This is a genomic window from Leclercia sp. LSNIH1, from assembly GCF_002902985.1.
Taxonomy (GTDB): domain Bacteria; phylum Pseudomonadota; class Gammaproteobacteria; order Enterobacterales; family Enterobacteriaceae; genus Enterobacter.
On the sequence record NZ_CP026167.1, the window covers coordinates 3,650,934 to 4,112,306 of the forward strand.

Below are 461,373 nucleotides of genomic sequence, written 5' to 3' on the forward strand. Positions count from 1 at the left end.
TTCATGACCGGGCGAGCCGGGGCTGCGCGCTCAACGGGCTGCGTGGTACGTGGCTCAACCGGGCGCTCTTGACGCTTCGGACGCTCTTCCACCTTTTTCACCGGCTTCGGTTTCGGCTTCGGTTTTGGCTTGGGCTCCGGTTTGTGGATCACCACAGGCGCTTCTTTTGGCGGCTCAGGAACAACTTCAGGTTCTGGTTCCGGCTCGGGTTCGGGCTCTGCAACAGGCTCCGGTGGAGGCGCGACCTGTACGGGCTCCAGCTCCGCAGGCGTTACCATGGTCACCGAAATCGGCTGCGCGGGCGCTGGCATTTCAATAACCTGATGTACCGATGTGTAAAGCAGACCCGCCACCACGGCTCCGTGAATTCCGACGGACAACAGCGTCGGCCAGGGAAAGCGGCGAGGTAAATCGAGGGTCATTGAAGTCATAATCGTTTCAGTTAAAAAGCCAGGCCCTGATTTTAAATGCAAATAGCAATCATATTCAATAAGCCAGTTAAACTTCGCCCGATTTTACCGTCCAGCAGGCGAAAAAAGGCACATCAGGCGCAAGGTTTTAACAATGTTGCCATCTTTACATTGCAGTCACCTGCACTTTCACATAACGTAATTCCCACTTTTATCGGTTAAGGAGCTCCGCTGTGCTTTACGTGATTTTTGCTGCAGATGTCGCTGATTCTCTGGAAAAACGTCTCTCCGTACGCCCTGCCCACCTTGCGCGCTTACAGCTGCTGCATGACGAAGGCAGATTATTGACCGCAGGCCCGATGCCTGCCGTCGACAGCAACGATCCGGGCGCGGCTGGCTTTACCGGCTCGACGGTGATTGCCGAATTTGAATCGCTCGAAGCGGCACAGGCCTGGGCGCAGGACGACCCGTATGTGGCGGCAGGCGTGTATGATAACGTCGTAGTGAAGCCGTTTAAAAAAGTTTTCTAGGATAAAAAAAGGCTCCGTACCAGGAGCCTTTTCTTATTAGTTCAGCGATGCCAGCCGCGCCGCAAAGCCAACAAACAGTAATCCAATTAAACCATTTCCCAGCTTCGCCAGTTTCTTTTTGGTTTTCAGGTAGCGCGTAACAAACGCGCCGGAGAAGATCAGGAAGCTCATATAGATAAAACTGATGACTTCCAGCGTGACCGCGAGGATCATAAAAGCGACGCCGGTGTGCTTCGCGTGAACGTCAATAAACTGCACAAAGAATGAGACATAAAACAAAATCGCCTTCGGGTTGGTCATACTCAGCACCAGCGAGCGTTTCATTATGGTTTTAGCCGGTTCGAGACCGCCAGCATCGCCCTGCTGTGTATGCCTTATTACCGACCAGAGCATTTTGCCGCCCAGCCATAACAGATAGAACGCCCCGAGATAGCGCACAATATTAAACAGCATTGGCGTGGTCTGGATCAGCGCCGCGACCCCCGCCCATGCCAGAAACATCAGTACCGCATCGCCAATAAATACGCCACTGGCGGCAAGATAGCCCTTTTTCACACCGTGACCAATACCGGTCTTTAAAACGAATAAGGTATTAGGCCCAGGAACCAGAACAATAAAAATAGCCCCGACAACATAGGTCCAGAAATTCAGTACACCCAAATCCGCAAACACCTCATCCTCCTTTTTGACGTAGCGAATAAAAAACATCGGGCACCTCTGTGGGTGCCCTTGTGTCATTCAGTAATCCTGAACGGCGAACAGCAACGCATTGCGATGACGGTTCATACTGCATTTTCTGATGGCGTGGATACGCATATTACGGCGGGATTGTGCTTCCAGCCAACGCGCTTTGCGACGACTTGTCTGTCGCAACATGCGCCAGCGCCCTACTTCTGTTCTACTGCGCTTCATGTTACCAACTCTTCACAAAACAGAGCGTTCATTATAGTCCCTTGCCTGCGGCAGACCAGCGCTTTTATCTGGCGTTTTTATTTGCCAGAAAAATCCTGACGCGTAAACTCTTAACAATACGCTTTCAAAAGGATTTTTTATTATGACAACCTTCTACACCGTGGTGAGTTGGCTGCTCATTCTGGGATACTGGCTGTTAATCGCAGGGGTGACATTACGCATCCTGATGAAGCGCCGAGCCGTTCCCTCTGCCATGGCATGGCTGTTGATTATTTATATCCTGCCGCTGGTCGGCATCATTGCGTATTTATCCTTTGGCGAGCTTCACCTCGGTAAACGCCGGGCCGAGCGTGCCCGGGCGATGTGGCCCTCCACGGCGAAATGGCTGAACGATCTGAAATCCTGCAAACATATTTTTGCCGAAGAGAACAGTGACGTCGCCGCGTCGTTATTTAAGCTCTGTGAACGCCGCCAGGGGATTGCCGGGGTGAAAGGCAATCAGCTGCAATTGATGACCACCTCTGATGACGTGATGAATGCCCTGATCCGCGATATTCAGCTGGCGCGGCATAATATCGAGATGGTGTTTTATATCTGGCAGCCCGGTGGCATGGCCGATCAGGTAGCTGAATCCCTGATGGCCGCGGCACGCCGGGGGATCCACTGCCGTCTGATGCTCGACTCCGCCGGTAGCGTGAATTTTTTCCGCAGCAACTGGGCATCCATGATGCGCAATGCCGGTGTGGAAGTGGTCGAAGCGTTAAAGGTTAACCTGATGCGTGTGTTTCTGCGCAGGATGGATCTGCGCCAGCACCGCAAAATGGTGCTCATCGACAACTACATCGCCTATACCGGCAGCATGAACATGGTCGACCCGCGCTTCTTTAAACAGGATGCCGGTGTGGGTCAGTGGATCGATCTGATGGCGCGCATGGAGGGCCCGGTCGCCACCGCGATGGGGATCGTCTACTCCTGTGACTGGGAGATTGAAACTGGCAAACGCATTCTGCCCCCGCCGCCGGATGCCAATATCATGCCGTTTGAACAGGCCAGCGGGCACACTATTCACACTATCGCCTCCGGACCGGGCTTCCCGGAAGATCTGATCCATCAGGCGTTATTGACCGCCGCCTATTCCGCCCGCGAATACCTGATCATGACCACCCCCTATTTCGTGCCGAGTGACGATCTGCTCCACGCTATCTGCACGGCCGCCCAGCGCGGGGTCGACGTCAGTATCATCCTGCCGCGCAAGAACGATTCGGTGCTGGTGGGCTGGGCCAGCCGGGCCTTTTTCAGCGAACTGCTGGCAGCCGGGGTGAAGATTTACCAGTTTGAAGGTGGGCTGTTGCATACCAAGAGCGTGCTGGTGGACGGTGAGCTCAGCCTGGTGGGAACAGTGAACCTCGATATGCGTAGTCTGTGGCTCAATTTTGAGATCACGCTGGTGATCGACGATACCGGTTTTGGGGGCGATCTGGCGGCCGTGCAGGATGATTATATCTCGCGCTCCCGCCTGCTGGATGCCCGTCTGTGGATGAAAAGGCCGCTATGGCAGCGAATTGCCGAACGACTGTTTTACTTCTTTAGTCCGTTGCTGTAAAACGTGCCCAACGATGTTAAACAGGTAGTCATCATGGAAATGGATCTGAACAATCGCCTGACCGAAGACGAAACGCTCGAGCAGGCCTACGATATCTTTCTGGAACTGGCCGTCGATAATCTCGACCCGGCTGACGTGATTCTCTTTAATTTACAGTTCGAAGAGCGTGGCGGCGCCGAGCTGTTCGATCCGTCTGAAGACTGGGCTGAACATGTCGATTACGACCTGAACCCGGACTTCTTCGCCGAGGTGGTAATTGGCCTGGCGGAGACCGACGGGGGCGAGATCAATGATATTTTTGCCCGCGTTCTGCTGTGTCGTGAGAAAGACCACAAGCTCTGCCACATACTCTGGCGCGAATAAAAAAAGGCTGCGATTGCAGCCTTTTTTATTGCCTTTTACCCGGTCAGAGCGGGTCAACCTTCAGGCAGGAGACCGCATGGCGGAAGCTGCCCTCCAGTACCGGACGCGTTTTCGCGCACTCCGGCCCGGCAATCGGGCAGCGGGTACGGAACACGCAGCCAGACGGCGGGTTGATGGGCGACGGCAGTTCCCCTTCCAGCAGCTGAATGGTCTTATTCTGCTCCAGGTCAGGATCCGGCACCGGCACGGCAGACATCAGCGCTCTGGTGTAAGGGTGTAACGGATTATGATACACCTCATCATAGGTGCCCAGCTCCACCGCATGGCCCAGATACATCACCAGTACGCGATCGGAGATGTGCTTCACCACCGCCAGGTCATGGGCGATAAAGATCAGTGACAGCCCCATCTCACGCTGCAGTTTTTGCAGCAGGTTAACCACCTGCGCCTGAATCGACACGTCCAGCGCGGAGACCGGTTCGTCACAGATAATCAGCTTCGGCTCAAGGATCAGCGCGCGGGCAATGCCGATACGCTGGCACTGGCCGCCCGAGAACTCGTGCGGATAGCGGTTGATAAGGTTCGGCAGCAGACCGACCTTCATCATCATCGCCTTGACGCGGTCGCGCACTTCGGTACGCGGCATCTTCGGATGGTAGGTGCGCAGCGGCTCAGCGATGATCTCGCCAATGGTCATACGCGGGTTCAGTGACGCCAGCGGGTCCTGGAAAATCATCTGAATGTCGCTTCGGACCTCGCGCCACTCTTCCGGCTTCATCCCAAGCAGATCTTTACCCAGCCAGGCGACCTTGCCGCCAGTGGCTTTGACCAGGCCGATGATCGCGCGGGCAAAGGTGGATTTGCCGCAGCCCGACTCCCCCACCACGCCGAGGGTCTCCCCCTCGTAGAGACGCAGGGTGACGCCGTCAACCGCTTTCAGGGTTTTCGCCGGCTGCCAGAACCACTGCTTGCCGTCTTTGATGTCGAAGTGCACTTTCAGATCGGCGATTTCAAGCAGAACATTTCTTTTTTCGTCAATGGCTGTCATACCAGCTCCTCGTACGGCTTAAAGCAGGCACGCAGACGGCCTGGTGCAAACTCTTCCAGCGGCGGCGCGCTGTTGCAGATTTCCATCGCGTGCGGACAGCGCGGCTGGAACGGGCAGCCTTTCGGCAGACGCAGCAGGTTGGGCGGGTTGCCAGGAATGGTCAGCAGCGACTCCCCTTCCGCATCAAGACGCGGTACCGCATTCAGCAGGCCAATGGAGTACGGGTGCGCCGGATGATAGAAGACATCTCGCGCTTTACCGTACTCCATGGTACGCCCGGCATACATCACCAGCACTTTATCGCAGATCCCGGCCACGACGCCCAGATCGTGGGTAATCATGATGATCGCAGTATTAAACTCGCGCTTCAGCTCGTTCAGCAGGGTCATGATCTGCGCCTGAACGGTCACGTCCAGGGCGGTGGTCGGTTCATCGGCAATGAGCAGTTTTGGCCGGCACAGCAGCGCCATCGCGATCATCACGCGCTGGCGCATCCCGCCGGAGAACTCGTGCGGGAACATGCGCATACGCTTACGCGCTTCCGGCATTTTTACCGCATCCAGCATCTTAACCGACTCTTCAAACGCTTCGGCTTTGCCCATCCCCTTGTGCAGCATCAGCACTTCCATCAGCTGCTCGCCCACACGCATGTACGGGTTCAGGGAGGTCATCGGATCCTGGAAAATCATGGATATTTGCTCGGCACGCAGCTTGTTAAGCTCGTTCTCCGGCAGGTTAAGGATCTGCTTACCGTTAAAGGTGGCAGAGCCGCCGATAACGCCATTCTGTGCCAGCAGCCCCATCAGCGCGAACGCCGTCTGGGATTTACCGGAACCGGATTCACCCACGATACCCAGCGTTTCGCCAGCACGCAGGCTGAAGTTAAGATCGTTTACCGCAGTCACATCGCCATCAGGCGTTTTAAAGGTGACGCGCAGATCTTTCACATCCAGCAGAAGGTTACCCTGCTGATGCGCTTGTGGGGCAGATGCCGTTTCAATAATAGTCATGGCGGCACTCCTTAACGGTCTTTCGGATCGAGGGCATCACGCAGGCCATCGCCGATAAAGTTGAAACAAAACAGTGTTACCACCAGGAAACCCGCCGGGAACAGCAGCAGCCACGGTGAAACTTCCATAGAGTTGGCGCCATCGCTCAGCAGCGCACCCCAGCTGCTCAGTGGCTCCTGGGTACCCAGGCCGAGGAAGCTCAGGAAAGATTCAAACAGGATCATGCTAGGTACCAGCAGGGAGGCATACACCACCACCACACCCAGCACGTTTGGCACGATATGACGGACCACGATATTACCGGTCGAAACCCCGCCCACCTGCGCCGCTTCGATAAACTCTTTGCGCTTCAGGCTCAGGGTCTGGCCGCGCACGATACGCGCCATATCGAGCCAGGAGACCATGCCGATAGCCACAAAGATCAGCAAAATGTTCTGGCCAAAGAAGGTCACCAGCAGAATGACGAAGAACATAAACGGGAAGGAGTTGAGGATCTCCAGAATACGCATCATCACCGAATCGACCTTGCCGCCGAGATAGCCGGAGAGCGATCCGTATAACGTACCCAGAATCACCGCAACAAAAGCTGCTGCGATCCCTACCATTAACGAAATGCGTCCACCGATGGCCACACGGACCAGCAGGTCACGTCCGGACGAGTCGGTACCAAAGTAGTGGCCCGATTCGGTATCCGGCGCGCTGGACATCATGCCCCAGTCGGTATCGAAGTAGGTGAACTGCGACAGCATCGGCGCGAGCGTCACAAACAGGGCGATAAGGACCAGGACAATCAGGCTGGCAACCGCAGCACGGTTATGCATGAAGCGACGGCGTGCATCCTGCCAGAGGCTACGCCCCTCCACTTCCAGTTTTTCACTGAAGTTTTCCAGCGCCTCGCTGTTTTTCTTACTTAACATCATGGCGAGCTCCAGTGTCAGTAGCGGATTTTCGGATCGATAACGGCATAGAGCACGTCGACGATCGCGTTAAAGAAGATGGTGAGCGCGCCAACGAGAATGGTCAGACTCAGTACCAGTGAATAGTCGCGGTTAAGGGCGCCGTTAACGAACAGCTGACCAATACCCGGCAGACCATAGATGGTTTCGATAACCATTGACCCGGTGATAATCCCGACGAACGCAGGGCCCAGATAAGAGAGCACCGGCAGCAGCGCAGGTTTTAACGCATGACGGAAGATGATGCGGCGCATCGGCAGCCCTTTGGCCCGGGCAGTACGGATGAAGTTCGAGTGCAGCACTTCAATCATTGAACCACGGGTGATACGCGAAATACTGGCGATATAGGCGAGAGACAACGCGACCATCGGCAGGATCATAAATTTCAGCGCCCCGCCATTCCAGCCGCCGCCGGGCAGCCATTTCAGGGTGATGGCAAATATCATGACCAGCAAAGGGGCCACGACAAAACTCGGTATGACGACACCGGTCATTGCCACCCCCATAACGGTGTAATCCCATTTCGTGTTCTGGTTAAGCGCGGCAATAACGCCCGCCGTGACGCCAAGAATAACGGCCAGTAAAAACGCCGCGGCGCCTAATTTCGCCGAAACGGGGAAGCTGGACGCCACCAGATCGTTTACGGAATAATCTTTATATTTAAACGACGGACCAAAATCACCGTGGGCCAGCTGTTTCAGATAGTTGAAATACTGGGTGGAGATAGGATCGTTTAAATGATATTTCGCTTCGATATTCGCCATAACTTCTGGCGGCAGCGTACGTTCACCGGTGAATGGACTTCCCGGCGCGAGACGCATCATAAAGAAGGAGATCGTGATAAGAATGAATAGCGTTGGGATCGCTTCAAGACAGCGACGTAGGATAAATTTCAACATTGCCCGTACCTTCTGGCGTGTGCCTATATAATATTACGATGAGTAGACACCGTGGGGCAGACAGCGCCCGCCCCACTCATTGCCATTAATGCTTGATAATATACAAGTTTTTAACGTAGATATTATCCATCGGGTCTTTCCCGGTATATCCACCTACCCACGGTTTCACCAGACGGGCGTTCACGTAGTAGTAAACCGGTACGATCGCAGAATCTTTGTCGAGCTGCTGTTCCGCTTTCGCGTAGAGCTCGGCGCGCTGCGCTTCGTCAGTCACTTTCAGGGTATCGCCGATCAGCTTATCGAACTCTGCGCTCTTATAGTGCGCGGTGTTGTTCGAGCTGTCGCTCAGCATGGTGTTCAGGAAAGAGGTCGGCTCGTTGTAGTCCGCACACCAGCCGGCACGCGCCACATCAAAGGTGCCCTGATGGCGGCTATCCAGGAAGGTTTTCCACTCCTGGTTTTCCAGCTTCACGTTCACACCCAGGTTTTTCTTCCAGATGGAAGAGACTGCGATAGCCAGTTTCTTATGCAGATCGGAGGTGTTATACAGCAGGCTGAAGGTCAGCGGCTTGTCTGCGGTATAACCCGCTTCGGCCAGCAGTTTCTTCGCTTCTGCATTACGCTGTTCCTGGGTCATTTTGAACCATTCTGGCTCGGTCAGCTTCGCACCATCGGTGTACGGTGGCGTGTAGCTGTACGCTGGCAGGTCGCCCTGGTTTTTCACTTTGTTGACGATGATATCGCGATCCAGCGCCAGCTTCAGGGCGGTACGAACGCGAACGTCAGTGAATGGCGCTTTTTGGTTGTTGATTTCGTAATAATAGGTGCAGAGGTACGGGTCAACGTGTACTTCAGCAGGGATCTCTTTCTTCAGCTTCTGGAACAGTTCAATCGGCATGTTGTTATAGGTCATGTCGATTTCGCCGCTGCGGTAGCGGTTAACGTCAGTCACTTCAGAAGAGATTGGCAGATAGGTGACCTGATTAATGACAGTTTTCGCGTTATCCCAGTAGTTGGTATTACGCTCCAGGTCGATACGTTCGTTAACGACCCAGGCTTTCAGCTTGTAGGCGCCGTTAGTCACGATATTGGCGGGCTGAGTCCACTTATCGCCAAATTTTTCAACCGCGGCTTTTGGAACCGGGGAGACGGACGGGTGAACCAGCAGCTTATAGAAATAAGGGACCGGCTCGCTCAGGGTAACTTCGAACGTATTGTCATCGATCGCTTTTACGCCGAGATCGGTAATCGGTTTTTTACCGGTGATGATGTCATCGATATTGGCGATGTGGCCATACTGCAGATAGCTCGCATACGGTGAGGCAGTATTAGGATCTGCCAGACGCTGCCAGCTATAAACGAAATCGTGGGCGGTAACCGGGGAACCATCGGACCATTTCGCGTCTTTACGCAGGTGGAAGGTCCAGACTTTAAAGTCTTTGTTTTCCCATTTTTCAGCTACACCCGCAACCGGGTGGCCGTTTACGTCAGTGACCAGCAGACCTTCGAACAGATCGCGGTTAACGTTAGACTCCGGTACACCTTCAATCTTGTGCGGATCCAGAGACTGAACCTCAGCACCGTTGTTACGCACCAGCGTTTGCTTCTCCGCCAGTTGAACTCCAGCAGGGACGTCAGCAGCCATTGCAACGTTGCCTGCGATTAGCGCAGTTAAAATCCCCGCAGCTACCAGACTTTTTTTTGTGATGATGGACATTGTGTTGATACTCCACTCTTTATAATTACTGGTTTTTACCAGCCTGTTTAATTCCCCTTTTTAGGGGTTCCCTGACAACGTAGGAGTTTATGCTGCCGTCAGGCGTTTTTTACTTCTCGCTATCACCGACTTTACTATTACTGGCGGCTCGTCTGGCCGCCTTGCGTCGATTTGTGACATGCCTCCCCTGCCGAGGCATGTATTAATTCTTATAGGTCAAAATCGTTAATGAAAAAGATTCTCAACTAGAAGAATTACGCTGAAATGGAATGGCCGGAAAGTACCAAATGAGTTACTTAGGTGCCAATACATTTTGCAAATTTGTTAACCAATTCTCTTTTACGGAAGGGACCGTCATGCCGTGGCCTGCTATGTCCCGCACCGAAAAAGAAAAAAGTGACCAATATTCAATGAGATGAAGAAAATGTTATGGATGAGCGCACCGCGATGCCAGAAGCGCTCTCTTTTTTGTACAAAAAATTAACAACTGTCTATTATTTAGCACATTCATCTAAATCATTCAGCAAATTACTAATATCATCTCAGTAATCTTGCAGCAAGCCCCAGAGTATTGTGTGAGTAAAATAACAGACGTATTGCGCAGTTTATGAGCAGGTGAGCGGCATGGGAACAGGCAAGTGATTGAAAATCAACAAAACAAAATTATTAATAAAATTAATTATAGTTAAAGCGATTTTCAACTTTCATTATATGATTTGCTGATAATGACAAAAAAAGCGGAGCCCAGGGCTCCGCTTTTTCATTTGAAGGATTAACCTAATAACCCCGGAAAGATTGATTTCAGACCGGTTACAATAAATTCAATCCCTAGCGCCATCAGCAGCAGACCCATTATACGGGTGATAACGTTAATACCCGTCTGTCCCAACAGGCGTACCAGCCATGGCGCAATACGGAATACCCCCCAGCAACAGAAGGCAAACAGAGCAATGGCGATCGAAAAGCCAATCAGATGCATCAGGTTATGGTAACGCGTTCCCCATACGATGGTAGAACTGATAGCCCCTGGCCCTGCCATCAAGGGCAACGCCAGCGGCACCACGCCAATGCTCTCGCGGATGGCGGTTTCTGATTTCTCCTGCTTGTTCTGTTTGTCCTCACCCAGCTTGCCGCTGATCATTGACATGGCAATGGTGACGACGAGGATCCCACCGGCAATTCTGAACGAATCGATTGAGATGCCAAAAATCTGCAATATTGAGTCCCCAAGATAGAGCGACGTCAGCAGGATGATGGCCACAGACAAATTTGCCGTCAGGTTGGTTTTATTCCTGGCAAGGGCGGTTTGATAGCTGGTCATACTGATGAAGACGGGAATAATACCCACCGGGTTCACCAGCGCGAACAGACCGATAAAAAACTTAAAATAGGTTGGGAAATCAAAGAGCGATAGGCTCACTGTTAGCTCCGCTGATTAGCAAGTCTCAATATAAAATGTGGCATCCACAGTAACCGCGCAGACGATACGCCTTTTATGCCGCCAGTTCACCACAATAATGCTAAATATGGTGATGTAACGCTGTAAAATATTTGTGTACTTTATACGTTGTTATGGTTCAATTAGTTTTGCAATTATTTAACAACTGACGAAATGCCCTAAAATACCCCTGCTGAAAGGTATCAGCTTATGGATAAATTGATACAGATCATGTTTTCGGTACTCAGAAGTGAGTAATCTTGATTACGCCACCAGGGAGACTCAGAGTCTGAACGTAGGCTACTGATGGGAGGCTCTTTTAGTAAATCAGGGGAACGATAAAAACATTAACACCTTGTTTTTACGTAAGTTAAGCAAGTGGCAATGACGCTGACTATACTGTTTTCGTGTCGAGCAGCTGATTTACTAAAAGAGTTTAACATTATCAGGAGAGCATTATGGCTGTTACTAATGTCGCTGAACTTAACGCACTTGTAGAGCGCGTAAAAAAAGCCCAGCGTGAATATGCCAATTTCACCCAAGAACAGGTTGATAAAATCTTCCGCGCCGCCGCTCTGGCTGCTGCAGATGCTCGAATCCCTCTCGCTAAAATGGCCGTTGCCGAATCTGGTATGGGTATCGTCGAAGATAAAGTGATCAAAAACCACTTTGCTTCCGAGTATATCTACAACGCCTATAAAGACGAGAAGACTTGTGGCGTTCTGTCTGAAGATGACACGTTCGGTACCATCACCATTGCTGAGCCAATCGGCATCATCTGCGGTATCGTTCCAACCACCAACCCAACGTCTACTGCTATCTTCAAATCGCTCATCAGCCTGAAGACGCGTAACGCGATCATTTTCTCTCCACACCCACGTGCTAAAGATGCCACCAACAAAGCTGCAGATATCGTTCTGCAAGCGGCGATCGCTGCGGGTGCACCAAAAGACCTGATCGGCTGGATCGATCAGCCTTCCGTGGAGCTGTCTAACGCTCTGATGCACCACCCAGACATTAACCTGATTCTGGCAACTGGTGGCCCAGGCATGGTTAAAGCGGCCTATAGCTCCGGTAAACCGGCTATCGGCGTAGGTGCGGGTAATACCCCTGTTGTTATCGACGAAACCGCCGATATCAAACGTGCTGTTGCCTCTGTACTGATGTCTAAAACCTTCGATAACGGCGTAATCTGTGCTTCCGAGCAGTCCGTTGTGGTTGTTGACTCCGTATACGATGCCGTTCGCGAACGTTTCGCCAGCCACGGCGGCTACCTGCTGCAGGGTAAAGAGCTGAAAGCGGTTCAGGACATCATCCTGAAAAATGGTGCACTGAACGCCGCCATCGTAGGTCAGCCAGCGTATAAAATTGCTGAACTGGCAGGTTTCACCGTTCCAGCCAGCACGAAGATCCTGATTGGCGAAGTGAATATCGTTGACGAAAGCGAGCCGTTTGCGCACGAAAAACTCTCTCCGACGCTGGCAATGTACCGCGCGAAAGATTTTGAAGAAGCGGTTGTTAAAGCGGAGAAACTGGTAGCTATGGGCGGTATCGGTCATACCTCCTGCCTGTATACCGACCAGGACAACCAGCCAGATCGTGTTGCTCACTTCGGTCAGATGATGAAAACAGCACGTATTCTGATTAACACCCCTGCTTCTCAGGGTGGTATCGGTGACCTGTATAACTTCAAACTCGCGCCTTCCCTGACTCTGGGTTGTGGTTCATGGGGTGGTAACTCCATCTCTGAGAACGTTGGTCCTAAGCACTTGATCAACAAGAAAACCGTTGCTAAGCGAGCTGAAAACATGTTGTGGCATAAACTTCCGAAATCTATCTACTTCCGCCGTGGCTCCCTGCCAATCGCGCTGGATGAAGTGATTACTGATGGCCACAAACGTGCGCTCATCGTGACTGACCGTTTCCTGTTCAACAACGGCTACGCAGACCAGATCACCTCTGTTCTGAAAGCGGCTGGCGTGGAAACTGAAGTCTTCTTCGAAGTTGAAGCTGACCCAACCCTGTCCGTTGTTCGCAAAGGCGCAGAGCTGGCAAACTCCTTCAAACCAGACGTGATCATCGCGCTGGGTGGCGGCTCCCCAATGGACGCAGCCAAAATTATGTGGGTAATGTACGAGCACCCAGAAACGCACTTCGAAGAGCTGGCGCTGCGCTTTATGGATATCCGTAAACGTATCTACAAGTTCCCGAAAATGGGCGTGAAAGCGAAAATGATCGCCGTCACCACCACTTCCGGTACCGGTTCTGAAGTGACGCCATTTGCTGTTGTTACCGACGATGCAACAGGTCAGAAATACCCACTGGCAGACTACGCTCTGACCCCGGACATGGCGATTGTTGACGCCAACCTGGTCATGGACATGCCGAAATCACTCTGTGCATTCGGTGGTCTGGATGCGGTAACTCACGCCCTGGAAGCTTATGTTTCTGTACTGGCGTCTGAGTTCTCTGACGGTCAGGCTCTGCAGGCACTGAAACTGCTAAAAGAGAACCTGCCAGCCTCTTATAACGAAGGCTCTAAAAACCCGGTTGCCCGTGAGCGTGTGCACAGTGCTGCCACCATCGCCGGTATCGCGTTTGCTAACGCCTTCCTGGGTGTGTGTCACTCCATGGCGCACAAGCTGGGCTCTCAGTTCCACATTCCTCACGGTCTGGCGAACGCCCTGCTGATTTCTAACGTTATCCGTTACAACGCTAACGATAACCCGACCAAGCAGACGGCATTCAGCCAGTACGACCGTCCGCAGGCTCGTCGTCGCTACGCAGAAATTGCTGACCACCTGGGCCTGAGCGCTCCTGGCGATCGTACTGCTGCGAAGATCGAGAAACTGCTGGCATGGCTGGAAAGCCTGAAAGCGGAACTGGGTATTCCTAAGTCTATCCGTGAAGCTGGCGTTCAGGAAGCTGACTTCCTGGCACACGTAGACAAGCTGTCTGAAGATGCCTTTGATGACCAGTGTACCGGTGCGAACCCGCGCTACCCACTGATCGCAGAGCTGAAACAGATCCTGCTGGATACCTTCTATGGCCGCGAATACACTGAAGGTGTGGTTGCTGCACCGGCAGCTGTAGAAACGCTGGTAAAAGCGGATAAGAAAGCGAAGAAAAGCGCTTAATTAATCGCTCAATAAAAAACCCGCTCCGGCGGGTTTTTTTATGTCTCTTTTCCAGCGCAAATAGCGACAGACGAACTGGACCGTTAACGACGACTGGCTTCCTGAATCGCCGTCAGAGAGCCTGTTACCAGCGCCTCTTTATAATGCTTACGACATACGGATACATAGCGCTCATTACCGCCAATCACCACCTGTTCGCCTTCCGCATAGGGTTTTCCTGCCTGATCAAGACGCAGCACCATACTCGCTTTACGCCCGCAGAAGCAGATGGTTTTTAATTCCACCAGCTTATCTGACCATGCCAGCAAATACTGGCTGCCGACAAACAGTTCGCCGCGAAAATCCGTTCGCAACCCATAGCAAAGTACTGGAATATCCAGTTCATCAACGACTTCAGAAAGCTCATGAACCTGCTGACGCGTTAAAAACTGGCTCTCATCCACCAGCACGCAATGGACTGCCTGGTCAGCCGCCTGTGCACGAATTTCGTCCAGCAGATTAGTTTGTGGGTTAAATAACCTGGCTGGAGAAGAGAGGCCAATTCGCGAACTCACTTTTCCGGCACCAAAACGGTCATCGATTTCGGCGGTGTAAACCACCGTACGCATCCCACGCTCCTGGTAATTGTAGGAGGATTGCAGTAACGCGGTCGACTTACCTGCGTTCATTGCTGAATAGTAGAAATACAGTTGTGCCATTGGCCGTTAAACCCTAATCAATGTGTATTATTACCGATAGGCGATTGTACCATATTTTGTCGGGTCTTCCGTGCTGCAGCGCGGAAGACCCGCGTTACGAGAGATTTTATCCACCACCGGGATATAGGACACATCATGAAGGAGCATACGAAAAGAACATAAAAACCCATGGTTTTATAAACGCTAAGTTCCGGAAAAACCTGTTATTTTAATGTCGCCACCAGGCTGAAAATGATTCAGGCGTAATTAACGGTTTCATCGGGTAACCGTGTTTTCAGTACTAATACGAAAGGTTGATATTTATCCCAAGAAACAATAATCCCCATGAAAATTGCCTGTAAAAAAAGAGTTCACCGTCAGGTTTACAACGCATCTTTTGATAACGCCGCCCCCCTTTCTCCCCGCCAAATTTAAGTTCCGGTAATTAATAATAGTGCCGAATATTAGGTATTTTTGAATTCCTTACATTCTGGCCTATTGCACATATCAATTTATGCCTCTATTATTACCTCAACAAACCCCCACATTATAAGTTTGAGATTACTACAATGAGCGAAGCACTTAAAATTCTGAACAACATCCGCACTCTCCGTGCCCAGGCGAGAGAATGTACTCTGGAAACGCTTGAAGAAATGCTGGAGAAATTAGAAGTCGTTGTTAATGAGCGTCGTGAAGAAGAAAACGCCGCTGCTGCTGAAATCGAAGAACGTACACGTAAACTGCAGCAATATCGTGAAATGCTGATCGCTGATGGTATTGATCCTAACGAATTGCTGAACAGCATGGCTGCCGCTAAAACCGGTACTAAAGCTAAACGTGCTGCGCGTCCGGCTAAATATAGCTACATCGATGAGAACGGCGAATCTAAAACCTGGACCGGCCAGGGCCGTACTCCAGCTGTTATCAAAAAAGCAATGGATGAGCAAGGTAAACAACTGGACGACTTCCTGATCCAGGAATAAGCCAGTAAATATCCGAAAAATCCCGCTTAATGCGGGATTTTTTATGCCTTTATTTTATCTCGTGTGACATTCTGTTACACGTGCACATATAACGATTACATCACACTATTACCCTGCCCTACATGAGCGACACCCTAAAAAGGTTATAAAATAACCGGCGTAGCATAGCTATCACCGGTTTTGCTTAGGGCGTTAACGCCGTATTAGTTTTTAATGTCCAGCGTCTCTTTCAGCCAGCCCTTAAATTCTTCGCCCAGGGACTGGTGACGAACACCATATTCAACGAAGGCCTGCATGTAACCGAGTTTATTACCGCAGTCATGGCTCTTACCTTTCATATGGTAAGCCTCGACGGTCTCTTTTTCGATCAGCATGTCGATGGCATCGGTCAGCTGGATCTCATCGCCGGCGCCTGGAGGCGTTTTCGCCAGCAGCGGCCAAATCTCTGCGCTCAGTACATAACGCCCTACTACAGCGAGGTTAGATGGCGCTACGTCGGCTTTTGGCTTCTCAACCACGCCAACCATTGGCACGCTGTCGCCTGGCTTCATATCGACGCCTTTGCAGTCCACAACGCCATAAGCGGTAACGTCTTCAACTGGCTCAACCATGATCTGGCTGCTGCCCGTTTCGTCGAAGCGTTTAATCATTTCAGCCAGGTTATCCTGGGAAAGATCGGATTCAAACTCGTCCAGAATAACGTCGGGTAAAATAACCGCTACCGGCTCGTTACCGACTACCGGGTGGGCACACAACACGGCGTGACCCAGACCTTTTGCCAGCCCCTGACGGACCTGCATAATAGTGACATGCGGCGGGCAAATAGACTGCACTTCCTGAAGAAGCTGACGCTTCACGCGTTTTTCCAGCATGGCTTCAAGTTCAAAACTGGTATCGAAATGGTTTTCGATAGAGTTTTTGGATGAATGTGTTACCAGCACAATTTCAGTGATGCCTGCAGCAATACATTCGTTGACCACATACTGGATTAATGGCTTATCAACGAGTGGCAGCATCTCTTTTGGAATTGCCTTCGTTGCTGGCAGCATCCTGGTTCCCAACCCGGCAACCGGGATAACGGCCTTTCTCACTTTCGAATTTACGGCAGCCATTGAAACTCTCCTGAACTGTTCATGTTTTGAACTTTAGTCTGCATTAATAACGCGTTCAGTATATCAGCCTGTGGATGGTGTCCGGGTCTGAAAAGGACGCGCTACCGCTTAATTAGGATAAATACGAATAAAAACAGGCACCGATAGTAGCATTGCCCGTAAAACGACGGTAAAGCTATCTACCGTTTAAATTCCAACTGACTATTCTGTGGACAACATTAAGCGCAACCGCCCCCCCGTCCCCCAAATTTGGCATTGCCATGAGGTACAGCGGTGGCTTATTTGATTCAGGTAAGTATTTCCTAAGGTTCCTAACAGGACGCCGTTACTGACCTGAATATGATGCTCCCCGGTATTTAGCGTGGCATTAAGTCCGGCAGAGACCAAAATCAAATTTTTCAGGCCGCTATGGTAATAACCGACCAGTAATGGGAATTGTCCTGGTAAACTGGCCTGGCGCAACAGCTGGTTGACCTGTTTCAACAGGCTGCCTAACTCAGGCAGACGCTGACCCTGATGAGAAAGTTGTTCCTGAAGCAATCCATTAAATAATGCCCGCAATAATAATGCCGCCAGCACACCATTATCGCCCGCCCGGGTAACATCCAGACAATAAAACGCCAGATCGTTTTCAGATAATGGTGCGATATCCAGCACCAGACCCGGTTGATCGGCAGCCATCAGCTGGCGGTAATTAACTTTGCACCCGGAAAATGTCTGCTGAACCGGCGGCTGAAGCTCCTGTAACAGTTTTGCCGCCGCAGAGGGGTTATTCACCAGCGCATCCCAGTCCTGAAAAAGCCGCTCTTCCTCTTCAACACGCGAATTAAACATATTGGGATAGAGGCAGGCGAGAACGGTTTCACGCAAGCGATTCAGATCTTTAACTGGCTTAAGCAATACGTCCTGGACACCCAGGCGTAACGCTTTTGCGATATCGGCCATATTTTCGGTCGCAGAGATGACCAGAATGGGGATCTGGTCGCCGGCATTACGTAAATGCTCCACCAGCTTCAGGCCATTCATCCGCGGCATGGCGATGTCGCAAATCATCAAATCGGGCTTAATGCCCACCATTTTTTCCAGGGCGTCGATCCCATCACCTGCAAGTGCAGTCGTCGCCCCCAGCGATGATAGCCATGAATCCAGTAAGGAGCGGAAAACAGGCTCGTCTTCAACTATCAGAATTTGTTTCCCGGCTAATGGCTGTGTCATGGTCTCTCCCGGCGCTGACAATAGATAAATAGTGGCATGCTATCGGCACTATCGCCTGTCAGATTTTGCTGAAGTAATCAAAAAAAGGGTGCTCAGGCTGTTGCCCGCACTAAAGGTAATAATTCGTCCATTTTCTTTTCGACTGCCTGCGCGCCTGCGGTAATGGCCGCTTCAGCACGATGGAAATCGAGCGTTGAAATTTGTGGACAAAAAGGTTGAATCAATATATCCGGCGGATCACCCGCCATTCGGTTGCGCTTCAGGCGATTTTCCAGCACCTGAATCGACGTCGTCATGATTTCCATGGCGGTTGGCGCAGCAACCAGTTTACGGGTGGTTCGCGTGAAGCGTCCTCGCAGGCGTTTATGCCATGCGAGATCGTCCAGAGCGGACTCATCCGACTGGGTGTTAACCGGCATCAGATCCTGTTGCATCAGGTGAGCATCGTGCTGGAGATCGACGGCAATTACGATATCAGCCCCCATCGCACGGGTCAGTGAAATAGGGACAGGATTAACAACGCCACCGTCAACCAGCCAGTAACCATTGTGCGGAACCGGCGCCATCAGGCCCGGCATACTGCAGGAGGCGCGGACGGCAAGATGAATATCGCCTTCGGTAAACCAGATCTCCCTGCCGGTGCTGAGGTTGGTCGCAACCGCACCGAAAGGCATCTGACAGCTGGAGAATTCGGTCAGGGGCATCACCTGGCGAAAACGGTTAAAGACGCGCTCTCCGCGTAATAACCCGCCACGTTGCCAGGAGAGATCCATCAGGCGCAGGACGTCCCAGTAGCTAAACGATCGTACCCAGGTTTCCAGCTCGGGAAGCTTGCCACACGAATAGGCGGCCCCCACCAGTGAACCTATTGAACAGCCTGCAACAATATCAATTTCGATACCCAAACGTTGTAAGGCGTTGATCACACCAATATGCGACCAGCCCCGGGCTGCACCTGAGCCCAATGCCAGTCCAATTTTTACTTTTCTCATTAGCCCTGTTTAGCGTCCCCTGGATTCCTGCATAGCGTCATTGCAACCGCTCAGTTAACATAGTGCCACCCTGGCGTTATACGTCATTCATTTTTTAATTTCAGGAAGAGAATCGTGTCTCAACTCTGTCCCTGCGGTAGCGCTCTCGAGTATAGCCTATGTTGCCAACGATATCTTACCGGTGAGCAGGTTGCACCGGACCCGGCATCACTTATGCGCTCCCGATATGCCGCTTTTGTGACGCGGGACGCAGACTACCTGATTAAGACCTGGCATCCATCCTGCCATGCTACTGATTTTCGTCAGGAGATCGAGGCCGGATTTGCAAATACGCAGTGGCTCGGCCTCACTCAGTACGAAACGGCAGCAGGCCGGGATGAAAACGAGGGGTTCGTCAGTTTTGTTGCGCGCTTTACTGAGCAAGGAAGAGCGGGCGCGATCATCGAACGCTCGCGTTTCTTAAATGAGGGCGGAGAGTGGTACTATATTGACGGCACGCGTCCACAGTTTGGTCGTAATGACCCCTGCCCTTGTGGTTCAGGCAAAAAATTTAAAAAGTGTTGCGGGCAATAAGGCCTGACAACACGATTCAAGCAAACACGTAAGGATTTTCCGGCAATGCAATCAACACAACGTAAAGTGCTGCGCACCATTTGTCCCGACCAGAAAGGGCTGATCGCCCGTATCACCAATATTTGCTACAAACATGAACTGAATATCGTGCAGAACAACGAGTTTGTTGATCACCGTACCGGCCGCTTCTTTATGCGTACCGAGCTGGAAGGGATCTTCAATGACGCGACGTTGCTGGCCGATCTGGACGGCGCGCTGCCGGAAGGTTCCGTGCGTGAACTGAACCCCGCCGGTCGCCGCCGGGTGGTGATCCTGGTTACCAAAGAGGCACACTGCCTTGGCGACCTGCTGATGAAAGCCAACTATGGCGGGTTGGATGTTGAGATCGCCGCGGTCATTGGTAACCACGAGACGCTGCGTACGCTGGTTGAGCGTTTTGATATTCCGTTTGAGCTGGTCAGCCATGAAGGCCATACCCGCGAAGAGCATGACAATTTAATGGCGCAGGCCATCGAAGCGCATAACCCGGATTACGTGGTGCTGGCGAAATATATGCGCGTCCTGACGCCGTCATTCGTTGCCCGCTTCCCGAATAAGATTATCAACATTCACCACTCGTTCCTGCCGGCTTTTATCGGCGCGCGTCCTTATCACCAGGCGTACGAACGCGGCGTGAAAATCATCGGCGCAACGGCACACTACGTGAATGACAATCTGGATGAAGGTCCAATCATCATGCAGGACGTGATTCATGTCGATCACACCTACACGGCGGAAGATATGATGCGTGCCGGCCGCGACGTTGAAAAAAATGTCTTAAGCCGCGCGCTCTATCAGGTGCTGGCGCAACGCGTCTTTGTCTACGGTAACCGAACGATTATTCTTTAATCCTTTATAAAATGAATTGATTAGCTTTGCGTCTTTATGCGTAAAAATCAGGCAAACGATTCATTTATGCAAAGGAAGTCTTTACAGGGGCGCGTCATTTGATATGATGCGCCCCGCTTCCCACAAGGAAGCAGGCCAGTAAAAGCATTACCCCGTGGTGGGGTTCCCGAGCGGCCAAAGGGAGCAGACTGTAAATCTGCCGTCATCGACTTCGAAGGTTCGAATCCTTCCCCCACCACCATTATTCACCACAGCGATGTGGTAATACCGATGAGATATAGCGATGTTTGCACTTGTCGGGAAGGGTGAGAACCTTCGATTAAGGTTCGAGTCGAGCGCAAGCGAGACAACGTTGCCAGAGGCAACGGCCCGGAGGGTGAGGAGCGAAGCGACGAATAATCCTTCCCCCACCACCATCTTCAAGTTTCACCTCAAAATCTGAATTACCCCTGGTGGGGTTCCCGAGCGGCCAAAGGGAGCAGACTGTAAATCTGCCGTCACAGACTTCGAAGGTTCGAATCCTTCCCCCACCACCATCACTTCTAAATCGCTTTAAACTTCTCAGTTAAAAAATAAATAGTCTTGCTGTTCCGCGCACCTTTTCCCCGGTGGCGCTGCGCTTACCGGGGCTACAAAACCGTACCATACTCGTAGGCCGGGTAAGGCGCAGCCGCCACCCGGCGAAATCCCTTACAACGGGGGCAACCGACGGGTCACCGGTGAACTCTTCACAATCGAGGTGTTGCACTGCGCATGTTCTGCCAGTCCATCCAGCAACGTATCCAGTTGTTCAATGGAGCGCACCACCAGGCGGATAACGAAACAGTCCTCGCCGGTCACTTTGTCGCTTTCAATACACTCGGGCATCTGCTGGATGTATTTATCCACTTTATGCAATAACCCCGGTAACGGTCGCACGCGCACCAGCGCCTGCAGCGTGTAACCCAGCGCGGCCAGGTTTACCCGCGCACCATACCCCTGAATGATGCCCCGCTCTTCCAGCCTTTTTAAGCGTTCTGCCGTACTGGGTGATGTGAGCCCAACCCGGGCGCTTAAGACTTTCAGCGACATACGCGCATCCTCTACCAGACAACGCAGAATATGGCGGTCGATCTCATCGATAAGGTAATCCATAACATTCACCTAATTTATAAAAGCAAACCTCTCCTTTTACCTTAATTCAGCGCTGTTAAATCGGACACCGTTTTTTAACAATAGAGGCAATAATCAGGAGGTGTACGATGCGCGACATTCAACAAGGCGTCTGGCAGATGAGCCTGGCGATGCTGATATCCGGCTCTATCGGGGCTTTTGTGCTGCTTTCCGGCTTGCCGGTCACTGACGTAGTGTTCTGGCGCTGTCTGATCGGCGCCATGGCGCTGTTTCTTTTTATTCGTTTCAGTAAACGCCCTTTTAGCCCGTTAACCAAAGTAACCCTGGGTCTGGCCATTCTTGGCGGCATTGCGCTGGTCGTTAACTGGCTGCTGCTGTTTGCCGCGTTCGAACGTATCTCCATCGGACTTTCGACGGTGGTCTATAACACCCAGCCCTTTATGCTGGTGTTAATGGGTATGCTGATGGGCGAGCGGGTGAGTCTGGTGAAATGGGGCTGGCTGTTCCTCGCCTTTGGCGGGGTGGTGATTTTGCTCTCCAGCGAGCTGACCGGCGGACACAGCGCACAATGGCTTTCGGGGATCGGCCTCGCGCTGGGTGCCGCTTTCTTTTACGCCCTCACTGCCATTATCACGCGCAAATTACAGACCATTACACCGCAGCACATCGCCTTTATCCAGGTGTTAACCGGTGTGGTGATGCTGCTGCCGCTGGCGCATATGCCGACCTTCTCCCGCGATTTCCCGTGGGCGATTCTGCTGACGCTGGGCATCGTGCACACGGGGGTGATGTATCAACTGTTATACAGCGCCATTCAGAAGCTCCCTACTCCCATCATCGGCTCGCTGTCATTTATCTATCCGGTCGTCGCGCTCGTTGTCGATAACCTGCTGTTTGGGCATGCGCTCAGCCTTACCCAACTGGCTGGCGGAGCGCTGATCCTGTTTGCCGCTGCGGGTAACAACCTCGGCTGGGGCGAAAAAAAACCCCGCCAGAGCGGGGTTGAGATGAAAACGGCGGATTAGCGACGGGCGCGCACAATCTGGTATTTGCGCGTCATGTACTCCACCGGCGCGCTCCAGATATGCACCAGCCGGGAGAACGGGAACAGCAGGAACAGCGTCATGCCCAGCACCAGGTGCACGCGGAAGATAAACGCCACGCCGTCCAGATGCTCAGACGCACCGCCATGGAAGGTCACCACCGACTGTGCCCAACCCACCAGCTTCAGCATTTCGCTGCCGTCCATGTGCTGAGCCGAGAACGGAATGGTCAGCAGACCCAGCGCGCACTGCACCATCAGCAAGGTGAGGATCAGGATATCCGCCCCGGTGGTGGTGGCGCGAACGCGCGGGCTGAACAGACGACGCTTCAGCAGCATCAGGCCGCCCACCAGGGTCATCAGGCCGCAGGCGCCGCCGGCAATCATCGCCATCTTCTGCTTCACGTCCATCGGCAGGAAGGATTCATACATCCAGTGCGGGGTGAGCATTCCGAGGAAGTGACCGGCAAAAATCCCCAGAATCCCGAAGTGGAACAGGTTGGATGCCATGTTCATCCCTTTGCGATCCAGCATCTGGCTGGAGGCGGCGCGCCAGGTGTACTGGCCGTAGTCGTAACGCAGCCAGCTACCAATCAGAAATACCGAACCCGCAATGTACGGATAGATATCGAAGAAGAACATATTCAGGAAGTGCATTATTGCTGTCCTCCGTTAGAGATATTCAAATATTGCGGGGCAACGGCACCGGCAAAACGACGCTGGTGAGCAGAGATTTCCGATTCACCGCAGCTCTGGTCAGCAAAGAACTTCACCTGCTCCTCTTCCCAGACCGCATCCAGCGCCTGTGGGGTGTCGTCGCGCGCTTCATCGGCGATTTTCTCCGCCACTTTTTCACTGTCGACCGAGGCGTTAGCCAGCTTCACCAGCAGTTCGAACAGCACCGCATAGCGGCTTTCACGCTGTTGCAGACGCGCGCTCAGTAACGCCAGGATCGGGGCGATATCCTGCAGGCCGCCCAGCGCCTCTTCTTTTGGCAGCTGTGCCAGATACTCCAGGTAGAGCGGCAGATGATCCGGCAGCTCGCGGCTGTCGAGATGCAGGCCGTGCTGCTCATACTGGGCCATTAAATCCACCATCGCCTGACCGCGATCGCGGGACTCGCCGTGAACATGTTCAAACAGGAGCAGCGAGGTGGCGCGGCCCCGGTCGAACAGCTGGCTGTAGTCAGACTGCGCATCCAGCAGATCGCGCGCTAACAGATCGCGGAGGAAAACGCCCAGTTTCTGGGCATCCTCTTTATCCAGGTTTTCCGATGACGCGAGTGCATCGAAGAGTTCCTGTTGATGCTGCGCCAGCGCAGCATCCGGGTACTCGAGCAGACGCGAAACAATGACGAGTTCAATCATTGGTGCGGCTCCGTTTTGCTGGTCACATCCATCGCGTCGATGCGGCGGCTGTTGAACAGGTTGAATTTGTTGTCTGAACCGTGGCAACCGTCGCCGAAGGTAAAGCCACACCCGCTTTTCTCCGGGAAGGCTTCACGCGCCAGCTCACGGTGGCTGCTCGGCACCACGAAACGGTCTTCGTAGTTGGCAATCGCCAGGTAGCGGTACATCTCCTGGGCCTGGGCTTCGCTTAAGCCCACCTCTTCCAGGGCGCGGGTATCGATGACGCCGTCAACGGTTTCCGCGCGTTTGAAGTGGCGCATCGCCAGCATACGTTTCAGGGCCAGCAGCACCGGCTGGGTATCCCCTGCGGTGAGCAGGTTCGCCAGGTACTGAACCGGGATACGCAGGCTTTCGACGTCCGGCAGGATTCCGTTGCTGCCGAGCTCACCGGCATCCGCCGCAGACTGGATTGGCGACAGAGGCGGCACGTACCAGACCATCGGCAATGTGCGGTATTCCGGATGCAGCGGCAGGGCCAGCTTCCAGTCCATCGCCATTTTGTAGACCGGCGACTGCTGCGCGGCGTCGATCACGCTCTGCGGAATACCGTCCTTCAGCGCCTGGGCGATCACCTTCGGATCGTTCGGATCGAGGAACACATCCAGCTGACGCTGATAGAGATCTTTCTCGTTCTCGGTGCTCGCCGCGTTCTCAATCGCGTCAGCGTCATAGAGCAGTACGCCGAGGTAGCGAATACGGCCTACACAGCTCTCGGAGCAGACGGTTGGCATCCCGGCTTCGATACGCGGGTAGCAGAAGATGCACTTCTCAGACTTACCGCTCTTCCAGTTAAAGTAGATCTTTTTGTACGGGCAGCCGGTGATGCACATACGCCAGCCGCGGCACTTGTCCTGGTCGATCAGCACGATGCCATCTTCTTCACGCTTGTAGATGGCGCCGCTCGGACAGGTGGCGACACACGCCGGGTTGAGGCAGTGTTCGCACAGGCGCGGCAGGTACATCATGAAGGTGTTTTCGAACTGGCCGTACATCGCCTTCTGCATGTTCTCGAAGTTCTGGTCTTTGGCGCGTTTTTCGAACTCGCCGCCCAGAATCTCTTCCCAGTTTGGCCCGCTGGTGATCTTGTCCATGCGCTGACCGGTGATCAGCGAGCGTGGACGGGCGATCGGCTGGTGTTTGCTCTCCGGCGCGTTGTGCAGGTTCTGGTAGTCAAAATCAAACGGCTCGTAGTAATCATCGATGCCCGGCAGATGCGGGTTAGCAAAGATTTTACCCAGCAGCAGCGCGCGGTTACCCATGCGCGGCTGCAGCTTGCCGTTGATTTTACGGATCCAGCCGCCCTTCCACTTCTCCTGGTTTTCCCAGTCGGTCGGGAAGCCGGTGCCCGGCTTGCTTTCCACGTTGTTGAACCAGGCGTACTCCATCCCTTCCCGGCTGGTCCAGACATTTTTACAGGTGACTGAGCAGGTGTGACAGCCGATGCATTTATCCAGATTCAGCACCATGCCGACTTGTGAACGAATTTTCATTTTACGCTCTCCTGTACCTGGTCACACCCTTCGCCGTCTAACCAGTTAATGTTCTTCATCTTACGTACCACCACGAACTCATCGCGGTTCGATCCTACGGTGCCGTAGTAGTTAAAGCCGTAGGCCAGCTGGGCATAACCGCCGATCATATGGGTTGGTTTCGGCGTAATACGGGTCACAGAGTTGTGGATCCCGCCGCGCTGCTCGGTGATCTCAGACCCCGGCAGGTTCACGATGCGTTCCTGCGCGTGGTACATCATGGTCATCCCGGCCGGTACGCGCTGGCTTACCACCGCACGCGCCGTCAGGGCGCCGTTACTGTTGAAGACTTCGATCCAGTCGTTATCTTCGATCCCCAGATCTTTGGCGTCCGCTTCACTCATCCAGACAATCGGACCACCACGGGACAGGGTCAGCATCAGCAGGTTGTCGCTGTAGGTGGAGTGGATACCCCACTTCTGGTGCGGCGTCAGGAAGTTCAGTGCCTTCTCCGGGTTGCCGTTCGATTTCGCGCCCATCACCGCTTTCACCGAGCGGGTGTCGATTGGCGGACGGTACACCAGCAGGCTTTCACCGAAGTCACGCATCCACTGGTGATCCTGATACAGGGACTGACGCCCGGAGAGGGTACGCCATGGGATCAGCTCGTGAACGTTGGTGTAACCCGCGTTGTAAGAGACATGCTCATCTTCCAGGCCAGACCAGGTCGGGCTGGAGATAATTTTGCGCGGCTGGGCCTGAATATCACGGAAGCGGATCTTCTCGTCTTCTTTGTTCAGCGCCAGATGGGTATGGTCGCGACCGGTAAACTCGCTCAGCGCCGCCCAGGCTTTCACCGACACCTGACCGTTGGTTTCCGGTGCCAGGGTGAGGATCATCTCTGCCGCATCAATCGCCGTATTCAGCATCGGCTGGCCTTTCGCCGGGCCGTCTGCCTTGGTGTAATTGAGCTTACGCAGCAGATCCATCTCGCTCTGGGTATTCCAGGCAATCCCCTTCCCGCCGTTACCGATTTTCTCCATCAGCGGGCCGATAGAGGTAAAGCGTTCGTAAGTGGCCGGGTAGTCACGTTCAACCGGAATAATGTGCGGTGCAGTTACGCCCGGGATCAGGTCGCATTCGCCTTTTTTCCAGTCCTTCACGTCCAGCGGCTGCGCCAGTTCGGCGGCGGAGTCGTGCTGGATGGGCAGCGTCACCACGTCGGTCTCTTTGCCAAGGTGCCCTACGCAGACTTCAGAGAATTTCTTCGCGATCTCTTTGTAGATATCCCAGTCGCTTTTCGATTCCCACGCCGGGTCAACGGCCGCAGAGAGCGGATGAATAAACGGATGCATATCCGAGGTATTCATGTCGTCTTTTTCGTACCAGGTAGCGGTAGGCAGCACGATATCGGAGTACAGGCAGGTACTGGAGAGACGGAAGTCGAGGGTCACCACCAGATCCAGCTTGCCGTCGAGACCGTTGTCTTTCCACTCCACCTCTTCCGGCTTCACGCCGCCCTGCTTGCCGAGATCTTTGCCCTGGATGCCGTTTTCGGTACCGAGCAGGTATTTCAGCATGTACTCGTGACCTTTACCGGACGAGCCCAACAGGTTGGAGCGCCAGATGAACAGGTTACGCGGATGGTTTTTACCGTTTTCCGGCTGTTCTGCCGCGAAACGGATGGAACCCTCTTTCAGGGATTTGACGGTGTAATCCACCGGGGTCATGCCCGCTTTCTTCGCCGCTTCCGCAATGCGCAGCGGGTTAGTACCCAACTGAGGCGCGGAGGGCAGCCAGCCCATGCGTTCAGCGCGGACGTTGAAGTCGATCAGGTGACCGCTGTAGCGGGATTTATCCGCCATCGGCGACAGCAGCTCCTGCGCGGTAACCGTCTCGTAGCGCCACTGGCTGGAGTGGTTATAGAAATAAGAGGTGCTGTTCATGTGACGCGCCGGACGCTGCCAGTCAAGGGCAAACGCCAGCGGCTGCCAGCCGGTCTGCGGACGCAGTTTTTCCTGGCCCACGTAGTGTGCCCAGCCGCCGCCGCTCTGACCCACGCAGCCGCAGAAGATCAGCATGTTGATCAAACCGCGATAGTTCATATCGAGGTGATACCAGTGGTTCAGACCGACACCGACGATGATCATTGAACGACCGTGGGTCTTATCGGCGTTATCGGCAAACTCACGTGAGGTACGGATAATCTGCGCCCGTGGAACGCCGGTGATCTGCTCCGCCCAGGCCGGGGTGTACGCTTTTACGTCGTCATAGCTGGTGGCGCAGTTTTCATCACCGAGACCGCGCTCCAGGCCGTAGTTGGCCAGGGTCAGGTCATACACGGTGGTCACCAGGGCGCTAGAGCCGTCGGCGAGCTGCAGGCGTTTCACCGGCAGTTTGTGCATCAGGACGTTCTGCAGCTCCACCTTGTTGAAGTGCTCGGAGCCTTCGCCGCCGAAATACGGGAAGCCAACATCGGCGATCTCGTCCTGGCTGCCCAGCATGCTGAGGCGCAGTTCGGTCTCTTCACCCGTCGTGCCGTTACGCTGCTCAAGGTTCCATTTACCTTTCTCGCCCCAGCGGAAACCGATAGAGCCGTTCGGTGCAACCAGCTCGCCATTGCTGTTACAGGCAACGGTTTTCCACTCCGGATTGTTTTCCTGGCCCAGCGCATCCACCAGATCGGCGGCACGCAGCATGCGGCCTGCGGCATAGTAGCCGTCACGCTCTTCGAGCATGACCAGCATTGGCATGTCGGTGTAACGACGCACGTAGTCGGTAAAGTACTGGCTTGGCTTGTCGACGTGGAACTCACGCAGCATGACGTGGCCCATCGCCAGCGCCATGGCCGCATCGGTACCCTGCTTCGGTGCCAGCCACAGGTCGCACAGCTTGGCGATTTCGGCGTAGTCCGGCGTCACGGCTACGGTTTTGGTGCCTTTGTAACGCACTTCGGTAAAGAAGTGGGCATCCGGGGTACGGGTCTGCGGAACGTTAGAGCCCCAGGCGATGATGTAGCTGGAGTTGTACCAGTCGGCGGATTCCGGAACGTCGGTCTGCTCACCCCAGGTCTGCGGAGAGGCAGGCGGCAGGTCGCAGTACCAGTCGTAGAAGCTCAGGCAGGTGCCGCCGATCAGCGACAGATAACGCGCGCCAGAGGCGTAGGAGACCATCGACATCGCCGGGATTGGCGAGAAGCCTGCCACGCGGTCCGGGCCGTAGGTTTTCACGGTATAGACGTTGGAAGCGGCAATCAGCTCATTCACTTCCTGCCAGGAGGAGCGTACAAAGCCGCCGCGACCGCGAGCCTGTTTGAAGCTCTTCGCTTTGTCGGCATCTTCGATAATAGAGGCCCAGGCCAGAACCGGATCGCTGTGCTGCGCTTTCGCTTCACGCCACATTTTCATCAGGCGTTTACGCATCAGCGGGTATTTCAGGCGGTTAGCGCTGTAGAGATACCAGGAGTAGCTGGCACCACGGGGACAGCCGCGCGGTTCGTGGTTTGGCATATCCGGGCGGGTGCGCGGGTAGTCGGTCTGCTGCATTTCCCAGGTCACCAGACCATTTTTGACGAAAATCTTCCAGCTACAGGAGCCGGTGCAGTTTACGCCGTGGGTCGAACGTACGACTTTGTCATGTTGCCAGCGCTGACGGTAACCGTCTTCCCAGTCCCGGTTAGTCTCCAGAACCTGGCCGTGCCCATCGGCAAATGTTTCGCCCTTCTGTTTGAAGTAGCGAAACCGGTCCAAAAATTTGCTCATCGGGTATCTCCTGTATGGAGCCTGTGGCTCTCTAAATCGACATTGCTGATTTGCAGCGAAGGTAACGCTCTGAAAGAGGAGGAGAATTGATAACGATCAAGGGGAGCTGGGGATGTTCAGAAGGGTAAATTTTCGACTACCACCAAAGCGGTACAGAATACAATAATGTAACTCACTGTTTTATATGGTCATTATTTATTTATCCTACAAAAGCGCGCGTAACATTTAACCCCAGCGGTATTAAGGGGTAGGTAAGCCTGTTTAGCGATGGCGATCACAGTGGCCGCATGCTAACGGCGGCTCCCCCTTCAAGTATGTTGTAACTAATTGCAGGTTAAAAAAAGCGCGGCACCAGGCCGCGCAAACGGATAATCAAACTTACTTTTTATTAGAATTCCGTCCGTATACCAGCCAGGTGACAAACACGCAGACGATATAGAAAATCAGGAACACCTTCATCGCACCCGCCGGCGAGCCGGTCAGATCCAGCGAGATACCAAAAGCTTTCGGAATAAAGAACCCGCCAATCGCGCCGATCGCTGAGATAAAGCCCAGTGCGGCTGCGGTGTCAGTAGCCGCCTCACGCATCGCCTGCTGCTCAGTGCCGCCCTGCGCTTTAACGCGATCCATCGTCAGTTTACGGAAGATCACCGAAATCATCTGGAAAGTAGAGGCACTCCCCAGCCCGGCGGTCAGGAACAGCACCATAAAGACCGCGAAGAAGGCGCCGAAGTTGCCGCCCACGCCGTTTACCGGCAGGGTCATAAACAGCAGGGCACAGAAGATAGCCATCACCACAAAGTTCACCAGCGTGACGCGGGTGCCGCCCAGACGGTCAGAGATCATCCCGCCGGTAGAGCGTGCCAGGGCACCAATAAACGGCCCGAAGAAGGCGTAGTGCAGGATCTGCACATCCGGGAACTGGGTTTTGGACAGCATCGCAAACCCGGCAGAGAAGCCGATAAAGGAGCCGAACGTTGCCAGATAGAGCAGCGCCATGATCCACAGGTGGGCGCGCTTCAGCACCGGCAGCTGTTCGCTGAGTGACGCTTTCGATGCCGCCAGGTCGTTCATGCCAAACCATGCGGCCAGGGTAAAGACCACCAGGAACGGTACCCAGATCCACGCCGCATTCTGCAGGAACAGGTACGAGCCATCAGCCTGCTCCACGCCTGCGCCACCAAAGGCCGCAAAGATAGAGACCGAGATCGCCAGCGGCGCAATCAGCTGCATTACGCTGACGCCCATGTTGCCCAGGCCGCCGTTGATCCCCAGCGCCCCGCCCTGCTTCTGTTTCGGGAAGAAGAAGCTGATGTTCGCCATGCTGGAGGCAAAGTTTGCCCCTGCAAAGCCGCACAGCAGAGAGATGATCACGAAGGTGCTAAACGGTGTAGAGGTATCCTGTACCGCAAAGCCGAGCCAGACGCACGGAATGATCATGATGCCGGTACTGAACGCGGTCCAGCGGCGTCCGCCGAACACCGGTACCATAAAGGCATAAGGGACACGCAGCAGTGCGCCGGAGAGCGCAGGCAGCGCGGTTAACATAAACAGCTGATCGGTGGTAAACGTGAAGCCCACTTTCGGCAGGTTAACGGCGACGGCGCTGAACAGCATCCAGACGCAGAACGCCAGCAGCAGACAGGGAACGGAAATCCACAGATTACGACTTGCTACACGTTTGCCGCGCTGTTGCCAGAACGCCGGATCTTCCGGACGCCACTCGGTAATGACTGCGCCAGAATCCCTTTCGGGGGTAGTAGAGTGACTCATAGACACCTCTGATTCTTAAAAGTTGCCACAAAGATCAGGGTTTTAAGCCGACAGGAAGTTGATATAAATCAATGGGAAGGTGGGCAATTTTATGGCCTGAAAATCGCTATCCTCCAAAGTGAGTAGCGCTTTTCAGTGAAAAAGGTGTGGTTTTTCACGGTACTGCTCCCCCCGCTTACCCCTCTCCTCCCATTCACCCCTCCAATGGCAATTAGTAGGTAATCCTTTTGGGGTATGGGTATACTCCAGGGGTTGCCTGAGAATAGAGTTCTTGCCGAGTCCAGGCATTGTCAGGAGCCAGACTGCCCTATGTTTAAACGCTGTTTTTCACCACTCACGCTGGTTAACCAACTGGTGCTGATTGTCATGCTGTCTACCGGGATCGGGGTGACAGGGATGGCGATCTCCGGCTGGCTGGTTCAGGGCGTTCAGGGCAGCGCGCACGCCATTAATAAGGCCGGTTCACTGCGTATGCAGAGTTATCGCCTGCTGGCGGCCATCCCACTGGAAGCCAAAGACCAGGCGTTACTCGACGAAATGGAAGCAACGGCGTTCAGCCCCGAACTGGAAATTGCCGCCCGCCGCGATCGTCAGCAGGCGCAGTTGAAGGCCCTGCAGACTTACTGGCATACCCAGTTAATGCCCGGGCTGCGACAGGCGCGTAATCCGGATGCGGTAGCCCAGGATGTCTCCGGCTTTGTCAGCCGTCTGGATACTCTGGTTTCGGCGTTCGATCACAGCACCGAGCTGCGTATCGGCCGGGTAGTATTGTTGCAGCAACTGATGGCGGTCTTCATGGGGTTGCTGCTGGTCTTCACCATCCTCTGGCTGCGCGCCCGGCTGTTGCACCCCTGGCGCCAGCTGCTGGCGATGGCCCGCGCCGTGACCCAGCGTGATTTTACCCAGCGCGCCCACATCAACGGACGCAATGAGATGGCGATGCTCGGCGAGGCGCTGAACACCATGTCCGGCGAGCTGGCCGAGAGTTATGCGGTGCTGGAGCAGCGCGTGCGTGAAAAAACCGCCGGGCTGGAGCAGAAAAACGAGATCCTCTCCTTCCTCTGGCAGGCCAACCGCCGCCTGCACTCCCAGGTGCCGCTGTGCGAGCGCCTCTCGCCGGTGCTTAACGGCCTGCAGAATCTGACCCAGCTGCACGACATCGAACTGCGCGTATACGACCTGGAAGATGAAGAGAATCATCAGGAATTTACCTGTCAGTCGGATGCCAGCTGCGATGAAATTGGCTGCCACCTCTGCCCGCGCGGCCTGTCGCCGCTGACCACCAGCGGGACAACCCTGAAGTGGCGCCTGGCAGATAACCTGACGCAATATGGCATCTTACTGGCAACGCTGCCCGCCGGACGTCATCTCAGCCACGATCAGCAGCAGCTGGTCGATACGCTGGTGGAGCAGCTGACCGCGACGTTAGCCCTCGACCGTCATCAGGAAAAACAGCAGCAGTTGATTGTGATGGAAGAGCGCGCCACCATTGCCCGCGAACTGCATGACTCTATCGCCCAGTCCCTCTCCTGCATGAAGATGCAGGTCAGCTGTCTACAGATGCAGGACACGGATCTGCCGGAGAGCAGCAAGCAGCTTCTGAGCCAGATCCGCAACGAGCTGAACACCTCCTGGATACAATTGCGTGAACTGCTGACCACCTTCCGCCTGCAATTGACGGAGCCCGGCCTGCGGCCTGCCCTGGAGGCCAGCTGTCAGGAGTTTAGCGCCCGGCTCGGCTTCACCGTCTCGCTGGACTATCAGCTACCACCCCGTTTCGTGCCCTCTCATCAGGCTATTCATCTGCTGCAGATCGCCCGGGAGGCGTTAAGCAACGCCCTGAAACACGCCGGGGCGACGGCGGTCTCGCTCACCGTGAGCCAGCACGAAAACCAGGTCAGGCTGGTGGTGCGTGACAACGGCTGCGGGATCCCGGAAAACGCCGAACGCAGTAACCACTATGGTCTGATTATTATGCGAGACCGCGCGCAAAGCCTGCGCGGAGATTGTCAGGTCCGCCGGAGCGAATCGGGCGGAACGGACGTTATCGTCACCTTTATTCCCGAAAAGCCTCTTTTCACTGCTCAAGGAGAACATCATGTCTAATCAGGAGCCCGCTACAATCCTGTTGATCGACGACCATCCGATGCTGCGCACCGGTGTTAAACAACTTATCAGCATGGCGTCGGATATCACCGTCGTGGGCGAAGCCAGCAACGGGGAACAGGGCATTGAACTGGCCGAGGCCCTCGATCCTGACTTGATCCTGCTCGACCTGAATATGCCCGGCATGAACGGCCTCGAAACCCTGGATAAGCTGCGCGAAAAATCGCTCTCCGGGCGCGTGGTGGTCTTCAGCGTCTCCAACCATGAAGAGGATGTGGTCACCGCCCTGAAACGTGGCGCCGACGGCTACCTGCTGAAAGACATGGAGCCGGAAGATCTGCTGAAATCGCTGCAACAGGCGGCGGCTGGCGACATGGTGCTGAGCGAAGCGTTAACCCCGGTACTGGCGGCCAGCCTGCGCGCCAACCGTGCCACCTCCGATCGCGACGTCAGCCAGTTGACCCCGCGCGAGCGCGATATCCTCAAGCTCATTGCCCAGGGATTGCCAAACAAGATGATCGCCCGCCGTCTGGACATCACCGAAAGCACGGTCAAAGTCCATGTGAAGCATATGCTGAAGAAGATGAAGCTGAAGTCACGGGTGGAAGCGGCGGTCTGGGTACACCAGGAGCGCATTTTCTGAGTTTACTCCTCCGGCAGCAGCGTCCAGCGCGGATCCTCCTCTGGCAGCGCCAGTAGCGGCTCCGTCAGGGCAAGCGTGATCTCATTGGAAGAGACACGCTGCCCCGCTTCATCTTCCACCACCACCGACAGCCGCCAGCGGTTGCTCGCCCCCTCACTGCTGTCCCACGCCGGCAGGATAATACTCCAGCCTTCGCTGTCACTGGCCTTCGCCGGTGAGGTCAGGCTCAGCGCCTGCGTATCGCCCTGCCAGTGCAGGGAACGCACCCCGTGTCGGCTGCGAATATCCAGCTTCAGCATGACCGTTTCGCCAGGCTTAAGATCCCACGGCGGCGTCGCCAGCCACACCGAGAGCGTTTTACGCTGGCGGAACTCCAGCACCGGCAGGTTCTGACGCTCAGGCGGATCGTAGCGGCTACCCCGCAGGGAGCGGCTTTCAGCCACTTCGCTGGCGGAGAGTTGTTTTTTCAGCGGCACCCCGAAGCGGTAGTTGAGCTTCAGGCCAAGGTTGTTCTGGCTCACCCCACTCTCCCCCTGCTTATGCCCGGCGGAAAGGGTCACCAGCGGCACCGGGGTGTAGTTCAACCCGAGGTTGACCGCCAGCGGATTGTGATACCCGGTGCCGGTGTGAAACAGATCCACGCTGTCGCCAAAATATTGTTCAAAGCTGATGCTGGTGTTGAGGTGATGATAAAAGGGCAGCCTGGCGTTGGCGCTGATATCGTACCCGCGCGCCATGCGCTGCTCCTGCACCTCCGAGCTGTCACGCCAGCTGGCAAACGGCTGATAGTAGTTGGCCGACAGGCGCAGGTATTCGCCCCAGGCTTCGGCGCCGAGCCCGGCGCGCTGGAGGTTTTCATCGAGCAGATTGTCATAAAAGGTGTTGTAACCCAGCAGCCATTTGCCCGCCACCCAGCGCTGGCCGATGCCTGCATTGCTCACCAGGCCGTCCTCCTGCTGGGTCAGGCCGAGCTGACTCCAGGTGAGGTAGTGGTTGTTATCCTGCCAGGGTATAAACCAGCTCCCCTTGCTGCCGGTGAAGCGCCCCTCGTCATTGACCAGCAGATCGACGCTGGCATTGCCCCACGGCGAAAGCCAGGACTCAATGTGCTGGTTCACCTCCTGGCTGACGGCGTCCCGCACCTGGCCCAGGGCAAACTGCCGGGCCTGCTCCTCGGTGGTCAGGCCGTTGTCGGTCATGCTGGCTTCGCCGAACGCTTTCGCCATCTCCGCCAGATGCTTTTCGCTTTCCCCCGTCGGGGTCGCCATGCCTAAGTCCGGCAGGCTGTCGCCATTATTATCGAACGGATTTTGCGCCTGATGGATAAACGAATTCGGGGCAGCGTGAACGGCTCCGGCATAACAGAGGAGAAGAAACAGCGAACGAATACCGGGGGAAACAACCATCACCGTCGTGTAAGGGTGCCTGTGTTGAGAGAAAACGGAGTTAACACCTTAGCGTGCCTGAGAAAAAATTTCAGCCCTAAGGGAAATTTCAGGAATATCCTGAAGCCTGATTGCCGGGTGGCGCTGCGCTTACCCGGCCTACGCATCCTTTGGGCCTGATAAGCGCAGCGCCACCCGGCGTTTACACCCTCACAGAAAGCATCGCTTTCAGCTCCGGCACACAGGAGCCGCAGTTGGTGCCGCAGCGCAATTTTGCCCCCAGCGCCGCCGCAGAGTCGCATCCCCCCGCAATGGCCTCGCGGATAGCGTTTTCGCCAACGCTAAAGCAGCTACAGATGATGCGCCCCGGATCGCTGCGCTCGCCAGGATCCTGCCCGTCAAGCAGGGCGTGACGCTCCGCCAGCGCGACCGGCGCGACGTGAAACGCGGCTTCGATAAAAGTATGCGCCAGCCCTGGCAAAGCGGTGTCTTGCCAGAAGCCGAGCATTAATGCTCCCTGATGCCAGGCCAGCAGGCTGCTGCGCTCGCCCGTCTGCGCGATTTGCAGCTGCCAGCCCTGGCCGGCGCAGTGTGCCAGCAGCCACTCCAACAGCGGCTTGTCCCCCGCCAGGGTCAGGCGCGACACCCCCTTTGCCGCCTTGCGCCACCAGTGGACGTGTGTCGGCAGGGTCAGTTCCTCCCGGCTGTAAAGCTCCCCCTGCCAGGCAGGCTGCCACGGCATGAGCCGCACCGCAGTCTGTTTGCTCTCCGGCTGGCCGGAGTGGGGATCGCAGCGCCCTTCTACCAGGGCATTCACTTTGCCCTGGCGTGAAAAACAGCTGTTCCAGTGCATCGGGACAAACAGCTCCCCGGGGCGCTGCCCGTCATTGATCCGCGCCCGGGCCACCATCAGCCCGCGCGGGGCGCTGATGCGTGCCAGTTGTCCATCCTGCATCCCCAGCCGGGCGGCGTCCTGTGGGGCGATATCCACCGTCGGTTCCGCGCTGTGCTGCATCAGGCGCGGCACATAGCCGGTGCGGGTCATGGTGTGCCACTGATCGCGCATGCGTCCGCTGTTGAGGGTAAAGGGATAGAGCAGATTTGGCGTAGCGCCATGCGTCTGCGGGTTGACCGGCACCCGGTGCGCACGGGTGAATACTTCCCGGTTGACGGGCCACTGCCAGGGCGTCAGCCCATCCCACTGCGCGCGGGTCAACTGCGTCAGGGCCGCGAGATTAAGCTGCCGTTCGCCATGGTTCTCAAAGGCGGTCAGGGCGGCGTGTTCGGTAAAGATGGCGTGAGGATGATCCCAGGCGAAGGCCGCGCCATGGCCCAGCCTCTGCGCGATACGGCCGATGATCCACCAGTCGGGTTTCGCCTCGCCGGGCGCGGGCAAAAAGGCGCGCTGACGGGAGATGCGGCGTTCGGAGTTGGTCACCGTCCCCTCTTTCTCTCCCCAGCCGAGCGCCGGAAAACGGATGTGGGCGAAGCGGCTGGTATCGGTGTCGCGCATCACTTCGGAGACCATCACCAGCGGACAGGCCGCCAGCGCCTGGCAGACCGCATGGCTGTCCGGAAGGGAAACTGCCGGGTTAGTACCCATGATCCACACCGCCTTCACGTCACCGCGGGCGATGGCCTCAAACAGCTCCACCGCCATCAGTCCCGGCGTCTGCGCCAGCCGCTCCGTCCCCCAGAAGCGGGCCACGCGGCTTAAATCGTCCGGCGTGAAATTCATGTGCGCCGCCAGCTGATTCGCCAGCCCGCCCACCTCGCGCCCGCCCATCGCATTGGGCTGACCGGTCAGCGAAAAGGGTCCGCAGCCTTCGCGCCCGATTTTGCCGCTCGCCAGATGGACGTTGATTATGGCATTGCACTTGTCGCTGCCGCTGGTGGACTGGTTGATCCCCATGGTATAGAGCGTCACTGCGCGCGGGGCAGCATTAAACCAGGCGTAAAAGGCGGCGACATCGTCGGGCGGCAGGCCGCAAAATTCGGCCACCCGCTCAGCCGGCCAGTCACTGGCCTGGCCGGGGTCGACCGCGTTGAGCAGCCCCACGAACAGCCCGGCGTCACTGCCCGGCGTCAGGGCCAGATGCAGATCGGCAATGTCACAGGTCGCGGTGCGTCGCGGGTCGATCACCACCACCTTCAGCGCCGGATTGACGCTTTTCGCCTGTACCAGGCGCTGATAGAGCACCGGGTGCGTCCAGGCGGCATTAGATCCCACCAGCACCACCAGATCGGTCTGCTCGATGTCTTCGTAGCTGCATGGCACCACATCTTCGCCAAAGGCGCGCTTGTAGCCCACCACCGCCGAGGACATGCAGAGCCGGGAGTTGGTGTCGATATTGGCCGCCCCGATAAAGCCTTTCATCAGCTTGTTGGCGGCGTAGTAATCCTCCGTCAGCAGCTGGCCGGAGGCATAAAAGGCCACCGCCTGCGGCCCATGTTGCTCAATAATCTCCCGCAGCCGCGCACCCGCGGTATCCAGCGCCTGCTCCCAGCTCACCGGCTGGTTGTCCACCTCCGGGTGCAGCAGGCGGCCCGCTAAACCGGTGGTCTCCCCCAACGCCGAGCCTTTAACGCACAGCCGTCCGAAGTTGGCCGGATGGCTGTCGTCACCGCGCACGCTTACCTCGCCCTTTTCGACGCGGGCGATCACGCCGCAGCCCACGCCGCAGTAAGCACAGGTCGTTTGGGTTTCCGTCATGAGGCCTCCGCGCGCATCACCAGCTCTTCACTGCCCACCTGCACCCGGTCGCCATCGACTCTGACCGGCCAGGCGCGCACCGCCACTTCGCCGGTTTCAACATGGCGCCCGTCGCGCAGGCGGATCCGCGTTTTATACAGGGGCGAGATCACCACCGGCTCGCCCCCGGCATCGCCGAGAATGCCGCGCGACAATACGCTGGCGCTGCCGCCCGGCTCGCGATCCTCCAGAGCATAAATCGCCTTGCCAAAGCGGAACAGCGCGATGGGCTGCGTACCCAGACGCGCGCCAATGCCCGCCTGTTCCGGGATCTCGTCCAGGGTACAGATATCCTGCCAGCGTTTTGCGGATGCTGGCACGGCGTCGAGAGTGCGGAACTGCGCCAGACGGCCCGGGTCCTGCAAAGTGGTCTGCCATTCGCACTGATAGGTATCCACCACCCGCTGCATCTCCTGCTCCAGCTCGGCGGCAATGCCGAGGCTGTCGTCGATGATCACCTCGCGCAGGTACGCCAGCCCGCCCTCGAGGTTATCCCGCCAGGTGCTGGTGCGCTGCAGGCGATCGGCGGTGCGGATATAGAACATCAGGAAGCGGTCGACGTAGCGCAGGAGCGTAGCGTCATCGAGATCGCTGGCGAACAGATCCGCGTGGCGGGGCTTCATCCCGCCGTTACCGCACAGATAGAGGTTCCACCCCTTGTCGGTGGCGATCACCCCCACGTCCTTGCTCTGGGCTTCGGCACACTCGCGGGTGCAGCCGGAAACGGCCATCTTGATCTTGTGCGGGGCGCGCAGCCCCTTGTAACGGTTCTCCAGCGTCACCGCCAGCCCGGTGGAGTCCTGCACCCCATAGCGGCACCAGGTGGAGCCAACGCAGGATTTTACCGTGCGCAGGGATTTGCCGTAGGCGTGGCCGGTTTCAAACCCGGCGTCGATCAGCTGCTGCCAGATCTCCGGGAGCTGCTCCAGCCGGGCGCCAAACAGGTCGATACGCTGCCCGCCGGTAATTTTGCTGTAGAGCTGGTAGCGTTTGGCGATCTGGCCGATGGCGATAAGCCCGTCGGCGGTGACCTCCCCGGCGGCCATGCGCGGCACAATGGAGTAGGTGCCATCTTTCTGGATATTGGCAAAGTAGCGGTCGTTGGTGTCCTGCAGCGGCAGATGGGCCGGCTTCAGCAGATATTCGTTCCAGCAGGAGGCCAGCACCGATCCCACCAGCGGCTTACAGATCTCACACCCGTGCCCCTGGCCGTAGCGGCTGATAAGCTGATCAAAGGTGTGGATGCGGTTGACGCGCACCAGGTGGTAGATCTCCTGACGCGAGTACGCGAAGTGCTCGCAGATGTCCTTTTTCACCTCCACGCCCTGAGCCGCCAGCTGGAACTCCATCACCTGTTTCACCAGGGCGCTGCACCCGCCGCAGCCGGTGGCCGCTTTGGTGCACTGTTTCACCGCCCCGATGTCGGTGGCACCGCTGCTCACCGCCTGGCAGATGTCGCCTTTGCTGACGTTGTGGCAGGAGCAGATCTGCGCACTTTCCGGCAGAGCCGCCACGCCCAGCGCTTTCGGGGCGCTGCCCGCCACCGCAGGCAGGATCAGGGTTTCTGGATCGTTGGGCAGGCGGATGTCGTTAAGCATCATCTGCACCAGGGTGGCATATTCGCTGGCATCCCCCACCAGCACGCCGCCAAGCAGGGTTTTATTGTCGGCACTGACCACGATCTTCTTGTAGATCTGCTGCGGGCCGTGAGTCCACTGGTAGCTCTGCGCCCCTGCGGTGCGGCCATGGGCATCGCCGAACGACGCGACATCTACGCCTAACAGTTTCAGCTTGGTGCTCATGTCCGCACCCATAAACGCGTTCTCTTCTCCCGCCAGCGCGGCGGAGGCCACCCGCGCCATCTGGTAGCCGGGCGCCACCAGACCGTAGATTTTTCCCTCCCAGAGGGCGCATTCGCCGATAGCAAAAACATCGCTATCCGAGGTGCGGCACTGGTTGTCGATGGCAATCCCCCCGCGTTCGCCCAACGTCAGGCCGCAACTCCGGGCCAGCGCATCCTGCGGGCGGATCCCGGCCGAGAAGACCACCATGTCGGTCGCCAGCTCGCTGCCGTCGGCGAAGCGCAGTACCATCCCGCTGTCGGTTTCTGCGATTTCGGTGGTGGCCTTACTGGTATGCACCCCCACGCCGAGGGCTTCAATTTTACGGCGCAGCATCGCGGCGCCGTCGTTATCGAGCTGCACCGCCATCAGGTTCGGGGCAAACTCCACCACGTGCGTATCCAGCCCAAGCTGTTTCAGGGCGTTGGCCGCCTCCAGCCCCAGCAGGCCGCCGCCAATCACCACCCCGGTGCGCGAATTTTTTGCATGGGCGGCGATGTTATCCAGGTCGTCGAGAGTACGGTAGACAAAACAGCCCGGCAGATCCCGGCCCGGCACCGGCGGTACAAAGGGGTACGAACCGGTCGCCAGCACCAGCTTGTCCCAGTGGGTTTCATGCCCTGATCCCGTGCGAATCACCCGGGCGTCGCGATCGATGGCGACCACCGGCTGGGAGAGGCGCAGCTCAATGCCGTTATCGGCAAAGAAATCTCCGGCCACCATCGACAGCGAGTCGGCGCTGCGTCCGGCAAAATATTCCGACAGATGGACGCGATCGTAGGCGGCATAGCGCTCTTCGCCGAAGACCACAATCTGATACTGCTGATGCAAACCGCGATTGACGCAGTCTTCAAGAAAATGGTGGCCGACCATACCGTGCCCAACCACAACCAGAGTAGGTTTTGTCATAGCGTTCTGTCCTGCAACCTGCGGCTGCGTAGTGAATCGATCGAACAGCCAGTCCGCCTGAGCGGGTTCTGACGTTGCCAGTAAATCGGTGAGGGTGGCCGCGCTGCGACACTCCCCCATCAGCAGCACGCCTGCCAGCGTGCCGTTGCGAACCAGTAGACGGCGGTAGTGGCGGGTCAGCGGGTCCCGGCTGGTCCACACCGCATCTTTTTCCTGCGCGATAACCTCGCCAGCGCTGAACAGCTCAATACCGGTCACCTTCAGGCGCATGCCGTTTTGGGTGGGGGTAAAGGGTGCGACGCACTCCCCGGCGAGACGGGCGGCGAGGATCTCCGCCTGGGCGAGGCACGGCGCCACCAGCCCCCAGGTCTCGCCGTTTAATTCACAGCACTCGCCGATGGCGCTGATGCCCTCCATTGCGGTGCGCATCTGGTTATCCACCAGGATCCCCCGGCCGCACGGCACGCGGCTTGCCTGCGCCAGGGCGATGTTGGGCAACACGCCCGTCGCAAGTACCACCCGGGTGGCGGCCAGGGTGCGTCCGTCGCTGAGGGTGACGCTGTCAGGGGCGATCTGCGACAACCCGGCGTTCAGCTCACAGCCGATACCTCGCTCGCCGAGCGCCTGCTCCAGCAGCAGACCCGCCTGCTGGTCGAGCTGCTGCTCCATCAGCCACGGACCGCGATGGACTAACGTGACATTGTCACCTTGCTGTCTTAATGCTGCGGCGGCTTCCACGCCGAGTACCCCGCCCCCCAGCACCACCGCCGGGCCGGGCATCGCCAGAATGGCGTTCACATCCTCCAGGGTGCGAAAAGTGAAGACGTGGGGCAGATGGCTGCCGGGGATGGGCGGCACAAACGGCCGGGAACCGGTGGCAAAGACCAGTTCATCCCATACGAACTGTCGGCTGTAAGTACGCAGCGTTCGGGCGCTGATATCCACTGCCCGCACCCGCTCGCCGCACACCACGGTGATGCCGCGCGTCCGATACCAGCTCTCATCATGAAGCTGTGTCGCCGCCGCCTCTTTCTCGCCCCCCAGCACCGGCGAAAGCTGTATGCGGTTGTAGGCGTGTACGCGCTCCTCGCCGATGAGGGTGATCTCAAAGCGGCCTGGCGCGCGCTCGGTCAATGACTCAACCAGCCGCGTTGCCGCCAGTCCGTTTCCAATGATGACCAGGCGCATGGTTATGCTCCTCAGGCCGCTTTCGGCTGTTTTTCATAGAGGAAGTGCAGGATCTGCTGGCGCATATGGTGATAGCGGCTCTCCTCCGCCAGCTGCACCCGGTTGCGCGGGCGCGGCAGGTCAACGCGCAGGATCTCGCCTACCGTCGCCGCCGGGCCGTTGGTCATCATCAGCACCCGATCCGAGAGCAGCACCGCTTCGTCCACGTCATGTGTGATCAGCACGATGGTGGTGTTCAGCTCCTGCTGAATGTGCATCACCGAATCCTGCAGATGGGCACGAGTCAGAGCATCGAGGGCGCCGAACGGCTCATCCATCAGCAGCACTTTTGGCTTCATCGCCAGGGCGCGGGCAATCCCCACCCGCTGCTTCATGCCGCCGGAAATCTCCCCCGGCCGCTTGTGGATGGCGTGCCCCATCTGCACCCGCTCGAGGTTGTGTTCGATCCACTCCCGCCGCTCGGCTTTGCTCATGCTGCGGCGGAACACCTGATCCACCGCCAGCGCTACGTTGTCAAAACAGGTGAGCCACGGCAGCAGGGAGTGGTTCTGGAACACCACCGCCCGCTCCGGCCCCGGTCCGGCGATCTCGCGGTTATCGCAGAGAAGCCCACCTTCCGTCGGCAGGGTGATGCCGGCGATCAGGTTCAGCAGCGTCGATTTGCCGCAGCCGGAGTGGCCGATCAGGCTGATGGTCTCCCCTTCGTGAATATCAAAAGAGACGTTCTGCAACGCCAGAAACTCGCCGCTGGCGGTGGAAAAACGCTGGCTGACGGCCTGGACCTGAATGAGAGGTTTCATCATGTGCTCCTTATTTTTCCTGCCAGCTGAAACGGCGGGCGATGAGCATCAGCCCCTGCTCCAGCAGCAAACCCACCACGCCGATAATGACGATGGCGATGAGAATGTTTTCGACGTTGAGGTTGTTCCACTCGTTCCAGATCCAGAAGCCGATCCCCAGCCCCCCGGTGAGCATCTCGGCGGCGACGATCACCAGCCAGGCGATGCCAATGGAGAGCCGCACCCCGGTCAGCACCGCAGGCAGCACGGCCGGGAAGAGAATGCGGCGCATCACCGTCCACTCGGAGAGCTGCAACACCCGCGCCACGTTGAGGCAATCTTCCGGGATACGGCGCACCCCTTCGGCGGTGTTGATGACCATCGGCCAGATCGAGCAGATAAAAATGGTCCAGCTGGAGGCAGGCTCCGCCTTCTGGAACAGCAGCAGGCCGATGGGCAGCCATGCCAGCGGGCTGACCGGGCGCAGCAGCGCAATCAGCGGGGTGAACATGCGGGACATAAAGGTAAACCGGCCAATCATAAAGCCCAGCGGGATGCCGACGATCGCTGCCAGGCCAAAGCCGATAGCGACACGCTGCAACGAGGCCAGCACGTTCCAGCCCACTCCCATGTCATTGGGGCCATCGCGGTAGAACGGATCGGCAAACAGCGTGATGGCCGAGTCCAGGGTGCTGAGCGGCGTCGGGAACCCTTTGCTGTTGATAGCCGCCAGTTGCCAGGCGATCACCAGTAATCCCAGGCCAAGCAGCGCCGGAATGATGCGCTGGAGCAGATCGTTGGTCCGGCGGGCAAACCCCGGAGTACGGCGGCGGACCTGCACCGGCGGCAGGGCGATCACTTCCCCGCTGACCGGCTCGGCGGGTATGGCGGGTGCGGCTTTAATGTTGACGTTTTTCATATCAGGCCCCTGTACGGTGAATGGCGAAACGGTTGGCGTAACCCTTCGGATCGGTGCCGTCCCAGACGGTGCCGTCCATTAAGGTGCTGGTGCGCAGCGGCGATGAAGGTGCGCGAATGCCGCCCACGGCAGTGGCGGCCTCCTGCCAGATGTCGGTGCGGTTGATGCGCTGGGCGATAGCGGCGTAATCCGGGTCGGTTTTCAGCAGTCCCCAGCGGCGGAACTGGGTCAGGAACCAAATTCCGTCGGAGTGCAACGGGTAGCTCACCGCCCCCTCCTCAAAGAAGCGGATCGGGTTGGCATCCTGCCAGCGGTTGCCGGTTCCGCTATCGTATTCGCCCAGCATCCGGCCCGTGAGGTACTGCTCTTTGGTGTTGAGCCAGGCGCGCCGGGCCAGCAGCTGCGCGGTCTCCTCTTTGTTCTGCGGTGAGGCGTCGATCCAGCGCTGGGCCTCCAGCAGGGCGCTGACCAGCGCCCGGGCCGTGTTCGGATATTGCTCAACCCACTCGTGGCGGGTGCCGAGCACTTTTTCCGGATGTTCCGGCCAGATGGACTGGGAGGTGGCGGCGGTAAAGCCGATGCGATCGTTAATAGCGCGGGCGTTCCACGGCTCGCCGACGCAGAAGCCAACCATATTGCCGATGCGCATGTTCATCACCATCTGCGGCGGCGGCACCACCACGGTGCGCACGTCGTCGAAGGGGTTGATGCCTGCGCTCGCCAGCCAGTAGTAGAGCCACATGGCATGGGTGCCGGTGGGAAAGGTGTGGGCGAAGGTGTAGGTGCCCGGTGCCTCCCGGGCGATGAGCTTCTTCAGCCCCTCGACGTCGCGCACGCCCTGCTGAGCCAGATCGCTCGACAGGGTGATCGCCTGCCCGTTCCGGTTGAGGGTCATCAGGTTGGCCATCGGTTTAGGTTTACCGGCGATCCCCAACTCCAGGCCATACAGCAGGCCATAGAGAATGTGCGCTGCGTCCAGCTCCCCGGCCACCAGCTTGTCGCGCACCGCCGCCCAGCTCGCCTCTTTGCTCGGCACCAGGGTGAAGCCATATTTCTTATCGAACCCTTTCCAGGCCGCGATCGCCAGCGGCGCGCAGTCGGTCAGCGGGATAAAGCCGACGCGCACCGTCTCCAGCTCCGGTTTATCGGAGCCCGCGGCCCATGCGCTCTGCATCAATCCCGGCACCATCAGCGTCCCGCCCGCCAGCGCACTGGCCTGTAAAAAACGCCGTCTTGTCCATTCCACCATGCTCACTCCTGAAAAAATGGCAAAAAAAAGCGCCCGGCAGTGCCGAAGCACCGCAGGACGCCTTTATCCTCAAAAACGACACACCGCCGTTGGCGCGTCGTCAGAATTGTTATGTTGATTAATGCAAGGGTGATGCCAGGTTTTAAAGGCTTAAATAACGGGGTTTTTCTGCCTGCCGACAGCGAGAACGCACCTCAACCATGCAGGCGTTGCCCATCCGGGGTGCATTTACTGCTGCCACAGGGCTTTGACCGTCAGCAACGCGCGGGCGATATCCACCATCCGTTGATTTTTATCCATCGCCATCTTGCGCAGCTGGCACCAGGCCTGCTCCTCACTCATCTGCTGATGGGTCATCAACACGCTTTTGGCCTTGTCGATCACCTTGCGCTCCTCCAGCGTGTCGCGCATCGAGGCCAGCTGGCGGGAGAGCTGCTCGATCTCCTGCGCCTGCTGGCGCACCAGCGGCAGCAGCGGTTTTTGCGGATAGAGGGCCAGCGGCTCCGCCGTCTGCGGCTCTGCGGGCGGCTCGTCGTCAGCCTGGCTAATCAGCGACTCCACCGCCAGCATCAGATCGGCGATCTGCATCTCCTCCAGGGTGCGCAGATGTTCGAGGCGTTCGGTTTGCAGCGAGAACCAGTGCAGCGCCAGCACCCCCTGATCCGCGGCGGGTTGCCGGGTACAGGCCAGCCGCCGCAGCTGTTCGACCTCCGCCCCCGGTACGCTGAGGTTGAAAGGATCGTGCAGGCTGGGAGGGGTCAGGGAGAGGAAGACCTCGAAACAGGTTTGCTGGCCGTCGATTCTGTCTACCAGCGTCTGGCGCATCTCATCGCTGAAAAAGCCCTGGGTAAAGCCAATCGCTCCCAGCGCCCGCTCCTGCCCCACCAGCTCTTTGCCCTGCATCAGGCTGTAGAGCGCAACAAATCTGCCCGCGATTTGCGGGTTATCAATGCTGTCATTGAGTTGCGGCACAATACTGAGCAGGTTTCGCAGCATACGGCTATAACGCTCCATCGCCGCCGTAGCGGGCAGCGCGCAAGCCGTAATGGCCTCACGCAGCGCGGGAAGCTGCTCCAGACTTTGCAGGGCGTTGGCCACCCGCTCGCACAGGGCACCGCTGGCCATCACCGGCGAGCCGAGCGCCTGGTGCAGCGCCTGCACATGCTCGTCTACCAGCGCGCGGCTGGCTTTACACTCCAGGGCATAGAGCGCCCCTTCGGAACAGAGCCAGATGTTGGAGGCGCCCCGCTCGCACTGTAGCATGTGCGCAAGATGGCTGATCCGGCTCACCAGCGTGCCCAGTTGTGCCAGCTTGCACAGCTGCTGTTTACGCAGCAGCCTGGCCTGCTGGAACCATTCCGTGGCGCCGGGTGGACGGCCTCTGTTTATCGTCATGCTTACTCTCCCGGGTCAGTGTCTGCCGAAGAGAGAAGCAATTTTCATGCCTTTTCATTATTCAGGAGTCAACATGCAGAAGATTGTGATTGTCGCTAACGGTGCGGCCTATGGCAGCGAATCGCTGTTCAACAGCCTGCGACTGGCGATTGCCTTACGCGAGCAGGAGAGCGACCTGGATCTGCGCCTGTTTTTGATGTCCGACGCGGTCACAGCCGGACTGCGGGGGCAAAAACCGGCGGAGGGCTACAATATCCAGCAGATGCTGGAGATCCTGACGGCGCAGAACGTGCCGGTGAAGCTGTGCAAAACCTGCGCCGATGGCCGCGGTATCAGCGCCCTGCCGCTGATCGACGGGGTGGAGATTGGCACCCTGGTGGAGCTGGCGCAGTGGACGCTATCCGCGGATAAACTATTAACTTTCTAATAATGCATTAACAAAAATATTTTTTTCTTATGAGCGCGGTTCCAGCTTCAAGTTTGCCTGCCCGATGCCGATAGGCTTTTTACAACAACACAGCAGGTATTTCATTATGTTCAGGTCAATTCGCGCTCGTATTATTGCGGCGACGGTCGGATGTCTGATCGCCGCGCTTTTACTGAATACCGTGATTAATTTCCAGGTCACGCGTCAGGATAATCAACAGTCCCAACGTTCGATACTGGCCAGCACCAGCGCCAGCCACAGCATGGCGATTGCCGACTGGGTCAGCAGCAAGACGCTGATGATCAACTCCCTGCAGAACGTCGTCCTGACCGACGATCCGGTACCGATGTTTAAACAGCTGGCGCAGGCGGGCGGGTTTATCAACGTCTATGCCGGCTACGCCAGCAAAACCGCGAAGTTTTCCAATCCTGAAGGGGTACCTGCCGACTACGATCCAACGGTGCGTCCGTGGTATCAGCAGGCGGTGAGAGAGGATCGCGCCATCGTCACCGTCCCGTATGTGGATACCGGCACCAAAAAGCTGGTGGTCACTTTCGCCGTGCCGGTGAAAGAGAACGGCGAGCTGAAAGCGGTGCTGGCGGGCGATGTGGCGATGGACAGCGTGATCGCCAACGTGCGCGGCATCCATCCGACGCCAGCCAGCAGCGGGCTGCTGGTTGACAGCGAGGGTTCGGTCATTGCCGCCAGCGATCCCGAGCTGACCTTAAAGCCCTTTAAAGCGGTCATCAGCGGCGTCGATCTGGCTGCGCTAAAGAATGGCAACAGCGCCGAGGGGGAGTACAACGGCGTGGCGAAAACCTTCTCCGCAACCCCGATTGCCGGTACCCAGTGGCAGCTGATTGTCGCGCTTGACAGCGATGATGCGACGACAGGTATGCGTACCCTGTTGAAAGCCTCCTCCCTGTCGCTGGTTGTGCTGGTGCTGCTCAGCGCGGTGGTTGTGCATTTCGTGATTGCCCGCCTGCTGAAGCGCCTGTCAGATATTCGCGATGCGATGCACGCCATTGCCAACGGCACCAACGATCTCTCCCAGCGTCTGCCGGAGAAAGGTGACGATGAGGTGGCGCAGATCGCCCATGCCTTTAACGCCTTCAGCGATAAACTCGCGGTGGTGATGGTGCAGTTGCGCGACGCCAGCGCCTCGGTGAAGAACGCCGCCCAGGAGATTGCCGCCGGGAACCAGGATCTCTCTGGCCGCACCGAGCGGGCCGCCTCCAGCCTGCGTGAAACCGCCAGCGCCGTGGAGCAGATCACCGCCTCCGTGGCGCAGTCCACCGAATCTGCCGCCGTGGCGAACGAGCAGGCGGGCAAAGCTGCCGAGGCCGCGACGCGGGGCGGCAACGTGGTGTCGCAGGCGATCACCACCATGCAGTCCATCGAAGCCGCCTCGACCAAAATTGGCGACATCACCAGCGTGATTGACGGCATTGCTTTCCAGACCAACATTCTGGCGCTGAACGCCTCGGTTGAAGCGGCGCGTGCCGGTGAGCAAGGGCGCGGCTTTGCCGTGGTGGCGGGCGAAGTGCGCAATCTCGCCAGCCGCAGCGCCCAGGCGGCAAAAGAGATCAAAAGCCTGATCGACTCTACCACCGACAGCGTGGCGACCGGTTCGCGCTATGTGCATCTTGCCGGGCAGAGCATGAATGAGATCGTCACCAGCATTGGCAGCATGTCGGGGATCATGCGGGAGATCACCGTGGCGACCAGCGAGCAGATGAAAGGCATTCAGGAGATTAACCGCGCGGTGCTCAATCTGGACAGTATGGTGCAGCAAAACGCCGAACTGGTGGTGCAGTCGGCTGCCGCCGCCAGCGCCCTTCAGGGTCAGGCAGGCGACCTCGCTGAAACCGCCGGTCATTTCCGCATTTAATGTTAATCCGCTGCCTGAAAGCCGCGTAAAGCGATGTTCGCTGCGCGCTTTCAGGCATTTTGTCATTTTTGTTTAAGGCTTACGCCATTTTTTGATCAAAATCAGCACCCCGGCCCTTCCCCTTTGGTGTTATGCCATGAGTGAATTGTGAACAACATCACGCTCAGGATTAGCCGCAAGGAGAGCGTTGTTTCGGATACGGGGTAAAAAAATGGCACTGGTAAAAGCAAGTCTAAAGTTGTTTGGCGGGGATACGGTCGTGGTGCGCTGCTCAGAGCGTTGTCATATTCATCTGATGAGTAATAAAGCACCACGCAAAACGCAGGCAGATATTTTAAGCGTACAGGACAAAGACAACGCCTGGCTGACGGTGCCTTATACCGGAACCTGGGAGGTGCTCATCGACAGCCACAGCCAGTCGCTTGAGCACTCCATCAGCTACGTCGCAGCCTGATCATTCTTCGCCCGGTGGCGCACTGTCACCGGGCTTTTTTTCAGGCAAAGCCGGGGCGCAGCTGGCTTTCCGGCGATTCGTTATCCAGCAATGCCCGCACCCGCGACACCAGCTCGTTCAGACAATCATCCTGCATGCCGAGACGCGTCAGCTCCTGATCGAGCGAGAAGAGATATTGTGCGTTGGTGCCAAGCGGGCCACTGGCGGCGGCAATCAGCGGGGCGATGACCTGCGCGCGCGTGTCGGCCTCAAACAGCGGATGGCGCGGATCCATAATAAAGACCAGGGCGTTAACGGTGCGTCCATCATCCAGCTCCAGCCGACACCAGCTCGGCATATAGCAGCCAGTGATCATCTCACGCTTCCACAGCAGCGCCAGCTCCTCTTCCAGGGTCGCATCCGGCAGACGGTAGGCCACGCCGGTGGTGCGTCCGCCCTCTTTCAGTGCAAGCATACGGCCTGGCTGGCAGGCGCTGCCGCGTCCGGCGGTCAGGCGCAAACAGAAGGCTCGATGCCAGCCCGGAAGCGTCCCGGTTGCCGATTCAACATACTCCAGCGCCGGGTTCCACATCAGGGAACCGTAGCCGAAGAGCCATACCGGACCGTTGTCCGGACGGCAGGCCAGGGTCGCAGCCAGCGACGCTGCGCGCTGCTCGGCTGACCACAGAAGCGACTCTTCGATCGCACCAAAGGCCGTTCTGCAGTCGGCCTTCATAAGAAAATCACGCGTTAACATATTGCACCTCCGCCACTGCCTGCATCCCTGCCCTCACTTTATGAACCTTCCGGGTCCTTTTACTGCTCAATTAGAAAGCAGTAGGGTGACGATATGCAATAATCTCGCCGGGTGCAACAGAGCGCGAGGCCGACCGCCTTAAAAGTCAAAGCCGACGGTGCAAACTATTAAGCACAGCCAACTAAGCAATGACTATTTCTTCTTGTGCCACTTATCATCGTCTCCCTTTTCGTAATCCTGCTTCACCGCCGCCCAGGCCACCTTGTGTGCGGTCTCCTCACGACTGTCATCGCCCCGGCGGTCCTCTTTATCTTTGTACTGATCCCAGGCGCTGTTAAAGGCTTCTTTGTAGATATCCTGCGCGTGGGCAGGCAGTACGTTCTTAACGTTATCCGGTAAATCAGTTTTCGATTTGTATGGCATAGCAACCCCCTCTTTTTATTCACTTAATAAGTGTGGTCGACAATACCGAAGGCTTCCAGTCGAATCGATAATCCTGGATTTCAGTTTCTTAATCTACTGTTATTAAGACCCTATTTAACAAAAATATATTATTATGACGCTCTCGTGAAATAATTCCCCTGTACCGTAAAATTAAGTAAAAGATACTCAGAGATTAACGGCGATCTGTTAATTTAAGCTCCTCACTTTCTGTCTATAATTACAAGCACCTGCCAAAACGGAGAATTACATGACAACCGCACACGAGACGGTGAAAACCCGTCATAAGGAGACGTCTCTCATTTTCCCGGTGCTGGCCCTGGCCGTGCTGTTCTTCTGGGGAAGCGCGCAGTCACTGCCAGTGGTCATCGGGATTAATATTCTGGCCCTTGTGGGTATTCTGAGCAGTGCTTTTAGCGTTGTACGCCATGCCGACGTGCTGGCCCACCGCCTGGGCGAACCCTACGGTTCCCTGATTTTAAGTCTTTCCGTCGTTATTCTCGAAGTGAGCCTTATTTCCGCTCTGATGGCGACCGGTGACGCCGCACCTACCCTGATGCGCGATACGCTCTACTCCATCATTATGATTGTCACCGGCGGGCTGGTCGGCTTCTCGCTGCTGCTGGGCGGGCGCAAATTCGCAACGCAATATCTGAACCTGTTTGGTATTAAGCAGTATCTGATCGCCCTCTTCCCGCTGGCGATTATCGTGCTGGTATTCCCGATGGCGCTGCCGGGGGCCAATTTCACTACCGGCCAGGCCCTGCTCGTGGCGCTGATTTCTGCGGCGATGTACGGCGTGTTTCTGCTGATCCAGACCAAAACGCACCAGAGTCTCTTCGTCTATGAGCATGAAGATGAGAGCGACGACGATGACCCGCACCACGGCAAGCCGTCCGCGCACAGCAGCCTGTGGCATACGGTCTGGCTGGTGGTGCATCTGATTGCGGTCATTGCAGTCACCAAGATGAATGCCGCACCGCTGGAGACACTGTTGACGGCGATGAACGCGCCGGTGGCCTTTACCGGCTTCCTGGTGGCGCTGCTGATCCTCTCCCCGGAAGGACTGGGGGCATTACGTGCCGTGCTGAATAACCAGGTGCAGCGTGCCATGAACCTCTTCTTTGGCTCGGTGCTGGCGACCATCTCCCTGACCGTGCCGGTGGTGACGCTGATTGCCCTTCTTACCGGTAACGAGTTGATGTTTAGCCTTGGTGCACCGGAGATGATTGTGATGTTGGCGTCGCTACTGCTGTGCCAGATTTCATTTTCCACCGGGCGCACCAACGTGCTCAACGGTGCGGCGCACCTGGCATTGTTTGCGGCCTATCTGATGACGATATTTGCCTAGTCCTTTGCCCAGCGGCGCTTCGCTTGCAGGGCCTACGGGTTTTGTAGGCCGGGTAAGCGCAGCGCCACCCGGCAATAAGCGCATAAAAAAACCCGCCGAAGCGGGTTTTTTTATTAGTTGCTGGTATCCAGCTCTTCAAAGCTCTTGACCAGATCGTCAATCGCCTTAATCTGCTTCAGGAACGGCTCCAGCTTGTCCAGCGGCAGCGCGGATGGGCCGTCGCACTTGGCGTTGGCAGGATCCGGATGCGCTTCGATAAACAGACCCGCCAGACCGGTCGCCATACCGGCGCGCGCCAGTTCGGTAACCTGAGCACGACGGCCGCCTGAGGCTGCGCCAAACGGGTCGCGGCACTGCAGAGCATGGGTCACGTCGAAGATGACCGGCGACTGGTTAGAGACATTTTTCATCACGCTGAAGCCCAGCATGTCCACCACCAGGTTGTCATAACCGAAGTTGGAACCACGGTCGCAGAGGATCACCTGGTCGTTACCGCCTTCGATAAACTTATCGACGATGTTCCCCATCTGGCCTGGGCTGACGAACTGTGGTTTTTTCACGTTGATGACGGCGCCGGTTTTCGCCATCGCTTCGACCAGATCGGTCTGACGGGCGAGGAACGCGGGCAGCTGGATCACGTCAACCACGTCTGCCACAGGCTGCGCCTGGCTTGCTTCATGGACGTCGGTGATCACTTTTACGCCAAAGGTCTGCTTCAGCTCCTGGAAAATTTTCATCCCCTCTTCGAGGCCCGGGCCACGGTAAGAGCGAATAGAGGAGCGGTTGGCTTTGTCAAAAGAGGCCTTAAACACATACGGGATACCCAGCTTCTGGGTCACGGTGACGTAGTGTTCGCAGATACGCATCGCGAGGTCGCGGGATTCCAGTACGTTCATGCCGCCGAACAGCACGAACGGCAGGTCGTTCGCCACGTTGATATCGCCAATGCTAACCACTTTTTGTTTCATAGGATCGCCTTATTCAGGTGTGAATCGGAATTAAGATTAATGCAGTGTAATCTGTTTGTGCGCGATGGAATTAATCTGCGCGCGGATCATTTCGCTGATCGGATCTTCCGGACACTGCTCAACAAAATAGCTCAAATCATTCAGCGCAACGTGGTCACACTCAAGCTGCACGTAGATAAGGCCGCGATCGCGGATCTCGTAAGGATCTTCCGGGTTAAACTGCAGCAACACCTCACTGGCACGCAAGGCCAGCTCCATCTGCCGCTCTTCCATCAACGCTGACTTCAGGGTGTCCAGCAGCTTGCGAACCACCTCGGCGTTATCCGCTTCGTCCAGATCTTCGTTGTAGAGCTCCGCCATCGGGCTGATGTTGCCCTTCAGCCAGACATCCAGCGTGTGATCGTCGAGCGTGTCGCCATTAAAGGGATTGATTAACCACATCTCGCCGTCCAGCCACTCGGCGCGCAGCAGCATCTGCGTCGGGAAGATGACCGGCACCAGCGGAATATCAAGACGGTGCGCCACCCATAATAAAATCGCCCCCAGGGAGACAGCGCTGCCCTGACGGTTTTTCAGTACCTGATCGAGCCACAGCGCGTCGGAGAGCCGATACACGCCACGCGTATCGCAAAAGCCCCACTCGCCATAAAAAAGCTCAATCAGTTTCTCCAGTTGCCAGTCCTGAGGGCGCGCCTGATTAATCTCTTCACGCGCCAGACTCACCAGTTTCTCCAGTTCATCGTAGACGTATTGTGAAATGAAATCATCGCGGATCATCTCTGATACCTTAATCATTCCATCGCACAGCGGCACTTTGTTAAATTCGAAATCGGCCAAGGACTCCATGACTTACCCCAGTATCGGTATTCTTGTGGTGGCGAGTTTAATGATGATGTACAGCACCACCAGCCCCAGCAGAAAGGCAACAAACCCCGCCTGCTGGCTGCGCGGACGATGACGCCCCAGCGCAATAAAACCCAAAACGATGTAGATGATAACGCCAAACAGCTTTTCAGTCAGCCATGACCCTTCATCTGTAAACGGCAGATAACCGGTCACCCACATCAACCCTGCGCCGGAAAGAAACAGCACGGTGTCGATGCAGTGCGGCAGAACCCGCACCCAGCGCGCGTTGATAAGGGCGTTATTGCTGTAACGCCACCAGTAACGCAGCGCAAAAAACGTGACGGTCAGGACGACTGCCGTCAGGTGCAGGGCGATCAGTACAGAGAAGCTATTCATGCCACTTGCCCACGGTCAGGCGCTCGTTGCCGCCATAGTCGCGACAGGTTTCAACCTGGGCAAAACCGGCCTGCAGGAAGAGATTGCGCACCGCTTCGCCCTGCGTCCAGCCATGCTCGAGCAGCAGCCAGCCATTGCTGACCAGGTGTTGGCGAGACTGGATAATAATATGGCTGAGATCTGCCAGTCCGTGATCCGCCGCAACCAGCGCGCTGCGCGGTTCAAAGCGCACATCCCCTTCGCCGAGATGCGGATCGCACTCATCGATATAGGGCGGGTTACTGACGATCATCTCAAACTGCTGGTCAGCAAGAGCGGTAAACCAGCTGCTCTGCTGCACCGTCACATTCTTTAACGCCAGGCGCTCAAGGTTACGCTGTGCCAGCGCCACCGCATCGGGCATGAGATCTACTGCCGTCACCTGACAGTCCGGACGCTCGCTGGCCAGCGCCAGGGCGATGGCCCCGGTGCCGGTGCCGAGATCCAGAATGCGCGCGGGGGTGGCGGGCAATCTCGCCAGCGCCTGCTCCACCAGGCATTCGGTATCGGGACGGGGAATTAGCGTTGCAGCAGAGACATAGAGCGGCAGCGACCAGAACTCACGTTCGCCCACCAGGTGCGCCACCGGCTCGCCGGTTTTGCGCCGGGCGAGGAGTGCATCAAGCTCTCTTTGCTGATCGGCGGTAAGCGCTGTTTCGCCAAAGGCGAGAATCCAGGTGCGTGCTTTGCCCGTCACATGCTCCAGCAGGATCTCCGCATCGCGACGGGGGCTTTCGCTCCCCGCCAGCGTGCTTATCGCCTGCTGTAGCCAGTGCTGAAAATCCATTAATCCTGCTCTGCCAGCGCTGCCAGCTGGTCGGCCTGGTACTCCTGCACGATAGGTTCGATCAGCAGATCCAGTTTGCCTTCCATCGTCTCATCCAGACGATAGAGGGTCAGGTTGATGCGGTGATCGGTCACGCGACCCTGCGGGAAGTTATAGGTGCGGTTGCGATCGCTGCGATCGCCGCTGCCCAGCAGGTTGCGACGGGTTGAGGCTTCCGCCTGCTGGCGTTTCGCCATCTCTGCGGCATGGATACGGGCACCCAGCACCGAGAGCGCTTTGGCTTTGTTTTTATGCTGGGAACGTTCGTCCTGACACTCCACCACGATGCCGGTTGGCAGGTGGGTAATACGGATCGCGGAGTCGGTGGTGTTAACGTGCTGACCGCCCGCGCCGGAGGAGCGGAAAGTATCGATACGCAAATCCGCCGGGTTAATGTCCGGCAGCTCAGCTTCCGGCAGCTCGGGCATCACCGCCACGGTGCAGGCGGAGGTGTGGATACGCCCCTGGGATTCGGTGGCCGGGACGCGCTGGACGCGATGGCCGCCGGACTCAAACTTCAGGCGACCATATACGCCCTCGCCGCTGATTTTGGCGATCACTTCTTTATAGCCACCATGTTCGCCTTCGTTGGCGCTCATGATCTCCACACGCCAGCGACGCGACTCGGCGTAGCGGCTGTACATGCGGAACAGATCCCCGGCAAACAGGGCCGCTTCATCCCCGCCGGTTCCGGCGCGGACTTCGACAAAGGCGTTGCGTTCATCGTCCGGATCTTTTGGCAGCAGAAGCACCTGAAGCTGCTGTTCCATCTCTTCGGAGCGGACTTTCGCCTCCTGCAACTCTTCCTGCGCCATCTCGCGCATTTCCGGGTCGTCGAGCATCATCTGCGCGGTTTCAATATCTTCCTGAACCTGCTGCCAGTCGGTAAAGCAGCGCGCAACGTCACTTAATTGCGCATATTCGCGCGACAGGGCGCGGAAACGTTCCTGGTCGGCAATGGTCGCGGCATCGCCGAGCAGCGCCTGAACTTCTTCATGGCGCTCGTGCAGCGCTTCCAGTTTGGCGACAATAGAGGGCTTCATAGGCGTAAGTGCACCTTTTAATTATAAAATGGGTATGGCGCGCTATTCCAGCCCGAGGCTGTCGCGCAGAATATTCAGGCGTTCGTCGTCCCCGTCACGGGCAGCCTGTTGAAGTGATTTGGTTGGGGCATGGATCAAACGGTTGGTCAGTTTCCATGCCAGTTCCTGCATGATGACCTGCGGATCGCCGCCCTGCTCCAGGGCCGCCATCGCTTTGGCAGTCAGTTCATTACGTACCTGTTCCGCCTGACCGCGGTATTCGCGAATCGTCTCGCTGACGCTTTGCGCGCGCAGCCAGGCCATAAATTCGCTGGTTTCCTGCTCGACAATCGTTTCGGCCTGCACCGCCGCCGCTTTACGCTGGGCGAGATTGTGGGAAATGATGCTTTGCAGATCGTCCACGCTGTAGAGATAGGCGTTCGCCAGCTTGCCCACTTCCGGTTCGACATCACGCGGAACGGCGATGTCCACCAGCAGCATCGGCTGATTCCGGCGGGACTTAAGGGCGCGCTCGACCATACCTTTGCCGATAATCGGCAGCGGGCTGGCGGTGGAGCTGATGATGATATCCGCCTCGTTGAGACGGGCGTCGATGTCGCTGAGGGCAATCACTTCCGCGCCGACCTCATCCGCCAGCGCCTGGGCGCGTTCGCGGGTGCGGTTGGCGATAATCATCTTCTTCACTTTGTGTTCGCGCAGATGACGCGCGACCAGCTCGATGGTTTCGCCTGCGCCAACCAGCAGCACAGAGACCGTCGAGAGGGATTCAAAGATCTGGCGCGCCAGCGTACAGGCGGCAAACGCAACGGAAACGGCACTGGCGCCAATGTCGGTTTCGGTTCGCACTCGCTTAGCGACAGAGAAGGATTTCTGGAACATGCGCTCCAGCTCGCTGGCCTTAAGGTGGCCTTTTTGCGAGTCGGCAAACGCTTTTTTAACCTGTCCGAGGATCTGCGGCTCGCCGAGCACCAGCGAATCAAGGCCGCTGGCCACGCGCATCAGATGGCTGACCGCATCGTTATCCTGATGCCAGTAGAGGCTGTTACTCAGCTCTTCTTCGTTCAGGTTGTGGTATTCGCATAACCAGCGGATCAACGCTTCGTGCAGGTTGTCCTGCTCTTCCACGCTGAGATAGAGCTCAGTACGGTTGCACGTCGACAGCACCACGCCCCCCTGCACCATCGGCTGGGCAAGCAGACTTTCCAGCGCCTGGTCGAGCGTATCCGGCGAAAACGTGACGCGTTCTCGCAGTGAAACCGGGGCCGTTTTGTGGTTAATACCGAGTGCTAAAAGGGTCATATGAGCGGGAGTAGTACCAGCGTTAATAGGGTTAGCAGGGCGCATCATACAGGATGCGCGAGATCAATAAAAGAGACTGCCCCCTTTCGGAGTAATAGGTTATTAGTTGTTATTAACCGCTAATTTGATGATTTAGGACAACTTGAGCGTAGACGCTCCCGCTACCGGGCGCTAGCATTAAGGGTTATAACCGTCACGTATCTCAAGGATTTGTCATTATTATGACCAGACTGATTCGCCTCCTGCCTCTCGCCGCGCTGGTACTTACCGCATGTTCCATTACGCCGCCCAAAGGGCCAGGCAAAAGCCCTGACTCACCGCAGTGGCGTCAGCACCAGCAGGAGGTGCGTGGTTTAAGCCAGTACCAGACCCGCGGTGCCTTTGCATATCTGTCGGATCAGCAGAAAGTGTATGCCCGCTTCTTCTGGCAGCAGACCGGCCAGGATCGCTATCGCCTGCTGTTGCTCAACCCGGTGGGGAGCACCGAGATGGAGCTGATTGCCCAGCCAGGCAGCGCGCAAATCACCGATAATAAAGGGCAGAAATATACCGGTACCGATGCCGAAGAGATGATCGGCAAGCTGACCGGGATGCCGATTCCGATTACCAGCCTGCGCCAGTGGATCCTCGGCCTGCCGGGCGACGCCACCGATTACAAACTCGACGACCAGTATCGTCTGAGTGAAGTGAACTACAGCCAGAACGGTAAAAACTGGCACGTGGTCTATGGCGGCTACGACAGCAACACCAAACCGGCCCTGCCAACCAGCCTGGAATTGACCGAAGGCGGCCAGCGCATCAAGCTGAAGATGGATAACTGGATTGTCAAATGATGACCCACTGGCCTTCACCCGCAAAACTTAACCTGTTTTTATACATCACCGGCCAGCGTGCGGACGGCTATCACACCCTGCAGACGCTGTTTCAGTTTATCGACTACGGCGACACCATTTCGATTGAACCGCGTCAGGATGGGCAGCTTCGTCTGCTCACCCCGGTGGAGGGCGTGGCCGATGAAGATAACCTGATCGTCCGTGCTGCCCGGATGCTGATGGCGGCGGCGCAGCAAAGCGGACGCCTGCCGGCGGGCAGCGGCGCGGATATCCGCGTGGAGAAAAGGTTGCCGATGGGCGGCGGGCTCGGCGGGGGCTCGTCAAATGCCGCTACCGTACTGGTGGTGCTCAATCACCTCTGGGGCTGCGATCTCTCGGTGGATGAACTGGCCGCGCTCGGGTTAACGCTCGGGGCCGACGTGCCGGTGTTTGTCCGGGGGCATGCGGCCTTTGCCGAAGGGGTGGGCGAGATCCTCTCCCCGGCCGAACCCGCGGAAAAATGGTACCTGGTCGCCCACCCGGGCGTCAGCATCCCTACCCCGGTTATCTTTAAAGATCCGGACCTTCCACGCGATACCCCCGTCCGGTCAATAGAAACGTTATTAAAATGTGAATTCAGCAACGATTGCGAGGATATCGCAAGAAAACGTTTTCGCGAGGTTGATGAAGCGCTTTCCTGGCTGTTAGAATACGCGCCGTCGCGCCTGACTGGCACAGGAGCCTGTGTCTTTGCTGAATTTGATACGGAATCCGCTGCACGTCAGGTGCTCGAGCTGGCTCCAGAGTGGCTGCATGGTTTCGTGGCGCGCGGTATGAATATCTCCCCGCTACAGCAGGCCATTCTGGCGCAATCTGAGTTTCGGTGACAACGTCACCCTGTTCCAGACGTTGCATCGCGCTCTTTAATACACCGCCTGGATAGCATTCGCCTGGCCCGCACAGTTTACGGCGAACTATCCACCACTGGACGCATGCCTGAGGTTCTTCTCGTGCCTGATATGAAGCTTTTTGCTGGTAACGCCACCCCGGAACTAGCACAACGTATTGCCAACCGCCTGTACACTTCTCTTGGCGACGCCGCCGTAGGTCGCTTTAGCGATGGCGAAGTCAGCGTACAAATTAACGAAAATGTACGCGGTGGTGATATTTTCATCATCCAGTCCACCTGTGCTCCAACTAACGACAACCTGATGGAACTGGTTGTTATGGTCGATGCCCTGCGCCGTGCTTCCGCTGGCCGTATCACTGCTGTTATTCCTTACTTTGGCTATGCCCGTCAGGACCGTCGCGTCCGTTCCGCACGTGTGCCAATTACCGCAAAAGTTGTTGCTGACTTCCTCTCAAGCGTGGGTGTTGACCGCGTTCTGACGGTTGACCTGCATGCCGAGCAGATCCAGGGCTTCTTTGATGTTCCGGTTGATAACGTATTCGGCAGCCCAATCCTGCTGGAAGATATGCTGCAGCTGAACCTGGACAACCCGATTGTGGTTTCTCCGGACATCGGCGGCGTGGTTCGCGCTCGCGCTATCGCCAAACTGCTGAATGACACCGACATGGCGATCATCGATAAACGTCGTCCGCGCGCTAACGTTTCTCAGGTGATGCATATCATCGGTGACGTTGCTGGCCGTGACTGCGTGCTGGTTGACGACATGATCGACACCGGCGGCACTCTGTGCAAAGCCGCCGAAGCGCTGAAAGAGCGTGGTGCTAAACGCGTGTTCGCCTACGCGACTCACCCGATCTTCTCCGGCAATGCCGTGAACAACCTGCGCAACTCCGTTATTGATGAAGTTGTGGTGTGCGACACCATCCCACTGAGCGACGAGATCAAAGCGCTGCCAAACGTGCGTACTTTGACCCTCTCCGGGATGCTGGCAGAAGCGATTCGTCGTATCAGCAACGAAGAGTCTATCTCTGCCATGTTCGAACACTAATCGGACGCAGTCAGAAAACCCGCTACGGCGGGTTTTTTTGTCTGCAAGATGTATTTGTATGATTAATGCCTCCTTCACCTGCCATTGATATGACAGATGATGCGCACACGGATGATGATTGTGAAAAACGCTTCCTCTCATGTTCTTCCCTTCCGCGCCCTCATCGACGCCTGCTGGAAAGAGAAATATACCCTGTCGCGGTTTACCCGCGATCTTATCGCCGGCATTACGGTCGGCATTATTGCCATTCCATTGGCGATGGCGCTGGCCATTGGCAGCGGCGTGGCGCCTCAGTATGGCCTCTACACCGCCGCCGTTGCCGGGATTGTGATTGCCCTGACCGGTGGGTCGCGCTTTAGCGTCTCCGGGCCCACCGCAGCCTTTGTGGTGATCCTCTATCCGGTTTCTCAGCAGTTTGGTCTGGGCGGATTGCTGGTGGCGACCCTGATGTCCGGGGTATTTTTGATTCTGTTCGGTCTGGCGCGCTTTGGCCGGCTGATTGAGTATATTCCCCTCTCCGTCACGCTGGGCTTCACCTCCGGGATCGGCATCACCATCGGCACCATGCAGATTAAGGACTTCCTGGGCTTACAGATGGCCCACGTGCCGGAGCATTACCTGCAAAAAGTGGGGGCGCTGGCGATGGCGCTGCCGACAACAAACCTGGGCGATGCGGCGATTGGCGTGGTGACCCTGGGCACGCTGATCCTCTGGCCACGGCTGGGCATCCGCCTGCCAGGACACCTGCCCGCCCTGCTGCTGGGCTGCGCGGTAATGGGGATAGTCAATCTGCTGGGCGGCCATGTCGCCACTATCGGCTCGCAGTTCCACTACGTGCTGGCGGATGGCTCCCAGGGTAACGGTATTCCGCAGCTTCTGCCCCAGCTGGTGCTGCCGTGGGATCTGCCCGGCTCCAGCTTTACCTTAAGCTGGGACTCCCTGCGCGCCCTGCTGCCAGCCGCTTTTTCGATGGCGATGTTAGGGGCGATTGAGTCGCTGCTCTGCGCCGTGGTGCTGGACGGCATGACCGGCACCAAACATAAAGCCAACAGCGAACTGGTCGGCCAGGGGCTGGGCAACATTATCGCCCCGTTCTTCGGCGGCATTACCGCCACAGCGGCCATCGCCCGTTCCGCGGCCAACGTGCGCGCGGGCGCCACGTCGCCGGTCTCGGCGGTGGTCCATTCGGTGCTGGTGATCCTCGCCCTGCTGGTGCTGGCGCCCTTGCTCTCCTGGTTGCCGCTCTCGGCCATGGCCGCCCTGCTGCTGATGGTGGCATGGAACATGAGCGAGGCGCATAAAGTCATCAACCTGCTGCGCCGCGCCCCCAAAGACGACATCATCGTAATGCTGATCTGCATGTCGCTGACGGTACTGTTTGACATGGTCATTGCGATAAGCGTCGGGATTGTGCTGGCATCATTACTGTTTATGCGTCGCATTGCCCGTATGACCCGTCTGGCCAGCGTCAATGTCGCCACCCCGGACGACGTGCTGGTGCTGCGAGTCATCGGCCCGCTGTTTTTTGCCGCCGCGGAAGGATTGTTCAGCGAGCTGGAGTCGCGCATTGCGGGGAAACGTGTCGTGGTGCTGAAATGGGATGCGGTCCCGGTGCTGGATGCCGGCGGGCTGGACGCCTTCCAGCGTTTTGTCCAACGTCTGCCGGAAGGCTGTGAACTGCGGGTGACCAATCTCGAATTCCAGCCCCTGCGCACGATGGCGCGCGCAGGGGTTCAGCCCATTGCGGGCCGTCTGGCGTTCTATCCTGACCGTGAGGCCGCGTTAGCGGATCTGTGACATCCGGCGCTGCATCATGATGCCTATCGCCTGCTGAAGCCACTCGAGCACAGCAGGCGTCATCCAGGTCCCTTTCATCAGATGCGGCTCCTGCTGCATCGCCTCGCGGAATTTTTGCTGAGTTGCAGGATTATCCCCTGCGTAAGACTGGAACAGCGCCAGCCAGTTTTCCGCCAGCCGCTGTGCTTCCGGACTCTCTGCCTGCACCCCTTCCCGGCTTGCCTGATGAAGTTTTGCCACCAGTGCCGGCCACTCCATCATGCGATCAAAATAGTGCGCACGGGTAAACGCCATCTCCTCGGGCGTCAGGTAGCGCTGCCAGATAGCCAGCTTGCTCTCGGCGAAGGCCCGGGTGATGAAATCGAGGATATCAGCGTCGATCCCCGTCTGCTCACGCATTTGCGGCTCCACGCTGTGCATCTCATTCAGGCGGGTCAGGAAGTCGGGGTTGCCTGCGGTATCCTGCTCAAGCTGCGTCATCCAACGCGTAGCCAGCCCGGTAGCGCGTGGGTCGGCAACGTCCACCTTTTCCGCCAGCATGCGGCGGGCTTCGGCCACCAGCCCGGCCCAGATCTCTGCCAGGGCGTCACTCTGCTGCGCAAACGGTAATACCTGTAACTCTTCTTTACTGAACCAGCGATCGTACATCGTCATTAACTCCAGCGTCTGTAACCAGGATTCCAGATCGGGCTCGGTGCCTGCGGCCAGCGTGCTATGCAAACTCACGAGCTGCTCGCGCAGCGTCTGAATGCTGCGCATCTGTTTATCCAGCAGAGCGATTTGCGCGCCCAGGAGATCCACCATGGAGCGCGGATCCCGATCGAGAACCTCTTTAATTTCGGCAAGCTCCAGCCCCGCTCTGGCTAACACCTGGATACGGTGTAGCCGCTGTACATCCGCGAGGGTATAAAGACGGTAACCTGCCGCACTTCTGGCAGAGGGCAGCAGCAAGCCGGTTTGCTCATAATGGTGTAATGTCCGAACGGTGATCCCCGCTCTCTTCGCCAACAGGCCAACCTGAATTAACATCGCTGCTCCTTTTATCTCGCCATCACGGTCACTCTGGTGCCTTACGTTACGTGAGGGTCAAGAAAAAAGGCAAAAAAAAACGGCTTCCGAAGAAACCGCTTTTCGCGCTGTCACAGGTTAGCTGTGCTTATGCTGTTCGCGACGGCAGCGTTTATCATAATGGCGCACCCACCAGTAGCGGTCGCAGACCTGTTCGTGGCCGCTGACGCGCGCCCCGGCCAGCCAGAGCACCGCTCCCAGGAAGATGCTCAACACTGCGCCATGGGCGAAGTATTGTGGCAGGTCAAGTTGCGGAAGCTGGTTTAAAATGGAATAACCGACGCCGACAACCATGACGACTAATCCCAACCCCATCAACACGTTACCGAGTAGCGAAGCGTTTTTGCGTTTCATATAGCACCTCCGGAACTTTGGGTTGTAAGGGAATAATCTCCCTATTCCTTGTGTGTAAAGTATAGACACCACCCGTTTTGCGGATTGCGTCAACGATCACAAATATCTACTTCGGTGCAACAAAACTTTACAAATAAGCCTTTGAGTAGCATGAAATTCTAATGGTTCAACGTCGGGATTATTCAGTTTCTACGTGTCGCTTAGCAGAATTTTGTCAACCGACGCGGCAGACAGTACACTACGCGCCAGACTTAGTACTTTCAGGAATAAAAACGTGACGATTAAACTGATTGTCGGCCTGGCTAACCCCGGCGCGGAATATGCTGCCACCCGCCATAATGCTGGCGCCTGGTATGTTGATCTGCTGGCCGAGCGGTTACGCGCCCCTCTGCGTGAAGAACCTAAATTCTACGGGTTTACCTCTCGCGTTAACCTGGCTGGCGCCGATGTGCGTCTGCTGGTGCCCACGACGTTTATGAATTTAAGCGGTAAAGCGGTGGCCGCGATGGCGACCTTTTATCGCATCAATCCGGATGAGATCCTGGTGGCGCACGACGAACTGGATCTGCCGCCGGGCGTGGCAAAATTCAAACTTGGTGGCGGCCACGGCGGGCACAACGGCTTAAAAGACATCATCAGCAAACTGGGCAATAACCCTAACTTCCATCGCTTACGCGTGGGGATTGGTCATCCGGGCGATAAAAACAAAGTTGTTGGTTTTGTCCTGGGTAAGCCACCGGTTTCCGAGCAGAAACTGATCGACGAGGCGGTAGACGAAGCGGCGCGTTGCACCGAAATCTGGCTCCAGGATGGTTTAACTAAAGCCACCAACCGTCTTCACGCTTTCAAAGCGCAATAACCGGCGCGAAACGGCTTTTTTGCCCCGCAGGCTGCGGGTTACGTGTATAATAGGCGTAGTTATTTACTTTTCTTCGACTCGTTAATGTTAACGTGTTGAATATCAAGATATTAAGGTGATTCAGAAATGGGATTCAAATGCGGTATCGTTGGTCTGCCTAACGTTGGCAAATCCACCCTGTTTAACGCGCTGACTAAGGCGGGCATCGAAGCGGCTAACTTCCCGTTCTGTACCATCGAGCCAAACACCGGTGTTGTACCTATGCCCGATCCGCGTCTGGATCAGCTTGCGGAGATCGTAAAGCCGCAGCGCATTCTGCCCACCACCATGGAGTTCGTGGACATCGCGGGCCTGGTAAAAGGCGCCTCGAAAGGTGAAGGCCTGGGTAACCAGTTCCTGACCAACATCCGTGAAACCGAAGCGATCGGCCACGTTGTGCGTTGCTTTGAGAACGACAACATCATCCACGTGAACAACAAAGTGGACCCGGCTGACGATATCGAGGTGATCAACACCGAGCTGGCACTGGCGGACCTGGATACCTGCGAGCGCGCCCTGCAGCGCGTGCAGAAGAAAGCCAAAGGCGGCGACAAAGACGCGAAAGCGGAACAGGCTGCGCTGGAAAAATGTCTGCCACAGCTCGAAAACGCGGGCATGCTGCGCGCGCTGAAAAACCTGACTGACGAAGACAAAGCGGCGATCAAATACCTGAGCTTCCTGACCCTGAAGCCGACCATGTACATTGCCAACGTCAATGAAGACGGTTTTGAAAACAACCCATACCTGGACAAAGTGCGTGAAATCGCAGCAGCGGAAGGTTCTGTGGTCGTGGCCGTGTGTGCGGCTGTTGAGTCTGATATCGCCGAGCTGGACGATGCCGACCGTGAAGAGTTCATGGCTGAGCTGGGTCTGGAAGAGCCAGGTCTGAACCGCGTGATCCGCGCCGGTTACCAACTGCTGAACCTGCAGACCTACTTCACCGCTGGCGTGAAAGAAGTGCGCGCCTGGACTATCCCTGTCGGCGCGACGGCACCACAGGCGGCGGGTAAAATCCACACCGACTTTGAAAAAGGCTTTATCCGTGCCCAGACCATCGCCTTTGAAGACTTTATTACCTACAAGGGTGAGCAAGGTGCGAAAGAAGCCGGCAAGATGCGTGCAGAAGGGAAAGACTACATCGTTAAAGATGGCGATGTGATGAACTTCCTGTTTAACGTTTAAGGGTCATGCATCTGCGGATGCGTTAACTGACCTGAAAAAATCCACGCCATGGCGTGGATTTTTTTATCAAAGGCACGTTGTCTCGCCTGGAGAATCATTAAACAACCTTGCCCATTATTGCTCTGCTGAAGTGTAAAACCCCTTCCTGTATGCCGCAGGCGTCGTCGACAGCTGATTTTTGAAGTGATGACGCATCGTCGCCACGCTGCCAAACCCCACCTCCTCCGCGATACGCTCAATCGACAACTGGCTATTCTCCAGCAAATCCTGGCTGCGGCTCAGGCGGGCGTGGAGCAACCACTGGGCGGGCGTTTTGCCGGTGGTGGCGGTGAAACGGCGCAAAAAGGTACGCGGGCTCATCCCGACAAATTTTGCCAGCGACTCAACGGTATGCGGCTCGGCAAGTCTGGCGTACAGGTAGTCGAAGAGTGCCCCAAGGCGATGGCCTTCATAGGCGACAGGCACCGCCTGCTGAATAAACTGAGCCTGGCCGCCGTCGCGATGGGGCGACACCACCAGCCGACGCGCGACGCGGTTGGCCGCCACGCTGCCATAATCCCGGCGCACCAGGTGCAGACAAAGATCGATACCCGCCGCGCTGCCTGCGGAGGTCAATACATCACCGTTATCAATATACAGCACGTCAGGTGTGACCTTGATGGCGGGATAACGCTGTTGCAGCAGGTCGGTATAACGCCAGTGGGTGGTCGCCTGCCGGTTGTCGAGTAACCCTGCGGCGGCCAGCACAAAGACTCCGGAACAGATAGAGAGGATCCTCGCCCCACGTTGATGTGCCGCGACAAGCTGCTCGCACAGCGCGGCGGGCACCGGAACTTCGGCCCCCCGCCAGCCGGGCACGATGATCGTTCCGGCCTCACTCAGCAGCTCCAGCCCGCCATCCACCACCAACCTGAAGCCGCCCGTTGCGCGTAACTCACCCGGATCAACGCCCGCCACCGCAAAGCGATACCACTTCTCGCCCATCTCGGGGCGGGGCAGCGCGAAAATTTCGACGGCAATACCGAATTCAAAGGTACAGAGGCCGTCATAGGCCAGTACAACCACCAGAGGATTATTCATCACCACACTCAATGGGTTTTGTCATGATCTTGATGTTATCTGGCATTTCTGCCAGCTGTCAAAGCCGCGTCTCCGCCGTAGAGTAAAGGCTCATTCCTGGAGGTGTTTATGAGCTATGTAACTGATTATCCTGCTGCGTCGCCAGATGTCGCAGCAAACCATTTTTTACAGCGACTGAGCGTGGAAACAGACTGTGACGATGTGCATACCGCGTTTAAAGAGGGTAATGTCGATTTTGTGTTGCTGCATGTGGTCGGTAGCCCGGAGGCATTCGCCCGCCGTCATATTCCTGGGGCGCTGCACCTGCGACATCGCGATATGACCGAGCAAAGAATGGCGGAGTGGCCCTCCGATACAGTGTTTGTGGTCTATTGCGCCGGGCCGCACTGCAACGGTGCGGATCGCGCCGCGCTGAAGCTGGCGCAGATGGGCCGCCCGGTGAAAATTATGATTGGCGGAATGACCGGCTGGGCCGACGAAGGTTTTGCTTTTAACCCCCAGTAAAAGAGCCGCGATCCCGTCTGACCTGCGGGATCGCTGACACCTCTTTCACCTGCCCGACGCCGGATAGATCGTCTCTGTCGGCAGCACCCGCCGATCAAAACGCCGCAAGCTATAATAGAGCGCTGCGGTACAGAACCAGCCAATCACCCACGAGACATCGTTGTCGGCAAACAGCCAGGTCAGCGAGCCGTGGTAGAGCGGGTTTTCAATAAACGGCAGCTGGATCAACACGCCAACAACATAGACGCTGATGGCAAACATGTTCCAGTGCCCGTAGCGACCACGGGAATCGAACAGCGCCGGAATATCTACCGCTTTACGGGAGATAATAAAGTAATCGGTCAGGCTGATGGCGCTCCACGGTACGAAAAAGGCCAACAGGAACAGCAGGAAATGGGTGAAGTGCTTCAGGAACGCCGGTTCGCTCAGCAGCGCAATCACGCACGAAAGGGCCACCATCAGTACCACAAAGGTCACACGGCTTTTCTGGTTCAGCGTCGTCTGCCGGCGAAAGCCCGAGACAATGGTGGTCAGGGACATAAAACTGCCGTAGGCGTTGAGGGTGGTAAAGGTGATTTTGCCAAAGCAGATCGCAAAGTAGATCACCATCGCCATCGCCTCGCTTTTACCCAGTCCGACGATGTAACTCACCTCATGTCCCTTGAAGGCGCTGCCGGCGATTGCCGCGGTGATCACCCCGAGCGTCATGGACGCCTGGGTGCCCAGCACCGTACCGCTGAAGACGGAGAGGAAGGTCTTCACCCCTGAGACGTCGCGCGGCAGATAGCGGGAATAGTCGGAGACGTAGGGACAAAAGGCGATCTGCCATGAGGAGGAGAGCGATACCGCCAGCAGGAACATCGGCATCGAGAAGTGGTTATTCTGCATCACAGCGCCCACATCGCTGGCGATCAGCAGAGCGATAAACAGATAGACAAACGCCAGCACCCCCACCACGCTCGCTACCTTGCCGAGCTTGTGGATCACCTTATATCCCAGCACCGCAATCACGATAATGATCGCGCTGAACAGGATCATACCGGCCACGTTCGAGATCGACAGCAGCCTGGCCATCGCCTGTCCGGCCAGTACCGTCCCGCTGGCGGAGAAGCCGACATACATCACGCAGACCAGCGCCAGCGGGATCACCGCACCCAGCACACCAAACTGGGCGCGACTGATGATCATCTGCGGCAGACCGAGGCGCGGTCCCTGCAGGGCATGAAATGACATTACCACCGCGCCCAGCACCTGCCCCACCAGCAGGCCAATGATGGACCACACCACATCCCCGCCCAGCACCACTGCCAGCGCCCCGGTCACAATGGCGGTGATCTGCAGATTGCCGCCAAACCACAGCGTAAACTGACTGAAGGGGTGGCCGTGCCGTTCATTATCCGGGATGTAATCGATGGATCGTGTTTCCGATATTCGCGTCCCGCCGCGCTTTGACTGCGCTTCTGAAGATGAAAAAGACGACATAGTTTCCTCTCTGAGTGGATGATTAATGCCCGTCAGAAACCCTGCTATACCTATGCAACGCTATATGACAGAACATGTATATACAACCATTGACATCCACCCACACGCATCTGATGGTGGATTTGTGAACTGAACTGTGAATAATTTGTAATTAACATGAAAACTATATGTGATTGAGATGGGTTTCGATCGACAGTCAAATCAGGCATCGCCATCACATATACCCGCTTAAGACAGGAGTGCAGATGAGCAATAACAGACGAGCGGTACCCGGCATTCGCCATTACGCCGGCCCTGCGGGGGGCTGGGGAGCCTTAAAAGCCACGGCGATTGCCGTGCGTACGCAGATGGACACCTTTGACGCTCCCGCCACGCTGCTGCGCACCAACCAGCCCGACGGCTTCGACTGCCCGGGCTGCGCCTGGCCCGACAAAGAACACAAATCCACCTTTCAGTTTTGCGAGAACGGCGCCAAGGCGGTGACCTGGGAAGCGACCACAAAGCGTGTCACCCCGGAATTTTTCGCTGAGCACACCGTCAGTACCCTGTGGTCAAAAAGTGATTTTGAGCTGGAAGGCTATGGGCGCCTGACCCATCCCATGAAATACGATCCGCAGAGCGACACCCTTCGCCCGGTGGCGTGGGACGAAGCCTTTGCCCGTATCGGCGAAGTGCTGCGCGGGCTGGCCCCGGATGAGGTGGAGTTTTACACCTCCGGGCGCGCGTCAAACGAAGCCGCCTTCCTGTATCAGCTGTTTGCCCGCCAGCTGGGCACCAATAATTTCCCCGACTGCTCTAATATGTGCCACCAGGCCACCAGCGTCGGCCTGCCCCGCTCCATCGGGATTGGCAAAGGCACCGTCTCGCTGGAGGATTTCGACCATACTGAGCTGGTGATCTCCATCGGCCATAACCCGGGCACCAACCATCCACGGATGATGGGCACCCTGCACGAGCTCTCCCGCCGGGGCGTGCCGATTATCGTTTTTAACCCGCTGCGCGAAACGGCGCTGGAGCGCTTCGCCGATCCGCAAAATGTCAGAGAGATGGCGACATACAGCGCCACCGATATCGCCTCGACGTACTATCAGGTTAAAGCCGGGGGCGACGCCGCGGCGTTAAAAGGTATCGCAAAACATCTGCTGGTGCTGGATGCGCTGGATCATGACTTTATCGCCAGCCACACCCAGGGGTTTGCCGACTTTGCCGCCGATATCGCCGCCACGAGCTGGGAGGCCATCGAGCGCGAGTCTGGCCTGAAGCGCGCCGATCTGGAGAACGTGGCGCGCCTCTACGCTAAGTCCAGCGCCACCATCATCACCTACGGCATGGGGATCACCCAGCATAACAAGGGTACCGCCAATGTGCGTTTGATCGCCGACCTCCTGCTGCTGCGCGGCAATTTTGGCAAGCCCGGCGCGGGCATCTGTCCGTTACGCGGCCACTCCAACGTGCAGGGCAACCGCACCGTGGGGATCACCGAAAAACCGACCGCGGCCTTTCTGGACCGGCTGGGCACGGTGTTCGGTTTTACCCCACCAGCCACCCACGGCCACGACGCGGTACAGGCGGCGCAGGCGATGATTAACGGCGAGGCCAAAGCGCTCCTCTGCCTCGGGGGAAATTTTGCGGTAGCGATGCCCGATCACGACAGGGCGTTTGCGGCGCTGAAACGTCTCGATCTCAGCGTACATGTCGCTACCAAGCTGAACCGCACCCACCTGCTGGTCGGGAAAGAGACATATCTTCTCCCCTGCCTGGGGCGCACCGAACTGGATATGCAGCAGAGCGGCCAGCAGTCAATCACCGTGGAAGACTCGATGTCGATGGTGCATGCCTCCCGCGGCAAGCTCAAACCGGCCTCTCCCTGGCTACGCTCGGAACCCGCCATTGTCGCCGGGATCGCCCACGCCACCCTGCTCCACAGCAAAACCGACTGGCTGGGTCTGGTGGAGGATTACGACCGCATTCGCGACGCTATCGAGCAGACGCTGCCGGGCTTTGAAAATTTCAACGCCCGCATCCGGGTGCCGGGCGGATTTCGTATGCCGCTGCCGCCCACGGAGCGCGTCTGGCCCACCGCCAGCGGCAAGGCGATGTTTTCGCTGTTTGAGGGTGTGAGCGAGAACAGTCCGGGCGAAGGTGAGCGCGTGCTGCGTCTGGTTACACTGCGTAGTCACGACCAGTACAACACCACCATCTATGCCCTGGATGACCGCTATCGCGGCGTGTTCGGCCGGCGCGACGTGCTGTTTATGAACGAAGAGGATATGCAGCAGTTGGGGCTGGAGCATGGCGATCGGGTAGATATTCATACCGCCCTCCCCGGCTCACAGCAGCGTCTGGATGACATCACCGTGGTGGCCTACAGCATTGCCCCTGGCACGGTTGCTGGCTACTACCCGGAAGCGAACGTGCTGGTACCGCTGGATTATCTCGATAAAGAGAGCGGTACGCCGTCGTACAAATCAGTGCCCGTCCGCCTGAGTCTGCGCTCAAAGGAGATCCGCGCCCTCTAATCTCTTCTCACGCCGTCACCGATCCGGTGTGTTGCCCGGATCGGTGATGCTCTCTCTGTTCAGTTTGACGCCGGTCAGCAAATAAAAAGGTCAGGTGGGTTCAGCATCTAACACTGACGTTCCGTAGGAATTGTCGATGGTGCACAGCCAGCGGTCATTTTCCAGACGGAATACATAGGTTGCACGCCGGGTGATCTCTGTTGTAGCGCCCTGTTCATCCGGGTAAAAAAGCTGGGATTCCATGATCACCAGCGCATCTCCTCCGCCTTCAATGATCTGGATATCGCCCTGCTTCACAACGAGCTGATCCTGGAAATAATCAGAAATGGAAATAAAGGCGCTGCGGATATTGTCTTTACCTTTAACGATCATACCGGGCTTAACCACCAGCGCGGCGTCGTCGGCGTAGTGCTCCATCAGCGAATCAAAATCTTTGGCTAAGATCGCCCTGTCACACGCCTTAATGATATTGCGAAGCGGGTGTTCGTACATGTGCATACTCCCTGTTCAGTGATTGCCTCTATTCACTGTATCACCCGTCGGCGCAAAGTGTTGGCCGGGCAAGCGAAAGTGTCCGGCTGGCCTTTCTGGAAGAGGTCTCGCAAAGCTAAAAGTAAATCCATGTAATACCCGGTTGTGGGTTTTCATACTTCAATCACGGTCATAAAGTGACCGCATTGCGGCACATTTGCCATTGTGCCAGGGAACTATCAGGCGTTGTATGCAGGGAGCAATAAGTGCGTATAGAAGAAGAGGTTTTTCTTGACGATTATGGTATGAGGAGAAAAAGATTCGTCTACGATCATCGGGTTCATCACAGCTACGTCTTTGTTGCTGGTCACGAGGTATATACCGTGATTGTGGGCAGTCTGTTAGATGAAGCGACATTTACTCGGATCGGATATGAAATGCCGCCAGCCATTCCATTCCCGATCAATGGAATGGCAGAAGTCTTTTTGATACTTTCGACGGTATGGGGGGCCTGGCTGATTTTCGTCATATTAAATTCAAAGGATTAGGCAGCGCTGTTGTTTTGCAATCAGTTTCCCCTGGCCTTAATCGCTCACGCAGAGAAACTTCACATCGGGGGATTTGTTTTTCAGGCGGCTTCTGGAGGCGTGGTGGATAAGGGGCGCCGCACCTCTCTGGAAGAGATCTATGACGTTCTGCTTGGGTTAAAAAATGTACCGCGCTACAATCCGCACACAGGGTTGCCAAAAAGAACGCCGCGACCACTGATACAGGGAGATGTCCATGCCTACAAGAGAGTTACAGAAGGGAGAGCCTGCTATGTCGTATTGCAATAAGCACGAACATTCCGCGCTTCTTGCCCCTGGTGACAGGGAAAAGAGAGTATTTCAGGCATTAGCATCTGCGGAGTTGCACACTCATGGCATCAGTGCAGAGGCATATATTCACGATCTTAAAGCCGAACTGGCTGCAGTTAAAAAACGATCTTCTGCCACCCTGCTTCGCAAAAAACTTAATGCATCATCTGGGCGAGAATAACCCGACATCTGAGCGTAGCTTCCAGCAACAGGCCCAACAATCGGGCCTTATTTTTTGCAGATTAAGTGCCTAAAAAATACCCCGCCGCGCAAAACGCTACCACTCCCGCGATCACCGTGGCAAAGAGTCCGCGGGTAAGAATGCCCACCAGAGTGGCAAACGCCGCCGCCAGCAGCGAGATGCTGATCCCCGAATCTGTCATTGCAGGTTTACTCATCAGTTCGGCGGCAACCAGGGCGGCCATGATGGCGGTGGGGATAAAGCTCAGCCACTGCAGCAACACCTCCGGCAGCCGAAAACGGGATAACAACAAAACCGGCACGGTACGCATCAGGGCAGTGACCAGCGCCGAGGCGAGGATCGCCAGCAGAATATTTCTTTCCATCTTATTTTCCTTTCCGGGCGCGTAACAGCAGCGTCGCCAGCGTGGCGGCCAGGGATGCGGCCAAAATGACCACCAGACTGAGCGAGCTACTCCCGGCAGTCAGCAGTGTGATCGCCACCGCGACGACAATATTGATGGTTTCGAGGATCTTCCTGCGGCTGGCAAACCACATCATCAGGATCAGGCCGATAAACATCGACACCAGGCTGAAGCCCAGCCCCTCCATCAGCGAGGCGGGCAGCGTGGTTGCCAGCCATGCTCCGGCCACACAGGCGATGATCCAGTTCAGCCAGGCGGTAATATTCAGCCCCAGCATCCAGGGGTAGCTGATTTTGCCCTGCGGGCTGGCGCGCTGCACCGCCACGCCAAAGGTTTCGTCGGTCAGCAACAGCCCGCTGACCACTTTCTGCAGGGTGGTGTAGTCACGAAAAAAAACGCTCATGGAGGAGCTCATCAGCAGGTAGCGCAGGTTGACCAGCAGCACGCTCAGCACCACGGAGGCCATTTCCGCCCCTGCGGCCCAGAGTGAGTAAAACAAGAACTGCGCCGAACCGGCGTAGAGGGCGCTCGCCAACAGCGCGATTTGCCCGGTGGTAAACCCGGAGAGCGTGCCTATCGCCCCCGCCGCAAAGCCAATGCTCCAGTAGCCTGCAATGGTGGGGAGACAGGCAGCAATACCGGCCCGAAATTCGTCCGTGACGGACGCGGGATGTCCGGTATTTATTTTCATCAACATCGTTTCTTCCCTTATATTACTTAGCTCAATAACTATCTTAAGAATCAACAGCAAACGCTATAGTAAAATACTGCTTAGCCGTGAAATTTATTCAGGTTGTGGGAGCCAGAGAATTCAGACGCTTAGTTTTAGCGAGCGAAATACCACCATAACAATGCTAATGAAAATAATGGCGATCAGTATGCTGGCACAGCGCATAACGGCCTGGATCGGCTCGGCCAGCCATAACGTATCCTGTATAAAAACGATGATCCAGGCCACAGTAAACTGACGTCCGAAATAACTGATGGAAGATTTTCCCTGTTGCAGATGACACCCCAGCCATAATCCCGCGACCAGTATTGCTATATACACCGGGGGATAATGATGCATGAGAGGTAAAAGGATAAAACTCAGCAATGTAGCGGCCATGCACCCGTATAAACGTTGCTGCATTCGCTGGCCGATCTGCTGTTGTAGGGGCTGAGTCGAGGCAGGAAGAATAAAGACCGCCAGCACTGAAACCATCGCCTGCCAGAATCCCGTCAGCTGGAAAACGAGCAATATCGGCGTCACCAGTAATAGTGTAATCCCGGCCTGCAGGGGCAATAGCGGTCGATGAGCTGGCTCAGGGTGACTCTCCTGATGCGGCGGTGCAACCTGTCTGCGCCGGTTTAACGGATAAAAGAGCAAAGTAATCGCAATGCAAACTACGCAACCCAACACCACCTCTTCGATACGGTTAAACGTAAAACGTAACAGATGACGCAGCTCACTGTTCTTCTGCGCTTCAGCCATCACCATCATGGATGTGACCGCCCCCAGCACCCAGGAATAGGACCAGCGGGAGATGTCCGCTTGCCATACCGCCACGCCCCCGACAACTGCGCAGAACAGGACCAGAAACGCCGAGTCCTGGACGAGATACGTGGTAAGCAAGAGTGCCAGCACACCGCCCAGCACGGTTCCTGTCACCCGGTTAAACGCCCGAACCATGGAGGCCTTCACTGAATTATTCATCACCGCATAGCTACTCAGTGCTGCCCAGCCAGAGTAATCAAAACCCGCCAGATCGGACAACAGCACCGACACCAACACGGCTGAGATGACCTGAATTGCGAATAATTCTTTCAGCGTTGCTGCAGCCAGACGACTTTGCCAATTTTTGAGTTGAGCGGTCGGTGAATGAAAGCTGATGTTCACGATCTTCTCCCTCTATTTATGTGGCTAAAAGGGAGTGTAGTTATCCGCACAGGGCAAGCAAATCACCCGGTATGACCTTTCTGGAAGCCGCCTCGCAAAGTCTCAAGTAACCTTATGTAATTCGGGGTTAACTCTTTTTATCAGGGGATCGGCGTCGTAGAGTGACTGCGTTGCGGCACATCCGCAATCGGGCGTAGGAACCCGTACTTTCACGACACGACAATATTTTTTGTCGCGACAGCGCTCATCCCGTTAAAATCACGGTGGCGCTGGCGGAGCAGCCGCGAGGCTGGCCGTTTTTGTCGTGTACGGCATTCCTACCTCCGTCAGCGCTACCACTCATGAGCGTAGGAACTCATGGGATGGTGAGGAGATTTTTAAAAAGGAACACGACATGACAACTCTCTCTAATCTGTATTATACCCCATCTGACGAAAGCGTTATTCATCAACTTACCGCCCTGCCCTTTCCGGCTGATGCGGATCTCTTCGAGACCGCCGAACATTGCGCCGCACTGGTGAGCGTGCTGGTTGAAACTGACGACGCAGCTATATTCAGTGCGCTTTGTGAGCGTTTACTGCATGGCCTTCGCCAGCTGCGAGAACTCTGCGATGCCGATCTGCCGCCGTACCTGGTCGCACAGCTTATCGTGGGGGAGAAAGTCGCCTCCTGCGTACCGGATTGCTGGCAGGAAACCGCGTTACAGGTGGATTATGCGCTGGCGTTAACAGAGGCGCTGCTGGCAGGCACTCTGCCGCCTGGCGTAACGAAGGAATTAACAGGTTTGCTGCATGATATGGTGTGGTTGTTGGCGGAGTTTGTGAAGGAGCGGTATATTACGGCGCACTAAGCGCTGCTGAACGTCTGGGCACATAACCCGGTCAGTAAGACCGGGTTTGTGCTGGTTATAGGTGTCTTTCTTTCATCCTGGCGACAGTGAAAATCAATAGTGTATTGATGATTACTGACGCAGTGAGAACGGATAACATGAATAAATCATTCCACGCCTGCTCGGTAATAAATCCAAACCGATCGCTGAAGCGCTTGAACAAATATACTTCAGGCAGGAGCAGGTAAAATGCTGAAAAAATCACGAGAAATGACAAGAATTGAATAAGCCATAAACCTGCGTGTTTCGCTGGCGTCATCGTTAATACACCTGAATAGTGCCGTAAGCGTTAAGTGATGCGGATACCATCACTGTAGGGGTTCTTAGGAGTGCTTCCCGTAGTACTGCAAAATGACAACGAGAAGGAAGCGTAATGCAGCCGTTACTGATCCCTTTATATCCTGCAGGATGAAGTCTGAAGTTCCCTCTTTCCACTTGTTCAATAAATGTGTGATCATCGATATTCCCATCTACGCGATACAGAGCGAACCATATTGAGTGATCAGAGCCCGTCACTTGCGTTGCAAAAACATCTTTTACGCGTGTACTTAAGCTACGGGGCCGGTCAACAATATAATATTTACCCGGCGGCAGTGGACCAATATCCTTTATGGCAACTGAATCAGGATTATTCCGGTGCTGTCCTGTATTACCCGAATACGCAGGGAAAAAACCAATACCCGGACAGCTCAGATTAGACAAAGCATTGCCGTTAAGCCGAAAGGTACAATGAATCATCGGTCGTTCCACGCATCAGTAAACATGATATTTCCGTCGCAGTGCTTCCATGTAATCTTTTCATAGCGGAGCGAAACAGATTCAAGATGATTATGTTTTTCGGTGCTGGCATTTTTGCAGTTATGCATCAGAGGACAGACCGAGACGACTTTGACACCTTCCAGCAGCATGTTGAAGTATTCAACTTCCTGCCCGGCATCGTTGATGTGATACCACTTAAATTCGGCACTTTTTAGCGTCTGGCCTTTCGCTACTGCCTTGTACAAGTAGGGACTTGATGAATCGAATTCCTTTTCGAAGGTTAATGCACTATGCACTCGAGTTCCTGTAATTTTACCCGTCATGTTATCTGTGGGTAGATGTAGACCATGCGCGAAACTATGAATCTCAATGCTGCCCTCTCGAGCCCTTACATCTACAGAACCTTTAATATCTGCCCCACCGTCATCTTTAAGCCATAAGTAAGCTGGAATAGCCATGATCTTTAATCTCCATTTGACCTTAGAAACCATAATTATAATATGGTTATTTTCGACGGTATATAGATTAATTAACTGTGTAGATTGTCAAATGTCAAAAACCTAAAACCTCGACAAAGTAATTGGCTAGCTTATGAGTATTATTTAAATAATATATTTTATAAATGTTAACATCTATTCATTATGTTTTGCTTAGCACCAAAACCAGTATCTTCAAGCTTACTGTGCGCAGTACCACCAATAGTAAAGTGTAAGTATTACAACACATCCATATGCAGACACAATACATCGTACTACACCGAGACAATTAACATGTTATAACAACACTCATCATGTTAAAACTACGTTCCTGGAGGCTGAACATCAGCTGCCTAAAGCTAACCGTTTTGTCTTGTTAATCACTCATGCCTCTGGCAGCGTTTCTGTGATGAGCGTCATAAATTAGATGGCACTGGATTAATTTTGAGCAAGGACAATACCTGTTATGGTTACACTTTATTGATATAATGCAGACTGCAATTCACCAAACTGAGGTTTGAAAGTGTCTATGGGAGCAGTTACTAGTACGGTGTTGACCTCAACGGCTAATGAGGTCGCAAAAAAAACAATAGCGTCCGTTTTCGATTTGTTAGCTAAAAAGTATGAACTTTTAGACATACTGAGATTCAAAGATCACTATTTAGAATATTGTGAAAGGAATTTAGAAATAAACACCTTGATCTCTTAAGATAAATCTTTTCATGTTGATTACGTTTATATTCCGATTGATATAATGCAATCAGGTACACAGAGCAGATTAGAGGTCAACGATTCCACAGTTTTAGATAATGATAGATCTATATTAATAAAAGGATTAGCAGGCCAAGGAAAATCCACACTATTACGAAAATTATTATCTAATAACGCAAAAAAATATAGTCGACTCCCTGTTTTCTATGAGCTAAAAAATTATACTGGTGGAACTCTCGAACTTGCGATATCAAAATCGCTAAGCCATTATGGAGTTAACATATCAGAGTATGCGCTGAAAAAATTATTTGCAGACAGTAATGTTAAGTTATATCTTGATGCGTTTGATGAGGTTAAGCCAGAGTTTAGAATAGATCTACTTGATGAAATCAGACGCTTCATTAATTCTTTCAACTGTCATGTGATCTGTACAAGCAGACCCGATACTGCAATCGACTCTCTGTCAGAATTAAGAACATTTTCAGTGTGCGAATTAACTGAACAACAAATTTTTGGGATTATAAAAAAAACTGCCACTGATGAAGAAAAATGTGATGAGCTATGTGGTGCATTAAAACGTAGTCCTTTACATACAAAGAAAGATTCCATATTAAAGTCGCCAATTTTAGTGGTTTTATTTTGTATAAGTTATAACGTAGGTGAAGATATCCCAAATACATTATCACAATTTTATTCAAATATTTTCAACACTGTTTTTCATAGACACGATAATATAAAAGGAAAAGTCTACAGAGAACGCCACTGGAATGATAATAGACGCATCTATAGAGAACTTTTTGATTGTTTGTGTTTTATTTGCTTGAGGGAGGGTTTAAATGGATTCAGTCATGAAAAGCTAGTAATCTTTGTCTCAATTGCACTTAAGCATATCAACGAGGACAAATCTATAGCTGAGAAAACATTAAGAGAGTTATCTTCTATTACTAACTTGATTATTGAGGATGGCTTTAATGAGTATCGCTTTATTCATAAGTCAATTCAAGAATTCTTCGCCGCATCTTTTATCATTTCATTGCAACATGATAAAAAAATAGCATTCTATAAAAAATGTTTTAACGATTATTCTTTTTATACCACATTTCATAACACCTTATTCTTCTTGGAAGAATTAGACTATTACAACTTCCATGAGCATGGATTTATACCAGCAATAACTAATTTCTTATCTTTATCCTCTCAGTATATCAAAAATGACAACTATGTAATACCGCCCTCTGTTAAAGAGATTTTCTTGAATGATATCTTTATCCGCGTCAAATTTACTACTTTCAAGGCTGGTCATAAAGAAAGCTATGAAATAGAGAAAACAAATTTCACTTTCGATAAATCCGATTTCTACCCAAGTTTATTTTCAAACTTATTTACATTCTCCCTTGACTTTATGAAAATAGAGTTAACTGATAAAGAATTAATAAGTCTTATCAGAGAGAATGGTAATAGTTCAGAGGGTGATTGGTGTAAGTTAAGCATTCGTAAAATTCTTGATTTTAAAAGACTTCCAGAATCAATTGCCTTAGAAGCACTAAGACTAAGCATTGATGTGCTCATTAGACGACGATACAATAAAGCAGTAGATAAAATTAATAACAGAAAAGACTCATTAAACTCTACGGATTATTTTAATTTTTAGTGAGCGAAGTGATAGATATTATACTTAAAAGGGTTCAGTAAGTTTTTTAATGCTCAGCATAATAAAGGCTGTTATCTTTTGTTGAGTGGTCAAATAAAACGGGCCCGCTCACCGCGGACCCGGCCCTATCAACCTCTCAGCACTCACTCCTTAACCCGCGCTCGCTTCCCTCTCTCCTCTTCCCCGCTCTCCGCCGCTTCCACCAGCGTAAAGTTAAAGTTCACCTCCGTATGCTCCCCTGCGAGATCCCGCGCCTGCGCCACAGCCGCGTCCGTCACCTTCACCGGGTCCGCAATCAGCTCCGCGCGGGTCGCGAAGGCAAAGTCATCCCACAGGTATTCATCCCCGTTGAGGTTGATCTGGGTTGTCAGATGCTTGTACCCCGGCGCGGATACAAGGAAGTGTACGTGCGCCGGGCGGTTGCCGTGGCGGCCAAGCGCAGTCAGTAGCTTCTGTGTCGGCCCATCCGGTGGGCAGCCGTAGCCGCACGGCACGATGCTGCGCACGGCGTAGCGGCCATCATCCCCGGTGCGCACGCGGCGGCGCAGGTTGTATTCGCTCTGGGACGGGTCGAAGAACGAGTAGCCGCCGAGGGTGTTGGCGTGCCAGATATCCACGATCGCACCTGCCACTGGCTTACCGTTCAGATCGGTCACCTGGCCCTGCAACCATAGGGTTTCGCCCTGCTCCTGGCCGTCATCCATGCGGGCAAAGCCTTCGCTCAGCGGGGCGTTGGCGACGTACAGCGGCCCCTCGATGGTGCGCGGAGTGCCCACGTCATTACCGGATGCGGCTTCCTTCTCGTCGGCGCGCATATCGAGATAGTGCTCCAGACCCAGTCCCGCCGCCAGCAGCGCCGCCTCCTGGCGTCCGCCCAGCGCGTTAAGGTAGTTCACCGCAATCCAGAACTCTTCATCCGTCACGTCGAACTGCTTGATGGTCTTGCACAGATCGCTCAGCAGCTGGTGCATGATGTTCTTTAAACGATCGTTACCGCCGGTGGAATTTAAGCCGCTGCTGATTGCGAGTAAGGTATCCAGTTCGGTTTGATGTACGGGATTCACAGACATTGCATATTCCTCTTTGTAGGGTACGTTTGTTGTTATTGCGAGTGATGAATGGATGAGGGATGCGTACACAGAGGTTGCACGCTGATCTCCATCCACGGGTAGAGCGGCAGCGCGGTCAGGATGTCGTGCAACTCCTGGTTGTCCGCCACGTCAAAAATGCTGACGTTGGCGTACTGCCCGACCACGCGCCAGATGTGCGGCCACTTGCCTTCACGCTGTAAGCGCTGGGAGTAGGCTTTCTCTTTCGCCTTGATCGCTTCCACCTCTGCCGCCGGCAGCGACGACGGGATGTTGACGGTCATTTCCACTTTAAAAAGCATCGCGTTTTCCTTTTATTGACGTGCGTAATGACGCAGCTTGTCTTCGTCGATCTCAATGCCTAACCCCGGCCCCTGCGGTAACGTCACCTCTCCCTGGCTGAAATCCAGCGGACGGACTACGATGTCATCCTTCAGCAGCAGCGGGCCGAACATCTCGGTGCCCCACTGCATCCTCACCGTGGACCAGGCGTGCAGCGAGGCGACGGTGCCGAGTGTCCCTTCCAGCATGGTGCCGCCGTACAGCGCCACGCCCGCCGCCTGTGCCACGTGCGCCAGCTTCAGGGCCTGCGCCGGGCCGCCCGCTTTGGCGATCTTCAGGGCATACGCCCCGGTAAAGCCGCCGCTCGCGAGGGCGTAGCCATCATGGCTGGTGGCCACCGCTTCGTCGGCGAGGATCGGTACCGCAAAACGCTGGCTGAGGGTAATAAGCCCTTGCCGATCCCACAGCGGGATCGGCTGCTCCACCAGGTCGATCCCGCCCGCCTGTAGCTGCGTCATCCCTTTAATAGCGGTGGTCAGATCCCAGGCCTGGTTGACGTCCACCCGCACGCTCACCTCGTCGCCCAGCGCGGCCTTGATCGCGAGGGCGTGGCGGACATCCACCTCCAGCCCGCGGGCGCCGATTTTCAGCTTGAAGGTGTTGTGTCGCCCCTCTGCCAGCAGGCGTTTACCCTCTTCGATATCTTTCTGGGTGTCGCCACTCGCCAGGGTCCAGAGCACCGGCAGACGCGTGGTGAGCGCCCCGCCCAGGAGTGAACTCACCGGCAGCCCCAGCGCTTTGCCCTGGGCATCGAGGAAGGCGGTTTCGAGGGCGGATTTGGCAAAAGTGTTACCCTTTACGTGGGCGTTCATCCTGTCGGCGAGCTGCGCCACGCCGCTGAACGACTGGCCGCACAGCAGCGGGGCGAGATAGGTTTCAATGGCGGATTTGATCGCCTCCGGGCTTTCCGGGCCGTAGCTCATGCCGCCGATGGTGGTGGCTTCGCCCCAGCCGGTAACGCCGTTCGCGCATTGCATCCGGACGATGGTGAGCGTCTGGCAACCCATGGTGGCCATCGACAGCTTGTGCGGGCGGATGGTGGGAATGTCCACCAGCCAGCAGGCCAGGGATTCTATAGTGAGGGTCATGTCATGCTCCTGCGGGTTAAAAAGGTCAGCACCTGCTGATTAAATGCGTCCGGGCAGGCGACGTTCGACAGGTGCGAGGCGGGTAACGCCACATATTCTGTCTGCTTCGCCTGAGCCGCGATCCACTGGGCGTCCTGCACCGTGGTGACCGGATCTTCATCCCCTGCGATAGCCAGCATTGGGCGCAGCATGGCCGCCACCTCATCACGGAGATCCGCCGTTGCCAGCGCTTCGCAGCAGGCGGCGTAACCTTCGGCTGGGGTGTCGGCCAGACCGTCAACCAGCAGCTTCACCATCCCGGGATTGCTTTGGCGATATGCCGGGGTGAACCAGCGCGCCGCCGCGGTGCTGGCGACCGGGGCCATCCCCTGCTGGCGCACCGTTGCGGCGCGCTGCTGCCAGCCTTTCGCTTCACCGATTTTTGCCGCGGTGTTCGCCACCACGATGCGATCAAAACGCGACGGGGCGTGCCGGTTAAGCCACATCCCGGTCATGCCGCCCAGCGAGATACCGCAAAAACAGGCCCGCTCAACGTCGAGACGATCCAGCAGGGCAATCACGTCCTGCCCCAGCGAGTCGAGAGTGATGCCCCCAGCCGAAACCGGAGAGCGACCATGCCCGCGGGTGTTGTAGCGCAGCACGCGAAAATGGCGGGTAAAATCGGCCATCTGCCCCTGCCACATCTCCCAGGTGGTGCCGAGCGAGTTGGAGAGCACCAGCAGCGGGGCCGCTTCCAGGCCGTCGAGGCGATATTCAAGCTCCATTCACGCCTCCTCGGTTTCGCTGTTCAGGGCAAAGGTGAGCGCCACCGGGGTGACGGACTGGAGGTATTCCGCCGTCACGTCGCCAAACAGTTCCCGTACCACAATGCCCCGATCGGTGATATCCATCACCGCCATGTCGGTGTAGATCCGGTCGATGCAGGCCATGCCGGTCAGCGGATAGGTGCAGGTTTTGACAATCTTGCAGTCGCCCTGACGGGTCAGATGTTCGGTCATCACATAGACGCGCTTCGCGCCAATCGCCAGGTCCATCGCCCCGCCGACGGCGGGAATCGAAGAGGGCTCGCCGGTGCTCCAGTTCGCCAGATCCCCGCGTTCGGAGACCTGATAGGCCCCCAGCACGCAGATATCCAGGTGGCCGCCGCGCATCATGGTGAAGGAGTCGCCATGATGGAAATAGCAGCCGCCCGCAAGCAGCGTCACCGGCTGTTTCCCGGCGTTAATCAGCTCCGGATCTTCACAGCCCGGTTCCGGCGCAGGCCCCATACCGAGAATGCCGTTTTCGCTGTGCAGGAAGATCTCGCGGTCCGCAGGCAGATAGTTGGCAATCCGCGTCGGCAGGCCGATGCCGAGGTTGACGTAGGCCCCTTCCGGGATGTCGCGGGCAATGCGTTCGGCCAGCTGTTGATGGGTCAGTTTATTCACGGGCTCTCCTTATGCGCTCTGCTGCAGGCATTGCGGCGCGACCGTCACCACGCGCTGGACAAAAATCCCGGGGGTCACCACCGCCTCCGGGTCGAGCTCGCCGAGGGCGACAATCTCGCTCACCTGGGCAATGGTGCAGCGGGCAGCGGCGGCCATGATCGGCCCGAAGTTGCGCCCGGTTTTGTCGTAGACCAGGTTGCCCCAGCGGTCGGCCTTCAGGGCTTTGATCAGGGCGAAATCAGCTTTTAACGGGTACTCGAGGACATAATCTTTGCCATCGATATGGCGGGTCTCTTTGCCCGCCGCCAGTTCGGTGCCAAACCCGGTGGGGGTGAAGATCGCCCCCAGCCCGCTGCCGCCCGCCTGAATGCGCGCTGCGAGGTTGCCCTGCGGGACCAGCTCCAGCTCGACCTCGCCGCGGCGGTAGAGGTCGTCAAAGACCCAGGAGTCTGTCTGGCGTGGGAAGGAGCAGATCACCTTCTTCACGCAGCCAGCCTTCAGCAGCGCCGCCAGACCGTAGTCGCCGTTGCCGGCATTGTTGCTGATCAGGGTCAGATCCCGCGGCCTGCGGCGGATCAGAGCATCCAGCAGTTCGGCGGGCTGTCCGGCGGCGCCAAATCCGCCCACCATTACCACCGCGCCGTCGAAAATGTCCGCCACGGCACCCTCGGTGGCGGCAATCCGTTTATCAATCATTTCGTTACCTCGTTTTTATTGGCGGACGGCAGGCTACGCAGGGCGATCCACGCCAGCAGGGCATAGGCCATCAGTAACAGGGAGACAGGCCAGGAGGCGTCGAAATGCATCAGCAAGGCCACCGCCAGCATCGGCCCCAGGCCGCCGGAGAAGATCGAGCCCACCTCATGCCCCAGCGCCAGACCGGAGTAGCGCACGCGCACCGGGAACAGGTCGCTCATGATGCAGGGCTGGGTGCCGATCATCGCCCCGTGGCAGAACGGCAGGCCGAGCAGCATCGCCAGCATGATCCAGCCGTAGTCGCCGGTGGAGAGCAGCCAGAAGAACGGGAACGCCATCACCAGCAGGCCGATGACCCCGATGTAGTAGACCGGCTTCAGGCCGATGCGATCCGAGAGCGCCCCCCAGAACAGGATCGAGAAGAACTCCACCAGCATCGCCAGGGTTACGGCGCTGATGATCTCCCCGGTACCGATGCCGATGTGTTTGGCGTAGACCACCGAGAAGGTGAAGAAGATATAGGAGGCGCCGTTCTCCGGCAGGCGCAGGGCGATGGCCTGCATCAGCGCCTTAGGATGCTCGCGCACCAGCACCATCAGCGGGATCTTCTCGTGTTTTTCTTCCGGTCTGGCCTGAGTAAAGGCTTTGCTCTCGCGGATGTTTTTGCGGATATAGACCCCGACCAGGAAGATGACGATGCTCAGCAGGAAGGGCACACGCCAGCCCCAGCTCATCAGCTCCGCTTCCGGCAGCTTCTGCACCAGGTAAAAGGCGAAGGCGGAGAGGACAAACCCGCCGGAGACCCCCATCTGGCTCCAGGCGGTAAAGTAGCCGCGACGGGACGCGGGCGCGTTCTCGCTCAGCATCAGCACCCCACCGCCCCACTCACCGCCCGATGCCACGCCTTGTAAAAAGCGCAGCGTGATCAGGGAGAGCGGCGCCCAGATGCCAATCTGCGCGTAGGTCGGCAGCAGGCCGATGACAAAGGTGGTGGCCCCCATCAGGGTCAGGGTCATGATCAGCGTCATCTTGCGACTGTAGCGATCCCCAAGATGACCGAAGACAATCCCGCCCAGCGGACGGGCGAGAAAGCCCACCGCAAAGCCGGAGAAGGCCAGCAGCGTGCCCTGCATCGGGTCGCCGACCACCGGGAAGAAGAGCGGGCCAAACACCAGCGCCGCGGCGGTGCCGTAGAGGAAGAAGTCATACCATTCCAGGGCATTACCCAGTACCGAGGCGAACACCAGCTTGCGCATCTGCCCGGCATCGTGTGGAACGGCGGCCGCAGCGTTGCGGTTTTCAGTCACGACATTGCTCATCAGCGTTACCCTTATGGTTGGTTTTACGCTTCCACATCATGCCCGATGGCATGGTAGCGACGGTTAAAGTAGACCAGCCCGCGCGGCGCTTCGCTGATGCGTATCGCCTGCACCTGGCAGTAGAAAACGGAGTGGCTGCCCACTTCATGACAGGTGTCGATCAGGCAGTCGAAGCTGGCGACCGACGAGCTGAGCACCGGCGCGCCGCTGGCCATCACCTGCCAGGAGTCATACGCAAAACGCTGCTCGGATCGCAGGCTGGCGTTGGCGAAGACCCCACAGAGATCCTGATGGTCGCTGGAGAGGACGTTGACGCACAGCGCTCCGTTCTGCTTGAAGTGCGCGTTGGCATAGGAGTTGCGGTTCATACAGACCAGCAGCGTCGGCGGCGAGTCCGTGACGCTGCAGACGGCGGAAGCGGTAAAACCAAATTTACCCGCCGGGCCGTCGGTGGTGATCACCGAGACCGCACTCCCCAGCTGTGCCATCGCGTTACGAAATTCGGTTTGCAGTGTCATAAGGGTTTCCTCACAGATCGATGACTAAACGGGCGCTTTTGGCCCGGGAGCAGCACAACAACATCTGATCGCCGTCAGCTTTCTCTTCGTCGGTCAGATAGCTGTCGCGATGGTCCGGCTCTCCCTCCAGCACGTCGGTCAGGCAGCTGCCGCAGATCCCCTGTTTGCAGGAGACGCAGACCTTCAGCCCGGCCTGGGCCAGCGCCTCGACGATGGTCTGGTTCTCCAGCACCTGGACGGTAATGCCGCTTGCGGCGGCGACCACCTCAAAGGCCGCACCACCGGTGACGACTTCGGCGCTGAAGCACTCCTGATGCACCTGCTCCGGGCGATAACCGAGGCGGCTTGCCTCGTCGGTGACCGCATCCATCAGCCGGGTCGGACCGCAGGTGTAGACGTGGGTATTGGCCGGGACGTCGCTCAGCACCGCCTTCAGATTGAGGCGTTGCGTGTCGCTGAAGTGCAGATGCACGCGGTCGGCCCAGGCCGCCTGCTCCAACTGGGCAATAAACGCCGCCCCGGCCCGGGTACGGGCGCAGTAGTGCAGGCTGAAGGAGCGGCCGCTGGCGTGCAGTTCGGCGGCCATCGCCAGCATCGGGGTGATACCGATCCCGCCGCCAATCAGCAGGCAATGGCTGGCCGTCTCCTCCAGTGCAAAGAGGTTGCGCGGATCGCTGACCTGGATCCGATCCCCAACGTTGAGCGCATGCGCGGCAAGGGAGCCGCCCTGAGACTTTTTGTCTTTCAGAATGCCGAGCTGGTAGTGACGGCGATCCTGCGGGTCGCCGCAGAGGGAGTACGGACGCACCAGGCCGTCTGCAAGATGGAGATCGATATGCGCCCCCGCGCTGAAGGCCGGAAGATCGTTCCCGTCAGCATGCGCCAGCGTCAGCAGGAGCACCTCGCCCTGCAACTCCCGCCTGATAACCTGTAATGTCAGCATGTTGGCTCCTTAACGCATAAACAGACCGCCGTTGATGTCCCAGGTCGCCCCGGTGACAAACGACGCCTGCTCTGATGCCAGCAAAGCCACCGCCTGGGCAACAAACCCGGCTTCCCCTAACTGGCCGACCGGGATCATCCCCAGCAGACCGGCCATCTTCTCTTCCGGCACCAGGGCGTGAACCATCGGCAGATCCAGCGGGCCCGGGGCGATGGCGTTCACCGTCACGCCGGATTTGCCGAGCTCCCGGGCAAAGATTTTGGTCAGGGTCAGAATGCCGCCCTTCGAGGCGGCGTAGTGGGCGCCGGAGGCGGTGCCGCCGTTCTGCCCCGCTAACGAGGCGAGGTTGATGATGCGGCCGTAGCCTGTACTTGCGAAGTAACGCCCCAGGGTCTGGCAGCCGACAAAGGTGCCGCGCAGGTTGGTGGCGATCACCCGGTCGAACTCCTCCACCGTAATCTCCATCACCGGGGTGGCGAGGGTCAGGGCAGCGTTGTTGACCAGCACCTCCAGGCTGCCGAAGCGTTTAATGGTCGCGTCGAGCGCCTGCGCAAAATCCTGCGGCTGGCAGATATCCAGCCCCAGCGCCAGCACCTTGCCCTGGCCGTCATCGAGACGATCCGCAGCTTCCCGGGCGCGGGCCACATCAACGTCGGTCAGCACCACCTGATACCCCTGCGCCAGCAGGTGAGCGGCAATCACGTTGCCCAGACCGGCGGCCGCGCCGGTCACTAATACGGTTTGCGTCATGGGGGGTTCCTCAGAGGATGTAGCCGATGCTGTGCAGCACATCGTCGCTGTTGACCAGGCGGATCACCTTCCGGGTAATCAGCAACCTGCCCTCCTGCGGTGCCAGGTGCCAGGTGATGTCCGCGGCGTAGTGGCGGCTGTGGCCTTTGCGGTGCTCCCACAGGGACTGCGCCCCGCGCACCACGATCAGATCCTCTCGGGACTCCAGCAGGCGGAAGCGCGACAGGGTGCGCAGGGTTCTGGCGCGGGGCGTGGTGGAGATGGACTCTCCGCTGTAGAGGCGCTTCACCCGCTTCTCGCGCATATGGTGATCGTCGCAGGCGTAGTTAAGGGTGTTTTTAAAATCGGTTTCGTTCGGGTCGATGGGCACCACGTAAAGGCCGTCGCGCTGCCAGAGATCCAGCCAGGCGTTGAACTCGCCCTGGTCCAGCAGATCGCCTTCGAGGTTGATTACGGACATCGCCGCAAACAGCACAGAATCTGGCGTCATCATTTTTCGCTCTCCGTCATCAATTTTTTCCACTGCTGGTAGGCCGCGCGCATCCCGGTTTCGGCGCTGACGTCGCTGCGCAGGCCGTCATCGGTGCGGTACTCCCCCGCCAGGCCGCGGTTGAGCATGATCCACAGGTCATCCCCCGCGGTGGCTCCGCGCTGCACGCGCTCCCAGGCCTCGGAGTCGTCCGGGGTGCCAAAGCCCATCGGCCCCTGGAAGTGCTCGTGCAGACGCAGCCGCGCCTGGTTCGCGATCTCCGGCCCGCCGTCCATGGTGATCACCGCGTGATGAATTTCGGTTTCCATCACTGAGATGGGTTGCAGGACGCGGAAGAAAGCCATTGAACAGGCGATGTTCGGGAACAGGTTGAGGTTGAAGCCGGAGCCGCCCACCGCGCGCACGATGCGTCTGACCTGCGCTTCGTCGTGATCTTTTCGCAGTTCGTCCGCCAGCCCGATAAAGCGCTCCGGGATGGGCGCATCGAGGTTGGCCTCCAGATCCACCAGTTCCGGGATCATCACCATCACGCTGTGGCCGTTGCCGAGATCTTCGACATAGCCGCTGCCGTCCACGAAGTTGAGCATCTCTTCGGTCTGCTTATCGACGGAGCTCAGGAAAGAACGGTGCACCACCGGGAAGTGATAGCCGTCGGTGGTGTTCTCCAGCTGAATTTTCCAGTTGCCCGGGAAGCGGAAGCGGTGTGCCGGCCCGGTTTTGATCGGGTAGCCCGCCCCCTGCTTCATAAAGAGATCCATCCACTTCTTCGCCGCGCCGAGGAAATCCTCCAGCGGTTCGATCTGCTCGTTAAAGGTGGCGAAAACCATGCCCGCATACTGCTCGGTACGCAGCGACACCAGCCCCAGCTCGTTCTTCTCAAGCCTGTCGGCATAGCTTTCCGGGTGCGGCACGCCGCGCAGGCTGCCGTCCAGAGCGTAGCCCCAGCCGTGGTACGGGCAGACGAAGCTGTTGGTTTTGCCGCTGCGGTGTTCGCAGACGGTGGCCGCGCGATGGCGGCAGCGGTTCAGCAGGGTGTGGAGGGTGCCTTTGCGGTCGCGCACCACGATCACCGGCTGGGTGCCGATCTCGGTGGTTTTGAAGCTGCCGGTCTCCGGGATCTCGCTGACGTGCGCCACCCAGACCCAGGTTTTGCTGAAAATGCGCTCCAGCTCCAGCTGGAACAGCTCGTCTGAGGTGTAGAGCGAGGTGTGGACGCGGTCCGCCTTCACCAGAGCCGCAATCGCTTCCCGGCTCGGGGCCGTCGGCGTCGTGGTATCGATATTTTTGACATTGATGATCTGGTCGCACTGCATAATCTTTCTCCTGCGCGTGGTCGGCGTTTTAGTTTTTGTCCGGTACAGGTAGCGCATCCGCCGCATGCCAGTGGCTTACCGGCCTGCTGAACAGGTTGCGGGTGGTGAAATGGTGCATGGTCATCTTCCCAGCTTCGCGACGGAAAATAATCTGCAGCTCGGCAGCATTCAGGTGCGCGCCACCGGCGGTAAAGGCGGAGGTTTGCAGCATCTGCCAGCGGCCATGCAGCTCGCCGTCGGCCTCGTGCCAGAGCGCCTCGGAGCATAAAAAGTGGCCATTCAGGGCGAAGTGCGCGGGCGTGCGGACGTAGCCCGCCATCATCGCTACAATCGCCTCGCGCCCCTGATGTCTGCCCAGCCGGGTGGCGTAAGGTTCACCCAACCCTTCCCAGCAGGCGTCTGCGCTGAACAGCGCGCCGATGGCCTGTACCGTCTCCATGCTGTCGAGGCGATCGCACAGCCGCATGTAGGTGCTGATACAGACCCGGGCGGCCTGCTGATCCTCAAGCTGCTGTAAACGCAGCGCATCCTGTGGGCTCATGGTGTGCTCCGTTACTGAATGATCAGCTCACGCCCGACGCGAGCTTCGATCTTGCAGTACTTCCACAGCTTGCTCTCGCCGTCGCCCACCGGAGTGGTGCGGAACAGGTTGCAGGCGGCCACCACGCTGTCGAGGGTGTCGGCATCGGCCAGCACGTAAGTTGTCCAGGGCGATGTGATGGATGGGCCTACCATCAGGCGGTCATCGTCCATATTGCCGATGACGCGAATGCCCTGGGTTTCGTCGATGCCTTTCATCATCACGCCGAACGCGGCCCACACCTGTCTGGCTTCTGCCGGAGTGGCATCAAAGAAGTTCTGGTTCACGCCGATGCAAAACAGCACGCGTAAGGTTGTTGTCTGGCTCATCTGTTGCTCCTGTGGTGAAAATTACAAATAACCCGGCAGAGGCTGGCCACCGAAATAGACCGTACCGGCATTGAGATAAGAGAGATCGCCCATGAAGGCGTGCTGGGTGATCACCATGGTGTCGCGGACGTAGCGTTGCAGGGGGCTTTTCAGGGTGATGCCGCCCATACCGTTCAGCGCCAGCGCCTGGCGGGTGACCTCAGCGGCCACGCGGGTGGCGTGGGTGGAGGAGAGCCGCAGGGCGTTGATCTGCGCGCAGGCAGGCTCATCCCCGGCGAGGATGCACTGCCACACCTCGTCGATGGCCTCATAAAACCAGGACCGGGCGGAGCGCAGTTCCGCTTCGCAGCGGGCTATCTGCATCTGCGCCTGCGGCCGTTCCGCCAGGCGCGGCGCGCCGGTCACCGACTGCTGGCGATGGGCAATGGCATAGATTTCATGGAGGGCCGCGCGGGCGACGCCGAGTGCCACCACCGAGAGCACCTGGGTGGCCAGGGAGAGCACCGGGTAGCGATAGAGCGCCCCCTCCAGGTTAAGGGCGCCGCCGCGCACAAAGGTCCACTCCTGCGGCACAAACGCATCGTTAACCACCAGATCGTGGCTGCCGGTTCCGGCCAGGCCGACGGTGTTCCAGACCGGATCGATCTGCACGCTGTCGCGGGGCAGCACCGCCATGCGCGGCAGCGGTTCGCCGCTCTCCGGCAGGATGCCGACGCCAAAGACCGAGGCGCCCATGCTGCCGCTGGCAAAGCCCCAGCGGCCAGAGACGCGGTAGCCGCCATCCGCCAGCACCGCTTTTTGCGGCGGGAAGATGCCGCCGGCGAAGACCACGTCCGGGCCGTCACGGTAGAGTTCTTTCAGGGTGTCCGGCGGCAGCGCTCCAAGGTAGAAGGGGCTCATGCCGAAGCTGGCGACCCAGCCTGCGGAGCCATCGGCGGTGGCAATCTGCTCGATCAGCTCACAGAACTGTGCCGGGGTACACTCCTCGCCGCCGTAGATTTTGGGGACTAACGCGCGGTAGACGCCTACCTGCTTAAAGCGGGCGATGATGTCGTCCGAGATATGACGCTGTTGCTCAAAATCGGCGCTGCGGGTGGCGACTTCATTCAGCAGTGGAACGAGTTCCTCACGAACATGAACGGCAGACATAGCTTCCTCCCAAAAGAGTGTGCGGCCCGCAGAGAGACGAGTGCTGCCGCAATGAGTGGTACTCACTGAGTTAGTGTTGAAACTGTCGGTAAAGCGGGATGGTTAGCGGCGTCGTCGCTCAGAGAGCCATTCAGCCACCTGCACCAGCAGCCCCTCCTGCCCTTTGCCGGCAACGAGCTGTAGCGCCACCGGACGGCCATCAAGCGTACCCGCAGGCAGGGTCAGCGCCGGGTGGCCGCTGAGGTTGAACGGGCGCACCAGCCGGGTGAGATTGACGACGCTCAGCGGATCCTTCGCCTCTTCCAGCGTGGGCGGCAGTTCCGGCAGGGTTGCCAGGGCCAGCAACGGGGTTTTCGCCAGTTGGTCATCCACCTGGGCGGTAAATGTGCGGCGGATAGCCTCTGCGGCCTCAAGGGCATGGGCATCGATCCCGGCCCCGGCACGGATGCGGGTGCCGACGTCGGCAGAGACCCTGTCGTCACGCAGTAGCGTTTTAAAAGCCTGCCAGTTTTCATGGCTGATGAGGGTCAACCCGGCGCGATGGGCATCCCCCAGCAGCGGCAATTCAGCCTGACGCGGTTGCAGGTCGGCCTGGGCGAGGAAGTTCAACAGCAGGGAATCGATGCTGATGAGCGCCGACGGGATAAAGCCGATGGCGGGCATCCTGTGCAGCGGCGCGTCAACCGGCAGCCCCAGTCGGGTCAGTACGTCACGCAGGACGCCCGGCTCTCGGGCGAAGATCCCCACGCAGTCCAGCGAGCTTTGCGCGGGCATCACCCCTGCCCGGCTCACGGCGCCGTAAGTCGGTTTTAAGCCGAGGATCCCGCAGCAGGCGGCAGGCATGCGCACCGAGCCACCGGTATCGGTGCCGAGCGCAAAATCCACCTCACCAGCAGCCACCACTGCGGCAGAGCCGCTGGAGGAGCCGCCGGGGATCAAGTCAGGAAACAGCGGGTTAACCGGCGTGCCGGCCCAGGGGTTGATTCCGGTGACACCAAACGCCAGCTCGTGCAGGGTGGTTTTTCCGGTCAGGATGCACTTCTGCCCGAGAAGGGTTGCGACCACGTCGGCATGTTGTTCCGCCGCCGGGTTTGCGGCCAGTGCCGGGCAGCCTGCACGGGTGGGAAAGCCTGCGATGTCGAGGGTGTCTTTTACCGCGAAGCGGAGATCGCCCTCGCCGAGGGTACATCGGGTGACAAAACCATTGCTCTCAGTAACAGGTTGCATAATTTGCACCTTAACCAGAAAAAACGAATCACATTTGGGTGACGCACTCTTCGCTGCGGTTCGACCCACGTTTGTTCTGGTCAATCATGGAAGATTTAGATGAATATTCAAGTAATATTTCACGTTAATTTTACGAAAAAATAACACTGAAACATTTTTCTAACAATCCATGAAAAGAGGCTTAGGATGATGATAAATAACAATAAACGCGGCGCGGAAATGAAAAAAGAGCCGCTCTGGTCATCAGAGCGGCTCTTTTATAATATTATACTTTACAGTGACTTACCTTGAATTTTTAAGGCTGTCACAAATCCGCAATTCTCTGCGGGAACGCTTCAGAGCGCGTTGAGGTTGTCGAGTACCTTCGACAGTGAGAGGTTCATTTTTTCCCGCTGGGCCGCGGTCATGCCCTTAAAACCCTTCTCGAAAACCTTGCGGGTAAGGCGGTGTGCCTCGGCCACTTTTTCGCGTCCGGCATCGGTGAGCATCACTTCGGTCACTCTGGCATCCTGCACGCTGCTGGCGGTGGTCACCAGGCCATCGTCGCGCAGGCGACCAACGATTTTGGTGACGGTGGGCATTTTGGCCATCGCGAATTCGGCGATCTGCGAAATGCTGGCCTTACCGTACTGCTCGGTAATCATCAGCACCCGAAAGCGGGACACATCAAGCTGCACCTTTTTCAGTGTGATTTCCATCACTTGCGTATAACGTGCGTAGACGTTAACTATCCAGTAGAACGGGAACTCTTCGCGGTGAAAAGTGGGGCCGCTGTCTGACGATGTGTTCGTATGACTCATGAAATGACGTTCCAGAAGTAATGCATTGACCGCAATTATACCCGCTATTTATCCCCCGCTATAGCCCGATCGCACCCTGCCCCCTGCGGTTAACCACTCGCTGCGCCGCAAAAGCCGATCGATATCGCATTATGATTCAAAAACGCTACGAGATTAACAATTACGTATCATTTTTTAAACAGAACATTGACGTCCATGCTCGCGATTTCCTATACGTTAGCGCACGTGTTTGCATCGCGTGCACCGGGTAGCTCCCCTTACCCGCTAGTTATCGGCTTTTATTAAAATTTACCTGCTTATCAACACATTATAAAAACACCCCGCGTCAAACGGGGCTAACACTACCTCTAACCGTTATGTGGAGCATTTCATGAATGAGAGCCCATCGATGGAGCAAACACGCGCTAGCGTGCTGGCTCCGCCTGCGTCTGCTGACGACACGCTCGATCCGCGTCAACAGCGGGTGATCAAAAAGTTATTCCGGCGATTGATCACCTTTTTGTTCATTCTGTTCGTCTTTTCGTATCTGGATCGCATCAACATCGGCTTTGCCGGTCTGACGATGGGCAAAGATCTGGGCCTCACCAGCACCATGTTCGGACTGGCAACCACGCTGTTTTACGTGATGTATGTCATCTGCGGGATCCCCAGCAACGTGATGCTGAGCAGAGTGGGCGCGCGCCGCTGGATTGCGATTCTGATGGTGGTGTGGGGGATCGCCTCCACCGCCACGATGTTCGCTACCGGCCCTAACAGCCTGTACGTGCTGCGTATGCTGGTGGGGATTGCCGAAGCGGGCTTCCTGCCGGGGCTGTTACTCTATTTAACGTTCTGGTTCCCGGCGCACTACCGCGCCCGCGCTAACGCCCTGTTTATGATTGCCATGCCGGTGACCATGGCGCTGGGTTCGCTGGCCTCCGGCTATATTCTCAACCTAGATGGGGTGATGAACCTGAAGGGCTGGCAGTGGCTGTTCCTGCTCGAAGGCTTCCCGTCGGTCATTCTGGGCTTTGTGGTCTGGTTCTGGCTGGACGACAGCCCGGATAAAGCGCGCTGGCTGACCCAGGATGATAAAGCCTGCCTGAAGGAGATGCTGGAAGCGGATCGCCTGAACGCCGAGAGTAAGCAGCTGCGGGAGCAGGCCGCCATGGCGCCGCAGCAGCGTAGCCTGATGCGCGAGCTGTTCACGCCCACTATCATGCTTTACACCCTCGCCTACTTCTGCCTGACCAACACCCTGAGCGCCCTGAGCGTCTGGACGCCGCTGATCCTGCGCAGCATCAGCGAGGAGAGCAGTAACGTGACTATCGGTATCCTGAGCGCCATTCCACAGGTCTGTACCATTGTGGCAATGGTCTGGTGGAGTAAACGTTCCGACAAGCGCAACGAGCGTAAAGTCCACACCCTGCTGCCGTACCTCTTTGCCGCCGCAGGCTGGATCCTCACCGCCACCAGCACCGATCCGATGCTGCAGTTCACTGGCATCGTGATGGCCTCGGCCGGGGCCTTTGCCGCCATGGTGATCTTCTGGACCACCCCGGATCGTTCCATCTCTCTGCGTGCCCGCGCCTTAGGTATTGCAGTGATCAACGCCACCGGGATGACCGGCGCCGCGCTGGGCCCACTGCTGATGGGGATGATGAAAGATCTCACCGGGAACTTTAACGCCGGTATTTTTATGGTGGCCGGTTTCCTGGTGCTGGGTGCGGTAGTGATTGCATTGATTCCGATGAAACAGGCGGAACCGCAGCGATAGCCCTTCCTCTAAAAAGCCCGGAACAGCAGCCCTGTTCCGGGCTTTTTCCTCTCTGTCTCCGGCCTTGCCTCGTCCCAGCCCGCGCGGAAAAGATCATTTTGCGTGATACATCGTTCTATTAATATAGATAAAAGATATTAACAATATAAAATTGATCACTTTTAATTATATAAACCCAGGAATGACGACATTCATCACATTTTCCTTATTTTATTCAGCGCATATTTAACAGCATAGGATTTTACTCAAAAAATATAATGCCCATCATAAATTGAAATCATTCGCGCGTATTTTATTTCTACACTTAATAAGTATAAGAGAGTTATTTTATGAATATTGAACCAATTATCGATACCAATCTGGATACATATGTAGACGCAGGAAAAGCGCCCCTGGATAACTATCTCTTTGTATCACCGGAGCTGGAAGAAAAGCATCGGGGTCTGATGGTACTGGACTGTGCCATCGATACTGAAAAACATGCCCTGCTGCGAATAAATCAGAGTGGAAATATTCTCTTTGTCTTAACCTCTGCTGAATTAACCATACGCACCAAAAAATTATTTGCCAGCGTGGCGGTGTTATTTGCAGCCATGTCCAGCGCGATGAATCAATCGGGTAGATCACTTTTTGACTATGAGGCATGGCGCTCCCTGATGGGTAAGTCTGCTTTTTTTGTTGAAGTGCAGAAAAACAGGAACATACTAACAATCAAAAACAGTGGGGTTAACGTTGATACACAAATCATACAGCAGCTCATCCCCGGCCTGAGTAGTGGCAGCGCGATGGCGATCGCCAACGGGGTGTTGAGTGCGGTAAAGGGAGAATTTCAGGCAACTGAACGCGATGAAAACGCGAAACGAGGCCACCTTCTTTTTATCTGTGAAGAGCTTTACGGGGCCCCGAGCGTAACGGTTCGTCTGTTTTACGCCTCGAAAAAATCTCACTGTGCCCTGTTCCAGCCTCCGTGCGATAAGTCGGTTAACGCCACGTTTGAGCAGTTACAGGAAGCCCATACCTTCCTGTTTGTTTCACCTGATACGATCGCGGAATATGCCACTATTTTTACAGCGCAACCCGCCAGATATAAAAATCTTATTGAACGTTTTAAAAAAATGGTTAAGGAAAAATAATACCCCCTCCTTTATACAAAATTAAGCCAGCCATTTTTTATATTATTGTACGCTTGCACAACATCGGCGTGACGATAATGAAGCTGAAGTGTGCCAGTAATATTAATCTGGCTAACCCTAAGCCTCTCTGGTTAGCCAGTTTACGGCTTCGTTATGCGTCCGCGGCTACCGGCTTAACCCGCACGCTGGCAAAATATCCGAACTGCGGATGCGGCTGGCGATCCACTATATCGGGCAGGAGAAACAGGCGATTGAAACCGTGGCGTTGCGTCTCGACTACAGTTCGCTGGCGGCATTCAGCCGGGCGTTTAAGCGTGTTGTCGGTAAGTCGCCGGGGGCATTGCGTGAAGCCAGTCAGACCCCAGAGGAGATCTGACCGGTTCGCTTTACAGGAGAGATTAAAGCCAGCTCTGCTGGACAGGGGCGCCTTCGGTGCGCTCCGTGCGAGGCATTTCAATTGCCAGCGTTGACAGGTGTTTAGCCCACAGGTCAGCCACCCATTTCACGCCGCGGGCGGTAAAGCGTGCCTGAGACCAGGTGCGCTCGTTTTCGCCCACGCCGCTGTGCAGGGTAAAATAGCCCGCATCAATGTGGTGCTGCGGCGGAACCAGGTTCCCGCCGACGCGCTGCATGATATTCCGCTCAAGCAGGAACTCCCGGAACTGGGGCTCTTTCGCTTTGAGGATCTTACAGAGCTGACGGAAGCCCAGCGACTCCTTGACCTGAACAAACTGATCATAGAACGCCGCCTTTGGTGCCCAGAGGGCTAGCTGCTCCTCAGCACGCTGGCGTTTTTCATACTGCTCGGCCCAGGCGCGCGCCGCCGCCGCCGGGTTGGTGAAGTCCGGAATATTGACGTTTCTCTCCTGCTCCTGCCAGCGATCGAGCATGGCGGCAGTAAAGCCCGGGGAGATACGCGAAACCGTCAGCAGGGAGTCCCGTTTGTTCAGCAAAAACTCCTGCCGCATTTCACCTTCGCGCTCATACAGGCTGGCCGTTACCGGCTGCGAAAGACGCTGCGCCGTTTCCAGGCTTTTTACCATGCGCTTCACCTCGGTATGAGCAATACCGGTCAGCTTCGCGATTTCGCGACTGCTGATGGTGGCAAGCTGGCCACTGGACTGGAAAGTTTCAACAGGAATTACCATAGGTTTCACCCCTCACTCATACATTACTCGGGTAATTTGCTCTAATAGTATACAAATACCTGTTCAAATATCCAGTATAATTTTTAAACGATCTTCTGCCAGAGCAGGCCACGCCTAAGTTGCGGTAATTAGAGCTGTTTTGCCTGTGTCACCAGGCTCTCCAGTTCCCGTGCGTCATGGCTACAGAAAAAAGTGATGTCGTGGGCATGCGCGCAGGAGAGCTCCCGCAGCCGCTGCTGGTTGTGCCGCCGGGTACCGTTGTCCATCGCCATCATCCACTGGTAAAACCGCAGCCCCGGCGTGCAATGGCGCTGCGGCTGGCGCATCTCATCCCGATAGAACCAGGCGTCGCCACCGTGCAGCAACCACCCGGACGGCTGGCTGATGGCGATCCCTGCATGCCCCGGCGTGTGCCCGGCCAGCGGCACCAGCAAAATTTCCGGCGGCAAGCCGCGTAACGCCGTCACCGCATCGAAGCCAAACCAGCGTTCGCCCTGCACCTGGTATCCCTCCCAGCCAGAGATACCGCTCCACTGCCCGGGACGATAGCGCTCCCGTTGCAGCCAGCTATGGCGCCGTTGCGCCGTGTCGATCTCCTGCTGCATTAAATGGATGCGCGCGTGAGGGAAATCGCTCAGCCCACCCGCGTGGTCGAAATCGAGGTGCGTAAGCACAATATGGCGGACATCCGCCACGCTAAAGCCCAGCGCCTCGACGCGGGCGCGCGCCGTAAGGGACTCCCGACGCTGGATATTGTTTAACGCCCGGAAAAAGCCCGACAGCCGGGAGGGATCGCGTACATCCCCTTGCCCAAAACCGGTATCCACCAGCACCAGTCCGTCACGGTCGGTTTCGATAAGCAGGCAGTGGCAGACCAGGTGCGCATGTAGCCCCTTGCTAAAACCGTCGAACAACGCGCCGCCCAGCGGGCACATACAACCACAGTTAAGATGATGAATCTTCATATCGCCTCCTCATCAGGGTAGGTGTTTCTGCTGACTCTGCTCGGACGTGCCGAAATGGGTAGTGTCCCCATGCCCGTGTTCGCCGCTGCCCTGCACGCGTTTAAGCTGAATGACCTCGCCGCGCTGCCAGGCATTGGCCCCTTCCGCTACCGGATGGGCCACGATGTCGGCACGCTGGGCTTTGATCTGCTGCGTATCGATCCCCAGACGACGATCGCGATCCGCCAGCAGCCGGGGATCGAGCTGTCCCTCGCCGGTAAAGCCCATCATCAGCGCAGGTATGCCGAGCGGCAGGGTCTTATCCCTGTCGGTGTGCCAGGTATGCCAGGTTTTGCCGTAGGTGTTGACGATTTTATTCATCAGCGCCTTGTCAGCGACCGCAGGCAGGCCAGGCGCCACCAGGCTGCCCGATTTCACTTCATACTGGTGGCTGTGCCAGAGCTTTTTCTCCTCCGGCGGCAGGCTGTTAAAGAGGCGTTCGCTGATGATGTACTCTACCCCCATCAGCCGGGCATCCTTTGTATTGCCGTCATAGATGACCGCCTGCATGACCTCTTCATTGAGTACCGTCACATAGTGATGCGCCTCCATCTGCCCGTTTTTATCCCCGTTGTAAAAATGAAAACCGTCAAGATAGGCACTGATAGCCTCCACCGGCGGTCGGGACTGGATCACCTGGGCACCCGTCTCCAGGGTACTGAGGGTAGTTGAGGTGGTTTTACCGGGAACAGGCACCTGCGGCGGGGTATTATTCGCTCCGCAGCCGACAAGCAGCAGAATGGCTGGAAGGATCTGAGGTAATGATTTCATTGGCACTCCCTTTCATTTGAACTCGTTATGAAGGTAGTGCAGATGTGGCAAGCCAGCCAGACCGTGCCGGAGGTCTGGCTAGGAGACGATCAGAAGTAATATTTAAAACGGAGGCGGCCACCGTAGCGGGCGTCGGTGTCGCCGTCACCCTCTTTCGGGTGAGCATCGATCCACGAGGCATAGGCTCCGAGATAAACATTGAAGTTTTTCATTTTCATTACGTCAGGGAACAGATACGACGCGTGAAGCGTATGGATATCGTAATCGCCCGGATGGGTGATCCAGCAGTCGCCATCGCAGTCGTCATTCAGCCCGGCAGCGCTGAATCTGTCGATCTCGTTATGGGCGTAGATATAGCCCAGCTCAATGTTCTTCCACAGACCATTCACCCCGGCGGTGAAATCAGTTTCGTCGCTGGCATCCATGTACGCGGTGTTGAGGTTGACCACCACGCCGTTATCCGGGTCGGTTTTTTGCCCGTTCCAGTTCATCGTCAGGCCATAGCCGGTGCGATCGGACTGATCGATCCAGTGACCTTCTGCATCCCGATAACCGTAAGCGTTGTTCACCAGGTTGCTCTCCATAGCCAGCGCCGTGGTGAAGCGCCCCTCTGACCAGGCGATAACCGGGCGCACGTAGGCCACGTTTTTATCGTTATCCAAGTCCATGCCATGGTACTGCTTATCGACAAACAGCGAGCTGCCGTTTTCCAGCAGGGTGTTGACCTCAAAATACCAATTACCGAGGTTTTTACTCAGCAGGAAGTTACCGCCGCTGTCGCTGCGCCCGCGCCCCTCTTTCATCATGTAGATGTAGCCATAACCGTCACTGTAGAGATCGTTCGCCGTGTTGCCGGAGTATTCGATAAAGGTGTCCTGGTTGAGGGGAAACATGTCGTAGGCTTCGAAACGCCCGACTTTGATTTTCCAGTCGTTCTCCTGGCCGAAGAAGAAAACCGCGTCATCCAGATTCATCTTGCCGGTAAGATCCGCCAGCGGCTGCGCCGAGAAACCGGCAAACTGGCCGTTGTCCATTCGCCGATAGCCGTCAAACCCCAGCAGGAGACGGCCATTGATATCCCAGCGCTCGTTGTTTGACGGGGCCCAGTCCTTATTGGCACTGGTGCGCATGGATGTCAGGCTGCCGCTGCGGCTGGCGGCGTCCATATTGAACTCCACATCGCCATAGAAGCGCAGATCGCCATAGCCTGACAGGGTTAACGTCGGCGCTGGAGACGTCGGGGGTTCAGCTGAGACCACATTCACCGCCGGAGTCTGTTGCGCCTGCGCTAAGCGCGCAATCTGGGCTTCGGCTTTTGCCAGACTGGCTTCCAGCCGGGCGATTTTCGCCTCCATGCTGTCCGTTTGGGTGGCCGCCAGCGTGGTCGCCGGAATAGAGGCGCTGATCAGCAGCGCAATATAATGAATACGCATAGATTCCATCCTGTGAGTTTATTGTTGATTCCACTGGTACATTAGGGCTTTGCAAATTTTCCGTTATTTAAATCCGTCACCACGGTATTCATTACCTGTTCATCGAGGCGGTAGAATTTAATTGCCAGCGCGGTCAACAGATAAAAGAGCGAGGGGATAAGGGTAAATAACCAGACAACCCCCTGCACCGCCTGAGGGGATTGCACTGCTGCGCTGGCTTGATATTCAAACCCGGCCAGAACCCAGCCCAGAATAGCGCCGCCGACAGCCACGCCTAATTTAATGACAAAAATATTGGCCGCGACATTCATGCCGGTAATTCGCCGCTGGGTTTTCCACTCGCCGTAATTATTGGCGTCGGTGATCATCGACCACTGCAGCGCGCCGTTTCCGCCCTGCACCGTCTGGATAAGAAAATGGGCCACCAGCGGAATTAGCCAGTATTGCACCGGCAACCAGAAGCAGACGATGCCCAGCCCGGCGTTGAGCAGGTTTATCCAGAATGAGAGTTTGATTTTGCAGAACCGGGAACCCAGCGGCTGCGCCAGCGCCGAGCCCAGCATTGAGGCGATCATCCCGCCCAGCATAAACAGCGAGATGATAGTAGAGCCCTGACGCAGCACGGTATTGACGTAATAGACCACCGCGCCGCCGCGGATCACCACCGCCACCAGCATCATAAAGTTGTAGATCGACAGAATGCGCCACTGCTCATTGCGAAACAGAATTTTGACGTCACGGACGACATTGAGGTTTTCTTCTTTGATGGGCTGAACGCGCTCTTTGGTGGTGGCGAAACAGATGATAAACATCAGGCAGCCAATCACCCCGAAAATGGCCATCGCCATCTGAATGCCGCTCGCGCGATCCTGAGGATAGAGATAATCCGCCAGCGGCAGAATGCAGGCGGTGCCCAGGGCGCCGCCCAATGGGGTGATGGCAAAACGCCAGGATTGCAAAGAGAGGTTTTCCCGCGGATCGGAAGTAAGTGCCGCGCCCAGCGAGCAGTAAGGAATATTGATGGCGGTATACATCAGGGTCATAAAGATATAGGCCGCCACGGCATAGACCACTTTACCGCTGTCAGAAAAGGATGGGATGGTATACCGCGAACGGGGCGCAGATCGCCAGAAGCCACGGACGAAAGCGTCCCCAGCGTGAGGAGGTGGCATCGGCAATCGCCCCCATTATCGGGTCGGTGATGGCATCCAGCAGCCTGACCAGTAAAAACATTGTCCCCATCACTGCGGGCGGCAGCCCGTAGATATCTGTATAGAAATAGGCGAGGATCGCCACTGAGGAGTCAAAGACGATATGGCTGGCCGCATCGCCGAGGCTGTAGCCTATTTTTTCTTTTACCGTTAATTTTTCCGTTGCCGACATTTCAGGTCTCTCCCTGTATTTTTCAGTCCTTTCGTTGTAGCTGCCGACATAATTTCCATATCCCTTCCAGAGCAATCTATTATGTTTTCTCGCTAAGAAGTTATGATTTTCCCTTTATGTGATCTGCGTGATTAGTGGTTATTTATGCGATAAATAAATCGCGCCACTACTATATTTCTGACACTGCTTCAGGAGGCTAAATACGCAACGGTAAATAGTCTGGTTTTGTGCAAAGTGTTACCTCCGACACGCGAAGTGACAAATATTCGTCTAAGGTTTTCAGGTGATTGATGGTAGCGGTCGCGCTGCCCAGAGAACCCAGGAGAACAACCATGATGAGACCTCAGCAGCAAACAGCATTGCGGCTGGCGATTGGCGGCATCCTGCTTGGGATAACTGCCTTTAGCTATGCGGAAGAACCGTCCGGCGCCCGGAAACAAGCCCCCGATATTCTGTTTGGCCCGCTGTTTAACGATGTGCAAACAGCCAAACTCTTCCCGGATCAAAAGACCTTCGCCGATGCAGTACCGAAAAACGATCCCCAGACGATCCTTGCCGACTATCACATGCAGCGTAAACAGTCCGGCTTTGACCTGCGCCACTTTGTAGAGGTGAACTTCACCCTGCCGACCGAGAAGGAAAAATATGTGCCGCCTGCCGGGCAGAGCCTGCGGGCGCACATTGATGGTCTGTGGCCGGTGCTGACGCGCACTACCTCCAGCGCCGGAAAGTGGGATTCCCTGCTGCCGCTGCCGAAGCCTTACGTAGTGCCGGGCGGACGTTTTCGCGAGATCTACTACTGGGACAGCTACTTCACCATGCTGGGGCTGGCCGAGAGCGGCCACTGGGACAAGGTCGCCAGTATGGTGGACAACTTCGCGTACGAACTGGACAGCTGGGGTCATATCCCTAACGGTAACCGCAGCTACTATCTGAGCCGCTCCCAGCCGCCCTTCTTTGCCCTGATGGTGGAGCTGCTGGCGACGCACGATAAAGAGGCACTGAAAAAATACCGTCCACAGATGGAAAAAGAGTACGCCTACTGGATGGAGGGGGTAGATGCCCTTCAGCCGGGCCAGGCCAGCCAGCGGGTGGTGAAGCTCGACGATGGCGCCGTGCTTAACCGTTACTGGGACGATCGCGATACGCCGCGCCCGGAATCGTGGCTGGATGATATCAACACCGCGAAAAAATACCCCAGCCGTCCGGCAACCGAGATCTACCGGGATCTGCGCTCCGCCGCCGCCTCCGGCTGGGACTTCAGCTCACGCTGGATGGACGATCCGCAGCAGCTGGGAACGATCCGCACCACCAGTATCGTGCCGGTGGATCTGAACGCCCTGATGTTCAAGATGGAGAAACTGCTGGCGAAGGCCAGCCAGGAGGGCGGTGACAGCGCCGCAGCCAGCCGTTACGAGGGCCTGGCCTCCGATCGTCAGAAAGCGATGGAGCGCTATCTGTGGAACGAGAAAGAGGGCTGGTACGCCGATTACGATTTGAAAACCAAACAGGTCCGTAATCAGCTGACCGCCGCGGCGCTCTTCCCGCTCTACGTCAAGGCCGCCTCGCAGGAACGCGCGGACAAAACCGCCTCTGCTGCCGAAGCCCAGTTGCTGAAAGCGGGGGGCATTTCGACCACCACCGTTAACAGCGGCCAACAGTGGGATGCCCCTAACGGCTGGGCGCCGTTGCAGTGGGTCGCCACCGAAGGATTGCAGAATTACGGGCAGGATAAAGTGGCGATGGATGTGACGTGGCGCTTCCTCACCAACGTGCAGCACACCTACGATCGCGATCAGAAGCTGGTAGAGAAATATGATGTTTCCACCACCGGCACTGGCGGCGGCGGCGGTGAATATCCGTTGCAGGATGGCTTCGGCTGGACTAACGGCGTGACGCTGAAAATGTTGGATCTGGTCTGTCCGCAGGCGAACCCGTGCGACAAAGTGCCCGCCACGCGACCCGCGGCCAATGAGGGTTCGGTAACTACCACCCCATCGACTACCGGCGCACAACCTGCGGCGAATGGCACATCCACCACCGGCGACCAGCCAGCGGCGACAAGCACCCCGTCGACAACTAACCCGTCAACGACCACCACAACGCCACCGGCTACCACCGACCAGCCAGCGGCTAACGATGAAACAGAAACGCAGAAAAGTGTCGGACAGCAGTAACCTCCAGGCCGGGTAAGGCGTATCCGCCACCCGGCATGCCGTCCAGGCTCTGCCCATAAAAAAACGGCTCTTAACAAGAGCCGTTTTATCGGTTTCAGGCGCGTCGTACCATCCTGTAGATAAGCAGTACCAGAATGGCACCCACCACAGCCACCAGAAAACTTTGCAGGTTAAATCCGGATACACTGCCACCGATGCCAAACATCGTCGCCAGCCAGCCGCCGACAACCGCACCGATGATCCCAAGGATACAGGTCACGATAAAGCCGCCGCCATCACGTCCCGGCATGATGAACTTTGCGATAACGCCAGCAATCAGACCAAATACAATCCAGGCGATGATACCCATAGTGTTGCCCTCTTGCAGAGTTAAGCTTGCGCAGGACACCCCCAGCGCAGGTAATAGTAAGTATAGGCAATCGACGGAAAACCAGTTTTACTACACCGACTTAATTGCGGCTCAGGCGAAAAAAATAATTGCCGGTTTGTATTAAGTTCCGCGGCCCGCTGCCGATAACGCATCCACAGACTGTCATCTAACGAGGAGCCCCGGGGCGTGAGTAATTACAGTGAGCAGTTCCTGAAAACTAATCCGCTGGCTGTATTGGGTGTAGTACGCGATCTGCAAAAAAATGACGTTCCCGTACGTATCAGCTGGGGGAACAACCAGTTCATCAGCAAAATCCTGGATGCTACCCCGGAACGACTGATCATGGATTTGGGCAGTCAGGAGTTTGAAAACCGCTCGGTGTTACGTGCGGAGAATATCACCGTGGCCGCCGATACCCAGGGGGCCAAAGTCGAGTTCGACCTGCCGAAGGTGGAACAGGGTGACTACCAGGCGCTGCCTGCTTTTATCTCGCCGCTGCCGACCTCCGTATGGTGCATTCAGCGCCGGGAGTACTTCCGCATCAATGCCCCGCTGCATCCGGCCTACTTCTGCAAAGCCCGAATGCCTGATAAGAGCATCATTCGTTTCCGCCTGCACGATCTGTCGCTGGGCGGCATGGGCGCGCTGATGGATACCGCGAAACCCGAAGGCCTGGTCGAGGGAATGCGTTTTTCGCAGATCGAGCTGGATATGGGGGGCTGGGGCCGCTTCTTTTTCGATGCGCAGCTGATTACCGTCAGCGAACGTAAAGTGGTGGACAGCAAAAACGAGACCATCACCACGCCGCGTCTGAGTTTCCGGTTTCTTAACGTCGGGCCGGGTCCTGAGCGAGAACTGCAGAAAATCATCTACTCGCTGGAGCGTGAAGCGCGGGAACGTGCCAATAAAGTGCGTTAATCGCCACCGGGCAGCGCGTGGCTGCCCGGCAACAGATTACATAGCGTCCATCGCTTTCTGCACTTTCCAGATATAGCGTGGGGCCTGCGGGGCGGGATGGTTATTGACGACATGATCAAAGAACTCGTCTTTATCCATGTCATTGATTTCGGCGATCGCCTTTTTACGATCCGACGAGAAGGTACGCAACAGCGCGCCCGCGCCGTTCACGTAGGAGACCACCAGCGCATACTGCATCACTTCCGGGTCCTCAATACCGTTCAGGATCCCGTGCTCCAGAATGCTCAGGTAGGCGGTACCCATAGAGATATTGCGTTCCGGGTTCTTCAGCTCGCTGGTGGAGGGTTGCCCGCTCCAGCCCATGTGCCGGTAGACCTCACGCCCGGCGGTGGAGGCTTTCAGCTGCATCAGACCCACCGCGTTTGATTTACTCACCAGGTTCGGGTTCCCACCCGACTCCACCGCAATGATGGCGGTGATCAGCCGTGGGCTGACTCCCCACGCCTCACCGGCTTTTTCACTGATCGGCATCCACTGCATCGCCCGTTTAACCGGGACTTCCGGGTTCCATTCCGGCTTCTGGTAATCCTGCTTTGAACTACAGCCTGCAAGTAGCACAATCAAAAAAGCAAACCATCTTAATTTCACGTCATCTGTCCTTATGGTCATTCATCGCTGTTACCCTATCCTCCGCTTGATGAAGGACGCGCTCAGGCGGCATGATATATACATTCAGCTTTATAAGTCAGCAAGGAAATGCCATGTCTCAGTTTCATCTCATTGCACCATCAGGGTACTGCATTAATCAGGAGGCGGCGCAGCGGGGCGTGGCGCGATTACTGGACGAGGGTCATCAGGTACAAAATCAGACGATTATACCCCGCCGCCAGCAGCGATTTGCTGGTACCGAGGCGGAGCGGCTGAATGATATCAACGCCCTCGCCCGTCTGCCGGGCGCCGACCAGATAGTGCTGCCGGTGCGCGGTGGATACGGCGCCAGCCGCCTGCTGGAACAGATTGACTGGGAGGGCCTGGCGAAACGCCAGCAGCAGGATCCCTTGCTGATCTGCGGCCACAGTGATTTCACCGTGATCCAGCTCGGCCTGCTGGCGCTGCACAACGTCATCACCTTCAGCGGCCCGATGCTGGCGGGCAATTTTGGCGCCCCGGAGCTGAACGCCTTTACGGTAGACCATTTCTGGCGGGCGCTCAGCAACAGTACCTACTCCGTTGAGTGGCCGGGGGATGGCCCGTCGTGCGTGTGCGAAGGCCAGCTGTGGGGCGGCAATCTGGCGATGGTCGTGTCACTTATCGGCACCCGCTGGCTGCCCGCCATTGAGAACGGCATCCTGGTGCTGGAGGATATTAATGAGCATCCGTTCCGCGTAGAACGGATGCTGCTCCAGCTGCATCACGCGGGTATTCTCAACCGTCAGCAGGCGATTGTGCTCGGCAGCTTCAGCGGCGCGACCCCTAACGATTACGATGCCGGATACGATCTGGCAACCATGGTCGATTACCTGCGTTCCCGGATATCGGTGCCGGTTATCAGCGGACTCGACTTCGGCCACGAGCAACGGACCGTTACCCTGCCGCTCGGTGCGCAGGCAACGCTGGTTCACACCCCCGGCAACAGTCGTTTAACCCTGAGCGGGCATCCGGTGCTCCGGGCATAAAAAAAGCCCCTTAAGCGGCGGATTAACGCCCTGTAAGGGGCGTTAATATGATAGGGTTTTACTTCTAGTCATCGCGTCAGGCAGGGAGTACGCACACATTGGATGCCGCAGCAATAATCAGTCTTTTTATCCTGGGTTCAGTTCTTGTAACCTGTAGTATTTTATTGAGTTCGTTTTCTTCGCGTCTCGGCATCCCCATTCTGGTTATTTTCCTCGCCATCGGCATGCTGGCGGGGGTTGATGGCATCGGGGGCATCCCCTTCGACAACTACCCGTTTGCGTACATGATCAGTAACCTCGCCCTGGCGGTGATCCTGCTGGATGGCGGGATGCGCACCCAGGCCAGTTCGTTTCGCGTGGCGCTGGGCCCGGCCCTGTCGCTGGCAACGGTCGGGGTGCTAATCACCTCCGGCCTCACCGGGATGATGGCGGCGTGGCTGTTCCACCTTGACCTCATGGAAGGGTTACTGATTGGCGCGATTGTCGGCTCTACCGATGCCGCGGCGGTCTTCTCCCTGCTGGGTGGCAAAGGGCTGAACGAACGTGTCGGCTCGACGCTGGAGATTGAATCCGGCAGTAACGATCCGATGGCGGTATTTCTCACCATCACCCTGATTGAGATGATCCAGCAGCATGAAACCGGCCTGAGCTGGATGTTCGCCTGGCACATCATTCAACAGTTTGGTCTGGGTATCCTCTTTGGCCTTGGCGGCGGCTATCTGCTGCAACAGATGATCAACCGCATCTCGCTCCCGGGCGGGCTCTATCCGCTGCTGGCGCTGAGCGGCGGGATTTTGATTTTTGCCCTTACCACGGCGCTGGACGGCAGCGGCATTCTGGCGGTCTATCTCTGCGGTTTCCTGCTCGGCAACCGTCCAATCCGCAACCGCTTTGGCATTCTGCAAAACTTCGATGGCCTTGCCTGGCTGGCACAGATTGGCATGTTCCTGGTGCTGGGGCTACTGGTGACGCCGTCGGATCTGCTGCCGATTGCCGTTCCGGCGCTGATGCTGTCACTGTGGATGATCTTCTTTGCCCGTCCGCTGTCGGTCTTCGCCGGGCTGCTGCCTTTCAGAGGCTTTAACCTGCGCGAGCGGGTGTTTATCAGCTGGGTGGGACTGCGCGGTGCGGTGCCGATCATCCTCGCGGTGTTCCCGATGATGGCTGGGCTCGATAATTCCCGTCTCTTCTTCAACGTGGCGTTCTTCGTAGTGCTGGTGTCGCTGCTGTTCCAGGGCACGTCGCTGTCGTGGGCGGCGAAAAAAGCGAAGGTGGTGATCCCACCGGTGGGCTGGCCGGTCTCCCGCGTGGGGCTGGATCTTCACCCTGAAAACCCCTGGGAGCAGTTTGTGTACCAGCTCAGCGCCGATAAGTGGTGCGTGGGCGCCTCGCTGCGCGACCTCCATATGCCCGCCGAGACGCGCATTGCCGCCCTCTTCCGCGATAATGCCCTGCTGCATCCGACCGGCAGCACCCGGCTGCGCGAGGGAGATATTCTCTGTGTGATTGGTCGCGAGCATGACCTTCCTGCCCTTGGCAAGCTCTTCAGCCAGTCGCCGCCGGTGGCACTGGATCAGCGCTTCTTCGGGGACTTTATTCTGGAAGCCAGCGCCAAATTTGCCGACGTGGCGATGATTTACGGTCTGGATGTCGGGCTGGAGTATCGCGATAACCAGCAGACCCTGGGCGAGATCGTGCAGAAGCAGCTCGGTGCCGCGCCGGTCGTGGGTGACCAGGTGGAGTTTGCCGGGATGATCTGGACGGTGGCGGAGAAAGAGGATAACGCGGTGCTGAGGGTGGGCGTGCGCGTGGCGGAGGATGCCGAAGAGTAGGCCGGTTTGCCGGGTGGCGGCTACGCCTTACCCGGCCTACGGGTTTTGTAGGCCCGGCAAGCGTCGCGCCGCCGGGCGATGTTACACAACGACGATCGGTACTCGTGGCGCTAACGCCGTTAACAGCTCATACCCGACGGTGCCCGCGGCGGCGGCGACATCGTCCACTTTCACCTCGTTGCCCCACAGCTCAACCGGCGTACCGATCCCCGCATGCGGGCACGGCGTCAGGTCAATCGCCAGCATATCCATCGACACCGTGCCGACCGTGCCGGTGCGCACGCCGTCCACCCATACCGGGGTACCGGAAGGGGCAACGCGTGGATAGCCGTCGGCATAACCCCCGGCGACGATGCCGATCCGCTGTTCGCCCGACGCACGATAGCGGCTGCCGTAACCCACGGTATCCCCCGCTTTCAGGGTCTGGACGCCAATGATCTCACTGCGCAGGGTCATCACCGGCTTCAGGCCGCTGTTGGCGATATCCTGCCACTGACCCGACGGCGAGGCGCCGTAGAGGATGATCCCCGGACGCACCCAGTCAAAATGCGCCTCCGGATGCCAGAGCGTTGCCGCCGAGTTGGAAAGCGAACGCGGACAGGCCAGACCTTCTGCTGCCTGCTCGATGCGCTTCATCGGTTCGACAATGCCCTCCGTCTTTTCCGCATCGGCAAAATGGGCCATCAGGGTCATTTCGCCGACGTTCTTCAGCGCCCGCAGCTGTTGCCAGACGCTGTGCACGCGCTCCGGCTGGAAACCGAGCCGGTTCATACCGCTGTTCATTTTCAGGTAGATATCGAGCGGGGCATGCAGCTTCGCATTCTGTAGCGCCTTGACCTGCCAGTTGCTGTGCACGCTGGTAGTCAGGCGGTACTTATCAAACAGCGGCAGTTCATCGCTGTGGAAGAAACCTTCGAGCATCAGAATCGGCCCTTTCCAGCCGCGCTCGCGCAGCAGGATCGCCTCTTCAAGGTTGAGCAGCGCAAAACCATCCGTGGCGCTTAACGCGCTCCAGATGCGGTCCAGACCGTGGCCGTAAGCATTGGCTTTGACCACGGTCCAGACGCGTGAAGCGGGCGCAGCGCGACGGACAATTTGCAGATTATCCTTCAGGGCCTGCAGATCCATCTGAGCCAGAACAGGACGGGACATGACGACTCCTTGTTAGTTATGCGCGCCGTGTAAATGTTGTGGACGTGACGGCGTGAATCCCGGACGGTAGCGCGCAACGCTTAAATCATCAAACGGAATAGCGGGTGTGCGCCCGGAGATCAAATCACTGAGTAGCTGCCCTGAACCGCAGGCCATTGTCCAGCCCAGCGTACCGTGTCCGGTGTTTAGCCACAGGTTTTTAAACGGTGTCCGCCCGACCACCGGGGTACCGTCCGGGGTCATTGGACGCAGCCCGGTCCAGAAGGTCGCATGTTCGATAAAGCCGCCGCGGGGGAAGAGATCGCCAACGACCATCTCCAGCGTTTCCCGACGCGGTTTCAGCAGCTCAGTGTTAAAGCCGACGATTTCCGCCATTCCTCCCACGCGGATCCGGTTGTCAAAACGGGTGATCGCGATTTTGTAGGTTTCATCAAGGATAGTTGAAACCGGGGCACCGCTCTCCTCTTTGACCGGGATAGTGAGCGAATAACCTTTCAGCGGGTAGACCGGAATGTCCACAATCCCTTTCAGCATGGCGGTAGAGTAAGAGCCAAAAGCCATCACGTAAGCGTCGGCCTTCACCACCTCGTCGCCACACAGCACGCCATAGATGTTATCCCCTTCGTAGAGAAGTTTATCGACACCGGTGTTGTAGCGGAATTTGACGCCGGCCTGCTCGGCCATCTGCGCCAGATTCTGGGTAAAGAGCTGGCAGTCGCCGGTCTCGTCATTGGGCAGACGCAGACCGCCGGTCAGCTTATGCGCGACCTCCGCCAGGGCCGGTTCCACCTGCGCCAGCTGGCTCGCTTCCAGCAGCTGATATGGGACGCCCGCATCCTTGAGTACAGCGATATCACGGGTGGCGTTTTCGTACTGCTGGGCGGTGCGGAATAGTTGCAGGGTGCCTCCCTGACGGCCTTCATACTGGATACCGGTGGCGGCACGCAGCGCTTTCAGGCAGTCGCGGCTGTACTCCGCCAGACGCACCATCCGTCCTTTGTTTTCCATGTAGTGCGAAGTGTCGCAGTTGCGCAGCATCTGCCACATCCACTTCAGCTGGAACTGAGTGCCGTCGAGACTGATCGCCAGCGGCGCATGGCGCTGGAACATCCACTTAATCGCCTTCAGCGGTACGCCCGGTGCCGCCCACGGCGCCGCATAGCCCGGAGAGATTTGTCCGGCGTTCGCCGCGCTGGTCTCCAGTGCCGGACCCGGTTCCCGATCGATGACGGTTACATCATGCCCGGCCTGACTTAAATACCAGGCGCTGGTCACACCAACGACGCCACTTCCCAGTATGACAACACGCATAGCCACTCCATTTATAAGCAAAAGAACAATCTTCTGGTTACATATTGATAACCCAGATGAAAATATTATTCAACATAGGCATTTTTTATGGTGACTTACCTCACACCTTCCCCCTATGACGGGGCTGTGGCGTATTTGGCATCTCATGCTGCGCGGCATTTTTAACCAGCAGATTATGCTGTTACCCACCCCCTTTTCGTCATGCCCGCGACGGGAAATCGCAAAGAAAAAAAATAGCGCACCAGCACGCTTTTGAATGGCGTGTTCTATGCTTGAAAAGAGGTTCTCCAGACAGAGAGAGCTACCAACAACGAGGGCGCGCTAATGGCTACTATTGATTCCATGAATAAGGACACCACTCGTCTGAGCGATGGACCCGACTGGACATTCGAGCTGCTGGACACCTATCTGGCGGAAATTGACCGGGTGGCAAAACTCTACCGTCTGGACGCCTATCCCCATCAAATCGAAGTGATCACCTCCGAACAGATGATGGACGCTTACTCCAGCGTCGGGATGCCCATTAACTATACCCACTGGTCGTTTGGTAAAAAATTCATTGAGACCGAACGGCTCTACAAGCACGGTCAGCAGGGGCTGGCCTATGAGATCGTCATTAACTCAAACCCCTGTATCGCCTACCTGATGGAAGAGAACACCATCACCATGCAGGCGCTGGTAATGGCGCACGCCTGCTACGGGCACAACTCGTTTTTCAAAAATAACTACCTGTTCCGCAGCTGGACCGACGCCAGCTCGATTGTCGATTACCTGATCTTCGCCCGAAACTACATCACCGAATGTGAAGAGCGCTACGGGGTGGAAGAGGTCGAGAAGCTGCTGGACTCCTGCCATGCGCTGATGAACTACGGCGTGGATCGCTACAAACGTCCGCAGAAGATCTCCTTGCAGGAGGAGAAAGCCCGGCAGAAAAGCCGTGAAGAGTATCTGCAAAGCCAGGTGAATACCCTGTGGCGTACCCTGCCGAAACGGGAAGAGGAGAAAGCGGTTCCCGAAGCACGCCGTTATCCCTCTGAGCCGCAGGAGAACCTGCTCTACTTTATGGAGAAGAACGCCCCGCTGCTGGAGCCGTGGCAGCGTGAGATCCTGCGCATCGTGCGCAAGGTGAGCCAGTACTTCTACCCGCAAAAGCAGACCCAGGTGATGAACGAGGGCTGGGCCACCTTCTGGCACTACACTATCCTCAATCACCTCTATGACGAAGGCAAAGTGACCGAACGCTTTATGCTGGAGTTCCTGCACAGCCACACCAACGTGGTGTTCCAGCCGCCCTATAACAGCCCCTGGTACAGCGGCATTAACCCCTATGCGCTGGGCTTTGCCATGTTCCAGGATATCAAGCGTATCTGCCAGAACCCGACGGACGAGGATAAATACTGGTTCCCGGATATCGCCGGTTCCGACTGGCTGGAGACGCTCCATTTTGCGATGCGCGACTTTAAAGATGAGAGCTTTATCAGCCAGTTCCTGTCGCCGAAGGTGATGCGTGATTTCCGCCTGTTTACGGTTCTGGATGACGATCACAACAACTATCTGGAAATTTCGGCTATCCACAATGAAGAGGGATACCGTGAGATCCGCTCCCGTCTCTCGGCCCAGTACAACTTAAGCAATCTGGAGCCGAATATTCAGGTCTGGAATGTGGATCTGCGCGGGGATCGCTCCCTGACGCTGCGCTATATCCCGCATAACCGCGCGCCGCTGGATAAAGGACGTAAAGAGGTGCTGAAGCACGTACATCGTCTGTGGGGCTTTGACATTCTGCTTGAACAGCAGAACGAAGATGGCAGCGTGGAGTTGCTGGAGCGCTGCCCACCTAAGGGTAATATCCTTTAGGCCGGTATCGCCTGTTTGCCGGGTGGCGTTCGCTTATCCGGCAAACATATATTGCGGATTTTGTTGGCCGGGTAAGGCTTAGCCGCCACCAGGCAAAAAAACCTCTCAGATGAGAGGTTTTTTATTTTATCGGCCGTGGATGGAGAGATCGCCCGGCAGGGTCTTCTGCATCCGATGCCAGATCTCGCCGCTGTCGCGACCGTAGCGACGCACGATGTCATACACCTGATCGTGCTGGCCTTCGGCACAGAGTTCGCTCAGCTTGTGATAGAAGCCCAGCGCGAGGCTGCGGGCTTCCGGATTGGCGAAGTAGTGACGACCGATGCGGGTATAGAGCCCTTTCATGCCGTTGAGGATCAGGCCGTAAATTGGGTTGCCGGAGGCAAACGCCAGCCCGCGGAAGACGTTGTAATCCAGCAGCGCAAAGGCGTCGGCGTGATCTTCCACCGCCGTAGCGCGGGCGAGCACCTCCTGCGCCTTATCCGGATGCTGGCGAAACGCCGTGCGGATAAAGATGGTAGCGATGTTGGTGCGCACGGAGAGCAGATTGTCGATCAGCTGCGGCACGCTCTCGTGATCGAGGCGCGCAAGCGTTTCAAGGATATTCAGACCCGACGTTTCCCAGAAGTTATTCACTTTGGTCGGTTTGCCGTGTTGGATCGTCAGCCAGCCGTCGCGTGCCAGTCGCTGCAACACTTCACGTAAGGTGGTACGTGTGACGCCAATCAGTTCAGAGAGTTCGCGTTCTGCGGGAAGAATCGAGCCTGGGGGGAAACGGTTGTTCCAGATGCTTTCGATAATATACTCTTCCGCGAAACCCGCCGGGCTTTGCGCCTTTATTACCATAGTGAGTTTTCCATTCCACTGCTTTTTACAAAATTCACTCATCATACCAGAGGCAGACAGAGGCAGATAGCGCAGCGAGGCGAGAAAAAAGGGATCGCCGTTTTATTTTTATCATTTAAAAAAACGCGGCCTGCGCTCCTTCCCCGGCGCCATTTGCGTATACTTAGTGCGTAATTATGTGACGGGCAAGGAAATCTGTTGTGAAAATGTCGTATCGTCGCGCCCTTTGGCGCAATTTTTTAGGCCAGTCTCCCGACTGGTACAAACTGGCTCTGGTTATCTTCCTGGTAATTAACCCGCTTATCTTTATGGTGAGTCCTTTTGCCGCAGGCTGGTTGCTGGTGGCAGAGTTCATCTTTACCCTGGCCATGGCGCTGAAGTGTTACCCCCTGCTGCCGGGCGGCCTGCTGGCCTTCGAGGCGGTAGCAATAGGGATGACCAGTGCGGAACACGTGAGAGAAGAGCTGGCGTCCAACCTGGAAGTGCTCCTGCTGCTGATGTTTATGGTGGCCGGGATCTACTTTATGAAGCAGCTGCTGCTGTTCATTTTTACCCGCCTGCTGTTGAGCATCCCCTCAAAAAGGCTGCTGTCGCTGGCCTTCTGTCTGGCGGCCGCTTTTTTATCGGCCTTCCTCGATGCATTGACCGTGGTGGCAGTGGTGATCAGCGTCGCCGTCGGCTTTTACGGGATTTATCACCGGGTGGCTTCTTCCCAGCCGGCATCGGGCATGCAGGATGACAGTCAGGTTGATGCCCACCAGCGCGACGTGCTGGAGCAGTTTCGCGCCTTTCTGCGCAGCCTGATGATGCATGCTGGCGTGGGGACTGCGCTGGGCGGCGTCATGACCATGGTCGGCGAGCCGCAGAACCTGATTATCGCCAAAGCTGCGGACTGGAATTTTATCGAATTTTTCCTGCGCGTTGCTCCCGTCAGCGTGCCGGTGCTGGTGTGCGGCCTGCTCACCTGCTGGCTGGTAGAGAAGTTCAGGTGGTTTGGTTACGGCACCCTGCTGCCGAATCAGGTGCGCGACGTGCTGCAACGCTTCGACGAAGAGAGCCGCAGCCAGCGTACCCGTCAGCAGCGGCTGGCGCTGATTTCCCAGGGCATCATTGGCGTCTGGCTGATTATCGCCCTGGCGTTTCATCTGGCGGAGGTGGGACTGATTGGTCTGTCGGTCATTATCCTGGCGACCACCTTCTCCGGCGTGACGGATGAACATGCCATCGGTAAAGCCTTTACCGAAGCGCTGCCGTTTACCGCGCTGCTGGCGGTCTTTTTCGCGGTAGTGGCGGTGATCGTCGATCAGCACCTGTTTGGGCCGATCATTAACTTCGTGCTACAGGCGGCTCCCGATGCCCAGCTGTCGCTGTTTTATCTGTTTAACGGCCTGCTGTCGGCCATCTCCGATAACGTCTTTGTCGGTTCGGTCTATATCAACGAGGCGAAAGCGGCGATGGAGAGTGGTATCATCGACCGGGAGCAGTTTGAACTGCTGGCGGTGGCGATCAACACCGGCACCAACCTGCCTTCCGTGGCCACGCCAAACGGTCAGGCGGCCTTCCTGTTCTTACTGACCTCCACCCTCGCCCCACTTATCCGCCTCTCTTATGGCCGGATGGTATGGATGGCACTGCCTTATAGCCTGGTGTTAACCGCTGTGGGTTTGCTGTGCGTCAAAATTACCCTCATTCCTTTTACCCAATGGATGCTGCAGGCAGGTATACTGGCGACGCATTAAATGAGTCGGCCGGGCGGTCATTGCCCGGCTGCACTTGTGCATGATAAGTATTCGATTACGTTATATTTTACGCGCTGAAGCTGGCGCGTAGATTGATTTCGTTTACACTGCGCTTTCTATACCTGCTCCAGGGAAATGATTATGTTGAAATTTTTGAACCAGTGCTCGCGCGGTCGCGGGGCGTGGTTGTTGTTGGCCCTGACCGCCTTCGTGTTAGAAATGGTGGCATTGTGGTTCCAGCACGTAATGCTGCTGAAGCCATGCGTACTCTGTATCTATGAACGCTGCGCGCTGTTTGGCGTCATGGGCGCGGGTCTGGTGGGCGCCATCGCCCCAAAAAGCCCGCTGCGCTATGGTGCCATTGCCATCTGGCTTTACAGTGCCGGTAAAGGCCTGCAACTGGCCTGGGAGCACACCATGATCCAGCTGCACCCGTCGCCGTTCCAGACCTGTGACTTTGCCGCCAGCTTTCCGAGCTGGTTGCCGCTGGACAAGTGGCTGCCGCAGGTCTTTGTGGCTACCGGTGACTGCGCCGTGCGTCAGTGGGAATTCCTGACCCTGGAGATGCCGCAGTGGCTGGTGGGCATTTTTGCCGCCTACCTGATCGTGGCGCTGCTGGTGCTGATTGCCCAGCCGTTTAAAGCGAAAAAACGCGATCTGTTTGGTCGTTGATGCCCGGCGGCGCTTCGCTTGCACGGGCCTACGGGTAAGCGCAGCGTCACCCGGCAAAAAAGCCGCACATTAAAAAACCCGCCTTGGCGGTTTTTTTATTATCAGCGGTTGGGATGATTCAGAATATGGTCTTCCCAGTCCCGCACCTCGGACTCTTTCACCGCGATATGACGCACGGAGATCCGCTCGCCGTGCATCGCCGCTTTTGAGCCGGTCAGCAGCGGGTGCCACGCCGGCAGATCTTTCCCTTCCGCCAGCAGGCGGTAGGCGCAGGTCGGGGGCAGCCATTCGAAGGTCGGCAGGTTATCCCGGGTCAGCTTGATGCAGTCCGGCTCCAGCTCGAAACGCCGCTCGTAGTTGCGGCACTGGCAGGTTTTGATATTCAGCTGATTACAGGCGACATTGGTGAAATAGATTTCGTCCGAGTCTTCATCCATCAGCTTATGCAGGCAGCACTGCCCGCAACCATCGCACAGCGATTCCCACTCGGCGTCGGTCATGTTGTCGAGAGTTTTGCTTTGCCAGAAAGGGATTTCGCTCATAAGGATGTCCACACGTCAAAATAAAGCGCACCTTATAACCAGTCTGGCACCTCGATGCAAGTTTTGCCGCCCGAAAAGCGCGGCAAGCGAGGATTACAGTACGCGTGTTTTCAGTGACAGACCGTTGACGGATAGGTCCAGCTCATCGCCACTGTGCAGCGGCCCCACCCCTTCCGGGGTGCCGGTGAGGATCACATCGCCCGGTTTCAGGGTGAAGTAACGGCTCATATAGGCAATCAGCGGCACAATCTTATGGATCATGTCAGAGGTAGAGCCCTGCTGACGCACTTCGCCGTTAATTTTCAGGCTCAGGGTCGTATTCTGCGGATCGTCCTGGAACTCCGCCGCCGGTACAAACCCGGAGATGGGGCAGGAATTATCAAAACCTTTGGCTTTCTCCCACGGCTGGCCCGCTTTTTTCATTTTGCCCTGCACCTCGCGCAGGGTGAGATCCAGCGCCACACCATAACCGGCAATCGCCTTCTGCACATGATCTTCAGAGGCCTGGCGCAGCGTGGCGCCAATCAGCACCGCCAGCTCCACTTCGTGGTGCACCGACCCCAGCCCCTGCGGGATCACCAGCGGCTGGCGGATATCGCAGAGTGCGGTTTCGGGTTTAATAAACAGCACCGGCTCGTCCGGAACTGCACTGCCCATTTCCTGAATATGCTTTGCGTAATTACTGCCCACACAGACGACTTTACTGACCGGATAATCCAGCAAGGCGCCTTGCCAGTTATGATGCTGATACATAATGAGCCCCTAAAGGTTAATGTAACGCTGACAGATTAATCTCAAACTATTTTTTCCCCAGCGCCTCAAGATGCTGTTTGAGTAAATTCTCTTGCGGCGGAGGGAGTTGTAAATAATAGCCCTGTTCGGCTAACGCGCTTTTTACTTTTTCCAGATCGGCGTTCTTCAGCTGCTTACGCCCGTCAAGCGGCATGAGCATCACCAGTTGCGGCTTACCGAAGCTCTTCATCAGCGCCTCAGGCACACGGGAAAAATCGTCTTTTTTTTCGACATAAAGATAGGTCTGGTCGCGCTGGGTACTTCTGTAGATCACACAAAACATATATTTACTCAGAATTAACGGGGAGGGTGACTTGCCTCAATATAATTGTGACTATAACATGCCTGATACTCTTCGGAATATCACGACGCACACGCCGTGGTAAAAAGCAAATTGAGTAAGGCCAGGATGTCAAACACGCCAATCGAGCTTAAAGGCAGTAGCTTCACCTTATCAGTGGTTCATTTGCATGAAGCAAAACCCGAGGTTATTCGTCAGGCGTTAGAAGACAAAATCGCCCAGGCGCCCGCATTTCTGAAACATGCGCCCGTCGTCATTAACGTCAGCGATCTTGAAGCGCCGATTAACTGGCAGCAGCTGCAACAGGCGGTCTTAGCCACCGGGCTGCGGATTGTCGGCATCAGCGGCTGTAAAGATCCTGAACTGAAAGCCGAAATCGACGAGGCGGGTCTTCCGCTGCTCACCGAAGGTAAAGATAAAGCCCCGCGCGCAGAGCCCCCTGCCCCGCCTGAACTTCCTGTTACACCCGCCACAAAAACGCGTTTGATCGACCTGCCGGTACGTTCCGGGCAGCGTATTTATGCGCCAAATTGTGACCTTATTGTAACAAACCACGTCAGCGCAGGAGCGGAGCTTATTGCCGATGGCAATATTCATATCTATGGCTCAATGCGAGGCCGGGCGCTGGCAGGCGCCAGTGGCGATCGCGATGCGCAAATTTTTTGTACCCACCTGGAGGCGGAGCTGGTCTCCATCGCAGGTGTTTACTGGCTGAGCGATAACATCCCGGCCGAATTTTCTGGCAAAGCAGCGCGTTTGCGTCTGGCAGACAACGCTTTGACCGTTCAACCGTTGAATTGATCCCTTTTTAACAAGGAATTTCTATGGCACGCATTATTGTTGTTACTTCGGGTAAAGGAGGCGTTGGCAAGACCACCTCCAGCGCGGCCATCGCTACTGGTTTGGCCCAGAAGGGAAAGAAAACTGTCGTTATCGACTTTGATATCGGCCTGCGTAACCTTGACCTGATTATGGGTTGTGAACGCCGCGTGGTTTACGACTTTGTAAACGTGATTCAGGGTGATGCCACGCTGAATCAGGCAATGATTAAAGATAAGCGTACCGACAATCTCTATATTCTTCCCGCTTCCCAGACGCGCGACAAAGACGCGCTGACCCGTGAAGGCGTGGAAAAAGTGCTCGATGAGCTGAACAAGATGGACTTCGATTTCGTGATCTGCGATTCACCTGCGGGCATCGAAACCGGTGCGCTGATGGCGCTCTACTTCGCCGATGAAGCGATCATCACCACCAACCCGGAAGTCTCATCCGTGCGCGACTCGGACCGTATTTTAGGTATCCTTGCCTCAAAATCCCGTCGAGCGGAAAATGGTCAGGAACCGATCAAAGAGCACCTGCTGCTGACCCGCTATAATCCGGGTCGTGTCAGCAAAGGTGATATGCTGAGTATGGAAGACGTGCTGGAGATCCTGCGCATCAAACTGGTTGGCGTTATCCCGGAAGATCAATCCGTGCTGCGCGCCTCTAACCAGGGTGAACCGGTTATCCTCGACGCCAACGCAGACGCGGGTAAAGCGTATGCGGACACTGTGGATCGTCTGCTCGGAGAAGAACGTCCTTTCCGCTTCATTGAAGAAGAGAAGAAAGGTTTCCTCAAACGCCTGTTCGGAGGATAAGTTATGGCATTACTGGACTTTTTTCTCTCGCGGAAAAAAAACACCGCCAACATCGCTAAAGAACGACTTCAGATCATCGTGGCGGAACGTCGCCGCAGCGACGCTGAACCGCACTACCTGCCGCAGCTGCGCAAAGACATCCTGGAAGTGATCTGCAAATACGTGCAGATCGACCCGGAAATGGTCACCGTGCAGCTGGAGCAAAAAGACGGAGATATCTCGATTCTGGAGCTCAACGTCACCCTGCCGGAAGCGGAAGAGTCGCGTTCATAAACGTGCGTATTGCCGGGCGGCACGTCGTTTGCCCGGCCTACGGTTTGTCGTTTTGTAGCCCCGGCAAGCGCAGCGCCGCCGGGGGTTACAGATCGCGCTTACTGCGGATACTCTTCCAGTAACGCATTCAGGCGATCGGCCATCAATTCCCCGCGCCATCCGGCAATCAGTTCCGGCGTGCCGTTTTGCGGTTTCAGCTTCCAGTGCGCGTTCAGCAGCTGGTTGATCTGACGGCGTGAGGCCAGCAGCTCGGCGCTGACTTTGCTCTCTGACGCCACCTCCTGCACCAGGGCCTTGATCGCCTTAAATGCTTTGCGATACCCTGGCATATCCATCAGATTCAGCAGCGGCTCCGGCAGCGCCTCATCCGGCAGTTGCTGAGCTTTCGCCACCAGCGCCAGCAGCGTTTTCCCGTGGAAACGGATCTCCGAACCCGAAAGCCCGATACTGTCCAGCTCGCCCATGCTGCCCGGCATGTACCGCGCCACGGCCCAGAGATGCTCCTCACGCACCACAAAATTCACCGCCAGGTCACGCTCACGCGCCTTACGCAGACGCCAGTCGGCCAGCAGTTGCAGACAGGCCAGCTGACGAGTGCGCAGCTGCCAGGCGTTGGTGATGTCGCGCCACGCCTCTTTCGGGTCGGCGATCTCCTGACGACGCTGCTGCGTCATCTGGCACTCATTCAGCGCCGCAGCCAGCCAGCCGGAGGCTTCGGCCTCTTTCATCAATTGACTGGCGATGGGCAGCAGGTAGAACACATCCGCCGCCGCGTAGTCGAGCTGACGTTCGGTCAGCGGACGCGCCAGCCAGTCGGTGCGGGATTCGCTCTTGTCGATGACAAGGCCGGTATACTCTTCCACCATGGCAGCAAAGCCCCATGATAGTGGACGACCCGCAAACGCGGCGAGGATCTGGGTATCAATCAGCGGCTGCGGCATGATGCCGAAGGTGTTGAGGAAAACTTCCAGATCTTCACTGCCGGCATGCAGATATTTGGTGATGGCGGTGTCCAGCAGCAACTCACGCATCGGCGTCCAGTCGGTGATCCCCAGCGGATCGATAAGCGATACCCGTTTGCCGTCATACAGTTGGATGAGACCCAGCTGCGGGTAGTAAGTGCGGGTACGAACAAACTCGGTGTCCAGCGCGATGGCGGATGCATCGCGGGTGAGATCGCACAGCGAAGCCAGTTCGTCGTTGGTGGTGATCATCTGGTAATTCAAATCATTTTCTCTATGGTTTGCGCCCATAAAAAAACGCTGGCCAGGCCAGCGTTTCTGGGTGACTAACACGAAGCTCAGCCTTTATTGTCTACTTTGGCGCGCGCTTCGTCACGTAATTCTCGTCGTAATATCTTCCCGACGTTCGATTTTGGCAGTTCGTCGCGAAACTCCACCAGCTTCGGCACTTTGTAGCCGGTAAGATGGCGACGGCAGAAGGTGATCAGCGCGTCTTCGCTCAGGGCAGGATCTTTTTTCACCACAAAGATTTTTACCGTTTCGCCGCTGCTGCCTGCCGGTACCCCTACTGCGGCCACTTCCAGTACGCCGTTGTGCTGCATCACCACCTCTTCGATCTCGTTGGGATAGACGTTGAACCCGGAGACCAGGATCATATCTTTCTTACGATCGACGATGCGCAGGAAACCTTCGTCATCCATCACCGCGATGTCGCCGGTGTGCAGCCAGCCATCCTTGATGATTTCGTCGGTAGCGTCCGGGCGTTGCCAGTAACCCAGCATCACCTGCGGCCCTCTTACGCACAGCTCGCCAGGCTCGCCATGCGGCACTTCGTTATCGTCGTCATCCACCAGTTTAGCTTCGGTGGAGGGCACCGGCAGGCCAATGCTGCCGCTGTGATAGTCGATATCGTGCGGGTTTACGCTCACCAGCGGGGCGCACTCGGTCAGGCCATAGCCTTCAAGCAGGTACTGCCCGGTGAGCTTGACCCAGCGCTCGGCCACCGCCTGCTGCACCGGCATCCCGCCACCCGCTGACAGATGCAGGGTGGAGAAATCGAGCTGCTGGAACTCTTTATTATTGAGCAGCGCGTTAAACAGGGTGTTTACCCCGGTCATGGCGGTAAACGGATATTTCGCCAGCTCTTTCACCAGTCCCGGAATATCACGCGGGTTGGTGATTAGCACGTTCTGCCCGCCGAGTTCGATAAACAGCAGACAGTTCATGGTCAGGGCAAAAATGTGATACAGCGGCAGCGCAGTAATGACCAGCTCTTTGCCGCGATGCAGCAGCGGCCCGTAGGTGGCATTAACCTGTTCGAGGTTCGCCAGCATGTTGCGGTGGGTAAGCATCGCCCCTTTCGCCACGCCGGTTGTGCCGCCGGTATATTGCAGGAAGGCCAGATCCTGCGAGACGATCTCAGGCTTAACGTACTGCATCCGGTAGCCGGTGTGCAGCGCCTGGCGAAAAGAGATGGCATCCGGCAGGTGATATTTCGGCACCAGACGTTTGACATATTTGACGACGAAGTTAACCAGCGTCCCTTTGGCGGTGGAGAGCTGGTCGCCCATCCGCGTCAGGATGACGTGTTTGACCTGGGTCTTATCAACCACTTTTTCCAGCGTGTGGGCGAAGTTGGAGACAATCACAATCGCCGCGGCACCGCTGTCATTCAACTGATGTTCCAGCTCACGCGGAGTATAGAGCGGGTTGACGTTAACCACGATCATCCCGGCGCGCAGAATGCCGAACAGCGCCACCGGATACTGCAGCAGGTTGGGCATCATCAGCGCCACGCGATCGCCCTTCTGCAGGCCTAAGCCCTGTTGCAGATAGGCGGCAAAGGCCCGGCTGCGCTCTTCCAGTTTACGGAAGGTCATCACCTCGCCCATGTTCACAAACGCAGGCTGATCGGCGTAACGCGTTACGGAGTTTTCAAACAGTTCAACCAGGGATTGATAACGGTCAGGATTTATCTCTGCGGGAACATCCGCAGGATATCGGTTAAGCCAAACCTTCTTCACTACATCACCTCTGAAATGCGTGTTCGTCGTCATCACAACCCCGGTTAATAAACAAGTCGTTAACATAATATTAACTCAGCGTACCAGTTTATTTATTGTCCGGATTTAAGGTTGCGAAGCGCGTCACTATTTATTTTTCTTATTACCGTGGAAAAAACAAAACAGCGGACGGGCCGCTGTTTCTTAATTAAGAATAACAGTGACTTACTCTGTTACTATCGTTCGGACCTGAGCTGGACCGGGGCCATAGCCTGGCCATCCGCCGTAGCCGTAACCATAGCCATAACGCCATGGATGCGGTCCCCAGTACCAGGGGTCGGGTGGCGGCATCATCACCTGCTGCTGCACCCGCCAGCGTTTATAGCCGTTGGCCAGCATGGTCATGAATTTATAAGGCGTGTTGCCGACTTTACCCTGCTCTGCGCCGGTGATCGGTCCCACTACGGTGATCAGTTGTCCCCGGAAATCCACCGGATCGAGGAAGCCGTTAACATCGGCGTAGATACGGCCTCGTGAGGCTTCACCCAGCACCGGACGCGCACCGCTGTCGAGGGGAACGGTGGCAATCTCCAGACGGGTTTTCCCCTGCTGGTTGAGCACCTCCACGACTTTGCCGCCGAAACGCGCTTCCTGACCCACGTAGAGTTCCGGGGCGTTCATCACCCGGACCAGATCCTGCTGCGGCGTGGGGCTGCTGCCCTGGATGGCATCAGGTACGGAGATACATCCCGTTAACGCCAGGGCCAGCGCCCCGACGGTCAGCAGACGAACGACATATTTTTGAACCGCCATGATGCGACTCCTTTTTCTCAGGCTCTTATACTGAGATTCACTCCCGGCCCGGAAGTTTCTTCCACGCTACGGTGTTTCGCAAATAAACCGGCTCGGCTTTCTCCACCGCCACGGTTTGCCCTGCCTCCAGCATCTGACAAGCGATGGGCAGCATATCTTCTGCGGCAGGTAACAGGACAGTGCCGTCCACCAGGGTCAGACCGCTCTCCTTTGCCATGTCAGGCCAGGCTGGCCAGCCGGTCCCGACGGTCGCCCACTCACCGGAAAGCTGCTTCATGCGCTCACCTGCCGCTTCCGGCGTGAGCACCGCTTCGCTCTCTTCCCCGTGCCAGACGCCTTGCTCGTCACGGGTGTACTCCGCCCAGTAGACTTCGCCCATTCGGGCATCAATAGCCGCCAGCACGCGGGTCGCACCGGTACGGCGCCACGCCCCCTGCGCCATGGTCGCCAGGGTCGAGACGCCAATCATCGGCAGTTCAGCGCCCAGCGCCAGCCCCTGGGCAATGCCGATACCGATGCGAACGCCGGTAAAGCTGCCCGGACCACGGCCATAGGCCAGCGCATCGAGGTCGGTAAGAGAGGTATTGCCCTCGGTGAGGATCATCTTCACCAGAGGCAGGATACGTTGGGTGTGTTCCCGGGGGCACTCTTCGAAATGAGCAAAGGGAGTACCGTCATTCCACAGGGCAACGGAGCAGGCCTCCGTGGCGGTATCGATAGCCAGAATTCGCATGTATTGTCGCGCTCTCGCAGTGGTCAGTCACAAAAAGGGGCGCATTTTAGCACACCCACCAGCAAATTACTGCGTCTGCGACGCGGCAAGGAAACGCACGGCGCGATCGATATCCCGGGTACGTGGCGCCGGCGGCAGGCTGGCGATAAAGGTGGCGCCGTAAGGTCGCATGACCAGGCGGTTATCGCAGATCACCAGCACCCCGCGATCGTCCACGTCACGGATCAGGCGCCCCACTCCCTGCTTAAGAGTAATGACCGCATCCGGAAGCTGCACCTCATCAAACGGATCGCCTCCCCGCAGGCGGCAATCTTCCATCCGCGCCTTCAGCAACGGATCGTCCGGCGACGTAAAGGGCAGTTTGTCGATGATCACCAGCGACAGGGTATCGCCGCGCACGTCGACCCCTTCCCAGAAGCTACTCGTGGCCACCAGCAGGGCATTGCCGTGGCTGACAAACTGCTGCAGCAGCTGGCCTTTGCTGGTTTCCCCCTGCAACAGTACCGGCAGCGTCATGGTGGCGCGGAACTGCTCCGCCAGATCGCGCATCATGGCGTGGGAGGTGCAGAGCATAAAGCAGCGACCATTGTTGGCCTCAATCATCGGCTTAAGCATCGCCGCCAGATGGCGGGCGGCGCCGGGCTGATTAGGCAGCGGCAGGTTGCGCGGCACGCAGAGCAGCGCCTGGGTGGCGTAATCAAACGGGCTCGGCAGCAGCAGGGATTTGGCCTCTGCGATGCCGAGACGTTCGGTGAAATGGTGCAGATCGTCGTTAACCGACAGCGTGGCGGAGGTAAAGATCCAGCTACCCGGCTTCTGCGCCATCACATCCTGGAACTTATCGGCCACGGTGAGCGGCGTCAGCGCGAGGGTGAAATGGCGCGAGTTGCATTCGTACCAGTAGCTGTAGCCGGGCTGGTTAAATTCTTTCAGCCGTTTCAGGCGCGCGCGGTAGAGCGTGGCGCGTTCAAAGGCGGCATCCAGCAGCGCCGAACGGCCGAGGGAGAGCTTCGCCACGTCGTAACAGAGCTCCAGAGCATCATCCAGCAGCAGCAGCGCGCGCTGAATATGCTGATCGGCCAGCAGTTCGCGCAGGTTGCCACGAAAACCCGGATCGCCAAGCTGCATGCGAAAATCCTGCGTACTCTGCGCCAGGCGGTCGGCGCACTTCTGTAGCTGCTGGGTATCTTTCAGTTCGGTGCGGTAGGCGATGGTAAAATCTTTCGCCAGATCCAGCAGCTGGCGGCTGGAGAGCGACTGGCCGAAATACTGGCTGGCGATATCGGGGAGCTGATGGGCTTCGTCGAAGATCAGCACCTCGGCTTCGGGGATCAGCTCGCCAAAACCGCTCTCTTTCACCACCATGTCCGCCAGGAAGAGGTGGTGGTTCACCACCACCACGTCGGCCTCCATCGCCGTTTTACGCGCTTTGACCACAAAACAGTCTTTATAGAGCGGACAGTCGCTGCCCAGACAGTTGTCGTTGGTGCTGGTGACCAGCGGCCAGGCAGGAGAGTCTTCGGCGACGCTGGCGCAGGTACTGATATCGCCATCCTGGGTCTGGTTGGCCCAGCTGCGCAGGATGATCACATCGCTGAGGGTCTGTACCGGCAGATCGCCGCCCGCCAGCGCCTGCTGTTCGAGCCGCTCAATACAGAGATAGTTGGAGCGCCCTTTCAGCAGGGCCAGACGGCCTTTATATTTCAGGGCTTTGGCGACGGTGGGCAGATCGCGGCTGTAGAGCTGATCCTGCAACGCTTTCGAACCGGTGGAGATGATCACCTTTTTCTTCGTGCGCAGCGCTGGCGCCAGATAGGCGTACGTTTTACCGGTGCCGGTCCCCGCCTCTACCACCAGTGGCTGGGCGCTGTCGATCGCCTCGGCTACCGCGTGCGCCATCTGGCGCTGCGGTTCGCGCGGCTTGAAGCCGGGAATTGCCTTTGCTAACTGTCCGTCTGCTGCGAAATCGTCTGCCACTCTGCCCCCTGTAATTTTGCACAGGGATTATGTCAGGCCGATCGTCCTGGCGCCAGTCGAGAGTGACGCAGGCAAAACAATATGGCAGTCTTGCCCGCAGAAAGTCACCATAACGAGGAAACGTGTATGACAATTGTGCGCATTGATGCCGAAGCCCGCTGGTCAGATGTAGTGATCCACAACCAGACCCTCTACTACACCGGCGTACCGGAAAACCTGGATGCCGACGCCTATGAGCAGACCGCCAATACCCTGGCGCAGATTGACGCAGTGCTGGAAAAACAGGGCAGCGACAAATCCCGCATTCTGGATGCGACCATTTTCCTTGCCAGTAAAGAGGATTTTGCGGCGATGAACAAAGCCTGGGACGAGTGGGTGGTGGCGGGTCACGCGCCTGTCCGCTGCACGGTACAGGCGACGCTGATGAAGCCGCAGTATAAGGTTGAGATTAAGATTATCGCTGCGGTGTAAGGGCGTTACTCCTCTTCATCATCCTCAAAACGCGCCACGATCCGCTCGCCGGTATGGGTGGCGCGAAGCTCTTCTGCCACCTGAGAAATTGCCTGCCCGCTGCTCATCCCCTGGGACATCAGCTCCTGTATGCGCTCGACGGCCTTTTGCTGCTGCTCGTGGTTCAGTGAAGGTAAACCTGCAAACATTGTCAACTCCTGCTAAATTATTGGCGCTAATTATTTCACGCTGCCCGGTTGTTTACCACCCATGAACTCGCTATCCCCCACTGTTATGACATTACCGTGGCGTCCTGACGCCGCAGAATTCTGGTTTGCTCCGCTCAGCCATCTGCCGTGGGCCATGCTGCTGCACTCGGGCCATGCGGATCACCCCTACAGTCGCTTTGACATTCTGGTCGCTGACCCGCGCAGCACACTGGTGACGCACGGAGCGGATACGATGATCGACGGGGTTCATTCTGACGCCTGCCCGCTGAGTTTGTTGCAGCAGGCCCTTGATGAGATGGGCCTGCCCTGCACGCCTGACCCGGACCTCCCCTTCCAGGGCGGCGCGCTGGGGCTGTTCGGCTATGACCTTGGCCGCCGCTTCGAAAAGCTGCCGGAACGGGCCTTGCGTGATATCACCCTGGCGGATATGGCGGTGGGCCTGTATGACTGGGCGATAATCGTCGATCACCACAAAGAGCGGGTGTCGCTGGTCTGTCATGGCGATGCACAGGCGCGGCTGGCCTGGCTTGAAGCACAGCGCCCCCCTGAGAACGTACCTGCATTCCGGCTGACCTCCGGCTGGCAGGCCAATATGACCGCGGCGGAGTACCAGGAAAAATTTGAGCGCGTGCAGGCCTTCCTGCACAGCGGCGACTGCTATCAGGTGAATCTGGCCCAGCGTTTCCAGGCCCGCTACGAGGGCGACGAATGGCAGGCGTTTACCCGGCTGAACGCCAACAACCGCGCCCCCTTCAGCGCCTTTTTGCGTCTTGAAGAGGGGGCGATCCTGAGCCTCTCCCCGGAGCGTTTTATTCATCTGGCGGAAGGCACCATTCAGACCCGCCCGATCAAAGGCACTCTGCCGCGCCTGGCGGATGCCGAGGCGGATCGCCAGCAGGCGGAGAAGCTCGCCGCCTCGCCGAAAGACAGAGCCGAGAATCTGATGATTGTCGATCTGATGCGCAATGATATTGGCCGGGTGGCGGAGCCGGGAAGCGTGCGGGTGCCGGAGCTGTTCGTGGTGGAGCCCTTCCCGGCCGTGCATCACCTGGTGAGCACCATCACCGCCCGCCTGCCGCAAGCGCAGACCGCGTGCGATCTGCTGCGCGCCGCGTTTCCCGGCGGGTCGATCACCGGCGCGCCAAAAGTGCGGGCGATGGAGATCATCGACGAACTGGAGCCGCATCGCCGGAACGCATGGTGCGGCAGCATCGGCTATATCAGCCTCTGCGGCGGCATGGATACCAGCATCACCATTCGAACCCTGACGGCGGTGGAGGGGCAGCTCTACTGTTCCGCAGGCGGTGGCATTGTGGCTGACAGCCAGGCCGGGGCGGAATATCAGGAAACGTTTGATAAAGTGAATCGTATTCTGCAACAACTGGAGTGCTAACTGGTGAATATCGACGATCTGACCCTCGACCATTTTTTATCGCGTTTTCAGCTGTTGCGCCCGCAGGTGAACAGCACGTCGCTGAACCAGCGTCAGGCGGCAGTGTTGATCCCGGTGGTGCGCCGGGAGCAGCCGGGCCTGCTGTTGACCCGGCGCTCGGCGAAGCTGCGTAAACATGCCGGTCAGGTGGCCTTTCCCGGCGGCGCGGTAGACAGCACCGACGCCTCATTAATTGCCGCCGCCCTGCGTGAAGCCGAAGAAGAGGTGGCGATCCCGCCGCACAAGGTCGAGGTGATTGGCGTCCTGCCGCCGGTGGACAGCGTCACCGGTTTTCAGGTTACGCCGGTGGTGGGGATTATTCCGCCGGATCTGCACTATCACGCCAGCGAGGACGAAGTGGAGTCGGTCTTTGAAATGCCGCTGGCGGAAGCCCTGCGTCTGGGCCGTTATCATCCGCTCGATATTCATCGCCGTGGCCACGATCATCGGGTGTGGCTCTCCTGGTATGAGCATTATTTTGTCTGGGGCATGACGGCGGGAATAATTCGTGAGCTGGCGCTGCAGATCGGCCTGAAACCTTGACTATACTTTACATTCGCCTCTTTTTTGCGCCTTTGCGATCGGCCTCCCGCTATTAGTTTATCAGGCGTTAATCATTAGTTTAATTCATGTGAATAGTTAAGCTGACGACAGGGTTCCCTCTTACACTATGCGAAGTTATTACATCGTTACTGGAAACCCGGTAACCCTGTCAGGAGTGTTAAAGTGATTAGTATATTCGACATGTTCAAAGTGGGGATTGGTCCCTCTTCTTCCCACACTGTCGGGCCGATGAAGGCCGGTAAACAGTTCGTCGATGACCTGGTCGAAAAAGGATTACTGGATAGCGTTACCCGCGTGGCTGTAGACGTTTACGGTTCACTGTCGCTTACGGGTAAAGGCCACCACACCGATATCGCCATTATTATGGGTCTGGCCGGGAATATGCCGGACACCGTAGATATTGACGCCATTCCGGCGTTTATTCGCGACGTGGAAACGCGCGGTCGTCTGCTGCTGGCGAATGGCCGGCATGAAGTCGATTTCCCGCAGGACGACGGCATGCGTTTTCGCAGCGACAACCTCTCCCTGCATGAAAACGGGATGCAGATCCACGCCTTCAGCGGCGAGAAAGTGGTCTACAGCAAGACCTACTACTCCATCGGCGGCGGCTTTATCGTCGATGAAGAGCATTTCGGCCAGGACGTCACGGGCGACGTAAAGGTGCCTTACCCATTCAAATCGGCGACAGAAATGCTGAATTACTGCAAGGAGACTGGCCTGTCCCTCTCCGGCATGGTGATGCAGAACGAGCTGGCGCTGCACAGCAAGAAAGAGATTGAAGACTATTTCGCCAACGTCTGGCAGACCATGCGCGCCTGTATCGATCGCGGTATGAATACCGAAGGGGTACTGCCTGGCCCACTGCGCGTGCCGCGTCGTGCCTCTGCCCTGCGCCGGATGCTGGTTACGACGGATAAGTACTCCAACGATCCGATGAACGTGGTGGACTGGGTCAACATGTTTGCCCTCGCGGTGAACGAAGAGAACGCCGCCGGTGGCCGCGTGGTGACCGCGCCGACCAACGGTGCCTGCGGGATCGTTCCGGCAGTGCTGGCCTACTACGATCACTTTATCGAATCGGTAAGCCCGGATATCTATATTCGCTACTTCCTCGCCGCAGGCGCGGTGGGTGCGCTGTATAAGATGAATGCCTCCATTTCCGGCGCTGAGGTTGGCTGTCAGGGTGAAGTGGGCGTGGCCTGTTCCATGGCGGCAGCCGGTCTGGCTGAGCTGCTGGGCGCCAGCCCGGAGCAGGTATGCGTGGCCGCCGAGATCGGCATGGAACATAACCTCGGTCTGACCTGTGACCCGGTTGCCGGTCAGGTGCAGGTGCCATGTATTGAGCGTAACGCGATTGCCTCCGTAAAAGCGATCAACGCCTCCCGTATGGCGATGCGCCGTACCAGCGAACCGCGCGTCTCGCTGGATAAGGTGATCGAAACCATGTACGAAACCGGTAAAGATATGAACGCCAAATACCGCGAAACGTCCCGCGGCGGTCTGGCCATTAAGGTGCAGTGCGACTAAGACGCTGAAAGCGCTTCTGCAACTTTCGTCTTTCATGCTTTAAACGCCCATCTGATAGGGATGGGCGAATTTCATCCCCTTTCCTCGTTACCTGAAATAATGCCGACTACACTAGCCAGGTTGCCACGGGCATCTGCGCCAGTGGCTCTTCGGGTGACCGTGGCATGCAAACAACGCACAGGATAATTAAAAATTATCACCGCAAACGGGTAATCGTTTGCCTCCTGCTGTCCCTTTCCACTCTCGTTTGCACGCTAATTATCGGCTTTATTTCACAGCGCAATTTAAATCAGCAGACCACCGTGGCCTTTGTCTCCCATGCTGTCGATACGCTGGATAAGATCCTGCAGCCGCTGGAGACGGGACGCGAGGTGGTACAACCGCTTATCGGCCTGCCCTGCGTGGAGGTCAACTTTTTACTGCGCAAGCACGCCGCCTCCCTGCAAACCGTGCGCTCAATCGGCCTGATTAAAGACGGCATTCTCTATTGCTCAAGCATGTTCGGTGACCGCGATATCCCCATCAGCCAGTTTCAGCCCCTGCTGCCCGCCGCGCAGCCCTTACTGCTCCTGACCACAGACCAGCCGCTGATGAAAGGCAGCCCGGTGCTGATCCAATGGTATCCGGCGCCCGGCCAGAGTGAGGATGGCATCATGGAGATTGTGAATATCGATCTTATCGCCCGGATGCTGCTGGAGCCCCAGCTGCCGCTCATCAGCGACGTTAACCTCAGCGTCGGCGGTAAGTACCTGAACCATGAGCGCCAGCTTTCGGACAGGCTGGTGACAGACGCTGGCGACAACGTTTACCAGCAGGCTTCCCTCAACTTTCCTTTCATCATCACCGTCAACGGCCCGGGGCTGACCGCGCTGGCGCTGAAAAATCTGCCGTCGCAGCTGCCGCTGGCGGTGATATTCAGCATGCTGGTGGGGTATATCGCCTGGCTTGCCACCGCCAGTCGCATGAGCTTTACCCGGGAGATCAACTTTGGCCTGGCCTCCGGTGAGTTTGAGCTCTTTTGCCAGCCGCTGATCGATGCCAAAAAACAGGATTGCGTCGGCGTGGAAATTCTTCTGCGCTGGAATAATCCGCGGCAGGGGTGGATCGCCCCGGATATTTTTATTCCGCTGGCGGAGGAGCATAACCTGATTGTCCCCCTCACCCGCTACGTGCTTATTGAAACCGTCCGTCATCTGGCGATGTTTCCTACCGCGCCGGGCTTTCATATTGGGATTAACGTCGCAGCCAGCCATTTCCGTGACGGCACTCTGCTTCACGACCTGAATCGCGTCTGGTTCAGCGCCGAGCCCGCGCAGCAGCTGGTCATTGAATTAACCGAGCGCGATACCCTGCTGGAGATGGACTACACCATGGTAGAGGCGTTACATCAGAAAGGGGTGAAGCTGGCGATTGACGATTTTGGTACCGGGAGCAGTTCGCTTTCGTGGCTGGAGAAACTCAATCCGGAAGTGCTGAAAATTGATAAATCTTTTACCGCCGCCATCGGCACGGATGCCGTCAACTCAACGGTGACAGACATTATTATCGCCCTGGCTCAGAGACTGAATATTGAACTGGTGGCTGAAGGGGTGGAAACCCGCGACCAGGCGAGCCATCTGCGCCTGCACGGGGTGGATATCCTTCAGGGATTTTTGTACGCGCGGCCGATGCCACTGCGGGATTTCCCGCAGTGGCTGGCGGAGAGTTCCCCTCCGCCAGCCTCTCATAACGGCGATATGATGCCGTCGGCTCCGTAATTACTCTTCTTCGTCGTGGGCGGACTGTTCTTTAACAATGCGCACCAGATCAACGCGGTAATCGTTGGCGGTCACGATGGTTATCTTCAGCGGCGGCAGCTCAAGCACATCACCGGCTCGCGGAATTTGACCGTTCACGGCAATCACCAGACCGGCCACCGTCGCGATATCTTCATCGTGGTTGGTCAGGTGTTCCAGCCCCAGCGTATGTTGCAGGGCGTGCAGATCCGTGGTGCCTTTGACCAGCCAGCCATCATTATCGTTAACGATCTCCGGCGTTTCGTCGGCATCCGGGAACTCACCGGCAATCGCTTCAAGAACATCCAGCGGCGTAACCAGACCCTGCACCACGCCAAACTCGTTGGTCACGATGACAAAGCTACCCCGGGCACGGCGCAGTACGCCAAGCAGGTTGATCGGGTCGAGCGTTTCCGGCACCACGATAGCAGGCGATGCGGCGGCAATGGCCTCAACGTCCACGCCCTCTTCCAGTGCCACCAGCATCTCTTTGGCACGAACCACGCCGATGATCTCATCCAGCTCGCCGCGACACACCGGGAACAGGCTGTGCGGAGAGGAGAGCAGCTGCTGGCGGATTTCCGTCACGCTCAGTCTGGCATCGACCCAGCTGATTTCACCGCGCGGGGTCATGATGCCGCGCAGGGAACGCGAGGCCAGGGACAGCACGCCGTTAATCATATAGCGCTCTTCTTCAACAAAGGCGCCTTCCGGAACCGGCACCGGGACATGGTTATCGCTGTCCTGCTGTGCTTTGGCTTCGCGGCGGCCACCCATCAGACGCAAAATCGCATCAGCGGTCCGGGCACGCAGCGGCTGGTTCGACTGCTGGCGAATAAAGTTGCGACGGGCAATCTGGTTAAACAGCTCTATAATGATGGAGAAACCAATTGCGGCGTACAGATAGCCTTTCGGAATATGGAAGCCGAAACCTTCTGCCACCAGGCTCAGACCGATCATCAGCAGGAAGCTCAGACAGAGCACCACCACGGTCGGATGCTGGTTAACGAATCGCGTCAACGGCTTCGAGGCGAGTAGCATCACCGCCATCGCGATAATCACGGCCGCCATCATCACCGGCAGATGATTCACCATACCGACAGCGGTAATGACCGCGTCGAGGGAGAAGACCGCGTCCAGTACCACGATTTGCAGTACCACTACCCAGAAGCTGGCATAGCCTTTACCGTGTCCGTCGTCGTGCTGGCGGTTTTCCAGCCGTTCATGGAGCTCGGTTGTGGCTTTGAAGAGCAGGAATATCCCCCCCAGCAGCATGATCAGGTCGCGCCCTGAGAAGGTGAAGTTGAAGGCAGTGAACAGCGGTTGCGTAAGCGTAACCATCCATGAGATCACCGACAGCAGCGCAAGACGCATAATCAGCGCCAGCGACAGACCGATTAAACGTGCTTTATCACGTTGTTTAGGTGGAAGTTTATCCGCAAGGATCGCGATAAACACGAGGTTATCGATACCGAGAACGATCTCAAGTACCACCAGCGTGAGCAATCCTACCCAGATTTGCGGGTCCATTAAGAATTCCATGACAAGCTCCTGCTAAAGGAATGGCAAAACGGCGCCGCGAAAAGGTCGGGCGAAGCGGTAAAGAACGTAAACAGTGAGTGGCGCGAATCGCCGATAAGGCTGGCCAGAGCTGGCCGGGTGTGTGACTGGCGTCGGTGACGGTCCATACAGTGGGCTACTGCCCCATACTCCTGACAATTAAACGGATGGTAAACATATCAGAGACCTGAGCTCTTTGGCAAAGATTTACTTTCCTTTGCAAACAGATGTTTCCGTGCTTTTTTTGATCACAGAAATATCTCATTGGCTTAGGCTAAATTACGGATCTTCATCACATAAATTATTTTTTCGATGTCTAAAATAAATCGCGTAAGTCTTAGTTAATTGAACTCTAACCCTTATCTGAATCGATTCGTTCTTTCGAAGATGATCTCTAATGCTCCTCTCACCCGGGGGCATTAACGATAATAAAAGGAGGTAGCAAGTGACTATTGCTATTGTTATAGGCACACATGGTTGGGCTGCAGAGCAGTTACTTAAAACCGCAGAAATGCTTTTAGGCGAACAGGAAAACGTCGGTTGGATCGATTTCGTTCCCGGTGAAAATGCTGAGACGCTGATAGAAAAATATACCGCTCAACTGGCAAATCTGGATACCAGTAGCGGCGTGCTGTTCCTTGTTGATACCTGGGGCGGCAGTCCATTTAACGCGGCAAGCCGCATTGTGGTTGATAAAGAGCAGCATGAGGTTGTTGCCGGGATTAACATCCCCATGCTGGTCGAAACGCTGATGGCCCGTGACGACAATCCAAGCTTTGACGAGCTGGTTGCCCTGGCTGTCGAAACCGGTCGTGAAGGCGTGAAAGCGCTGAAAGCGAAACCTACAGAAAACGTCGCTCCGGCGGCGGCCCCTGCCCCGGCTGCTGCCCCGAAAGCCGCCGCCCCGCTTAAGCCGATGGGTCCGAACGATTACATGCAGATTGGCCTGGCGCGTATCGACGACCGTCTGATTCACGGCCAGGTGGCTACCCGCTGGACCAAAGAGACCAACGTCCAGCGCATCATTGTGGTCAGCGATGAAGTCGCCGCTGATACGGTTCGTAAAACTCTCCTTACCCAGGTGGCCCCGCCGGGCGTAACCGCGCACGTGGTGGATGTCGCCAAGATGATCCGCGTTTACAACAACCCGAAATATGCGGGTGAGCGTGTGATGCTGCTGTTTACCAACCCAACGGACGTCGAACGTATTGTTGAGGAAGGGGTAAAAATCACCTCCGTGAACATCGGTGGTATGGCTTACCGTCAGGGCAAAACGCAGGTGAACAATGCGGTGTCGGTGGACGAAAAAGATATCGAAGCGTTCAGGAAACTTAACGATCGCGGGATCGAGCTTGAAGTCCGTAAAGTCTCTACCGACCCGAAACTGAAAATGATGGATCTGATCAGCAAAGTGGCGAAATAAGCCGGCGCTGGTTGACAAATTTCACACTTAAGTCTGTTAAAGCTATAGGAGAAGTACAATGGAGATTACCACTCTTCAGATTGTGCTGGTGTTCATCGTCGCGTGTATAGCGGGTATGGAATCCGTACTAGATGAATTTCAGTTTCACCGTCCGCTGGTCGCCTGTACGTTAATCGGCGCCGTTCTCGGCGATATGAAAACCGGTATCATCATCGGTGGTACCCTGGAAATGATCGCCCTGGGCTGGATGAACATCGGCGCGGCCGTTGCGCCGGATGCGGCTCTCGCCTCCATCATCTCTACCGTGCTGGTCATCGCCGGCCATCAAAATATCGGTGCCGGTATCGCGCTGGCTATCCCACTGGCTGCAGCAGGCCAGGTTCTGACCATCATCGTGCGTACTATCACCGTTGCATTCCAGCATGCGGCAGATAAGGCGGCGGAGAATGGCAACCTGACGGCGCTGTCGTGGATCCACGTCTCGTCCCTGTTCCTGCAGGCCATGCGTATCGCTATCCCGGCGGTTATCGTGGCAATCTCCGTCGGTACCAGCGAAGTCCAGGGTATGCTGAACGCCATTCCTGAAGTGGTCACCAGCGGTCTGAACATTGCAGGCGGCATGATCGTGGTCGTCGGTTATGCGATGGTCATCAACATGATGCGCGCAGGCTACCTGATGCCGTTCTTCTATCTCGGCTTCGTTACCGCGGCCTTCACCAACTTCAACCTGGTGGCACTGGGTGTGATTGGTGCGGTAATGGCTATCCTCTACATCCAGCTCAGCCCGAAATATAACCGCGTAGCCGGTAGTGCACAGGTTGCTGGTAATAACGATCTCGATAACGAACTGGACTAGCAGGTGAGCGAAATGGTTGATATGACTAAAACTACCCCTCAGAAAAAACTGACTTCGGGTGATATTCGTGGCGTGTTCATCCGTTCAAACCTGTTCCAGGGTTCATGGAACTTCGAACGTATGCAGGCGCTGGGCTTCTGCTTCTCTATGGTACCGGCAATCAAACGTCTGTATCCCGAGAACAACGAAGCGCGTCGTCAGGCGATTAAACGTCACCTGGAATTCTTCAACACCCATCCTTACGTCGCAGCGCCGGTTCTGGGCGTAACGCTGGCGATGGAAGAGCAGCGTGCTAACGGCGCAGAGATTGACGATGGTGCCATCAACGGTATCAAAGTGGGTCTGATGGGGCCGCTGGCGGGCGTAGGTGACCCGATCTTCTGGGGTACCGTGCGTCCGGTCTTCGCCGCGCTCGGTGCGGGTATCGCCATGAGCGGCAGCCTGCTGGGTCCTCTGCTCTTCTTTATCCTGTTTAACGTGGTACGTCTGGCAACCCGCTACTACGGCGTGGCCTATGGCTACCGTAAGGGCGTGGATATCGTCCAGGATATGGGCGGCGGCTTCCTGCAGAAACTGACTGAGGGGGCGTCAATCCTCGGCCTGTTTGTCATGGGGGCGCTGGTTAACAAGTGGACGCACGTTAACATCCCGCTGGTGGTGTCAACCATCACCGGTCAGGATGGTCAGACCCGTGTGACCACCGTGCAAACCATTCTTGACCAGCTGATGCCGGGCCTGGTACCGCTGCTGCTGACCTTCGCCTGTATGTGGCTGCTGCGAAAAAAGGTCAATGCGCTGTGGATCATCGTCGGCTTCTTCGTTATCGGTATCGTCGGTTACGCTATCGGTCTGCTGGGTCTGTAATTTTTTTGTGAATACACCGGGGGCATGAACGCCCCCGTTTTTTTATCCGGAGGATGAATGACGGTCACGGACATCGTACTGGTTGTCTTTATTGTTGCCCTTCTGGCGTATGCCCTCTACGACGAATTGATCATGCCCCGCCGCAACGGCGCGACGTTGCTCTCAATCCCCCTTCTGCGCCGCGGTCGCGTTGATGCCATCATCTTTACCGGTCTGCTGCTGATCCTTATCTATAACAACGTGATGAGCCAGGGGGCATTACTGACCACATGGTTATTATCTGCCCTGGCATTAATGGGGTTTTACCTGTTCTGGATCCGGGCGCCGAAAATAATCTTCAAATCCACTGGATTCTTTTTCGCCAATGTCTGGATAGAATATAACCGCATTAAAGAGATGAATTTATCAGAAGACGGCGTGCTGGTGATGCAATTAGAGCAGCGACGTTTGCTTATCCGGGTAAGAAATATTGACGATCTGGAGAAGATATACAAATTATTGGTTAAGACTCAATAAGATAAAAAAATAGCACTGGCTATATTTCGCTATGCTTTTCACAGTGTTATATAGCCAAAGCTATATTATTACGCGACATTTACGGGCTATTATTAACGTTATCTTCACATCAATTTCTAAATGAAAATCGTTATCAAAAACCAATCTGAATAATACTCCCCTGTAGTTGTTTTATATTCTCAAAATATGTTAAGGTTGCGCCCGTCGTTGGGGAGTAGCCGATTTCCGGTTTACCGGAAATGTACGTGTCAACATACTCGTTGCAAAACGTGGCACGTACGGATTTTTCTGCACAGCAGAAGGATCAGGCGAGACCATAGACGCATCGACTGCTGTTTACTGGGGGCAGTGATGTGTCATATGGATATCCCCGGTCTGGACGCGCTGATGAACCTCTCTGCAACACTTCTCCTGGCCTTTGGCATGTCGATGGATGCATTCGCCGCTTCCATGGGCAAAGGCGCCACGCTGCATAAACCTAAGTTCTCTGAAGCCCTGCGTACCGGTCTTATCTTTGGTGCTATCGAAACCCTGACCCCGCTGATTGGCTGGGGGCTGGGGATGCTCGCCAGCCAGTTCGTGCTGGAGTGGAACCACTGGATCGCCTTTATACTTCTGACCTTCCTCGGCGGACGTATGGTTATCGAAGGCATTCGGAATGATGTCGAGGACGATGAGCCGATTCAGCGTCACGGCTTCTGGCTGCTGGTGACAACCGCTATAGCTACCAGTCTGGATGCGATGGCGGTCGGCGTCGGCCTGGCTTTCCTGCAGGTCAACATCATTGCCACCGCGCTGGCGATTGGCTGCGCGACCTTTATTATGTCTACCCTGGGCATGATGATTGGCCGTTTTATTGGCCCGCTGTTAGGGAAACGCGCCGAGATCCTCGGCGGTATCGTCTTGATCGGCATTGGCGCACAAATTATGTGGAGCCACTTCGCCGGTTAACTGACTCGCTGCCAGCAGTGGATACTAAAATCGGTCTGGCAGCTGAAATGCGTCTGTTTTGCCAGCGCCTCCCACACCTCCGGCTTTGCCCGCCATGCAAACGGGGTCATCTGCAAAAGCGCTACCGCCTCTTTTCCAGTCACTGACATGTTATAGGCCAGCGACAGCGCCTCTTTCAGGGCAAAACCCTCCAGCTGCTCCGAATGCGGCGCATGCAGCAGAACTTCACTGTAAATCAGCCCTTTCAGCTCCATCAGGTGACGCGGTCCTGGCGTCACGGTGATCACCCAGCCGCCCTCTTTTACCACCCGCGCCAGCTCCTCGCCTTTGCAGGGGGCGTAGATGCGGACTACCGCATCCATACTGTTCTCTTCAAAAGGCAGACGATGGCTGGAGGCCACACAGAACGTCACCTCTGAATAGCGTTTAGCCGCCGCGCGGATGGCAGATTTTGAGACATCCAGACCAAAGGTGGTCGCGCCCTTTTCCTGCGCGGTTTGGGCAAAGGCCGATGTGTAATAGCCTTCGCCACAGCCAATATCAAGCAGCGAGGTCGCGCCATCCGGCAGCAAGGCCGCCAGCTTACCGGCTACCTCGTCACGCAGGGGCTGATAGTGCCCGGCATCGAGAAAGGCTCTGCGCGCCTGCATCATCTCTGCACTGTCGCCCGGATCGCGCGATCGCTTGTGCTGGACCGGCAGCAGATTGACATAGCCCTCTTTCGCCATATCGAACCGATGCCCCTGTGGGCAGGCGTAACTTTTATCCGCATGGGCGAGCGGCGCGTGGCAAAGAGGACAGCAGAATGTCATGGGAACTCCGGGCAATCATAAAGGGCGAAAGTGTACCGCTAATCGCCGTGCTATAAAACGGCCTTAACGCATTACGATGAGGTGGCTGGAATCGGCCGGGAGTCCATCCGGCTTGATGTTTTCAATACGCAGCACGTCACCCATAATCTGGCTGAATACCGGTGCTGAAACCGCCCCGCCGTAATAGGCGCCGTTTTGCGGATCGTTAATGACCACCGCCAGGGCAAATACAGGGCGGCTGGCCGGTGCGACGCCGGCGGTGTAGGCCACATATTTGTCGACATAATTACCGCCATCGTCGATTTTCTTCGCGGTGCCGGTTTTCACCGCCACCCGGTAGTCACGCACCGCGGCTTTGATGCCGCCCCCACCCGGCAGGGCCACGCTTTCCATCATGTGCTCCACCTCCTGCACAATCGACGCGGGCATCACCTGGGTACCGATAACCGGCGGATCGATGCGGGTGATAGAGAGTGGACGCTCCAGGCCATAGCTGCCGATGGTGGCGTAGACGTGGGCGAGCTGCAACGGCGTGACCATCAGGCCGTAGCCGAAGGCAAAGGTGGCGCGATCGAGCTGGCTCCAGAATTTACGCTCCGGTAACAAGCCGCTGCTCTCCCCCGTCAATCCGAGACCGGTGGAACGACCAAAACCAAACCCGTGGTAGGTATCCAGCAGCCGCTGGATCGGCATCGCCAGCGACAGGCGCGACACACCCGTGTCGCTCGATTTTTGCAGAATGCCGGTCAGCGTCAGCTCCGGGTAGTAACCGACGTCGCGGATACGGTGTCCGGCCAGGGTATAAGGATGGGTGTCGATCACGCTGTCTGGCTGCACCAGCCCCTGCTGCAGGGCGGTCATCAGCACCAGCGGCTTAACGGTAGAGCCGGGTTCAAAGGTGTCGCTGATGGCACGATTACGAAAATCATTCAGCGTGGCACCCTCGCGGTTATTGGGATTGAAATCCGGGTAGTTGGCCATCGCCAGGATCTCCCCAGTCTGGATGTTGATCAGCACCGCTGCCCCCGACTCCGCTTTATTCCAGGCGACAGCATTGTCCAGCGCATCTTCCGTAATCGTCTGCAGCCGTTCATCAATGCTTAACTGGATGTTGTGCGCCGGAACGGGCGGTACTTCGGTAATATTTTCGATCACGCGTCCGTAGCGATCCTCACGCACGCGGCGCAGACCGGGTTTGCCGGTGAGCTGGGCATTAAAACTTTTCTCGATCCCTTCGATGCCCTGACCGTCGATATTGGTAAAGCCGATCAGGTTAGCTGCCACGTGTCCGGCCGGGTAAAAACGGCGCGACTCATCACGCAGGCTGATACCAGGCAGCCGGAGTTTAGCGATCCACTGGGCCTGAGCCGGATCCACCTGGCGGGCCAGATAGATAAAACGGCCATGTGGATTGCTGTTGATGCGTGCCGCAAGCGTGGGGAGCGACAGATGCAATGCACTAGCTAATGCCTGCCAGCGCGTGTCAAAACCCACTCCCCCTTTTGCCAGCACCGTTTTCGGATCCGCCCACACGGCCCGCACCGGCACACTCACGGCCAGCGGTCTCCCCTCCCTGTCCATAATCATCCCTCTGGGGGCATTGATGGCGACCTCGCGCAGGGAGCGCATATCCTCCTGCTTAACCAGCGGATCGGGTTTAACGATCTGCAACCAGGCGACACGACCAAGAAGAAAGAGAAGGCTGCCTAAAATCACCAGACAGAGGAGAGCAAAACGTAACGGGGTGAAGTTTGCTGCGGGATTGACGGGTTTCTTTTTCACCAGGGCTCCAGGGCTGAGTAACAACGCCCTGATTTAACGGCAAATTTGAGCCGCGAGGGTGAAAACAATGCTAATACTCTCGCAGCTTTGAAACAAACTGCTAACAGCGACGCATGTGGTAACACTTTGAAAAATATCCATTAAAAAGCCCCGCACAGGCGAGGCTTTAAATCTCTGCAACTGAAACGTCGTGACGCTTCAGATCAGGCAGGGGTTCGATCAGATAGCGGTTACGTTAACAGCAGCCGGACCTTTCTGGCCGTCCTGAATTTCGAACTCAACGTTCTGGCCTTCAGCCAGAGTTTTGAAGCCGTTACCCTGGATTGCAGAGAAATGTACGAATACATCTTTGCTGCCGTCAGCAGGAGTAATGAAACCAAAACCTTTAGACTCGTTGAACCACTTAACTTGACCTTTGATCTTTGCCATTTGCAAAATTCCTTAGAATGTTTTCTTAGCCCGCGGGCATTAACTGAGATAAAACTGAGACATTACTGCATGAGGCACTAATATAAGGTTCGGCAGAGAAGCGGTATTCAACGACAACGTGTTTACTCAGGACTTCTTTACTGAAAATGCCACACATAAACAGAACTGTACCTCGTTTGACCCAAACCGTGTTATCACATACAACTTAAATAATGGCAAGCCATTTTTAAAGGTGTCTCGATCAGCCGCACAAATTCCGAGACTGACTTGCCACAATCTGCACAGTAATGCACGTTCAGTGTATACCAGACCAAAATGTTGCCTGCCCAGTCGCTGTCAGGATAAGCGCTGTTATCAAAGACTTTTTTACATTAGCTCAATAACTTCATATCGTCCAGCAAGCGCGCCAGAATTTCTGTGGTCGCTATTTCATTTAGAACTTTTCGTGAAAAGTTATGCTGAATTGATCGTAACGACAAGGGATTGTTTCAGGAAAAAAACATTGTATATCGGTTCGCTTGTTTAAGTTATATACACCTAAACCGGTAATCCGCTATGCACCAAAATAATGATATTTTTATGAACCTGCCTCAAAAAAAGGCAATCAAAACGTTTCGATTAAAATAAAATATGACAACCGTCGATTTAATAAAAAATATTCGCTAATTGAACAAGTATTCGTTTACAAGGATAAATATTGACCAATGCGCAGCGGATGAAAGTTATCGCTGCGCGGGGATAACTCTGCCAGTGCCTGCGCGAGCTCTCTGACAGGCTCATCCAGTGATTCATCCGCCAGTTCAAAGACACCCCAGTGGATCGGGATCGCCAGCGGCATGCCCAGCTGTTGCCAGAGCTTCACCGCCGCCTGCGGATCCATATGATGAATCGACATGAACCAACGTGGTGCATAGGCTCCGACAGGTATGGCAGCGGCATCCACTTTTCCCAGTCGCTCCGGAATGGTTAACAGTTCCGGGGTATAACCGGTATCGCCGCTAAACCAGAAGCGCTGCTGCTCGCTCTCAAAGACCCAGCCACACCATAACGAGCGATCGCGATCCCAGAGGCTACGCATGCTCCAGTGCTGTGCCGGCACGGCGGTAAACACCAGCCCTTCAAAAACATAGCTTTGCCACCAGTCCAGTTCAATAACCTGTTTCGCCCCGCGGCGGCGGCACCACGCCCCAAGACCTAAAGGCACAAAAAAGGTCAGCTGCGGAAAACGATGCACAAGCTGGCGCACCGTGGCCGAGTCCAGGTGATCGAAATGGTTATGGGAAATAACAACAGCATCAAGGACTGGAAGCGCCGCGACACTCATCACCGGAGGCGTTTTTCGTATCGGTCCGGCAAACAGCACCGGCGAGGCGCGCCGGGAAAAGACCGGATCGGTAAGGATATATTTTCCGTTCAGGCGTAGCAGCAGGCTGGCGTGGCCCAGCCACCAGACACCATCTTCTTCCAGGGTGTTAAGCGTAACGGGTTGCCACCACTGGCGGATAAAGGCGTCATAGCCTTCTGAAGGGGGTTTTGGCAACCCGGCGGCTTTTCGCGCCTTGCGCCAGCGTTCAACATCGCCGGGTTGACGAACAGGGGCATCCGGATTGCGGAAACCCTGCGGGGTATGGTGTGCAAGGGAGGGATTATACCAGGGATTACGCCAGGGATTACGCCAGGCCATACATACCTCCCCTGACCGATTAGCGTTCGGCTACCAGACGAATAAAGTCATCGTCCTGGCTCTTAGCCGTCTCTTCTGGCGCTTTTGGTACCTCTTTCTCTTCCGGCTCATTGGCTTCGCACAGGCGACGCAGCAGTACATTCTGTCGTTTCTGCAGGTCGACTAACTTCTCTAGCAGTTCGATCTGCTCGTTGGTACGGGAGCTCGCGCGATTGACAAAAAACCACAGCACCAGACCCGCAACCAGCAGTACGATCGAGATCGCCAGAGATGCCACGCTGAACATCCCGGAATATACTAACTCACCCATTTCACTCCCCCATAAAAGCGCCTATTTTACCACTCGCGTTAAGGAAGGAAATCACTTGCGATAAAAATGACAACTACCAGGGGATAAACTTATTGATAGAACAAATACCGCTAAAGAACTGTACATCCTGGTCGCACATCACATTGATGGTCTGCGTCCAAAGTAAAACACAGGCCACTAACACTAAGACCAGAATAACCCAGCGTATTTTCTTCACTCCACTCTCCGTACCGTAACTGCCTGATGCCAGGTTATCATGCGCAACTTAAACCATGCCTAACTGTAACGCGAAGGCGATGCTTTCGGAATCATAGACTTGTTAAAGTAAGTGTATCGATTACGCTAAGCGGCAGTTATTCAAAAAATGAGGTAATGATGCGCTTTTTTATTCGCACATTGATTGTTATAGCACTGGTCTGGACGGGTATACTGCTCGCAGGCTACGGTGTCTTGATCGGCAGTAAAGAGAATGCGGGCGGGCTCGGGATCCAGTGCCAGTATCTCACCGCGCGCGGCGTCAGCACGGCGCAGTATATTCATTCAGACAGCGGTATTATCGGCCTCTCTCGCTGCCCGCTCCTGCGAAAGAGCGAGACAGTGATCGATAACGGCTGATCCCTTGCATAAAAAAACGCCGCCATAAGGCCGCGTTTTTTTATCGCGCTTTCAATCAGAACGGATAGTCGTTGTAACCCATCTGTTCAGAAATCTTACGCGCCGCTGTGTGCAGCATTTCAACATACTCGTGCAGATGCTCTTCAGAGAAACGCAGCGTCGGGAAGGAGATACTCAGGCCGGCAATGACCACACCGAAACGATCAAATACCGGAACGCCGATGCAGCGCAAGCCTTCTTCCTGCTCCTGGTTATCTTCGCCATAACCTTGTTCACGGACTTTATCCAGCACCTGCAACAGCTCTTCGGTGGTGGTAATGGTGCGCTCAGTGCTGCGTTTGTACTCCACGTTCTCGAGGATCTGCTTCACTTCATCACGGTCGCGCCATGCCAGCAGAACTTTACCGATAGCGGTACTGTAGAGCGGGTTGCGGCGGCCAATGCGTGAGTACATACGCAGGTTATACATGGAATCAATTTTATGGATATAGACGATACTGTCTTCATCCAGCGCCCCCAGGTGCACCGTCTCTTTCGTCAAACGGGAGAGTTCGCGCATCTGAATATCCGCGCTGCGGATCAGATCGACGTTCTGCAGCGCACGAGCGCCCAGTTCAAATAACTTCAGGGTCAGGGAGTACTTTTCGGACTCGCCCTCCTGAGCAACATAACCCAGTGATTTCATGGTCTGTAAAAAGCGATAAACGGTGCTTTTTGACATCATTACACGCTGGGACAGCTCAGTAATACCGATTTCGCGCTCTTCACCAAGCGCCTGCAGGATGCCGAACACCTTTAACACGGATGAAACAGAATCTGGCTGTTTATCCAAATCCGCGATTGCCATTAATCACCTCAACGCAAGTGTTTTATAAAATTCAGAACCGGTTTTTATTATAAATTCGCTCCGGCGTTGCTGCAATCAATCCTGGCTTACCTGGTTACAAATCTGCGACACACAACAGAAATAACAGTGATAATATCCTTACCCTGTTAATAATAACCTCCAATGCTAATTAATTTTCATGACGACTCTCCCCAAAGACGGCCTGCCGCTGCCGCAACGTTATGGTGCCATTGCAACCATTATTATCGGTATTTCAATGGCTGTACTGGATGGCGCTATCGCCAATGTCGCCCTGCCAACCATTGCCAGCGACCTGAATGCCTCCCCGGCCAGCTCAATCTGGATTGTTAACGCCTACCAGATAGCCATTGTTATCTCGCTGCTCTCGTTCTCGTTCCTCGGGGATATGTTTGGCTACCGCCGGGTTTATCAGTGCGGGCTGGCGGTATTTACGCTGACCTCCCTTTTCTGCGCCCTTTCAGATACGCTGCACATGCTGACGCTGGCGCGTATCATGCAGGGGTTCGGCGGTGCGGCGCTGATGAGTGTGAATACCGCGTTGATCCGTCTTATCTATCCTCAGCGACATCTGGGCCGGGGGATGGGGATCAACTCCTTTATTGTTGCCGTGTCGTCTGCGGCGGGCCCAACTATCGCCGCAGCGATCCTCTCGGTCGCGTCCTGGCAGTGGCTATTTTTAATTAACGTTCCACTTGGGATCGTGGCGTTGCTGTTCGCCCTGCGTTTTTTACCGGCCAATGGCGCGAAAAGCAGCATGCCAAAATTCGATCTTCCGAGCGCGGTGATGAACGCCCTCACCTTTGGCCTGCTGATCACCGCCCTGAGCGGCTTCGCTCAGGGACAGTCGCTGATGCTGATTGCGGGCGAGGTCGTGGCGCTGCTGGTGGTAGGCTTCTTCTTCGTGCGTCGCCAGCTGGCACTGCCGGTGCCGTTACTGCCGGTAGATCTGCTGCGTATTCCGCTCTTCTCCCTCTCTATCTGCACCTCTATCTGCTCCTTCTGCGCACAGATGCTGGCGATGGTTTCTCTGCCCTTCTTCCTGCAAAGCGTGATTGGCCGCTCGGAAGTGGAAACGGGCCTGCTGTTAACGCCCTGGCCTCTGGCGACCATGGTAATGGCTCCGCTGGCGGGCCATCTGATTGAGCGGGTACATGCGGGGTTACTGGGCGCGCTGGGACTGGTGGTGATGGCGACAGGTCTTTTCGCTCTCGCCCTGCTGCCTGCGGCACCTCACGATCTGGATATTATCTGGCGGATGGTGCTGTGCGGGGCGGGCTTTGGCCTGTTTCAGTCACCGAATAACCATACCATTGTTACGGCAGCGCCTCGCCACCGCAGCGGCGGCGCCAGTGGGATGCTGGGCACTGCCCGCCTGCTGGGACAGAGTACCGGCGCGGCACTGGTGGCGTTGATGTTCAACCTGGCCGGACAAAGCGGCACGCATCTGGCGCTGTTGACCGCCGGCACGCTGGCCACCGTCGCGGCCATCATCAGCGGGTTGCGGGTGACCCAGCCTCATTCACAGCCATAAAAAAAGCGCGTCTTTGGACGCGCTTTTTTATTAGCAAACCGAGGCCGTTATTTCAGGTATTCACCGTTACGCAGCGCTGCGATACGCTTATCCAGCGGCGGGTGAGACATAAACAGCTCGCTCAGGGATTTTGATTTACCGTTGATGCAGAATGCCATCATGCTTGAGGCTTCCTGCGGTTCATAGCTGGTTTTCAGACGCTGCAGCGCAGCAATCATCTTCTCGCGTCCCACCAGTTTGGCTGAACCCGCATCCGCATGGAATTCACGGTGACGGGAGAACCACATGGTGATGATGCTTGCCAGAATACCAAATACCAGCTCCAGCACCATAGAGACCGCGAAGTAGATCAGTGGGTTACCGTTACTTGATTCGCCTTCCTCACGATCGCCCCCCATAAAGCCTGCGGCAATCTGGGCAATAATACGCGAGATAAAGATAACGAAGGTGTTCACGACACCCTGAATCAGGGTCATGGTCACCATATCGCCGTTCGCAATGTGGCTGATCTCGTGGGCGATAACCGCTTCGGCTTCATCACGGCTCATGTTCTGCAACAGGCCGGTACTCACCGCAACCAGAGAGGCGTCGCGACGCGCGCCGGTGGCGAAGGCGTTGATATCCGGCGCGTGATAGATCGCCACCTGCGGCATGGCGATACCCGCCTGACGGGACTGGTTAGCAACGGTGGTCATCAACCACTGTTCCATATCGTTACGCGGTTGCTCAATAACCTCGCCGCCAACGGACTTAAGTGCCATCCACTTGGACATCAGCAGTGAGATAAAGGAGCCACCAAAACCAAACAGCAGCGCCATAATTAACAAACCCTGAACGCTGCTCGACTGAATTCCTGTCAGGCTGAGCACCAGCCCGAATACCACCATGACCGCCAGGTTGGTGAGCAGGAAGAGCGCGATTCGCATCATAATATTCTTTTAACCTCAGTTTAACAAAACGCACTATGCGATTACCCACATCGTATGGGTATTCCGTATATTTTCAAGGATTGCAGCGGCGTAAGTCACCAGAAAGACACAACTTTACACAATAAAAGGAATGCCTGACGGCAGGATGCTGTTAACAAAAAAACAGGCACAATTTCTTGTGCCTGTCAGGGGAGATTATTTAGCCGGAGCGGGATTCCCGGCTGGCTTATCTTTTTCCAGTTTCGCCAGATCGATAGCGATTTTTACCGTCTCATCAAGATAGGGATCTGGCTCCTGATAATCCTTCGGCAGGTCATCCAGTTTTTTGAGGGCTGGCTTTCCTTCGCGTTTGAAGCGGTCGTTGATCCGCGCCAGACGCGTTGCATCATCCTCTTCGTTCTCTTTCAGACGCTGCGCGTAGTTCAGAGAGACGATATTGCGTTTCGCCTTCAGGGCGTTAAAGCGGGCAATATCTTTGATGATGTACTGGAACTCAGGATCTTTGGCAATGCGATCGTCATGCTGCTTCAGCAGCGCCGGACCAAACGGAGTCATGTCGCCCGACTTCACGAAGGTGGCAGCGTTTACGCTATCCCACGGCAACGCGTTATCTTCAAACTTCTCACCTGTTTCGGTCTCTTCGTTGCCCGTCGGCATGATGATATCCGGAGTCACGCCTTTACGCTGGGTACTGCCGCCATTCACGCGGTAGAACTTCTGAATGGTGTACTGCACCGAGCCCAGCGCTGGCCATTCCGGACGCAGCATCTGATCGTAAATACGGTTCAGGGAGCGATACTGCTGTACCGTACCCTTACCGAAGGTCGGTTCGCCAACAATCAGCGCGCGGCCATAATCCTGCATGGCGGCAGCAAAGATCTCTGAGGCCGAAGCACTGAAGCGATCGACCATCACCACCAGCGGCCCTTTGTAGTAGACAACGCCATCGGTATCCGCGTCTTCACGCACTTTACCGTTATTGTCGCGAACCTGTACCACCGGGCCGGACGGGATAAACAGGCCCGAAAGCGAAACCGCCTCGGTCAGGGCGCCACCGCCGTTGCTACGCAGATCGATAATTACGCTCTTAACGTTCTGTTTTTCCAGTTTCTGTAGTTGGACTTTGACGTCGTCCGTCAGGCCCACATAGAAACCAGGAATATCCAGCACGCCAACCTTGTCTTTACCCACGGTTTTCACCGACATTTTCACCGCGCGATCTTCCAGACGGATGCGCTCGCGGGTCAGGGTAACGATACGGGTCTTGGTGCCTTTACCCGCTGGCAGAATTTCCAGACGGACTTTACTGCCTTTCGGCCCTTTGATCAGGGCAACCACATCATCCAGACGCCAGCCGATGACATCGACCATGCTCTGACCAACCTGACCGACACCCACAATGCGATCGCCTACGCTTATCGCCTTGCTTTTGGCAGCCGGACCGCCGGCAACCATGGAGTTAATCACGGTGTAATCGTCGTCCATCTGCAGCACCGCGCCGATCCCTTCAAGGGAGAGGCTCATCTCGGTGTTGAACTGCTCGGTGTTGCGCGGAGAGAGATAGTTAGTATGCGGATCGATTTCGTGCGCGAAGGCGGTCATCGCCAGCGAGAAAACATCTTCACTGTTGGTCTGCGCCAGGCGACGAATAGCAAATTTGTAGCGGCGGGTCAGCGTTTCGCGGATCTCTTTCTCATCCTTACCGGTGAGTTTGAGGCTCAGCTCGTCATACTTAACTTTGCTGTCCCACAGCTGATTCAGCTCGGCTTCATCTTTTGGCCACGGCGACTTGCTGCGGTCAAGATTAAAGGTGTCGTTACCCGTGAAGTCCATTGGACGTTCAAGCACCTTAAGCGCGTATTGATAGCGCTCAAAACGGCGTTTCTGCGACAGATTATACAGGTCGTAGAACAGGTCCAGCTTGCCGCTGCGTAACTCATCCCCGACCTGGGTCTGCTTTTTGGCAAATTGTTCGACATCGCTCGCCAGCAGGACGTTATGGCTGTAGTCCAGCAGGTTCAGATAGCGGTCGAAAATTTTTGTCGAAAAAGCCTGGTCGAGATCGAACTGACGATAGTGCGAACGGGTGAAGCGCGACGTGACGCGCTCACTCACCGTCGCGTGCTGAGTCTCTTCCTTCAGAACCGGAATCTGATCGACACGCGTAATCTCGTCCACAGCGAAAGCGTGGCCTGTTATCGCAAACAGGCCAGCCAGCGCGGTGAGCTTAAAAAATGTGTTCATGCCGGGCTTGGCCTCCGTTTTAGAACAACAAGTGTTCTGCGCGTACAATCATTGACAGACCAGAAGTCAGCTGTACACGAACGCCATCTTTGGTGATTTCCTGTACGGTGGCATCCATAGCATTGTTACCCGCTTTTACCTTCAGAGACTGACCGACGCTCAGGGCGTTAATGTCAGAAACCGGAGTGTGGCGCGGCTCTTCACGAGGCGCACGCGGGGCTTTTGCCGGTTGCTCAGCACGAGGCTTACGCTCGGTATTCTCTTTGCGACGCGGTGCAGGACGTGGCTTGCGCTCACGGCGAGGCGCTTCTTCCTGGCCATTGGCCGCAGCCGCTTCGCGTTTTTTCGCCTGCTGTTCAGCACGCTGAGCCTGAACGCGCGCTTTGGCTTCTTCAAGCTGCTTACGCGCATGCTCTACGTGCTGCTCGTCCAGCACGCCGCACGGGTTGCCGTCGAGGTCAACACGCGTTGCGCCCGCTTTAATACCGTAAAGGTAACGCCAGCTCGAAGTATAAAGACGTAAGGCGGAGCGGAGTTGGGTTTTGCTGAGGTTCATCTCACCTTCAACACGCTCTACCAGATCCTGAAAAATACCAATTTTCAGGGGACGAGCTTCGCCCTCGGCACTAAAACATTGAGGAAAACGTTCGGCCAAAAACGCGATAACTTCTTTACTGCTATTCAACTTAGGTTGATTTTCCATGAAATTTCCTGATTACAACGGACGTTGCCGACAAGCCGCAGGCATGAACAGGCGTCATTATAATGACGCCATCCGTAAATGCTACGTTATCCGTTGATTATCCTGCGACGCTCGCAAAGAATTTATGATAATCGGTCGCGGCGAGAACCTGTTCCAGATTCCCTACCACCTCGCGCAGCCCCTGTTCGTCCTCGGGGGTAAAGCGATTGAAGACCGTGCTGTCGATGTCCAGAACACCAATAATCTGATTCTCCACAGTCAGTGGCAGCACGATTTCAGCGTTGCTGGCGCTGTCGCAGGCGATATGCCCGTCGAACGCATGAACGTCATCCACGCGCTGCACCTGGTTTTGTGCTACCGCCGTACCGCAAACCCCGCGCCCAACCGGGATACGGACGCAGGCCAGTTTGCCCTGAAACGGCCCCAGCACCAGCGTGTCGCCTTCCAGCAGATAAAAACCGGCCCAGTTCACATCGGACAGACGTTCAAAGAGTAACGCGCTGGTGTTCGCCAGGGTGGCCAGGAAACTGGTTTCACCTGCCATCAATGCCTGGAAATCGCGGTTTAAGTCCGCGTAGAATTCTGTTTTGTTCATTATTCAATCACTTGGTTGTCTTACAAAATTACAGCATAGCCTATTAAAATACGCATTATTTGCGTTCATGCTCAAGATGAATCAATTCATGAGTTAAGATAACTATTAACTATCCCTTTTTAGCGCGACCGATGGCTCTTAAATCACCGAAAATAATGCCGACGAAAAAGATCACTGTGCACACGGTCGGCGATGCGCTGCCTCGTGCACATTATCAGCGTTGCCCGCAATGCGATACGCTTTTTACGTTGCCAAAGATGAAATCATACCAAAGTGCTTTCTGCCCGCGCTGCAACGCAAAAATCCGCGATGGCCGCGACTGGTCGCTGACCCGGCTGGCGGCGATGGCCGTGACCATGATGCTGCTGATGCCCTTCGCCTGGAGCGAGCCCCTGCTTCAGCTGCACCTGCTGGGCGTGCGCATCGACGCGAATCTGTTGCAGGGGATCTGGCAGATGACCCGCCAGGGCGATCCCCTGACGGCCTCCATGGTGCTCTTCTGTACCGTCGGCGCGCCGGTGGTGCTGGTGGCGGCGATAGCCTATCTGTGGTTCGGCAATATTCTGGGTATGAACCTTCGCCCGGTGCTCCTGATGCTTGAGAAGCTCAAAGAGTGGGTGATGCTGGATATCTACCTGGTAGGGATCGTCGTGGCCTCAATCAAAGTGCAGGACTACGCTTATCTGCAGCCGGGCTCTGGCCTGTTCGCCTTTATCGCGCTGGTGATATTGAGCGTCCTGACCCTGATTCACCTCAACGTGGAGCAGCTCTGGGAGCGCTTCTACCCGCAGCGCCCCGCCACCCGCTACGATCCGGCACTGCGGGTCTGTCTGGGCTGCCACTATACCGGCCTGCCCGACGCGCGGGGCCGCTGTCCGCGCTGCCATATTCCCCTGCGCCTGCGGCGGCATAACAGCCTGCAGAAATGCTGGGCGGCGCTCATCGCCTCGCTGATATTTCTGATCCCGGCTAACCTGCTGCCGATTTCGGTGATTTATGTCAACGGCGCGCGGCAGGAGGATACCATTATGTCGGGCATCGTCTCGCTGGCCCACAGCAACATCGCCGTGGCTGCGATCGTCTTTATCGCCAGTATTCTGGTGCCCTTTACCAAAGTGGTGGTGATGTTTACTCTGCTCGTGAGCATTCATTTCAAATGTGAGCAGGGGCTGAGAACCCGCATACTGTTGTTGCGTTTCGTGACCTGGATTGGCCGCTGGTCAATGCTGGATCTGTTTGTTATTTCGTTGATGATGTCGCTGATCAATCGCGATCAGCTCCTTGCTTTTACTATGGGACCCGCAGCGTTCTATTTCGGCTCTGCGGTGATTTTGACTATTCTTGCAGTGGAATGGCTGGATAGCCGCTTACTTTGGGATGCACATGAGTCAGGAAACGCCAGCTTCGCCGACTGAAGCGCGAGTTAAAACAAAACGTCGTATTTCGCCATTCTGGTTATTGCCGGTTATCGCTCTGATGATCGCCGGCTGGTTAATCTGGACCAGCTACGAAGATCGCGGCAATACCATCACCATTGACTTCCAGAGCGCCGACGGCATCGTTGCAGGCCGAACGCCCGTCCGTTTTCAGGGGGTTGAGGTGGGCACCGTCCAGGATGTTTCCCTGGACAAGAACCTGAATAAAATTGAGGTTCGCGCCAGCATCAAATCCGATATGAAAGATGCCCTGCGCGATGAGACCCAGTTCTGGCTGGTTACGCCCAAAGCCTCGCTGGCGGGCGTCTCCGGGCTGGATGCGCTGGTCGGGGGTAACTATATCGGCATGATGCCGGGCAAAGGTGAGCCAAAGGATCACTTTACCGCCCTCGACACGCAGCCGAAATACCGGCTTAACAATGGCGATCTGATGATCCATCTGCATGCAGCGGATCTGGGCTCCTTAAACAGCGGCTCGGTGGTCTATTTCCGTAAGATCCCCGTTGGCCGCGTATATGACTACGCCATCACCCCTAACAAGCAGGGGGTGGTTATCGATGTGCTGATTGAGCGACGCTTTACCTCGCTGGTGAAAAAAGGCAGCCGGTTCTGGAACGTCTCCGGCGTGGATGCCGACCTGAGCCTGAGCGGGGCCAAAGTGAAGCTTGAGAGCCTGGCGGCGCTGGTGAACGGCGCAATCGCCTTCGATTCACCGGAAGGTTCTGAGCCCGCTACCCAGGAAGATGATTTCGGCCTGTATAAAGATCTGGCTCACAGCCAGCGCGGCGTGATTGTGAAGCTCACCCTCCCCTCGGCGGATGGCCTGAAGGAGGATTCCACCCCGCTGATGTACCAGGGGTTACAGGTCGGGCAGCTCACCAAAATGACGCTTAACCCTGGCGGGCTGGTAACCGGTGAGATGACCGTTGACCCCAGCGTGGTCGATCTGCTGCGTAAAAACACCCGCATAGAATTACGTACGCCGAAACTGACGCTCAGCAACCCCAGCGTCAGCAGCCTGCTGACCGGCAGTACGTTTGAGCTCATTCCCGGCGGCGGCGAACCGGTTAACCAGTTTGTCATCGCCCCGGCCGATAAGGCGCTGCTGCAAAAACCCGGCGTGCTGACCGTGACCCTCAACGCACCGGAAAGCTACGGCATCGACGCCGGCCAGCCGCTGATTCTGCACGGGGTGCAGATTGGCCAGGTGCTTGAGCGCAACTTAACCAGCAAAGGCGTCACCTTTGCGGTGGCGATTGATCCGCAGTACCGCGAGCTGGTGCATGGCGACAGTAAATTCGTGGTTAACAGCCGGGTGGACGTGAAAGTCGGACTCGACGGCGTCGAGTTCCTGGCGGCCAGCGCCAGCGAGTGGATCAGCGGCGGGATCCGTATCCTGCCGGGTGAGAAAGGCGCCATGCGCGACAGCTATCCGCTGTATGCCAATCTCGATAAAGCCCTGGAAAACAGCCTGAGCGATCTGCCGACCACCACCCTGACGCTGGTGGCCGACACCCTGCCGGATGTGCAGGCGGGCTCGGTGGTGCTGTATCGTAAATTTGAAGTGGGTGAAGTGATCCTGGTGCGCCCGCGCGCCAATGCCTTTGATATCGAACTGCATATCAAACCGGAATACCGCAAGCTGTTGACCAGCAACAGCGTGTTCTGGGCTGAGGGCGGGGCCAAAGTGCAGCTTAACGGCAGCGGCCTGACGGTGCAGGCTTCTCCGCTCTCCCGCGCCCTGCGCGGGGCCATCAGCTTCGACAACCTGAGCGGGGCCAGCGCCAGCCAGCGTAAAGGCGACAAGCGGATCCTCTATCCTTCTGAGACCGCAGCGCGTGCAGTCGGCAGTCAGATCACCCTGCATGCCTTTGACGCGGGCAAGCTCTCCGAAGGGATGCCGATACGCTATCTGGGGATCGATATCGGGCAGGTCCAGAGCCTGAAGCTGATCACCGCCCGCAATGAAGTGCAGGCCACGGCGGTGCTCTACCCGGAATATGTCGACAACTTCGCCCGCACCGGGACGCGCTTCTCGGTCATCACCCCGCAGATCTCCGCGGCGGGCGTTGAGCATCTCGATACCATTCTGCAGCCCTATATCAACGTGGAGCCCGGACAGGGTAAATCGCGCCGCGACTTCGAGCTGCAGGAGGCGACCATCACCGATTCACGCTATCTCGATGGCCTGAGCATTGTGGTGGAGGTCCCGGATGCAGCATCCCTTGATATCGGTACACCGGTGCTGTTCCGCGGTATGGAAGTGGGTACGGTCACCGGCCTGTCGCTGGGGACGCTCTCGGATCGGGTGATGGTAGCCCTGCGTATCAGCGATCGCTATCAGCACCTGGTGCGTAACAACTCCGTCTTCTGGCTGGCCTCCGGCTACTCGCTCGACTTCGGCCTGACCGGCGGGGTGGTGAAAACCGGGACCTTTAATCAGTTTATCCGCGGCGGTATCGCCTTTGCGACGCCGCCTGGCACCCCGCTCGCGCCGAAATCTCAGCCTGGCAAGCACTTCCTGCTGCAGGAGAGCGAACCGAAAGAGTGGCGCACCTGGGGAACGGCCCTGCCACGATAACCCCTACGCTCCGGTGTCAACCCACCGGAGCGTTTGTGGTACACTGCGCGCCTCTTTGACTCCCTGTGGTGCGCTCGTGTCTCAACGTTCCGTCTATTTGCCAGAAGAATTTCTGGCACAAATGCGCCAGGCTCTGCCTGACCCTCTCTCTCTTGATGCGTTTATCGCTGCCTGCCAGCGCCCGCTGCGCCGCAGCCTGCGCGTCAATACCCTGAAAATCAGCGTGGCGGATTTTCTCACGCTTGTCGCCCCCTACGGCTGGCAGCTCACCCCTGTGCCGTGGTGCGAAGAGGGATTCTGGATCGAGCGTGACGACGAAGAGGCGTTGCCGCTGGGCAGTACCGCAGAGCATCTGAGCGGGCTCTTCTATATTCAGGAAGCCAGCTCCATGCTGCCGGTTGCTGCGCTGTTTGCCGATGGCAATATGCCCGCCCGGGTGATGGACGTGGCGGCCGCCCCCGGCTCCAAAACCACCCAGATCGCCGCGCGGATGAACAACCAGGGCGCGATCCTCGCCAACGAGTTCTCCGCCAGCCGCGTTAAGGTGCTGCACGCGAATATCAGCCGCTGCGGGATCAGCAACGTGGCGCTCACCCATTTCGATGGCCGCGTGTTTGGCGCCGCCCTGCCGGAAGCTTTCGATGCGATCCTGCTGGACGCCCCCTGCTCCGGCGAAGGGGTGGTGCGAAAAGATCCCGATGCGCTGAAAAACTGGTCCGTTGCCAGCAACCTTGAGATCGCCGCCACCCAGCGCGAGCTTATCGACAGCGCCTTCCACGCCCTGCGTCCGGGCGGCACGCTGGTCTACTCCACCTGCACCCTTAACCGCGATGAAAACGAAGCCGTTTGTCTGTGGCTTAAGGAGCAGTACCCGGATGCCGTTGAATTCCTGCCGCTCAACGACCTGTTCGCCAGCGCCGGGGACTGCGTCACGCCTGAAGGCTTCCTGCACGTCTTTCCGCATATTTACGATTGCGAAGGCTTTTTCGTGGCGCGCCTGCGTAAAAAGGCCGCCGTTGCACCGCTGCCCGCTCCCAAATATAAGGTCGGAAACTTCCCGTTCACGCCCCTTAAAACCCGCGAAGCCCAACAGATTACTGCCGCCGCTAACCAGGCGGGCCTGTTCTGGGACGACAGTCTGCGTCTGTGGCAGCGAGATAAAGAGGTGTGGTTATTCCCGACAGAGATTGAGCCGCTGATCGGCAAAGTGCGCTTCTCCCGTCTTGGCCTGCGCCTGGCGGAGACGCACAACAAAGGCTATCGCTGGCAGCATGAAGCGGTGATCGCGCTGGCAGGCCAGCACAACACCTTTGCCTTAACCCAGGCGGAAGCGGAAGAGTGGTATCGCGGACGCGATGTCTGGCCACAAACAACCCCGTCCGGGGATGATGCGGTAGTGACCTGGCAGGGCTTCCCAATAGGCATGGCGAAAAAAGTGGGCTCGCGGCTTAAAAACAGCTATCCGCGCGAGCTGGTTCGCGATGGCCGCTTGTTTACCGGTAACGGTGAAACGCGCTAAAAAAAGCACTTTTTTACTGGCGCTTTTGCTCTTCATTGTCCAGGCTGAAAAGTGGGCGACTATACTGGTCGTACCAGAACACAGCGTGATCATGGAGAGCATTATGACGAAAACCAATGTGCGCATTGGCGCATTCGAAATCGATGATGCCGAGTTAAGCGGCGATACGCAGGGCGAACGAACGTTAACCATCCCCTGCAAGTCCGATCCCGACCTTTGCATGCAGCTCGATGCATGGGATGCAGACACCAGCGTCCCGGCAATCCTCGATGGCGAACACTCAGTCCTTTACCGTGAGCATTACGATCAAAGTTCCGATGCCTGGATCATGCGCCTTGCCTGATTCAAAGAGAACCCGCCCGCAGGCGGGTTATTTATTCTCATAATCTCCTCTTCCCTGAATCATCCCCTACAATATCAATATGGTAGTAAATGCTGAGGGGCATGATGTACGCACTGGTGTTATTTATCTGTTATCTGGACGCAGGCTGTGAAGATCTGGTGGTGGATGTGTATCGCACCGAACCGCAGTGTGAGGCCTCGATGGACGATCAGCGTATTCGTCACGGCGGCTGTTATCCGGTTGAAGACTTCATCGACGGCTTCTGGCGTCCGGCGCAGGAGTATTCCGACCTGTAATCACTGTAGCTGCGCCAGGGTCAACGCGCCGCCAAATACCGCCCCGGTGTCGATATAGTGCAGGTTCTGGCAGTCATAACGTGTTTTGAGCGGTGTGTGCCCGAACCAGAAGTGATCCGCCCCAGCGATCCCCGCCTCGTTGCCGCTCATCAGTTCCCGCAAGTGTGCCCTGTCCCAGAGGACGCTTTGCTTGTTGACCGGCTTGTCCCGCACGTAGTGGGAGGACGGGTAATTGGCATGAGCAATAACATTCACGCCGTTGGCGCAGGCAATTTCGATAATCCACGGCAGGGTCTCACTGCGCCTGATCAACGCCAGCGCCTGCGCCTGCTGTTCACCCTTTAATTGTGCTAACCAATTGCCGCCATTCATCATCCACAGGCCAAAATCATTATTCTGCAGCGCGTCCAGCGCCATCTGCTCATGGTTGCCCCGCACGGCATAAAACCACGCTTCATTTAATAACTGCAGGCATTTCACGCTATCCGGTCCGCGATCGATTAAATCGCCAACGCAAATAAGTAAATCCTCATACGGGTTAAAATGCCGCTGCCGCAGATCTGCCATAAGCATTTGATAACAACCGTGAAGATCGCTTACCACCCAGACGTGTCGCCAGTTGTGACCATCAAGATTGAGATACATAGCGCCCCCTCATGATCAGTATAGCCCCTGGAATGCTGACAATAAGATGAGCGGTAACTGGGGTTAGGAAGAACCTCAATCGACATTAAACAAAGCGGAAATAAAGGTTTAGCAACGCTTAAATGATTATCCGATGGCCTTTAAGATAATTGCAGAAATATAAAGAGGTCTTCATCGTGTCTAATACCATCCTGCCTGCTGAGCTGTCTTTAACGCACCGTTCTTCTGTTATTTTCGCCCTGGCGAAGGGCGAGTTTATGCCCGGCCCGCTGTGGCATAAACGCGATTACAGGCTGAAATTTTTCCTGCGCTCCCTGCTGTTCTGGTCCTCAACCACCCGCATGCTGGAGACGCTCTCCCGTCGCGATGATTTTCCGCTGTTGTTAAAAGCACAAACTACGCTGCCGGTGAAAACCCAGCGTCAGTATCTCACTCGCGGATTACGTGCCGGTGAGCGGGCCAACGCCATCCTGCACCATTACGCCTGGCTTGATGCGCTGCCGGACGCCAGCCTGGCGCGGAGCTTTAGCAGCCCGACTCCACTTTCGCTGCTGCAGTTCGCCACTAAAGACGATGCGCACTATACGATTTACGCCAGCAGCGCGGTGAAGGCCGAACGCGAGGGCGAAACCACGCTCTGGCTACGGGCCGGGGATAACACCCTGCTGGCGAGCCTGACCTTCAGCGTTGTTGAGGAGAAGGGCCAAAGTGCGCTGGTGATTGGCGGCCTGCAGGGGCCGCGAAAAGACGTAGGGCGGGAGACGATCAAAAATGCCACCCGCGCCTGTTATGGCCTGTTTCCAAAACGGATCCTGCTGGAAGCGATCTTCAATCTGGCGAAGCAGTCAGGTATCAGCGCCATTTATGGTGTGAGCGATGAAGGCCATGTTTTTCGCGCCCTGCGCTATCGTCTGAGTAAAGGTCGTCATCTGCATGCCAGCTATGACGAATTCTGGCAATCGCTGGGCGCTAAGTCGTGCGGTGCATTTCGCTGGGCCCTGCCAGCAGGTATGGAGCGCAAAGCGATCGACAGCATTGCCAGTAAAAAACGCGCGGAATACCGCCGCCGTTTTCAACTGCTTGATGAGATTGAATGCGGCATCAGCGCACGTTTTTGCCGCTAATCTCTGCTTTCATCGGTAACAGCTAAAAATTTAACAAAACCGCTAAAAAGCACTGGACTTCCGCCGGGCGTAGTGTGGTATGGTTTAACGAAGAACAGAGAATGTTGCCCATCTGTTAAAGTCCGCAACGGGAAAAGGCGTTTACTTTCAACAGATAAAAAGAGACCGAATACGATTCCTGTATTCGGTCCAGGGAAATGGCTCTTGGGAGAGAGCCGTGCGCTAAAAGTTGGCATTAATGCAGGCTAAGTCGCCTTGCACTTTAAGAATAGATGACGACGCCAGGTTTTCCAGTCCGCAGCAAAAGTGGCCTGAAAAAAAGCGTTAGTCTCTCCTTAAACATAAAAACCGCAATGCTTCCGAAGAGAAGCCTGCGGTTTTTTTATTGGAAGCGGGAAGCTAGCAGAGCGTCTTCGCGCGCTCGATAAATGGCGCCAGGCTCATCTTTTGCCCCGGGTTTGCCGGATCGTCAATCTGAATAACCGAGATGGGCTGGCCGTTGCTTTTACCGCTGTCGACCTGCTGCTGCGCCACGTCGTTCAGGGGATACTGCACCAGGGTGCTGGGGTTAATGGCATAGAGCGCGTGTCCCGGACGGCAGGTCAGCATCACCTCTTCACGGTTGAACGCCCATTTGTCTTTACCCACTTCGAACCGGCTGACGGTGATCACCTGCGGAGCTGCCAGTGCCGCGCCGGAGCAGGCCAGCAATAAGAAAGAAAGTACTGTTTTTTTCATTGTATTCCACCTCGTCAGAAGGGTTCCCAGGTCGCGAACAGGCTGACTGCCGCCAGCACCAGCGCCCCCAGCACAACCTCACTCTGCGTCATCCTGATAAAATAGCGTTGCTCGCGTCCGTCGCCAGAACGAAACCGCGGCACCAGAACATACCGATTCACCAGGGCAATTACCACCATCATTACCACCAGCGCACATTTCACCAACAGCATTTTCCCCCAGGCCGAGTGCCACGGCAGCACCCACCCCTGGATCAGTACAATATTTACCATTCCGGTGAGGATTACCCCCGCCACCGCCAGATGCCCGTAGCGCGAGAAGCGCATCATGGTGTGGACGGCGGCTCGCCGCCAGCGTCCACGGGACAGGCGCAGGCAAAACAGCAGCGGCAGCAGGCCCCCCAGCCAGCCTGCGGCACATAAAAGATGCAGGCCATGGTTGCTGCGCTGCATCAGGCCCGTTATCCCATCATGCAACGCCGCATGCCCGGTTCCTGCCAGCAGGAAAAACTGCGCAGCGGTAAAGAACAGCATCAGCAGCATGGTTTTTCCCGGCTGCATCCAGGCGACCCAGAGTGTAATCAGGGCCAGGATCATCTGCCATAACCAGATCCGCCCAAAATGGGTCGTGAGCACCGCCTGCCAGATAGATGGGCTGACCACATCTGGCCAGCCGTTACCCATCATCCCGCCCTGTAGTGCCAGCATCATCAGCGCCGCGAGCAGGCTGATAAACGCGATTTTTTTTTGCTGGCCGCGAAAGCGACGCACCATCAGCCGCCGCAGCGCAACGGGCGCCAGCCATGCACCGTACAGGGCATTGCCAAACAGCACCATCAGGGCAGCAAAATGCGCGAAGCGCAGCGTAACGTAGCAGAACGCCAGCATCTTACTTCACGCTAAAACGATAGCTGCCCTCGGTCTTATGACCATCTACGGAGACCACATGCCACTTCACCTGATAAGTACCCGCCGTCAGTGAAGAGGTCATCGGCACGATCAGCTGGGTCGGGTCTTTCTCGTTGCGTTTTACCGCCCCGAGTGCGACGGGCTGCTGTTTATCATCGGTGAGGGTGACGCCGCTAAAACGGGGTTCGATCCCCTCGGAGAAGTTCAGGGTCAACGCCTGAGGCGCCGCATCTACAGCAGCGTCTGCCGCGGGATATTGATGCTGTAAATGAGCATGAGCAAAAACAATGGGTGTCGTGAGCGTCGCCAGCAGCAACGTCAGGGTGCAGGTAAGGTGTTTAGTCATCACATATATTCCTTTTTGTTATGCCTGATTACCAGAGGATAACGCTGTATAATGGTCCAGTCGAGGATCATCCTGCCCGGGCTTGTCAACGCCCCGCCGTTTGGGTAACGTTGGCCCGCAAATGAAGGAGACGGTAATGCATATTAATCTCGCCACCCTCCCCCAGGAGGAGATGGACAAAGTGAATGTTGATTTGGCGGCCGCAGGTGTGGCGTTCAAAGAGCGCTATAACATGCCGGTGATCGCCGAAGTGGTGGAGCGTGAGCAACCGTCGCACCTGCGTGACTGGTTTCGGGAGCGCCTGATTGCCCATCGATTAAACTCCGTCAACCTCTCACGCCTGCCGTGGGAGCCAAAAGTTAAGTAAGCTTAACCAGCGTTACATTTCCTTACACCGTTTATGCCAGGATAGAAATCCATGTTATATTCATGGACTTTATGAATCTCTGCGACTCGGTGTATAAGGAAATCACGATGTCTCACTGGAATATTGCTGCCGCACAGTACCGCCTGAACCATCACCGCGTTGATGAACACATCGCGCATCACCTGCGTTTTATCTCCGCCGCCTCGAAGCTTGAGTGCAATTTAGTGCTTTTCCCGGAGCTCTCTTTAACGGGCCCTGCCCTGCCCGATGGCCAGCTTCCTGCCCCGCCCGACAGCCATCAGCTGGCGCCGCTTGTTGATGCCGCCTGCGCCCATAACGTCTCGGTGATTGCCGGAACGACCGTAGAAGTGAGGGGAGAGCGCCAGCCTGGCCTGGCCTGGTTTACCCCGGACCAGCCTGATGCCGCCCTTTATCCCCATGGCGCAGGGGCCTGCCTGGAGAGCAGGCATGGTGGTCTGAGTATCGTTGATTCTCACCCCGATTTGCCCAATATCGCTCCCGATGCCGCCCTGTTTACCCGCGGCATGGCGGTAAGTGAAACAGGCTGGTCAGCCACCTTTTCCCAGCTACAGCGTTTTGCCCATCGCTATGCTATCGCCGTATTGATGGCGAACCGTGATGGCGGGAGCGCGCTGTGGGATGCCCGTGGGCAATTAATCGTCCGCGCCGATCGGGGTGAGCTATTATTGACCGGGCGCTTTGTTGAGCAGGGTTGGCAAGGTGATATCATTCCATTACGCTAAGCCTTTTACGGCCAGGAGAGAGCCATGCTACGTGTCATCGACACCGAAACCTGTGACCTGCAGGGGGGGATTGTGGAAGTGGCATCTGTCGACGTTGTGAACGGGCAGATCGTCAATCCACGCAGTCATCTGGTACGTCCGGATCGCCCCATCAGCCCGCAGGCGATGGCTATCCACCGCATCACCGAGGCGATGGTCGCCGATAAACCCTGGATTGAAGAGGTGATCCCGCAGTACCACGGGAGCGCCTGGTATGTGGCGCACAATGCCAGCTTCGATCGCCGTGTACTGCCCGAGATGCCCGGGGAGTGGATCTGCACCATGAAGCTGGCGCGACGCTTATGGCCGGGCATTAAATACAGCAATATGGCGCTCTACAAATCGCGCAAACTGAGCGTCCGGACGCCGGAAGGGCTGCACCACCACCGGGCCCTGTATGACTGCTACATCACCGCCGCGTTGCTGATCGATATCATGAACACCACCGGCTGGACGCCGGATGAGATGGCCGACATCACCGGACGCCCGGCGCTGCTGACCACCTTTACCTTCGGCAAATACCGCGGCAAAGCGGTGGCGGAAGTGGCAGACAAGGATCCGGGCTATCTCCGTTGGCTGTACAATAACCTCGACAGGATGAGTCCCGAGCTGCGTCTGACGCTGAAGCACTATCTGGGCGGATCCTGATCGACCTCTGCCGCCTGGCTGGTTAACGTCTCCTGGGCCAGGCCAACCAGAAAGGCATACTCCAGGGCCACCCCTTCGTAGGATTTGAAGCGACCGGATTTCCCGCCGTGCCCGGCATCCATATCGGTGCAGAGCAGCAGTAAATTATTGTCGGTCTTCATTTCCCGCAGCTTCGCCACCCACTTCGCTGGCTCCCAGTACTGAACCTGGGAGTCATGTAAACCGGTGGTAACCAGCATGTGAGGATAGGCTTTCGCGCCAACGTTATCGTAGGGGCTGTAACCTTTCATGTAGCGATAGTAGGTCTCATCCTGCGGATTGCCCCACTCTTCATATTCACCAATGGTCAGCGGGATAGATTCGTCCAGCATGGTGGTCAGGACATCCACAAAGGGCACCTGCGCTATCACCCCTTTAAAGAGTCCTGGACGTTCGTTAATCACGGTGCCCATCAGCATGCCGCCCGCGCTGCCGCCCATGGCAAAGCACTGTTTGCGATCGCCATAGCCCAGCTCCAGCAGTCCCTCGCAGACATCCAGGTAGTCATTGAAGGTGTTTTTCTTTTTCAGGAATTTGCCATCTTCGTACCATTTTTGCCCCAGCTCGCCGCCGCCGCGGATATGGGCGATGGCGAAGACAAACCCCCGGTCGAGCAGGCTCAGGCGGCTACCGCTGAAATCCGCGTCAATACTGGAGCCATACGAGCCATAGCCGTAGATGAGGATCGGGTTTTTACCTTTGCGAAAATGGTGCTTGTGATAGACCAGCGAGACGGGCACTTCGGTGCCGTCGCGGGCGACAATCCATACGTGCTCGCTGCGATAAAGATCGGCATTAAACCCTTTCACCTCAGCCTGCTTCAGCACCCGGCGCTGCCCGGTGTCCATGTCCAGTTCAAACAGGGTGTCCGGGGTGGTCATGGAGGAGTAACCGTAACGCAGGCGCGACGTTTCCGGCTCGGGGTTATAGCCAATCCAGGTGACATAGGCGGGATCGTCGAAAGCGATGCCAATCACTTCGCGGGTTTTACGGTTGATTTGCCGCAGGCTGGTGAGCCCGCGCTGGCGCTCTTCAACCACCAGCCAGTCGGTAAAGAGGGTGAAGCCTTCCAGCATCACCTGATCCCGCGGCGGGATCAGCACTTCCCATTTGCGTTCATCTCGTACCTTGGTCTTGTAGAGGCCAAAGTTTTTCCCCTCCCGGTTGGAGCGCAAATAGAAGGTGTGCTGGAAGTGATCGAGGCTGTACTCATGATCCTTGCGACGCGGCATAAAGCACAGCGGCTGAGCGTCCGGCAGCTCGGCGTCCAGCAGCAGCACCTCAGTAGTGGTGGCGCTGGCGAGAAAAATAATCACATAGTGTTTGGAGGTGGTTTTATGCAGGCTGACGTAAAAGGTTTCGTCTTTCTCCTCATATACCAGTTCATCACTTCTCGATGAAGTACCGACCGTATGCCGCCAGACCTGATAAGGATGCAGGGTAGTGGCGTGCTTTTTAATGTAGTAGACGGTTTCAGAGTCGTTGGCCCAGATAAAGTCGGGTGAAACGTTATCGAGCATCTCCGGATACCAGTTGCCGGTCTCCAGATTGCGGAAACGCAAACCATACTGTCGTCGGGAGAGGTAATCTTCCGCCAGCGCCATGATGGCGTTATCCGGCGATACCGCCATGCCGCCCAGGGTATAAAACTCGCTGTGCGCCGCACGCTGGTTGGCATCCAGCAGCGTCTCCCACTCTTCCCACTCGGCGCAAAGTACCGACTGGCGCTGGTAGATGGCATATTCGTTTCCGGGCTCATAAATGTGCCGGTAACGATAGCCATTTCGACTCCAGGGGGCCGAGACGTCACGCTGCGGGACGCGCTCAACCATTTCGCTGAGCAGACGATCCTGCAGCGCCTGCTGCGTCGCCATGATCCTTCGGCCATAGTCGTTTTCCTCGTGGAGGTAGTCCAGCACCTCCGGCTTGGAGCGGGTATCGTCGCGCAACCAGTAATAGTTGTCGATACGCGTGTCACCGTGCATGGTGAGAGCGTGCGGTATGCGTTGGGCTTTAGGTGGCATGGCGTTATGATTCTTCTACGTTTAACACCCTATAAGGTTGGCAAAACATGCGCACGATGCAAGCGAAACGGCTCCGCAAGGCGTAAAAAACTAGCCGGGGAGCGCTTGTTTTTGCTGGCGAATATCCTGCTCGATCCCTTCCCGCACGTCTGCCGGGATTTTCAGCGCATCGCCCAGCGCATTAAGATAGCTGCGCTCCATAAAGTGATCGATATCGATAGCCGCACAGCTCAGGAAGTAAAGTTCGAGAGCCTCCTCTTCATTCTGGATCCCCTGGGCCAGACGTGCAGGATCGAGCGGCTCCTCGATAGCACGTGCCACCAGCGCCCTGCCCTGTTCTTCCACGCCCGCTTCGCGCAACTGCTGCTCGATGGCCGCCCGCTCTTTATCGTCGATGTGCCCGTCACTCTTTGCGGCAAAGACCAGCGCCAGGATCAGCCTTTCGCTGCGCACGTCCAGCGGCGACGCCTGCTGGCCAAACTGCGGCTCGCCCTGATGCGCGCTGCGAATCTTCTCTTTGTACTTGTTCCAGAGCACGGTACCGGCAACGGCACCGCCCCCGGCAAGCAGCGCGCCGGTGCCATATTTGCTCAGTAATTTACGCGAGGATTTATTCGCTACCAGTAATCCGGCCAGGCCGCCAAGCGCACCCGGCGTCAGCAGTTTGCTCAGGCCTTCACCGGATGACGACCCTTTCTGCCCGAGCAGAGACTCTAATTGATTCAGCCAGTTTGACATGTTTACCCTCACTTAACGGTGGATGAATTTCACAGCGTAAGCGAGGGGATGTCAGGAAATGTCTATGGCGACAAAAGAAGCGAAAATTCACCTCTTCGACGACTGATACTGCGCGCTACCCGCTTTACAGTCGATCTTCACCTGATAATGGATATCGGTGTTTTTGCCTCGCACCGTCAGCGGTACCGTCCAGCGATCTTTCTCGCCTTTCACCTGCTTAGGGTTGATCCAGGCCACCGGATCGGCCTGTCCCAGGGTTTTCTGATCGTCCGCCCAGCGCACGATGCGGTTTTGCAGATAATCCCGCTTCACGCTGGCGGCAATACCTTCGGCATTCTGCCCTTCGCAGGTGGGAAATTTCACGGTTTTCTCCTCTGCGGCCTGCGCCGTCAGGCTGGCGGCCAGCAGTGCTATCGCTACCCCTGTTTTTTTCATCATGCTCTCCTGTTTTGGTTCAACAAAAGCATGGTCGAAAAATGCCGCGATGCAAATAACCCTCCGTCAGCGCGACAGATTTTCGCAACACAAGACAGACGCAAACGTTTTCGTTTATACTGCGCGCAACTTTTTCAGGGGAATCATTATGACTCGTTTAGGAACTGCGCTGCGTCCGGCAGCAACGCGTGTGATGCTGCTGGGCTCAGGTGAACTGGGTAAAGAGGTGGCCATTGAGTGCCAGCGTTTAGGTATCGAAGTGATCGCCGTCGATCGTTATGCCGATGCGCCAGCGATGCACGTTGCGCATCGTGCCCACGTCATTAATATGCTCGACGGCGATGCCCTGCGCGCCCTGATCAATGAAGAAAAACCGCACTTCGTGGTGCCGGAAATCGAAGCCATCGCCACCGATACCCTGCTGGCGCTGGAAGCCGAAGGCCAGCGCGTGGTGCCCTGCGCCCGCGCTGCGAAGCTGACCATGAACCGGGAGGGTATCCGGCGTCTGGCGGCGGAAGAGCTCTCCCTGCCCACCTCACGCTATCGTTTCGCCGACAGCAAAGATGATTTTTTGCAGGCTGTCGCTGACATTGGCTACCCGTGCATCATTAAACCGGTGATGAGCTCCTCCGGTAAAGGACAGAGCTTTGTGCGCAGCGCCGAACAGCTGGATAACGCCTGGGATTACGCCCAACAGGGAGGGCGCGCCGGAGCCGGACGCGTGATCGTCGAGGGTGTGGTGCAGTTTGACTTTGAGATCACCCTGCTGACCGTCAGCGCCGTGGATGGGGTCCACTTCTGCGATCCGATTGGTCATCGCCAGGAAGATGGCGACTACCGTGAATCCTGGCAGCCGCAGCAGATGAGCCCGCTGGCCCGGGCGCGCGCCGAAGAGATCTCCCGTAAAGTGGTGCTGGCGCTGGGCGGCCATGGGCTGTTTGGCGTGGAGCTGTTCGTCTGCGGCGACGAGGTCATCTTCAGCGAGGTCTCCCCTCGCCCGCACGACACCGGTATGGTGACCTTAATTTCGCAGGATCTCTCCGAGTTTGCCCTGCACGTTCGCGCTTTCCTTGGTCTGCCGGTTGGCGGCGTGCGTCAGTATGGCCCGGCAGCGTCGGCGGTGATCCTCCCGCAGCTGACCAGCCAGAACGTCACTTTCGATAATGTCGATGCCGCGGTGGGCGCTGGCCTGCAGCTGCGTCTGTTTGGTAAGCCAGAAATTGACGGCTCGCGTCGTCTGGGCGTGGCGCTGGCGACGGGCGACAGCGTGGAAGAGGCCGTTGAGCGGGCGAAAACCGCGGCCGCCAGCGTGCAGGTAGCAGGATAAAAAAAACGGGCCGATTGGCCCGTTTTTGTATGGCATTTGACGTTTATCGTAGGCCGGGTAAGGCGAAACCGCCACCCGGCAAAAAACGCGCACAATACCTGAATCTTACTGCTGCGCGCCTTCTACCGCTTCGCGCGCCAGCTTAGTGATGCGATCCCAGTCGCCCGCTTCCATGGCATCCGCCGGCACCAGCCAGGAGCCACCGATGCACAGCACGCTTTTCAGCGCCAGGTAGTCACGGTAGTTCGCCGGAGAGATACCGCCAGTCGGGCAGAAACGGACGTTCGCGAACGGACCTGCGATAGCCTGCAGCGCTTTGGTGCCGCCGTTCGCTTCCGCCGGGAAGAATTTGAACTCCTGCAGACCGTAGTCCAGACCCAGCATCAGTTCAGACACGGTGCTGATGCCCGGGATCAGAGGAATGGAGCCTTCGGTTGCGGCTTTCAGCAGAGGCTCGGTCAGGCCCGGGCTGATGGCGAACTGCGCACCGGCTTCGGTAACCTCAGCCAGCTGCTGCGGATTCAGTACGGTACCCGCACCGATAATCGCTTCCGGCACTTCTTTGGCGATGGCGCGAATAGCATCCATTGCACAGGCAGTACGCAGCGTGACTTCCAGTACGCGTACACCGCCCGCAACCAGCGCTTTCGCCATCGGGACTGCGTGTTCCAGCTTATTGATCACGATAACCGGCACTACCGGGCCAGTTTTCAGGATTGCTTCTGCACTTGTATTCCAGTTTTTCATCAGAGTTTTTCTCTCGCCAGATCGATAATTCTTGTCGTCTTAAAACGTAATACAGGTCGCGCCCTGTTCTGCACCCGAGAGGTTCTCGCGTAACGCGCTGAACATTTCGCGTCCCGTTCCCACGCGCGATGCGCTCAGGTCAGGAATATGCGGCTTACGTGCGGCCAGGACCGCCTCATCCACCAGTAAGGTCAACTCGCCTGTCTGACCATTAACGCGGATGATGTCGCCATCGTACACTTTCGCCAGCAGTCCACCGTCGTAAGCTTCCGGGGTGACATGAATAGCGGAAGGCACTTTACCCGATGCACCGGAGAGGCGTCCATCGGTAACTAATGCAATTTTGAAACAGCGGTCCAATAATACACCAAGTGGCGGCATTAGTTTATGTAATTCTGGCATTCCGTTCGCTTTTGGACCCTGATGACGGACAACAACGACGCAATCTTTGTCCAGCAGACCGGCTTCAAAAGCCGGCAGAACATCATGCTGGCTTTCGAAAACCACTGCCGGGGCTTCAATGATCTGGTTTTCCACCGGCACCGCGGAGGTCTTCATCACCGCCCGGCCCAGGTTGCCGGTCAGCACTTTGGTGCCGCCGTGGTGGGAGAAAGGCTTGTCGAAGGTGGCGATGACGCTGTCATCCAGCGAGGCCTGGGCCCCTTCACGCCAGTCCAGCTCGCCCTCGTTCAGCCACGGCTCCAGGGTGTAACGCTGCAGGCCGAAACCGGCCACAGTGTTGACATCTTCATGCAGCAAGCCGCCCTTCAGCAGCTCGCGCATCAGCACCGGTACACCGCCCGCCGCCTGGAAGTGGTTGATATCGGCCGGACCATTCGGGTAAAGACGGGTCAACAGCGGAACCACTTCAGACAGATCGGAGAAATCATCCCAGTTGATCTGGATCCCGGCGGCACGCGCCATCGCCACCATATGCATGGTGTGGTTAGTGGAACCGCCCGTCGCCAGCAGGGCCACGATACCGTTCACCACCACTTTTTCATCCACCATTTTACCGAGCGGCATCCACTCGTTGCCGTTACCGGTCAGGCGGGTCACCTGACGGGCAGCGGCCGCGGTCAGCGCTTCGCGCAGCGGAGCATCCGGATGGACGAACGACGAGCCCGGCAGCTGCATCCCCATAAACTCCACCACCATCTGGTTAGTGTTGGCGGTGCCGTAGAAGGTACAGGTCCCCGGTGCATGGTAAGAGGCAGCCTCGGATTCCAGCAGCGCCATGCGGTCAACTTTGCCTTCGGCGTAAAGCTGACGAATACGGACTTTCTCTTTATTGGCGAGACCACTGGCCATTGGGCCTGACGGCACAAACAGCGCAGGCAGATGACCAAACGACAGCGCCGCCATGGTCAGGCCCGGGACAATCTTGTCGCACACGCCGAGGTAGAGCGCGCCGTCAAACATGTTATGCGACAGACCAACCGCCGTGGACATGGCGATCACTTCGCGGCTCAGCAGCGACAGCTCCATACCATCTTGCCCTTGAGTCACGCCGTCGCACATGGCGGGCACGCCCCCCGCTACCTGGCCTACCGCGTTGGCCTGATGCAGCGCCTTGCGGATGATATCCGGGTAGGTCTCATAGGGCTGGTGTGCCGAGAGCATGTCATTATAGGAGGTGATGATCGCGATATTGTTACGCAGCATACTTTTCAGCGAGGCTTTATCTTCTGGCTTACAGGCGGCAAAACCGTGCGCCAGGTTGCCGCAGGCCAGCTGCGATCGATGGACCGTATCGGACTTCGCCTGCTGGATGCGCGCAAGGTAGGCAGAACGGGTCTGTTTCGAACGCTCAATAATGCGCTGTGTTACCCGTAACAAAGTCGAATTCATAGAAGCTCCTGTCATTTATCTGTCCGCGCTCTGGAATTAACAAAGTGTTTAGCAGGCGATAACATCGCTGAAACGCTTGATTGCCGGAGCCCTGGGGCAAAATCGCTGCTGGCAGTGTAATAAAAAAAGCCCCGGGTGGAAATCCACCCGGGGCTTAAATGATTAAAAATTGCACGTTGGTCTGAGCCAGATCATGTTACCGGTAAAATACCCCGTAGGGATTAGCGGTCAGCCTTACTCAAACTCGTTCCAGGAACGGCCATCACGGGTGATCATCGCCACCGAGGCGACCGGTCCCCAGGTGCCCGCCTGATACGGTTTCGGTGCATCCTGATCCGCTGCCCACGCTTCGGTGATGGAGTCGACCCACTTCCACGCCTCTTCCACTTCGTCACGACGGACGAACAGCGCCTGGATACCGCGCATGGTTTCCAGCAGCAGACGTTCGTACGCATCCGCCAGATGGGTCTGGTTGAAGGTTTCGGAGTAGCTCAGATCCAGTTTGGTGGTCTGGAGGTTGTGTTTGTGGTCCAGGCCCGGCACTTTGTTCAGCACCTGAATGTCCACGCCCTCGTCCGGCTGCAGACGGATGGTCAGTTTGTTCTGCGGCAGCTCCTGCCAGGACTCTTTGAACAGGTTCAGCTCTGGATTTTTGAAATAGACAACCACTTCAGAGCATTTAGCGGGCAGACGTTTACCGGTACGCAGGTAGAACGGAACCCCCGCCCAGCGCCAGTCATCAATGTCCACGCGGATCGCCACAAACGTCTCGGTGTTGCTGGATTTGTTCGCGCCCTCTTCTTCCAGATAGCCTGGCACTTTTTTGCCCTGCGCAAACCCGGCGGTGTACTGGCCGCGTACCGTCTTCTCACGCACGTTGGAGCGGTCGATACGGCGCAGTGACTTCAATACTTTCACTTTCGCGTCGCGGATGCTGTCCGCAGTGAGATCCGACGGCGGAGACATGGCGATCATACAGAGCACCTGCAGGAGGTGGTTCTGGATCATGTCGCGCATCTGCCCGGCCTGGTCGAAGTAACCCCAGCGCCCTTCAATGCCGACCTCTTCTGCCACCGTGATCTCAACGTGATCGATGGTGCGGTTATCCCAGTTATTCACAAACAGGGAGTTCGCAAAGCGCAGCGCCAGCAGGTTCAGCACCGTCTCTTTACCCAGATAGTGGTCGATACGGTAAACCTGGCACTCTTCGAAGTACTCGCCAACCTGGTCGTTGATTTCGCGGGAGGTGGCAAGGGAGGTGCCCAGCGGTTTTTCCATCACCACGCGCGCAGGTTTGGCGTTGAGGTTCGCTTCACCCAGCCCTTTGCAGATGGCGCCGAAGGTGCTTGGCGGCATGGCAAAGTAGTTAATGGTGACGCGATTTTTTTGATCGAGCATTGCGCTCAGGTTGGCAAATGCCGACGTGTCGTTAACGTCGAGGTTGCAGAAATCGAGACGTCCGCTCAGCTTGTCCCACAAACTTTCATCGATTTTCTCTTTCATGAAAGTTTCCAGGGCTTCGCGCACGACTTTGGTATACGCGTCTTTATCCCAGTCCGCACGGCCCACGCCCAGGATGCGGGTCTCCGGGTGGATTTGACCCGCTTTTTCCAGTTGATACAGGGAAGGCAGCAATTTACGGCGTGCAAGATCGCCTTTCGCGCCGAAAATGACCAGGTCACATGCCTGGGCTGTTTGCGTTACCGCCATGTCATTCTCCTCAGTTGGATATCCTGGTGCTTTTGCCAGAATATCGTTGTAATTTTATTACAATGCACTCTACTGCTTTTACGTCATTCCCGAAACCATTTGCGCTTATCCTCCCGTGCGATACGGCGATATTTCGCCCGGAGCGCGCAGCAGCGAAGGTAAGGGCGATGAAACTGGTGAAACTTTGCTCAGTCACGCCGTTGCTAAAATCCGACAGCGATCAAGTAATGAAAAAAAACAACAACATTTTTTCCATGGTTTGTCCTTTTCGGACTATCACAGGCGTATATTCTTGCTAATTCGAATCGCGATTTCACCCATTTATGAAATCGCTTCCACCGATGAGCGCTGTGTTAATAATGAACATGCTGGAAAAAATCCAGTTTCAACTGGAACACCTTAGCAAATCCGAGCGAAAAGTGGCTGAAGTAATTCTCGCCGCGCCCGCTCAGGCCATTCATTCCAGCATTGCCGCCCTGGCACAGGAGTCCGGGGTCAGTGAACCGACCGTCAATCGGTTCTGCCGCAGCATGGAGACGCGTGGATTTCCCGATTTTAAACTGCATCTGGCGCAAAGTCTGGCGAACGGTACGCCCTATGTGAACCGCAATGTCGATGAAGACGACAGCGTGGAAGCCTATACGGGCAAAATTTTCGAATCGGCCATGGCGACGCTGGATCAGGTTCGCCAGTCGCTGGATATGACCTCGGTTAACCGCGCTGTCGATCTGCTGACCCAGGCGAAGAAAATTGCTTTCTTTGGCCTCGGTTCCTCCGCCGCTGTCGCTCACGATGCGATGAATAAATTTTTTCGCTTTAACGTCCCGGTTATCTATTCCGACGACATCGTGCTGCAACGCATGAGCTGTATGAATTGTAACGAAGATGACGTGGTGGTGCTGATATCACATACTGGCCGCACCAAAAGTCTGGTCGAACTGGCCCAGCTGGCGCGTGAAAACGATGCCATGGTTATCGCCCTCACCTCCACCGGGACGCCGCTGGCGCGTGAAGCGACGCTGGCGATCACGCTCGACGTGCCGGAAGACACCGATATCTACATGCCGATGGTGTCCCGTCTGGCGCAGCTCACCGTCATCGATGTGCTGGCGACCGGTTTTACCCTGCGCCGCGGGGCGAAATTCAGAGATAACTTGAAGCGTGTCAAAGAAGCGCTCAAGGAATCGCGTTTTGATAAAGAATTGTTCATCAAGGGTGACATTCCCTGATTTCAATTACAAAGTTGTTACTTTTTTCGGCATTCGGTAAGTTTGCTGTTGCTATTAAAGACGGACAACGTGCCGAATCATCGTTCACGCAACACCAGGTTGTTTTAGACAACGGAGTATTACATGTCCAGAAGGCTTCGCAGAACCAAGATCGTTACCACCTTAGGCCCGGCTACTGACCGCGATAATAACCTTGAGAAAATTATCGCCGCAGGGGCCAACGTCGTGCGTATGAACTTCTCTCACGGTACGCCAGAAGATCATAAATTACGTGCAGACAAGGTCCGTGAGATCGCGGCAAAACTGGGACGTCATGTCGCTATCCTCGGTGATCTGCAGGGTCCAAAAATCCGTGTATCCACCTTCAAAGAAGGCAAAGTTTTCCTCAATATCGGGGATAAGTTCCTGCTGGATGCCAACCTGAGCAAAGGCGAAGGCGATAAAGAGAAAGTGGGCATCGACTACAAGGGCCTGCCCGCTGACGTGGTGCCGGGCGATATCCTGCTGCTGGACGATGGTCGCGTTCAGCTGAAGGTGCTCGACGTTCAGGGCATGAAGGTCTTCACCGAAGTGACCGTTGGCGGCCCGCTCTCCAACAACAAAGGCATCAACAAGCTGGGCGGCGGTCTCTCTGCTGAAGCCCTGACCGAAAAAGACAAAGCTGACATCATCACCGCCGCGGATATCGGCGTGGATTATCTTGCCGTCTCCTTCCCGCGCTGTGGCGAAGATCTGAACTATGCCCGCCGTCTGGCGCGCGACGCTGGCTGCGATGCCAAAATCGTGGCGAAAGTAGAACGTGCTGAAGCGGTCTGCAGCCAGGATGCTATGGACGATATCATCCTGGCGTCTGATGTGGTGATGGTTGCCCGTGGTGACCTGGGCGTTGAGATTGGCGACCCGGAACTGGTCGGGATCCAGAAAGCGCTGATCCGCCGTGCGCGTCAGCTTAACCGCTCCGTGATCACCGCAACCCAGATGATGGAGTCGATGATCACCAACCCAATGCCGACCCGTGCGGAAGTGATGGACGTGGCGAACGCCGTCCTCGACGGCACCGATGCCGTGATGCTCTCTGCGGAAACCGCTGCCGGCCAGTACCCGGCGGAGACCGTGGCTGCAATGGCGCGCGTCTGCCTGGGTGCAGAGAAGATCCCAAGCATCAACGTTTCTAAACACCGTCTGGACATTCAGTTCGACAACGTCGAAGAAGCGATTGCGATGTCCGCCATGTACGCGGCGAACCACCTGAAGGGCGTGACGGCGATCATCACCATGACCGAATCGGGCCGTACTGCGCTGATGACCTCCCGTATCAGCTCCGGCCTGCCGATCTTCGCCATGTCCCGTCATGAGCGCACCCTGAACCTGACCGCGCTCTATCGCGGCGTGACGCCGGTGTTCTTCGACAGCAATAACGACGGTGTGGCCGCGGCGAACGACGCCGTGAACCTGCTGCGCGACAAAGGCTATCTTGTCTCCGGCGATATCGTTATCGTCACTCAGGGCGATGTGATGAGCACCATCGGCTCGACCAACACCACCCGCGTGATGACCGTCGAATAATCCGACGGTTTCGCCGGGTGGCGCTGCGCTTACCCGGCCTACAGGTCCGTAGGCCCGTGCAAGCGCAGCGCCGCCGGGCAATAAAAAAATCCCCCGTTTCCGGGGGATTTTTTATTTCTTCGGATAGAGCTCTTTACGCTTATAGGGCTCTTTCTCGCCGGGCTTGCGCGTCTTCAGCAGTTTCAGGATCCAGGTGTACTGGTCCGCGTGGGGCCCCACCAGAATCTCCACCTCTTCGTTCATCCGGCGTGCAATAGTGTTGTCGTCCGCGGTGAGCAGATCGTCCATCGGTGGGCGGACTTCAATCGTCAGGCGATGGGTTTTGCCGTCGTAAATGGGGAATAACGGGATCACCCGCGCCTGACACACCTTCATCAAGCGGCCAATGGCGGGTAACGTCGCTTTATAGGTGGCAAAGAAATCGACAAACTCGCTATGTTCCGGCCCGTGATCCTGGTCCGGCAGATAGTAGCCCCAGTAGCCCTGGCGTACGGACTTGATAAAGGGTTTGATCCCGTCGTTACGGGCATGCAGGCGTCCGCCGAAGCGACGACGCACGGTGTTCCAGACATAATCAAAGACCTTATTTCCCTGATTATGGAACATCGCCGCCATTTTTTGCCCTTGCGAGGCCATCAGCATCGCCGGAATATCCACGCCCCAGCCGTGCGGCACCAGGAAGATCACCTTTTCGTCGTTGCGACGCATCTCTTCGACGATCTCCAGCCCCTTCCAGTCGACCCGGCTGGTCACTTTTTCCGGCCCGCGTAAGGCCAGCTCAGCCATCATCGCCATCGCCTGCGGCGCGGTAGTAAACATCTCATCAATGATGGCTTCGCGTTCTGCCTCGCTCTTCTCCGGGAAGCAGTAAAACAGGTTTATCTGGGCGCGACGACGGGCGCTTTTGCCCAGTTTGCCCGCCAGGCGCCCCACTTTGCCGAGCAGCGGATCGCGCAGGGCGGGCGGCAGCATCGCAATACCTGCAAACGCATAGACACCCAGCCAGGCGCCCCAGAAGCGCGGATGACGAAACGATTTCTCAAATTCAGGAATGTATTCACTATTGTTCTTTTTGGTTTCCATGCTTTTTCCCGGGCGGGTGATGCTTTAAAGAGTGATGAGATAGTTTAGCGAGGCCATGTGCAACGCACAAAAGAAAAAGCCGGTGCAGGAGTGCACCGGCTTTTAACGCTGCTGAATTAATTCAGGGTCAGCTGGGGAATAACCTCTTTGACCTGCGCCAGATAATCGGTGCGGTCTTTACCGGTCAGCCCTTCGGTGCGCGGCAGCTTCGCCGTTAACGGGTTGACCGCCTGCTGGTTGATCCACACTTCATAGTGCAGATGCGGGCCGGTAGAACGCCCGGTATTGCCCGACAGCGCAATACGGTCGCCACGTTTCACTTTCTGGCCCGGCTTCACCAGCAGCTTACGCAGGTGCATATAGCGCGTAGTGTAGGTGCGACCGTGACGTATAGCGACATAATAGCCCGCCGCGCCGCTGCGTTTTGCCATTACTACTTCGCCGTCACCGACTGCCAGAACCGGCGTACCCTGCGGCATGGCGAAATCCACCCCACGGTGCGGCGCAACACGGCCAGTGACCGGATTCAGACGACGCGGGTTAAAGTTCGAAGAGACGCGGAACTGTTTCGACGTCGGGAAGCGTAAAAAGCCTTTCGCCAGACCCGTACCGTTACGATCGTAGAATTTACCGTCTTCGGCGCGGATGGCGTAATAATCTTTACCATCCGTGCGTAGACGGACGCCCAGCAGCTGGCTCTGCTCGCGCTTGCCGTCCAGCATTTCGCGGGACATCAGCACCGAAAACGAATCGCCTTTTTTCAGCTTACGGAAGTCCATCTGCCACTGCATGGCTTTGATCACCGAGCTGATTTCACCGCTGGTCAGCCCCGCATCACGGGCGCTGGCAACAAAACTGCCGCCACTTAAGGTACCTTTGATGGCGCTGTTAACCCAGTCACCCTGCTGCATTTCGCTGCTCATCTTGAAACCGTTTTCAGTACGATCGTAAGTACGGGTTTCACGACGGGAGACTTCCCAGGTCAGGCGCTGCAAGTCACCGTTATCGGTGAGGGTCCAGGAGAGCTGTTGACCGATTTTCAGGTTCCGCAGATCTTTATCAGACGCAGCAAGCTGGCTGATTTCACCCATTTCAATGCCGTACTGGTTCAGAACGCTGCTTAATGTATCGCCCGTTGACACGACATATTCGTGTACGCCCACTTCGGCTTCGGTCTTTTCATCAAGCTCATCCTGCGGAATCGCTTCTTCTTCCTGCGGGGCCTGGTCGATAGGTTCACTGGCTTCCGGCAGCAGGGAGCGAATTTCACTCTTTTCCAGCTCAATGGTTCTGATAACTGGCGCGGAATTTGGGTGGTATACAAAGGGCCGCCAGACGGCGACCGCTAAGGTGAGAACTGTAAGCGACCCCAGCATGACGCGGTGGGGCCGGGGCAGATTGTTAAATGCCAGGGCGACAGAGCGGGCTATCTGTTGCACGTAATCACTTCCTCGTTAATCTCCTTTCAGGCAGCTCGCATACTGGTTCGCCAGTTGGCTGAGGAACTGTGAATAGCTCGCTTTGCTCAACTGGATAGAGGTTCCCAGTGGGTCAAGGGTGCCCATACGGACGGACGTTCCCCTTGCCACGGCTTCAACGACCGCTGGCCTGAACTGTGGCTCAGCAAAAACGCAGGTCGCTTTTTGCTCAACCAACTGTGTTCTGATTTCATGTAAACGCTGCGCACCAGGTTGAATTTCTGGATTCACGGTGAAGTGGCCAAGCGGCGTAAGACCGTAGTGTTTTTCGTAGTAGCCATAGGCATCATGAAAAACGAAATATCCCTTACCTTTCAATGGTGCGAGCTCGGTACCCACCTGCTTGTCGGTTGCGGCAAGTTGTGCCTCAAAATCCTTCAGGTTGGCGTCTAGTTTGGCTCGACTTTGCGGCATAAGTTCCACTAATTTTTCATGGATTGCAACCGCTGACAGCCGCGCTATTTCTGGTGAAAGCCAAAGGTGCATGTTGTAGTCACCGTGATGGTGATGCTCGTCACCTTTTTCCTCGGCACCGTGGCCATGATCGTGGTCGTGCTCGTCATCATCCGCCCCTTTCATGAGAAGCGGTTTCACACCTGCAAGGCCAGAGATGTTAACCTGTTTAGCGTCAGGCAACTGACTCGCTGACTTCTGCATGAAGGCTTCCATCTCCGGGCCAATCCATACAACTAAGTCCGCGTTTTGTAAACGTTTTACGTCCGAAGGGCGCAGGGGGTAGTCATGCTCTGACGCGCCATCAGGCAATAAAACCTGGGTTTCGGTGACGCCATCTGCGATAGCGGAAGCGATAAAACCGAGCGGTTTAAGCGAAGCGACAACGGCGGCGTTAACATCTTGTACTGCGGTACCCCAAAGGGCAGCGGATAATGCTGCGAAAAGAAGCGTATTTTTCTGTAACATAATGCGACTAATCATCGTAATGAACATGTGGAATGTGATATTATAACATTCGATGACTTCTGCAAGCATAAATTGATATGACGACTTTGGTTTCTCTCGAAAATATTTCGGTTTCATTTGGTCAGCGCCGCGTCCTCTCTGACGTTTCGCTGGATCTGAAGCCTGGCAAAATTCTGACGTTACTCGGCCCCAACGGCGCGGGTAAATCAACGCTGGTGCGGCTTGTACTCGGCCTGGTAGCACCCGATGCGGGCCTGATCAAGCGTGATCGGCAGCTACGTATTGGCTATGTCCCTCAGAAACTGCATCTGGACGCCACGCTGCCGCTGACGGTCAGCCGTTTCCTGCGTCTGCGTCCCGATACGCGTAAAGAGGATATTCTTCCGGCGCTCAAGCGGGTACAGGCCGGGCATCTTATCGACGCGCCCCTGCAAAAACTCTCCGGCGGCGAAACCCAGCGCGTGCTGCTGGCCCGCGCCCTGCTGAATAAGCCGCAGCTGCTGGTGCTCGACGAGCCGACTCAGGGCGTGGATGTCAACGGTCAGGTTGCCCTGTATGACCTCATCGATCAGCTACGTAAAGAGCTGGACTGCGCTGTGCTGATGGTGTCGCACGACCTGCATCTGGTCATGGCGAAAACGGACGAAGTGCTTTGTCTTAACCATCACATCTGCTGCTCCGGCACGCCGGAAGTGGTCTCCATGCATCCGGAGTTTATCTCGATGTTTGGTCCTCGCGGTGCCGAACAGCTGGGCATTTATCGCCACCATCACAACCACCGCCATGATTTGCAGGGACGCATTGTCCTTCGCCGGGGAAACGGTAACTCATGATTGAACTCTTACTGCCCGGCTGGCTGGCCGGGATGATGCTCGCCTGCGCGGCGGGTCCACTGGGCTCGTTTGTTGTCTGGCGCCGGATGTCCTACTTTGGCGATACGCTGGCGCACGCTTCCCTGCTGGGAGTGGCGTTTGGTTTGCTGCTGGATGTGAATCCATTCTACGCGGTGATTGTGGTTACGCTGCTGCTGGCCGCCGGCCTGGTCTGGCTGGAGAAGCGCCCGCACCTGGCGGTGGATACGCTGCTTGGGATCATGGCCCACAGCGCCCTGTCGCTGGGTCTGGTGGTGGTCAGCCTGATGTCCAATATCCGCGTGGATCTAATGGCCTATCTGTTTGGCGATCTGCTGGCGGTGACACCTGACGATCTGATCGCCATTGCCATCGGGGTGGTGATTGTCCTCGCAATCCTGCTGTGGCAGTGGCGTAACCTGCTGGCTATGACCATCAGCCCGGATTTAGCCTTTGTAGATGGCGTGAAGCTGCAGCGCGTGAAGCTGCTGCTGATGCTGGTCACCGCCCTGACCATTGGCGTGGCGATGAAGTTTGTCGGGGCGCTGATCATCACCTCACTGCTGATTATCCCAGCCGCCACCGCCCGTCGTTTTGCCCGTACCCCGGAGCAGATGGCCGGTGTAGCCGTGGGTGTAGGGATGATTGCCGTCACCGGCGGGCTCACCTTCTCGGCGTTTTACGACACCCCTGCCGGACCGTCGGTCGTGCTGTGCGCGGCAGTGCTGTTTATCTTCAGCATGATGAAGAAACCAGCCAGCTAAGGTCATTAATTGCCCGGTGGCGCTACGCTTACCGGGCCTACAGGATCGCGCTTTTGTAGGCCGGATAAGGCGCAGCCGCCATCCGGCAACTTCCGCCGAGGTTACGGCATCTCCGGCGGCGTAATGCCAAAGTGATCCCAGGCCCGCACCGTCGCCATGCGCCCGCGCGGCGTACGCTGCAAAAAGCCCTGCTGGATCAGATAGGGCTCCAGCACATCTTCAATGGTCTCACGCTCTTCGCCAATCGCCGCCGCCAGGTTATCCAGCCCGACCGGCCCGCCAAAGAATTTATCCAGCACCGCCAGCAGCAGCTTGCGATCCATATAGTCGAACCCTTCAGCATCGACGTTCAGCATATCCAGCGCCTGGGCGGCGATCTCATGCGAAATCGTGCCGTCGTGCTTCACCTCGGCAAAATCACGCACCCTGCGCAGCAGCCGGTTGGCGATACGTGGCGTACCGCGGGAACGCTTCGCCACTTCAAAGGCCCCCTCTTCGCTCATATCCAGCCCCATAAAGCGCGCGCTGCGGCTGACGATATGCTGGAGATCGGGCACCTGATAAAACTCAAGACGCTGCACAATGCCGAAACGATCGCGCAGCGGTGACGTTAACGACCCGGCGCGGGTGGTGGCGCCAATCAGCGTGAAAGGCGGCAGATCGATCTTAATCGAACGCGCAGCCGGACCTTCGCCAATCATGATATCCAGCTGGTAATCTTCCATCGCCGGATAGAGCACCTCTTCCACCACCGGTGACAGGCGGTGGATCTCATCGATAAACAGCACGTCGTGGGGTTCAAGGTTGGTCAGCATCGCCGCCAGATCCCCTGCCTTTTCCAGCACCGGGCCGGAGGTGGTGCGCAGGTTAACGCCCATCTCATTGGCGACGATATTTGCGAGGGTCGTTTTCCCGAGCCCCGGCGGGCCGAAAATCAACAGGTGATCGAGGGCATCGCCGCGAAGTTTCGCCGCCTGGATAAAGATCTCCATCTGCGAACGCACCTGTGGCTGGCCAATATACTCATCAAGCAGTTTCGGGCGGATCGCCCTGTCCACCAGATCTTCTGTCTGAACACTGCCTGCCGAGACCAGACGGTCTGCTTCAATCATCCTTTACCTCACAATGCGGCGCGCAGCGCTTCACGAATCAGGGTTTCACTGGTGGCGTCCGGTTTAGCCACTTTGCTAATCATCCGGCTCGCTTCCTGAGGTTTATAGCCCAGCGCCACCAGCGCGGCAACCGCTTCCTGTTCCGCATCGTCTGTTGCCGGGCCAGCCGGTGAGGTCAGCACCAGGTCGGCGGCAGGGGTAAACAGATCGCCATGCAGACCTTTAAAGCGATCTTTCATCTCGACAATCAGGCGCTCGGCCGTTTTCTTACCGATGCCAGGGAGCTTAACCAGAGCCGCGGGATCTTCACGCTCTACGGCGTTAACGAACTGCGGAGCCGACATCCCGGAGAGGATGGCCAGCGCCAGTTTTGGCCCCACGCCGTTGGTTTTAATCAGCTCTTTAAACAGGGTGCGCTCCTGCTTGTTGTTAAAGCCATACAGCAGCTGGGCATCTTCACGCACCACAAAGTGGGTAAAGACGATCGCTTCCTTGCCCGCGTCCGGCAATTCATAGAAACAGGTCATCGGCATATGGACTTCATAGCCCACGCCTCCGGTCTCAAGCAGCACTATCGGGGGTTGTTTTTCTAGAATGATGCCTCTGAGTCTGCCTATCACGTGACGCTCCTGCGTTAAGGGCTAAAAGTTACCGCTGCCATAATAAAAAAAGGCTGGATAAACATCCAGCCTGATTTTTACATTTAGCGCAATCGACCGCGCGCCAGATTGAGCCGCGATTCGCTCATCTGCACCGCATTCTGGCTGATGTGGCAATGGGTAATGGCGATCGCCAGGGCATCGGCAGCATCCGCCTGCGGATTGGCGGGCAGTTTAAGCAGGGTACGCACCATGTGCTGCACCTGGCTTTTTTCCGCACTGCCAATTCCCACCACGGTCTGCTTAACCTGCCGTGCGGCGTATTCAAACACCGGCAGATCCTGATTCACCGCCGCGACAATCGCCACGCCGCGCGCCTGGCCAAGCTTCAGCGCCGAGTCGGCGTTTTTCGCCATAAATACCTGTTCAATGGCGAAATAGTCCGGCTGGAACTGGGTGATGATCTCCGTCACGCCCGCATAGATCAGCTTCAGGCGCGACGGCAGATCGTCCACTTTGGTACGGATACAACCACTGCCCAGGTAGGTCAACTGTCGCCCGACCTGACGGATAACGCCATAACCGGTGATGCGTGAGCCCGGGTCAATACCGAGAATAATTGCCATCACGCCGCTCCGGTTATTGGTTTACGTTGGGCCATTACAGCGTAGCCGCAACCTCGTCGGAGATTTCACCGTTGTGGTAGACTTCCTGCACATCGTCGCAGTCTTCGAGCATATCGATCAGACGCAGCAGTTTTGGTGCGGTTTCCGCATCCATATCCGCTTTGGTGGACGGGATCATGGAGACTTCAGCCGCGTCGGCTTTCAGGCCAGCGGCTTCCAGTGCATCACGCACCGCGCCCATCTCTTCCCATGCGGTATAGACGTCAATCGCGCCGTCGTCATAGGTCACCACATCTTCAGCACCCGCTTCCAGCGCCGCTTCCATGATCACATCTTCGTCGCCTTTCTCGAAGGAGATGACGCCTTTTTTGCTGAACAGGTAGGCAACGGAACCGTCGGTACCCAGGTTGCCACCGGTTTTGCTGAAGGCATGACGCACTTCCGCCACGGTACGGTTACGGTTGTCGGACAGACACTCAACCATGACCGCCGTACCGCCAGGACCGTAACCTTCATAAATGATGGTTTCCATGTTCGCGTCTTCATCGCCGCCTACGCCACGGGCGATAGCACGGTTCAGGGTGTCACGGGTCATGTTGTTGCTCAGCGCTTTATCGATCGCTGCGCGCAGACGCGGGTTGGAACCGGCATCGCCGCCACCCAGACGGGCTGCGGTAACCAGCTCACGAATGATTTTGGTAAAGATCTTACCGCGTTTGGCATCCTGTGCCGCTTTGCGGTGTTTGGTGTTGGCCCACTTACTATGACCTGCCATAAAAATATCCTCAAAGAGCGCGCCCTTTCAGGCGGCGTTAATTACAAATTCTTCAATCGCCTGCCGGTTGCTCCACGACTTGGTTAACGCCGCGGCTTCGGTCGCATTAACCCAGCGGTAGGTCAAATGTTCGGTGAACACGATCTCCCGTTCGTGGGGAAGCGCAAGGCAGAACCAGGATTCTGTATTGCGTTCAGTCCCCGGCGCATAGCGATGACGTAAATGACTAAAAATTTCAAACTCCACCGTGCGCTGACAGTCCTTCAGGGTCAGTTGCTCGCGAGCAACGTCAATGGTGACCTCTTCCTTTACTTCGCGCGCGGCGGCCTGCAACGCGGTTTCTCCCTCCTCCAGGCTGCCGGTTACCGACTGCCAGAAGGCGGGATCGTCGCGTCGCTGCAACATCAGCACCCGCTTCGTGTCTTCTGCATAAATGATCACTAACACGGAAACGGGAAGCTTATATGCCATATCAGTTTTTCTCTTCCTTTTTCACCACTTCGATACCCAGCTCGCTTAAGGAGGCAGGGTTAGCAAAGCTTGGCGCTTCGGTCATCAGACAGGCCGCGGCGGTGGTTTTCGGGAAGGCGATAACATCACGAATGTTGTCGGTACCGGTCAGCAGCATGGTCAGACGATCCAGACCAAACGCCAGGCCCGCGTGCGGTGGAGTACCGTACTTCAGCGCGTCCAGCAGGAAGCCAAACTTCTCGCGCTGCTCTTGTTCGTTAATGCCCAGAATACCAAACACGGTCTGCTGCATTTCACCGCTGTGAATACGCACGGAACCGCCACCCACTTCGTAGCCGTTGATGACCATATCGTAGGCGTTCGCCACGGCCTCTTCCGGCGCCGCTTTCAGCTCTGCCGCGCTCATATCTTTCGGCGAGGTGAACGGGTGGTGCATAGCGGTCAGGCCGCCTTCGCCGTCGTCTTCAAACATTGGGAAGTCGATAACCCACAGCGGCGCCCATTTGGCTTCGTCGGTCAGGTTCAGATCTTTACCTAGCTTCAGACGCAGTGCGCCCAGCGCGTCGGCAACCACTTTCTTGTTGTCTGCGCCGAAGAAGATCATGTCGCCGTCCTGGGCTTCGGTGCGCGCCAGGATGGATTCGACGATCTCAGCATTCAGGAATTTCGCCACCGGGCTGGTGATGCCTTCGATGCCTTTCGCGCGCTCGGTGACTTTGATGTAAGCCAGGCCTTTCGCGCCATAAATCTTGATGAAGTTACCGTAGTCGTCAATCTGCTTACGGCTCAGGCTCGCACCGCCCGGTACGCGCAGGGCAGCCACGCGGCCTTTCGGATCGTTAGCCGGGCCAGAGAAGACCGCAAACTCAACGCCTTTCAGCAGGTCGGCAACGTCCACCAGCTCCATCGGGTTACGCAGGTCTGGCTTGTCGGAACCGTAGCGGCGCTCGGCTTCGGCGAAGGTCATGATCGGGAAGTCGCCCAGATCCACACCCTTCACGTCCAGCCACAGGCTGCGCACCAGCGCTTCCATCACTTCACGCACCTGCCCGGCGGTCATGAAGGAGGTTTCGACGTCTATCTGGGTAAATTCTGGCTGACGGTCAGCACGCAGATCTTCGTCACGGAAGCATTTGACGATCTGATAGTAGCGATCGAAACCGGACATCATCAGCAGCTGTTTGAACAGCTGAGGAGACTGCGGCAGCGCGTAGAATTTGCCTTTATGAACGCGGGATGGCACGAGGTAGTCGCGCGCGCCTTCCGGGGTCGCTTTGGTCAGCATCGGGGTTTCGATATCGAGGAAACCGTGATCGTCCATAAAGCGGCGCACCAGGCTGGTGATTTTTGCACGGGTTTTCAGGCGCTGGGCCATTTCCGGGCGACGCAGATCGAGGTAGCGGAATTTCAGACGCGCTTCTTCGGTATTGACGTGGTTGGAGTCCAGCGGCAGCGATTCTGAACGGTTGATGATGGTCAGATCGGTCGCCAGCACTTCGATTTCGCCGGTCGCCATGTCGCTGTTGATGTTTTTCTCGTCACGCGCACGCACGGTACCGGTCACCTGGATGCAGAACTCGTTACGCAGTTCAGCTGCCAGCTTTAACGCATCGGCGCGGTCTGGATCGAAAAACACCTGCACGATGCCTTCACGGTCGCGCATATCGATAAAGATAAGGCTGCCAAGATCACGACGACGGTTGACCCAACCACACAAGGTCACCTGCTGTCCGACGTGGGACTGACGCAGCTGCCCGCAATATTCTGTACGCATGAGATATCCCTTAACTTAGCCGCAGGCTACTATGTCGCAGCTTTTTGTATGTCAAACTGGATGAAAAAAGGCGGCTATTATACTGGAAATTCCGCCAGACGATAAGAGAGAAGCGCGCCATGCGCGCGTTTGCTGCTCGCATCTTGCATATTCTCACAAAATTTAACAAAAATATCAGACTTGGAACAGGCTGGCTCAGCGTAAGGTATTAGCATGGCTCACTATTTAACAGGAAAAACCATGTTCACACTCGACGCTGCCCGTACCGCCCTTGTGGTGATTGATTTACAGGAAGGGATCCTGCCCTTTGCCGGTGGCCCGCATACCGCTCAGGATGTGGTCAGCCGCAGTGCTCGTCTGGCGGAAAAATGCCGCACCAGCGGTTCGCCGGTGGTGATGGTCCGCGTGGGCTGGTCCGCTGATTTCGCCGAGGCGCTGAAGCAGCCGGTAGATGCACAAGCCCCTGCCCATGCTCTGCCGGAAAACTGGTGGGACTACCCGCTGTCACTGGGTAAGCAAGAGAGCGATATCGAAGTGACCAAGCGCCAGTGGGGCGCGTTTTACGGCACCGATCTTGAGTTACAGCTGCGTCGTCGCGGCATCGATACGATCGTTCTGTGTGGGATCGCCACCAATATTGGCGTCGAATCCACCGCCCGTAACGCCTGGGAGCTGGGCTTTAACCTGGTGATCGCCGAAGATGCCTGCAGCGCAGCTTCGGCCGAGCAGCATCTCGGCAGTATGACCAATATCTTCCCGCGTATTGGCCGGGTACGCAGCACCGAAGAGATTATCAACGCACTATGATCTATCTGGGGTTACCCCAATGGTCGCACCCGAAATGGGTGCGGCTGGGCATAACGGGTCTTGAAGAGTACGCCCGCCACTTTAATTGCGTGGAAGGTAACACCACGCTCTATGCCCTGCCTAAACCTGAAGTGGTGGCGCGCTGGCGGGAGCAGACCGACGACGACTTTCGCTTCTGCTTTAAATTCCCGGCTACCATCTCCCATCAGGCTGCGCTGCGTAACTGTGACGATTTAACCGCAGAATTTTTTACCCGCCTGGCGCCGCTGGCCAACCGTATTGGCCAGTACTGGGTGCAGCTCCCCGCCACCTTTGGCCCACGCGATCTGCCCGCGCTATGGCAGTTTCTCGATGCCCTGCCCCGGGAGTTCACTTATGGCGTTGAGGTTCGTCATCCTGAATTCTTCATGAAAGGCGAGGCGGAGAAAGCGCTTAACCGCGGTCTGCATGAGCGCGGCGTCAATCGCACCGTTCTCGACAGCCGCCCGGTCCACGCCGCCGTGCCGCATAACGAGGCCATCATCGACGCCCAGCGTAAAAAACCGAAGGTGCCGGTACATGCGGTGATGACCGCCAGCAATCCGATGGTGCGTTTTATCGGTAGCGACAACATGCCGCAAAACCAGGCGCTGTTTGCTGTCTGGTTACAGACTCTGGCGAAGTGGGAACAGACCGCCACGCCATATCTTTTTTTGCATACCCCTGATATCGCCCAGGCGCCACAACTGGTCGATGCTCTCTGGCACGCCTTGCAGGCCGTGGCACCGTCCATCGGCGACGCCCCCGCAATTCCGCAGCAATCTTCTCTTTTCTGAGCTCACCCCCTATCATAGAAGTGCCATCTGCCAAAAAACAGGGAGTTTGTATGGTTTGCGCGCTGTATGCGGTACTGGGTGCGTTGCTGTTAATCAAGTTTTCGTTCGATATTGCGCGCCTGCGGATGTTGTACCGCGTCTCTTATGGCGACGGAGGTTTCTCTGAGTTGCAAACCGCAATCCGCATTCATGGCAATGCGGTGGAATATCTCCCGGCGGCACTGATCTTGCTGTTATTTATGGAAATGAATGGCGCAGAGACCTGGATGGTGCACGTCTGCGGCCTGCTGCTGATCCTTGGGCGCCTGATGCACTACTATGGTCTCCATCAGCGTCTGTTCCGCTGGCGCCGCTCCGGCATGAGCGCGACCTGGTGTTCGCTTGTGCTAATGGTGCTGGCTAACCTGTGGTATATGCCCTGGGAGTTGGTTTTCTCCCTGCATTAGCGCACAATACGCCCCTTTATTTATCCCGGATTTTTACGTTATGTCAGATCGCGACACGCTTTTTTCTGCGCCTATCGCCAGTCTGGGCGACTGGACCTTTGATGAACGGGTGGCTGAAGTCTTCCCGGATATGATCCAGCGCTCGGTCCCCGGCTACTCTAATATCATCTCCATGATCGGCATGCTGGCGGAACGTTTTGTTCAGCCGGACACGCAGGTCTACGATCTGGGATGTTCGCTGGGCGCAGCCACGCTGTCGGTTCGTCGTAATATTAAGCACGACGGTTGCAAAATTATCGCCGTCGACAACTCACCGGCCATGGTTGAACGCTGCCGGCGCCATATTGACGCCTGGAAAGCCCCGACGCCGGTAGAAGTGGTCGAAGGCGATATCCGCCATATCGAGATTAAAAACGCCTCGATGGTGGTGCTGAATTTTACCCTGCAATTCCTGGTGCCCGAAGACCGTCAGCTGTTGCTGGACAAAATTTATCAGGGGCTGAACCCTGGCGGCGCCCTGGTGCTGTCGGAAAAATTCAGTTTCGAAGATGCCACCGTCGGCGAACTGCTGTTCAACATGCACCACGATTTCAAACGTGCCAACGGCTACAGCGAGCTGGAGATCAGCCAGAAGCGCAGCATGCTGGAAAATGTGATGCTGACCGATTCGGTTGAAACCCACAAAGCCCGTCTGCACAAGGCGGGTTTCCCGCACAGCGAGCTGTGGTTCCAGTGCTTCAACTTTGGCTCCCTGGTAGCGCTGAAAGGCGGTAACGCATGATTGATTTCGGTAACTTTTATCAGCTGATTGCCAAAAACCACCTCTCCCACTGGCTGGAAACCCTGCCCGCGCAGATTGCCGCCTGGCAGCGTGAATCCCTGCACGGCCAGTTTAAGCAGTGGAAAAATGCGGTGGAATTTCTGCCAGAGATGACGCCCTATAAGCTCGACCTGCTGCACAGCGTTACCGCCGAGAGCGAACAGCCGCTGAGCGAAGGCCAGATGCTGCGTCTCGAAAACCTGATGCGCAACCTGATGCCGTGGCGCAAAGGGCCGTTTTCTCTCTACGGCATGCAGATCGATACCGAATGGCGTTCAGACTGGAAGTGGGAGCGCGTGCTGCCGCACCTCTCTGATTTAACCGGACGCACCATTCTGGATGTCGGCTGCGGCAGCGGCTATCACATGTGGCGTATGATTGGCGCAGGCGCCCATCTGGCGGTAGGCATCGATCCGACCCAGCTGTTCCTCTGCCAGTTCGAAGCGGTGCGCAAACTGCTTGGCAACGACCAGCGCGCGCACCTGCTGCCGCTGGGGATTGAGCAACTCCCGGCGCTGGCCGCGTTCGACACTGTCTTCTCGATGGGCGTGCTCTACCATCGCCGCTCCCCGCTGGAACACCTCTGGCAGCTGAAAGATCAGCTGGTCAACGGCGGTGAGCTGGTGCTGGAGACGCTGGTGGTAGAAGGGGATGAGAACACCGTGCTGGTGCCAGGGGATCGCTATGCCCAGATGCGTAACGTCTACTTTATTCCGTCGGCGCTGGCGCTGAAAAACTGGCTGGCGAAGTGCGGTTTTGTCGATATCCGCATCGCGGATGTCTGCACTACCACTACCGACGAACAGCGCCGCACCGAGTGGATGACCACCGAATCTCTGGCCGAGTTCCTCGATCCGAATGACAGCAGCAAAACGATTGAGGGTTATCCGGCTCCGGTTCGCGCAGTATTGATTGCTACCAAGCCGTAATTTATGCCGGGTGGCGGCTGCGCCTTACCCGGCCTACAAAAACGGTGCCGTGTCGCCGGAAAATGCATAAAAAAAGACCCCTGTTGAAATTGCAGGGGCCTGGTACAAACAAGCATCATATTGGGCGACATGATGCGCGGTAAAAACTGTTTTAGCGACAATAGCGTGCAATTATCGCCTTCATCTCTGCAACCGACTCTCCCTCGACGCCGTAGCGGGAATATTCATCCGCGTCGGCATCCGTCGACATCGACAAGCCTGTGTTGCGATAGCGCATGGGTGACGGTAGCCACTTCCCTGCCGAGCTGTGCAACTCTTCCACCCCTGCCCGTAAAAACGTCTCCAGATTGGCGGCGCGAACGCCAGCACCCGCCATTATTATTGGAACACCTGATTGGGCTTTTAGTTCCTTAATTAATGAAATACCTTTTTCGGCGGAGGCGTGTTGACCCGAAGTCAGCACGCGCGCAACCCCCAGTTCCGCGACATTTTCAAAGGCTTGCCGCGGATTTAAACACATATCGAAGGCGCGATGAAAAGTTACCGCCATTCCCTTCGCAGCAGCCATAATCTGGCGCATGCGCGGCATATCGATATGACCATCTTCATTCAGCAGGCCGATGACCAGCCCCGGGAAACCCAGCGCCTTAACGAGGGCGATATCCTCCAGCATGGCGTTAAATTCGCCGCTGCTGTAGCAAAAGTCCCCGCCGCGGGGTCGAATAATCGGGTGAACCGGAATGCTCACCGCCTGACGCACCGATTTCAGCACCCCATAAGAGGGAGTCAGCCCGCCCTCTTTCGGAGCGGCACAGAGTTCAATACGATCGGCCCCATGCGCCTGGGCGGTCACGGCGCACGCCATGCTGTAACAACAGATCTCCAGCAATGCCACGAAATCTCCTTATAACCTGTTGGGTTTTGCATCATGCCATGCCGCTTTCCCCGCGACACGGCGTTACCTCACAACTCTTTCGCTTTATTGTTCGCTGGCGACAATCTCTTCGATTGTCCAGGGGTGAAACTTCACCGTCACGCTGCCGTCGGTAACCGCCAGGGTCGGATTTGGCAGTCGCTCGCGCTCCCCTTTTGGCGAGCTGGTTTTCACAAAAATGCCAGGCTGGCTTAAGCCCTTATCAGAGAGCAGCGCCAGGGCGCGGGCATTCAGGGTATCCGGGTCGCCGGGGAGGACGATCTCAATATGCTCCCAGCCTTCGTGGGGGTAGCGTTTTTCACCCGGCCACGGCAGTTCAACCACCGTAAAGCGCCAGTGGGCGACGCAGACGGGTTCATGCAGCTTAAAGAGACAGATAGGACGGCCATTGATGATGTTCTCCGAGAGCAGTTCGCCGCACTGCTCAAACCCTCGCCGCCAGCGCTCCGCCGTGGCATTCTGATGGCAGCGCAGGGAGATGTGGTCCGCCGCGAGCGGAGCGATATCCAGACCCAGGCGAGCGGAAAGCGCCGCAAAGGCGTCAGTGAAACGCGGTAAATCGGCTGCAATATCCTGCAGGTCGTCAATAGATTGCCAGTTCGCCATCATCAGTACTCTTATCGTCATGCAAAAGCGTTAATTTACTCTGTTGCTGGCCTGCGACCAACCGCTGTTTTGAGCCAGTGCTGACGGCAACGGGCAATTGCAGTATACTCCCGGCCTAAATTCGTTAACGGGCGCGGCAACGTGATGCGCGCGTCAAAAATGTAAGGTATCCCGGTGAATATTCAGGCTCTTCTCTCAGAAAAAGTCAGTCAGGCACTGATTGCTGCAGGCGCACCTGCAGACTGTGAACCGCAGGTTCGTCAGTCCGCGAAAGTACAGTTTGGCGACTATCAGGCTAATGGCGTGATGGCCGTAGCGAAAAAACTGGGCATGGCGCCACGACAACTCGCAGAGCAGGTTCTGTCCCATCTGGATCTCAGCGGTATTGCCAGCAAAACCGAAATCGCCGGACCGGGCTTTATCAACATTTTCCTCGATCCTGCCTTCCTTGCGCAGAACGTCGATGCCGCGTTGCAGTCCGATCGTCTGGGTGTGGCGCAGCCGCAGCCTCAGACCATCGTCGTTGATTACTCTGCCCCGAACGTGGCGAAAGAGATGCACGTCGGCCATCTGCGCTCCACCATCATCGGTGATGCCGCGGTACGCACCCTGGAGTTCCTCGGCCACAACGTAATCCGCGCGAACCACGTCGGCGACTGGGGCACCCAGTTCGGGATGCTGATCGCCTGGCTGGAAAAGCAGCAGCAGGAAAATGCCGGTGAAATGGCCCTGGCGGACCTCGAAGGCTTCTACCGCGATGCGAAAAAGCACTACGACGAAGATGAAGCCTTTGCCGAGCGCGCCCGTAGCTACGTAGTGAAACTGCAGGGTGGCGATGCGTACTTCCTTGAGATGTGGCGCAAGCTGGTGGACATCACCATGTCCCAGAACCAGATCACCTATGACCGCCTGAACGTCACCCTGACCCGTAAGGACGTGATGGGTGAAAGCCTTTATAACCCAATGCTGGCCGGTATCGTGGCCGATCTGAAGGCCAAAGGCCTGGCGGTCGAAAGCGAAGGCGCGACGGTGGTGTTCCTTGATGAGTACAAAAACAAGGAAGGCGAACCGATGGGCGTCATCATCCAGAAAAAGGATGGCGGCTTCCTCTACACCACCACCGATATCGCCTGCGCGAAATACCGCTACGAAACCCTGCATGCGGATCGCGTCCTCTATTACATCGACTCCCGACAGCACCAGCACCTGATGCAGGCATGGACCATCGTGCGTAAAGCGGGCTATGTACCGGACTCCGTACCGCTGGAGCACCACATGTTCGGCATGATGCTGGGTAAAGACGGCAAGCCGTTTAAAACCCGTGCGGGCGGCACCGTGAAGCTGGCGGATCTGCTGGACGAGGCGCTGGAGCGTGCCCGTCGTCTGGTAGCGGAGAAAAACCCGGATATGCCTGCCGATGAGCTGGAAAAACTGGCCAACGCCGTCGGCATCGGTGCAGTGAAATACGCGGATCTCTCCAAGAACCGGACCACCGACTACGTTTTCGACTGGGATAACATGCTGGCGTTCGAAGGTAACACCGCGCCGTACATGCAGTATGCCTACACTCGCGTGCTGTCTGTCTTCCGTAAGGCTGACATCGATGAAAGCGTACTGGCCCGGACGCAGGTGACCATCACCGAAGATCGTGAAGCGCAGCTGGCGGCGCGTCTGCTGCAGTTCGAAGAGACGCTCTCCGTGGTCGCCCGCGACGGCACCCCGCACGTGATGTGTGCCTACCTGTACGATCTGGCGGGCCTGTTCTCCGGCTTCTACGAGCACTGCCCTATCCTCTCTGCCGAGAGCGAAGCGGTGCGCAACAGTCGCCTGAAGCTGGCGCAGCTGACGGCGAAGACCCTGAAGCTGGGTCTGGATACCCTGGGTATCGAAACCGTCGAGCGTATGTAACATCGGTGCCTGGTTAACGCCTGATGGCGCTTCAACCGGTTATCGCAATAACACAAAACCCGGCGCAAGCCGGGTTTTGTGTTTGTAGCCCCGGTAAGCGTAGCGCCACCGGGGAGTGCAGTGGTCAAAAATACTTGCGCAGATACTCCGTCAGACAGAGGATTGCCATCGCCTGACCATACGGCATTGAGGTCAACGGGATCTGACGATAGAACGCCAGATCGCTGCCCATGCCGGTACCGAACGAGGTTTGCAGCAGTTCCCCTTCCGGGGAGATGTTCTTCACGATCCCGCGAATGGCTCTCTCCGCCACCTCCGCATATTCGGCTCCCACATAGCGCTTGCGTACCGCTTTCAGGATCCCGTAGCTGAACCCGGCGGTGGCTGAGGCCTCAAGATAGGAGTTGGGATCGTCGAGCAGCGTATGCCACAGGCCGCTCTCATCCTGACACTTCGCCAGGGCAGCAATCTGCGCGTTCAGCACCTGCACCAGATAGCGGCGCACGGCGTTATTTTCTGGCAGATCCACCAGCTCAAGGAAATCAGGAATAACGATCGTCAGCCAGCTGTTGCCGCGCGCCCAGCGGGCGTTGGCAAAGTTGTGGTGGCCATCGTAGTTCCAGCCGTGGAACCAGAGCCCGGTCTCCCGATCCATCAGGTTCTGCACGTGCAGCAGGAACTGATAGACCGCCTCCTCAACATAGTCGGGTTTATTGAGCAGTTTACCAATCTTCGCCAGCGGCAGGACGGTCATCATCAGGGTGTCGTCCCACATCTGCTGGTAGTTCTCCTCCGCCAGGGTGATGTGCTGCATACCGCCGTGATCGGTGCGCGGCATCTCGTTCATCGCCCACTCCGCCCAGCTCTCCAGCCACGGTAGCCAGGCCGGGTTGCGCGTCTCTTCATAGCGATATGCGAGGGTCAAAAACGGCGACATGGTGTTGACGTTTTTGGTGGTGGCCCCTTCGGCAAAACGCTCGGCAAACCAGCTGTCGATGATATCGCGCATCGCTTCATCCCCGGTCTGGCAGTAATACTGCCAGATACCGTAGAGACCAACGCCGTGGGTCCACTCCCAGCCCGCCCAGCCTTTGGTGTCGATTACCCGCCCGTCGTCCAGCCGCAGTAAAAACTCGCCGGTTTTATCGTGAATGTTCACCAGGTTATGCGTCACGTTTTGGATCAGCGTTTTCAGTTCATCTCTGGCGATAAAACGCTCTGGCTGACGCAGTAACGGGCTATGTTTGACAGGCCAAACCTTCATAATCTTAACCTCTGTTGTATGTCGAATTCAGTGGAGCACGTTCTTTCAGGGACGGTGCAGCGGGTTTATTGCGGTTCAGATAGCCGATGTTGTTGTTTCCCCACAGGCAGTCGTAAGGCATACCGGCCAGCATCTCAACCGTGGTGCGGGCCTGCGGCGTGGCGGCCTCCGGCATCGCGCGGCCAGATTCACGCATTTTGGCCGTCTCTTCACGCAGCGTATTGTGCGTCTGTAAATTCAGCTTAAAGCGCAGCGACACCAGGAAGCCGCAGGTCAGCACCAGGATAGTGCCCACGCTCAGGATCATCAGAATGGTGTGGCTTACCCCTTCCGGCTGCACCTTCTGGCCGCTGACAAAGCCAGACATCTGCATGACGATACCCACCAGCATGATGGCTCCCGCCTGGGACGCTTTACGGGTCAGAGTCATGATCCCGGCGAAGATCCCTTCGCGGCGCTGGCCGGTGATGACTTCATCCACATCAGCGATATAGGTGTAGGTGTTCCACGGCACATAGTTGATCCCACCGCGACCCAGACCCGCCAGGGCAGAGACCAGCAGCAGCAGCGCGTAGATGTCGCTCATACCGGCGTAATACAAACCGGCATAGGAGAGCGACGCCAGACCAAACAGCACCACCACCATGCGGTACGACGGTGCCGGTCCAAAGCGGATGCAGAGCGGGATCATCGCGATAACGGCCAGGAACTGGAAGATAGCCATGGTGCCCAGCAGATTCGAGGCCATAGAAGCTTCCTGCATCAGCACAAAGACCACGTAGTAGGTAAAGACGGCGTTGAACACATCCTGGGCGATGTAGCCCCCAAGGTACATCCCCAGGTGCTGGCGGAAGATTTTGATCCGCAGGGTAGAGCTCAGCTCAACGAACAGACGGTTCAGGCTCTGGCCGAGGGTCAGTTTTTTCTTCTCCTCTTCGGCGCGCAGCGCGGCTTCGCTCCACTCTTCACGCGGACGTTCCCAGGTGAAGAACCAGACGAAGGTCAGCATCAGGGCGCACAGCACCGAGAAGACCAGGCTGGCATAGAAGAAGGAGATGGCGTTGTCTTTACCGAAGTGGGTTAACAGAATACCCGGCAGGAACGAGGCCAGAATCGCCGACATCTGCGCCATAGAGATACGCGCGCCGGAGAACTTGGTTTTCTGTTTGAAATCGTCGGTCATCTCCGGCACCAGCGTTTCGTATGGGACCAGGATCATGGTGTAGACGATATCGAAGATCAGATAGGTCAGCAGGTAGTACCAGAAGCCCATATCGCCGACCCACATCAGCGAGTAGCTGAAGACGCAGGGGATGCCGAGCAGAATAAAGAACTTGCGGCGGCCAAAGCGTTTGCCAAGCCAGGTGGTGCCAAAGTTATCGGTCAGGAAGCCCATCAGCGGACTGACGACGGCATCCAGAACCCTTGCCGCCGCAAAGATGAAGGTAGCCTCAATCGGCGTGAGGCCACAGAAGGTGGTGTAGAAATATAATAGCCAGGCAGCGGTCAGCGCTGTGGTCCCTGCCCCGAGAAAATCACCCGATCCGTAAGCAAGATAGTTCGCGAGTCCAATTTTACGTGTTTTCATTACCGTCGACCCTGTAAGTTTTAGATGACTCCCGGTTAACGCGACGCCAACGGGAGTGACTAGACGGTTACAGTAAGAGTATCGCTTACGGGATACCTTTCTGTTTCTGCCACCGCCAGGCGGCAACTGGCAAAAATGCAAAGAGAATTACTACGCGTGTCACTGTTTTATAAAACAGCGTTTCTTTTGCTTCAAAAGGAGGGGTCAGTTTTGCGAGCCAGTCATCAGAATAGCCTGATAACTGGCGAAAAAGCGATCACTAAACGGTCTGTTCAGAGGGTTGTGTTGGTAAGCAGCAAAGCCAGAGAATATAGATAGCCGGTAATACATTTAGCGTAATCGTGATGAACGCCGTCACCTGCTCTGCAGAGTGATTATCTACCGGGATAAGCATAACCTGATGAATACCCGTCAGAATGAGCGGCAGGATCAGCAGAATGAAGAGCAGCGCCCCGCCAAACCACCACCCCGATTTTCCTGCGTCGTGCATTCGGCGGATACCCAGTGAGACGACTGGTACGAGCAAGATTACCGGGGCAAGCGCCCTGAGCGGAAGCCAGACAAACCAGGCCCACACCAGTATCATTCCCCCGCGACCGGTACGATCGGCAATCAATGCTATGAGAAAGCAATAACTCAGTGCGGCAATAAAGAGAACAATCGCTATATTAATGACGATAAATAACCAGAACTCTCTTCTTGTCGCTCGCCCCTTATAAACTAACGCCTTTTCCCAGCCGTCGAAATAACAATCCTTAATACTTTTATGCATACCTTCATCCTTTTAAAAGAATATCCCTGAGTGATTAAGCATTATTTATTTAATTTTCCTGAGATGATTACCGAACTGACCTTTAGCGCCTCTGAAATCAGCAATAAAAATAATGCCACCGCGACGTTCCCCGGAGTAATCCATTTCATAATCCAGGGTAAAAAGGTGAGAGACGGCACAACCACCAGCAGGCGCAAAGGGGTCTGCGCAGCTACCAGGTAGCCGACCTTATTCCATGCGGTAAGGAGAAACAGGGCAGAAAACCCAATGGACAGGGTTGTTATCATTGACAAAACAAAGAGAATAAGGAGCCAGTAGCTGCCACCCTGTTCTGAATAAAGCGCGCTAAAATTGATAATATCATCAACGAAAGGAATACGCCCCTGGGTACTACTCTTCCAGACATAGGTTGCCAGATATAAAACATCCATAACCCCCCAAAAGATGCATACTTGCTGAAAGCTCAATTTCATACCTGCTCCCTTTTGCATTATTGCGTTCCATCATTGATATGTATATTACATTATCTCAGCGCGTAGAGTATATTCTCCGGATGTTGACTTCCAGAGCTATTCTCTTAATGAAAAGAGTGAGGGAAAAATTAACAGGGCAAGAAGAGCAGGAAAAATAACGAAGCCTGCGGAATGACACCCCCATTCCGTTCGGGCGAACGGAATGGAGTCAGAGGGTTAGCGGTAGTTCACAATCACTTCGTTACGCTGGACCTTCAGGGCCGGGATGAGGCGACCACCGCCGGGGACTTCCCAGATAAAGCGCAGCGGCTCGACGGCGGGCACGTTGTTGAACGCATGGGTCGTGCCGCTGGCCCCATCCAGTTCGGTACAGCGCGTCTGGGAACAGAGCCGCACCCGCAGCCCGGCGGGGGTCGGGCCATTCAGCTCATAGCGCCAGGCCACCAGAGTCATCAGGCCCGATACCGGCTGCTGCGCCGACAGTGGGCGTGACGAAGCCGCCACGCCACGGTGGGCAAGGGTCAGGCCGATACTGCTGGCCTGCCATGCCCCCTCCCCTGCGGCCTGCGCCATCAGCGGCAGGGCCAGTAACCAGAGTAATTTACGCATTACTGGCCTCCGATGGTGGCGGTCATGCGGATATGGCGGTTGTCCGACAGTTCCATATTCGACAGCACGACCAGCTGCGACAGGCTGCGGCGCAGGAAGCGCGAGAGCAGCGGACGCAGGGCGTGATTCACCAGCAGCACCGGTGGCGCCCCCAGCATCTCCTGACGCTGCAACGCCTCCTGGGTTTGCGCCAGCAGACGATCCGCCAGCCCCGGCTCCAGCCCGCCGCCGCCCTGCAACGCCTGCAGCAGCAGACGCTCAAGCGGCGTGTCGAGTCCAATGACCTGCACCTCGCCGGTACCCGGGAACCACTGCTGAGTGATGGCGCGGCCTAACGCCACGCGCACCACCGCCGTCAGCTCGTGCGGATCGTTCTGCAGCGGTGCATGCTCGGCCAGAGTCTCCAGAATGGTGCGCATATCGCGGATCGGCACTTTCTCGTCGAGCAGATTTTGCAGCACCTTGTGCAGCGTGGTCAGGGTCAGGACACCCGGCACCAGATCTTCGGTGAGCTTCGGCATCTCCTGAGTGACGCGATCCAGCAGCTGCTGCGCCTCCTGGCGGCCGAACAGCTCTGCGGAGAACTGACCAATCAGGTGGTTAAGATGAGTTGCCACGACGGTACTGGCTTCCACCACGGTATAGCCCTGGATCTGCGCCTGCTCTTTCAGGGCACTTTCGATCCAGATGGCGGCCAGGCCAAAGGCCGGATCGATAGTTTGTTCACCCGGCAGCGTACCCGCCGCGGTGCCAGGGTTAATGGCCAGCCAGCGCCCCGGATAGGCATCTCCGCTGCCGATCTCCACCCCTTTCATCAGAATGCGATAGCGCGCAGGAGGCAGATCCATGTTGTCGCGGATATGCACCACCGGCGGCAGGAAGCCCATGTCCTGGGCGAATTTTTTACGAATACTGCGGATACGTCCCAGCAGTTCACCATCCTGCTGGAAATCGACCATCGGGATCAGGCGGTAGCCCACTTCCATGCCCAGCGAATCTTCCAGCTGGACGTCGTTCCAGGTGGCTTCCACCGCCTGGGTGTTTTCCGGCATTTTCACCGGAGCAGGCTCACTCTTCGGTTTGGCTTCGCGTCCGCGTAGCCACCAGGCCAGCCCCAGCAGTGCGGCGGTGAACAGCAGGAAGACGAAGTTCGGCATTCCCGGCACCATGCCCAGCAGGCCAAGTACCGCGGCAGAGAGCATCAGCACGTTCGGGTTGTTGAACAGCTGCCCGACCATCTGCTCGCCGACGTCCTGATCGGTGGCGACGCGGGTTACGATCACACCGGCTGCGGTGGAGATCACCAGCGCCGGGATCTGGGCGACCAGACCGTCACCAATGGTCAGCAGCGTGTAGCTCTCTGCTGCCTGGCCCATAGCCATTCCGTGTTGCAGCACGCCCACCAGCAGGCCGCCGATCACGTTGATCACCATGATCAGAATACCGGCAATGGCATCGCCGCGAACGAACTTACTCGCACCATCCATCGAGCCGTAGAAGTCCGCTTCCTGGGTCACTTCGGCACGGCGTTTTTTCGCTTCATCTTCGCCAATCAGACCGGCGTTAAGATCGGCGTCAATTGCCATCTGTTTACCCGGCATCCCGTCCAGGACGAAACGCGCGCCAACTTCTGCGATACGCCCCGCACCTTTGGTGATAACCATGAAGTTGATGATCACGAGGATGATAAACACCACGATCCCGATGGCGAAGTTGCCGCCGACCAGGAAGTGGCCAAAGGCCTCAACCACCTTACCTGCCGCCGCGCCGCCGGTATGCCCTTCCATCAGAATGATACGGGTGGAGGCGACGTTCAGCGCCAGACGCAGCAGCGTGGTGAAGAGCAGGATGGTCGGAAACGCGGCGAACTCCAGGGTGCGCTGGGTGAACATCGCCACCAGCAGCACCATAATGGAGAGCGCAATGTTGAAAGTGAAAAGCAGGTCGAGGATGAATGCCGGCAGCGGCAACACCATCATCGACAGGATTAGCAGGATGAGGATCGGCCCGGCAAGGATCTGCCATTGAGTCGATTTCAGGTTGCCGGGGAGGCGCAACATTGCCACCAGATTAGCCATCAGAGTCCTTCTCGTTCATAAAATCCAGCGCGGCAGGCACCGGGAGATTCTCAGGTTTGACAGGCCGTTGACCACCGGCAAGACGCCAGCGTTTCAACTGCCATACCCACGCCAGCACTTCCGCGACTGCGGCATAGAGCTGGCCCGGGATCTGTTGTCCTATTTCCGCATGCCGGTAGAGCGCACGCGCCAGTGGCGGCGCTTCCAGCATCGGGATACGGTTTTCATTACCAATTTCGCGGATGCGCAGCGCGATAAGCCCCGCCCCTTTCGCCACCACTTTAGGCGCGCTCATTTTGTTTTCGTCATATTGCAGCGCAACGGAGTAGTGGGTTGGGTTGGTAACAATCACATCCGCTTTCGGTACATCTTCCATCATCCGGCGACGTGCGGCGGCACGCTGCATCTGGCGAATACGCCCTTTGACGTGCGGGTCACCTTCCATCTGCTTATGTTCATCCCGGATGTCCTGGCGGGACATGCGCAGTTTTTTAATGTGGCTGTAGATCTGGAAGAAGACGTCAAATCCGACCATCGGGATAATCGAGAGCACCACCAGCAGCGAACAGAGCCCCACCAGATTGAGCGCGTTGCGCATGGCGGTGAACGGCGACTCGCTGATCAGGCGCATCATCTCCGGCCAGTTATGCCAGATAAAAAATCCCGCCACGCTGCCCATCAGCGTCGCTTTCATCAACGCCTTTAGCAGTTCGGCGGCGGTCTGCGCGGAGAACATTCTCGCGATACCAGGCAAGGGGTTCAGCTTGGAGAATTTAAACTGCAGCGATTTCCCGCTGAACACCAGCCCGCCCAGCATCACCGGCGATACGATAGCCACCAGCACTACGCCGGTGATTAACGGCAGCAGCGCGACCATCGCGCTTTTGATCAGCAAGATAATCTGGCTGAGGATCAGGTTAGGGTCGTTGACCATGCTGTGATCGAAGCGCAACCCGGCCGAGAGCATGCCGGCCAGTCTGCGGGCAAGGGACTCCCCGCCTATCCAGATAATGCACACGCCAACCAATAAAATCAGCAGCGAGGTGAGTTCTCGGGATCGGGGTATTTGCCCGTCCTCACGCGCTTTTTCAAGTCGGTGGGGTGTGGGGGCTTCTGTTTTGTCGTCGCTTTCTTCTGCCACGGCAAGCATCTCGCAGGTAGAGGTCTGGACGATATGATGCCAAAGCCGCGCCTGACCAATGCGTTAATTAGGGGCGTGAAAAGGGCTGATTTAGGGCTTTCGCCTGTGACAGGGAAAATGGAAGAACAAAACGCCACCTTTACAGGTAGCGTTTTTGCCTGGCGGCGCTTCGCTTGCACAGGCCTACCGGAACCGCGCAATATGATGATATTGCAGGTTTTGTAGGCCGGGTAAGCGCAGCGCCACCCGGCAATTCCAGCAAAACGCAGGCTATCAGAACCCTAAGCTGTCCAGCAGGTCGTCCACCTGGTCCTGGCTTGCCACGACACCGGCTTTGGTGGTGTCGAGCTGGGGGCCATTCAGCAGGCTTTCGTTTTCGCGTTGTGGACGTGCGGAAGGTTCCGGCATGTTCTCCAGCAGCACCATTAACAGCTGACGCTCAATCTCCTGGATCACGTCCATCATGCGCTTGATCACCTGACCCGTAAGGTCCTGGAAATCCTGCGCCATCATGATGTCCAGCAGCTGGGCATTAGTGAAGCTGGTATGGTCCGGCACCGCTTTCAGGTAGTGACGAGTATCGGTCACCAGTTCGCGGGCGTCGGAGAGTTCGATCGGATTTTCGAACCATTCGTCCCAGCGTTTGGTCAGCGCTTTTGCGCCCTTTTCCATCTCGTCCTGATGCGGCTGTGACGCTTCAACACTGTTCAGCGCACGCTCTGCCGCCTGGGCAGTCATCTGTACAACATAATCCAGACGGTCGCGGGCATCGGGAATCGCTTCCGCCGCTTCCGCAATCGCCTGATCCAGGCCCAGCTCACGCAGGCTGTCGCGCAACATACGCGTCAGGCTGCCGATGCGGGCAATTATGTCGCCGGGTGAATGCTCATCCGTAGGTTTAATCGAAGGCTGCATCATCTCCCGTACCTCACATGCCGAGTTTCTCGAAGATCTTACCGAGTTTTTCTTCCAGGGTTGCCGCGGTGAATGGCTTCACCACATATCCGCTTGCGCCAGCCTGTGCCGCAGCAATGATGTTCTCTTTCTTCGCTTCAGCCGTCACCATCAACACAGGCATAGAGGCCATCGCGGCATTCGCACGAATGGTTTTCAGCAGTTCCAGACCATCCATGTTCGGCATGTTCCAGTCGGAAATAACAAAACCAAAGCCGCCGGCATTCAGTTTGTTCAGCGCATCAACGCCGTCTTCTGCTTCTTCTACGTTATTAAAACCCAGCTCTTTAAGCAGGTTGCGCACGATGCGACGCATGGTGGAAAAGTCATCCACAACCAAAAACTTGAGCTCTTTGTCCGCCATAAAACTACACTCCTCGTTAAATACGTATTGCCTGTCCGGCACTGATTTTCGCCAGCATCTGCTGACTAACCTGACTAAGATCGACCACTTCGCTGACGCCAACCATATTGATGGCCTCGCGCGGCATGCCGAACACCACACAACTTGCTTCATTCTGCGCGATGGTCCAGGCGCCAGCCTGGTGCATCGCCAGCATTCCGGCGGCGCCATCGTTGCCCATCCCCGTCAGGATCACCCCAACGGCGTTGCGCCCCGCGTGTTTCGCCACCGAATGAAACAGCACATCCACCGACGGACGGTGCCGGTTAACCGGCGGCCCGTCATGAATTTTGATTTGATAGTTAGCGCCGCTGCGCGCCAGCTCCATATGCTTGTCGCCCGGGGCGATATAGGCATGCCCCGGCAGAACGCGTTCGCCATCCTCCGCCTCTTTCACGCTAATCTGACACAGCTTGTTCAGACGCTCCGCAAACGAGCGGGTAAAGCCTGGCGGCATATGTTGAGTGATCAGAATACCTGGGCTTGAAAGCGGCAATGGCTGGAGTACATGACGAATTGCCTCTGTTCCGCCGGTAGAGGCGCCGATAACCAGCAGCTTTTCCGAGCTCAGCAGCGGACCGGCTTTCAGGGTGGCCGGGGCCGCCAGCGGCTTATGCGTAGCAACCCGCGCCCTTGCCGCGGTACGAATTTTTTCCGCGATCATCTCGCTGTACGCCAGCATCCCCTCGCGAATGCCAAGCTGCGGTTTGGTGACGAAATCCACCGCCCCCAGCTCCAGCGCCCGCAGGGTAATTTCGGACCCTTTTCCGGTCAGTGAAGAGACCATCACCACCGGCATCGGCCGCAGACGCATTAACTTTTCGAGGAAGTCGATGCCGTCCATGCGCGGCATTTCGACATCCAGGGTCAGCACGTCGGGGTTATATTTTTTAATTAAATCCCGGGCTACCAACGGATCGGGGGCCGTCGCCACCATCTCCATGTCGCTGTGGCTGTTGATAATCTCAGTCATGATCTGGCGCATTAACGCTGAATCATCAACTGACAAGACCCTGATTTTACTCATGCTTTATCCTTACTCAGCGCATATACCGTCTGGCCACGCAGGCTAAACTCGCGCACAAGATTGCTGAAGTTCTCCGAGTGCCCGGCAAACAGTAAACCGTCAGGTTTGAGCAACGGAACAAAGCGGCGCAGGATCTCCTGCTGCGTCGTTTTGTCGAAATAGATCATCACGTTACGACAGAAAATGGCGTCAAAAGGCCCCGCCACGTTGTACTGCTTCTCCAGCAGGTTGACCATGGAGAACTCCACCGCATTTGCCAGTTCGCTACGCACCCGCACCAGCCCTTCGTGCGGACCGGTGCCACGCATGAAGTAGCGCTGAAGCTGCTGGGGTGACAGCGTTTTTAGCTCCTCCTGGCGATAGATCCCGCTCTGTGCTTTTTGCAGCACCTCGGTATCTATATCGCTGGCGATCACCTTCCAGCGGCCCGGGGCGGTACCCAGCGTGTCGGCCAGGGTGATGGCGAGCGAGTAAGGCTCTTCCCCTGTCGACGCCGCCGCGCTCCAGACGCGATATTCGCCGCCGCTGCGGCGGCGGGCATGCTCCGCCAGCACCGGGAAGTGGTGTGCTTCCCGGAAAAAGGCGGTCAGGTTGGTGGTCAGGGAGTTGATAAACGCCTGCCATTCCGCGCTGTTTGGATTTGCTTCCAGCATCCCCAGATAGCGACCAAAATCATCCAGTCCGAGCGTGCGCAGGCGACGCACAAGGCGGTTGTAGACCATGTCCCGCTTGTGATCGGCCAGCACAATCCCCGCGCGCTGGTAGATTAATTGACATATCCGACGGAAATGCGCGTCGGACAGCGCGAGGCGCTGTGTCATCTGTAACAATAATGACGATTGCCCTGAGGGCAGTGGTGATGTCATAGCGCCTTCTTACTTAATCACGTTCAGGTTCCGACTGGTACGGCCTGCGACCGCCCGACTTCTGTAACTGTTTCAACACGTTCATTCACATTAAATACTGCCACCAGCGAGGTAAGGTGATCCGCCTGGCCGGCTAACTGATCGGTGGCTGCCGCGGCCTCTTCCACCAGCGCGGCGTTCTGCTGAGTCACCTGATCCATCTGACTTACCGCCTGCGCCACCTGCTCAATACCGCGGCGCTGTTCATCGGATGCGGAGGCGATTTCGCCCATAATGTCGTTAACCCGGGTGACCGAGCTGACGATCTCGGTCATGGTTTTCGCCGCCGTATCCACCAGCGCCGAACCCTGCTGAACGCGGGACACCGACTCTTCAATCAGCACCTTAATCTCTTTCGCCGCGTTGGCGCTGCGGCTCGCCAGGTTACGGACCTCGCCGGCCACCACCGCAAAGCCACGCCCTTGCTCACCCGCGCGGGCGGCTTCGACCGCGGCGTTCAGCGCCAGAATATTGGTCTGGAACGCGATGCCATCGATCACGCTGATGATGTCGCCAATCTTTTGCGAACTGGCGGCGATCTCATTCATGGTGTTCGCCACGTGGGATGCCTGATCGCCCCCCTTCTTCGCCGTCTGCGCCGCGCTCTTTGCCAGACCAGAGGCCTGGCGGGCGTTGTCGGCGTTCTGCCCGACGGTGGCGGTTAACTGCTCCATGCTGGCTGCCGTTTGCGCCAGCGATGCCGCCTGCTGCTCGGTGCGCGAAGAGAGATCGTTATTGCCCTCGGCAATTTCGGCGATCCCGGTGTGCATGGCGTAACTGCCCTGACGCACCTCCGATACCGTTTCACGCAGCGAGCCCTGCATCGCCTTCAGGCTGGCGAAAATGGCAGAAATTTCATTTTTGCCGTATACCGCCACCGGCCGCGCCAGATCGCCTTTGGCAATGCTGTCGAAATGGCTGCTGATAATTGCCAGCGGCTGGACAATCATCTTGCGCGACCAGAACAGCGCGGCGCTGGTCAGCAACACCGCCAGCACAATCATGGTGGCGAAAATCACGCCGGACATGTGGTAGCTGTTGCGGCTGTCATTCCCCGCCGCCTGCACAAAGTTATTGATCTCCTGCTGCCAGGCGTCGGTGCTGGCGTCAAATGCCGCCTGCGATTCCTGCACTGGTGCGGTCAGAAAATCTGACAGCTGGTTGTTCTCAAGCCACGTCGCCTGATGCTCCAGATCGCCATACCACTGGCTGAACGCACCCTGCATCGCTTTTTTCAGCTCTGCGTCCTTGGCGCTAATCGCCGCCTGGCCGCTAAAGGTTTTGAACAGGCCATCAGCCTGCTTCAGGCTACCGCGTGCGGTCACCATCAGCGCCTTAATGTCATCGGGCGGATAGCTCAGGGCGGTTAAGGTGCCCGCTTTATTCAGCGCCGTGCTGGCCTGCAACAAGACTGCCCGACTCTGGGTAAGCAGCTCACGCTGCTGATTACTGCCCTGCATCTCCTGTAAATTTTGATAACCATCGCGAAAAGCCCAAAATGACAAGCCGTTACTGCCAACCTGCAACACCCCACAGAGAATCAAAATCAAAAACAGGGTGGTCGAGATACGAATACGATTTAACATCCACGCTCCCATTTAGCGGCCAGCAGCCGCGATTTAACGTACAATCAAAATGTTTCCCAATTCTCATCTTTCCCGGTTGCCACTGCGCGTACGTAAGCCGGTGCGTTAACCGGCGCGGCCGGTTGCGGGCTGACGCGCGATGAAACCGTGCTTGCAGGTCCAGAGTTAAGACGAAACGCCGAGACGGCCATCTTCAGACGGCTCGCCTGCTCTTCCAGTTGCGCCGCAGCGGCTGCGGACTCCTGAACCAGCGAGGCGTTTTGTTGTGTGACGCGATCCATTTCCGATACCGCCAGGGCCACCTGGTCGATACCACGGCTCTGCTCATCGGAAGCGGAGGCAATTTCCCCCATAATGTCCGTGACGCGGGTAACGGCATTCACGATGTCATTCATGGTTTCGCCCGCGCTCTCCACCAGCACTGAGCCGGTGTCGACGCGCGCGACAGAGTCTTCAATCAGAGCTTTGATCTCTTTCGCCGCGTTGGCGCTGCGGCTGGCAAGGTTACGCACTTCACCGGCGACCACCGCAAAGCCGCGCCCCTGCTCACCGGCACGCGCCGCTTCTACCGCGGCGTTCAGCGCCAGGATATTGGTCTGGAAGGCGATACCGTCGATCACGCTGATAATGTCGGCGATCTTCTTCGAGCTCCCGGCGATGTCGTGCATGGTTTTCACCACGCCATCCACCACCTTGCCGCCGCGCTGTGCGGTTTCAGAGGCGCTGTTCGCCAGCTGTGAGGCCTGGCGGGCGTTATCCGCATTCTGTTTCACGGTGGCGGTGAGCTGCTCCATGCTGGCCGCGGTCTCTTCCAGCGCCGACGCCTGTTGCTCGGTACGGGAGGAGAGGTCGTTGTTACCCATTGCGATTTCGCTGGTGCCGGTGTAGATGGCCTCCGAGCCCTGACGCACGTTCGCCACCGTCTCGCTCAGCGAGCGCTGCATGTGGTCAACGCTGATGGCCAGCTGGGTGATTTCGCTGCGCCCGGTGATGGTCAGGGACTGGGTCAGATCGCCGCTGGCAATGTGACGGATATGGTCGATGACACGGTTTAACGGGTTAAGCAGGGTATGGCGAATGCCGTACCAGACCCCCACCAGTACGATCGCCAGCGCCAGGGCCAGGATCCCCATCTGCCATTTGGCGAAGGTGTAATCCTTCACGCTGGCATTAAACGCCGCCTGGTTACGCGCGTCGGACGCGGAAACGTAATCCCGCAGAGCGGTCCCCAGCGCGTTCTGTTTTGACTGGGTTGCCTGGGCGAAATAGGCCTCCATGTTGCCGTTATCAAGGAACTGGATCAGTTCAGTGAGCGCCGCTGCATAGTCCCGGTATGCCTCATTGATGGTCTGGCTCACCTGCTCCATCGAAGGCTGTGGAGGGATGGCGCTGTAAGCTTTGAAGTGTTTATCCGCTTCCGCCAGCGTAGTGCGGGCGCTGTTCATCAGTTCCGTTTGCGGCTTAGCGGGATCGGTCACCATACGTGCGGAGGCGCGGCTCAGGTTGATGCGCGTTTGCAGCAGGTAATCCCAGGTGGAGGTGATTTCACTTTGTTGAACCCGGAACGCGTTAGAAACCGCGAAACTGTCCTGGTTGGCTTTAATGGAAGAGAAAAAGAGACTGCCGGAAACGAGCTGCAGCAGAGCGAAGACAGCCAGCACCAACATCAGCATTGTCACAACGCGCATACGGTTCAACATACAACACCTTCTCATTGTTTTGTTCTCGGTGTTATCGGCACAACTGAGAGGAACTTTACATTTGCGAAAGGGAAAAGCGCGGTTCAGAACGCGACGTCTACCACGAGGGTATCGCTGTAGTTGCCGGCAGGGGGCGTGGTCTGGTTGGGGAGGATGCGGGCAGTGTAGTTATAGGTGCGCAGCAGGCCGTCGGTACTCACCTGGGATGAGGCTCCGCTCGACCAGCGCTCGGTGCCGCTTACGCCCCAGCGGTTGGCGGTGGCCTCTTTATAGATCTCATAGCTCATGCGGTTGTTGCCGCTGGCCATGCGCCGGACATTATTCAGGGCGTTGAGGCCGTTATTGATGCCGATGGTATAGGCGCTGCCCTTGGTGCAGGTGACGGCGATGGACTGGGAGATGGTAGGGAAATTCTGTACCAGCGGCGCGCTGTTAAAGTTGATGTTCGGAGTGGTCATGGCGCTGCAATCATTGGTGACGTTCATATTGAGGGTGATGCTGGTCACCGCCGTACCGGTCTGGGGGGTCAGGCAGAGCCCCACGGCCCCTACCTGGCAGACGTTGTAATTAACGCTGAAGTTAAGCGTCACCTGATAGGGCCCGGCGCTGACGTTCTGCCCGGCGACGGTGCGGAAATAGAGCGGAATATTGTACTGCCTGGAACCCAGCAGCCCCAGCAGCGTGCTACCGCTCCAGGTGTAGGAGCGGGCGATCTGCACTTCGCTGGTGCCGGTGCAGCCCGACGCACCGCACAGTCGGGTGGGAATAACATCGGTGATGGTGGCGTTATCGGTGCGTTTCAGGGTGGCGCGGCTGGCGGCGCTGACGGTGGCGCCGGTGTAGTTGAGGGTAATGGAGTCGTTGGTCAGCAGGTTTAGCACCGCATCGCAGCTTACCACCAGGGTGCCGGTGGTCTGTACCTCGTTGCCCCCACTCAGGGCGAAAGAGGTCACGCTGCCAAAGCTGGCGTTGACGGTACTGACGGTACAGGCCCCCCAGCCGGTACCGGAGACCAACAGCAGCAGTAACAGCAGCAGGCGCCTCATGGTGCCAGCCTGCAGGTCAGCGGGCCGTAAGTTTGCAGCTTATGGTCCGGGTTAGGGGCAAGGGTCAGGGTCACCTGGCAATATTTGCCCTCCGGGGTGCGCACCTCCAGTGGGTTAACGTCATTCAGGTTCTCCAGCCAGGCGATGCCATCATAGCCCACGGTGGCCGGGGCGCGTGAGGCGCGTCGCACCTGGCTGCCGAGCGGAATATCCTGGCCCTCGCCGTCGTGCAGGATCACGCTGGCCACCCGCTCCTCCTCCATCGGGAAATCCACCAGATACCCGCTGTTGCGGCGCAGCGCCACCCGCCGCTCGGTCTCTTTTAGCCGGGTATCGGCGGGCAGGTTCAGGGTGTTGATGCTGTAGCTCGCCGGATAGTAGGCGGATACGCCGCTCACCAGCAGGTAGCCATTTTGGTTGGTTTTTCCCACCGGCTGGTTTTCGTAGCTTACCGGCACGTCGGGCTTGCCGTCGGTGCTGATGACCACGAAGGCGTCGTTGATCTTATTGGCGGCAAAGAGTTCGCCGTCCATCAGCACCAGCGAGCCCAGCGCCTCGCCCCACCAGGTCATCATGTCGCGCTCGCCGTAGGTGCCGCCCTGCACTTCAATATTGTTGTTACGCCAGCCCAGCGAGGCCTGCTGGTAGCTGCGGGATCGGGACTGGTTCGCCAGGGCCATGTTCCAGCTAAAGCCGCCGTCGGTGGGCATGGCGTGGTTGTAGTTAATGCGCTGGGTGCTGCCCGCGTCCGGGGTGTTTTCCAGGGTGACGGCGGCGCTGTCGCGTTCGCCGAGCGGAATTTGCAGCGACAGGGCGACCGTCCAGTCGCCCCGCTGCTGGTCCCGGCTGGCGGCAAGATAGATACTGCTGCTGCGCCACAGGTTGCGGCTCCAGGAGAGGTTGAGCAGCTCGGTTTTCTCGCTGTCGAAACTCTCCACCCCAATCCAGGCGGCGCCGATATTGCCATAATCACCCAGATTAAGGCTCAGGGAGTACTGGTCCGTATTGCGGCTAAGGCTGGCGATGGGCTGGTTGAATTCGTCGTATACCGTCGGCTGGTCGTAGAGGGCCAGGTTGCCAAAGCCGCGATCCCGGCGGCTGTGCTGGGTAGCGATGCTGAATTCGCTGGTGCTGTACTGGTAGCCCCAGTTAACCTGCCCCCCCTCTTCACCATACATCCGGCTGCGGGTATATGCGGTATTGACCACGCCGAAACGCCCCATTTTTACCACCGTGCCCACACCGCCCAGCGCCAGCTCTTCGGCCCCTTCGCCATGTCCTTCGAGGGTCAGCCAGTCGGTCAGCCCATAGCGGTAAGAGCCGCTCCCCGCCGCCGGGCCGTAATCAAAGCTTTCAATACCGTAGTTGCGGCGCAGGCTGCCGAGGGTCACCGCCCCGTCGCTCAGCCCCGCCTTCAGCAGTTCGCTGGTGACGTAAAACGGCAGCGTGGTGCTCACCTGGCGGCCCAACGCATCGGTGGTGACCAGCACCGCATCTCCGGCGCCGTTGATATAGGGCAGATTGGTGAGGGTGAACGGCCCCGGCTGCAGGCGGGTGGAGCCGGCGCGATAGCCGTTAACGAACAGGTCTACCGAGGTGGGCACCGCCGCTTCCCCGGAGAACTCCGGCAGCGGCCAGGTGACCAGATCCGGGCGGAGGGAAAAGTCGCGGCCATAGCTGATGCCCCCCATGCGCACGCTGCTGCTCCAGCTGACGGCATCGCTGATGACATCCCCGGCGGTCCAGGTGGTGGCATTATCTTCATTGGTGACCAGCAGCGTGGTGTCGTAACGCACGTATCCCTCCTGCATGCCGCCGCCGGAGAAGTTTTTGCGCACAAAGCCGGTGGAGGAGAGAGAACCCCGCTCGTCAAAGTAGCGGAACTCATGCCAGAGCGAGGCTTGCCCGCCCGCATGATCGGTCTTGCTGGTATAGAAGTCATAGTTGAGCAGCGCCCCTCTGCCGTAGTGGGGAGTGCTCTGGGTCAGCTCGCCGCCAAAAGGGGTGACCCGGGCGGAGATCCACTCCCGGGGCACGCTCAACAGCAGGCGCTGCCCGGCGCTGTCATACTCGCTGCGCACGCCGGCGAGGGTCGTCAGATTGACCTCCCCCGGCGGGACATTTTCCGGCGGCAGGCCTGCGCGCAGCAGGTCAGCGCTGGAGACCAGATAATCGCCGTTGCGCCGGGTGACAGGCACCACCAGCCCGGTATCGTAGTGGTTGACGATCAGCGCCAGCTGAAAGACCGCTTCGTCGTTCAGGGACTGGGGCGCGGGCGGCGGCGGTAGCGCATCGTCGCCGGTGTTGGCCCAGCCTGCCGTGGAGACGCAAAGCAGGATCATCATCGTGGGTTTCAGTTGACGGGGGCCGACTGCCATTCGGTATCCCTGGCATTAATTTGCGCACTCATCTGGCCCGGCTGGGTGATGCCTGAGGGGAGAGGCCAGCTGCGTTCACTGCCCGGCAGAACATACCCCAGCAGACCGTCCGCCATGGTCCTTTTCTGTCCGCCCTGAGTCAGGGAGACCTGACTGAGCCGAACGTGGACATCACCCCGGTTACGTACCTGCAGCGCGGGCTGGCCGTTTTCGCGGATAACCCGCCAGCTCAGGTTGCGCGGCTCGGCAAGGGCATGATGTTCCCCCTCTTTGATGGTTTCGATCCCCTGGCCGTAAACAAACAGCGGAATGGAGTAGCGCATCTGCAGCTTAAGGCCGATCTGCGGCGTGGCGTTGTCCTGAGGCTGGGGAATTTCGTCGACGATGATGCGGTAGGCCTGCTCAATCCCCATCGGCACCCCGCCCTGTTTAATCAGGCGAATAAGCTGCTTGCTGCCTTTGGCAATAGTGACAATCGGCGGGCTGGCTACCACCTCCTGCTGGGCGGTGTAGCGTTCAAGGCCGCTCTCCTGGCGCCAGCGCACAATGCGCACCTGCATGGTGGTGGCGCTGTTGCCCTGGTTCTGCACCCACAGCTCGGTCGCTTTGGTATCGGCCGATAGCCAGGGATCGATGGGCCACAGCAGAATGGATGCCGCGCCTTGGGCGGCGTGCGCCGTTATCCCCAGCGCCACCAGCAGCGCCAGCGGGCCGCTTGCAAATGCCTTCATGGTCGTTCTCCCTGTATCACCAGGACAAGGTCACGGTGAGTTGATCTGAATAGTTCCCGGCCGGGCTAAAGCCCGTCAGAAGCGCCACGCCAAACAGCGGCAGGGCGATGTTATTGCTATTGGTATAAGTTACGGGTATGGCCTGGTTAACGCCGATTTCGCTGTTTGCCCCCAGCGAACTGCTGCTGTAGAGCCGGTAGGCGACCCGTTGGGTGCCGCCGGCGCGCTGCATATTGCGCACCGAGGCGTAATACTGTCCGCCATCGATGCTCATGCTCAGCGCCACCCCCGGCGTGCAGGCGATACTCAGCGAACCATTAGGCACAAAGCTGGTGCTGACCTGACCGCTCTGCACCCCGCTGTAGCTGCCAAAATTGAGCGCCCCCAGGACTCCGCCGGTGCCGGAAATCACCGAGCAGCCGGGAGTAATGGTGGCATTCACCTGAAACGACTGGCTGGTCACCGCCCGGGCACTGGTCGTCGTCAGCATCAGGGCGACCAGGCAAAAAATGGCATGCAGCCTCCCCTCACTCCACGACAGGAGTGATATGGTCATGCGCTTCATCAATCGCGCGGCTAGTAAGTGACGCTGACGTTTATGGTGTCGGTGTAGGTGCCAGGGACCACGGTGACGCTGTTGCCGCCGCCGGTAATACGGCCATAGAGCGTGTAGCTATTAACCCCGCCTGCGGTAGAGGCCACCGGGATCGGCGCGTTATTGGCGATCACGTTGTTAAAGCTGCTGTCGCTGAACAGGCTATATGCCACACCCTGAGCGGTATTCGCGGTGTTGACCAGATAGCGCGCTGGCGTGCCGGGCGTACCCACAACCGTTCCCGGCGCGGTGGAATTGGTATTGCCGGTAATGGCGACCGTGTAGCTGTCGGTGGTGCACTGGATGGTAAAGGTATTGCCCCCATTGGCTCCGGTGAGCTGGGTGGTGAGCGTGGAGAAGGTTGCCGGATGGGTACCGAAATCGAGGGTACCGAAGTTAATGCCGTTCTGGTTTGGCGATCCGTTGATCAGGCAGCCGTTGGTCAAGGTCAGGGTTGCGCCGATGGTCCCGCTGCTGGTTACCGCCTGTGCCGGAACTGCCGCCATCGCCAGGGCCGATCCCGCCAATAACACCAAAATTTTTCTGTTCATTTTCCACCCTCCAGAAAATGTCGCCGTCGTTATCCTCTATTTTTGATAACGCTCAAATTGTTAGCACCCATTACTATTGTTAATAGGTGGTTAAAATCAATTTAGATTAAGGCACCGCGAACAACCACTTTAGCCAGACGGCTAAGACAAACGGCGTATTGACAAAAATTATCTTTTAATAACAACAGGATAAATTTTTAAAACACCTGAATATCGAAGCCAGGCGAGATAAAAAATAGGAATAATGTGATACAGATCACAATATATCTTCTTGTTTTCATTGGTTATTTTAATAGCGGTTAAATAAGAGTTAAGCCAGAGACACGATTACCTGAATTCGGGTGATGAATATATTCACAATTTGAATAAATAACGGGCAGAAATAAGAACAGGTCGGTACATAACGGGAGAAATAAATAAGGGGACCAGCATGGTCCCCTTGAAGTGTTGTCCTGGCCGCCGCAGCGGTGATGGCGTCAGGCTACGTGGCTTGCCGCCACGTCCAGCAGCGCCATCTCATCACTGTTCAGCAGCTTCTCGATATTCACCAGAATCAGCATACGGTCACCGAGCGCCCCCAGACCGGTCAGGTATTCGGTGGACAGCGTAACCGCGAATTCCGGCGCCGGGCGGATCTGCTCGGCGGTCAGGGAAAGGACATCGGAAACCCCATCAACCACAATCCCGACCACGCGCTGGCCCAGATTGAGCACGATCACGACCGTATTGTCATCATACTCGACATCGCCCTGGCTGAACTTCACGCGCAGGTCGACGATTGGCACGATAACGCCACGCAGGTTGGTCACGCCTTTAATGAAATCTGGCGTGTTGGCGATGCGGGTCACCTGATCATAGCCACGGATCTCCTGCACCTTCAGAATATCGATACCGTACTCTTCGTCACCTAAGGTGAAAACCAGGAATTCCTGCCCTGATGGCTCGCCGGCCAGCTTGGTTACATTACTCATACCGGTCATTTTTTTACCTTCTTAACTGAATCAGGCGGCTGTGTGCGCCATACGTTGTTCACGATTTAATCCCTGAAGCGCCGAAACATCGACGATCAGCGCCACGCTGCCATCGCCGAGGATGGTGGCGGCTGAAATGCCAGGTACTTTGCGGTAGTTGCTCTCGAGGTTCTTCACCACCACCTGATGCTGACCAATCAGCTGATCGACCAGCAGAGCGTAACGGCGGCCTGCGCTTTGCAGAATAACCACAATCCCCTGCGTGGCTTCGGTTTTGGCGCCGTCCACGTCGAACACTTTCCACAGTTCCACCAGCGGCAGGTATTCGCCACGCACTTCCAGCACGCGCTCACCGCCTGCCAGCGGGTGCAGATCTTCTTCACGCGGCTGCAGCGATTCCATCACCGCGTTCAGCGGCAGGATGAACACTTCGTCCGCCACTTTGACCGACATGCCGTCGAGGATCGCCAGCGTCAGCGGCAGCAGAATGCGGATAGTGGTGCCTGAGCCCTGCTTCGACTTGATCTCAACGTGGCCGCCCATCTCCTGGATGTTGCGTTTCACCACGTCCATACCCACGCCGCGCCCGGAGACGTCTGTCACCTGCTCCGCGGTGGAGAAGCCTGGGGCGAAGATCAGCATACCCACCTCTTCGTCGGTCATGTTTTCGCTGACCGCCATCCCCTGCGACATCGCTTTCGCCAGGATACGCTCGCGATTCAGGCCTGCGCCGTCATCGGTCACTTCGATGCAGATGTTCCCGCCCTGGTGTTCCGCAGACAAAATCAGGTTACCCACCGGGGATTTCCCTGCGGCAACACGGTTTTCCGGCAGTTCGATCCCGTGGTCAAGGCTGTTACGCACCAGGTGCGTTAACGGGTCGATAATGCGCTCAATAAGGCTCTTATCCAGCTCGGTGGAGCTGCCCATCAGCGTCAGTTCGATTTGCTTATTGAGCTTGCCCGCCAGGTCGCGCACCAGACGCGGGAAGCGGCTGAAGACGTATTCCATCGGCATCATACGGATGGACATCACCGATTCCTGCAGATCGCGGGCGTTACGTTGTAACTGGCCCATGCTGGTGATGAGATCGCCATGGTTGACCGGGTCCAGCTCGTTGGAGCGCTGGGCCAGCATCGACTGGGTGATCACCAGTTCGCCCACCAGGTTAATCAGCTGATCCACTTTTTCCACAGCGACACGAATACTGGTCGATTCGCTGGAGCGGGCGGCCGGTTTTTCACGCTCGCCGCGGTTTGGCGCAGCGGATTCGCCCGGAACGGCTTTCAGCGCAGGCGCGGCAGGTGCCACGGCCGGTACCGCCGGTGCAGCCGCGACTTCGGCCACTTCCGCCGTTTCTGCAGCCGGTGCATCGGTCACGGCCTCAAAGTCAATCTGCTCAGGTTCAATGACAAAACAGAGCACGGCGATCACGTCATCTTTGCTGATGCCGCCATCAAGGTTAGCTGCCAGCGTGTCCTTGCCCTTCACCACGTTGCTCAGGGTGGCGAGATTGCTCAGCTCTTCTTCCAGAAGGTTAACTTCGCTCTCTTTCAGGCCGGACAGCACCACGCGCAGACGGTTGTCAGCGGCAGGCGCGGCCGCCGGAGCGGGCTCAACAACGCTCAGTTTTGCCGGGCTGACGGCAACGGCTGCCGTCTCGCCTTTGGCTTCCAGCGCTAACTGACGCAGCGCGTTGCAGATATATTCAAAGCTGGCAGCGTCCGGCTCTTCCGAGCTTTTATAGGCATCGAGCTGTTCCTGCATAATGTCTTTCGTTTCCAAAAACAGGTTAATAATGTCGGTATTGAGCTGCATCTCACCGCGTCGGGCCTCATCGAGCAGGTTCTCCATCAGATGAGTGGTTTCCTGCAAAATGGTAAAGCCAAACGTACCGGCGCCTCCTTTAATGGAGTGAGCTGCGCGAAATATGGCATTGAGCTGCTCTGAATCCGGCGCCTCGGGCACCAGATCCAGCAGGTGTTGCTCCATATCCGCCAACAACTCGTCGGCTTCATCAAAAAACGTCTGGTAAAAATCGCTAATATCCATGCTCACGCTATCACCTCGGATTGGCTGGTGGCGATGTTGGAACGGCAGCCGAAGGCGCAGGGCCTGGCTGTTTTAAATCATCCAGTGACTCATTCTGACTTTCGGCATTTTCGTGCAGGATGGCCTGCTCTGCCTGTTTGTTGAGCACTAAGAGACTAATACGGCGGTTGATGGCGTCGTCCGGGCCGCGGTCGGTCACGCGCATGGTAGCGGCCATGCCGACGACGCGCAGCACTTTGCCATCGTCCAGCCCGCCGATCACCAGCTCACGACGGGATGCGTTTGCACGATCTGCCGAGAGCTCCCAGTTGCTGTACCCTTTTTCGCCACCGGCGTAAGGGAAGTCATCGGTGTGACCGGAAAGACTGATTCGGTTAGGGATCCCGTTCAGCACTGGCGCAATGGCGCGCAGGATGTCGCGCATATAGGGCTCCACATCGGCGCTGCCGGTTTTAAACATGGGACGGTTCTGGCTGTCGATAATCTGAATGCGCAGCCCCTCCTGAACGAGATCGATCTTCAGGTGCGGACGCAGGGCGCGCAGCTTCGGATCCGCTTCGATCAGCTGATCCAGATCGCCGCGCAGTTTTTTCAGGCGGCTCTGCTCCATGCGTCTTTTCAGCTCGTCGATGTTCGGCTCGCGCTTCACCTCACCCTGCTTTTGCGTGTAGTCATCTCCACCGCCCGGGATCGGGCTGTCGCTGTTGGAGATACGCGGCCCCCCCGACACCGCCGTTGCCAGCGGGGTACGGAAATACTCTGCGATCTGAATCAGCTCTTTCGGGCTGGAGATAGAGATCAGCCACATCACCAGGAAAAACGCCATCATCGCGGTCATGAAATCGGCGTAGGCGATTTTCCACGAGCCACCATGATGGCCTCCATGCCCTTTATGCTTGCGCTTTTTGACTATGACGATGGGATGGGACTGGTTTTTCATGCGTCCTCAGTGCTCGTCTGCTGGTTTGGGTTCTTCACAGCGCGCACGTGCTCTTCAAGCTCAATAAACGACGGACGCTCGCTGGAGTACAGGGTTTTACGGCCAAACTCTACCGCGATCGGCGGGGCATAACCGTTAAGATTCGAGAGCAGCGTTATTTTGACGCACTGCATCATTTTGGTGGTTTCAGCGCTCTTCTGACGCAATACGGTCGCCAGCGGAGAGATAAATCCGTACGCCAGCAGGATGCCGAGGAAGGTTCCCACCATGGCGTGCGCGATCAAGGCGCCCAGTTCAGCCGCCGGACGATCCGCCGAGGCCAGGGCGTGAACGACCCCCATGACCGCCGCAACGATACCGAACGCAGGCAGGGAGTCACCCACCATCGCCAGGCTGTTGGCCGGGACTTCAGCTTCGCTTTCATGCGTCTCAATCTCTTCATCCATCAACGCTTCGATTTCGAAGGTGTTCATGTTGCCGCTGATGATCAGACGCAGATAGTCGACGATAAACTCAAGCATCATCTTATCGGCGATAATGCGCGGGTAGCTGGCAAAGATCTCGCTCTCTTTCGGATTCTCAATATCGCGCTCCAGGGAGAACATCCCCTGTTGACGCGACTTGGCCATCAGGCGATAGAGCAGCGCCAGAAGGTCCATATACATACTTTTGGTGTATTTCGAACGACGGAACAGTAACGGCAACGCTTTTAACGTTCCCTTGATCGCCTTGCCGTTGTTGCCAACGATAAACGCCCCCACCCCTGCACCACCGATAATAATCAGTTCGGCCGGTTGATAGAGTGCCCCAAGGTGCCCGCCGGTCATCATGTAACCGCCGAAAACTGTACCGAGAACTACCAGGTAACCTAATACGATAAGCACGACATCATCCTTCCGCTAGTGACTGTAGCCAGGATGCGCAGGTCGGGGTTTATCCTTCTGCGGGGCAAAAAAAAGCAGCGGTAATCTCTACCGCTGCTGGATCCTTGCCCACACGTTCGGGTTAAACAGCCTGTTCGATCTGTTCATCCAGCAGTTGTGGATTACTATCGGCAGCATCCCGGGAAAGTTTACGTCTTTTTACCGCACGAGACGGTGGTTGGCACAAACTGCAGGCGAAGCTGCCCGCGGGCTGATGTGCATGGGTGATAAAGTTGCCGCTGCAGCAGTTGCAGCGGGAGAGTTCCAGCAATCCGCTCTCAACAAAACGCACCAATGTCCATGCGCGGGTCAGGGCCAGCAAAGGGCCTTCTTCAGGCTGCGGGCACTGCTCGAGGTAAAGTTTGTACGCTTTAATGACCGCATCAACGCCGCTGCATAAGCCGGTCTTGAGCAGGTACTGCCAGGCATTACAGAACATGGAAGCATGAATATTCTGCTCCCAGGTCATAAACCAGTCGGTAGAGAATGGCAGCATCCCTTTTGGGGGTGGGCTGCCACGTAATTCTTTATACAACTTGATAAGACGGCCACGGCTCAGCTGGGTTTCGCTTTCCAGCATTTGCAAACGAGCACCTAGCGTAATCAGTTCCATGGCCAGTTGAATATCACGCGCTTCCTGAACAATGCTCTTCTCACTCATTTTTAGGCCCTTTTCTTACGGGCTACGTCATCAGGCTGGCTGATTTCGTTAAGCAAACGGGTAGAAAGCAGAATACCGGTGTGAACCTGTTGCAGATCATCCACGCGGGATTCCTGCGTCAGCTGCGTGACGGTCTGGTGATTATCAAAGCGGAACTGGCAAACCAGTTGGTTTGTCTCGGCCAGTTTCACCATCTGCGGCAACGTTAAACCGCCAAGCGTGGTGGCCATTTCTTCCTGAATACCCAGACGAAACATTGCAGAGGCTTTATCCTGGCTAATCAAACGTTGTGCAAGTAATAAATATGACAGGTTGATGTCATAGATGTGTTTTAGCAATTCGGATGTGTTCATTTATTCCTTCCCGAATAACACTTTAATTTCTTGTGCGGTCAACCCGCACCCCGTGATGTCGCCGGGAAAACCCCGGTAAAAAAAAGAAAAGGCTAAAACGCATAGTTGAATTAAGTTTTGTATCGATGAATCACGTTAAGAAAAACAAAATCTGTCTCTTACACATTTATCGCTTCTTACAATTAACTAAGACTTTTCCTAATTCGCGGCAACTTTACCCGTCCGATGTACCACATACAATGTGGCTTCACCTGAAATTTATAAAAAAATGTGACGCAGATCACATAATTTAAGTGAATTTTACCCAAAAATCCATCAGCACTCCTTCTAATTTGTTTGTTTTATGAGCGATTAAGCGCAGAATATATTCTTTCCGGGCGAATATTCATGCAGAAGTATGAACAAAGAGGGCATGTTAATTGCCTGTCGTTGTCATAGCGTAAACTGGCAACAAACCAGTCCATATCTATCACAGAGACACTTTGTTAATATGGTTTTAAAACAAGTGCTTACATGAAAAAGTGACAAAAGTTATTACCTGGCGTTATCATTTTTAGTTGAAGCATTTAGGTGGATTTTTTGCGATTACAGCGGGCTCAAAGCGCATGATTTACGTTTAGGAAGCGGATTTTTGCCCTTTCGTCCAGTCCCCCTGCAATTCATTGCATAAGAATAATTAATGAATAATTATGACAATTGTCACACTAATGCCATCTTTGGCTATTGCGCAAAAAAAGCATTCGCGCTAATGCTGAAGTATGTGCAATAACCACACAATGAAGGTGGGTAAAATGAGCTATTCCCATATCCTTGTTTCTGTTTCAGTTTCTCCTGAAAGTCATCAATTGATCGCCAAAGCGGTTGCTATCGCCAGGCCAACGCAGGCGCGTATTACGGTGGTCACGTTAATGGCCGAACCAGAGATGTATAATCAACTGGCAGCACCGATGCTGGAAGATATTCGTGGTGTTCTTCAGGAGGAAACCAGGCAATTTCTTGACGAGCTCATTGCCCGCGCAGAATATCCCATCGCGCAAACTTTGTGCGCGACAGGAGAATTAAGCGAGCAGATAAGTGATATATGTCAAAAGCAAAAGGTAGACCTGGTGATATGCGGAAATCACAACCACAGCTTTTTTTCACGCGCAGCATGTTCCGCTAAAACAATCGTCAGCAACAGTCAGGTTGATGTGCTTTTAATTCCACTCGGCGCAGAATAAAACGCCGAGTGGAATATAATCAGGCTAATTTAGGAAAGGTTGCGACCTTTTTTTGCAGATTGCTCTCCACGCTGCGGGGAGTGATCTGGTTCAGGTCCTCAATGAAGCGCGCCTGCCAGCGGTCTATGTCATTTTCGCGGATCACTTTCATCATGTCGGCATGACGTGAAATACGCTCCGTGAGGGGCATATTCAGCGCACGGTGCAGAGCATTGGCCACATCGTCCCGATCGTACGGGTTAACGATCAGCGCCGAGGTGAGCTCATTGGCAGCACCCGCAAATTGCGACAGCACCAGCACGCCCGGATCGGCCGGATCCTGCGCGGCGACATACTCCTTCGCCACCAGGTTCATCCCGTCACGCAGCGGCGTGACCAGGCCGACATCGGCATAGCGGAAGACCTTCATCAGGATCTTGCGTTCAAAATGCTGGTTGAGATAGAACAGCGGCGTCCAGCCCAACTGGCCGTAACGGCCGTTAATGCGACCGGCTTCGTTCTCAAGCTGATGTCGGATGTCCTGATAGGCCTGCACCTCGCCGCGCGAGGTCGGTGCGATTTGGGTATAGCGGATCTTACCGTGGTGCTCAGGATAATTCTCCAGCAGGGTCTCGTAAGCCTGGAAGCGTTCCGGCAGCCCTTTGGAGTAATCGAGACGCTCAACGGAAAAGATGTTTTTTACGTGCTTCAGCTCTTCTTTCAGCTGCGCCAGCTTAGGCGGTAGTGGCCCGGAGGCCTGCTCGATAATCTCGTCCGGCTCAATACCAATCGGATAGACCTCAGTGCGGAAGCGCTTGCCCCAGGCGGAGTGCGAGTCATCGTCATGCGCCGTCAGGCGCGTTTTGCTGGCCACGCTGTCAAGGAAGGCCAGGCGGTCATTTTCGGTCTGGAAGCCCAGCAAGTCGTAATCACAAAGCTCTTCAAGCAGCTCGTCGCTCGGCGGCAGCGCGTTGAAGATCTCCGGGGTCGGGAACGGAATATGCAGGAAGAAGCCAATCCGGTTGTTTACGCCGCGCTTGCGCAGCTCGCCGGCAAACGGCAGCAGATGATAATCGTGGATCCATAGCACGTCGTCCTGCTGGACTAACGGCAGCAGCTTATCGGCCAGCAGGCTATTGACCCGCGTGTACCCTTCCCAGGCCTCGCGCTTAAACTTTACCAGGTCGAGGCGATAGTGGAACGCAGGCCACAGCACGGCGTTGGAGAACTGGCTGTAATACTCATCGTAATTCTGTTCACTGAGATTAAATGAAGCCCAGGTGATATTCCCGCGCGTCACCTTTTTTAGCGGTTTGTCCTCATTACCAATCTCTCCACTCCAGCCAAACCAGAGCCCCCCCGTATTTTTTAACGCCCCCAGCACCCCAACAGCCAGTCCACCTGCGCTGGCTTTTTTATCATCCGGGGGAGCGATGCGATTAGAAACTACGATCAAGCGACCCATAAGGTTTTCTCCTGTTAATTTGCGCTATTTCTTGTTCTTGTTGATGGTTAGCGGCTTTAATTACCCATTGCCAGACATCAGGTACCGTAGCCAGCCGCCAGCTGGCTTTGGTCTCACCTGCGCCGACTTTCACTGATACCCCTTTAAGCTGATTCACCACTTCAAAGCCATGCTCATCGGTGAGGTCATCACCAAAGAAAACCGGCGTTCTGCCGAGGAAAGGCGCTTCATGCATAAAGGCTGAGATAGCCTCGCCTTTGTGGATCCCTCTCGGTTTGATTTCGACCACGCATTTACCAGGCTGGAGTGACAGCTGCGGATTGTCGTGCACGATCTGTTCCGCCAGGGCGAAAATATTCTTCTCATATTCCTGAGCCTGACGGTAGTGGATTGCAAATGCCATCCCTTTGGCTTCAAGTTCGGTGCCAGGCAGATATAAAAGCGCCGTTGTAAGCTGCGCATGCAGCGTCTGGATCAGATCCGGGGGAAGGGAAACGGATTGCGAATGACCATGGATGTCGCGGCGCTCCGCCCCGTGTACACCGGCAAGCGGGAAACGGTAGGGTCTGGCGAGCTGGTCCAGCTCGGCCATTGAACGCCCTGATATCAATGCCAGTGCCCCCTCATTCAGCTGTGCCAGCTGATTCAGTGCCTGTAATACTTCTGCGGGAACAACTACCTCATCGGGGTGTGGCTTGATGGTAGCAAGGGTCCCGTCGAGGTCGAAAAAGTACGCAAAGTTTTCTGATAGTAAAGGCGGTGAAGTTAACGTATCGGCCACCCTGATCCTCCTTACAGTTGGCGAGATGAAAAACGGCAAACATCTCAGTAGCCATGTAAGTATAGACAGTGTGACGGGGCTCGCCATTTGACATCCCCCTTCCCGCTGCGGCTGGGAAGGGGGGCTACACTTAAAAGTTAAGTCGGGAGGGGGTGGAAAAAAGGGTTAAACGGTGCGCTTTGCTTTTTGCTTGTAACGGTCGAAAATCACCGCCGCAAGCAGGATTAGGCCACGTACCACATACTGCGAGAACGGGGAGATGTTCAGCAGATTCATGGCGTTCTCAACCGTGCCGAGAATCAGTATCCCGGCCACCACATATGAGATTTTTCCGATGCCGCCCTTCAGCGATACGCCACCTAAAACGCAGGCTGAGATGACGATCAGCTCATAGCCGATAGAGGTCATTGGCTGGCCGCTGGTCATACGTGAAGCCAGAATAATCCCCGCCGCCGCCGACACCAGACCGGAAAGCACGAAGATGATGATCTTGGTCCGTACCACCGGCACACCCGCCAGACGCGCCGCCTCTTCATTACCACCAATCGCCAGGGTATTACGGCCAAAAGTGGTTCTGTTGAGCAGGAAACCAAAGATGATCAGACAGCCGACGGTCAGCCAGATAGGGGCTGGCAGACCGAGCCAGTTGGCGTAGCCGAGGGTAAAGAAGCGCTCATCTTCAATCCCCACCGCTTTACCGTCAGAGATGATATAGGCCAGCCCGCGCACAATCTGCATGGTGGCGAGCGTGGTGATCAGGGCATTGATTTTCAGGCGCGCAATCACGAAGCCGTTCACCAGCCCGCTGAGCACACCGAGCAGCAGCCCGGCCGCCACACCAATCCACAGGCTTTCGGTCATGTTAATGACCACTGCAGTGGTGACACCCGCACAGGCGATAACCGAGGCGACCGACAGGTCGAAGTCGCCGGATGCCAGACAGAACAGCATCCCGCAGGCCACCATGCCCGACATGGAGATGGCGAGCCCCAGCCCTTTCATGTTAATGAAGGTGGCGAAGTTAGGCACAAAGATGGCGCAGCCGAGGAACAGTACGGCAAACACGACCAGCATGCCGTATTGATCCCAGATCCGCCCAAAGCTGAAGGCCGATTTTGGCGCTCCGGATGTAGTGACAGAGGACATCTTATTCTCCTTACTCAGGCGACAGCCTGGCTGACTTTAGGCATGGCGAGGCTTAACGCCTGCTGTTCATTCGCCTGTTCATGTAGCAATTCACCGGCAATGGCCCCTTCACGCATCACCACGATACGGTCGGCCACGCCCAGTACTTCCGGCAGATCGCTGGAGGCGAAGAGCACCGCCACGCCACGTTTTGCCAGGGCATAAATGACGTTATAGATTTCGTGCTTGGCGCCCACGTCGATACCGCGCGTCGGTTCATCCAGCAGGATCACCTTCATCTCTTCCGACAGCCAGCGGCCCAGAATGGCCTTTTGCTGGTTGCCACCGGAGAGGTTCATGATCAGCTGTTCCGCGCCCGGGGTTTTGATGTTAAGCGAACGAATGTGGTGATCGGCGTTGCTAACCTCCCAGGTGTCGTTAATCAGGCATCCGGCACGGATGGTCTTCCGGCGGGCCGAGATATTGATGTTATCCCGTACCGAGTGCACCGGGATGATCCCTTCGGCCTTGCGGTCTTCCGGGCAGAGCATCATCCCTGCGCGAATGGCATGGGCCGGTTTCTGAATATCGACAGGCTGGCCGTCGATAAACACCTGGCCTGCGGTGATGCGGGTGCCGCCAAACAACCCTTTCATCAGCTCGCTGCGCCCTGCCCCTACCAGCCCGAAGAGGCCAACGATTTCACCGCTGCGCACCGTCAGGCTTATCGGGGTGCGTACGCCCCGGGCTTTAACCTCTTCAAGGCGCAGCAGTTCGCCGCCATACTGGCGCGGTTCCCAGTGATAGATATCACCCAGTTCGCGCCCCACCATCGCCTGCACCAGCAGGTCGTGGTTGACCTGCTGCATGTCGCTGAAGGTGCGGACATAGCGACCATCTTTAAACACGGTAATAGCGTCGCTGAGGGCGAAGATCTCTTCCATACGGTGCGACACATACAGAATGATGCGCCCCTCTTTGCGCAGCTCGCGGATCACCCGGAACAGGTTCTCGATTTCACGCGCCGACAGCGAGCTGGTGGGTTCGTCAAAAGCGATAATTTTGGCATTGCGCGCCAACGCCTTGGCAATCTCCACCATCTGCCACTGGCCGATGGAGAGATACTTCAGTGGGGTCTGGGGATCAATATCCAGCCCAAGGTGCTTCAGTTGCAGACCGGCCTCATAGTTGAGCAGCGAACGGTTAACAAAACCGCCCTTATGCGGAAGCTGCCCAAGATAGATGTTCTCCGCCACGGTCATCTCCGGCACCAGATGCAGTTCCTGGTAGATGATGGCGACACCGGCATTCAGCGCGGCGGTGGTGTCCGCGAAGGCGACCTCTTTGCCCTGGATGGCGAGGGTGCCTGTCGTGGGGGTGTAGTTACCGCTGAGGATCTTCAACAGCGTGGATTTTCCGGCGCCGTTCTCACCCATCAGGGCATGAACCTGACCCGCATAGCAGTCAAAGCTGATGTCGGTCAGCGCGTTGACACCGGGAAAGGTTTTGCCGATGCCGCGAAAAGAGAGATACGGTTCAGACTGTTGCATAACGTCTCCGAGGATCGAGTAGTGAACGTCTGGCCCCCCGATGCCCGGGGGGCGCAATCACAGTGGAATTACTTACCGCCCAGTCCCTTTTTCTCCAGCTCTGCTTTGAAGTTGTCACGGGTGATCAACACCACGTCGGTAACTTCAGTGAATTTCGCTGGCTCGGCACCTTTGGTGACCCAGTTGTAGAGCATTTCGCTGGATTTATAGCCATGTACGTCCGGGCTTGGCAGCAGAGAACCGTAGAAGCCGGTGGCCTGCGCTTTAGAAAGCTCGCTCACCGCATCAACGCCGTTGATGCCGATGCCGATAACATCTGCCGCTTTGAAGCCCTGGCCTTCGGTGGCGCGCACGCCGCCCAGGACGGTGTTGTCGTTCATCCCCACCACCAGCCAGTGTTTCACTTCAGAGTGCTGCACCAGCATGGAGTTGGCCGCATCGAAAGCGCCCGGGATGTCGTTGGATTTGGTTGGCACTTTGTAGATCTGTTTTTCCGGGAAGCCGGCCGCTTTCAGGGCTTCCATCGAACCGGAGGTGCGACGGCGTGCGGTATCCAGTTCATCGGCGGTGATCGCCATAACCGCGGTGTCCTTCACGTCCCAGCCGCGTTTTTGCATCTCTTTATAGAGCTCCTGGCCCTGGCGCTCGCCGATTTTGGTCGCCGCCATCATCACCAGCGGCACGGTATCCATCGGCTTGCCCTTGGCGTTCACGAACTGATCGTCCACAGCGATGACTTTCATGTCGTAGCCACGCGCTTTCGCCACGATAGCCGAGCCCAGTTTTGGATCCGGAGTACAGATGACAAACCCTTTCGCGCCGCTGGCTGCCAGGCTGTCGATGGCGTTCAGCGTTTTTTCACCATCAGGCACAGCAATTTTAATGACTTCAAAACCCAAATCTTTCCCGGCTTTATCGGCAAATTTCCACTCTGTCTGGAACCATGGCTCTTCCGGTTGCTTCACCAGGAAACCGAGCTTCAGGTTCTCCGCCATAGCGGATTGTGACATAACGGCAGCCAGACCGATGGCCGCCAGCGCTTTAGTAAATTTGTGCATGGTTAACTCCAGCTTTAGCGTTTTAATTTGTAGGGGAATAACAACTAAAATGTTTTTAATCGGACTTAAAACAAGGCATTAGCGCCAGGCGTGTATTAAGCGCATTTGCTTGAGATAGTTTTAGCGGGAAATTAATCATCCATAAGAGAGCGCCATCACACCGCAGAATTACAGTAATTGCGTACATAGATTCAGCGGAAAAAGACATAAATATGCAGGTATTTGTCTGACAAATAGAAAGGGGTACAGCAGATTAGTCCATAAGATTAGCTAAGATATCCTTGTGATCCGGGCGCGCGGGCGCCCGGCATAATATTACCAGGGATAGTAGATATGCTCGGCGTGATCGCGTACCGGTGCTTCCTCACCCAGCAGACGTGCTGAGAGCGTCAGCGCAAAGTCAAAGGCATGGCCCAGTCCCTTGCCGCTGATGAGGTTGCCATCTTCCACCACTGGCGCATCGACATATTCGCCGTCCTGAATCTCCTGCCAGAGTTCCCCCGAGCAGACATAGCGACGCCCTTTTAACAGGCCATTGCCGCCCAGCACACGCGCCGCAGCCGAACAAATTGGAGCGATAAATTTACCCGCTTCGTCATGCGCGGCGACAAAACGCACCACATCGGCACTGGCCGCCAGATTCACGCTGCCCTGCGGGCCGCCGGGTAATACGACCGCATCGTAGTAACTGTCGATTTTTTCGCTGAGGGTGCTGTCCGCCACCATCGGGATATTATGGTAGCTCACAACCGCCCGCGACTCGGCGCAGGCCAGGGTATCTACCTCAATGTTGAGACGGCGCAGGATATCAATAGTGATAATCGCCTCCGCCTCTTCAAATCCGGGTGCCAGCAGCACCGCTACTTTTGCCATAATGAACTCCGTTAGGGAATATAAAACAATGTTTCATTTTCACAGCGTGTGTAGCGGAAAACTTCCAGCGGGATCACATATCGCACTATTTCCAGCAAAAATGATCTGACGCAATTTTAGCCAGGTGTAAAAATCCATTAATTACCAAAATTATCTGTATTCCACCTGACAGGAATAATTATCTTTTTTTTCGCTAAGCGCCTATTTCACCGCTCCTGAGAAAAACATAAAGTAATTTCACTTTTCGGATAGCATTAAATTTATACAAATCCCTATAATACAATCTCTTAATCATCTTCAACCTCGACCCTCCCTTCTCCAAATCCTCCATTTTTTTTAATTCCTGATGGGGGGTAAGGTTTAGTAAGAATATATTTATAAGGATTTTCTTATAATGGATTCGCTGTTATGATGAATTTTACCTGATGCCTGAAACGAATTTGGGATCACATACAGGGAAAACAGAATGCTTTTATTCTGTAGTGAACTATCGTTAATGATGATTATTTTTTGGTTACATAAACGAAGAAAAGGGAATGGATATGGCTGTCTCGGATATGATCACCAGGCTCAACACGCAGATGAACCTCGAGTTTCATGCGTCTAATCTCTCTTTGCACCTCAGCGAGTGGTGTTCAGAACATCAGCTAACCGGTTCCGCGACTTTCCTGCGCCTCCAGGCGCAGAGCAACGTTACGCAAATGATGCGCGTTTTCGATTTTTTAAAAGCATCAGGCGCTATGCCGGTTTTGAAACCCGTGGATATGACTGACGAAGAGTGCAATTGCCTGGAAGCAGTTTTCCAGCGCACGCTGGAAGAGTATGAGCAGCGCTGTCAGACGCTGAATCAATTAACGGATGAAGCGCGGAAAATGAAAGACACTTCTACGCTTAACTTCCTGCATGATATTGAGAAAGAACAGCAGCAGGATGGAGTATTACTCAAAACCATCCTTGATGAAGTTCGCAAGGCACGTCTCACCGGCATGGGTCTGGAACAGACCGATCGCCAGCTGCTTAACGTCGTCAGCCGTCAGCACCACTGATTCTGCGCGTTAACTGAATTACCCGGCCTGTGCCGGGTAATTTTTTGCAAAAGAGTCAACACCCTACTGGTGCAGAGCTTCATGTAACTCACATTTCGGACGACCCTGGGTCGCCCGTTCACATTATTCTCACAAAACCGTTTATAAAATCAAAACACCGGTTTATTTTAGTGAGACTCACCCTGCGGCGTGAATTTCAGCTCGATCAGCGCAATGGCTTTCTGCACGGCGCGCAGCGTAACAGGGTCGGCCGACGCAGGATTGCTGGCGAAATCGATGTTTTTCAGCTGACTGGACATTTTCTCGCGCACTTCTGCGGGAGCAATGATTTCAATCACATCAAGAATTTGTTTGATGACCAGCTGGCATGCAACGACGTCAGAGATCAGTTCCTGATCGGCACTCAGGTTTTGAGACATAGGCTTCTCCTGTTTGAAAGGCCGTCATAGTAGCAAAACGTCAGCCCTGATGCGGCGTACAGGCACAAAAAAACCTGCCGGAGCAGGTTTTTCTTATCAGAACATCGCGCCTGGCGGTACGTCCTTAAAGGTCTTGCAGTAGGATTCGAACATGCTTTTCAGAATTTTGCGCAATTTCATCGGTATGCTCCGGCTAAGTGTTATGCAGGTGTTAATGTTGATGCGGCTATAATATGACCTTCATCACAAAAATCAATGTTTTTGTGATATTCATCACGCCAGTTTATTTAAAACAAAACACCGTTCCGATTAAAATCTAATATTAATCAGCAAATTATCGCACCGCGGGTTACCGTAAATTTTTAAAAAAATTTTAAGTGGCAGAGAAAAAATGACTGAAAATCACTCCGCTAAAGCGGCCAGCGGGATCTCTCCCGCCGCGCTGCTGGTGGCCGGCGCGTTCTTTATGGAGTTTCTGGACGGTACGGTGATCGCCACGGCATTACCCGATATGGCGAAAAGCTTTGGCGTACAGGCGGTCGATCTTAATCTCGGGATCAGCGCCTATCTGATCACCCTGGCGGTACTTATTCCGGCCAGCGGCTGGATCGCCGATCGCTTTGGCGCGCGTAAGGTGTTTACCCTTGCCCTGGCGATCTTCACTCTCGCCTCGGTGCTGTGCGGTCTCGCCACCAGCGTGGATCAGTTCATCGCCATGCGCGTACTGCAGGGAATGGGCGGTGCATTAATGGTGCCGGTAGGCCGCCTTGCCGTATTGCGCACCACGCCCAAGCACCTGTTGATTACCGCCATCGCCACCCTCACCTGGCCCGCGCTGGTGGCACCCATCATCGGCCCGCCGCTGGGGGGCTTTATTACCAGCTATGCTAACTGGCGCTGGATCTTCTTTATTAACGTGCCGTTAGGGCTAATAGCTATCGTGCTGGCGCTGCGCATTATTCCCGATATCTATGAAGAGATCCGTCGCCCGTTCGATACGCCGGGCTTTATCGCCACCTCGGTGGCGATGGTGAGCCTGGTCTATGCCATGGAGATGATGGGGGCGCAGGAGGTGAATACAGGCGTGACCCTTGCACTGCTGGCAACAGGGATGGTGACCATGATTTATGCCCTGCGCCATTTCCGGCGCACCGAGTGGCCAATGATCCGTCTTGATGCCCTGCAGGTGCCCACGTTTCGCGTAACGATGTTTGGCGGCTCGCTGTTTCGCGCCTCCATCAGCGCCGTGCCGTTTTTGCTGCCGCTGCTTTTTCAGGTGGGCTTTGGCATGGATGCCTTCCACTCCGGTTTGCTGGTGCTGGCGGTATTCGTCGGTAACCTGACCATCAAACCCGCCACCACGCCACTGCTGCGCGGGCTGGGGTTTAAAAAGTTGCTGCTGATCAACGGCGCGCTGAACGTGCTGGCCCTGCTGGCCTGCGCTTTCCTGACCCCGCAAACCCCGGTGTGGGTTATCATGCTGGTGCTCTATCTCGGCGGCTTGTTCCGTTCCATTCAGTTTACCGCCATCAGCACCCTTGCCTTTGCGGATGTGCCTTCGCCGCAAATGAGCTATGCCAACACCCTATTTTCCACCGCCACCCAGCTGGCAGTGGGGCTGGGGATCACCCTCGGCGCCATCGGGATCCGCATCGGCGAACTGTGTAGCGAATGGCTGGGGATGGCGTCGCTACCGGGCATCAGCTTCCGGCTGGCGTTTGTGGCGATTGCGCTGGTCTGTCTGCTGGGGATGGTCGATACCCTGCGGCTGGTAAAAGATGCCGGCAGTGCGGTATCCAGAAAAGAGGCATAAAAAAAGCCAGCGCAAGCTGGCTTTTTATCGGTGTTAGCAACTTAGCCGATAATACCGCGGACAAAGGCTTCGATCTCTTTATCCTGGCAGTTCTCGAAGAAGCACTGCTGGAAACGCTGACCGGTAACCGCAGTTTTAACCAGCTCCGGATCGATGGCGCGCAGGGTGTCGAGATAGTTCTCTTTCACCACAGCCGCTTTCACCTGATTCAGGATGCCCGCGTTGCGAACCTGAGGCTCTTTACGCTCTGGCGGATAACCTTCGCCTTTACGGCCAGTGAAGGCTTTTTCAAAGATAAAGCGCACGTTCAGCTCTGCACCCCAGCCGAAGCCTTTGGCAAATGGCAGGGCGAGTGCGTTACCGTTGTTGATCTGTGCAAACAGGAAGGCGTCAGCAGGATCGATGCAGTAGCCACACACCACGCCCGGGTGGATGTTCAGGGACATCAGCGCACCCTGGCCGGTACCGCAACCGGTCACCACGAAATCAACCGCTTTAGAGTTCAGCAGAATGCTCGCCATGATCCCCAGATGAATATAGGTCAGGTGGTGATCGTTTTCGTCGCTCATCCCAACGTTATAAACCGGGAAACCTTTCTCTTCAGCAACGGCGTTCAATTCCTTGAGGATGATGGCGTTTTTTTGCGCCTGGCTGTTTTCCATCATCAGTGCAATTTTCATACTTCGTCTCCTGAATGCGATGCGGGGCACCCCGCTGTGAATAGCTTACTCAATCCACCTTACTACTAAGCAAACGCACTTTCAAATTAAGTGAAAAATAGTTTCAAAAAACAAAGATGCGCTCACAATTTTGATGGAGAGGGATGTGAGCACCGGTTCGCAAAAGGATGGCTTATGATTGAAGGAGCCGGATGCTCGTGGCGAAGAGAAAAGAGAGAACAGGTGGTTATTCCTGGCATTGCGCTTTACGTCTGGCGTTAGTATAGGTTATTTCAACGCATTCAGAGTGTTCTATGAAGAGATTATGCACGGTCGGTCTGGTGCTGTTACTGGCAGGTTGCGGTATTACCCGCAAAGCTGAAGTGAGCAGCGTCGATGTCACCTCGGGGGTCGTCAGGCTTGATTATGGTCAGCCACTATTCCAGACCTCTTATGATGATGCTTATGTAACAAGTGGCACTGCCACCCGCGAATGTCAGGCCATGGGATACAGTACGGCCCAGGCCTACGGTCAGCCGATCGAAACCTGTAGCGTGATCAGCGGCTCGTTGTGTCTGAACAAAACCGTCACTATCCAGTACCAGTGCCACGGTTACGCCCCCGCCCCTGCCGTCACGACCTCGGCTTATTACTAATTTCGTTGCCAGCTTTAGAGCTGGCAATAAAATTCTGAACACGAAACAGAATAATTCTCATTAATATATTTGAGTTGCGCGCAATGCGTTTTATTCCCATTCGTATTATGATTGCTTAAATATTTATTTTACTTTTTGCAAATAAATAAATAACAAATTATAGTGACGCTCACGTTGACCAGTTAATAATAAAACGGAGCCACACCATGCTTAAAAGTGAAATGATCGACAAGCTCAATGAGCAAATGAATCTGGAGCTTTACTCCTCCCTGCTCTATCAACAGATGAGTGCCTGGTGTAGCTATCACAGTTTTGAAGGCGCGGCGGCGTTTATGCGTCGTCACGCCCAGGAAGAGATGACACACATGCAGCGTCTCTTTGATTATCTTACAGATACCGGCAGCCTGCCGCGCATCAACCCGGTAGCATCGCCATTTGCAGAATATGCCTCATTAGATGAACTGTTCCGCGCTACCTACGAGCATGAACAGCTGATCACACAAAAAATTAACGAACTGGTACACGCGGCTATGACCAGCCAGGATTATCCCACCTTTAATTTCCTGCAGTGGTATGTGGCAGAACAGCACGAAGAAGAGAAGCTGTTTAAATCGGTTATCGATAAACTCACCCTGGCCGGAAAATCGGGTGAAGGTCTGTACTTTATTGATAAAGAGCTGTCGACGCTCGATGCCCAAAATTAATATTCATGCGGCGCTATCTGGCGCCGCGTTATTATTAATGGCGGCAGATTTTACTTTCATGAGTTGAAAAACCCGACGCCTGCGAAATGAATTTACCGCGCGCCGCCAGAAATGCCACCAGCTCTGCTGCCGTCATGTCCGCGGCTGAACAGGTGTGAAAACGCGCCTCGTCACCAAAACGCGCCGTAATCGCGGCAATCAGACTCTCTTCGCTGTATTGCTCGCCGGACTCGATCATCATCGTCAGCACATCGTGCCCATGAATGGATGCCATAAACCCTCCAGAAGAAAAGGCGCAGCCTAACCCTTTCCTCCCCACAACGCTTTGCGCTGGCGCAGGTTTACATGCAACCCGCACAGCTGGTGCAGCGCCAGTCCTGTTTATTGACCGCCTGATAAAACTGGCGATAGCTGGCCGTCTCCAGCGGAACGCCGTGGTCGAAAAAGAGATCGGTCAGCCATTCGACGTTTTCAATGATCCACTCATCTTCCTGCAACCCCTGGGCAAAGGTCTCATCTTCGGGATCGATAATCGAATAGATGGCCCAGGTACCCATATCCTTTTCCCGCCTTGCCTCCGGTAAGGTTAGCACCTGGCCCTGCCAGCTAATTATCCAGTGCCCGTGACACAATAAATTGCCTGAACGACTCCATTTCGCACAGAAGGGATTACTGGCCGTCATCGCCGTCTCACTTTTTTTGAATATTTATAAGAAACGTTTACGTTACGCCTGATTATCGGGCGAAAACATTGCTCTTATGAAGTAGGCAAACCTCCTCATTTTTACGGGCATATGACCAGAGCGACGCTTAAGTTAAATAACGTAAAGATTACATTACACTCGTTGTAACGCCGGTTTGACGAGTCCGTTCTTTTCCCTTACTCTGCGCCGCAGATTTTGTCGTCGTGTCGTAGGGTTTTAGAGGAAAACGTGAAGAACAGAACGCTGGGTAGTATTTTTATCGTCGCCGGAACGACGATTGGCGCCGGGATGCTGGCGATGCCGCTGGCGGCGGCAGGTGTCGGTTTTGGCGTTACGCTGGTGTTACTGGGCGTACTGTGGGCACTGATGTGTTACACCGCCCTGCTGCTGCTCGAAGTGTATCAACACGTTCCAGCCGATACCGGGCTGGGATCGCTGGCCGGGCGTTATCTGGGGCGATTCGGCCAGTGGATCGCCGGCTTTAGCATGATGTTCCTGATGTATGCCCTGACGGCAGCCTACATCAGCGGCGCCGGGGAGTTAATCGCCTCCAGCGTCAATGACGGGTTCAACGCTGATATCTCTCCCGCCACAGGGGTGATCTTATTTACCCTGATTGGTGGGGGCGTGGTCTGCGTGGGCACGTCGCTGGTCGATCTGTTCAACCGCCTCCTGTTCTCGGCAAAAATAGTCTTCCTGGTGGTGATGCTGGCCCTGCTGGTCCCGCACATTCATAAGGTCAACTTACTGACGCTGCCGCTGGAGAAAGGGCTGGCACTGTCGGCTATACCGGTCATTTTTACTTCGTTTGGTTTTCACGGCAGCGTGCCGAGCATTGTCAGCTATATGAATGGCAACGTGCGCAAGCTGCGCTGGATCTTTATCACTGGCAGCGCCATTCCGCTGGTGGCTTACATCTTCTGGCAGCTGGTCACCCTCGGCAGTATCAACTCGTCGAGCTTCATGGGAATGCTGGCAAACCATAGTGGGCTGAACGGGCTGTTGCAGGCCGTACGCGAAGTGGTTGCCTCGCCGCACGTTGAGCTGGCGGTGCATCTCTTTGCCGACCTCGCCCTGGCGACCTCGTTCCTGGGAGTGGCGCTGGGTCTGTTCGACTACCTCGCCGACCTGTTCCAGCGCAGCCGCACGTTCAGCGGACGTATCCAGACCGGGGCGATCACCTTTCTGCCGCCGCTGGCCTTCGCCCTGTTCTACCCACGGGGTTTTGTGATGGCGCTGGGATACGCGGGCGTGGCGCTGGCGGTGCTGGCGCTGCTGCTGCCCTCTCTGCTGGTCTGGCAAAGCCGTAAGCATCATCCTGAAGGGAACTACCGGGTACCAGGCGGTAAGCCTGTGCTCTGTCTGGTCTTCGCCTGCGGGATCGCGATAATCCTGGTGCAGTTCGGGATTACGGCGGGGTTGCTGCCAGAGGTGGGATAGCGTGCAATGATCCCGGGTGGCGCTGCGCTTACCCGGCCTACGAATAGTGTAGGCCCGCGCAAGCGAAACGCCGCCGGGCGCTGTTAATGCAGACAGCAGTTCTTGAATTTCTTGCCGCTGCCGCACGGACAGGGATCGTTGCGTCCCACTTTGGTGCCGTTGATCACCGGCTGCTGAGTAACCGGCTCTTGCGGGTTGGCAATCCAGTAGTTATACAGACGCAGCGCTGCCGGACGAATCCCCTCGATGCTCTGCTGGAACTCCTCTTCACTGAAGGAATCCAGGCGCTCAAAGTTCTCTTCGGAGCCGTGCAGGGCAATTAAATCCAGATCGGCACGCAGTGACTCCGGCAGGGATGACCAGTCGGTCAATGCCACGCCGCGCATATAGCCGAAGCACCACTCTTCCACCACGGTATAGGTTTCACCGTCGACATCGTTCATGCCGAACATCGGTTCAAACTGATCCGGGTAGTCGCTCAGGCGTTCGGCGATATCGTTCATATGCTTGAAGCAGAGATCGATGAAGCGGTTCATCTCGCGCTCGTTCTTCCAGCGCGGAATGTTCTTTTCACCGCCCCACACCGCCACCAGCCAGCGGTCCGGCTCCACCACCACGGGGCCGGAAAGCACCGCGGTCAACATACCGTCGAGTTCTGAGACATCCATAACGGACTCGTCATCATGACCGTAGGTCATTAAGGTCTCTTCCAGCCACTCCATTTCGGTTTCGTTTAACGGGCCTTCAGTCATGGGTCAATCTCCTGCAGAATAGAATGGCGTGCAGGGTAACACAGAAACGGTTCTCTTCCCTGTTTATCCGCGGTCTTAGCTGGTGCAAAAAAGGTTAAATCATGACCGTTGCACCGGGTATCTGTTTTGCTGTTAATGAGATGGACGGAGCGTAACCGGCGCCCCCTACGGGTGGAAATCGTCCGGCAACTGCGCGAAATCTACTTTCTGCATCTTAAAGTTGGTCACCCAGGCGCTGCCCGCCTCCTGTTCCGAGACAAATGCGTATTTCGGCGTCAGCTCCTTCGCCTGAATGCCGGTCCAGTCCGAGAAGAAATCGAGAAAATCATTGGCGGAACGCCGGGCTTTGATCAGGCGGTGCTCTTTATCGTCACTCGATACGATCATAAACGGCACCTGGTAGTTTTGCTGCCAGGCATCACCGTGAGCCATATATTGCCCGCCGGTCAGACGGGCTTTATAGGTCAGACCGTGATCGGAAAAGTAGACCATCGAGAAACTGTCGCCAGTGTTCTGCAATTGCTGATAAAGCTGTTTTAACAGGGTATCGGTCTGGGTGATGCTGTAGATATAACAGGAGGTCTCTTTCGACTGCACAAACTCGGCGTATTTCCCCTGGGTGCGTTCGCAGGCCTGCGGATGGGAACCCATCAGGTGCAGGACAATCAGTCGCGTTTCTATGCGCGGGGTTGAGAGCACCTGCTGGGTCATCTGCAGTAAGGCTTCGTCCCGAGGATTACTCTCGTCTTCGTAATACCCCTTTCTGAGAAACTGCACCTCATCGGCCCGCTTCGCAATACTGGCAATGGCGGTATCGTACTCGCCAATCTGCCCCTGATTGGAGAACCACCAGGTCTGAAATCCGGCGCGATTCGCCAGCGTGACAACGTTATTTTGATACTCCGGCGTATCACCACTCACCCGGCTCAGGGAGTACCCCAGCGAGGTTTGGGTGGAGGCGCTGGCGGCAATGTAATCGGTAAACAGGATTCCCTTCACCGAGCTGGCGAACGGCGTATTATTCCACTGCCCGCCAAAGGCACCCAGCGCATCCCGGCGTGCGCTTTCACCGATCACCATCACGTAGTTATGGTAGCGGGGCTTCACCGCCAGAACGGTCCAGTTGTCCTTCACTTTGGCCAGCTCCAGCATGCGGGCTTTCTCCGTAACCACTTCCCGATTGTTGATCACCACATCTTTTACAAAGCGGAACACCGGATACCCCACGTCCATCAGGGTAAAGTGCCCCCAGTAAACCAGGTTTTTCAGGGGGGTTAAAAAGAAACAGAGGACGCTAAAGGCCAGACAGAGCATATCGAAACGGCGCCAGCCCTGTTTGGGCATAATCTTACGCCGGAGTGCAATGAGGCCTAATACCAGAATAATGAATGACACCAGGTAGCTGTGCCACGGAAATATCGTCAGGATCTCGACGGACTCATTAAAATTGGTGGAATGTAATGCTAACAGCGTATTGAAATTTGGCGCGCCATACGCTTGCTGAAAAGGAAAGTAGATCGCAGCCAGCAGACTGTACAGGATAATAACGCCTTTTTGCAGGCGGGGGGTGATTCGCCAGAGCACTAACAGCACGCAGCAAAATGCCACCGTATAGATTGCGCTGAATGAGTAGCCGAAAGAGTAATTTATTAGTACGGATTGAAGAAAATAAAAGGCGATCCAGGGATTGAGCGTAATATCGCGGATCCAGAGGGTATATTTGCTGGCTGTTATATTCATATTTACCATCACCAAAAATATAGTGTAAAAACGCTGAGAGCAAGGAGCGCTCCACCGCCGATAAAGAAAAGGCATGGATAAAAAGGATCGTTTTATGGAGAAACTTATCAAAAGATAGAGCGGACGAACGGGAAGATCAACGTTTCGTAACAATATATTTATAAAACTGAAGGCGTATCATCATTATTTATAAATAATTGTCTGAAATAACACCTTCCCCTCATCCAGGGAAAGGCAAAAATACATTAAACAACAATTAATCCATCATGAGTTCGTATTATATTTACAGCTTTTCAATATGATTGAGCGTCGCCGTATAACCTGTTTTCGCCACCGCCTGTAATAATGTCTCGACAGGGAAACCTTCCGCGACGATAACGTCGGTTTGTCGGGTCTTTAATGACGCTTTCGCTTTCACTACCCCTTCGGTTTCCCGCAGCGCCTGGTTAACCGAAATGACGCACAGCGAACAGGTCATGCCCTGAACATCCAGCACCACTTTTTGATTCGCCGCCTGAGCAAACAGCGGAAGCAGCAGACACGCGCTTATCAACAGTCGTTTCATTCCATCACCTCATAAACCCAGGTCACCACCGTGGGGTAGAACAGCACCAGCAGCAGCACCGGCAGCGTGAGCCAGAACAGCAGACGCATCTGCCCCAGGGTTAAACGCCCGGTACACCACACCCTTTTTGAAAAATAGAGCCGCCAGAACACCCGCAGCATCAGCCCGAGGGAGAGCACAATCATCGGCAGGCGCAGGAACTCAAGCTGGCTGAGCCCGGCAAACCCCGCCGCCGAGATGCCAAAGAGCAGGTAGAGCAGCGGACCGACGCAGCAGAGCCCGGCGGTAACGGCAGCCGCGGCTGCCGTCAGCAGGGTAAGGCCTGCCCCCTTAGCGTTGTTCGGTTGAGACATAGTGGTAAGTGAACACCTTTGGATCGTAGAAATTGAGTGGATCGCCGTCCACCTCGGCATAGGGGTAGCCAAAGTTATTTACCGCCCCCTGCTCCGTCGCCGGATAGAGCTCAAAATCGCGCCCATAGTTGAAGCCCACCCAGTTCATCTCCCAGTTGCCAAAGAGGTAAGCATTCACCGCCTGCACATCGGGATCCTGATGGGCTTTTTTCTCCGCCAGACGCATTTTGGTGACGTCCGCCGGGTCACACGGCAGCCAGCCGTAACCGGCCAGATAAAACTCCGCGCGGCAGTGCTGTCCGCCGCTGACATCGGCCACGCCCGCGCTATCGGCTTTGCCGAAGGCGCTGGCGGAGTAGCGCTCCAGTTTGTTGGCTCTGCCCAGACGGATGCCGAACAGTTCCCGCGCCGGGATCCCGCTGGCGCGCGCCAGCGCCACAAACACCGAGCTGATGTCGGTGCATTTGCCGCTGAGCTTGCCGCTTTGCAGAATGGTCGCCACGTCGCCGGTGCCACAGCCAATGACGTCGTTATCGCGTTCCATATGGCTGCTGACCCATTCGTAAATGAGGCGCGCTTTCTTCAGTGGATCGGTTTCGCCGCCGGTAATTTTTTGCGCCGTTTCGCGCACCAGGCCATCAACCGGTGTGTGCGTTGTTGGCAGCAGGTATGGCTTCACCGCCAGCGGATAAACAATCTGTTCCGGTGCCTGCCAGTTTTTCAGCGCGTCATGTTTCAGCGGCTCCCAGTCCGCCGTTTCGATCTCCAGATCGAGCTGAAGCAGCAGGTCGCCTTCACTTTTTGGCCAGGTTGCGAACAAAGTTTTCGCACCATAGGCGTTGTTGGTGGTGACATAGGCCTGCTGATAGTTGCCGGTAAACGCCATGCCGGTCATCTGCTGAAAGGCAGTATCCACCGGAAGCGGGATCCACAGCTTCACGACGCCGCTGGAGCCCTGCGGCGGCACCAGTTTATAGGTTTGCGACAAGACAAAGCGGCGGCGCATCACCGGCGCTATGGGCGCCAGGCTGGTTTTTACCGTCTCGCTGGCGAGAGCCGGGCCTACTAAACCTGCGGCAGAAAGAAGAACGCTATTTTTAAGAAATTGTCGACGCTGCATGGCTATCTGTCCCTTGAAAATGAGTCTGGCGACGGCAAAACGGGCCGACAGCACAGAGGTTCATCACAGCAGACAGGCGCTGGCGCGAAGCGATGGGATTTATTCATCAATAACAGACCTGTTAACTGTGAATGATAAAAAATTTTGGAGACGGTATTAGGCGCTTTTCAGCGCCGGTTGTACAGGCTTGAAGTCAAAAAAAAGCGGCAGTTTCTCTCAAACGCGCCAGACGGTTGCTTCAGCCCGGCGGATGGCGCAGTAAGCCTAATAAGTGATGGAAATCCCAAAACGGAGTATTGGCAAAATAGTCCATGCGATAAGCCAGTAGTTCCATAACATTATAAATATGAAAACCCTACTGTTAATTCTTTTAAACCAGCGGAGCTAACTTGCTATTTCCCCTGGCTTTATCCGGGATAAAGTCTGCGAGGAAAGGATTATTATCACCTAATATTAAAACGCACACGGGTAGGTCAAACAGCGAAACAACGTTATCACTATCATTTATTTTCACCACCATTCAGAGGTATGAGATGAGTAAAATGTGCTTAACAAAATTACTGTCGGCTGGTTTGCTCGGATTGATGGTCTTTTCCACTTCCGCAATGGCGAAAGAAATTGAAGTGGTAAATATTTCAAAAATAGATGGCATGCCCTGGTTTAATCGTATGGGGGAAGGTGTTACCAAAGCCGGCAGCGATCTCGGTATTAAAGCCTCTCAGGTAGGCCCTTCCAGCACTGATGCCCCGCAGCAGGTAAAAATTATTGAAGACTTAATCGCGAAAAAAGTATCGGCGATCGGGATTGTCCCCAACGATGCCGATGTGCTCGAGCCGGTATTTAAAAAGGCGCGGGATGCTGGCATCGTGGTATTAACCAACGAATCTCCCGGACAACCGAGCGCCAACTGGGACGTTGAAATTATTGATAACGAAAAATTTGCCGCCGATAACGTTGAAGAGATGGCCAAAGCCATGGGCGGTAAAGGAGGCTATGTTATTTATGTCGGCAGTCTGACCGTGCCGCAACATAACCTGTGGGCGGACTTGTTCGTTAAATATCAGAAAGAGCACTACCCGGATATGCATGAAGTCACCAGCCGTATGCCGGTGGCCGAGAATATCGACGATGCCCGCCGGACGACCATCGACCTGATGAAAGCTCACCCCGACCTGAAAGGGATTGTCTCCTTTGGCTCTCAGGGACCCATTGGCGCGGGCCGCGCGGTGAAAGAGAAACGGGCGAAAGGCAAAGTGTTCGTTTACGGCATGATGATCCCCTCTCAGGCCGCTTCCCTGATTAAGAGCGGTGATATCGCCATGGGCATCACCTACGACCCTGCCTCTGCGGGTTACGCCATTACCGCCGTGGCCGACAAGGTTCTGAAGGGAGAAGAGATTAGTCAGGGTCTTGAGATCCCCAATCTCGGTAAAGCGGATGTGGATACCGAAAAACGCATCATCAAATTCCACAAAGTCCTGCGCGTGACGAAAGAAAATATCGACAGTCTGTATTAACCCGTTGGTTCTGCACGCCCTGCTGCGATCGTCGCAATACGGGCGTGCTGTGTGAGCCCCTGAGAGGTAATAATGGAGCCGTTTATTTCACTGGGTCATATCAGCAAAACGTTCTACGGTGTGAAAGCGCTGGATAACATCGCCCTGACGCTATTTCCCGGGGAGGTTCACTGTCTGGCCGGGCAGAACGGATGCGGTAAATCGACGCTGATTAAAATTATTTCTGGCGTCTATAAACCCGATCCCGGCTTTCAGATCGTCATTGACGGTAAGCCCCGCTCCCACCTCTCCCCCATCGACTCGGTGAAAGCCGGAATACAGGTTATTTATCAGGATCTCTCCCTGTTCCCGAACCTCACCGTGGCGGAAAACATCGCGATCCACCTGCATCACCATAATCTGCTGGTGAATAAGAGCGAGATCCATCGCATCGCCGCGCGCACCGTCAAAAGCATTGAGGCGGAGCTGGATCTGGATGCCAATGTAGAATCCCTGCCCATTGCCCAGCGTCAGATTGTGGCGATCTGCCGGGCGCTGGCCCAGGAAGCCAGGCTGATTATTATGGATGAGCCCACCGCCTCTCTCACCATGCAGGAGGTAAAAGGACTGCTGCGGGTGATTGGCGATTTAAAGAAAAGAAACATTTGCGTCGTGTTTGTCAGCCACCGTCTGGATGAAGTGCTCTCTATTTCCGACCGTATCAGCGTGCTCAAAAATGGCACCCTGGTTGGCACCTGGCCTGCCAGCGACATCAATAATAAAAAACTCGCTTTCCTGATGACCGGTAAAGAGTTTTCGTATGCGTTATTACCGCCGATAGAAAAACTTGGCGACGTAGCGCTGAGCGTTAAGAACCTCACTAAGCATCACCAATACAAGAACATCTCATTTCAGGTGCATCAGGGTGAGATCCTCGCCATTACCGGATTACTCGGTGCGGGCAGAACAGAGCTTTGCCTGAGCCTGTTTGGGCTCACGCAGCCTGACTCCGGGGAGATAGTGCTGGCAGGCAAAGCGGTGCGCTTCGCCAGCAACCGGGATGCGATCAATGCCGGGATTGGCTATGTCTCTGAAGACCGGATGAGTACCGGCCTGGTGATGGAACAGTCCATCAACGACAACATTATCTCTACCGTGCTTCGACGGCTGAAAACCCCCTTTAAATTGTTAGACAGAGCCAAAGCGGACCGCGTTGTCGCCGATTTAGTCGGGCAGCTGAGCATTAAAATTGGCAGCGTCAATCTGCCGGTCAATACCCTCTCCGGGGGCAACGCCCAGCGTGTGGCGATAGCCAAATGGCTGGCGATCAATCCCAGGGTGCTGATCCTCGACTCCCCCACTGTCGGGGTGGACATTGCCAATAAAGCGGGGATCTATCAAATCATCTCTGCCCTGTCGCGCCAGGGGATCGCGGTGCTGATGATCACCGATGAGATCGATGAAGCCTACTTTAACAGTCATCGCATTTTAGTCATGCGCAAGGGTGAGATCGTCGCGGAACTCCTCCCGGAAAAGACCTCGGAAGCCGCGCTGGCGGAGGTGGTCAATGGTTAATAAATTCGGGATTAAAACCCACGAGCTGTTTTTAGGCCTGACCATTCTGGTGATTGGCGGCTATCTGTCGTTTGCCAGCAGCGATTTCCTGACGCTCGGCAATATCTATGATCTAATCAATAACTACGCCATGCTCACCATTCTGGCCTGCGGCTTGTTTATTGTGCTGATTTCCGGCGGGATCGATATCTCCTTTCCCGCCATGACCATCATTTCACAGTACGTGATGGTGACGCTGATTCAGGGTACCACCGGTAATTTTGCCCTCGCGTTTGCGCTGGCCGGGGGGCTGGGATTGCTGCTCGGGTTGATCAACGCCACGCTGGTCAACCGGCTCAACGTGCCTTCCATCATTATCACCATCTCAACCCTGAATATTTTTTACGGCCTGCTGCTCTACCTGACCAAAGGCGTCTGGCTCTACAGCTATCCTGAGTGGTTTGAAGAGGGGGTGATGCTATTCAAATTCACCGCCGCAGATGGCTACGATTATGGCTTAAGCCTGCCGATCCTCACCCTGCTGGCGGTGGTGGCGTTAACCGGCTTCATCATGAATAAAACCAGCGTCGGGCGGATGATTTATGCCATGGGCGGCAACCGGGAGGCGGCCTCCCGCATGGGATTTGGCATCTTTAAAATGCAGCTGTTTGTCTATGGCTACATGGGGCTGATGTCCGGGGTGGCAGGCGTAGTGCAATCCGCGACCGTCTTAACCGTCGCGCCCGACTCCCTGCTGGGCTACGAACTGACGGTACTCGCCGCCGTGGTGTTAGGCGGAACCAGTATCGTCGGCGGGCGCGGCACCTTACTCGGCACCCTGTTAGGGGTGATTTTACTCGCCGTGTTGCAGAACGGTCTTAACCTGTTAGGGATCTCTTCGTACTGGCATACGGTCGTTACCGGGGTGGTGATCGTCACCAGTATCAGTATGACGGCATGGAGTCAGCGTAAAGGTCAGGGAGTCATAGTATGAGCGCCAACAAAACCCAGGATCGCGTCGAGATTTACCTGAGCGTGTTAATCGCGGTGGTGGTGATTGCGTTCAGCTTCCTGATACCCTCGGTCTTCTGGTCAGCCGCTAACTTCCAGTCCATTGCCTCGCAAATGCCGATCCTCGGCGTGCTGGCCCTCGCGATGGCGGTGACGATCCTCACCGGGGGGATCAACCTGTCCATCATCACCACCATGAACGCCTGCGGGCTGGTGATGGCCTGGGTCGCTACCCATTATCCTCCAACCTTCAGCAGCATGCTGCTGGTGATTGCCGCCGGGTTAGTCATGGCCCTGGCGATCGGTTCGGTGATTGGATTTTTGGTTGCCGTGGTGCGGGTCTCGCCGATTTTAGCCACCCTTGGGATCATGACCCTGCTGAAAGGCATTAATATCCTCATCTCCAAAGGTTCGGCGATCTCTAACTTCCCGGACTATATTCTGGTGATTAACAGCACCAACATCCTCGGCATCCCGCTGCCGCTGCTGGTCTTTCTGGCGGTGGTGGTCGTACTGTGGGTGATCCTCGAAAAATCCGCCTTCGGGCGCACCCTCTACCTGATCGGCTCTAACGAGCAGGCGACCCACTACTCCGGGATTAACACCCGTAAAACCCTCATCTGGGTCTATGTGCTCTCCTCGGTGCTGTGCGTGATCGCCGCCCTGCTGATGATGTCGAAACTCAATTCAGCCAAGGCCTCTTACGGTGAATCTTATCTGCTGGTGTCGATTCTGGCGGCTGTACTGGGCGGGGTAAATCCGGATGGAGGCTTCGGTAAAGTCTTTGGCATGGTGATGGCGCTGATCCTGCTCCAGATGCTGGAGAGCGGCCTCAATATTCTGGGCGTGAGCAGCTACATCACCATGGCTCTGTGGGGCGGTTTGCTGTTAGCGTTTATTTTCCTGAAAGGGGCGCAGATCTCGCGTCTGTTTGGTAAACCCTGATTGCCGCTAATTGTGCTCGCTGCGCCGGTTGGTGTGGTCGTCACTGCGCTGTTTGCCCTGATCATCATCCTGCTTATCATGGCGGATGGGATGGCCGTGGCTGTCATAGATGATATCGTCATCGCCCGCAGCCCAGGCGCATGATGCAGCGAATGTCACTAACGCGGTAATCAAGGTCAGTTTGTTCATTTTGAACCTCTCGCGAAATGGTCGTTATTAGCGAGTACTACCTTTTTACAGAATAGTTATCCGTAACGCGAAGCTGGTCGTAAAGAAAGGTGATTAATTCCGGTGAATACGAGGAAAGTTTGAGAGGGCGATGAAATTTCAGGCACAAAAAAACCACCTTTCGGTGGTTTCACGACACTGCTTATTGCTTTGATTATTCTTGTCTTTCCCATGGTAGCCGGAGTGGGACTTGAACCCACACAGCGCGAACGCCGAGGGATTTTAAATCCCTTGTGTCTACCGATTCCACCATCCGGCCTCGGGAAGAAAGTGGAGGCGCGTTCCGGAGTCGAACCGGACTAGACGGATTTGCAATCCGCTACATAACCGCTTTGCTAACGCGCCTTAAATCTTTTGTCTTACGACTGACACCCGCTATTGCGCATGTCTTAAATTTGGAGCGGGAAACGAGACTCGAACTCGCGACCCCGACCTTGGCAAGGTCGTGCTCTACCAACTGAGCTATTCCCGCATTTATCAAGTCATTATGCTAATCACTTGATTTTGCTATCGACTAACGGGCCGTGCCGTCGTTCGATGCGTTGCATTCTACTTACCTGACGTTTTGAGTCAACGTTAATTTTCGCAAGGATAGATCGTTTGCTGAAAATTGCGCCGAAACGATCACTGATCAAGCAAATCCCCACGCGCGGCGTTCAAATATTGCAACATTGACCACAGCGTCAGCACCGCCGCGACCATAAACAGGCCAATACCCGCCCACTCTACCCACTCGTTTGGACGCCACAGCATCCATACCAGCGCCGCCATCTGCGCGGTGGTTTTGACCTTACCGATCCAGGAGACGGCCACGCTGCTGCGTTTACCCAGCTCCGCCATCCACTCGCGCAGGGCAGAGATAATAATCTCACGGGCAATCATGGTTGCCGCAGGCAGTGTGACCCACCAGCTGTGATAGTGCTCAACCACCAGCACCATGGCGATGGCCACCATCACCTTGTCAGCCACCGGGTCGAGAAACGCGCCGAAACGGGTGCTTTGATTCCAGCGACGCGCCAGGTAGCCGTCGAACCAGTCAGTGACTGCCGCAACAAAAAAGATAAGTGCACATGCGAAAGGCGCCCAGACAAATGGCAGATAAAACGCCAGTACGAAGAAAGGAATGAGAACGACGCGGAAAAGCGTCAGCAATGTAGGGATATTTAATCGCATAGTGACGGTAACTGTTTGTTGTCAGTAATTATTAGCCCTATGTTGCTACAGAGCCCTCAATGTTTCAACGAGTAGTAGATCTTTTCTGCCAGCCCTTGCGAAATACCTGGCACTTTTGCAATTTCCTCTACGCTGGCGTTGAGTAATCCTTGCAAACCGCCCATATATTTCAGCAACATCTGGCGACGTTTTGGCCCGACCCCTTCGATCGTTTCCAGAGTGCTGGTATTTTTCACCTTTGCCCGTTTTTTACGGTGACCGCTAATGGCGTGATCGTGCGACTCATCGCGAATATGCTGGATCACATGGAGCGCAGGCGAGTCCGGCGGCAGGCTAAAGCCCTCCCCTTCCGGCTCAAGGAACAGCGTCTCCAGCCCGGCTTTACGATCGGTGCCTTTCGCCACGCCCAGCAGCAGCGGATGATGCTTATCCCAGCTTACATCCAGTTCAGCAAAAACGGATTTTGCCTGGGCGAGCTGGCCTTTACCACCATCAATCAGGATAAGGTCCGGGATCTTACTCTCTTCAATAGCTTTACCATAGCGACGGCGCAGCACCTGGTTCATGGCTGCGTAATCGTCACCGGGAGTGATATCCGTAATGTTGTAGCGCCGGTACTCCGCCCGCAGCGGTCCGTTAGCATCAAATACCACACAGGAGGCCACCGTCTGCTCCCCCATCGTGTGGCTGATGTCGAAACACTCCATCCGTTTCACTTCCGGCAGCTTAAGCACGGTTGCCAGCGCGATAAGACGCTGATGGACAGTCGACTGCTGCGACAGTTTGGTGGTCAATGCCGTTGCCGCATTGGTGCGCGCCAGCTTGAGGTAGCGGGCACGATCGCCGCGCGGTTTAGTCTGGACGTTAACCCGGCGTCCCGCCAGCTCCGACAGCGAATCTGACAGCAGCGTTTTATCGCTGAGATTAAAATCGAGCAAAATTTCCGACGGCAGGGTTCGCATCTGGCTGCCCTGCAAATAGAACTGGCCGACAAAGGTCTCGACCACTTCACCCAGTTCGGTACCGCCCGGCACTTTCGGGAAATAGCTGCGGCTGCCCAGCACCTTACCCTGGCGGATAAAGAGCACATGCACGCAGGCCATGCCCGCATCAAACGACACGCCAATCACGTCCAGGTCATCGCCGGTATTAGAGACAAACTGTTTTTCCGTGACCCGTCGTACCGCCTGGATCTGATCGCGGATCCGCGCCGCCTCTTCAAAGTTCAGCGCCTGGCTGGCCTTCTCCATACGGGCGATAAGCTGGTTCAGCACCTGATCGTCTTTACCGGCCAGGAACAGGCGCACATATTCTACCTGCTGTGCGTACTCCTCTTCGCTGACCAGCCCTTCCACACAGGGCCCGAGGCAACGACCAATCTGATACTGCAGACAAGGGCGAGAGCGGTTGCGATAGACGCTGTTTTCGCACTGGCGAATCGGGAATATCTTCTGCAGCAGCGCCAGCGTTTCCCGCACGGCGTAGCCGTTAGGGAACGGGCCGAAATACTCACCTTTCGCATGTTTGGCACCGCGATGGGTAGCCAGACGTGGATGGGTATCGCTGCTGAGAAAAATAAACGGGTAGGATTTGTCATCGCGCAGCAGCACGTTATAACGCGGCTGGTAGAGCTTAATGTAGTTATGCTCCAGCAACAGCGCTTCGGTCTCTGTGTGGGTCACAGTGACGTCGATCTGCTGGATCTGAGCGACCAGCGCTTCAGTTTTGCGGGAGGCAAGATTGCTGCGGAAATAGCTGGAAAGACGCTTCTTAAGATCTTTCGCTTTACCGACGTAGATAACCGTCCCGCCTGCGTCATACATCCGGTAGACGCCTGGCTGGCTGGTGACGGTTTTCAGGAAAGCACTGGAATCAAACACTTCACTCACTGACTAATTAGGGTCTCGGCATTGCACAGACCATGACGGATGGCCAGATGAGTGAGTTCGACATCGCCATGAATGTTCAGCTTACTGAACATACGGTAGCGGTAGCTGTTCACCGTTTTTGGGCTGAGATTAAGCTGCTCAGAGATCTCATTCACCTTCTGGCCTTTGGTAATCATCAGCATAATCTGCAATTCGCGCTCAGACAAACTGGCAAACGGTGATTCGGTCTTTTCTGGTTCAATCTGGCTGAGCGCCATTTGCTGCGCGATATCAGAAGCGATATAGCGCTGCCCGGAATAGACAGAACGGATAGCATTAACCACTTCCTGAGGGGCTGCGCCCTTGCTCAGGTAGCCCGCGGCGCCCGCCTGCATCACTTTTGCAGGAAGAGGATTTTCAGTGTGAACCGTCAGCATGATCACTTTGGTATCAACCCAGGCGCGCGCGATTTTACGCGTTGCTTCAAGGCCGCCAATACCGGGCATGTTCATGTCCATCAGGACAACATCAGCACTATTCGTCCGGCACCATTTGACGGCATCTTCACCGCAGCAGGCCTCGCCAGCAACTTTTATACCTTTAATATCTTCAAGAATGCGTCGTATCCCTGCGCGCACCAGTTCGTGGTCATCAACAAGAAGGACGTTGATCAAAGGAAATTCTCCAGAATAGGGATAACGCTACAGACAGTTAATTCGGCTCATATTAACGTTTTTTATCGCAAACTGAAAACGTTAAAAAATGCAGGCCTTCGTTATAACTCTCTTTTTTGGAAATTAACTTGTACATCAACTGGAAACGGAAGCCTTGCGCCATGCGGCTTAGGCATCATTTTTTAGGCTAATGTTTTCAAAAATTTACAGATTTGAGAGGCTATTTTCTTATTGTTAAAATACCACACGTAATTTTGTAACAATAATTAACCTGTTAACTACCTTAGTTAAACAATTACCCTGCGCTTAACGCCTTAAAAGTGTAGGGCGAACGGTCATTCAATTAAATAACCAAACCGGCTAAAAGTACAAAAAACAAGCACTGCGTTTTTTTTTAAGGCTTGTGGTATACTCCGCCGCCTTGAACTTTGAACTATGCGCTCAAGCGCCGTTTTTATCATGAGGAAAATAAATGAGCACACCTGATTTTGCCACTGCTGAGAATAATCAAGAACTGGCACAGGAAGTCTCCTGTCTGAAATCTCTGTTGACCCTGATGCTGCAGGCAATGGGCCAGGCGGATGCCGGTCGTGTGATCATTAAGATGGAACGCCAGATTGCGCAGATGGAAGACCAGGCTCAGGCTGAGGTATTTTCCAGCACCGTTAAGCAAATCAAGCAAGCTTACCGTCAATAAAACAAAAACGGCTGAAAGCAGTGCATTCAGCCGTTTACTCGTCTGCCACGCAGAACTGAAGTGTAGTCAGATAATGCCCGTCGCTGCCGCATAGCAGGCTATTTGCGTTTTATTCGGCGCATTGAATTTCTTCTGCATATTCTTCTGGTGGAAGTTCACCGTGTTTTCAGAGATAGAGAGAATAATCGCTATTTCTGCTGAGGTTTTGCCTTCCGCTGTCCATTTCAGGATCTCCTTTTCGCGCTTGCTGAATTTCATCTCGGGTGGCATCACCATTTCATGCTCCAGGCGTAGCAGCGTGGTCAAGGCCATGTGCACCAGCATTTGCAGACGCAACTCAACCACTTCATTCGCCATCATATTAACCGACAGGCTGGTGCTGGAGACCGACAGGAACCCCATCGCATGATTAGGCAGCATCAGACACTGGGTGATCCCTTTGCGCAGGCCGTGGTCGCGCGCGCCGTCCCATAAGGATTGCGCTTCGGCGAATAAGGCGTCGTTCCAGGGTAAGTGCCCGTGGACGAAATTCTCGGGTTTCAGCACAGGATCGATGGTGAAATAATTTTCCGCCAGATAGTGCGCCATCCACTGTTGCGGATAGGTTGAATGCACCGAGACTTTCGGTCGGGTAAACGGTACCGGATGACGGACGCAGAGAGCAAAATACTCATAACCCAGGCTCTGAGTTTGACGCTGAAGTTCGGGATATACCTCGCTGGCGGATGTCATCTCCTGAAAACGGAGATAGCACTCCCGTCGCCATGTAAAAAAGTCTAAATCCTTCATACCAAGTGAATGAAGCCCCTGTAAAGATAATCATTATTATGATTTCTTAAATTAACACATAAATCTTATTTATATGTATAAAATATCGACCCTGAGGTAATTATCTACAGATTTTATGCACTTAGGGGGTTTGTGGCGGGATAAAATCGCGGGACCATTCATTTCAGGGATGAATATTTTGCTCCGGAGATTAATTCCGGAGCAATTAAAAGCAAATATGCTATTGCATCAGGAATTTCTCAAGGAATTGCCGGGTACGGGGCTGCTGAGGATCGGCAAACAGCGCTTTCGCCGGCCCCTGCTCCACAATACGTCCCTGATCCATAAAAATCGCCCTGTCTGCCACATCGCGGGCAAAGCTCATCTCATGGGTGACAATGACCATAGTACGTTTCTCCTGTGCCAGCTGGCGAATGGCATTCAGCACCTCCCCCACCAGCTCCGGATCCAGGGCTGAGGTCGGTTCATCAAACAGGATCACATCAGGACGCATTGCCAGCGCGCGGGCAATCGCCACACGCTGCTGCTGTCCACCGGAGAGACGGCGCGGGTAACTGCCCTCTTTCCCGGAAAGCCCCACTTTTGCCAGTAACTCCCGGGCACGGGCTGTGGCCTCCTCTTTGGGTTCGCCTTTGACAATTACCGGCCCTTCAATAATGTTTTCCAGCACCGTGCGATGGGGAAACAGATTGAAGCTCTGGAAGACAAAGCCGACGTGCTGACGCAGACGACGAATCAGCCCCTTTTGCTGACCCAGCGACTTACCGGTATCAATGGTGATATCACCCACGCGAATGGTGCCGGCTTCCGGATGCTCCAGCAGGTTGATACTGCGCAGCAGCGTGGTTTTACCGGACCCGCTGGGCCCGATAATCGCCACCACTTCGCCCTCCTGCACTTCCAGGTCGATACCGTGCAGCACCGTCTGGCCGTGAAATTTCTTCACCAGGTTTTTAACGTCGATAGCACTCATTTCGGATCACGCTCCTGGCGGTTAAGCTGGTTTTCAAAATAGTTTTGCAGCGCGGACAGCACGGTTGCCATGATCCAGTAGATCAGCGAGGCAGCCAGATACATGGTAAAGACCTCCAGCGTGCGCGAGGTGATCAACTGCGCCTGGCGGAACAGCTCCGGCACCTGAATGGTGGCCGCCAGCGAGGTGTCTTTTACCAGACTGATAAAGCTGTTGCTGAGCGGTGGCAGGGCCACGCGCGCGGCCTGCGGCAGGATGGCCCGGCGCAGGGTCTGCCACGGCGTCATCCCGATACTGGCTGCAGCTTCCCACTGGCCTTTGTCGATGGAGGAGATGGCTGCACGCAGGGTTTCCGCCGCATAGGCAGCAGTATTAAGCGACAGGCCGATCATTGCCGCCGGGATGGGATCCAGCTCAATACCAAATTGCGGCAGGCCGTAGTAAATCATGAACAGCTGGGCAATTAGCGGCGTGCCGCGGAAGATGGAAATATAAAAACGCGCCAGCCAGCGCACGGGCAGCAGAGGCGACATGCGCATCAACGCCAGCACAAAGCCCAGCACCAGACCGAAAAACATCCCGCCAATACTCAGCTGCAGCGTAAATACGGCGCCTTTCAGCAGGAAGGGCAACGAATCAATCACCAGTTGGATACTTTCTTGCATTATGATTTTTCTGCCTGTGATTTAGACATGAGGATGGTAGGCAAAGAGAGCGGGCGCCCCGCCAGTATGAATAAACAGAATCGGGCCTTCATCTTTAAAGCGTTTCCGTTCGATTCCGTCAATAAGCCCGGCCATAGCTTTGCCGGTATAGACCGGATCCAGCAAAATCCCTTCAAGACGCGCCAGCAGCTTCACCGCCTCGGTCCCCTCATCATTAGGCGTGCCGTAGCCCGGCGCGAAATAGTCATCCCACAGCACGATATCCGCCTTTGCGCTCACCTCCAGCTGCTGTGCCACCGCCTGTTGCAACGACACTACCTTCGGTTTTTGATCGGCTACGCTGCGCGATACGGTGACGCCAATCAGTTCAACCTCCGGCATCAGCTGCTCAAGCCCGACCGCCAGCCCGGCATGGGTGCCTGCACTGCCGGAGGCCACCACCACCGAGGAGAGACCGACCGTGCCCTCACACTGCTGGGCAATCTCCAGGGCGCTTTCGACGTAGCCCAGCGCACCCAGCGCATTCGAACCGCCAACCGGGATCACATACGGGCGAAAACCCTGGGCTTCAACGCGGGTCGCCAGCGCATTCAGCTGCGCCACGGGATCGGTCAGCGCATCGCACATCTCTATCTGTACATTGAACAGATCCAGCAGTAGACGGTTGCCGTTGCTGAGATAATTTTCCGCCTTTGTGCCAATCGGGTTTTCCAGCAGGGCGATACAGTGCAGCCCCAGCTTTGCCGCGACGGCAGCGGTCTGGCGAACATGGTTCGACTGGATAGCGCCTGCTGTGATCAGCGTGTCGGCCCCTTCACGCAGCGCATCCGCCGCGAGGAACTCCAGCTTGCGCAGTTTGTTGCCCCCCATTGCTATGGGCGTCACGTCATCACGTTTGATAAGGATGTCGCGCCCCAGGTAATCCGATAAGCGCGGCAAATACTCCAGCGGCGTCGGCGCGCCGATAAACTCCAGGCGCGGAAAACGCGTCAGGTTCTGTAATGACATGAAAACCTCCATAACCCTGTCTAAGTCTGATTTTTTTATTATGCACGTTGATGGCGAGGAAATAAAAAAGGCGCTTATCAAAGCGCCTTTTTTTTCAGTCAACTGCTTACTTTGTGACGTCTGCCCCGAACCATTTTTCGGAGAGCGCCTTCAGGCTGCCGTCTTTCTGCATCTCGGCAATGGCACCGTCAACAGCTTTGACCAGATCCTCGTTGCCTTTGCGGATCGCAACGCCCGCTTCCTGACGGGAGAAGGCATCACCGGCTACGGCCAGGGTGTTGTTGGTCTTCTTCACCAGATCCAGCGCCGCCAGGCGGTCAACCAGAATGGCATCAATACGGCCTACGCGCAGATCCTGGTATTTGGTCGGGTCGTCGTCATAGGTGCGGATATCAACGCCCTGCACGTTCTGGCGCAGCCACTCTTCGTAGTTGGTCCCCAGACCGACGCCCACTTTTTTATCTTTCAGGTCGGCAGCAGATTTAATGGAGCCTTCGTTACCTTTTTTCACCAGCGCCTGGATACCGGAGACGGTATACGGGGTGGAGAAGTCATACTTTTTCTTACGTTCGTCAGAGATGGTGACCTGGTTAATCACCACATCAATACGTTTTGAGTCCAGCGACGCCAGCATGCCGTCCCATTTGGTCGGCTTCAGCGAGGCTTTCACACCGAGGTGTTTTGCCAGCTCTTCGGCAAACTCCACCTCAAAACCGGTCAGTTTACCGTCGTCACCCTGGAAGCTGAACGGAGGGTAGGTTCCTTCCAGCCCAACCAGCAGCGTGCCGCGCTCTTTAACTTTGTTTAAAAGACCCACTGCAGCGAAGGTCTTGACGCTCATACCCGCAACCAGCGCAACGGCCATTACACCCATCAGCGCCTGACGACCCAGAAGTGCAAATTTCATACATACCCCGATATGATTGGAATTTTGGTTGTAGTGTAGGGCGTTCGGCCGCAAGGTCAAACACGACTGCGCTACATGTTATTCATTTTTAATATATATCAGAAGTTGTTTCACGGTGGACTTTCTGCTTCACCGCCATCGGCATTTGCGACCTGTATTGCGCATATTTGCGCAGCGCGATCCGGTAGTTGTTGGTGCTGGTCGCAGGCAGCCACGGTTCAAGGTTTTCATCCAGATAACCGTCGGTCAGAAGCTCACGGGAAATATTCAGCGAGGTCAGATGCTGGCCAAGACGACGTAGACGCACAACATACTCGCGCACCGTTCCGTGACTCATCTCTGTCTGTTCAAACAGGAACTGCTTGAAGCCAATAATATCGAAAAAGTCGCTCTGCTCTTTGCAGTGCAGATCGCCACAAAAACGACATAACGCCACCCACTCCTGCTGCTCTTGCTGCCATCCGGCTTCATCCAGCAGGGTATCGAGACGGGAGATCGCGATTTTATTGACGATCTCTCCACGACGGACCAGCGTGATGCGGTCAAGCAATTTATGGCAATGGGCGCAATGCGTCTGGCTATGTTTAAAGTCTTTCAGGTAGCGGCTTAATGGCCGTCTTTTAGATTGCTGCACCGTCATGATAACTCCTGGTTGTCAATACGTTGTGCGGCACTTAACGGGTGACAAGGATCACCTATAACTTACCCAGCTTGGTACGTAAGCGTTTAATGGCCTGGCTGTGCAGCTGGCTAACCCGCGACTCCCCCACTTCCAGCACGGCACCAATCTCCTTGAGATTGAGCTCTTCCTGGTAATAAAGGGTCAGCACCAGTTGTTCGCGTTCCGGTAAAGCTTCAATAGCTTCCATTACGCGCTGGCGTACGTTGCCTTCCATTAACTGGTGCAACGGGTTTTCCTGCTGATGATCGTCCGTCACCAGTTCAATGCTATCGCCATGCTCTTCGCGCCACTCATCATAAGAGAAGAGCTGGCTGTTGTTGGTATCGAGCAACATCTGACGGTAGTCGGCAGTAGTGATCCCCAGACGATCCGCAACTTCGCTTTCCGTCGCGTTACGTCCAAGCTCCTGTTCCAGCTGCCCCATCGCTTGCGCTACTTCGCGTGCATTGCGGCGAACGCTGCGCGGCACCCAATCCCGGCTGCGCAGTTCATCCAGCATCGCACCACGAATACGCTGTACTGCGTAAGTCGTAAATGCCGTTCCTTGCAGAGCGTCGTATCGGTCAACTGCATTCAGTAACCCGATCCCGCCCGCTTGTAGCAGATCGTCCAGTTCCACACTCGCTGGCAGACGTACCTGAAGCCGCAATGCTTCATGACGCACCAGCGGAACATAACGCTGCCACAGCGAGTGTTTATCCATTACACCTTCAGCGGTATAGAGTGAATTCACGATAAACAGCCCTGCGTTAGTTGAGTTATCGGCATGATTATCCGATTCTGGAGGGGTTTTAATCGTGTGAATAGGAGGGGGAATGGGGGGTTATTTGGGGGTTATTGGTTTTCTGGAAAGTAAAAAACCCCGCCGGAGCGGGGTTTGAGCGGTACGTTAGAATTAACGCAGCAGGGACAGCATGGTCTGCGGAACCTGGTTGGCCTGCGCCAGTACGGAAGAGCCAGCCTGCTGCAGAATCTGAGCGCGGGACATGTTGGACACTTCGGTCGCGTAGTCGGAGTCCTGGATACGGCTGCGGGCAGCGGTCAGGTTGCTCACGGTGTTGTTCAGGTTAGTGATGGTAGATTCGAAACGGTTCTGGGACGCACCCAGCGAGCTGCGCTGGGAGTCAACCGCTTTGATAGCTGCATCAATAGTGGTCAGCGGACCTGAAGCAGGTGTGGCTGCAACTGCAGGTGTAGCTGCGACATCATCAGCGTTACCCGGAATGCCATCTGGACCGTCGTTACCAGCAACAGCGGGAGTACCGGCAGTTGCAGCAGTTACCGCGGCACGAACGTCAAAGCCGTCAGCGTTAACTTTACGTGCTTCGCCATTCACGAGAGCCAATTCACCGGTCTGCACATCAGTTGCGTCTGCGGGTACTTTAACGGAATCCTTAGAGTAGAGGTTCCAGCCAGCGCTTGAATCCATGGTGATAGCAATTTTTTCACCATCACGAGAGCCGACCTGGAAGGAGAAGTCTTGGCTGGTGGTGTTGTCAAGGATTTTGATACCGTTAAAATCAGTTTCTTTGGTGACACGATTGATTTCAGCCAAACGCTGGTTAACTTCAGACTGAATGGAGTCGATGTCGGAAGCAGAGTTAGAGCTGTTCTGCGCCTGTACGGTCAGGTCGCGCACACGCTGCAGGTTGTTGTTGATTTCGCTCAGCGCGCCTTCTGCGGTCTGCGCCAGGGAGATACCGTCGTTAGCGTTACGTGCAGCAACGTTCAGGCCGTTGATGTTGGAGGTGAAGCGGTTAGCGATCGCCTGACCCGCAGCGTCATCTTTCGCGCTGTTGATACGCAGACCGGAAGAGAGGCGCTCAATAGCAGTGCCCAGAGAGGACTGAGATTTAGTCAGGTTGTTCTGAGTCGTCAGAGACAGGGTGTTAGTATTGATAACAGCCATGATGTATTCCTTCAAAAAAAGTTTCAGATTTAGGCTTCTGCCTACGGCTTTCTCACCGCTAACCTGATTATCGACCTCCTCTTCCTAACCTTTAGAAAAAAGATCATTTTTTTAAAGGGACAAACTGCCCGCTATTTTTCCGCTTAATTTCCGCATTGAAGACGGTAAAAAAAGCTAATCTTTTCGTAATTTCTGCCGATAGAGCATCCAGCGATTGTCTCAATAAAGGATGAAAACATGGCAAGTATTAGTTCACTCGGTGCAGGTACCAGTCTGGATCTCAATACGTTGTATGACAATTTACAGACAGCCGAGCAGACCAAACTCACGCCGATTACCCAGCAGCAGACCTCTTATAAAGCAAAACTGACGGCCTGGGGCGTGGTACAAACTGCATTAACCAAGTTTCAAACGGCGTCGGATGCGCTGAAAAATACGTCTGCTATCGCGCAGTCAAAAGTGACCAGCACGAATACGGCATTTAGTGCCACGCTGGCAAGCAGTGCCTCGGCCGGTTCTTACTCGGTAGAAGTGACGCAGCTGGCCGCAGCCCAGACGCTGCTGAGCCCGAAAGTGGCTAGCAAAGATACCGATCTTGGCGATAGCAGCATGAGTTCGCGCACGATCACTATCACGCAGCCAGGTCAGAAAGATCCATTAAAGGTAACGCTGGCCAGCGACAAGACCAGTCTTGCAGATGTACGGGACGCAATTAACGCTAAACAAGGCAGCGTAACCGCCAGCATCATTAAAGCGGATGACAACAGTTACTATCTGTCACTGACCTCGCGTGACAGCGGTGTCGCCAACGAAATGACGATCACCACCGATGACAGCGAACTGGCGAAATATATCAGCCACGATCCGCTTGATTCATCAACGGGAATGAAAGTTCAGATTGCCGCGGCTGATGCCATTGTTAACATCAATGGCATCAAAATTACCCGTAGCAGCAACGCCATTACCGATGCCCCGGAAGGCGTCACGCTCAACCTGACCAAGACCAACGTTGGCAGCCCGGAAACATTGTCGATTGCGAAAGACAATCAGCCGATGACCGATGCGATCCAGGCCTTTGTCGATGCGTATAACTCGTTGCAGACGACCATCAGCAACCAGACGAAATATACTGCGGTGAAACAGGGCGATGGATCTCAGGACTCTAGCAACGGCGACCTGTTGGGCGATGGCACCCTGCGTAATATCCAGACCCGCCTGCGCTCTATGGTCTCGTCAGCGCAAGGTACCGGCGAACTGGCGACGCTGTCGCAACTGGGCATCACCCAGGATATTAACGGCAAATTGACCGTAGACAGCACCAAATTAGGTAAGGCCCTGACGGATAAGTCTACCGACGTGCTCGCGTTTCTCTCAGGCGACGGTAAAACAACCGGCATGGCGACGCAAACCAGTAACCTGTTGAAAGACATGTTAGGCAACGAAGGTTCGGTCAAAAGCGCCACTGATGGCATCAACAAAACGCTGAAAAATCTGTCCGACCAGTATGACCGTGTTAATGCGCAAATCGAGGCCACGATGGCGCGCTACAAAACGCAATTTACCAGTTTGAGTCAGCTGGTCTCCTCTATGGATCAAACCGGGAGCTATCTGACCCAACAGTTCAATGCCATGAACAGTTAATGAATGATGAGTTGAGGTTTTACGATGTATACAAAATCGGGAATTCAGGCCTATGCGCAGGTAAGTGTTGAAAGTGCCGTCCTGAGTGCCAGCCCGCATCAACTGGTGGTTTTACTTTTTGATGGCGCGTTAAGCGCCATGAAAAAAGCCGTCATATTGATTGAGCAAGGGGACATTCCTGGTAAAGGGCAGGCGCTGGGAAAAGCCATCAATATTATCAGTAACGGTCTGCAGTCAGGGCTAAATCACGAGGTGGGTGGTGAGTTGGCTACCAACCTCGACAGCCTCTATGACTATATGACCAGACGTCTTTTACAGGCCAATATTCATAATGACATTGATGCCATTAATGAAGTAATGGAATTGCTCAACAACATCGCCGATGCCTGGAAAGAGATAGGCCCCAATTCTCAACATATGCGGGACAATGACTAATGGAAGCCAATCTGGGATTGCTCCAACACTATCAGCACCTGTTAACTACCAGCGCCTCGATGCTGGCGCTTTCAAAATCGGGGCGTTGGGATGAGCTAATTACTTTTGAAGTGAAGTATTTAACCGCCGTTGAAAAACTGACACAGTTTCAGGATGCGAACGAGATTGCGCCGCACATACAGGCGCAAATACGCCCCATGCTCCGGCAGATCATCGATAATGAAATTGAGCTTAAAGCCTTGCTGCAACAGCGTATGGACGAGCTGAGAACTTTAGTTGGGCACTCCTCCCGACAACATAATCTGAATGCAACTTATGGACGTCTCTCTGGCAATATTCTTTTCCCCACGGACATCTGAACTGGGGTTGATAACAGGCGGGTGAATATATTTCGTTATTTCACCCGCTAAATATCCCCGCCTCGCTCATACTCTCTGTGTTCTTAAACTGGAGCACGGAAGATGAAAAACCCCACCCTCTTGCAGTTCTTCCACTGGTATTACCCTGAAGGCAGTCAACTCTGGCCGGAAGTGGCCGAGCGCGCCGACGGCTTAAATGATATCGGTATCAACATGGTCTGGCTGCCCCCGGCGTATAAAGGCGCGACCGGCGGCTACTCTGTCGGCTATGACTGCTACGATCTTTTCGATCTCGGCGAGTTCGATCAAAAAGGATCTATTCCCACTAAATATGGTGACAAAACCCAGCTGCTTGCCGCTATCGACGCGCTGAAACGCAACAATATCGCGGTGCTGATGGACGTGGTTGTGAACCACAAAATGGGTGCCGACGAGAAAGAGGCCATCCGCGTTCAGCGGGTGAACGCCGACGATCGCAACCAGATCGATGACGAGATTATCGAGTGTGAAGCCTGGACCCGCTACACCTTCCCGGTTCGCGCCGGAAAGTATTCAAAATTCATCTGGGACTACAAATGCTTCAGCGGCATCGACCATATCGAAAACCCTGATGAAAATGGCATCTTCAAGATCGTCAATGATTACACCGGTGATGGCTGGAACGATCAGGTCGATAACGAGATGGGGAACTTTGACTATCTGATGGGCGAAAACATCGATTTTCGTAACCGTGCGGTAACCGAGGAGATCAAATACTGGGCGCGCTGGCTGATGGAGCAAACCCAGTGTGACGGCTTCCGTCTGGATGCGGTGAAACATATTCCGGCCTGGTTCTATAAAGAGTGGATAGAACATGTCCAGGAAGTGGCGCCGAAACCGCTGTTTATCGTGGCGGAATACTGGTCGCCAGATGTTGATAAACTGCGACAATATATCGATCAGGTGGAGGGGAAAACCATGCTGTTTGACGCCCCGCTGCACATGAAGTTTCACGAAGCTTCTCTGCAGGGGCGTGATTACGACATGAGCCAGATCTTTACCGGCACGCTGGTAGAGGCAGCCCCCTTCCACGCGGTGACCCTGGTCGCTAACCATGACACCCAGCCGCTACAGGCGCTGGAGGCACCGGTTGAAGCCTGGTTTAAGCCGTTGGCCTATGCCCTGATTTTATTGCGCGAAAACGGCGTTCCCAGCGTCTTCTACCCCGATTTGTACGGCGCCAGCTATGACGATACCGGTGGTGACGGCGAGATGTACCACATCGATATGCCGGTGATTGAGCAGCTCGATCAGCTGATCCTCGCCCGCCAGCGCTTTGCTCACGGCATTCAGACTCTGTGGTTCGATCACCCTAATTGCATCGCCTTCAGCCGCAGCGGCACCGACGATAATCCCGGCTGCGTGGTGGTGCTCTCTAACGGTGACGAAGGCGAGAAAACCATTACGCTTGGGGAAAACTACGGCCATAAAACCTGGAAAGATTTTCTCGGTAACCGCGAGGAAGTGGTAATGACCGACGAAACCGGTACCGGTGTCTTCACCTGCAACGGCGGCAGCGTCAGCGTGTGGGTTATAGAAGCGGAATAGTAAGGCGTTGATAGCCGGGCGGCGTTGCCCCTGCCCGGCCTGCAAATCCCTTAAGGCAGCTTGCTCTCAAGCGGATTTTTACTCAGGTAATTTGCACACTCGACGGTAGGTTTGTCGACGCGCTGCAGGCTCATGCCATCGTACTCAATGGCGGAGCCTTCCCGCTCCAGCGGGTAGATATCCAGCTTGCGGGTGACGTTGTAATAATCGTCAGAACGCAGCATGATTTTCCCCGGCACGGCCACCACGCGCTGCCACTGCCGGCAATCGAGGGTATCCCCCTCCTGCGTCACGACCAGCGTCGCGATCGCTTCCGGGCTGACCATGCTGCTCTGCGGCCCTTTCGACTGCCAGTAACCCGCCAGTTCAGCCGGGACAGGATGTTTGATCACGTCCTGATATCTGTCGACCTGTACACAGCCGGTTAAGGCCAGCAGCCCCGCTATAATTGCTATTTTTTTCATCATTGTTCCGTCTAGGAAGAAAATAAAGAGTGTGGCATCAAAGCGGTCTGGTCGCCAGCAACATTGATGCTAGAGCGGAGCAAGAATCATGTGTTGAAGCATTTTAGTGAAAAGAAAAAATATATCTAAAGATTAAGAGATCATATCTTGACCATACCTCATATCCCGTGCCCGCCTAAATTTTCCTTAGTTAGAGTGTTGTTTGGTGAGATCATAAACTCTTTTGTGTTTTTTCCTCTCACCCTCGAGTACAGAAAGTAACCAGTCACGTAAGAAAGTATAGAATATGTTACAACACCCATCATTTTAACCGCTTCGTAACATGAAAGTTAACAACTAATGAAAATGACTACTCCTTGAGAAGGTCCCATTAGCAACAATCAATTCCTGTAGTCGCTCAAATCTGAAAATGATGTTAAACTTCTGACCTTTAAGAATTTACTGATTTTTTATTATGCTGAAGTTATTTGCGAAGTATACATCTATCGGTGTAATCAATACACTAGTGCATTGGCTTGTTTTTGCCAGCTGTATTTATTTTTTACAGACTACGCAGGCTATCGCTAACCTGTTTGGATTCCTTGTAGCAGTATCGTTTAGTTTTTTTGCTAATGCGAGGTTCACATTCAATGCTTCTCCATCGAAACTACGTTATATAACGTACGTCGGATTTATGGGCATTTTAAGTGCGGTTGTTGGCTGGACTGCAGATAAGGCAGGCATGCAGCCGATTATCACTCTTATTGTTTTCTCTACTATTAGCCTATTATGCGGATTCATATATTCAAAGTTAATTGTTTTTAGGGATGAAAAATGAAAATTTCTCTTGTAATTCCAGTATTTAATGAAGAGGACACGATACCAATTTTTTATAAAACGGTAAGGGAATATGATGAGTTAAAGAAATTTGAAATAGAATTAGTCTTTGTCAACGACGGAAGTAAAGACGCAACAGAATCTATTATCAATGCTCTGGCGGTGTCTGACCCACTTGTTATCCCCCTGTCATTCACACGCAACTTCGGGAAAGAACCCGCTTTGTTTGCCGGTCTGGAACATGCTACAGGGCAAGCTATTATACCAATTGACGTTGATCTACAGGACCCCATAGAGGTTATCCCGCACCTTATTAATAAATGGCAGAATGGCGCTGATATGGTTCTTGCAAAACGTTCAGATAGGTCAACTGATGGACGACTAAAGCGCAAAACTGCAGAATGGTTCTATAAACTTCATAACAAAATCAGCAATCCACAGATTGAAGAAAATGTTGGCGATTTTCGTCTCATGTCTCGTGAAATTGTTGAAAATATTAAACTTATGCCTGAATGCAACTTATTTATGAAAGGTATCCTTTCATGGGTTGGTGGTCGTACTGATGTCGTTGAGTATGTTCGAGCGGGAAGAGTAGCTGGCGATTCCAAGTTCAATGGTTGGAAATTATGGAATCTCGCATTGGAAGGAATAACAAGCTTCTCAACTTTTCCCTTAAGAATGTGGACATACATCGGCTTGCTTGTCGCAGGTTTAGCATTCATCTATGGTGCGTATATGATTATCGGCACCTTAATCCTCGGTAACCCTGTACGAGGATATCCATCCATATTAGTCTCAATATTATTCTTGGGTGGCGTTCAACTAATTGGAGTAGGCGTTCTTGGCGAATATATAGGAAGAATATACTTTGAAACGAAAAAACGTCCAAAATACATACTAAAGGGTAAGAAATGAGCAGATCAAACTATGGTATTTTTGCCTGTTGCTTCATTTTTGCAATAGCTCTATTACATATCAACCAATACTCACTGATATCTGATGATTTATGGTTTTCTGAAAGATCGTTTTCAGAGCCAGATCACATAAAATGGGTTATTAGTAGATATTTTTCTTGGTCCTCACGCACGCCAATTGAATACGCTCTTATTAGCCTGATAAACAAGTTTAATATCTGGGCAATAATAAACTCATTCATGTTTTCGCTGTTGGTTATTGGTATATACTCAATAAATGGTAGCCTTAATGATAAAGGTTGGAAAATAGCTCCAGCAATTGCCACATCTTTGCTTATTTTTAGCATTCCAAGAGACATATTTTTTAATGGGACTATATGGATTACTGGATCATTTAATTATTTATGGCCCTCTGCTCTTGCTTTTTATGGATACTCACTACTTATTGGAAAAATAATGCATCAGGAAAAGGGAAAATGGCGTGCCGGATTATGCTATATTTCTATTTTTCTCTCATCTTTCAATGAGCAATTAGCTATTGTTAACTTGTTAGTTATGCTATCATTAATCATATATAGTAAGTTCCATGGTAAAAAAATATCGTCAACAATGATAGCCCTCGGTATTATATTATTAGTGATAGTTTATATAGCAACATGCCCCGGAAATAAAGCAAGGTATTATAGTGAGATTGCAACATGGTATAAAGAGTATGGTAGCTTCAATGTACTGCAGAAAGCCATGCTTGGAATTAATTTATATGCTGATATGTTGATTGCTGAAAAGTCAATTGTTCCTTCTGTGATGGCGTTTTCCATGGCAATAATTTGCGATAAAAAGACCAGAGCGCTTCCCATTTCCGCAGGCTTAATCCTGCTATTTTTATGTGTAATACCTTCTACGCCGGTAGCATTGTCAAAAATCAAACTTTCTGGAGATACTATATTTTCTGCATTGTCGATTTGTCGCGTATTATTTGCATTAACCGTCACCATTTTAATATTGGTACCTGTAATCATATCTCAAACAACAAGTTTGTTATCGTTTCTGATACTGGCCATGATAGGTGGAGCAATAGCATCAGCTTCAATGTTAGGATATTCCCCTACGGTATATGCGTCAGGTAATAGGATACTCTATATTCCATACCTATTGTTCATTACTGCCTCTATTGCGGCTATTACAATACTCATCAATGATGAGAGAGGAAAGCTACTTGCATTCAGGAATGTTCAGTAATTAATTCTGTATATGGTGGGGCATTCCCACCATATAATCAAATTTAAAATAATGAATCTAATTATAGATAAAGGCGTTGACATATAAATCATAACTATTGCACTGTTAGGTATAATAATAAATAGCTAAGGTTAAACATTATTAATTTGAAATGACTCAATCAATCTATCAAAGATCTGCCTTGAGGGATTTAATGTAAATACAATAATCATTTTACGAAGTCCCCACTGACAGTACTTGCTGGCGTCAGGATTCTTATCAACAAACAATATCTCATGTAGTTATATTCAATCAATAGTATTGTTCTGGCTGAGGTACTATTGCAATTTTGTCTTCAGGCGTGGCATCCCTTCTTGACTCTTTGATAGTGGAAGAATCCGGCTCGTAATTCATTATCCTGTTATAAAAAGTGTAGACGGTGATATCGAGACAAGTACAACGCTGGAAATAAAGTAACCACAATTCACAATTTATTTGAATGATTCAATTTAAAGCTATTCGGGATAATGTGCACCGCTCTTGGGCAACTATTTATAAGCCATCATATATGACTCTGAGTTGTCTGTTTAACCCTTGGCGATTCAGTGCTCCCTGGTAATTACCAGTCCAGGATTCGTAATCATGTGTCATGGAAAGGAAACAACAGGCTGGCATTTTTCGTTACCTTGGAAGACCTACCGTTTATAAGACAGAGTTTGCTGTCGGGTAAACACATTCTTAAGAAAGGGCATCAACCGCCAGTAAAAGAAAGGATGAATCCGACTGTTAGCAATAATATAGAGATTATGGCCATTTTATTCCATTTCGCCGCTGACAGTGTTTATATAAAGGTGACCCGTATTCTGGTATTTAGCTACTAAAATAGTTCCGAATCCAAACAGCCATTTTTATTCGTGAGGGGGTCATAAGGATGATTGATGCCTGTCGGCATCAGCAGCCTGAAAATACGAAGCCTCATGCTGTTTATAGCGGCGTACGGCATGGAAAGTTAGTGGCTAGATATCGATTTCGAATCTGGAGTTATAAACATACGCCGCAACCACACACTTACACATACTGATCATCAACTGCATGGGCCACCCCCAATGTTATAGCCAGGCAAATGGGTCACTCAGATGCGCGGGTTTATTGTGTCCAGGGTTCCTGGATGGCCGAAAACAACCAGGAACAGGTGAGCATTTAAAACCAGAATTAGTTAGCTTGACCCCATCAGCATCCCGCGCAAAAGGCTCTGATGTTAAAGACGGTATATCGCTTAGATTAAAACACCTAAACCTGCATCGACATAACGTCCTGATACGCCTGCATCAACTTATTACGCACCTGAATGCCCATCTGCATCGATACCGATGCTTTTTGCATATCGGCCATCACATCGTTCAGACCAATGCCCGGTACGCCGAGGGTGAATTTTTCGCCCTGCACGCGCGCCGCGGTTTGCGTGTCGCTGATCCGGTCCAGCGCCGCATGCAGCTGGCCCGCGAAGCTGACCGTCGACTGCACATCAGCCACGTTCTGATTACGCGCGGTCATCGCCGTTGCCTGGAGCTGGCTGATGACGCTTTCAATGCCCTGTATTGCCATGACTTTCCCCTGATGGTTTTCTACGCGCTCAAGAGTAGCAGTCTGTCAATGAGATAAAGGCGCTAAATAGCGTTAAAAAACCAGGTTATTTGACGCATAGAAATTCCCGTTTCAACAAATAATGGCACAGCCATGATTATGGAATTTTTTGTGTGTTTGCCGACCCGGGAGTCTGTTTTGTTTCTCCACACTAATAATGAAATCCACGATGAGTCGCGAGGTGCGCTATGAGTGCGTCAGCAACAACAAGCCCTCAAACTAAATCTCTCGAATGGATGAGCCGCTTGCGCGCGAACCCTAAAGTGCCGTTGATCGTGGCAGGCGCTGCCGCCATCGCGATTGTTGTCGCTATGGTCTTATGGGCCAAACAACCAGACTACCGCACGCTCTTCAGCAACCTTTCCGATCAGGATGGCGGCGCTATCGTCACCCAGCTCACCCAGATGAACGTCCCTTACCGCTTCGCGGATAACGGCGGCGCGCTGGAAGTCCCCGCCGATAAAGTTCATGAACTCCGCTTACGTCTTGCCCAGCAAGGCCTGCCGAAAGGCGGGGCAGTAGGCTTTGAACTGCTGGATCAGGAAAAATTTGGCATCAGCCAGTTCAGCGAGCAGGTGAACTATCAGCGCGCGCTGGAAGGCGAACTGGCCCGTACCATCGAAACGCTGGGTCCGCTGAAAAGCGCCCGCGTGCACCTGGCCATGCCGAAACCGACCCTGTTTGTCCGGGAACAAAAAGCCCCTTCGGCATCCGTCACCGTTAATCTGCAGCCTGGCCGCGCGCTGGACGAAGGGCAAATCAGTGCGGTGGTGCATCTGGTCTCCAGCGCCGTGGCGGGTTTACCGCCGGGTAATGTGACCCTGGTGGATCAGACGGGTCGTCTGTTAACCAAATCCAACACCGGCGATCGCGACCTCAATGACGCACAGCTGAAATATGCCACTGATGTGGAAAATCGCATTCAGAGCCGCATCGAAGCCATTCTCGGGCCGATTGTAGGGACAACCAACGTTCATGCCCAGGTTACCGCGCAGATCGATTTCTCCGATAAAGAGCAGACCGAAGAGCAGTATCGTCCGAACGGCGATGCCGCCCAGGCGGTGATGCGTTCGCGTCAGGTAAATGAAAATCTGCAGGTGGGCGGCCCATTCCCGGGGGGTGTACCGGGTGCGCTCTCTAACCAACCAGCCCCGGCCAACACTGCGCCGATTAATGCGCCAGCGCAGAACCCGCAGAACGGTCAGCAGGCGAATCAGCAGCAAACGGCGGCTGCGGCCAATTCCGGCCCGCGCACCAGCAGCCGCAACGAAACCACTAACTACGAAGTCGATCGCACCATTCGCCACACCAAAATGAACACGGGTGATGTGCAGCGTCTCTCCGTGGCGGTGGTCGTCAACTACAAAACTCTGCCGGACGGTAAGCCGCTACCGCTGACCGCCGAGCAGATGAAACAGATTGAAAACCTGACCCGTGAAGCGATGGGTTACTCAGAGACGCGTGGCGATACCTTAAACGTCGTGAACTCGCCGTTCAGTGCGGTTGACGATAACAGCGGCGAGCTGCCGTTCTGGAAAACTCAGTCCTTTATCGCCCAGATGATGGATGCCGGTCGCTGGCTGCTGGTGGTGATTGTCGCCTGGCTGCTGTGGCGTAAAGCGGTACGTCCGCAGCTGGTACGCCGCGCCGAAGAGGCGAAGGCGCTGAAAGAGCAGACCATGCTGCGTCAGGAAACAGAAGAAGCGGTGGAAGTCCGTCTCAGCAAAGACGAACAGCTGCAGCAGCGCCGTGCTAACCAGCGCATGGGCGCTGAGGTGATGAGCCAGCGTATTCGCGAAATGTCAGATAACGATCCGCGCGTCGTGGCGCTGGTCATTCGCCAGTGGATGAGTAACGAAAATGAGTAACCTTACCGGAACGGATAAAAGCGTCATCCTGCTGATGACCATTGGCGAGGACCGGGCGGCGGAGGTGTTCAAACACCTCTCCCAGCGCGAAGTGCAGATTCTCAGTGCGGCAATGGCCAACGTGCGTCAGATCTCCAACAAACAGCTGACCGACGTATTGTCGGAGTTTGAGCAGGAAGCGGAACAGTTTGCGGCGCTCAACGTCAATGCCAACGAATACCTGCGTTCGGTGTTGGTCAAAGCCCTCGGCGAAGAGCGTGCCGCCAGCCTGCTGGAGGATATTCTCGAGACCCGCGATACCGCCAGCGGCATCGAAACGCTCAACTTTATGGAGCCGCAGACCGCAGCCGATCTTATTCGCGACGAACATCCGCAGATCATCGCCACTATCCTGGTTCACCTTAAGCGTGGTCAGGCGGCCGATATTCTGGCGCTGTTCGACGAGCGCCTGCGTCACGATGTGATGCTGCGTATCGCCACCTTCGGCGGCGTCCAGCCGGCGGCGCTGGCGGAACTGACCGAGGTACTGAATGGCCTGCTTGATGGCCAGAACCTCAAGCGCAGCAAAATGGGCGGCGTGAGAACGGCGGCCGAAATTATCAACCTGATGAAAACGCAGCAGGAAGAGGCGGTTATTACCGCAGTGCGCGAATTCGACGGCGAACTGGCGCAGAAAATTATCGACGAAATGTTCCTGTTCGAAAACCTGGTCGACGTGGACGACCGCAGTATCCAGCGCCTGCTGCAGGAAGTGGACTCCGAATCGCTGCTTATCGCCCTCAAAGGCGCCGAACAGCCGCTGCGCGAGAAGTTCCTGCGCAACATGTCCCAGCGTGCGGCGGATATCCTGCGCGACGACCTTGCCAACCGTGGCCCGGTCCGTCTGTCTCAGGTGGAAAACGAACAGAAAGCGATCCTGCTTATTGTGCGTCGTCTGGCAGAAACCGGCGAGATGGTGGTAGGCAGCGGCGAGGATACCTATGTCTGATGAACTGCCGTGGAAAGTCTGGACCCCGGACGATCTCTCCCCTCCCCGCGCGGAATTTGTGCCTGCGGCCGTCGCTTCTGCCGATCTGGGCGAGGAAGAGGACGCGCCAGAGCTGAGCGAAGAGGAGCAGCGCGCGCAGCAGCTGGCGCAGATCCAGATGCAGGCGCACGATCAAGGCTACGCGGCCGGTCTGAACGAAGGCAGGCAGAAAGGCCAGGAGCAGGGCTATCAGGAAGGTCTGACTCAGGGGCTGGCCCAGGGGTTAGAACAGGCGCGTTCGCAGCAGGCGCCGATCCATGCCCGGATGCAGCAGCTGGTGAGCGAGTTCCAGAATACCCTGGACGCGCTGGACAGCGTGATCGCCTCGCGCCTGATGCAGATGGCGCTTGAGGCGGCACGCCAGGTGATTGGCCATACGCCGCCAGTGGATAACTCTTCGCTTATCAAACAGATCCAGGGGTTGCTGCAGCAGGAGCCCTTGTTCAGCGGCAAACCGCAGCTGCGCGTCCACCCAGACGATCTGCAGCGCGTGGAAGAGATGCTCGGCGCGACCCTGAGCCTGCACGGCTGGCGTCTGCGCGGCGATCCGACCCTGCATCACGGCGGCTGCAAAGTCTCTGCCGATGAAGGGGATCTGGATGCCAGCGTGGCAACCCGCTGGCAGGAACTGTGCCGCCTGGCGGCACCGGGAGTCATCTGATGACCGCTCGCCTCACCCGTTGGCTCACCACCCTCGACAACTTTGAAGCGAAGATGGCGCAACTGCCCCCCGTTCGTCGCTATGGCCGCTTAACCCGCGCCACCGGTCTGGTACTGGAGGCGACGGGCCTGCAACTGCCGCTGGGGGCCACCTGCATTATCGAACGGCAGGACGGTAACGAGATCCACGAAGTCGAGAGCGAAGTGGTCGGCTTTAACGGCCAGCGTCTGTTCCTGATGCCGCTGGAAGAGGTCGAAGGCGTGCTGCCCGGCGCGCGGGTCTATGCCAAAAATTTCTCCAGCGACGGACTGCACAGCGGCAAGCAACTGCCGCTCGGCCCGGCGCTGCTCGGACGGGTGCTGGACGGCGCCGGTAAGCCGCTGGATGGCCTGCCCGCGCCCGACACCACCGAAACCGGGGCGCTGGTCACACCGCCCTTCAACCCGTTACAACGCACCCCAATCGAACACGTACTGGATACCGGCGTGCGCCCGATCAACGCCCTGCTGACCGTCGGTCGCGGCCAGCGTATGGGCCTTTTTGCCGGCTCCGGCGTCGGAAAATCGGTGCTGCTCGGCATGATGGCCCGCTACACCCAGGCCGACGTTATCGTGGTGGGACTGATTGGCGAGCGTGGCCGTGAAGTTAAAGATTTTATCGAGAACATCCTCGGTGCGGAGGGGCGTGCCCGCTCGGTCGTGATTGCCGCCCCGGCGGATGTCTCTCCCCTGCTGCGCATGCAGGGGGCTGCCTATGCCACCCGTATCGCCGAAGATTTTCGCGACCGCGGCCAGCACGTGCTGCTGATCATGGACTCCCTGACCCGTTATGCGATGGCCCAGCGTGAGATCGCTCTGGCGATTGGCGAGCCACCGGCTACCAAAGGCTACCCGCCTTCGGTGTTTGCCAAACTCCCGGCGTTGGTGGAGCGCGCCGGGAACGGCATCAATGGCGGGGGCTCCATTACCGCCTTTTACACGGTGCTGACCGAAGGCGATGACCAGCAGGACCCGATTGCCGACTCGGCACGCGCGATCCTCGACGGCCATATCGTCCTGTCGCGCCGCCTGGCCGAAGCGGGCCACTATCCGGCTATCGATATCGAAGCCTCTATCAGCCGTGCGATGACGGCGCTGATTACCGAGAAGCATTACGCCCGGGTGCGTAACTTCAAACAGCTGCTCTCCAGCTTCCAGCGCAACCGCGATCTGATCAGCGTCGGGGCGTATGCCAAAGGCAGCGACCCGATGCTCGACAAGGCGATTGCCCTGTGGCCGCATCTGGAGGCGTATCTGCAGCAGGGTATTTTTGAGAAGGCCGACTGGGAAAGCTCAATCCAGGCTCTGGAGATGATCTTCCCGCAGGTGTAACAAGGTAGAGGGCGAATGTCATGGCACAACACGGCGCATTAACCACGCTGAAAGATCTGGCCGAGCAAGATGTTGATCATGCCGCGCAGCACCTTGGGGTGATGCGCCGCGGACAGCAACAGGCGGAAGAGCAGCTGAAAATGTTGATTGACTACCAGCATGAGTATCGCACCAACCTCAATACCGATATGACGCAGGGCATCGGCAGCCAGCGCTGGATCAACTATCAACAGTTCATCCAGACGCTGGAGAAAGCGATCGAACAGCATCGCCAGCAGGTGGTTCAGTGGAGCAATAAAGTCGACCTTGCGTTAACAGCCTGGCGAGAGAAGAAACAGCGCTTACAGGCCTGGCAGACACTGCAGGATCGCCAGCTTGCCGCCGCAACCCTGGCGGAAAGCCGTCTCGATCAGAAAAAAATGGATGAATTTGCCCAGCGGGCATCAATGAGGACCCCGGAATGATCACCCTTCAACAACTGCTTTCGAGCGACAGCGATCTTACGGCTGGCGCGCGGGGCGGAAAAGCGGCCGACGGCGCGCAGGATTTTCTTGCCCTGCTGGCGGGCGCGTTAAGCGATGCCAAAGGTCAGGGCAAAGATGTCGGCCTGACGCTGAACGATCTCCACTCATCGGGCGGCAAGTTCGCCCAGGCGGCGCTGCAAACCGGTGCCGCCGATAGCGACGTTGACGCCGATGCCGGCAAGCTTGCCGAGCTGCTGGCGCGTCAGGATCTGACGCTATCCGATGAAGATGCCAGCCAGCCGGGGCTGGCACACGGCCTGTTGCCGGTCGCCAAAAGCGAGGTGCTGAAATCGCTGGCCCAGGCCGCTAAAGAGGCTGACAGCAAAACGGAGCTTAGCGAGGAAGAGCTGGCGGGATTAAGCGCCCTCATGGCGATGCTTCCCCACCAGCAGACCGCAACCGCGGCCGCGCCTCAGCCAGTGAGCGCCGGAAGCCTGGATGTGAAGGCGATGCTGAATGGCGATCGTGGTCATCAGCCAGCGCTGGATACCGATGCGCTGCGCACCGCAAAAAACGTGGCTCAGGATAAAGGTGCGGCCTTAGCTTCTGACACCCAACTGACGCCAGCCGTCGCCGCGGCAACGACCAGACAGGCGGCTGAGAGCACACCATCCCCGACCGGGCCGACCATCACGATGGGGCCGATTGTCAGCAATCTTACCTCTGCTCAGCCGACGATGGCCGCCGCACCGGTGGTCAGCGCCCAGCTGGGCAGCAATGAGTGGCAGCAGACCATCAGCCAGCACATCACGCTGTTCACCCGTCAGGGCCAGCAGAGCGCCGAGCTGCGTCTGCACCCGGAAGATCTGGGCCAGGTGCAAATTACGCTTAAGCTGGATGATAACCAGGCGCAGCTGCAGATGGTGTCAGGCCACAGCCACGTTCGCGCGGCGCTGGAAGCGGCACTGCCGGTGCTGCGTACTCAGCTGGCGGAAAACGGTATTCAGCTTACGCAAAGCAGCATCAGCAGTGAAAACTTTAACGGTCAACAGCAGGCCTCCTCTCAGCATCAGCAGCAGGCATCCCGCTCCGGCAATAACGGCGGATTTGATGAAGAGAGCGATGAGCTGCTGGCGGCACCGGCCTCGCTGCAGTCTGCAGCCCGTGGAAACAGTGCCGTCGATATCTTCGCCTAAACCTAAACGCCAGAGGTAGCGTGATTATCCCCGTCTTTTCGACCCTTTGACGGCGACAGGACACGGGATAATCACCACATTAGCAGTCCCGAAACAGGAAGCACGCAACAGATGACTGACTCCGCCATCACCAAAAAAAGTAAGCGTTCCATCTGGATCCCGCTGTTGGTGTTAATTACGCTCGCCGCCTGCGCCACCGCAGGTTACAGCTACTGGCGTATGAATAAAGCCCCTTCAGCCGAAGCCAAAGTGGAGCCACCACCGCCGGCGGCACCTGTCTTTTTTGCGCTGGATACGTTCACCGTTAACCTGGGCGACGCCGATCACGTCTTTTACGTGGGCATTACGCTGCGTCTGAAAGACGAAGCTACCCGCGCGCGTCTGAGTGAATACCTGCCGGAAGTGCGCAGCCGTCTGCTGCTGCTGTTTTCTCGTCAGGATGCCACCCAGCTCTCTACCGATGAAGGTAAGCAGAAGCTGGTGGAAGCCATTAAGCAAACGCTGGCCGCGCCTCTGATCAGCGGTCAACCTAAGCAGGAAGTCACCGACGTTCTGTATACAGCTTTCATTCTGCGGTAACGACATGGGCGACAGTATTCTTTCTCAGGCGGAAATCGATGCGCTGCTCAACGGCGACAGCGATAAAGCCGACGAACCAAAAGCGGGCCTGGCGGGCGAAAGTGATATTCGCCCCTACGATCCCAATACCCAGCGTCGCGTGGTGCGCGAGCGTCTGCAGGCGCTGGAGATCATCAACGAACGTTTTGCCCGTCAGTTCCGTATGGGGCTGTTTAACCTGCTGCGCCGTAGCCCGGATATTACCGTCGGTGCGATCCGCATTCAGCCGTATCATGAGTTCGCCCGTAACCTGCCGGTGCCGACGAACCTCAACCTAATCCATCTGAAACCGCTGCGTGGCACGGGTCTGTTCGTCTTCTCGCCAAGCCTGGTGTTTATCGCCGTAGATAACCTCTTCGGCGGCGACGGACGTTTCCCGACTAAAGTGGAAGGCCGCGAGTTCACCCACACCGAACAGCGCGTTATCAACCGCATGCTGAAGCTGGCCCTTGAGGGGTACAGCGACGCATGGAAGGCGATCCACCCGCTCGACGTGGAGTATGTGCGTTCCGAGATGCAGGTGAAGTTCACCAACATTACCACCTCGCCAAACGACATCGTGGTCAACACCCCGTTCCACGTGGAGATCGGCAACCTGACCGGCGAATTCAATATCTGCCTGCCGTTCAGCATGATTGAGCCGCTGCGCGAAGTGCTGGTGAACCCGCCGCTGGAGAACTCCCGCCATGAAGATCAGAACTGGCGTGAGAACCTGGTACGCCAGGTTCAGCACTCCCAGTTAGAACTGGTGGCCAATTTTGCCGACGTGCCGCTGCGTTTGTCGCAGATCTTAAAATTAAAACCCGGCGATGTTCTGCCGATAGAAAAACCCGACCGCATCATTGCGCATGTGGATGGCGTGCCCGTGCTGACCAGCCAGTATGGCACCGTGAATAATCAGTACGCGTTACGCGTTGAGCACCTGATCAACCCGATTTTGAATTCTCTGAATGAGGAACAGCCCAAATGAGTGATATGAACAATCCGTCCGATGACAACACCGGAGCACTGGACGATCTGTGGGCTGAGGCGTTAAACGAACAAAAAGCACCGGCCAGCAAAAGCGTTGCCGATTCGGTATTCCAGCAGCTGGGCGGCGGCGACGTCAGCGGTACGCTGCAGGATATCGATCTGATTATGGATATCCCGGTCAAGCTGACCGTGGAGCTGGGCCGTACCCGCATGACCATTAAAGAGCTGCTGCGCCTGACGCAGGGTTCGGTCGTGGCGCTGGATGGCCTGGCCGGTGAGCCGCTGGATATTCTGATCAACGGCTACCTGATTGCCCAGGGTGAAGTTGTGGTTGTCGCCGATAAGTACGGCGTGCGTATCACCGACATCATTACCCCGTCTGAACGTATGCGTCGTCTGAGCCGTTAAGCATGAAGACCCAGGCAGTCGTCTCTCAGCCCTCTGCGGTGCCAGGTTCGCCGCTGCTTCAGGTCAGCGGCGCGCTGCTGGGTATTATTGCCTTTATTCTCGTTGCCGCCTGGCTGGCTAAACGCGTGGGACTGGCGGGCAAAACCGCCGGTGCCCGCGGGCTGAAGCTCGCTGCCAGCACTTCGCTGGGCCCGCGTGAGCGCGTGGTGATCGTTGAAGTGGAAGACGCCCGGCTGGTGCTGGGTGTGACCGCCTCAAACATTAATATTCTGCATAAATTACCGCCTGCGCCGGTCTCTGAGGAGAGTCGCACAGAGGTTCCACAGGATTTTCAGTCCGTGATGAAGAGTTTGCTTAAGCGTTCCGGGAGATCGTGATGCGCCGTTTGTTATCCCTTACGCTTGCCGGGGTTGGCCTGTTTGCTCCCGCCGTGTATGCCCAGTTGCCCGGCCTGATCTCGACGCCGATGGCCAATGGCGGTCAGAGCTGGTCTCTGCCTGTTCAGACGCTGGTGTTTATCACCTCGCTGACCTTTATCCCGGCTATTCTGCTGATGATGACCAGCTTTACCCGCATCATCATCGTCTTCGGTCTGCTGCGAAACGCCCTGGGTACCCCGTCCGCGCCGCCTAACCAGGTGCTGCTCGGTCTCTCCCTGTTTTTGACCTTTTTCATTATGTCGCCGGTGATCGACAAGATTTACACCGACGCCTATCAGCCCTTCAGCGAAGAGAAGATCTCCATGCAGGAGGCGCTGGAAAAAGGGGCGCAACCGCTGCGGGAATTTATGCTACGTCAGACCCGCGAAGCTGACCTGGCGCTCTTTGCCCGTCTGGCGAACGCCGGGCCGATCCAGGGGCCTGAGGCGGTGCCGATGCGCATTCTGCTGCCCGCTTACGTCACCAGCGAGCTGAAAACCGCCTTTCAGATTGGTTTTACGATCTTCATTCCGTTTTTGATTATCGACCTTGTTATCGCCAGCGTCCTGATGGCGCTGGGGATGATGATGGTGCCGCCAGCAACCATTGCCCTGCCCTTCAAGCTGATGCTCTTTGTCCTGGTGGACGGCTGGCAGCTGCTGGTGGGGTCGCTGGCACAAAGTTTCTACAGTTAAGGAGCGCCCGGTGACGCCAGAATCGGTCATGATGATGGGCACGGAAGCGATGAAGGTCGCCATCTCCGTTGCCGCTCCCCTGCTGCTGGTGGCGCTGGTCACCGGTCTGATCATCAGTATCCTGCAGGCCGCCACGCAGATTAACGAGATGACGCTGTCGTTTATCCCGAAAATCATCGCCGTGTTTGTGGCGATCATTATCGCCGGGCCGTGGATGCTCAACCTGCTGCTGGATTACATGCGCAATCTGTTCACTAACCTGCCCTATATCATCGGCTAGGTATGCTGCAAGTTACCAGCATCCAGTGGCTTGAGTGGCTGGGCCTCTACTTCTGGCCGCTCTTGCGCATCCTGGCCCTGATCTCCACCGCGCCGATCCTGAGCGAGCGGGCGATACCCAAGCGGGTCAAGCTGGGCCTGGCTATTCTCATTACCATCATCGTTGCCCCAACGCTGCCGCCGGTAAATGTGCCAATTTTCTCCGCGCCAGCCCTGTGGGTTGGGCTACAGCAGATCCTGATTGGCGTGGCCATCGGCTTTACGATGCAGTTTGCCTTTGCCGCCGTGCGCACCGCCGGGGAGCTGATTGGTCTGCAGATGGGTCTCTCCTTCGCCACCTTCTTTGACCCTGGCAGTCGGCTTAACATGCCGATCATTGCTCGTATCATCGACCTGCTGGCGATGCTGCTGTTTATGTCCTTTGACGGGCATCTGTGGCTGATTTCGATGCTGGTGGATACCTTCCACACCCTGCCGATTGGCGGGGAGCCGGTAAACAGCAACGCTTTTATGGCGCTGACCCGTGCGGCCGGGCTGATTTTCCTTAACGGCCTGATGCTGGCGCTGCCGCTGATTACCCTGCTGCTGATCGTCAACCTGGCGCTGGGTTTACTTAACCGTATGGCGCCACAGCTGTCGGTGTTTGTCATTGGTTTCCCTATCACCCTGACTATCGGCCTTGTGCTTATCGGCCTCTTAATGCCGCTTATTGCGCCATTCTGCGAACATCTATTTAGTGAAATATTTAATTTATTGGCCAATATCGTGCGCGAGCTTTCCGTGAAACAATAAACCCTCTTTTTTATATTGTCTTTCTGAGGATATTCCTAAAATAGAAAATGAGAAACATCTGCCAGGATATATCTGGAGCGGGTTTAATGCTTTTATACTCCTCACATAATTCAACATTTACTTTACTTTAAGAAGTTTCCTGGCAAATTATACGTAACTTTACGGGATAGTGAGTTCGCCTGAAAGTCCTTGTAATGCTCACAGGTAATTTATTTTTCCATCCCGTTTGGCTGTTAAAGAGCTCTCAGGCAGGTGGTGAATTATCGTTATGCATTGAGTGAGGGTATGCCATGTCAACGATCATTATGGATTTATGCAGTTACACCCGGCTAGGGTTAACCGGGTATCTGGCCAGCAGAGGGGTAAAGAAAAAAGAGATCAACGATGTACATACGGTTGACGAACTTGCCGCCGCATGTGACGCCCTTACGCCAGGTGTGGTGTTTATTAATGAGGACTGTTTCATTCACGATCCCGCCAACAGTCAGCAAATAAAGCAGATCATTAATCAGCATCCCGGCACCCTGTTTATTGTTTTTATGGCTATAGCCAATATCCATTTCGATGAATATTTGCGGGTGCGTCAGAATCTTCTGATTAGTTCGAAATCTATTAAGCCGGAATCGCTGGATGAACTGATCGGGGATTATTTAAACAAAGAGATAAAGAGTGTAGCGAAATTTAATTTTCCCACTTTATCATTAAGCCGAACTGAATCCAGCATGCTGCGAATGTGGATGGCTGGACAGGGAACGATTCAGATTTCAGACCAGATGAATATCAAGGCGAAAACCGTATCGTCACATAAAGGAAATATTAAAAGGAAGATTAAAACGCATAATAAGCAAGTGATCTATCATGTCGTTCGCCTGACCGACAATGTGACCAACGGAATTTACGTTAATCTGCGTTAACCCCTTCCCTTTTTGCCACGTAAACCGATCTCTGGCTATGCCAGAGATTTTTCATTTCGGCCGCGCCAGCCCGCGTCAGCCGACACGCATGTTACTCCACGCTCTCAACAAAAATCCCGTCAGGGTGGCCAAGCTCGTTAAAGAACCAGATCCCGAGCGGGTAGTCCTCCAGCGAGACCAGATACATCGTGCCTTCATTAAACTGCTCAACTGCCAGTACCACACCCGGGCGACGCGGCCCGCCGTCGGTTTTGACGGTTACCCGATCGTTGACGTTCATAAAATCCTCCTCTGGTTTTGAGCCAGTGTAGAACAAAACGTGAAAACTGGCAGCGTGTTGCTGCGCGATTGCCGCTTTTATCGGCGGTCTATACTTAAAGCTGTAAAGGGTAAACGAGGAGTACGCAATGAAGACCGAAAAAGAGTACAGCGAAACGGCTAAACGGGAAGTGAATGTTGATGTGGATGCCTTGCTCGCCGCGATCAATGAAATCAGCGAGAGCGAAGTACAGCGCATAGAGGATGACCCTACCCGGGTACGGGTTAACAATCGGGATTACCATACCTGGCGCGAGCTGGCTGAAGCCTTTGAGCTGGATATCCATGATTTCAGCGTCACAGAGGTGAATCGCTGATGCGAAAAAAATCCCGGTCATGGGTGACCGGGATCAAACTTGCTCATGCAAGAAGCACTTGTAAATTCGTTACACCAGGAAATCTGATGTCGCGTAAACATTATCTGCAATTTTTTTGCAAGACAAGGAAATATTCTTCATATTTATAGTTTCCCTGTGCAATTAAAATGTTGATTATAGTTGCCCAACAGGCGTCAGCCGTGGGGTGCGCGGGATCGGTTCCATAAGATAACCGTTTTGCAGAATTTTATTTTAAGAAAATTCTTATAAAAGACCTTCATCTGTTAGGGGAGATGCTATGCCTTCACTCGACGATCCGCTGCTTATCTATAGCGATCTGGACGGCACATTGCTGGATATTCACACCTATGACTGGCAGCCCGCTCTTGGCTGGCTGGATACCTTACAGGACCATCAGATCCCGGTGATCCTCTGCAGCAGCAAAACCGCGGCGGAGATGCTGGAGATCCAGAGCGATCTGGGGCTGGAGGGCTTGCCCTTTATTGCCGAAAATGGCGCGGTGATCCAGCTGGATGTCCGCTGGGATGACCATCCCAACGCCCCACGGTTAATCAATGGCGCTCCCCATGCCGATATCGTTAACATCATCAATCAATTGCGCGCCCGGGAGGGTTACAAATTCACCACCTTCGATGACGTGGACGAGCGGGTTATTAGTGAGTGGACCGGTCTTAATTATGCCCGTGCTAGGCTGGCGAAACTGCATGAAGCCTCGGTGACGCTCATCTGGCGCGACAGCGATGAGAGAATGGCTGCGTTTGAAGATGCGCTGACCGCGCTGGGGTTGAAGTATGTTCAGGGCGCACGGTTCTGGCACATTCTTGATGAGCGCGGCGGTAAGGATCAGGCGATTAACTGGCTCAACGAGCAATACCTGCAGCGCGAAGGCGCGCTTCCCACTACTCTCGGTCTGGGTGACGGGCCAAACGACGCGCCGCTGCTGGATAGTGTCGATTTCGCGGTGGTGGTTAAAGGCATCAATCGCCAGGGAATTACGCTCAAAAACGACGATCCGGCGCGGGTTTACCACACCCACCAGCCTGGTCCTGCTGGCTGGCGTGAAGCGCTGGATCACTTCTTCTCGTCCTGACCCACCACCTGGTTGCGTCCTCGCTGCTTCGCCTGGTAAAGCCGGGCGTCGGCGATGGACTGTAGCTGTTCAAAATCGTAGTTACCGCTCTCCTCTGCGCTGCTGACGCCAATCGACACGCTGACGCGCGTCGTCTGGCTTTTTTTCACCAGGATTTCCCGACGATTGATGCGCTCGCGGATCCGCTCGGCAATTGCCATCGCCTGTTCCGGCCCGGTGTCCGGTAACACTACACAGAACTCTTCTCCGCCGACACGTCCGGCAACATCGGTGTCCCTTATCGTGCGGGTAATTAAGCCAGCCGCATGCGTCAGCACTTTATCCCCCGCCTGGTGACCAAAGCTGTCGTTAACCCGTTTGAAATGGTCAAGATCCATCTGCATCACCGAGTAGGGCTGATTTTGCTGTTCACACCGCTTCGCCAGCGCTTTTGCCCGCTCAAACAGCGCGCCACGGTTATTTATCCGGGTCAGCGGATCGTGCCAGGCCTGCCACTGCAGCGAGTGTTGCAGGCGGTACATATTGCTGACCATCCGGCGGATCACAAACCATGAGCCCACCAGCATCGCGGTAAAGAGCAGCCACAGCATCGCCAGCGCGATAGTAATGCTGCCGAAATCACCGTTCGCCCCTTCCCTCAGGGTGTGGATGCGCAGCACAAGACCATTAAAATGATCCAGATGATGCCAGTTGACGTAGCGGCTCCCCAGACGGATATCCCCTTCGGTATCTTTTTCCAGAGCAGCGGCAATTTGCGCCCGCTCGCGCTCGTCAAAATGATTCACGTTGTCCGCAATATTCTCCGACGTGGCGAGCAGATTAAAGCCTTTATCATAGAGCTGGAACTCACCTTCACCATTGCCGTCTACTGCATCCTGCAGCAGTTTCTTCAGCCCCGGGAGCGTAAACTCTAACGCCAGCGCGCCGTACCAGTAGCGTTGGTAATCGACCGGTACGCTGACGGTAACGGTGCGATCGTCTGCCCCATGCGTAAACCAGCGCACGCTTCGGGCCCGGTTCTCACGCTCCGACTGGCCGGTGTACCACGGACGTGTGACCGAATGATAGTAGCGGGAGATAATGTCACCTCCCCAGTCGGTGGGATCGGTTGAGACGTAAAACCCGGCGCGGGAAACATAGACCACGCGCCTGGCGTGTGCTGCCGGAGAGTCGATGCGCAGCAAATAGCCCATTTCAAACGCGGCGCTCAACTCTCTTTCAATCCGTTCATCATCACGTGACAGGCTGGTGGTTTGCCGTACAAAGGCATCAGAAACACCGTTCAAGGGTAAGGTGCGACGCACATCGAAGGTCAGCTGCCAGGAGGGCTTGCCCTGCAGATCGTTAAAGTGGTCGACAGTATTACGCAACAGTGGGGATGCGAGGGGCGTTTCAAGGGCGTCGCGCATGCCGTTGCGAAAGAACAGCAGCTTTTCCACGCTGAACTCAAGCTGGCGATCCAGTGAATTGGCCACCGTCTCCAGATGATTTTTCTGGCTGGCCGCGTACGCATCCTCCAGCACCACGGCTTCACGCCAGGTCAACAGCGTGGAGAAGATGAGGACGACAATAAAGCAGATGTTAACAACCCGTCCCGGATGAAAGCGATGTCGTGCCGTAAAAGCGTCTTTTCCTGAAACGATGTCGTGCTCCACACCTACTCCGTGAAGGCCACCTTCGCCATCTGCATGACGTCAAAGCCTGGCTGATTTTGCAATGCTACTGCGGTTGGCGCGATTATAACGTACAAAAACGCCCGGCAGTGCCGGGCGTAGCGTGACTTAAGCCTTGTCCTGTCGCCGGGTGCCATCACCATGCTGAAGCTCATCTTCATGAAACGCTTCCTGCTTGATGCCGTAACCGTCGTACCAGCGACATTCCACCATTCCGCTTGCATAGCCGGTGACGACCATACGTGGGCCGCCATTTTTAGGCTTAACTTCATCGCTGACCAGAAAGACCATAACCGCCTCCTTTATCAGTGTGAAACTGTATCAATTTAGTCGAGGAATAACAGTTATGCCTGGTATAGCTTCAACCTATTAATGTGAGTGCCCTCGCATTTTTTCCACAACTTTCACGACTGCCACAACGATAAGGCCAATGATAAAGCCGAGCACCAGGTTGAGTAAGGTTGGCAAAATGTCTGCAATAACAGATGCTTGCGATTCTGAAAAGTGTTCAATGGCATGATGCAGCGGCGCAATACCGTGCACCACAATCCCGCCGCCGACCAGGAACATCGCCAGGGTGCCAATCACCGATAACGACTTCATTAGCCAGGGCGCAATCACCAGCAGCGCTTTGCCTGTGGCCTTCGCCAGCGCATTGCGCTTTTCGTTTAGCCAGTAGCCGATATCGTCCAGTTTGACGATGAGCCCTACCAGACCGTAAACCCCAATGGTCACCAGAACGGCGATCCCCGAGAGCACCAGCACCTGATTCAGCAGCGGCGCATCCGCCACGATACCCAGAGTGATGGCGACAATTTCCGCCGACAGAATAAAGTCGGTGCGAACAGCCCCCTTCACCTTATCGCGCTCGAAGGCGACAGGATCCTTTGCTGCCAGCGCTTCCAGACGCTGTTGCCGCGCGGCCGGAGACTCCTTCTCCTTATCTTTACGTGATGCCAGGGAGTGGAGGATTTTCTCCGCCCCTTCAAAACAGAGAAACGCCCCGCCGATCATCAGCAACGGCGTAATGGCCCACGGAATAAAGGCGCTGATCAATAGCGCCAGCGGCACGAGGATCACTTTATTGAGCAACGATCCCTTCGCCACGGCCCAGACCACGGGCAGTTCCCGGTTGGCACGCACGCCCGTCACCTGTTGGGCGTTTAGCGACAAATCGTCACCCAGCACGCCTGCGGTCTTTTTCGCCGCCAGTTTTCCCATCAGTGAAATATCGTCCAGCAGCGTGGCGATATCATCCAGCAGAGTTAATAAGCTACTTCCCGCCAAAATAAGGTTCCTTCTTTTTGTTAATTACCACGACAGTATGGAGTAAAACCGCAAACCTCGAAACCACCCCGTATATGTCAACAAATTATTCACATCAACGACACAATTAAAGGACTCGCCAGCGTGATAGTTTTCACGTTAACTATATGCGACCTTTTTAATTCGCCGTGAGGGAGTATGCGTTTCAGGCAAGTCTTACCATTAGCGGGCGCCCTGTTTGCGCTCTATATCATCTGGGGCTCCACCTACTTCGTGATCCGCATTGGGGTGGAAAGCTGGCCCCCTCTGCTGATGGCGGGGGTGCGGTTCCTCTCGGCGGGTACGCTGCTGCTGGCGTTTCTGCTCCTGCGCGGCCATAGGCTGCCGCCGCTGCGTCCGTTGATCAATGCCGCCCTGATTGGCGTCCTGCTGCTGACGGTGGGCAATGGCTTTGTCACCGTCGCCGAGCATCAGAATGTGCCGTCCGGTATCGCCGCGGTGGTGGTGGCCACCGTTCCGCTGTTCACCCTCTGCTTCAGCCGTCTTTTTGGCATCAAAACGCGCAAGCTGGAGTGGCTGGGGATCGCCATCGGGATGGTGGGCATTATTCTGCTTAACAGCGGTGGTAACCTCAGCGGTAATCCGTGGGGAGCGGTGTTGATCCTGATTGGCTCGATGAGCTGGGCGTTTGGTTCGGTTTACGGCTCGCGCATTGAATTGCCCTCCGGCATGATGGCCGGCGCCATTGAGATGGTCACCGCCGGGATCGTACTGCTGGCAGCGTCCCTGCTGTCGGGGGAGAAAATGACCGCCCTACCCGACCTCTCAGGGTGGCTGGCGGTGGGCTATCTGGCGATTTTCGGTTCGGTGATCGCGATTAACGCCTATATGTTTCTGATCCGCAATGTCTCACCGGCGGTCGCCACCAGCTATGCCTATGTCAATCCAGTAGTGGCCGTCCTGTTGGGCACGGGTCTTGGCGGGGAATCGCTCTCGGCGACAGAGTGGCTGGCGCTGGGGATTATTATTATGGCGGTGGTGCTGGTGACGCTCGGCAAGTACCTGCTGCCGGCAAAACCGGTGGTTACCTCTTGTCAGGCTGAGAAACCGTAAGCGGGCGAATGCCCTGCGTGTCGATCTGCGCGGCGTTACCGCCGCTGCAGATCCACTCTTCCAGCCGCTCCGTGAGCGCCCTGTCATCGAGCTTCATTTTGCCGCGCAGCGCGCACTCCCACACCACCAGCACCCGCCAGCCCTGCTCCTGCAACACAGCGATATCTCGTGCATCACGCGCGACATTCTTGCCAATTTTTTCCAGCCAGAAATCGGTGCGGGTCGCCGGGACTTTAAACAGATAGCAGTCGTGACGATGCCAGAAACAGCCGTGGGTAAAGATCACACACGTATGGCTGTCGATGACAAAATCAGGCCGTCCGGCAAGGGCGGCATCCTGCACACGAAACTCAAAACCGACCTCCGTAAGCAGGCCGGCCAGCCGTTTTTCGATAGCCGTATCCCGCGTGCCGATGGCGCGCATGTTTTTACTGCGGGTGGCTTTATTATGAACGTCCGCCATTCGCGGCCTCAGCCTTGCGTTTCTCAACTGCCTGCAAAATGCGCGACTCCAGCAACCGGGCGACAGCTGCAAAAGCTGGCACGACCACCGAATTACCAAACTGGCGATAGGCCTGTGTATCTGATACCGGAATGCGGAAGCCGTAGCCCTGAGGGGTTTCAAATCCCATCAATCGCGCGCACTCCCGCGGCGTCAAACGGCGCGGACGGTGGCGCTGGTTTTCGGCATCATCGAAATCGCGCTCGCCAAGGGCTTTATCCCAGCCTCTGTCGATGAGGATCTCGGCGCCATCTTTGTAATAGCGTGCCGACAGCGTGCGGGCGACGCTGTGTGGGTTGGTAGGATCGACCATGCCGAAACCAAAACCGTTGCCCTTCGCCTGATGCTTTTTGGCATAGCGATAAAGATATTTCCACAGCACCGGGGTGAGAATGAATTTGGCGTCCACCACGGGCTCAAGCAGATCGGCAATGGTCGGGCGTCGGGTCGGCCACAGCCCCGGGAGATCCCGCAGCGTAAAATTACCACACAGGTTGAGATCGCGACGAAAGCCTACCAGCACAATGCGCTCGCGGTGCTGCGGCAGAAAATGTTTACCGTCAACGATCTTAGGATCGTCCGGGCCGCTGTCAGCGGCATCCGCCACGTCATATCCCAGTTCATCCAGGGTCTGCATGATGATGCGGAACGTTTTGCCCCCGTCGTGGCTCTTCAGGTTTTTGACGTTTTCAAGGACGAAGATGGCCGGGCGGCGGGCATCAATAATGCGCGCCACATCGAAGAAGAGGGTTCCCTGGGTATCGCAGGCAAAGCCGTGCGCGCGGCCCAGCGCGTTCTTTTTTGATACTCCGGCCAGGGAAAACGGCTGGCACGGGAAGCCCGCGAGCAGGACGTCATGGGCAGGAATGTTGTCACGAATGTGCTGCGCCGCCTCTTCGTCCGTCACACCGCTCTGGTGGCTGAGCGTCACTTCGCGAATGTCCTCGTTGAACTGATGCGCGTCAGGATCGCAATACCAGTTGGCTTTATAGGTACGCACCGCGTGTTTATTCCATTCGCTGGTAAACACGCACTGCCCGCCAATCGCCTCAAAGCCGTGGCGGATGCCGCCGATCCCGGCGAAGAGATCGACAAAACGGAAAGCATAGTGAGGATGACAGGCTGGCGGACGAGGCAGCAGATTTTGCAAGACGCTATATTCGCCGTCGCTGAGACGACGCCCTGCCCGCTCACTGGTCACCAGCCGCTTAATGATTGCCGGGCTCCAGTGGCTTTCGCCCTGAGCATTCAGCAGATGCGCCAGCGTTCTGGCATCGTAAATTTCCAGCAGTTGGCACAATAACGCCTGCACTGACGCCGTTGATTTTTCTGCCAGCAAAAACGCGGACTCCGTCACTGATACATTTTCCTGCATACATTTAACCGGACCAAAAGGGGTTAAAAGAGAGTAACACAGAAAGCCTTTACAGACTTTCCCGGAAACGCTGTAACACCGCACTGTCGGTGCCTTCGTAATCACCGCGTAGTTCGGCACTCAGCCGGGCCATAAACTGGATTAAAAAATCAGCGCTCTGACGCGCCAGCTCACGCCCGGCGGCGGTTTGCATCGTCTGCGGCAGGCGCAGCAATTTGGTCTGAAAATGGTCAAGCGCAAAGGCGCGGTCGTTCAGCTCGCGCTCATCGGCAAAGGGATCTTCCGGGTCGAAAAGCGGCACACCCAGCGCGCCAGAGACGGCAAACACGCGTGCCAGACCAATAGCACCCAGGGCTTCCAGTCTGTCAGCATCCTGCACGATTTTCGCTTCCAGCGTGCGCGGCGGGATCCCGGCACTGAAACTGTGCGCTTCAATCGCATGCTGAACGGCTGGGTAGCGTGGGGGCGGGAAATCGGCAAAGTCCTCGCGCAGGATCGCGATCGTTTTTTCCGCTGCAAGCTGCGACGAGCGGCCTCGCTGCGGATGATTTTTTGGCAGACTGACAATATCGTGAAAATAACAGGCGGCCAGGATCGCCAGCGCATCGACCGGCTGGTCAGCCATCAGGCGTTTAGCGGTGTTCCAGACACGACGGAAATGGGAGATATCATGGGCGGTATCCTCGCTGGCGTAATGCGCCGTCAGCCAGTTTTCAAAGCGTTGCTGCCACTGCACAAGTTCCATAGCGCTTTCCATAAAGTGAAAAGCTGTACAATAGCAACTATTTACCGATCTGACATATCACGCGGCCGGGTATACCAGGCAATGCCGCCGAGGATCGCCCCCACAACACTCAATACCAGAAAGCCGCACAGGGCGCCCAGCCACTTGCCGGCTGTCGAGCCGGGATCGCTTTGAATCAGCGAACCTGATACCGAGCTGACTTTACTGATGACCCATACATAGCGCGCCATCGCCCAGAGAAAGTAGCCGCAAAAGGCGTAAAATACCCACAATGCCAGTTTGCCGCCCAGGCTGCGTTCGTTTTTCATTGCCATGTTCTCCTCTCAGCGCAGCAGCACCACTACATTCACATCAATAATATAAAATGTGAAATAAATCACATTTTTCTATTTAATGCACTCTCCTGAGCAGATTTTATGCTGCCGATTTGCGTTAAGTTGATCTTAAGTAATTTTTAAGCGTGCCTGTTTATTACGCGGCTTCGCTTACGCGCTAATGAGAGGTCAGCAGGAGATCAATTATATTGCGGCATTATTTTGCTCTCAGCATTCCGATAAACCTGTTTTCTAAAGCTTATAATTATGTAATGATAAAGAGGTTATGAGCTTTTTTGTCGTTTCATGATTAAACACCCTTAAATTACCCTTATCTTCGCCCGATAATATTATCGGGCTTTTTTATTACTTTTTCCCGTCCTGAAAACATAAAGCAACCTAATAAATCCAAACCATCAATAACTAACTGATATAAAAATCAATAATCACCGTATATGCTTGTCTTAAACGTATAAAATAAACATATAAAGACACTTATATTAATATTTTGAAATACTCTAAATAATTCTGTTACATTTATTTTTAAACAGAAAAAACCTGCACTGAAATAGTATTACCTCCGTAACCCGGAGGGGCTTACGTATATTCATGAAGAAAATACATACAAAGGAATATATAATGAAAAGAAAAGTTCTGGCAGTTCTTGTCCCTGTTTTATTATGCGCTGGCGCGGCTAATGCGGCGGAGATTTTCAACAAGGACGGCAATAAATTCGATCTGTACGGAAAAATGGTCGGTGAGCGTATCTGGGACAAGACCGATGATAGCAACAGCGAGAATGCCGATACCTCCTATGCCCGTTTCGGTATCAAAGGCGAAACGCAGATCAACGACCAGTTGACCGGTTATGGCCAGTTTGAATACAACCTGAACGCCAGCACTCCGGAAGGCGAGCAGGATGAGAGCACCCGTCTGGCGTTCGCAGGCCTGAAATTCGGTGACTATGGTTCGTTCGACTATGGCCGTAACTACGGCGTGGCGTACGATGCAGGTGCATACACCGATATGCTGGTGGAATGGGGTGGCGACTCCTGGGTTCACACCGATAACTTCATGACTGGCCGCACAACCGGCGTGGCGACCTATCGCAACAGCGACTTCTTTGGTGCCGTTGAGGGTCTGGATTTTGCCCTCCAGTACCAGGGTAAAAACAACGATCGTCAGATGAAAAAAGCCAACGGTGACGGCTACAGCACTTCTCTGGCCTACAACTTTGATGGCTTCGGCTTCGTGGGTGTATACGGTAAGTCTGACCGTACCAACAAGCAGACTGCTGACGGCTACGGCGATACCGCAGAAATCTGGTCACTGGCAGCGAAGTATGATGCCAACAACCTCTATGCTGCGGTGATGTACGGTGAAACCCGTAACATGACCTGGGCGGGAGATGCGGGTTTCGCTAACAAAACCCGCAACGTCGAAGCCGTGGTCCAGTACCAGTTCGATTTCGGCCTGCGTCCTTCTCTGGGCTACGTCTACTCCCAGGGCAAAGACCTGTATGCACGTAACGGTCATGGCGGCGTTGATGCCGATCTGGTGAACTATGTTGAACTGGGTACCTGGTACTACTTCAACAAAAACATGAACGTTTATACCGCCTATAAATTCAACCTGCTGGATGAAGACGAAGCGGGTATTACTGGCGCGCATGCTGATGACCAGTTCGCGATGGGTATCGTTTACCAGTTCTGATTGAGATCGCCAAACGCTCTTAAGCCCGCTGCAAAGCGGGCTTTTTACTTTCTGTCGCCACCAGTTTTACATCGCTTTTACAAATCCCGCCCATCAGCGATAATGCCCCCCTTTCCCTCTTGACCGGAGTTTCAATGCGCGATTTGCCGCCCCTTCCCCCCACGCACAAGCGCCCAATGAAACTGAACACGCTGGTCACGCTGATGGTGTACGGTGTAACGGGCGCAATATTACTGGTGATTTTTGTTCTCTACTTTGCCCAAATCACCCGCGCCACCCGTGATGGTGTGCGGGATACCGCTCTCGCCGTCGCCAGAACCCTGGCCGACAGCCCGGAGGTGATCCGCGGCTTATCCTTCCCGCCGGACAGCAACATTATTCAGCCTGTCGCTATGGCAGTGATGCAGCGTAATAATCTGCTGTTTGCCGTTGTCACCAATATGCAGGGGATCCGCTATTCCCATCCTAACAGCGCCCTGCTCGGCAAAGCTTTTATTGGGGCCGATCTGCGGCCTGCGCTGGAGGATAAAGAGAATGTCGCCATCAATCACGGCGTACTCGACGAGGCGCTGCGCGTGTTCACTCCGGTGTATAACGCGCACCACCAGCAAATTGGTGTCGTTGCCGTGGGGATCTCACTGAATAAAGTAGAGCAGCAGATCGCCCGCAATCGCTGGGACGCCATCTGGCTGGTGCTGTTCAGCGCGCTGCTGGGCGCGCTCGGCGCCTGGGGACTGGTGCGGATGCTGAAGCGCATTCTGTTTGGGCTGGAGCCTTATCAAATCTCAGCCCTGCTCGAACAACGTCAGGCGATGCTGCACTCCCTGCGCGAAGGGGTGATCGCCGTGGATCAGCAGGGGCGTGTAACGATGGTCAACCACGCCGCCCGCCAGATCCTGAATATCAGCGCCAGCAGCAAGGCCCTGCACGAGGAACCGCTGCTGGCGAATCTGCGCGAGGTGCTGCGTAGCGGCATGGCTCGCCAGGACCAGGAGCTCAACTGCCACGGCAGGTTGTTGCTCTGCAATACCTTGCCCGTCAGGAGCGATAATCAGCTGATGGGCGCCATCACGACGTTTCGTGATAAGACGGAGATTAGCCAGCTCCTGCAACGGCTGGACGGTATGGTGAACTATCTGGATGCGCTGCGCAGCCACTCCCATGAGTTTATGAACAAGCTGCATGTGATACTTGGGCTGCTGCATATGAAGCACTATGCCAGACTGGAAGAGTATGTTCTGTCGACCGCCAACGCCTGGCAGACCGATGTCGGCACGCTACAGCGCAACATCAAATCGCCGGTGGTCGCAGGATTTCTGCTGGGTAAAATCAATCGCGCCAGAGAGACAGGGTTTCGCCTGACGCTCTCCGATGCCAGTCAGGTGCCGGATAATCCCAATGCGCAGCAGGTCGCCGGGCTGATTACCGTGCTGGGTAATCTGATTGAAAATGCGCTTGATGCTATGACTGAGCAGCCCGAGGGCGAAATCGGTCTGCTGCTGCACTATCAGCAGGGCTGGCTTAGCGCCGAGGTGAGCGACGATGGTCCGGGCATCGCCCCGGAACATCTGCACACCATTTTTAGCAAAGGGTTTTCTACCAAAGGGGAGAACCGGGGGGTGGGATTATACCTGGCCCGTCAGCAGATCGAGGATCTGGGCGGAGAGATCGTCGTTGAATCGGAACCGGGCGTGTTTACCCAGTTTTTTGTGCAACTCCCCTGGGAGAGTGAAAGGAATAGCGCGTGATACATGTTTTAATTGTTGATGACGATGCCATGGTGGCCGATCTTAACCGCCAGTACGTCAATCGGGTTGAGGGTTTTTGCTGCTGCGGCGTAGCCACTTCCCTGGCAGAAGCCGGGGCCATACTTCACTCCCCTGCCCGGCAGGTTGACCTGATCCTGCTGGATGTCTATATGCAGCGCGATAATGGCCTGAGCCTGCTGCCGGTTATCCGGGCATCCGGGCGCAAAACAGACGTCATTATGATTACCTCGGCCTCTGATGGTGCCACTATTCAGGTCGCCATGCACTATGGTGTGGTGGACTATCTGATCAAACCGTTTCAGTTCCCGCGTTTCGAAGAGGCACTAAAGGGCTGGCGCGAAAAAAAGCAGCTGATGGAAGCGCATCAGTATTATGACCAGGCTGATGTTGACCGGCTTCTGCGTGGCGGTGCGCCGGCGCTGGCAGACAGCCGCCGTCTGCCAAAAGGGTTAACCCCGCAGACGCTGCGAACGCTATGCCTGTGGATTGATGCGCATCCGGAAACGGAGTTCTCCACCGACGAACTGGCTGGCGCAGTTAATATCTCGCGGGTATCCTGCCGCAAATACCTGATTTGGCTGGCGCAGGTCAACATTTTGCACACCAGCATTCACTACGGCGCGACCGGCCGACCGGTCTATCGCTATCGCCTGCGGCCCGAGCAGATTGCCCTGCTCAGACAGTATTGCCACCAAGAGTAATGAATGCACTTCAACCTCTTCCGATAAACATCCTGATTTAGCTCACATATATTGTCTTGAGGCAGTAAAGGGCTATTACTCCACATAAGTGGAATGATAAGGTAGCCAGCGTAAAAGATCTCTGACGAGAAAACGTGCGGAAAGGGTGACGGAAGAGAGCGTGGCGGAGAGAGGGGGATTTGAACCCCCGGTAGAGTTGCCCCTACTCCGGTTTTCGAGACCGGTCCGTTCAGCCGCTCCGGCATCTCTCCGTTTTGATGTTGCCATCATGCCGGGTAATTTGGCATTTTAACAGACCATAACCGTTCAATTTTGTTCAAGTGACGAGTTTGCGAGCAAAGCGATGATTAAGTGGCCCTGGAAATCGAATGAATCCGCCCGAAGCGCGGCGCTGCCGTGGGAAGAGGCCCTGGCGATCCCCGTCCTGTCCACCTTATCGGATGAGGATAAATCGCGTCTGGTACAGCTTGCCATACGGTTCTTACAGCAAAAACGCCTGGTTCCATTGCAGGGTTTTGAGCTCGACGATCGCAAAAGCACCCGCATAGCGCTGCTCTTTTGCCTGCCGGTACTGCAGCTGGGGATCGAGTGGCTGGACGGTTTTCATGAAGTTCTTATCTATCCGGCACCTTTTGTAGTGGATGACGAATGGGAGGATGAGATCGGGCTGGTGCACAATCAGCGGATGGTGCAGTCCGGTCAGAGCTGGCAGCAAGGGCCGATTATCCTCAACTGGCTGGATATTCAGGACTCGTTCGATGCGTCAGGTTTCAACCTCATCATTCACGAAGTGGCCCACAAACTGGATACCCGTAACGGCGATCGCGCCAGCGGCGTTCCCTTTATTCCCCTGCGTGAAGTGGCAGGCTGGGAACACGATCTGCACGCCGCCATGAACAATATTCAGGATGAGATCGATCTGGTGGGCGAAAGCGCGGCCAGTATCGACGCCTATGCTGCCACCGATCCCGCCGAATGCTTTGCGGTATTGTCGGAATATTTCTTCAGTGCACCCGAACTTTTCGCTCCGCGCTTCCCGGCCCTGTGGCAGCGTTTTTGCCACTTTTACCAGCAGGACCCGCTACAGCGTTTACGTGAAAATGAAGGACCTGGCGAAGATTCCGCCGCGCAAGTACACTAAAACAGCAGCCTGTGTCATAATTAATCAATTGAATCAGTGCGTTGAATTTAGTGTTGACACAAAATAGCGAGGCCATTAATATGCGCCTCGTTCACACGATTCCTCTGTAGTTCAGTCGGTAGAACGGCGGACTGTTAATCCGTATGTCACTGGTTCGAGTCCAGTCAGAGGAGCCAAATTTAAGAAGCCCGCTTAAGGAAACTTAAGCGGGCTTTTTGCTATTTCTCACCGTTAAAACCCCGCATCGCAGGGTTAATCTGGCTATATCTGGTAGTCAATCGCCACCTCTTCCGGCTCCATAACCTGACGCTTGATCTCCTCTACCGACAGTCCGGCGTTGCAGAGTTCGATAAAGCGCCAGACATAGTTGCGCTGCAACTGCCCTCGCTTAAGGCCGAGCCACACGGTGTTGGCATCGAAAAGATGACGGGTATCAAGACGCACCAGGCTCCCCTGCTCGTGCTCGCCGCCGGACTGTTCCGCCACCAGCCCGATACCCAGCCCGAGCTCGACGTAGGTTTTAATCACGTCGGAGTCCTGGGCGCTGAGCACCACATCCGGCGTCAGCCCTTTGCGGTTGAAGGCCTCATCAATGCGTGACCGCCCGGTGATACCTTGCCGATAGGTGATTAAGGGCCATTTTGCGATAGCCTCGAGCGTCAACGGAGAGACCTGCGTCAGCGGATGGTCTGGGGGCAGCAGCAGGCTGTGATGCCAGCGAAACCACGGGAACGCCGCCAGCAGCGGATCGTTGCTTAAGCGCTCGCTGGCAATGCCAATATCCGCCCCACCGTTTTGCAACAGCATCTCTATCTCCTGGGGCGTACCCTGGATGAGCTCCAGGCGCACATCCGGGAACAGCTCCCGAAAGGCCTTGATCACCGGGGGCAGGCTGTAGCGGGCCTGAGTATGGGTGGTCGCGATAGTTAACACGCCGGTGGCGTCGTTGGTAAAGAGATCTGCCAGACGGCGCACGTTGCTGGCTTCATTGAGAATACGTTCGGCGATGGTCAACAGTGCTTTGCCGGGCTCGGTCATTCCCAGCAGACGTTTGCCGCGACGAATGAAGATCTCAATGCCCAGCTCCTCTTCCAGCTCGCGGATATGGCGACTGACGCCCGACTGAGAGGTATAGAGCATGTTGGCGACCTCGGTCAGGTTGTAATCCCGACGGGCCGCCTCACGGATAATTTTAAGCTGCTGGAAATTCACGGTTCACTCCGGCGAAACTGACATGACGCTATTGTTAAAGTGCGTCCGCCGTGTAAACAAATAATAAAAATCCGCAACTTATGCTTTTATGGAATATTAGCTGACCAGCTGCAGCTCGCGGTTCTCCAGCGACGGGCGGCTCACCAGCGACATCAGGATCTCTTTCACCGCCTGCGCCTGCGGTGACAGCGAGCCGCGGGCCGAGACGTTAAGCGATAACGGCAGGCTCATGGACGGCGAGCTAATTCTCGCCATCCAGCCGTTAGCGGCACTGGAGAGCGATCGCGCAGCCGATTCAGGCAGCACCGTCACCCCCATTCCGCTGGCAATGGCAGCGGTCAGGGTAGAGATGGAGTCGATCTCGCCAATGATTTTCGCCGTCAGACGGCGCAGCGAGAAGGCTTCATCGACGCGCAAACGCACGGCGCTATAATCACGCGGTAAGAACAGATTCATCTCGGCCACCGCCGTTAAATCGACGCTCTGACCCGGGCAATCCCGCGTCCCTACCAGATAGAGATCTTCTTTTAGTACTGGCTGGCTGGTGATCCCCGCCACGGGGGAGCGATCGTAAAGCACCGCCATATCCAGCTGTCCGCTGAGTAATTTGTCGTTCAGCGCCGCGCCGCTGTTTTCATGCAGGTAGACCAGTACCTCCGGCAGCTCTGCGCGCACCGCCTGCAATAACGGCATAGTCACAGACGAGGCCGCCGTACCCGGTGCCAGGCCAATCGAAACCTGGCCGGTCAGCGTCTGCCCGACATTGCCCACCGCCAGCTGCGCCTGTTCACACTGGCGCAAAATAGTGCGTGCATGGGTATAAAGGATCTTGCCTGCTTCGGTCGGGGTCACGCCGCGTTTCGTGCGGATCAAGAGTTGCTGATCGAGTTCACCTTCCAGAGTGGCCACCTGCTGGCTCAGTGCCGGCTGCGCGATATGTAACACTTCAGCGGCCTGGGTCAGGCTGCCGATATCGACGATTTTTACGAAGTATTTCAGTCGTCTTAAGTTCATGTTGCCCCCTGTACGAAATGCGTTGCCGGTTCCGGCGCGAATGTACAGAGGGTTTTGCAAGATGCTTGCCAGTTTTTAAAAGAGGTCCGATATGTCCGCTAAGCGGCTGAAAATAAGGAAATCCAATCACTGTCGTCGCATTTTAAAGTGAAACAGCGGTTTATGATCTGCCCCATTCGGGGTATATCCGCACCAAAAACGTGCAATCCGCTGGGGAAAGCATCACTTTGCTGATTTTGTCAGCAAACGCGTCAAACAGAGGAGATCACCCTTTGACAACGGCGACCCACGTCGATAATATGCGCCCCGTTCACACGATTCCTCTGTAGTTCAGTCGGTAGAACGGCGGACTGTTAATCCGTATGTCACTGGTTCGAGTCCAGTCAGAGGAGCCAAATTTAAGAAGCCTGCTTAAGGAAACTTATGCGGGCTTTTTGTTTTTGTGCACGGGTGCCGACAGCGTCGGCACCACCGGGTTTACTGGTATTCGAAAGAGGCCACGATGGCTGAAGAAACGTCCCCTGGCATAACGGTTCCCGCTTTCGAATAAACGCGCGCCTGAAGTTTGAAAGTGGTACTCCCCCCTTCCACAGCACCGATTAATGAGCTGTTATTGCTCAAAATGGTTCCCGTGGTTTGCTGAGATAACTCAACGGCAGTATTGGCTGCAGGTTGCGCCGCGTTGTTTGCCCATCGCGTGGCATCTGTCTGGTCAGGGGTACCCGTAAAAGTCACTTTTACATTAGTGGTGCTGGCCGGGCAGTCGGTCACAGGTAAATCAAACATGGTTATGGGTGACCCCGAACCTGCCGCCTCTAAGGACGTGGCCGCGATGGATTGTCCCAAGTCCACGTTCAATGTACTGGAGCCACCATTAAGTGTTTTACAGGGAGTAGCAATCACTTTTCCTGTGACATTGATACCCACCGTATCTGCCGCGTAAATATTGCCAGCAAAAAGAACAGCGGAAATGGATGCGGTCAAATAGCATAAACATTTTTTCATTTTAGCCCACCTTGGCATGATATTAAGATATGACAAACGTCATTGATATGTCAGTGTCAGCGTAGCAGTTGAATTCGCTTCACCGACAGTGACATGATTTTTTGTCTGATAATAACGGGCAGTAACAGGAAATAACTCTTTCCCGCCGCTGGATGTTTTTAACGCCAGCCTGCTGTTAATAATAAGAGGTTTACCATCATATAATAACTGCACCCCAACGCCTTGCGCGGTATTAGCGCCACCTTGATTATTTAATGCCATTACACTGGGATCGCTGACATCCGGGTTTTGCTGTCCGTTCAACGTGACATAGATATTGGCAGCTCGATCGCAATCCAGGCCAAGATTCTGCGTGCTGGTTTTTCCAGGGGTAAAGCCTGGCGTTGTGCCAAAATCCGCTTTTGAAACATTGCCTATCGGAAACGTTAAATTAGGTGTAGTGATCGAACAGGCCACCTGGGTAATGCCTCCCCCGTTCAAATGAACAATAACGGGTGTGATTCCTGATACCGACCAGGTGCCAAGTTGTCCGATAGTGAATGCACCGGACTGAATAACGCCCGTTTTATACAATGTATAGCTAATCGGGGGGAGGTTCACTGAACCTGAAACTGTATTATCGGTGGAGGGCGGGTTGTCCAGATATGCCCACGAAAAGTTTACTTCAATAGCCACACCGGGAATATTGGTCGCATAGGCATGGGTAATCGATGTCGCTACGCCACCCAGATAAGTCATTTTATAATAGTTAGTATTTGTGTCACCCTTGCATTCCAGCAGTTTCTGGCCTACTCCGGTCAAACTTGAATAGATTACGGAGCCAACGGGTACATCTCTTTGCACTATCACGTTATTGGGCGAAAAGCTCAGGATTTGTTGTCCCTGGCCCTCAGCAAATACACAATCGGCAAACACATCAAAGCTGGAAAACCAGCATACCATTATGAGTAATACGCCAGGGATCTTAGCGCCCATAATTTTATTTGCATATTTCATTGCTTAATACCACTCCGGAATTAATTGCAGATTCATGAAGCACATAATTAACGCGGCATTGTTCATCCGCTGCCTGGCCCCAGCGTGCAATGAGCTCTCCGCTGTTTTCGAGTCCGGTGAGGTAAACCTGGCCCTGATCCCCAACAATAAATCCGCGAGAATTTTTGTCTCGGGCAAGGGTCACCGTAGTTCCGAAGGGAACGGGCAGCCCATTTCCCCGTGTCAGGGTCATTAATACACGGATCCCCACGTTAGCGATATATTTCGCGCTGACCACCGCACCGCGAGTAGGAATAACGGTCTGAGTCGTTAATTGCAGTTCAACATCATCAGGTAGCGTTTCCGTCTCCAGGCTCAGGCTATTTTTGCGATATGGCGAGACATTGCTGGCGACAGTATAACCGCGAAAATCCGTTCTCACGCCGGTCTGGCCAGAGACGCCCACGCCCGACGCGCCCGGGGCTTTAATCAACGCGATGGTTTCGCCAAAAGGCTGAGCCAGCGTCATCCCGTTGGCATGAACCAAAATCCCCCCATTCAGGCCGTAGTTGACGCGCTGCATATTTTCGTCAGTGCTATAACCGCCGGTCACTTCGCCGTAGGTTCCGTGATAGTCAGCGCTAAGATTACCGGTACGACCTGCTGCGTTGTTGCTATACCCTCGCTGCATACTCCAGTCCAGGGCGTTTTCTTCCAGCGCCGTGCCACTCAGACTCACCGTCTGGGTTGTGTTTCCTTTTTTACTGGTATTCAGACTGTAGCTGGCCCAGGTATGACTCAGGAAACGATCCAACGGAATGCTGATATTTAATGCCAGGATCCGATCTTTATCGTACGTTTTCCCCCCGCCGCTGCCCGCTGCGCTCGCATTATTGCTGTAGCTATAACTCAGCCCCCAGGTAATGCCGTTCCATGCGTTGTTATAGCTGACGCTGTATGAGCTCATCGTCTTGTCAGCATTCCAGTAATCCTCACGGATTGCGCTGCCGGTGAGGGAGCCGAAGGCGGGCCCCAGCGTCTGACTTAACGTCATTTCAGCACGGTTACGCCGACGATCCTGCAACGAATCACTCTCGCCGTCGGCATCCAGCACCTCCTGCATTGCGTAATAGCCTGCCGTAGAGTAGCGATAGCTGGTCGCCGAAAAATTGGTTCCGGTATCGGTGAAATTTTTACTGAAGCGTACGCGCCAGGCTTGCCCGCTTGATTTGCTCATCGAGGCAGGGTTCGACCACGCCTGGGTGACATCCACTGACAAGGCGCCAATCGTTCCCATATTTTTACCGATGCCAAGGGCCCAGGCGTGATATGGGCGAGATACCTGTATGCCGCCATAGAGTGTTAAGCCCTGAGGCAGACCATAAATGGCGGTGCCCTGCATCAGCGGACGCTTTTCAACCTCGCTGTCACTGGGACGATACTGACCGCCCGTCAGGCTGTACTTCAACCGCCCCTCTCGCTGCAGAACAGGCACAGAGGCATAGGGCACCACAAAATCATGTTCGCTGCCGTCCGCTTCTTTAACGGAAACCGTTAAATCACCGGCGCCACCGGTGGGATACATATCGGTAATTTCAAATGCGCCCGGGGCAACATAACTCTGATAAATGATGTAGCCATCCTGGCGGATAACTACCTGGGCATTCGTGCGCGCAATGCCGCGAACCACGGGCGCGTACCCTTTCTGACTGTCCGGCAGCATCTCATCATCAGAGGCCAGCTGACCGCCGCGAAAAGGGATACTGTCGAAAACGTCGGAAGGCGATGAACTGTCGCCGAGCGTCAGCTGGCTTTTCAGGGGGATAATGTTGCGCTGGGCATAGGTGTAAACCGAATCCCACTGCGCTTTGCCGTCGTTATCCCGGCGCCAGGTTGTATAATTTCGCAGACGCCAGGGCCCCATATTGATACCCGGGCGCAGGTTGGCATACTCGCTATGGCTGTTATTCGTCGTGCTGTTTCTGCCCCAGGTATTATCGCCGCTGAGACTGTAATTCAGCAGCAAGGCGTTAATCCCCTCGTCCCACATTTCCGGCGCAACATAGCCGCGCGCCTGGGAAGTGAGTGCGGCCTGCGGAAAACTCAACAACAGTTTTTGCGCACCAAAGATAAAGTCGGCAGACGCCTGAGGAATGGCGGCGAGTTCTACGCATTCGCTTTCGGTATCGAGCCCGGGGAAGCGATCGGTTTTGACGCCATAACTTTGTAGCAAACCTGGCGACAGGCAAGGCTGCAGACGATTATCACCCCGGGTCGTGGCAACCGATCTGAATGCAATTTCGCGTGTATCCACCGTCTGACCGTTAACAACCACCTCAACGCGATATTTCCCTGGCACCTGCGCACCACGCGCAAAGGATGAGAGATCAACGCCTTTCATGGAGGGATTATCGACTTCCAGCAGTGCCGGATTAAAATACTCCTCTGCACAGGCGCTCTGCATCACACCGGGTAAAGCCAGTATAATTAATAAGGCGAGCCGGGTCGGTGGAAACCAGCAACATAATATCGTGCGCATAATGAGTTTTTATTAACCATCCCTTGGTTATCAACGCCTTAAATAGCGGCATGATGTGTCGCTCCGACACCACCATAGTCATTAATCAATTTAAATGTGACAGGCCCGGAACTGACCCCTGCCGGAAGTAAAAACGACGCCGATGCGCCTGGTGCGACAAAAGTCGGTTCAGGCACGTTTTTTCCCGCAACGGTAATTTCATTAAAATTCATATAATAATTACCCGGATTACGCACCGAAACGTGATTCGCAGAAATTTTCCAAATCAATTTTTCAGCAAAATCCTCAGGCACCTTTCCTTTTAATGACGAAGGGCGATAAATTAATTTGATGCGTGTTTTTACTGCAATCTGAAGCGAGTTCGCTTTTTTTCCGCCGCAGGAATGGCCTTGATATTTAACCAGTACATCGATTCTTTATTGTCCGGTAAATTCCCGGCGCGGACGATCCTCATCACATTCTCCTGACCGCGATCCAGTCGGTACAGAGGAGGCGTAATAATAAAGGGGATCCTTCCGGTGCTATTATCCTGATTATCAAACCATGACTGAATAAGGTAAGGCACGGTATCGGGATTGGAAACGCTAATGGCTGCTTCCTTTTTTCCGCCGTCGTAAATCACTCGCGTTCCGCCTATATTAACGCCCGCATAGGCTGACGATGCGCCAGAGAGTGCCAGCAAAACGGTAAAAAGGATATTTCTGAAACGTTTCATAAAATCTGGGTTTTAAATAAGCTGGTAAATATTTCACCAGAGTATTTATCTTTTCATTTAAGCCAACAATGAAAACCCAGCGTAATTTTACTCTGACAGACGCTTTACCTGCATTAAAGTAAAAGCCCGCTTAAGGAGACTTAAGCGGGCTTTTATTCTTACGGCCAGGCTTACTGGCTGGACGTCATGACCAGCGGCGTGCTCTGTGCGCCGATACCGACATTCACCGGCATCCCCGACCGGCGCTCCAGCGCCCCGCTAGCCTTCACGGCATCCACATCCGCGCCGTTGAGCTGGGCGCGTAACCCTGCGGTCATCGGTAGCGGCACCTTATTTGTCGATTCAAACTCCGCACGATTACGGGACAGCGGCTCATGCACTTCGACCCAACGACTGCCGTCCGGCTCGGTGGTGACTTTAATCGGCTGATCGATAAGCTGCACGCGCGTCCCGACCGGAACATTATCGAAGAGGTATTTGATATCGTCGTTGCGCAGACGAATGCAGCCCTGGCTCACGCGCAGCCCGATCCCAAAGTTTGAATTGGTGCCATGAATTGCGTAAAGCCTGCCGATATAGAGCGCATACAGCCCCATCGGGTTGTCCGGCCCCGCAGGTACAAACGCGGGCAGAGTCTTGCCCTCTTTGGCGTAAGCCCGACGGGTGTTTGGGGTTGGCGTCCAGGTGGGCCCGTCCTGCTTGCGCTCGACGGCGGTTACCCAGTTACGCGGCGTCTCGCGCCCGGCTTCGCCGATACCGATGGGGAAGATCTCAACGGTGCTACCCCCTGGCGGGTAATAATAGAGGCGCATCTCCGCCACGTTGACCACAATCCCCTCACGCACGGTTGCGGGGAGGATGAGCTGTTGCGGCACTACCAGCTGTGTACCGGGTTGAGGCAAAAACGGATCAACGCCCGGGTTCGCCTCCAGCATATTACTGAGCCCCTGCCCGTACTGGGCCGCAAACGCCTCCAGCGGCAGTTTGTTGTCCTGCGGAACGGTGATCACCTGCGAGGCTCCCACCAGACGACTCCCTTCAGGCGGCAACGGATAACTCACCGCCAGCGCATGCTGACTGACCAATAAAGCAGCGATAAAGCCCAACTTCATTATACGACGCATTATTCCCTTCCTCTGTCGCTCCGCGTATCTGACAAGCATAGCCCTGTTGCTGTGTTTATCGCCAGTTAACAAACCATCATTTCAATGAATATCACCCGTTTACCTCACGCGGGGATAAAATCGTTTTCACCCGTCCGCTGTCGCGGTAGTCTCATACCCGTCGCCGTTTCAGGGCGACCGCAACGTGAGCGATATTCTTTCTAATACCTATAAAAAATAACGTCAGACAGGATCACTATGGATACCACCCTCGCCTCCTCGTCCCCCGACGGGGCTATACCATCGCTGCATCGCGCGCGCCGCGCGGCCCTCGGCAGTTTTGCCGGTGCGGTAGTCGACTGGTACGATTTTTTGCTCTACGGCATTACCGCCGCGCTGGTTTTTAACCGTGAGTTTTTCCCGCAGATCGATCCGGCGATGGGCACCCTCGCCGCCTTTGCCACCTTTGGCGTCGGTTTTTTGTTCCGCCCGCTGGGCGGGGTGATTTTCGGCCATTTCGGCGACAAGCTGGGCCGCAAGCGAATGCTGATGCTGACGGTCTGGATGATGGGCATCGCCACAGCGCTGATTGGTCTCCTCCCCTCTTTTGCCGTTATTGGCTGGTGGGCACCGGTTCTGCTGGTGACCCTGCGGGCCGTGCAGGGTTTTGCCGTCGGCGGCGAATGGGGTGGCGCCGCGCTGCTGTCCGTTGAAAGCGCCCCGGCACGGAAAAAAGCCTTCTATAGCAGCGGGGTACAGGTGGGCTATGGCGTAGGTCTGTTGCTTTCTACCGGGCTGGTGTCGCTGATCAGCACGCTGACCACCGATAAACAGTTCCTGAGCTGGGGCTGGCGCATCCCGTTCCTTTTCAGCATTGTGCTGGTGCTGGGGGCACTGTGGGTGCGTAACAGGATGGATGAGTCTGCCGAGTTCGAGCAGCAGCGGCAACAACCCGCAGAGAAGCGTCGCCTGCCGGTGATGGACGCGCTGATCCGTCATCCGGCCGCGTTTTTGAAAATTATCGCCCTGCGCCTGTGCGAGCTGCTGACCATGTATATCGTCACGGCTTTTGCGCTGAGCTACTCCACCCAGAATCTCGGCCTGCCCCGGGAGCTGTTTTTGAATATCGGCCTGCTGGTGGGGGGCATCAGTTTTCTCACTATTCCCTGTTTTGCCTGGCTGGCGGACCGGTTTGGCCGCCGTCGGGTCTATATCACCGGGGCGTTAACGGGCGCATTGAGTACCTTCCCGTTCTTTATGGCCCTCGAAGCCCAGTCCGTTATCTGGATTGTGGTGTTTGCCATTTTGCTGGCGAATATCGCCCATGACATGGTGGTGTGTGTCCAGCAGCCGATGTTCACTGAGATGTTTGGCGCAAGTTACCGCTACAGTGGCGCCGGGGTTGGCTATCAGGTGGCGAGCGTAGTAGGCGGCGGTTTTACGCCGTTTATTGCCGCCGCGCTGGTGACCTTCTCCGGCGGTGACTGGCACAGCGTGGCGATCTACCTGCTGGCCGGGTGCCTGCTCTCCGCCGCCACCTGCCTGGTGATGAAACCGGCCGCTACCTGATCTCACTTTTGTTTCACATACAGGTGACATACTATCGGGTAACGCCGTACACCTGTGGAACAAGGAGACAGAGATGAATAATAAGGACTCCAGCCTGACCCCGGCTCAGGCACTGGACATGCTGGATGCGCTGTACGATCAGGCGGTTAACGCCCTGCGCAGCGCCATCGGCGACTATATCAAAGACGGAACGCTCCCCGATGCCGAGGCCAGAATGAATGGCCTCTTTGTTTATCCGTCACTCTCCGTGACCTGGGATGGCAGCGCCACCAATACGCCGAAGACCCGCGCCTATGCGCGATTCACCCACGCTGGCTGCTACTCCACCACGGTCACCCGTCCGACGCTGTTCCGCCCTTACCTGGAGGAGCAGCTGACGCTGCTGTATCAGGATTACGGTGCCCATATCACCGTGGAGCCCTCGCGCCATGAGATCCCCTACCCGTACGTTATCGATGGCTCAGAGCTGACCCTGGACCGCTCCATGAGCGCGGGCTTAACGCGCCATTTCCCGACCACCGAGCTTTCGCAGATCGGCGATGAGACCGCAGACGGGATCTACCATCCGGCGGAGTTTTCCCCGCTGTCGCACTTTGATGCCCGCCGGGTCGATTTTTCGCTGGCGCGCCTGCGACACTACACTGGCACCCCCGCCGAACACTTTCAGCCATTTGTGCTGTTCACCAACTACACCCGTTACGTGGATGAGTTTGTCCGCTGGGGCTGTAGCCAGATCCTCGATCCCAACAGCCCCTATATTGCTCTCTCCTGCGCGGGCGGGATCTGGATCACCGCCGAAACCGAAGCGCCTGAGCAGGCCATTTCTGACCTGGCGTGGAAAAAACACCAGATGCCCGCCTGGCACCTGGTCACCGCCGACGGTCAGGGCATCACCCTGATTAACATTGGCGTGGGCCCGTCGAACGCCAAAACCATCTGCGACCACCTCGCCGTGCTACGCCCGGACGTCTGGCTGATGATTGGTCACTGCGGCGGCCTGCGTGAGAGCCAGTTGATTGGCGATTACGTGCTCGCCCACGCCTATCTGCGTGACGACCATGTGCTGGATGCGGTGTTGCCGCCGGACATTCCGATCCCAAGCATCGCCGAAGTGCAGCGGGCGCTGTACGACGCCACCAAAGAGGTGAGCGGCATGCCGGGAGAAGAAGTTAAGCAGCGGTTGCGCACCGGCACGGTTGTTACCACTGACGACCGTAACTGGGAGCTGCGCTACTCGGCCTCGGCGCTGCGCTTTAACCTGAGCCGCGCGGTGGCGATTGATATGGAGAGCGCCACCATCGCCGCTCAGGGTTACCGCTTCCGCGTACCCTACGGCACTCTGCTCTGCGTCTCCGACAAGCCGCTGCACGGGGAAATTAAACTTCCCGGCCAGGCAAACCGTTTTTACGAGGGGGCGATCTCCGAGCATCTGCAGATTGGCATTCGCGCTATCGATCTGCTGCGCGCCGAAGGGGATAAATTGCACTCGCGTAAACTGCGTACCTTTAACGAGCCGCCGTTCCGCTGATCATAAAAAAGGAAAGTTATGCAAACCACCTCACCCCTATCCACCCTGCGCCAGTGGCTGGAGACCCAGGCGCTGGATGGCATTATCGTCCCCCGCGCCGATGCCTTTCAGAGCGAATATTGCCACCCTCATGACGATATTCTCGCCTGGCTGACCGGCTTTGACGGCTCGGCGGGACACGCCCTGATCCTGCGCGATCGCGCCCTGCTGTTTGTTGATGGACGCTATCAGGTTCAGGCCCGGGAACAGGTTAATCTGGCCGAGATTGAGATCCTGCATCTGCACAACGATCCGCTGGCAGACTGGTTACAGCAGAACATGAAGCCCGGGGCGCGTATCGCCTTTGAAGCGATGCTGATGACCCATACCCAGTATGAAGCACTCAATGCCAGTCACTGTGAGCTTGTCGCCCTGAATGCATCGCCGTTTGATACCCTCTGGCAGGATCGTCCGGCCCCGCCTGCGGGTGCCATCCGCGAAATGCCGGTGGAGATCAGCGGTGAAAGCAGTACCGACAAGCGCCAGCGCGTTGCTGCCATTCTGGCAGAACAGCACGCCGATTATCTGGCCATCACCCAGCCGGATAACATCGCCTGGCTGTTGAACGTACGCGGCAGCGATATTCCGACGAGCCCGGTACCGAACTCGTTTGCCCTGTTGAGCCGCGACGGCGCGGTGACGTGGTTTGTCACGCCTGAAAAAACCCGCGCGCTTCCTCCCGCGCTGCTGGAGAGCCTGACGCTGGCGCCTGAATCCGATTTTCTGTCGCAAAGCCAGCAGCTGTGCGCCGGTAAGCGCGTGATGGTGGATGCCGATTCCGCCCCTGTCGCCCTGCGCTTTGCCGTAGAGCCGCAGGGGGAGATTCTCTGGCACGCTGACCCGATCACCGCGATAAAAGCGTACAAAAACCCGATTGAGCTGGCGGGCTACCGCGACAGCCACCATCAGGATGGCGTGGCATGGGTCAATTTCCTGGCCTGGCTGGCGCACGAGGTGCCGCGTCGCGAAGCCTCTGGTCAACCCATTACCGAGCTGGAAGCCCAGGCGCAGCAGCTTCTCTTCCGTCAGCAGCGACCGGGCTTTATCGAGCAGAGTTTTGCCACTATCTCCGCCTCTGGCAGCAATGCGGCGATGTGCCATTACCACGCCAGCGAGCAGACTAATGCGGCTATCACCCGCAATCATTTTTACCTCAATGATTCCGGCGGGCAGTATCACAACGGCACGACCGACGCCACGCGCACGCTGGCTTTCGGGCCGCTGAGCGACCAGTGCCGTCTGCATTACACCGCCGTGCTAAAAGGCTTTCTCTCGCTTATTTCCCTGCAATTCCCGTCCGGAACCTGCGGGCATCAGATCGATGCGTTCGCGCGGCGTGAGCTGTGGGGGCTGGGGCTCGATTTTGATCACGGCACCGGACATGGCGTGGGTCATCAGCTGCTGATCCATGAAAATCCGCAGCGTATCGCGAAGAAGGTTAACCCCTGGCCGCTGGTGGCGGGAAATATCATCACCATCGAGCCGGGCTATTACCTGGCCGATGCATATGGCATTCGCATTGAAAACCAGGTAGAGGTGGTGGAGAGCGTACCGGGCTTCTGCCGCTTTGCGTCGCTGACGCTGGTCCCCATCGACCTGAGTCAGGTGGATCTGCATCTGCTGAGCGAAAAAGAGATTAAATGGCTGGATGATTATCATCAGCAGGTGCGTGAGGCACTCTCGCCGCACGTTAACAGTGAGGCGCGCCCATGGCTGATCGCGGCCACGGCGCCTGTTCGCGTACACGGTTAAAGCACAAAGACCAGAAACGGTAACCTTCGGGTTACCGTTTTCGGTTTACCGACCCATTTTCAGGGAAGCGGAAAGATGTTAATCACGCATATACTGGTACATTTCTGAAGCCGTCAGATTCCAGTGGCCTCCATCAAATAGTGGCATATAGCTGCCATCATCCACACCGAGTTCATCCGCGATCAGCTGATTTAATTTGTCGTTCATTTTTATGATCAGATCGCGATAGCGTTCCGGCTCTGTAGCCAGATTATGGTTTTCATCGGGATCGTTGACGATATCGAAGAGTTCAACATCGTTATTATCCAGCAATGCTTCCAGTGTCACTGGAGTATTATGCTGTTTCAGGGAGAAGTAGCGAGCAAATTTATACTGACCATCATTAATCATTCGGATAGCGGAGCGGTGCTTAAAATCAGGCGCTATTTTAGATATCTCTTTTTTGAACTCCTCATGGGGAAGCTTTTGGGCTGCAAGCGCTCTGAATTGTGCAGTATATTTCGCATCCATATATAAGATCATCCCATAGCAATAAAGTGAGCCAGAGCGAAGGGTATGTACACCTGCTCTTTCTGGCTGACTAAGCAGTACGCTCATATCGCGGCCTTTCCTGCCAGCCAGAACTTTACTGCGTTTTTCTATATCACATCCGGTCAGACCCACCAGCGTCGGCACTAAATCCAGATGGTTGGTTAAACTATTACAACGTTTGTTTCCCGGATAAGCGGGGTGGCGGATAATCATCGGGGTGTGAATCTGCTCTTTGTAAACTGATGAACCTTTGCCATGCATCTGATGTGCCCCGCCTAATTCCCCATGGTCTGCGGTAAAAACGATGATGGTCTTATCGGTCAGGAGCAGATTATCCAGTTCGTTGAGAATAGCCTCAAGATGCCGGTCATTGTCGCGAATACAGTTGAAATAATAATCCAGCAATTTGCGCCAGCGGCGATCTTCGTCTGGAAACTGCCCCTCCATGACGGCCCGGGCATTCTGATACTCTTTATGTGCGGCAGGTCTTCCGGGTTCGTCAAATGGCTGGTGGCGGTTGGCCGGAAGAGGATAATCAGGCCAGCTCTGCTGATAAATTTTATTATGCGGCGGCTGTGTCGGGAGCAATGTATGATTTTCTTTATCCATTGGGCCTTTCCATTGCACTTTTTCACCCGCTTCATCAGTATCGATAAACATCACATCATGTGGATTAACCAGATTAACGGCGGCAAACCAGGGTTTGTTCTCATCATTCAGCGGGCGCCCGGTATTACGTAACCAGCTTATCGTTTGCCCTGTGGTCACCGAGTCAAAGAAATAGCCGCCTTTACTTTTACCAATAAGATCGCCAATACCGTGATAGTCAGAAAAACCATACTCTTCCATAATCTGGTTCAGGCGAGGCGTTGGGATTTCTGCAATATCAATATCTTCTACCGATTTCCCAGCAACAGGCTGATCGATTTCCCGTGTTAAGTGCCATTTTCCTTTGTAAGCGGAGTAGTAGCCCAGTTCACGCATCATATGACCGACGGTGCGGAGCTCAGGATCAAGATCGTAATTCATCCATGGAAAGCCAAGGTTATCAAACATGCGGGTTTGCGGCATATGTAACCCGGTATACATCACTGACCGTGAAGGTGTACAAACGTTGGCCGTATTCTGGTGATTGGTAAAAGTCACCCCTGTTTTCATCAACCGCTCACGTCCAGGCACAGGAAAGGGATAACGATCGAAAAAACGTTCCTGATCGCAGGTTATCAATAAAATGTTATAGCCTTCAGGGAGGGTTTCCGGAATTTTACCTGTAAACGGCCTATCCCAGGCAGGTTTAGTTTCAGCACAGCTCTGCGCTGCATTTCCGGTTTCTGGCAACAGACTGGCAACAACGGCAATCCCCAGGCCTTTTAATAAATCACGACGATTTTCATTTATTATATTCTTTTCTTTCATTCTCCAGACTCCGTTAATTTTACTACCTGCGCCCGGATTTCCGGGGCAATTTTCATCACCAATGCGGGCGGCTGGTGATTTAATAGAAGCGTTCTCATGACGTTCATATAGGGTGTGATATGGCGGAAAAAAGCTAAATAGCCTTCGCAGAGGTAATTCTGTGCCTCGTTGCCCTCGGCGATAATACGGTGTTTAGGGCATCCGCCATGGCAGGCAAAGCGCCAGTGACAGTTCATACAGCGTGAGGAAAGCCGGGCCTTTTCTTGCCCAAACTGCCGTTGAAACGGCGAACTGGCCAGAACGGCCATTGAGTCCTGTTTAAGATTGCCCAGCTTATATTCCGGTGAGACAAAGTGATCGCAGCTGTAGACATCGCCATTTTTTTCAACCAGTAAGCTCTGTCCGCAGGTCGGTTGCATTGTACAAAGTGTTGCGGGCTGCCCTGTCCATACGCCAAGCAGGTTGTCAAAAAACTGGATAAACACCTCTCCGACATCCTGTTCCAGCCATTCATTGAAAATAGCGCACAAAAATTCCCCCCAGCCCTCTGGCGTCACTGACCAGGGAAACGCAGGTTCAACGAGAGGAATGAACTGAATATGGCGGAGGTCCAGTTTCCGGGTCAGACAACGGTAGAGGGTCTGTCCCTGAGTCTCAGACTGATGGCTGACCACCACCATGGCGTTAACCGGGACATCGTGCTGCTGAAGGCAGCGAATTGCCTGTACGACTTTTTTCCAGGAGGGCTTTCCCGCACGCGTTTTACGCCATGCGTCGTGAAGTGAAGCGGGCCCATCAATTGATAACCCCACCAGAAAATCGTTCTCTTTCAGAAAACGGGCCCACTTATCATCAAGCAGAATGCCGTTGGTTTGCAGGCTGTTGTGAATGGTTTTGTTACCACGGTAACGCTGTTGCAGCGCAACCACCTGTTCAAAGAACGCCAGTCCACATAATGTGGGTTCACCACCTTGCCAACAAAACTCCACGCTCATAGAGGGTGTCGACGCAATGGTATTCTGGATATAGGCTCCCAGCGTTTCGTCATCCATTACGGTACAGGCAGGACGGGACACATTATTTTTAAGATAGAAACAATAATCACATGCCACATTACAAAGATTGCCCCCTGGTTTGGCGACGGTGTTAAAATTATTACTCATTACTGCTTATGCTCGTTGGTATTAATTGCAGTGATGATAAAATCATTTGTATTAATAAGATCGTTGCCATTGTTACTAATAGTTCTGTAATTATATTATTCTTGTTTTATCTTTATTTATGTCAGCTACAAAAGCGAAGATGTTATTATCCGTTATAATTGGTGTAATTTAATAACGCCTTAATCATCTGGAAATAGAAATTTCTGGGTCGTGATGACTGTTTCTTTAAGGTGATCTATCAGGAAGCTATAAAAGCTTTCGAGGATTAAGCATTCGAAGAAAATATCAGTAAGGGTTGGAACTGACTGCGCGGGTGCTTGCCGGATGTGAAGGATTTATCTACGAGGCTGAGCTTGCGAATAGCGGTATCAGTGAAGGAGACCATGGGGGATCAGAAACGGCCAACGGAGCGTGAAGTTCCCGACCAGGCCGCAAAAGCGACAGAGATCAAAAAACCCGGCCATCTTACTCAGATGGCCGGGTTAATCTGGCTTTAAAGCATCCTAAGAGTCACTGCGCTCTCTTAAGATTAAAATTTGGCTCCTCTGACTGGACTCGAACCAGTGACATACGGATTAACAGTCCGCCGTTCTACCGACTGAACTACAGAGGAATCGTGTGAACGGGGCGAATATTAACGATGCCACCTGGCGTTGTCAAAGGCAGAATGCAGATTTTGCATCGTTTGCCGATTTATTCCCCACTTTGCGCATTCACTATCCGTTCTGCGGGGATCGCCGCCACATTTTCACGCACAGGCCGCGGATATTTCCATAACCAGCGCCCGCTGACCATTCGCCAGTAGAACAGCGCGCCGCGAACCGTCCAGTCGAGGAACATCCCCAGCCAGACACCCACCACCCCCATACCCAGCATGATCCCCAGGGTGTAACCTGCTACTACGCGGCAGCCCCACATCCCGAGCATCGAAACCCACATGGCAAAACGGACGTCCCGCGCCCCTTTAAGCCCGGCAGGCAGCACCCACGACGCCGCCCAGATGGGCATAAAGGCGGCATTCAGCCAGATTAAGATAACCACCACGTCTTTTACATCCTGCTCATGGGTGTAGAACGACGCCATCAGGCTGGCAAACGGCGCGGTGCCCCAGGCAATGGCCGTGAGCCCGATTGTCGAAAGCCAGAAGACATGGCGCAGCTGGCGCTCCGCCTGGCCTATCTGCCCTTTCCCGAGCCGTTTACCGGTAATGATGGTGGAGGCTGAACCCAGCGCGTTACCCGGCAGGTTGATCAACGCGGCAATGGAGAAGACGATAAAGTTACCGGCAATCACGTCAGTACCCATTCCCGCCACGAACATCTGGGTCAACAGCTTGCCGCCGTTGAACAGCACCGACTCAATGCTGGCGGGGACGCCGATCCCCATCACTTCCCAGATAATGGCGAAGTTGAGCGGCTTGAAATAACTTTTGAGGCTGATGCGCAGTGACGGGTTAAAACCAACCGCCAGCACCACAATAATGGCGATGGCGCCAATGTAGCGGGAGATAGTCAGACCCAGACCGGCCCCGATAAAACCGAGCCCGTCCCAGGAAAAAAGCCCGTAAATCAGCACGCTACTGATTAGAATGTTGAGGATGTTCATCCCACCGTTTATCAACAGCGGAATTTTGGTGTTCCCTGCCCCACGCAGCGCCCCGCTGCCAATCAGCGCAATCGCCGCGGCCGGATAGCTGAGCACCGTCATTTCGAGATACGACAGCGCCAGAGCTTTTACTTCTCCGGTCGCTTCCCCAGCCACCACATCGATAATCTCTTCGCCAAAATAGTGGATCACCGCCGCCAGTACAATGGAGAACAGCGTCATGATCACCAGCGATTGCCTCGCAGCAGCCCTGGCCCGGCGCGGATCGCGCTTGCCCAGGCTAAAGGCCACCACCACCGTGGTACCGAGGTCTATCGCCGCGAAGAAGGAGATAATGACCATATTGAAGCTGTCGGCCAGCCCGACACCCGCCATCGCCTCTTTACCGAGCCAGCTGACCAGGAAAGTGCTAAGCACACCCATCAGCAGTACACAGGTATTTTCCAGAAAGATAGGCACGGCAAGGGGGGTGATTTCGCGCCAGAAGAGAACTTTGTAGCTCTTGCGTTTGCTATACCAGCGCGTGCGCATCACGGCCTGGCGTAAAGCGGAGGTGACGTTCAAAGTGGACCTTAAAGAGAAAGTTGAAACTACATTTCAAATAATGAGGGAGAAATGCAGATCCTGCAAAGTATTTCCCACAAAAATATGTAGGGAATTACGACAAACTGGTGACAGAATCGGCAGTTGGTCGAATCGGACTAAGATCAGGTTTGACAAAAGTTTTTTCGCCGCTAAGATAACGCTCCACAACGATTCCTCTGTAGTTCAGTCGGTAGAACGGCGGACTGTTAATCCGTATGTCACTGGTTCGAGTCCAGTCAGAGGAGCCACATTTAAAAAGCCTGCTTTCGAGCAGGCTTTTTGCTTTTCTGATGACGGTAGACCGGCGCCCAAAAAAAAGCCCCCCGACAGGTCGGAGGGCTTTGCTTTTTGGCGGTGATTACTCGCCTTTGGCTTCCGCGTGCTTCATCTCGCCCATAACTTTCAGTTTCTTGGAGATCTCGCGACGCTCTTTAGAGATCTCGGCGTTTTTGATGATGTAGTCGTCTACGCGGTCTTCGTAGTCGCTTTTCATGCTGGCAATGATGCCCTGGATTGCTTCAACGCTCATGCCTGGCTTGATGTAATCGCTCAGGTTGTCCAGCAGCAGAACACGCTTCTGGTTGTCACGGATCTTCTTCTCAACGTCCTGGATTTCACGTTGCAGTTTGTTCTTGCGGCGGAACAGGCGGACGAACTCCAGAACATCCTGGAACGAAGGCTTAGTTGTTTCCATTTTTACACCCCTGATAATGTGAGATTCGGATTCGTTTAAACAACCGCGATAGCATTAACCTTACTGACAGCGATTGCTGATGACAATAATTTTCCGTTGTCCCTATCATAACCTCAATTTCTGCTGAATCGAAGCAGCAGACAACACAACCCTGCATAGCCGCTTTTTATTTGCGCAATGCCCGGCAGATTAGATGCGACAATAATTCCAGCTGGCGAGCAAGTTCCATGCTCAACCATACATAGCCGTGTATGGGCGTTTCCGCCACGTTTTCATTGTGATGATCGTTGATCAGCTGACGCAGCTCGGCAACGATTTCGTTCAGCCGCTCGGTGTTCGCCAGTATGGGCTGCGGATTGCCTTCATAAAGCGCATGGGCAATGGTGAGCAGCGTTTGCTGTGTCATCTGCTGCGTCTCTTTTAAGGTCCGGGCATTCAGCATCACAAAATGGCTGGCCCGGGAGGACCAGTGGGCGTTGATCTGTAGCTCGAGCATGCAGACAAGATTGCGGCTCACGGTCTGGATCGCTTCAAAGATCGCTTTCTGGATATGGGTCTCTTTGCTGGCCGGGGTAATCAGACCGCGCATTTTGACCACATCGTTGAGGATGGTTTGCAGGTGTTTTTCCAGCCGTGGTCGTTCCACCAGGTTGGGGGAAAAGCCCGCCTGATAGACCCGGTTAAAGGCGGTGACGTAGTTCGCCATCTGAATACGCCAGTGCAAAAAGGCCCGCTGCGGCCAGATGCCAGTAAAGAGCATCGCCAGCAATGACCCCAGGATAACATCACCGCTTCGCCAAAGCGCAGTTTGCATATCCCCGGTCGGCGCACCAATCACCACCGCAAGGGTGATACCGATAAGCAGCGCCTGATAGGGTCGTTTGCCCAGTGCCAGCCAGCCGCAGAGAAACATGGCCGCCGCGCACCACAGCAGCATCAACGGCAGAGAGATAAGCTCCAGTTTCAGGGCAATTAACCCCATTGCCGAGCCCAGAATGGTGCCGCCAATGCGCTCATACGCGCGCGGAACGACGTTCCCCCAAAAGGAGATCGGCCCCATGATGACCACCAGGGTGATCAGCGGCCATGTCCCTTCCGGCACGGCCAGCAGACGCACCAGTAAAAAAGTGAGGATAAACGCCAGCGCGATACGGCATCCATGTACGATGCGGTAATGACGATACAGTCGAATTTCAAAAGGCGTTAGAGATTTGTCGGGGCGCACACGCTCTCCAGCTTTACGGCAAACCCTGATTGTACTGCGTTTTCTGCCGGAGTTGTGCTCCCCGGCAGAAAAACCCTGTTAAGTGTGGGCATTAAGGAACCGTTATGCCATGCGGCTCTGTACAGGAATAAACATCTCAATATCCCAGTAGCCGTCGACATTCCCATCATTCAGATAACGTTCAAAACAGGCTTTTGGCGCGATCTGGTAATCGACATCCTCAAGCAGACTGTCGAAAAACCGATTCCACGGCGTGGCGAAACCATGGTTCTCAACGCGGGCCGTCGCCACCGCGTAGTCGCCTGCCGCCACTTCGGTCAGGATCACCCCTTCACTGTTGGGAGGAATAACAAAATCGTCCGGCACGGTGACAACCGTGTCGCAGCGTAGTTTTTCGGCAGGCACTTCGTCAGGGTTATCATAATAGACCGCCACCCACTCCAGCGGCTGGATCTGACGCCCCTCTACCCACATCATCAGTTGTTCAAAACCCTGCTTAACGGTTTGCTCCCACGGGCCAACCATATGAAAACCGGCAATTTTGCGTTTATTCTGGTGCGTGATGCTGTAGTCCATGCTGCCTCCGATTGTTTACTGTATATACATACACTGTAATGCAGAAAAAAGCGGTTTAACAATAATGACCTGTCTATTATGGGAGCAGGCTCGCACTGTCGCCAGCCTGCTCCTCCAGGCGCTACGCCTTATGGTGCAGATAGTCGCTCAGCCGCGAGAACATCCCGCCTTTACCCACATTCTCCAGCGTCACCAGCGGCCAGTGGGCTACCACTTTATCGCGATCGTACAGTTCGATCTCCCCGACCCGCTGATGGGCGGCAATCGGTGCTTCGAGCTCTTTCTTATCCAGGACATACTTCGCCTTGATGTTCGGCAGCTCCGCCTTTGGCAGTGCCAGCCAGAAGTCCCGATCGGTACCTAACGAGATACGCTCTTTATCGCCGTACCAGATGCGCTCGTTGCCCACCTGCTTACCGTTACGCAGGATCTGCACGGTATCGAAATTCTGCTGGCCCCAGTGGAGCAGTTTGCGCGCCTGATCCTCGCGGCCTTTTAGGCTTTCAGCCCCCATGACGACAGCAATCAGACGGCGCTCACCGTCAACAGCAGAGGCGATCAGGTTAAAGCCGGCGCCAGAGGTGTGTCCGGTTTTCAGGCCATCCACGCTGAGCGACTTGTCCCACAGCAGACCGTTCCGGTTCTGCTGGGTGATACCGTTCCAGGTCAGGCTCTTTTCACTGTACATATGGTAAAACGCCGGCTCGCCGTGGATGATGGCGCGGGAGAGCACCGCCAGATCGTAAGCGGAGCTATGCTGGCCCGGCGCATCGAGACCATGTACCGTTTCAAAGTGGGTGTCGCGCAAATTCAGCTTTTTAACGTAATCATTCATCATATTGACGAACTGCGGCTGTCCGCCCGCCACGTAATCGGCCAGCGCCACGCAGGCGTCATTCCCGGAATCGACAATCAGTCCGCGGCTGAGGTCGCGCACGGAGACCCGTTCACCCGCTTTCAAAAACATTAGCGAGGAGCCGTTAAAAACCGGGTTCCCTTTGGCCCACGCGTCCTGGCCTACGGTCACCATATCGTCCGGCGTAATGCGATGGCTGTCGATCGCGCGGTCAACCACATAGCCGGTCATCAGCTTGGTCAGGCTGGCCGGATTGCGCTGCTGATGTTCGTTGCCCGCCGTTAAAATTTGTCCCGTCGTATAGTCCATCAGCACCCAGGAACCCGCCTGGATAGCTGGCGGCTGCGGCGCATAATTAATCGGGTCGGCAGCCAGCGCGGATGAAATGCTCAAAGTGAGTAAAGAAACAGCAATAAACAGACGGCGTTTCAACGGTATATCCTCAGGTCATTTAAAATCGTTGCCCTTTTTACGGAAGTTTCCCGCTGGATACCTGGAATAATTGCAAAAAAATGTGACAGCACGCATGTTTTTCCCGGATACCAGGTCGCAAATTTGCAGGTGGACAGCGCTTTTTCTTCGGCGTGCCTGGCCGGATGGTTTACCATAGCAGTGTCACTCATAAACAGGATGGTATTACTGGTGTCTGACTCCGCCGCGCGCCCGACTTTTTTATTCCACGATTACGAAACCTTCGGCACCAGCCCTTCGCTGGATCGCCCTGCCCAGTTTGCTGCCATCCGCACCGATGCGGATTTCAACGTTATTGGCGAGCCGGAGGTATTCTATTGCAAACCGGCCGATGACTATTTACCCCAGCCGGGGGCGGTGATGGTGACCGGTATTACGCCGCAGGAGGCCCGCGAGAAAGGGGTGAATGAGGCGGAGTTTGCCCGTCGCATTCACGACCTGTTCACCGTGCCCAACACCTGCGTGGTGGGCTACAACAACGTGCGCTTCGATGATGAAGTAACCCGCCATATTTTTTACCGTAACTTCTACGATCCCTACGCCTGGAGCTGGCAAAACCGTAATTCGCGCTGGGATCTGCTCGACGTGATGCGCGCCTGCTACGCCCTGCGTCCGGAGGGGATTAACTGGCCGGAAAACGACGACGGGCTGCCCAGCTTCCGTCTGGAGCATCTGACCCGCGCGAACGGCATTGAACACAGTAATGCCCATGATGCCATGGCGGATGTGTATGCCACCATTGCGATGGCGAAGCTGGTTAAGACCCGACAGCCGAAGCTGTTTGAATATCTGCTAAGCCATCGCAGCAAGCAAAAATTAACCACTCTGATTGATGTGCCGCAGATGAAACCGCTGATGCACATCTCCGGGATGTTTGGCGCCTGGCGAGGCAACACCAGCTGGGTCGCCCCGCTGGCCTGGCATCCGGACAACCGCAACGCGGTGATTATGGTGGATCTGGCTGGCGATATTACCCCGCTGCTGACGCTCGACAGCGACCAGCTTCGCGAGCGTTTGTATACGCCGAAAGAGGCGCTGGGTGACGATGCCGCCGTACCGGTGAAGCTGGTGCATATCAATAAGTGTCCGGTGCTGGCGCCAGCCAACACCCTGCGCCCGATCGATGCCGAGCGGTTGGGCATCGATCGTCAACGCTGCCTGGCTAACCTGAAGCTGCTGCGGGAAAACCCGCAGGTGCGGGAAAAAGCGGTGGCGATCTTCGCTGAAGCGGAACCATTTATTCCTTCTGAGAATGTCGATGCCCAGCTCTATAACGGCTTTTTCAGCGATGCGGACCGCAATGCCATGAACATCGTTTTGCAGACCGATCCCCGCAACCTGCCCGCACTGGACATTACCTTTGTGGATGAGCGTATCAGGAAGCTGATGTTTAACTACCGCGCGCGAAATTTCCCCGGCACGCTGGATGAGGCCGAGCAGGAGCGCTGGTTGCAGCATCGCCGTAACGTCTTTACGCCGGAGTATTTACAGGCTTATGCCCAGGAGCTGGAGATGCTCTACGGTGAGTATGAAGGCAATGCGGAGAAGCAGGCACTGCTGAAAGCGCTGTATCAGTATGCGCAGGAGATAGTGTGACCTGAGAAAGCAAAAAAGCCGGAGGCGATGTCTCCGGCTTTTTTTTGCCCGTCGGCACTACGGTGGCGCGGGCCTACGGGTTTTGTGGTCTATTAATCAGGCGACGTCTTCGTACTGCGGTACCGGGTTGCGGAAGCTTTTAGTCACACATGCCAGGTAAACCAGACCAATACCACCCCAGATCAGACCCAGAACCATGGAGCTCTCTTCCAGGTTGATCCACAGCGCACCCACGGTCAGCGCGCCACAGACCGGCAGAAGCAGATAGTTGAAGTGGTCTTTCAGCGTTTTGTTGCGCTTCTCACGGATCCAGAACTGCGAGATCACGGAGAGGTTAACAAAGGTAAAGGCAACCAGCGCACCGAAGTTAATCAGGGCGGTAGCGGTAACCAGGTCAAAGTTAATCGCCAGCAGCGCAATCGCACCGACCAGCAGCACGTTCCATGCTGGGGTACGCCATTTCGGATGAACATAACCGAAGAAGCGCGTCGGGAATACGCCGTCGCGGCCCATGACATACATCAGACGAGAAACGCCCGCGTGCGCCGCCATGCCGGATGCCAGTACGGTAACGCTGGAGAAGATCAGCACGCCCCACTGGAAGGTTTTACCCGCAACATAGAGCATGATTTCTGGCTGTGACGCGTCCGGATCTTTGAAGCGAGAGATATCCGGGAAGTAGAGCTGCAGGAAGTAAGACGCACCGATAAAGATGATGCCGCCCAGCAGCGCCGTCAGGAAGATAGCGCGCGGGATGACACGCTCTGCGTCTTTCGTCTCTTCAGACAGAGAAGAGATACCATCGAAGCCCAGGAACGAGAAGCAGAGGATCGTCGCACCGGTGATCATTGGCACAACATGCGCATCTTCAGACCAGAACGGACGTGAGCTTACCAGCGTACCCGCACCTTCACCGTGAGAAACGCCGTAGATGATCAGACCGACAATGACCGCCACAATCGCCATCTGCAGGATAACGATCAGGGTGTTGAAGTTGGCAACGGTCTTGATGCTGCGCAGGTTAGAGATGGTCATAAAGGCCACCAGCGCCACAACGAAGATCCACGACGGCACGGAAGGCACCAGCGCTTCGAAGTAAATTTTTGCCAGCAGAATGTTGATCATCGGCATGAACAGGTAGTCCAGCAGTGATGACCAGCCCACCATAAAGCCAACAGCCGGGCTAATGGACTTCTGAGCATAGGTGTACGCAGAGCCTGCGGACGGGAAGCGGCGAACCAGCTTGCCGTAGCTCAGCGCAGTAAAGAGGATCGCGACCAGCGCAAAGGCATACGCCGTTGCAACGTGACCGTCAGTGAGGCCTGATACGATACCGAATGTATCAAACAGCGTCATCGGCTGCATATAGGCAAGGCCCATCATAACAACCGGAATCAACGTAAGCGTTTTACGTAATTCCACGCGAGAGGTTTTTGGAGTTGCGTTATGCGACATAGTTATTCTCCTTTACGGTGAATACCGCCACGTAAGCGAATGATTGCCCCATTTCTTTCTTCCTCAGCGACAACAACTGTCGGATTTTAGTAAATATCTATCCGGTACGAAGCCCGGCCTCTTGGATTTAAATGATTTTCTTACATGCAAAAAAAAATAACCGACGCCTTTTATATCGTCGATTATTTATATGTTTGCAGCGGCGCATTTTGCCCTGGTTTGAGGCGAAAAGGCAAGGGTGCGACGGCAATTTGAAACAATAATTCATACTAATTGCTTGATTTTCCGGCTTCGCTTTGGGCATAAACAGCAGCAATAGCACTATTTGCTAAAATTTCCTGCCGCCACCAGGCACTGGCGAGGCCGGCAGTCTGTTCATTCCAGCCTATCCATACTGAATCATAACTGGATTGCGCCATCACCTGCTTCTCAATTAACGCCCCACTTTCGATAAAACGCTGAGCTAAATAACGCGGAAGGTAACCGCAGCCTAAGCCGCTTATTTGCAGTTCAAGTTTGGTTTTAAAATCGAAAACGGTAATGGCTTCCTGATCGTCGAGCAGCTGCGATGACGCGGTGCAGCCAGGCAAAGCGCTGTCGCCCACCACGATGGCACGGTAGCTTTTAATGACCCGACGGTTAATTGGCTCTGGCTCCTGGGCTAAAGGATGGTGCGGGGCAATGACGAAGACCTGTTCGAGCTGCCCCAGACAGGCAAAACCAAATTCACTGAGCTGGGGCGGCTCGTGTAATGCGCCGACGACGATATCTGCCCGCCCCTGCACCAGCGCTTCCCACGAGCCTGCGAGGACGCCGTTGATAAACTTAAGCCGGGTAACGCTGTGTCGCTGATAGAAGGCTTCAATCAGCGGCGAGAGCAGTGAAAAGGGAAAGGTGTCGTCTACGCCGATTACCAGCTCATTTTCCCAGCCCTGATGCAGTTTGACGGCCTGCTTTTCCAGCTCGCGTACTGAATGCAGCACTTCCCGCCCTTTTTCCAGCAGCATTTTTCCGGTGCGGGTAAAGCGCGCCCGGTGGCCGGTACGGTCGAGGATCTGAATGTTGAGGTCGCTTTCAAGCTTATGAACGGTATAACTGAGGGCGGAGGGCGTTTTAAAGAGCTTCGCCGACGCCGCAGCAAAGCTCCCCTCTTTTTCCAGGGCATCGAGGATGATTAGGACATCCAGCAGCGGTTTCATGCTCACCCCCTTGTGGTGCGCTTACGCTCCGCCAGCGGCGTTACTCCATAGGCATAACCAGCGGATCGGGAAAGAGATACTCAAATCCCAGTTCATGACAGATGCGGTTCCCATCAATCAATTTGCCCTTCCCCTCTCCAGGGGCATCGTGAAAGTGCGGTGGTGCCAGGCCAAGCTGACGAGCCATCACCGGATAGAATGTACTGCGTGTCGGATGAGAGGGCGCACATATATTATAGATGTGCCCGCCCTTTGGAGCCTGTAATAGCAGAGTAATCGCACCAATAACATCTTCAAGGTGTACCAGATTGACGCCATGTTGTCCGTCAGGCGCTGATTTTCCGGCAAAAAAGCGCCCCGGATGACGGCCAGGCCCAACCAGCCCCGCAAGCCGTAATATATCCACCTGGGTGCCGGGTAAATTATGCAGCCAGTCCTCCAGCTCTTTTAAAACACGCCCGCTGGAGGTTACCGGCTGGCGCGGCATATTTTCTTTGACGGCACCTTCGACATCGCCATATACCGAGGTTGAGCTGGTGAAAATAATGCGCGGAATATGGTGTGCCAGCGCGCTGTCGACAATTTCCTGCACCGCTTGCAGATAATAGGTTTCACCCGGACCGGTGCGACGTGCCGGCAGCGTTAATACCAGCGCATCCACATTCATCAGAGCGTCCAGGTCATCGGCGTCGCATACCAGTTCCGGCTCAAGGCGCAACTCAACGCTCTCAATACCGCACATCCGCGCCGCCTCGACGCCATCTGCGGTGGTTTTGCTGCCAGTGACGTGCCAGCCCCGCGCCTGTAACGACATAGCCAGCGGCATTCCAAGCCATCCCAGACCGACAATTGCGACCTTTTTCATGCGTTTTCTCCTGACTATTACGCCTCTGCTGTAAGGCTACGCCAGCCACGCTGAACTGACAATTGATAGCGCTAATATGAAATCATTTAATGATTAAAAAAAGCCCTTGCTTTATATAGCGCAAGTGGTTTAGGTTAAACGACATCACATGAATAAGCATTCATCGAGAATTTTATGACACGCGTTCAATTTAAACACCACCATCATCACCATCATCCTGACTAGTCTTTCAGGCGATGTGTGCTGGAAGACAGTTAGATCTTCCAGTGGTGCATGAACGCAAGAAAAAGCCCCCGGAAGATCATCTTCCGGGGGCTTTTTTTTGGACCGTGTTCAGGCAAGTTACAACAGGATCATGAGGAACCGACAATGTTAGATAATTCACGTTTACGCATAGCTATGCAGAAATCAGGTCGTCTTAGCGACGATTCACGCGAACTGCTGGCGCGCTGTGGCATAAAAATTAACCTGCACACGCAGCGTCTGATTGCGCTGGCAGAGAATATGCCGATTGATATTCTGCGCGTGCGTGACGATGACATTCCGGGCCTGGTGATGGACGGCGTGGTGGATCTGGGCATCATTGGCGAAAACGTGCTGGAAGAAGAGCTGCTGACCCGCCGCGCCCAGGGCGAAGATCCGCGCTACTTCACGCTGCGCCGTCTGGATTTTGGCGGCTGCCGCCTGTCGCTGGCCACCGCGGCTGACGAACCGTGGGACGGCCCGGCTTCCCTGAACGGCAAGCGAATTGCCACCTCCTACCCTCACCTGCTGAAGCGCTACCTCGATCAGAAGGGCGTGCAGTTTAAATCCTGTCTGCTGAATGGTTCTGTTGAAGTTGCGCCGCGTGCCGGTCTGGCTGATGCAATTTGCGATCTGGTTTCCACGGGCGCCACGCTTGAAGCGAACGGCCTGCGCGAAGTGGAAGTGATCTACCGCTCCAAAGCCTGTCTGATCCAGCGCGACGGCGAAATGCCGGAAGCCAAGCAGCAGCTGATTGACCGTCTGCTGACCCGTATTCAGGGTGTGATCCAGGCCCGTGAATCTAAGTACATCATGATGCATGCGCCTACCGAACGCCTGGATGAAGTGATTGCCCTGCTGCCGGGCGCTGAACGCCCTACTATTCTGCCGCTGGCAGGGGATCAGCAGCGCGTGGCGATGCACATGGTCAGCAGCGAAACCCTGTTCTGGGAAACTATGGAAAAACTGAAAGCGCTGGGGGCCAGCTCTATCCTGGTGTTGCCGATTGAGAAGATGATGGAGTAACAACCATGAGCTTTAACACCGTGATCGACTGGAACACCTGTAGCGCGGAACAGCAGCGCGCCCTGCTGATGCGCCCGGCTATCTCCGCGTCACAGAGCATTACCCGCACCGTGGCGGAGATTCTGGAAAATGTGAAAACCCGAGGCGACGACGCCCTGCGGGAGTACAGCGCTAAGTTTGATAAAACCGACGTCGCGGCGCTGAAGGTCAGCGAGCAGGAGATTACCGAGGCCGCAGCGCGTCTGAGCGATGAGTTAAGGCAGGCGATGGCTGTCGCGGTACAGAACATTGATACCTTCCACACTGCGCAAAAGCTACAAACCGTCGATGTGGAAACCCTGCCCGGCGTACGCTGCCAGCAGGTGACCCGTCCGGTCGACTCGGTGGGCTTGTATATTCCGGGTGGCTCCGCTCCGCTCTTCTCTACCGTGTTGATGCTGGCGACCCCTGCCCGTATCGCCGGTTGCCGTAAAGTGGTGCTCTGCTCTCCGCCACCGATTGCCGATGAAATCCTCTATGCCGCGCAGCTGTGCGGGGTACAGGAGATCTTCAACGTCGGCGGGGCGCAGGCTATTGCGGCGCTGGCGCTGGGGACGGAGTCCGTTCCGCGCGTGGATAAAATCTTCGGCCCGGGCAACGCCTTCGTCACCGAAGCCAAGCGCCAGGTCAGCCAGCGGCTGGACGGTGCGGCCATCGATATGCCAGCCGGTCCGTCGGAGGTACTGGTGATTGCAGACAGCGGCGCGACCCCGGATTTTGTCGCTTCCGATCTGCTCTCCCAGGCCGAGCACGGCCCGGATTCACAGGTTATCCTGCTGACACCGGATGCAGATATGGCAAAACGAGTGGGTGAAGCCGTAGAACGTCAGCTCGCGGATCTGCCCCGGGCAGAGACTGCCCGTCAGGCGCTCTCTGCCAGCCGCCTGATTGTCGCCCGGGATCTGGACCAGTGCATCGCCATTTCTAATCTCTATGGCCCGGAGCACCTGATCATTCAGACCCGCAACGCCCGTGAGCTGGTCGACAGCATCACCAGCGCCGGTTCGGTATTCCTTGGGGACTGGTCCCCGGAGTCCGCAGGGGATTACGCTTCCGGAACGAACCACGTGCTGCCGACATACGGTTATACCGCCACCTGCTCCAGCCTGGGGCTGGCGGATTTCCAGAAGCGCATGACTGTGCAGGAGCTTAGCCGCGAGGGCTTTGCCTCTCTTGCCGCGACGATTGAAACCCTGGCCGCCGCTGAACGGTTGACCGCCCACAAAAATGCCGTGACGCTGCGCGTTGCCGCCCTGAAGGAGCAAGCATGAGTATTGAAGAGTTAGCCCGCGACAACGTTCGCGCCCTGACCCCGTATCAGTCTGCCCGCCGCCTGGGGGGCAATGGCGATGTCTGGCTGAATGCCAACGAATTTCCGACGCCTGTCGCCTTTGCGCTGACCCAGCAGACGCTGAACCGCTATCCGGAGTGTCAGCCGAAAGCGGTCATTGAAAACTATGCGGCCTACGCTGGTGTGCAACCGGAGCAGGTGCTGGTGAGCCGCGGTGCGGATGAAGGTATCGAACTACTGATCCGCGCCTTCTGCGAGCCGGGCAAAGACGCGGTGCTCTACTGCCCGCCAACCTACGGCATGTACAGCGTCAGCGCCGAAACGTTCAACGTTGAGTTGCGTAAAGTACCGTCTCTGGAAAACTGGCAGCTTGATTTACAGGGCATTGCCGATAATCTCGACGGCGTGAAGGTGGTCTTTGTCTGCAGTCCGAACAACCCCACCGGCCAGCTGATTAATCCGCAGGATATTCGCGCCCTGCTGGAGATGACCCGCGGCAAAGCGCTGGTGGTCGCCGATGAAGCCTATATTGAGTTTTGCCCCCAGGCGACGCTGGCCGGCTGGCTGGCAGAGTATCCGCACCTGGTGATCCTGCGAACCCTCTCAAAAGCGTTTGCCCTGGCCGGGCTGCGCTGCGGCTTTACCCTGGCGAATAAAGAGGTGATCGATCTGCTGATGAAGGTGATTGCGCCTTACCCCCTCTCGACGCCAGTGGCGGATATCGCCGCGCAGGCGCTGTCGGCAGACGGCATTACGGCCATGCGCAGCCGCGTGGCGCAGATCGTTGACGAGCGTCAGTATCTGGTCAGCGCACTTAAAACCATTGCCTGCGTTGAACAGGTTTTCGACTCAGAAACCAACTATATTCTGGCGCGTTTTACCGCCTCGAGTGCAGTATTTAAATCTTTGTGGGATCAGGGCATTATCCTTAGAGACCAGAACAAACAACCCTCTTTGAGTGGCTGCTTACGCATTACCGTGGGTACCCGTGAAGAGAGCCAGCGCGTTATCGACGCCCTGAATGCGGAGAAAGTATGAGCCAGAAGTACCTCTTTATCGATCGTGACGGCACCATTATTTCGGAACCACCCTCGGATTTTCAGGTCGATCGTTTCGACAAGCTGGCGTTTGAAGCCGATGTCATTCCGGTGCTGCTTAAGCTGCAAAAAGCCGGTTTTAAGCTGGTAATGATCACCAACCAGGACGGTATGGGCACCGACAGCTTCCCGCAGGCCGATTTTGACGGCCCGCACGATCTGATGATGCAGATCCTGACCTCACAGGGCGTCGCCTTTGATGAAGTGTTGATTTGCCCGCATTTACCCGCTGATAATTGCGACTGCCGTAAGCCGAAAGTGAAGCTGGTCGAGCAGTATCTGGCCGAAGCGGCGCTGGATAAAGCCAACAGCTACGTGATTGGCGATCGCGCTACCGACATAGAACTGGCCGCTAATATGGGAATTACGGGCCTGCGCTATCACCGTGACGCCCTGAACTGGGCGATGATTGGCGAGCAGCTGACCAAACGCGATCGTTTCTCCCACGTGGAGCGTAATACCAAAGAGACGCAGATCGACGTTAAGGTCTGGCTGGATCGCGAAGGCGGCAGCAAAATCCACACCGGCGTGGGCTTTTTCGATCATATGCTGGATCAGATCGCTACCCACGGCGGATTCCGTATGGAGATCGGCGTGAAAGGCGATCTCTACATTGACGATCACCACACCGTGGAAGATACCGGCCTGGCGCTGGGCGAAGCGCTGAAGCTCGCGCTGGGTGACAAGCGCGGGATTAACCGCTTTGGCTTTGTGCTGCCGATGGATGAGTGCCTGGCGCGCTGCGCGCTGGATATCTCTGGCCGTCCGCACCTGGAATATAAAGCTGACTTTACCTACCAGCGCGTAGGCGACCTGAGCACCGAGATGGTTGAGCACTTCTTCCGCTCCCTCTCCTACGCCATGGGCCTGACGCTGCACCTGAAAACCAAAGGTAAGAACGATCACCACCGCGTGGAGAGCCTCTTTAAGGCCTTTGGCCGCACCCTGCGCCAGGCCATTCGCGTGGAAGGCGATACCCTGCCGTCGTCGAAAGGAGTGCTGTGATGAACGTGGTGATCCTCGATACCGGTTGCGCCAACCTTAACTCCGTAAAATCAGCCATTGCCCGCCATGGCTACGAGCCGCTGGTTAGCCGCGATCCGGATGTGGTACTGCGCGCCAGTAAACTCTTTTTACCGGGCGTCGGTACGGCACAGGCGGCGATGGATCAGATCCACCAGCGTGAGCTGGTCGAGCTGATTAAGGCCTGTACCCAGCCGGTGCTGGGAATTTGTCTGGGCATGCAGCTGCTGGGCCGCCGCAGTGAAGAGTCCAACGGCGTGGACCTGCTGGGCATTATTGATGAAGACGTGCCGAAAATGACCGATCACGGTTTACCTCTGCCGCACATGGGCTGGAACCGCGTCTACCCGAAAGCGGGCGATCGCCTGTTCCGTGGTATTGAGGACGGGGCGTACTTCTATTTCGTGCACAGCTACGCAATGCCGGTGAACACACACACTATCGCTCAGTGTCATTACGGCGAGCCCTTCACCGCCGCAGTGCAGAAAGATAACTTCTACGGCGTGCAGTTTCACCCGGAGCGCTCCGGTGCCGCAGGTGCGCAGCTGCTGAAAAACTTCCTGGAGATGTGATGATTATTCCTGCTTTAGATTTAATTGACGGCACGGTTGTCCGTCTGCACCAGGGCGATTACGGCCAGCAACGCGACTATGGCAACGATCCGCTGCCCCGACTGCAGGACTATGCCGCCCAGGGCGCCGAGGTGCTGCACCTGGTTGATCTCACCGGGGCGAAAGAACCGGCCAGACGCCAGATCCCACTGCTGAAAAAACTGGTCGCGGGCGTTAATGTCCCGGTGCAGGTTGGCGGCGGCGTGCGTACCGAAGAAGATGTGGCGGCGCTGCTCGACGCGGGCGTGGCGCGCGTGGTGGTCGGCTCCACCGCGGTGAACGATCCCGAGACGGTAAAAGGCTGGTTCAGGCGCTTCGGTGCCGACGCGCTGGTGCTGGCGCTGGATGTGCGTATCGATGACCAGGGTCAAAAACAGGTTGCGGTCAGCGGCTGGCAGGAGAACTCTGGGGTGACGCTGGAGGCGCTGGTCGATCTCTACCTGCCGGTGGGCCTGAAGCATGTTTTATGCACCGATATCTCCCGCGACGGCACCCTGGCGGGCTCTAACGTGTCGCTGTACGAAGAGGTGTGCGCCCGTTACCCGCAGGTGGCATTCCAGTCTTCGGGCGGCATTGGTGATTTAAATGATATCGCGGCCCTGCGCGGTACGGGCGTTCGTGGGGTTATCGTTGGTCGCGCCCTGCTGGAAGAAAAATTTACTGTAACGGAGGCGATTCAATGCTGGCAAAACGGATAATTCCTTGTCTCGACGTGCGGGATGGTCAGGTCGTGAAGGGTGTGCAGTTCCGCAACCATGAAATCATCGGTGATATCGTTCCCCTGGCAAAACGCTATGCGGAAGAAGGGGCTGACGAGCTGGTCTTTTATGATATCACCGCCTCCAGCGATGGACGCGTGGTGGATAAAAGCTGGGTGGCGCGCGTGGCGGAAGTGATCGACATTCCTTTCTGCGTGGCGGGTGGGATTAAATCGGCGGACGATGCGGCCAAAATTCTCTCCTTTGGCGCCGATAAGATCTCCATCAACTCCCCTGCCCTGGCCGATCCCGAACTGATTACCCGTCTGGCGGATCGCTTTGGCGTACAGTGCATTGTGGTCGGCATCGACACCTGGTTTGATGAAGCCACCGGCAAATACCACGTTAACCAGTACACCGGCGATGAGAGCCGTACCCGCGTGACTCAGTGGGAGACTTTGGACTGGGTGCAGGAAGTGCAGAAGCGCGGTGCGGGGGAGATTGTCCTGAATATGATGAACCAGGACGGCGTGCGCAACGGTTATGACCTGGAGCAGCTGAAAAAGGTGCGCGCCGTCTGCCATGTGCCGCTGATTGCCTCGGGTGGCGCAGGCACGATGGAGCACTTCCTGGAAGCTTTCCGTGATGCCGATGTTGACGGCGCGCTGGCGGCCTCGGTATTCCACAAGCAGATTATCAATATTGGTGAGTTAAAAACGTTCCTGGCGAATCAGGGCGTGGAGATTAGGGTATGTTAACAGAGCAACAACGTGCGCAGCTGGACTGGGAAAAAACCGACGGCCTGATGCCGGTGGTGGTGCAGCACGCGGTGTCCGGTGAAGTACTGATGCTGGGCTATATGAATCAGGACGCCCTGGCGAAGACCGTCGATAGCGGCAAAGTGACTTTCTTCTCACGCACCAAACAGCGGTTGTGGACCAAGGGCGAAACCTCAGGTCATTTCCTGAATGTGGTCAGTATCACCCCTGACTGCGATAACGATACGCTGCTGGTGCTGGTTAACCCTATCGGGCCTACGTGCCACCTGGGCACCAGTAGCTGCTTTGCAGACGCCAGCCACCAGTGGCTATTCCTCTATCAGCTGGAGCAGTTGCTGGCTGAACGTAAAACGGCCGATCCACAAAGTTCCTATACCGCGAAACTCTATGCCAGCGGCACCAAGCGCATCGCGCAGAAAGTGGGTGAAGAAGGCGTTGAGACAGCCCTGGCCGCCACCGTGAACGACCGGGCTGAATTAACCAATGAAGCCTCTGACCTGATGTATCACCTGCTGGTGCTGCTCCAGGATCAGGATCTGGACTTAACGACAGTGATTGAAAATCTGCGCCAGCGACACAAATAAAAAAACCGGGGAAACCCGGTTTTTTTAGCTGTTGAATCTGTATCAGGCTGTGGCGTTATAGTTACGCAGCGCGTTGCGGCCTAACACCACACCGGAGCCAATGATACCGCCGAGTAATACGGCCAGAACCAGAACTAGCGCGCGTTTAGGACTGTCACGACGAATCGGCAGATCTGGCTTCATCACGTAACGATACGCATGAATGGTGGTTGGATCGATTTTCAACTTCTGAATGTCGAGCAGTTTCTGTTTGTTTTGATAATAACTTTCAGAGAATGTTAGCGGACGTGAAGTCTCACGCGCGATCATTTCTTGCAACGCTTCGGTACCTAACAGAAACATGGTTTCCTGAGTAACATCCTGAGTCTGTTGAATTTTAGGAGTGGTAATGTTTGCCGCCTCGGCGTACTTGAGCGCTTCTGAAATCTGTTTGATGCGCAGGTCTTTTTGTTCCTGAGCAATAGTTTCCTGATTACTCAACACGTCTTTCAGGGTAGCAACCTGCTGTTTAATGTTGTCATTGAGGTCAACTTCAAGCTCTTTTTGAATCTGCTCATCAATTTGCTGGATATACTTCGCCACCTGTTTTTGCGCCGACTCGGCTGAACTATTCACATAGTTAATGCTTAATGGGAAGTTTTGGCCTTTAACAGTAGGCTCGATTGTCAGCTTTTCCGGTTCGACCTGGTTCTCAAGAGATTGGGACAACGCCGAGAACGAGGCGTTATAGCGGGTAATTACAGTCTCCTGGATATCTGATAATTTTGGTGCCGCGGTACCAAAAAGAATATTCAGTGCAGTACTGTAGTTCCCTATTTGGGCAGCGTCTGGTTCAGTAATGATTGCTGTAGAAGTCCACTTCTCTTTAGCAAAAGCCAGGTACACGCCTGCAAGAATCAATGCGATGGCGATAAAAGCAGCAATGACCCATTTTCCCCGCCACAGCTGGACGACAAGATCAATCAGATCAATCTGCTCAGGGTCACTGCTTCGCGTGACCACGTTATTGTTGTGAGTCATATAGTCCTTGGAATGCAAATAAGCGCAAAGTATAAAGTCTGGGATATAGTTTATCGATTGTTTTCGGATTATCTATAGGAATCCGATGAGGCATATCGAAAATATGATGTTTGGTAACCCTGCGCATCGCGTTATCATACGCTAAATTCGGTACTTAACGCACCGGACATGATAAGTCATAGATGAGGACAGTTATGAAATTTCTGGTCACTGGCGCAGCAGGCTTTATCGGCGCACATGTCAGCAAGCGGCTTCTGGATGCGGGTCATCAGGTTGTGGGTATCGACAACCTCAATGACTATTACGATGTGAACCTCAAGCAGGCGCGTCTTGATCTTTTGACGTCCGCTAACTTCACCTTCCAAAAACTCGATCTGGCTGACCGCGAAGGTATGGCCACCCTGTTCGCTGAAGAAAAATTCGATCGCGTCATTCATCTCGCCGCGCAGGCAGGCGTACGCTACTCCCTGGACAATCCGCACGCCTATGCAGAAGCTAACCTGGTTGGTCATCTGAACATACTGGAAGGCTGCCGTCACAATAAAGTACAGCACCTGCTGTACGCCTCTTCCAGCTCTGTTTACGGACTAAACCGTAAAATGCCTTTTTCAACCGACGATTCCGTTGACCACCCGGTATCGCTCTACGCCGCGACCAAAAAAGCCAACGAATTAATGTCGCACACCTACTCACATCTTTACGGACTGCCAACGACCGGTCTGCGCTTCTTTACCGTTTACGGCCCCTGGGGTCGTCCGGACATGGCGCTGTTTAAGTTCACTAAAGCCATGGTGGAAGGTAAGAGCATCGATGTTTATAACTTTGGCAAGATGAAGCGTGACTTCACCTATATCGATGATATTGCTGAAGCCATTGTTCGCCTGCAGGATGTGATCCCTCAGGCAGACAGTGAATGGACGGTTGAGTCTGGCACTCCGGCCACCAGTTCCGCGCCGTATCGCGTTTATAATATCGGTAACAGCTCCCCCGTGGAGCTGATGGACTACATCACGGCGCTGGAGGAGGCGTTAGGCATTGAAGCGGACAAAAACATGATGCCGATTCAGCCTGGCGACGTGCTGGAGACCAGCGCGGATACCTCCGCCCTGTATGAGGTCATCGGCTTTAAACCGCAGACTTCGGTGAAGGATGGCGTGAAAAACTTCGTTGACTGGTACCGCGGATTTTACAAGGTATAAGAAAAAGCCCGGCGATAATGCCGGGCTTTTTTAACTGCTGTATCAGTCGCTACCAAACAGATCGCGGGTATAGACCTTATCCGCCACGTCAGAGAGCTCTTCCGCCATCCGGTTGGAGATGATCACATCCGCCTCTTTTTTGAAGGCCTCCAGATCGCGAACCACACGTGAATGGAAGAATTCATCTTCTTTCATCACCGGTTCATAAATAATAACCTGTACGCCCTTCGCCTTAATACGCTTCATGATCCCCTGAATGGAGGAGGCTCGGAAGTTATCCGAGCCGCTCTTCATGATCAGACGGTACACGCCCACCACTTTCGGGTGACGCGCCAGAATGGAGTCAGCGATGAAGTCTTTACGCGTCCGGTTGGCATCCACAATGGCAGAGATTAGATTGTTCGGCACGGATTGATAGTTAGCCAGCAGCTGCTTGGTATCTTTCGGCAGGCAATAGCCGCCATAACCAAAGGACGGGTTGTTATAATGGTTGCCGATACGCGGGTCGAGGCACACACCTTCGATGATCTGACGGGTGTTCAGCCCGAGGCTCTCTGCGTAGCTGTCCAGCTCGTTAAAATAGGCAACACGCATTGCCAGATAGGTATTAGCAAAGAGTTTAATGGCTTCCGCTTCTGTCGCGTCCGTGAACAGCACGTCAATGTTCTTTTTGATTGCGCCTTCCTGCAGCAGCGCAGCAAAACGTTCCGCACGCACTGAGCGCTCGCCAATGACAATACGGGACGGGTGCAGGTTATCGTACAATGCCCTGCCCTCACGCAGAAACTCTGGTGAGAAAATGACATTATCGATACCCAGCTCTTCTTTGATCGACTGAGTGAAGCCAACAGGAATGGTCGATTTGATGATCATCACCGCATTCGGGTTAATTGCCGTCACATCCTTGATCACCGCTTCAACGCTTGAAGTATTGAAGTAGTTCGTTTTCGGATCGTAGTCAGTTGGGGTTGCGATGATGACAAAATCGGCCCCGCTGTAGGCATCAACTTTGTCTGTAGTGGCCCGGAAATTCAACGGCTTGTTTGTCAGGTACTCCTGGATCTCTTTATCCACGATAGGAGAGATCTTCTGGTTCAGCATATCAACTTTGGCCTGCACGATATCCAGTGCGACCACTTCATGGTGTTGCGCGATCAGGATCCCGTTTGAGAGACCCACATAACCTGTTCCGGAGATTGTTATTTTCATCGAGTTAACTTCTTTAGATTAAGTGTCCGGGAGCGACTACCGCCCCACCGCAATAAGCAACTTTTGGGGGTTTTACCTCGTATGCCGAGTTGATGTCAAGGCGTATGGCTGGCTACAGAAAGACATAAATACAGTGGTTTATGCTGCGCTCTAGCGTGTCGGTTGAATCAGCCGAGGTAATGCAGGGTATTACACATAAAAAAAGCCCGGTGATGTTCACCGGGCTTCGCTACATGACTGAGTTAAATCAGATTAATCCAGCCACTCGGTGTGGAATACACCTTCTTTATCCGTACGTTTATAGGTGTGCGCACCGAAGTAGTCACGCTGCGCCTGAATCAGGTTGGCAGGCAGTACTGCGGCACGGTAGCTGTCGTAATAAGCAACGGCTGCAGAGAAGGTTGGAACCGGAATACCGTTCTGAACCGCGTAAGCCACGACGTCACGCAGCGCCTGCTGGTAATCGTCGGCGATCTGCTTGAAGTAAGGTGCCAGCAGCAGGTTAGCGATGCTCGCGTTTTCAGCATAGGCATCGGTGATTTTCTGCAGGAACTGAGCGCGTATGATGCAACCGGCACGGAAGATCTTCGCGATTTCGCCATAGTTCAGATCCCAGTTGTTCTCGTCAGATGCAGCGCGCAGCTGAGAGAAGCCCTGTGCGTAAGAGACGATTTTGCCCAGGTACAGCGCACGGCGAACTTTCTCGATAAATTCCGCTTTATCCCCAGCCAGTTTCGGCTGCGGACCGCTCAGTACCTTAGATGCCGCTACACGCTGCTCTTTCAGGCAAGAGATATAACGTGCAAAGACCGATTCGGTAATCAGGGAGAGTGGCTCGCCCAGATCCAGGGAGCTCTGACTGGTCCATTTACCGGTACCCTTGTTCGCTGCTTCATCAAGGATCACATCGACGAGGTATTTACCCTCTTCATCTTTTTTGGTGAAGATATCTTTGGTGATGTCGATCAGGTAGCTGCTCAGCTCACCGTTGTTCCAGTCGGTAAAGGTTTGCGCCAGCTCGTCGTTAGAGAGATTCAGGCCGCCTTTCAGCAGGGAATAGGCTTCAGCAATCAGCTGCATATCACCGTATTCAATACCGTTATGAACCATCTTCACATAGTGACCCGCACCGTCCGGACCGATGTAGGTCACGCACGGCTCACCGTCATCAGCAACAGCTGCAATCTTAGTCAGGATTGGCGCAACCAGCTCGTAAGCATCTTTCTGACCGCCAGGCATAATAGATGGGCCCTTCAGCGCGCCCTCTTCACCGCCGGATACACCGGTGCCGATGAAGTTGAAGCCTTCAGCAGAGAGCTCACGGTTACGACGAATAGTGTCGTGGAAGAAGGTGTTGCCGCCATCAATGATGATGTCGCCTTTTTCCAGATACGGTTTCAGGGAGTCGATGGCAGCATCAGTACCAGCGCCAGCTTTCACCATTAACAGGATACGACGAGGCGTCTCCAGGGATTCAACAAACTCCTGAACCGTATAGAACGGAACGAGTTTTTTGCCTGGGTTCTCGGCAATTACTTCTTCAGTTTTATCACGGGAGCGGTTGAAAACGGAGACGGTATAACCACGGCTTTCGATGTTCAGCGCCAGGTTGCGCCCCATCACGGCCATACCGACGACGCCGATCTGTTGTTTGGACATTATTTACTCCTGTCAGGTGTGTTTAAGATGATTCTACATGCTGAATCACAATAATAAAATAAGCATTTTCAACAGTAAAAAATAATCATGGTCTAAATGTGACCAAGAAAATAATGAAAAGGGTTGATAAACGAACACATACAAGATTCAACTACAATTAAAATAGGCATCATACGTTCTAACTTTAGAAAATTAGCCAACCTTATAAGGCATCCTAATATTAGTTCGGGTATCAGTATTTATTGCCTATCATAGCTAAAAACTAAATTATTAATGTATTATTAAATCTAAAGCGGGTTAATACTGTGACAAAAATCAATTGCAAGACGCACGAGCTAAATACTAACATATTATTAAAAGACATAAATATTGCCATAGATGTCAACGTGGCGCATGCAGATGAAAAATAGGTATACCTGTTTGCATACATAAAAAATGCAGTAATTAGTATAAACCAAAGAAAAAGAAACCATCCTCCTGCAAACCCCATAATTATAAATGCCATGCTAAATCCAGTTCCCACATTCAATTCTGGAGTGATTTTCTTTAGATCATATTTTTCTGATAACTCGGCATCCGTATATTTAGATACAAAATCAGGATAAATGGTAGCAGCTAAAAAATCATCTACGGTTCCCATAGATAGGTTTGCAACACTCTCCTGATGTATCAAGTTTGCCATCGGAGAAGTTGCATATAAATACGTCCAAAAAAAGCCTGAGGGTAGAACATTAAATACAGGATCGGCTTCACCTATCTGTAGTATGGCTTTAGGATCATCATATCCGGAGGAAGACATCCGCTTATCTCCTAAAACACCGAACATTATTATAAAAGCAATGATGGCTATAAACGTCAAAAAAATATGCCGGAATGTCAACTTGCTTCTCATTAAAGCAATAAGCATAAGCCCCATAGGGAAGACTATTAAAAGAGTGGCACCTCTATTTAAAATTAAAATAGTAACTAAAATCGCTACAGCAGGGATTTTCAGATATTTTTTATCTTTAGTATATGCATACCTTTCAATATTGATAACAGCAGCAGCAGAGAGATACCCCATGTAAAAAACATGAAAGGTTTTTATACCAAACTGAGTATAATCATATACCTGGCCTTTTAAAACCATTAAAAGTGGGATACCTCCATTATTGAGACATTCAAGAGCAAAACCTATTAGCAAAATGTATAAGGAATAATTTTTTTTATATTTCAAACTAAAGTTTATTAATTTTCTTTCAATAAAAAACCTTGACAAGGGATGAAAAACAAAACCAATAGCCATGGAAATAATCGCAAAAATAACCATTAGAAAAACGGTTACACTTCCCTCATCTTTAAAATAAAGCCCGGACAATCCTAATTGATAAAAAAATAAAACCGAAAGAAAAGTCAAACCAAACATAAGAAAGGGGTTAATTAACATTTTTTTCATGGAAAATAACACCTAAAACAAATTAAGAATTAATAAAACCCCCAAAACCATTTTATCCCTCATTCGACGTCTGAGATTGGATACAACGGGAATGAGCATAAGATTCGTTTTAAAAGCTCGTTTGTTTGAAATATTACAAAGAGGCCGATATTCAGTTTTGAAGAGTGTAATTATTGTAAAAACTTCTTTCCTATACCAGCCTGAATTAACCAACTTAATTCTCTTGACCCACATTTTATATGAAATGTTTGCCCCAACTTGATTTGAAGAGTGCTGACGATATTTCATTCCTGGTATAGAGTCAATATACCAGTTATAGTTGTGAGTACGCGCATATGCATAAAGCAGCCAGTCATGTAAAGACACACTTCGAGCTAATTCATTCGATAAAAGAAATTCGCGGAATGCAGTTCCCAATTTATTGGAAAAAACATACGTACAACCGGGGCCTGCTGCTTCGAAGTAATAATCAAATAAAGTCTGAGGCTGCGCTTTATCAATCAAACATGTCCTGCCATCTTCCCAAAAAGCAAGTACATTACTCGAATAGGCATCTACTTGTTTACTCGCAATAGCATTAATTGCGCGCTGGAGTTTATTTTCATACCAAATATCGTCCTGATCGGCAAAGGAAATATAGTCATAACCGTCAAAATTCACATCCATTACCAAACGGTAGAAGTTCTTTCCAGCCGAACCATATTTATCACCATAAGGCAAAAAAAAGATATTTTTGAAGTTATTATATTTTTCCGTCAGATATTCCCATGAACCATCATTTGAGAGGTCAATACTGATAAAAACATCAACGATAACCCCAGTTTGAACTAAGATAGATTCTAATTGTTCATCAATCCAGGTCCTACCATTATAAACTGCAAGTAAAACTGCCACTTTATTCATTATAAATTCTCAAAATTACTTATGTTCTTTATTAGACGTGCGAGGATTTTCACCTGCTACATTTCGGATACCATCCCAAACGCCAGAGACAAAGGATTTGAAGTAGTTTTTCTTGTCATTTTCATGAATAATTAAAATGACACTATGCACAACGCAAAACGTAATTTCGCGAAGCGCGAGCAGTTTAGGAACATGAGGGTAACGTAGCAAACGAATTGCATTTCTCACACGATAATATCGTCTTGCCGCCGAGTGGACGGGTACAGTAAATCCAAAGACCGAAAAAGATGAATTACCGATAGAATGAATCATGACAGCATTCGGGTTTATATACACTAAATGGTTTTTATCGAAACAGCGAAGACACCACTCTGTATCAACATAATCGATAAATAATGAGTCATCCATCATGCCCACCTGGTCGAAGAGTGAGGTTTTAACCATTGAACCGGATGAAATAACCACAGATGAAGTGAAAGTTTTTTTCTCGCCACGAGAATAAAGCTTTTCACGAAAGCCGTTCTTTTTAATGTGCGTTATCGCATATTCAAAGCCGCGAGCCTCATCATAAAAAACTGGGGCTGATATAAGCGCGTTATTTTCCACGGCAAATTTGAGCATATCATGGATAAAAGTATCAGGAATTTTGCTATCCTGATCAAAGAAAATGACATTTTCATATCCATTTTCAATACAATATTCAATACCGATGTTCTGCGCTAAAGCAATTCCCTTATTACCTTGCAACCAGCGGTACTCAACCCCCATTTCCTTAAGCTCTTCTGTTTCGTAAGGGCTATTATCCACGACCACAATATCACATGCCTGATTTTTTAAAGACATAATGGTTTGTGTTAAATCGGAGAGCACCGGGTTATAGGCTACTATAATAGCGCAAATTTCGTTTATATTATTCATTTTATTTACTCAAATCTCATCCTGGACTCAATATAACATTATGAAAAATTCAATCTAATAAATAATCCATCAAGCAAATCCCTTATAATTGATTTTTTAGTTGAGTATTTCATATAACTAGAACTCAATAATGCTGACACAAGACCTTTTCTTTCCCCGCCAGCAAAGATACTGCCTCTGTAAATTGTATTAACACAGCCCAGATAATTTAGGATGTATTCAGATATTTCTCTCATCTGTGAGGTCTGCTGTGATTTACGTAGTGCATGAGTTAAATCATAGATCTCCCGATAATGAGCGATGCGCTTATCTCTTTTTTTTCTATCAAACGCAGCTTTTAACTTCCCTGCAAAAGTACTCTTTTTTGCACCAATTTGATTATTTTCGTGCTGACGATACAGTATCAATTTGTCTTCGACCGGGACTAATGACCCAAGCGCACATGCATTGCTTGCGAGCCAATAGTCATGCGGAATTTTTTCCGGGAAAGGCATAACGGAATTAAGGAAAACCTTTCGTACAGCCATAGTGGCGCCGGTAACAACATTATTTATGAGAATTTTTTCTAATGCTATATCTCCGTTGGCTGGCGTAAAGTTCACATGCTGCCAGAGCGTCCCCAGCCTCTCCATGGCATTGTTTATCAGCCAGGCATCAGAGAAAACAACATTGGCATAACTTTGATTTGAGAAAACCGCCAGTAGTGTTTCTGCTTTGTTTTCGACCCAAATATCATCTTGATCTGAAAAAAACACAATCTCAGATGTGACGTGCTCCGTTAATTTTTCAAAATTCTTGATATAGCCTAAATTGAGCCCATCATGGATGATATCAATTTTAATATCCGTTTCTGTTTTTAACGCCTCAAGTATGGCGAGGGTACTATCAGTCGATCCATCATCTCGTATAATAATCCGGGAAGGTTTTATGGATTGTGCAAGGATACTTACAACCTGCTCTCTGATATAGCGCTCACCATTGTAAGTCGCAAGAATAACTTCGTAACTCATATCTTCCCTCTATGTTTATTTATACATTCCCGGGAAACAATAATAAGTAAAATGCAATCTACAAATACGCGAATTGTCCACGCATAAGCAGCACCAAGCACGCCATATGCATTCACACAAAAATACAGCAGGGCCAAATAGGGTATTACCTCAATGCAGTGTAAAAAAGCGGTATATTTCGCTTTACCCAGAGACTGTATGACGGTGAAAGGAATTTGAGCGATAGAGTTAAAGAAAAAGCCCACTAACAAAATCTGGAAAATGGCCTGTGAATGGAGGGCATACTCATCGCCGAGCCAAAGCTGCATAATCAGTTTAGCCAGGAAGATCAGGATAAGAACTAATGGTAAACATCCCAGCCCCATTATCAGATAGGCGAATCTGATATTTTTTTTCAACTCATCATATGTTTTTGCTGCGCTCAGCTTAGGAAAAACGGCTCTGGAAAGCGCTCCGGGAAGGAGACCTAAACGCGATACGATTTCAGAGGGAGCGGTGTAATAACCGACCTTATCAGCACCCAATGAGCCTGATATAACGAACCGGTCGAAGTACACCATCACCGGGCTTATGATGTTGCTAACAGTGATCCATCCTCCGAAGAAAATCATTCGTCTGAATGTTTCTCTATAAAATATAAAACCGGCATTAATGATTTCATTCCGAACAATCACAAATGCAATTATTAATGACAATAATCTACCAACTGCTAAGCCAAGGATTGCAGAGAATAGCGATGGTGAAACCAATACAAACAAAGCCGGTAAGCCAGCAATTATAGAACTACCGAAACTTCTTTGTATATTTAATATTGCAAAACGTTCATCGCCTTCAAGTATAGACATCCATAACTGATTAAGCAGAAAAGCGGGTATAGTCCAGACCAGGACGCGAATGGAATTTTGAACATCAGTATGATTGGATGCTGTGATATTCAAGAGAGAAATAATATTTGGCGTGAAAAGTGATATGAGAATTGCGCCAAAAACGCTAAATAAAAATAAAAATATTGTTGCTGTAGAAATTATTTTTTTACGTTCATCGATATCGCCCCGATACACCGCAATTTCTCGGACAATTGCGCGAGTCAAACCAATATCAAATATGCCTGCATAACCTACAATGGCAATTGCTAAAGTGTAAACACCAAAAAGTTCAACCCCTAGTACCCGAGCAAGATAACCCATGGCCGGGATAGCTATAGCAGTAGGTACAACATAACCTGCTAAATTCCAGACACTATTTTTAATTAATCCCATTCCGTTTACATTATCTCATCTTAATAAATAAAGGGGCTTTTAGCCCCTTTTAATAACTATAAGCAAAATATGATGCATTAATCCCCCGCCTCGATTGTCATCATTCGGGGTTGGTGTGAAATAATCTGACTTTAAATATCAGTAGCCTTTTAGCATTTTCAACAAATATTGACCGTAAGCATTTTTCGCTAAAGGTTTCGCAAGGTCTTTAACCTGCTCCGCATCGATGAAGCCTTTACGGTAGGCGATCTCTTCCGGACAAGCCACCTTCAATCCCTGGCGCTCTTCAATGGTTGCAATGAAGTTACTCGCTTCAATCAAACTTTGATGCGTTCCCGTATCCAGCCAGGCAAAACCACGGCCCATCATCGCAACGGAGAGACGGCCCTGCTCCATATACAGACGGTTGATGTCAGTGATTTCCAGTTCGCCACGCGGGGAGGGCTTCAGACTCTTCGCCATTTCCACCACGCTATTGTCATAGAAATAAAGACCGGTTACAGCATAATTACTTTTTGGCTCAGCCGGTTTTTCTTCGAGACTGACAGCCGTGCCTTCTTTATCAAACTCAACGACGCCATAACGCTCAGGATCGTTCACGTGATAAGCAAAGACTGTAGCACCGCTTTCTTTGTTCACAGCGGAGTCCATCAATTTCGGCAGATCGTGGCCATAGAAGATGTTATCGCCCAGCACCAGCGCACAGTCATCGTCACCAATGAACTCTTCGCCGAGAATAAAGGCCTGCGCCAGGCCGTCCGGGCTCGGCTGGACTTTGTACTGCAGATTAAGGCCCCACTGACTGCCATCACCGAGCAACTGCTCAAAGCGTGGCGTATCCTGAGGGGTACTGATGATCAGAATGTCACGAATACCCGCCAGCATGAGCGTGGAGAGCGGGTAGTAGATCATCGGTTTGTCATAGATGGGCAGCAGCTGCTTGCTGACAGCCATAGTGACCGGATACAGACGAGTTCCTGAGCCACCGGCTAAAATAATCCCTTTACGCGTTTTCATTTCATCATCTCTATATGTGCAAAATGCCCGTAAACGGGCATTTAATGTAAGGTCAGACCGCAGTAGTCGTAAACAGCTCAGCCAGCATTCGTTTCACCCCGATATCCCATTGAGGTAATACGAGGTCAAAGTTTTGCTGGAATTTTTCCGTGTTCAGACGGGAATTATTCGGGCGGCGTGCAGGGGTAGGATAAGCGCTCGTTGGCACTGCATTGAGCTTTGTTATTGCCAGTTCAATACCAGCCTTACGCGCTTCGTCGAATACCAGGGCGGCGTAGTCGTGCCAGGTGGTCACACCACCCGCAACCAGATGATAGAGTCCTGCAACTTCAGGTTGCTTCATGGCCACACGGATCGCATGCGCTGTACAGTCTGCCAGCAACTCAGCTCCTGTCGGTGCGCCAAACTGATCGTTGATGACCGACATCTCCGTACGCTCTTTGGCGAAACGCAGCATGGTTTTCGCAAAGTTATTGCCTTTACCCGCGTAAACCCAACTGGTGCGAAAAATTAAGTGGCGGGCGCAATTTTCCTGCAAAGCTTTCTCACCGGCCAGTTTGGTTTCGCCATAGACATTCAGCGGCGCAGTGGCATCTGTCTCCCGCCATGGTTTTTCGCCGTTGCCCGGGAAAACATAATCGGTGGAATAGTGCACAACCCAGGCACCGATTTTGGCGGCTTCTTTGGCAATGACTTCAACGCTTGTAGCATTCAGCAACTGCGCAAATTCTGCCTCTGACTCGGCTTTATCTACGGCGGTATGGGCAGCCGCATTCACGATGACATCAGGCTTAATGCGACGGACGGTCTCAGCCACCCCTTCAGGATCGCTGAAATCCCCGCAATACTCGGTGGAGCGAACATCCAGGGCAATCAGATTACCCAGGGGCGCGAGCGAGCGCTGTAGCTCCCAACCCACCTGCCCTGTTTTGCCGAACAAAAGGATATTCATTACTGACGTTCCCCATAGTTCTGCTCAATCCAGGACTGGTAGTTGCCACTTTTCACGTTCTCAACCCATTCGTTATTAGCCAGATACCATTCCACCGTTTTGCGGATGCCGCTCTCAAAGGTCTCCTGCGGCTTCCAGCCCAACGTCTGGCTAATCTTATCGGCATCGATGGCATAACGACGGTCATGACCCGGACGGTCAGTCACATAGGTAATCTGATCGCGATACGACCCCTCTTTCGGTACGATTTCATCAAGCAGATCGCAAATCGTATGGACTACCTCCAGGTTCTGCTTCTCGTTATGACCACCGATGTTGTACGTTTCGCCCGGTTTACCCTGGGTCACTACGGTATAGAGCGCGCGAGCGTGATCCTCTACATAGAGCCAGTCGCGGATCTGATCGCCCTTGCCATAAATCGGCAGCGCTTTCCCCTCCAGCGCGTTCAGGATCACCAGTGGGATCAGTTTTTCCGGGAAATGATAAGGGCCATAGTTGTTCGAGCAGTTAGTCACGATGGTCGGGAAACCGTAGGTACGTAACCAGGCGCGCACGAGGTGATCGCTGGAGGCCTTCGAGGCTGAATAGGGGCTGCTTGGTGCATAGGCCGTTGTCTCGGTAAACAGCGGCAGTTCCGTTGACGCCGGGTGTTCATCCGGATGCGGCAGATCGCCATACACTTCGTCGGTGGAGATGTGGTGGAAACGGAAGGCTTTCTTCGCCTCTTCGCCAAGCGTTGACCAGTATGCCCGGGCAGCTTCCAGCAGCACGTAAGTCCCGACGATATTGGTCTCGATGAATGCAGCCGGGCCGGTAATGGAGCGGTCAACGTGGCTCTCAGCCGCCAGATGCATTACCGCATCAGGCTTGTGCTCGGCAAAAATACGCTCCATCGCCGCTTTGTCGCAAATGTCCGCATGTTCAAAAGCGTAACGCGGGCTGTCGCTCACGTCAGCCAGAGATTCCAGGTTACCGGCGTAGGTCAATTTATCGACATTAACCACTGAATCCTGGGTGTTCTGAATAATATGTCTGACAACCGCAGAGCCGATAAAACCGGCACCACCAGTAACAAGAATTTTCACGCGTTAATTTCCGTTAAATGATTCATAGAGTTATTGGGTTTCTGAAAATTTTCATAGTAGAAATTCAGAAAGCAGACACGCTACCGCCCCTGGCTTAACAGCTACCAGTGCACTGAACGTGGTCTTAATAGAGGTTTTTTGCCGCCAGAGCCCAGCATAATGGCAACAGGGTAGCGCGCAAATCAATTAATAATTGTCGTCTTAAACGCTGACAGAAACAAGGGAAAAATAGGGCTAATGAAACAAAAAGCCAGATGTTAACTTACTGAAAATTAGGAATTTATTAAAAAAAAAGAAACGGCAGTGTCATTCGCCTGGCCAGGGTTAGCCCGGAATGAACCACTGCCGTTCAGATAACGACGAACAACTATTAGCTGTTCGTTAAGAGTTTCATCATGCTTTCGCGGAACTTCTGCCCTTCTTTCAGATTACGCAAGCCATATTGAACAAAGGCCTGCATGTATCCCAGTTTCTTGCCGCAGTCGTAGCTGTCGCCGGTCATCAGCATAGCGTCTACAGACTGCTTCTTCGCCAGTTCAGCGATAGCATCCGTCAGCTGAATACGATCCCAGGCGCCTGGTTCGGTACGTTCAAGTTCAGCCCAGATTTCCGCGTTCAGCACATAGCGGCCGACGGCCATCAGATCGGAATCCAGCGTCTGAGGTTGATCCGGCTTCTCGATAAATTCAACGATACGGCTGACTTTACCTTCGGTATCCAGCGGCTCTTTGGTCTGAATAACGGAGTATTCAGACAGATCGCCTTTCATGCGCTTCGCCAGCACCTGGCTACGGCCCGTCTCGTTGAAACGCGCCACCATGGCCGCCAGGTTATAGCGCAGCGGATCGGCAGAAGCATTGTCCAGAATGATATCGGGCAGGACGACCACGAACGGGTTATCCCCCACTACAGGACGCGCGCACAGAATAGAGTGGCCCAGCCCCAGCGGCTGCGCCTGGCGAACGTTCATAATGGTCACGCCCGGTGGGCAGATGGACTGCACTTCCGCCAGCAGCTGACGCTTAACGCGCTGCTCCAGGAGGGCTTCCAGCTCGTAGGAGGTGTCGAAGTGGTTTTCCACCGCATTCTTGGAGGAGTGCGTAACCAGAACGATTTCTTTGATCCCTGCAGCAACAATCTCGTCGACGATGTACTGAATCATCGGCTTGTCAACGATCGGCAGCATCTCTTTAGGAATGGCTTTTGTGGCCGGGAGCATATGCATGCCCAGACCGGCTACCGGAATGACTGCTTTCAAATTAATCATATTTCTTCCACCTTAAAATGGTTGCCGAATTATAGCCCTTTAGCCTGGTTTCGCCAGCACGAATTGCTACAAATCTGGAGATGATGTTACGCAATTACAGCGTAAATTTCAGCGGATGCAATCCGAATAGTCGCGCTTTAATTCCAGGAATCCTCGCAAAATGCCGGCTGGTTAATATTTAGCGCTTCGGCAGGTTAAAATTCAGCCGTTCCGTATTGAGCGTATGATGGTCAATTCGGTCGATATCGACCGAACTTTGCCCCTTTTCATTAACCGCGTTAATGTTCGCCAGCGAAAGCAGCGTTTCGTCCCGCGCCATAAACTTCCCGCGCACATCTTTGCGCAGATCAAAATTCAGCTTCAGGGCTGGGCCCCTGTCTGCATCCTGCATCACGTTGATATTACGCATAAAAAGATGCTGAGGTTTATTATGGAACTCCAGAGAGGCGCGCTTCATCTCAAGGTTGGTGAGGGCGACGAACGAGGTTTTATTGCCGGAGGAGATCTGTATTCCGCGCAATTTTCGTGCAAGTTTCTGGTTATCCAGATGAATATTGTTGAGGCGGAAATTCTGCGGTATCGACAAATAGTCGCCTTTAATCACGCCGTAACCAATTAACATCCCGGCGCTGTCGGTCATCTCAACATTATCGATGACAAAATTATCGCAGCCATATATCGCGACCGTTGCGTTATCAATACCCGCTTTCTTACTAAAGTCCGGGGTGATATTGCGGGCCTTCACATTACGTATGATAAAGTGTTTGCCGTTTTCAACGTGCACCAGCTGACGGCAATTGCTCCCGGTAATATTGGCCACCACGAAGTTCTTTACCGTCTGGTCTTCAGGGTAGTTATTGTCGTAGGTGCTGCCCGCCAGACCGATGCCGATACCCCAGTTAATTTTCCCGTTAGTGCAGTCGATATGGTCGATCACGTGGTCTGAGATGAGGATGTTTTTGTCATTAATCGCCACGTTCCATTCGATGGCGTCACCCTGCAGGTAGCTGAAATGACAGTTGGTAATCTTTACGCCATCCATCTGGTTATGAAACCCCTGGCGCAGGATTGCATAGTTGGCTTTAGTGACCCGCAGGTTGTCGATCAGCAGATTACGCATCACCCGCTTTTGTTTACCGCCAATGTAGATCTGGGTCACCGGGCCATAGCCGCTCATCGCCAGTCCCTGGATCACGCAGTCAGAACCGCGCACGTCGAGGGTGATGTTTTCGCTGCGCCCCTTCCCTTCCCCGATTACCTTGCTGCCATCCTGCAATACCAGCCGCCCGCGGCCATTGCCGGTCATCGCACCGAGAATGCGCAGGGTTTTGCCCTCAGGAATAAAAATGGCGGCGTTGATGTTCTCGCAGGTGACGTCCGCAGGTACCACGACGGTATCACCCTCGGTAAAGGCCTTCTTAAATGCGGCAATTCCGTCACGAAGGTCATACCGGCTGATCTCCACCGTGGCAGCGTTTTTGGCGGCCCGAACGCCGACCAGCGGCGCGGCCGCCAGCACGGAACAGGTGGTGACAAAAGCGCGTCGCGTCATCTCTTTCGGCATATCGCCTCCGTTTAAAGCGTGTGTAGCAGAGTGGCTAACTGTCGATTGATAAGGTGTTGATTGAAATCGGTCTCCACCTTTTTGCGCGCATTGTGCAGCACAGGCGAGAGCTCCTGATGGGCAATCGCGGCAAACTGTTCAAGCTGGTTAGCCAGCGCCTCCGGATTGTTCTCCTCCACCAGCCAGCCGGAATGGCCTGGTTCGATCAGTTCAGGAATACCGCTATGCACTGTGGACAGGACCGGTATGCCCACCGCCATGGCTTCCATCAGCGCAACCGGGATCCCCTCCATATCACCGTCTGCGCCGGTAACGGAGGGAAGTAAAAAGATATCGGCGGCATCGAGCATGGCTTTGACCTCATGGCTGGGCTTGAACCCTGGCATCTCGACATGCGCCTCCAGCTCATACTGTTCGATCAGGGTGCGCAGCCGGCGCTCCCAGGGGCCAATGCCCAGAATACGGTAGCGAAAATCCACCCCACGCGCTTTCAGCTGGCGGCAGGCTTCGATTGCCACGTGTAGCCCTTTTTTCTCCGTCAGACGTGCAACAGAGATGATTTGCAGTGGGCTTCCCGGCGTTTTAACCGGCCGCTGGGTAAAGCGCTGCATATCCACGCCCATGCGCGAAACGGTGATTTTCTCCGGCGGACAGCCCATGGTTTTGAGCCGCCCGGCCCACAGTTCGCTGATGGGCAGCATCATGTCGCCGCGCTGAAAGAGCCGCTGGTATTCAGGTGTATAGTGGTTCAGCACCTCACGGCTGGAGATATCAATGCCGTGAAAGACGGTGGCGATTTTCCCCTCAATAACGCCCAGCTCGCGCAGCTTGGCCGCCGTCACGCCTGCCGGACCGAAGTGGGCGATAAACACATCCGCACGCCAGGGACGCTGCGTCTGGCCGCAAATGGCGGAGAGGATCAGATTGCGCGACTCGGCGCCATAGCGGGAGATATTCAGCGCCTTCCAGGTGCCAGGGCGGTGCAGCCCGCGCAGGGTCTGGCGGGCGCGGTAACGCAGTTTCGCAAGCCGGCCCTGGGGCTCATCCTGCAGCCAGCGGGTTTTGCTGGCGAGGTCATACTGCGTCCATGCGGCGTGGGTATTTTGCGTATCGCCCTTTTGCAGGGCGATAATCTCCACGTCATATCCCATATCGATAAAGGCGGTGATCTGGTTAAGCACAAACGTTTCGGAGGAGAGCGGGAATTTCAGTAAGAAGAAACCAACCTTCATTTGCCCTCCCCGACCCGATCCAGTACCGATTTCACCATTTTGATGCCGTTTTCACGTTCGGCTTTCACCGCTACCGCCAGGCGTTCGTTGATGGCTGACAGCTGGCCGAGGGTATCGCCGACCATTGCCCCCAGGGAGCCGTCCAGCAGATGACGAATATCCACCGCCATCTCCGGCATACCCAGCTGCTGCATGATCCCGGCAGACTTGTGTTCGTAGTTAATCGCGATGGCCGGGGTGCCGAAGTTCATGGAGATAATGGCCGAATGCAGACGGGTGCCTACGGTCAGATCGCACGCCCCCAGCAGCTTGCCCATCTCCAGATCGTTAAGTTCGTCCATCACCACATGGTAGCGGGACGGATCGCTGACGTGCTGGCGCAGATTCAGCGCCACCATCCGGTCATCTTTGTTGTAGCTGTCGATGCCGGTACAGGTAGAGAGCGCCAGCACCTGATAGCCGCTGTCCAGCACCCGGTTGACCACCTCAGCAAAGGCTTTCTCATAGGCCGCCTGGGTGGTGCCAAGACGCTTATCAAACGGCGCCAGCTCGCGCAGGGTAATGGCGACGGTCTTCTGCTGCGCCGCCACGTTCAGCCAGTGCTGCACGGCATAGCTGGGGGTAAAATTCGCCTCCTGATGATCCACCAGCCAGGCGGTATCCACTCCCTGCTCGACCTTGCTTGTGTCGATCTCGCTACGCTGCATCAGATTCAGGCTCACCGACTCGCGCAGGATTAGCGCGTCACAGTGACCAAACACGTAGTTTGCCAGCTGATTGAACTGGGGATCCTGGAACGGACCGACGCTGTGACCGACCATAAACAGCGGCTTTTTCGCCATAAAGGTGCAGAGCGCATGCTCAAACTGCGGCACGCCGTAAAGGTCGACAAAAAAGGATCCGCCCACCTGAATAATGGCGTCGTAGCCGGAGAGCAGACGGACAAAATCGGTAAAGCCCTGGGCAATGGCAATATTACGCAGCTTGCCGGTGTCGGTCACACGTGACAGCAGCACCTGGTGCTGATAGCGGCGGCGCAGCACCTTTTTCACCCGGCCCATCACGCCCGCGGCGCTGTTATGCTGCTTCATCTGGCTGTAGAGCGGATCGCCCATCACCGGGCGGTTCAGTAGCCAGGAGGAGCTGACCGGATAACGGCTCATCACATCCACTTCTGTCTCAGGGGAGAGGGTGTAAATCGCATCCAGCAGGCCGCGCAGAATGGCGCTGTCACCGCGGTTGCCACAGGTATGGTTGCCCAGAATCAATAATTTCATAATAACCTCTTAAAAAATTCCCCTCCCCAACGGAGAGGGGGAGGAAATAATTAACCTGCGCGAAGCAGCGTTTTCATCTTTTCGTTGCGGCAGAACTGGCGCTTGATCTCCACCACCAGCGCGTTCCGCGACAGCACAATCATCACCGCGAAGGCCAGGGCGCCCGCGGCGACCTGCACCGCCAGCAACGCCGCCAGCGGCAGATGGCCTTGCAGGGCCAGCCCTAAGCCATAGCTCACGGCAAGGGTTGGCAGTGAGAGGTAAAACGGCAGCCAGAGGCTCAGGATGTACTGGCGGTAGCTGGAGCCCAGCACCGGCTTAATCATCACGAAGTAGCTCAGGATGGTGTTGACGATCTGCACCAGCAGGAAGCCCAGCGTGACGCCCATCGCGCCTGCCAGATGGCCGCCGATAACGATCGCCGGAATAAACAGAAAGGTTTTGAAGACGTTGAATTTAAAGCTGATATCGACGCGGGCTTTTGCCATCAGCAGCGATCCGATCGGGTTGCCGACGGAGCGCAACAGCCCCACCACGCACAACAGTTGCAGGATCGGTACAATGCTCAGCCACTTCTCACCGAATACCAGCGGCACCAGATTGCCGGAGACCACCATCAGCCCCAGCAGGGTCGGGAAGTTAATGATCCCCACCACCGACAGCAGCTTGTAGAAGTTGAGCCTGAGCTTGTCGGTGTCGTCCTGAATTTTAGCGAACGCCGGAAACAGCACCCGGGTGATGATCGGGTTGAGCTTCATTGGCGGCACTACCGCCACGTTGTACGCCAGGTTATAGCCCCCGGCGACGCTGGCACCGAGAATACGCGCCAGCACCAGGGTAGAGAGGTTGGTATTCACATAGTTGATGATGCTGTCGGCGGTCAACCAGGCGCCGAAGCGCAGGTTGGAAGACACCGATGCGAGCGAGAAGTGGAAGCCCGGACGGTAGATTTTGCGCCCGAAGTAGCCGAACAGCAGCGTGCGCACGACAGAGTTGACCAGGTAGCCGAGGATGGCGGTTAACGCCAGCGGCCAGAAGTGGGCGCTGATCACGGTAAAAGTAAATCCGGCCAGCACCGAGCTGGTCTCGATCATGCCGATCTTGCTGAACTCAAGCTCCTTTTGCATCAGCGCGCGGAACTGCTGTCCGTGAGGGATCACCACAAACGCGAACGACAGCGCGCGCATCAGGGGCGCCAGCTCAGGGTTATTCAATACCCGGGCAATAAGATCGCTCAGCAGGAACAGCGACACGAACACGAGAATACCGAGGCCGACATTAAGCCAGTAGAGGGTGGTTAGCTCCAGCTGGCTAATCTCTTTGCGCTGAATAATCGAGTTGGCGATGCCGAAATCAGACAGTGTATCGGCGAGGGCGATGATCACCAGCGAGACGGTCAACAGGCCAAACTGGTGGCTATCGATAATGCGCGCCAGCACCGTCATCTGCACCAGCCCAAGGCCGATGATGATCACCGTCGCGATAGCCGACCACTTTGCCCCGCTGAGGGTTTTTTCACGTAAGCTCATGTCAGTACGCCGCTTTGTTCACAAAGCCCTTGAAGATGGTCAGAAAGACGATCTTGATATCGAACCAGAGGCTCCACTCGCGGATGTACTCGAGGTCGAACTCAATGCGTTTTTCCATTTTCTCCAGGGTGTCAGTTTCGCCGCGCCAGCCGTTGATCTGCGCCCAGCCGGTGATACCCGGCTTCACCTTGTGGCGCAGCATGTAACCTTCGATAAGCTGACGATACTGCTCGTTATGCGCTACCGCGTGCGGGCGTGGGCCGACAATGGACATCCCACCGGTAAACACATTGATAAACTGCGGCAGTTCATCAAGCGAGGTGCGGCGCAGGAAGTTACCCACGCGGGTGACGCGCGGATCGTTTTGCGTCGCCTGGGTCACCACGTTGTCGTTTTCCATCACCTTCATGGAGCGGAATTTCCACACCATGATCGGCTTACCATCCATACCGTAACGGGTCTGGCGGAAGATCACCGGCCCCTTTGACGTGAGCTTCACCGCCAGCGCAATGGCGCACAGCACCGGGGAGATCAGCAGCAGGATCAGGGATGACAGCACGATGTCCTCCACGCGCTTCAGCACCCGGTTGAGGCCAGAGAGCGGCGTGTCATACAGGGGCACTACCGGTACGCCGTTCACCTCTTCGATACGGGAATGCAGAATGTTAAAGGTGAACACGTCCGGGATGAGGATCACCGAGCAGGTGGTGTCTGCCAGCTTACGCATCAGGGTTTTGATACGGGCCTCGTCGCTCATCGGCATGGCAATGTAGACGTTATGGATCTTGCCCGCTTTGGCATCGTCAATCAGCTGCGAATAGTTACCGGCCCAGTCCGAAGAGACGCCACCCGGCTGCGCGTCGTGATAAACGCCCACCACGTCAAAGCCCAGCCACGGCTCTTTGCGAAAACCGTCAAGCAGCGCCAGTCCGGCCGGCAGGCTCCCGGCTACCGCCACCCGGCGGGTGTTGTAACCCCGGTTACGCAGCCAGCCCGCGCCAAAGCGGATCAGAGAGCGACAGACCACCATCCCCACGCTGGTTAGCAGATACCAGGCAAAATAGGTAGCAAAGCGATTATCGAAGTCGTTGTTGAAGGCCACCAGCCCGAAGCTGAAGACCAGGCTTAAGGTCCAGTTCTGCAACAGCAGTTGCAGCTCGGTGGTGATTTTGACGCCCCGCCATGAACGGTAGAAGTCGGTCATGCCGCCGATCATCTGGAAGACGACCAGCGCGATCAGCGCCATCAGCAGATGCATGTAGAGGAACGGCAGCCCGCTGATTTTACACACCATCCACAACCCACCGAACATGATGGTGATATCAGAAAAACGCTGCACCATAGAGATTAACGATGCATTCGTTTTGGCTCGCTCGCGCTTTTTTAGATTTGTCATCGTTGTTCCTGTTTCAGGGCCCCCTCCCCCAACGGGAGAGGGGGAAAGGTTACTGATTCAACAGCGCCATAATGTCCTGTGTTCGCGCCGCCATCAGCGCCGCATCGGCACGGGATTCTACGTTCAGGCGCACCACCGGCTCGGTGTTGGACGAGCGCAGGTTGAAGCGCCACTGCGGGAAGGTCATGCTGATACCGTCTGTACGGTCGATCTCCAGCGCGTGCAGGGCAAAGTGATGCTCCACCCGGGCAATCGCCTCGGCAGGTGCCGCCAGCGTGCTGTTGATCTCGCCGCTCGCCGGGAAGGCCGCCATGCGGTCGCGCACCAGTTCACCCAGCGACTGGCCCTTCAGGCACAGCAGCTCGGTCACCAGCAGCCACGGGATCATCCCGCTGTCGCAGTAGGCAAAATCGCGGAAGTAGTGATGGGCGCTCATCTCGCCGCCATAAATCGCGTCTTCTTCGCGCATCCGCTCTTTGATAAAGGCGTGACCGGTTTTGGACATCACCGGTGTGCCGCCTGCCGCGGAGACCACATCCACCGTATTCCAGGAGAGGCGCGGGTCATGAATGATGCGCGAGCCGGGGTTTTTCTCAAGGAAGGCTTCCGCCAGCAGGCCGACGATATAGTAGCCCTCGATAAACTGCCCCTTTTCGTCGAACAGGAAGCAGCGGTCGAAGTCGCCGTCAAAGGCGATGCCCATATCCGCGCCATGTTCAATCACTGCATTGCGGGTATCGTCGCGGCACTCCGGCAGCAGCGGGTTTGGAATACCGTTCGGGAAGGTGCCGTCCGGGGTGTTGTGCACTTTGACGAAGGTGACCGGCACGTTAAGCGCCTTAAAGCGCGCTTCCAGGGCATCCACCACCGGGCCTGCGGCGCCGTTGCCGGAGTTGATGACCAGCTTCAGCGGTTTGAGGTTCGCCACATTGATGTAGCCCAGCAGGTGATCGATGTAAGCATCACGCAGATCGGTTTTCTTATAGCTGCCGCGCGTTGACTCGTTCACCGGTGGGAAGTCGTTGGCTTCCGCCAGACGCTGTACGTCGCGCAGGCCGGTATCGCCGCTGATCGGGCGCGCACCCTCGCGCACCAACTTCATGCCGTTATAGTCCATCGGATTATGACTGGCGGTCACTTCGATCCCGCCGTCCACGCCTAAATGGAAGGTGGCAAAATAGATCTCTTCGGTACCGGAAAGGCCGATATCCAGCACATCCACGCCCGCGTCCTGCAACCCTTTAGCCAGCGCCAGTTTTAACGCTTCGCTGGTCAAACGGACGTCGCCGCCCAGCACGATGGTTTTCGGCTTTAAATATTCGCCGTACGCGCGGCCAATGCGCCACGCAATGTCCTCATTCAGCTCTTCACCGAGCTTGCCGCGAATGTCGTAGGCTTTAAAACAGGTTAATTTTTGCATCATTACCCCTTTTTCAGGCAACAGTTGGCCCGCCCGATATACAGGCCAATTTGATTTTTTTGTTTTCGTAGGCCCGGTAAGCGCAGCGCCACCGGGCAAAATGCGTTAGTGCTACACCCTGCCGTATCTGTCCTCAAATCGGACGATATCGTCCTCTTCCAGATAGGAGCCGGAGCGCACTTCAATCAGATCGAGAGGGATTTTCCCAGGGTTTTCCAGGCAGTGCGTCGCCCCCAGCGGGATATAAATCGATTCGTTTTCACCGAGCAGGGTTTCAACATTGTCGATAGTGACTTTGGCGGTACCTGCCACCACTACCCAGTGTTCCGCCCGGTGATGATGCATCTGCACCGACAGCCCCTCGCCCGGTTTAACGGTGATGCGTTTCACCTGATAACGGTCACCTTCGTCGATGGAGTCATATTTGCCCCACGGACGATAGACTTCGCGGTGAATGTGGTGCTCATGGCGGCCATCGGCCTTGATCTGCTCCACCACTTTTTTGACGTCCTGCACCGCGTTGCGATCGGCAATCAGCACCGCGTCTTTGGTCTGTACTACAACCAGATCTTTAACGCCGACGGTGGTGACCAGGCCCGATTCGGCATAGACATAGCTGTTCTCGGTTTTATGGCTGATCACATCCCCGTGATGGACGTTACCTTCCGGCGTGTGCGCGCTGATCTCCCACAGGGATGACCAGGAGCCGACGTCGCTCCAGCCCGCATCCATCGGCACCACCACCGCATCGGCGGTACGTTCCATTACCGCGTAATCCACCGACTCCTCCGGGCAGGCAAGGAACGCGGCTTCGTCCACGCGGATAAAGTCCAGATCCGGGTCGACGGTGGCCATTGCGCGTTCGCAGGCTTCCAGGATGTCCGGGCGATACTTTTGCAGCTCTTCCAGATAGCGTCCGGCGCGGAACAGGAACATACCGCTGTTCCAGTAGTACTCGCCGCTGGCGACGTAGGCCTGCGCGGTTTCCAGATTCGGTTTCTCAACGAACTGCGCGACGTCAAAGGCCAGGCTGTCGCCCTCCCCCGGCGTGACGTTACCGCGACGGATATAGCCATAGCCGGTCTCCGGCAGGTCCGGCACGATGCCGAAGGTGACCAGCTTGCCGCTTTCGGCATAAGGGATGGCGGCACGCACCGCATCGCGGAACGCCTCTTCCTGCTGGATGACGTGATCCGCCGCCAGCACCAGCATCAGCGGATCGCAATCCGGGCTGCTGCGCTTCGCCGCCAGCGCGGCGAGAGCGATGGCCGGGGCGGTATTGCGTCCGGCCGGTTCAAGAATGATATTTTCGGTGAGCTTGTTCAGCTGTCGCAGCTGCTCGGCGACGATAAAGCGGTGCTGTTCATTACAGATCACCACCGGGCTTTCGCAATCGACGCCATTAAGACGGTTTACCGTGGTCTGCAGCATGGTGAGCTCCCCTTTCAGGCAGAGGAACTGTTTCGGATAGAGCACGCGGGAGAGTGGCCATAACCGGCTACCTGAGCCACCCGCCATCACAACCGGGTACAACGTATTCTTATTCATGATTTATCCCCGAATATCTGCAATAAACTGGTTCAGCACGTTCTCTTTCTCGAGCGTGCGTTCGGCATAGTCACGCGCGATGGCGTTCTCTTTGGGCATATTCAGCGCCTGTTCGATCCCGCCTACCAGGGCGGATACCGACTCCGGCTCGACGCACACCGCGATCCCCGGCAGGGTGTCGCACAGCTGGCCCAGCTCGGTATGGGCCTCGGCGGTGATCACCGCGTTGCCGCCCACCGCCAGAATGTTGGTCAGCTTGGAGGGCAGAACGGCATCCGCCGCGCCGCGCTTTTGCACAACCAGATGGCAATCGGCCATCTTCAGCAGCGCCGGTAAGGCCTCGTAGGGCTGCAGCGGCAGGAAAGTGATGTTCTGCAGGCCACGTTCCTGGGCCATCTTTTGCAGCCGCGCTTTGCCACCCCCCTGGCCGACAATCACAAACTGCCAGGGCTGGTCGCGGAGCTGCTCAGCGGCATCAATAACGTTCTCAAGCCCCTGCTTCTCACCGATGTTGCCCGAATAGAGAATGATTTTTTTGGCTTCTGGCAGACCCAGCTGCTCGCGCAGGGCCGCCGCCTCAACAGCAGTCACATCGCGAAAACGGGCCACTTCCGACCAGTTTGGAAAGAAGATCACCTTCTCCGCTGCCACGCCCTTCTCCTGCGCTTTGTTCATCATCGAGCGGGAGATGGTCGAGACGTAATCGACGTTATGCAGGCTGCTGCGCTCGAAGGCGCTGGCCAGTTTCGCCACTTTGCCGCCCTTGCCTTTCCCGGCCATTCCCAGGCCCAGCATGGCGTCCACTTCGTAATCCTGAATGTGCAGCAGGGTGCGGGCGCCTGAGAGCTTGCCCAGCAGGCGCATACCTGGGGTGCAAAACAGGGTCGGCACCACGCCGATAATGCGATCCGGCTTCCAGCGACGTTGCGCCATCAGCGGGAAGAAACTGCTCAGGGCAAAGCTGCCCAGATGAATCAACCGCTTTAAGGTCGAGGGCTGCTTTGGCACGTAAAGCGGACAGCGCCAGACGGTCGCGGCCCCCTCTTCGCGGCGGTAGCGCCAGCTGGAATAGTGCTCGTCCACCTGCCACTCCGGGTAATAAGGTGGTGCGGTAATGACCCGCACCTCATGACCCTGGCGGGCCATCCACTCCACCATCTCGCCGGTGTACTTACCGATCCCGGTCAGCTCTGGCGAGTAGTTAATGCCGTATACGAGAATTTTCATAAACCCGGCACTCCGGCCTGCTTCAGAAAATAGGCCCGGCTGTTGTCATGGACGTTATCGCTGGCCAGCAGCGCGTCGGGCGTCAGCCAGCGATAGTCGTCATGCTGCGCATCAGGCAGATGCAGCTCTGCCTGATTGACCTTCAGGCGAAAACCGAGCACCACATAGTGGGTGGTGAAATCGGTGCCGGAAAAGTTGTCGTCATAGAAGTGCTGCCAGACCCCGTAGAACTGCCCTGCCGTCATCGGCAGACGGAGCCCCAGCTCCGCCTGCGTCAGACGCGCAAAGGCATTTTCCAGCGTCTCATCTTTCTGCACCCGCCCACCTGGCACGAACCAGTAGCCCTGTGCCGGACGATTGGTGCGCTGTCCGAGCAGGAACTCGCCACGCTCGTTCTCCACAATCAGATCGATGGAGATCAGCGGCGTGGAACGCACTACCGTGGCAAAATCTTCCTGACTTAAAAACATAATTACCCCCGGAAGCGGTGCTGATTTTCCAGGAACCACTGATAGGTGCTGGCCAGCCCCTGGGCCAGCGTCACCTCGTGGAACCAGCCCAGCTGGTGCAGACGGGTCACGTCCAGCAGCTTGCGCGGGGTGCCGTCGGGTTTAGTGGCATCGAAGGCCACGCGGCCCTTGTACCCCACCACCTCAGCGATGGTTTCAGCCAGTTCGCGGATAGTGCAGTCCACCCCGGTGCCAACGTTGATATGCGACAGCATCGGCTCGGTATTCTCCTGCCACACCTCGCGGGCCAGCTCCATCACATGAATGCTGGCGGCAGCCATATCATCCACGTGCAGGAATTCGCGCATCGGCGTGCCGCTGCCCCACACCACCACTTCCGGTGCGTTGCTGACGGTGGCTTCATGGAACCGGCGCAGCAGCGCCGGGATCACATGGGAGTTGCTCGGGTGGAAGTTATCGTTCGGGCCGTACAGGTTGGTCGGCATCACCGAACGATAGTCGCGGCCATACTGGCGGTTGTAGGACTCGCACAGCTTGATCCCGGCAATCTTGGCAATCGCGTAGGGCTCGTTGGTTGCCTCAAGCGTGCCCTGCAGCAGCTCGCTCTCGGCAATAGGCTGCTTCGCCATCTTCGGGTAGATACAGGATGAGCCGAGGAACAGCAGCTTGTTCACGTTGTGCAGGTGCGCCGCGTGAATGATGTTGCTCTCGATCATCATGTTCTCGTAGATGAAATCCGCCGGGTAGGTATTGTTGGCGACAATCCCACCCACTTTTGCCGCCGCCAGATAGACCTGGTCGATGCGCTGTTCAGCAAAGAAAGCCTCGACTGCTTGCGCATCCAGCAGGTTAAGCTCGTCACGGGTGCGCAGCACCAGCTCGACGTTGCCACGCTGCTCCAGCTGGCGAACAATCGCCGAACCCACCATCCCGCGATGTCCGGCAACAAAAATACGTTGTTTGGTCATTCTCAGGACTCCAGCGCGATGGCAACCTCGTAGCCGTGGGATTTAAGCAAGGAGTGTTTTTTCGCCGCTTCGAGATCTTTTGCCACCATCTCGGAGACCATCTCCTGCAGCGTGGTTTCTGGTTTCCAGCCCAGTTTTTCGTGCGCCTTGGTCGGGTCGCCCAGCAGGGTTTCTACCTCGGCAGGACGGAAGTAGCGCGGGTCAACTTCCACAATCACGTCGCCCGGCTGTACGCCCGGTGCGTCGTGGCCGGTGACGGAGACCACAATACCTTTCTCGTCCACGCCGGTGCCTTCGAAGCGCAGCTTGATGCCCAGCTGAGCAGCGGCCATCTCAACGAACTGACGCACGGAGTACTGCACGCCGGTGGCGATAACGAAGTCTTCCGGTTTTTCCTGCTGCAGCATCATCCACTGCATTTTTACGTAGTCTTTGGCATGGCCCCAGTCACGCAGGGAGTCCATATTGCCGAGGTGGAGCTTCTTCTCCAGGCCCTGGGCGATGTTGGCGATCGCGCGGGTGATCTTACGGGTCACGAAGGTCTCGCCACGGCGCGGAGACTCGTGGTTGAACAGGATGCCGTTGCAGGCGTACATGCCGTAGGATTCACGGTAGTTAACGGTGATCCAGTAGGCGTACATTTTTGCCACTGCATACGGGGAGCGCGGGTAGAACGGCGTCGTCTCTTTCTGTGGGATCTCCTGCACCAGGCCGTAGAGCTCGGAGGTGGAGGCCTGATAGAAACGGGTTTTCTTCTCAAGACCGAGGAAACGAATCGCTTCCAGCAGACGCAGGGTGCCGATGGCATCCACGTCAGCGGTATATTCCGGGGATTCGAAGGAGACGGCCACGTGGCTCATCGCGCCCAGGTTATAGACTTCATCCGGCTGGACTTCCTGCAGAATACGGGTCAGGTTGGAGGTATCGGTCAGATCGCCGTAGTGCAGATGGAATTTCGGGTTCGCCGCGTGCGGATCCTGATAGATATGATCCACGCGCTCGGTGTTAAAAGAGGAGGCACGACGTTTGATTCCGTGCACTTCATAGCCTTTTTCCAGCAGGAGTTCCGCCAGATAAGAACCATCCTGTCCGGTTACGCCGGTGATGAGAGCGACTTTAGACATGTTTATTTTCTCCAGACTTATCAGAAGTTATTCAGTTTCAACGCGTTCGCGTATCACCACTGCGGGATTGCCACGGCAAAGTTTGTTTGCCGGTAGCGACTTAAAAACACTGCTGCGCGCACCAATAACGGTGCCATTGCCAATGGAGACGCCGGGGGCGACAAATACGTCGGTCGCCAGCCAGCATTTCTCGCCAATGGTGATTGGCTGCGCGTTAATATCAAAATGTTGACTCATATAATCGTGGCTGCCGGTACAGAGGTAGCATTTCTGAGATACCACTGCATTCGCGCCAATCGAAATTTCACCCAGCGTATATAACACCGCGCCGTCACCAACCCAGGCGTTATCCCCAAGGGTTAATTTCCATGGGTAAGTAATTTTTACCGACGGGCGAATCACTACGTTTTTTCCGATTTTTGCACCGAAGCTGCGTAATAAAAATGCGCGCCAGCGATACATAATTTGTGGGGACCAGGCAAATAATGTCGCCTGTACCGCCCACCATAACTGCACTTTAATCCCCCCTGCGCCACGGAATCCTTTTGGCACAGAGAAGCCGCTTAATTCCTGCATACTTTTTCCTTATATTCAGACTTTGTTATATAAGGCTTTGGTTTTACCCGTGGTTTTAAGGCGCAATAAATAAGATAATTCCGCCCATACGCCCGGCACGCGTAATATGTCGCGCTGCACCTTGCGGGCATCCTGGCATAATTCCAGATTATTCGACGTTGACACGCCGCCCATCGAAAATTCAGAAACCAGACCTGGCAGACGTTTAAAAGGATATCCGGCTTTATACAGCCGAGCGGCCAGTGCGTAATCCGATGAAACGCGGTACTGCAGATCGTACGGGTACGTTTTTAACCCGCTCAGCGGGAAGAAAATCGCCTGATGGCTGGCCGGCAGGCTGTGATAAATATACCAGCCCGGTTTCGCCGTACGGCGTACTTTATTTCCATCACCGAAATCAAGTAACGCATCGCCCATGTACATGGCGTTATCCTGGACTCGAACGAGTTGACGGACAAACTGCGCTACGTCGTCATGAAAAATATCGCCAGAATTAAGGAAGATGGCATAGCGCCCCTGCGCCATGTCGATACCTTTATTCATGGCATCGTAGATACCACGATCTTTCTCGCTGATGTAGCGTAAGTTATACTCACCATTCAGTTTTTCGAGGAATTCTGCGGTGCCGTCGTTCGAACCACCATCCACCACAATCCATTCAAAGTTGAGGCTGGGATCGCCTGCCAGATTACGCAGCGACCGCCAGGTTTTTACCACGCCCTCGTAGTTACGAAAGGCGACAGTAATAACGCTTAGTAACATAAACCACCTCGTTATGAATGCGTAATATTAAGCGCCTTGCGCAAAATAAACGGGCATACAATCAAAAATGCATACTCTGGGCTAAATATTGACCCGGTAAAAAACAGCGATACTGGCGTAAAGAGGTAAAGCTGTACGCGAAAATTCTGATTATCACCAAAGGCGCTGATCATCATTTTGAAAACTTTAAACAGATACCACGCCGTTAATAATACTGCGAACCATGAAAAATAAATAATCAGCAGATACAAGCCATTGTCTATTGTTTTTCCGACGTCCGCACCGTTAAAGATTCCGAATGATGCGACATATTCATAAAGTGAGCCAAATCTGACTATACCGTCAATATGGGTTAAAGAGTACCCCACCATCACCAGCGGACCGATAATACGATAATAAGATGATGACCCTTCGGTGCCCAAATCACCCAGACGCTCGGAAATATACGGGAAGGCAAATACCACCCCGACTAAAAAGACGGACAATGAAATGATCGCTAAAGGTAACTTTTTCCTGATCGCCTCTTTATTCAGATACTGGAACGCCCACTCCAGAAGGTAAAACAGAATAAACGTCATAACCCCAGAGAACGATCCTGACAGAACGATTCCTGTAAGAATCATAGCATCGCTCTTGGGCGTTTTGATACCAAACTGTTTGATGCTGAGCCAAATTGAGATTAACGCCAGAGCGAAGAATGCCGGTTCAAAATAGAGCGCTGTGGTACGTTTGCCGCCAAATTTAATGAAATTCAGTACATAGCTATTACTGTAAATAAGATATTTCGAAATTATTTCCATCAGGCTACTGCCACCGGTCAGAATAATTTGCGCCATCTCCAGTGCGGCGAGGGTGACAATGATTCCAATGACCAGATAAAAGAACCTGAGGATCTTCCGATAATTGTGCGGCGAGACGGTTTTAAAGCGGATACTCCACACCATGCCGATAATGATGACGATATAGACAAACAGCATGGTGGAAGTAACATATTTACTGGCATCCAGCGACTGACCAAAAATGTAGTTGAAGGCCGTCAGCCCCGCCCCCAGCCCCAGCGCTATCATCAGCTTTTTCACGCTGATTTTGTCGACAAACAGCAACAGCAGCAGCGGTAAAAAGGTCACGATAGTGATGGGGAAGCTCTCTCCCAGCTGGGCAATCTTGACGTTGACCAGCAGGTAGATGAGCGGCAGCAGCAGATAGCTACAGATTCTGATAGAACGAGACATACTCCTCCAGCATCTGTTGTCCACTGTAGGCCTGGCGGCTGCGGGTGCGGAATGCCTCAAGGGAGGTGCCAAATACCGCCTGGGCGATATCCGCTTTCGCCAGCTGCACCAGAGGCAGCACTTCCTCTTCGCTGAAGGTTTTGCCCCCCGATTTTTCCAGTACTTCCCGCGCGGCGTCGCTGTGGGTGGCGATCACCGGTACTCCGATGGAGAGCGCTTCGCACAGGATCAGCGGGTAGTTATCCACCCTGGAGCTGAACACCAGCGCATCCATCCCGTTCAGGGCGTTCATCAGTTTGCGTTTGTCGGTTTCGAAGCCGTGGTTCACCACGTTCGGCCCTTCAAACGGCGAGAATTTGCCGAAGGTGTGCAGCTCGATCTTGTCGCCAAGCGCCATCATATCCCGCACCAGCTGCTGGTTGGTTTTGCCGTCGTAGCGCAGATCGTGAGCGACGACGGCAATTTTCGGCTTGCCGGCGGTAACGGCGACCGGGGTCAGCTCTGCCAGAATCGCCTCTGTCGCCACGTCGATACCGTTATTGATGATCCGGCAGCGCCCTGCCCCGTACAGGCTGTTAAAGGCATCGGCCACGTGCTGGCTGGGAGAGATAAACTGACAGCCCAGCGCCAGCATGTCACGGAACAGCTGACGCTTGCCATCTACCAGCTTATGGGCGCGATCCACCTTCACCGGCGGATAGTTGCTGAGCGTCGGGCACTTCTGGCAGTTCGTTTTCCAGCCTTCGCAGCCGTCGGTAAAGGCGCAACGGCCAGTGACGCTCCAGTGATCGTGCAGGGTCCAGACGAACGTGGTGTCGGGTTTGTGCGCCTGCACCTTCTGGCAAAACGCCACGACCTCTTCCAGTTTCAGCCAGTAGCTGTGCAGGACGTGAAAATGGAGCACTACCGGGTCCGGCGTGCGGGTAACGGTGCGATAGAGGCGGTTAAGATTGCCAAAGAGATCGCGGTTAAACAGACGGAACAGGGCAATATTGGCCACCGAGGTCAGGCGCGGGGTATGTTTCACCACCTGCGGATAGCGATCGTGGCTGACGCTTTTTTTACCGCCCTTGCCGTAGCCGTAGATAAAGCGCGACTGAAGTCCTTTTTGCAGCGCGCGCTGGTGCAGATCCAGCGCCACTCCCGCCGCCCCGCCCTCGGCGAGACGGACATTAAATTGCAGAATGTTCATTTGATCACCTTCACGCGGGCCTTCTCGCCCACCACCAGCGCGTTGTCGGGGATGCTGTCCAGCACTACGCTTCCTGCCCCCACGGTGACGTTATTACCGACGGTGATATCACCGATCATCACCACGTTGGCACCCAGCTCAACGTTATTGCCGATGACCGGACAGGCCAGGCTGTCCGGGCCGCGGTTACCGAGGGTCACCCCGTGGCGGATGGTAAAATCATCCCCGGCGACCACGAATTTATTGATCACCACGGCATAGCCGTGGTGAATGGTGAAGCGGCGGCCGATGGTGGCCGCAGCCTGGATTTCGTAGCCGAAAATGCACTCGGTGATGAGGCGGTAAAGCACCAGAACCGGCGCCGCCCAGAGATTGTTAAGGACGTTTTTTTTGCGCCACACCGAGCAAAAATGGGCCACCCGATAGGCCAGCACCATGCAGCAGGGGCGCAAGCTCCAGCTGTTTGCGCGACAATCTTCCAGCACCATTATTTCCCCCGCAGTCCGTCGGCCAGACGCTTACCGTTACGAACCGAAATCAGCGTCAACAGGGTGCGCCAGTTCATCCGCTTATTGCGGATCTGATACAGCGTAAAGAGCTGATACTTGCGGCTGGCGCGGTCGAACTTATCCCGGTGCTTGCGGTAGAAGTGGAAGTAGCCGGAAAACTTCTTCGGCGACGAGGTGATCTGCATTTCACCATGATTGATGTGCAGGATCTGAGTGGCTTCTTCTACCTTCCACGGCTCGCCATACTCCACCACCATCCGCAGGAAGATGTCGTAATCCTGGGCGGCGGCCAGTGACGTATCGAACAGGCACTCCTTGAAGCGCCACGCCCAGGTAAAGACCTGATTGCCGATAATGTTGCGCTTGTAGAACAGGCGGCGGGAGTACGGCGATTTTGGGTACAACGGCAGGCTGGCGGGCTGAGAGTAGACCTCCCCCTCGCAAACATAGTCGTTGGCGTACAAAAAGGCGTGGGTAACCAGGTGATGCTGATGCGCCAGGAAGGTAGACAGCCGGTTTGGCGTCCACTCGTCGTCATCGTCAATACCGGTCAGATACTGGCCAGAGGCCTGCAAAATAGCCTGATTGCGGACCGCGCAGGCGCCGGAGTTAATGGCGTTATGGGTGTAGATCACCCGCGGGTCGTCCAGGTCAGCGACAAACTTCTGGAGCTGCTCGTACGAGGAGGAGCAGTCATCGACGATGATCAATTCCCAGTGGTCATAATCCTGGCGTAATACCGATTTTATCGCACGGATCGCCAGCTGCTGACGGTTCCATGTCGGCATATAAATGGAAATCAAAGGACGTGGTGTCATGGTGTTCCCCGAATGGCTCATTACTTGCTGTCCGACTTATATTCGTACTCGTAATACCCGTAATCTTGATACCCGGTGGCGCGGCGGAAGATGGAGTTGAGGATCACCCCTTTCACCGCAATGCCGTTCTGTTCGAAGCGGCTGAGGCTGGTTTCGACCTCTTTCAGGGTGTTCACCGCGTAGCGCGCCACCATCAGCGTGGTGCCCGCATGGCGACCGACAATTGCCGCATCCGTTACCGCGAGGATTGGCGGGGTGTCGATCAGCACCAGGTCATAGTTTTCACTGGCCCACTTCACCAGCTGGGTAAAGCGTTCGCTCATCAGCAGTTCCGATGGGTTCGGCGGCACCTGTCCGCGCGTGACCAGGTCAAAGTTAGGGATGGAGGTCGGCTTCGCGCACTGGCTGATATCGCCCTTGCCCAGCAGGATGTCCGACAGACCGTTTACGTTGTTCGTGCCGAGCAGCTCGTGGGTATAGCCCTTACGCATATCGCAGTCGATCAGCAGCACGCGCTTGTTAGTCTGGCTGACTACCGCCGCCAGGTTGGCGCAGACAAAGGTCTTGCCGATGGAGGGGCTGACCCCGCTGAGCATCAATACGTTGTTGCTGGCCTGCATCATGGCGAAGTGCAGACTGGTGCGCAGGCTGCGGATAGCCTCGATAGCCAGATCCGTCGGATTGCCGACTGCCAGCAGCTGGCTCTGCTTGTAACGTTTGATGCCATTGGACGTTTTGACGCTGTCACGCGATTTCTGCCACTCCGACAGCGGGATGCTGGCGTAGACGTTGATGCCGTGCTCCTCCAGAACCTGCGGGCTTTCGATCCCACGGTTAAACAGGGAGCGCAGCAGTACGCCGACGATGGAGAGCATCAGACCGAGAATAATGCTGCCGAGAATAATCAGCGCCTTCTTCGGCTTCAGCACGCCCGGCTGGGTGATGGCCGGGTCGACAATACGCACATCGCCAACGGTGCTAGCCTCGGTGATCTTCAGCTCCTGCTGTTTGTTCAGCAGCTGCATATAGACCTGCTGGCCAGACTCCACGTCGCGGGTCAGACGCAGGATCTCCTGCTGAGTCTTTGGCATCGCGGTGACGCGGTTATTGAGTTTGGCTTTTTCCTCTTCCAGCGTCTGGCGTTTTTCCAGCAGCGTACGGTAGGCCGGATGGCGTTTGGTGTAGAGTTTGGAAATTTCCGCCTCTTTAAAGGTCAGCTCGTTGATCTGGGCGTCGATATTGACCATCGAATCCAGCACCGACTTCGCTTCGAGCGGCAGGTCGACGGAGTCTTTATCCTGACGGAAAGCGTTGAGCTTGTTCTCGGCCTGATCCAGATGGGCGCGCACTTCCGGGAGCTGTTTCGCGAGGAAGTCGAGGCTTTTTGACGCCTCTTCCGACTTACGCTTCACGTTCTGCGCCTGGTAGTTGCGGGTAATGCTGTTGAGAATGTCGCGGATCTTGTCCTTATCCTCGCCGGTAAAGGTCAGTCTCAGCACCCCGGTATCCTTTCCGGTTTCGGTGACCGACAGGTTGCCCTGCAGATTATTGATCATCCCGAGCATTGAGAATTTGCTGACGGTGAACTCGCTGCCGCTCTGGGCATGGATGTCGCTGACCATCATGCTGACGCCATCTTTATTCAGCATCTCCCCCACCTTGCCGCGGGCGCTAAACCCGGCGTCGCTGGTAAGCTGATACTGATCTTTCCCCAGCACTTCAAGGGTAAACTCCTGGCTGGCGCCCCCGGCAGGAAGCTGGAAGGTGGTCACTTTAACCGTATCATTCTGACGGCCCATCAACCGGTCCCAGCCCGCACCAAACACCGGGAAGGTGTTTTTAGTAACGCCGATGTCGAGATCCAGATCGTCCACGGTTTTTCCCAGCACCAGGCGGGACTGGATCAGCTCAATTTCCGCCTGTGAGGCGGGCGGCTTGTTTGCCAGCGCCGAACCAATGTCCTGCACCAGCGAATTGCCGGTGTTTTGCTCTATTTGTACCAGCGCGTCGGCGCTGTAGATCGGGGTGGCAAAAAAGGTGTAAATCACCGCCGCAACGGCAAAGAGCGCGGTGATGCCAATCACCCACCAGCGCGCCTCGACCACGGTTCCGATCAGACGACCAATATCAATTTCATCACTGCCCGCACTCGGGGCGGCAGAAGGTTTTACGTTTGCTGTCATTATTATCCCTGCTGAACGTTCAGTGCCTCTGCCCACTGGCGGGCAGACTGGTCGAGTAAGGTGTAAACCGCCTCAAACGCTTCATGGCTTTTGCGGTACGGGTCGGGGATCTCACGCTCGTTGTCCCAGTGACCAAACAGCATCACTTTGCCGCGCATCTCCGGTGCGATATCGCACAGGGCATGAATGTGGCGTTTCTCCATCGCGAGGATCAGGTCGTAGTCCCGGCACAGGCTGGCCGTCACCTGACGGGCGCAATGCCCGTCGAGTGAAAGCTGATGCTCTGCCGCAACCTGACTTGCACGCTCATCGGCCCCTTTGCCCACCAGCGCACCCAACCCGGCTGACGCCACGGTGAGCTGCGGTTGGTACTGCTTAAGTAGCCGCTCAGCGGTAGGGGAACGGCAGATATTCCCCACACAAACCACCAGAATTTTGTTAAACATCGTTATCACCAGTTGTGGTACTGATGTACCGTGTCGGTCATGGTATGGATATTGTTGATGGTCGGCATCAGCTGGTTCATCACACGGTTCCAGCGCGTTATCGGCGCGGTGGTGACATAGACCACGTCATACGGCTGGAGGCGGAAGCCGGTCGCCATCACCAGTGAGGTGGCATCAGACATATCCAGCTGGTAGACGTTGGCAATCTTGCCCTTCGCATTGTTTCCTGTAATCGGACGGATCACGAAGATACCGCTGGCGTCGGAGGTGCTCATATCCAGCCCTTCCGCGTTGCCCAGCGCTTCGGTCAGGGTCATACCGCTCAGGTCCATCTTGAGGGTGCTCTGTTTCTTCACTTCACCCATCACGAACACTTTCAGGTCGTCATTGCGCGGCACGAACAGGATGTCGCCCGGATAGAGCAGACGGTTCTGGCTCAGATCGCCGTTCTGCATCAGCGCCTGCAGGGAGATACGCTCCTCTTTGCCTTTATGGGTCAGCACCACATTGCGCCAGTCGGCGCCATCAGTGAGCCCGCCCGCGGAGTTGATGGCGTCAAGCACCGTCAGCGGCACGTTGGTGATCGGCTGTTGGCCGGATTTATTCACCTGGCCGGAGACATAGACTTTCTGCGAACGGAATGCGGCGATATTAACGTCCACCTGCGGGTCAGCGATGTACTGCGCTAAACGGCCGGTAATATCACTACGGATCTGTGCGAGCGTTTTGCCCGCCACGCGAAGTTTGCCGACATAGGGATAGAACATGGTGCCATCTGCCTGAACCCAGTTACCGGTATCGCTGGAGCTACGATACTGCCCCGCCGGGGTGGTCAGCTCCGGGTGATCCCAGACGGTGACGTTAATCACGTCCCCGGGCCCGACGCGGTACTGGTAGTTGGCGATCTCCTGGTCGAGATCGACATTCGGCCGTGCGACAATCGGGCGAGGGCGTAATTGTTCAACCAGCTGCGGGGTCATGGGATAAACGTTAACCATGCGGTTGATGTCAAAATCAGCATCCTGCTGTTTAATCACATCCTTACCGGAAGTTGAGATATTGCTGCCGGGGAAGATCGTACAACCACTCATCAAGGTCACAGAGACCAATAATGGCATCAATTTCATTTTGGATTTCATCATTGATTATTTATCACTATGGCAGAGTTATTATCCTGTGCATTTAAATAAGTGCGAAGGCGTATTACTTTTAGCATGCAGTCATTAAAAGAGAAATATAACTGGCATCAGTCCTAAAAGAAGCTTATTCGCTCTCAGGCTATTGACAGAATAATCGAGGCTGATTAACACGCTTTCAGGCACGCTACCGCCCTTGGCTTTCAGTTACCAATCTACTGTTTAAACAGCTAGTTAGGGGCAAGCACCCTCTTTGACAGGGTTTAATGAGAATATATAACGGGCAGGATTAATCCGAACACGATATACATTTTTCAGGTCATTAAACCGACACAGAAATAGCACCAAAAACGACCGCTATTTGATGCTGAAAGAATTGTTGCAGCTATCTGAAAAGCAGGCAAGGAATCATCAACGAAGGCGTGTCTTTTAAGAATAATATTAACGGTCGCATTTCCGTGTTTTTAGGAATAGCTTTATATTGACATTATTAAATAACACCATTCACCCTGCGATATTTCTTATTTTTATTGATTCGGAATTATTCCGATATTAACGCACAGAATGCAGGGTTTATTACCGGCCAGATAAGGAAAATCTATGCAGATAAATGCCAGGCCGGCATTGCATTTTTCTGGCGCAGTATCCATGATCGAAATGTGACAATTGTCATATAACGAAAGGTATTACGCTCACTATGGAATGGATAGCAGATCCATCAATATGGGCCGGTCTGGTCACCCTGGTGGTGCTGGAACTTGTGCTCGGTATCGATAACCTGGTCTTTATCGCCATTCTCGCCGAAAAACTGCCCCCTGCTCAGCGCGACCGCGCCCGCATCACCGGTCTGTTAATGGCGATGGTCATGCGCCTGCTGCTGTTGGCCTCTATCTCCTGGCTGGTGACCCTCACCCGCCCGCTGTTTACCGTCCACGGCTTTGGCTTCAGCGCCCGCGATCTGATCATGCTGTTTGGGGGATTTTTCCTGATCTTCAAAGCCACTGTCGAACTCAACGAAAGGCTGGAAGGCAAGGACAGCGAGAACCCCACCCAACGCCGTGGGGCGAAGTTCTGGGCGGTGGTGGCGCAAATCGTGGTGCTGGACGCCGTCTTCTCGCTGGATTCAGTCATCACCGCCGTGGGGATGGTCGATCATCTGCCCGTCATGATGGCCGCCGTCATTATTGCCATTGCGCTGATGGTGATGGCCAGCAAGGCGCTGACGCGCTTCGTTAACGACCACCCGACCATTGTCATTCTCTGCCTGAGCTTCCTGCTGATGATTGGCTTTAGTCTCGTGGCGGACGGTTTTGGTTTCCATATTCCGAAGGGGTATCTCTACGCCGCGATCGGCTTCTCGGTGATAATCGAGGCGCTGAACCAGCTGGCGATTTTCAACCGCCGTCGCTTTCTCTCCGCCAATCAGACGCTGCGCCAGCGCACCGCCGAGACGGTGATTCGTCTGCTGAGCGGTAAAAAGGAGGATGCCGAGCTGGATGCGCAGTCCGCCTCCCTGCTGGCCGACCATGACAACAGCCCGATCTTCGCTCCTCAGGAGCGGCGGATGATTGAGCGGGTGCTCCACCTGAACCAGCGCTCCGTCAGCAGCATCATGACCTCGCGCCATGATATCGAGCATATCGACCTCAATGCCCCGGAGGCGACCATCCGTGCGCTGCTGGATAAAAACCAGCACACCCGCATTGTGGTCACCGGTAGCGACCGGGAAGAGGAGCTGCTGGGGGTGGTTCATGTGATTGATCTGCTCAATCAGCAACTGCGCGGCGAGCCGTTAAACCTGCGGGTGCTGATCCGTCAGCCGCTGGTCTTCCCGGAGGTGCTGCCGCTGCTGCAGGCCCTGGAGCAGTTCCGCAACGCGCGCACCCACTTTGCTTTTGTGGTGGATGAGTTTGGTTCCGTGGAGGGGATTGTCACCCTTAGCGACGTGATGGAGACCATCGCGGGTAACCTGCCAAACGAAGTGGAAGAGATCGACGCCCGGCATGATATCCAGAAGAACGCCGACGGAAGCTGGACCGCGAACGGCCATATGCCGCTGGAAGATCTGGTGCAGTATGTGCCGTTGCCGCTGGATGATAAGCGCGAATATCACACCATCGCCGGGCTGCTGATGGAGAACCTGCAGCGAATCCCCCAGCCTGGGGAAGAGGTGCAGGTGGGCGATTACGCGCTGAAAACGCTGGAGGTGGAGAACCACCGGGTGCAGAAGGTACAACTAATCCCGCTGATCACGGAGGATGATGTGGATTACGAGGTGTGATGCGGTTCCCCTCACCCTCTCGGGTGAGGGGAGATAGCGCTACTGAAGCTTATCCAGCAACTTCTTCACATCTTTCCCGTTCTTCGACTCTTTATTCTTCTCCGCCCAGTCGCTCAGACGACGTTTCGCTTCATCCTGGAGATGCTTACGCAGCAGCTGATCCACCTGCAGGGCGTAGTTCAGCGCCTGCCATTTGCCGTAGACATTCAGCGGGATCGGCGTCGTTTTCAGGAAATCGACCAGCTTACCTTCGCCAAGCCAGCCCTCCAGCACCCGAACTTTGAAGCGGGTGTCGGCGGTCTCCTTAACCAGATCCAGCGTGCCGTTGCCTTCGAGCATCAACATTGGTGATTCGCCCTGCATCCCCTCCAGCGTCACCTGCCCCTTATTAAGGGTCAGATCGGTGACAAAGCTGTCCAGACGGGTCGCATTGTCAAAGTTGTCTTTGACCTTCACGTTACTGCTGCGCTCCACCGCCTGCTGCACCAGCTGCTGGAAGTTAAGCCCTTCCATGCGGGTATTGTGCATTTCCAGATGCGCCTTACCCTGCCAGTTGTGGCGGAAGGCTTCCGCGTCAATCTTGCTGCCGGAGAAGTCCCCGGCCAGGTTCAGGCTGCCGGTCAGCGCAATCGGATAATTGAAGGCCTTCAGGATGGTGCCGATCTCAATGTTATCGAGACGCGGCTGGAAGGTGGTCTGGGCGGTGGCTTTACGCACGTCGAGCGTACCGGGCAAGGAGAGCTGCCCTTCCCCCAATTTACCGCTCAGTTCCGCAATGGTCAGAAGCCCGTTCTCGTTGCTCATCTGGCTGCTGACCTGGGTGAAGTCCATCCCACGCCAGCGTACGCTGTTGGCTTTGAGCTGGATATCGGCACTGAAGCCACGCAGACCGTTGTAATCAGGCTGGTCCAGACTGGAGGCGATAACCGGGCGCTGGGCTCTGGCCTGATTTTGCCCCTGCTGTACCGCCTGATTGTTTGCCGCTGCGGTCGCCTGCGCCGGGAGCAGATTTTCCAGATTAAGCCTGTCGAACTGCAGATTCATGTTCCACTGCGGGTCGGTACCCAGGATCACGCTGGCCTGTCCGGTGAGGGCACTGTCATTAGCCTGCAAATTGAGTTGATTGAGCGCGAGCTGTTTCTGCTCCTCGCGCCACTGAACCTGTAAGGTGCCCTGCCCGCTGATGCCCTGCGCCGGCAGATCGACGCCGGTCAGTTGCCAGGTGAGCTGCTCAATGTCGGCGCTCAGCAGATGCGGATAGTCAGAGGCGTTGACGTTAGCGCTAAATGCGAGGTTCAGATCGCGCTGATTGCGGTTCACGCGGGCGCTAAAATCGATTTTGCCTTTGTGGTGTTCATCCTGTTCCATCTGCAGGTTGAGATTGCGAACCGTGACCTGCTCGTCCCCCTCGTGCTGGAACACCAGCAGGCTGTCAGCCACCTTCAGACGGCCAATATCGAATGACCAGCCGGTATCCTCGGCTTTATCCGGCAGCGTGTTTTCACGCGGGGCCACCGGCGCATCGGCATTACGTACCGCTTCAGACTGCGGGGTCAGCTGGATCACCGCCCCTTTGAGCATCACCTCATTGACCTGCAACTGATGCGACAGCAGCGGCATTAACGCCACGTCAAGGCGCATATTGTCGGCAGTCACCATCGGCACCGACGCCCCCGGCGCGGTGAGGGACATGCGTCCGGAAAGGATGCTAAGCTGCGGCCAGACGTGCCAGCGCAGCGGGCCATCCAGCTTCAGGACATAGCCGCTGCGCGCCTCCACCTGACGCACCATGTAGGTGCGAAAGTCATTGGGATTGACCAACAGAACCAACGCTGACAGGCCTGCAATCAGCACCACCAGCAAAATCATCAGCGTTGTCAGAACTCTTCTCATGGCTTCCTCAATGGACCGGATTTAAGCTCAATCTTTATCAATACGACTGGCGACAGCACCCTGCTGATCGCGATATTTAGCATCCTGGCGGCGGTTGTACGGACGTGCCGCCGGGCCGGTTAACGGCTCGAAACTCAACGCGCCAATCATCATGCCCGGACGCAGCGCCAGGGGCAGTTTACCGGCGTTGAAGAACTCCAGCACGATACGCCCTGACCAGCCCGGATCGATACGGTGCGCAGTCACGTGTACCATCAGCCCCAGACGCGCCAGCGACGAACGTCCGTCGAGCCAGCCAACCAGATCCGCAGGCAGGGTGATGGATTCAAAGGTGACGGCCAGCGCCAGTTCACCCGGATGTAAATAGAACGCCTCGCCGTCGTCCAGCACGATTTCGTCGCTCATCACCCGATCGAGTGCGGCGCTGACTTCATCTTTCGGCCCACTGAGGTCGATAAAGGGCGCGGTATGGCCGCTAAAGGTACGAAACTTATTCCCCAGACGGACATCGACAGTCACGCCGTTAATGCGCTCGACCGGCGGGCGGGGGGTAATGCTCAGACGTCCTTCGTCCAGCCAGGCTTCAATATCTCGGTCACAAAGACGCATCACTTTCTCCTTTCGTGCAGCGCGCCCTCAGGCCACCAGAGCCGGAGGGCGAACCCGGTTATCTTTGAACGGTACACAATTCGCGCGTGTTATTCAAAAAACTGGCTGATTTTCGCTTTCAGAATATCAATAGCGATGCGGTTTTTACCCCCGCGCGGCACGATGATATCGGCGTACTGTTTGGACGGTTCAATAAACTGCAGGAACATTGGGCGGACCGTTTTCTGGTATTGCGCCATCACCGAATCCATTGAGCGGCCGCGTTCGTTCACGTCGCGTTTGATGCGGCGCATCAGGCAGATATCCAGCGGGGTGTCGACAAAAATCGAGAAGTTCATGGATTCGCGCAGACGGGCGTCGGTGAGCAGCAGGATCCCTTCGAGGATAATGACCTTTTTCGGCGCAATGCGCACGGTTTCCTGCAGACGGGTGTGTTCAACATAGCTATAGACGGGCAGCTCAATGGCAGTGCCGTTCTTCAGGGCCTGAAGATGCTGGAATAACAAGCTGTGGTCCATCGCGCTGGGATGGTCATAGTTGGTCTTGACACGCTCTTCCATCGACAGATGGCTTTGATCTTTGTAATAGCTGTCTTCTGGAATAACGCCGATGTGCTCATCACCGACCTGTTCACGTAATTCACGGTAAAGCGTACTGGCAATGAGACTTTTACCTGAAGCCGATGCGCCGGCGATGCCTATAATGACGCACTGATGAGACTTATCAGTCATAAATTTTGCGACCTGAGTAACCTGGATGTAAGGAAGGACGACGCCTGAGCGTCAAACGCGGCAATTATAGGGATTTCATCGGCCTGATACCAGCCGAATAGAAATGTTATGCGAGACACGTTCAAAGTCCGTGCAGATTACTCCTGATACAAATTTTTTCGGCTACTTTTCCAGCGCCAAAGATGAATTTTTTGCAGGATAAGTATTTAATAATGCTGTGATGTCAATTTATGAGCGCATACCATATAAATTGTAAATTGTTTGTACTAGCATGATCAAAATTAAAAAATGAACTCGTCTGGAGAAGACTCCTGGCGGCATGGTGTCTTCGGATAGAGCGGTAATGAATAAAAAATACCAGCGCGTTTTGGTCACTACGCCACATCCTTTACTACGGCTTGTCAGTCTTGGACTGGTTACCTTTATATTCACACTTTTCTCGCTCGAATTAACGCGTTTAGGCACTTTTTTAGCACCTTTATGGTTCCCGACCTCAATTATGATGGTGGCGTTTTACCGCCACGCCGGAAAGATGTGGCCCGGGATCGCCCTCGCCTGTAGCGTCGGGAATATCTTCGCCACCTGGCTTATCTTCTCCTGGGACACCGTCAACCTGTGGTACACGGGCATCAACGTTGTGGAGGCCTTTGCCGGTGCTTTACTGCTGCGCAAACTGCTCCCCGCCTACAACCCCTTACAGAATCTCGGAGACTGGATCCGTCTGGCGATCGGCAGCGCGCTTATCCCGCCCCTGCTGGGCGGCGTACTGGTCTGGCTGCTGGTCCCAAGCGACGAGCCGCTGCGCAGCTTTATGGTCTGGGTGCTGTCAGAATCTGTCGGCTCGCTGGCGCTGGTGCCATTAGGCCTGCTGTTTAAGCCGCACTATCTGCTGCGCCATCGCAACCCGCGCCTGCTGTTTGAAACCCTGCTGACCATGGCAGTGACGCTGCTTCTGAGCTGGATCGCTCTGCATTTTTTGCCCTGGCCCTTTACGGCCATCATTGTTCTGCTGATGTGGAGCGCCGTGCGTCTGCCGCGTCTTGAAGCCTTCCTGGTCTTCCTGGTGACGGTAATGATGGTGTCGTTGATGATTGCCAAAAATCCGGTTCCGCTGACCACGCAAAATTTTGGCGCGATGACCAACGCCCCATGGTTGCCCTTTCTGATGATGCTGCTGCCCGCCAACGTAATGACGATGGTGATGTACGCATTTCGCGCCGAGCGTAAGCACATTACCGAGAGCGAAGAGCGTTTTCGCAATGCGATGGAGTATTCCGTTATCGGTATGGCGCTGGTCAGCACCGACGGGCAGTGGCTGCAGGCGAACAAAGCGCTGTGTCAGTTCCTCGGCTACTCCCAGTCCGAGCTGCGTTCCCTTAGCTTCCAGCAACTTACCTGGCCGGAAGATTTAGAGAGCGATCTGGAGCAACTGGATCAACTGCTGCAAGGCAAAATCAACAGTTACTCGCTGGAAAAGCGTTACTACACCCGTAGCGGCGAGGTGGTCTGGGCTCTGCTCGCGGTCTCCCTGGTACGTCACGTCGATGGTACCCCGCTCTACTTTATTGCCCAGATTGAAGATATTAACGACCTCAAGCATACCGAGTGGGTGAACAAGCGACTGATGGAACGTATTACGCTTGCCAACGAGGCTGGCGGAATTGGTATCTGGGAGTGGGACGTCAAACCCAACGTTATCAGCTGGGATAAGCGCATGTTCGAGCTGTATGAAGTGCCTGCCCATGTTAAACCCACCTGGCAGCTCTGGCATGAGTGCATGCTGCCGGAAGATCGTGCCATGGCGGAACAGGTGGTACGGGATTCGCTGGCGGCCCGCGTTCCGTTCAAGCTGGAGTTCCGTATCCGGGTGAAAGACGGTATCCGCCATATTCGCGCCCTGGCGAACCGGGTGCTGAATAAGCAGGGTGAAGTGGAACGCCTGCTTGGTATCAATATGGATATGACCGAGGTGAAAGAGCTGAACGAGGCGCTGTTCCAGGAAAAAGAGCGCCTGCATATTACCCTCGACTCCATCGGCGAAGCGGTGCTCTGTACCGATATCAATATGAACGTCACCTTTATGAACCCGGTGGCGGAGAAGATGAGCGGCTGGCTGCAGGAAGAGGCGCTGTCGCAGCCGATCCTCTCGGTCCTGCATATCACCTTCGGCGATAACGGTCCGCTGATGGAGAACATCCACAGCGGAGATATGTCCCGTAGCGATATCGAACAGGATGTGGTGCTGCACAGCCGCAACGGCGGCAGCTACGATATTCACTACAGCATTACCCCGCTAAGCACCCTCGACGGGCAGAACATCGGCTCGGTGCTGGTTATTCAGGACGTTACCGAATCGCGTAAAATGCTGCGCGAGCTGAGCTATAACGCCTCTCATGATGCCCTTACCCACCTGGCGAACCGCGTCAGTTTTGAGGCTTCCCTTAAGCGGATGTTGCACACCGTGCAGGAGACGCGCCAGCGTCACGCGCTGGTGTTTATCGATCTGGACCGCTTTAAAGCCGTCAACGACACCGCAGGCCACGCGGCGGGGGATGCGCTGCTGCGGGAGCTCTCCTCCCTGATGCTGAGCATGCTGCGTTCTACCGATATGCTGGCCCGTCTGGGCGGGGATGAGTTTGGCCTGCTGCTGCCGGACTGCAACACCGAAAGCGCGCGCTATATTGCCGGTCGTATCATCGACGCCATCAATGGGTATCACTTTATGTGGGAGGGCCGCCTGCACCGCATCGGGGCCAGCGCCGGGATCACCCAGATCGACGAGCGCAATAACCAGGCCTCAGAGGTGATGTCCCAGGCCGATATCGCCTGCTACTCGTCGAAGAACAGTGGCCGTGGCGTGGTGACGGTGTATGAACCGCAACAGGAGCGAATGCTGAACGCGCCGGGCACCATCTCGCTGGACGAGCAGTGGCACATGATCAAAGACAATCATCTGCTGATGATTGCCCGCAGCGTCGCCTCGCCGCGTATCCCTGAAAGCAGCACCTTCTGGATGCTTGCCCTGCGCCTGTGGACCAACGACGGCGAGATGCTCGAAGAGCAGGCTTTCCGGGCGGGGCTGGCGGAGCCGGAGTTAATCCACGCCCTGGACAGACGTATTTTGCAGGAGTTTTTCCGCAACTTCGCCACCCCATTGACCAACAAAGGCACCGGGGTCGCCCTGCCGCTCTCCATGGCCGGTCTTGCCAGCGCCACGCTGGTGGATGAACTGCTGGAGATGCTGCGCGCCTGTCCGCTGCAGCCGCGACTGCTGCATCTGATCGTTAACGTCAGCGTCCTGACGCAGGAGGATGACAATACCCACCACAATCTGCAGAAGCTGCGTGAAGCCGGATGCCGTATCATCCTGAGCCATGTGGGCCGCGATATGGAGGTGTTCAACCACCTGAGCGCGCAGATGGCCGATTATCTGCTCCTCGATCCCGAGCTGGTGGCGAACGTTCATGGAAATCTGATGGATGAGATGCTGGTGACCATTATCCAGGGCCACGCCCAGCGGCTGGGCATCAAAACAATCGCCGGGCCGAGCAATCAACCGATCATGATGGATACCCTCTCCGGCATTGGCATCGACTATATCTACGGCAATACCATTGGCGAGCCGCAGCCGCTGGAGCTGCTACTGAATACCAGCTATTTCGGCATCAACTGACGGCGACCAGCCGTCGGTATACCAGATATGCAGCAGGGCGTACGAGCGCCACGGCTGCCAGCGTTCAGCATAGCGGCGGATTTGCGCCGGCGTCATGCCGGCAAAGCGCTGCTTAATCAGATAATCGTCCGCCAGAAAGACATCTTTTGCCTGCCAGCCGCGCAGGGCAAAGTAGTTTGCCGTCCAGCGGCCAATTCCGGGCCGGGTCTGCAACCCTTTAATCGCGCTTTCAATATCGGCCGGGGCCTCTGTCGGGAAATCCCCTGCCATGACCGACCGGGCCAGATGGATCAGCGACTCTGCGCGTTTCAGCGGCATGCCCAGCGCTTTCAGTGCCAGCGGATCGGTTTGTGCTACCGCGGCAGGCGTCGGGAAACAGCAATAGCCCGGCGCCTCCGGCAGGGGGTCACCACAGAGCGCCACCAGCTTCGCGGTGAGTTTCGCGGCCATGGCCACGCTGACCAGCTGCCCGAGGATGGCGCGCACGCCCTGCTCCCAGGTATCCATCGAGCCCGGCAGGCGCAGGCCAGGCCGCGCGGCGCCGAGCGAGCCCAGCGCCTGAGCGATCTGCTGCGGATCGCAGTGCAAATCGAACAGGCGGGTAAGCCGTGCCAGGCACAGTTCAGCGATGGGCAGCAGGCCCTCGCTGAGCCCTACTTCCAGCGTGCCCCCGGGCTGTGGCGTAACGCGGATCAGCCCCCGGTGTCCCAGGCAGGCAAAGCTGCGGGTGTAGTCGGTGGGGGTCACGGTTTCAATCCCGGCGACCGCGCGATCGCCGAGAAATTTCAACATCCATTGCCAGTCATAGGGCGGCTGCCAGGTGAGGGTAAACATCGTCGCTCCTTATTTTGTCCTGTCACAGCATAAACGGAGATTGCCACCTGCGCCTTGCTTTCATATTCCTGTTGTCGCCAGCCAGACATTTCGCTACAGTCTCGCCCCTTCTCAATGGCATGGGGACGCTGAAGTGTTTATCGGATTTGACTATGGCACCGCCAACTGTTCAGTTGCGGTGATGCAAAACGGGCAGCCGCAGCTGCTGAAAATGGAAAATAACAGCACGCTGTTGCCGTCGATGCTCTGCGCGCCGACCCGCGAGGCGGTGAGCGAGTGGCTGTACCGCCATCATCAGGTGCCGGCTACCGGCACAGAAACCCAGGCGCTGCTGCGTCGGGCTGTGAGCTTTAACCGCGAAGAAGATATCGACGTCACCCCGGCCAGCGTACAGTTTGGCCTCTCTTCCCTGGGTCACTACATTGAGGATCCGGAAGAGGTCTACTTTGTGAAGTCGCCAAAATCTTTCCTCGGCGCCAGCGGCCTGAAGCCGCAGCAGGTGGCGCTGTTTGAAGATCTGGTCTGCGCCATGATGCTGCATATTCGCCAGCAGGCGCAGACTCAGCTGACGGATACGATCACCCAGGCGGTGATTGGCCGGCCGATTAACTTCCAGGGGCTGGGCGGCGATGACGCCAATCAGCAGGCGCAGGGGATTCTGGAACGCGCCGCGCAGCGCGCCGGTTTCCGCGATGTGGTATTCCAGTATGAGCCAGTCGCTGCCGGTCTCGATTTTGAGGCGACGCTTGAGAGCGAAAAACGGGTACTTGTCGTGGATATCGGCGGCGGAACCACCGACTGCTCGCTGCTGCTGATGGGCCCGCAGTGGCATCAGCGCCGGGATCGCGAGAACAGCCTGCTGGGGCATAGCGGCTGTCGTATTGGCGGTAATGACCTGGACATCGCCCTGGCCTTTAAGAGCCTGATGCCGCTGCTCGGCATGGGCGGGCAGACAGAAAAAGGCACCGCGCTTCCGATCCTGCCGTGGTGGAACGCCGTGGCGATAAACGATGTGCCGGCGCAAAGCGAATTCTACAGTGTCGCCAATGGCCGTTTTCTTAACGATCTGATCCGCGACGCTCAGGATGGCGACAAAGTGGCGCTGTTGCATAAAGTGTGGCGTCAACGTCTGAGCTACCGGGTGGTACGCAGCGCGGAAGAGAGCAAAATTGCCCTCTCCGAGGCCGCAGAACACGCCGTAACGCTGCCGTTCATCAGCGATGAGCTGGCGACGGCCATCAGCCAGCAGGGGCTGGAGGCGGCGCTGGCGCATCCGTTACAGCGCATCCTCGAGCAGGTGCAGCTGGCGCTGGATAACGGCAATGAGAAGCCGGACGTGATCTACCTGACCGGCGGCAGCGCCCGTTCGCCGCTGATCAAAAAAGCCCTGGCGCAGCAGTTGCCGGGCATCCCGATTGCCGGGGGTGATGATTTTGGCTCTGTCACCGCCGGGCTGGCGCGCTGGGCGCAGGTGGTCTTCAGCTAGGCTGGAAATGCCGGGCGGCTACGCCTTACCCGGCACGCAGACCGCATCCAACCCGTAGGCCGGGTAAGGCGCAGCCACCACCCGGCATGCAGACCGCACCGGCCTTGCCCCGCGCCATTCGGACAATTCCCGACAGTCTTTCATATTTCCTCCATTTTTCCGCTCAATTGCCTCACTAAACTAGTATTATTTTCCGCACTGTTTCAGGACGAGAACATATAACGATGAAAGGCCGCAATAAATCCCGCTGGGTAATCGCCGCTGGCATCATTGTGGTGGCCCTTGCCGCCGCGTGGTACTGGCATCAACACGCTTCGGCTCCTGCCGGTGCATCCAGCCAGGCGCAGCGCCCGGCAGGCGGTGGACGTCACGGCATGCGCGGCGGCGCTCTGGCGCCGGTTCAGGCCGCCACCGCAGTCAGTAAATCCGTGCCGCGTTATCTCTCCGGGCTCGGCACCATTACCGCCGCCAACACCGTCACCGTGCGCAGCCGCGTCGACGGGCAACTTATCGCCCTGCACTTCCAGGAAGGACAACAGGTGAAGGCTGGCGATCTGCTGGCCGAAGTCGATCCCAGCCAGTTCAAGGTTGCGCTGGCCCAGGCCCAGGGACAGCTGGCTAAAGATCAGGCCACCCTTGCTAATGCCCGCCGGGATCTGGCCCGTTATCAGCAGCTGGTGAAAACCAACCTCGTCTCCCGCCAGGAGCTCGACGCCCAGCAGGCGCTGGTGAGCGAAAGCATGGGGACCATTAAGGCAGACCAGGCCGCTGTCGCCAGCGCGCAGCTCCAGCTCGACTGGAGCCGCATCACCGCCCCTATCGACGGACGCGTGGGATTAAAACAGGTGGATATCGGCAACCAGATCTCCAGCGGCGATACCACCGGGATCGTGGTGCTCACCCAGACCCACCCTATCGATCTGGTGTTTACCCTGCCGGAGAGCGATATCACCACCATTATCCAGGCGCAGAAAGCTGGTAAAAGCTTAACCGTGGAGGCCTGGGATCGCGCCAACAAGCAGAAGCTCAGCGACGGCACCCTGCTGAGCCTCGATAACCAGATCGACACCACCACCGGCACCATCAAGCTGAAAGCACGGTTTAACAATCAGGACGACGCCCTGTTCCCGAACCAGTTTGTTAACGCCCGCATGCTGGTCGCTACCGAAGAGAATGCGGTGGTGATCCCAACGGCAGCGTTGCAGATGGGTAACGAAGGCAACTTCGTCTGGGTGCTGAACAGTGACAACAAGGTCAGCAAGCACCTGGTGAAACCGGGCATTCAGGACAGCCAGAGCGTGGTCATTGCCGCCGGGCTGTCGGCAGGCGACCGCGTGGTGACCGACGGCATCGACCGTCTGACCGAAGGGGCAAAAGTGGAGGTCGTAGAATCCCACGCCGACACCCCTGCCGATCCTGGCAAACGCGAAGCTAAAAAACAGGGAGAGAACGCCTGATGCAGGTGATGCCCCCGAGCGCTACAGGCGGGCCGTCGCGTCTGTTTATCCTGCGCCCTGTCGCCACCACCCTGCTGATGGTGGCGATCCTGCTGGCGGGGATCATTGGCTACCGCTTCCTGCCGGTCTCTGCCCTGCCGGAAGTGGATTACCCCACCATTCAGGTGGTGACGCTCTACCCCGGCGCCAGCCCGGATGTCGTCACTTCCGCCATCACCGCCCCGCTGGAGCGCCAGTTTGGGCAGATGTCGGGCCTGAAGCAGATGTCCTCCCAAAGCTCCGGCGGCGCGTCGGTGGTGACGTTACAGTTCCAGCTCAGCCTGTCGCTGGATGTCGCCGAGCAGGAGGTGCAGGCCGCTATCAACGCTGCCACCAACCTGCTGCCGTCCGACCTGCCTAACCCGCCGGTCTACAGCAAGGTGAACCCGGCGGATCCGCCGATCATGACCCTCGCCGTCACCTCCTCTGCCATGCCGATGACCCAGGTGGAAGATATGGTGGAAACCCGCGTGGCGCAGAAGATCTCCCAGGTCTCCGGCGTCGGGCTGGTGACCCTCTCCGGCGGCCAGCGTCCGGCGGTTCGCGTGAAGCTCAACGCCCAGGCGATCGCCTCCCTGGGGTTGACCAGCGAAACCATCCTCACCGCCATCACTAACGCCAACGTTAACTCGGCGAAAGGCTCACTCGATGGTCCGACCCGCGCGGTGACCCTCTCCGCTAACGACCAAATGCAGTCCGCGGATGAGTATCGTCAGCTGATTGTCGCCTACCAGAACGGGGCGGCGATCCGGCTTGGCGACGTGGCGACCGTCGAGCAGGGGGCAGAAAACAGCTGGCTCGGGGCGTGGGCCAACAAACAGCAGGCGATTGTGATGAACGTCCAGCGCCAGCCGGGGGCTAACATCATCGATACCGCCGACAGCATTCGTGCGATGCTGCCCACCCTTATCGATAGTCTGCCAAAATCGGTGAGCGTTAAGGTGCTGTCGGATCGCACCACCAACATTCGCGCGTCGGTGAGCGATACCCAGTTTGAACTGATGCTGGCGATTGCGCTGGTGGTAATGATCATCTACCTGTTCCTGCGCAACGTTCCGGCGACCATTATTCCGGCGGTGGCGGTGCCCCTGTCGCTGGTGGGCACTTTCGCCGTTATGGTGTTCCTCGACTTCTCGATCAATAACCTGACGCTGATGGCCCTGACCATCGCCACCGGCTTTGTGGTGGATGACGCTATCGTGGTAATCGAGAACATCTCCCGCTATATCGAAAAAGGCGAGAAACCGCTGGCGGCGGCGTTGAAGGGGGCCGGTGAGATCGGCTTCACCATTATCTCCCTCACCTTCTCGTTAATTGCGGTGCTGATCCCGCTGCTGTTTATGGGCGATATCGTCGGGCGTCTGTTCCGGGAGTTTGCGGTGACCCTGGCGGTGGCGATTTTAATCTCAGCGGTGGTGTCGCTCACCCTGACGCCGATGATGTGCGCCCGCATGCTGAGCCATGAATCTCTGCGCAAGCAGAACCGTTTCTCCCGCGCCTCGGAGCGGATGTTCGAGCGGATTATTGCCGCTTACGGACGCCTGCTGGCCAAAGTGCTGAACCATCCGTGGGCGACCCTCGGCGTGGCGCTGGGTACCCTGGCCCTGAGCGTGCTGCTGTGGGTGATGATCCCAAAAGGCTTCTTCCCGATCCAGGATAACGGCATTATTCAGGGCACGTTGCAGGCCCCGCAGTCGGTGTCGTTCGCCAGCATGGCCCAGCGCCAGCAGGCGGTCTCAGAAGCGATCATGAAAGATCCGGCGGTGGAGAGCCTGACCTCGTTCGTCGGCGTTGATGGCACCAACCCGTCCCTCAATAGCGCTCGCCTGCAAATCAACCTCAAGCCGCTGGACGATCGCGACGACCGGGTGAACACGGTGATCGACCGACTGCAAAATGCAGTGGCGAAGGTGCCTGGCGTGGAACTCTACCTGCAGCCGACGCAGGATCTGACCATTGACACCACGGTGAGCCGCACTCAGTATCAGTTTACGTTGCAGGCCACCAGCCTTGATGCGCTCAGCACCTGGGTGCCACAGCTGGTGGATGAGCTCCAGCAGCTGCCGCAGCTCTCGGACGTCAGCAGCGACTGGCAGGACAAAGGCCTGGCGGCCTATATCAATGTCGATCGCGACAGCGCCAGCCGGCTGGGCATTAGCATGGCGGATGTGGATAACGCCCTGTACAACGCCTTCGGTCAGCGACTGATCTCCACCATCTATACCCAGGCTAACCAGTACCGGGTGGTGCTGGAGCACGATACCCGGCAGACGCCGGGGCTGGCAGGACTGGATTCGGTGCGCCTGACCAGCAAAGATGGCGGGATTGTGCCCCTGAATGCAATTGCCAAAGTGGAAGAGCGCTTTACGCCGCTGGCGGTGAACCATCTGGATCAGTTCCCCTCCACCACCATCTCGTTTAACGTGCCGGACGACTACTCGCTGGGCGAAGCGATTCAGGCCATTACCGATACGGAAAAACGTCTCAGCTTCCCGACCGATATCCAGACCCACTTCCAGGGCAGTACGCTGGCGTTCCAGGCGGCGCTCGGGAGCACCATCTGGCTGATCGTGGCCGCGGTAGTGGCGATGTACATCGTGCTGGGGGTGCTCTATGAGAGCTTTATTCATCCCATCACCATCCTCTCGACCCTGCCCACCGCGGGTGTGGGTGCGTTGCTGGCGCTGATGCTGGCGGGCAACGAGCTGGATGTGATTGCCATCATCGGCATTATCCTGCTGATCGGCATCGTCAAGAAGAACGCCATCATGATGATCGACTTTGCCCTCGCCGCCGAGCGCGAGCAGGGCATGCCGCCGCGGGAGGCGATCTATCAGGCCTGTCTGCTGCGTTTTCGTCCGATCCTGATGACCACCCTCGCCGCGCTGCTCGGCGCCCTGCCGCTGATGCTCAGCACCGGGGTCGGGGCCGAACTGCGCCGTCCGTTGGGGATTGGCATGGTGGGCGGTCTGCTGGTGAGCCAGGTGTTAACTCTGTTTACCACACCGGTGATCTATCTGCTCTTTGACCGCCTGGCCCTGTGGAGCAAAAGCCGCTTCCCGAAACGTGAAGAAGAGGAGGCGTAAGTGAAGTTTTTCGCCCTCTTCATTTACCGCCCGGTGGCGACGATTTTAATCTCCCTCGCCATCACCCTCTGCGGCGTGCTCGGCTTCCGGCTGCTGCCGGTGGCCCCGCTGCCGCAGGTGGATTTCCCGGTGATCATGGTCAGCGCCTCGCTGCCCGGCGCCTCCCCGGAAACGATGGCCTCGTCGGTGGCAACGCCGCTGGAGCGCTCGCTCGGGCGCATCGCCGGGGTCAACGAGATGACCTCCAGCAGCTCCCTCGGCAGTACGCGCATCATTCTGGAGTTTAACTTTAACCGCGACATCAACGGTGCGGCGCGCGACGTGCAGGCGGCGATCAACGCCGCGCAAAGCCTGCTCCCGAGCGGCATGCCGAGCCGTCCGACCTACCGCAAAGCCAATCCGTCCGATGCGCCGATTATGATCCTGACGCTCACCTCGGACACCTACTCCCAGGGGCAGCTGTACGACTTCGCCTCCACCCAGCTGGCGCAGACCATCGCCCAGATCGAGGGCGTGGGCGATGTGGACGTCGGCGGCAGCTCCCTGCCCGCGGTGCGCGTGGGGCTGAACCCGCAGGCGCTCTTTAACCAGGGCGTCTCGCTGGACGACGTGCGCAGCGCCATCAGCAACGCCAACGTGCGCAGGCCGCAAGGGTCGGTGGAGGATGGCAGCCGCCGCTGGCAGATCCAGACCAACGACGAGCTGAAGACCGCGGAGGAATATCAGCCCTTAATCATCCACTACAATAACGGCGCGGCGGTGCGCTTAAGCGACGTGGCAAGCGTCACCGACTCGGTGCAGGACGTGCGCAACGCCGGGATGACCAACGCTAAGCCCGCCATTTTGCTGATGATCCGCAAACTGCCGGAAGCCAACATTATTGAGACGGTGAACAGCATCCGCGCCCGTCTGCCGGAGCTGCAGGAGACCATTCCGGCGGCCATCGATCTGCAGATTGCCCAGGATCGCTCCCCCACCATTCGCGCCTCGCTCGAAGAGGTAGAGCAAACGCTGATTATCTCGGTGGCGCTGGTGATCCTGGTGGTATTTCTCTTCCTGCGCTCCGGGCGGGCGACGCTGATCCCGGCGGTGGCGGTCCCGGTGTCGCTGATTGGCACCTTCGCCGCCATGTACCTGTGCGGCTTTAGCCTCAACAATTTGTCTCTGATGGCCCTGACCATCGCCACCGGCTTTGTGGTGGATGACGCCATCGTGGTGCTGGAGAACATCTCCCGCCACCTCGAAGCGGGGATGAAACCGCTGCAGGCGGCGTTGCAAGGCTCGCGTGAGGTGGGCTTTACGGTGCTCTCCATGAGTCTCTCCCTGGTGGCGGTGTTCCTGCCCCTGCTGCTGATGGACGGACTGCCGGGGCGTCTGCTGCGTGAGTTTGCGGTCACGCTGTCGGTAGCGATAGGTATATCGCTGCTGGTGTCGCTGACGCTCACGCCGATGATGTGCGGCTGGATGCTGAAACGCAGCCCGCCGACGTCGCAGCCGCGCAAACGGGGCTTTGGCCGGATGCTGATGGCGTTGCAGTCAGGCTACGGTAAATCGCTGAAGTGGGTGCTGAACCACACCCGGATCGTCGGGCTGGTGCTGATCGGCACTATCGCCCTCAATGTCTGGATGTATATCACCATTCCAAAAACTTTCTTCCCGGAGCAGGACACGGGGGTGCTGATGGGGGGAATTCAGGCCGACCAGAGCATCTCCTTCCAGGCGATGCGCGGCAAATTGCAGGATTTCATGAAGATCATCCGCGAAGACAAAGCCGTGGATAACGTCACCGGCTTTACCGGCGGCTCGCGGGTCAACAGCGGGATGATGTTTATCACCCTCAAGCCCCGTGACGAGCGTAACGAAACTGCGCAGCAGGTGATCGACCGCCTCAGGGGCGCGCTTTCGAAAGAGCCGGGAGCAAATATGTTCCTGGTGGCGGTGCAGGATATCCGCGTGGGCGGGCGCCAGTCGAATGCCAGCTACCAGTACACCCTGCTGTCAGACGATCTTGCCGCCCTCAGAGAGTGGGAGCCGAAGATCCGCAAAGCGCTGGCAGCGCTGCCGGAGCTGGCGGACGTTAACTCCGACCAGCAGGACAACGGCGCGGAGATGGCCCTGACCTACGATCGCGAAACCATGTCGCGGCTGGGGATTGACGTCAGCGCCGCCAACAGCCTGCTGAACAACGCCTTTGGCCAGCGGCAGATCTCCACCATCTATCAGCCGATGAACCAGTACAAGGTGGTGATGGAGGTCGATCCCCGCTATACGCAGGATATCAGCGCTCTGGATAAGATGTTTGTGATTAATAACGACGGTAAGGCGATCCCGCTCTCCTATTTCGCCCGCTGGCAGCCCGCTAATGCGCCGCTGTCGGTCAACCATCAGGGGCTGTCGGCGGCCTCGACCGTGTCGTTTAACCTGCCGACCGGGAAATCCCTCTCGGAAGCGAGCGACGCCATCAACCGCGCCATGACCCAGCTTGGGGTGCCGTCCACCGTGCGTGGCAGCTTTGCCGGCACCGCCCAGGTGTTCCAGGAGACCATGAACTCACAGGTGATCCTGATTCTGGCGGCGATCGCCACGGTCTATATCGTGCTTGGGGTGCTGTATGAGAGCTATATTCATCCGCTGACGATCCTCTCCACCCTGCCCTCGGCGGGCGTGGGCGCATTGCTGGCGCTGGAGCTGTTTGGCGCCCCGTTCAGCCTGATCGCGTTGATCGGTATTATGCTGTTAATCGGCATCGTGAAGAAAAACGCCATCATGATGGTCGACTTTGCCCTGGAGGCACAGCGCAACGGCAACATGACGCCGCAGGAGGCGATCTTCCAGGCCTGTCTGCTGCGTTTTCGCCCGATTATGATGACCACCCTGGCGGCGCTGTTCGGCGCTCTGCCGCTGGTAATTTCCAGCGGGGATGGCGCGGAGCTGCGCCAGCCGCTGGGGATCACCATTGTTGGCGGGCTGGTGATGAGCCAGCTGCTGACGCTCTATACCACCCCGGTGGTCTATCTGTTCTTTGATCGCTTACGGGTGCGTTTTTCACGTAAACAGAAAGAGACGGTAACAGGCTAATGACGGATCTCCCCGCGAACGTTCGCTGGCAGCTGTGGATTGTCGCCTTCGGCTTCTTTATGCAGTCGCTGGATACGACTATCGTCAACACCGCCCTCCCCTCAATGGCGAAAAGCCTTGGGGAGAGCCCGCTGCATATGCATATGGTGATTGTCGCCTATGTGCTGACGGTGGCGGTGATGCTCCCCGCCAGCGGCTGGCTGGCGGACAAAGTGGGGGTGCGCAATATCTTCTTTACCGCCATCGTGCTTTTTACCGCAGGCTCCCTGTTCTGCGCCCGGGCGGAGACGCTCAACGAGCTGGTGATGGCCCGGGTGTTGCAGGGCGTCGGCGGCGCGATGATGGTGCCGGTAGGCAGGCTGACGGTGATGAAGATCGTCCCGCGCGAGCAGTACATGGCGGCGATGACCTTCGTGACCCTCCCCGGCCAGGTGGGGCCGCTGCTGGGCCCGGCGCTGGGCGGTGTTCTGGTGGAGTACGCCTCCTGGCACTGGATCTTCCTGATTAACCTGCCGGTGGGGATTATCGGGGCGATTTCCACCCTGATGTTGATGCCGAACTACAAAATGCAGACCCGGCGTTTCGATCTGGGTGGCTTTTTCCTGCTGGCGGCGGGGATGGCGACCCTGACCCTGGCGCTGGATGGGCAAAAGGGGCTCGGGATCTCCTCCCTGGCCCTCGCCGGGCTGGTGGCCATCGGCGTGCTGTCGATTCTCTGGTATCTGTGGCACGCCCGGGGCAATGACCGGGCGCTGTTCAGCCTGACGCTGTTTAAGAACACCACCTACCGGCTGGGGCTGCTCGGCAGCCTGGCCGGACGCATCGGCAGCGGCATGCTGCCGTTTATGACCCCGGTCTTTTTGCAGATTGGCCTCGGCTTTTCGCCGTTTCACGCCGGGCTGATGATGATCCCGATGGTGCTCGGCAGCATGGGGATGAAGCGCATTGTCGTGCAGGTGGTGAACTACTTCGGTTATCGCCGGGTGCTGGTCGCCTCCACCCTGGGGCTGGCGCTGGTGAGCCTGCTGTTTATGGGCGTTGCGCTGCTGGGCTGGTACTACGTTCTGCCGCTGGTGCTGTTCTGCCAGGGGATGATCAACTCCATCCGCTTCTCCTCCATGAATACCCTGACGCTGAAAGATCTGCCCGATGAGCAGGCGAGCAGCGGCAACAGCCTGCTGTCGATGATCATGCAGCTGTCGATGAGCGTGGGCGTGACGATTGCCGGGCTGCTGCTGGGCTTGTACGGGCAGCATCAGCTCACCGCCGACAGTGCCGTCGTCCATCAGGTATTCCTCTACACCTACCTGAGCATGGCGCTGATTATCGCCCTGCCAGCCTTTATTTTCGCCCGGGTTCCGGATGATACCAGCAAGAATGTCGTCATCAGGCGGCGCAAAAGGAGTGAAAGATGAAGTTCTGGCGACCGGGTATCACCGGCAAGCTGTTTCTGGCCATTTTCGCCACCTGTATGGTCCTGCTGATCACCATGCACTGGGCGGTGCGGGTCAGCTTTGAGCGCGGCTTTATTGACTACATCAAACACGGTAACGAGCAGCGTCTGCAGGGCCTGAGCGATGCCCTGGCCGAGCAGTACGCTCTCCACGGCAACTGGCGCTTTTTACGCAACAATGACCGCTTTGTCTTTCAAATCCTGCGCTCGCTGGAGCACGATACCGACAGCGATCGTCCCGGACCCGGCATGCCGCCCCACGGCTGGCGCACCCAGTTCTGGGTGATCGACCAGGAGATGCGTGTGCTGGTCGGCCCGCGGGCTCCGGTACCGCCGGACGGCACGAAGCGGGCCATCACCGTCAACGGCGCGGCCGTGGGCTGGGTGATCGCCTCCCCGGTCGAACGGCTGACGCGCAATACCGACATCAATTTTGATCGACAGCAGCGCCAGACCAGCTGGCTGATAGTGGCGCTCTCCACCCTGCTGGCGGCGCTGGCGACCTTTCCGCTGGCGCGCGGCCTGCTGGCCCCGGTCAAACGGCTGGTGGACGGCACCCACCAGCTGGCTGCGGGGAATTTTTCCACCCGCGTCGATACCCGCAGCCAGGACGAACTGGGCAAGCTGGCGCAGGACTTTAACCAGCTCGCCAGTACCCTGGAGAAAAACCAGCAGATGCGCCGGGATTTTATGGCGGATATTTCCCACGAGCTACGCACCCCGCTGGCGGTGCTGCGCGGCGAACTGGAGGCGATCCAGGATGGCGTGCGTAAGTTCACCCCGGAATCGGTCGCCTCTTTACAGGCGGAAGTGGGCACCCTCACTAAACTGGTAGAGGATCTGCATCAGCTGTCGATGTCCGACGAAGGGGCGCTGGCCTACCAGAAAGCGCCGGTGGATGTGATCAACATTCTGGAAGTCGCCAGCGGCGCCTTCCGGGAACGCTTTGCCAGCCGCGACCTGCGCATTGAGCTCTCGCTACCGGAAAACGCCGTAGTGTTTGGCGATCGCGACCGGCTGATGCAGCTGTTTAACAACCTGCTGGAAAACAGCCTGCGCTATACCGACGCGGGCGGCGCGCTGCGGATCGCCGGCAAGTGCGAAGAGCAGCGCTTTACGCTGACCTTCGCCGATACCGCCCCTGGCGTCACGGACGACCAGCTCAACAAGCTGTTTGAGCGTTTTTACCGCACCGAAGGCTCCCGCAATCGTGCCAGCGGCGGCTCCGGCCTGGGACTGGCGATCTGCGTCAACATCGTTGAAGCCCACGGCGGCACCCTCCGCGCCGCCCATTCGCCTTTTGGCGGGGTTAGCATTACAGTAGAGCTACCGCTGGAACGCGATTTATCGAGAGAAGCATGACTGAGTTACCCATTGACGAAAACACACCCCGCATTCTGATTGTGGAGGACGAGCCTAAGCTTGGGCAGTTATTAATCGACTATCTGCGGGCGGCGAGCTACGCCCCGTCGCTTATCAGCCACGGCGATCAGGTCCTGCCATATGTACGCCAGACCCCGCCGGATCTGATCCTGCTTGACCTGATGCTGCCGGGCACCGACGGCCTGACCCTGTGCCGCGAAATCCGCCGCTTCTCTGAAGTGCCGATTGTGATGGTCACCGCCAAAATTGAAGAGATTGACCGCCTGTTAGGTCTTGAGATCGGTGCCGACGATTACATCTGCAAACCCTACAGCCCGCGCGAAGTGGTGGCCCGGGTGAAAACCATTCTGCGCCGCTGTAAACCGCAGCGTGAGTTGCAGGTGCTGGATGCCGAAAGCCCACTCATCATTGATGAAGGTCGTTTTCAGGCAAGCTGGCGCAGTAAGTTACTGGATCTCACCCCGGCGGAATTTCGTCTGCTGAAAACCCTCTCCCATGAGCCGGGGAAGGTATTCTCCCGCGAGCAGCTGCTGAACCACCTGTATGACGATTACCGGGTGGTGACGGACCGCACCATCGACAGCCATATCAAAAATCTGCGCCGCAAGCTTGAAGCGCTGGATGCCGACCAGTCGTTTATTCGCGCAGTGTATGGCGTGGGGTATCGCTGGGAAGCGGATGCGTGCCGGATTGGCGGGTGATAAGAGAGAACGTTACCCGCTGCGGCGGGTAATGGCATCAGACGGCGTCAGCCGCCCCGTGTGCCGTAATGACATACCCCTGATTTTGCCAGTGCTCCAGCTGCTGGCGCTGTTCGTCTGATAATGTCTCGCCTGCCCAGACGAGAATATGTTGGCCCGGGAAGAACTCCGGATGGGGTAACGCCAGAGGTTCAGCAAATACGTTGATGCGCCAGCCCCGATGCGAAAGGCGCCACGCTTCCAGCCACAGGCGGGTTCGGTCCTCAATACCCCAGCCTATCAGTAACGCATCCCTGCCTGCTTTCGCACGCGACTCCGTCAGGCTGGTGACCGCCTGCTCGATCAGAATACCGTCCAGCAGGCTGCCCATCGCCCGCGCGGTGGCGTGATCGAGACGGAGAGTGGCCCGCACGGGAATAAATACATGGTCTACCAGCGCATCCACGGAGTGGTGCTGACAGAAAATCGCGATCTGCGCGCGGGATTTTGCCGGGTTGACCTGCCTCAGGGTGGCAATCATCTCTTCCCGCAGCACGCGCCAGTCTCCCGGCTCGGGGGCTTTATCCCCGTCAAGCAGGGCTTTTACCTTACCAACCGGTACGCCACGCTCAATCCAGCGCTTGATCTCCTCAATGCGCTGGAGGTCGTCATCATCAAATTGTCGATGTCCGCCTTCACTGCGCTGCGGTTTTAGCAGGCCATACCGACGCTGCCATGCACGCAGGGTGACGGGGTTGATGCCGCAACGTTCTGCCACATCGCCAATACTGTAAAAGGCCATCGATTCCTCATGACTGATCGATATATTCATTGTTCAAGGTAACGAATCTCGCCGGGCTGTACAACTCGTTATATTGTACAACAGAATTGTAACACTGCCCGGCGAAGGTTAGCGCACGACTTCCTCGCGCGGCTCAGGCCACGAAACTGGCGGGATGCCGGCCAGTTCAGGGTGGGCAAACAGGTGCCCCTGGAACTGCGAAACGCCGGCAGATTCGAGCCACATCCACTCTTCTGGCTGCTCAATGCCCACCGCGGAGATCAATATTTCCAAAGCTGTACAACATTTGATGATGGCGAGCACAATCGCCTGCCTTGGACCACTCTTGTGCACGTCGCGGATCAGGTCCCGGTTGATCTTAATTCTGTCTGGCTGGAACTGCGCCAGCAGCAATAAGCCGGCAAACCCGCCACCGAAGTGATCGATCGCCACGCCGATACCTGCGGCTTTTAGCTCACGTACCGCGCCGGTGAACTCGTCCAGACGGGAGATAACCTCGTGCTCGGTAAACTCTACCACAATCTGCTCGGCTACCAGCCCGTTGGCTTCTATCTCCTGGAGCAGATAGTTGACCGCATTGGGAACATTGACCAGCGTCATCGGTAAAAGGTTCACTGACAGGCTCTGTTCCCCCAGCCCCAACTCGCTTGCCATCGCGAAAGCAACGCTCTTGCTTTTGAGGTCAGCTTCGTAGACAGCATCCCCTTCGAGCCCCTCAAACCAGTGCTGGGCAGACTCCCCGTCCGGGGTGCGGATCAGGGCTTCGAAGGAGACAATTTCACGGGCCAGCGGGTCGATAATCGGCTGGAACGCGAAGTTGCACGTATTGCTTAAACGCCCCTGCAGCGCGCGTACGCTGGGAGCGTCATTATCCGGGACAAATACCCAGTGATCCCCTGACGGCAGCTCAAAGTAGTTCTCTTTCTCACTCTCCTCGACGAAGGTTCTGAAGAACTGCAGCGCCCTGTCGTTGTAGGTCATCTGGTACTTTGTGGTGCCCTTATCCAGCACGTTTTGCATCACCTCGTGACGGTCATAGTGGCGCAGATCGAAGAGTTCCATGCCGTACTTGCCGAAGCGTCGGGCGCGGGAGTAATCGCACAACAGTTCCACCACGTTGTGGTGACGCGGGTCTTCACAGATCGCGCGGTAAATGGCTCTTACCTTCTCCTCAGGTCCTTCGAGCAGCTGAAAAAAGAGCTTGCCGGTAAACAGGAGAATGCCGCTTACTCCGGCCTCTCTGTTTTTTACATTCGCTGCAACAACCATGTCTTCCAGCACGGTAACCGGTACGTCGTCACGAAAATGACTACGGTAAATGATGGTAGTGAGCATCGGGTTTCCAATAAGAGGAGGTGAATGAAAGTCCACAGTATCAGATGGTTGGCTGCACGTCTTGGCAGCCTGCCCAGACGGGAAAATAGCCCGTCACCTGTACCCGCCTTAATGACGAAAATCGTCGACAATGTACAATCTTTTTAGACTGTTTTACACAATTTGTATTTTTTAAGATGTTGAATAGAAACACTTAGCACGTATTGATCAAAATATATTTGTTAACTTGTACAATTAGTATGTACAGTATTTACCAGTTAACAAGATATTAACCATTTAAATACAGCGGAATTCAGGAGTGACATATGCGCGAGAACGGGTACACACCGAACACAGCCAATGCCATTGCCCAGTACTTTAACAAAGCAAACCAGCCCTCCCAGCAGGAGACGCTGGGTCAAATTGTGGTTGAAATTCTACGGGAAGGAAAAATCCTTAACCGAAAGGCGATTTGTACCCGTCTTCTTCACCGCATGGAACAGGCGTCGGATCGGGAAGAGGAGAGCCGATATCAAACTCTGGTTGGCCTGCTGTTTGAACGTTAAGCGATACGCCACAGCAGCTGATTACCTTGTTTTTTGAGTCAGTTTTTTCTTTGCAACAGTTTTTTTATACTGTCGCCACAGACTGACTTTATGCCGCTTCTCTCCTGGCAGGAAGATGCGGCGACAGAGACGTAGTTATGAACAGAAGTGACCATGAACGACTGACTGATGAACTTATTGGCGAAGCCACGTTTTCTTTACTGAAAGATAATGGCCCCATCAGCATGAAGCTGTTGCTGGAGAGGCTGCAGCAGATGTTATCGGTAGAGCAGGACGGGCAGCGCCGGAATGCGCTTTCCCAAATTATTCTGGAAATTTCCAATGATGGAAAAGGGAGCGCCCGGCGTAATAACCAAAGTGAACAACAGGCGTGGGACACGGATGGTCGACACTGCAGCAGCAATGTCTATCCTCTGTTTGGCAATAGCCCGCAAGCCAACAGAAATAAGCATTAACTGCATAATTAACTTATATAACTGAACCGGTGTGACACTATGAGCCAGGCTATGCTCCAGAATAATGATTTTTACGACGAACTGCCCAATGCTGCATTGTCCAACTACTTTCGCAGTGCTGGCGGTTTGCTGGCCGAAGAGTGGGCGCTGCTTCAGACTGTAACGGGTGCCATTCTGGATGCGAAGGAACCGCTGACTAACAAAGCGATTATTTTACGTTTGATCCGCGAAATTGAATCGACGCGCGACGTTGTCCGTGCCGATGTCATTCGTAAGACCCTGGAAATCATTGTCGATCACACCCAGGACGACCTCTGATTCCCCACGCCTGAGCTGATGCCGACGGTACTGTCCTGCCGTCGGCGTTTACTCACTCAATGGTTTACCTCCCCTTCCCGCAGCGCTACAATGCCCGCCCTTAATGTATGGGATCTCCTCCCGGCGCCCACCTTGTGCGCGCATCTGACCTGTCATCAGAACGAGAACGAACATGTTTAAACCGGAACTCCTCTCCCCGGCGGGAACGCTGAAAAATATGCGTTACGCTTTCGCCTACGGCGCCGATGCCGTTTATGCGGGCCAGCCGCGCTACTCCCTGCGCGTGCGTAATAATGAATTTAACCATGAGAATCTGCAGCTCGGCATCAACGAAGCCCACGCGCAGGGTAAAAAATTCTACGTGGTGGTCAACATCGCGCCGCATAACGCCAAGCTGAAAACGTTTATCCGTGACCTGAAGCCGGTGGTGGAGATGGGGCCAGACGCGTTGATCATGTCGGACCCGGGTTTGATCATGCTGGTGCGGGAGCACTTCCCGGAGATGGACATTCATCTCTCGGTACAGGCCAACGCCGTAAACTGGGCGACGGTGAAATTCTGGAAGCAGATGGGGCTGACCCGCGTGATATTGTCCCGCGAGCTGTCGCTGGAAGAGATCGAAGAGATCCGCACCCAGGTGCCAGACATGGAGCTGGAGATATTCGTTCACGGCGCGTTGTGCATGGCCTACTCTGGCCGCTGCCTGCTCTCCGGGTATATCAACAAGCGTGACCCGAACCAGGGCACCTGCACCAACGCCTGCCGCTGGGAGTATAACGTTCAGGAAGGTAAGCAGGATGAGGTAGGCAATATCGTGCATAAGCACGAGCCTATTCCGGTGCAAAATATTGAACCGACGCTGGGTATCGGGGCTCCGACCGACAGCGTGTTTATGATTGAAGAGGCCCAGCGCCCGGGTGAATACATGACCGCGTTCGAAGACGAGCACGGCACCTATATTATGAACTCCAAAGATCTGCGTGCCATTGCCCACGTGGAGCGCCTCACCCAGATGGGTGTGCACTCCCTTAAAATCGAAGGCCGCACCAAGTCCTATTACTACTGCGCGCGTACCGCCCAGGTTTATCGCCAGGCGATTGACGATGCGGCTGCAGGTAAACCGTTCGACAGTACCCTGTTGCAAACGCTGGAAGGGCTGGCGCACCGCGGTTATACCGAAGGCTTCCTGCGACGCCATACCCATGACGATTACCAGAACTATGAATATGGCCACTCGGTTTCTGAACGCCAGCAGTTTGTCGGCGAGTTCACCGGCGAGCGCAAGGGCAACCTTGCGGCGGTGGCGGTTAAAAACAAGTTCCTCGTAGGCAACAGCCTGGAGTTGATGACCCCGCAGGGCAATATCAACTTTACCCTGGAGCATATGGTGAATGGCAAAGGCGAGTCGGTCACCGTCGCACCGGGAGATGGACATACCGTCTGGCTGCCGGTCCCGGAAGAGATTGCCCTGGATTATGCGTTACTGATGCGTAATTTTAACGGCGAAAATACCCAAGCGCCGCACGTTAAGTAATGAAAGCGGGTTATTTTTTGGTATGAGATGATTCTTAGAATTCGATCACATACCGCTGCGTTTGATGAGGGTATTATTGCCAACGCTGAAAAACATAACCCATAAATGCTAGCTGTACCAGGAACCACCTCCTTAGCCTGAGTAATCTCCCTTACGCAGGCTAATTTTTTTGTCTAAAAACCCCTTCTTTTTTCTACCCAGTATCGTAACGACCTCAAAGCCCGCCCTTAACGTAAATTTCTTTCTTTTTTCGCCGGGAAGTGACTTAATTTATCAATTTATTAAAGTCAGGTTATTCATAAACATGTCTGATGCTATTCTTCTTATGAAGGAAATTTCACTTAAGGAGAAGGAGGAAATATGTACTGGGTGGTTGAAAAAAGGATGGTTTGCCCTCGTACTGGAACAATTTTTATACATGTACTCACCGTTAAAAATCTCAGGCTGATAATCTGGTACAAGGGAGATTATTTTATCAGCGTCGGCTCGGTCCTTGTGACAAGTCCCTTCGGTATTGTTATCGACGGTAAAATCAGAGCACTAAACATTCTTCGTACATTCCCTTATAACCCCACGCTTTGGTCATCATTTCTGAAAAGTTCCGGCTGCCCTGGCAATGAGGGGGCGCTGATCACCCGCTGTATGCATCGTCGCGACTGCGTCTTTGCATTATGTCCCTATGGCGCGATAACGTCTTAATATCCTGACCGAGTGGCGCAAACTTAGGATCGCCACTCATTTAATTTTTCGCCTTTCGTCCTCTTCTTACCCGCTTTTCTCCGCGCTGCGATACACTTCTTGAAGATCAGCACAGGAGCAACGTGGATGGCGACCTATCCGGCAAGTTTATTAATTCTCAATGGTAAAAGCGCGGGCAACGATCTTTTGCGCGAGGCGGTTACACTGTTACGCGACGAAGGCGTTCAAATCCACGTGCGCGTCACCTGGGAAAAAGGCGACGCGGCACGCTATATCAATGAAGCCCGCACGCTTGGCGTCGAGACGGTCATTGCGGGCGGTGGTGATGGCACCATTAACGAGGTGGCGTCCGCATTAATTAATCTGCAGGGCGATCACCGTCCCGCGCTGGGTATACTGCCCCTCGGCACAGCGAACGATTTTGCCACCAGCGCAGGCATCCCGGAGGCGCTCGATAAAGCCCTGCAGTTGGCTATCGCCGGAAAAGCCACGGCGGTAGATATTGCCCGGGTCAACGACAAAACCTGCTTTATCAATATGGCGACGGGGGGATTTGGCACCCGTATTACCAGCGAAACCCCGGAAAAACTGAAAGCGGCATTGGGTGGGGTCTCGTACCTGATCCATGGTCTGGCGCGATTAGATACCCTGAAACCCGATCTGTGCGAAATCCGCGGCGAGAACTTCCACTGGCAGGGTAACGCCCTGGTGATTGGCATCGGCAATGGCCGTCAGGCAGGCGGCGGTCAGCAGCTTTGCCCGGAGGCGCTGATCAATGACGGGCTGCTCGGGGTGCGTATCATCACTGGCGATGAGCTGCTGCCTGCCCTGTTCACTACTCTGACCAAAGCGGAAGAGAGCCCGCATCTTGTGGATGGCGAGTCGGCGTGGTTCGAAATTCAGGCGCCGCACGGCATGACCTTTAACCTGGATGGCGAGCCGTTGAGCGGGGACCACTTCCACATCGCCCTTTTGCCGGGGGCGCTCAAATGTCGGTTGCCGCCGGACTGTCCGCTTCTGCGCTGAGTTGCCCGGCGGCGCTGCGCTTGCGCGAGTCTACGGGTTTTGTAGGCCGGGTAAGGCGAAGCCGCCACCCGGCAAACAGACCGCACTAATAGACCGCCACCTCCCTCGCCATCTCGCGGCTGTACTGCTGGCTGGCGCTGACCAGCATTCGGGTGTAATCGGTTTTAGCCTGCCCCGCCACCAGGTCATCCACCGTCAGCGTTTCCAGAATTTTGCCGTACTGCATCACCGCCACCTTCTGGCAGAGATGGGCGATCACCCCCAGGTCATGGGTCACCATCAGGTAGGTGAGTTTCGACTCGCGCTGCAGTTCCGCCAACAGGTTTAAGATTTCTGCCTGTACCGAGACGTCCAGCGCTGAGGTAGGTTCATCCAGCAACAGCACCTGCGGCTCCAGGATCAGTGCCCTGGCAATGGCCACGCGCTGGCGCTGGCCGCCGGAGAGCTGATGCGGGTAGCGGTCGCGGAAAGCGCGATTGAGACCAACCTTGTCCAGCAAGCCGTGAATACGTCGCTCCCGGTCGTTGATGCCGTGAATTTGCAGCGGCTCTTCCAGAATATCGCCGATGGTGTGCCGGGGGTGCAGCGAACCGTACGGGTCCTGAAATACCATCTGCACCAGACGGCAGCGTTGCGGGCTGATGCGCCGCTCCAGCGCCTGGCCGTTAATCGCCAGCGCCCCCTCCCAGTGGGTGAATAATCCTGCCAGGCACTTTAACACCGTGGTTTTACCGGAACCCGACTCCCCTACCAGGCCATAAATCTCCCCTGGCTGCACGCTGATATTGACGTCGTACAGAACCTGGCTGCGTTTTTCCCCTTCACCAAAAGCCAGATTCAGGTTTTTTACCTCGATCATCTTCGCTCCTTATTCGGTCAGCCAGCTGGCCTGGCGCTGCAACACCGGCAGCACCGGACGGCGGTGATTCATCTCAGGCAGGGCATTGATCAACCCCTGCGTGTAGGGGTGCTTCGCGTTGTGCAGATCGTGGGCGGCGATGGACTCCACCACCCGCCCGGCGTACATCACCAGCACCCGGTCACAGAAGCTGCGCACCAGGTTGATATCGTGACTGATAAAGATCAGCCCCAGCCCGCGGGACTGGACTAAATCGTCCAGCAGGCCCAGCACCTGTAGCCGCACCGAGACGTCCAGCGCTGACGTCGGCTCATCGGCAATCACCAGCTCCGGGTCGGTGATCAGCATCATGGCGATCATGATGCGCTGCCCCTGCCCGCCGGAGATCTCATGCGGATAGAGCTGATAGACCCGCTCCGGCTGGCGAATGCGCACTACATCGAGCATCTCCAGCACTTTGGCTTTCGCCTCGGCCTTACGCCCAGGATGATGAGTCAGCCAGGCCTCGGCAATCTGATCCCCAACGCAGACCACCGGGTTCAGGGAGTACTTCGGATCCTGCATGATCATCGAGATGCGCTTGCCGCGGATGCCGCGCATCTGCGCCTCGCTGACGCTGCGTAAATCGACATCGCCAAACTGCATTCGGGTGGCAGTGATCTGCGCCTTTGCCGGGTGCAGGCGCAGCAGCGCCCGCCCGACGGTGGATTTCCCGGAGCCCGACTCACCGACAATCGCCAGCTTCTCGCGCCCGAGCTGAAAGGAGACGCCGCGCACCGCGTGGGTGACCGCGCGTCCGTTGATAAAATCGACGTGCAGATCGCGCACGTCGAGCAGCGGCGCATCAGGCGCTGCGAGGATCGAGGATGTCACGTAAGCCATCTCCTAAGAAGTTGAACGCCAGGCTGTTAATCAGGATCGCCAGCCCCGGAATTGTCACCACCCACCAGCACTCCATCATGTAGGTGCGGCCGCTGGAGATCATCGCCCCCCACTCCGGCTCCGGCGGCTGCGCGCCAAGGCCGAGGAAGCCCAGCCCGGCAGCGGTCAGGATGATCCCGGCCATATTCATGGTGATACGGATAATCACCGACGGCAGGCACAGCGGCACGATGTGGCGCCACAGCACCCGTACCGGGGAGGCCCCCTGCAGACGCACGGCGGAGATAAAGTCGGCCTGGCGTAACGACAGGGTTTCAGCGCGAGCCAGTCGGGCTATCGGCGGCCAGGCGGTGAGCGTAATGGCGATCACCACATGTTCCAGCCCCGGGCCGAGCGCTGCGACAAACGCCAGCGCCAGCACCAGGCTCGGGAAAGAGATAAAGATATCGGTGACTCGCATCAGGACCGCATCCACCTTGCCGCCAAAGTAGCCGGCGGTAACACCCAGCAGCAGCCCCAGCGGGCCAACGGTGACCGACACCAGCAGTACGATATAGAGCGTGATGCGCGAGCCGTAGACCAGGCGGCTGAAGATATCCCGGCCAAATTCGTCAGTGCCGAACCAGTGCTGCGCGTTCGGCGCCACCAGGGCGTTGTTGAGATCCTGCACCAGCGGGTTGTACGGGGCGATCCAGGGCGCGAAGGCCGCCACGATCAACAGCAGCAGAATAATGCCGCCGCCAATGGCCGTCAGCGGGTTACGCGCCATCTGCCCGGCAAACCCAAAGGTGCGGCGGGCCATCCGCGCCAGACGCTGGCGCCCTTCGCTGCGGGAAGCGCGCAGCGGTGTATCCAGAGAAACGGTCATGATTTCGTCCTCGGGTCAAAGAGTTGATACAGCATGTCGGAGAGCAGATTGAGCATCACGAAGATCATCCCCACCAGCAGCACGCAGCCCATCACCGCATTCATATCCCCCAGCAGCAGGCTGCCGGTGAGATAGGAGCCAAAGCCCGGCCAGGAGAAGACGGTTTCAATCAGCACCGCCCCTTCCAGCAATGAGCCGTAGGCCAGCGCCACCACCGTCAGCAGCTGCACGAGGATGTTGCGAAACGCATGGTTCCAGATCACCTGGCGCTCGGTTAAGCCTTTTACCCGGGCGGTGATAATGAACTCCTGCGACAGCTGGGCCAGCATAAAGCTGCGGGTCATGCGGCTAATGTAAGCCAGGGAGTGGAAGCCCAGCAGCGAGGCGGGCAGCACCAGATGGTTAATGGCGTTCCAGAAGACCGCGCTATTACCCGCCAGCAGGGCATCGACGGTCATCAGTCCGGTGCGACGCGGCACCAGGCCATCCAGCCCTAAATCCAGCCGTCCGGCGCCCCCTACCCAGCCAAGCCAGGCGTAGAACAGCAGCAGCCCCATCATTCCCACCCAGAAGATTGGCGTGGAGTACCCGGCCAGGCTGATGATGCGTACCACATAATCCGAGACGCTGTTACGGCGCGCGGCCGCCAGCACCCCAAGCGGGATCCCTAAACCGGCGCCGACAATAATCGCCATGGTTGCCAGCTCCAGGGTGGCCGGGAAGACGCGCAGAATATCATCCAGCACCGGTTTGCCGGTCAGCAGGGCATTGCCAAAATCGCCGTGCAGCAGGTTATTGAGGTAGATCCCGAACTGGGTCAGCAGGGATTTATCGAAGCCCAGCTGTTGATAGACCTGCTGATAGGTGCTGTGGTCCGCATCCGGGCCGACAATGGCCAGCACCGGGTCGACCGGCATGACGCGGCCAATGAAAAAGGTCAGCACCAGCAGGCCGAACAGGGTCACCAGTACCTGGGTCAGGCGTTTTGAAAAACGCCGGGTGCGGGAGCCTGGGGCGAGGATCGCAACACTCATTTTTCACCTCCAGTTTTGTAGACTTCCCGCAGGAAGGTGGTGGCGGAGGGATGCGACTGGAAGTTTTTGACTTCGTTACGCACCACCACCGAATCGACCATCTGGGAGAGCGGGATCAGCGCCGGGATCAGCTGGTCGTAACGCACCTGAATCTGCTGATAGTCGGCGATCTGTTTTTGCGGATCGCGCTCCAGCAGCGCTTTATCGATCATCTCGTTTAGCGTTTTGTCGTAAAAACTGGTGCGCCAGCCCTGGAAGTTAGTCAACCGGGCTTCATCGCTGTTGTCCGGGTTATAGACCAGCGCGCGCAGGCTGGAGTGCGGGTGCGGCTCCACGCCGCTGCCGCCGCGCCCCACCAGCATGTCGAACTTACGCTCGCGCATCGCGCCGTAGATCTGATTCCCGGTGCCGGTAATGATTTTGGCGTTGATACCCGCCTGCATCAGGGTGGACTGTACGGCGATGGCGATATTGAGGAACGGCTGATCCGCCAGCACCCGCAGGGTGGTGTCAAAACCTTCCGGATAGCCCGCCTCCGCCAGCAGCTTTCTGGCGCGCGGGATATCGAGTTTGTAGCCCGGATCAGGCAGCGTCGACGGCATTCCCGCTTTGATGGGCCGCTGGTGTAGTACGCCATAGCCCGGCATCAGCGCCTTGTTGATACCCTGATAGTCAATGAGATAGCGCACCGCCTCGCGCACTTTCGGGTTGGCGAAGTGTTTCTCCTTCATGCTCATCGCCACGTAGTAGACCGTGCCCTTTTGCACGGCTTCGACAGTGAGCTGCGGATCCTTGCGCAGGGCGTTGATGTCAGCCACCGCCATGTTGCTGGCGATATCCAGATCCCCTTTCTCCACCATCAGGCGCAGGGTTTGCGACTCCTGGAAGTGGCGCAACACCACGCGGTTCATATTCGGCTCTTCGCGCCAGTAGTGCGGATTGCGCTGCATGCGCAGCACATCTTTTGCCTGCCAGGTCTCCAGCATAAACGGCCCGGATCCGGCTTCGTTGGTGGTGAGCCAGCGGTTGCCCCAGTCGTTGTTCACCTCGTGGCTAAGCACCGTTTTGCGGTCCAGCACGCCAAGGTTGCCCAGCGCCCCGAGGGAGTAGATCACCAGCTGCGGATCGTTGGCCTTAGGCAAGGTGAGCTGTACGGTGTAGTCATCCAGGGCCTTAATCTGCTGGTCGATGTTCTTCTTACTGAAACCGTAAGATTTCCATACCGAGGCCTGAGCGAGGTTCAGGTGCAGCAGGCGGCGCATGGACCACACCACGTCTTCGGCGGTCAGCGGGTTACCGGAGTGGAAGGTGACGTTATCGCGCAGGTGGAAGGTCAGGGTTTTGCCGTCCGGCGAGATATCCCATGATTTCGCCAGCGCCGGTTTGACGTTGGTGAGCGTGTTAGGATCCAGTTCCACCAGCGAATCGTAGAGATTGACCACAATGCCCACCACCTCGTTGCCGGTCATCGCGGCCGGATCGAGGGTCAGCAGGTTATTCATGTTCATACCGATGATGAGCTGATCGGGCGGCGTTTTCGCGTACGCCGCACCGCTCCCCATCATCAGCGAGAGCGCGAGTAAACACGCCCTCGTGAGGGAGTTTTTCTTCATCTGTGTATACCGTTTGTAGGGTAGAAGTTTTATTTATCAGTCGTGGCTGACGGTATTGGCTTCGATATACGCAAAATTAATCTCTTCGCCGAGTCCCGGACGCGTCGGCAGGCTGACCATGCCCTCATCATCCATCGGGTCGATCAGGCTGTGCAGGTACGCAGCTGGCTCATCGTAATCGAGGAACGGGTGCAGCAGTCCGCGCTCGTACCAGCGGCAGTTCTTGATCGCGCCAATCACCGCCAGGCTCGCCGCGCCGTTGCCGTGCACTTCGCAGTCCATACCAAACGATTCGGCCAGGTTGGCCACTTTCAGGGTTGGCGAAATGCCGCCCACGCCATTGGCACCGGCGCGCAGGATGTCGCACGCCCCGGCTCTAACCCAGTCGGCGCGGCTGTGGTGTTTACCGCCCAGGCTTTCCGGCCCGATAATCGGAATGGAGAGGTTTTCCGCCAGCCAGGCATAGGAGGCCATGCTCTCCTCTTCCATCGGCTCTTCAAACCAGGCGAAATTGAGTTTTTCCAGCTCCTTACCGATCCACAGTGCTTCCGCGCGGCTGTACCAGTGGTAGCCGTCGATCATCAGGTCGATATCCGGCCCGACCGCTTCACGCACCGCGGCGCAGGCTTTGATATCCATCTTCGGGTTGGGGGCGAAAGAGACTGGCGGCATCCAGGTGTGGAGCTTGATCGCTTTGTAGCCGCGGGCAACCAGTTTTTCCGCGAAGCTGGCGTACTCTTCCGGGGTGGAGAGACCGCCCGGCAGGTCATCGCCGCACATGGTACTGCCGTAGGCGGGGACTTTATCGCGATAGCCGCCGAGGAGTTTCCACACCGGCATATTCAGCTTGCGGCCAATCAGATCCCACAGCGCCTGCTCGACAAAGCCCAGCGCGCGCTCGGTCAGCTGATGAGCGCTGCCGCGCTGCCAGTGCGCCAGCTCCTGCCAGATCTTTTCGCGATTAAACGCATCCTGGCCGATCAGCACCTTACGGAAGAAGGTATTGACCACAAAGGGGCGCACCACTTCCGGCGGTGCAAAGGCGTACCCTTTAGTGCCATCGTCTGCGGTAATGGTCAGCATCGCCATTTTCGCCAGGCTTTCCGGTCCCGGATGGGAATGTCCGGCGCTGTCAGAGACCCGGCGGGTGGGATACTGAAAGACGGTGACGTTTACAGATTCGATTTTCATTTTTTGTCCTTAAAACGGCGTAGGTTCAGCGTGTTCTTTCATTTTGAAAAGCTGTTTCGAAACTAACTTTAAGCGCAAAATTCGTCCACTGCCTTAGACAAATTCCGCTAAGCGCTGACCATTTTTTGTGCATCTGCACGGGAGGGAGTGATACTTTTCACAAAAGAGAGGGGAAATGTGAAGTGGATCGGAAGGGTGATTTGAATGAAATGAAACAAGGTTTCGTTAGCAGTTCTCGTCGCTGTAGGCCGGGCAAATAAAGTGCCGCCCGGCATCTGCCCCTCTTCCAACGGAAGAGGGGCAGAATGGCTAGGCGATAGTGACTTTTTTATCGAGATACACGTCCTGCACGGCGTTAATCAGCTTCACGCCGTCGGCCATCGATTTTTTAAACGCCTTACGGCCAAGGATCAGCCCCATACCGCCCGCGCGTTTATTGATCACAGCCGTGCGCACCGCATCGGTGAGATCGGTCTCGCCTCCTGCCGCACCGCCTGAGTTGATCAGCCCCGCGCGGCCCATATAGCAGTTCGCCAGCTGGTAGCGCACCAGGTCGATGGGGTTATCGCTGGTCAGTTTGCTGTAGACCCGATCGTCGGTATAGCCAAACTTGACCGCCGTATAGCCGCCGTTGTTCTCGGCCATTTTCTGCTTAACGATATCCGCCCCGATGGTGGCCGCCAGATGGTTGGCCTGCCCGGTTAAATCGGCAGAGACGTGGTAATCCGTGCCGTCTTTATTGAAGGCCGGGTTACGCAGATAGGCCCACAGCACCGTCACCATGCCCAGCTCATGGGCACGCTCGAAGGCGGCGGAGATCTCTTCTATCTGGCGGCGCGACTGCTCGGAGCCGAAATAGATGGTCGCCCCTACCGCTACCGCACCCATGTTGAACGCCTGCTCGACGCTGGCATACAGGGTCTGATCATATTCGGTAGGGTAGCTCAGGGTTTCGTTGTGGTTGAGCTTGACAAGGAACGGGATGCGGTGGGCATAACGTCGCGAGACCGAGGCCAGCACGCCATAGGTGGAGGCCACGCAGTTACAGCCCGCCTCGATCGCCAGCTCGACGATATTCTTCGGATCGAAATAGAGCGGGTTAGCGGCAAACGACGCCCCGGCCGAGTGCTCCACCCCCTGGTCCACCGGCAGGATCGACAGATAGCCGGTTCCCCCCAGACGCCCGGTGTTATACAGGGTCTGCATATTTCGCAGTACCGCTGGCGGGCGGTTGTTGTCGACCATCACGCGGTCAACGTAGTCGTGGCCAGGCAGATAGAGCTGGTCGGCTGGAATGGTCATACAACGATGCTGTAACAGGCTTTCGGCATCTTTGCCAAGCAACTGCGCAATATCAGTCATAGTTTTGCTCCCCTTAGTGCCGACGGGCTGTCGGCATGTTTTCTCCAGGCTCACAGGATTGCGAGCTCCCTAAGCCTGGTCTGTGGGTGGCGAATTTTCCAGCGATAGGCGTTAACCTTCACCACCAGGCATGGAAATGGTGGACCGGACCAATGCCCTGCCCCACTTCCAGCGTGTCCGCCTGTGCCAGCGCGCAGGAGAGCCAGGCTTTGGCCTCGCGCACCGTATCTGCCCAGCTATCATGCTGCGGGCGCAGCGCAGCCAGCGCGGCCGAGAGCGTACAGCCGGTGCCGTGGGTATTTTTAGTATTGATGCGCGGGGCGGTAAAACGCAGGGTTCCATCCCGGGTGAACAGCCAGTCGGGGCTTTCAGGATCGTCCAGATGCCCGCCCTTCATCAGCACCGCTTCACACCCCATCGCCAGCAGGGCATCGCCCTGGGCTTTCATCTCCTGCTCATTGCGGGCATGGGGCGCATCCAGCAACGCCGCGGCTTCGGGTAAGTTAGGGGTAATGAGCGCCACCTGCGGCAGCAGTTTCTTACGCAGCGTATCGACGGCGGAAGGTGAAAGGAGCGGATCGCCACTTTTCGCCAGCATCACCGTATCCAGTACCACGTTTTTAACCTGATGACGCAGGAGCTGCTCCGCGACGGCCTCGACGATATCGGCCTCCGCCAGCATGCCAATTTTGGTGGTGTCGATGCGCACATCGCTGAACACCGACTCCAGCTGCGCCGCTACAAAATCAGGCTCAATGCGATAGACCGACTGCACCCCCCGGGTATTCTGGGCTACCAGGGCGGTGATCACCGAGCAGCCGTATGCGCCGAGCGCGGAGAAGGTTTTCAGGTCAGCCTGGATGCCAGCGCCGCCGCTGGGGTCGGTACCGGCAATGGTCAGGGCATTAATGCGTTTCATCGCTGTGCCCCCAGTGCCCACAGGGCATCAAGGAACGTTGCCGCAAAACTGCCCGGCCCGCGGCTTTGAGCAGCCGCAAGGGTACCGGCCCGTTTCATCCAGCCACAGGCCGCCGCGATGTTATCCAGCCGGTCACCCGGCAGCGAACAGCTGGCCGCCACCACCGCCGACAGCGCACAGCCGGTGCCCACCACCCGGGTCATCATCGGGTCGCCCCCCGTCAGGGTCTGGGTGCGCAGTCCGTCAGTGACGTAATCCACCTCCCCCGTCACCACCACAATCGCATTGGTTTGCCGCGCCAGAGCCTGGGCAGCGGGCAGCGCGCTGGCCGCCGTGTCGGTGGTGTCCACCCCACGCCCGCCCGCGCTCATCCCGGCGAGCGCGAGAATTTCCGAGGCATTGCCACGAATGGCCGCCGGTTTCAGGGTGAGAATTTGCTGGCAAAAACGGGTGCGGTACGCCAGCGCGCCAACGGCTACCGGATCGAGCGTCCAGGGCTTGTCCGCCGCCACCGCGCTTTCAATGGCCCGGCGCATCGCCTGGGCGCGGGGCGCGGTTAACGTCCCGACGTTAATCAGTAAGGCATCAGCAATCGCAGAGAATTGTTCCGCCTCTTCGGCTTCAATCACCATGGCCGGTGATGCACCAAGGGCCAGCAGGACATTGGCGGTAAAGGTCTGCACCACGTCGTTGGTCATGCAGTGGGTCAGCGGAGAACGGGTTCGGAAATGGTGTAAGGCGTGTAGATTAAGCAGGTCAGGCTGCATGGTATCGCTCCTGCCTTGCGCGAAGAAGCGATAGCCCGGAGGGCATCTGACTTCCCTACGCTGGCATTATCCAGATCAGGTGGTACGGGTATATTCTCAGCCTTCACAAAGAAGGGCACCCCGAGTCAAATCAATTACAAAACAATCATTTACACAGAAACAAATTGTAGGCGTTTAGTGTAACCGGGGCCGTAGGCAGGGTGCAAGGATTATCGATTTATCACAGTGCTTATCACAGCAGTTATCACACCAGAAATAGGTTTCTCACGTAATAAGACACCTGTAATGTGCTCACCCGCTTGTATATCCGCTTGAGGTGAAGAGCGTAGGTAAGTTGTAACTGTCGCAGGCTTCCAGTTACTCGTCTCCGGGCAATCGCTTCTTCGCGTAAGGCAGGAGCAAAAGACAGAAGAAACGCTAACTGCGTTAGCTGTCCGATAGTAAGGGTGTGGGTCAAGACAACAAGATTAAGTAAGGTTATAAATCATTCAAATTATTAAAACCCTCTTTCACTCGACACTAAAACAAATTAGAATTGGCAATCAGATTTCATAGTAAAGAGAGTTAAAACCTTTAGTTTAATAGCTAAAATTATACTAGGGTTGTTTGTGAAGCTGCTTTAGCGCTCTTCATTATTTAATTTAAAAGTTACCAATAATTAAAAATCAAAGGCATGATAAAATGACATTGAACTCAGGTATATTTGCATTTTTCCTATTATATTTAGTACTACACATTTTATATTTGTTTAAGGTTAAAGCATTCAAAATGAATGCTGAGCCTCTTACTCACCAACAATTATTTAAAGCAGCAATCATAATACCTATAGTTTCTTTCTTGATGATAGGGTTTATATGCTGGAGAGAATACGATCTGAAACTTGATGCAGATGGATTTAATAAATTCATTGAAATCAGCAAATTGCCGTTAGGATTGTTATCCTTATCAATTCCCTTTGGCGTAGTTGTAAATAACATACATCGAACCATTCAGACTGATAAACAGATAAAAGAAGCAGAAAGAAAAAACAAGGCCGATGGTTTTTACTCTCATAGAAAAAACACTATTGAGATGTTTGAAAGCTTACCATTTAAAAGTTTCCAAGTGGCAGGCGAAAAATATACTCTAGAGTTTGACAACTGTTATTCGACCTATAGGTACTCTTATCCTATGGCGTCTACTAGCTGTGGTGAATTCATCGCTGACGAAAATTTCGTACGCCGAGTAGATAATCTATGGATTGCTTTAAAAGAGAAATTGGAAAACCCACCTACCAGGAGTGCTGAATCAACATTAAAATATATAGCATCAATTGAAAACATTCTTGATAACATGCATAGAATATTACTTTTCAAGCCCATTGAAATTAAAAAATTACTCTTAGTAAATTTTTCTAACGAGGAAGGGTTTACAAAGCGATTTGTTACCAAGTTTTCATGCGAAGATGATATAAAAATGGCTATAAACGCTTACTGGAATGCCTGCATGATAATCACACAAGCTTTAGAGTTAGACATAAATGAAGGTATTATGATCCAATCAATTGCCGTTGAGCACTATAGTTTGAATAGTGAAAAAATCTTAAGAAACTGGGGAGTATCGGTTAATGATAAAATTAATCATGCAATCCCAGGGATTTACTAATGTATCTCATGAGAATACAAAGTATTACGGCGAATCTAAGTTTGGTTAAAGCTGAAAAATCGCCGTAAGGCCGTAAACAATTAAACTTCTTCTAACTCATTCCAATCATTGAAACGATAATTGCCATTAAGAAGCCCTTCCAACTTTCCCAACGATAAAGGGAAGATAAGATCTACTTTATACCCTCTGCCATGAATTGCTTCTTGCCTGAGAGTGTTGATGTTCTTAGCTTTACGTTTCTGTTTTTTGAAACCAACCGATTGTTTATAGCTTTCACTAAATCTCTCTACTCTTTTAGTGATTGGCTGGTAGTACTCAATATCTTTGAATGTATTCATAATGACTATCTCATTAATTAGGTGGGTATATATTTATATTATTACAAGAAATATAAAACCAGTACCATATAACTACATATTGATTAAAAAAAGCCCCATCACAAAAATTAGTTTCTCTAGGCATAGAAATTCTTTTTCATGTGAGGGGGAATTCTTTATTTCTCTATATGTACGTGATCAAACTAACACAAGGAAATGTTAACTAATGAGGGTGTAAATTTAAGCTGCAAGGATGGATAACTTAAAGACTCACACTCAACCTGTCAGGGAGCTTCACAATAAAAGCGCTTCTACTATGATTACTTTGAAAGATCGAGTATGAGTTTTTAAACTATCCAGTGTCCGAAAGCCGCAAGCTTTAATAGGCCGATAGAGAGAGCAAATTCCCATTGAGAGGGAAAGGATTAAAAGATCGATAAAAGGGAAAGGCCGTATTAGGTACGATAAGAGAAGATAATTATCTCTATATGCAATATCAGTCTTTTGCTTTGTTCTTTTTACTATCGGTCTTTTGAATTTAATCTTTTGACTTACTTACAACCAAATCTTTAGATTTGTGTTGTTATTAGAAATAACTGAAGGGAAATATTTATTTTAATAATAAGATAATATTATTGCTTTTGTCTTTGACTTACTACGAAAAGCCAAAGGCTTTGAAGTTATTAGAAGTAATTGAAAGGAAGTTATTAACTTTCCTAAGACACATCCTACATTGTAAAGCTTTGCTTTACCTGTAAAGTAAATCATTCAAGGTAATATTTATCTTAATCACTATATTTTAGATACAGTTTGGTTAAAGTAGGAGAGTAGGCAACTCCTGAAAAGCTTACTTTTAAGCTTTCTTCCCTTTGTTTACCCGGTTGTGCATCCGGCCTTTGAAGTAGCTTCCCGCTCATGGCGTAATTGTCGGTAGCTGTTTGCCCGCGCCTTATTGTCGTCGGGATTCTGCAAGAGTTTTTTCAATGCTCTAGATTAAGTATATTACACAGCAGTAAAATTAGGTTCCAACCTTGTTAAAATAATTTAACATCGTAATAACCATGCTCTTCTAATTAATCATTTGATTGATTAATTAATATTTAATTTCATTTTAAGCACTCACTTCTTTCATTCTAAGAAATAAGCCTTACTTCCCTAACTTATCACATCATATCTCTTAAGCTATACGTGCTTTTCGTGATGTACATCAACATTTCAAAACACCGTTTCGATGATAGTTTCTTCACGGCATTAAAAAAGATTACCAAACCTGACAAATGTAAATTTTGTATTCGCATAATCAATGCCTTAGAAAATTAATCATTACTATCAACAACTTAATTAGGATCTCAGCAGTCCATGAAACGTTCTATTCTTGCTATCATCGTCGCTACTTCTACTATCTCAGCTTTCAATGCTTATGCTGAACCTCTGCAAGCTCAGGCAGGTCGTGATATGGCTGCTGCTAAAGCTGTTGCTAGCCTTGCCTCTTACAATATGGATAAAGCCGCTAAATCTGGTGATGCTTCTCAGATATCCCGCGCTCAGAAAGATCTAAACTCTGCATTAGCTCAAGTGCGTTCTACTGCCCTTAGAAATCAGTTAGCACAACAGCGTGATGCTCAAGCCGCTTCAATTGGTCAACTGAATGCTTTGAAGTCTCAAGACTTAGCTAATCAACAAGCTCAAGTTACAGCACATATGAATCAGGTTACGGCTAACATGAGTGCTACACCTAATGCTCCAGCTGCTCCTGTGCAATCTGTAACGCCGTCAGCAACACCATCAGTACCATCAGCGCCAGCATCACCATCAGCACCACTCACTGTAACGGTAAACACCGCCTCCCCTACTACCGCACCCGGTATGGCTCCCGGTACTGTTGTTGGTGCTGCTCCTGCTCCAGTGTCTTACACCGTATCTCAGACGGTAGTTAATCCAAACCTGTCAACAGCACCCGTAGCTGGTTTACCTGCTGGAAGTGTGATTAATGGTGTAGCGGCTCCTGCTACGTTATCTAGCACCACTGTAGCAAACACTACTGATGCTGCTGCTCTACAAGCGGCATTGACTGCTAGCAAAATGGCTAGCTCTGCTGCTGCTCCGGGTGTTGCACCTTCTACGATGAATCCAGGAGTTAAAACTAATCCAGTGGGGAATCCTGTAGCCATTACTAGCAAAGTTGCGAATAGCTCAATTAACGTAGGTGTTTCATCTGTACCAGCGTCTACACCTGTGCAAGTGGGTAGTATCATCACCACTGCTGGCGCTATCGCTGCTATCGATTCCACTATCCAGATTTCAATACCCTATGAAAGCGTATTTGATGCCCCTGTAAAATCAGTACATAGCGATCATCAGAAAAATAGCCGTTCTGAGCATGGCACTGGTAATGGTGCTAACAACGCGCAAGCTTCCCGCTCTGCTGGCGGTTTCTCTACTGCTGGCTCACATATCGGCGGCGGTAAATCTGGCGGTGGATTCCATTACTAACCGATGCAATAAATACAAAATCCTAAATGAAAATATTATTGCTATGCATGGCCTTTAGTCTTATTGGCTTATTTATTGCCTTGAGATTGGTTAAGGCTAATGGATGATTTTAGTTTTACAATTTGGTTAGTAGTTGGTTTTTTATCATTTGAAATAATAACAATATCTCTAGGCTTTTAATTAATAGATGGTGATGGTGTGAAAAAGTTATTGATTGTGGGCTTAATGGCTTTGTTTACAGTTAATGTTATAGCATGTGATTTAGACTCTGCTAGATCTGCTGCTCAAGATGCTAGTGACTTTTCACGTAAAGCTAAAAATGCTGATGCTATTGGTTTATCGGAAAAAGCCTACGAATATTCCAAACGTGCATATAACGCTTATGAGGATGTGATTAGCTTCCTTTCGGATTGTGAAGATAATATTGGAGAAAATCACTAATGAATAAAATAGTTTTGGTTTGTGTACTTACTTCTGTGCTGGCTGGCTGTGCTCAACGCTACGTATCACCAGAAGAGCAAGCAATGACTAACGCCGCATATAAGGGCGCTGCAATGAATCAGGCGCTTGCTAACGCTCATGCTGCTGCTTTCGATGGTAAAGAGATTGGTAGCGATAGTAAGCACAAGCACCATCATCATCATCACCTCTCTGATTCGGAAAACTATCATGAAGATGATCAGGATAATGGCGTAGTCTATAAGCATGGTAAAAAGGGTTATTACGACGCTAACGGTGAATTCATTCAATACGCACAAAGCGCACATAAGCCAGTTAATCACGACGCCGCTTTTAAACAGGTGAGTGCTGAGTCTGATGCTGTAATCAATGGTACTATCGGTGATGGTTCTGAGTTTCTGTTAGGGCAAGGCTGGAAACCTAATAACGGGAAATGGCATAAGAAAGGCTACACGTTAACGCTTGTAGTTGAAAATGGAATTGTGTTAAACGCTCAGCTTTCCAAATAGGAGTAAACAGGTACTATTAGCCCTTCTTTATTAGGGGGCTATATAGGAAAAGAGATTGATAGCGTTTCTATCATGGATTTATTAACCTGCTATTAGTCTCTTTCTCTGTATAAGTTTATTAATTGAGAAATGAACATAAAATGGGATTCTTCAAAGATTTAGTAGTAAAGGCGGGTAATACTGCTGCGAGAAGTAACATAGCTCTAGCTATCAGAGCTGGAACTGATTACATGGCTATAGGAGATTTGAAGAAGGTTGTAAAACAAGTAACGATCATTAATGGTGCTGTTGAAAGCATCACTTCAAGTATTTTAGATAATGAAGGTTTTACTGGTGAACCTGTAGAAACGGCCTTGAGTATTATTGACACACTGCCCCGTTATATTAAAGAGAAAGAAGCCCTTATAGCTGCTGGAGAATTTATTAAAAAGGTAAATGACTGGATTGATGAAGATCCTGTTATGCAAGAAGTGATAAAAATTATCGATGGTAAATAAAGAATACCCCTTAATAAATCCTTACTCAAGGGATCTACTAAGGGGATGTTGCATTACTATTATCTCGTTATTCCTAATGTCCTTAATAATAGCACAATGCGTAAACACATTAACTTGATGTTATTCATTATATCATAATTAATGTGTAAACCGTTTATAGTGGGGTTCAGCACTCTCAGCATCAAAAAGGGTTAGATAACCCTTCAGAATCTTGCAAACTAAAATTAGACCATAGCTTTAAAAAATATATCCCTTGAATGCCCATTCTATGCGGGTTTCAAATCGAAGTTTACACATAAGATGAGAGGTAGTTCATCTACTATGTAAACTTACCCTATTTGCAGTTTTTAAGGGCTTAAATTAAGCCATATTTTTTATCGAATTTATTGTTTAATCCATGCATAACCATAATCACTACAACTAGAAACATCATCAAATGATCGTTGAGGCATCACCATAGGACTAGCGCTATACTCTGCTTTGTTTGCTTGCTCCTGAATTACTTTGGCCGCTGCTTACAGCTAATGTTAACAACTGTCGAAACTTGGTACTGATTTTTTAGTATTAACCTGATATTTAGAAGTTGTCGGCGTAAAATCGGAAGTAACTCAAGGTTTGTGCTTAATAGACCAAGCAATATCACAAAGCATCGCCCTATCTCCCAACCATCTATTACGAAACGTAGTTTTACTTAAATTCAATACTTGTTGCTCATGTGGTCATTGTTTGTAAAATAGCCACAGAATATATTTCCACAACAAGCATAGGGATTTATGCAGCAATATACCAATGAGATCACGCCTGAACTCCGAGAATCCTCTTCACAGTCACCCTACTACGAAGATTTTTTAGAAAGCTGGGACAGCAAGACTCGTGAAAAGTTTGAAGATTTTAACAAACACGTTAGTCGCTCATTAACTTACATTTTCCGGTTCACTGTGGGGGGAAGCGTTACCCGCGACGAGGGAATGCTCTGCAATCTTTCGGGAGGTAGTACGGTTGGCGGTTATAGGATGGCACGAGTTGGAGATAAGGTTGTTTACGCTGATAGCAGTGAAGCCACTGTTATTTCCGGTGCAGGTGGAGCACGTATTAGGCAGGGCGCATCTGCAGCACTGGTTGGAAGTATACTTGATAATGGCGACGAAATAATCTCAATACCACAGTCCGTCAGCAGGCTGATTTTCCCTGAAGGTGACACATTCCCGAAAGGATTCTTAAACATGCCAGGGAATAAGCACTAATGGCAGCCAAAGGTTACTTTCTGTTCAGAGGTGATAAGACGGTATGCGGCGGTCGGATTATTGAAGGATGGAATGATCACCAGTTTTTCGGTAAAGACATGGCCTGTGAAGGTCATCAAGTGACCTGTGGTAAACATCCAGGTCGTTACCGTATCTGTGGCGGTCTTGATACTGACTCTATACATGGTAAAAGGATAGCTGGAACTCTGCACAGCTATAGCTCCTGTCCCTGCAAATCGAAATTCGTCCCTTCAAACTTCGAAGATCATTACGAACTTGGTGGAGATGAAACAGTAGCACACACCGATCTGTCTCACCTCGTCAAAATGTCTGTATTCCCAGATCAGATTGAACCAGACCCTGAACAGTACGCTCAGACAGCGAAGAAGACTGGCATAGATGCAGGTTTTGCCGTTCTCCCTTATGGCGGCACCACAGAGGCCTGGCAACGTCTGCTGTTCACGGAAAACCCACCTATAGGAGCCAAAGAGTTATTCGTTACACTGAATGGTACAGGCAAAAGCTATAAAGCTGGTTCTATTATGCTTCTGGTTGATCCTGATAAGCAGGACGATGAGCAGATCGCCCATATGAAATCCACGAAAGCGCAAGTTGATGCGGCATTGGCACCATTGACGCACAAGGAAGCTAATTTCCTACATAAGCATTACGCTACTATAGCTAATTTTACCAGCTACGCTGATATTGGAATTGGCCTTGCTGCTGATCCTGTTGGGAAATACTTTGAGAATATCGAGAAAATTCTTTAAGAGATTCAGGATACATATAAGAATACCTACATAACAAGAGGTGCGTTGATTGGTGAACAATTTTACGTTAAGCGTAGCCAGTTGTTTAAAGAGCTTGAGTCCATACTCAAAGTCAGTTTCCTTAATAAAGCCATGAAATTTGTTGAATATAACAAAATAAAAAACGCACTCGGCCTCTCGAGCAGTTCTATTACCCACAAATGGAATGAAACGGGAGTGGGTGATATTGATGGATACGCAACTCACATTGAACGGGCAGCCAAATATGTTAAAGCAATGCGATACACTGGTTATTTAGGTATTGGCTTCAGCGGACTCCATTCACTTAATGAAGTAAGTCAGGCTTGCTCAGTGGGTCGTGAGAAAGAATGCTCTAAGAAAAAGTATACCGAGATCGGTAGTTTTGCTTTGGGTACAGGCGGTGGAGTTTACGCTGGCGGTTACGCCATACCATTATGTGTCGCAATCGGTGTTGGTAGTGCAGGTGTTGGTGGACTGGTTTGTACTGTCATTGCCGGTATTAGTTTAGGGTATGCTGGCAGTACAGTAGGCAGTGCTGTTGGTGAGTTAAGCGGGGAGCAATTGTGTAATGTTTTCGGCAATTAATTTTTTGACCATTCATCGAATTGAGATTTCTGGAATCTTTATGATTCTTGGAATAACAACATACGCTTCCAGCGTAATATATGACAAATTATCCAATGAAAAATTTGTTAAGCTTTGCTCATTATTTGTAGATAAGTTCGGAGCAAGACCAGCAGAAGTTTTAATTTATCAAGACGCAGGATTTTTTTCTCTTTTATGCGTGATGCTTTCTTTATTAAAGCATTATATTTTAGGGAAAATTCATTTCATACCCGCAGAATGGACAATGAACAAATTCGCTTCATCAAAGATCTCCCTAATCAGTACACTGATTGGTTACGAGTAAAAGTGCGACTTTCAATCGTTGGTTTTATTTGTCTGTTCATAATGTTAGCAGTTTTCTATTTGCCACAATTATTTGAAATATAACTATAAAATTAATAGCCAAGATACACGCTTGGCTATTTAATTTTAAAATTTGTCCTAGGAAAGAAAGCGACGGTTGCAAGTAGGAATACTGACTATCTTGATTTCATTTTTCATTATTTACTATTAATAAAGCCCATCAACAACATACGGAGTTGAGGATAATAACAGCTTATAAATAATGTTCAGTGATCCCCCGCTTTTCTCCCGTCCCACCTTTTGCGTAAGATATAGTTTGTTTTTCACCCAACCTCCAATAATCGTCCCAGGATAACTCTCAAGTTTTTAGCTATTCGTGCTAAATGTGATCTCCGTCAACCTGATAACGCATCTCTTCCGCGATAGTCATCCCGAGCCATCGCTGCGTTTCTATTATAGACGCACGGTAAGAATGGCCAGACCAACAATAATGAACTTATCAACCCCGGGGAATATCGGTTCCTCAACTTATTTAAGGTTAATGTATGAAAAAGATTCTGTTAGTCGGGATAGTGGCTACGCTTCTTGCGGGCTGCGTCTCAGAAGAGCAGCGCTTGGCGCAGTGTCAGGCCAAAGGCGTAAGCCGCGACGCCTGCTACGTTGCCGACCAGAACCGTCAGGCCGCCATCAATGCCGCGGCGGAAAAACAGGCCCTCGAGAATGCGCATGAAGCCGTACAACACGGTCAGGCGGCACACGTTGCCGACCCGCTGCGTGAAGCGTCATTTAGCGCCAACGGTATCAAAGCCAGCATCAATAACGGCTTTACCCAGGCGACCATCAACGGCAAAAAAGCCACGGTGAAACGCTTTAATGCTAACTTCTACGAAGTCAGAGGCGCAGGTTACGTCCTGTCGATCTCACTGGATGCGGACGGCGTGACCGATGCCTCGTGGAATAAAACCCATGGGCGCGACAACGGCATTCTGAACGTCGTTCAAAAGTAGTCCAAAAGTATTCTAAAACGCCCCTCTTTTTTACACGAAGCGCCCCCCACAAAACCTCAGCTACCATGCGGGGTTACGCCTTACGCGCGTTGATTCAACGCGCGTTACAAAACGATAAACAATTAACCATTGAGCCCCGGGCAAAAAGGCTCTATATTGGCCGCGTTTTTTGAGGCCCTTCTCATTTTTTTCATTAATTATTCAATCGGAGCCACGTGCTGAGCTGCGGTTGTAGGAGTGATATGATGACGGATAAAGTCCGTATTGATACTTTGAATGCTTCTTCTTTCAAAACCAACGAAACCTATCTGGCCCGTCAGGCCGAAATGGAATCCAATGTCAGGAGTTATCCGCGCAAACTGCCTTTAGCTATTACGAAGGCGGAAGGGGTGTGGATCACCGATGCGGATAATAAAGAGTATCTTGATTGCCTGGCCGGTGCGGGAACGCTGGCGCTGGGTCATAACCATCCTGATGTGCTGAAAAGCATTCAAAGTGTCATTACCAGCGGCTTGCCGTTACATACCCTGGATCTGACTACGCCGTTAAAAGACGCGTTCTCAGAATACCTGCTCTCCTTGCTGCCAGGTCAGGGTAAAGAGTACTGCCTGCAGTTTACCGGCCCATCCGGTGCAGACGCCGTTGAAGCCGCGCTGAAGCTGGCGAAAAAAGTAACTGGCCGCAGCGGCATTATCAGCTTCTCCGGTGCTTATCACGGCATGACCCACGGCGCACTGTCTGTAACCGGCAACCTCTCTCCGAAAGAAGCGGTTGACGGCATGATGCCTGAAGTCCAGTTCATGCCTTACCCACACCAGTACCGCTGCCCGCTGGGTATCGGTGGTGAAGCGGGCGTGAAAGCGCTGACCTACTACTTCGAAAACCTGATCAACGACGTGGAAAGCGGCGTGCGTAAACCTGCTGCCGTGATTCTGGAAGCGGTCCAGGGCGAAGGCGGTGTGAACCCGGCGCCGGTTGAATGGCTGCAGCGCATCCGTAAAGTGACTGAAGAGCACGGCATTCTGCTGATCCTCGACGAAGTTCAGGCTGGCTTTGCCCGTACCGGTAAATTCTTCGCCTTCGAACACGCAGGTATTCAGCCAGACATCGTGGTGATGTCCAAAGCTGTAGGCGGCGGTCTGCCGCTGGCCGTTCTGGGTATCAAAAAGCAGTTCGATGCCTGGTCTCCGGGTCACCATACCGGTACTTTCCGTGGCAACCAGCTGGCGATGGCTACTGGCCTTACCACCCTGCAGATCCTCAAAGAGCAGAACATCGCTGATAAAGTTGCCGCCCAGGGCGAGTGGCTGAAAGCGAAGCTGGTTGAGCTGCAGAAACGCTATCCGGTTATCGGTCACGTGCGCGGTCTGGGCATGATGATCGGCATCGAGATCGTTAAACCGCACGAAGCTGCCGACCATATGGGCTGCTTCCCGGGCGACGGCGAGCTCGCTGCGCTGATCCAGAAGAAGTGCTTCGAAGCGGGCCTGATTCTGGAGCGTGGCGGCCGTAACGGTAACGTTGTGCGTCTGCTGCCTTCCCTGCTGATCAGCGATCAGGAGCTGAATGTGTTCCTGGACAAATTTGAGCAGGCGCTGCTTGCTGCGGGCATTCGCCCAGTTTAACCGGAGACAATGGATAGAATGTCAGATTTAAACCCGATTTTGTCGTCCTCGGCGCAAAGCATCGAAGCCTACCAGCAGGCGATCGAGCAGAGCACCCAGGCGGTCATGCAGTGGCTGAAACAGCCGGAAATGTACCAGGGTAAAACGGTCGCCGAACTGCGCGAGCGTATCAACCTGGAATTCAGTCCGGAAGGGCTGGGCAACGAAACTGCTATCGAGCGTGCCGTTGAATATTTCCTGAAAGACAGCCTGGCGGTGCATCATCCGCAGTGTGTGGCGCATCTGCACTGCCCGAGCCTGGTGGTAAGCCAGGCGGCGGAAGTAATGATCAACGCCACTAACCAGAGCATGGACTCCTGGGATCAGAGCCCGTCCGCGACCATTATCGAGATAAAACTGATCGAGTGGCTGCGTACCCGCCTGGGTTACCAGGCGGGCGACGCTGGGGTCTTCACCAGCGGCGGCACCCAGAGCAACATGATGGGTCTGATGCTGGCGCGCGATGCCTTCTTTGCGCGTCAGGGCCACTCCGTCCAGCAGGATGGTCTGGTGGGCGATCTGCGTAAGATCCGTGTGCTCTGCTCCGAGAGCGCGCACTTCTCTGTGCAGAAGAACATGGCGCTGATGGGCCTCGGCTACCAGTCCGTTATCCAGGTAAAAACTGACGAATGTTCGCGCATGGATCTTAACGATCTGGCCGCGAAAATTGAGCAGTGCAATGCCAACGGCGAACAGATTCTGGCGATCGTTGCCACCGCAGGAACCACCGATGCGGGTGCTATCGATCCGCTGCGTGCGATTGCAGAGCTGGCGGCGAAGCAGAATATCTGGGTTCACGTCGATGCGGCATGGGGCGGCGCGCTGCTGATGTCCGAGAAGTATCGCGATTACCTCGACGGTATCGAGCTGGTGGATTCCGTTACTCTGGACTTCCACAAGCAGTTCTTCCAGACCATCAGCTGCGGGGCGTTCCTGCTGAAAGAGGCGCGTCACTATGAGCTGATGCGCTATCAGGCGGCGTACCTGAACTCTGAGTTCGACGAAGAGGCTGGCGTACCAAACCTGGTGTCCAAATCCCTGCAGACCACCCGTCGCTTTGACGCGCTGAAGCTGTGGATGAGCCTGGAAGCGCTGGGCGAGAAGAAATACGCTGAGATCATCGATCACGGTGTCACCATGGCCCAACAGGTTGCGGCGTATGTCACTGAGCAGCCGCGACTGGAACTGGTCATGCCGCCGCAGCTGGCGAGCGTTCTGTTCCGTTTCCGTCCGGAGCATCAGCTGGATGACGCGGCCATCGCGCTGCTCAACCAGAAGATTGGCGATGCCCTGCTGGAATCAGGCCGCGCTAACGTGGGTGTTACCGAGCATAACGGTGTCACCTGCCTGAAGCTGACCCTGCTGAACCCAATTGTGACCCTGGAGGATGTTAAAGTCCTGCTGTCACTGGTGGAACGCACGGCGAACGAGCTGCTGGCTAAGTAAGTTGTCCCACCCGGCAGCGTTCGCTGCCGGGTCTCTCTTTCGTTATCTCGCTTTACTCTTCTCGTTTTCGTGCTGTCCGGCAGAATAACCATAAGCATTGTAACCGGAAGCATAATAGCTGGCCGCCGATTTCACGACGTCGTTCAGAATTGCCCCTTTGATGTTGACCCCCATCTGCTGTAAACGGTGCTGGCTGACCTCCATCTCGCGAACGCTGGTCACGTTAAACCGGGCTACCAGCAGGGTAGAGCCAGCGATCCGACCTACCAGCGCAGCATCGGTGACCGCCAGAACCGGCGGAGCGTCGACAATCACTATGTCGTACTGTTCGCTGGCCCAGGTCATGAATTCACGAAAACGATCGTGCGTTAGCAGCTCTGAAGGATTAGGCGGATACTGCCCGCAGGTCACGACATCAAACTGTCCGCTGGTGTAAGTCTGAATCGCCGCCTGGAAGGTCACTTTACCTGACAGTACATCCGACAAACCGGCATCATTGCGCAACCCAAAGATGTTATGCACGTAGCCTTTACGCATATCAGCATCAATAAACAGCACCCGTTTATCAACCTGCGTCACCAGCGCCGCCAGTGAGGTTCTAACCAGTGTTTTACCGCAGTCCTGAGTCGGGCCGCTGAACATGAGAATATTATTTACGGCATCCATCATCGCGAAGTGCAGGCTGGTGCGTAATCCGCGCACGGCTTCGACAAAATTATCCAGCGGCCTGTCGACGGGCAAGAATGGCACATCTTTGATTTTATGCCGCCTGGAGCAGTGGAAGAAATAGCGGTTGCCCACCCGGGTTTTGCTGTGCAGCCAGACCGAATGGGGCAAGGTGGCATAAACGTTAATACCCTCTTTTTCAAGTTGTTCCGGTGCGTTAATGCCGCGTCGTAACGCTGCTTTTGCCAGCACGCCAGCGGCAGAGATAAAGAATCCGAACAGGGTCATAAAAGCGACAATTAACGCCTTGCGCGGCTTGATAGGCCCAGGGTTTGTGGCTGCCGAGTCGATAATGCGCGCATTGCCAATCGTGCTGGAGCGGGAGATATTGAGCTCCTGCTGACGGGTCAGAAGCTGAAGATAAACCGCCCGATTGGTATCCACGTCGCGGCTAAGGCGCAAAACCTGCTGCTGCGTAGACGGCATCGTCTCAACACGTTTGTTCAGTCGTTCACGTTCGCTCTCTAAAGTCTGCCGCTTTTCACGCAGCGCCCGATAGGTGGGGTGGTCTTTTTTAAAGTGCTGAGAGACCTCCGCCTCGCGGAAAGTAAGCTCATTCAGCTGATTGTCAACGTTAACAATCTGTTCCAGCACTGACTTGGCTTCCAGGGTTAAATCCACCGAGTCCCGCTGTTTACGATAGGTATTGAGACGCTCCTCGGCCTGCTCCAGCTCTTGCCGCACCAGCGGCAGCTGGCGTTGCAGAAAGACGAGGCTCTGTGAATCCTGTGCGGCCTGGCGGGCAATATTCTGCTGCAGATAATTGTGCATGATATGATTGAGCGTGTTTTTAATCTGCACAGGATCGTGGCCTGTCAGACTCAGCATCAGGATCCCGCTCTCTTTGCCCTGCTCTGTCACGATAAACTGACGGCTCAGGGCATTTATCACTTCCAGTGGGCCACGTTGCCGAACCCGGAATTGCGTGCCAGGCGGTGCTGACAATTCGCGAACGGTAATGCTCACCCCGCCATGCTGCAATGGTCTACCTACCGTGCCGTGCGCGCTGATACCCTCTCCTTCCAGCAGAAAACGGCCTTTATCTTCGGCGGTCAGGGTCAAAATAATCGGCTCGGCAGCGGTTTCGGGAAGCGTCAGATTATCCAGAATCAATGTGCCGTCGGGTTGACCAGTCAGCTTCGCCCATGCTTTGCCTATCAGCGGCAGGCGAACCTGAGTGATTTCATCGCGTAAGCGCAGCGCTTCCACCGTTTCACCCAGGATCATTCGCGATTTTAGTATTTGAATTTCGGCGCTGGAATCTGGTGAAAGCGCCGGTGTCAGCTGATTTAAGGTTTTGAGAATACTGTTCTGCTGCTTATTTTCTATTTGCACCATCGCATCGGCAAGATAGACCGGTGATGCAAAGAGTGCGTATAACGTTCCGAAGAGCGCAAAAATTAGCGTAATGCCGAGAATAGCCACGCGATGATCGATTAACTCTCCCAGAAGGCGCGCCAGATCAAGCTCATGTTGGCTATCAGCCTGACCCTGAGTATTTACAATGTTCGACGACATGTACGTAATCCCTTAACGGTAAGTCGGTTGGCCCATTCCTGGCTTGCTTCGCCAAGCAGGCGAAAAACATATTCAAAAGCTTCCATGCTTTTGCCGTACGGATCGGGTATCTCCTGTTCCCTCAGCCATTGCCCAAACAGCAAGGCTTTGCCACGCACCTCAGGGGCGATAAGCGAGATCCGGTTTATTTGATCTGACTCCATGGCAAGAAGCAGATCGTATTCCCGCATCATTGCTATCGTCAGCGGCCGTGCAACATGATCCGCCAGCGACAGGCCATGCCTGGCAGCAATTTTTTGCGCATAGCGATCCGCCGGATACCCGGCAAGCGCGCGGATACCTGCGGATGCGATGGTTAACGAGGGGAGCTGTTGCTGTAACAGCCGCTCGCCAATCGGGGAACGGCAAACATTTCCCGTACAAATCACCAGAATGGATCGGATCATTATTCAGGCCACGATTTAATGAAGCGCACGGTTTCGGTCAGATCATGCACGCCGCTGATCGTCGGCACCAGCTGCGTCAATACCCGGTTCCAGCGCGAGACAGGCGCGGTGGTGACATAGACGATATCGTAGGGCTGGAGCTGAAATTCTGTGCCAAGCACCATCGCAGACGCATCGCGGGCATTGAGTTGATAGATACGCGCGATTTTGCCGTCCTGACTGTTGTTGCCGTTGGAGCGAATGACGAAGATACCGGTCGCATCGGCCATGCTTTGGTTCAGGCCACCCGCGTTCGCCAGGGCTTCTGCCAGCGTCATGCCGCTGCGATCCATCTTGAGGGTGCTCTGTTTCACCACTTCACCCATGACAAAAACTTTCAAGGCATCATTGCGTGGTACAAACAGAATATCCCCCGGCCACAGCAACCTGTTTTGCGTCAGGTCCCCGTGCTGCATCAGGGCATAAAGTGAGATCCGGGTGTCCTTACCCTTGTGCGTCAGCACCACATTTCGCCAGTCCGCATCCGGGGAGAGGCCACCCGCCGCATTGATCGCATCCATAATGGTCAGCGGAATATTGGTAATTGGCTGCTGCCCTGACTTCACCACTTCGCCAGTAACGTAGGCTTTTTGCGAACGAAACGCCGCGATACTGACGTCAACCTGCGGGCTTTCAATCACTCTGTCCAGGCGGGCGGTGATCTCTTCGCGCACCTGGGCGAGCGTTTTTCCGGCAACGTGCAGTTTACCGACGTAAGGATAAAAGAGCGTTCCGTCTGCGCCGACCCAGTTTCCGGTGTCGCTTGCGCTACGGTACTGCCCGGCAGGGGTTGTAAGTTCAGGGTGATCCCAGACGGTGATCATCAGCACATCTCCGGGGCCGATACGGTACTCCCAGTGCTTTAATTGCTCATCCAGATTCGGATTTGCCTGAGATTTCACCTGGCTTGTGCGAAGCTGTTCAATCACGGAGGGCGTTAATGGCCAGACATCCATTTTTTTATTTAAATCATATGGATTGTCAGTAACCGCAATATTATTTTTCCCGGAAGTATTTATATGCTGGCCAGGCGTAATGGTGCAGCCTGTCAATAATAGTGCGCAAATAAAACTTACACTGGTGCGGAGTGGTATTGTCATTAATAAGAGGTGCTCTATTATATTCCGTTAAATGCCCACGCATTTCCCTGTAGCTCTCATTAAATTTGCTACATTATTAAATTTAAAAATATTAACTATAGTCAGAGAGTTACAAAAAAATAACCTAATAAAAAAACACTGGCCGTACTGGAGATTGTCTGTTGATATCTTTTTAAAAAAGCAAATCAAAAACAGCACAAATTAATCAAACGGCATCATAAACATTCCACAGAAAAAATAACATAGCACGTTGACGACTATTATGTCTGAAGGCAGTGATTTAAGAATTTATAAAAAGAAAGATAAACACTATAAATCTAAATCAGGAAATAAATTCACAATGTAAATATTTAAAGCTGATGCGATTAGCGGGGGGATGTGTTGATTTGTTACATTTTTTACACCCTTAGCCAACCGGCAAAACATAAAATAGACTATCTGTTGCTCAGCCACGAAACGGCAGAACAAGAGTAATGGCCACGGTAAATCTGGAGATAAAATGACTAAAGGTAAAATTCTACTTCTGGGCGTATTGATGTCACTGGCGAGCGCAGCATTTGCTGCCCCACAAGCCGCAGCGGCCCCCTCTGGCATCCAGGCCTATGAGGAACAGGAGTTTGTAGCCGATTTTACGAAATACAAGATTGGTGATTTCGCCCCGGCGCAGTACCTGACACCTGAGTACACCATCAAGCAGTATAAGCTGCGTAACCTGCCTGAACCGGATGCGGGGACCCACTGGACTTACATGGGCGAGAACTACGTACTGGTGGGTGATACGGACGGTAAGATCTACAAAGCGTATAACGGCGATATCTTCTACCACCGTTAATCGCTTAATGCGCAGGTGGCGCTTCGCTTACCTGGCCTGAGGTGTAGGCCCGCGCAAGCAAAGCGCCACCCGGCAAAGGCTTACACCGCGCGGAACGCGATGTCGCCCGGGATCACCTCACCCTGCCAGTAAAGCTGTGCGGCAACGCGATCTGCCAGCTGACGATACATCTCAGCGAACTCACTTTCAGGGCGGTTGACGACGGTCGGCTTGCCGCTATCCAGATCTTCACGCAGCGTAATGTGCAGCGGCATCTGTCCCAGCAGCTGGGTATGATACTGCGCAGCCAGTTTTTCTGCCCCGCCGGTGCCGAAGATGGCTTCATGATGACCACAGTTGCTGCAAATATGCATGCTCATGTTTTCAACGACACCCAGCACCGGCACCTCAACCTTCTCGAACATCACAATGCCTTTTTTGGCATCAATCAGCGCGATGTCCTGCGGAGTGGTGACGACCACCGCGCCGGTCACCGGGATGTTCTGCGCCAGGGTCAGCTGAATGTCACCGGTGCCAGGCGGCATATCGAGCACCAGATAATCGAGATCCGGCCACATTGTCTCCTGCAACATCTGCATCAGCGCCTTGCTGGCCATCGGCCCGCGCCACACCATGGCGTTGTCGTCGGTAACCAGATAGCCAATGGAGTTGGTCGCCAGACCGTAAGCCATAATCGGCGCCATATGGGTGCCATCCGGCGAGGTCGGGCGCTGATTTTCCGCGCCCAGCATGTTAGGAATTGACGGGCCATAGATATCGGCATCCAGAATACCGACCTTCGCCCCTTCAGCGGCCAGCGCCAGCGCCAGGTTCACGGCGGTGGAGGATTTCCCTACCCCGCCCTTGCCGGAACTGATCGCAATGATATTTTTCACGCCATTGATACCCGGATGGTTCTTCACCCGTTTCAGCGTGGCGATGGTATGGGTTAATTTCCAGTCGATGGCTTTCGCCCCGGTGATGCGCAGCAGCTCGGCGCTGGTTTGTTCTTTCAGCGTCTCGAATGCATGGCTCCAGACGAAAGGCATATGCAGTTCGACATGCAGGGTATCATCCAGCCACGCCACGTGATGTAACGCTTTCAGCGTGGTGAGATTGTGCTTCAGGGTGGGGTGCTGAAAATTAGCCAGCGTCCCGGCAACCATTGCGCGCAAGGCTTCCGGTGATTTGGCCTGGGATTGAGAACTCATCCCGACTCCTTTGTAGTTGTTCTGAAAAAGAGATGTAATTACCAAGTTTACCCCAGAGGTAACAATTATTCATTTATGGATTAATGCCCTTATCACTTGGCGTAGTTATTCCCTTTCGGGTAACATCAAAAACCCTTTTTACAGCTAAAAGAAGTAATACCTACTATGACTCAAGTCGCGAAAAAAATTCTGGTGACGTGCGCTCTGCCGTACGCTAACGGCTCAATCCACCTCGGCCACATGCTGGAGCATATCCAGGCTGATGTCTGGGTCCGTTACCAGCGAATGCGCGGCCACGAGGTAAACTTCATCTGTGCAGACGATGCGCACGGCACGCCAATCATGCTGAAAGCGCAGCAGCTGGGTATCTCCCCGGAGCAGATGATTGCCGAAATGAGTCAGGAGCATCAGACCGATTTTGCTGGCTTCGACATCAGCTATGACAACTATCACTCCACGCACAGCGACGAAAACCGCGAGCTGTCGGAGCTGATCTACACCCGTCTGAAAGAGAACGGTTTTATCAAAAACCGCACTATTTCTCAGCTCTACGATCCGGAAAAAGGCATGTTCCTGCCGGACCGTTTCGTGAAAGGCACCTGCCCGAAATGTAAGTCGCCGGACCAGTATGGCGATAACTGCGAAGTGTGCGGCGCGACCTACAGCCCAACCGAGCTGATTGAGCCGAAGTCCGTGGTATCCGGCGCGACCCCAGAGATGCGTGACTCCGAACACTTCTTCTTCGACCTGCCTTCGTTCAGCGAAATGCTGCAGGCGTGGACCCGCAGCGGCGCGCTGCAGGAGCAGGTGGCGAACAAGATGCAGGAGTGGTTTGAATCCGGCCTGCAGCAGTGGGATATCTCCCGCGATGCACCCTACTTCGGCTTCGAAATCCCGAACGCGCCGGGCAAATACTTCTACGTCTGGCTGGATGCGCCTATCGGCTACATGGGCTCCTTCAAGAACCTGTGCGACAAGCGCGGCGATACCGTAAGCTTCGACGAATACTGGAAAAAAGATTCCACGGCCGAGCTCTATCACTTCATCGGCAAAGACATCGTTTACTTCCACAGCCTGTTCTGGCCAGCCATGCTGGAAGGCAGCGGTTTCCGCAAGCCGACCAACCTGTTTGTCCACGGCTATGTCACCGTGAACGGCGCGAAGATGTCCAAATCGCGCGGCACCTTCATTAAAGCCAGCACCTGGCTGAACCACTTTGATGCCGACAGCCTGCGCTACTACTACGCGGCGAAGCTTTCGTCCCGTATCGACGATATCGACCTGAACCTGGAAGATTTCGTGCAGCGCGTCAATGCCGATATCGTGAACAAAGTGGTCAACCTGGCCTCCCGTAACGCCGGCTTTATCGCCAAGCGTTTCGACGGCGTGATGGCGGCGGAACTGGCCGATCCTGAGCTGTACAAAACCTTCACCGACGCGGCTGCCGTGATTGGCGAAGCGTGGGAGAGCCGCGAGTTTGGTAAAGCGGTGCGTGAAATCATGGCCCTGGCCGACCTGGCGAACCGCTACGTTGACGAGCAGGCACCGTGGGTAGTTGCCAAACAGGAAGGCCGCGACGCTGACCTGCAGGCGATCTGCTCCATGGGTATCAACCTGTTCCGCGTGCTGATGTCTTACCTCAAGCCGGTTCTGCCGCAGCTGGCCGCGCGTACCGAAGCGTTCCTGAACACCGAACTGAGCTGGGACAGCATCAATCAGCCGCTGCTCGGCCATAAGCTGAACGCCTTCAAGGCGCTCTACAACCGCATCGAGATGAAGCAGGTTGAAGCCCTGGTTGAAGCCTCGAAAGAAGAGGTGAAAGCCGCCGCCGCACCGGTAACCGGCCCGCTGGCGGACGATCCGATTCAGGAAACCATCACCTTTGACGATTTCGCGAAGGTCGATCTGCGCGTGGCGCTGATCGAAAACGCGGAATTTGTGGAGGGCTCCGATAAGCTGCTGCGCCTGACCCTCGATCTGGGCGGCGAGAAGCGCAACGTCTTCTCCGGCATCCGTTCCGCCTACCCGGACCCGCAGGCGCTGATTGGTCGCCACACGGTGATGGTGGCGAACCTTGCGCCGCGCAAAATGCGCTTCGGCATCTCTGAGGGGATGGTGATGGCCGCAGGTCCTGGCGGGAAAGATATTTTCCTGTTAAGCCCGGACAGCGGTGCGCTGCCTGGTCACCAGGTGAAATAAATAAAAAAGCCGGAGATAATCTCCGGCTTTTTTTATGCCTTTTTGCCGGGTGGCGGCTTCGCCTTACCCGGCCTCCATAACCTGTAGGCCCGCCGCCGGGCAACATTACGGCTTCGCGGCATGCACCCGGTTGGTGAGCCCACGCAGGAAGTAGCGCAGGAATTGATCCCCACACTCGCGGTAGTTTTTATGGTCCGGCGCGCGCATCATGGCGGTGATTTCCGGCATTGAGACGCGGAACTTTTGCTCGCTCATGATGGCCAGAATATCGTCGGTTTTCAGTGAAAAGGCGATGCGCAGCTTCTTCAGCACCGTGTTGTTGTTTACACGACGCTCCAGCGACAGCTCAGGCGCAGATTCATCTTTGCCACGCTTGTGGTAGATCAGGCCGTTCAGAAAACCGGAGAGGATGATGTCCGGGCAGCGAACAAACCCCTCCTCGTCCTCTTTGGTCATCCAGGTGTCGAACCCGGCCGAGGTGGATTCCATGTCGGCAAGCGCAAGAATGCGCACCATGTCGTTGTTATTTGCTTTCAGGGTGTAGCGCAGGCTACGAAGAATATCATTACTGAGCATAGAGCCTTCGAGTGTCGATGATGCAATGGCGCGCAGTGTAGCAGTTTTACAGCCCTATCGCCTCTTTCAAACTTTTCAGGTAGCGACGGCTGACCGGCACCGTCTGTCCGGCGCGCAGCACCAGTTCCGCCTGACCGTTCTCTTCAAGGCGGATCTCTTTCAGATGCGCCATGTTCACCAGGTACTGGCGATGGCAGCGCAGCAGCGGCGTGCGGCTCTCCAGAGTACGCAGCGTCAGCTCGGTAAAGCCCTCTTTGCCTTCGTGGCTGGTGACAAACACCCCGCTCATCCGGCTGCTGACAAAAGCCACGTCCTCCATCTGCAGCAGATAGATCCGGCTGTGGCCGGTACAGGGGATAAACTTCAGCGGCTGCTGGTGTTCCGCCAGCAGCGATACGTCCTGCACGTTGCGCTCCTGGCGCAGGCGGTTAAGCGTTTTTTCCAGCCGCGGCTCTTCGATGGGTTTCAGCAGATAGTCAAAGGCGTGCTCTTCGAACGCTTTTACCGCGTATTCATCAAAGGCGGTGAGAAAGACAATGTAGGGTCGATGTTCCGGGTCGAGCATGCCCACCATCTCCAGGCCGCTGATGCGCGGCATCTGGATATCCAAAAACAGCACGTCGGGACGCAGCTTGTGCACGGCGCTAATGGCTTCAATGGCGTTAGCGCACTCGCCGACAATCTCAATATCGCTGTGCTCCTGCAGCAAAAATCGCAGGTTTTCTCGCGCTAACGGCTCGTCATCGACAATCAGCACATTCAACATGCGTGTTCCTCCAGAGGCAGTCGTAAGGTTATACGGGTAAAGCTGTCGGGCTCACAGGTGACGGTAATGCCGCAATCTTCGCCAAAATGGGCGCGCAGACGCTTGTCCACCAGCCCCATTCCCAGGCCTCCCCCCTCTTTTGCACCGCTATAGAGCCCGGCATTGTCTTCAATATCCAGCACCAGATAGCGGTTAAAGCGGCTGGCGGTGATGGCGATCTCGCCGGTGCCCAGCAGCTGGGAGGTGCCATGCTTGATGGCGTTTTCCACAATCGGCTGCAGGGTAAAGGCTGGCAGCTGCTGCCAGGCCAGCTCATCCGGCACCGACAGCGTCACCTGCAGACGCGACTGGAACCGGGCCTGCTCGATTTGCAGATAGGCATTCACATGCTCAATTTCATCCGCAAGGGTGACAATTTCCGAGGGCCGCTTCAGGTTCTTACGGAAAAAGGTCGAGAGAAACTGCACCAGCTGCGTTGCCTGATCGCTGTCCCGACGGATCACTGCCTTCAGGGTATTGAGGGCGTTAAACAGAAAATGCGGGTTCACCTGAGCGTGCAGGAGCTTGATCTCCGACTGGGTGAGCAACGCCTTCTGCCGCTCATACTGCCCGGCGAGGATCTGGGCCGAGAGCAGCTGGGCGATCCCCTCTCCTAATGTTCGGTTGATGGAGCTGAACAGACGGTTTTTCGCCTCATACAGCTTGATGGTGCCCATCACCCGCTGGTTTTCACCGCGCAGGGGGATCACCAGCGTCGAGCCCAGCTTGCACTGCGGATGCAGCGAGCAGCGGTACGGCACCTCGTTACCGTCGGCGTAGACTACCTCACCAGTCTCGATGGCGCGAAGCGTATATGCGGACGAAATCGGTCTGCCTGGCAGGTGATGGTCATCGCCGGTGCCGGTAAAAGCCAGCAGCTTTTCGCGATCGGTAATGGCGACCGCGCTGATATCCAGCTCCTGGTGCAGCACCTGCGCCACCTTCATGCTGTTCTCTTCGTTAAAGCCCTGACGCAGGATCCCCTCCGTCGAGGCCGCAACCTTCAGCGCCGTTGCCGAAAAGGCCGAGGTGTACTTTTCAAACATGGCCCGCTTATCAAGCAGGATGCGCATGAACAGCGCGGCGCCTACGGTGTTGGTGACCATCATCGGCGCGGCAATGCTGCCCACCAGATGCAGGGCATCCTCGAAGGGACGGGCGATCAGCAAAATGATCAGCATCTGTACCAGCTCGGCCACCAGGGTTATCGCGCCTGCAGTAAGGGGACTGAAGACTTTATCCGGGCGACCGCGACGGATCATCACGCTGTGGACGAGGCCGCCAAGCAGCCCTTCGACAATGGTCGAAATCATACAGCTCAGCGCCGTCATGCCGCCCATTGAGTAGCGGTGCAGTCCCCCGGTCAGCCCCACCAGTCCGCCGACAACCGGGCCGCCGAGCAGGCCGCCCATCACCGCGCCGATCGCACGGGTGTTGGCAATGGAGTCTTCGATATGCAGGCCCAGATAGGTGCCGAGAATGCAGAAGATAGAGAAGGTGACGTAGCAGAGCAGCTTGTGCGGCAGACGAACGGTGACCTGCATCAGGGGGATGAACAGGCGTGTTTTACTCATCAACCACGCGATGACCAGAAACACACACATCTGCTGAAGCAGCAGCAACACCAGATTAAATTCGTACATACCCACAAACCGCAAATTCTTAAAGCGCGTAACATACACCGAAGCGCAATAACTTTCTTTGCAGTCAAAGAACGAAAATGTGTTTTCGTGTGAGCCATCACACCTTTAGCCGAACATAATCTGATATTCGCATTTTTTTTGGGAAAAAAGAGCGAAACTTCCTGGTTCAGCATTCTCCGTCTACAGTTAATCTGGGCATGCGCAAGCCGGAGGGAAAACATGGCGCTCTACACGATAGGAGAAGTGGCACTCCTGTGTGATATCAATCCTGTGACGTTACGGGCATGGCAGCGACGTTACGGATTACTGAAACCGCAGCGAACCGACGGTGGCCACCGGCTGTTTACGGATGCGGATATCGACCGGATCCGTGAGATCAAAGGCTGGATCGATAATGGCGTCCAGGTCGGGAAGGTTAAAACGCTATTGAGCCCGGAAGGTCAGAAGGAGCAGGACATCTGGCGCGAACAACAGGAGGTGCTGCTGCGTTATCTGCAATGCGGCCATCTGCACCGTCTGCGTATATGGATCAAGGAACGAGGCAGTGAATACCCTGCGCAAACCCTTATTACCCAACTGTTCATCCCGTTACGAAGGCGTCTGCAATCGCAGCAGCCCACGCTCCAGGCACTGCTGAGCGCGCTGGACGGCGTACTTATCAACTATATCTGTATTTATCTTGCTACGGCGCGAAAGAAGAACAGCAAAGATGCGCTGGTAGTCGGCTGGAACGTGCACGACACGACTCGCCTGTGGTTTGAAGCGTGGATTGCCGCCCAGCAGGGCTGGCGCGTCGACGTGCTGGCGCATTCGCTGGCTCAGCTGCGCCCGGAGCTGTTCGACGGACAGACGCTGCTGGTCTGGTGCGGAGAATCACCGACGGCGGCGCAGGAGCAGCAGCTCACCCAGTGGCAGGCGCACGGCTATCCCGTCTTCCCGCTGAAAGGCAATTAATGGTTCATTAACACCCGCGCTTCACCGTATAATCGCCCTGTTAACATCAGGAGCACATTATGAAGGCAACCAAAGTCGCGGTTATCACCCTCTTCTTTCTCATGGCCGTCAGCGGTATTGGGGGCGTGATGCTGGCAGGTTATTCGTTTATTGTCCGTGGCGGTGTTGGCTGAGGCTTCGTGCCAGCCGTTCGAAGGCGCGATCGACCACAATCGCCACCAGCGCCACCAGCAGCGCACCCTGGATAATATAGGCGGTATTAAAGCCACTTAAGCCGATAATAATCGGCGTCCCCAGCGTGTTTGCCCCTACCGTTGAGGCAATGGCTGCGGTACCGATATTCACAATCACCGAGGTGCGGATCCCCGCCAGCATCACCGGCGCGGCCAGCGGCAGCTCGACGTTGCGCAGGCGCTGCCAGCCACTCATCCCCATCCCTTCGGCTACGCTGATGGCCGCCGCGGGCACTGCCGCCAGCCCCGCCAGCGTCGCCTGTAAAATCGGCAGCACCCCATAGAGGATCAGCGCGATAATCGCCGGCTGTTGGCCAAAGCCCATCACCGGTACCGCAATGGCCAGTACCGCCACGGGCGGGAAGGTCTGCCCGACGGCGGCGATGGTCTCCACCAGCGGGCGAAACTCCCGGCCCGCCGGCCGCGTTACGGCAATCCCGGCGCCTGCCCCCACCACGATGGCAAAGAGGCTGGAGATGCCGACCAGCCAGAAGTGGGCGAGCGTCAGGCTAACGAAGCTCTCCTGCTGGTAGACCGGGCGCGGCAGCTCCGGGAACAGCGCGCTGAAGAGCGGCGCGCTGTAGGGCATCAGGAACAGGAGCGCCACAAACAGCGCCACCAGCCACAGAAGTGGATCGCGTAATAGCCTCACGACGCCTCCCGGGCCAGCAGATCGCGAAACCAGAGCGTGCCGCACGGCCTTTCCTGATCGTCCACCACCGGCAGACGCTCACAGCCCTGGCTGACAAATGCCGAGAGCGCATCCCGCAGGCTCATGGACGCCCGCAGCGGGCTGGACTCGCCCGAGGTGATTTCCGGGCGCATCGACTCGCCGACCGTGCGCAGCGACAGCAGGCGTACGCCCAGTTCGCTGCGGCCAAAAAACTCGCGCACAAATCCATTCGCCGGTCGGGTCAGCAGCGCCAGCGGCGTCCCCTGCTGCACTACCCTGCCGCTGTCCATCAGCACCAGGTGGTCTGCCAGCCGGAGCGCCTCGTCGATATCGTGCGTTACCAGAACAATGGTCCGCCCCAGAATGCGATGGATGCGGGTCATCTCCAGCTGCAACGCGCTACGGGTGACCGGGTCGAGGGCGCCAAAAGGTTCATCCATCAGCAGCACCTCCGGGTTAGCGGCCAGTGCCCGCGCCACACCGACCCGCTGCTGCTGCCCGCCTGAAAGCTGGTGCGGATAGCGCTCACGCAGGGCAGGATCCAGCCCCAGCAGCGCCATCAGTTCATCCACCCGGTCGTCAATCTGTTGCCGAGGCCATTTTTGCAGCTGCGGCACGGTGGCGATGTTGCGCGCCACCGTCCAGTGCGGGAAGAGACCGATGGACTGAATGGCATAACCCATCCGCCGACGCAGCTCCAGCACCGGCAGGCTGCGGATCTCCTGCCCGGCAAAGCGGATCAGACCGCTGTCATGCTCCACCAGTCGGTTGATCATCTTCAGGGTGGTCGATTTGCCCGAGCCCGAGGTGCCCACCAGCACCGTGAAGGCCCCTTCGGCAAAGGTCAGATCCAGATTGCTGACCGCGGGCTCGCCGGCAAAGGTTTTACTTACATCATCAAACTCAATCATCGGTTCTCCTTCGCAGCAGGGCGATCCACAGCGCAAACAGCGCGTCCACCACCACCGCCATCACGATGGTCGGTATAACGCCCAGCAGCACCAGATCCAGGGCGCTGCTCAGCAGCCCCTGGAACACCAGCGCGCCGAATCCTCCGGCGCCAATTAAGGCCGCTATCACCGCCATCCCCACGGTCTGCACCGCCACTACGCGCAGGCCGCGCAACAGCACCGGCAGGGCCAGCGGGAGCTGGATCTGCCAGAAACGCTGGCGGCTGTTCATCCCCATCGCGTCGGCGCTCTCCAGCACCTCGGCGGGCACCTGGCTGAGCCCCGCCAGCACCCCGCGCGCCAGCGGCAACAGGGCATAGAGCACCAGGGCGATCAGCGCGGGCGTCAGGCCGGTTCCGGCAATGCCCAGCGAAGACAGCCACGGCCAGGCGCGGGTCAGCCCGGCAAGCGGGGCAATCAGCAGGCCGAACAACGCCACGGAAGGGATGGTCTGAATGATATTCAGCACCGCAAACACTGGCCCCTGAGAGGCCGGACGGCGATAACAAAGCAGCCCCAGCGGCACGCCAATCAGCAGGGCCGGGATGAGGGTGCCCAGCAGCAGCGTGAGGTGCTGCTGCCCGGCATCGTTAAAGACATCCTGCCGGTTGGCGTACTCTTTCATCAGCGAGAGGGCGTTGAGTTCGCCGCTGAACAGCAGCAGCAACGGCAGGATCCAGATTTGCGCCTGCAGCAGCCAGCGCCAGAGCGGCGGCAGGTTAAGCCGACGAATGGCATCGCTGCAGGCGAGCAGGCAGAGCGCCAGCCAGAGCCACAGGCCGCTGCCCACGGCAGTGCGCGCCAGCGGACTTTCGCTGCTGGCAAGATGCGTGGCGGCAAGCCCCGCGCTCCAGACCAGCCCGGCGAACAGCAGCTCGCACACCACAAGCGTCGCCACCACTGCCCCGCGACCACGCATCAGTGCAAGCACGATTAACAGACCCGGCACAATAAGCAGCAGTGCAGGCGAGAACGCCCACACCTGCCAGACGGCACGCCCTTCCCCGGACACCAGCCGGTTCGGGGCAAAATTCACAAAGGGTAGCGCGGCTGCAGCCAGGGCAATGAGAGCCATCAGCAGCAGCACGCGGTTATGACATCTTATCGGCACAGCACAGTCCTGCGGCGGGTTATTTCACCAGCCCTTTTTGCTTCAGGTAATCTGCCGCCACTTTTTTGGCATCCAGCCCCTCGACTGCAATGCTGGCGTTCAGCTGTTGCAGGGTTTTCTCATCCAGCGTTTCAAATACCGGCTTCAGCCAGGCGTCCAGCTCCGGATAAGCCTTCAGCACCGCCTCGCGCACCACCGGCGCCGGGGCATAGATCGGCTGAACGCCTTTTGGATCGGTGAGGGTTTGCAGACCCAGCGCCGCTACCGGGCCGTCGGTACCGTAGGCCATCGCCGCGTTCACGCCCGAGGTTTGCTGAGCGGCTGCTTTGATGGTGACGGCGGTATCACCCCCCGCCAGTGAGAGCAGCTGGCTCTGATCGAGCTTGAAGTCATAGGCTTTTTCAAAGGCAGGCAGGGCATCCGGGCGTTCGATAAACTCGGCTGAGGCGGCGAGTTTGAAATCACCCTTCTCTTTCAGGTAGCGGCTGAGATCCTCAAGGGAGGTGAGTTTGCCTTTCTCCGCCACATCCTTGCGTACCGCGATGGTCCAGGTGTTATTCGCCGGAGCCGGGGTAAGCCAGATTAGCTTGTTCTGTTCGGCATCGAGTTTTTTCACTTTCTCGTAGCCATTGCTGGCATTTTTCCACGCCGGGTCATTTTCATCTTTGAAGAAGAAGGCCCCGTTGCCGGTATATTCCGGGTAGATATCCAGTTCGCCGGAGGTGATGGCGCCACGCACTACCGGGGTAGTACCCAGCTGCACTTTATTGACGGTTTTGACGCCATGGCTCTCCAGCACCTGCAAAATAATATTGCCCAGCAGCGCCCCTTCCGTATCAATTTTCGACCCGACCTTTACCGGCTCCGCTGCCTGTAATGGCAGGCTCAACGCCGCCAGCAGCGCCGCTGAACCAACAATCCCCTTTAAAATAGTCATTCCGCTTTCCTCATGATTTTGCCGCCTTTTTCAGAGGCTTGAGAGAAAAGCGTAGTCGATAAGTGGCGTTTTAGCGCGTCTCAGGCAGTTTTAACGGCAGGGTAAGCACGCTGGCGGCAAAGTAGAGCATGGCGATCACCCACAGCGTTCCCTCCACGCCGAGGGGGGCCACGCAGAGGGTGATAATCAGCGGCCCGACAAAGTTGCTCAGGCCGGAGCCCAGATTGAGGCAGGCGATCGCCGCGCCTTTGTTATCAGGAAGCAGGGAGGGGATCAGCGCGCTGAGCGGCCCGAACGCCCCGAGCCCAATGGCATAGAGCGCTAAGGCGCAGAACAGCGCGGGCTCGCTGTTACCAGACAGCACCGGGGCGTAGCATACCGCCACCATCGCCAGCCCGCACAGGGTGCCGGAGAACCAGACCACCGTGTTACGCCAGCCGATGGTGTCCCCCAGCCAGCCAAAGAAGTAGCTGGCGAAAATATTAACAACGTTCACCAGCCCCCAGATGGTGAGCCACGTCGCGATACTGAAGCCAAAGCGCGGCAGGTAGACCGGCATCAGGATCACCAGCGAAAATTTGCCGATGTCGTTGATGGTTTTGACGATCACCGCGAGACGCATTTTAGGCTCCCGCACCATCACCATGATCCCTTCGGTGAGTGCCGCCCCCATGCTGCCGCCCTGCGCCGTCTGCGGCCGATCGGGATTGAGCACCAGCGCGCAGAACGCCCCCAGTACCACAAAGATAAAGCCGCTCAACAGGGTGGCGGTTTCGCCGATCCGCGGCAGCATCAGGCTGGCGTACCACGGTCCGATAATGGTCATCCCCACGCCAAAGGCGATCCAGAACCAGGAAACCGCCCGCCCCAGGATACGCGGCTCGCAGCGCTGGTTAATCCAGACCAGAAACGAGTAGGCAAACAGCGGGTAAGCCACGCCGCGCAGGGCGTAGCTGGCGACCATCAGGGGGTAGTTTCCCTGCGGCAGGGCATAGCCGATAAACGGGATCGAACCGAGAAAGTAGATCGCCGTGGCACTCCACATCAGACGACGCAGGCCCAGTACCCCCGCGCCGATCCCCGCAAACCAGGAGATCACCGCCACGCACAGGCCGAACACCGATGAGAGCAGGCTGATGTGAAACGCATCAAAGCCGCGGTTTTGCAGCATCGAGGCCAGCCAGCTTTGCTCGATGGTGGCACCGGTAATAAACAGAAAAATGCCGATAAAACCCCAGCTCAGTTCCCGGGGCAGACCCAGTCTGGCCCAGATCCCTTGCTGAATATATACGCTGTGTTCTGTCATGTGCTTCGTCCTGAAAGACCGGGGGCCCGGACCCGGTCAGCCTGTGAGGATCAGGCGTTGGTGAATTGCGGAGGGCTCTGACGCGCCATCATCCGTTTGCGGTTGAGATAGCCAACGGTGTTCTCGCCCCAGCAGTGCTCATACGGCATACCGGTCAGGCTTTCGATAACCGCACGGTTTTCCGCGCTGACGGTCGCCTTGCTGCCGCCCTGCTTCAGGCGCGCCACCTCTTCGTTCAGAATGGCGTGGGTGCGGCTGTTGATGCGGAACTGGCAGGCCGACCAGATCCCCCAGACGGTGAGGATCATCGGTAGCACAATCATGATCACCATAATCATGTTGATGGCAGACTGCGGCTGCGCGGACTGCCCGGAGACAAAGCCCGACATCTGCAATGCCACGCCAACAAGGAAAATCGACATCGCCTGAGAGGCCTTACGCAGCAGACTCATAAAGCCGGCGAAGATCCCCTCCCGACGCTGACAGGTGAGGATCTCGTCCACGTCTGCCACGAAGGTGTAGTTATTCCATGGAATGGCGTAGATCCCGCCGCGCGCCAGGCCGGCAATCGCCGCCCCGGCATACAGCAGTACCATCCCACCGGTCTGGTGGAAGTACGCTGACACCAGCAGGGCAAAGGCCACCAGAGCCATTGAGGCCTGGGTGGCGAAGGCCCGGGACGGGGAGTAACGCAGGGTCAGCCAGGTGGCGATCCCGACGCCAAAGAATTGCAGGGCATTGATCACGCCGAGCAGGTTAGAGGCCATCACCGACGAGGTCATCAGGGCGAAGACCACGAAGTAGGTAAAGACGGAGTTGAAGATATCCTGCGCCACTGAACCGCCCAGATACATCCCGAGGTGCGATCTGAACGTTTTGATTTTCAGGGTGGAGAGGAAATCGTAATAGATATGGTACGTCCGGGTTGCCAGCGGCTCCTTCTCTTCCTCTTCACTGTGGGCTTCGCTCTGCTGGATCTCCTCCAGCGAACGTTCCCAGGTGCCGAAGTAGACAAAGAACAGTACGATCATAAAGGAGACGGTGAAAATGGCGCCGGTATAAAAGAATGACGCTGACGACTCCGGCCCGAAGTATGCCACCAGACGTCCCGGCAGGAAGGCGGCAGCAAAACCGGCCAGTTGGGCGATATACATGCGGGCGCTGGTGAGTTTTGAGCGCTTTTTGAAGTCGGAGGTCATCTCTGCCGACAGGGTGTCGTACGGGATGATGATCATGGTGTAAACGATCTCAAACAGGATGTAGAACAGCAGGTACATCCAGTAATTGAAGCCCTCCACCCACAGCAGGCTGTAGACCGACACCAGCGGAATGCTGGCCAGCAGGAAGAAGCGGCGACGGCCAAAGCGTCGGCCCAGCGCCGTCTTATGGAAGTTATCGGAAATGTAGCCGATGACCGGACACATGATCACATCGACAATACGCGCCACCGCAAACAGCGAGCCCGCCTGAATCGGCGTCAGCCCGCAGAAGGTGGTTAAGAAAAACAGCAGCCAGGCGCTGACCAGCGTGAAGGCACCGGAGCCAATCACATCTGCCAGCCCGTAACAGACATAGTTACGCAGTTTAATTTCTCGCACTTTTTTTATCATTTTGTATTCCCTGTATTCGCCGGGTAAGTTCGGATGCTCTCTTCATCCCAGCCCGCAGGTAACGGCAGCGGACGGGCAATCTGGATGACGTGCAGCTGTAATCCCTCAACACCTGCGGCATAGAGCGCGGGCAGTCCGTGCGGATAGCGTTCTACGCCGTAGGCGCGCCCCGTTTGCGGGTTAACGCGCCAGGCGTTATCCAGTCCCATCCCTGTCGGGCGCGCGGGGTTACAGGGAGGGCGCACGTCATAGCAGCCCTGCTCCTCGCTGGCGCTCAGGCGCTGAGAGAAGCTCAGCCCGTTAAAGGTGATGTCGTGAATGGCGCCCGGCACGTCGCTGTGCAGGTTGATAGCCCCTTCCCCGCTTCCGCTGAGGCTTAAGAACGTGACCTGGCTTATCTCGCCGGGCGCGACGTTGGGCGCGCGGTGGCGGACGGAGACAAAGACCGGATCGGCTTTTCCCCAGTGGCAGGGATCGCCGTGCCGGCAATCAAAGACGATATTGCTGAACAGCATCTGGCTGAACCGTCCGCCGTCGCGGGAGACCAGGCCGATGGCGCGGTTGGATTCGAAAATGACGCAGTTGCTGACCACCAGGTTGCGGATGTCGGCAAAGGTCTCGGTGCCCACTTTGATGGCGCAACTTTTTGAGCGAATGATGCAGTTATTGACCGTGACGTTCTCCATCGGCTGCTGCAACGCTGCGCTTTTGGCGGTGGTCTTCAGGCAGATGCCGTCGTCGGCGGCGCTGAAATAGCTGTCGCTGAGGTGCACATGCTGGCAGCTGTCGAGATCCAGCGCATCGGTATTGGAGAGCGCCAGATCGTTATCAATGGTGATCTGTTTGATAAAAACATGCCTGCAGCTGACCAGGTGCGCGGTCCACATGGGTGCGTCGTACAGCGTGATATCGGCGATCCGCACCTGCTCGCACCCTTCCAGCACCAGCATGCGCGGACGATGGGTTTTCGGCTGACGGTAGCCCTGGGCGTCCGGCGCTGGCGCAAACCAGGCGCTGGCATTGCCGTCGATGCAGCCTGGACCGCACAGGGTCAGGTGATGGGCATCACGCGCATAGAGGAGCGCCATTCTGGAAAGCTCGGCCATGCTTTGGGTTTCGCAGGCCTGGTAGTCCGCCTCATGGGGGCTCGCCAGCAGACGCGCACCGGCTTCCAGATGCAGGGTGAAGTTTGACGGTAATACCAGCGTGCCCGTCAGGTTGGTACCCGGCGTGATCACCAGCGTACCGCCACCGGCCTGGGCGAGGGTCGCAATCAGCCCCTGGAGGAGATCGGTGACGGGAGTCAGACCGCTGCGGTCGAGAACGACATTTTCTAACGAGAGCTTCATGTTGATACCTGTCAGCTGTTAAGTGACAGGCATTTAACGCCGTTTTATCCCCCTGCTCGCGGGCCCTGTCTGGGGATTTTGAGCGAAGAGTGAAGATCGTCACGCCAGGATAAGGCGGTAGAAAGGGCTTTTGATGGGGTTCACGTTTTATCAGGGGCGGCAAAAATGAAGTGTGAAAATCATCACAAATCACCTGCCAGGGAGGGATAAAAAAGAGGGAATCAGGTCGGTTTCAGGCGGGACGGGAAAAAAATTGCGGGGCCGATCACGAATCAGGTGAGGCGGCCCCGTCTGGATATTGCCCGGCAGCGCCGGGCTATTTTTACAGCAGTTCGAACTCACCCTTGTTTACGCGGGCAGAATCCGTACCGATAAAGACGTTGAACTTGCCTGGCTCAGCGTCATATTTCATCTGCTGATTCCAGAACTTCAGCGCATCCACGTCGATCGGGAAGCTGATGGTCTTCGTTTCACCCGGTTTCAGGTTAACCTTCTCAAAGCCACGCAGCTGTTTTACCGGGCGGCTCATGGAGGCGGTAATATCCTGAACGTACATCTGAACCACCGTCTCCCCTTCACGTTTGCCGGTGTTGGTGACATCCACGCTGGCGGTCACCGTGCCGTCCGCCTTCATGGTCGGGGCCGACATTTTCACCTCAGAAATCTTAAAGGTGGTGTAGCTCAGGCCATAACCAAACGGATAGAGCGGACCATTGGCTTCGTCAAAGTAGCGCGAGGTGTACTTGTTCGGCTTGTCGGCGTTGTAAGGACGGCCGGTATTCAGGTGGCTGTAATAGACCGGGATCTGCCCCACCGAGCGCGGGAAGGACATCGGCAGTTTACCCGACGGGTTGTAGTCACCAAACAGCACGTCGGCAATGGCGTTACCGCCCTCGGTACCGGCGAACCAGGTTTCCAGAATCGCGTCAGCCTGCTGATCTTCTTTCACCAGCGCCAGCGGACGGCCGTTCATCAGCACCAGCACCAGCGGCTTGCCGGTGGCTTTCAGCGCGGCAATCAGATCGCGCTGGCTTTGCGGCAAGGTGATATCGGTACGGCTCGAGGCTTCATGCGCCATCCCCTGAGCTTCACCCACGACGGCCACGACCACATCAGACTGCTTCGCAGCATTCACCGCTTCGTCAATCATCTCCTGGGCGGAGCGCGGATCGACCTTCACGGCCTCTTCATACTGGTTGAGGAAGGTGACGATGTCTTTATCGTTGGTGACATTGGCCCCTTTGGCGTAAATCACTTTGCCTTTGTCGCCCAGCGCATCTTTAATGCCCGTCAGCACCGTGACGGACTGATCCGCCACGCCTGCCGCAGACCAGCTGCCCATCACATCGCGTTTGCTGTCGGCCAGCGGGCCCACCACCGCCACGGTGCCAGATTTCGCCAGCGGCAGGGTCTCGAGACGGTTTTTCAGCAGCACCAGGCTCTCACGCGCCACTTCACGCGCCTCTTTGCGGTGCAGGCGGCTTTCAGCGTTGGTGTCTACCGGGTCAGACTCTTTTGGCCCCAGGTGGCTGTACGGATCGTTAAACAGCCCCATATCATATTTGACGTTCAGAACATGGCGCGTGGCGTCATCCAGCTCCGCCATGGTGACCTTACCGCTCTTCACCAGACCCGGCAGGTACTTGCTGTAGTACTCATCGCTCATGCTCATGTTGATGCCGGATTTCAGCGCTACCCGCACCGCATCTTCCGGATCCGCCGCCGTGCCGTGCTTGATCAGCTCCTTGATCGCCCCGTGATCGGAGACGGTGATGCCCTTAAAGCCCCACTTGTCGCGCAGAACCTCTTTCAGCAACCAGCTGTCGGAGGTGGCCGGCGTCCCGTTCAGGGAGTTCAGGGCCACCATTACCGCGCCGCTGCCGGCATCCAGACCCGCTTTGTACGGCGGCATATAGTCGTTAAACAGGCGCTGCGGGCTCATGTCGACGGTGTTGTACTCTTTACCGCCCTCCACGGCGCCATAGGCGGCGAAGTGTTTGACGCTGGTCATCACCGAGTAGCGATCTGCCGGGCTTTTGCCCTGCATCGCTTCTACCATGGTTTTACCCATCGTCGCGGTGAGATAAGTATCCTCCCCGAAGCCTTCTGAGGCGCGGCCCCAGCGTGGATCGCGGGAGACGTCCACCATCGGGGCCCAGGTCATGTTGAGGCCATCATCCGCCGCCTCGTATGCAGAGACGCGACCGACGGTTTTCACCGCCTCGAGGTTAAAGGAGGAGGCCAGGCCGAGGCTGATCGGGAAGACGGTACGCTGGCCGTGAACCACGTCATAGGCGAAGAATAACGGGATTTTCAGGTGGCTGAGTTCCATCACCTGATCCTGCATCTTGCGGATATCCTGGCGGGTGACGGTGTTGAAAATCGCCCCTACCTGCCCGTTTTTAATCATCTCGCGAATGGCTTCTTTCGGATTATCCGGCCCGACGCTGATGAGGCGCAGCTGGCCGATTTTCTCATCAACCGACATCTTAGTAAGCAGGTCGGTTACAAATGCGTCCCGGGCTTCCGGCGTGAGCGGATGATTGCCAAACAGGTCGTCAGCCAGCGCGGGTTGCAGCGCCAGACTTACAGCCACACCTACAGAACAGAGCCATTTCATTTCGTTTACTCTCTCATCAATAACCGCCGGATAGTCGCGGCCAGACCGTACGAAAAGCGCAGTGTGCCATAAACCCTCTGAACGTTGCAGGGTTTATTCTCTGATTTTTCTGGTGAATAGTCGTTCGCTTAAACATTAATCGCGCTATGATTTTCGACGACGCATTTGAATAACCACAAGGGGTGGATGATGTCTTCTGTACAACTGCACGATAACACCAGCTTCATTAACGAGTTGTCACGTCTGGTAGGCCAGGCGCACCTGCTTACCGACGCCGCAAAAACCGCCCGCTACCGCAAGGGCTTTCGCTCCGGCCAAGGGGACGCGCTGGCGGTGGTGTTCCCGGGCACGCTGCTGGAGCTGTGGCGGGTACTTAATGCCTGCGTCGCGGCAGACAAAATCATTCTGATGCAGGCGGCCAATACCGGCCTGACCGAAGGCTCCACGCCGAACGGCAATGATTACGATCGCGACATTGTCATCATCAGCACCCTGCGCCTCGATAAGCTGCATCTGTTGGATAAGGGCGAGCAGGTGCTGGCCTACCCGGGCACCACGCTCTACTCCCTGGAAAAGGCGCTCAAGCCGCTGGGCCGGGAGCCGCATTCGGTGATTGGCTCCTCCTGTATTGGCGCCTCGGTGATCGGCGGGATCTGCAATAACTCCGGCGGCTCGCTGGTGCAGCGCGGCCCGGCCTATACCGAAATGTCGCTGTTCGCCCGCATCGATGAGCAGGGCAAGCTGACGCTGGTGAACCATCTGGGTATCGATTTAGGGGTCACGCCGGAGCAGATCCTCAGCAAGCTGGATGATGACCGCGTTAAAGATAGCGATGTCCTGCATGACGGGCGCCACGCTCACGACCATGATTACATCAGCCGGGTACGTGAAATTGATGCCGACACCCCGGCGCGCTATAACGCCGACCCGGACCGTCTGTTTGAATCCTCCGGCTGTGCCGGCAAGCTGGCGGTCTTTGCCGTACGCCTGGACACCTTCCCGGCCGAGAAACGCCAGCAGGTGTTCTATATCGGCACCAACCAGCCGGAGGTGCTGACCACTATCCGTCGCCACATTCTCGGGGAGTTTACCCATCTGCCGGTTGCCGGCGAGTATATGCACCGGGATATTTACGACATCGCCGAACGCTATGGCAAAGACACCTTCCTGATGATCGACAAGCTCGGCACCGACAAGATGCCCTTCTTCTTCACCATGAAGGGACGCACCGATGCGATGCTGGAGAAGGTGTCGCTGTTTAAGCCTAACTTTACCGACCGCTTCATGCAGAAGCTGGGCAGCGCATTCCCGGCACACCTGCCGCCGCGGATGAAAAGCTGGCGGGATAAGTATGAACATCACCTGCTGCTGAAAATGGCGGGCGACGGCATTGCCGAAGCGCAAAGCTGGTTGAGCGAATTCTTCAAAACCGCGGAGGGGGATTTCTTTGCCTGCACCCCGGAAGAGGGCAGCAAGGCCTTTTTACACCGCTTTGCCGCTGCTGGCGCCGCGATCCGCTATCAGGCGGTTCACGCCGACGAGGTAGAGGATATTCTGGCGCTGGATATCGCCCTGCGCCGCAACGATACCGAATGGTTCGAAAAACTGCCGCCGGAGATCGACAGCCAGCTGGTGCATAAGCTCTATTACGGCCACTTTATGTGTTACGTCTTCCACCAGGATTACATCGTTAAAAAAGGGGTCGATGCCCACGCCCTGAAGGCGCAAATGCTGGCCCTGTTGAAGGCGCGCGGCGCGCAATATCCGGCGGAACACAATGTCGGTCACATTTACGAAGCACCGGATTCATTAAAACAGTTTTATCGCGCTAATGACCCAACTAACAGTATGAACCCGGGGATTGGCAAAACAACCAAGCATAAAAACTGGAAAGAGGAGTCAGAAACAGTGCGTAATGGCTCGCAAGCTACTGATCACACCAGTTAGCCCGAACGGACCTACTATTAAGCCCCTATAAATCGTACTAGAGTAGCCACGGGTCGCCAGAGAAACGTTTCTCTGGCTTTTTTTGATGAGGAGCGGACATATTATGTCGGCTGTTGAAACTTTCTCCGAAACTGACGTTCAGGTTCGCGATGCCGAGCTTGAGGATGCGCATGCCATTGCCGCCATCTATGCCTGGCACGTGCTGAACGGACGCGCATCGTTTGAAGAAGTGCCTCCTACCGTTGACGAGATGCGCGAGCGCATACACGCGGTGACCAGTCAGGGGTTGCCGTGGCTGGTGGCGCTCTATCGGGGTATCGTGGTGGGTTACTGCTACGCCACCCACTATCGTGCACGCCCCGCCTACCGTTATACCCTTGAAGAGTCGATTTACGTCGAGGCCAGCACGCCCGGACGCGGCTTTGGCAGCGCGCTGCTGAGCGCCCTGATTGCCCGCAGCGAAGAGGGGCCGTGGCGCCAGATGATCGCCGTGGTGGGCGACGGGCCAAACAACGCCGGGTCGTTACGCCTGCATAAAAAGCACGGTTTTGAAGTGGCGGGGCAGCTCAGAAGCGTGGGATATAAGAAAGGTGACTGGCGCGATACGCTAATTTTGCAGCGCCCCCTTAACGAGGGTGACTGGACGCTGCCGGAGTAATCTATTTCAACGCGGTATTGCCGGGTGGCGCTGCGCTTACCCGGCCTACACAACCCGTAGGCCCGTGCAAGCGAAGCGCCGCCGGGCATTAAACGCGATTCAATCGTTCTGCGCCGTCGCCATCTGGGCGGCTTTTTGCTTTTTGTAGCTCAGGGCCGCGGCGGGAACCGGGGTGACTTTTCCGGTTTCAATCCAGGTCCGCAGCCGGCTGGCATCGGCAAAGTGGGTATATTTGCCAAAGGCATCCATCACCACCAGCGCTACCGGCTTGCCATTAAAGACCGTGCGCATCACCAGACAGTGGCCCGCCGCGTTGGTAAAGCCGGTTTTAGTCAGCTGGATATTCCAGTTATCGCGGTAGACCAGATGGTTGGTGTTACGAAACGGCAGGGTATAGGCCGGATGCGAGAAAGTGGCCATCTCTTCGCGGGTGGTGCTGAGCTGGCCGAGCAGCGGATACTGCTTAGTGGCAATCAGCAGCTTCGTCAGATCCTGCGCCGTCGAGACGTTATGAATCGACAGACCGGTTGGCTCCACAAAACGCGTCTGGGTCATGCCCAGCGCCTTCGCTTTGGCGTTCATGGCGCGGATAAAAGCGTCATAGCCGCCCGGATAGTGGTGGGCCAGGCTTGCCGCGGCGCGGTTTTCCGAGGACATCAGCGCCAGCAGCAGCATATTTTTACGGCTGATTTCGCTGTTCAGACGCACGCGGGAATAAATCCCTTTCATCTCTGGCGTATGGCTGATGTCGACGCGCAGTTTTTCATCCAGCGGCAGCCGTGCATCCAGCACCACCATCGCGGTCATTAATTTGGTAATCGAAGCGATCGGGCGCACCAGATTCGGGTGGCTGGAATAGATCACTTTGTTGGTATTCAGATCGACGATCATAGCGCTGCCGGAAGCAATCTCCGGCTGTGTCGCCGTAGCCACAGCGGCAGTGTTGGCGATTGCGGGGGTCGCCACTGGCACAGCCAGCAACAGAGCAAGACTCAGTAAAGAAACGCGGAATTTCAGCATGGTGAGATTTCGGATAATTATTCACGCACGTAATAACGTACGCCGCCCGGGCCGAAGCGAGAACACGGGCTGGCTAAGGCATCATAGCCGTCCGGATGCCTTGCTACCAGTAGTTAATCGTGAACAGATGCTGCATTGCTGGCAATTCTGCCAGCAATGCAGTGACGTCAGAAGAGACGATATCCATAACCCCAAAGAATAACCGTCAGCGCCAGTAACACTTCCAGCAACAGCACGCCGATGGCGAGCGTAGAACCGGAAAAGCTGCGGCCCTCCTCTTTATTGATATTCAGGAAGGTAGGAATACCGATATAGAGCAGATAACCGGTATAAAACAGCGCCAGGGTGCCCACCAGCGCGCAGAGCCAGACAATAGGATAGAGCGCCACAATCCCGCTTAAAAATAGCGGCGTTGCCACGTAACCGGCAAACACCATGCAGTGCGCCAGGGAAGGACGCTGCGGATAGCGACGCGCCATCCAGTAAATCACCCGCCCCATTACCGCCACCCCTGCCAGCATCAGCGCGTAAAAGACCGCGGCCAGCGCCAGTCCGGTTGTCCACGAAAGTTTTACAATGTTGCCGTCGTCAAAATCCCAGCCAATTTGCGTGGTACCAATGAACGCGCAAATTACCGGTACGGCGGCCATCAACAACACATGGTGGGTATAGTGATGGCTGACCGTTTCGTTTTCGCTTCTGATCACGTGCATTTCACGATCGGGATGGGAAAAGAGTCCCCAGACATGGTTCATAACGCCCCCTTGTTGTCGGCCCGCTAGCGATAACTCAAGTATAATGCAGCCTGAGATTATTTTTTGAGCAACACAAGGAAATGGTCATTGTCGGTTCATTGACAGAGGGAGTGTATGATTAGGCAGACTTTCTCAGGACAGCTACGCTTACCCCTATGGACATTAATACTCTCATTGCACAGTATGGCTATGCCGCGTTGGTTATTGGCAGCATAGCGGAAGGCGAGACTATCACCCTACTGGGTGGCGTGGTGGCGCATCAGGGGCTGCTGCGTTTTCCCCTGGTCGTGGCCGCAGTAGCGCTGGGGGGCATGATCGGCGATCAGCTACTCTATCTGCTTGGCGTCCGGTTTGGTCCGGCGATCCTGCGGCGCTTTTCCCGCCATCAGAAGAAAATCAACCGCGCCCAGCAGCTGATCCAGCGCCACCCTTACCTTTTCGTGATCGGCACCCGCTTTATGTACGGTTTCCGCATCATCGGCCCGCTGCTGATTGGGGCCAGTCACCTGCCGCCAAAAATTTTTCTGCCGCTGAACATTGTGGGCGCCATCATCTGGGCGCTGCTCTTCACTACTTTAGGCTACGTGGGCGGTGAAGTGCTGGAGCCCTGGCTGCACGCGCTGGACCAGCACCTGCGCCACTGGATCTGGCTGATTGGGGTGCTGGTGCTGGTTTTCGCGGTGCGCTGGTGGCTTAAACGCCGGGATCGCAGCTAAGCATTACTGCTCCGGTTTAAACTGCGGATTGCCCAGCATAAAGCCCCCATCGACGATAAATGACTGTCCGGTGGCGTAGCTGGCGTCGGTGTCACATAGCCAGGCGACCAGGCTGGCAATCTCTTTGGTATGCCCCGGCCTTGCCAGTGGAATGTTGGGCATAGAGCCGGGCTTCACTTCGCTGTCGTCCATGTCATTCATCGGGGTGGCAATGGCGCCCGGCGCCACGGCGTTCACCAGAATGTTATGGTGAACCAGCTCCATCGCCATCGACTTGGTCAGGCCGCCGAGGGCGTGTTTGGCTGAGGTGTAAGCGCTGGCCTCCGGCAGCGGCGTGTGTTCATGCACCGAGGTGATATTGACGATACGTCCCCCCTCCCCCTGCTTCACCATCTGCCGGGCGGCGATCTGCGAACAGAGAAATGCCCCGTCCACATCGACGCTAAAAATGGATCGCCACTGGTCATATTCCATCTCAAGAAACGGCGCTTTGGTCATCGCTCCGGCGTTATTGACCAGCACGTCAAGACGGCCGAAACGTTCAATCAGCGTCTCGATGGCTTTCGCCCCGTCCGGCAGTTGGCTGAGATCCAGATGGATGGCCTCTGCCCGCTGCCCGCGCGCCTCGATCTCGCGACAGGTTTTCATCGCCCCTTCTTCATCCGAGTGCCAGGTCACGCCAATATCAAACCCACGCTCCGCCAGCATCAGCGCTGTGGTTTTGCCGATTCCCGAATCTGATGCCGTTACAATAGCCACACGATTGGTTGAACCCATACTCACCTCCAGAAAAGAAGACAAAGAGATAAGTATAGTTACTTCTCACTTTTCACCCGTGGTGATAGCCGCCGCCGAGCGCAGAGGTGAGTTGCAGGGTGGCATCCACGTATTGCCCCTGCAGCGCAATCCCGGCGAGTTGTTCCTGCAGGGCGGGGATTCTGGCCTCGCTGACGCGCGAGCCTGCGACAATCCCGGCGTTGAAACGCGCCTGCGCCAGGGCCACGACCCGGGCGGCATCGGCTTCCACGCGCTGCTGATGTTTATTTTTTGCCATCAGCGTTTCAACGTCGCTGGCGCAGCGGGTCACCTGATTGACCGCCTCCACCACCGCTTTGTTGTAGTGAGCAATCGACAGATTGCTTTGCGCCTGGGCAATATCAAGATTCGCATTCAGGCGTCCGCTGTCAAAAATTGGCAGGGTCAGACCGGCGGTGACGCCCATCTGCTGCGCCGAGGAGCGGAACAGATCGCTTAAGTGCAGCGCATCCTGTTGCAGGAAGGCCATCAGGTTTACATCGGGATAGAAGGCCGCTTTCGCCGCATCCACCTCATGCAGGGAGGCTTCGATATACCAGTGCGCCTCCTGTAAATCAGGGCGGCGAGCCAGTAATTCATAGCCGAGGGTCGACGGCAAATTGCTCTCCACAGTGGGCAAGGCATGCGGGGTGAGCTTCACCGTCGGGGAGTTGGTGAGCGCCGCCAGACGTGCCTCGATGGCTTTCATTTTCCCCTTCACCTCCGCCAGTCGCTCATCGGTTTTACTGGCGCTAATGTCGGTTTCCACCCCTTCCACGGAAGAGGTAATGCCATGCTGGTATAGCTCCCGGTCGGTACCGATAATCTTGAGCTGCTCCTGTTTGATGGCGGTTAAGAGATGCCCGATGGCCGCCTGGGTCTGCCAGTCCCAGTAAAGACGCGCCACGCTGCTGGCAAGCAGTTGACGGGTCTGCTGCAGCTCCGCCTGTTGTGCATTGACCTTCCCGATGCGGGCTTCCACCTTGGCGCGGTTTTTACCCCACAGATCCAGATCCCAGCCGGCGGTCAGGCCAAAGGTGCCGTTGGTATACCAGGGGCCGGTGGTTCCGGCCGCCGGATCGGTTATCGCGAAGGGGCCCATTAGCCCTTCGGCTGACATCTTCTGGCGCTCTGCATCGGCAGAGAAATTAACCTCCGGGCCATCGGCAGCCATGGCCATTTTGGCCTGCGCTTCGGCAAGGGCGATGCGCTGACGGGCAATGGTCATATCCGGCGCATCGGCCAGGGCTTTGGTAATCAGCTTATTTAATTCTGGATCGTGAAAATCTTCCCACCAGCTATCTTTAGGCCACTGGCCGGCAGCCAGGCCGGTATCGATTTTCGCAGCGGGGATCTGTTGATTAAGCGAGGCAGCGGGATCGTGGCCGGGCGCGCAGGCAACCAGAAGCAGAGATAAAGGCAGGCAGCAGAAATAAAAAGTCGAACGTTTCATCACGTTATTCACCCCAATAAAGAAGGGGGCAAAATACGCCCGTCTCGCCTCCTTTGTTTAGGAATGGGTGGCAATCCACAATTTGTCATACCTTTACATACCTGGAAAAGGCGCCCGGGGCGTGGCGGGCGCCATTGCAATCATCAGGCTTTCAGCGAAGCGCCTTTGGTCGCAATCACCTCCTGATACCAGTAAAAACTCTTCTTGCGGCTGCGCGCCAGGGTGCCGGCCCCGCTGTCGTCACGATCGACATAGATAAAGCCGTAGCGTTTTGAGAGCTCCGCTTTGGAAGCACTCACCAGATCGATCGGCCCCCAGCTGGTGTAGCCCATCACTTCCACGCCGTCGTCAATCGCCTCGCGCACCTGCACCAGGTGGTCGTTGAGATAGCTGATGCGGTAATCATCCTGCACCCTGCCGTCGGCGTCCGGCTTGTCCTTCGCCCCCAGGCCGTTCTCAACAATAAACAGCGGCTTCTGATAGCGATCCCAGAGCACGTTCAGCAGGGTACGCAGGCCAACCGGGTCAATCTGCCAGCCCCACTCCGAGCTTGCCAGATGCGGGTTAGGCACCATGCTGAGGATGTTGCCGCGCGCCTGCTGGTTCAGTTCTTCATCGGTAGTGACACAGCCGGTCATGTAGTAGCTGAAGGAGATAAAGTCGATGGTCGTTTTCAGCGCCTCGCGATCGGCCTCCGTGACGTCAAGCGTGATGCCGTGATCGCGGAAGAAGCGCAGCATATAGCCCGGGTACGCCCCGCGGCACTGCACGTCGCCGAAGAACTGCCAGGCGCGGTTTTCCTGCAGGGCTTCCAGCACGTCGTCCGGCTTGCAGGTCAGCGGATAGACCAGGCCGCCCAGCAGCATGTTGCCGATTTTGGCATCCGGGATGATCTCGTGGCAGGCTTTTACCGCCAGCGCGCTCGCCACCAGCTGATGATGGATCGCCTGATAGACCTCCGCCTTGCTGCTGGTTTCCGGCAGGCCGACACCGGTCATCGGCGCGTGCAGGGACATATTGATTTCGTTAAAGGTGAGCCACAGCTTTACCTTGTGCTGATAGCGAGTGAAAACGGTGCGGGCATAACGCTCGAAGAACCCGATCGTCTGGCGGCTCCCCCAGCCGCCGTACTGCTTCACCAGCCCCCACGGCATCTCGTAGTGCGAAAGGGTCACCAGCGGGGTGATGTTGTGGGCCGCCAGCTCGTCAAACAGTTTGTCGTAGAAAGCCAGTCCGGCCTCGTTCGGCTGCTGTTCATCGCCGTTCGGGAAGATACGCGTCCAGGCAATGGAGACGCGCAGGCAGCTGAAGCCCATTTCGGCAAACAGTCTGATGTCCTCCGGGTAGCGATGATAGAAATCGATCGCCACGTCTTTGATACCGCTGTCGCCCGCCACGCGCTCCACCACCGGGCCAAACACCCCCTGGGGCTGTACGTCAGAGGTGGACAATCCTTTGCCATCGTCCAGATAAGCGCCTTCTACCTGATTCGCGGCAACCGCGCCGCCCCATAAGAAATCGTCCGGGAAAGTTTTCATTCGGTTCTCCTGTTATTGATGGCTTACGCAAAGCAACGGCGCGCCGGCCTCGACGGCGGTCGCCGCCACGGTCTCGACAGCACGGTAGTCGTCGCTGTTGCTGATAATAATCGGGGTCGCCAGATCGTATCCGGCATCGAGGATGGCCTGGCGGTCAAACTCCAGCAGCAGATCGCCAGGCTGTATTTTGTCACCCACCTTCACGTGGGCGGTAAACGGCTTGCCGTCGAGCTTCACGGTATCGATCCCGACGTGGATCAGCACCTCGATGCCGCTGTCGCTCAGCAGGCCGATGGCATGTTTAGTGGCAAATATCGAGGCCACCTCCCCGGCAAAAGGGGCAATGACTTTATTATCAGCAGGAATGATCGCCGCGCCCTGACCGAGCAGGCCGCTGGCAAAAGTGGCGTCCGGCACCTGATCCAGTGCCAGCACTGTGCCACGCATCGGCGAGAGCACCGTGCCTTCATCGACGTTCGCCGTCACCGGGGCAGTGGCCGGGCTGGCGGGCATGCCGGCAATCAGGGTCAGGACGCAGCTCAGCACCAGCGCCACCACCATACCCGCAATCCCGCCCCAGAGCGTGGCATCCACCCCGCCCGGCGGGATCATCTGTGCGATGGTGAAGATATTGCCGAAGCCAAAAGAGTAGACATGGGTATCGGCGAAACCGACAATCGCGCCGCCGACCGCCCCCGCCACGCAGCCAAAGATAAAGGGACGGCGCAGGGGCAGATTCACGCCATAAACCGCCGGCTCGGTGATACCGAAAATCCCCGCCGTGACTGAGGAGCCCGCCAGCATTTTCAGCCGTGTATCGCGGGTTCGCAGGAAGACGCCAGACGCGGCCCCCACCTGGCCCATCACCGCCGGGAGTAACATTGGCAGCATGGAGTCGTGACCCAGCACGGCGAGGTTATTGATCATCAGCGGCACCAGCCCCCAGTGCAGGCCGAAGATGACGCAGACCTGCCAGACCGCGCCCATCGCCGCGCCAGCCAGCCAGGGAGCAAGCACGTAGATCCACTGATAGCTGTTCGCCAGCATCTGGCTGAGCCAGGTGGCAACCGGGCCAATGACCAGGAAGGTCAGCGGCACCGTCAGACCTAAGCAGATCAGCGGGGCGAAGAAATTTTTCATCGCCGACGGCAGGCACTTGTTGCCCTGCTTCTCCAGCCAGCAGCTGACCCAGGCGGCGAGAATGATCGGAATGACCGACGAGCTGTAGTTGAACCAGGTCACCGGAATGGCGAGGAAGGCATTGGCCGCCGCGCCCGCCTGCTGGCTGGCCTCAAAGGCCTGAATCATGGTCGGATGCACCAGCGCCCCGCCAATCACCATGGTGATAAAGGGGTTGCCACCAAACTTTTTCCCGGCGGTGTAGCCCAGCACCAGCGGGAAGAAGAAGAACAGCGCGTCACTGGTAGCAAACCAGATTTTGTAGGTGCCGCTGTCGGTGGTCAGCCAGCCGCACACCACCGCCAGCGCCAGGATCCCCTTCAGGATCCCCGACGCGGCGAGGACGCCGATAAAGGGGGTAAAAATGCCGGAGACGATGTCGATAAGCTGGCCGCCGAGGCTGGTTTTTTCGCCTTTAATCTCTGCGGCGGGCGCGTCGTCAGCCAGCCCCGCCTCCTGGCATACCGCCTGCCAGACGTCGTGGACGTGGTTGCCAATCACCACCTGGAACTGGCCGCCGCTTTCAACCACCATGATCACGCCTGGATTTTTCTTCAGCCCTTCGGCATCGGCATGCTGAGCGTCTTTCAGTTTAAAACGCAGCCGGGTAGCGCAATGAACCAGGCTGACAATATTCTCCTTGCCGCCAACGTGGCCGAGAATATCCTTCGCCAGTGCTTGATATTCCATCTCTGTTTCCTTTTTCACTGCCCGCAGGCAGGGTTTGACTGAGTCGTAAAAATAAAAAAACCCGAGAACGACACCCTTTCGGGCGCCGCGCTCAGGTTTTGCCTGCGTAACGCAGTAACAATCCGTTTGTGGGGGGCTTAGCGCCCCTCTTTTCTCACGCGCTCAATATGAATGGTGAGAAACATAATCTCTTCTGTGGTCAGCTCGCGCTGATAACTCTTTTGCAGATGCCGGGCAATCTTCTCGGCGCACACCCAGGCTTTGCCGTAGTTCTCTTTTACCGCCGAATGCAGCGTGGCATCATCATCCGCCACTACGGTGCGGGTCAGCATCCGCTGGGCGAAGAACTTCAGATGGGTGACGAAGCGCTGATAGCTGAGCGACTCCTCGTCATACTCCAGCTGTAAGCTGTATTTCACCAGCTGCAGGATCTCCTGCATCACCCGGGTGACGTGCATGACCTCCGGCATCTCGCTGTGCAGCTGGGCAGTTACCAGATGCAGCGCGATAAACCCGGCTTCATCTTCGCCCAGCTCGACATCCAGCCGTTTGGCGATGATGGCCCGGGCCTGCTGGCCCAGCTCAAACTCTTTCGGATAGAGCCGCTTAATGTCCCACAGCAGCACGTTTTTGATCGCCAGCCCCTTCTTCTGCCGCTCAATCGCAAAGTAGCAGTGGTCGGTTAAGGTGATGTACAAACTCTCCTGCAGTTTCCCCAGCCGCTGCGCCGCCAGCCCGATAATGCGGTCGCAGGTGGTCATCACTTCCAGCGGGATCTGGCTGAGTAACTCCCCCAGCCGCTGCACCAGCTCGTCGCTTTGCAGGGCAAACACTTTCTCGATGTTCTCTTTCGGGACACTGTCGCCAGGGTGCTTTTGAAAGGCCAGCCCACGGCCCATCACCACCTGCTCACGCCCCTGTTCATCCAGAACAACCACCACATTGTTATTCAGTATTTTGGCAATCTTCATCCCATGCCCCAGAAACAAAAAAACCTGATTATCCGGCAGATGCCAGATAATCAGGTTTTGCCTGCCGCAGCAGTAACAATCCAGTTAGCGCACTTTACCAGTTTCGCGCTGCGCCTCAATGCGTCCCGCTGAAAAACGTGATGCAGATCGATGTTGGCCTATTTTGACTGTATGACCCGGGCAATCTCCGCTGAAGATTGCAGAGCGCGGATCTCCTGAAACAGATCCAGGGCCTCGTCGTACTCTTTACGCAGGTAGCTCAACCACTGCTTGATGCGCGCCACGTGGTACAGGCCGGTGTCGCCCTGCTTTTCGAGGCGGGAGTACTTCTTCAGCAGCGTGACGACATCCGCCCACGGCATGCGCGGCTCATCGTATTTAATCACCCGGCTGAGGTTAGGGACGTTGAGCGCCCCGCGCCCGATCATGATGGCATCGCAGCCGGTGGCGGCCATGCAGGCCAGCGCGCTCTCGCGATCCCAGATTTCACCGTTAGCGACCACCGGGATGGTCAGCCGCTTACGGATCTCGCCGATAGCCTGCCAGTTAATGCGTTCGGCTTTGTAACCATCTTCTTTGGTGCGCCCGTGAACCACCAGCTCAGTCGCCCCCGCCTGCTGCACGGCGTCGGCAATTTCAAACTGCCTGTCGCCGCTGTCCCAGCCGAGGCGTACCTTCACGGTCACCGGCAGATGCGAGGGCACCGCCTCGCGCATCGCTTTTGCGCCACGGTAGATAAGCTCGGGATCTTTCAGAAGCGTGGCGCCGCCGCCGCTGCCGTTGACCATTTTCGACGGACAGCCGCAGTTAAGATCCACGCCCCAGGAGCCCAGCTCGACGGCACGCGCGGCGTTTTCTGCCAGCCATTCGGGGTATTGTCCCAGAAGCTGGACGCGCACCAGCGTACCGGAGGCGGTGCGGCTCTGGCGATGCAGCTCCGGACAGAGTCTGTAAAACGATTTTACCGGCAACAACATATCCACCACCCGCAGGAACTCGGTGATGCAGAGATCATAATCGTTAACGTCAGTCAGCAGCTCGCGCACCAGCGAATCGAGCACGCCTTCCATCGGTGCCAGTAATACACGCATATCAATATCCGTAAAAAAAGAGGCGCTATGGTATCTGCTCTGTGTAACGGTGGAAAGCCCTGTTTCAGGGCTCGTGGAACCGGGCTGATTTATAATGTTTTTACCCTTCTGGCTGGGGGAATGCCCGAGGTTCCAAATGGGAATGTCTGGTATGCTCAAAAGTCATGATGTGATCCGTAGCACGTTTCCGGTTTTAATTGTATGATGAATGCGTTCCATTAAGGGCTTCCACCATGAATAAATCACTGATCGTTGTCTGGCAATACCTGCGCGCCTTCATCCTTATTTATGCCTGCCTCTATGCAGGTATCTTTCTTGCCTCTCTGCTGCCGATCGCCATTCCCGGCAGTATTATCGGCATGCTGATCCTGTTTGTGCTGCTTGCCTTGCAGATCCTTCCGGCAAACTGGGTCAAGCCAGGCTGCTCGGTCCTGATCCGCTATATGGCCCTTCTGTTCGTCCCCATCGGTGTGGGCGTGATGCAGTATTACGACCTGCTGAGCGCGCAGTTTGGCCCGATCTTCGTCTCCTGCACGATCAGTACGCTGGTGGTGTTTTTAGTGGTGAGCTGGAGCACCCATCTGGCGCACGGGGAGCGCAAAGTGATTGGACAGAAAGGAGAGAAAAAATGATGGCGAATATCTGGTGGTCGTTGCCGCTCACCGTGGCGGTCTTCTTCGCCGCCCGCAAGCTGGCGGTGCGCCTGAAGTTTCCTCTTCTTAATCCCCTGCTGGTAGCGATGGTGGTGATCATCCCTTTCCTGCTGTTAACCGGCATCCCTTACGCTCACTATTTCCAGGGCAGCAAAGTTCTCAACGATCTGCTCCAGCCTGCGGTGGTTGCGCTGGCGTTTCCGCTTTATGAGCAACTGCACCAGATCCGCGCCCGCTGGAAATCGATTATTACCATCTGTCTCGCCGGGAGCGTGGTGGCGATGATCACCGGCACCTCGGTGGCGTTGCTGATGGGGGCGACACCCGAAATTGCCGCCTCCATTCTGCCCAAATCGGTGACCACGCCGATTGCAATGGCGGTGGGCGGCAGCCTCGGCGGCATTCCGGCGATCAGCGCCGTGTGCGTCATTTATGTCGGTATTCTGGGTGCGGTGTTAGGCCATACACTGCTGAATGCCATGCGCATTCGCACCAAATCTGCCCGTGGGCTGGCGATGGGCACCGCCTCACACGCCCTCGGCACCGCCCGCTGTGCGGAGCTGGATTATCAGGAAGGTGCCTTCAGTTCGCTGGCGCTGGTGATCTGCGGGATTTTGACCTCGCTGATCGCCCCTTTCCTGTTCCCGATAATTCTGGCTGTGGTGGGCTAAAATTTGCGACGCGTCGCGCATTTTTAATCTGAGTTTCATAAGTTGCACACATAATGAGATCTAAGTCACATATAAAGCCCCAGCGGCTCCGTAAACTACCGATCCATTAACCTTTATGAGGCAACGCCATGCATCCACGTTTTCAATCAGCTTTTGCCGAGCTAGCAGAGAATTTGCAGTCAGCCCTGGCCCCGGTACTGGCGGATGCACACTTCCCCGCCCTGCTGACGGCTGAACAGGTCGCCGCACTGAAACGTGCCACGGATCTGGATGATGACGCGCTGGCCTTTGCGCTTCTGCCGCTGGCAGCGGCCTGCGCCCGCGCCGATCTTTCCCATTTCAACGTCGGCGCCATTGCCCGGGGCGTGAGTGGCACCTGGTACTTCGGCGGCAATATGGAGTTTCTCGGCGCTACCATGCAGCAGACCGTTCATGCGGAACAGAGCGCCATCAGTCACGCCTGGCTGCGCGGCGAACAAGCCCTGGAGGCGATCACCGTCAACTACACCCCATGCGGCCACTGCCGTCAGTTTATGAACGAACTCAACAGCGGATTAGCGCTGCGCATCAACCTGCCGGGCCGCGCCCAGCATACGCTGGCGGATTATCTGCCCGATGCCTTCGGACCGAAAGATCTAGAGATCAAATCGCTGCTGATGGACGAGCAGGACCACGGTTATGCCGTGAGCGGAGATGAACTGAGCCAGACTGCTATTCTTGCCGCCAATAAAGCACACGCGCCATACAGCAACGCGCCGAGCGGCGTGGCGCTGGAGTGTCGTGACGGGCGAATCTTTACCGGCAGCTATGCCGAAAACGCCGCCTTTAACCCGACGCTGCCGCCGTTACAGGGTGCACTGAACCTGCTCAGCCTTAACGGTTATGACTACCCGGATATCCAGCGCGCCATTCTGGCGGAAAAAGCCGATGCACCGCTGATCCAGTGGGATGCCACTGCGGCCACGCTGCGGGCGCTGGGTTGTAGCAACATTGATCGTGTCCTGCTGGGCTAAGCGTATGATGCGGGCAGCCATGCCCGCACAACTGATGAAAATCCCTCCAATTAAATCGCCCTTTCTTGCGCTTACCAGACGGGTAAAGTAGCCTGAGTGAAATTTCACCTTTGGTAAGAGTCATCTGTATGTTAAAGCGCGTGTTTTACAGCCTGGTTGTCTTGATCGGCATCGTGCTGTTGACTGCGCTGGGCCTCGACCGCTGGATGAGCTGGAAAACGGCTCCTTATATCTTTGATGACCTTCAGGATCTGCCCTACCGGCAGGTCGGCGTGGTGCTGGGCACCGCCAAGTATTACCGCACCGGGGTGATCAACCAGTATTACCGTTACCGCATTCAGGGGGCGCTCAACGCCTATAACAGCGGCAAAGTAAATTATCTGCTGCTGAGCGGTGACAACGCGCTCCAGAGCTATAACGAGCCGGTCACCATGCGTAAGGATTTGATTGCCGCAGGGGTTGATCCGGCCGATATCGTGCTCGACTACGCCGGTTTCAGAACCCTCGATTCGATAGTTCGCACCCGTAAGGTATTTGATACCAACGATTTCATCATCATTACCCAGCGCTTCCACTGCGAACGCGCGCTGTTTATCGCCCTGCATATGGGCATTCAGGCCCAGTGTTATGCCGTTCCATCGCCAAAAGATATGCTCACCGTGCGGGTACGCGAGTTTGGCGCACGCCTGGGGGCGCTGGCGGATCTCTACATCTTTAAACGCGAACCGCGCTTCTTAGGCCCGCTGGTGCCGATCCCGACGATGACGGAAGTCCCGGCCGATGCCCAGGGTTATCCGGCGGTCACGCCAGAACAGCTGCTTGAGATGCAGAAGAAGAAGTAACCCCCGCCGGGTGGCGGCTTCGCCTTACCCGGCCTACATTACCCCGTAGGCCCGCGCAAGCGCAGCGCCGCCGGGCATAAAAAAACCCGCACAAGGCGGGTTTTTTGCTAACCGAAATCTTACTTCTTACGCGCGTACTTCAGGGAGTCCAGCGCTACCGCAAAGATAATGATGGCGCCCTTGATAATGTACTGCCAGTACGGGTTGACGCCGATATAGGTCAGGCCGTAGTTGATAACGGTGAAGATGATCACACCGGTTACCACACCCAGCACGGTACCCACACCACCACTGAACGACACGCCACCCACGACGCACGCGGCGATGGCATCCAGCTCATACATAAAGCCGAGGTTGTTGGTGGCAGAGCCGATACGGCCCGCTTCCAGCAGACCACCGAAGGCGTAGAACACGCCCGACAGGGCATAGATAACCAGCAGGTTCAGCGCCACGTTAACACCAGAGACTTTTGCCGCTTCCGGGTTACCCCCGATAGCAAAGATGTTCTTACCGAAGCGGGTTTTGTTCCACAGCACCCAGACGAACGCCACGGCAATCAGCGCGTAGAAGGTGATGTAGGAGAGGCGGAAACTGCCCATCGCGATAAAGCCCTGCGTAAAGGTCGAGAATCCACTGTCGAAACCGGAAATCGGTGATGCGCCCACGAAGTCGTAGTACAGGGAGTTAATACCGTAAACGATGATCATGGTACCCAGGGTGGTGATAAACGGCGTTACGTTCAGGTACGCAATGATGATGCCGTTAATCAGACCGATGACCGCGCCAATGGCACAGACAATCAGGATCACCAGGAAAATAGGCATGGTTGCCATTTCCGGGAAGACCTTGTTGGCGTTTTCCATCGACTGCAGAAGCGTTGCCGCAACAACCGCCGCCAGACCAACCTGACGGCCAGCTGACAGGTCAGTACCCTGGGTGACAATAAGACCTGCCACGCCGAGGGCGATAATAATACGCACCGAAGACTGGGTCAGAATGTTACTTAAGTTCAGCAGACTTAAGAAAGTCGGATCCTGGAAAATAATAATGGCCAGTAAGACTAAAAGAACAACGTAAATACCGCCTTCTTTCAGATAAGTAAGAAAACTTTTCTTATTTAACGCACTCATGAGGAGCCCCTGATCTTAAAGGTGCAAAGACGCAAGACGCAAAATTTCGTTTTGCGTTGTCGTTTTGGTGTCAACAATTCCGGCAACGAGACCATTGCTCATAACCAGAATACGATCTGTGATCCCTAACAATTCCGGCATTTCGGAAGAAATAATAATAATCCCTTTATCTTTCTTAGCTAATTCAGCAATCAGCTGATAAATTTCAAATTTTGCACCAACGTCGATACCGCGGGTTGGTTCATCCAGCATCAGAATTTCTGGCTGGGTTAACAACCAGCGTCCAATAATAACCTTTTGCTGGTTACCACCGGAAAGCGAGCCAATTTGCGTGCGGTGTCCTGGGGTTTTTACGCGCATGGAGTCAATCACCCACTGGGTATCGCTCTTCATGCGGGAATTATCCAACAAACCGATTTTATTTTTATAATTATGAATATTAGAAATTAAGGAGTTAAAGTTAATATCCAGATAGGCATAAATACCGGTCGAGCGACGCTCTTCGGTAACCAGCGCAAAGCCGTGGTTAATAGCTTCGTTGGCGTTATGGTTATTAATCTTTTTACCGTGCAGGGTAATGGTCCCGGCGGATTTCTCGCGGATACCAAACAGCGTTTCGACGATATCGGTACGCTTGGCGCCCACCAGACCGGCAATCCCGAGGATCTCCCCTTTATGCAGATCGAAGGAAACATCGCGAATGGAAGGCTGACGCAGTGAAGTCAGGTTGCGCACTTCCAGAATCACTTCGCCCGGCTTGTTCTCTTTGTTCGGGAAGCGCTGGTTCAGGGAGCGGCCAACCATCATGGCGATGATCTTGTCCATGTCCAGCCCTTCCAGTGACTGGGTGGCGATCCACTGCCCGTCGCGAAGCACGGTGATTTCATCACACAGCTGGAAGATCTCTTCCATTTTGTGAGAGATATAAACGATGCCGCAACCGCGCTCTTTCAGTTTACGGATAATGGTGAACAGGTGGTTCACCTCTTTCTCCGTTAACGAAGAGGTAGGCTCATCCATAATCACGATTTTGGCGTTATAGGAGAAGGCCTTGGCAATTTCGATCATCTGCATTTGTGAAACAGACAATGTACCGACGCGCGCCCGGGGATCGATATCAATATCCAGTTCATCAAAAATAGCTTTGGTGTCGCGATACATTTTGTCCTGATCAACAAATACGCCTTTGGTCGGATAACGACCCAGCCACATATTGTCCATAACAGAACGCTGAAGTACCAGGTTAAGCTCCTGGTGAACCATCGAAATACCGTTTTCCAGCGCCTCTTTGGCGGAATGGAAATCGATCTCTTTCCCCTGAAAAAGAATGCTGCCAGAATCTTTTTGGTAGATCCCAAATAAGCATTTCAATAATGTTGATTTACCCGCACCGTTTTCACCCATTAAGGCGTGAATGGAGTGAGGCCGTACTTTTAAATTAACATTATCCAGTGCTTTAACACCGGGAAAAGACTTGTTGATACCGCTCATTTCCAACAAGTATTCACCGGACGACTGAGTCGTTGTGCTGACCATAATTATACCTTCTCGGCCTCGCGTCGCGTGATAAAAGGGCGCAGAAACTGCGCCCAGTGGAATGCTATAACTTATTTACCGGTGAACTGCGCCAGGTTTTCCTGATCTACGCCAACGTACGGTACACGAACAACTTTGTTGTCAATTTTCCAGTTAGTACCGTCAGCCGCGCCTTTGCCTTCTGCCAGGTTTTTCGCCAGATCGAAGGTGGCTTTCGCCTGGTTGTTTGCATCGTTCAGTACGGTACCCGCCATTGCGCCAGATTTAACCAGTGCCAGCGCTTCAGGCAGGGCGTCCACACCAAATACCGGGATAGAGGATTTGTTGTGTGCTTTCAGGGCTTCTACCGCACCCATTGCCATCGCGTCGTTGTTGGCGATAACCACTTCAATTTTGTTCGCGTTCGGGCCGGACAGCCATGCGTCCATCTTGTCTTTCGCCTGAGCGGTATCCCACATTGCGGTATCTAAAGCCAGCTGCTGGGTTTTCAGACCCTTGTCGTTCAGCTCTTTGATAACGTAGGTGGTACGTGCTTCAGCGTCCGGGTGGCCTGGCTCGCCTTTCAGCAGTACGAACTGTACCTGACCGTCTTTGTTCAGATCCCAGTTCGGGTTAGCGGCCCAGTGTTTGGCAATCAGGTCGCCCTGAATAATGCCGGATTCTTTGGAGTCGGTACCGACGTAGAAGGCTTTGTCGTAGCTATCCAGCGCTTTGCGGGAAGGTTCTTTGTTGAAGAACACAACCGGCACGTTCTGGCCGCGTGCTTTTTCAATAACAGTGCCTGCTGCTGCCGGGTCAACCAGGTTGATTGCCAGAGCTTTTACGCCTTTCGCCAGCAGAACGTCGATCTGGTCGTTCTGTTTGGACTGGTCATTCTGGGAGTCATTCATCAACAGCTGTACATCTGGTGCGCCTGTACCCTCTTTCTCGATTGCCTTACGCACAACGGACATGAAGTTGTCGTCATACTTATAGATAGTCACACCAATACGGCTATCTGCAGCGTGCGCGGCGGCACCGAAAAGCATGCTTGCCATAACAGCAGACAGAGTCAACACCTTCTTATTCATGATATCTCCGATTTTTATGCAGGGTAGTTCGTGTGAATAACGCTCGGCGGGCACATGTTAAAGAAACGTTACTGCCGGCCGAAGTCCACTTATAAAATTTTTATCTTCCTTGGTCGGTAACGCTCCAGAATGCGTTTTTTTGGATGTTTAACGGACCTCAGCTATGGTCAAAGTGATTAATCACCGTTACATAGCGTTTCAGTTGCTAAAACGCTGACATCATAGACAGCGCATTGTTAAGTTACTGTGAATTTACTCACAAATTGAAAACGGTTACATCACGGCGAATTATTAGTTAGTGATCGGCACCACAGTTTGCCGAATGGCAACGGAGTGGCGACGCACTAAAGTTGGCATGAAACAGTGTGTTGCATCGATATCCAGCTTCCCGGCGGCCCCCTGTAATGCCAGCTCCGTGGCCAGCCGGGCCATGGAGGCGATGGGGTAGCGAACCGTCGTCAGCTGAGGGTCCGTGTAACGGGCAATCGGTATATCATCAAAACCAATCAATGACAGATGCTGCGGCACCGCAATGCCGTTGTCTTTCAGCGCCGTGAGTGCGCCCGCCGCCATGCTGTCGTTGTAGGCAAAGACCGCGGTCAGCTGCAGGTTGCGCCCGAGCAGCTCCACCATCGCTGCCTCTCCGCCCTGCATGTCCGGAGCGCCGGTGCCGATCCAGCTTTCCGACCCCGTAATCCCTTGTTCCAGCAAGGCTTTCTGCCAGCCTTCCCGGCGCATATCGTCGTCCTCGATGCGGTGGCTTGAGGCCAGATAGCCGATACGCTGATGCCCGTTGTTCATTAGCATCCGCGTGGCCATCATCGCTCCGCTGACGTTATCGAGGCAGACGCAGCGGTGGGCATAGCCGGGAACGATGCGGTTAATGAGCACCATGCCGGGGATCTGCTCCATCAGCGCGGAAAGTTCCTCATCGCTTAACGCTTTTGAATGCACGATCAATGCGTTACAGCGTTGACGAATCAGCACCTCAATGGCGTTGCGCTCTTTTTCCGCCTCGTGATAGCTGTTGCCGATCAGCACGTTTTTCTGGTGCTCCTGCGCCACCATATCGACGGCTTTCACCAGCGCGCCAAAGAACGCATCTGACACGTCCATCACCACCACACCGATGGTGTCGCTGACCTGGGTCGCCAGCGCCTGGGCGTTCGCATTAGGCCGGTAGCCCAGCGCCGTGACGGCTTTCATCACGCATTCACGCGTCTCCGGGCTGACCAGTGCGCTATTGTTAAGAACCCGGGAAACGGTGGCGACAGAAACGCCCGCCTGACGCGCGACGTCACGAATGGTGATCATATTCACCACCCTTATTTAGATTGCAGCGACTCACAGACACCCCCTGTGTTTAGCAAGGTGCCTATTCTGGCAGCGACAAGGCGAGGACTACGTGAAGAAGGTCACAAGGATGAAAACGGTTACATCGGTTTTGTTAATGATTGTGATCCAGATCGTTATCCGGATGTATGGCTTGATGAAACGCCTGACGCACGTATGGTCAATTGTCGCCATACCCATTCCAGCGGCCCCTGACGGAAATGGCGCAGCCAGAGGACGGAGAATAGAATATTAACCAGCCACACCGGCAGGACAATCCCCAGCAGCTGTAGCCGGTCGAACTTCATAAATAAGCCAAGCTGATAGAACAGGGTGGTACAGATCAGCGTCTGTAAAATATAGTTGCTGAGCGCCATGCGCCCCACGCAGGCCACCGCCGTCACCAGCCTGAAACGGCAGAGCTGCGGCCAGTAACCGTAGATGAGCGCGGCATAACCAATCGTCTGAAACGGCGCGCTCAGCTCACGCGGCGCCTGCAACAGGAATGCGCACCAGCGATAATCCCAGTGCAGATACCACTGGGCGATCACCGCCGGAAGGTTGATCGCCAGCCCCACCAGCACCAGCCACATCCCGGTACGGCGATAGTGGCGCGGGCTGAACTCGCCCTTCAGCCAGCCGGTACGCATCAGCGCGGCGCCGATCAGCATCATCCCCGCCAGCTGCCAGCCATACTGTGCGCCGAGCGCCAGTAAACTGTTGCCGATCATATCCGCCCGGTTGCTGATGGCTTCCAGTCCACCGCCCAGCTTCCAGTACTGCTCATATTGCAGGTTCGCCGCATCCGGCACCCAGGAGCGGTTGGTCGAGCCGCCGGAGATAACCCCCAGCAGTAGCAATATAGCCACGCCGATAAGAAACAGCACCACGCCGGTATTGAAGAGATTTTTGACGTCGTGTGCGTCGCGGATGATGCGCCAGCAGATCAGCCCTACCAGCCCATAGGCCAGCAGAATGTCGCCATCCCAGAACAGCAGCCCATGAATAAACCCGAACAGCACCAGCAGAGAGAGCCGGGCCTGGATCCAGCGTTTACCACGTTTCAGTAACAGCTGAAGACCTGCCCCGAACAGCAGCGCAAACAGGGTGAGGAATTTGACCTGAGCAAAGAGATCCAGTATCGCCCATGTCCAGGCGTCGCGGAGAGTGATATCGCCATACCAGGCGGGATTGAGGTAAGCGGCCTTCGGCAAACCGAAGGCGCTTATATTCAGAAGCAGAATACCCAGAATCGCGACGCCACGAACGAAATCCAGCGTGACATTTCTTTCCATGTACCCTGCCCTGACGATTAGCTAACGTGACGGACGGCGCGCAGGAACTCCTGGCGGGTATTCTGGCTCGATTTGAACAGGCCGCCCAGCGAGGTGGTAGTGGTGGCGCTGGTCGCATCACGAATGCCACGCGCTTTCACGCAGTAGTGTACCGCATCAATCGATACCGCCACGTTGTTGGTGCCCAGCAGCGTTTGCAGCGCGATGAGGATCTGCTGGGTTAAACGCTCCTGCACCTGCGGACGCTGGGCAAAGAACTGTACGATACGGTTGATTTTGGACAGGCCAATCACCGCGTCTTTCGGGATATAGGCCACGGTCGCTTTACCGTCGATGGTCACAAAGTGATGCTCGCAGGTGCTGGTCAGGGTGATATCGCGCACCGTCACCATCTCATCGACCTTCATTTTGTTTTCAATGACGGTAATTTTCGGGAAATTGGCGTAATCAAGCCCGGAGAAAATCTCATCGACATACATTTTGGCGATGCGACGCGGCGTCTCCATCAGACTGTCATCACTCAGATCGAGATTGAGCAGCTGCATGATTTCGGTCATGTGCCCGGAAATAAGACTTTTACGTGTTTCGTTGTCCATCTCCTGAACCGGTGGGCGCAGCGGCGTTTCAAGGCCGTGTGCTACCAGCGCTTCATGGACGAGGGCAGCTTCTTTACTCATTGATGACATTCTTTTCTCCTGCAGGTGTGGCGCTCTTCTGCCCTCCGTGGGGCAAAATGTGCACTCATTGTGCGCGAGGCGGCGAGCATAATCCAGTATTCACCGCGATAATTATTCCAATTGTCGTTACCTTTCAACCTGACGCTGCCAGACCAGTCCACCCGCAACAAACAATGCGATACCCGCAAGGCCCAGCGCAGGCTCAAGCTGATGGGTAAGCCAGCTCGACAGTGCCGATGTCATCGGGCCAATTAGCTGCCCGATGGCATAGCCGGTCGTCAGTAATCCGGCCATGTAACGCGTATGATTCGGTGCCAGTTCACGCCCATAGAGCAACGAGAGCTGCACCGCACATAAAAATCCGCCGCCGACCAGCAGCGCACCGGTCACAAGCCCAGCCATCCCCGGCATCAGCCAGGCGGCAATCACCCCTACCGCCTGCAACCAGAGCACGATCGCCAGCCGACGATGGGTCGACGCGACGTGGCGCAGGGCGATGCTGAGGGCAATCCCCACCATCGAAGCGACACCAAAAACCGGCCAGACAAACTGGGCAAAGGCGCTACCGGGAAAGCGCAGCGCCGCCATCTGCGACAGAAAGGTCGCCGGGAGGATGTAGCCAAACCCGGCGAGACTGTAGCTCCAGACCAGACGACGCAGATCGCGGGTTAGCGTCAGCGGCTCCGGCGTGGTGCCCGGACGATGCAGCTGTCCGGCTCGCGGCAGGTAGCGGCCCACCAGCGCGACGAGCACCAGCGCCAGCAGGCCGTAGATTTGCCAGGCGGCGCTGGCGGAGAGCGCCTGCGCCTGGATCCAGACCGCCAGCAGACCGCTTAAGGCGATCCCCGCCCCCGGCCCGGCAAACACCGCGGCACTCAGGCCCGGCTTGCCATAATGGGCCAGCCGCTCGTTGGTCCAGGCGGCGACCAGCACCATCGACCAGCCGCTCATGCAGCCAATCACAAAGCGCAGCAGCCCGTGGACCACCGCATTATCCGCCACGGCGGAGAGCAGCGTCAGCGCCACTGCGCCCCCGATCCCCAGCCATAAACGTCCTTCAACGAAGCGGTGCGCGCGCATGGCATCCCATGCACCCACCAGATAGCCGAGGTAGTTCATCGCCGCCACCAGCCCGGCGCTGGTCAGGGTGAGCTCCCCTGCCGTAATCATCAGCGGCACCTGGGGCGTAAAGGCAAAGCGCCCTATTCCCATCGCCACCACCAGAACCACAAATCCGCTGAGCGCGATACGCAGCGCCATGACCACCCCGATTGTTAAAGTTTCGTAAATTCATGATGCAGGATATGAGGCGAATGCGGAAGTGAAAGTTGCTCACACGTTACTGAATAATCTGTATTATGGCTTTCAATCCCGATCTCACCTTCCTGAAGGAGCCCTGCATGGAACTGCTCGAAGAGCACCACTGTTTTGAAGGTCGACAGCAGCGCTGGCGTCACGACTCCACGGTGCTGAACTGCGCGATGACGTTCAGCATTTTTCTTCCTCCGGCGACCGACGGGGCGAAACCGCCGGTGCTTTACTGGCTCTCCGGCCTGACCTGCAATGATGAGAACTTCACCACCAAAGCGGGCGCCCAGCGCGTGGCGGCCGAACTGGGGATCGCCCTGGTGATGCCGGATACCAGCCCGCGCGGTGACGACGTGGCGGACGATGCCGGGTATGACCTGGGCAAAGGCGCCGGGTTCTACCTGAACGCCACCCAGCAGCCGTGGGCGCGTCATTACCGGATGTATGATTATCTGCGCGACGAGCTACCGGCGCTGATCCAGGCGGAGTTTGCGGTAGCCGATCGCTGTGCCATCAGCGGCCATTCGATGGGCGGTCACGGTGCGCTGGTGATGGCGCTGAAAAACCCGGGTAAATATGTCAGCGTCTCGGCGTTTGCGCCAATCGTCAACCCGACGCAGGTGCCGTGGGGGCAGAAAGCCTTTAGCCACTATCTGGGTGAGGATGCTGCAAACTGGC

The 461,373-nt window shown here is 55.5% G+C and carries 429 protein-coding genes, 10 tRNA genes, 1 other RNA gene, 8 pseudogenes, 2 riboswitches and 1 other annotated feature (2 of these 451 running past the window's edge); of the genes and pseudogenes, 168 read left to right on the forward strand and 280 right to left on the reverse strand.

What is annotated here, in order from left to right; all coding sequences use genetic code 11:
- On the reverse strand, window positions 1–422 hold the 5' portion of the coding sequence (gene tonB, locus C2U54_RS18090; protein WP_103181096.1) for a TonB system transport protein TonB. The gene continues 310 nt to the left of window position 1, outside the view; the window shows 422 of its 732 coding nt (coding positions 1–422); its start codon is at window positions 420–422; its stop codon lies off the left edge, out of view.
- A 221-nt stretch (window positions 423–643) separates the two neighbouring features.
- Here tonB and C2U54_RS18095 point away from each other — a divergent pair, with 221 nt between their 5' ends.
- Window positions 644–940 carry a YciI family protein gene (locus C2U54_RS18095; RefSeq protein WP_032611245.1) on the forward strand — a complete coding sequence of 99 codons (297 nt, stop codon included), beginning with the start codon at window positions 644–646 and terminating at the stop codon, window positions 938–940.
- A 36-nt stretch (window positions 941–976) separates the two neighbouring features.
- Here the strand turns inward: C2U54_RS18095 and leuE are convergent, their stop codons facing one another.
- Entirely contained in the window at window positions 977–1,612 is a 636-nt protein-coding gene (gene leuE, locus C2U54_RS18100) for a leucine efflux protein LeuE (protein ID WP_103181097.1), read from the reverse strand.
- Between the two features lie 66 nt (window positions 1,613–1,678).
- The gene (locus tag C2U54_RS27305) at window positions 1,679–1,852 is read right to left on the reverse strand and encodes a YciY family protein (RefSeq protein WP_139156347.1); all 174 of its coding nucleotides are present in this window, start codon (window positions 1,850–1,852) and stop codon (window positions 1,679–1,681) included.
- A gap of 142 nt (window positions 1,853–1,994) precedes the next feature.
- Between C2U54_RS27305 and cls the strand changes: the two genes are divergently transcribed.
- Complete coding sequence (gene cls / locus C2U54_RS18105; protein ID WP_103179911.1) at window positions 1,995–3,455, forward strand: cardiolipin synthase; 1,461 nt, start codon at window positions 1,995–1,997, stop codon at window positions 3,453–3,455.
- A gap of 33 nt (window positions 3,456–3,488) precedes the next feature.
- The gene (locus tag C2U54_RS18110) at window positions 3,489–3,818 is read left to right on the forward strand and encodes an HI1450 family dsDNA-mimic protein (protein WP_103179912.1); all 330 of its coding nucleotides are present in this window, start codon (window positions 3,489–3,491) and stop codon (window positions 3,816–3,818) included.
- A 43-nt stretch (window positions 3,819–3,861) separates the two neighbouring features.
- On the opposite strand, the gene oppF is transcribed toward C2U54_RS18110, so the two are convergent.
- The 6 genes from oppF to C2U54_RS18140 all read right to left on the reverse strand — a co-directional run bounded on the left by oppF (window position 3,862) and on the right by C2U54_RS18140 (window position 10,868).
- Complete coding sequence (oppF, locus tag C2U54_RS18115) at window positions 3,862–4,866, reverse strand: murein tripeptide/oligopeptide ABC transporter ATP-binding protein OppF (RefSeq protein WP_103179913.1); 1,005 nt, start codon at window positions 4,864–4,866, stop codon at window positions 3,862–3,864.
- Complete coding sequence (locus tag C2U54_RS18120) at window positions 4,863–5,876, reverse strand: ABC transporter ATP-binding protein (protein WP_103179914.1); 1,014 nt, start codon at window positions 5,874–5,876, stop codon at window positions 4,863–4,865. The genes oppF and C2U54_RS18120 overlap by 4 nt, the downstream gene beginning before the upstream one ends.
- A gap of 11 nt (window positions 5,877–5,887) precedes the next feature.
- A complete protein-coding gene (oppC, locus tag C2U54_RS18125) occupies window positions 5,888–6,796 on the reverse strand; it encodes an oligopeptide ABC transporter permease OppC (protein WP_103179915.1) in 909 nt (302 codons plus the stop codon).
- Between the two features lie 14 nt (window positions 6,797–6,810).
- Window positions 6,811–7,731, reverse strand: coding sequence for an oligopeptide ABC transporter permease OppB (oppB, locus tag C2U54_RS18130; protein ID WP_103179916.1), 921 nt, complete (start codon window positions 7,729–7,731; stop codon window positions 6,811–6,813).
- An 85-nt stretch (window positions 7,732–7,816) separates the two neighbouring features.
- Window positions 7,817–9,448: an oligopeptide ABC transporter substrate-binding protein OppA gene (gene oppA / locus C2U54_RS18135; protein ID WP_103179917.1), complete on the reverse strand. Its 1,632-nt coding sequence runs from the start codon at window positions 9,446–9,448 to the stop codon at window positions 7,817–7,819.
- 772 nt (window positions 9,449–10,220) lie between these two features.
- Window positions 10,221–10,868 carry a YchE family NAAT transporter gene (locus tag C2U54_RS18140; protein ID WP_103179918.1) on the reverse strand — a complete coding sequence of 216 codons (648 nt, stop codon included), beginning with the start codon at window positions 10,866–10,868 and terminating at the stop codon, window positions 10,221–10,223.
- 476 nt (window positions 10,869–11,344) lie between these two features.
- Here C2U54_RS18140 and adhE point away from each other — a divergent pair, with 476 nt between their 5' ends.
- The gene (gene adhE, locus C2U54_RS18145; protein ID WP_103179919.1) at window positions 11,345–14,023 is read left to right on the forward strand and encodes a bifunctional acetaldehyde-CoA/alcohol dehydrogenase; all 2,679 of its coding nucleotides are present in this window, start codon (window positions 11,345–11,347) and stop codon (window positions 14,021–14,023) included.
- An 83-nt stretch (window positions 14,024–14,106) separates the two neighbouring features.
- Here adhE and tdk read toward each other — a convergent pair whose 3' ends face one another.
- On the reverse strand, window positions 14,107–14,721 hold the full coding sequence (gene tdk, locus C2U54_RS18150; protein WP_103179920.1) for a thymidine kinase: 615 nt from the start codon (window positions 14,719–14,721) through the stop codon (window positions 14,107–14,109).
- Window positions 14,722–15,269: 548 nt separating this feature from the next.
- Here tdk and hns point away from each other — a divergent pair.
- Window positions 15,270–15,683 carry a histone-like nucleoid-structuring protein H-NS gene (gene hns / locus C2U54_RS18155; protein ID WP_039030686.1) on the forward strand — a complete coding sequence of 138 codons (414 nt, stop codon included), beginning with the start codon at window positions 15,270–15,272 and terminating at the stop codon, window positions 15,681–15,683.
- A gap of 203 nt (window positions 15,684–15,886) precedes the next feature.
- Here hns and galU read toward each other — a convergent pair whose 3' ends face one another.
- From galU to rssA, 3 genes are all read right to left on the reverse strand, one after another.
- On the reverse strand, window positions 15,887–16,795 hold the full coding sequence (gene galU, locus C2U54_RS18160) for a UTP--glucose-1-phosphate uridylyltransferase GalU (RefSeq protein WP_103179921.1): 909 nt from the start codon (window positions 16,793–16,795) through the stop codon (window positions 15,887–15,889).
- A gap of 201 nt (window positions 16,796–16,996) precedes the next feature.
- Window positions 16,997–18,010 (reverse strand): two-component system response regulator RssB, encoded by a 1,014-nt coding sequence (gene rssB / locus C2U54_RS18165; protein ID WP_103179922.1) that lies wholly within the window; start codon window positions 18,008–18,010, stop codon window positions 16,997–16,999.
- 92 nt (window positions 18,011–18,102) lie between these two features.
- Complete coding sequence (gene rssA / locus C2U54_RS18170; RefSeq protein ID WP_103179923.1) at window positions 18,103–19,002, reverse strand: patatin-like phospholipase RssA; 900 nt, start codon at window positions 19,000–19,002, stop codon at window positions 18,103–18,105.
- A gap of 114 nt (window positions 19,003–19,116) precedes the next feature.
- Between rssA and C2U54_RS18175 the strand changes: the two genes are divergently transcribed.
- The 5 genes from C2U54_RS18175 to C2U54_RS18195 all read left to right on the forward strand — a co-directional run bounded on the left by C2U54_RS18175 (window position 19,117) and on the right by C2U54_RS18195 (window position 20,999).
- Complete coding sequence (locus C2U54_RS18175) at window positions 19,117–19,575, forward strand: YchJ family protein (RefSeq protein ID WP_103179924.1); 459 nt, start codon at window positions 19,117–19,119, stop codon at window positions 19,573–19,575.
- A gap of 45 nt (window positions 19,576–19,620) precedes the next feature.
- A complete protein-coding gene (purU, locus tag C2U54_RS18180) occupies window positions 19,621–20,463 on the forward strand; it encodes a formyltetrahydrofolate deformylase (protein ID WP_103179925.1) in 843 nt (280 codons plus the stop codon).
- A gap of 156 nt (window positions 20,464–20,619) precedes the next feature.
- A tRNA-Tyr gene (locus tag C2U54_RS18185) sits at window positions 20,620–20,704 on the forward strand.
- Window positions 20,705–20,747: 43 nt separating this feature from the next.
- Window positions 20,748–20,879: non-coding RNA, RtT sRNA (locus C2U54_RS18190), on the forward strand.
- A gap of 35 nt (window positions 20,880–20,914) precedes the next feature.
- Window positions 20,915–20,999, forward strand: a tRNA-Tyr gene (locus C2U54_RS18195).
- Between the two features lie 154 nt (window positions 21,000–21,153).
- Here C2U54_RS18195 and C2U54_RS18200 read toward each other — a convergent pair.
- Entirely contained in the window at window positions 21,154–21,597 is a 444-nt protein-coding gene (locus tag C2U54_RS18200) for an Lrp/AsnC family transcriptional regulator (RefSeq protein WP_103179926.1), read from the reverse strand.
- Between the two features lie 107 nt (window positions 21,598–21,704).
- Here C2U54_RS18200 and C2U54_RS18205 point away from each other — a divergent pair, with 107 nt between their 5' ends.
- The gene (locus C2U54_RS18205) at window positions 21,705–22,601 is read left to right on the forward strand and encodes a DMT family transporter (protein ID WP_103179927.1); all 897 of its coding nucleotides are present in this window, start codon (window positions 21,705–21,707) and stop codon (window positions 22,599–22,601) included.
- Here the strand turns inward: C2U54_RS18205 and narI are convergent.
- From narI to C2U54_RS18230, 5 genes are all read right to left on the reverse strand, one after another.
- Window positions 22,598–23,275, reverse strand: a complete 678-nt coding sequence (gene narI, locus C2U54_RS18210; protein WP_103179928.1) for a respiratory nitrate reductase subunit gamma — start codon at window positions 23,273–23,275, stop codon at window positions 22,598–22,600. The genes C2U54_RS18205 and narI overlap by 4 nt on opposite strands.
- Window positions 23,275–23,985 (reverse strand): nitrate reductase molybdenum cofactor assembly chaperone, encoded by a 711-nt coding sequence (gene narJ, locus C2U54_RS18215; protein ID WP_103179929.1) that lies wholly within the window; start codon window positions 23,983–23,985, stop codon window positions 23,275–23,277. The genes narI and narJ overlap by 1 nt, the downstream gene beginning before the upstream one ends.
- On the reverse strand, window positions 23,982–25,517 hold the full coding sequence (gene narH, locus C2U54_RS18220) for a nitrate reductase subunit beta (protein ID WP_103179930.1): 1,536 nt from the start codon (window positions 25,515–25,517) through the stop codon (window positions 23,982–23,984). Before narH ends, narJ begins: the two co-directional genes overlap by 4 nt.
- Window positions 25,514–29,257: a nitrate reductase subunit alpha gene (locus tag C2U54_RS18225; protein WP_103179931.1), complete on the reverse strand. Its 3,744-nt coding sequence runs from the start codon at window positions 29,255–29,257 to the stop codon at window positions 25,514–25,516. The genes narH and C2U54_RS18225 overlap by 4 nt, the downstream gene beginning before the upstream one ends.
- A gap of 378 nt (window positions 29,258–29,635) precedes the next feature.
- The gene (locus C2U54_RS18230) at window positions 29,636–31,030 is read right to left on the reverse strand and encodes a NarK family nitrate/nitrite MFS transporter (RefSeq protein ID WP_103179932.1); all 1,395 of its coding nucleotides are present in this window, start codon (window positions 31,028–31,030) and stop codon (window positions 29,636–29,638) included.
- A 309-nt stretch (window positions 31,031–31,339) separates the two neighbouring features.
- Between C2U54_RS18230 and narX the strand changes: the two genes are divergently transcribed.
- Window positions 31,340–33,136: a nitrate/nitrite two-component system sensor histidine kinase NarX gene (gene narX / locus C2U54_RS18235; protein ID WP_103179933.1), complete on the forward strand. Its 1,797-nt coding sequence runs from the start codon at window positions 31,340–31,342 to the stop codon at window positions 33,134–33,136.
- Window positions 33,129–33,779 carry a two-component system response regulator NarL gene (gene narL, locus C2U54_RS18240; protein ID WP_032611305.1) on the forward strand — a complete coding sequence of 217 codons (651 nt, stop codon included), beginning with the start codon at window positions 33,129–33,131 and terminating at the stop codon, window positions 33,777–33,779. Before narX ends, narL begins: the two co-directional genes overlap by 8 nt.
- 2 nt (window positions 33,780–33,781) lie before the next feature.
- Here the strand turns inward: narL and C2U54_RS18245 are convergent, their stop codons facing one another.
- From C2U54_RS18245 to nasR, 7 genes are all read right to left on the reverse strand, one after another.
- Entirely contained in the window at window positions 33,782–35,185 is a 1,404-nt protein-coding gene (locus C2U54_RS18245; RefSeq protein WP_103179934.1) for a YchO/YchP family invasin, read from the reverse strand.
- A gap of 181 nt (window positions 35,186–35,366) precedes the next feature.
- A complete protein-coding gene (locus tag C2U54_RS18250; RefSeq protein ID WP_103179935.1) occupies window positions 35,367–37,877 on the reverse strand; it encodes a nitrate reductase in 2,511 nt (836 codons plus the stop codon).
- Window positions 37,874–41,854: a nitrite reductase large subunit NirB gene (gene nirB / locus C2U54_RS18255; RefSeq protein WP_103179936.1), complete on the reverse strand. Its 3,981-nt coding sequence runs from the start codon at window positions 41,852–41,854 to the stop codon at window positions 37,874–37,876. The genes C2U54_RS18250 and nirB overlap by 4 nt, the downstream gene beginning before the upstream one ends.
- Window positions 41,855–41,865: 11 nt before the next feature.
- On the reverse strand, window positions 41,866–42,654 hold the full coding sequence (locus tag C2U54_RS18260) for an ABC transporter ATP-binding protein (protein ID WP_103179937.1): 789 nt from the start codon (window positions 42,652–42,654) through the stop codon (window positions 41,866–41,868).
- Between the two features lie 10 nt (window positions 42,655–42,664).
- Entirely contained in the window at window positions 42,665–43,552 is an 888-nt protein-coding gene (gene ntrB, locus C2U54_RS18265) for a nitrate ABC transporter permease (RefSeq protein WP_103179938.1), read from the reverse strand.
- 1 nt (window position 43,553) lies between these two features.
- The gene (locus C2U54_RS18270) at window positions 43,554–44,801 is read right to left on the reverse strand and encodes a CmpA/NrtA family ABC transporter substrate-binding protein (RefSeq protein ID WP_103179939.1); all 1,248 of its coding nucleotides are present in this window, start codon (window positions 44,799–44,801) and stop codon (window positions 43,554–43,556) included.
- 228 nt (window positions 44,802–45,029) lie between these two features.
- Window positions 45,030–46,196 carry a nitrate regulatory protein NasR gene (nasR, locus tag C2U54_RS18280; RefSeq protein ID WP_103179940.1) on the reverse strand — a complete coding sequence of 389 codons (1,167 nt, stop codon included), beginning with the start codon at window positions 46,194–46,196 and terminating at the stop codon, window positions 45,030–45,032.
- 73 nt (window positions 46,197–46,269) lie between these two features.
- Between nasR and ychN the strand changes: the two genes are divergently transcribed.
- The 3 genes from ychN (at window position 46,270) to C2U54_RS18295 (ending at window position 48,968) form a co-directional block, all read left to right on the forward strand.
- Window positions 46,270–46,623 carry a DsrE/F sulfur relay family protein YchN gene (gene ychN / locus C2U54_RS18285; protein WP_103179941.1) on the forward strand — a complete coding sequence of 118 codons (354 nt, stop codon included), beginning with the start codon at window positions 46,270–46,272 and terminating at the stop codon, window positions 46,621–46,623.
- Between the two features lie 106 nt (window positions 46,624–46,729).
- Entirely contained in the window at window positions 46,730–48,514 is a 1,785-nt protein-coding gene (locus C2U54_RS18290; RefSeq protein WP_103179942.1) for a methyl-accepting chemotaxis protein, read from the forward strand.
- Between the two features lie 211 nt (window positions 48,515–48,725).
- Complete coding sequence (locus tag C2U54_RS18295; RefSeq protein ID WP_103179943.1) at window positions 48,726–48,968, forward strand: DUF1883 domain-containing protein; 243 nt, start codon at window positions 48,726–48,728, stop codon at window positions 48,966–48,968.
- 40 nt (window positions 48,969–49,008) lie between these two features.
- Here C2U54_RS18295 and C2U54_RS18300 read toward each other — a convergent pair whose 3' ends face one another.
- On the reverse strand, window positions 49,009–49,704 hold the full coding sequence (locus tag C2U54_RS18300; RefSeq protein ID WP_103179944.1) for a gamma-glutamylcyclotransferase: 696 nt from the start codon (window positions 49,702–49,704) through the stop codon (window positions 49,009–49,011).
- Window positions 49,705–49,896: 192 nt separating this feature from the next.
- Window positions 49,897–50,127 carry a putative cation transport regulator ChaB gene (chaB, locus tag C2U54_RS18305; RefSeq protein WP_103179945.1) on the reverse strand — a complete coding sequence of 77 codons (231 nt, stop codon included), beginning with the start codon at window positions 50,125–50,127 and terminating at the stop codon, window positions 49,897–49,899.
- A gap of 268 nt (window positions 50,128–50,395) precedes the next feature.
- On the opposite strand from chaB, the gene chaA reads away from it, so the two are divergent.
- Window positions 50,396–51,496: a sodium-potassium/proton antiporter ChaA gene (chaA, locus tag C2U54_RS18310; protein ID WP_103179946.1), complete on the forward strand. Its 1,101-nt coding sequence runs from the start codon at window positions 50,396–50,398 to the stop codon at window positions 51,494–51,496.
- Window positions 51,497–51,609: 113 nt separating this feature from the next.
- On the opposite strand, the gene kdsA is transcribed toward chaA, so the two are convergent.
- From kdsA to hemA, 6 genes are read right to left on the reverse strand one after another with little or no spacing between them, the layout of a single operon-like run.
- Complete coding sequence (kdsA, locus tag C2U54_RS18315) at window positions 51,610–52,464, reverse strand: 3-deoxy-8-phosphooctulonate synthase (protein ID WP_103179947.1); 855 nt, start codon at window positions 52,462–52,464, stop codon at window positions 51,610–51,612.
- A gap of 36 nt (window positions 52,465–52,500) precedes the next feature.
- Window positions 52,501–53,310: an invasion regulator SirB1 gene (gene sirB1, locus C2U54_RS18320; RefSeq protein ID WP_103179948.1), complete on the reverse strand. Its 810-nt coding sequence runs from the start codon at window positions 53,308–53,310 to the stop codon at window positions 52,501–52,503.
- A gap of 3 nt (window positions 53,311–53,313) precedes the next feature.
- On the reverse strand, window positions 53,314–53,706 hold the full coding sequence (gene sirB2, locus C2U54_RS18325; protein ID WP_103179949.1) for an invasion regulator SirB2: 393 nt from the start codon (window positions 53,704–53,706) through the stop codon (window positions 53,314–53,316).
- Window positions 53,699–54,532, reverse strand: coding sequence for a peptide chain release factor N(5)-glutamine methyltransferase (prmC, locus tag C2U54_RS18330; protein ID WP_103179950.1), 834 nt, complete (start codon window positions 54,530–54,532; stop codon window positions 53,699–53,701). The genes sirB2 and prmC overlap by 8 nt, the downstream gene beginning before the upstream one ends.
- The gene (gene prfA / locus C2U54_RS18335) at window positions 54,532–55,614 is read right to left on the reverse strand and encodes a peptide chain release factor 1 (protein WP_103179951.1); all 1,083 of its coding nucleotides are present in this window, start codon (window positions 55,612–55,614) and stop codon (window positions 54,532–54,534) included. The genes prmC and prfA overlap by 1 nt, the downstream gene beginning before the upstream one ends.
- A 42-nt stretch (window positions 55,615–55,656) precedes the next feature.
- Entirely contained in the window at window positions 55,657–56,913 is a 1,257-nt protein-coding gene (gene hemA, locus C2U54_RS18340) for a glutamyl-tRNA reductase (protein WP_103179952.1), read from the reverse strand.
- 221 nt (window positions 56,914–57,134) lie between these two features.
- Here hemA and lolB point away from each other — a divergent pair, with 221 nt between their 5' ends.
- The 4 genes from lolB to dauA all read left to right on the forward strand — a co-directional run bounded on the left by lolB (window position 57,135) and on the right by dauA (window position 61,480).
- The gene (gene lolB / locus C2U54_RS18345) at window positions 57,135–57,746 is read left to right on the forward strand and encodes a lipoprotein insertase outer membrane protein LolB (protein WP_103179953.1); all 612 of its coding nucleotides are present in this window, start codon (window positions 57,135–57,137) and stop codon (window positions 57,744–57,746) included.
- The gene (ispE, locus tag C2U54_RS18350; RefSeq protein ID WP_103179954.1) at window positions 57,743–58,612 is read left to right on the forward strand and encodes a 4-(cytidine 5'-diphospho)-2-C-methyl-D-erythritol kinase; all 870 of its coding nucleotides are present in this window, start codon (window positions 57,743–57,745) and stop codon (window positions 58,610–58,612) included. Before lolB ends, ispE begins: the two co-directional genes overlap by 4 nt.
- A gap of 123 nt (window positions 58,613–58,735) precedes the next feature.
- Entirely contained in the window at window positions 58,736–59,683 is a 948-nt protein-coding gene (prs, locus tag C2U54_RS18355) for a ribose-phosphate diphosphokinase (protein ID WP_003856663.1), read from the forward strand.
- 120 nt (window positions 59,684–59,803) lie between these two features.
- Window positions 59,804–61,480, forward strand: coding sequence for a C4-dicarboxylic acid transporter DauA (gene dauA, locus C2U54_RS18360; protein ID WP_168192026.1), 1,677 nt, complete (start codon window positions 59,804–59,806; stop codon window positions 61,478–61,480).
- Here the strand turns inward: dauA and C2U54_RS18365 are convergent.
- Complete coding sequence (locus C2U54_RS18365) at window positions 61,466–62,509, reverse strand: MerR family transcriptional regulator (protein WP_103179955.1); 1,044 nt, start codon at window positions 62,507–62,509, stop codon at window positions 61,466–61,468. The two genes, dauA and C2U54_RS18365, sit on opposite strands and share 15 nt — an antisense overlap.
- Window positions 62,510–62,626: 117 nt before the next feature.
- Window positions 62,627–62,902, reverse strand: a complete 276-nt coding sequence (gene ychH / locus C2U54_RS18370) for a stress-induced protein YchH (RefSeq protein ID WP_103179956.1) — start codon at window positions 62,900–62,902, stop codon at window positions 62,627–62,629.
- A gap of 274 nt (window positions 62,903–63,176) precedes the next feature.
- On the opposite strand from ychH, the gene pth reads away from it, so the two are divergent.
- Entirely contained in the window at window positions 63,177–63,761 is a 585-nt protein-coding gene (gene pth, locus C2U54_RS18375; protein WP_103179957.1) for an aminoacyl-tRNA hydrolase, read from the forward strand.
- Window positions 63,762–63,887: 126 nt separating this feature from the next.
- Window positions 63,888–64,982 carry a redox-regulated ATPase YchF gene (gene ychF / locus C2U54_RS18380; RefSeq protein WP_103179958.1) on the forward strand — a complete coding sequence of 365 codons (1,095 nt, stop codon included), beginning with the start codon at window positions 63,888–63,890 and terminating at the stop codon, window positions 64,980–64,982.
- Window positions 64,983–65,096: 114 nt separating this feature from the next.
- On the opposite strand, the gene ftrA is transcribed toward ychF, so the two are convergent.
- Window positions 65,097–66,062, reverse strand: coding sequence for a transcriptional regulator FtrA (gene ftrA, locus C2U54_RS18385; RefSeq protein WP_103179959.1), 966 nt, complete (start codon window positions 66,060–66,062; stop codon window positions 65,097–65,099).
- A gap of 108 nt (window positions 66,063–66,170) precedes the next feature.
- On the opposite strand from ftrA, the gene C2U54_RS18390 reads away from it, so the two are divergent.
- A complete protein-coding gene (locus tag C2U54_RS18390; protein WP_103179960.1) occupies window positions 66,171–66,566 on the forward strand; it encodes a rhodanese-like domain-containing protein in 396 nt (131 codons plus the stop codon).
- Window positions 66,567–66,611: 45 nt separating this feature from the next.
- Here C2U54_RS18390 and C2U54_RS18395 read toward each other — a convergent pair whose 3' ends face one another.
- Complete coding sequence (locus C2U54_RS18395; protein ID WP_168192055.1) at window positions 66,612–67,997, reverse strand: purine-cytosine permease family protein; 1,386 nt, start codon at window positions 67,995–67,997, stop codon at window positions 66,612–66,614.
- Window positions 67,998–68,293: 296 nt separating this feature from the next.
- Here C2U54_RS18395 and C2U54_RS18400 point away from each other — a divergent pair, with 296 nt between their 5' ends.
- A complete protein-coding gene (locus C2U54_RS18400) occupies window positions 68,294–70,567 on the forward strand; it encodes an FdhF/YdeP family oxidoreductase (RefSeq protein ID WP_103179962.1) in 2,274 nt (757 codons plus the stop codon).
- 90 nt (window positions 70,568–70,657) lie between these two features.
- On the opposite strand, the gene C2U54_RS18405 is transcribed toward C2U54_RS18400, so the two are convergent.
- Window positions 70,658–71,059 (reverse strand): YybH family protein, encoded by a 402-nt coding sequence (locus C2U54_RS18405; protein ID WP_103179963.1) that lies wholly within the window; start codon window positions 71,057–71,059, stop codon window positions 70,658–70,660.
- A 245-nt stretch (window positions 71,060–71,304) separates the two neighbouring features.
- Between C2U54_RS18405 and C2U54_RS27780 the strand changes: the two genes are divergently transcribed.
- Both C2U54_RS27780 and C2U54_RS27310 read left to right on the forward strand, forming a co-directional pair.
- Window positions 71,305–71,586 carry a hypothetical protein gene (locus C2U54_RS27780; RefSeq protein ID WP_233210457.1) on the forward strand — a complete coding sequence of 94 codons (282 nt, stop codon included), beginning with the start codon at window positions 71,305–71,307 and terminating at the stop codon, window positions 71,584–71,586.
- A gap of 235 nt (window positions 71,587–71,821) precedes the next feature.
- Window positions 71,822–72,076 carry a hypothetical protein gene (locus C2U54_RS27310; protein ID WP_156239058.1) on the forward strand — a complete coding sequence of 85 codons (255 nt, stop codon included), beginning with the start codon at window positions 71,822–71,824 and terminating at the stop codon, window positions 72,074–72,076.
- A 61-nt stretch (window positions 72,077–72,137) separates the two neighbouring features.
- Here C2U54_RS27310 and C2U54_RS18415 read toward each other — a convergent pair whose 3' ends face one another.
- The 3 genes from C2U54_RS18415 to C2U54_RS18425 form a co-directional block, all read right to left on the reverse strand.
- Entirely contained in the window at window positions 72,138–72,461 is a 324-nt protein-coding gene (locus C2U54_RS18415; protein WP_103179964.1) for an AzlD domain-containing protein, read from the reverse strand.
- A 1-nt stretch (window position 72,462) separates the two neighbouring features.
- Window positions 72,463–73,197 (reverse strand): AzlC family ABC transporter permease, encoded by a 735-nt coding sequence (locus tag C2U54_RS18420; RefSeq protein ID WP_103179965.1) that lies wholly within the window; start codon window positions 73,195–73,197, stop codon window positions 72,463–72,465.
- Window positions 73,198–73,311: 114 nt separating this feature from the next.
- Window positions 73,312–74,379, reverse strand: a complete 1,068-nt coding sequence (locus C2U54_RS18425; protein WP_158251034.1) for an FUSC family protein — start codon at window positions 74,377–74,379, stop codon at window positions 73,312–73,314.
- Window positions 74,380–74,773: 394 nt separating this feature from the next.
- Between C2U54_RS18425 and C2U54_RS18430 the strand changes: the two genes are divergently transcribed.
- Window positions 74,774–75,229 (forward strand): hypothetical protein, encoded by a 456-nt coding sequence (locus C2U54_RS18430; protein WP_103179967.1) that lies wholly within the window; start codon window positions 74,774–74,776, stop codon window positions 75,227–75,229.
- 55 nt (window positions 75,230–75,284) lie between these two features.
- Here C2U54_RS18430 and C2U54_RS18435 read toward each other — a convergent pair whose 3' ends face one another.
- From C2U54_RS18435 to C2U54_RS18445, 3 genes are read right to left on the reverse strand one after another with little or no spacing between them, the layout of a single operon-like run.
- A complete protein-coding gene (locus C2U54_RS18435; protein ID WP_103179968.1) occupies window positions 75,285–75,527 on the reverse strand; it encodes a hypothetical protein in 243 nt (80 codons plus the stop codon).
- A 2-nt stretch (window positions 75,528–75,529) separates the two neighbouring features.
- Window positions 75,530–76,006 (reverse strand): DUF2778 domain-containing protein, encoded by a 477-nt coding sequence (locus tag C2U54_RS18440; protein WP_103179969.1) that lies wholly within the window; start codon window positions 76,004–76,006, stop codon window positions 75,530–75,532.
- A complete protein-coding gene (locus C2U54_RS18445) occupies window positions 76,003–76,485 on the reverse strand; it encodes an Hcp family type VI secretion system effector (protein ID WP_103179970.1) in 483 nt (160 codons plus the stop codon). Before C2U54_RS18445 ends, C2U54_RS18440 begins: the two co-directional genes overlap by 4 nt.
- A 772-nt stretch (window positions 76,486–77,257) precedes the next feature.
- Between C2U54_RS18445 and C2U54_RS18450 the strand changes: the two genes are divergently transcribed.
- Window positions 77,258–78,865 (forward strand): NACHT domain-containing protein, encoded by a 1,608-nt coding sequence (locus C2U54_RS18450; RefSeq protein ID WP_103179971.1) that lies wholly within the window; start codon window positions 77,258–77,260, stop codon window positions 78,863–78,865.
- Window positions 78,866–79,008: 143 nt separating this feature from the next.
- Here C2U54_RS18450 and catA read toward each other — a convergent pair whose 3' ends face one another.
- The 17 genes from catA to C2U54_RS18535 form a co-directional block, all read right to left on the reverse strand.
- On the reverse strand, window positions 79,009–79,935 hold the full coding sequence (catA, locus tag C2U54_RS18455; protein ID WP_103179972.1) for a catechol 1,2-dioxygenase: 927 nt from the start codon (window positions 79,933–79,935) through the stop codon (window positions 79,009–79,011).
- Between the two features lie 32 nt (window positions 79,936–79,967).
- The gene (gene catC / locus C2U54_RS18460; RefSeq protein ID WP_103179973.1) at window positions 79,968–80,255 is read right to left on the reverse strand and encodes a muconolactone Delta-isomerase; all 288 of its coding nucleotides are present in this window, start codon (window positions 80,253–80,255) and stop codon (window positions 79,968–79,970) included.
- Between the two features lie 12 nt (window positions 80,256–80,267).
- Window positions 80,268–81,383 carry a muconate cycloisomerase family protein gene (locus C2U54_RS18465; RefSeq protein ID WP_103179974.1) on the reverse strand — a complete coding sequence of 372 codons (1,116 nt, stop codon included), beginning with the start codon at window positions 81,381–81,383 and terminating at the stop codon, window positions 80,268–80,270.
- Complete coding sequence (gene pcaD, locus C2U54_RS18470) at window positions 81,380–82,147, reverse strand: 3-oxoadipate enol-lactonase (protein ID WP_103179975.1); 768 nt, start codon at window positions 82,145–82,147, stop codon at window positions 81,380–81,382. The genes C2U54_RS18465 and pcaD overlap by 4 nt, the downstream gene beginning before the upstream one ends.
- Entirely contained in the window at window positions 82,148–82,810 is a 663-nt protein-coding gene (locus C2U54_RS18475) for a 3-oxoacid CoA-transferase subunit B (RefSeq protein WP_103179976.1), read from the reverse strand. It lies immediately after the preceding gene.
- Between the two features lie 9 nt (window positions 82,811–82,819).
- Window positions 82,820–83,506 carry a 3-oxoacid CoA-transferase subunit A gene (locus C2U54_RS18480; RefSeq protein WP_103179977.1) on the reverse strand — a complete coding sequence of 229 codons (687 nt, stop codon included), beginning with the start codon at window positions 83,504–83,506 and terminating at the stop codon, window positions 82,820–82,822.
- Window positions 83,503–84,762, reverse strand: coding sequence for an MFS transporter (locus tag C2U54_RS18485; RefSeq protein WP_168192056.1), 1,260 nt, complete (start codon window positions 84,760–84,762; stop codon window positions 83,503–83,505). The genes C2U54_RS18480 and C2U54_RS18485 overlap by 4 nt, the downstream gene beginning before the upstream one ends.
- 86 nt (window positions 84,763–84,848) lie before the next feature.
- Window positions 84,849–85,343, reverse strand: coding sequence for a flavin reductase (locus C2U54_RS18490; RefSeq protein WP_103179979.1), 495 nt, complete (start codon window positions 85,341–85,343; stop codon window positions 84,849–84,851).
- Between the two features lie 10 nt (window positions 85,344–85,353).
- Entirely contained in the window at window positions 85,354–86,286 is a 933-nt protein-coding gene (locus tag C2U54_RS18495) for a PDR/VanB family oxidoreductase (protein ID WP_103179980.1), read from the reverse strand.
- Between the two features lie 9 nt (window positions 86,287–86,295).
- On the reverse strand, window positions 86,296–87,036 hold the full coding sequence (locus tag C2U54_RS18500; RefSeq protein ID WP_103179981.1) for an SDR family NAD(P)-dependent oxidoreductase: 741 nt from the start codon (window positions 87,034–87,036) through the stop codon (window positions 86,296–86,298).
- Window positions 87,037–87,046: 10 nt separating this feature from the next.
- Window positions 87,047–87,526 (reverse strand): aromatic-ring-hydroxylating dioxygenase subunit beta, encoded by a 480-nt coding sequence (locus C2U54_RS18505; RefSeq protein ID WP_103181099.1) that lies wholly within the window; start codon window positions 87,524–87,526, stop codon window positions 87,047–87,049.
- Window positions 87,526–88,839: an aromatic ring-hydroxylating oxygenase subunit alpha gene (locus C2U54_RS18510; protein ID WP_103179982.1), complete on the reverse strand. Its 1,314-nt coding sequence runs from the start codon at window positions 88,837–88,839 to the stop codon at window positions 87,526–87,528. The genes C2U54_RS18505 and C2U54_RS18510 overlap by 1 nt, the downstream gene beginning before the upstream one ends.
- A gap of 28 nt (window positions 88,840–88,867) precedes the next feature.
- Window positions 88,868–89,380 carry a nuclear transport factor 2 family protein gene (locus C2U54_RS18515; protein ID WP_103179983.1) on the reverse strand — a complete coding sequence of 171 codons (513 nt, stop codon included), beginning with the start codon at window positions 89,378–89,380 and terminating at the stop codon, window positions 88,868–88,870.
- Window positions 89,381–89,391: 11 nt separating this feature from the next.
- Window positions 89,392–89,748, reverse strand: a complete 357-nt coding sequence (locus tag C2U54_RS18520; protein WP_103179984.1) for an IacB protein — start codon at window positions 89,746–89,748, stop codon at window positions 89,392–89,394.
- A 21-nt stretch (window positions 89,749–89,769) separates the two neighbouring features.
- Window positions 89,770–90,897: an acyl-CoA dehydrogenase family protein gene (locus C2U54_RS18525; protein ID WP_103179985.1), complete on the reverse strand. Its 1,128-nt coding sequence runs from the start codon at window positions 90,895–90,897 to the stop codon at window positions 89,770–89,772.
- Window positions 90,898–90,999: 102 nt separating this feature from the next.
- Window positions 91,000–92,124 (reverse strand): amidase, encoded by a 1,125-nt coding sequence (locus tag C2U54_RS18530; protein WP_103179986.1) that lies wholly within the window; start codon window positions 92,122–92,124, stop codon window positions 91,000–91,002.
- Window positions 92,125–92,459: 335 nt separating this feature from the next.
- Window positions 92,460–92,924, reverse strand: a complete 465-nt coding sequence (locus tag C2U54_RS18535) for a MarR family winged helix-turn-helix transcriptional regulator (RefSeq protein ID WP_103179987.1) — start codon at window positions 92,922–92,924, stop codon at window positions 92,460–92,462.
- A 388-nt stretch (window positions 92,925–93,312) separates the two neighbouring features.
- Here C2U54_RS18535 and hpaX point away from each other — a divergent pair, with 388 nt between their 5' ends.
- The 3 genes and pseudogenes from hpaX to C2U54_RS18550 all read left to right on the forward strand — a co-directional run.
- Entirely contained in the window at window positions 93,313–94,680 is a 1,368-nt protein-coding gene (gene hpaX, locus C2U54_RS18540) for a 4-hydroxyphenylacetate permease (RefSeq protein WP_442786166.1), read from the forward strand.
- 329 nt (window positions 94,681–95,009) lie between these two features.
- Window positions 95,010–95,813, forward strand: a complete 804-nt coding sequence (locus C2U54_RS18545; RefSeq protein WP_103179989.1) for a Zygote formation protein zyg1 — start codon at window positions 95,010–95,012, stop codon at window positions 95,811–95,813.
- A gap of 193 nt (window positions 95,814–96,006) precedes the next feature.
- A pseudogene (locus C2U54_RS18550) lies at window positions 96,007–96,189 on the forward strand (helix-turn-helix domain-containing protein); the annotation flags it as partial.
- A gap of 22 nt (window positions 96,190–96,211) precedes the next feature.
- On the opposite strand, the gene C2U54_RS18555 reads toward C2U54_RS18550, so the two are convergent.
- From C2U54_RS18555 to C2U54_RS18575, 5 genes and pseudogenes are all read right to left on the reverse strand, one after another.
- On the reverse strand, window positions 96,212–96,961 hold the full coding sequence (locus C2U54_RS18555; RefSeq protein WP_103179991.1) for a phage antirepressor KilAC domain-containing protein: 750 nt from the start codon (window positions 96,959–96,961) through the stop codon (window positions 96,212–96,214).
- 128 nt (window positions 96,962–97,089) lie between these two features.
- Window positions 97,090–97,926 (reverse strand): MBL fold metallo-hydrolase, encoded by an 837-nt coding sequence (locus C2U54_RS18560; RefSeq protein WP_103179992.1) that lies wholly within the window; start codon window positions 97,924–97,926, stop codon window positions 97,090–97,092.
- A gap of 12 nt (window positions 97,927–97,938) precedes the next feature.
- Entirely contained in the window at window positions 97,939–98,736 is a 798-nt protein-coding gene (locus C2U54_RS18565) for an OBAP family protein (protein WP_103179993.1), read from the reverse strand.
- Window positions 98,737–98,825: 89 nt separating this feature from the next.
- Window positions 98,826–100,169, reverse strand: a complete 1,344-nt coding sequence (locus tag C2U54_RS18570) for a carbohydrate porin (RefSeq protein ID WP_103179994.1) — start codon at window positions 100,167–100,169, stop codon at window positions 98,826–98,828.
- 41 nt (window positions 100,170–100,210) lie between these two features.
- Window positions 100,211–101,552 (reverse strand): annotated as a pseudogene (locus tag C2U54_RS18575) (glycoside-pentoside-hexuronide (GPH):cation symporter).
- Window positions 101,553–101,884: 332 nt separating this feature from the next.
- Between C2U54_RS18575 and C2U54_RS18580 the strand changes: the two are divergent.
- On the forward strand, window positions 101,885–103,729 hold the full coding sequence (locus C2U54_RS18580) for an alpha,alpha-trehalase (protein ID WP_103179995.1): 1,845 nt from the start codon (window positions 101,885–101,887) through the stop codon (window positions 103,727–103,729).
- A 94-nt stretch (window positions 103,730–103,823) separates the two neighbouring features.
- Here C2U54_RS18580 and C2U54_RS18585 read toward each other — a convergent pair whose 3' ends face one another.
- The gene (locus tag C2U54_RS18585) at window positions 103,824–104,078 is read right to left on the reverse strand and encodes a GlsB/YeaQ/YmgE family stress response membrane protein (RefSeq protein WP_103179996.1); all 255 of its coding nucleotides are present in this window, start codon (window positions 104,076–104,078) and stop codon (window positions 103,824–103,826) included.
- Between the two features lie 207 nt (window positions 104,079–104,285).
- Between C2U54_RS18585 and ycgR the strand changes: the two genes are divergently transcribed.
- Window positions 104,286–105,017 carry a flagellar brake protein YcgR gene (gene ycgR / locus C2U54_RS18590; protein ID WP_103179997.1) on the forward strand — a complete coding sequence of 244 codons (732 nt, stop codon included), beginning with the start codon at window positions 104,286–104,288 and terminating at the stop codon, window positions 105,015–105,017.
- Window positions 105,018–105,053: 36 nt separating this feature from the next.
- On the opposite strand, the gene emtA is transcribed toward ycgR, so the two are convergent.
- Complete coding sequence (emtA, locus tag C2U54_RS18595; RefSeq protein WP_103179998.1) at window positions 105,054–105,665, reverse strand: membrane-bound lytic murein transglycosylase EmtA; 612 nt, start codon at window positions 105,663–105,665, stop codon at window positions 105,054–105,056.
- Between the two features lie 113 nt (window positions 105,666–105,778).
- Between emtA and ldcA the strand changes: the two genes are divergently transcribed.
- Together ldcA and C2U54_RS18605 are read left to right on the forward strand one after the other, a co-directional pair.
- Window positions 105,779–106,693 (forward strand): muramoyltetrapeptide carboxypeptidase, encoded by a 915-nt coding sequence (gene ldcA / locus C2U54_RS18600; protein ID WP_103179999.1) that lies wholly within the window; start codon window positions 105,779–105,781, stop codon window positions 106,691–106,693.
- A gap of 98 nt (window positions 106,694–106,791) precedes the next feature.
- Window positions 106,792–108,459 (forward strand): annotated as a pseudogene (locus C2U54_RS18605) (potassium/proton antiporter); the annotation flags it as partial.
- Here the strand turns inward: C2U54_RS18605 and C2U54_RS28125 are convergent.
- The 3 genes and pseudogenes from C2U54_RS28125 to C2U54_RS18615 form a co-directional block, all read right to left on the reverse strand.
- Window positions 108,457–108,513, reverse strand: a pseudogene (locus tag C2U54_RS28125) (hypothetical protein); the annotation flags it as partial. The pseudogenes C2U54_RS18605 and C2U54_RS28125 overlap by 3 nt on opposite strands.
- A gap of 93 nt (window positions 108,514–108,606) precedes the next feature.
- Complete coding sequence (gene dadX, locus C2U54_RS18610) at window positions 108,607–109,677, reverse strand: catabolic alanine racemase DadX (RefSeq protein ID WP_103180001.1); 1,071 nt, start codon at window positions 109,675–109,677, stop codon at window positions 108,607–108,609.
- 12 nt (window positions 109,678–109,689) lie between these two features.
- Window positions 109,690–110,988: a D-amino acid dehydrogenase gene (locus C2U54_RS18615; RefSeq protein WP_103180002.1), complete on the reverse strand. Its 1,299-nt coding sequence runs from the start codon at window positions 110,986–110,988 to the stop codon at window positions 109,690–109,692.
- A 324-nt stretch (window positions 110,989–111,312) separates the two neighbouring features.
- Here C2U54_RS18615 and C2U54_RS18620 point away from each other — a divergent pair, with 324 nt between their 5' ends.
- A complete protein-coding gene (locus C2U54_RS18620) occupies window positions 111,313–112,845 on the forward strand; it encodes a SpoVR family protein (RefSeq protein ID WP_103180003.1) in 1,533 nt (510 codons plus the stop codon).
- Window positions 112,846–112,971: 126 nt separating this feature from the next.
- On the opposite strand, the gene fadR is transcribed toward C2U54_RS18620, so the two are convergent.
- Window positions 112,972–113,691, reverse strand: coding sequence for a fatty acid metabolism transcriptional regulator FadR (fadR, locus tag C2U54_RS18625; protein ID WP_103180004.1), 720 nt, complete (start codon window positions 113,689–113,691; stop codon window positions 112,972–112,974).
- 200 nt (window positions 113,692–113,891) lie between these two features.
- On the opposite strand from fadR, the gene nhaB reads away from it, so the two are divergent.
- Complete coding sequence (gene nhaB, locus C2U54_RS18630; protein ID WP_103180005.1) at window positions 113,892–115,430, forward strand: sodium/proton antiporter NhaB; 1,539 nt, start codon at window positions 113,892–113,894, stop codon at window positions 115,428–115,430.
- A 141-nt stretch (window positions 115,431–115,571) separates the two neighbouring features.
- Window positions 115,572–116,102, forward strand: coding sequence for a disulfide bond formation protein DsbB (dsbB, locus tag C2U54_RS18635; RefSeq protein WP_103180006.1), 531 nt, complete (start codon window positions 115,572–115,574; stop codon window positions 116,100–116,102).
- Window positions 116,103–116,203: 101 nt separating this feature from the next.
- Here the strand turns inward: dsbB and C2U54_RS18640 are convergent, their stop codons facing one another.
- The 3 genes from C2U54_RS18640 to C2U54_RS18650 all read right to left on the reverse strand — a co-directional run bounded on the left by C2U54_RS18640 (window position 116,204) and on the right by C2U54_RS18650 (window position 117,719).
- Entirely contained in the window at window positions 116,204–116,644 is a 441-nt protein-coding gene (locus C2U54_RS18640) for a YcgN family cysteine cluster protein (RefSeq protein WP_103180007.1), read from the reverse strand.
- A 93-nt stretch (window positions 116,645–116,737) separates the two neighbouring features.
- Window positions 116,738–117,397 (reverse strand): fumarylacetoacetate hydrolase family protein, encoded by a 660-nt coding sequence (locus tag C2U54_RS18645; RefSeq protein ID WP_103180008.1) that lies wholly within the window; start codon window positions 117,395–117,397, stop codon window positions 116,738–116,740.
- A gap of 46 nt (window positions 117,398–117,443) precedes the next feature.
- The gene (locus C2U54_RS18650) at window positions 117,444–117,719 is read right to left on the reverse strand and encodes a YcgL domain-containing protein (RefSeq protein WP_103180009.1); all 276 of its coding nucleotides are present in this window, start codon (window positions 117,717–117,719) and stop codon (window positions 117,444–117,446) included.
- A gap of 126 nt (window positions 117,720–117,845) precedes the next feature.
- Between C2U54_RS18650 and minC the strand changes: the two genes are divergently transcribed.
- Genes minC through minE form a run of 3 tightly spaced genes read left to right on the forward strand, consistent with a single transcriptional unit; the run spans window position 117,846 to window position 119,647 of the window.
- Entirely contained in the window at window positions 117,846–118,538 is a 693-nt protein-coding gene (gene minC / locus C2U54_RS18655) for a septum site-determining protein MinC (RefSeq protein WP_103180010.1), read from the forward strand.
- A gap of 23 nt (window positions 118,539–118,561) precedes the next feature.
- Window positions 118,562–119,374, forward strand: coding sequence for a septum site-determining protein MinD (gene minD, locus C2U54_RS18660; protein ID WP_103180011.1), 813 nt, complete (start codon window positions 118,562–118,564; stop codon window positions 119,372–119,374).
- A 3-nt stretch (window positions 119,375–119,377) separates the two neighbouring features.
- On the forward strand, window positions 119,378–119,647 hold the full coding sequence (gene minE, locus C2U54_RS18665) for a cell division topological specificity factor MinE (RefSeq protein WP_103180012.1): 270 nt from the start codon (window positions 119,378–119,380) through the stop codon (window positions 119,645–119,647).
- A 98-nt stretch (window positions 119,648–119,745) separates the two neighbouring features.
- Here the strand turns inward: minE and rnd are convergent, their stop codons facing one another.
- The 5 genes from rnd to C2U54_RS18690 all read right to left on the reverse strand — a co-directional run bounded on the left by rnd (window position 119,746) and on the right by C2U54_RS18690 (window position 126,135).
- Window positions 119,746–120,873: a ribonuclease D gene (gene rnd / locus C2U54_RS18670; protein ID WP_103181100.1), complete on the reverse strand. Its 1,128-nt coding sequence runs from the start codon at window positions 120,871–120,873 to the stop codon at window positions 119,746–119,748.
- A gap of 74 nt (window positions 120,874–120,947) precedes the next feature.
- Window positions 120,948–122,633, reverse strand: a complete 1,686-nt coding sequence (gene fadD, locus C2U54_RS18675) for a long-chain-fatty-acid--CoA ligase FadD (protein WP_139156349.1) — start codon at window positions 122,631–122,633, stop codon at window positions 120,948–120,950.
- A gap of 204 nt (window positions 122,634–122,837) precedes the next feature.
- Window positions 122,838–123,425, reverse strand: a complete 588-nt coding sequence (locus tag C2U54_RS18680) for a Slp family lipoprotein (RefSeq protein ID WP_103180014.1) — start codon at window positions 123,423–123,425, stop codon at window positions 122,838–122,840.
- Between the two features lie 37 nt (window positions 123,426–123,462).
- Window positions 123,463–124,158, reverse strand: a complete 696-nt coding sequence (gene tsaB, locus C2U54_RS18685; protein WP_103180015.1) for a tRNA (adenosine(37)-N6)-threonylcarbamoyltransferase complex dimerization subunit type 1 TsaB — start codon at window positions 124,156–124,158, stop codon at window positions 123,463–123,465.
- A gap of 66 nt (window positions 124,159–124,224) precedes the next feature.
- A complete protein-coding gene (locus C2U54_RS18690) occupies window positions 124,225–126,135 on the reverse strand; it encodes an ATP-dependent DNA helicase (RefSeq protein ID WP_103180016.1) in 1,911 nt (636 codons plus the stop codon).
- A 126-nt stretch (window positions 126,136–126,261) separates the two neighbouring features.
- Here C2U54_RS18690 and C2U54_RS18695 point away from each other — a divergent pair, with 126 nt between their 5' ends.
- Complete coding sequence (locus C2U54_RS18695) at window positions 126,262–126,606, forward strand: RidA family protein (RefSeq protein ID WP_103180017.1); 345 nt, start codon at window positions 126,262–126,264, stop codon at window positions 126,604–126,606.
- A 5-nt stretch (window positions 126,607–126,611) separates the two neighbouring features.
- Here C2U54_RS18695 and C2U54_RS18700 read toward each other — a convergent pair whose 3' ends face one another.
- Window positions 126,612–126,794 (reverse strand): YoaH family protein, encoded by a 183-nt coding sequence (locus C2U54_RS18700; RefSeq protein WP_103180018.1) that lies wholly within the window; start codon window positions 126,792–126,794, stop codon window positions 126,612–126,614.
- Between the two features lie 61 nt (window positions 126,795–126,855).
- On the opposite strand from C2U54_RS18700, the gene pabB reads away from it, so the two are divergent.
- The 4 genes from pabB (at window position 126,856) to C2U54_RS18720 (ending at window position 132,095) form a co-directional block, all read left to right on the forward strand.
- Complete coding sequence (gene pabB, locus C2U54_RS18705) at window positions 126,856–128,208, forward strand: aminodeoxychorismate synthase component 1 (RefSeq protein WP_103180019.1); 1,353 nt, start codon at window positions 126,856–126,858, stop codon at window positions 128,206–128,208.
- Window positions 128,209–128,211: 3 nt separating this feature from the next.
- A complete protein-coding gene (locus C2U54_RS18710) occupies window positions 128,212–128,790 on the forward strand; it encodes a CoA pyrophosphatase (protein ID WP_103180020.1) in 579 nt (192 codons plus the stop codon).
- Window positions 128,791–128,973: 183 nt separating this feature from the next.
- A complete protein-coding gene (sdaA, locus tag C2U54_RS18715; RefSeq protein ID WP_103180021.1) occupies window positions 128,974–130,338 on the forward strand; it encodes an L-serine ammonia-lyase in 1,365 nt (454 codons plus the stop codon).
- A 164-nt stretch (window positions 130,339–130,502) separates the two neighbouring features.
- Complete coding sequence (locus tag C2U54_RS18720; protein WP_103180022.1) at window positions 130,503–132,095, forward strand: EAL domain-containing protein; 1,593 nt, start codon at window positions 130,503–130,505, stop codon at window positions 132,093–132,095.
- Here the strand turns inward: C2U54_RS18720 and yoaE are convergent, their stop codons facing one another.
- Together yoaE and C2U54_RS28130 are read right to left on the reverse strand one after the other, a co-directional pair.
- Window positions 132,096–133,655 (reverse strand): CNNM family cation transport protein YoaE, encoded by a 1,560-nt coding sequence (gene yoaE / locus C2U54_RS18725; RefSeq protein ID WP_103180023.1) that lies wholly within the window; start codon window positions 133,653–133,655, stop codon window positions 132,096–132,098.
- Entirely contained in the window at window positions 133,643–133,801 is a 159-nt protein-coding gene (locus C2U54_RS28130) for a protein YoaL (RefSeq protein ID WP_371413849.1), read from the reverse strand. Before C2U54_RS28130 ends, yoaE begins: the two co-directional genes overlap by 13 nt.
- 317 nt (window positions 133,802–134,118) lie before the next feature.
- Here C2U54_RS28130 and manX point away from each other — a divergent pair, with 317 nt between their 5' ends.
- From manX to mntP, 5 genes are all read left to right on the forward strand, one after another.
- Window positions 134,119–135,096, forward strand: a complete 978-nt coding sequence (gene manX / locus C2U54_RS18735; RefSeq protein WP_103180024.1) for a PTS mannose transporter subunit IIAB — start codon at window positions 134,119–134,121, stop codon at window positions 135,094–135,096.
- 58 nt (window positions 135,097–135,154) lie between these two features.
- Window positions 135,155–135,952: a PTS mannose/fructose/sorbose transporter subunit IIC gene (locus C2U54_RS18740; protein WP_103180025.1), complete on the forward strand. Its 798-nt coding sequence runs from the start codon at window positions 135,155–135,157 to the stop codon at window positions 135,950–135,952.
- Between the two features lie 12 nt (window positions 135,953–135,964).
- A complete protein-coding gene (locus C2U54_RS18745) occupies window positions 135,965–136,816 on the forward strand; it encodes a PTS mannose transporter subunit IID (RefSeq protein ID WP_168192027.1) in 852 nt (283 codons plus the stop codon).
- Between the two features lie 57 nt (window positions 136,817–136,873).
- The gene (locus C2U54_RS18750; RefSeq protein ID WP_103180027.1) at window positions 136,874–137,332 is read left to right on the forward strand and encodes a DUF986 family protein; all 459 of its coding nucleotides are present in this window, start codon (window positions 136,874–136,876) and stop codon (window positions 137,330–137,332) included.
- A gap of 197 nt (window positions 137,333–137,529) precedes the next feature.
- Window positions 137,530–137,638, forward strand: a riboswitch (yybP-ykoY riboswitch).
- An 81-nt stretch (window positions 137,639–137,719) separates the two neighbouring features.
- Window positions 137,720–138,283 (forward strand): manganese efflux pump MntP, encoded by a 564-nt coding sequence (mntP, locus tag C2U54_RS18755; protein ID WP_139156373.1) that lies wholly within the window; start codon window positions 137,720–137,722, stop codon window positions 138,281–138,283.
- Here mntP and rlmA read toward each other — a convergent pair.
- The 7 genes and pseudogenes from rlmA to mgrB form a co-directional block, all read right to left on the reverse strand.
- Window positions 138,280–139,095: a 23S rRNA (guanine(745)-N(1))-methyltransferase gene (gene rlmA / locus C2U54_RS18760; protein ID WP_103180029.1), complete on the reverse strand. Its 816-nt coding sequence runs from the start codon at window positions 139,093–139,095 to the stop codon at window positions 138,280–138,282. The two genes, mntP and rlmA, sit on opposite strands and share 4 nt — an antisense overlap.
- Before the next feature lie 63 nt (window positions 139,096–139,158).
- Window positions 139,159–140,877, reverse strand: coding sequence for a peptidoglycan glycosyltransferase FtsI (gene ftsI, locus C2U54_RS18765; protein WP_103180030.1), 1,719 nt, complete (start codon window positions 140,875–140,877; stop codon window positions 139,159–139,161).
- 219 nt (window positions 140,878–141,096) lie between these two features.
- Complete coding sequence (cspE, locus tag C2U54_RS18770) at window positions 141,097–141,306, reverse strand: transcription antiterminator/RNA stability regulator CspE (RefSeq protein WP_001062678.1); 210 nt, start codon at window positions 141,304–141,306, stop codon at window positions 141,097–141,099.
- Between the two features lie 12 nt (window positions 141,307–141,318).
- Window positions 141,319–141,463: pseudogene (locus C2U54_RS18775) on the reverse strand (DUF2627 domain-containing protein).
- A gap of 525 nt (window positions 141,464–141,988) precedes the next feature.
- A complete protein-coding gene (locus C2U54_RS18785) occupies window positions 141,989–142,990 on the reverse strand; it encodes an MBL fold metallo-hydrolase (RefSeq protein ID WP_103180032.1) in 1,002 nt (333 codons plus the stop codon).
- Between the two features lie 19 nt (window positions 142,991–143,009).
- Window positions 143,010–143,300 carry a YebO family protein gene (locus tag C2U54_RS18790; protein ID WP_103180033.1) on the reverse strand — a complete coding sequence of 97 codons (291 nt, stop codon included), beginning with the start codon at window positions 143,298–143,300 and terminating at the stop codon, window positions 143,010–143,012.
- Between the two features lie 73 nt (window positions 143,301–143,373).
- A complete protein-coding gene (gene mgrB / locus C2U54_RS18795) occupies window positions 143,374–143,517 on the reverse strand; it encodes a PhoP/PhoQ regulator MgrB (RefSeq protein ID WP_103180034.1) in 144 nt (47 codons plus the stop codon).
- Between the two features lie 158 nt (window positions 143,518–143,675).
- Between mgrB and C2U54_RS18800 the strand changes: the two genes are divergently transcribed.
- Window positions 143,676–143,915, forward strand: coding sequence for a YobH family protein (locus C2U54_RS18800; RefSeq protein ID WP_103180035.1), 240 nt, complete (start codon window positions 143,676–143,678; stop codon window positions 143,913–143,915).
- Window positions 143,916–143,970: 55 nt separating this feature from the next.
- Here the strand turns inward: C2U54_RS18800 and kdgR are convergent, their stop codons facing one another.
- Window positions 143,971–144,762, reverse strand: coding sequence for a DNA-binding transcriptional regulator KdgR (kdgR, locus tag C2U54_RS18805; RefSeq protein WP_039030796.1), 792 nt, complete (start codon window positions 144,760–144,762; stop codon window positions 143,971–143,973).
- Window positions 144,763–144,940: 178 nt separating this feature from the next.
- On the opposite strand from kdgR, the gene C2U54_RS18810 reads away from it, so the two are divergent.
- Window positions 144,941–146,314 (forward strand): MFS transporter, encoded by a 1,374-nt coding sequence (locus tag C2U54_RS18810; RefSeq protein WP_103180036.1) that lies wholly within the window; start codon window positions 144,941–144,943, stop codon window positions 146,312–146,314.
- 47 nt (window positions 146,315–146,361) lie between these two features.
- Here C2U54_RS18810 and htpX read toward each other — a convergent pair whose 3' ends face one another.
- The 4 genes from htpX to C2U54_RS18830 form a co-directional block, all read right to left on the reverse strand.
- On the reverse strand, window positions 146,362–147,243 hold the full coding sequence (gene htpX / locus C2U54_RS18815; RefSeq protein ID WP_103180037.1) for a protease HtpX: 882 nt from the start codon (window positions 147,241–147,243) through the stop codon (window positions 146,362–146,364).
- Between the two features lie 195 nt (window positions 147,244–147,438).
- Complete coding sequence (prc, locus tag C2U54_RS18820) at window positions 147,439–149,487, reverse strand: carboxy terminal-processing peptidase (RefSeq protein ID WP_103180038.1); 2,049 nt, start codon at window positions 149,485–149,487, stop codon at window positions 147,439–147,441.
- Window positions 149,488–149,506: 19 nt separating this feature from the next.
- A complete protein-coding gene (proQ, locus tag C2U54_RS18825; RefSeq protein WP_103180039.1) occupies window positions 149,507–150,190 on the reverse strand; it encodes an RNA chaperone ProQ in 684 nt (227 codons plus the stop codon).
- Window positions 150,191–150,287: 97 nt separating this feature from the next.
- On the reverse strand, window positions 150,288–150,785 hold the full coding sequence (locus C2U54_RS18830) for a GAF domain-containing protein (RefSeq protein ID WP_103180040.1): 498 nt from the start codon (window positions 150,783–150,785) through the stop codon (window positions 150,288–150,290).
- A gap of 131 nt (window positions 150,786–150,916) precedes the next feature.
- On the opposite strand from C2U54_RS18830, the gene yebS reads away from it, so the two are divergent.
- From yebS to C2U54_RS18855, 5 genes are all read left to right on the forward strand, one after another.
- Complete coding sequence (yebS, locus tag C2U54_RS18835) at window positions 150,917–152,200, forward strand: membrane integrity lipid transport subunit YebS (protein ID WP_103180041.1); 1,284 nt, start codon at window positions 150,917–150,919, stop codon at window positions 152,198–152,200.
- The gene (locus tag C2U54_RS18840) at window positions 152,169–154,802 is read left to right on the forward strand and encodes a PqiB family protein (RefSeq protein ID WP_156654707.1); all 2,634 of its coding nucleotides are present in this window, start codon (window positions 152,169–152,171) and stop codon (window positions 154,800–154,802) included. Before yebS ends, C2U54_RS18840 begins: the two co-directional genes overlap by 32 nt.
- A 76-nt stretch (window positions 154,803–154,878) precedes the next feature.
- A complete protein-coding gene (gene rsmF, locus C2U54_RS18845) occupies window positions 154,879–156,321 on the forward strand; it encodes a 16S rRNA (cytosine(1407)-C(5))-methyltransferase RsmF (RefSeq protein WP_103180043.1) in 1,443 nt (480 codons plus the stop codon).
- Window positions 156,322–156,424: 103 nt separating this feature from the next.
- Window positions 156,425–156,664, forward strand: a complete 240-nt coding sequence (locus C2U54_RS18850) for a YebV family protein (protein ID WP_103181101.1) — start codon at window positions 156,425–156,427, stop codon at window positions 156,662–156,664.
- 104 nt (window positions 156,665–156,768) lie between these two features.
- Window positions 156,769–156,960 (forward strand): YebW family protein, encoded by a 192-nt coding sequence (locus tag C2U54_RS18855; RefSeq protein ID WP_039030805.1) that lies wholly within the window; start codon window positions 156,769–156,771, stop codon window positions 156,958–156,960.
- Here C2U54_RS18855 and pphA read toward each other — a convergent pair whose 3' ends face one another.
- Window positions 156,961–157,605, reverse strand: coding sequence for a protein-serine/threonine phosphatase (gene pphA, locus C2U54_RS18860; RefSeq protein ID WP_103180044.1), 645 nt, complete (start codon window positions 157,603–157,605; stop codon window positions 156,961–156,963).
- Between the two features lie 176 nt (window positions 157,606–157,781).
- On the opposite strand from pphA, the gene C2U54_RS18865 reads away from it, so the two are divergent.
- On the forward strand, window positions 157,782–158,729 hold the full coding sequence (locus C2U54_RS18865; protein ID WP_231736520.1) for a VirK/YbjX family protein: 948 nt from the start codon (window positions 157,782–157,784) through the stop codon (window positions 158,727–158,729).
- Window positions 158,730–159,128: 399 nt separating this feature from the next.
- Here C2U54_RS18865 and C2U54_RS18870 read toward each other — a convergent pair whose 3' ends face one another.
- The 3 genes from C2U54_RS18870 to yobA are packed head-to-tail and all read right to left on the reverse strand — an operon-like array spanning window position 159,129 to window position 160,721.
- Entirely contained in the window at window positions 159,129–159,467 is a 339-nt protein-coding gene (locus C2U54_RS18870; protein WP_103180045.1) for a YebY family protein, read from the reverse strand.
- 14 nt (window positions 159,468–159,481) lie between these two features.
- On the reverse strand, window positions 159,482–160,354 hold the full coding sequence (gene copD, locus C2U54_RS18875) for a copper homeostasis membrane protein CopD (protein WP_103180046.1): 873 nt from the start codon (window positions 160,352–160,354) through the stop codon (window positions 159,482–159,484).
- A gap of 1 nt (window position 160,355) precedes the next feature.
- A complete protein-coding gene (yobA, locus tag C2U54_RS18880; RefSeq protein WP_103180047.1) occupies window positions 160,356–160,721 on the reverse strand; it encodes a CopC domain-containing protein YobA in 366 nt (121 codons plus the stop codon).
- A 136-nt stretch (window positions 160,722–160,857) separates the two neighbouring features.
- Here yobA and C2U54_RS18885 point away from each other — a divergent pair, with 136 nt between their 5' ends.
- The 3 genes from C2U54_RS18885 to exoX all read left to right on the forward strand — a co-directional run bounded on the left by C2U54_RS18885 (window position 160,858) and on the right by exoX (window position 162,539).
- Window positions 160,858–161,088, forward strand: a complete 231-nt coding sequence (locus tag C2U54_RS18885; RefSeq protein ID WP_103180048.1) for a DNA polymerase III subunit theta — start codon at window positions 160,858–160,860, stop codon at window positions 161,086–161,088.
- Window positions 161,089–161,195: 107 nt separating this feature from the next.
- Window positions 161,196–161,852 carry a nitrilase-related carbon-nitrogen hydrolase gene (locus tag C2U54_RS18890; protein ID WP_103181103.1) on the forward strand — a complete coding sequence of 219 codons (657 nt, stop codon included), beginning with the start codon at window positions 161,196–161,198 and terminating at the stop codon, window positions 161,850–161,852.
- 24 nt (window positions 161,853–161,876) lie between these two features.
- Window positions 161,877–162,539: an exodeoxyribonuclease X gene (exoX, locus tag C2U54_RS18895; protein WP_103180049.1), complete on the forward strand. Its 663-nt coding sequence runs from the start codon at window positions 161,877–161,879 to the stop codon at window positions 162,537–162,539.
- On the opposite strand, the gene ptrB is transcribed toward exoX, so the two are convergent.
- From ptrB to yebF, 3 genes are all read right to left on the reverse strand, one after another.
- Window positions 162,521–164,602: an oligopeptidase B gene (gene ptrB / locus C2U54_RS18900; RefSeq protein ID WP_103180050.1), complete on the reverse strand. Its 2,082-nt coding sequence runs from the start codon at window positions 164,600–164,602 to the stop codon at window positions 162,521–162,523. The genes exoX and ptrB overlap by 19 nt on opposite strands.
- Before the next feature lie 90 nt (window positions 164,603–164,692).
- Entirely contained in the window at window positions 164,693–165,340 is a 648-nt protein-coding gene (locus tag C2U54_RS18905; protein ID WP_103180051.1) for a tellurite resistance TerB family protein, read from the reverse strand.
- Window positions 165,341–165,427: 87 nt separating this feature from the next.
- Window positions 165,428–165,775, reverse strand: coding sequence for a protein YebF (gene yebF, locus C2U54_RS18910; protein WP_103180052.1), 348 nt, complete (start codon window positions 165,773–165,775; stop codon window positions 165,428–165,430).
- Between the two features lie 148 nt (window positions 165,776–165,923).
- Between yebF and purT the strand changes: the two genes are divergently transcribed.
- Window positions 165,924–167,102 carry a formate-dependent phosphoribosylglycinamide formyltransferase gene (purT, locus tag C2U54_RS18915; protein WP_103180053.1) on the forward strand — a complete coding sequence of 393 codons (1,179 nt, stop codon included), beginning with the start codon at window positions 165,924–165,926 and terminating at the stop codon, window positions 167,100–167,102.
- Window positions 167,103–167,207: 105 nt separating this feature from the next.
- Here the strand turns inward: purT and C2U54_RS18920 are convergent, their stop codons facing one another.
- From C2U54_RS18920 to zwf, 3 genes are all read right to left on the reverse strand, one after another.
- Window positions 167,208–167,849 carry a bifunctional 4-hydroxy-2-oxoglutarate aldolase/2-dehydro-3-deoxy-phosphogluconate aldolase gene (locus C2U54_RS18920; protein WP_039030817.1) on the reverse strand — a complete coding sequence of 214 codons (642 nt, stop codon included), beginning with the start codon at window positions 167,847–167,849 and terminating at the stop codon, window positions 167,208–167,210.
- Window positions 167,850–167,888: 39 nt separating this feature from the next.
- Complete coding sequence (gene edd, locus C2U54_RS18925; RefSeq protein WP_103180054.1) at window positions 167,889–169,700, reverse strand: phosphogluconate dehydratase; 1,812 nt, start codon at window positions 169,698–169,700, stop codon at window positions 167,889–167,891.
- 234 nt (window positions 169,701–169,934) lie between these two features.
- Window positions 169,935–171,410 carry a glucose-6-phosphate dehydrogenase gene (gene zwf, locus C2U54_RS18930; RefSeq protein ID WP_103180055.1) on the reverse strand — a complete coding sequence of 492 codons (1,476 nt, stop codon included), beginning with the start codon at window positions 171,408–171,410 and terminating at the stop codon, window positions 169,935–169,937.
- A 323-nt stretch (window positions 171,411–171,733) separates the two neighbouring features.
- Here zwf and C2U54_RS18935 point away from each other — a divergent pair, with 323 nt between their 5' ends.
- On the forward strand, window positions 171,734–172,639 hold the full coding sequence (locus C2U54_RS18935) for a MurR/RpiR family transcriptional regulator (protein WP_103180056.1): 906 nt from the start codon (window positions 171,734–171,736) through the stop codon (window positions 172,637–172,639).
- Window positions 172,640–172,762: 123 nt separating this feature from the next.
- Complete coding sequence (gene pyk / locus C2U54_RS18940; RefSeq protein ID WP_103180057.1) at window positions 172,763–174,205, forward strand: pyruvate kinase; 1,443 nt, start codon at window positions 172,763–172,765, stop codon at window positions 174,203–174,205.
- Between the two features lie 111 nt (window positions 174,206–174,316).
- On the opposite strand, the gene lpxM is transcribed toward pyk, so the two are convergent.
- The 3 genes from lpxM to znuA all read right to left on the reverse strand — a co-directional run bounded on the left by lpxM (window position 174,317) and on the right by znuA (window position 177,687).
- A complete protein-coding gene (gene lpxM / locus C2U54_RS18950) occupies window positions 174,317–175,288 on the reverse strand; it encodes a lauroyl-Kdo(2)-lipid IV(A) myristoyltransferase (RefSeq protein WP_103180058.1) in 972 nt (323 codons plus the stop codon).
- 116 nt (window positions 175,289–175,404) lie between these two features.
- On the reverse strand, window positions 175,405–176,727 hold the full coding sequence (mepM, locus tag C2U54_RS18955) for a murein DD-endopeptidase MepM (RefSeq protein WP_103180059.1): 1,323 nt from the start codon (window positions 176,725–176,727) through the stop codon (window positions 175,405–175,407).
- A gap of 15 nt (window positions 176,728–176,742) precedes the next feature.
- Window positions 176,743–177,687 carry a zinc ABC transporter substrate-binding protein ZnuA gene (znuA, locus tag C2U54_RS18960; RefSeq protein WP_139156374.1) on the reverse strand — a complete coding sequence of 315 codons (945 nt, stop codon included), beginning with the start codon at window positions 177,685–177,687 and terminating at the stop codon, window positions 176,743–176,745.
- 77 nt (window positions 177,688–177,764) lie between these two features.
- On the opposite strand from znuA, the gene znuC reads away from it, so the two are divergent.
- Together znuC and znuB are read left to right on the forward strand one after the other, a co-directional pair.
- The gene (znuC, locus tag C2U54_RS18965; protein ID WP_103180060.1) at window positions 177,765–178,520 is read left to right on the forward strand and encodes a zinc ABC transporter ATP-binding protein ZnuC; all 756 of its coding nucleotides are present in this window, start codon (window positions 177,765–177,767) and stop codon (window positions 178,518–178,520) included.
- Entirely contained in the window at window positions 178,517–179,302 is a 786-nt protein-coding gene (gene znuB, locus C2U54_RS18970) for a zinc ABC transporter permease subunit ZnuB (RefSeq protein ID WP_103180061.1), read from the forward strand. The genes znuC and znuB overlap by 4 nt, the downstream gene beginning before the upstream one ends.
- Before the next feature lie 101 nt (window positions 179,303–179,403).
- Here the strand turns inward: znuB and ruvB are convergent, their stop codons facing one another.
- From ruvB to aspS, 6 genes are all read right to left on the reverse strand, one after another.
- Window positions 179,404–180,414, reverse strand: coding sequence for a Holliday junction branch migration DNA helicase RuvB (ruvB, locus tag C2U54_RS18975; RefSeq protein WP_103180062.1), 1,011 nt, complete (start codon window positions 180,412–180,414; stop codon window positions 179,404–179,406).
- An 8-nt stretch (window positions 180,415–180,422) separates the two neighbouring features.
- Window positions 180,423–181,034: a Holliday junction branch migration protein RuvA gene (gene ruvA, locus C2U54_RS18980; RefSeq protein WP_103180063.1), complete on the reverse strand. Its 612-nt coding sequence runs from the start codon at window positions 181,032–181,034 to the stop codon at window positions 180,423–180,425.
- An 83-nt stretch (window positions 181,035–181,117) separates the two neighbouring features.
- Window positions 181,118–181,639 carry a crossover junction endodeoxyribonuclease RuvC gene (gene ruvC / locus C2U54_RS18985; protein ID WP_103180064.1) on the reverse strand — a complete coding sequence of 174 codons (522 nt, stop codon included), beginning with the start codon at window positions 181,637–181,639 and terminating at the stop codon, window positions 181,118–181,120.
- Window positions 181,640–181,673: 34 nt separating this feature from the next.
- Complete coding sequence (locus C2U54_RS18990) at window positions 181,674–182,414, reverse strand: YebC/PmpR family DNA-binding transcriptional regulator (RefSeq protein ID WP_103180065.1); 741 nt, start codon at window positions 182,412–182,414, stop codon at window positions 181,674–181,676.
- Between the two features lie 27 nt (window positions 182,415–182,441).
- Window positions 182,442–182,885 (reverse strand): dihydroneopterin triphosphate diphosphatase, encoded by a 444-nt coding sequence (nudB, locus tag C2U54_RS18995; protein ID WP_103180066.1) that lies wholly within the window; start codon window positions 182,883–182,885, stop codon window positions 182,442–182,444.
- Between the two features lies 1 nt (window position 182,886).
- Complete coding sequence (aspS, locus tag C2U54_RS19000) at window positions 182,887–184,659, reverse strand: aspartate--tRNA ligase (protein WP_103180067.1); 1,773 nt, start codon at window positions 184,657–184,659, stop codon at window positions 182,887–182,889.
- A gap of 240 nt (window positions 184,660–184,899) precedes the next feature.
- On the opposite strand from aspS, the gene C2U54_RS19005 reads away from it, so the two are divergent.
- From C2U54_RS19005 to cmoB, 5 genes are read left to right on the forward strand one after another with little or no spacing between them, the layout of a single operon-like run.
- On the forward strand, window positions 184,900–185,466 hold the full coding sequence (locus tag C2U54_RS19005; RefSeq protein WP_103180068.1) for a hydrolase: 567 nt from the start codon (window positions 184,900–184,902) through the stop codon (window positions 185,464–185,466).
- Window positions 185,463–186,281, forward strand: a complete 819-nt coding sequence (locus C2U54_RS19010; RefSeq protein ID WP_103180069.1) for a DUF72 domain-containing protein — start codon at window positions 185,463–185,465, stop codon at window positions 186,279–186,281. The genes C2U54_RS19005 and C2U54_RS19010 overlap by 4 nt, the downstream gene beginning before the upstream one ends.
- Window positions 186,282–186,331: 50 nt before the next feature.
- Window positions 186,332–186,727 carry an MAPEG family protein gene (locus C2U54_RS19015; RefSeq protein WP_103180070.1) on the forward strand — a complete coding sequence of 132 codons (396 nt, stop codon included), beginning with the start codon at window positions 186,332–186,334 and terminating at the stop codon, window positions 186,725–186,727.
- A gap of 40 nt (window positions 186,728–186,767) precedes the next feature.
- Window positions 186,768–187,508, forward strand: a complete 741-nt coding sequence (gene cmoA, locus C2U54_RS19020) for a carboxy-S-adenosyl-L-methionine synthase CmoA (RefSeq protein ID WP_103180071.1) — start codon at window positions 186,768–186,770, stop codon at window positions 187,506–187,508.
- Window positions 187,505–188,476: a tRNA 5-methoxyuridine(34)/uridine 5-oxyacetic acid(34) synthase CmoB gene (gene cmoB, locus C2U54_RS19025; RefSeq protein ID WP_103180072.1), complete on the forward strand. Its 972-nt coding sequence runs from the start codon at window positions 187,505–187,507 to the stop codon at window positions 188,474–188,476. The genes cmoA and cmoB overlap by 4 nt, the downstream gene beginning before the upstream one ends.
- A gap of 151 nt (window positions 188,477–188,627) precedes the next feature.
- Here the strand turns inward: cmoB and cutC are convergent, their stop codons facing one another.
- Window positions 188,628–189,371 (reverse strand): copper homeostasis protein CutC, encoded by a 744-nt coding sequence (gene cutC / locus C2U54_RS19030; RefSeq protein WP_103180073.1) that lies wholly within the window; start codon window positions 189,369–189,371, stop codon window positions 188,628–188,630.
- 84 nt (window positions 189,372–189,455) lie between these two features.
- A complete protein-coding gene (locus tag C2U54_RS19035; protein WP_103180074.1) occupies window positions 189,456–190,016 on the reverse strand; it encodes a VOC family protein in 561 nt (186 codons plus the stop codon).
- Between the two features lie 174 nt (window positions 190,017–190,190).
- Between C2U54_RS19035 and argS the strand changes: the two genes are divergently transcribed.
- The gene (gene argS / locus C2U54_RS19040; RefSeq protein ID WP_103180075.1) at window positions 190,191–191,924 is read left to right on the forward strand and encodes an arginine--tRNA ligase; all 1,734 of its coding nucleotides are present in this window, start codon (window positions 190,191–190,193) and stop codon (window positions 191,922–191,924) included.
- Window positions 191,925–192,048: 124 nt separating this feature from the next.
- On the opposite strand, the gene bglB is transcribed toward argS, so the two are convergent.
- The 24 genes from bglB to flhD all read right to left on the reverse strand — a co-directional run bounded on the left by bglB (window position 192,049) and on the right by flhD (window position 217,625).
- Window positions 192,049–193,188 (reverse strand): beta-galactosidase BglB, encoded by a 1,140-nt coding sequence (gene bglB / locus C2U54_RS19045; protein ID WP_103180076.1) that lies wholly within the window; start codon window positions 193,186–193,188, stop codon window positions 192,049–192,051.
- Window positions 193,189–193,192: 4 nt separating this feature from the next.
- Entirely contained in the window at window positions 193,193–194,776 is a 1,584-nt protein-coding gene (locus tag C2U54_RS19050; RefSeq protein ID WP_103180077.1) for an MFS transporter, read from the reverse strand.
- Between the two features lie 259 nt (window positions 194,777–195,035).
- A complete protein-coding gene (locus tag C2U54_RS19055) occupies window positions 195,036–195,548 on the reverse strand; it encodes a DUF805 domain-containing protein (protein WP_103180078.1) in 513 nt (170 codons plus the stop codon).
- A 41-nt stretch (window positions 195,549–195,589) separates the two neighbouring features.
- A complete protein-coding gene (locus tag C2U54_RS19060; protein ID WP_103180079.1) occupies window positions 195,590–196,039 on the reverse strand; it encodes a hypothetical protein in 450 nt (149 codons plus the stop codon).
- Window positions 196,040–196,237: 198 nt separating this feature from the next.
- Window positions 196,238–196,630, reverse strand: coding sequence for a flagellar protein FlhE (gene flhE / locus C2U54_RS19065; protein ID WP_103180080.1), 393 nt, complete (start codon window positions 196,628–196,630; stop codon window positions 196,238–196,240).
- Window positions 196,630–198,708: a flagellar biosynthesis protein FlhA gene (gene flhA / locus C2U54_RS19070; protein WP_103180081.1), complete on the reverse strand. Its 2,079-nt coding sequence runs from the start codon at window positions 198,706–198,708 to the stop codon at window positions 196,630–196,632. Before flhA ends, flhE begins: the two co-directional genes overlap by 1 nt.
- Window positions 198,701–199,849 (reverse strand): flagellar biosynthesis protein FlhB, encoded by a 1,149-nt coding sequence (gene flhB / locus C2U54_RS19075; RefSeq protein WP_103181105.1) that lies wholly within the window; start codon window positions 199,847–199,849, stop codon window positions 198,701–198,703. The genes flhA and flhB overlap by 8 nt, the downstream gene beginning before the upstream one ends.
- A gap of 273 nt (window positions 199,850–200,122) precedes the next feature.
- Window positions 200,123–200,767 (reverse strand): protein phosphatase CheZ, encoded by a 645-nt coding sequence (gene cheZ / locus C2U54_RS19080; protein ID WP_103180082.1) that lies wholly within the window; start codon window positions 200,765–200,767, stop codon window positions 200,123–200,125.
- A 10-nt stretch (window positions 200,768–200,777) separates the two neighbouring features.
- The gene (gene cheY, locus C2U54_RS19085; protein WP_032611971.1) at window positions 200,778–201,167 is read right to left on the reverse strand and encodes a chemotaxis response regulator CheY; all 390 of its coding nucleotides are present in this window, start codon (window positions 201,165–201,167) and stop codon (window positions 200,778–200,780) included.
- A 16-nt stretch (window positions 201,168–201,183) separates the two neighbouring features.
- Complete coding sequence (locus C2U54_RS19090) at window positions 201,184–202,233, reverse strand: protein-glutamate methylesterase/protein-glutamine glutaminase (RefSeq protein ID WP_103180083.1); 1,050 nt, start codon at window positions 202,231–202,233, stop codon at window positions 201,184–201,186.
- Window positions 202,230–203,099: a protein-glutamate O-methyltransferase CheR gene (cheR, locus tag C2U54_RS19095; RefSeq protein ID WP_103180084.1), complete on the reverse strand. Its 870-nt coding sequence runs from the start codon at window positions 203,097–203,099 to the stop codon at window positions 202,230–202,232. Before cheR ends, C2U54_RS19090 begins: the two co-directional genes overlap by 4 nt.
- A 23-nt stretch (window positions 203,100–203,122) precedes the next feature.
- On the reverse strand, window positions 203,123–204,724 hold the full coding sequence (tap, locus tag C2U54_RS19100) for a methyl-accepting chemotaxis protein IV (protein ID WP_103180085.1): 1,602 nt from the start codon (window positions 204,722–204,724) through the stop codon (window positions 203,123–203,125).
- A gap of 44 nt (window positions 204,725–204,768) precedes the next feature.
- Window positions 204,769–206,424 carry a methyl-accepting chemotaxis protein II gene (tar, locus tag C2U54_RS19105; RefSeq protein WP_103180086.1) on the reverse strand — a complete coding sequence of 552 codons (1,656 nt, stop codon included), beginning with the start codon at window positions 206,422–206,424 and terminating at the stop codon, window positions 204,769–204,771.
- Window positions 206,425–206,507: 83 nt separating this feature from the next.
- Entirely contained in the window at window positions 206,508–207,470 is a 963-nt protein-coding gene (locus tag C2U54_RS19110) for a Csu type fimbrial protein (protein ID WP_103180087.1), read from the reverse strand.
- The gene (locus C2U54_RS19115) at window positions 207,467–209,848 is read right to left on the reverse strand and encodes a fimbria/pilus outer membrane usher protein (RefSeq protein WP_103180088.1); all 2,382 of its coding nucleotides are present in this window, start codon (window positions 209,846–209,848) and stop codon (window positions 207,467–207,469) included. The genes C2U54_RS19110 and C2U54_RS19115 overlap by 4 nt, the downstream gene beginning before the upstream one ends.
- A complete protein-coding gene (locus tag C2U54_RS19120; protein WP_103180089.1) occupies window positions 209,824–210,579 on the reverse strand; it encodes a fimbrial biogenesis chaperone in 756 nt (251 codons plus the stop codon). Before C2U54_RS19120 ends, C2U54_RS19115 begins: the two co-directional genes overlap by 25 nt.
- 16 nt (window positions 210,580–210,595) lie before the next feature.
- Window positions 210,596–211,069: a Csu type fimbrial protein gene (locus C2U54_RS19125; protein ID WP_371816558.1), complete on the reverse strand. Its 474-nt coding sequence runs from the start codon at window positions 211,067–211,069 to the stop codon at window positions 210,596–210,598.
- An 86-nt stretch (window positions 211,070–211,155) separates the two neighbouring features.
- A complete protein-coding gene (locus C2U54_RS19130; RefSeq protein ID WP_103180091.1) occupies window positions 211,156–211,725 on the reverse strand; it encodes a Csu type fimbrial protein in 570 nt (189 codons plus the stop codon).
- Between the two features lie 476 nt (window positions 211,726–212,201).
- Window positions 212,202–212,705, reverse strand: coding sequence for a chemotaxis protein CheW (gene cheW, locus C2U54_RS19135; RefSeq protein WP_032611989.1), 504 nt, complete (start codon window positions 212,703–212,705; stop codon window positions 212,202–212,204).
- A gap of 21 nt (window positions 212,706–212,726) precedes the next feature.
- A complete protein-coding gene (cheA, locus tag C2U54_RS19140; protein ID WP_103180092.1) occupies window positions 212,727–214,754 on the reverse strand; it encodes a chemotaxis protein CheA in 2,028 nt (675 codons plus the stop codon).
- A gap of 4 nt (window positions 214,755–214,758) precedes the next feature.
- A complete protein-coding gene (gene motB, locus C2U54_RS19145) occupies window positions 214,759–215,688 on the reverse strand; it encodes a flagellar motor protein MotB (protein ID WP_103180093.1) in 930 nt (309 codons plus the stop codon).
- Complete coding sequence (gene motA / locus C2U54_RS19150) at window positions 215,685–216,572, reverse strand: flagellar motor stator protein MotA (protein WP_103180094.1); 888 nt, start codon at window positions 216,570–216,572, stop codon at window positions 215,685–215,687. Before motA ends, motB begins: the two co-directional genes overlap by 4 nt.
- A 121-nt stretch (window positions 216,573–216,693) precedes the next feature.
- Window positions 216,694–217,272 (reverse strand): flagellar transcriptional regulator FlhC, encoded by a 579-nt coding sequence (flhC, locus tag C2U54_RS19155; RefSeq protein ID WP_103180095.1) that lies wholly within the window; start codon window positions 217,270–217,272, stop codon window positions 216,694–216,696.
- 2 nt (window positions 217,273–217,274) lie between these two features.
- Entirely contained in the window at window positions 217,275–217,625 is a 351-nt protein-coding gene (gene flhD, locus C2U54_RS19160) for a flagellar transcriptional regulator FlhD (protein ID WP_103180096.1), read from the reverse strand.
- 791 nt (window positions 217,626–218,416) lie between these two features.
- Between flhD and uspC the strand changes: the two genes are divergently transcribed.
- Window positions 218,417–218,845 (forward strand): universal stress protein UspC, encoded by a 429-nt coding sequence (gene uspC / locus C2U54_RS19165; protein WP_103180097.1) that lies wholly within the window; start codon window positions 218,417–218,419, stop codon window positions 218,843–218,845.
- Between the two features lie 19 nt (window positions 218,846–218,864).
- Here the strand turns inward: uspC and otsA are convergent, their stop codons facing one another.
- The 6 genes from otsA to C2U54_RS19200 all read right to left on the reverse strand — a co-directional run bounded on the left by otsA (window position 218,865) and on the right by C2U54_RS19200 (window position 225,676).
- Complete coding sequence (gene otsA, locus C2U54_RS19170) at window positions 218,865–220,289, reverse strand: alpha,alpha-trehalose-phosphate synthase (protein ID WP_103180098.1); 1,425 nt, start codon at window positions 220,287–220,289, stop codon at window positions 218,865–218,867.
- Window positions 220,264–221,070: a trehalose-phosphatase gene (otsB, locus tag C2U54_RS19175; protein ID WP_103180099.1), complete on the reverse strand. Its 807-nt coding sequence runs from the start codon at window positions 221,068–221,070 to the stop codon at window positions 220,264–220,266. Before otsB ends, otsA begins: the two co-directional genes overlap by 26 nt.
- A 165-nt stretch (window positions 221,071–221,235) precedes the next feature.
- Window positions 221,236–222,216: an arabinose ABC transporter permease AraH gene (gene araH, locus C2U54_RS19180; RefSeq protein ID WP_103180100.1), complete on the reverse strand. Its 981-nt coding sequence runs from the start codon at window positions 222,214–222,216 to the stop codon at window positions 221,236–221,238.
- A 14-nt stretch (window positions 222,217–222,230) separates the two neighbouring features.
- Window positions 222,231–223,745, reverse strand: coding sequence for an L-arabinose ABC transporter ATP-binding protein AraG (araG, locus tag C2U54_RS19185; protein WP_103180101.1), 1,515 nt, complete (start codon window positions 223,743–223,745; stop codon window positions 222,231–222,233).
- 68 nt (window positions 223,746–223,813) lie between these two features.
- Window positions 223,814–224,803: an arabinose ABC transporter substrate-binding protein AraF gene (araF, locus tag C2U54_RS19190; protein WP_103180102.1), complete on the reverse strand. Its 990-nt coding sequence runs from the start codon at window positions 224,801–224,803 to the stop codon at window positions 223,814–223,816.
- A gap of 315 nt (window positions 224,804–225,118) precedes the next feature.
- Window positions 225,119–225,676: a DJ-1 family glyoxalase III gene (locus tag C2U54_RS19200; RefSeq protein ID WP_103180103.1), complete on the reverse strand. Its 558-nt coding sequence runs from the start codon at window positions 225,674–225,676 to the stop codon at window positions 225,119–225,121.
- 542 nt (window positions 225,677–226,218) lie between these two features.
- Here C2U54_RS19200 and C2U54_RS19205 point away from each other — a divergent pair.
- The gene (locus C2U54_RS19205) at window positions 226,219–226,722 is read left to right on the forward strand and encodes a non-heme ferritin-like protein (RefSeq protein WP_103181106.1); all 504 of its coding nucleotides are present in this window, start codon (window positions 226,219–226,221) and stop codon (window positions 226,720–226,722) included.
- A 167-nt stretch (window positions 226,723–226,889) separates the two neighbouring features.
- Here the strand turns inward: C2U54_RS19205 and C2U54_RS19210 are convergent, their stop codons facing one another.
- Both C2U54_RS19210 and azuC read right to left on the reverse strand, forming a co-directional pair.
- Window positions 226,890–227,141 (reverse strand): DUF2766 family protein, encoded by a 252-nt coding sequence (locus C2U54_RS19210; protein WP_039030868.1) that lies wholly within the window; start codon window positions 227,139–227,141, stop codon window positions 226,890–226,892.
- A 96-nt stretch (window positions 227,142–227,237) separates the two neighbouring features.
- Entirely contained in the window at window positions 227,238–227,321 is an 84-nt protein-coding gene (gene azuC / locus C2U54_RS19215) for a stress response protein AzuC (RefSeq protein WP_098946254.1), read from the reverse strand.
- Window positions 227,322–227,532: 211 nt separating this feature from the next.
- On the opposite strand from azuC, the gene C2U54_RS19220 reads away from it, so the two are divergent.
- The gene (locus C2U54_RS19220) at window positions 227,533–228,954 is read left to right on the forward strand and encodes an MFS transporter (RefSeq protein ID WP_103180104.1); all 1,422 of its coding nucleotides are present in this window, start codon (window positions 227,533–227,535) and stop codon (window positions 228,952–228,954) included.
- Between the two features lie 41 nt (window positions 228,955–228,995).
- Here the strand turns inward: C2U54_RS19220 and C2U54_RS19225 are convergent, their stop codons facing one another.
- Window positions 228,996–229,634 carry an RpiB/LacA/LacB family sugar-phosphate isomerase gene (locus C2U54_RS19225; protein WP_103180105.1) on the reverse strand — a complete coding sequence of 213 codons (639 nt, stop codon included), beginning with the start codon at window positions 229,632–229,634 and terminating at the stop codon, window positions 228,996–228,998.
- A 293-nt stretch (window positions 229,635–229,927) separates the two neighbouring features.
- Here C2U54_RS19225 and yecR point away from each other — a divergent pair, with 293 nt between their 5' ends.
- Window positions 229,928–230,269, forward strand: coding sequence for a YecR family lipoprotein (yecR, locus tag C2U54_RS19230; protein ID WP_103180106.1), 342 nt, complete (start codon window positions 229,928–229,930; stop codon window positions 230,267–230,269).
- Between the two features lie 206 nt (window positions 230,270–230,475).
- Entirely contained in the window at window positions 230,476–230,973 is a 498-nt protein-coding gene (gene ftnA, locus C2U54_RS19235; RefSeq protein ID WP_103180107.1) for a non-heme ferritin, read from the forward strand.
- 34 nt (window positions 230,974–231,007) lie between these two features.
- Here ftnA and C2U54_RS19240 read toward each other — a convergent pair whose 3' ends face one another.
- A complete protein-coding gene (locus C2U54_RS19240; RefSeq protein ID WP_103180108.1) occupies window positions 231,008–231,247 on the reverse strand; it encodes a YecH family metal-binding protein in 240 nt (79 codons plus the stop codon).
- Between the two features lie 67 nt (window positions 231,248–231,314).
- Complete coding sequence (locus tag C2U54_RS19245; protein ID WP_103180109.1) at window positions 231,315–231,656, reverse strand: hypothetical protein; 342 nt, start codon at window positions 231,654–231,656, stop codon at window positions 231,315–231,317.
- A 249-nt stretch (window positions 231,657–231,905) separates the two neighbouring features.
- On the opposite strand from C2U54_RS19245, the gene tyrP reads away from it, so the two are divergent.
- Entirely contained in the window at window positions 231,906–233,117 is a 1,212-nt protein-coding gene (gene tyrP / locus C2U54_RS19250; RefSeq protein WP_103180110.1) for a tyrosine transporter TyrP, read from the forward strand.
- An 83-nt stretch (window positions 233,118–233,200) separates the two neighbouring features.
- On the opposite strand, the gene C2U54_RS19255 is transcribed toward tyrP, so the two are convergent.
- The 5 genes from C2U54_RS19255 to C2U54_RS19275 form a co-directional block, all read right to left on the reverse strand.
- Window positions 233,201–233,869: a YecA/YgfB family protein gene (locus C2U54_RS19255; RefSeq protein ID WP_103180111.1), complete on the reverse strand. Its 669-nt coding sequence runs from the start codon at window positions 233,867–233,869 to the stop codon at window positions 233,201–233,203.
- A 165-nt stretch (window positions 233,870–234,034) separates the two neighbouring features.
- Window positions 234,035–235,609, reverse strand: a complete 1,575-nt coding sequence (locus tag C2U54_RS19260) for a sulfatase-like hydrolase/transferase (RefSeq protein ID WP_103180112.1) — start codon at window positions 235,607–235,609, stop codon at window positions 234,035–234,037.
- A 283-nt stretch (window positions 235,610–235,892) separates the two neighbouring features.
- Entirely contained in the window at window positions 235,893–236,174 is a 282-nt protein-coding gene (locus tag C2U54_RS19265) for a heavy-metal-associated domain-containing protein (protein WP_103180113.1), read from the reverse strand.
- A complete protein-coding gene (locus C2U54_RS19270; RefSeq protein WP_103180114.1) occupies window positions 236,171–236,527 on the reverse strand; it encodes a mercuric transporter MerT family protein in 357 nt (118 codons plus the stop codon). Before C2U54_RS19270 ends, C2U54_RS19265 begins: the two co-directional genes overlap by 4 nt.
- Window positions 236,505–237,647 carry a transglutaminase-like domain-containing protein gene (locus C2U54_RS19275; RefSeq protein WP_103180115.1) on the reverse strand — a complete coding sequence of 381 codons (1,143 nt, stop codon included), beginning with the start codon at window positions 237,645–237,647 and terminating at the stop codon, window positions 236,505–236,507. The genes C2U54_RS19270 and C2U54_RS19275 overlap by 23 nt, the downstream gene beginning before the upstream one ends.
- Before the next feature lie 533 nt (window positions 237,648–238,180).
- Here C2U54_RS19275 and C2U54_RS19280 point away from each other — a divergent pair.
- The 4 genes from C2U54_RS19280 to C2U54_RS19295 all read left to right on the forward strand — a co-directional run bounded on the left by C2U54_RS19280 (window position 238,181) and on the right by C2U54_RS19295 (window position 242,653).
- Window positions 238,181–239,164 (forward strand): autoinducer 2 ABC transporter substrate-binding protein, encoded by a 984-nt coding sequence (locus C2U54_RS19280; protein WP_103180116.1) that lies wholly within the window; start codon window positions 238,181–238,183, stop codon window positions 239,162–239,164.
- A 72-nt stretch (window positions 239,165–239,236) separates the two neighbouring features.
- The gene (locus tag C2U54_RS19285; protein WP_103180117.1) at window positions 239,237–240,718 is read left to right on the forward strand and encodes a sugar ABC transporter ATP-binding protein; all 1,482 of its coding nucleotides are present in this window, start codon (window positions 239,237–239,239) and stop codon (window positions 240,716–240,718) included.
- Complete coding sequence (locus C2U54_RS19290) at window positions 240,711–241,691, forward strand: ABC transporter permease (RefSeq protein WP_103180118.1); 981 nt, start codon at window positions 240,711–240,713, stop codon at window positions 241,689–241,691. The genes C2U54_RS19285 and C2U54_RS19290 overlap by 8 nt, the downstream gene beginning before the upstream one ends.
- Complete coding sequence (locus C2U54_RS19295; RefSeq protein WP_103180119.1) at window positions 241,688–242,653, forward strand: ABC transporter permease; 966 nt, start codon at window positions 241,688–241,690, stop codon at window positions 242,651–242,653. Before C2U54_RS19290 ends, C2U54_RS19295 begins: the two co-directional genes overlap by 4 nt.
- Window positions 242,654–242,659: 6 nt before the next feature.
- Here C2U54_RS19295 and C2U54_RS19300 read toward each other — a convergent pair whose 3' ends face one another.
- The 7 genes from C2U54_RS19300 to uvrY all read right to left on the reverse strand — a co-directional run bounded on the left by C2U54_RS19300 (window position 242,660) and on the right by uvrY (window position 246,596).
- Window positions 242,660–242,842: a hypothetical protein gene (locus tag C2U54_RS19300; RefSeq protein ID WP_103180120.1), complete on the reverse strand. Its 183-nt coding sequence runs from the start codon at window positions 242,840–242,842 to the stop codon at window positions 242,660–242,662.
- Window positions 242,843–243,053: 211 nt separating this feature from the next.
- Window positions 243,054–243,140: transfer RNA gene (locus C2U54_RS19305), tRNA-Leu, on the reverse strand.
- 12 nt (window positions 243,141–243,152) lie between these two features.
- Window positions 243,153–243,226: transfer RNA gene (locus tag C2U54_RS19310), tRNA-Cys, on the reverse strand.
- A 51-nt stretch (window positions 243,227–243,277) separates the two neighbouring features.
- Window positions 243,278–243,353, reverse strand: a tRNA-Gly gene (locus tag C2U54_RS19315).
- A gap of 152 nt (window positions 243,354–243,505) precedes the next feature.
- Window positions 243,506–244,054, reverse strand: coding sequence for a CDP-diacylglycerol--glycerol-3-phosphate 3-phosphatidyltransferase (pgsA, locus tag C2U54_RS19320; RefSeq protein WP_032612063.1), 549 nt, complete (start codon window positions 244,052–244,054; stop codon window positions 243,506–243,508).
- Between the two features lie 56 nt (window positions 244,055–244,110).
- Window positions 244,111–245,943 (reverse strand): excinuclease ABC subunit UvrC, encoded by a 1,833-nt coding sequence (gene uvrC, locus C2U54_RS19325; protein WP_103180121.1) that lies wholly within the window; start codon window positions 245,941–245,943, stop codon window positions 244,111–244,113.
- On the reverse strand, window positions 245,940–246,596 hold the full coding sequence (gene uvrY, locus C2U54_RS19330) for a UvrY/SirA/GacA family response regulator transcription factor (protein WP_103180122.1): 657 nt from the start codon (window positions 246,594–246,596) through the stop codon (window positions 245,940–245,942). Before uvrY ends, uvrC begins: the two co-directional genes overlap by 4 nt.
- A 472-nt stretch (window positions 246,597–247,068) precedes the next feature.
- Here uvrY and C2U54_RS19335 point away from each other — a divergent pair, with 472 nt between their 5' ends.
- Window positions 247,069–247,293 carry a DUF2594 family protein gene (locus tag C2U54_RS19335; RefSeq protein WP_103180123.1) on the forward strand — a complete coding sequence of 75 codons (225 nt, stop codon included), beginning with the start codon at window positions 247,069–247,071 and terminating at the stop codon, window positions 247,291–247,293.
- A gap of 66 nt (window positions 247,294–247,359) precedes the next feature.
- Here the strand turns inward: C2U54_RS19335 and sdiA are convergent, their stop codons facing one another.
- From sdiA to C2U54_RS19375, 8 genes are all read right to left on the reverse strand, one after another.
- Window positions 247,360–248,082 (reverse strand): transcriptional regulator SdiA, encoded by a 723-nt coding sequence (sdiA, locus tag C2U54_RS19340; RefSeq protein ID WP_103180124.1) that lies wholly within the window; start codon window positions 248,080–248,082, stop codon window positions 247,360–247,362.
- A gap of 220 nt (window positions 248,083–248,302) precedes the next feature.
- Entirely contained in the window at window positions 248,303–249,055 is a 753-nt protein-coding gene (gene tcyN, locus C2U54_RS19345) for an L-cystine ABC transporter ATP-binding protein TcyN (RefSeq protein ID WP_103180125.1), read from the reverse strand.
- Entirely contained in the window at window positions 249,052–249,720 is a 669-nt protein-coding gene (gene tcyL / locus C2U54_RS19350) for a cystine ABC transporter permease (RefSeq protein WP_103180126.1), read from the reverse strand. The genes tcyN and tcyL overlap by 4 nt, the downstream gene beginning before the upstream one ends.
- Window positions 249,721–249,741: 21 nt before the next feature.
- Complete coding sequence (gene dcyD, locus C2U54_RS19355) at window positions 249,742–250,728, reverse strand: D-cysteine desulfhydrase (RefSeq protein ID WP_103180127.1); 987 nt, start codon at window positions 250,726–250,728, stop codon at window positions 249,742–249,744.
- 106 nt (window positions 250,729–250,834) lie between these two features.
- Window positions 250,835–251,635 (reverse strand): cystine ABC transporter substrate-binding protein, encoded by an 801-nt coding sequence (gene tcyJ, locus C2U54_RS19360; protein ID WP_103180128.1) that lies wholly within the window; start codon window positions 251,633–251,635, stop codon window positions 250,835–250,837.
- Window positions 251,636–251,723: 88 nt separating this feature from the next.
- Window positions 251,724–252,275, reverse strand: a complete 552-nt coding sequence (fliZ, locus tag C2U54_RS19365; RefSeq protein ID WP_103180129.1) for a flagella biosynthesis regulatory protein FliZ — start codon at window positions 252,273–252,275, stop codon at window positions 251,724–251,726.
- Between the two features lie 55 nt (window positions 252,276–252,330).
- The gene (fliA, locus tag C2U54_RS19370) at window positions 252,331–253,050 is read right to left on the reverse strand and encodes an RNA polymerase sigma factor FliA (protein ID WP_103180130.1); all 720 of its coding nucleotides are present in this window, start codon (window positions 253,048–253,050) and stop codon (window positions 252,331–252,333) included.
- A 162-nt stretch (window positions 253,051–253,212) separates the two neighbouring features.
- A complete protein-coding gene (locus tag C2U54_RS19375; RefSeq protein ID WP_103180131.1) occupies window positions 253,213–254,226 on the reverse strand; it encodes a flagellin N-terminal helical domain-containing protein in 1,014 nt (337 codons plus the stop codon).
- 237 nt (window positions 254,227–254,463) lie between these two features.
- On the opposite strand from C2U54_RS19375, the gene fliD reads away from it, so the two are divergent.
- From fliD to amyA, 4 genes are all read left to right on the forward strand, one after another.
- The gene (fliD, locus tag C2U54_RS19380; protein WP_103180132.1) at window positions 254,464–255,867 is read left to right on the forward strand and encodes a flagellar filament capping protein FliD; all 1,404 of its coding nucleotides are present in this window, start codon (window positions 254,464–254,466) and stop codon (window positions 255,865–255,867) included.
- Window positions 255,868–255,891: 24 nt separating this feature from the next.
- The gene (gene fliS / locus C2U54_RS19385; protein WP_103180133.1) at window positions 255,892–256,302 is read left to right on the forward strand and encodes a flagellar export chaperone FliS; all 411 of its coding nucleotides are present in this window, start codon (window positions 255,892–255,894) and stop codon (window positions 256,300–256,302) included.
- Window positions 256,302–256,661: a flagella biosynthesis regulatory protein FliT gene (gene fliT, locus C2U54_RS19390; protein ID WP_103180134.1), complete on the forward strand. Its 360-nt coding sequence runs from the start codon at window positions 256,302–256,304 to the stop codon at window positions 256,659–256,661. Before fliS ends, fliT begins: the two co-directional genes overlap by 1 nt.
- Window positions 256,662–256,763: 102 nt before the next feature.
- Window positions 256,764–258,248, forward strand: a complete 1,485-nt coding sequence (gene amyA / locus C2U54_RS19395) for an alpha-amylase (protein WP_103180135.1) — start codon at window positions 256,764–256,766, stop codon at window positions 258,246–258,248.
- Window positions 258,249–258,298: 50 nt separating this feature from the next.
- Here amyA and yedD read toward each other — a convergent pair whose 3' ends face one another.
- On the reverse strand, window positions 258,299–258,712 hold the full coding sequence (gene yedD / locus C2U54_RS19400) for a lipoprotein YedD (protein WP_103180136.1): 414 nt from the start codon (window positions 258,710–258,712) through the stop codon (window positions 258,299–258,301).
- 454 nt (window positions 258,713–259,166) lie between these two features.
- On the opposite strand from yedD, the gene C2U54_RS19405 reads away from it, so the two are divergent.
- The 3 genes from C2U54_RS19405 to C2U54_RS19415 are packed head-to-tail and all read left to right on the forward strand — an operon-like array spanning window position 259,167 to window position 261,681.
- The gene (locus C2U54_RS19405) at window positions 259,167–259,529 is read left to right on the forward strand and encodes a GtrA family protein (protein ID WP_103180137.1); all 363 of its coding nucleotides are present in this window, start codon (window positions 259,167–259,169) and stop codon (window positions 259,527–259,529) included.
- Complete coding sequence (locus tag C2U54_RS19410; RefSeq protein WP_103180138.1) at window positions 259,526–260,443, forward strand: glycosyltransferase family 2 protein; 918 nt, start codon at window positions 259,526–259,528, stop codon at window positions 260,441–260,443. The genes C2U54_RS19405 and C2U54_RS19410 overlap by 4 nt, the downstream gene beginning before the upstream one ends.
- Entirely contained in the window at window positions 260,440–261,681 is a 1,242-nt protein-coding gene (locus tag C2U54_RS19415) for a DUF6056 family protein (protein ID WP_103180139.1), read from the forward strand. The genes C2U54_RS19410 and C2U54_RS19415 overlap by 4 nt, the downstream gene beginning before the upstream one ends.
- A gap of 1,269 nt (window positions 261,682–262,950) precedes the next feature.
- Here the strand turns inward: C2U54_RS19415 and fliE are convergent.
- Window positions 262,951–263,265, reverse strand: coding sequence for a flagellar hook-basal body complex protein FliE (gene fliE / locus C2U54_RS19430; RefSeq protein ID WP_103180141.1), 315 nt, complete (start codon window positions 263,263–263,265; stop codon window positions 262,951–262,953).
- A 227-nt stretch (window positions 263,266–263,492) separates the two neighbouring features.
- Here fliE and fliF point away from each other — a divergent pair, with 227 nt between their 5' ends.
- From fliF to rcsA, 14 genes and pseudogenes are all read left to right on the forward strand, one after another.
- Window positions 263,493–265,172: a flagellar basal-body MS-ring/collar protein FliF gene (fliF, locus tag C2U54_RS19435; RefSeq protein WP_103180142.1), complete on the forward strand. Its 1,680-nt coding sequence runs from the start codon at window positions 263,493–263,495 to the stop codon at window positions 265,170–265,172.
- Window positions 265,165–266,160, forward strand: coding sequence for a flagellar motor switch protein FliG (gene fliG, locus C2U54_RS19440; protein ID WP_103180143.1), 996 nt, complete (start codon window positions 265,165–265,167; stop codon window positions 266,158–266,160). The genes fliF and fliG overlap by 8 nt, the downstream gene beginning before the upstream one ends.
- A complete protein-coding gene (gene fliH, locus C2U54_RS19445; RefSeq protein WP_103180144.1) occupies window positions 266,153–266,860 on the forward strand; it encodes a flagellar assembly protein FliH in 708 nt (235 codons plus the stop codon). The genes fliG and fliH overlap by 8 nt, the downstream gene beginning before the upstream one ends.
- Window positions 266,860–268,230 (forward strand): flagellar protein export ATPase FliI, encoded by a 1,371-nt coding sequence (gene fliI / locus C2U54_RS19450; protein WP_103180145.1) that lies wholly within the window; start codon window positions 266,860–266,862, stop codon window positions 268,228–268,230. Before fliH ends, fliI begins: the two co-directional genes overlap by 1 nt.
- Window positions 268,231–268,250: 20 nt before the next feature.
- Window positions 268,251–268,694 carry a flagellar export protein FliJ gene (gene fliJ, locus C2U54_RS19455; protein WP_103180146.1) on the forward strand — a complete coding sequence of 148 codons (444 nt, stop codon included), beginning with the start codon at window positions 268,251–268,253 and terminating at the stop codon, window positions 268,692–268,694.
- The gene (fliK, locus tag C2U54_RS19460; RefSeq protein WP_103180147.1) at window positions 268,691–269,890 is read left to right on the forward strand and encodes a flagellar hook length control protein FliK; all 1,200 of its coding nucleotides are present in this window, start codon (window positions 268,691–268,693) and stop codon (window positions 269,888–269,890) included. The genes fliJ and fliK overlap by 4 nt, the downstream gene beginning before the upstream one ends.
- Before the next feature lie 111 nt (window positions 269,891–270,001).
- On the forward strand, window positions 270,002–270,469 hold the full coding sequence (gene fliL / locus C2U54_RS19465; protein ID WP_103180148.1) for a flagellar basal body-associated protein FliL: 468 nt from the start codon (window positions 270,002–270,004) through the stop codon (window positions 270,467–270,469).
- Between the two features lie 4 nt (window positions 270,470–270,473).
- A complete protein-coding gene (gene fliM, locus C2U54_RS19470) occupies window positions 270,474–271,478 on the forward strand; it encodes a flagellar motor switch protein FliM (RefSeq protein WP_103180149.1) in 1,005 nt (334 codons plus the stop codon).
- A complete protein-coding gene (fliN, locus tag C2U54_RS19475) occupies window positions 271,475–271,888 on the forward strand; it encodes a flagellar motor switch protein FliN (RefSeq protein ID WP_103180150.1) in 414 nt (137 codons plus the stop codon). The genes fliM and fliN overlap by 4 nt, the downstream gene beginning before the upstream one ends.
- Before the next feature lie 2 nt (window positions 271,889–271,890).
- The gene (gene fliO / locus C2U54_RS19480) at window positions 271,891–272,265 is read left to right on the forward strand and encodes a flagellar biosynthetic protein FliO (protein WP_103180151.1); all 375 of its coding nucleotides are present in this window, start codon (window positions 271,891–271,893) and stop codon (window positions 272,263–272,265) included.
- The gene (gene fliP, locus C2U54_RS19485; protein WP_103180152.1) at window positions 272,265–273,002 is read left to right on the forward strand and encodes a flagellar type III secretion system pore protein FliP; all 738 of its coding nucleotides are present in this window, start codon (window positions 272,265–272,267) and stop codon (window positions 273,000–273,002) included. The genes fliO and fliP overlap by 1 nt, the downstream gene beginning before the upstream one ends.
- Before the next feature lie 10 nt (window positions 273,003–273,012).
- Window positions 273,013–273,282, forward strand: coding sequence for a flagellar biosynthesis protein FliQ (gene fliQ, locus C2U54_RS19490; protein WP_032612271.1), 270 nt, complete (start codon window positions 273,013–273,015; stop codon window positions 273,280–273,282).
- A 2-nt stretch (window positions 273,283–273,284) separates the two neighbouring features.
- Window positions 273,285–274,077 (forward strand): annotated as a pseudogene (fliR, locus tag C2U54_RS19495) (flagellar biosynthetic protein FliR); the annotation flags it as partial.
- Window positions 274,078–274,363: 286 nt separating this feature from the next.
- Entirely contained in the window at window positions 274,364–274,987 is a 624-nt protein-coding gene (gene rcsA / locus C2U54_RS19500) for a transcriptional regulator RcsA (protein ID WP_103180154.1), read from the forward strand.
- Between the two features lie 91 nt (window positions 274,988–275,078).
- Here rcsA and dsrB read toward each other — a convergent pair whose 3' ends face one another.
- Window positions 275,079–275,267 (reverse strand): protein DsrB, encoded by a 189-nt coding sequence (dsrB, locus tag C2U54_RS27625; protein WP_180209824.1) that lies wholly within the window; start codon window positions 275,265–275,267, stop codon window positions 275,079–275,081.
- A 127-nt stretch (window positions 275,268–275,394) separates the two neighbouring features.
- On the opposite strand from dsrB, the gene yodD reads away from it, so the two are divergent.
- Both yodD and C2U54_RS19515 read left to right on the forward strand, forming a co-directional pair.
- On the forward strand, window positions 275,395–275,622 hold the full coding sequence (gene yodD, locus C2U54_RS19510; protein WP_103180155.1) for a YodD family peroxide/acid resistance protein: 228 nt from the start codon (window positions 275,395–275,397) through the stop codon (window positions 275,620–275,622).
- 298 nt (window positions 275,623–275,920) lie between these two features.
- Window positions 275,921–276,733: a mannosyl-3-phosphoglycerate phosphatase-related protein gene (locus C2U54_RS19515; RefSeq protein WP_103180156.1), complete on the forward strand. Its 813-nt coding sequence runs from the start codon at window positions 275,921–275,923 to the stop codon at window positions 276,731–276,733.
- Here the strand turns inward: C2U54_RS19515 and dgcQ are convergent.
- The 3 genes from dgcQ to C2U54_RS19530 all read right to left on the reverse strand — a co-directional run bounded on the left by dgcQ (window position 276,715) and on the right by C2U54_RS19530 (window position 279,693).
- On the reverse strand, window positions 276,715–278,388 hold the full coding sequence (dgcQ, locus tag C2U54_RS19520; RefSeq protein ID WP_103180157.1) for a cellulose biosynthesis regulator diguanylate cyclase DgcQ: 1,674 nt from the start codon (window positions 278,386–278,388) through the stop codon (window positions 276,715–276,717). The genes C2U54_RS19515 and dgcQ overlap by 19 nt on opposite strands.
- 126 nt (window positions 278,389–278,514) lie before the next feature.
- The gene (locus C2U54_RS19525; RefSeq protein WP_103180158.1) at window positions 278,515–278,697 is read right to left on the reverse strand and encodes a YodC family protein; all 183 of its coding nucleotides are present in this window, start codon (window positions 278,695–278,697) and stop codon (window positions 278,515–278,517) included.
- Between the two features lie 78 nt (window positions 278,698–278,775).
- Window positions 278,776–279,693 (reverse strand): DUF808 domain-containing protein, encoded by a 918-nt coding sequence (locus tag C2U54_RS19530; protein WP_103180159.1) that lies wholly within the window; start codon window positions 279,691–279,693, stop codon window positions 278,776–278,778.
- A gap of 177 nt (window positions 279,694–279,870) precedes the next feature.
- Here C2U54_RS19530 and yedA point away from each other — a divergent pair, with 177 nt between their 5' ends.
- Window positions 279,871–280,785 carry a drug/metabolite exporter YedA gene (yedA, locus tag C2U54_RS19535; RefSeq protein ID WP_103180160.1) on the forward strand — a complete coding sequence of 305 codons (915 nt, stop codon included), beginning with the start codon at window positions 279,871–279,873 and terminating at the stop codon, window positions 280,783–280,785.
- On the opposite strand, the gene C2U54_RS19540 is transcribed toward yedA, so the two are convergent.
- From C2U54_RS19540 to drpB, 4 genes are read right to left on the reverse strand one after another with little or no spacing between them, the layout of a single operon-like run.
- Window positions 280,757–281,248: a very short patch repair endonuclease gene (locus tag C2U54_RS19540; protein ID WP_103180161.1), complete on the reverse strand. Its 492-nt coding sequence runs from the start codon at window positions 281,246–281,248 to the stop codon at window positions 280,757–280,759. The genes yedA and C2U54_RS19540 overlap by 29 nt on opposite strands.
- On the reverse strand, window positions 281,232–282,662 hold the full coding sequence (locus tag C2U54_RS19545; protein WP_168192028.1) for a DNA cytosine methyltransferase: 1,431 nt from the start codon (window positions 282,660–282,662) through the stop codon (window positions 281,232–281,234). Before C2U54_RS19545 ends, C2U54_RS19540 begins: the two co-directional genes overlap by 17 nt.
- A 49-nt stretch (window positions 282,663–282,711) precedes the next feature.
- Window positions 282,712–283,407 carry a phosphohydrolase gene (locus C2U54_RS19550; RefSeq protein ID WP_103180163.1) on the reverse strand — a complete coding sequence of 232 codons (696 nt, stop codon included), beginning with the start codon at window positions 283,405–283,407 and terminating at the stop codon, window positions 282,712–282,714.
- Window positions 283,408–283,448: 41 nt separating this feature from the next.
- Window positions 283,449–283,721, reverse strand: coding sequence for a cell division protein DrpB (gene drpB, locus C2U54_RS19555; protein ID WP_103180164.1), 273 nt, complete (start codon window positions 283,719–283,721; stop codon window positions 283,449–283,451).
- A 639-nt stretch (window positions 283,722–284,360) separates the two neighbouring features.
- On the opposite strand from drpB, the gene C2U54_RS19560 reads away from it, so the two are divergent.
- The 3 genes from C2U54_RS19560 (at window position 284,361) to dcuR (ending at window position 287,904) form a co-directional block, all read left to right on the forward strand.
- A complete protein-coding gene (locus tag C2U54_RS19560; RefSeq protein WP_103180165.1) occupies window positions 284,361–285,434 on the forward strand; it encodes a porin in 1,074 nt (357 codons plus the stop codon).
- A gap of 134 nt (window positions 285,435–285,568) precedes the next feature.
- On the forward strand, window positions 285,569–287,182 hold the full coding sequence (locus C2U54_RS19565; protein ID WP_103180166.1) for a sensor histidine kinase: 1,614 nt from the start codon (window positions 285,569–285,571) through the stop codon (window positions 287,180–287,182).
- On the forward strand, window positions 287,179–287,904 hold the full coding sequence (gene dcuR / locus C2U54_RS19570; protein ID WP_103180167.1) for a two-component system response regulator DcuR: 726 nt from the start codon (window positions 287,179–287,181) through the stop codon (window positions 287,902–287,904). The genes C2U54_RS19565 and dcuR overlap by 4 nt, the downstream gene beginning before the upstream one ends.
- 161 nt (window positions 287,905–288,065) lie before the next feature.
- Here the strand turns inward: dcuR and C2U54_RS19575 are convergent.
- Window positions 288,066–288,155 (reverse strand) — tRNA-Ser (locus C2U54_RS19575).
- Window positions 288,156–288,247: 92 nt separating this feature from the next.
- Between C2U54_RS19575 and mtfA the strand changes: the two genes are divergently transcribed.
- Entirely contained in the window at window positions 288,248–289,045 is a 798-nt protein-coding gene (gene mtfA, locus C2U54_RS19580) for a DgsA anti-repressor MtfA (protein WP_103180168.1), read from the forward strand.
- Between the two features lie 100 nt (window positions 289,046–289,145).
- A tRNA-Asn gene (locus tag C2U54_RS19585) sits at window positions 289,146–289,221 on the forward strand.
- An 85-nt stretch (window positions 289,222–289,306) separates the two neighbouring features.
- On the opposite strand, the gene cbl is transcribed toward C2U54_RS19585, so the two are convergent.
- Both cbl and nac read right to left on the reverse strand, forming a co-directional pair.
- The gene (cbl, locus tag C2U54_RS19590) at window positions 289,307–290,257 is read right to left on the reverse strand and encodes an HTH-type transcriptional regulator Cbl (protein ID WP_103180169.1); all 951 of its coding nucleotides are present in this window, start codon (window positions 290,255–290,257) and stop codon (window positions 289,307–289,309) included.
- Between the two features lie 96 nt (window positions 290,258–290,353).
- Window positions 290,354–291,271, reverse strand: a complete 918-nt coding sequence (gene nac / locus C2U54_RS19595; protein WP_103180170.1) for a nitrogen assimilation transcriptional regulator NAC — start codon at window positions 291,269–291,271, stop codon at window positions 290,354–290,356.
- Window positions 291,272–291,590: 319 nt separating this feature from the next.
- On the opposite strand from nac, the gene C2U54_RS19600 reads away from it, so the two are divergent.
- Window positions 291,591–291,666, forward strand: a tRNA-Asn gene (locus C2U54_RS19600).
- Window positions 291,667–291,748: 82 nt separating this feature from the next.
- On the opposite strand, the gene C2U54_RS19605 is transcribed toward C2U54_RS19600, so the two are convergent.
- The 5 genes and pseudogenes from C2U54_RS19605 to ldtA form a co-directional block, all read right to left on the reverse strand.
- Window positions 291,749–292,276 carry a fimbrial protein gene (locus tag C2U54_RS19605; RefSeq protein ID WP_158251033.1) on the reverse strand — a complete coding sequence of 176 codons (528 nt, stop codon included), beginning with the start codon at window positions 292,274–292,276 and terminating at the stop codon, window positions 291,749–291,751.
- Between the two features lie 39 nt (window positions 292,277–292,315).
- Window positions 292,316–293,272, reverse strand: coding sequence for a fimbrial protein (locus C2U54_RS19610; protein ID WP_103180172.1), 957 nt, complete (start codon window positions 293,270–293,272; stop codon window positions 292,316–292,318).
- Window positions 293,256–295,715 (reverse strand): fimbria/pilus outer membrane usher protein, encoded by a 2,460-nt coding sequence (locus C2U54_RS19615; RefSeq protein WP_231736531.1) that lies wholly within the window; start codon window positions 295,713–295,715, stop codon window positions 293,256–293,258. Before C2U54_RS19615 ends, C2U54_RS19610 begins: the two co-directional genes overlap by 17 nt.
- Before the next feature lie 113 nt (window positions 295,716–295,828).
- A pseudogene (locus tag C2U54_RS19620) lies at window positions 295,829–296,505 on the reverse strand (fimbrial biogenesis chaperone).
- A gap of 170 nt (window positions 296,506–296,675) precedes the next feature.
- The gene (gene ldtA / locus C2U54_RS19625) at window positions 296,676–297,632 is read right to left on the reverse strand and encodes a L,D-transpeptidase (protein WP_168192058.1); all 957 of its coding nucleotides are present in this window, start codon (window positions 297,630–297,632) and stop codon (window positions 296,676–296,678) included.
- A gap of 234 nt (window positions 297,633–297,866) precedes the next feature.
- Between ldtA and shiA the strand changes: the two genes are divergently transcribed.
- The 3 genes from shiA to C2U54_RS19640 all read left to right on the forward strand — a co-directional run bounded on the left by shiA (window position 297,867) and on the right by C2U54_RS19640 (window position 302,496).
- A complete protein-coding gene (shiA, locus tag C2U54_RS19630) occupies window positions 297,867–299,177 on the forward strand; it encodes a shikimate transporter (protein WP_103180175.1) in 1,311 nt (436 codons plus the stop codon).
- 73 nt (window positions 299,178–299,250) lie between these two features.
- Entirely contained in the window at window positions 299,251–300,705 is a 1,455-nt protein-coding gene (locus C2U54_RS19635; RefSeq protein ID WP_103180176.1) for an AMP nucleosidase, read from the forward strand.
- 18 nt (window positions 300,706–300,723) lie between these two features.
- Window positions 300,724–302,496: an aminopeptidase P family protein gene (locus C2U54_RS19640; RefSeq protein WP_103180177.1), complete on the forward strand. Its 1,773-nt coding sequence runs from the start codon at window positions 300,724–300,726 to the stop codon at window positions 302,494–302,496.
- Between the two features lie 78 nt (window positions 302,497–302,574).
- Here the strand turns inward: C2U54_RS19640 and C2U54_RS19645 are convergent, their stop codons facing one another.
- From C2U54_RS19645 to C2U54_RS19660, 4 genes are all read right to left on the reverse strand, one after another.
- Window positions 302,575–304,443 (reverse strand): sulfatase-like hydrolase/transferase, encoded by a 1,869-nt coding sequence (locus tag C2U54_RS19645; RefSeq protein WP_103180178.1) that lies wholly within the window; start codon window positions 304,441–304,443, stop codon window positions 302,575–302,577.
- Window positions 304,440–305,606 carry an anaerobic sulfatase maturase gene (locus tag C2U54_RS19650; RefSeq protein ID WP_103180179.1) on the reverse strand — a complete coding sequence of 389 codons (1,167 nt, stop codon included), beginning with the start codon at window positions 305,604–305,606 and terminating at the stop codon, window positions 304,440–304,442. The genes C2U54_RS19645 and C2U54_RS19650 overlap by 4 nt, the downstream gene beginning before the upstream one ends.
- 537 nt (window positions 305,607–306,143) lie before the next feature.
- Window positions 306,144–306,219: transfer RNA gene (locus tag C2U54_RS19655), tRNA-Asn, on the reverse strand.
- 80 nt (window positions 306,220–306,299) lie between these two features.
- Complete coding sequence (locus C2U54_RS19660) at window positions 306,300–307,742, reverse strand: EmmdR/YeeO family multidrug/toxin efflux MATE transporter (RefSeq protein ID WP_233210468.1); 1,443 nt, start codon at window positions 307,740–307,742, stop codon at window positions 306,300–306,302.
- Between the two features lie 226 nt (window positions 307,743–307,968).
- Here C2U54_RS19660 and C2U54_RS19665 point away from each other — a divergent pair.
- Window positions 307,969–308,044: transfer RNA gene (locus C2U54_RS19665), tRNA-Asn, on the forward strand.
- A 110-nt stretch (window positions 308,045–308,154) separates the two neighbouring features.
- Here C2U54_RS19665 and C2U54_RS19670 read toward each other — a convergent pair.
- From C2U54_RS19670 to dacD, 4 genes are all read right to left on the reverse strand, one after another.
- On the reverse strand, window positions 308,155–308,490 hold the full coding sequence (locus tag C2U54_RS19670; RefSeq protein ID WP_103180181.1) for a DUF496 family protein: 336 nt from the start codon (window positions 308,488–308,490) through the stop codon (window positions 308,155–308,157).
- A 166-nt stretch (window positions 308,491–308,656) separates the two neighbouring features.
- Complete coding sequence (locus C2U54_RS19675; protein ID WP_103180182.1) at window positions 308,657–309,715, reverse strand: FUSC family protein; 1,059 nt, start codon at window positions 309,713–309,715, stop codon at window positions 308,657–308,659.
- A 102-nt stretch (window positions 309,716–309,817) separates the two neighbouring features.
- Window positions 309,818–310,291 carry a DNA gyrase inhibitor SbmC gene (sbmC, locus tag C2U54_RS19680; protein WP_103180183.1) on the reverse strand — a complete coding sequence of 158 codons (474 nt, stop codon included), beginning with the start codon at window positions 310,289–310,291 and terminating at the stop codon, window positions 309,818–309,820.
- A 121-nt stretch (window positions 310,292–310,412) separates the two neighbouring features.
- Window positions 310,413–311,585, reverse strand: coding sequence for a serine-type D-Ala-D-Ala carboxypeptidase DacD (gene dacD, locus C2U54_RS19685; RefSeq protein ID WP_103180184.1), 1,173 nt, complete (start codon window positions 311,583–311,585; stop codon window positions 310,413–310,415).
- A gap of 204 nt (window positions 311,586–311,789) precedes the next feature.
- Between dacD and sbcB the strand changes: the two genes are divergently transcribed.
- On the forward strand, window positions 311,790–313,214 hold the full coding sequence (sbcB, locus tag C2U54_RS19690; protein WP_103181108.1) for an exodeoxyribonuclease I: 1,425 nt from the start codon (window positions 311,790–311,792) through the stop codon (window positions 313,212–313,214).
- Window positions 313,215–313,310: 96 nt separating this feature from the next.
- Here the strand turns inward: sbcB and C2U54_RS19695 are convergent, their stop codons facing one another.
- From C2U54_RS19695 to C2U54_RS19710, 4 genes are all read right to left on the reverse strand, one after another.
- Entirely contained in the window at window positions 313,311–314,669 is a 1,359-nt protein-coding gene (locus tag C2U54_RS19695) for an APC family permease (protein ID WP_168192029.1), read from the reverse strand.
- Entirely contained in the window at window positions 314,659–314,721 is a 63-nt protein-coding gene (gene yoeI / locus C2U54_RS28135) for a membrane protein YoeI (protein WP_138370007.1), read from the reverse strand. The genes C2U54_RS19695 and yoeI overlap by 11 nt, the downstream gene beginning before the upstream one ends.
- A gap of 217 nt (window positions 314,722–314,938) precedes the next feature.
- The gene (locus tag C2U54_RS19705; RefSeq protein ID WP_103180187.1) at window positions 314,939–315,868 is read right to left on the reverse strand and encodes a LysR family transcriptional regulator; all 930 of its coding nucleotides are present in this window, start codon (window positions 315,866–315,868) and stop codon (window positions 314,939–314,941) included.
- A 40-nt stretch (window positions 315,869–315,908) separates the two neighbouring features.
- Complete coding sequence (locus C2U54_RS19710) at window positions 315,909–316,733, reverse strand: SDR family oxidoreductase (protein WP_103180188.1); 825 nt, start codon at window positions 316,731–316,733, stop codon at window positions 315,909–315,911.
- A gap of 174 nt (window positions 316,734–316,907) precedes the next feature.
- Here C2U54_RS19710 and hisL point away from each other — a divergent pair, with 174 nt between their 5' ends.
- The 9 genes from hisL (at window position 316,908) to hisIE (ending at window position 324,124) form a co-directional block, all read left to right on the forward strand.
- A complete protein-coding gene (gene hisL / locus C2U54_RS19715) occupies window positions 316,908–316,958 on the forward strand; it encodes a his operon leader peptide (RefSeq protein WP_001364200.1) in 51 nt (16 codons plus the stop codon).
- Window positions 316,934–317,057: a sequence feature (His leader region), on the forward strand. (Overlaps the previous gene by 25 nt.)
- A gap of 45 nt (window positions 317,058–317,102) precedes the next feature.
- The gene (hisG, locus tag C2U54_RS19720; RefSeq protein WP_103180189.1) at window positions 317,103–318,002 is read left to right on the forward strand and encodes an ATP phosphoribosyltransferase; all 900 of its coding nucleotides are present in this window, start codon (window positions 317,103–317,105) and stop codon (window positions 318,000–318,002) included.
- 5 nt (window positions 318,003–318,007) lie between these two features.
- On the forward strand, window positions 318,008–319,312 hold the full coding sequence (hisD, locus tag C2U54_RS19725; protein ID WP_103180190.1) for a histidinol dehydrogenase: 1,305 nt from the start codon (window positions 318,008–318,010) through the stop codon (window positions 319,310–319,312).
- Entirely contained in the window at window positions 319,309–320,370 is a 1,062-nt protein-coding gene (hisC, locus tag C2U54_RS19730; RefSeq protein WP_103180191.1) for a histidinol-phosphate transaminase, read from the forward strand. The genes hisD and hisC overlap by 4 nt, the downstream gene beginning before the upstream one ends.
- Window positions 320,367–321,434 carry a bifunctional histidinol-phosphatase/imidazoleglycerol-phosphate dehydratase HisB gene (gene hisB / locus C2U54_RS19735; RefSeq protein ID WP_103180192.1) on the forward strand — a complete coding sequence of 356 codons (1,068 nt, stop codon included), beginning with the start codon at window positions 320,367–320,369 and terminating at the stop codon, window positions 321,432–321,434. The genes hisC and hisB overlap by 4 nt, the downstream gene beginning before the upstream one ends.
- The gene (hisH, locus tag C2U54_RS19740) at window positions 321,434–322,024 is read left to right on the forward strand and encodes an imidazole glycerol phosphate synthase subunit HisH (RefSeq protein WP_103180193.1); all 591 of its coding nucleotides are present in this window, start codon (window positions 321,434–321,436) and stop codon (window positions 322,022–322,024) included. The genes hisB and hisH overlap by 1 nt, the downstream gene beginning before the upstream one ends.
- Window positions 322,024–322,761: a 1-(5-phosphoribosyl)-5-[(5-phosphoribosylamino)methylideneamino]imidazole-4-carboxamide isomerase gene (hisA, locus tag C2U54_RS19745; protein WP_103180194.1), complete on the forward strand. Its 738-nt coding sequence runs from the start codon at window positions 322,024–322,026 to the stop codon at window positions 322,759–322,761. Before hisH ends, hisA begins: the two co-directional genes overlap by 1 nt.
- A complete protein-coding gene (hisF, locus tag C2U54_RS19750; protein ID WP_103180195.1) occupies window positions 322,743–323,519 on the forward strand; it encodes an imidazole glycerol phosphate synthase subunit HisF in 777 nt (258 codons plus the stop codon). Before hisA ends, hisF begins: the two co-directional genes overlap by 19 nt.
- Window positions 323,513–324,124 (forward strand): bifunctional phosphoribosyl-AMP cyclohydrolase/phosphoribosyl-ATP diphosphatase HisIE, encoded by a 612-nt coding sequence (gene hisIE, locus C2U54_RS19755; protein ID WP_103180196.1) that lies wholly within the window; start codon window positions 323,513–323,515, stop codon window positions 324,122–324,124. The genes hisF and hisIE overlap by 7 nt, the downstream gene beginning before the upstream one ends.
- A 42-nt stretch (window positions 324,125–324,166) precedes the next feature.
- On the opposite strand, the gene wzzB is transcribed toward hisIE, so the two are convergent.
- Window positions 324,167–325,144: an LPS O-antigen chain length determinant protein WzzB gene (gene wzzB, locus C2U54_RS19760; protein ID WP_103180197.1), complete on the reverse strand. Its 978-nt coding sequence runs from the start codon at window positions 325,142–325,144 to the stop codon at window positions 324,167–324,169.
- 194 nt (window positions 325,145–325,338) lie between these two features.
- Between wzzB and C2U54_RS19765 the strand changes: the two genes are divergently transcribed.
- Window positions 325,339–326,343 carry an NAD-dependent epimerase gene (locus C2U54_RS19765; RefSeq protein WP_103180198.1) on the forward strand — a complete coding sequence of 335 codons (1,005 nt, stop codon included), beginning with the start codon at window positions 325,339–325,341 and terminating at the stop codon, window positions 326,341–326,343.
- A 42-nt stretch (window positions 326,344–326,385) separates the two neighbouring features.
- Here the strand turns inward: C2U54_RS19765 and ugd are convergent, their stop codons facing one another.
- The 31 genes from ugd to C2U54_RS19920 all read right to left on the reverse strand — a co-directional run bounded on the left by ugd (window position 326,386) and on the right by C2U54_RS19920 (window position 361,672).
- Window positions 326,386–327,552, reverse strand: a complete 1,167-nt coding sequence (gene ugd / locus C2U54_RS19770) for a UDP-glucose 6-dehydrogenase (protein WP_103180199.1) — start codon at window positions 327,550–327,552, stop codon at window positions 326,386–326,388.
- 252 nt (window positions 327,553–327,804) lie between these two features.
- A complete protein-coding gene (gene gndA, locus C2U54_RS19775) occupies window positions 327,805–329,211 on the reverse strand; it encodes an NADP-dependent phosphogluconate dehydrogenase (RefSeq protein WP_103180200.1) in 1,407 nt (468 codons plus the stop codon).
- 262 nt (window positions 329,212–329,473) lie between these two features.
- The gene (locus C2U54_RS19780) at window positions 329,474–330,646 is read right to left on the reverse strand and encodes an oligosaccharide repeat unit polymerase (RefSeq protein WP_139156350.1); all 1,173 of its coding nucleotides are present in this window, start codon (window positions 330,644–330,646) and stop codon (window positions 329,474–329,476) included.
- Between the two features lie 12 nt (window positions 330,647–330,658).
- Window positions 330,659–331,549, reverse strand: a complete 891-nt coding sequence (locus tag C2U54_RS19785; protein ID WP_103180202.1) for a glycosyltransferase — start codon at window positions 331,547–331,549, stop codon at window positions 330,659–330,661.
- Between the two features lie 15 nt (window positions 331,550–331,564).
- Window positions 331,565–332,467 carry a rhamnosyltransferase gene (locus C2U54_RS19790; protein ID WP_103180203.1) on the reverse strand — a complete coding sequence of 301 codons (903 nt, stop codon included), beginning with the start codon at window positions 332,465–332,467 and terminating at the stop codon, window positions 331,565–331,567.
- Window positions 332,468–332,505: 38 nt separating this feature from the next.
- Window positions 332,506–333,477: a glycosyltransferase family 2 protein gene (locus C2U54_RS19795; protein WP_103180204.1), complete on the reverse strand. Its 972-nt coding sequence runs from the start codon at window positions 333,475–333,477 to the stop codon at window positions 332,506–332,508.
- On the reverse strand, window positions 333,474–334,736 hold the full coding sequence (locus C2U54_RS19800) for a flippase (RefSeq protein WP_103180205.1): 1,263 nt from the start codon (window positions 334,734–334,736) through the stop codon (window positions 333,474–333,476). Before C2U54_RS19800 ends, C2U54_RS19795 begins: the two co-directional genes overlap by 4 nt.
- Before the next feature lie 138 nt (window positions 334,737–334,874).
- Complete coding sequence (gene rfbA, locus C2U54_RS19805) at window positions 334,875–335,753, reverse strand: glucose-1-phosphate thymidylyltransferase RfbA (protein WP_103180206.1); 879 nt, start codon at window positions 335,751–335,753, stop codon at window positions 334,875–334,877.
- Between the two features lie 52 nt (window positions 335,754–335,805).
- Window positions 335,806–336,705, reverse strand: a complete 900-nt coding sequence (rfbD, locus tag C2U54_RS19810) for a dTDP-4-dehydrorhamnose reductase (RefSeq protein WP_103180207.1) — start codon at window positions 336,703–336,705, stop codon at window positions 335,806–335,808.
- Complete coding sequence (gene rfbB, locus C2U54_RS19815) at window positions 336,705–337,790, reverse strand: dTDP-glucose 4,6-dehydratase (RefSeq protein WP_103180208.1); 1,086 nt, start codon at window positions 337,788–337,790, stop codon at window positions 336,705–336,707. Before rfbB ends, rfbD begins: the two co-directional genes overlap by 1 nt.
- A gap of 370 nt (window positions 337,791–338,160) precedes the next feature.
- The gene (gene galF / locus C2U54_RS19820) at window positions 338,161–339,057 is read right to left on the reverse strand and encodes a GalU regulator GalF (RefSeq protein WP_103180209.1); all 897 of its coding nucleotides are present in this window, start codon (window positions 339,055–339,057) and stop codon (window positions 338,161–338,163) included.
- A gap of 178 nt (window positions 339,058–339,235) precedes the next feature.
- Window positions 339,236–340,621, reverse strand: a complete 1,386-nt coding sequence (gene wcaM / locus C2U54_RS19825) for a colanic acid biosynthesis protein WcaM (protein WP_103180210.1) — start codon at window positions 340,619–340,621, stop codon at window positions 339,236–339,238.
- A gap of 11 nt (window positions 340,622–340,632) precedes the next feature.
- Window positions 340,633–341,853, reverse strand: coding sequence for a colanic acid biosynthesis glycosyltransferase WcaL (gene wcaL / locus C2U54_RS19830; RefSeq protein WP_103180211.1), 1,221 nt, complete (start codon window positions 341,851–341,853; stop codon window positions 340,633–340,635).
- Window positions 341,850–343,130: a colanic acid biosynthesis pyruvyl transferase WcaK gene (gene wcaK, locus C2U54_RS19835; protein WP_103180212.1), complete on the reverse strand. Its 1,281-nt coding sequence runs from the start codon at window positions 343,128–343,130 to the stop codon at window positions 341,850–341,852. Before wcaK ends, wcaL begins: the two co-directional genes overlap by 4 nt.
- 50 nt (window positions 343,131–343,180) lie before the next feature.
- Window positions 343,181–344,659: a colanic acid undecaprenyl disphosphate flippase WzxC gene (gene wzxC, locus C2U54_RS19840; protein ID WP_103180213.1), complete on the reverse strand. Its 1,479-nt coding sequence runs from the start codon at window positions 344,657–344,659 to the stop codon at window positions 343,181–343,183.
- Window position 344,660: 1 nt separating this feature from the next.
- On the reverse strand, window positions 344,661–346,055 hold the full coding sequence (gene wcaJ / locus C2U54_RS19845; protein ID WP_103180214.1) for an undecaprenyl-phosphate glucose phosphotransferase: 1,395 nt from the start codon (window positions 346,053–346,055) through the stop codon (window positions 344,661–344,663).
- Window positions 346,056–346,104: 49 nt separating this feature from the next.
- Window positions 346,105–347,475, reverse strand: coding sequence for a colanic acid biosynthesis phosphomannomutase CpsG (gene cpsG, locus C2U54_RS19850; protein ID WP_103180215.1), 1,371 nt, complete (start codon window positions 347,473–347,475; stop codon window positions 346,105–346,107).
- A 111-nt stretch (window positions 347,476–347,586) separates the two neighbouring features.
- Window positions 347,587–349,023 (reverse strand): mannose-1-phosphate guanyltransferase, encoded by a 1,437-nt coding sequence (gene cpsB / locus C2U54_RS19855; RefSeq protein WP_103180216.1) that lies wholly within the window; start codon window positions 349,021–349,023, stop codon window positions 347,587–347,589.
- 3 nt (window positions 349,024–349,026) lie between these two features.
- Window positions 349,027–350,250 carry a colanic acid biosynthesis fucosyltransferase WcaI gene (wcaI, locus tag C2U54_RS19860; protein WP_103180217.1) on the reverse strand — a complete coding sequence of 408 codons (1,224 nt, stop codon included), beginning with the start codon at window positions 350,248–350,250 and terminating at the stop codon, window positions 349,027–349,029.
- Window positions 350,247–350,720, reverse strand: a complete 474-nt coding sequence (locus tag C2U54_RS19865) for a GDP-mannose mannosyl hydrolase (RefSeq protein WP_103180218.1) — start codon at window positions 350,718–350,720, stop codon at window positions 350,247–350,249. Before C2U54_RS19865 ends, wcaI begins: the two co-directional genes overlap by 4 nt.
- A 2-nt stretch (window positions 350,721–350,722) precedes the next feature.
- The gene (gene fcl, locus C2U54_RS19870) at window positions 350,723–351,688 is read right to left on the reverse strand and encodes a GDP-L-fucose synthase (protein ID WP_103180219.1); all 966 of its coding nucleotides are present in this window, start codon (window positions 351,686–351,688) and stop codon (window positions 350,723–350,725) included.
- 2 nt (window positions 351,689–351,690) lie between these two features.
- Window positions 351,691–352,812 (reverse strand): GDP-mannose 4,6-dehydratase, encoded by a 1,122-nt coding sequence (gene gmd, locus C2U54_RS19875; protein ID WP_103180220.1) that lies wholly within the window; start codon window positions 352,810–352,812, stop codon window positions 351,691–351,693.
- A gap of 27 nt (window positions 352,813–352,839) precedes the next feature.
- Window positions 352,840–353,388: a colanic acid biosynthesis acetyltransferase WcaF gene (gene wcaF, locus C2U54_RS19880; protein WP_103180221.1), complete on the reverse strand. Its 549-nt coding sequence runs from the start codon at window positions 353,386–353,388 to the stop codon at window positions 352,840–352,842.
- A gap of 15 nt (window positions 353,389–353,403) precedes the next feature.
- Window positions 353,404–354,150 carry a colanic acid biosynthesis glycosyltransferase WcaE gene (gene wcaE / locus C2U54_RS19885; protein WP_103180222.1) on the reverse strand — a complete coding sequence of 249 codons (747 nt, stop codon included), beginning with the start codon at window positions 354,148–354,150 and terminating at the stop codon, window positions 353,404–353,406.
- 11 nt (window positions 354,151–354,161) lie between these two features.
- Window positions 354,162–355,382, reverse strand: a complete 1,221-nt coding sequence (gene wcaD / locus C2U54_RS19890; protein WP_103180223.1) for a colanic acid polymerase WcaD — start codon at window positions 355,380–355,382, stop codon at window positions 354,162–354,164.
- On the reverse strand, window positions 355,357–356,574 hold the full coding sequence (wcaC, locus tag C2U54_RS19895) for a colanic acid biosynthesis glycosyltransferase WcaC (RefSeq protein ID WP_103180224.1): 1,218 nt from the start codon (window positions 356,572–356,574) through the stop codon (window positions 355,357–355,359). Before wcaC ends, wcaD begins: the two co-directional genes overlap by 26 nt.
- Window positions 356,571–357,059, reverse strand: a complete 489-nt coding sequence (gene wcaB / locus C2U54_RS19900) for a colanic acid biosynthesis acetyltransferase WcaB (RefSeq protein WP_103181109.1) — start codon at window positions 357,057–357,059, stop codon at window positions 356,571–356,573. Before wcaB ends, wcaC begins: the two co-directional genes overlap by 4 nt.
- Before the next feature lie 2 nt (window positions 357,060–357,061).
- Window positions 357,062–357,901 carry a colanic acid biosynthesis glycosyltransferase WcaA gene (gene wcaA, locus C2U54_RS19905; protein ID WP_103181110.1) on the reverse strand — a complete coding sequence of 280 codons (840 nt, stop codon included), beginning with the start codon at window positions 357,899–357,901 and terminating at the stop codon, window positions 357,062–357,064.
- A gap of 20 nt (window positions 357,902–357,921) precedes the next feature.
- On the reverse strand, window positions 357,922–360,084 hold the full coding sequence (gene wzc / locus C2U54_RS19910) for a tyrosine-protein kinase Wzc (protein WP_103180225.1): 2,163 nt from the start codon (window positions 360,082–360,084) through the stop codon (window positions 357,922–357,924).
- Window positions 360,085–360,086: 2 nt separating this feature from the next.
- Window positions 360,087–360,530, reverse strand: coding sequence for a low molecular weight protein-tyrosine-phosphatase Wzb (gene wzb, locus C2U54_RS19915; protein WP_103180226.1), 444 nt, complete (start codon window positions 360,528–360,530; stop codon window positions 360,087–360,089).
- A gap of 5 nt (window positions 360,531–360,535) precedes the next feature.
- Complete coding sequence (locus tag C2U54_RS19920; protein ID WP_103180227.1) at window positions 360,536–361,672, reverse strand: polysaccharide export protein; 1,137 nt, start codon at window positions 361,670–361,672, stop codon at window positions 360,536–360,538.
- 691 nt (window positions 361,673–362,363) lie between these two features.
- Between C2U54_RS19920 and C2U54_RS19925 the strand changes: the two genes are divergently transcribed.
- Complete coding sequence (locus C2U54_RS19925; RefSeq protein WP_103180228.1) at window positions 362,364–363,947, forward strand: TerC family protein; 1,584 nt, start codon at window positions 362,364–362,366, stop codon at window positions 363,945–363,947.
- A gap of 39 nt (window positions 363,948–363,986) precedes the next feature.
- Here C2U54_RS19925 and asmA read toward each other — a convergent pair whose 3' ends face one another.
- From asmA to udk, 3 genes are all read right to left on the reverse strand, one after another.
- Window positions 363,987–365,840 (reverse strand): outer membrane assembly protein AsmA, encoded by a 1,854-nt coding sequence (gene asmA, locus C2U54_RS19930; RefSeq protein ID WP_103180229.1) that lies wholly within the window; start codon window positions 365,838–365,840, stop codon window positions 363,987–363,989.
- A gap of 27 nt (window positions 365,841–365,867) precedes the next feature.
- Complete coding sequence (gene dcd / locus C2U54_RS19935) at window positions 365,868–366,449, reverse strand: dCTP deaminase (protein WP_103180230.1); 582 nt, start codon at window positions 366,447–366,449, stop codon at window positions 365,868–365,870.
- Between the two features lie 89 nt (window positions 366,450–366,538).
- Window positions 366,539–367,180, reverse strand: coding sequence for a uridine kinase (udk, locus tag C2U54_RS19940; protein WP_032612454.1), 642 nt, complete (start codon window positions 367,178–367,180; stop codon window positions 366,539–366,541).
- A gap of 343 nt (window positions 367,181–367,523) precedes the next feature.
- Here udk and C2U54_RS19945 point away from each other — a divergent pair, with 343 nt between their 5' ends.
- Window positions 367,524–370,853 carry a diguanylate cyclase gene (locus C2U54_RS19945; RefSeq protein WP_103180231.1) on the forward strand — a complete coding sequence of 1,110 codons (3,330 nt, stop codon included), beginning with the start codon at window positions 367,524–367,526 and terminating at the stop codon, window positions 370,851–370,853.
- Here C2U54_RS19945 and alkA read toward each other — a convergent pair.
- The gene (gene alkA, locus C2U54_RS19950; RefSeq protein ID WP_103180232.1) at window positions 370,821–371,687 is read right to left on the reverse strand and encodes a DNA-3-methyladenine glycosylase 2; all 867 of its coding nucleotides are present in this window, start codon (window positions 371,685–371,687) and stop codon (window positions 370,821–370,823) included. The two genes, C2U54_RS19945 and alkA, sit on opposite strands and share 33 nt — an antisense overlap.
- Before the next feature lie 133 nt (window positions 371,688–371,820).
- Here alkA and yegD point away from each other — a divergent pair, with 133 nt between their 5' ends.
- The 7 genes from yegD to baeR all read left to right on the forward strand — a co-directional run bounded on the left by yegD (window position 371,821) and on the right by baeR (window position 384,370).
- On the forward strand, window positions 371,821–373,173 hold the full coding sequence (gene yegD / locus C2U54_RS19960; RefSeq protein ID WP_103180233.1) for a molecular chaperone: 1,353 nt from the start codon (window positions 371,821–371,823) through the stop codon (window positions 373,171–373,173).
- A 224-nt stretch (window positions 373,174–373,397) separates the two neighbouring features.
- The gene (locus C2U54_RS19965; RefSeq protein WP_103180234.1) at window positions 373,398–374,630 is read left to right on the forward strand and encodes an MdtA/MuxA family multidrug efflux RND transporter periplasmic adaptor subunit; all 1,233 of its coding nucleotides are present in this window, start codon (window positions 373,398–373,400) and stop codon (window positions 374,628–374,630) included.
- Entirely contained in the window at window positions 374,630–377,755 is a 3,126-nt protein-coding gene (locus tag C2U54_RS19970; protein ID WP_103180235.1) for an MdtB/MuxB family multidrug efflux RND transporter permease subunit, read from the forward strand. The genes C2U54_RS19965 and C2U54_RS19970 overlap by 1 nt, the downstream gene beginning before the upstream one ends.
- Window positions 377,756–380,833, forward strand: coding sequence for a multidrug efflux RND transporter permease subunit MdtC (gene mdtC / locus C2U54_RS19975; RefSeq protein ID WP_103180236.1), 3,078 nt, complete (start codon window positions 377,756–377,758; stop codon window positions 380,831–380,833).
- A complete protein-coding gene (locus C2U54_RS19980) occupies window positions 380,833–382,248 on the forward strand; it encodes an MFS transporter (RefSeq protein ID WP_103180237.1) in 1,416 nt (471 codons plus the stop codon). Before mdtC ends, C2U54_RS19980 begins: the two co-directional genes overlap by 1 nt.
- Window positions 382,245–383,648, forward strand: a complete 1,404-nt coding sequence (baeS, locus tag C2U54_RS19985; protein ID WP_103180238.1) for a two-component system sensor histidine kinase BaeS — start codon at window positions 382,245–382,247, stop codon at window positions 383,646–383,648. Before C2U54_RS19980 ends, baeS begins: the two co-directional genes overlap by 4 nt.
- Entirely contained in the window at window positions 383,645–384,370 is a 726-nt protein-coding gene (baeR, locus tag C2U54_RS19990) for a two-component system response regulator BaeR (RefSeq protein ID WP_103180239.1), read from the forward strand. Before baeS ends, baeR begins: the two co-directional genes overlap by 4 nt.
- A 37-nt stretch (window positions 384,371–384,407) precedes the next feature.
- Here the strand turns inward: baeR and C2U54_RS19995 are convergent, their stop codons facing one another.
- Window positions 384,408–385,151 (reverse strand): MerR family transcriptional regulator, encoded by a 744-nt coding sequence (locus C2U54_RS19995; protein ID WP_103180240.1) that lies wholly within the window; start codon window positions 385,149–385,151, stop codon window positions 384,408–384,410.
- Between the two features lie 108 nt (window positions 385,152–385,259).
- Window positions 385,260–386,486: a diguanylate phosphodiesterase gene (locus tag C2U54_RS20000; protein WP_103180241.1), complete on the reverse strand. Its 1,227-nt coding sequence runs from the start codon at window positions 386,484–386,486 to the stop codon at window positions 385,260–385,262.
- A gap of 305 nt (window positions 386,487–386,791) precedes the next feature.
- Between C2U54_RS20000 and ycgZ the strand changes: the two genes are divergently transcribed.
- From ycgZ to yegS, 5 genes are all read left to right on the forward strand, one after another.
- A complete protein-coding gene (gene ycgZ, locus C2U54_RS20005; protein ID WP_103180242.1) occupies window positions 386,792–387,031 on the forward strand; it encodes a regulatory protein YcgZ in 240 nt (79 codons plus the stop codon).
- 137 nt (window positions 387,032–387,168) lie between these two features.
- The gene (locus C2U54_RS20010) at window positions 387,169–387,486 is read left to right on the forward strand and encodes a hypothetical protein (protein ID WP_103180243.1); all 318 of its coding nucleotides are present in this window, start codon (window positions 387,169–387,171) and stop codon (window positions 387,484–387,486) included.
- A gap of 39 nt (window positions 387,487–387,525) precedes the next feature.
- Entirely contained in the window at window positions 387,526–387,804 is a 279-nt protein-coding gene (locus tag C2U54_RS20015) for a biofilm development regulator YmgB/AriR family protein (protein WP_103180244.1), read from the forward strand.
- Between the two features lie 172 nt (window positions 387,805–387,976).
- On the forward strand, window positions 387,977–389,338 hold the full coding sequence (gene trhP / locus C2U54_RS20020; protein ID WP_103180245.1) for a prephenate-dependent tRNA uridine(34) hydroxylase TrhP: 1,362 nt from the start codon (window positions 387,977–387,979) through the stop codon (window positions 389,336–389,338).
- Between the two features lie 825 nt (window positions 389,339–390,163).
- The gene (gene yegS / locus C2U54_RS20035) at window positions 390,164–391,063 is read left to right on the forward strand and encodes a lipid kinase YegS (RefSeq protein WP_103180248.1); all 900 of its coding nucleotides are present in this window, start codon (window positions 390,164–390,166) and stop codon (window positions 391,061–391,063) included.
- Between the two features lie 85 nt (window positions 391,064–391,148).
- Here the strand turns inward: yegS and C2U54_RS20040 are convergent, their stop codons facing one another.
- The 9 genes from C2U54_RS20040 to thiM form a co-directional block, all read right to left on the reverse strand.
- Window positions 391,149–391,922: an ABC transporter ATP-binding protein gene (locus tag C2U54_RS20040; protein WP_103180249.1), complete on the reverse strand. Its 774-nt coding sequence runs from the start codon at window positions 391,920–391,922 to the stop codon at window positions 391,149–391,151.
- Between the two features lie 9 nt (window positions 391,923–391,931).
- Complete coding sequence (locus tag C2U54_RS20045; RefSeq protein ID WP_103181111.1) at window positions 391,932–392,795, reverse strand: ABC transporter ATP-binding protein; 864 nt, start codon at window positions 392,793–392,795, stop codon at window positions 391,932–391,934.
- Window positions 392,767–393,672, reverse strand: coding sequence for an ABC transporter permease (locus tag C2U54_RS20050; RefSeq protein WP_103180250.1), 906 nt, complete (start codon window positions 393,670–393,672; stop codon window positions 392,767–392,769). Before C2U54_RS20050 ends, C2U54_RS20045 begins: the two co-directional genes overlap by 29 nt.
- Window positions 393,669–394,706: an ABC transporter permease gene (locus C2U54_RS20055; RefSeq protein ID WP_103180251.1), complete on the reverse strand. Its 1,038-nt coding sequence runs from the start codon at window positions 394,704–394,706 to the stop codon at window positions 393,669–393,671. The genes C2U54_RS20050 and C2U54_RS20055 overlap by 4 nt, the downstream gene beginning before the upstream one ends.
- Window positions 394,703–396,319 (reverse strand): ABC transporter substrate-binding protein, encoded by a 1,617-nt coding sequence (locus tag C2U54_RS20060; RefSeq protein ID WP_103180252.1) that lies wholly within the window; start codon window positions 396,317–396,319, stop codon window positions 394,703–394,705. The genes C2U54_RS20055 and C2U54_RS20060 overlap by 4 nt, the downstream gene beginning before the upstream one ends.
- 36 nt (window positions 396,320–396,355) lie before the next feature.
- Complete coding sequence (locus tag C2U54_RS20065) at window positions 396,356–397,510, reverse strand: mandelate racemase family protein (protein WP_103180253.1); 1,155 nt, start codon at window positions 397,508–397,510, stop codon at window positions 396,356–396,358.
- A 309-nt stretch (window positions 397,511–397,819) separates the two neighbouring features.
- Window positions 397,820–398,872 carry a class I fructose-bisphosphate aldolase gene (gene fbaB, locus C2U54_RS20070; protein ID WP_103180254.1) on the reverse strand — a complete coding sequence of 351 codons (1,053 nt, stop codon included), beginning with the start codon at window positions 398,870–398,872 and terminating at the stop codon, window positions 397,820–397,822.
- Window positions 398,873–398,990: 118 nt separating this feature from the next.
- On the reverse strand, window positions 398,991–399,791 hold the full coding sequence (gene thiD / locus C2U54_RS20075) for a bifunctional hydroxymethylpyrimidine kinase/phosphomethylpyrimidine kinase (protein WP_103180255.1): 801 nt from the start codon (window positions 399,789–399,791) through the stop codon (window positions 398,991–398,993).
- Window positions 399,788–400,558 (reverse strand): hydroxyethylthiazole kinase, encoded by a 771-nt coding sequence (gene thiM, locus C2U54_RS20080; RefSeq protein WP_103180256.1) that lies wholly within the window; start codon window positions 400,556–400,558, stop codon window positions 399,788–399,790. The genes thiD and thiM overlap by 4 nt, the downstream gene beginning before the upstream one ends.
- 35 nt (window positions 400,559–400,593) lie before the next feature.
- Window positions 400,594–400,691, reverse strand: a riboswitch (TPP riboswitch).
- A gap of 548 nt (window positions 400,692–401,239) precedes the next feature.
- Here thiM and C2U54_RS20085 point away from each other — a divergent pair.
- Window positions 401,240–402,202: a hypothetical protein gene (locus C2U54_RS20085; protein WP_103180257.1), complete on the forward strand. Its 963-nt coding sequence runs from the start codon at window positions 401,240–401,242 to the stop codon at window positions 402,200–402,202.
- 80 nt (window positions 402,203–402,282) lie between these two features.
- Here C2U54_RS20085 and C2U54_RS20090 read toward each other — a convergent pair whose 3' ends face one another.
- On the reverse strand, window positions 402,283–402,540 hold the full coding sequence (locus tag C2U54_RS20090; protein WP_103180258.1) for a hypothetical protein: 258 nt from the start codon (window positions 402,538–402,540) through the stop codon (window positions 402,283–402,285).
- Between the two features lie 1,338 nt (window positions 402,541–403,878).
- Between C2U54_RS20090 and C2U54_RS27320 the strand changes: the two genes are divergently transcribed.
- From C2U54_RS27320 to C2U54_RS20130, 11 genes and pseudogenes are all read left to right on the forward strand, one after another.
- Window positions 403,879–405,012, forward strand: a complete 1,134-nt coding sequence (locus tag C2U54_RS27320; protein ID WP_139156351.1) for a hypothetical protein — start codon at window positions 403,879–403,881, stop codon at window positions 405,010–405,012.
- 198 nt (window positions 405,013–405,210) lie between these two features.
- Window positions 405,211–405,453 carry a hypothetical protein gene (locus C2U54_RS27325; protein WP_139156352.1) on the forward strand — a complete coding sequence of 81 codons (243 nt, stop codon included), beginning with the start codon at window positions 405,211–405,213 and terminating at the stop codon, window positions 405,451–405,453.
- Window positions 405,453–405,980, forward strand: a complete 528-nt coding sequence (locus C2U54_RS20095; RefSeq protein ID WP_139156353.1) for a hypothetical protein — start codon at window positions 405,453–405,455, stop codon at window positions 405,978–405,980. The genes C2U54_RS27325 and C2U54_RS20095 overlap by 1 nt, the downstream gene beginning before the upstream one ends.
- 140 nt (window positions 405,981–406,120) lie before the next feature.
- A complete protein-coding gene (locus tag C2U54_RS20100) occupies window positions 406,121–406,477 on the forward strand; it encodes a hypothetical protein (protein WP_103180260.1) in 357 nt (118 codons plus the stop codon).
- A 773-nt stretch (window positions 406,478–407,250) separates the two neighbouring features.
- Window positions 407,251–407,721 (forward strand): PAAR domain-containing protein, encoded by a 471-nt coding sequence (locus tag C2U54_RS20105; RefSeq protein WP_103180261.1) that lies wholly within the window; start codon window positions 407,251–407,253, stop codon window positions 407,719–407,721.
- A pseudogene (locus C2U54_RS27980) lies at window positions 407,721–407,997 on the forward strand (PAAR domain-containing protein); the annotation flags it as partial. The gene C2U54_RS20105 and the pseudogene C2U54_RS27980, both read left to right, overlap by 1 nt.
- Before the next feature lie 539 nt (window positions 407,998–408,536).
- Window positions 408,537–409,097, forward strand: coding sequence for a hypothetical protein (locus C2U54_RS27790; protein ID WP_233210460.1), 561 nt, complete (start codon window positions 408,537–408,539; stop codon window positions 409,095–409,097).
- Window positions 409,081–409,422, forward strand: a complete 342-nt coding sequence (locus C2U54_RS20115) for a hypothetical protein (protein ID WP_233210461.1) — start codon at window positions 409,081–409,083, stop codon at window positions 409,420–409,422. The genes C2U54_RS27790 and C2U54_RS20115 overlap by 17 nt, the downstream gene beginning before the upstream one ends.
- Window positions 409,423–409,966: 544 nt before the next feature.
- Window positions 409,967–410,428 (forward strand): hypothetical protein, encoded by a 462-nt coding sequence (locus C2U54_RS20120; RefSeq protein ID WP_103180263.1) that lies wholly within the window; start codon window positions 409,967–409,969, stop codon window positions 410,426–410,428.
- A 242-nt stretch (window positions 410,429–410,670) separates the two neighbouring features.
- Window positions 410,671–412,053 carry a diaminobutyrate--2-oxoglutarate transaminase gene (locus tag C2U54_RS20125; protein WP_103180265.1) on the forward strand — a complete coding sequence of 461 codons (1,383 nt, stop codon included), beginning with the start codon at window positions 410,671–410,673 and terminating at the stop codon, window positions 412,051–412,053.
- An 18-nt stretch (window positions 412,054–412,071) separates the two neighbouring features.
- On the forward strand, window positions 412,072–413,538 hold the full coding sequence (locus C2U54_RS20130; RefSeq protein WP_103180267.1) for a pyridoxal phosphate-dependent decarboxylase family protein: 1,467 nt from the start codon (window positions 412,072–412,074) through the stop codon (window positions 413,536–413,538).
- Between the two features lie 42 nt (window positions 413,539–413,580).
- Here C2U54_RS20130 and C2U54_RS20135 read toward each other — a convergent pair whose 3' ends face one another.
- The 3 genes from C2U54_RS20135 to C2U54_RS20145 are packed head-to-tail and all read right to left on the reverse strand — an operon-like array spanning window position 413,581 to window position 417,367.
- Window positions 413,581–415,782, reverse strand: a complete 2,202-nt coding sequence (locus C2U54_RS20135; protein ID WP_103180268.1) for a polysaccharide biosynthesis tyrosine autokinase — start codon at window positions 415,780–415,782, stop codon at window positions 413,581–413,583.
- Entirely contained in the window at window positions 415,764–416,228 is a 465-nt protein-coding gene (locus tag C2U54_RS20140; RefSeq protein ID WP_103180270.1) for an arsenate reductase/protein-tyrosine-phosphatase family protein, read from the reverse strand. Before C2U54_RS20140 ends, C2U54_RS20135 begins: the two co-directional genes overlap by 19 nt.
- On the reverse strand, window positions 416,228–417,367 hold the full coding sequence (locus C2U54_RS20145) for a polysaccharide export protein (RefSeq protein ID WP_103180271.1): 1,140 nt from the start codon (window positions 417,365–417,367) through the stop codon (window positions 416,228–416,230). The genes C2U54_RS20140 and C2U54_RS20145 overlap by 1 nt, the downstream gene beginning before the upstream one ends.
- Window positions 417,368–417,866: 499 nt before the next feature.
- Between C2U54_RS20145 and C2U54_RS20150 the strand changes: the two genes are divergently transcribed.
- The gene (locus C2U54_RS20150; protein WP_103180272.1) at window positions 417,867–418,199 is read left to right on the forward strand and encodes an RcnB family protein; all 333 of its coding nucleotides are present in this window, start codon (window positions 417,867–417,869) and stop codon (window positions 418,197–418,199) included.
- 80 nt (window positions 418,200–418,279) lie between these two features.
- Here the strand turns inward: C2U54_RS20150 and apbC are convergent, their stop codons facing one another.
- Window positions 418,280–419,389, reverse strand: a complete 1,110-nt coding sequence (gene apbC, locus C2U54_RS20155) for an iron-sulfur cluster carrier protein ApbC (RefSeq protein WP_103180274.1) — start codon at window positions 419,387–419,389, stop codon at window positions 418,280–418,282.
- A 165-nt stretch (window positions 419,390–419,554) separates the two neighbouring features.
- Here apbC and metG point away from each other — a divergent pair, with 165 nt between their 5' ends.
- Window positions 419,555–421,588 (forward strand): methionine--tRNA ligase, encoded by a 2,034-nt coding sequence (gene metG / locus C2U54_RS20160; RefSeq protein ID WP_103180275.1) that lies wholly within the window; start codon window positions 419,555–419,557, stop codon window positions 421,586–421,588.
- A gap of 105 nt (window positions 421,589–421,693) precedes the next feature.
- On the opposite strand, the gene C2U54_RS20165 is transcribed toward metG, so the two are convergent.
- Genes C2U54_RS20165 through C2U54_RS20175 form a run of 3 tightly spaced genes read right to left on the reverse strand, consistent with a single transcriptional unit; the run spans window position 421,694 to window position 424,612 of the window.
- A complete protein-coding gene (locus tag C2U54_RS20165) occupies window positions 421,694–422,164 on the reverse strand; it encodes a DUF1456 family protein (protein ID WP_103180277.1) in 471 nt (156 codons plus the stop codon).
- 46 nt (window positions 422,165–422,210) lie between these two features.
- Entirely contained in the window at window positions 422,211–422,930 is a 720-nt protein-coding gene (btsR, locus tag C2U54_RS20170) for a two-component system response regulator BtsR (RefSeq protein WP_103180279.1), read from the reverse strand.
- A complete protein-coding gene (locus C2U54_RS20175; RefSeq protein ID WP_103180281.1) occupies window positions 422,924–424,612 on the reverse strand; it encodes a sensor histidine kinase in 1,689 nt (562 codons plus the stop codon). Before C2U54_RS20175 ends, btsR begins: the two co-directional genes overlap by 7 nt.
- A 219-nt stretch (window positions 424,613–424,831) precedes the next feature.
- On the opposite strand from C2U54_RS20175, the gene mlrA reads away from it, so the two are divergent.
- Window positions 424,832–425,566, forward strand: coding sequence for an HTH-type transcriptional regulator MlrA (gene mlrA / locus C2U54_RS20180; protein WP_103180283.1), 735 nt, complete (start codon window positions 424,832–424,834; stop codon window positions 425,564–425,566).
- 59 nt (window positions 425,567–425,625) lie between these two features.
- Window positions 425,626–425,739: a protein YohO gene (locus C2U54_RS20185; RefSeq protein ID WP_072036698.1), complete on the forward strand. Its 114-nt coding sequence runs from the start codon at window positions 425,626–425,628 to the stop codon at window positions 425,737–425,739.
- Here the strand turns inward: C2U54_RS20185 and C2U54_RS20190 are convergent.
- From C2U54_RS20190 to bglX, 8 genes are all read right to left on the reverse strand, one after another.
- Entirely contained in the window at window positions 425,714–426,451 is a 738-nt protein-coding gene (locus C2U54_RS20190) for an ABC transporter permease (protein WP_103180284.1), read from the reverse strand. The genes C2U54_RS20185 and C2U54_RS20190 overlap by 26 nt on opposite strands.
- Window positions 426,448–427,383, reverse strand: coding sequence for an ABC transporter ATP-binding protein (locus tag C2U54_RS20195; RefSeq protein ID WP_103180286.1), 936 nt, complete (start codon window positions 427,381–427,383; stop codon window positions 426,448–426,450). The genes C2U54_RS20190 and C2U54_RS20195 overlap by 4 nt, the downstream gene beginning before the upstream one ends.
- Complete coding sequence (locus tag C2U54_RS20200) at window positions 427,376–428,533, reverse strand: ABC transporter permease (protein WP_103180288.1); 1,158 nt, start codon at window positions 428,531–428,533, stop codon at window positions 427,376–427,378. The genes C2U54_RS20195 and C2U54_RS20200 overlap by 8 nt, the downstream gene beginning before the upstream one ends.
- A 19-nt stretch (window positions 428,534–428,552) precedes the next feature.
- Window positions 428,553–429,470: a glycine betaine ABC transporter substrate-binding protein OsmF gene (gene osmF / locus C2U54_RS20205; RefSeq protein WP_103180290.1), complete on the reverse strand. Its 918-nt coding sequence runs from the start codon at window positions 429,468–429,470 to the stop codon at window positions 428,553–428,555.
- A gap of 70 nt (window positions 429,471–429,540) precedes the next feature.
- On the reverse strand, window positions 429,541–430,776 hold the full coding sequence (locus C2U54_RS20210) for an MFS transporter (RefSeq protein ID WP_103180292.1): 1,236 nt from the start codon (window positions 430,774–430,776) through the stop codon (window positions 429,541–429,543).
- Between the two features lie 50 nt (window positions 430,777–430,826).
- Window positions 430,827–432,386 carry an MFS transporter gene (locus C2U54_RS20215; protein WP_103180293.1) on the reverse strand — a complete coding sequence of 520 codons (1,560 nt, stop codon included), beginning with the start codon at window positions 432,384–432,386 and terminating at the stop codon, window positions 430,827–430,829.
- Window positions 432,383–433,735: a glycoside hydrolase family 28 protein gene (locus tag C2U54_RS20220; protein ID WP_103180294.1), complete on the reverse strand. Its 1,353-nt coding sequence runs from the start codon at window positions 433,733–433,735 to the stop codon at window positions 432,383–432,385. Before C2U54_RS20220 ends, C2U54_RS20215 begins: the two co-directional genes overlap by 4 nt.
- A 322-nt stretch (window positions 433,736–434,057) precedes the next feature.
- The gene (bglX, locus tag C2U54_RS20225) at window positions 434,058–436,355 is read right to left on the reverse strand and encodes a beta-glucosidase BglX (protein WP_103180296.1); all 2,298 of its coding nucleotides are present in this window, start codon (window positions 436,353–436,355) and stop codon (window positions 434,058–434,060) included.
- Window positions 436,356–436,544: 189 nt separating this feature from the next.
- Between bglX and dld the strand changes: the two genes are divergently transcribed.
- Window positions 436,545–438,302, forward strand: coding sequence for a D-lactate dehydrogenase (gene dld, locus C2U54_RS20230; RefSeq protein ID WP_103180298.1), 1,758 nt, complete (start codon window positions 436,545–436,547; stop codon window positions 438,300–438,302).
- A gap of 103 nt (window positions 438,303–438,405) precedes the next feature.
- Entirely contained in the window at window positions 438,406–438,960 is a 555-nt protein-coding gene (locus C2U54_RS20235) for a GNAT family N-acetyltransferase (RefSeq protein ID WP_103180299.1), read from the forward strand.
- 99 nt (window positions 438,961–439,059) lie between these two features.
- On the opposite strand, the gene pbpG is transcribed toward C2U54_RS20235, so the two are convergent.
- Both pbpG and C2U54_RS20245 read right to left on the reverse strand, forming a co-directional pair.
- On the reverse strand, window positions 439,060–439,980 hold the full coding sequence (gene pbpG, locus C2U54_RS20240) for a D-alanyl-D-alanine endopeptidase (protein WP_103180301.1): 921 nt from the start codon (window positions 439,978–439,980) through the stop codon (window positions 439,060–439,062).
- Window positions 439,981–440,147: 167 nt separating this feature from the next.
- Window positions 440,148–440,735 (reverse strand): Yip1 family protein, encoded by a 588-nt coding sequence (locus tag C2U54_RS20245; protein WP_103180303.1) that lies wholly within the window; start codon window positions 440,733–440,735, stop codon window positions 440,148–440,150.
- Between the two features lie 155 nt (window positions 440,736–440,890).
- Here C2U54_RS20245 and C2U54_RS20250 point away from each other — a divergent pair, with 155 nt between their 5' ends.
- Entirely contained in the window at window positions 440,891–441,451 is a 561-nt protein-coding gene (locus tag C2U54_RS20250; protein WP_103180304.1) for a DedA family protein, read from the forward strand.
- Between the two features lie 3 nt (window positions 441,452–441,454).
- Here the strand turns inward: C2U54_RS20250 and C2U54_RS20255 are convergent, their stop codons facing one another.
- The 6 genes from C2U54_RS20255 to dusC form a co-directional block, all read right to left on the reverse strand.
- On the reverse strand, window positions 441,455–442,228 hold the full coding sequence (locus C2U54_RS20255) for an SDR family oxidoreductase (protein WP_103180306.1): 774 nt from the start codon (window positions 442,226–442,228) through the stop codon (window positions 441,455–441,457).
- A 52-nt stretch (window positions 442,229–442,280) separates the two neighbouring features.
- On the reverse strand, window positions 442,281–443,699 hold the full coding sequence (gene mdtQ / locus C2U54_RS20260) for a multidrug resistance outer membrane protein MdtQ (protein WP_103180308.1): 1,419 nt from the start codon (window positions 443,697–443,699) through the stop codon (window positions 442,281–442,283).
- 143 nt (window positions 443,700–443,842) lie between these two features.
- Window positions 443,843–445,237 carry a glycoside hydrolase family 1 protein gene (locus tag C2U54_RS20265; RefSeq protein ID WP_103180309.1) on the reverse strand — a complete coding sequence of 465 codons (1,395 nt, stop codon included), beginning with the start codon at window positions 445,235–445,237 and terminating at the stop codon, window positions 443,843–443,845.
- A 12-nt stretch (window positions 445,238–445,249) separates the two neighbouring features.
- Entirely contained in the window at window positions 445,250–447,106 is a 1,857-nt protein-coding gene (gene bglF, locus C2U54_RS20270; RefSeq protein ID WP_103180311.1) for a PTS beta-glucoside transporter subunit IIABC, read from the reverse strand.
- A 137-nt stretch (window positions 447,107–447,243) separates the two neighbouring features.
- The gene (gene licT / locus C2U54_RS20275; RefSeq protein ID WP_103180312.1) at window positions 447,244–448,077 is read right to left on the reverse strand and encodes a BglG family transcription antiterminator LicT; all 834 of its coding nucleotides are present in this window, start codon (window positions 448,075–448,077) and stop codon (window positions 447,244–447,246) included.
- Window positions 448,078–448,235: 158 nt separating this feature from the next.
- Window positions 448,236–449,168: a tRNA dihydrouridine(16) synthase DusC gene (gene dusC / locus C2U54_RS20280; protein ID WP_103180314.1), complete on the reverse strand. Its 933-nt coding sequence runs from the start codon at window positions 449,166–449,168 to the stop codon at window positions 448,236–448,238.
- Window positions 449,169–449,401: 233 nt separating this feature from the next.
- Here dusC and C2U54_RS20285 point away from each other — a divergent pair, with 233 nt between their 5' ends.
- The 4 genes from C2U54_RS20285 (at window position 449,402) to sanA (ending at window position 452,347) form a co-directional block, all read left to right on the forward strand.
- Entirely contained in the window at window positions 449,402–449,800 is a 399-nt protein-coding gene (locus C2U54_RS20285) for a CidA/LrgA family protein (RefSeq protein ID WP_103180316.1), read from the forward strand.
- A complete protein-coding gene (locus tag C2U54_RS20290) occupies window positions 449,797–450,492 on the forward strand; it encodes a CidB/LrgB family autolysis modulator (RefSeq protein ID WP_103180317.1) in 696 nt (231 codons plus the stop codon). The genes C2U54_RS20285 and C2U54_RS20290 overlap by 4 nt, the downstream gene beginning before the upstream one ends.
- A 128-nt stretch (window positions 450,493–450,620) precedes the next feature.
- Complete coding sequence (gene cdd, locus C2U54_RS20295; protein WP_103180319.1) at window positions 450,621–451,505, forward strand: cytidine deaminase; 885 nt, start codon at window positions 450,621–450,623, stop codon at window positions 451,503–451,505.
- 128 nt (window positions 451,506–451,633) lie between these two features.
- Window positions 451,634–452,347 carry an outer membrane permeability protein SanA gene (gene sanA, locus C2U54_RS20300; RefSeq protein ID WP_103180320.1) on the forward strand — a complete coding sequence of 238 codons (714 nt, stop codon included), beginning with the start codon at window positions 451,634–451,636 and terminating at the stop codon, window positions 452,345–452,347.
- A 119-nt stretch (window positions 452,348–452,466) separates the two neighbouring features.
- Here the strand turns inward: sanA and mglC are convergent, their stop codons facing one another.
- The 7 genes from mglC to C2U54_RS20335 form a co-directional block, all read right to left on the reverse strand.
- Window positions 452,467–453,477, reverse strand: coding sequence for a galactose/methyl galactoside ABC transporter permease MglC (gene mglC / locus C2U54_RS20305; RefSeq protein ID WP_103180322.1), 1,011 nt, complete (start codon window positions 453,475–453,477; stop codon window positions 452,467–452,469).
- A 15-nt stretch (window positions 453,478–453,492) separates the two neighbouring features.
- A complete protein-coding gene (gene mglA, locus C2U54_RS20310) occupies window positions 453,493–455,013 on the reverse strand; it encodes a galactose/methyl galactoside ABC transporter ATP-binding protein MglA (protein WP_103180324.1) in 1,521 nt (506 codons plus the stop codon).
- A 71-nt stretch (window positions 455,014–455,084) separates the two neighbouring features.
- Entirely contained in the window at window positions 455,085–456,083 is a 999-nt protein-coding gene (gene mglB, locus C2U54_RS20315; protein WP_103180326.1) for a galactose/glucose ABC transporter substrate-binding protein MglB, read from the reverse strand.
- Window positions 456,084–456,374: 291 nt separating this feature from the next.
- The gene (gene galS, locus C2U54_RS20320; protein WP_103180327.1) at window positions 456,375–457,397 is read right to left on the reverse strand and encodes an HTH-type transcriptional regulator GalS; all 1,023 of its coding nucleotides are present in this window, start codon (window positions 457,395–457,397) and stop codon (window positions 456,375–456,377) included.
- A gap of 155 nt (window positions 457,398–457,552) precedes the next feature.
- The gene (gene yeiB, locus C2U54_RS20325; protein ID WP_103180329.1) at window positions 457,553–458,710 is read right to left on the reverse strand and encodes a DUF418 domain-containing protein YeiB; all 1,158 of its coding nucleotides are present in this window, start codon (window positions 458,708–458,710) and stop codon (window positions 457,553–457,555) included.
- A 17-nt stretch (window positions 458,711–458,727) separates the two neighbouring features.
- On the reverse strand, window positions 458,728–459,396 hold the full coding sequence (folE, locus tag C2U54_RS20330) for a GTP cyclohydrolase I FolE (RefSeq protein WP_103180331.1): 669 nt from the start codon (window positions 459,394–459,396) through the stop codon (window positions 458,728–458,730).
- Between the two features lie 117 nt (window positions 459,397–459,513).
- Complete coding sequence (locus C2U54_RS20335; RefSeq protein WP_103180333.1) at window positions 459,514–460,647, reverse strand: YbfB/YjiJ family MFS transporter; 1,134 nt, start codon at window positions 460,645–460,647, stop codon at window positions 459,514–459,516.
- A gap of 140 nt (window positions 460,648–460,787) precedes the next feature.
- Here C2U54_RS20335 and fghA point away from each other — a divergent pair, with 140 nt between their 5' ends.
- A protein-coding gene (gene fghA, locus C2U54_RS20340) for an S-formylglutathione hydrolase (RefSeq protein WP_103180334.1) crosses the window boundary here: on the forward strand, window positions 460,788–461,373 show its 5' portion. It continues 251 nt past the right edge of the window; the window shows 586 of its 837 coding nt (coding positions 1–586); the start codon lies at window positions 460,788–460,790; its stop codon lies beyond the right edge, outside the window.

Coding starts and splice junctions, on each gene's coding strand:
- rssB (WP_103179922.1), bottom strand. CDS start 18,010: ATGACACAGCCATTAGCCGGGAAACAAATTCTGATAGTTGAAGACGAG.
- fliN (WP_103180150.1), top strand. CDS start 271,475: ATGAGTGATATGAACAATCCGTCCGATGACAACACCGGAGCACTGGAC.
- C2U54_RS20095 (WP_139156353.1), top strand. CDS start 405,453: ATGAATAAAATAGTTTTGGTTTGTGTACTTACTTCTGTGCTGGCTGGC.
- licT (WP_103180312.1), bottom strand. CDS start 448,077: ATGAAGATTGCCAAAATACTGAATAACAATGTGGTGGTTGTTCTGGAT.
- C2U54_RS18870 (WP_103180045.1), bottom strand. CDS start 159,467: ATGAAAAAAACAGTACTTTCTTTCTTATTGCTGGCCTGCTCCGGCGCG.
- C2U54_RS20105 (WP_103180261.1), top strand. CDS start 407,251: ATGCAGCAATATACCAATGAGATCACGCCTGAACTCCGAGAATCCTCT.
- wcaA (WP_103181110.1), bottom strand. CDS start 357,901: ATGACACCACGTCCTTTGATTTCCATTTATATGCCGACATGGAACCGT.
- C2U54_RS27305 (WP_139156347.1), bottom strand. CDS start 1,852: ATGAAGCGCAGTAGAACAGAAGTAGGGCGCTGGCGCATGTTGCGACAG.
- cspE (WP_001062678.1), bottom strand. CDS start 141,306: ATGGCAAAGATCAAAGGTCAAGTTAAGTGGTTCAACGAGTCTAAAGGT.
- dusC (WP_103180314.1), bottom strand. CDS start 449,168: ATGCGTGTATTACTGGCACCGATGGAAGGCGTGCTCGATTCGCTGGTG.
- C2U54_RS19050 (WP_103180077.1), bottom strand. CDS start 194,776: ATGAAAACACGTAAAATTGGACTCGCGAACTATCTTGCTTACGGATCG.
- C2U54_RS18990 (WP_103180065.1), bottom strand. CDS start 182,414: ATGGCAGGTCATAGTAAGTGGGCCAACACCAAACACCGCAAAGCGGCA.
- fliD (WP_103180132.1), top strand. CDS start 254,464: ATGGCAAGTATTAGTTCACTCGGTGCAGGTACCAGTCTGGATCTCAAT.
- pabB (WP_103180019.1), top strand. CDS start 126,856: ATGAACTCGCTATCCCCCACTGTTATGACATTACCGTGGCGTCCTGAC.
- C2U54_RS19920 (WP_103180227.1), bottom strand. CDS start 361,672: ATGATGAAATCCAAAATGAAATTGATGCCATTATTGGTCTCTGTGACC.
- sirB2 (WP_103179949.1), bottom strand. CDS start 53,706: ATGAATAGCTTCTCTGTACTGATCGCCCTGCACCTGACGGCAGTCGTC.
- C2U54_RS18890 (WP_103181103.1), top strand. CDS start 161,196: ATGTCTCACTGGAATATTGCTGCCGCACAGTACCGCCTGAACCATCAC.
- C2U54_RS20335 (WP_103180333.1), bottom strand. CDS start 460,647: ATGGCGCTGCGTATCGCGCTCAGCGGATTTGTGGTTCTGGTGGTGGCG.
- adhE (WP_103179919.1), top strand. CDS start 11,345: ATGGCTGTTACTAATGTCGCTGAACTTAACGCACTTGTAGAGCGCGTA.
- C2U54_RS19125 (WP_371816558.1), bottom strand. CDS start 211,069: ATGCTGACGACGACCAGTGCCCGGGCGGTGACCAGCCAGTCGTTTCAG.
- C2U54_RS18750 (WP_103180027.1), top strand. CDS start 136,874: ATGACGGTCACGGACATCGTACTGGTTGTCTTTATTGTTGCCCTTCTG.
- fliL (WP_103180148.1), top strand. CDS start 270,002: ATGACTGACTCCGCCATCACCAAAAAAAGTAAGCGTTCCATCTGGATC.
- C2U54_RS18885 (WP_103180048.1), top strand. CDS start 160,858: ATGCATATTAATCTCGCCACCCTCCCCCAGGAGGAGATGGACAAAGTG.
- C2U54_RS19090 (WP_103180083.1), bottom strand. CDS start 202,233: ATGAGTAAAATCAGGGTCTTGTCAGTTGATGATTCAGCGTTAATGCGC.
- mglB (WP_103180326.1), bottom strand. CDS start 456,083: ATGAATAAGAAGGTGTTGACTCTGTCTGCTGTTATGGCAAGCATGCTT.
- minD (WP_103180011.1), top strand. CDS start 118,562: ATGGCACGCATTATTGTTGTTACTTCGGGTAAAGGAGGCGTTGGCAAG.
- C2U54_RS18205 (WP_103179927.1), top strand. CDS start 21,705: ATGCGCGACATTCAACAAGGCGTCTGGCAGATGAGCCTGGCGATGCTG.
- pcaD (WP_103179975.1), bottom strand. CDS start 82,147: ATGGAGCTTGAATATCGCCTCGACGGCCTGGAAGCGGCCCCGCTGCTG.
- C2U54_RS19525 (WP_103180158.1), bottom strand. CDS start 278,697: ATGGTCTTTCTGGTCAGCGATGAAGTTAAGCCTAAAAATGGCGGCCCA.
- C2U54_RS19795 (WP_103180204.1), bottom strand. CDS start 333,477: ATGAGTTACGAAGTTATTCTTGCGACTTACAATGGTGAGCGCTATATC.
- C2U54_RS19055 (WP_103180078.1), bottom strand. CDS start 195,548: ATGCATAAAAGTATTAAGGATTGTTATTTCGACGGCTGGGAAAAGGCG.
- hisC (WP_103180191.1), top strand. CDS start 319,309: ATGAGTATTGAAGAGTTAGCCCGCGACAACGTTCGCGCCCTGACCCCG.
- shiA (WP_103180175.1), top strand. CDS start 297,867: ATGGATACCACCCTCGCCTCCTCGTCCCCCGACGGGGCTATACCATCG.
- narH (WP_103179930.1), bottom strand. CDS start 25,517: ATGAAAATTCGTTCACAAGTCGGCATGGTGCTGAATCTGGATAAATGC.
- C2U54_RS19670 (WP_103180181.1), bottom strand. CDS start 308,490: ATGGAAACAACTAAGCCTTCGTTCCAGGATGTTCTGGAGTTCGTCCGC.
- C2U54_RS18505 (WP_103181099.1), bottom strand. CDS start 87,526: ATGACGCCAGATTCTGTGCTGTTTGCGGCGATGTCCGTAATCAACCTC.
- C2U54_RS19130 (WP_103180091.1), bottom strand. CDS start 211,725: ATGAACAGAAAAATTTTGGTGTTATTGGCGGGATCGGCCCTGGCGATG.
- C2U54_RS18545 (WP_103179989.1), top strand. CDS start 95,010: ATGAATATTGAACCAATTATCGATACCAATCTGGATACATATGTAGAC.
- wcaD (WP_103180223.1), bottom strand. CDS start 355,382: ATGTCTCGTTCTATCAGAATCTGTAGCTATCTGCTGCTGCCGCTCATC.
- dcyD (WP_103180127.1), bottom strand. CDS start 250,728: ATGTCATTACAGAACCTGACGCGTTTTCCGCGCCTGGAGTTTATCGGC.
- bglB (WP_103180076.1), bottom strand. CDS start 193,188: ATGAAGGTTTGGCCTGTCAAACATAGCCCGTTACTGCGTCAGCCAGAG.
- amyA (WP_103180135.1), top strand. CDS start 256,764: ATGAAAAACCCCACCCTCTTGCAGTTCTTCCACTGGTATTACCCTGAA.
- C2U54_RS20015 (WP_103180244.1), top strand. CDS start 387,526: ATGAGCCAGGCTATGCTCCAGAATAATGATTTTTACGACGAACTGCCC.
- C2U54_RS18270 (WP_103179939.1), bottom strand. CDS start 44,801: ATGGTGGAATGGACAAGACGGCGTTTTTTACAGGCCAGTGCGCTGGCG.
- C2U54_RS18445 (WP_103179970.1), bottom strand. CDS start 76,485: ATGGCTATTCCAGCTTACTTATGGCTTAAAGATGACGGTGGGGCAGAT.
- C2U54_RS18680 (WP_103180014.1), bottom strand. CDS start 123,425: ATGGCGGTTCAAAAATATGTCGTTCGTCTGCTGACCGTCGGGGCGCTG.
- pgsA (WP_032612063.1), bottom strand. CDS start 244,054: ATGCGATTAAATATCCCTACATTGCTGACGCTTTTCCGCGTCGTTCTC.
- fadR (WP_103180004.1), bottom strand. CDS start 113,691: ATGGTAATAAAGGCGCAAAGCCCGGCGGGTTTCGCGGAAGAGTATATT.
- wcaK (WP_103180212.1), bottom strand. CDS start 343,130: ATGAAATTATTGATTCTGGGCAACCATACCTGTGGCAACCGCGGTGAC.
- C2U54_RS18580 (WP_103179995.1), top strand. CDS start 101,885: ATGATGAGACCTCAGCAGCAAACAGCATTGCGGCTGGCGATTGGCGGC.
- C2U54_RS18695 (WP_103180017.1), top strand. CDS start 126,262: ATGACAATTGTGCGCATTGATGCCGAAGCCCGCTGGTCAGATGTAGTG.
- hemA (WP_103179952.1), bottom strand. CDS start 56,913: ATGACCCTTTTAGCACTCGGTATTAACCACAAAACGGCCCCGGTTTCA.
- C2U54_RS18640 (WP_103180007.1), bottom strand. CDS start 116,644: ATGAGCGAAATCCCTTTCTGGCAAAGCAAAACTCTCGACAACATGACC.
- C2U54_RS18740 (WP_103180025.1), top strand. CDS start 135,155: ATGGAGATTACCACTCTTCAGATTGTGCTGGTGTTCATCGTCGCGTGT.
- bglF (WP_103180311.1), bottom strand. CDS start 447,106: ATGGAATATCAAGCACTGGCGAAGGATATTCTCGGCCACGTTGGCGGC.
- fliJ (WP_103180146.1), top strand. CDS start 268,251: ATGGCACAACACGGCGCATTAACCACGCTGAAAGATCTGGCCGAGCAA.
- C2U54_RS20220 (WP_103180294.1), bottom strand. CDS start 433,735: ATGAAGCTCTCGTTAGAAAATGTCGTTCTCGACCGCAGCGGTCTGACT.
- yodD (WP_103180155.1), top strand. CDS start 275,395: ATGAAGACCGAAAAAGAGTACAGCGAAACGGCTAAACGGGAAGTGAAT.
- C2U54_RS18555 (WP_103179991.1), bottom strand. CDS start 96,961: ATGGTAATTCCTGTTGAAACTTTCCAGTCCAGTGGCCAGCTTGCCACC.
- mtfA (WP_103180168.1), top strand. CDS start 288,248: ATGATTAAGTGGCCCTGGAAATCGAATGAATCCGCCCGAAGCGCGGCG.
- fliI (WP_103180145.1), top strand. CDS start 266,860: ATGACCGCTCGCCTCACCCGTTGGCTCACCACCCTCGACAACTTTGAA.
- C2U54_RS18420 (WP_103179965.1), bottom strand. CDS start 73,197: ATGTTGATGAAAATAAATACCGGACATCCCGCGTCCGTCACGGACGAA.
- C2U54_RS18450 (WP_103179971.1), top strand. CDS start 77,258: ATGCAATCAGGTACACAGAGCAGATTAGAGGTCAACGATTCCACAGTT.
- C2U54_RS19115 (WP_103180088.1), bottom strand. CDS start 209,848: ATGGCAGTCGGCCCCCGTCAACTGAAACCCACGATGATGATCCTGCTT.
- fliS (WP_103180133.1), top strand. CDS start 255,892: ATGTATACAAAATCGGGAATTCAGGCCTATGCGCAGGTAAGTGTTGAA.
- C2U54_RS18260 (WP_103179937.1), bottom strand. CDS start 42,654: ATGAAACCTCTCATTCAGGTCCAGGCCGTCAGCCAGCGTTTTTCCACC.
- wcaM (WP_103180210.1), bottom strand. CDS start 340,621: ATGCCGAAAGAGATGACGCGACGCGCTTTTGTCACCACCTGTTCCGTG.
- C2U54_RS19790 (WP_103180203.1), bottom strand. CDS start 332,467: ATGAATAATATAAACGAAATTTGCGCTATTATAGTAGCCTATAACCCG.
- hisD (WP_103180190.1), top strand. CDS start 318,008: ATGAGCTTTAACACCGTGATCGACTGGAACACCTGTAGCGCGGAACAG.
- C2U54_RS20255 (WP_103180306.1), bottom strand. CDS start 442,228: ATGGGTTCAACCAATCGTGTGGCTATTGTAACGGCATCAGATTCGGGA.
- alkA (WP_103180232.1), bottom strand. CDS start 371,687: ATGTTTACCCTCACCTGGCAGCCGCCCTATGACTGGCAATGGATGTTG.
- C2U54_RS19220 (WP_103180104.1), top strand. CDS start 227,533: ATGACTGAAAATCACTCCGCTAAAGCGGCCAGCGGGATCTCTCCCGCC.
- C2U54_RS19015 (WP_103180070.1), top strand. CDS start 186,332: ATGGTTTGCGCGCTGTATGCGGTACTGGGTGCGTTGCTGTTAATCAAG.
- C2U54_RS18520 (WP_103179984.1), bottom strand. CDS start 89,748: ATGAGCCAGACAACAACCTTACGCGTGCTGTTTTGCATCGGCGTGAAC.
- C2U54_RS19995 (WP_103180240.1), bottom strand. CDS start 385,151: ATGGCCTTTTACAGTATTGGCGATGTGGCAGAACGTTGCGGCATCAAC.
- C2U54_RS18480 (WP_103179977.1), bottom strand. CDS start 83,506: ATGATTGATAAACGGATTGCCGCCACCGAGGGTGCCGTGGCGGACATT.
- C2U54_RS18620 (WP_103180003.1), top strand. CDS start 111,313: ATGGCTACTATTGATTCCATGAATAAGGACACCACTCGTCTGAGCGAT.
- purU (WP_103179925.1), top strand. CDS start 19,621: ATGCAATCAACACAACGTAAAGTGCTGCGCACCATTTGTCCCGACCAG.
- prc (WP_103180038.1), bottom strand. CDS start 149,487: ATGAACACATTTTTTAAGCTCACCGCGCTGGCTGGCCTGTTTGCGATA.
- C2U54_RS19800 (WP_103180205.1), bottom strand. CDS start 334,736: ATGGGATTAATTAAAAATAGTGTCTGGAATTTAGCAGGTTATGTTGTA.
- araG (WP_103180101.1), bottom strand. CDS start 223,745: ATGCAACAGTCTGAACCGTATCTCTCTTTTCGCGGCATCGGCAAAACC.
- C2U54_RS18230 (WP_103179932.1), bottom strand. CDS start 31,030: ATGAGTCACTCTACTACCCCCGAAAGGGATTCTGGCGCAGTCATTACC.
- wzb (WP_103180226.1), bottom strand. CDS start 360,530: ATGTTTAACAAAATTCTGGTGGTTTGTGTGGGGAATATCTGCCGTTCC.
- cheZ (WP_103180082.1), bottom strand. CDS start 200,767: ATGATGCAGCCTTCGATTAAACCTACGGATGAGCATTCACCCGGCGAC.
- flhE (WP_103180080.1), bottom strand. CDS start 196,630: ATGCGTAAATTACTCTGGTTACTGGCCCTGCCGCTGATGGCGCAGGCC.
- C2U54_RS20120 (WP_103180263.1), top strand. CDS start 409,967: ATGAAAAAGATTCTGTTAGTCGGGATAGTGGCTACGCTTCTTGCGGGC.
- narX (WP_103179933.1), top strand. CDS start 31,340: ATGTTTAAACGCTGTTTTTCACCACTCACGCTGGTTAACCAACTGGTG.
- C2U54_RS18570 (WP_103179994.1), bottom strand. CDS start 100,169: ATGCGTATTCATTATATTGCGCTGCTGATCAGCGCCTCTATTCCGGCG.
- C2U54_RS18510 (WP_103179982.1), bottom strand. CDS start 88,839: ATGCAGTGCGACCAGATCATCAATGTCAAAAATATCGATACCACGACG.
- cpsG (WP_103180215.1), bottom strand. CDS start 347,475: ATGCAAAAATTAACCTGTTTTAAAGCCTACGACATTCGCGGCAAGCTC.
- flhC (WP_103180095.1), bottom strand. CDS start 217,272: ATGAGTGAGAAGAGCATTGTTCAGGAAGCGCGTGATATTCAACTGGCC.
- rfbD (WP_103180207.1), bottom strand. CDS start 336,705: ATGAATATCCTTTTGTTCGGCAAAACAGGGCAGGTGGGTTGGGAGCTA.
- C2U54_RS20055 (WP_103180251.1), bottom strand. CDS start 394,706: ATGAGTGTTGCGATCCTCGCCCCAGGCTCCCGCACCCGGCGTTTTTCA.
- C2U54_RS18430 (WP_103179967.1), top strand. CDS start 74,774: ATGACAACTCTCTCTAATCTGTATTATACCCCATCTGACGAAAGCGTT.
- C2U54_RS20235 (WP_103180299.1), top strand. CDS start 438,406: ATGTCGGCTGTTGAAACTTTCTCCGAAACTGACGTTCAGGTTCGCGAT.
- C2U54_RS20215 (WP_103180293.1), bottom strand. CDS start 432,386: ATGATAAAAAAAGTGCGAGAAATTAAACTGCGTAACTATGTCTGTTAC.
- C2U54_RS19120 (WP_103180089.1), bottom strand. CDS start 210,579: ATGAAGGCATTTGCAAGCGGCCCGCTGGCGCTGCTGGTGGCGCTGGGG.
- ftrA (WP_103179959.1), bottom strand. CDS start 66,062: ATGAATAATCCTCTGGTGGTTGTACTGGCCTATGACGGCCTCTGTACC.
- C2U54_RS18745 (WP_168192027.1), top strand. CDS start 135,965: ATGGTTGATATGACTAAAACTACCCCTCAGAAAAAACTGACTTCGGGT.
- btsR (WP_103180279.1), bottom strand. CDS start 422,930: ATGTTGAATGTGCTGATTGTCGATGACGAGCCGTTAGCGCGAGAAAAC.
- C2U54_RS19660 (WP_233210468.1), bottom strand. CDS start 307,742: ATGCGCACGCGCTGGTATAGCAAACGCAAGAGCTACAAAGTTCTCTTC.
- C2U54_RS19540 (WP_103180161.1), bottom strand. CDS start 281,248: ATGGCGGACGTTCATAATAAAGCCACCCGCAGTAAAAACATGCGCGCC.
- C2U54_RS19710 (WP_103180188.1), bottom strand. CDS start 316,733: ATGAAAAAGGTCGCAATTGTCGGTCTGGGATGGCTTGGAATGCCGCTG.
- C2U54_RS18810 (WP_103180036.1), top strand. CDS start 144,941: ATGACGACTCTCCCCAAAGACGGCCTGCCGCTGCCGCAACGTTATGGT.
- C2U54_RS19695 (WP_168192029.1), bottom strand. CDS start 314,669: ATGTCGCATAACGCAACTCCAAAAACCTCTCGCGTGGAATTACGTAAA.
- C2U54_RS18300 (WP_103179944.1), bottom strand. CDS start 49,704: ATGTTAACGCGTGATTTTCTTATGAAGGCCGACTGCAGAACGGCCTTT.
- hisH (WP_103180193.1), top strand. CDS start 321,434: ATGAACGTGGTGATCCTCGATACCGGTTGCGCCAACCTTAACTCCGTA.
- wcaF (WP_103180221.1), bottom strand. CDS start 353,388: ATGCAGGAATTAAGCGGCTTCTCTGTGCCAAAAGGATTCCGTGGCGCA.
- C2U54_RS19565 (WP_103180166.1), top strand. CDS start 285,569: ATGCGCGATTTGCCGCCCCTTCCCCCCACGCACAAGCGCCCAATGAAA.
- rcsA (WP_103180154.1), top strand. CDS start 274,364: ATGTCAACGATCATTATGGATTTATGCAGTTACACCCGGCTAGGGTTA.
- C2U54_RS19200 (WP_103180103.1), bottom strand. CDS start 225,676: ATGGCAAAAGTAGCGGTGCTGCTGGCACCCGGATTTGAAGAGGCGGAG.
- aspS (WP_103180067.1), bottom strand. CDS start 184,659: ATGCGTACAGAATATTGCGGGCAGCTGCGTCAGTCCCACGTCGGACAG.
- C2U54_RS20245 (WP_103180303.1), bottom strand. CDS start 440,735: ATGAACCATGTCTGGGGACTCTTTTCCCATCCCGATCGTGAAATGCAC.
- ruvB (WP_103180062.1), bottom strand. CDS start 180,414: ATGATTGAAGCAGACCGTCTGGTCTCGGCAGGCAGTGTTCAGACAGAA.
- galF (WP_103180209.1), bottom strand. CDS start 339,057: ATGATTAATTTGAAAGCAGTCATTCCGGTAGCCGGTCTGGGCATGCAT.
- C2U54_RS18245 (WP_103179934.1), bottom strand. CDS start 35,185: ATGGTTGTTTCCCCCGGTATTCGTTCGCTGTTTCTTCTCCTCTGTTAT.
- C2U54_RS20285 (WP_103180316.1), top strand. CDS start 449,402: ATGAATAAATCACTGATCGTTGTCTGGCAATACCTGCGCGCCTTCATC.
- C2U54_RS18390 (WP_103179960.1), top strand. CDS start 66,171: ATGAGCTATGTAACTGATTATCCTGCTGCGTCGCCAGATGTCGCAGCA.
- metG (WP_103180275.1), top strand. CDS start 419,555: ATGACTCAAGTCGCGAAAAAAATTCTGGTGACGTGCGCTCTGCCGTAC.
- yoaE (WP_103180023.1), bottom strand. CDS start 133,655: ATGGAATTCTTAATGGACCCGCAAATCTGGGTAGGATTGCTCACGCTG.
- lolB (WP_103179953.1), top strand. CDS start 57,135: ATGACCAGACTGATTCGCCTCCTGCCTCTCGCCGCGCTGGTACTTACC.
- C2U54_RS18855 (WP_039030805.1), top strand. CDS start 156,769: ATGTACGCACTGGTGTTATTTATCTGTTATCTGGACGCAGGCTGTGAA.
- hisG (WP_103180189.1), top strand. CDS start 317,103: ATGTTAGATAATTCACGTTTACGCATAGCTATGCAGAAATCAGGTCGT.
- C2U54_RS18440 (WP_103179969.1), bottom strand. CDS start 76,006: ATGATTCATTGTACCTTTCGGCTTAACGGCAATGCTTTGTCTAATCTG.
- C2U54_RS20265 (WP_103180309.1), bottom strand. CDS start 445,237: ATGAAAACTTTCCCGGACGATTTCTTATGGGGCGGCGCGGTTGCCGCG.
- folE (WP_103180331.1), bottom strand. CDS start 459,396: ATGTCATCAATGAGTAAAGAAGCTGCCCTCGTCCATGAAGCGCTGGTA.
- flhD (WP_103180096.1), bottom strand. CDS start 217,625: ATGAACACATCCGAATTGCTAAAACACATCTATGACATCAACCTGTCA.
- sbmC (WP_103180183.1), bottom strand. CDS start 310,291: ATGGACTACAGCATCACGCACCAGAATAAACGCAAAATTGCCGGTTTT.
- catA (WP_103179972.1), bottom strand. CDS start 79,935: ATGTCTGTGAATCCCGTACATCAAACCGAACTGGATACCTTACTCGCA.
- C2U54_RS18500 (WP_103179981.1), bottom strand. CDS start 87,036: ATGACGCAAACCGTATTAGTGACCGGCGCGGCCGCCGGTCTGGGCAAC.
- mntP (WP_139156373.1), top strand. CDS start 137,720: ATGAACCTCTCTGCAACACTTCTCCTGGCCTTTGGCATGTCGATGGAT.
- tar (WP_103180086.1), bottom strand. CDS start 206,424: ATGTTGAACCGTATGCGCGTTGTGACAATGCTGATGTTGGTGCTGGCT.
- C2U54_RS18400 (WP_103179962.1), top strand. CDS start 68,294: ATGAGCAATAACAGACGAGCGGTACCCGGCATTCGCCATTACGCCGGC.
- C2U54_RS20115 (WP_233210461.1), top strand. CDS start 409,081: ATGTTTTCGGCAATTAATTTTTTGACCATTCATCGAATTGAGATTTCT.
- dcd (WP_103180230.1), bottom strand. CDS start 366,449: ATGCGTCTTTGTGACCGAGATATTGAAGCCTGGCTGGACGAAGGACGT.
- C2U54_RS20085 (WP_103180257.1), top strand. CDS start 401,240: ATGACATTGAACTCAGGTATATTTGCATTTTTCCTATTATATTTAGTA.
- C2U54_RS19205 (WP_103181106.1), top strand. CDS start 226,219: ATGGCTGTCTCGGATATGATCACCAGGCTCAACACGCAGATGAACCTC.
- C2U54_RS19645 (WP_103180178.1), bottom strand. CDS start 304,443: ATGAAAGAAAAGAATATAATAAATGAAAATCGTCGTGATTTATTAAAA.
- hisF (WP_103180195.1), top strand. CDS start 322,743: ATGCTGGCAAAACGGATAATTCCTTGTCTCGACGTGCGGGATGGTCAG.
- C2U54_RS18110 (WP_103179912.1), top strand. CDS start 3,489: ATGGAAATGGATCTGAACAATCGCCTGACCGAAGACGAAACGCTCGAG.
- dld (WP_103180298.1), top strand. CDS start 436,545: ATGTCTTCTGTACAACTGCACGATAACACCAGCTTCATTAACGAGTTG.
- fliK (WP_103180147.1), top strand. CDS start 268,691: ATGATCACCCTTCAACAACTGCTTTCGAGCGACAGCGATCTTACGGCT.
- wcaI (WP_103180217.1), bottom strand. CDS start 350,250: ATGAAAATTCTCGTATACGGCATTAACTACTCGCCAGAGCTGACCGGG.
- prmC (WP_103179950.1), bottom strand. CDS start 54,532: ATGGATTTTCAGCACTGGCTACAGCAGGCGATAAGCACGCTGGCGGGG.
- wcaL (WP_103180211.1), bottom strand. CDS start 341,853: ATGAAGGTTGGTTTCTTCTTACTGAAATTCCCGCTCTCCTCCGAAACG.
- bglX (WP_103180296.1), bottom strand. CDS start 436,355: ATGAAATGGCTCTGTTCTGTAGGTGTGGCTGTAAGTCTGGCGCTGCAA.
- C2U54_RS20135 (WP_103180268.1), bottom strand. CDS start 415,782: ATGTCGTCGAACATTGTAAATACTCAGGGTCAGGCTGATAGCCAACAT.
- C2U54_RS19240 (WP_103180108.1), bottom strand. CDS start 231,247: ATGGCATCCATTCATGGGCACGATGTGCTGACGATGATGATCGAGTCC.
- C2U54_RS18435 (WP_103179968.1), bottom strand. CDS start 75,527: ATGACGCCAGCGAAACACGCAGGTTTATGGCTTATTCAATTCTTGTCA.
- fcl (WP_103180219.1), bottom strand. CDS start 351,688: ATGACCAAACAACGTATTTTTGTTGCCGGACATCGCGGGATGGTGGGT.
- narL (WP_032611305.1), top strand. CDS start 33,129: ATGTCTAATCAGGAGCCCGCTACAATCCTGTTGATCGACGACCATCCG.
- thiD (WP_103180255.1), bottom strand. CDS start 399,791: ATGAAACGCATTAATGCCCTGACCATTGCCGGTACCGACCCCAGCGGC.
- cheR (WP_103180084.1), bottom strand. CDS start 203,099: ATGACATCACCACTGCCCTCAGGGCAATCGTCATTATTGTTACAGATG.
- araF (WP_103180102.1), bottom strand. CDS start 224,803: ATGCACAAATTTACTAAAGCGCTGGCGGCCATCGGTCTGGCTGCCGTT.
- C2U54_RS18850 (WP_103181101.1), top strand. CDS start 156,425: ATGACGAAAACCAATGTGCGCATTGGCGCATTCGAAATCGATGATGCC.
- zwf (WP_103180055.1), bottom strand. CDS start 171,410: ATGGCGGTAACGCAAACAGCCCAGGCATGTGACCTGGTCATTTTCGGC.
- yebS (WP_103180041.1), top strand. CDS start 150,917: ATGGCTCTTAAATCACCGAAAATAATGCCGACGAAAAAGATCACTGTG.
- trhP (WP_103180245.1), top strand. CDS start 387,977: ATGTTTAAACCGGAACTCCTCTCCCCGGCGGGAACGCTGAAAAATATG.
- yebF (WP_103180052.1), bottom strand. CDS start 165,775: ATGAAAAAAACAGGGGTAGCGATAGCACTGCTGGCCGCCAGCCTGACG.
- C2U54_RS18515 (WP_103179983.1), bottom strand. CDS start 89,380: ATGAGCCCACAGGATGCGCTGCGTTTACAGCAGCTTGAGGATCAGCAG.
- dsrB (WP_180209824.1), bottom strand. CDS start 275,267: ATGAACGTCAACGATCGGGTAACCGTCAAAACCGACGGCGGGCCGCGT.
- C2U54_RS20125 (WP_103180265.1), top strand. CDS start 410,671: ATGATGACGGATAAAGTCCGTATTGATACTTTGAATGCTTCTTCTTTC.
- C2U54_RS19605 (WP_158251033.1), bottom strand. CDS start 292,276: ATGAAAAAATGTTTATGCTATTTGACCGCATCCATTTCCGCTGTTCTT.
- wzzB (WP_103180197.1), bottom strand. CDS start 325,144: ATGACTCACAACAATAACGTGGTCACGCGAAGCAGTGACCCTGAGCAG.
- C2U54_RS19270 (WP_103180114.1), bottom strand. CDS start 236,527: ATGTCTCAACCGAACAACGCTAAGGGGGCAGGCCTTACCCTGCTGACG.
- ntrB (WP_103179938.1), bottom strand. CDS start 43,552: ATGAAAAACGTCAACATTAAAGCCGCACCCGCCATACCCGCCGAGCCG.
- C2U54_RS18485 (WP_168192056.1), bottom strand. CDS start 84,762: ATGCGCAAGCTGGTGTTCGCCTCGGTACTGGGTAATGCCCTGGAATGG.
- wcaE (WP_103180222.1), bottom strand. CDS start 354,150: ATGTTACTAAGCGTTATTACTGTCGCCTTTCGTAACTACGAGGGCGTG.
- edd (WP_103180054.1), bottom strand. CDS start 169,700: ATGAATTCGACTTTGTTACGGGTAACACAGCGCATTATTGAGCGTTCG.
- pyk (WP_103180057.1), top strand. CDS start 172,763: ATGTCCAGAAGGCTTCGCAGAACCAAGATCGTTACCACCTTAGGCCCG.
- C2U54_RS20210 (WP_103180292.1), bottom strand. CDS start 430,776: ATGACAGAACACAGCGTATATATTCAGCAAGGGATCTGGGCCAGACTG.
- C2U54_RS18535 (WP_103179987.1), bottom strand. CDS start 92,924: ATGAGTCATACGAACACATCGTCAGACAGCGGCCCCACTTTTCACCGC.
- C2U54_RS20290 (WP_103180317.1), top strand. CDS start 449,797: ATGATGGCGAATATCTGGTGGTCGTTGCCGCTCACCGTGGCGGTCTTC.
- chaA (WP_103179946.1), top strand. CDS start 50,396: ATGACAACCGCACACGAGACGGTGAAAACCCGTCATAAGGAGACGTCT.
- C2U54_RS18200 (WP_103179926.1), bottom strand. CDS start 21,597: ATGGATTACCTTATCGATGAGATCGACCGCCATATTCTGCGTTGTCTG.
- C2U54_RS20065 (WP_103180253.1), bottom strand. CDS start 397,510: ATGAAAATCGAATCTGTAAACGTCACCGTCTTTCAGTATCCCACCCGC.
- purT (WP_103180053.1), top strand. CDS start 165,924: ATGACTCGTTTAGGAACTGCGCTGCGTCCGGCAGCAACGCGTGTGATG.
- fliE (WP_103180141.1), bottom strand. CDS start 263,265: ATGGCAATACAGGGCATTGAAAGCGTCATCAGCCAGCTCCAGGCAACG.
- gndA (WP_103180200.1), bottom strand. CDS start 329,211: ATGTCCAAACAACAGATCGGCGTCGTCGGTATGGCCGTGATGGGGCGC.
- C2U54_RS18530 (WP_103179986.1), bottom strand. CDS start 92,124: ATGCAACCTGTTACTGAGAGCAATGGTTTTGTCACCCGATGTACCCTC.
- tcyN (WP_103180125.1), bottom strand. CDS start 249,055: ATGAGTGCTATCGACGTTAAAAACCTGGTGAAGAAATTTCACGGCCAG.
- ispE (WP_103179954.1), top strand. CDS start 57,743: ATGATGACCCACTGGCCTTCACCCGCAAAACTTAACCTGTTTTTATAC.
- oppB (WP_103179916.1), bottom strand. CDS start 7,731: ATGTTGAAATTTATCCTACGTCGCTGTCTTGAAGCGATCCCAACGCTA.
- C2U54_RS18525 (WP_103179985.1), bottom strand. CDS start 90,897: ATGTCTGCCGTTCATGTTCGTGAGGAACTCGTTCCACTGCTGAATGAA.
- hisA (WP_103180194.1), top strand. CDS start 322,024: ATGATTATTCCTGCTTTAGATTTAATTGACGGCACGGTTGTCCGTCTG.
- C2U54_RS20145 (WP_103180271.1), bottom strand. CDS start 417,367: ATGACAATACCACTCCGCACCAGTGTAAGTTTTATTTGCGCACTATTA.
- C2U54_RS18225 (WP_103179931.1), bottom strand. CDS start 29,257: ATGAGCAAATTTTTGGACCGGTTTCGCTACTTCAAACAGAAGGGCGAA.
- rfbA (WP_103180206.1), bottom strand. CDS start 335,753: ATGAAAACGCGTAAAGGGATTATTTTAGCCGGTGGCTCAGGAACTCGT.
- znuC (WP_103180060.1), top strand. CDS start 177,765: ATGACGACTTTGGTTTCTCTCGAAAATATTTCGGTTTCATTTGGTCAG.
- C2U54_RS19275 (WP_103180115.1), bottom strand. CDS start 237,647: ATGCAGCGTCGACAATTTCTTAAAAATAGCGTTCTTCTTTCTGCCGCA.
- kdgR (WP_039030796.1), bottom strand. CDS start 144,762: ATGGCAATCGCGGATTTGGATAAACAGCCAGATTCTGTTTCATCCGTG.
- ftnA (WP_103180107.1), top strand. CDS start 230,476: ATGCTTAAAAGTGAAATGATCGACAAGCTCAATGAGCAAATGAATCTG.
- baeR (WP_103180239.1), top strand. CDS start 383,645: ATGACTGAGTTACCCATTGACGAAAACACACCCCGCATTCTGATTGTG.
- thiM (WP_103180256.1), bottom strand. CDS start 400,558: ATGCAGCCTGACCTGCTTAATCTACACGCCTTACACCATTTCCGAACC.
- C2U54_RS27310 (WP_156239058.1), top strand. CDS start 71,822: ATGCCTACAAGAGAGTTACAGAAGGGAGAGCCTGCTATGTCGTATTGC.
- cls (WP_103179911.1), top strand. CDS start 1,995: ATGACAACCTTCTACACCGTGGTGAGTTGGCTGCTCATTCTGGGATAC.
- mglC (WP_103180322.1), bottom strand. CDS start 453,477: ATGAGTGCGTTAAATAAGAAAAGTTTTCTTACTTATCTGAAAGAAGGC.
- udk (WP_032612454.1), bottom strand. CDS start 367,180: ATGACTGATAAGTCTCATCAGTGCGTCATTATAGGCATCGCCGGCGCA.
- C2U54_RS20000 (WP_103180241.1), bottom strand. CDS start 386,486: ATGCTCACTACCATCATTTACCGTAGTCATTTTCGTGACGACGTACCG.
- C2U54_RS19560 (WP_103180165.1), top strand. CDS start 284,361: ATGAAAAGAAAAGTTCTGGCAGTTCTTGTCCCTGTTTTATTATGCGCT.
- tsaB (WP_103180015.1), bottom strand. CDS start 124,158: ATGCGAATTCTGGCTATCGATACCGCCACGGAGGCCTGCTCCGTTGCC.
- yedD (WP_103180136.1), bottom strand. CDS start 258,712: ATGAAAAAAATAGCAATTATAGCGGGGCTGCTGGCCTTAACCGGCTGT.
- C2U54_RS19765 (WP_103180198.1), top strand. CDS start 325,339: ATGAAATTTCTGGTCACTGGCGCAGCAGGCTTTATCGGCGCACATGTC.
- hpaX (WP_442786166.1), top strand. CDS start 93,313: ATGGAGCAAACACGCGCTAGCGTGCTGGCTCCGCCTGCGTCTGCTGAC.
- azuC (WP_098946254.1), bottom strand. CDS start 227,321: ATGAAATTGCGCAAAATTCTGAAAAGCATGTTCGAATCCTACTGCAAG.
- C2U54_RS20150 (WP_103180272.1), top strand. CDS start 417,867: ATGACTAAAGGTAAAATTCTACTTCTGGGCGTATTGATGTCACTGGCG.
- cmoB (WP_103180072.1), top strand. CDS start 187,505: ATGATTGATTTCGGTAACTTTTATCAGCTGATTGCCAAAAACCACCTC.
- hns (WP_039030686.1), top strand. CDS start 15,270: ATGAGCGAAGCACTTAAAATTCTGAACAACATCCGCACTCTCCGTGCC.
- fbaB (WP_103180254.1), bottom strand. CDS start 398,872: ATGACTGATATTGCGCAGTTGCTTGGCAAAGATGCCGAAAGCCTGTTA.
- fliT (WP_103180134.1), top strand. CDS start 256,302: ATGGAAGCCAATCTGGGATTGCTCCAACACTATCAGCACCTGTTAACT.
- narJ (WP_103179929.1), bottom strand. CDS start 23,985: ATGATTGAACTCGTCATTGTTTCGCGTCTGCTCGAGTACCCGGATGCT.
- C2U54_RS19225 (WP_103180105.1), bottom strand. CDS start 229,634: ATGAAAATTGCACTGATGATGGAAAACAGCCAGGCGCAAAAAAACGCC.
- fliO (WP_103180151.1), top strand. CDS start 271,891: ATGAAGACCCAGGCAGTCGTCTCTCAGCCCTCTGCGGTGCCAGGTTCG.
- nasR (WP_103179940.1), bottom strand. CDS start 46,196: ATGACGATAAACAGAGGCCGTCCACCCGGCGCCACGGAATGGTTCCAG.
- yeiB (WP_103180329.1), bottom strand. CDS start 458,710: ATGGAAAGAAATGTCACGCTGGATTTCGTTCGTGGCGTCGCGATTCTG.
- C2U54_RS19635 (WP_103180176.1), top strand. CDS start 299,251: ATGAATAATAAGGACTCCAGCCTGACCCCGGCTCAGGCACTGGACATG.
- tcyJ (WP_103180128.1), bottom strand. CDS start 251,635: ATGAAATTTGCACTTCTGGGTCGTCAGGCGCTGATGGGTGTAATGGCC.
- ychF (WP_103179958.1), top strand. CDS start 63,888: ATGGGATTCAAATGCGGTATCGTTGGTCTGCCTAACGTTGGCAAATCC.
- wzc (WP_103180225.1), bottom strand. CDS start 360,084: ATGACAGCAAACGTAAAACCTTCTGCCGCCCCGAGTGCGGGCAGTGAT.
- C2U54_RS19970 (WP_103180235.1), top strand. CDS start 374,630: ATGCAGGTGATGCCCCCGAGCGCTACAGGCGGGCCGTCGCGTCTGTTT.
- kdsA (WP_103179947.1), bottom strand. CDS start 52,464: ATGAAACAAAAAGTGGTTAGCATTGGCGATATCAACGTGGCGAACGAC.
- motB (WP_103180093.1), bottom strand. CDS start 215,688: ATGAAAAACCAGTCCCATCCCATCGTCATAGTCAAAAAGCGCAAGCAT.
- C2U54_RS19110 (WP_103180087.1), bottom strand. CDS start 207,470: ATGAGGCGCCTGCTGCTGTTACTGCTGCTGTTGGTCTCCGGTACCGGC.
- C2U54_RS19615 (WP_231736531.1), bottom strand. CDS start 295,715: ATGCAGAGCGCCTGTGCAGAGGAGTATTTTAATCCGGCACTGCTGGAA.
- C2U54_RS19375 (WP_103180131.1), bottom strand. CDS start 254,226: ATGGCTGTTATCAATACTAACACCCTGTCTCTGACGACTCAGAACAAC.
- znuB (WP_103180061.1), top strand. CDS start 178,517: ATGATTGAACTCTTACTGCCCGGCTGGCTGGCCGGGATGATGCTCGCC.
- C2U54_RS19280 (WP_103180116.1), top strand. CDS start 238,181: ATGAGTAAAATGTGCTTAACAAAATTACTGTCGGCTGGTTTGCTCGGA.
- rlmA (WP_103180029.1), bottom strand. CDS start 139,095: ATGACATTCTGCTGTCCTCTTTGCCACGCGCCGCTCGCCCATGCGGAT.
- C2U54_RS20130 (WP_103180267.1), top strand. CDS start 412,072: ATGTCAGATTTAAACCCGATTTTGTCGTCCTCGGCGCAAAGCATCGAA.
- C2U54_RS18415 (WP_103179964.1), bottom strand. CDS start 72,461: ATGGAAAGAAATATTCTGCTGGCGATCCTCGCCTCGGCGCTGGTCACT.
- ruvC (WP_103180064.1), bottom strand. CDS start 181,639: ATGGCAATTATTCTCGGTATTGACCCGGGCTCACGCATCACCGGTTAT.
- C2U54_RS20175 (WP_103180281.1), bottom strand. CDS start 424,612: ATGTACGAATTTAATCTGGTGTTGCTGCTGCTTCAGCAGATGTGTGTG.
- pbpG (WP_103180301.1), bottom strand. CDS start 439,980: ATGCTGAAATTCCGCGTTTCTTTACTGAGTCTTGCTCTGTTGCTGGCT.
- oppC (WP_103179915.1), bottom strand. CDS start 6,796: ATGATGTTAAGTAAGAAAAACAGCGAGGCGCTGGAAAACTTCAGTGAA.
- fliH (WP_103180144.1), top strand. CDS start 266,153: ATGTCTGATGAACTGCCGTGGAAAGTCTGGACCCCGGACGATCTCTCC.
- C2U54_RS19550 (WP_103180163.1), bottom strand. CDS start 283,407: ATGGAACTTGTGCAGTGGCAGCAACGCTTTGAAAACTGGCTGACGGCG.
- ptrB (WP_103180050.1), bottom strand. CDS start 164,602: ATGCCACCTAAAGCCCAACGCATACCGCACGCTCTCACCATGCACGGT.
- ychN (WP_103179941.1), top strand. CDS start 46,270: ATGCAGAAGATTGTGATTGTCGCTAACGGTGCGGCCTATGGCAGCGAA.
- minE (WP_103180012.1), top strand. CDS start 119,378: ATGGCATTACTGGACTTTTTTCTCTCGCGGAAAAAAAACACCGCCAAC.
- C2U54_RS18650 (WP_103180009.1), bottom strand. CDS start 117,719: ATGTTTTGTGTGATCTACAGAAGTACCCAGCGCGACCAGACCTATCTT.
- C2U54_RS19265 (WP_103180113.1), bottom strand. CDS start 236,174: ATGAAACGACTGTTGATAAGCGCGTGTCTGCTGCTTCCGCTGTTTGCT.
- copD (WP_103180046.1), bottom strand. CDS start 160,354: ATGCTGGCGTTCTGCTACGTTACGCTGCGCTTCGCGCATTTTGCTGCC.
- yecR (WP_103180106.1), top strand. CDS start 229,928: ATGAAGAGATTATGCACGGTCGGTCTGGTGCTGTTACTGGCAGGTTGC.
- tcyL (WP_103180126.1), bottom strand. CDS start 249,720: ATGCAAGAAAGTATCCAACTGGTGATTGATTCGTTGCCCTTCCTGCTG.
- C2U54_RS19515 (WP_103180156.1), top strand. CDS start 275,921: ATGCCTTCACTCGACGATCCGCTGCTTATCTATAGCGATCTGGACGGC.
- nirB (WP_103179936.1), bottom strand. CDS start 41,854: ATGCGCCTGGTCATCATTGGAAACGGACTGGCGGCAACGCGGCTGGTT.
- dsbB (WP_103180006.1), top strand. CDS start 115,572: ATGTTGAAATTTTTGAACCAGTGCTCGCGCGGTCGCGGGGCGTGGTTG.
- C2U54_RS18465 (WP_103179974.1), bottom strand. CDS start 81,383: ATGACCCTCACTATAGAATCCCTGGCCTGCTGGCTGGTGGACATTCCC.
- exoX (WP_103180049.1), top strand. CDS start 161,877: ATGCTACGTGTCATCGACACCGAAACCTGTGACCTGCAGGGGGGGATT.
- C2U54_RS19415 (WP_103180139.1), top strand. CDS start 260,440: ATGAGCAGATCAAACTATGGTATTTTTGCCTGTTGCTTCATTTTTGCA.
- uspC (WP_103180097.1), top strand. CDS start 218,417: ATGAGCTATTCCCATATCCTTGTTTCTGTTTCAGTTTCTCCTGAAAGT.
- oppF (WP_103179913.1), bottom strand. CDS start 4,866: ATGACAGCCATTGACGAAAAAAGAAATGTTCTGCTTGAAATCGCCGAT.
- nudB (WP_103180066.1), bottom strand. CDS start 182,885: ATGGCATATAAGCTTCCCGTTTCCGTGTTAGTGATCATTTATGCAGAA.
- C2U54_RS18935 (WP_103180056.1), top strand. CDS start 171,734: ATGAAATCGCTTCCACCGATGAGCGCTGTGTTAATAATGAACATGCTG.
- yedA (WP_103180160.1), top strand. CDS start 279,871: ATGCGTTTCAGGCAAGTCTTACCATTAGCGGGCGCCCTGTTTGCGCTC.
- C2U54_RS20250 (WP_103180304.1), top strand. CDS start 440,891: ATGGACATTAATACTCTCATTGCACAGTATGGCTATGCCGCGTTGGTT.
- chaB (WP_103179945.1), bottom strand. CDS start 50,127: ATGCCATACAAATCGAAAACTGATTTACCGGATAACGTTAAGAACGTA.
- cheW (WP_032611989.1), bottom strand. CDS start 212,705: ATGACCGGTATGAGTAATGTAACCAAGCTGGCCGGCGAGCCATCAGGG.
- C2U54_RS19410 (WP_103180138.1), top strand. CDS start 259,526: ATGAAAATTTCTCTTGTAATTCCAGTATTTAATGAAGAGGACACGATA.
- C2U54_RS18365 (WP_103179955.1), bottom strand. CDS start 62,509: ATGTTAATTCAGGTTGGCCTGTTGGCGAAGAGAGCGGGGATCACCGTT.
- C2U54_RS18645 (WP_103180008.1), bottom strand. CDS start 117,397: ATGTATCAGCATCATAACTGGCAAGGCGCCTTGCTGGATTATCCGGTC.
- rssA (WP_103179923.1), bottom strand. CDS start 19,002: ATGAGAAAAGTAAAAATTGGACTGGCATTGGGCTCAGGTGCAGCCCGG.
- C2U54_RS18295 (WP_103179943.1), top strand. CDS start 48,726: ATGGCACTGGTAAAAGCAAGTCTAAAGTTGTTTGGCGGGGATACGGTC.
- ychH (WP_103179956.1), bottom strand. CDS start 62,902: ATGAAACGCAAAAACGCTTCGCTACTCGGTAACGTGTTGATGGGGTTG.
- fliZ (WP_103180129.1), bottom strand. CDS start 252,275: ATGACGGTGCAGCAATCTAAAAGACGGCCATTAAGCCGCTACCTGAAA.
- C2U54_RS19965 (WP_103180234.1), top strand. CDS start 373,398: ATGAAAGGCCGCAATAAATCCCGCTGGGTAATCGCCGCTGGCATCATT.
- C2U54_RS19010 (WP_103180069.1), top strand. CDS start 185,463: ATGATCTATCTGGGGTTACCCCAATGGTCGCACCCGAAATGGGTGCGG.
- tap (WP_103180085.1), bottom strand. CDS start 204,724: ATGTTAAATCGTATTCGTATCTCGACCACCCTGTTTTTGATTTTGATT.
- C2U54_RS19980 (WP_103180237.1), top strand. CDS start 380,833: ATGACGGATCTCCCCGCGAACGTTCGCTGGCAGCTGTGGATTGTCGCC.
- nac (WP_103180170.1), bottom strand. CDS start 291,271: ATGAACTTAAGACGACTGAAATACTTCGTAAAAATCGTCGATATCGGC.
- hisIE (WP_103180196.1), top strand. CDS start 323,513: ATGTTAACAGAGCAACAACGTGCGCAGCTGGACTGGGAAAAAACCGAC.
- C2U54_RS18790 (WP_103180033.1), bottom strand. CDS start 143,300: ATGGGTGAGTTAGTATATTCCGGGATGTTCAGCGTGGCATCTCTGGCG.
- C2U54_RS19005 (WP_103180068.1), top strand. CDS start 184,900: ATGTTCACACTCGACGCTGCCCGTACCGCCCTTGTGGTGATTGATTTA.
- C2U54_RS19255 (WP_103180111.1), bottom strand. CDS start 233,869: ATGACTGAAGGCCCGTTAAACGAAACCGAAATGGAGTGGCTGGAAGAG.
- C2U54_RS18920 (WP_039030817.1), bottom strand. CDS start 167,849: ATGAAAAACTGGAATACAAGTGCAGAAGCAATCCTGAAAACTGGCCCG.
- wcaJ (WP_103180214.1), bottom strand. CDS start 346,055: ATGACAAATCTAAAAAAGCGCGAGCGAGCCAAAACGAATGCATCGTTA.
- C2U54_RS19245 (WP_103180109.1), bottom strand. CDS start 231,656: ATGACGGCCAGTAATCCCTTCTGTGCGAAATGGAGTCGTTCAGGCAAT.
- cpsB (WP_103180216.1), bottom strand. CDS start 349,023: ATGAATAAGAATACGTTGTACCCGGTTGTGATGGCGGGTGGCTCAGGT.
- C2U54_RS18565 (WP_103179993.1), bottom strand. CDS start 98,736: ATGAAATCATTACCTCAGATCCTTCCAGCCATTCTGCTGCTTGTCGGC.
- C2U54_RS20040 (WP_103180249.1), bottom strand. CDS start 391,922: ATGATCGAGGTAAAAAACCTGAATCTGGCTTTTGGTGAAGGGGAAAAA.
- znuA (WP_139156374.1), bottom strand. CDS start 177,687: ATGTTACAGAAAAATACGCTTCTTTTCGCAGCATTATCCGCTGCCCTT.
- yobA (WP_103180047.1), bottom strand. CDS start 160,721: ATGACTAAACACCTTACCTGCACCCTGACGTTGCTGCTGGCGACGCTC.
- oppA (WP_103179917.1), bottom strand. CDS start 9,448: ATGTCCATCATCACAAAAAAAAGTCTGGTAGCTGCGGGGATTTTAACT.
- galU (WP_103179921.1), bottom strand. CDS start 16,795: ATGGCTGCCGTAAATTCGAAAGTGAGAAAGGCCGTTATCCCGGTTGCC.
- wzxC (WP_103180213.1), bottom strand. CDS start 344,659: ATGAGCTTACGTGAAAAAACCCTCAGCGGGGCAAAGTGGTCGGCTATC.
- C2U54_RS19865 (WP_103180218.1), bottom strand. CDS start 350,720: ATGTTTTTAAGTCAGGAAGATTTTGCCACGGTAGTGCGTTCCACGCCG.
- osmF (WP_103180290.1), bottom strand. CDS start 429,470: ATGACTATTTTAAAGGGGATTGTTGGTTCAGCGGCGCTGCTGGCGGCG.
- C2U54_RS18785 (WP_103180032.1), bottom strand. CDS start 142,990: ATGGCCTGGCGTAATCCCTGGCGTAATCCCTGGTATAATCCCTCCCTT.
- C2U54_RS18720 (WP_103180022.1), top strand. CDS start 130,503: ATGCAAACAACGCACAGGATAATTAAAAATTATCACCGCAAACGGGTA.
- C2U54_RS19210 (WP_039030868.1), bottom strand. CDS start 227,141: ATGTCTCAAAACCTGAGTGCCGATCAGGAACTGATCTCTGACGTCGTT.
- C2U54_RS18585 (WP_103179996.1), bottom strand. CDS start 104,078: ATGGGTATCATCGCCTGGATTGTATTTGGTCTGATTGCTGGCGTTATC.
- lpxM (WP_103180058.1), bottom strand. CDS start 175,288: ATGGAAACCAAAAAGAACAATAGTGAATACATTCCTGAATTTGAGAAA.
- C2U54_RS18290 (WP_103179942.1), top strand. CDS start 46,730: ATGTTCAGGTCAATTCGCGCTCGTATTATTGCGGCGACGGTCGGATGT.
- C2U54_RS18830 (WP_103180040.1), bottom strand. CDS start 150,785: ATGAACAAAACAGAATTCTACGCGGACTTAAACCGCGATTTCCAGGCA.
- C2U54_RS18405 (WP_103179963.1), bottom strand. CDS start 71,059: ATGTACGAACACCCGCTTCGCAATATCATTAAGGCGTGTGACAGGGCG.
- C2U54_RS18490 (WP_103179979.1), bottom strand. CDS start 85,343: ATGACACTGCAAACCGAATTTCGTAACGCGATGGCACAGCTGGGGAGT.
- wcaC (WP_103180224.1), bottom strand. CDS start 356,574: ATGAACATTCTGCAATTTAATGTCCGTCTCGCCGAGGGCGGGGCGGCG.
- tdk (WP_103179920.1), bottom strand. CDS start 14,721: ATGGCACAACTGTATTTCTACTATTCAGCAATGAACGCAGGTAAGTCG.
- proQ (WP_103180039.1), bottom strand. CDS start 150,190: ATGGAAAATCAACCTAAGTTGAATAGCAGTAAAGAAGTTATCGCGTTT.
- C2U54_RS19545 (WP_168192028.1), bottom strand. CDS start 282,662: ATGCAGGAAAATGTATCAGTGACGGAGTCCGCGTTTTTGCTGGCAGAA.
- C2U54_RS20140 (WP_103180270.1), bottom strand. CDS start 416,228: ATGATCCGATCCATTCTGGTGATTTGTACGGGAAATGTTTGCCGTTCC.
- cheY (WP_032611971.1), bottom strand. CDS start 201,167: ATGGCGGACAAAGAGCTCAAGTTTTTGGTTGTGGATGACTTTTCCACC.
- C2U54_RS19405 (WP_103180137.1), top strand. CDS start 259,167: ATGCTGAAGTTATTTGCGAAGTATACATCTATCGGTGTAATCAATACA.
- asmA (WP_103180229.1), bottom strand. CDS start 365,840: ATGAGAAGAGTTCTGACAACGCTGATGATTTTGCTGGTGGTGCTGATT.
- pphA (WP_103180044.1), bottom strand. CDS start 157,605: ATGTATCTCAATCTTGATGGTCACAACTGGCGACACGTCTGGGTGGTA.
- C2U54_RS18250 (WP_103179935.1), bottom strand. CDS start 37,877: ATGACGGAAACCCAAACGACCTGTGCTTACTGCGGCGTGGGCTGCGGC.
- narI (WP_103179928.1), bottom strand. CDS start 23,275: ATGCACTTCCTGAATATGTTCTTCTTCGATATCTATCCGTACATTGCG.
- dadX (WP_103180001.1), bottom strand. CDS start 109,677: ATGTCCCGTCCTGTTCTGGCTCAGATGGATCTGCAGGCCCTGAAGGAT.
- otsA (WP_103180098.1), bottom strand. CDS start 220,289: ATGGGTCGCTTGATCGTAGTTTCTAATCGCATCGCTCCCCCGGATGAT.
- C2U54_RS19785 (WP_103180202.1), bottom strand. CDS start 331,549: ATGAATAAAGTGGCAGTTTTACTTGCAGTTTATAATGGTAGGACCTGG.
- C2U54_RS20010 (WP_103180243.1), top strand. CDS start 387,169: ATGAACAGAAGTGACCATGAACGACTGACTGATGAACTTATTGGCGAA.
- C2U54_RS19780 (WP_139156350.1), bottom strand. CDS start 330,646: ATGAAAAAAATGTTAATTAACCCCTTTCTTATGTTTGGTTTGACTTTT.
- C2U54_RS19925 (WP_103180228.1), top strand. CDS start 362,364: ATGGAATGGATAGCAGATCCATCAATATGGGCCGGTCTGGTCACCCTG.
- mlrA (WP_103180283.1), top strand. CDS start 424,832: ATGGCGCTCTACACGATAGGAGAAGTGGCACTCCTGTGTGATATCAAT.
- minC (WP_103180010.1), top strand. CDS start 117,846: ATGTCAAACACGCCAATCGAGCTTAAAGGCAGTAGCTTCACCTTATCA.
- sdiA (WP_103180124.1), bottom strand. CDS start 248,082: ATGAAGGATTTAGACTTTTTTACATGGCGACGGGAGTGCTATCTCCGT.
- apbC (WP_103180274.1), bottom strand. CDS start 419,389: ATGAGTTCTCAATCCCAGGCCAAATCACCGGAAGCCTTGCGCGCAATG.
- sanA (WP_103180320.1), top strand. CDS start 451,634: ATGTTAAAGCGCGTGTTTTACAGCCTGGTTGTCTTGATCGGCATCGTG.
- ugd (WP_103180199.1), bottom strand. CDS start 327,552: ATGAAAATAACAATCTCCGGAACAGGTTATGTGGGTCTCTCAAACGGG.
- C2U54_RS27320 (WP_139156351.1), top strand. CDS start 403,879: ATGAAACGTTCTATTCTTGCTATCATCGTCGCTACTTCTACTATCTCA.
- C2U54_RS19290 (WP_103180118.1), top strand. CDS start 240,711: ATGGTTAATAAATTCGGGATTAAAACCCACGAGCTGTTTTTAGGCCTG.
- C2U54_RS19260 (WP_103180112.1), bottom strand. CDS start 235,609: ATGAATATAACAGCCAGCAAATATACCCTCTGGATCCGCGATATTACG.
- galS (WP_103180327.1), bottom strand. CDS start 457,397: ATGATCACCATTCGTGACGTCGCGCGTCAGGCGGGCGTTTCTGTCGCC.
- gmd (WP_103180220.1), bottom strand. CDS start 352,812: ATGTCTAAAGTCGCTCTCATCACCGGCGTAACCGGACAGGATGGTTCT.
- C2U54_RS19035 (WP_103180074.1), bottom strand. CDS start 190,016: ATGGCGAACTGGCAATCTATTGACGACCTGCAGGATATTGCAGCCGAT.
- yegS (WP_103180248.1), top strand. CDS start 390,164: ATGGCGACCTATCCGGCAAGTTTATTAATTCTCAATGGTAAAAGCGCG.
- C2U54_RS19640 (WP_103180177.1), top strand. CDS start 300,724: ATGCAAACCACCTCACCCCTATCCACCCTGCGCCAGTGGCTGGAGACC.
- C2U54_RS20100 (WP_103180260.1), top strand. CDS start 406,121: ATGGGATTCTTCAAAGATTTAGTAGTAAAGGCGGGTAATACTGCTGCG.
- C2U54_RS20185 (WP_072036698.1), top strand. CDS start 425,626: ATGAAGGCAACCAAAGTCGCGGTTATCACCCTCTTCTTTCTCATGGCC.
- ycgZ (WP_103180242.1), top strand. CDS start 386,792: ATGCGCGAGAACGGGTACACACCGAACACAGCCAATGCCATTGCCCAG.
- C2U54_RS18120 (WP_103179914.1), bottom strand. CDS start 5,876: ATGACTATTATTGAAACGGCATCTGCCCCACAAGCGCATCAGCAGGGT.
- araH (WP_103180100.1), bottom strand. CDS start 222,216: ATGTCCTCTGTCACTACATCCGGAGCGCCAAAATCGGCCTTCAGCTTT.
- cmoA (WP_103180071.1), top strand. CDS start 186,768: ATGTCAGATCGCGACACGCTTTTTTCTGCGCCTATCGCCAGTCTGGGC.
- C2U54_RS19650 (WP_103180179.1), bottom strand. CDS start 305,606: ATGAGTAATAATTTTAACACCGTCGCCAAACCAGGGGGCAATCTTTGT.
- fliF (WP_103180142.1), top strand. CDS start 263,493: ATGAGTGCGTCAGCAACAACAAGCCCTCAAACTAAATCTCTCGAATGG.
- fliM (WP_103180149.1), top strand. CDS start 270,474: ATGGGCGACAGTATTCTTTCTCAGGCGGAAATCGATGCGCTGCTCAAC.
- C2U54_RS18800 (WP_103180035.1), top strand. CDS start 143,676: ATGCGCTTTTTTATTCGCACATTGATTGTTATAGCACTGGTCTGGACG.
- htpX (WP_103180037.1), bottom strand. CDS start 147,243: ATGATGCGAATCGCGCTCTTCCTGCTCACCAACCTGGCGGTCATGGTG.
- C2U54_RS19300 (WP_103180120.1), bottom strand. CDS start 242,842: ATGAACAAACTGACCTTGATTACCGCGTTAGTGACATTCGCTGCATCA.
- C2U54_RS18495 (WP_103179980.1), bottom strand. CDS start 86,286: ATGCTGACATTACAGGTTATCAGGCGGGAGTTGCAGGGCGAGGTGCTC.
- C2U54_RS19060 (WP_103180079.1), bottom strand. CDS start 196,039: ATGCAAAAGGGAGCAGGTATGAAATTGAGCTTTCAGCAAGTATGCATC.
- C2U54_RS20050 (WP_103180250.1), bottom strand. CDS start 393,672: ATGACCGTTTCTCTGGATACACCGCTGCGCGCTTCCCGCAGCGAAGGG.
- C2U54_RS18615 (WP_103180002.1), bottom strand. CDS start 110,988: ATGCGTGTTGTCATACTGGGAAGTGGCGTCGTTGGTGTGACCAGCGCC.
- mglA (WP_103180324.1), bottom strand. CDS start 455,013: ATGGTCAGCACAACGACTCAGTCGTCCGGTGAATACTTGTTGGAAATG.
- prfA (WP_103179951.1), bottom strand. CDS start 55,614: ATGAAGCCCTCTATTGTCGCCAAACTGGAAGCGCTGCACGAGCGCCAT.
- C2U54_RS20090 (WP_103180258.1), bottom strand. CDS start 402,540: ATGAATACATTCAAAGATATTGAGTACTACCAGCCAATCACTAAAAGA.
- hisB (WP_103180192.1), top strand. CDS start 320,367: ATGAGCCAGAAGTACCTCTTTATCGATCGTGACGGCACCATTATTTCG.
- C2U54_RS19335 (WP_103180123.1), top strand. CDS start 247,069: ATGAGCACACCTGATTTTGCCACTGCTGAGAATAATCAAGAACTGGCA.
- C2U54_RS19285 (WP_103180117.1), top strand. CDS start 239,237: ATGGAGCCGTTTATTTCACTGGGTCATATCAGCAAAACGTTCTACGGT.
- flhA (WP_103180081.1), bottom strand. CDS start 198,708: ATGGCTAATCTGGTGGCAATGTTGCGCCTCCCCGGCAACCTGAAATCG.
- fliG (WP_103180143.1), top strand. CDS start 265,165: ATGAGTAACCTTACCGGAACGGATAAAAGCGTCATCCTGCTGATGACC.
- catC (WP_103179973.1), bottom strand. CDS start 80,255: ATGCTTTTTAAAGTGGAAATGACCGTCAACATCCCGTCGTCGCTGCCG.
- ldcA (WP_103179999.1), top strand. CDS start 105,779: ATGTCTCAGTTTCATCTCATTGCACCATCAGGGTACTGCATTAATCAG.
- C2U54_RS18560 (WP_103179992.1), bottom strand. CDS start 97,926: ATGAAGATTCATCATCTTAACTGTGGTTGTATGTGCCCGCTGGGCGGC.
- C2U54_RS18905 (WP_103180051.1), bottom strand. CDS start 165,340: ATGTCAAACTGGCTGAATCAATTAGAGTCTCTGCTCGGGCAGAAAGGG.
- C2U54_RS19705 (WP_103180187.1), bottom strand. CDS start 315,868: ATGAAACCGCTGCTGGATGTCCTAATCATCCTCGATGCCCTGGAAAAA.
- C2U54_RS19295 (WP_103180119.1), top strand. CDS start 241,688: ATGAGCGCCAACAAAACCCAGGATCGCGTCGAGATTTACCTGAGCGTG.
- C2U54_RS18840 (WP_156654707.1), top strand. CDS start 152,169: ATGAGTCAGGAAACGCCAGCTTCGCCGACTGAAGCGCGAGTTAAAACA.
- cdd (WP_103180319.1), top strand. CDS start 450,621: ATGCATCCACGTTTTCAATCAGCTTTTGCCGAGCTAGCAGAGAATTTG.
- C2U54_RS19945 (WP_103180231.1), top strand. CDS start 367,524: ATGAATAAAAAATACCAGCGCGTTTTGGTCACTACGCCACATCCTTTA.
- fliP (WP_103180152.1), top strand. CDS start 272,265: ATGCGCCGTTTGTTATCCCTTACGCTTGCCGGGGTTGGCCTGTTTGCT.
- C2U54_RS20195 (WP_103180286.1), bottom strand. CDS start 427,383: ATGATTGAGTTTGATGATGTAAGTAAAACCTTTGCCGGCGAGCCCGCG.
- C2U54_RS20060 (WP_103180252.1), bottom strand. CDS start 396,319: ATGAAGAAAAACTCCCTCACGAGGGCGTGTTTACTCGCGCTCTCGCTG.
- drpB (WP_103180164.1), bottom strand. CDS start 283,721: ATGGCAATGAAAAACGAACGCAGCCTGGGCGGCAAACTGGCATTGTGG.
- C2U54_RS18700 (WP_103180018.1), bottom strand. CDS start 126,794: ATGTTTGCAGGTTTACCTTCACTGAACCACGAGCAGCAGCAAAAGGCC.
- C2U54_RS20165 (WP_103180277.1), bottom strand. CDS start 422,164: ATGCTCAGTAATGATATTCTTCGTAGCCTGCGCTACACCCTGAAAGCA.
- baeS (WP_103180238.1), top strand. CDS start 382,245: ATGAAGTTCTGGCGACCGGGTATCACCGGCAAGCTGTTTCTGGCCATT.
- C2U54_RS28130 (WP_371413849.1), bottom strand. CDS start 133,801: ATGGACCGTCACCGACGCCAGTCACACACCCGGCCAGCTCTGGCCAGC.
- C2U54_RS19610 (WP_103180172.1), bottom strand. CDS start 293,272: ATGAAATATGCAAATAAAATTATGGGCGCTAAGATCCCTGGCGTATTA.
- sirB1 (WP_103179948.1), bottom strand. CDS start 53,310: ATGGAGTCCTTGGCCGATTTCGAATTTAACAAAGTGCCGCTGTGCGAT.
- mdtQ (WP_103180308.1), bottom strand. CDS start 443,699: ATGAAACGTTCGACTTTTTATTTCTGCTGCCTGCCTTTATCTCTGCTT.